411 protein-coding genes, 12 tRNA genes, 3 pseudogenes and 1 riboswitch (2 of these 427 only partly in view) are annotated in these 461,373 nt (G+C 62.9%); of the genes and pseudogenes, 234 read left to right on the top strand and 192 right to left on the bottom strand.

What is annotated here, in order from left to right:
- From GA566_RS12050 to glyA, 20 genes are all read right to left on the bottom strand, one after another.
- Positions 1-455 carry the 5' portion of a Tfp pilus assembly protein FimT/FimU gene (locus tag GA566_RS12050; RefSeq protein ID WP_160472860.1) on the bottom strand. The gene continues 127 nt to the left of window position 1, outside the view, so the window shows 455 of its 582 coding nt (coding positions 1-455); its start codon is at positions 453-455; the stop codon falls past the left edge of the window.
- 1 nt (position 456) lies between these two features.
- Complete coding sequence (locus tag GA566_RS12045; protein WP_237380157.1) at positions 457-933, bottom strand: type IV pilin protein; 477 nt, start codon at positions 931-933, stop codon at positions 457-459.
- Positions 930-2,768 (bottom strand): PilC/PilY family type IV pilus protein, encoded by a 1,839-nt coding sequence (locus tag GA566_RS12040; protein ID WP_160472859.1) that lies wholly within the window; start codon positions 2,766-2,768, stop codon positions 930-932. The genes GA566_RS12045 and GA566_RS12040 overlap by 4 nt, the downstream gene beginning before the upstream one ends.
- On the bottom strand, positions 2,765-3,331 hold the full coding sequence (locus tag GA566_RS12035; RefSeq protein ID WP_160472858.1) for a pilus assembly protein PilX: 567 nt from the start codon (positions 3,329-3,331) through the stop codon (positions 2,765-2,767). The genes GA566_RS12040 and GA566_RS12035 overlap by 4 nt, the downstream gene beginning before the upstream one ends.
- The gene (locus GA566_RS12030; RefSeq protein WP_237380155.1) at positions 3,325-4,257 is read right to left on the bottom strand and encodes a PilW family protein; all 933 of its coding nucleotides are present in this window, start codon (positions 4,255-4,257) and stop codon (positions 3,325-3,327) included. The genes GA566_RS12035 and GA566_RS12030 overlap by 7 nt, the downstream gene beginning before the upstream one ends.
- Positions 4,254-4,661 carry a type II secretion system protein gene (locus GA566_RS12025; RefSeq protein ID WP_160472857.1) on the bottom strand — a complete coding sequence of 136 codons (408 nt, stop codon included), beginning with the start codon at positions 4,659-4,661 and terminating at the stop codon, positions 4,254-4,256. Before GA566_RS12025 ends, GA566_RS12030 begins: the two co-directional genes overlap by 4 nt.
- A gap of 147 nt (positions 4,662-4,808) precedes the next feature.
- Positions 4,809-5,285 carry a type IV pilin protein gene (locus tag GA566_RS33215; RefSeq protein WP_202126692.1) on the bottom strand — a complete coding sequence of 159 codons (477 nt, stop codon included), beginning with the start codon at positions 5,283-5,285 and terminating at the stop codon, positions 4,809-4,811.
- A gap of 44 nt (positions 5,286-5,329) precedes the next feature.
- The gene (locus tag GA566_RS12015; protein WP_160472856.1) at positions 5,330-10,054 is read right to left on the bottom strand and encodes a pilus assembly protein; all 4,725 of its coding nucleotides are present in this window, start codon (positions 10,052-10,054) and stop codon (positions 5,330-5,332) included.
- A gap of 126 nt (positions 10,055-10,180) precedes the next feature.
- Positions 10,181-10,714: a PilX N-terminal domain-containing pilus assembly protein gene (locus tag GA566_RS12010; RefSeq protein WP_160472855.1), complete on the bottom strand. Its 534-nt coding sequence runs from the start codon at positions 10,712-10,714 to the stop codon at positions 10,181-10,183.
- A 70-nt stretch (positions 10,715-10,784) separates the two neighbouring features.
- Complete coding sequence (locus GA566_RS12005) at positions 10,785-11,639, bottom strand: PilW family protein (RefSeq protein WP_160473291.1); 855 nt, start codon at positions 11,637-11,639, stop codon at positions 10,785-10,787.
- Positions 11,636-12,187, bottom strand: coding sequence for a type IV pilus modification protein PilV (gene pilV / locus GA566_RS12000; RefSeq protein WP_160472854.1), 552 nt, complete (start codon positions 12,185-12,187; stop codon positions 11,636-11,638). Before pilV (GA566_RS12000) ends, GA566_RS12005 begins: the two co-directional genes overlap by 4 nt.
- A 7-nt stretch (positions 12,188-12,194) precedes the next feature.
- A complete protein-coding gene (locus GA566_RS11995) occupies positions 12,195-12,842 on the bottom strand; it encodes a GspH/FimT family pseudopilin (RefSeq protein WP_160472853.1) in 648 nt (215 codons plus the stop codon).
- A gap of 432 nt (positions 12,843-13,274) precedes the next feature.
- The gene (locus tag GA566_RS11990) at positions 13,275-13,751 is read right to left on the bottom strand and encodes a type IV pilin protein (protein ID WP_160473290.1); all 477 of its coding nucleotides are present in this window, start codon (positions 13,749-13,751) and stop codon (positions 13,275-13,277) included.
- 31 nt (positions 13,752-13,782) lie between these two features.
- Positions 13,783-18,570 (bottom strand): pilus assembly protein, encoded by a 4,788-nt coding sequence (locus tag GA566_RS11985; RefSeq protein ID WP_160472852.1) that lies wholly within the window; start codon positions 18,568-18,570, stop codon positions 13,783-13,785.
- A gap of 36 nt (positions 18,571-18,606) precedes the next feature.
- Positions 18,607-19,140, bottom strand: a complete 534-nt coding sequence (locus tag GA566_RS11980; RefSeq protein WP_160472851.1) for a PilX N-terminal domain-containing pilus assembly protein — start codon at positions 19,138-19,140, stop codon at positions 18,607-18,609.
- Positions 19,141-19,195: 55 nt separating this feature from the next.
- A complete protein-coding gene (locus tag GA566_RS11975) occupies positions 19,196-20,038 on the bottom strand; it encodes a PilW family protein (RefSeq protein WP_160473289.1) in 843 nt (280 codons plus the stop codon).
- The gene (gene pilV, locus GA566_RS11970) at positions 20,035-20,553 is read right to left on the bottom strand and encodes a type IV pilus modification protein PilV (RefSeq protein WP_160472850.1); all 519 of its coding nucleotides are present in this window, start codon (positions 20,551-20,553) and stop codon (positions 20,035-20,037) included. The genes GA566_RS11975 and pilV (GA566_RS11970) overlap by 4 nt, the downstream gene beginning before the upstream one ends.
- Entirely contained in the window at positions 20,550-21,197 is a 648-nt protein-coding gene (locus GA566_RS11965) for a GspH/FimT family pseudopilin (protein WP_137925142.1), read from the bottom strand. The genes pilV (GA566_RS11970) and GA566_RS11965 overlap by 4 nt, the downstream gene beginning before the upstream one ends.
- A 216-nt stretch (positions 21,198-21,413) precedes the next feature.
- Positions 21,414-21,881 carry a transcriptional regulator NrdR gene (nrdR, locus tag GA566_RS11960; RefSeq protein WP_137925143.1) on the bottom strand — a complete coding sequence of 156 codons (468 nt, stop codon included), beginning with the start codon at positions 21,879-21,881 and terminating at the stop codon, positions 21,414-21,416.
- Positions 21,882-22,033: 152 nt separating this feature from the next.
- On the bottom strand, positions 22,034-23,281 hold the full coding sequence (glyA, locus tag GA566_RS11955; RefSeq protein WP_137925144.1) for a serine hydroxymethyltransferase: 1,248 nt from the start codon (positions 23,279-23,281) through the stop codon (positions 22,034-22,036).
- Between the two features lie 170 nt (positions 23,282-23,451).
- Positions 23,452-23,555: riboswitch (ZMP/ZTP riboswitch) on the bottom strand.
- A 168-nt stretch (positions 23,556-23,723) separates the two neighbouring features.
- Here glyA and ybgC point away from each other — a divergent pair.
- The 19 genes from ybgC to GA566_RS11860 all read left to right on the top strand — a co-directional run bounded on the left by ybgC (position 23,724) and on the right by GA566_RS11860 (position 46,507).
- Positions 23,724-24,128, top strand: coding sequence for a tol-pal system-associated acyl-CoA thioesterase (gene ybgC / locus GA566_RS11950; protein ID WP_160472849.1), 405 nt, complete (start codon positions 23,724-23,726; stop codon positions 24,126-24,128).
- The gene (tolQ, locus tag GA566_RS11945) at positions 24,125-24,808 is read left to right on the top strand and encodes a protein TolQ (protein ID WP_171020398.1); all 684 of its coding nucleotides are present in this window, start codon (positions 24,125-24,127) and stop codon (positions 24,806-24,808) included. Before ybgC ends, tolQ begins: the two co-directional genes overlap by 4 nt.
- A gap of 20 nt (positions 24,809-24,828) precedes the next feature.
- Complete coding sequence (tolR, locus tag GA566_RS11940) at positions 24,829-25,266, top strand: protein TolR (protein ID WP_130389441.1); 438 nt, start codon at positions 24,829-24,831, stop codon at positions 25,264-25,266.
- Positions 25,267-25,292: 26 nt separating this feature from the next.
- Entirely contained in the window at positions 25,293-26,369 is a 1,077-nt protein-coding gene (gene tolA / locus GA566_RS11935; RefSeq protein WP_160472848.1) for a cell envelope integrity protein TolA, read from the top strand.
- Between the two features lie 213 nt (positions 26,370-26,582).
- Positions 26,583-27,923, top strand: a complete 1,341-nt coding sequence (gene tolB, locus GA566_RS11930; RefSeq protein WP_137925147.1) for a Tol-Pal system beta propeller repeat protein TolB — start codon at positions 26,583-26,585, stop codon at positions 27,921-27,923.
- A gap of 31 nt (positions 27,924-27,954) precedes the next feature.
- The gene (gene pal / locus GA566_RS11925) at positions 27,955-28,461 is read left to right on the top strand and encodes a peptidoglycan-associated lipoprotein Pal (protein WP_171020399.1); all 507 of its coding nucleotides are present in this window, start codon (positions 27,955-27,957) and stop codon (positions 28,459-28,461) included.
- Between the two features lie 29 nt (positions 28,462-28,490).
- Positions 28,491-29,246 (top strand): tol-pal system protein YbgF, encoded by a 756-nt coding sequence (gene ybgF / locus GA566_RS11920; protein WP_160472847.1) that lies wholly within the window; start codon positions 28,491-28,493, stop codon positions 29,244-29,246.
- A gap of 304 nt (positions 29,247-29,550) precedes the next feature.
- Positions 29,551-30,234 carry a 7-cyano-7-deazaguanine synthase QueC gene (queC, locus tag GA566_RS11915; RefSeq protein ID WP_160472846.1) on the top strand — a complete coding sequence of 228 codons (684 nt, stop codon included), beginning with the start codon at positions 29,551-29,553 and terminating at the stop codon, positions 30,232-30,234.
- Positions 30,235-30,286: 52 nt separating this feature from the next.
- Complete coding sequence (locus tag GA566_RS11910) at positions 30,287-31,402, top strand: YeeE/YedE family protein (protein ID WP_160472845.1); 1,116 nt, start codon at positions 30,287-30,289, stop codon at positions 31,400-31,402.
- Between the two features lie 70 nt (positions 31,403-31,472).
- Positions 31,473-31,548 (top strand) — tRNA-Lys (locus GA566_RS11905).
- A 400-nt stretch (positions 31,549-31,948) separates the two neighbouring features.
- On the top strand, positions 31,949-32,161 hold the full coding sequence (locus GA566_RS11900; protein ID WP_160472844.1) for a hypothetical protein: 213 nt from the start codon (positions 31,949-31,951) through the stop codon (positions 32,159-32,161).
- A gap of 490 nt (positions 32,162-32,651) precedes the next feature.
- Positions 32,652-34,154, top strand: a complete 1,503-nt coding sequence (locus GA566_RS11895; protein ID WP_160472843.1) for a sigma-54-dependent Fis family transcriptional regulator — start codon at positions 32,652-32,654, stop codon at positions 34,152-34,154.
- 75 nt (positions 34,155-34,229) lie between these two features.
- Positions 34,230-37,676: a DEAD/DEAH box helicase family protein gene (locus tag GA566_RS11890; RefSeq protein WP_202126691.1), complete on the top strand. Its 3,447-nt coding sequence runs from the start codon at positions 34,230-34,232 to the stop codon at positions 37,674-37,676.
- A 19-nt stretch (positions 37,677-37,695) separates the two neighbouring features.
- On the top strand, positions 37,696-39,579 hold the full coding sequence (gene rmuC, locus GA566_RS33670) for a DNA recombination protein RmuC (protein ID WP_202126690.1): 1,884 nt from the start codon (positions 37,696-37,698) through the stop codon (positions 39,577-39,579).
- A complete protein-coding gene (locus tag GA566_RS11880) occupies positions 39,576-41,087 on the top strand; it encodes a class I SAM-dependent DNA methyltransferase (protein WP_160472842.1) in 1,512 nt (503 codons plus the stop codon). The genes rmuC and GA566_RS11880 overlap by 4 nt, the downstream gene beginning before the upstream one ends.
- Positions 41,084-42,241: a restriction endonuclease subunit S gene (locus GA566_RS11875; protein ID WP_160472841.1), complete on the top strand. Its 1,158-nt coding sequence runs from the start codon at positions 41,084-41,086 to the stop codon at positions 42,239-42,241. Before GA566_RS11880 ends, GA566_RS11875 begins: the two co-directional genes overlap by 4 nt.
- Positions 42,242-42,252: 11 nt before the next feature.
- Positions 42,253-44,415: a DUF3696 domain-containing protein gene (locus GA566_RS11870; protein WP_237380152.1), complete on the top strand. Its 2,163-nt coding sequence runs from the start codon at positions 42,253-42,255 to the stop codon at positions 44,413-44,415.
- Positions 44,412-45,287 (top strand): hypothetical protein, encoded by an 876-nt coding sequence (locus GA566_RS11865; protein WP_160472840.1) that lies wholly within the window; start codon positions 44,412-44,414, stop codon positions 45,285-45,287. Before GA566_RS11870 ends, GA566_RS11865 begins: the two co-directional genes overlap by 4 nt.
- 389 nt (positions 45,288-45,676) lie before the next feature.
- Positions 45,677-46,507 carry a hypothetical protein gene (locus tag GA566_RS11860; RefSeq protein ID WP_160472839.1) on the top strand — a complete coding sequence of 277 codons (831 nt, stop codon included), beginning with the start codon at positions 45,677-45,679 and terminating at the stop codon, positions 46,505-46,507.
- 337 nt (positions 46,508-46,844) lie between these two features.
- Here GA566_RS11860 and GA566_RS11855 read toward each other — a convergent pair whose 3' ends face one another.
- The 7 genes from GA566_RS11855 to GA566_RS11825 form a co-directional block, all read right to left on the bottom strand.
- Entirely contained in the window at positions 46,845-49,652 is a 2,808-nt protein-coding gene (locus tag GA566_RS11855) for a DUF3987 domain-containing protein (RefSeq protein ID WP_160472838.1), read from the bottom strand.
- Positions 49,653-49,660: 8 nt separating this feature from the next.
- Positions 49,661-50,464: a hypothetical protein gene (locus tag GA566_RS11850; protein ID WP_160472837.1), complete on the bottom strand. Its 804-nt coding sequence runs from the start codon at positions 50,462-50,464 to the stop codon at positions 49,661-49,663.
- Between the two features lie 110 nt (positions 50,465-50,574).
- Positions 50,575-50,880: an AlpA family transcriptional regulator gene (locus GA566_RS11845; RefSeq protein WP_237380150.1), complete on the bottom strand. Its 306-nt coding sequence runs from the start codon at positions 50,878-50,880 to the stop codon at positions 50,575-50,577.
- A gap of 218 nt (positions 50,881-51,098) precedes the next feature.
- Positions 51,099-52,361 carry an integrase family protein gene (locus GA566_RS11840; protein ID WP_160472836.1) on the bottom strand — a complete coding sequence of 421 codons (1,263 nt, stop codon included), beginning with the start codon at positions 52,359-52,361 and terminating at the stop codon, positions 51,099-51,101.
- A gap of 377 nt (positions 52,362-52,738) precedes the next feature.
- Complete coding sequence (locus tag GA566_RS11835; RefSeq protein WP_160472835.1) at positions 52,739-53,263, bottom strand: DUF3318 domain-containing protein; 525 nt, start codon at positions 53,261-53,263, stop codon at positions 52,739-52,741.
- Entirely contained in the window at positions 53,260-53,637 is a 378-nt protein-coding gene (locus tag GA566_RS11830) for a phage holin family protein (protein WP_137925152.1), read from the bottom strand. The genes GA566_RS11835 and GA566_RS11830 overlap by 4 nt, the downstream gene beginning before the upstream one ends.
- A 166-nt stretch (positions 53,638-53,803) precedes the next feature.
- Entirely contained in the window at positions 53,804-54,121 is a 318-nt protein-coding gene (locus GA566_RS11825; protein ID WP_317915246.1) for a DUF883 family protein, read from the bottom strand.
- A 282-nt stretch (positions 54,122-54,403) separates the two neighbouring features.
- Here GA566_RS11825 and GA566_RS11820 point away from each other — a divergent pair, with 282 nt between their 5' ends.
- Positions 54,404-55,042 (top strand): peroxiredoxin, encoded by a 639-nt coding sequence (locus tag GA566_RS11820; RefSeq protein WP_137925153.1) that lies wholly within the window; start codon positions 54,404-54,406, stop codon positions 55,040-55,042.
- A 158-nt stretch (positions 55,043-55,200) separates the two neighbouring features.
- Here the strand turns inward: GA566_RS11820 and GA566_RS11815 are convergent, their stop codons facing one another.
- Entirely contained in the window at positions 55,201-56,394 is a 1,194-nt protein-coding gene (locus GA566_RS11815; RefSeq protein ID WP_160472834.1) for an acyl-CoA dehydrogenase, read from the bottom strand.
- A gap of 193 nt (positions 56,395-56,587) precedes the next feature.
- Between GA566_RS11815 and GA566_RS11810 the strand changes: the two genes are divergently transcribed.
- The 5 genes from GA566_RS11810 to GA566_RS11790 all read left to right on the top strand — a co-directional run bounded on the left by GA566_RS11810 (position 56,588) and on the right by GA566_RS11790 (position 60,133).
- Positions 56,588-57,412 carry an IclR family transcriptional regulator gene (locus GA566_RS11810; RefSeq protein WP_137925155.1) on the top strand — a complete coding sequence of 275 codons (825 nt, stop codon included), beginning with the start codon at positions 56,588-56,590 and terminating at the stop codon, positions 57,410-57,412.
- 118 nt (positions 57,413-57,530) lie between these two features.
- Positions 57,531-57,833 (top strand): transposase, encoded by a 303-nt coding sequence (locus GA566_RS11805; protein WP_160472833.1) that lies wholly within the window; start codon positions 57,531-57,533, stop codon positions 57,831-57,833.
- Positions 57,830-58,483, top strand: coding sequence for an IS3 family transposase (locus tag GA566_RS11800; protein ID WP_370459290.1), 654 nt, complete (start codon positions 57,830-57,832; stop codon positions 58,481-58,483). The genes GA566_RS11805 and GA566_RS11800 overlap by 4 nt, the downstream gene beginning before the upstream one ends.
- The gene (locus tag GA566_RS11795) at positions 58,471-59,847 is read left to right on the top strand and encodes an IS30 family transposase (protein ID WP_160472234.1); all 1,377 of its coding nucleotides are present in this window, start codon (positions 58,471-58,473) and stop codon (positions 59,845-59,847) included. The genes GA566_RS11800 and GA566_RS11795 overlap by 13 nt, the downstream gene beginning before the upstream one ends.
- Complete coding sequence (locus tag GA566_RS11790; protein ID WP_160472438.1) at positions 59,831-60,133, top strand: integrase core domain-containing protein; 303 nt, start codon at positions 59,831-59,833, stop codon at positions 60,131-60,133. The genes GA566_RS11795 and GA566_RS11790 overlap by 17 nt, the downstream gene beginning before the upstream one ends.
- 147 nt (positions 60,134-60,280) lie before the next feature.
- On the opposite strand, the gene kynA is transcribed toward GA566_RS11790, so the two are convergent.
- Genes kynA through kynB form a run of 3 tightly spaced genes read right to left on the bottom strand, consistent with a single transcriptional unit; the run spans position 60,281 to position 63,122 of the window.
- Entirely contained in the window at positions 60,281-61,162 is an 882-nt protein-coding gene (kynA, locus tag GA566_RS11785; RefSeq protein ID WP_160472832.1) for a tryptophan 2,3-dioxygenase, read from the bottom strand.
- Between the two features lie 12 nt (positions 61,163-61,174).
- The gene (kynU, locus tag GA566_RS11780) at positions 61,175-62,431 is read right to left on the bottom strand and encodes a kynureninase (RefSeq protein ID WP_160472831.1); all 1,257 of its coding nucleotides are present in this window, start codon (positions 62,429-62,431) and stop codon (positions 61,175-61,177) included.
- 34 nt (positions 62,432-62,465) lie between these two features.
- Positions 62,466-63,122: an arylformamidase gene (gene kynB, locus GA566_RS11775; protein WP_160472830.1), complete on the bottom strand. Its 657-nt coding sequence runs from the start codon at positions 63,120-63,122 to the stop codon at positions 62,466-62,468.
- Between the two features lie 153 nt (positions 63,123-63,275).
- On the opposite strand from kynB, the gene GA566_RS11770 reads away from it, so the two are divergent.
- Positions 63,276-63,752: an Lrp/AsnC family transcriptional regulator gene (locus GA566_RS11770; RefSeq protein ID WP_160472829.1), complete on the top strand. Its 477-nt coding sequence runs from the start codon at positions 63,276-63,278 to the stop codon at positions 63,750-63,752.
- A gap of 10 nt (positions 63,753-63,762) precedes the next feature.
- Here GA566_RS11770 and GA566_RS11765 read toward each other — a convergent pair whose 3' ends face one another.
- The 6 genes from GA566_RS11765 to GA566_RS11740 all read right to left on the bottom strand — a co-directional run bounded on the left by GA566_RS11765 (position 63,763) and on the right by GA566_RS11740 (position 71,790).
- Positions 63,763-64,332: a flavin reductase family protein gene (locus GA566_RS11765; protein ID WP_137925160.1), complete on the bottom strand. Its 570-nt coding sequence runs from the start codon at positions 64,330-64,332 to the stop codon at positions 63,763-63,765.
- 204 nt (positions 64,333-64,536) lie between these two features.
- Entirely contained in the window at positions 64,537-65,592 is a 1,056-nt protein-coding gene (locus tag GA566_RS11760) for a DUF72 domain-containing protein (protein WP_160472828.1), read from the bottom strand.
- Positions 65,593-65,594: 2 nt separating this feature from the next.
- Entirely contained in the window at positions 65,595-66,836 is a 1,242-nt protein-coding gene (locus GA566_RS11755; protein WP_137925162.1) for a cyclopropane-fatty-acyl-phospholipid synthase family protein, read from the bottom strand.
- Between the two features lie 223 nt (positions 66,837-67,059).
- Positions 67,060-67,698 (bottom strand): pyridoxamine 5'-phosphate oxidase, encoded by a 639-nt coding sequence (gene pdxH, locus GA566_RS11750; RefSeq protein ID WP_137925163.1) that lies wholly within the window; start codon positions 67,696-67,698, stop codon positions 67,060-67,062.
- Between the two features lie 111 nt (positions 67,699-67,809).
- Positions 67,810-69,027 carry an MFS transporter gene (locus GA566_RS11745; protein ID WP_160472827.1) on the bottom strand — a complete coding sequence of 406 codons (1,218 nt, stop codon included), beginning with the start codon at positions 69,025-69,027 and terminating at the stop codon, positions 67,810-67,812.
- Positions 69,028-69,465: 438 nt separating this feature from the next.
- Positions 69,466-71,790, bottom strand: a complete 2,325-nt coding sequence (locus GA566_RS11740) for an AsmA family protein (protein ID WP_160472826.1) — start codon at positions 71,788-71,790, stop codon at positions 69,466-69,468.
- A gap of 195 nt (positions 71,791-71,985) precedes the next feature.
- Here GA566_RS11740 and tcdA point away from each other — a divergent pair, with 195 nt between their 5' ends.
- Positions 71,986-72,840 (top strand): tRNA cyclic N6-threonylcarbamoyladenosine(37) synthase TcdA, encoded by an 855-nt coding sequence (tcdA, locus tag GA566_RS11735; RefSeq protein ID WP_160472825.1) that lies wholly within the window; start codon positions 71,986-71,988, stop codon positions 72,838-72,840.
- On the opposite strand, the gene GA566_RS11730 is transcribed toward tcdA, so the two are convergent.
- Positions 72,837-73,415 (bottom strand): ATP-binding protein, encoded by a 579-nt coding sequence (locus GA566_RS11730; RefSeq protein ID WP_160472824.1) that lies wholly within the window; start codon positions 73,413-73,415, stop codon positions 72,837-72,839. The two genes, tcdA and GA566_RS11730, sit on opposite strands and share 4 nt — an antisense overlap.
- 120 nt (positions 73,416-73,535) lie before the next feature.
- Between GA566_RS11730 and GA566_RS11725 the strand changes: the two genes are divergently transcribed.
- Complete coding sequence (locus GA566_RS11725) at positions 73,536-74,036, top strand: bacteriohemerythrin (RefSeq protein WP_137925168.1); 501 nt, start codon at positions 73,536-73,538, stop codon at positions 74,034-74,036.
- 65 nt (positions 74,037-74,101) lie between these two features.
- On the opposite strand, the gene trxA is transcribed toward GA566_RS11725, so the two are convergent.
- A complete protein-coding gene (gene trxA / locus GA566_RS11720) occupies positions 74,102-74,956 on the bottom strand; it encodes a thioredoxin (RefSeq protein ID WP_160472823.1) in 855 nt (284 codons plus the stop codon).
- A 234-nt stretch (positions 74,957-75,190) separates the two neighbouring features.
- Between trxA and GA566_RS11715 the strand changes: the two genes are divergently transcribed.
- Complete coding sequence (locus GA566_RS11715) at positions 75,191-76,894, top strand: long-chain fatty acid--CoA ligase (protein WP_160472822.1); 1,704 nt, start codon at positions 75,191-75,193, stop codon at positions 76,892-76,894.
- A gap of 172 nt (positions 76,895-77,066) precedes the next feature.
- Here the strand turns inward: GA566_RS11715 and GA566_RS11710 are convergent, their stop codons facing one another.
- Entirely contained in the window at positions 77,067-77,873 is an 807-nt protein-coding gene (locus GA566_RS11710) for an ankyrin repeat domain-containing protein (protein ID WP_160472821.1), read from the bottom strand.
- 21 nt (positions 77,874-77,894) lie between these two features.
- Positions 77,895-78,692 carry a gamma-glutamylcyclotransferase gene (locus GA566_RS11705; protein ID WP_137925704.1) on the bottom strand — a complete coding sequence of 266 codons (798 nt, stop codon included), beginning with the start codon at positions 78,690-78,692 and terminating at the stop codon, positions 77,895-77,897.
- Positions 78,693-78,880: 188 nt separating this feature from the next.
- On the opposite strand from GA566_RS11705, the gene GA566_RS11700 reads away from it, so the two are divergent.
- Positions 78,881-79,201 (top strand): hypothetical protein, encoded by a 321-nt coding sequence (locus tag GA566_RS11700; protein WP_137925705.1) that lies wholly within the window; start codon positions 78,881-78,883, stop codon positions 79,199-79,201.
- An 80-nt stretch (positions 79,202-79,281) separates the two neighbouring features.
- Here the strand turns inward: GA566_RS11700 and GA566_RS11695 are convergent, their stop codons facing one another.
- The 7 genes from GA566_RS11695 to GA566_RS11665 form a co-directional block, all read right to left on the bottom strand.
- Complete coding sequence (locus tag GA566_RS11695; protein WP_137925706.1) at positions 79,282-79,629, bottom strand: FKBP-type peptidyl-prolyl cis-trans isomerase; 348 nt, start codon at positions 79,627-79,629, stop codon at positions 79,282-79,284.
- Between the two features lie 32 nt (positions 79,630-79,661).
- Positions 79,662-80,207 carry a YaeQ family protein gene (locus GA566_RS11690; protein WP_137925707.1) on the bottom strand — a complete coding sequence of 182 codons (546 nt, stop codon included), beginning with the start codon at positions 80,205-80,207 and terminating at the stop codon, positions 79,662-79,664.
- Between the two features lie 122 nt (positions 80,208-80,329).
- Complete coding sequence (locus tag GA566_RS11685; protein WP_160472820.1) at positions 80,330-80,638, bottom strand: hypothetical protein; 309 nt, start codon at positions 80,636-80,638, stop codon at positions 80,330-80,332.
- 130 nt (positions 80,639-80,768) lie between these two features.
- On the bottom strand, positions 80,769-81,365 hold the full coding sequence (locus tag GA566_RS11680) for a YceI family protein (protein WP_137925709.1): 597 nt from the start codon (positions 81,363-81,365) through the stop codon (positions 80,769-80,771).
- A gap of 24 nt (positions 81,366-81,389) precedes the next feature.
- Entirely contained in the window at positions 81,390-81,779 is a 390-nt protein-coding gene (locus GA566_RS11675) for an MAPEG family protein (protein ID WP_160473284.1), read from the bottom strand.
- A gap of 102 nt (positions 81,780-81,881) precedes the next feature.
- A complete protein-coding gene (locus tag GA566_RS11670) occupies positions 81,882-82,112 on the bottom strand; it encodes an RNA-binding S4 domain-containing protein (RefSeq protein ID WP_160472819.1) in 231 nt (76 codons plus the stop codon).
- A complete protein-coding gene (locus GA566_RS11665) occupies positions 82,112-83,863 on the bottom strand; it encodes a glutamine--tRNA ligase/YqeY domain fusion protein (protein ID WP_160472818.1) in 1,752 nt (583 codons plus the stop codon). Before GA566_RS11665 ends, GA566_RS11670 begins: the two co-directional genes overlap by 1 nt.
- 284 nt (positions 83,864-84,147) lie before the next feature.
- On the opposite strand from GA566_RS11665, the gene GA566_RS11660 reads away from it, so the two are divergent.
- Positions 84,148-85,605 carry a CoA transferase gene (locus GA566_RS11660; RefSeq protein ID WP_160472817.1) on the top strand — a complete coding sequence of 486 codons (1,458 nt, stop codon included), beginning with the start codon at positions 84,148-84,150 and terminating at the stop codon, positions 85,603-85,605.
- 22 nt (positions 85,606-85,627) lie between these two features.
- Here GA566_RS11660 and GA566_RS11655 read toward each other — a convergent pair whose 3' ends face one another.
- Together GA566_RS11655 and GA566_RS11650 are read right to left on the bottom strand one after the other, a co-directional pair.
- Positions 85,628-86,245: a pyridoxamine 5'-phosphate oxidase family protein gene (locus GA566_RS11655; RefSeq protein WP_160472816.1), complete on the bottom strand. Its 618-nt coding sequence runs from the start codon at positions 86,243-86,245 to the stop codon at positions 85,628-85,630.
- A gap of 82 nt (positions 86,246-86,327) precedes the next feature.
- On the bottom strand, positions 86,328-87,188 hold the full coding sequence (locus GA566_RS11650; RefSeq protein ID WP_160472815.1) for a PhzF family phenazine biosynthesis protein: 861 nt from the start codon (positions 87,186-87,188) through the stop codon (positions 86,328-86,330).
- A 177-nt stretch (positions 87,189-87,365) separates the two neighbouring features.
- Between GA566_RS11650 and gltS the strand changes: the two genes are divergently transcribed.
- The gene (gene gltS, locus GA566_RS11645; protein WP_160472814.1) at positions 87,366-88,583 is read left to right on the top strand and encodes a sodium/glutamate symporter; all 1,218 of its coding nucleotides are present in this window, start codon (positions 87,366-87,368) and stop codon (positions 88,581-88,583) included.
- Between the two features lie 101 nt (positions 88,584-88,684).
- On the opposite strand, the gene ggt is transcribed toward gltS, so the two are convergent.
- Together ggt and GA566_RS11635 are read right to left on the bottom strand one after the other, a co-directional pair.
- Positions 88,685-90,310, bottom strand: coding sequence for a gamma-glutamyltransferase (gene ggt / locus GA566_RS11640; protein WP_160472813.1), 1,626 nt, complete (start codon positions 90,308-90,310; stop codon positions 88,685-88,687).
- 180 nt (positions 90,311-90,490) lie between these two features.
- A complete protein-coding gene (locus tag GA566_RS11635) occupies positions 90,491-91,468 on the bottom strand; it encodes a tripartite tricarboxylate transporter substrate binding protein (RefSeq protein ID WP_137925718.1) in 978 nt (325 codons plus the stop codon).
- A 161-nt stretch (positions 91,469-91,629) separates the two neighbouring features.
- Between GA566_RS11635 and GA566_RS11630 the strand changes: the two genes are divergently transcribed.
- Positions 91,630-92,514 carry a LysR substrate-binding domain-containing protein gene (locus tag GA566_RS11630; protein WP_137925719.1) on the top strand — a complete coding sequence of 295 codons (885 nt, stop codon included), beginning with the start codon at positions 91,630-91,632 and terminating at the stop codon, positions 92,512-92,514.
- 75 nt (positions 92,515-92,589) lie between these two features.
- Here GA566_RS11630 and GA566_RS11625 read toward each other — a convergent pair whose 3' ends face one another.
- A complete protein-coding gene (locus tag GA566_RS11625) occupies positions 92,590-94,092 on the bottom strand; it encodes a tripartite tricarboxylate transporter permease (protein WP_137925720.1) in 1,503 nt (500 codons plus the stop codon).
- 13 nt (positions 94,093-94,105) lie between these two features.
- Positions 94,106-94,567, bottom strand: a complete 462-nt coding sequence (locus tag GA566_RS11620) for a tripartite tricarboxylate transporter TctB family protein (RefSeq protein WP_137925721.1) — start codon at positions 94,565-94,567, stop codon at positions 94,106-94,108.
- A gap of 374 nt (positions 94,568-94,941) precedes the next feature.
- Here GA566_RS11620 and GA566_RS11615 point away from each other — a divergent pair, with 374 nt between their 5' ends.
- On the top strand, positions 94,942-96,756 hold the full coding sequence (locus GA566_RS11615) for a potassium/proton antiporter (RefSeq protein ID WP_160472812.1): 1,815 nt from the start codon (positions 94,942-94,944) through the stop codon (positions 96,754-96,756).
- On the opposite strand, the gene GA566_RS11610 is transcribed toward GA566_RS11615, so the two are convergent.
- From GA566_RS11610 to GA566_RS11600, 3 genes are all read right to left on the bottom strand, one after another.
- Positions 96,728-97,732 carry a tripartite tricarboxylate transporter substrate binding protein gene (locus tag GA566_RS11610; RefSeq protein ID WP_160472811.1) on the bottom strand — a complete coding sequence of 335 codons (1,005 nt, stop codon included), beginning with the start codon at positions 97,730-97,732 and terminating at the stop codon, positions 96,728-96,730. The genes GA566_RS11615 and GA566_RS11610 overlap by 29 nt on opposite strands.
- Before the next feature lie 99 nt (positions 97,733-97,831).
- Positions 97,832-98,287: a DUF2214 family protein gene (locus GA566_RS11605; RefSeq protein WP_160472810.1), complete on the bottom strand. Its 456-nt coding sequence runs from the start codon at positions 98,285-98,287 to the stop codon at positions 97,832-97,834.
- 104 nt (positions 98,288-98,391) lie between these two features.
- On the bottom strand, positions 98,392-99,612 hold the full coding sequence (locus GA566_RS11600; protein ID WP_160472809.1) for a CaiB/BaiF CoA-transferase family protein: 1,221 nt from the start codon (positions 99,610-99,612) through the stop codon (positions 98,392-98,394).
- 261 nt (positions 99,613-99,873) lie between these two features.
- Here GA566_RS11600 and alaS point away from each other — a divergent pair, with 261 nt between their 5' ends.
- Positions 99,874-102,498: an alanine--tRNA ligase gene (alaS, locus tag GA566_RS11595; protein ID WP_160472808.1), complete on the top strand. Its 2,625-nt coding sequence runs from the start codon at positions 99,874-99,876 to the stop codon at positions 102,496-102,498.
- Between the two features lie 79 nt (positions 102,499-102,577).
- Here alaS and GA566_RS33555 read toward each other — a convergent pair whose 3' ends face one another.
- From GA566_RS33555 to GA566_RS11585, 3 genes are all read right to left on the bottom strand, one after another.
- Positions 102,578-102,712, bottom strand: coding sequence for a hypothetical protein (locus tag GA566_RS33555; protein WP_255459330.1), 135 nt, complete (start codon positions 102,710-102,712; stop codon positions 102,578-102,580).
- 61 nt (positions 102,713-102,773) lie between these two features.
- Positions 102,774-103,217, bottom strand: coding sequence for a hypothetical protein (locus tag GA566_RS11590; RefSeq protein ID WP_137925727.1), 444 nt, complete (start codon positions 103,215-103,217; stop codon positions 102,774-102,776).
- Positions 103,218-103,386: 169 nt separating this feature from the next.
- Positions 103,387-104,280: a LysR family transcriptional regulator gene (locus GA566_RS11585; RefSeq protein WP_160472807.1), complete on the bottom strand. Its 894-nt coding sequence runs from the start codon at positions 104,278-104,280 to the stop codon at positions 103,387-103,389.
- 116 nt (positions 104,281-104,396) lie between these two features.
- On the opposite strand from GA566_RS11585, the gene GA566_RS11580 reads away from it, so the two are divergent.
- The 6 genes from GA566_RS11580 to GA566_RS11555 all read left to right on the top strand — a co-directional run bounded on the left by GA566_RS11580 (position 104,397) and on the right by GA566_RS11555 (position 108,678).
- Positions 104,397-105,632 (top strand): YbfB/YjiJ family MFS transporter, encoded by a 1,236-nt coding sequence (locus GA566_RS11580; RefSeq protein ID WP_160472806.1) that lies wholly within the window; start codon positions 104,397-104,399, stop codon positions 105,630-105,632.
- Between the two features lie 87 nt (positions 105,633-105,719).
- Entirely contained in the window at positions 105,720-106,493 is a 774-nt protein-coding gene (locus GA566_RS11575; protein WP_160472805.1) for a class II aldolase/adducin family protein, read from the top strand.
- Between the two features lie 23 nt (positions 106,494-106,516).
- Complete coding sequence (locus GA566_RS11570) at positions 106,517-106,705, top strand: 4-oxalocrotonate tautomerase (RefSeq protein ID WP_137925731.1); 189 nt, start codon at positions 106,517-106,519, stop codon at positions 106,703-106,705.
- 22 nt (positions 106,706-106,727) lie between these two features.
- Positions 106,728-107,780 (top strand): low specificity L-threonine aldolase, encoded by a 1,053-nt coding sequence (locus tag GA566_RS11565; RefSeq protein ID WP_137925732.1) that lies wholly within the window; start codon positions 106,728-106,730, stop codon positions 107,778-107,780.
- A gap of 61 nt (positions 107,781-107,841) precedes the next feature.
- A complete protein-coding gene (locus tag GA566_RS11560; protein WP_160472804.1) occupies positions 107,842-108,438 on the top strand; it encodes an NUDIX domain-containing protein in 597 nt (198 codons plus the stop codon).
- A gap of 12 nt (positions 108,439-108,450) precedes the next feature.
- Positions 108,451-108,678: a sulfurtransferase TusA family protein gene (locus GA566_RS11555; protein ID WP_130389494.1), complete on the top strand. Its 228-nt coding sequence runs from the start codon at positions 108,451-108,453 to the stop codon at positions 108,676-108,678.
- 82 nt (positions 108,679-108,760) lie between these two features.
- Here GA566_RS11555 and galU read toward each other — a convergent pair whose 3' ends face one another.
- The gene (gene galU, locus GA566_RS11550) at positions 108,761-109,636 is read right to left on the bottom strand and encodes a UTP--glucose-1-phosphate uridylyltransferase GalU (protein WP_137925734.1); all 876 of its coding nucleotides are present in this window, start codon (positions 109,634-109,636) and stop codon (positions 108,761-108,763) included.
- A gap of 102 nt (positions 109,637-109,738) precedes the next feature.
- The gene (locus GA566_RS11545; protein WP_160472803.1) at positions 109,739-112,606 is read right to left on the bottom strand and encodes a valine--tRNA ligase; all 2,868 of its coding nucleotides are present in this window, start codon (positions 112,604-112,606) and stop codon (positions 109,739-109,741) included.
- 222 nt (positions 112,607-112,828) lie between these two features.
- On the opposite strand from GA566_RS11545, the gene GA566_RS11540 reads away from it, so the two are divergent.
- Positions 112,829-115,177: a UvrD-helicase domain-containing protein gene (locus GA566_RS11540; protein ID WP_160472802.1), complete on the top strand. Its 2,349-nt coding sequence runs from the start codon at positions 112,829-112,831 to the stop codon at positions 115,175-115,177.
- A 161-nt stretch (positions 115,178-115,338) separates the two neighbouring features.
- On the opposite strand, the gene GA566_RS11535 is transcribed toward GA566_RS11540, so the two are convergent.
- From GA566_RS11535 to GA566_RS11520, 4 genes are all read right to left on the bottom strand, one after another.
- A complete protein-coding gene (locus GA566_RS11535; RefSeq protein ID WP_137925737.1) occupies positions 115,339-116,139 on the bottom strand; it encodes a BPSS1780 family membrane protein in 801 nt (266 codons plus the stop codon).
- Between the two features lie 6 nt (positions 116,140-116,145).
- The gene (locus GA566_RS11530; protein ID WP_160472801.1) at positions 116,146-117,129 is read right to left on the bottom strand and encodes a homoserine kinase; all 984 of its coding nucleotides are present in this window, start codon (positions 117,127-117,129) and stop codon (positions 116,146-116,148) included.
- 187 nt (positions 117,130-117,316) lie between these two features.
- The gene (locus GA566_RS11525) at positions 117,317-117,736 is read right to left on the bottom strand and encodes a DUF2782 domain-containing protein (protein ID WP_137925739.1); all 420 of its coding nucleotides are present in this window, start codon (positions 117,734-117,736) and stop codon (positions 117,317-117,319) included.
- Positions 117,737-117,938: 202 nt separating this feature from the next.
- Complete coding sequence (locus GA566_RS11520; protein WP_171020422.1) at positions 117,939-118,886, bottom strand: TIGR00730 family Rossman fold protein; 948 nt, start codon at positions 118,884-118,886, stop codon at positions 117,939-117,941.
- A gap of 4 nt (positions 118,887-118,890) precedes the next feature.
- Here GA566_RS11520 and polA point away from each other — a divergent pair, with 4 nt between their 5' ends.
- From polA to GA566_RS11500, 4 genes are all read left to right on the top strand, one after another.
- Positions 118,891-121,704, top strand: a complete 2,814-nt coding sequence (gene polA, locus GA566_RS11515) for a DNA polymerase I (protein WP_160472800.1) — start codon at positions 118,891-118,893, stop codon at positions 121,702-121,704.
- A 236-nt stretch (positions 121,705-121,940) separates the two neighbouring features.
- Complete coding sequence (locus tag GA566_RS11510) at positions 121,941-123,356, top strand: NAD(P)/FAD-dependent oxidoreductase (protein ID WP_160472799.1); 1,416 nt, start codon at positions 121,941-121,943, stop codon at positions 123,354-123,356.
- 130 nt (positions 123,357-123,486) lie between these two features.
- A complete protein-coding gene (locus GA566_RS11505) occupies positions 123,487-124,368 on the top strand; it encodes a dienelactone hydrolase family protein (RefSeq protein ID WP_160472798.1) in 882 nt (293 codons plus the stop codon).
- Positions 124,369-124,565: 197 nt separating this feature from the next.
- Positions 124,566-125,375 (top strand): ZIP family metal transporter, encoded by an 810-nt coding sequence (locus GA566_RS11500; RefSeq protein ID WP_202126689.1) that lies wholly within the window; start codon positions 124,566-124,568, stop codon positions 125,373-125,375.
- Positions 125,376-125,405: 30 nt separating this feature from the next.
- Here GA566_RS11500 and GA566_RS11495 read toward each other — a convergent pair whose 3' ends face one another.
- The 3 genes from GA566_RS11495 to GA566_RS11485 form a co-directional block, all read right to left on the bottom strand.
- The gene (locus GA566_RS11495) at positions 125,406-126,272 is read right to left on the bottom strand and encodes a sulfurtransferase (protein ID WP_160472797.1); all 867 of its coding nucleotides are present in this window, start codon (positions 126,270-126,272) and stop codon (positions 125,406-125,408) included.
- A 55-nt stretch (positions 126,273-126,327) separates the two neighbouring features.
- A complete protein-coding gene (locus tag GA566_RS11490) occupies positions 126,328-127,251 on the bottom strand; it encodes a DMT family transporter (protein ID WP_137925745.1) in 924 nt (307 codons plus the stop codon).
- A 172-nt stretch (positions 127,252-127,423) separates the two neighbouring features.
- On the bottom strand, positions 127,424-128,530 hold the full coding sequence (locus GA566_RS11485; RefSeq protein ID WP_137925746.1) for an aromatic ring-hydroxylating dioxygenase subunit alpha: 1,107 nt from the start codon (positions 128,528-128,530) through the stop codon (positions 127,424-127,426).
- Positions 128,531-128,963: 433 nt separating this feature from the next.
- Here GA566_RS11485 and GA566_RS11480 point away from each other — a divergent pair, with 433 nt between their 5' ends.
- The 4 genes from GA566_RS11480 (at position 128,964) to folE2 (ending at position 133,256) form a co-directional block, all read left to right on the top strand.
- Positions 128,964-129,275 carry an exodeoxyribonuclease VII small subunit gene (locus GA566_RS11480; protein WP_137925747.1) on the top strand — a complete coding sequence of 104 codons (312 nt, stop codon included), beginning with the start codon at positions 128,964-128,966 and terminating at the stop codon, positions 129,273-129,275.
- Positions 129,272-130,156, top strand: coding sequence for a polyprenyl synthetase family protein (locus GA566_RS11475; RefSeq protein ID WP_137925748.1), 885 nt, complete (start codon positions 129,272-129,274; stop codon positions 130,154-130,156). The genes GA566_RS11480 and GA566_RS11475 overlap by 4 nt, the downstream gene beginning before the upstream one ends.
- Before the next feature lie 45 nt (positions 130,157-130,201).
- Positions 130,202-132,121: a 1-deoxy-D-xylulose-5-phosphate synthase gene (gene dxs / locus GA566_RS11470; protein ID WP_137925749.1), complete on the top strand. Its 1,920-nt coding sequence runs from the start codon at positions 130,202-130,204 to the stop codon at positions 132,119-132,121.
- A 331-nt stretch (positions 132,122-132,452) separates the two neighbouring features.
- Positions 132,453-133,256, top strand: a complete 804-nt coding sequence (gene folE2, locus GA566_RS11465) for a GTP cyclohydrolase FolE2 (RefSeq protein ID WP_137925750.1) — start codon at positions 132,453-132,455, stop codon at positions 133,254-133,256.
- 64 nt (positions 133,257-133,320) lie between these two features.
- Here the strand turns inward: folE2 and GA566_RS11460 are convergent, their stop codons facing one another.
- Both GA566_RS11460 and tsaD read right to left on the bottom strand, forming a co-directional pair.
- Positions 133,321-135,348, bottom strand: coding sequence for an alkaline phosphatase (locus GA566_RS11460; protein ID WP_160472796.1), 2,028 nt, complete (start codon positions 135,346-135,348; stop codon positions 133,321-133,323).
- Between the two features lie 117 nt (positions 135,349-135,465).
- Positions 135,466-136,494: a tRNA (adenosine(37)-N6)-threonylcarbamoyltransferase complex transferase subunit TsaD gene (gene tsaD, locus GA566_RS11455; protein ID WP_137925752.1), complete on the bottom strand. Its 1,029-nt coding sequence runs from the start codon at positions 136,492-136,494 to the stop codon at positions 135,466-135,468.
- A gap of 150 nt (positions 136,495-136,644) precedes the next feature.
- Here tsaD and GA566_RS11450 point away from each other — a divergent pair, with 150 nt between their 5' ends.
- From GA566_RS11450 to dnaG, 3 genes are all read left to right on the top strand, one after another.
- Complete coding sequence (locus tag GA566_RS11450) at positions 136,645-137,874, top strand: NAD(P)/FAD-dependent oxidoreductase (RefSeq protein WP_160472795.1); 1,230 nt, start codon at positions 136,645-136,647, stop codon at positions 137,872-137,874.
- Positions 137,875-137,922: 48 nt separating this feature from the next.
- Positions 137,923-138,372: a GatB/YqeY domain-containing protein gene (locus GA566_RS11445; protein ID WP_160472794.1), complete on the top strand. Its 450-nt coding sequence runs from the start codon at positions 137,923-137,925 to the stop codon at positions 138,370-138,372.
- A 230-nt stretch (positions 138,373-138,602) separates the two neighbouring features.
- Entirely contained in the window at positions 138,603-140,441 is a 1,839-nt protein-coding gene (gene dnaG, locus GA566_RS11440; protein ID WP_137925755.1) for a DNA primase, read from the top strand.
- Between the two features lie 96 nt (positions 140,442-140,537).
- On the opposite strand, the gene GA566_RS33665 is transcribed toward dnaG, so the two are convergent.
- On the bottom strand, positions 140,538-140,852 hold the full coding sequence (locus tag GA566_RS33665) for a hypothetical protein (RefSeq protein WP_370459289.1): 315 nt from the start codon (positions 140,850-140,852) through the stop codon (positions 140,538-140,540).
- A gap of 82 nt (positions 140,853-140,934) precedes the next feature.
- Between GA566_RS33665 and rpoD the strand changes: the two genes are divergently transcribed.
- Together rpoD and GA566_RS11425 are read left to right on the top strand one after the other, a co-directional pair.
- Positions 140,935-143,217 (top strand): RNA polymerase sigma factor RpoD, encoded by a 2,283-nt coding sequence (rpoD, locus tag GA566_RS11430; RefSeq protein ID WP_137925757.1) that lies wholly within the window; start codon positions 140,935-140,937, stop codon positions 143,215-143,217.
- Between the two features lie 16 nt (positions 143,218-143,233).
- A tRNA-Ile gene (locus GA566_RS11425) sits at positions 143,234-143,312 on the top strand.
- 95 nt (positions 143,313-143,407) lie between these two features.
- Here GA566_RS11425 and GA566_RS11420 read toward each other — a convergent pair.
- The 4 genes from GA566_RS11420 to GA566_RS11405 are packed head-to-tail and all read right to left on the bottom strand — an operon-like array spanning position 143,408 to position 147,469.
- A complete protein-coding gene (locus GA566_RS11420) occupies positions 143,408-144,184 on the bottom strand; it encodes a DeoR/GlpR family DNA-binding transcription regulator (protein ID WP_137925758.1) in 777 nt (258 codons plus the stop codon).
- 59 nt (positions 144,185-144,243) lie between these two features.
- A complete protein-coding gene (gene pdxA, locus GA566_RS11415) occupies positions 144,244-145,245 on the bottom strand; it encodes a 4-hydroxythreonine-4-phosphate dehydrogenase PdxA (RefSeq protein ID WP_137925759.1) in 1,002 nt (333 codons plus the stop codon).
- Between the two features lie 26 nt (positions 145,246-145,271).
- On the bottom strand, positions 145,272-146,489 hold the full coding sequence (locus GA566_RS11410; RefSeq protein ID WP_160472793.1) for a four-carbon acid sugar kinase family protein: 1,218 nt from the start codon (positions 146,487-146,489) through the stop codon (positions 145,272-145,274).
- The gene (locus tag GA566_RS11405; protein ID WP_137925761.1) at positions 146,486-147,469 is read right to left on the bottom strand and encodes a 2-keto-3-deoxygluconate permease; all 984 of its coding nucleotides are present in this window, start codon (positions 147,467-147,469) and stop codon (positions 146,486-146,488) included. The genes GA566_RS11410 and GA566_RS11405 overlap by 4 nt, the downstream gene beginning before the upstream one ends.
- A 245-nt stretch (positions 147,470-147,714) precedes the next feature.
- Here GA566_RS11405 and GA566_RS11400 point away from each other — a divergent pair, with 245 nt between their 5' ends.
- Positions 147,715-148,323, top strand: a complete 609-nt coding sequence (locus GA566_RS11400; protein WP_160472792.1) for a glutathione S-transferase family protein — start codon at positions 147,715-147,717, stop codon at positions 148,321-148,323.
- A 204-nt stretch (positions 148,324-148,527) separates the two neighbouring features.
- Here the strand turns inward: GA566_RS11400 and GA566_RS11395 are convergent, their stop codons facing one another.
- Positions 148,528-149,334, bottom strand: coding sequence for an IclR family transcriptional regulator C-terminal domain-containing protein (locus tag GA566_RS11395; protein ID WP_160472791.1), 807 nt, complete (start codon positions 149,332-149,334; stop codon positions 148,528-148,530).
- A 158-nt stretch (positions 149,335-149,492) separates the two neighbouring features.
- Here GA566_RS11395 and GA566_RS11390 point away from each other — a divergent pair, with 158 nt between their 5' ends.
- From GA566_RS11390 to GA566_RS11380, 3 genes are all read left to right on the top strand, one after another.
- Positions 149,493-151,136, top strand: a complete 1,644-nt coding sequence (locus tag GA566_RS11390) for an acyl CoA:acetate/3-ketoacid CoA transferase (RefSeq protein ID WP_160472790.1) — start codon at positions 149,493-149,495, stop codon at positions 151,134-151,136.
- Positions 151,137-151,205: 69 nt separating this feature from the next.
- Positions 151,206-152,201: a tripartite tricarboxylate transporter substrate binding protein gene (locus tag GA566_RS11385; RefSeq protein ID WP_160472789.1), complete on the top strand. Its 996-nt coding sequence runs from the start codon at positions 151,206-151,208 to the stop codon at positions 152,199-152,201.
- Between the two features lie 392 nt (positions 152,202-152,593).
- Positions 152,594-154,096 (top strand): DEAD/DEAH box helicase, encoded by a 1,503-nt coding sequence (locus GA566_RS11380; RefSeq protein WP_160472788.1) that lies wholly within the window; start codon positions 152,594-152,596, stop codon positions 154,094-154,096.
- Between the two features lie 37 nt (positions 154,097-154,133).
- On the opposite strand, the gene gluQRS is transcribed toward GA566_RS11380, so the two are convergent.
- Positions 154,134-155,015 carry a tRNA glutamyl-Q(34) synthetase GluQRS gene (gene gluQRS, locus GA566_RS11375; protein ID WP_160472787.1) on the bottom strand — a complete coding sequence of 294 codons (882 nt, stop codon included), beginning with the start codon at positions 155,013-155,015 and terminating at the stop codon, positions 154,134-154,136.
- 21 nt (positions 155,016-155,036) lie between these two features.
- Positions 155,037-156,005 (bottom strand): LysR family transcriptional regulator, encoded by a 969-nt coding sequence (locus GA566_RS11370; protein ID WP_160472786.1) that lies wholly within the window; start codon positions 156,003-156,005, stop codon positions 155,037-155,039.
- Positions 156,006-156,160: 155 nt separating this feature from the next.
- On the opposite strand from GA566_RS11370, the gene GA566_RS11365 reads away from it, so the two are divergent.
- Together GA566_RS11365 and GA566_RS11360 are read left to right on the top strand one after the other, a co-directional pair.
- A complete protein-coding gene (locus tag GA566_RS11365) occupies positions 156,161-156,859 on the top strand; it encodes a pirin family protein (RefSeq protein WP_137923225.1) in 699 nt (232 codons plus the stop codon).
- Between the two features lie 172 nt (positions 156,860-157,031).
- The gene (locus tag GA566_RS11360) at positions 157,032-158,009 is read left to right on the top strand and encodes a CobD/CbiB family protein (RefSeq protein ID WP_137923224.1); all 978 of its coding nucleotides are present in this window, start codon (positions 157,032-157,034) and stop codon (positions 158,007-158,009) included.
- Between the two features lie 76 nt (positions 158,010-158,085).
- On the opposite strand, the gene rsgA is transcribed toward GA566_RS11360, so the two are convergent.
- Together rsgA and GA566_RS11350 are read right to left on the bottom strand one after the other, a co-directional pair.
- A complete protein-coding gene (gene rsgA / locus GA566_RS11355; RefSeq protein WP_160472785.1) occupies positions 158,086-159,057 on the bottom strand; it encodes a ribosome small subunit-dependent GTPase A in 972 nt (323 codons plus the stop codon).
- Positions 159,054-160,307 carry a M48 family metallopeptidase gene (locus GA566_RS11350; protein ID WP_160472784.1) on the bottom strand — a complete coding sequence of 418 codons (1,254 nt, stop codon included), beginning with the start codon at positions 160,305-160,307 and terminating at the stop codon, positions 159,054-159,056. The genes rsgA and GA566_RS11350 overlap by 4 nt, the downstream gene beginning before the upstream one ends.
- Before the next feature lie 148 nt (positions 160,308-160,455).
- On the opposite strand from GA566_RS11350, the gene orn reads away from it, so the two are divergent.
- Together orn and GA566_RS11340 are read left to right on the top strand one after the other, a co-directional pair.
- Complete coding sequence (gene orn, locus GA566_RS11345) at positions 160,456-161,085, top strand: oligoribonuclease (RefSeq protein WP_160472783.1); 630 nt, start codon at positions 160,456-160,458, stop codon at positions 161,083-161,085.
- 81 nt (positions 161,086-161,166) lie between these two features.
- The gene (locus tag GA566_RS11340) at positions 161,167-162,048 is read left to right on the top strand and encodes an AEC family transporter (RefSeq protein ID WP_160472782.1); all 882 of its coding nucleotides are present in this window, start codon (positions 161,167-161,169) and stop codon (positions 162,046-162,048) included.
- A 56-nt stretch (positions 162,049-162,104) separates the two neighbouring features.
- Here GA566_RS11340 and mog read toward each other — a convergent pair whose 3' ends face one another.
- Both mog and yjgA read right to left on the bottom strand, forming a co-directional pair.
- Entirely contained in the window at positions 162,105-162,749 is a 645-nt protein-coding gene (mog, locus tag GA566_RS11335) for a molybdopterin adenylyltransferase (protein WP_160472781.1), read from the bottom strand.
- Entirely contained in the window at positions 162,746-163,354 is a 609-nt protein-coding gene (gene yjgA / locus GA566_RS11330; RefSeq protein ID WP_304523599.1) for a ribosome biogenesis factor YjgA, read from the bottom strand. Before yjgA ends, mog begins: the two co-directional genes overlap by 4 nt.
- Positions 163,355-163,411: 57 nt before the next feature.
- Between yjgA and pmbA the strand changes: the two genes are divergently transcribed.
- The gene (pmbA, locus tag GA566_RS11325) at positions 163,412-164,782 is read left to right on the top strand and encodes a metalloprotease PmbA (protein WP_137923217.1); all 1,371 of its coding nucleotides are present in this window, start codon (positions 163,412-163,414) and stop codon (positions 164,780-164,782) included.
- An 80-nt stretch (positions 164,783-164,862) separates the two neighbouring features.
- On the opposite strand, the pseudogene GA566_RS11320 reads toward pmbA, so the two are convergent.
- A pseudogene (locus tag GA566_RS11320) lies at positions 164,863-165,186 on the bottom strand (dihydrofolate reductase); the annotation flags it as partial.
- Positions 165,187-165,486: 300 nt separating this feature from the next.
- Here GA566_RS11320 and GA566_RS11315 point away from each other — a divergent pair.
- From GA566_RS11315 to GA566_RS11285, 7 genes are all read left to right on the top strand, one after another.
- Positions 165,487-167,961: a type VI secretion system Vgr family protein gene (locus tag GA566_RS11315; RefSeq protein WP_160472779.1), complete on the top strand. Its 2,475-nt coding sequence runs from the start codon at positions 165,487-165,489 to the stop codon at positions 167,959-167,961.
- 9 nt (positions 167,962-167,970) lie between these two features.
- On the top strand, positions 167,971-168,969 hold the full coding sequence (locus tag GA566_RS11310; RefSeq protein ID WP_160472778.1) for a DUF4123 domain-containing protein: 999 nt from the start codon (positions 167,971-167,973) through the stop codon (positions 168,967-168,969).
- A gap of 6 nt (positions 168,970-168,975) precedes the next feature.
- A complete protein-coding gene (locus GA566_RS11305; RefSeq protein ID WP_160472777.1) occupies positions 168,976-171,726 on the top strand; it encodes a T6SS effector BTH_I2691 family protein in 2,751 nt (916 codons plus the stop codon).
- On the top strand, positions 171,723-173,189 hold the full coding sequence (locus tag GA566_RS11300) for a hypothetical protein (protein WP_160472776.1): 1,467 nt from the start codon (positions 171,723-171,725) through the stop codon (positions 173,187-173,189). Before GA566_RS11305 ends, GA566_RS11300 begins: the two co-directional genes overlap by 4 nt.
- 16 nt (positions 173,190-173,205) lie before the next feature.
- Positions 173,206-173,793 carry a hypothetical protein gene (locus GA566_RS11295; RefSeq protein WP_160472775.1) on the top strand — a complete coding sequence of 196 codons (588 nt, stop codon included), beginning with the start codon at positions 173,206-173,208 and terminating at the stop codon, positions 173,791-173,793.
- A gap of 90 nt (positions 173,794-173,883) precedes the next feature.
- Positions 173,884-174,642 (top strand): hypothetical protein, encoded by a 759-nt coding sequence (locus tag GA566_RS11290; protein WP_160472774.1) that lies wholly within the window; start codon positions 173,884-173,886, stop codon positions 174,640-174,642.
- 16 nt (positions 174,643-174,658) lie between these two features.
- Positions 174,659-176,086 carry a hypothetical protein gene (locus tag GA566_RS11285; RefSeq protein ID WP_160472773.1) on the top strand — a complete coding sequence of 476 codons (1,428 nt, stop codon included), beginning with the start codon at positions 174,659-174,661 and terminating at the stop codon, positions 176,084-176,086.
- 47 nt (positions 176,087-176,133) lie between these two features.
- Here GA566_RS11285 and GA566_RS11280 read toward each other — a convergent pair whose 3' ends face one another.
- The 3 genes from GA566_RS11280 to GA566_RS11270 all read right to left on the bottom strand — a co-directional run bounded on the left by GA566_RS11280 (position 176,134) and on the right by GA566_RS11270 (position 178,264).
- On the bottom strand, positions 176,134-176,634 hold the full coding sequence (locus GA566_RS11280) for a dihydrofolate reductase (protein WP_160472772.1): 501 nt from the start codon (positions 176,632-176,634) through the stop codon (positions 176,134-176,136).
- Positions 176,631-177,425, bottom strand: a complete 795-nt coding sequence (locus GA566_RS11275) for a thymidylate synthase (protein ID WP_160472771.1) — start codon at positions 177,423-177,425, stop codon at positions 176,631-176,633. The genes GA566_RS11280 and GA566_RS11275 overlap by 4 nt, the downstream gene beginning before the upstream one ends.
- 122 nt (positions 177,426-177,547) lie before the next feature.
- Complete coding sequence (locus GA566_RS11270) at positions 177,548-178,264, bottom strand: TerC family protein (RefSeq protein ID WP_137923207.1); 717 nt, start codon at positions 178,262-178,264, stop codon at positions 177,548-177,550.
- Positions 178,265-178,865: 601 nt separating this feature from the next.
- Between GA566_RS11270 and egtD the strand changes: the two genes are divergently transcribed.
- The gene (gene egtD, locus GA566_RS11265) at positions 178,866-179,978 is read left to right on the top strand and encodes an L-histidine N(alpha)-methyltransferase (protein WP_137923206.1); all 1,113 of its coding nucleotides are present in this window, start codon (positions 178,866-178,868) and stop codon (positions 179,976-179,978) included.
- Between the two features lie 127 nt (positions 179,979-180,105).
- The gene (locus tag GA566_RS11260) at positions 180,106-181,362 is read left to right on the top strand and encodes an SUMF1/EgtB/PvdO family nonheme iron enzyme (protein ID WP_160472770.1); all 1,257 of its coding nucleotides are present in this window, start codon (positions 180,106-180,108) and stop codon (positions 181,360-181,362) included.
- A 140-nt stretch (positions 181,363-181,502) separates the two neighbouring features.
- Here the strand turns inward: GA566_RS11260 and GA566_RS11255 are convergent, their stop codons facing one another.
- The 5 genes from GA566_RS11255 to GA566_RS11235 all read right to left on the bottom strand — a co-directional run bounded on the left by GA566_RS11255 (position 181,503) and on the right by GA566_RS11235 (position 185,641).
- Positions 181,503-183,422: a DEAD/DEAH box helicase gene (locus GA566_RS11255; RefSeq protein WP_160472769.1), complete on the bottom strand. Its 1,920-nt coding sequence runs from the start codon at positions 183,420-183,422 to the stop codon at positions 181,503-181,505.
- Positions 183,423-184,307: 885 nt separating this feature from the next.
- A complete protein-coding gene (locus GA566_RS11250; RefSeq protein ID WP_137923202.1) occupies positions 184,308-184,523 on the bottom strand; it encodes a hypothetical protein in 216 nt (71 codons plus the stop codon).
- A 154-nt stretch (positions 184,524-184,677) separates the two neighbouring features.
- The gene (locus GA566_RS11245; RefSeq protein WP_160472768.1) at positions 184,678-184,950 is read right to left on the bottom strand and encodes a hypothetical protein; all 273 of its coding nucleotides are present in this window, start codon (positions 184,948-184,950) and stop codon (positions 184,678-184,680) included.
- A 74-nt stretch (positions 184,951-185,024) separates the two neighbouring features.
- Complete coding sequence (locus GA566_RS11240; protein WP_137923200.1) at positions 185,025-185,294, bottom strand: hypothetical protein; 270 nt, start codon at positions 185,292-185,294, stop codon at positions 185,025-185,027.
- A 71-nt stretch (positions 185,295-185,365) separates the two neighbouring features.
- Entirely contained in the window at positions 185,366-185,641 is a 276-nt protein-coding gene (locus GA566_RS11235) for a hypothetical protein (RefSeq protein WP_137923199.1), read from the bottom strand.
- A gap of 420 nt (positions 185,642-186,061) precedes the next feature.
- On the opposite strand from GA566_RS11235, the gene GA566_RS11230 reads away from it, so the two are divergent.
- Positions 186,062-188,176 (top strand): serine/threonine protein kinase, encoded by a 2,115-nt coding sequence (locus GA566_RS11230; protein ID WP_137923198.1) that lies wholly within the window; start codon positions 186,062-186,064, stop codon positions 188,174-188,176.
- A gap of 22 nt (positions 188,177-188,198) precedes the next feature.
- Here GA566_RS11230 and GA566_RS11225 read toward each other — a convergent pair whose 3' ends face one another.
- Positions 188,199-189,437 carry a formylglycine-generating enzyme family protein gene (locus tag GA566_RS11225; protein ID WP_137923197.1) on the bottom strand — a complete coding sequence of 413 codons (1,239 nt, stop codon included), beginning with the start codon at positions 189,435-189,437 and terminating at the stop codon, positions 188,199-188,201.
- A 233-nt stretch (positions 189,438-189,670) separates the two neighbouring features.
- On the opposite strand from GA566_RS11225, the gene GA566_RS11220 reads away from it, so the two are divergent.
- The 9 genes from GA566_RS11220 to GA566_RS11180 all read left to right on the top strand — a co-directional run bounded on the left by GA566_RS11220 (position 189,671) and on the right by GA566_RS11180 (position 202,427).
- Entirely contained in the window at positions 189,671-190,111 is a 441-nt protein-coding gene (locus tag GA566_RS11220) for a DUF4399 domain-containing protein (protein WP_137923196.1), read from the top strand.
- A 27-nt stretch (positions 190,112-190,138) separates the two neighbouring features.
- Entirely contained in the window at positions 190,139-190,663 is a 525-nt protein-coding gene (locus GA566_RS11215) for a DUF4399 domain-containing protein (RefSeq protein ID WP_160472767.1), read from the top strand.
- A gap of 377 nt (positions 190,664-191,040) precedes the next feature.
- Positions 191,041-191,307: a hypothetical protein gene (locus GA566_RS11210; RefSeq protein ID WP_137923194.1), complete on the top strand. Its 267-nt coding sequence runs from the start codon at positions 191,041-191,043 to the stop codon at positions 191,305-191,307.
- Between the two features lie 221 nt (positions 191,308-191,528).
- Positions 191,529-193,034: an efflux transporter outer membrane subunit gene (locus GA566_RS11205; RefSeq protein ID WP_370459288.1), complete on the top strand. Its 1,506-nt coding sequence runs from the start codon at positions 191,529-191,531 to the stop codon at positions 193,032-193,034.
- Positions 193,035-193,244: 210 nt separating this feature from the next.
- Entirely contained in the window at positions 193,245-195,824 is a 2,580-nt protein-coding gene (locus GA566_RS11200) for an FHA domain-containing protein (RefSeq protein WP_160472766.1), read from the top strand.
- Complete coding sequence (locus GA566_RS11195) at positions 195,821-197,203, top strand: HlyD family efflux transporter periplasmic adaptor subunit (RefSeq protein WP_137923192.1); 1,383 nt, start codon at positions 195,821-195,823, stop codon at positions 197,201-197,203. Before GA566_RS11200 ends, GA566_RS11195 begins: the two co-directional genes overlap by 4 nt.
- Positions 197,204-197,248: 45 nt before the next feature.
- Positions 197,249-198,001: a peptidylprolyl isomerase gene (locus GA566_RS11190; protein WP_137923191.1), complete on the top strand. Its 753-nt coding sequence runs from the start codon at positions 197,249-197,251 to the stop codon at positions 197,999-198,001.
- The gene (locus GA566_RS11185) at positions 197,982-201,074 is read left to right on the top strand and encodes a peptidase domain-containing ABC transporter (RefSeq protein ID WP_160472765.1); all 3,093 of its coding nucleotides are present in this window, start codon (positions 197,982-197,984) and stop codon (positions 201,072-201,074) included. The genes GA566_RS11190 and GA566_RS11185 overlap by 20 nt, the downstream gene beginning before the upstream one ends.
- Positions 201,075-201,086: 12 nt before the next feature.
- On the top strand, positions 201,087-202,427 hold the full coding sequence (locus GA566_RS11180) for a sigma-54-dependent Fis family transcriptional regulator (RefSeq protein WP_160472764.1): 1,341 nt from the start codon (positions 201,087-201,089) through the stop codon (positions 202,425-202,427).
- A gap of 9 nt (positions 202,428-202,436) precedes the next feature.
- Here GA566_RS11180 and GA566_RS11175 read toward each other — a convergent pair whose 3' ends face one another.
- The 5 genes from GA566_RS11175 to GA566_RS11155 all read right to left on the bottom strand — a co-directional run bounded on the left by GA566_RS11175 (position 202,437) and on the right by GA566_RS11155 (position 207,199).
- Positions 202,437-202,925, bottom strand: a complete 489-nt coding sequence (locus tag GA566_RS11175) for a DUF6714 family protein (protein WP_160472763.1) — start codon at positions 202,923-202,925, stop codon at positions 202,437-202,439.
- 123 nt (positions 202,926-203,048) lie between these two features.
- Positions 203,049-203,294 carry a hypothetical protein gene (locus tag GA566_RS11170; protein ID WP_137923187.1) on the bottom strand — a complete coding sequence of 82 codons (246 nt, stop codon included), beginning with the start codon at positions 203,292-203,294 and terminating at the stop codon, positions 203,049-203,051.
- A 2-nt stretch (positions 203,295-203,296) separates the two neighbouring features.
- A complete protein-coding gene (locus GA566_RS11165; RefSeq protein WP_160472762.1) occupies positions 203,297-205,828 on the bottom strand; it encodes a DUF6531 domain-containing protein in 2,532 nt (843 codons plus the stop codon).
- A 198-nt stretch (positions 205,829-206,026) separates the two neighbouring features.
- A complete protein-coding gene (locus tag GA566_RS11160; RefSeq protein WP_160472761.1) occupies positions 206,027-206,803 on the bottom strand; it encodes a protein phosphatase 2C domain-containing protein in 777 nt (258 codons plus the stop codon).
- A 105-nt stretch (positions 206,804-206,908) separates the two neighbouring features.
- Positions 206,909-207,199 carry a hypothetical protein gene (locus tag GA566_RS11155; protein WP_160472760.1) on the bottom strand — a complete coding sequence of 97 codons (291 nt, stop codon included), beginning with the start codon at positions 207,197-207,199 and terminating at the stop codon, positions 206,909-206,911.
- A gap of 409 nt (positions 207,200-207,608) precedes the next feature.
- Here GA566_RS11155 and GA566_RS11150 point away from each other — a divergent pair, with 409 nt between their 5' ends.
- Entirely contained in the window at positions 207,609-208,073 is a 465-nt protein-coding gene (locus tag GA566_RS11150; protein ID WP_137923183.1) for a lecithin retinol acyltransferase family protein, read from the top strand.
- 255 nt (positions 208,074-208,328) lie between these two features.
- Positions 208,329-208,403: transfer RNA gene (locus tag GA566_RS11145), tRNA-Arg, on the top strand.
- A gap of 144 nt (positions 208,404-208,547) precedes the next feature.
- Here the strand turns inward: GA566_RS11145 and GA566_RS11140 are convergent.
- The 3 genes from GA566_RS11140 to GA566_RS11130 form a co-directional block, all read right to left on the bottom strand.
- Positions 208,548-209,882: an O-antigen polymerase gene (locus tag GA566_RS11140; RefSeq protein ID WP_137923182.1), complete on the bottom strand. Its 1,335-nt coding sequence runs from the start codon at positions 209,880-209,882 to the stop codon at positions 208,548-208,550.
- On the bottom strand, positions 209,875-210,666 hold the full coding sequence (locus GA566_RS11135; protein ID WP_137923181.1) for a hypothetical protein: 792 nt from the start codon (positions 210,664-210,666) through the stop codon (positions 209,875-209,877). Before GA566_RS11135 ends, GA566_RS11140 begins: the two co-directional genes overlap by 8 nt.
- A gap of 103 nt (positions 210,667-210,769) precedes the next feature.
- Positions 210,770-211,048, bottom strand: coding sequence for a hypothetical protein (locus GA566_RS11130; RefSeq protein ID WP_160472759.1), 279 nt, complete (start codon positions 211,046-211,048; stop codon positions 210,770-210,772).
- A gap of 31 nt (positions 211,049-211,079) precedes the next feature.
- Between GA566_RS11130 and GA566_RS11125 the strand changes: the two genes are divergently transcribed.
- Entirely contained in the window at positions 211,080-211,391 is a 312-nt protein-coding gene (locus GA566_RS11125) for a hypothetical protein (protein ID WP_160472758.1), read from the top strand.
- 25 nt (positions 211,392-211,416) lie between these two features.
- Here GA566_RS11125 and GA566_RS11120 read toward each other — a convergent pair whose 3' ends face one another.
- Positions 211,417-211,821 carry a multidrug efflux SMR transporter gene (locus GA566_RS11120; RefSeq protein WP_370459287.1) on the bottom strand — a complete coding sequence of 135 codons (405 nt, stop codon included), beginning with the start codon at positions 211,819-211,821 and terminating at the stop codon, positions 211,417-211,419.
- Positions 211,822-212,106: 285 nt separating this feature from the next.
- Here GA566_RS11120 and GA566_RS11115 point away from each other — a divergent pair, with 285 nt between their 5' ends.
- Complete coding sequence (locus tag GA566_RS11115) at positions 212,107-212,631, top strand: hypothetical protein (RefSeq protein ID WP_160472756.1); 525 nt, start codon at positions 212,107-212,109, stop codon at positions 212,629-212,631.
- A gap of 20 nt (positions 212,632-212,651) precedes the next feature.
- On the opposite strand, the gene GA566_RS11110 is transcribed toward GA566_RS11115, so the two are convergent.
- Entirely contained in the window at positions 212,652-213,842 is a 1,191-nt protein-coding gene (locus tag GA566_RS11110; RefSeq protein WP_137923176.1) for a benzoate/H(+) symporter BenE family transporter, read from the bottom strand.
- Positions 213,843-213,946: 104 nt separating this feature from the next.
- Positions 213,947-214,882 carry an amino acid ABC transporter substrate-binding protein gene (locus tag GA566_RS11105; RefSeq protein WP_160472755.1) on the bottom strand — a complete coding sequence of 312 codons (936 nt, stop codon included), beginning with the start codon at positions 214,880-214,882 and terminating at the stop codon, positions 213,947-213,949.
- Here GA566_RS11105 and GA566_RS11100 point away from each other — a divergent pair.
- Positions 214,881-215,111 (top strand): hypothetical protein, encoded by a 231-nt coding sequence (locus GA566_RS11100; RefSeq protein ID WP_137923174.1) that lies wholly within the window; start codon positions 214,881-214,883, stop codon positions 215,109-215,111. The two genes, GA566_RS11105 and GA566_RS11100, sit on opposite strands and share 2 nt — an antisense overlap.
- 294 nt (positions 215,112-215,405) lie before the next feature.
- Positions 215,406-217,328 carry an ATP-binding cassette domain-containing protein gene (locus tag GA566_RS11095; protein WP_137923173.1) on the top strand — a complete coding sequence of 641 codons (1,923 nt, stop codon included), beginning with the start codon at positions 215,406-215,408 and terminating at the stop codon, positions 217,326-217,328.
- 55 nt (positions 217,329-217,383) lie between these two features.
- On the opposite strand, the gene GA566_RS33550 is transcribed toward GA566_RS11095, so the two are convergent.
- Positions 217,384-217,509 carry a hypothetical protein gene (locus GA566_RS33550; protein ID WP_255459329.1) on the bottom strand — a complete coding sequence of 42 codons (126 nt, stop codon included), beginning with the start codon at positions 217,507-217,509 and terminating at the stop codon, positions 217,384-217,386.
- A gap of 1 nt (position 217,510) precedes the next feature.
- Positions 217,511-218,719 carry an MFS transporter gene (locus GA566_RS11090; RefSeq protein WP_160472754.1) on the bottom strand — a complete coding sequence of 403 codons (1,209 nt, stop codon included), beginning with the start codon at positions 218,717-218,719 and terminating at the stop codon, positions 217,511-217,513.
- Between the two features lie 251 nt (positions 218,720-218,970).
- Here GA566_RS11090 and GA566_RS11085 point away from each other — a divergent pair, with 251 nt between their 5' ends.
- From GA566_RS11085 to parC, 3 genes are all read left to right on the top strand, one after another.
- The gene (locus GA566_RS11085; RefSeq protein ID WP_160473282.1) at positions 218,971-220,965 is read left to right on the top strand and encodes a DNA topoisomerase IV subunit B; all 1,995 of its coding nucleotides are present in this window, start codon (positions 218,971-218,973) and stop codon (positions 220,963-220,965) included.
- A 31-nt stretch (positions 220,966-220,996) separates the two neighbouring features.
- A complete protein-coding gene (locus GA566_RS11080; protein ID WP_160472753.1) occupies positions 220,997-221,803 on the top strand; it encodes a lytic transglycosylase domain-containing protein in 807 nt (268 codons plus the stop codon).
- Positions 221,804-221,941: 138 nt separating this feature from the next.
- Positions 221,942-224,269 (top strand): DNA topoisomerase IV subunit A, encoded by a 2,328-nt coding sequence (parC, locus tag GA566_RS11075; RefSeq protein WP_160472752.1) that lies wholly within the window; start codon positions 221,942-221,944, stop codon positions 224,267-224,269.
- Positions 224,270-224,333: 64 nt separating this feature from the next.
- Here parC and GA566_RS11070 read toward each other — a convergent pair whose 3' ends face one another.
- From GA566_RS11070 to GA566_RS11040, 7 genes are all read right to left on the bottom strand, one after another.
- Positions 224,334-224,978 (bottom strand): glutathione S-transferase family protein, encoded by a 645-nt coding sequence (locus GA566_RS11070; protein ID WP_137923237.1) that lies wholly within the window; start codon positions 224,976-224,978, stop codon positions 224,334-224,336.
- A 42-nt stretch (positions 224,979-225,020) separates the two neighbouring features.
- Positions 225,021-226,208, bottom strand: a complete 1,188-nt coding sequence (locus tag GA566_RS11065; RefSeq protein ID WP_160472751.1) for a PLP-dependent aminotransferase family protein — start codon at positions 226,206-226,208, stop codon at positions 225,021-225,023.
- A gap of 130 nt (positions 226,209-226,338) precedes the next feature.
- The gene (locus GA566_RS11060) at positions 226,339-226,794 is read right to left on the bottom strand and encodes a RidA family protein (RefSeq protein WP_160472750.1); all 456 of its coding nucleotides are present in this window, start codon (positions 226,792-226,794) and stop codon (positions 226,339-226,341) included.
- A gap of 12 nt (positions 226,795-226,806) precedes the next feature.
- Entirely contained in the window at positions 226,807-227,775 is a 969-nt protein-coding gene (locus tag GA566_RS11055) for a DMT family transporter (protein ID WP_160472749.1), read from the bottom strand.
- Positions 227,772-228,407 carry a LysE family translocator gene (locus GA566_RS11050; protein WP_160472748.1) on the bottom strand — a complete coding sequence of 212 codons (636 nt, stop codon included), beginning with the start codon at positions 228,405-228,407 and terminating at the stop codon, positions 227,772-227,774. Before GA566_RS11050 ends, GA566_RS11055 begins: the two co-directional genes overlap by 4 nt.
- A 5-nt stretch (positions 228,408-228,412) precedes the next feature.
- Positions 228,413-229,129: an alanyl-tRNA editing protein gene (locus tag GA566_RS11045; RefSeq protein WP_137923165.1), complete on the bottom strand. Its 717-nt coding sequence runs from the start codon at positions 229,127-229,129 to the stop codon at positions 228,413-228,415.
- A gap of 30 nt (positions 229,130-229,159) precedes the next feature.
- Positions 229,160-229,837 (bottom strand): VOC family protein, encoded by a 678-nt coding sequence (locus tag GA566_RS11040; protein ID WP_160472747.1) that lies wholly within the window; start codon positions 229,835-229,837, stop codon positions 229,160-229,162.
- Positions 229,838-229,921: 84 nt separating this feature from the next.
- On the opposite strand from GA566_RS11040, the gene GA566_RS11035 reads away from it, so the two are divergent.
- The 3 genes from GA566_RS11035 (at position 229,922) to GA566_RS11025 (ending at position 234,078) form a co-directional block, all read left to right on the top strand.
- Positions 229,922-231,457 (top strand): PLP-dependent aminotransferase family protein, encoded by a 1,536-nt coding sequence (locus GA566_RS11035; RefSeq protein ID WP_137923163.1) that lies wholly within the window; start codon positions 229,922-229,924, stop codon positions 231,455-231,457.
- Positions 231,458-231,563: 106 nt separating this feature from the next.
- Complete coding sequence (gene htpG / locus GA566_RS11030; protein ID WP_160472746.1) at positions 231,564-233,465, top strand: molecular chaperone HtpG; 1,902 nt, start codon at positions 231,564-231,566, stop codon at positions 233,463-233,465.
- 118 nt (positions 233,466-233,583) lie between these two features.
- Positions 233,584-234,078 (top strand): DNA-deoxyinosine glycosylase, encoded by a 495-nt coding sequence (locus GA566_RS11025; RefSeq protein ID WP_160473281.1) that lies wholly within the window; start codon positions 233,584-233,586, stop codon positions 234,076-234,078.
- Between the two features lie 68 nt (positions 234,079-234,146).
- Here GA566_RS11025 and GA566_RS11020 read toward each other — a convergent pair whose 3' ends face one another.
- Positions 234,147-234,638, bottom strand: coding sequence for a hypothetical protein (locus GA566_RS11020; RefSeq protein WP_160472745.1), 492 nt, complete (start codon positions 234,636-234,638; stop codon positions 234,147-234,149).
- Positions 234,639-234,805: 167 nt separating this feature from the next.
- Between GA566_RS11020 and GA566_RS11015 the strand changes: the two genes are divergently transcribed.
- Both GA566_RS11015 and GA566_RS11010 read left to right on the top strand, forming a co-directional pair.
- Positions 234,806-235,576, top strand: coding sequence for a tetratricopeptide repeat protein (locus tag GA566_RS11015; RefSeq protein WP_137923159.1), 771 nt, complete (start codon positions 234,806-234,808; stop codon positions 235,574-235,576).
- Between the two features lie 29 nt (positions 235,577-235,605).
- Positions 235,606-236,526 carry a spermidine synthase gene (locus tag GA566_RS11010; RefSeq protein ID WP_171020305.1) on the top strand — a complete coding sequence of 307 codons (921 nt, stop codon included), beginning with the start codon at positions 235,606-235,608 and terminating at the stop codon, positions 236,524-236,526.
- 74 nt (positions 236,527-236,600) lie between these two features.
- On the opposite strand, the pseudogene GA566_RS11005 reads toward GA566_RS11010, so the two are convergent.
- Positions 236,601-238,179 (bottom strand): annotated as a pseudogene (locus GA566_RS11005) (ABC transporter substrate-binding protein).
- A gap of 106 nt (positions 238,180-238,285) precedes the next feature.
- Between GA566_RS11005 and GA566_RS11000 the strand changes: the two are divergent.
- Positions 238,286-238,954, top strand: coding sequence for a tRNA (guanosine(46)-N(7))-methyltransferase TrmB (locus tag GA566_RS11000; RefSeq protein ID WP_171020304.1), 669 nt, complete (start codon positions 238,286-238,288; stop codon positions 238,952-238,954).
- 73 nt (positions 238,955-239,027) lie between these two features.
- Here GA566_RS11000 and GA566_RS10995 read toward each other — a convergent pair whose 3' ends face one another.
- The 6 genes from GA566_RS10995 to GA566_RS10975 form a co-directional block, all read right to left on the bottom strand.
- Positions 239,028-240,230, bottom strand: coding sequence for a DUF2863 family protein (locus GA566_RS10995; protein ID WP_160472744.1), 1,203 nt, complete (start codon positions 240,228-240,230; stop codon positions 239,028-239,030).
- 85 nt (positions 240,231-240,315) lie between these two features.
- A complete protein-coding gene (locus GA566_RS32895; RefSeq protein ID WP_171020303.1) occupies positions 240,316-240,459 on the bottom strand; it encodes a hypothetical protein in 144 nt (47 codons plus the stop codon).
- A gap of 184 nt (positions 240,460-240,643) precedes the next feature.
- Positions 240,644-243,349 carry an aconitate hydratase AcnA gene (gene acnA, locus GA566_RS10990; protein WP_160472743.1) on the bottom strand — a complete coding sequence of 902 codons (2,706 nt, stop codon included), beginning with the start codon at positions 243,347-243,349 and terminating at the stop codon, positions 240,644-240,646.
- A 253-nt stretch (positions 243,350-243,602) separates the two neighbouring features.
- Positions 243,603-244,157 (bottom strand): hypothetical protein, encoded by a 555-nt coding sequence (locus tag GA566_RS10985; RefSeq protein WP_160472742.1) that lies wholly within the window; start codon positions 244,155-244,157, stop codon positions 243,603-243,605.
- Between the two features lie 228 nt (positions 244,158-244,385).
- Complete coding sequence (locus GA566_RS10980; protein ID WP_160472741.1) at positions 244,386-245,366, bottom strand: CoA ester lyase; 981 nt, start codon at positions 245,364-245,366, stop codon at positions 244,386-244,388.
- Positions 245,367-245,505: 139 nt separating this feature from the next.
- On the bottom strand, positions 245,506-246,489 hold the full coding sequence (locus tag GA566_RS10975; RefSeq protein ID WP_137923152.1) for a malate dehydrogenase: 984 nt from the start codon (positions 246,487-246,489) through the stop codon (positions 245,506-245,508).
- A 420-nt stretch (positions 246,490-246,909) separates the two neighbouring features.
- Here GA566_RS10975 and GA566_RS10970 point away from each other — a divergent pair, with 420 nt between their 5' ends.
- Positions 246,910-247,779, top strand: coding sequence for a GntR family transcriptional regulator (locus GA566_RS10970; RefSeq protein WP_137923151.1), 870 nt, complete (start codon positions 246,910-246,912; stop codon positions 247,777-247,779).
- Here GA566_RS10970 and GA566_RS10965 read toward each other — a convergent pair.
- Positions 247,761-248,144: a hypothetical protein gene (locus GA566_RS10965; protein ID WP_137923150.1), complete on the bottom strand. Its 384-nt coding sequence runs from the start codon at positions 248,142-248,144 to the stop codon at positions 247,761-247,763. The genes GA566_RS10970 and GA566_RS10965 overlap by 19 nt on opposite strands.
- Before the next feature lie 17 nt (positions 248,145-248,161).
- Here GA566_RS10965 and sdhC point away from each other — a divergent pair, with 17 nt between their 5' ends.
- The 28 genes from sdhC (at position 248,162) to GA566_RS10825 (ending at position 278,612) form a co-directional block, all read left to right on the top strand.
- Complete coding sequence (gene sdhC, locus GA566_RS10960) at positions 248,162-248,572, top strand: succinate dehydrogenase, cytochrome b556 subunit (RefSeq protein ID WP_137923149.1); 411 nt, start codon at positions 248,162-248,164, stop codon at positions 248,570-248,572.
- Between the two features lie 11 nt (positions 248,573-248,583).
- Positions 248,584-248,949 (top strand): succinate dehydrogenase, hydrophobic membrane anchor protein, encoded by a 366-nt coding sequence (gene sdhD / locus GA566_RS10955; protein WP_124683765.1) that lies wholly within the window; start codon positions 248,584-248,586, stop codon positions 248,947-248,949.
- 3 nt (positions 248,950-248,952) lie between these two features.
- Entirely contained in the window at positions 248,953-250,731 is a 1,779-nt protein-coding gene (gene sdhA / locus GA566_RS10950; protein ID WP_137923148.1) for a succinate dehydrogenase flavoprotein subunit, read from the top strand.
- 34 nt (positions 250,732-250,765) lie between these two features.
- On the top strand, positions 250,766-251,467 hold the full coding sequence (locus tag GA566_RS10945) for a succinate dehydrogenase iron-sulfur subunit (protein ID WP_137923147.1): 702 nt from the start codon (positions 250,766-250,768) through the stop codon (positions 251,465-251,467).
- 152 nt (positions 251,468-251,619) lie between these two features.
- The gene (locus tag GA566_RS10940; RefSeq protein WP_137923146.1) at positions 251,620-251,901 is read left to right on the top strand and encodes a succinate dehydrogenase assembly factor 2; all 282 of its coding nucleotides are present in this window, start codon (positions 251,620-251,622) and stop codon (positions 251,899-251,901) included.
- Positions 251,902-251,943: 42 nt separating this feature from the next.
- Positions 251,944-253,245: a citrate synthase gene (gene gltA, locus GA566_RS10935; RefSeq protein ID WP_137923145.1), complete on the top strand. Its 1,302-nt coding sequence runs from the start codon at positions 251,944-251,946 to the stop codon at positions 253,243-253,245.
- 530 nt (positions 253,246-253,775) lie between these two features.
- A complete protein-coding gene (locus GA566_RS10930) occupies positions 253,776-254,903 on the top strand; it encodes a branched-chain amino acid ABC transporter substrate-binding protein (RefSeq protein WP_160472740.1) in 1,128 nt (375 codons plus the stop codon).
- Between the two features lie 138 nt (positions 254,904-255,041).
- Positions 255,042-255,968 carry a high-affinity branched-chain amino acid ABC transporter permease LivH gene (livH, locus tag GA566_RS10925; RefSeq protein WP_137923143.1) on the top strand — a complete coding sequence of 309 codons (927 nt, stop codon included), beginning with the start codon at positions 255,042-255,044 and terminating at the stop codon, positions 255,966-255,968.
- Positions 255,969-255,977: 9 nt separating this feature from the next.
- Entirely contained in the window at positions 255,978-257,231 is a 1,254-nt protein-coding gene (locus GA566_RS10920; RefSeq protein WP_160472739.1) for a high-affinity branched-chain amino acid ABC transporter permease LivM, read from the top strand.
- The gene (livG, locus tag GA566_RS10915; RefSeq protein WP_160472738.1) at positions 257,228-257,995 is read left to right on the top strand and encodes a high-affinity branched-chain amino acid ABC transporter ATP-binding protein LivG; all 768 of its coding nucleotides are present in this window, start codon (positions 257,228-257,230) and stop codon (positions 257,993-257,995) included. Before GA566_RS10920 ends, livG begins: the two co-directional genes overlap by 4 nt.
- Entirely contained in the window at positions 257,995-258,696 is a 702-nt protein-coding gene (locus tag GA566_RS10910) for an ABC transporter ATP-binding protein (protein ID WP_137923140.1), read from the top strand. Before livG ends, GA566_RS10910 begins: the two co-directional genes overlap by 1 nt.
- A 399-nt stretch (positions 258,697-259,095) precedes the next feature.
- Entirely contained in the window at positions 259,096-260,505 is a 1,410-nt protein-coding gene (gene leuC, locus GA566_RS10905; protein ID WP_160472737.1) for a 3-isopropylmalate dehydratase large subunit, read from the top strand.
- 66 nt (positions 260,506-260,571) lie between these two features.
- Positions 260,572-260,703, top strand: a complete 132-nt coding sequence (locus GA566_RS10900) for an entericidin A/B family lipoprotein (RefSeq protein ID WP_130389614.1) — start codon at positions 260,572-260,574, stop codon at positions 260,701-260,703.
- A 10-nt stretch (positions 260,704-260,713) separates the two neighbouring features.
- Positions 260,714-261,364, top strand: coding sequence for a 3-isopropylmalate dehydratase small subunit (gene leuD, locus GA566_RS10895; RefSeq protein ID WP_160472736.1), 651 nt, complete (start codon positions 260,714-260,716; stop codon positions 261,362-261,364).
- Positions 261,365-261,398: 34 nt separating this feature from the next.
- Positions 261,399-262,466, top strand: coding sequence for a 3-isopropylmalate dehydrogenase (gene leuB / locus GA566_RS10890; protein WP_160472735.1), 1,068 nt, complete (start codon positions 261,399-261,401; stop codon positions 262,464-262,466).
- A gap of 367 nt (positions 262,467-262,833) precedes the next feature.
- The gene (gene asd, locus GA566_RS10885) at positions 262,834-263,970 is read left to right on the top strand and encodes an aspartate-semialdehyde dehydrogenase (RefSeq protein WP_160472734.1); all 1,137 of its coding nucleotides are present in this window, start codon (positions 262,834-262,836) and stop codon (positions 263,968-263,970) included.
- A 336-nt stretch (positions 263,971-264,306) separates the two neighbouring features.
- The gene (locus GA566_RS10880; RefSeq protein ID WP_160472733.1) at positions 264,307-267,108 is read left to right on the top strand and encodes a FimV/HubP family polar landmark protein; all 2,802 of its coding nucleotides are present in this window, start codon (positions 264,307-264,309) and stop codon (positions 267,106-267,108) included.
- Positions 267,109-267,276: 168 nt separating this feature from the next.
- Positions 267,277-268,116 (top strand): tRNA pseudouridine(38-40) synthase TruA, encoded by an 840-nt coding sequence (gene truA / locus GA566_RS10875; RefSeq protein WP_160472732.1) that lies wholly within the window; start codon positions 267,277-267,279, stop codon positions 268,114-268,116.
- Entirely contained in the window at positions 268,106-268,816 is a 711-nt protein-coding gene (locus tag GA566_RS10870; RefSeq protein ID WP_160472731.1) for a phosphoribosylanthranilate isomerase, read from the top strand. The genes truA and GA566_RS10870 overlap by 11 nt, the downstream gene beginning before the upstream one ends.
- Positions 268,817-268,925: 109 nt before the next feature.
- On the top strand, positions 268,926-270,119 hold the full coding sequence (gene trpB, locus GA566_RS10865; protein ID WP_137923132.1) for a tryptophan synthase subunit beta: 1,194 nt from the start codon (positions 268,926-268,928) through the stop codon (positions 270,117-270,119).
- Entirely contained in the window at positions 270,119-271,063 is a 945-nt protein-coding gene (locus GA566_RS10860; RefSeq protein ID WP_160472730.1) for a site-specific DNA-methyltransferase, read from the top strand. Before trpB ends, GA566_RS10860 begins: the two co-directional genes overlap by 1 nt.
- Positions 271,064-271,080: 17 nt before the next feature.
- On the top strand, positions 271,081-271,878 hold the full coding sequence (gene trpA / locus GA566_RS10855) for a tryptophan synthase subunit alpha (RefSeq protein WP_137923130.1): 798 nt from the start codon (positions 271,081-271,083) through the stop codon (positions 271,876-271,878).
- A gap of 173 nt (positions 271,879-272,051) precedes the next feature.
- Positions 272,052-272,924: an acetyl-CoA carboxylase, carboxyltransferase subunit beta gene (gene accD, locus GA566_RS10850; RefSeq protein ID WP_137923129.1), complete on the top strand. Its 873-nt coding sequence runs from the start codon at positions 272,052-272,054 to the stop codon at positions 272,922-272,924.
- Positions 272,925-273,003: 79 nt separating this feature from the next.
- Positions 273,004-274,314 carry a bifunctional tetrahydrofolate synthase/dihydrofolate synthase gene (folC, locus tag GA566_RS10845; RefSeq protein ID WP_160472729.1) on the top strand — a complete coding sequence of 437 codons (1,311 nt, stop codon included), beginning with the start codon at positions 273,004-273,006 and terminating at the stop codon, positions 274,312-274,314.
- Between the two features lie 70 nt (positions 274,315-274,384).
- The gene (locus GA566_RS10840; protein ID WP_160472728.1) at positions 274,385-275,116 is read left to right on the top strand and encodes an SPOR domain-containing protein; all 732 of its coding nucleotides are present in this window, start codon (positions 274,385-274,387) and stop codon (positions 275,114-275,116) included.
- Between the two features lie 84 nt (positions 275,117-275,200).
- Positions 275,201-275,698 (top strand): CvpA family protein, encoded by a 498-nt coding sequence (locus GA566_RS10835; RefSeq protein ID WP_137923126.1) that lies wholly within the window; start codon positions 275,201-275,203, stop codon positions 275,696-275,698.
- A gap of 142 nt (positions 275,699-275,840) precedes the next feature.
- Positions 275,841-277,367: an amidophosphoribosyltransferase gene (gene purF / locus GA566_RS10830; protein ID WP_137923125.1), complete on the top strand. Its 1,527-nt coding sequence runs from the start codon at positions 275,841-275,843 to the stop codon at positions 277,365-277,367.
- Between the two features lie 36 nt (positions 277,368-277,403).
- Positions 277,404-278,612 carry an O-succinylhomoserine sulfhydrylase gene (locus tag GA566_RS10825; RefSeq protein WP_137923124.1) on the top strand — a complete coding sequence of 403 codons (1,209 nt, stop codon included), beginning with the start codon at positions 277,404-277,406 and terminating at the stop codon, positions 278,610-278,612.
- 173 nt (positions 278,613-278,785) lie between these two features.
- Here the strand turns inward: GA566_RS10825 and GA566_RS10820 are convergent, their stop codons facing one another.
- The 6 genes from GA566_RS10820 to fdxA form a co-directional block, all read right to left on the bottom strand.
- Positions 278,786-279,637, bottom strand: coding sequence for an ABC transporter permease (locus tag GA566_RS10820; protein WP_304523598.1), 852 nt, complete (start codon positions 279,635-279,637; stop codon positions 278,786-278,788).
- A 33-nt stretch (positions 279,638-279,670) separates the two neighbouring features.
- On the bottom strand, positions 279,671-280,615 hold the full coding sequence (gene nodI / locus GA566_RS10815) for a nodulation factor ABC transporter ATP-binding protein NodI (protein ID WP_160472727.1): 945 nt from the start codon (positions 280,613-280,615) through the stop codon (positions 279,671-279,673).
- Positions 280,616-280,744: 129 nt separating this feature from the next.
- Entirely contained in the window at positions 280,745-280,957 is a 213-nt protein-coding gene (gene rpsU / locus GA566_RS10810; protein WP_008648415.1) for a 30S ribosomal protein S21, read from the bottom strand.
- Positions 280,958-281,395: 438 nt separating this feature from the next.
- Positions 281,396-281,471 (bottom strand) — tRNA-Asn (locus tag GA566_RS10805).
- A gap of 243 nt (positions 281,472-281,714) precedes the next feature.
- Positions 281,715-282,818, bottom strand: a complete 1,104-nt coding sequence (locus tag GA566_RS10800; protein WP_137923122.1) for an NAD(P)/FAD-dependent oxidoreductase — start codon at positions 282,816-282,818, stop codon at positions 281,715-281,717.
- Positions 282,819-282,952: 134 nt separating this feature from the next.
- The gene (gene fdxA / locus GA566_RS10795) at positions 282,953-283,276 is read right to left on the bottom strand and encodes a ferredoxin FdxA (protein WP_137923121.1); all 324 of its coding nucleotides are present in this window, start codon (positions 283,274-283,276) and stop codon (positions 282,953-282,955) included.
- 358 nt (positions 283,277-283,634) lie between these two features.
- Here fdxA and GA566_RS10790 point away from each other — a divergent pair, with 358 nt between their 5' ends.
- The 6 genes from GA566_RS10790 to GA566_RS10765 all read left to right on the top strand — a co-directional run bounded on the left by GA566_RS10790 (position 283,635) and on the right by GA566_RS10765 (position 290,251).
- Positions 283,635-284,183: a hypothetical protein gene (locus tag GA566_RS10790; RefSeq protein WP_249359044.1), complete on the top strand. Its 549-nt coding sequence runs from the start codon at positions 283,635-283,637 to the stop codon at positions 284,181-284,183.
- Positions 284,184-284,238: 55 nt separating this feature from the next.
- A complete protein-coding gene (pncB, locus tag GA566_RS10785) occupies positions 284,239-285,417 on the top strand; it encodes a nicotinate phosphoribosyltransferase (protein ID WP_160472726.1) in 1,179 nt (392 codons plus the stop codon).
- Positions 285,418-285,455: 38 nt separating this feature from the next.
- Positions 285,456-286,148: a lactate utilization protein C gene (locus GA566_RS10780; protein ID WP_137923119.1), complete on the top strand. Its 693-nt coding sequence runs from the start codon at positions 285,456-285,458 to the stop codon at positions 286,146-286,148.
- Positions 286,149-286,381: 233 nt separating this feature from the next.
- Positions 286,382-287,812, top strand: a complete 1,431-nt coding sequence (locus GA566_RS10775) for a sodium:proton antiporter (protein ID WP_160472725.1) — start codon at positions 286,382-286,384, stop codon at positions 287,810-287,812.
- Between the two features lie 5 nt (positions 287,813-287,817).
- Positions 287,818-288,813 carry a D-glycerate dehydrogenase gene (locus GA566_RS10770; protein WP_137923117.1) on the top strand — a complete coding sequence of 332 codons (996 nt, stop codon included), beginning with the start codon at positions 287,818-287,820 and terminating at the stop codon, positions 288,811-288,813.
- A gap of 49 nt (positions 288,814-288,862) precedes the next feature.
- Positions 288,863-290,251 (top strand): DNA recombination protein RmuC, encoded by a 1,389-nt coding sequence (locus GA566_RS10765; protein ID WP_160472724.1) that lies wholly within the window; start codon positions 288,863-288,865, stop codon positions 290,249-290,251.
- 57 nt (positions 290,252-290,308) lie between these two features.
- Here GA566_RS10765 and GA566_RS10760 read toward each other — a convergent pair whose 3' ends face one another.
- From GA566_RS10760 to GA566_RS10740, 5 genes are all read right to left on the bottom strand, one after another.
- On the bottom strand, positions 290,309-290,590 hold the full coding sequence (locus tag GA566_RS10760) for a hypothetical protein (protein WP_137923115.1): 282 nt from the start codon (positions 290,588-290,590) through the stop codon (positions 290,309-290,311).
- A gap of 226 nt (positions 290,591-290,816) precedes the next feature.
- Complete coding sequence (gene glp / locus GA566_RS10755; RefSeq protein WP_160472723.1) at positions 290,817-292,103, bottom strand: gephyrin-like molybdotransferase Glp; 1,287 nt, start codon at positions 292,101-292,103, stop codon at positions 290,817-290,819.
- 28 nt (positions 292,104-292,131) lie between these two features.
- Positions 292,132-292,761, bottom strand: a complete 630-nt coding sequence (gene mobA, locus GA566_RS10750; RefSeq protein WP_160472722.1) for a molybdenum cofactor guanylyltransferase MobA — start codon at positions 292,759-292,761, stop codon at positions 292,132-292,134.
- Positions 292,762-292,769: 8 nt separating this feature from the next.
- On the bottom strand, positions 292,770-293,894 hold the full coding sequence (moaA, locus tag GA566_RS10745; protein WP_160472721.1) for a GTP 3',8-cyclase MoaA: 1,125 nt from the start codon (positions 293,892-293,894) through the stop codon (positions 292,770-292,772).
- Positions 293,895-294,123: 229 nt separating this feature from the next.
- On the bottom strand, positions 294,124-297,237 hold the full coding sequence (locus GA566_RS10740) for an Rne/Rng family ribonuclease (protein ID WP_160473279.1): 3,114 nt from the start codon (positions 297,235-297,237) through the stop codon (positions 294,124-294,126).
- Between the two features lie 979 nt (positions 297,238-298,216).
- On the opposite strand from GA566_RS10740, the gene GA566_RS10735 reads away from it, so the two are divergent.
- Genes GA566_RS10735 through GA566_RS10720 form a run of 4 tightly spaced genes read left to right on the top strand, consistent with a single transcriptional unit; the run spans position 298,217 to position 301,535 of the window.
- On the top strand, positions 298,217-299,218 hold the full coding sequence (locus GA566_RS10735) for an RluA family pseudouridine synthase (protein ID WP_160473278.1): 1,002 nt from the start codon (positions 298,217-298,219) through the stop codon (positions 299,216-299,218).
- Between the two features lie 60 nt (positions 299,219-299,278).
- Positions 299,279-299,938 (top strand): HAD-IA family hydrolase, encoded by a 660-nt coding sequence (locus tag GA566_RS10730; RefSeq protein ID WP_137923111.1) that lies wholly within the window; start codon positions 299,279-299,281, stop codon positions 299,936-299,938.
- Positions 299,931-300,314, top strand: coding sequence for a Rieske 2Fe-2S domain-containing protein (locus GA566_RS10725; protein WP_160472720.1), 384 nt, complete (start codon positions 299,931-299,933; stop codon positions 300,312-300,314). Before GA566_RS10730 ends, GA566_RS10725 begins: the two co-directional genes overlap by 8 nt.
- Positions 300,315-300,353: 39 nt before the next feature.
- A complete protein-coding gene (locus tag GA566_RS10720) occupies positions 300,354-301,535 on the top strand; it encodes a S49 family peptidase (protein ID WP_137923109.1) in 1,182 nt (393 codons plus the stop codon).
- 52 nt (positions 301,536-301,587) lie between these two features.
- Here the strand turns inward: GA566_RS10720 and GA566_RS10715 are convergent, their stop codons facing one another.
- Together GA566_RS10715 and GA566_RS10710 are read right to left on the bottom strand one after the other, a co-directional pair.
- A complete protein-coding gene (locus tag GA566_RS10715; RefSeq protein WP_160472719.1) occupies positions 301,588-302,319 on the bottom strand; it encodes an SAM-dependent methyltransferase in 732 nt (243 codons plus the stop codon).
- A 3-nt stretch (positions 302,320-302,322) separates the two neighbouring features.
- Complete coding sequence (locus tag GA566_RS10710; protein WP_137923107.1) at positions 302,323-302,922, bottom strand: Maf-like protein; 600 nt, start codon at positions 302,920-302,922, stop codon at positions 302,323-302,325.
- Between the two features lie 165 nt (positions 302,923-303,087).
- On the opposite strand from GA566_RS10710, the gene GA566_RS10705 reads away from it, so the two are divergent.
- From GA566_RS10705 to nagZ, 21 genes are all read left to right on the top strand, one after another.
- Positions 303,088-303,702 carry a DUF177 domain-containing protein gene (locus GA566_RS10705; protein ID WP_137923106.1) on the top strand — a complete coding sequence of 205 codons (615 nt, stop codon included), beginning with the start codon at positions 303,088-303,090 and terminating at the stop codon, positions 303,700-303,702.
- Positions 303,703-303,823: 121 nt separating this feature from the next.
- The gene (gene rpmF, locus GA566_RS10700) at positions 303,824-304,003 is read left to right on the top strand and encodes a 50S ribosomal protein L32 (protein WP_008644820.1); all 180 of its coding nucleotides are present in this window, start codon (positions 303,824-303,826) and stop codon (positions 304,001-304,003) included.
- Between the two features lie 189 nt (positions 304,004-304,192).
- Positions 304,193-305,272 carry a phosphate acyltransferase PlsX gene (gene plsX / locus GA566_RS10695; protein ID WP_160472718.1) on the top strand — a complete coding sequence of 360 codons (1,080 nt, stop codon included), beginning with the start codon at positions 304,193-304,195 and terminating at the stop codon, positions 305,270-305,272.
- A gap of 52 nt (positions 305,273-305,324) precedes the next feature.
- On the top strand, positions 305,325-306,305 hold the full coding sequence (locus GA566_RS10690) for a beta-ketoacyl-ACP synthase III (protein WP_160472717.1): 981 nt from the start codon (positions 305,325-305,327) through the stop codon (positions 306,303-306,305).
- 73 nt (positions 306,306-306,378) lie between these two features.
- On the top strand, positions 306,379-307,314 hold the full coding sequence (gene fabD, locus GA566_RS10685; RefSeq protein WP_160472716.1) for an ACP S-malonyltransferase: 936 nt from the start codon (positions 306,379-306,381) through the stop codon (positions 307,312-307,314).
- 20 nt (positions 307,315-307,334) lie between these two features.
- Positions 307,335-308,084, top strand: coding sequence for a 3-oxoacyl-ACP reductase FabG (gene fabG, locus GA566_RS10680; protein ID WP_137923102.1), 750 nt, complete (start codon positions 307,335-307,337; stop codon positions 308,082-308,084).
- Positions 308,085-308,252: 168 nt separating this feature from the next.
- Positions 308,253-308,492: an acyl carrier protein gene (acpP, locus tag GA566_RS10675; protein WP_008644813.1), complete on the top strand. Its 240-nt coding sequence runs from the start codon at positions 308,253-308,255 to the stop codon at positions 308,490-308,492.
- A 217-nt stretch (positions 308,493-308,709) separates the two neighbouring features.
- Complete coding sequence (gene fabF, locus GA566_RS10670) at positions 308,710-309,942, top strand: beta-ketoacyl-ACP synthase II (protein ID WP_137923101.1); 1,233 nt, start codon at positions 308,710-308,712, stop codon at positions 309,940-309,942.
- A 255-nt stretch (positions 309,943-310,197) separates the two neighbouring features.
- Positions 310,198-310,797, top strand: coding sequence for an RNA polymerase sigma factor RpoE (rpoE, locus tag GA566_RS10665; RefSeq protein ID WP_137923100.1), 600 nt, complete (start codon positions 310,198-310,200; stop codon positions 310,795-310,797).
- Between the two features lie 104 nt (positions 310,798-310,901).
- Positions 310,902-311,555 carry a sigma-E factor negative regulatory protein gene (locus GA566_RS10660; protein WP_137923099.1) on the top strand — a complete coding sequence of 218 codons (654 nt, stop codon included), beginning with the start codon at positions 310,902-310,904 and terminating at the stop codon, positions 311,553-311,555.
- Between the two features lie 8 nt (positions 311,556-311,563).
- A complete protein-coding gene (locus GA566_RS10655; RefSeq protein WP_160472715.1) occupies positions 311,564-312,640 on the top strand; it encodes a MucB/RseB C-terminal domain-containing protein in 1,077 nt (358 codons plus the stop codon).
- 134 nt (positions 312,641-312,774) lie between these two features.
- Positions 312,775-314,262 (top strand): DegQ family serine endoprotease, encoded by a 1,488-nt coding sequence (locus GA566_RS10650; RefSeq protein WP_137923097.1) that lies wholly within the window; start codon positions 312,775-312,777, stop codon positions 314,260-314,262.
- A 249-nt stretch (positions 314,263-314,511) separates the two neighbouring features.
- The gene (lepA, locus tag GA566_RS10645) at positions 314,512-316,305 is read left to right on the top strand and encodes a translation elongation factor 4 (protein WP_137923096.1); all 1,794 of its coding nucleotides are present in this window, start codon (positions 314,512-314,514) and stop codon (positions 316,303-316,305) included.
- Positions 316,306-316,353: 48 nt separating this feature from the next.
- Complete coding sequence (lepB, locus tag GA566_RS10640; RefSeq protein ID WP_137923095.1) at positions 316,354-317,250, top strand: signal peptidase I; 897 nt, start codon at positions 316,354-316,356, stop codon at positions 317,248-317,250.
- A gap of 51 nt (positions 317,251-317,301) precedes the next feature.
- Positions 317,302-317,700, top strand: coding sequence for a DUF4845 domain-containing protein (locus GA566_RS10635; RefSeq protein WP_237380144.1), 399 nt, complete (start codon positions 317,302-317,304; stop codon positions 317,698-317,700).
- Between the two features lie 4 nt (positions 317,701-317,704).
- On the top strand, positions 317,705-318,475 hold the full coding sequence (gene rnc / locus GA566_RS10630; protein ID WP_137923094.1) for a ribonuclease III: 771 nt from the start codon (positions 317,705-317,707) through the stop codon (positions 318,473-318,475).
- Positions 318,472-319,410, top strand: a complete 939-nt coding sequence (gene era, locus GA566_RS10625; protein ID WP_137923093.1) for a GTPase Era — start codon at positions 318,472-318,474, stop codon at positions 319,408-319,410. Before rnc ends, era begins: the two co-directional genes overlap by 4 nt.
- Before the next feature lie 5 nt (positions 319,411-319,415).
- Complete coding sequence (gene recO / locus GA566_RS10620) at positions 319,416-320,300, top strand: DNA repair protein RecO (protein ID WP_160472714.1); 885 nt, start codon at positions 319,416-319,418, stop codon at positions 320,298-320,300.
- A 25-nt stretch (positions 320,301-320,325) separates the two neighbouring features.
- Positions 320,326-321,108: a pyridoxine 5'-phosphate synthase gene (gene pdxJ, locus GA566_RS10615; RefSeq protein WP_137923091.1), complete on the top strand. Its 783-nt coding sequence runs from the start codon at positions 320,326-320,328 to the stop codon at positions 321,106-321,108.
- Positions 321,105-321,533, top strand: coding sequence for a holo-ACP synthase (gene acpS, locus GA566_RS10610; protein ID WP_137923090.1), 429 nt, complete (start codon positions 321,105-321,107; stop codon positions 321,531-321,533). The genes pdxJ and acpS overlap by 4 nt, the downstream gene beginning before the upstream one ends.
- 6 nt (positions 321,534-321,539) lie before the next feature.
- Positions 321,540-322,589, top strand: a complete 1,050-nt coding sequence (nagZ, locus tag GA566_RS10605; RefSeq protein WP_137923089.1) for a beta-N-acetylhexosaminidase — start codon at positions 321,540-321,542, stop codon at positions 322,587-322,589.
- Between the two features lie 78 nt (positions 322,590-322,667).
- On the opposite strand, the gene efp is transcribed toward nagZ, so the two are convergent.
- Complete coding sequence (gene efp / locus GA566_RS10600; RefSeq protein ID WP_137923088.1) at positions 322,668-323,228, bottom strand: elongation factor P; 561 nt, start codon at positions 323,226-323,228, stop codon at positions 322,668-322,670.
- A gap of 129 nt (positions 323,229-323,357) precedes the next feature.
- A complete protein-coding gene (earP, locus tag GA566_RS10595) occupies positions 323,358-324,512 on the bottom strand; it encodes an elongation factor P maturation arginine rhamnosyltransferase EarP (protein WP_137923230.1) in 1,155 nt (384 codons plus the stop codon).
- Positions 324,513-324,656: 144 nt separating this feature from the next.
- Here earP and uvrC point away from each other — a divergent pair, with 144 nt between their 5' ends.
- The 5 genes from uvrC (at position 324,657) to GA566_RS10570 (ending at position 328,032) form a co-directional block, all read left to right on the top strand.
- A complete protein-coding gene (gene uvrC / locus GA566_RS10590; protein WP_202126685.1) occupies positions 324,657-326,708 on the top strand; it encodes an excinuclease ABC subunit UvrC in 2,052 nt (683 codons plus the stop codon).
- Between the two features lie 138 nt (positions 326,709-326,846).
- A complete protein-coding gene (pgsA, locus tag GA566_RS10585) occupies positions 326,847-327,446 on the top strand; it encodes a CDP-diacylglycerol--glycerol-3-phosphate 3-phosphatidyltransferase (RefSeq protein ID WP_137923087.1) in 600 nt (199 codons plus the stop codon).
- A gap of 180 nt (positions 327,447-327,626) precedes the next feature.
- Positions 327,627-327,702 (top strand) — tRNA-Gly (locus GA566_RS10580).
- 77 nt (positions 327,703-327,779) lie between these two features.
- Positions 327,780-327,855, top strand: a tRNA-Gly gene (locus GA566_RS10575).
- A gap of 103 nt (positions 327,856-327,958) precedes the next feature.
- A tRNA-Cys gene (locus GA566_RS10570) sits at positions 327,959-328,032 on the top strand.
- Positions 328,033-328,103: 71 nt separating this feature from the next.
- On the opposite strand, the gene GA566_RS10565 is transcribed toward GA566_RS10570, so the two are convergent.
- Positions 328,104-329,021, bottom strand: coding sequence for a LysR family transcriptional regulator (locus GA566_RS10565; protein ID WP_137923086.1), 918 nt, complete (start codon positions 329,019-329,021; stop codon positions 328,104-328,106).
- 102 nt (positions 329,022-329,123) lie between these two features.
- Here GA566_RS10565 and GA566_RS10560 point away from each other — a divergent pair, with 102 nt between their 5' ends.
- The gene (locus GA566_RS10560; RefSeq protein ID WP_137923085.1) at positions 329,124-330,215 is read left to right on the top strand and encodes a YeiH family protein; all 1,092 of its coding nucleotides are present in this window, start codon (positions 329,124-329,126) and stop codon (positions 330,213-330,215) included.
- A gap of 29 nt (positions 330,216-330,244) precedes the next feature.
- On the opposite strand, the gene GA566_RS10555 is transcribed toward GA566_RS10560, so the two are convergent.
- Positions 330,245-330,331 (bottom strand) — tRNA-Leu (locus tag GA566_RS10555).
- Between the two features lie 195 nt (positions 330,332-330,526).
- Between GA566_RS10555 and GA566_RS10550 the strand changes: the two genes are divergently transcribed.
- From GA566_RS10550 to GA566_RS10535, 4 genes are all read left to right on the top strand, one after another.
- The gene (locus GA566_RS10550; protein ID WP_160472713.1) at positions 330,527-330,886 is read left to right on the top strand and encodes a hypothetical protein; all 360 of its coding nucleotides are present in this window, start codon (positions 330,527-330,529) and stop codon (positions 330,884-330,886) included.
- Positions 330,867-331,064, top strand: a complete 198-nt coding sequence (locus GA566_RS10545; protein ID WP_137923083.1) for a hypothetical protein — start codon at positions 330,867-330,869, stop codon at positions 331,062-331,064. Before GA566_RS10550 ends, GA566_RS10545 begins: the two co-directional genes overlap by 20 nt.
- A 142-nt stretch (positions 331,065-331,206) precedes the next feature.
- Positions 331,207-331,437: a hypothetical protein gene (locus tag GA566_RS10540; protein ID WP_137923082.1), complete on the top strand. Its 231-nt coding sequence runs from the start codon at positions 331,207-331,209 to the stop codon at positions 331,435-331,437.
- Positions 331,438-331,617: 180 nt separating this feature from the next.
- The gene (locus GA566_RS10535) at positions 331,618-332,025 is read left to right on the top strand and encodes a heme-binding protein (protein WP_137923081.1); all 408 of its coding nucleotides are present in this window, start codon (positions 331,618-331,620) and stop codon (positions 332,023-332,025) included.
- A gap of 234 nt (positions 332,026-332,259) precedes the next feature.
- Here the strand turns inward: GA566_RS10535 and GA566_RS10530 are convergent, their stop codons facing one another.
- The 4 genes from GA566_RS10530 to GA566_RS10515 form a co-directional block, all read right to left on the bottom strand.
- A complete protein-coding gene (locus GA566_RS10530; RefSeq protein WP_137923080.1) occupies positions 332,260-332,583 on the bottom strand; it encodes a hemin uptake protein HemP in 324 nt (107 codons plus the stop codon).
- 255 nt (positions 332,584-332,838) lie between these two features.
- On the bottom strand, positions 332,839-333,252 hold the full coding sequence (locus GA566_RS10525) for a biopolymer transporter ExbD (RefSeq protein ID WP_137923079.1): 414 nt from the start codon (positions 333,250-333,252) through the stop codon (positions 332,839-332,841).
- 26 nt (positions 333,253-333,278) lie between these two features.
- Positions 333,279-334,016 (bottom strand): MotA/TolQ/ExbB proton channel family protein, encoded by a 738-nt coding sequence (locus GA566_RS10520; RefSeq protein ID WP_137923078.1) that lies wholly within the window; start codon positions 334,014-334,016, stop codon positions 333,279-333,281.
- A 52-nt stretch (positions 334,017-334,068) separates the two neighbouring features.
- Positions 334,069-334,725, bottom strand: a complete 657-nt coding sequence (locus tag GA566_RS10515) for an energy transducer TonB (RefSeq protein WP_160472712.1) — start codon at positions 334,723-334,725, stop codon at positions 334,069-334,071.
- A gap of 454 nt (positions 334,726-335,179) precedes the next feature.
- On the opposite strand from GA566_RS10515, the gene GA566_RS10510 reads away from it, so the two are divergent.
- The gene (locus tag GA566_RS10510) at positions 335,180-337,495 is read left to right on the top strand and encodes an ATP-binding protein (RefSeq protein ID WP_160472711.1); all 2,316 of its coding nucleotides are present in this window, start codon (positions 335,180-335,182) and stop codon (positions 337,493-337,495) included.
- A gap of 4 nt (positions 337,496-337,499) precedes the next feature.
- Here GA566_RS10510 and murI read toward each other — a convergent pair whose 3' ends face one another.
- The 3 genes from murI to GA566_RS10495 all read right to left on the bottom strand — a co-directional run bounded on the left by murI (position 337,500) and on the right by GA566_RS10495 (position 340,743).
- Complete coding sequence (gene murI, locus GA566_RS10505; protein WP_160472710.1) at positions 337,500-338,315, bottom strand: glutamate racemase; 816 nt, start codon at positions 338,313-338,315, stop codon at positions 337,500-337,502.
- A 163-nt stretch (positions 338,316-338,478) separates the two neighbouring features.
- A complete protein-coding gene (locus tag GA566_RS10500) occupies positions 338,479-340,002 on the bottom strand; it encodes a fumarate hydratase (RefSeq protein WP_160472709.1) in 1,524 nt (507 codons plus the stop codon).
- A gap of 144 nt (positions 340,003-340,146) precedes the next feature.
- The gene (locus tag GA566_RS10495) at positions 340,147-340,743 is read right to left on the bottom strand and encodes a TIGR00645 family protein (RefSeq protein ID WP_160472708.1); all 597 of its coding nucleotides are present in this window, start codon (positions 340,741-340,743) and stop codon (positions 340,147-340,149) included.
- 356 nt (positions 340,744-341,099) lie between these two features.
- On the opposite strand from GA566_RS10495, the gene acs reads away from it, so the two are divergent.
- The 4 genes from acs (at position 341,100) to GA566_RS10475 (ending at position 345,911) form a co-directional block, all read left to right on the top strand.
- A complete protein-coding gene (gene acs / locus GA566_RS10490) occupies positions 341,100-343,082 on the top strand; it encodes an acetate--CoA ligase (protein ID WP_160472707.1) in 1,983 nt (660 codons plus the stop codon).
- Positions 343,083-343,191: 109 nt separating this feature from the next.
- Positions 343,192-345,243, top strand: a complete 2,052-nt coding sequence (locus GA566_RS10485; RefSeq protein WP_160472706.1) for a sodium:solute symporter family protein — start codon at positions 343,192-343,194, stop codon at positions 345,241-345,243.
- A gap of 51 nt (positions 345,244-345,294) precedes the next feature.
- Positions 345,295-345,385: transfer RNA gene (locus GA566_RS10480), tRNA-Ser, on the top strand.
- 322 nt (positions 345,386-345,707) lie between these two features.
- A complete protein-coding gene (locus GA566_RS10475; protein WP_137927867.1) occupies positions 345,708-345,911 on the top strand; it encodes a hypothetical protein in 204 nt (67 codons plus the stop codon).
- 14 nt (positions 345,912-345,925) lie between these two features.
- Here the strand turns inward: GA566_RS10475 and GA566_RS10470 are convergent, their stop codons facing one another.
- On the bottom strand, positions 345,926-346,501 hold the full coding sequence (locus tag GA566_RS10470) for a hypothetical protein (protein WP_160472705.1): 576 nt from the start codon (positions 346,499-346,501) through the stop codon (positions 345,926-345,928).
- 154 nt (positions 346,502-346,655) lie between these two features.
- Here GA566_RS10470 and GA566_RS33545 point away from each other — a divergent pair, with 154 nt between their 5' ends.
- Positions 346,656-346,781, top strand: coding sequence for a hypothetical protein (locus GA566_RS33545; RefSeq protein WP_255459328.1), 126 nt, complete (start codon positions 346,656-346,658; stop codon positions 346,779-346,781).
- A gap of 15 nt (positions 346,782-346,796) precedes the next feature.
- Here GA566_RS33545 and GA566_RS10465 read toward each other — a convergent pair whose 3' ends face one another.
- The 13 genes from GA566_RS10465 to bcsB all read right to left on the bottom strand — a co-directional run bounded on the left by GA566_RS10465 (position 346,797) and on the right by bcsB (position 364,407).
- A complete protein-coding gene (locus GA566_RS10465; RefSeq protein ID WP_137927875.1) occupies positions 346,797-347,510 on the bottom strand; it encodes a GGDEF domain-containing protein in 714 nt (237 codons plus the stop codon).
- 37 nt (positions 347,511-347,547) lie between these two features.
- A complete protein-coding gene (locus tag GA566_RS10460; RefSeq protein WP_160472704.1) occupies positions 347,548-347,937 on the bottom strand; it encodes a DUF1987 domain-containing protein in 390 nt (129 codons plus the stop codon).
- 24 nt (positions 347,938-347,961) lie between these two features.
- A complete protein-coding gene (locus tag GA566_RS10455; protein WP_137927864.1) occupies positions 347,962-348,534 on the bottom strand; it encodes a SiaB family protein kinase in 573 nt (190 codons plus the stop codon).
- A 31-nt stretch (positions 348,535-348,565) separates the two neighbouring features.
- On the bottom strand, positions 348,566-349,789 hold the full coding sequence (locus tag GA566_RS10450) for a SpoIIE family protein phosphatase (RefSeq protein ID WP_237380139.1): 1,224 nt from the start codon (positions 349,787-349,789) through the stop codon (positions 348,566-348,568).
- Between the two features lie 140 nt (positions 349,790-349,929).
- Complete coding sequence (locus GA566_RS10445; protein WP_237380137.1) at positions 349,930-350,160, bottom strand: YhjR family protein; 231 nt, start codon at positions 350,158-350,160, stop codon at positions 349,930-349,932.
- Positions 350,157-351,734, bottom strand: coding sequence for a cellulose biosynthesis protein BcsG (gene bcsG, locus GA566_RS10440; protein WP_137927862.1), 1,578 nt, complete (start codon positions 351,732-351,734; stop codon positions 350,157-350,159). The genes GA566_RS10445 and bcsG overlap by 4 nt, the downstream gene beginning before the upstream one ends.
- Positions 351,735-351,764: 30 nt before the next feature.
- Positions 351,765-354,368 (bottom strand): UDP-forming cellulose synthase catalytic subunit, encoded by a 2,604-nt coding sequence (gene bcsA / locus GA566_RS10435; RefSeq protein WP_160472702.1) that lies wholly within the window; start codon positions 354,366-354,368, stop codon positions 351,765-351,767.
- Positions 354,365-355,144: a cellulose biosynthesis protein BcsQ gene (bcsQ, locus tag GA566_RS10430; protein WP_237380135.1), complete on the bottom strand. Its 780-nt coding sequence runs from the start codon at positions 355,142-355,144 to the stop codon at positions 354,365-354,367. The genes bcsA and bcsQ overlap by 4 nt, the downstream gene beginning before the upstream one ends.
- Positions 355,141-355,341, bottom strand: a complete 201-nt coding sequence (locus GA566_RS10425) for a hypothetical protein (RefSeq protein WP_137927860.1) — start codon at positions 355,339-355,341, stop codon at positions 355,141-355,143. The genes bcsQ and GA566_RS10425 overlap by 4 nt, the downstream gene beginning before the upstream one ends.
- A gap of 3 nt (positions 355,342-355,344) precedes the next feature.
- Positions 355,345-357,102 carry a cellulose biosynthesis protein BcsE gene (gene bcsE / locus GA566_RS10420; protein ID WP_160472701.1) on the bottom strand — a complete coding sequence of 586 codons (1,758 nt, stop codon included), beginning with the start codon at positions 357,100-357,102 and terminating at the stop codon, positions 355,345-355,347.
- Positions 357,103-357,117: 15 nt separating this feature from the next.
- On the bottom strand, positions 357,118-360,912 hold the full coding sequence (locus GA566_RS10415; RefSeq protein ID WP_160472700.1) for a cellulose synthase subunit BcsC-related outer membrane protein: 3,795 nt from the start codon (positions 360,910-360,912) through the stop codon (positions 357,118-357,120).
- Complete coding sequence (gene bcsZ, locus GA566_RS10410; RefSeq protein ID WP_171020506.1) at positions 360,894-362,078, bottom strand: cellulose synthase complex periplasmic endoglucanase BcsZ; 1,185 nt, start codon at positions 362,076-362,078, stop codon at positions 360,894-360,896. Before bcsZ ends, GA566_RS10415 begins: the two co-directional genes overlap by 19 nt.
- On the bottom strand, positions 362,068-364,407 hold the full coding sequence (gene bcsB, locus GA566_RS10405; RefSeq protein WP_370459286.1) for a cellulose biosynthesis cyclic di-GMP-binding regulatory protein BcsB: 2,340 nt from the start codon (positions 364,405-364,407) through the stop codon (positions 362,068-362,070). The genes bcsZ and bcsB overlap by 11 nt, the downstream gene beginning before the upstream one ends.
- A 304-nt stretch (positions 364,408-364,711) precedes the next feature.
- Between bcsB and GA566_RS10400 the strand changes: the two genes are divergently transcribed.
- Both GA566_RS10400 and GA566_RS10395 read left to right on the top strand, forming a co-directional pair.
- Positions 364,712-365,572, top strand: coding sequence for a D-amino acid aminotransferase (locus GA566_RS10400; protein ID WP_137928586.1), 861 nt, complete (start codon positions 364,712-364,714; stop codon positions 365,570-365,572).
- 70 nt (positions 365,573-365,642) lie between these two features.
- Positions 365,643-365,918, top strand: coding sequence for a hypothetical protein (locus GA566_RS10395; protein WP_137928587.1), 276 nt, complete (start codon positions 365,643-365,645; stop codon positions 365,916-365,918).
- A gap of 6 nt (positions 365,919-365,924) precedes the next feature.
- Here the strand turns inward: GA566_RS10395 and GA566_RS10390 are convergent, their stop codons facing one another.
- From GA566_RS10390 to GA566_RS10375, 4 genes are all read right to left on the bottom strand, one after another.
- Positions 365,925-367,844 (bottom strand): bifunctional diguanylate cyclase/phosphodiesterase, encoded by a 1,920-nt coding sequence (locus tag GA566_RS10390; protein WP_160472699.1) that lies wholly within the window; start codon positions 367,842-367,844, stop codon positions 365,925-365,927.
- A gap of 278 nt (positions 367,845-368,122) precedes the next feature.
- The gene (locus GA566_RS10385) at positions 368,123-368,632 is read right to left on the bottom strand and encodes an OmpA family protein (RefSeq protein WP_137928589.1); all 510 of its coding nucleotides are present in this window, start codon (positions 368,630-368,632) and stop codon (positions 368,123-368,125) included.
- A gap of 5 nt (positions 368,633-368,637) precedes the next feature.
- On the bottom strand, positions 368,638-369,915 hold the full coding sequence (locus GA566_RS10380; protein WP_160472698.1) for a diguanylate cyclase domain-containing protein: 1,278 nt from the start codon (positions 369,913-369,915) through the stop codon (positions 368,638-368,640).
- The gene (locus tag GA566_RS10375) at positions 369,912-370,376 is read right to left on the bottom strand and encodes a YfiR family protein (protein ID WP_370459285.1); all 465 of its coding nucleotides are present in this window, start codon (positions 370,374-370,376) and stop codon (positions 369,912-369,914) included. The genes GA566_RS10380 and GA566_RS10375 overlap by 4 nt, the downstream gene beginning before the upstream one ends.
- Positions 370,377-370,806: 430 nt before the next feature.
- Between GA566_RS10375 and GA566_RS10370 the strand changes: the two genes are divergently transcribed.
- Both GA566_RS10370 and GA566_RS10365 read left to right on the top strand, forming a co-directional pair.
- Complete coding sequence (locus GA566_RS10370; protein ID WP_137928563.1) at positions 370,807-371,010, top strand: hypothetical protein; 204 nt, start codon at positions 370,807-370,809, stop codon at positions 371,008-371,010.
- Between the two features lie 128 nt (positions 371,011-371,138).
- Complete coding sequence (locus tag GA566_RS10365; protein ID WP_137928562.1) at positions 371,139-371,360, top strand: hypothetical protein; 222 nt, start codon at positions 371,139-371,141, stop codon at positions 371,358-371,360.
- A 103-nt stretch (positions 371,361-371,463) separates the two neighbouring features.
- On the opposite strand, the gene GA566_RS10360 is transcribed toward GA566_RS10365, so the two are convergent.
- From GA566_RS10360 to glpK, 3 genes are all read right to left on the bottom strand, one after another.
- Complete coding sequence (locus GA566_RS10360) at positions 371,464-371,847, bottom strand: hypothetical protein (protein WP_137928561.1); 384 nt, start codon at positions 371,845-371,847, stop codon at positions 371,464-371,466.
- 85 nt (positions 371,848-371,932) lie between these two features.
- Positions 371,933-373,537: a glycerol-3-phosphate dehydrogenase/oxidase gene (locus GA566_RS10355; RefSeq protein WP_160472696.1), complete on the bottom strand. Its 1,605-nt coding sequence runs from the start codon at positions 373,535-373,537 to the stop codon at positions 371,933-371,935.
- A 14-nt stretch (positions 373,538-373,551) separates the two neighbouring features.
- Positions 373,552-375,084, bottom strand: a complete 1,533-nt coding sequence (gene glpK, locus GA566_RS10350; RefSeq protein ID WP_370459284.1) for a glycerol kinase GlpK — start codon at positions 375,082-375,084, stop codon at positions 373,552-373,554.
- Between the two features lie 33 nt (positions 375,085-375,117).
- Here glpK and GA566_RS10345 point away from each other — a divergent pair, with 33 nt between their 5' ends.
- Positions 375,118-375,960, top strand: coding sequence for an NUDIX hydrolase family protein (locus GA566_RS10345; RefSeq protein ID WP_160472694.1), 843 nt, complete (start codon positions 375,118-375,120; stop codon positions 375,958-375,960).
- A 62-nt stretch (positions 375,961-376,022) separates the two neighbouring features.
- Positions 376,023-376,889 carry a formyltetrahydrofolate deformylase gene (gene purU / locus GA566_RS10340; RefSeq protein WP_137928557.1) on the top strand — a complete coding sequence of 289 codons (867 nt, stop codon included), beginning with the start codon at positions 376,023-376,025 and terminating at the stop codon, positions 376,887-376,889.
- Positions 376,890-377,058: 169 nt separating this feature from the next.
- Here the strand turns inward: purU and GA566_RS10335 are convergent, their stop codons facing one another.
- Positions 377,059-377,826 carry a DeoR/GlpR family DNA-binding transcription regulator gene (locus GA566_RS10335; protein ID WP_202126683.1) on the bottom strand — a complete coding sequence of 256 codons (768 nt, stop codon included), beginning with the start codon at positions 377,824-377,826 and terminating at the stop codon, positions 377,059-377,061.
- 157 nt (positions 377,827-377,983) lie between these two features.
- Here GA566_RS10335 and GA566_RS10330 point away from each other — a divergent pair, with 157 nt between their 5' ends.
- The 7 genes from GA566_RS10330 (at position 377,984) to GA566_RS10300 (ending at position 386,584) form a co-directional block, all read left to right on the top strand.
- Positions 377,984-379,102 (top strand): ABC transporter ATP-binding protein, encoded by a 1,119-nt coding sequence (locus GA566_RS10330; RefSeq protein WP_160472692.1) that lies wholly within the window; start codon positions 377,984-377,986, stop codon positions 379,100-379,102.
- A 1-nt stretch (position 379,103) separates the two neighbouring features.
- A complete protein-coding gene (locus tag GA566_RS10325) occupies positions 379,104-380,213 on the top strand; it encodes an ABC transporter ATP-binding protein (protein WP_160472691.1) in 1,110 nt (369 codons plus the stop codon).
- Complete coding sequence (locus tag GA566_RS10320; protein WP_137924246.1) at positions 380,210-381,103, top strand: carbohydrate ABC transporter permease; 894 nt, start codon at positions 380,210-380,212, stop codon at positions 381,101-381,103. The genes GA566_RS10325 and GA566_RS10320 overlap by 4 nt, the downstream gene beginning before the upstream one ends.
- The gene (locus GA566_RS10315) at positions 381,096-381,926 is read left to right on the top strand and encodes a carbohydrate ABC transporter permease (protein ID WP_160472690.1); all 831 of its coding nucleotides are present in this window, start codon (positions 381,096-381,098) and stop codon (positions 381,924-381,926) included. The genes GA566_RS10320 and GA566_RS10315 overlap by 8 nt, the downstream gene beginning before the upstream one ends.
- A gap of 9 nt (positions 381,927-381,935) precedes the next feature.
- The gene (locus GA566_RS10310) at positions 381,936-382,244 is read left to right on the top strand and encodes a DUF2160 domain-containing protein (RefSeq protein WP_137924244.1); all 309 of its coding nucleotides are present in this window, start codon (positions 381,936-381,938) and stop codon (positions 382,242-382,244) included.
- Between the two features lie 127 nt (positions 382,245-382,371).
- Complete coding sequence (locus GA566_RS10305; protein ID WP_160473273.1) at positions 382,372-384,102, top strand: ABC transporter substrate-binding protein; 1,731 nt, start codon at positions 382,372-382,374, stop codon at positions 384,100-384,102.
- A gap of 331 nt (positions 384,103-384,433) precedes the next feature.
- A complete protein-coding gene (locus tag GA566_RS10300; RefSeq protein WP_160472689.1) occupies positions 384,434-386,584 on the top strand; it encodes a TonB-dependent siderophore receptor in 2,151 nt (716 codons plus the stop codon).
- A gap of 18 nt (positions 386,585-386,602) precedes the next feature.
- Here the strand turns inward: GA566_RS10300 and GA566_RS10295 are convergent, their stop codons facing one another.
- Positions 386,603-388,588, bottom strand: a complete 1,986-nt coding sequence (locus GA566_RS10295; protein WP_137924242.1) for a diguanylate cyclase domain-containing protein — start codon at positions 388,586-388,588, stop codon at positions 386,603-386,605.
- 250 nt (positions 388,589-388,838) lie between these two features.
- Positions 388,839-389,699, bottom strand: coding sequence for a LysR family transcriptional regulator (locus GA566_RS10290; RefSeq protein ID WP_137924241.1), 861 nt, complete (start codon positions 389,697-389,699; stop codon positions 388,839-388,841).
- A 90-nt stretch (positions 389,700-389,789) separates the two neighbouring features.
- Here GA566_RS10290 and GA566_RS10285 point away from each other — a divergent pair, with 90 nt between their 5' ends.
- Both GA566_RS10285 and waaC read left to right on the top strand, forming a co-directional pair.
- Positions 389,790-390,398 (top strand): cysteine hydrolase family protein, encoded by a 609-nt coding sequence (locus GA566_RS10285; RefSeq protein ID WP_160472688.1) that lies wholly within the window; start codon positions 389,790-389,792, stop codon positions 390,396-390,398.
- 132 nt (positions 390,399-390,530) lie between these two features.
- On the top strand, positions 390,531-391,562 hold the full coding sequence (waaC, locus tag GA566_RS10280) for a lipopolysaccharide heptosyltransferase I (protein WP_137924239.1): 1,032 nt from the start codon (positions 390,531-390,533) through the stop codon (positions 391,560-391,562).
- On the opposite strand, the gene GA566_RS10275 is transcribed toward waaC, so the two are convergent.
- The 5 genes from GA566_RS10275 to GA566_RS10255 all read right to left on the bottom strand — a co-directional run bounded on the left by GA566_RS10275 (position 391,494) and on the right by GA566_RS10255 (position 396,834).
- Positions 391,494-392,696 carry a cytochrome c gene (locus GA566_RS10275; RefSeq protein WP_160472687.1) on the bottom strand — a complete coding sequence of 401 codons (1,203 nt, stop codon included), beginning with the start codon at positions 392,694-392,696 and terminating at the stop codon, positions 391,494-391,496. The genes waaC and GA566_RS10275 overlap by 69 nt on opposite strands.
- A gap of 159 nt (positions 392,697-392,855) precedes the next feature.
- Positions 392,856-393,644 (bottom strand): ABC transporter ATP-binding protein, encoded by a 789-nt coding sequence (locus GA566_RS10270; protein ID WP_160472686.1) that lies wholly within the window; start codon positions 393,642-393,644, stop codon positions 392,856-392,858.
- Entirely contained in the window at positions 393,638-394,675 is a 1,038-nt protein-coding gene (locus tag GA566_RS10265) for an ABC transporter permease (RefSeq protein ID WP_137924236.1), read from the bottom strand. The genes GA566_RS10270 and GA566_RS10265 overlap by 7 nt, the downstream gene beginning before the upstream one ends.
- A gap of 13 nt (positions 394,676-394,688) precedes the next feature.
- Positions 394,689-395,699 carry an ABC transporter substrate-binding protein gene (locus GA566_RS10260; RefSeq protein WP_137924235.1) on the bottom strand — a complete coding sequence of 337 codons (1,011 nt, stop codon included), beginning with the start codon at positions 395,697-395,699 and terminating at the stop codon, positions 394,689-394,691.
- Positions 395,700-395,742: 43 nt separating this feature from the next.
- Entirely contained in the window at positions 395,743-396,834 is a 1,092-nt protein-coding gene (locus GA566_RS10255) for an LLM class flavin-dependent oxidoreductase (RefSeq protein WP_160472685.1), read from the bottom strand.
- Between the two features lie 182 nt (positions 396,835-397,016).
- Between GA566_RS10255 and GA566_RS10250 the strand changes: the two genes are divergently transcribed.
- The 4 genes from GA566_RS10250 (at position 397,017) to GA566_RS10235 (ending at position 401,344) form a co-directional block, all read left to right on the top strand.
- On the top strand, positions 397,017-398,225 hold the full coding sequence (locus GA566_RS10250) for an acyl-CoA dehydrogenase family protein (protein WP_160472684.1): 1,209 nt from the start codon (positions 397,017-397,019) through the stop codon (positions 398,223-398,225).
- Positions 398,226-398,315: 90 nt separating this feature from the next.
- A complete protein-coding gene (locus GA566_RS10245; protein ID WP_137924232.1) occupies positions 398,316-398,942 on the top strand; it encodes a cysteine dioxygenase in 627 nt (208 codons plus the stop codon).
- Positions 398,939-400,540, top strand: coding sequence for a rhodanese-related sulfurtransferase (locus GA566_RS10240; protein WP_160472683.1), 1,602 nt, complete (start codon positions 398,939-398,941; stop codon positions 400,538-400,540). Before GA566_RS10245 ends, GA566_RS10240 begins: the two co-directional genes overlap by 4 nt.
- Positions 400,541-400,738: 198 nt before the next feature.
- Complete coding sequence (locus GA566_RS10235; RefSeq protein ID WP_160472682.1) at positions 400,739-401,344, top strand: hypothetical protein; 606 nt, start codon at positions 400,739-400,741, stop codon at positions 401,342-401,344.
- Positions 401,345-401,493: 149 nt separating this feature from the next.
- Here GA566_RS10235 and GA566_RS10230 read toward each other — a convergent pair whose 3' ends face one another.
- The 5 genes from GA566_RS10230 to GA566_RS10210 all read right to left on the bottom strand — a co-directional run bounded on the left by GA566_RS10230 (position 401,494) and on the right by GA566_RS10210 (position 404,413).
- Complete coding sequence (locus tag GA566_RS10230) at positions 401,494-401,952, bottom strand: MEKHLA domain-containing protein (RefSeq protein WP_137924230.1); 459 nt, start codon at positions 401,950-401,952, stop codon at positions 401,494-401,496.
- A 180-nt stretch (positions 401,953-402,132) separates the two neighbouring features.
- Positions 402,133-402,207, bottom strand: a tRNA-Val gene (locus GA566_RS10225).
- Positions 402,208-402,324: 117 nt separating this feature from the next.
- The gene (dnaQ, locus tag GA566_RS10220) at positions 402,325-403,062 is read right to left on the bottom strand and encodes a DNA polymerase III subunit epsilon (protein ID WP_137924229.1); all 738 of its coding nucleotides are present in this window, start codon (positions 403,060-403,062) and stop codon (positions 402,325-402,327) included.
- A 79-nt stretch (positions 403,063-403,141) separates the two neighbouring features.
- Complete coding sequence (gene rnhA / locus GA566_RS10215) at positions 403,142-403,579, bottom strand: ribonuclease HI (RefSeq protein ID WP_137924228.1); 438 nt, start codon at positions 403,577-403,579, stop codon at positions 403,142-403,144.
- Between the two features lie 27 nt (positions 403,580-403,606).
- A complete protein-coding gene (locus GA566_RS10210; RefSeq protein ID WP_137924227.1) occupies positions 403,607-404,413 on the bottom strand; it encodes a class I SAM-dependent methyltransferase in 807 nt (268 codons plus the stop codon).
- Between the two features lie 10 nt (positions 404,414-404,423).
- On the opposite strand from GA566_RS10210, the gene gloB reads away from it, so the two are divergent.
- From gloB to GA566_RS10130, 16 genes are all read left to right on the top strand, one after another.
- Positions 404,424-405,233: a hydroxyacylglutathione hydrolase gene (gloB, locus tag GA566_RS10205; protein WP_160472681.1), complete on the top strand. Its 810-nt coding sequence runs from the start codon at positions 404,424-404,426 to the stop codon at positions 405,231-405,233.
- Positions 405,234-405,361: 128 nt separating this feature from the next.
- A complete protein-coding gene (locus tag GA566_RS10200) occupies positions 405,362-407,035 on the top strand; it encodes a transglycosylase SLT domain-containing protein (protein WP_160472680.1) in 1,674 nt (557 codons plus the stop codon).
- Between the two features lie 148 nt (positions 407,036-407,183).
- On the top strand, positions 407,184-408,158 hold the full coding sequence (locus GA566_RS10195; RefSeq protein WP_237380131.1) for a glycerophosphodiester phosphodiesterase family protein: 975 nt from the start codon (positions 407,184-407,186) through the stop codon (positions 408,156-408,158).
- Positions 408,159-408,254: 96 nt separating this feature from the next.
- Positions 408,255-410,144 (top strand): propionate--CoA ligase, encoded by a 1,890-nt coding sequence (locus tag GA566_RS10190; protein WP_160472679.1) that lies wholly within the window; start codon positions 408,255-408,257, stop codon positions 410,142-410,144.
- Positions 410,145-410,291: 147 nt separating this feature from the next.
- Positions 410,292-412,619, top strand: a complete 2,328-nt coding sequence (locus tag GA566_RS10185; protein WP_160472678.1) for a bifunctional salicylyl-CoA 5-hydroxylase/oxidoreductase — start codon at positions 410,292-410,294, stop codon at positions 412,617-412,619.
- A 2-nt stretch (positions 412,620-412,621) separates the two neighbouring features.
- Entirely contained in the window at positions 412,622-413,416 is a 795-nt protein-coding gene (locus GA566_RS10180; RefSeq protein ID WP_160472677.1) for an SDR family NAD(P)-dependent oxidoreductase, read from the top strand.
- A 184-nt stretch (positions 413,417-413,600) separates the two neighbouring features.
- Complete coding sequence (locus tag GA566_RS10175; protein WP_137924221.1) at positions 413,601-414,452, top strand: enoyl-CoA hydratase family protein; 852 nt, start codon at positions 413,601-413,603, stop codon at positions 414,450-414,452.
- A gap of 15 nt (positions 414,453-414,467) precedes the next feature.
- Positions 414,468-415,640 (top strand): acyl-CoA dehydrogenase family protein, encoded by a 1,173-nt coding sequence (locus GA566_RS10170; protein ID WP_160472676.1) that lies wholly within the window; start codon positions 414,468-414,470, stop codon positions 415,638-415,640.
- Positions 415,641-415,659: 19 nt separating this feature from the next.
- Positions 415,660-417,351, top strand: coding sequence for an AMP-binding protein (locus GA566_RS10165; RefSeq protein ID WP_160472675.1), 1,692 nt, complete (start codon positions 415,660-415,662; stop codon positions 417,349-417,351).
- A complete protein-coding gene (locus GA566_RS10160; protein ID WP_137924218.1) occupies positions 417,348-417,785 on the top strand; it encodes a thioesterase family protein in 438 nt (145 codons plus the stop codon). Before GA566_RS10165 ends, GA566_RS10160 begins: the two co-directional genes overlap by 4 nt.
- A gap of 30 nt (positions 417,786-417,815) precedes the next feature.
- Complete coding sequence (locus GA566_RS10155; RefSeq protein ID WP_160472674.1) at positions 417,816-418,229, top strand: RidA family protein; 414 nt, start codon at positions 417,816-417,818, stop codon at positions 418,227-418,229.
- A gap of 305 nt (positions 418,230-418,534) precedes the next feature.
- Positions 418,535-419,683 (top strand): glutamine-hydrolyzing carbamoyl-phosphate synthase small subunit, encoded by a 1,149-nt coding sequence (gene carA, locus GA566_RS10150; protein ID WP_160472673.1) that lies wholly within the window; start codon positions 418,535-418,537, stop codon positions 419,681-419,683.
- Between the two features lie 45 nt (positions 419,684-419,728).
- Complete coding sequence (gene leuE, locus GA566_RS10145) at positions 419,729-420,406, top strand: leucine efflux protein LeuE (RefSeq protein WP_137924215.1); 678 nt, start codon at positions 419,729-419,731, stop codon at positions 420,404-420,406.
- 66 nt (positions 420,407-420,472) lie between these two features.
- Positions 420,473-423,721: a carbamoyl-phosphate synthase large subunit gene (carB, locus tag GA566_RS10140; protein WP_160472672.1), complete on the top strand. Its 3,249-nt coding sequence runs from the start codon at positions 420,473-420,475 to the stop codon at positions 423,719-423,721.
- A gap of 232 nt (positions 423,722-423,953) precedes the next feature.
- Positions 423,954-424,430 carry a transcription elongation factor GreA gene (gene greA, locus GA566_RS10135; protein ID WP_137924213.1) on the top strand — a complete coding sequence of 159 codons (477 nt, stop codon included), beginning with the start codon at positions 423,954-423,956 and terminating at the stop codon, positions 424,428-424,430.
- A gap of 8 nt (positions 424,431-424,438) precedes the next feature.
- Positions 424,439-424,942: a DUF4149 domain-containing protein gene (locus GA566_RS10130; protein ID WP_137924212.1), complete on the top strand. Its 504-nt coding sequence runs from the start codon at positions 424,439-424,441 to the stop codon at positions 424,940-424,942.
- A gap of 101 nt (positions 424,943-425,043) precedes the next feature.
- Here GA566_RS10130 and GA566_RS10125 read toward each other — a convergent pair whose 3' ends face one another.
- Positions 425,044-425,550 (bottom strand): YhbY family RNA-binding protein, encoded by a 507-nt coding sequence (locus GA566_RS10125; protein WP_137924211.1) that lies wholly within the window; start codon positions 425,548-425,550, stop codon positions 425,044-425,046.
- 142 nt (positions 425,551-425,692) lie between these two features.
- Between GA566_RS10125 and GA566_RS10120 the strand changes: the two genes are divergently transcribed.
- The 11 genes from GA566_RS10120 (at position 425,693) to phoR (ending at position 438,004) form a co-directional block, all read left to right on the top strand.
- On the top strand, positions 425,693-426,364 hold the full coding sequence (locus tag GA566_RS10120; RefSeq protein ID WP_137924210.1) for an RlmE family RNA methyltransferase: 672 nt from the start codon (positions 425,693-425,695) through the stop codon (positions 426,362-426,364).
- A gap of 163 nt (positions 426,365-426,527) precedes the next feature.
- The gene (gene ftsH / locus GA566_RS10115; protein ID WP_137924209.1) at positions 426,528-428,432 is read left to right on the top strand and encodes an ATP-dependent zinc metalloprotease FtsH; all 1,905 of its coding nucleotides are present in this window, start codon (positions 426,528-426,530) and stop codon (positions 428,430-428,432) included.
- A 118-nt stretch (positions 428,433-428,550) separates the two neighbouring features.
- Entirely contained in the window at positions 428,551-429,402 is an 852-nt protein-coding gene (gene folP, locus GA566_RS10110; RefSeq protein WP_160472671.1) for a dihydropteroate synthase, read from the top strand.
- Between the two features lie 101 nt (positions 429,403-429,503).
- Positions 429,504-430,850, top strand: a complete 1,347-nt coding sequence (gene glmM / locus GA566_RS10105; RefSeq protein ID WP_137924207.1) for a phosphoglucosamine mutase — start codon at positions 429,504-429,506, stop codon at positions 430,848-430,850.
- A 321-nt stretch (positions 430,851-431,171) separates the two neighbouring features.
- Positions 431,172-432,203, top strand: coding sequence for a phosphate ABC transporter substrate-binding protein PstS (gene pstS, locus GA566_RS10100; RefSeq protein WP_160472670.1), 1,032 nt, complete (start codon positions 431,172-431,174; stop codon positions 432,201-432,203).
- A gap of 165 nt (positions 432,204-432,368) precedes the next feature.
- Positions 432,369-433,334, top strand: coding sequence for a phosphate ABC transporter permease PstC (pstC, locus tag GA566_RS10095; protein ID WP_137924205.1), 966 nt, complete (start codon positions 432,369-432,371; stop codon positions 433,332-433,334).
- The gene (gene pstA / locus GA566_RS10090) at positions 433,331-434,233 is read left to right on the top strand and encodes a phosphate ABC transporter permease PstA (protein WP_137924204.1); all 903 of its coding nucleotides are present in this window, start codon (positions 433,331-433,333) and stop codon (positions 434,231-434,233) included. Before pstC ends, pstA begins: the two co-directional genes overlap by 4 nt.
- Before the next feature lie 42 nt (positions 434,234-434,275).
- Positions 434,276-435,064 (top strand): phosphate ABC transporter ATP-binding protein PstB, encoded by a 789-nt coding sequence (pstB, locus tag GA566_RS10085; protein ID WP_137924203.1) that lies wholly within the window; start codon positions 434,276-434,278, stop codon positions 435,062-435,064.
- Positions 435,065-435,092: 28 nt separating this feature from the next.
- Complete coding sequence (phoU, locus tag GA566_RS10080; protein WP_137924202.1) at positions 435,093-435,797, top strand: phosphate signaling complex protein PhoU; 705 nt, start codon at positions 435,093-435,095, stop codon at positions 435,795-435,797.
- A gap of 36 nt (positions 435,798-435,833) precedes the next feature.
- Complete coding sequence (gene phoB, locus GA566_RS10075) at positions 435,834-436,541, top strand: phosphate regulon transcriptional regulator PhoB (RefSeq protein WP_137924201.1); 708 nt, start codon at positions 435,834-435,836, stop codon at positions 436,539-436,541.
- Positions 436,542-436,681: 140 nt separating this feature from the next.
- A complete protein-coding gene (gene phoR, locus GA566_RS10070) occupies positions 436,682-438,004 on the top strand; it encodes a phosphate regulon sensor histidine kinase PhoR (RefSeq protein ID WP_160472669.1) in 1,323 nt (440 codons plus the stop codon).
- Positions 438,005-438,077: 73 nt separating this feature from the next.
- On the opposite strand, the gene ppk1 is transcribed toward phoR, so the two are convergent.
- Positions 438,078-440,198 (bottom strand): polyphosphate kinase 1, encoded by a 2,121-nt coding sequence (gene ppk1 / locus GA566_RS10065; protein ID WP_160472668.1) that lies wholly within the window; start codon positions 440,196-440,198, stop codon positions 438,078-438,080.
- 120 nt (positions 440,199-440,318) lie between these two features.
- Here ppk1 and ppx point away from each other — a divergent pair, with 120 nt between their 5' ends.
- Entirely contained in the window at positions 440,319-441,851 is a 1,533-nt protein-coding gene (ppx, locus tag GA566_RS10060) for an exopolyphosphatase (RefSeq protein ID WP_137924198.1), read from the top strand.
- A gap of 78 nt (positions 441,852-441,929) precedes the next feature.
- Here the strand turns inward: ppx and GA566_RS10055 are convergent, their stop codons facing one another.
- The 3 genes from GA566_RS10055 to infA all read right to left on the bottom strand — a co-directional run bounded on the left by GA566_RS10055 (position 441,930) and on the right by infA (position 443,901).
- Entirely contained in the window at positions 441,930-442,775 is an 846-nt protein-coding gene (locus tag GA566_RS10055) for a GNAT family N-acetyltransferase (protein WP_137924197.1), read from the bottom strand.
- 233 nt (positions 442,776-443,008) lie between these two features.
- On the bottom strand, positions 443,009-443,485 hold the full coding sequence (locus tag GA566_RS10050; protein ID WP_160472667.1) for a histidine phosphatase family protein: 477 nt from the start codon (positions 443,483-443,485) through the stop codon (positions 443,009-443,011).
- Between the two features lie 194 nt (positions 443,486-443,679).
- Positions 443,680-443,901: a translation initiation factor IF-1 gene (gene infA / locus GA566_RS10045; protein WP_008641674.1), complete on the bottom strand. Its 222-nt coding sequence runs from the start codon at positions 443,899-443,901 to the stop codon at positions 443,680-443,682.
- Positions 443,902-444,472: 571 nt separating this feature from the next.
- On the opposite strand from infA, the gene GA566_RS10040 reads away from it, so the two are divergent.
- On the top strand, positions 444,473-444,682 hold the full coding sequence (locus GA566_RS10040; RefSeq protein WP_137924195.1) for a hypothetical protein: 210 nt from the start codon (positions 444,473-444,475) through the stop codon (positions 444,680-444,682).
- 120 nt (positions 444,683-444,802) lie between these two features.
- Here the strand turns inward: GA566_RS10040 and GA566_RS10035 are convergent.
- Positions 444,803-444,879: transfer RNA gene (locus GA566_RS10035), tRNA-Pro, on the bottom strand.
- 431 nt (positions 444,880-445,310) lie between these two features.
- Here GA566_RS10035 and GA566_RS10030 point away from each other — a divergent pair.
- The 5 genes and pseudogenes from GA566_RS10030 (at position 445,311) to GA566_RS10010 (ending at position 450,039) form a co-directional block, all read left to right on the top strand.
- Positions 445,311-446,582 carry a GGDEF domain-containing protein gene (locus tag GA566_RS10030; RefSeq protein ID WP_160472666.1) on the top strand — a complete coding sequence of 424 codons (1,272 nt, stop codon included), beginning with the start codon at positions 445,311-445,313 and terminating at the stop codon, positions 446,580-446,582.
- A gap of 73 nt (positions 446,583-446,655) precedes the next feature.
- Positions 446,656-446,732 (top strand) — tRNA-Arg (locus GA566_RS10025).
- A 136-nt stretch (positions 446,733-446,868) separates the two neighbouring features.
- Positions 446,869-447,604, top strand: a pseudogene (locus tag GA566_RS10020) (response regulator).
- The gene (locus tag GA566_RS10015; protein WP_160472664.1) at positions 447,601-448,674 is read left to right on the top strand and encodes an ATP-binding protein; all 1,074 of its coding nucleotides are present in this window, start codon (positions 447,601-447,603) and stop codon (positions 448,672-448,674) included. Before GA566_RS10020 ends, GA566_RS10015 begins: the two are co-directional and overlap by 4 nt.
- Positions 448,675-448,797: 123 nt before the next feature.
- Positions 448,798-450,039 (top strand): MFS transporter, encoded by a 1,242-nt coding sequence (locus tag GA566_RS10010; protein WP_160472663.1) that lies wholly within the window; start codon positions 448,798-448,800, stop codon positions 450,037-450,039.
- A 59-nt stretch (positions 450,040-450,098) separates the two neighbouring features.
- On the opposite strand, the gene GA566_RS10005 is transcribed toward GA566_RS10010, so the two are convergent.
- Positions 450,099-450,563: a MarR family winged helix-turn-helix transcriptional regulator gene (locus GA566_RS10005; protein WP_137924872.1), complete on the bottom strand. Its 465-nt coding sequence runs from the start codon at positions 450,561-450,563 to the stop codon at positions 450,099-450,101.
- Between the two features lie 40 nt (positions 450,564-450,603).
- Positions 450,604-451,080: a DUF6130 family protein gene (locus GA566_RS10000; protein WP_160472662.1), complete on the bottom strand. Its 477-nt coding sequence runs from the start codon at positions 451,078-451,080 to the stop codon at positions 450,604-450,606.
- Between the two features lie 240 nt (positions 451,081-451,320).
- Between GA566_RS10000 and GA566_RS09995 the strand changes: the two genes are divergently transcribed.
- From GA566_RS09995 to GA566_RS09985, 3 genes are all read left to right on the top strand, one after another.
- Positions 451,321-452,286 carry an alpha/beta fold hydrolase gene (locus GA566_RS09995; protein ID WP_160472661.1) on the top strand — a complete coding sequence of 322 codons (966 nt, stop codon included), beginning with the start codon at positions 451,321-451,323 and terminating at the stop codon, positions 452,284-452,286.
- Between the two features lie 80 nt (positions 452,287-452,366).
- Entirely contained in the window at positions 452,367-452,786 is a 420-nt protein-coding gene (locus GA566_RS09990; RefSeq protein WP_137924870.1) for an organic hydroperoxide resistance protein, read from the top strand.
- A 42-nt stretch (positions 452,787-452,828) separates the two neighbouring features.
- Positions 452,829-453,224, top strand: coding sequence for a cupin domain-containing protein (locus GA566_RS09985; RefSeq protein WP_160472660.1), 396 nt, complete (start codon positions 452,829-452,831; stop codon positions 453,222-453,224).
- Positions 453,225-453,281: 57 nt separating this feature from the next.
- Here the strand turns inward: GA566_RS09985 and GA566_RS09980 are convergent, their stop codons facing one another.
- Genes GA566_RS09980 through GA566_RS09970 form a run of 3 tightly spaced genes read right to left on the bottom strand, consistent with a single transcriptional unit; the run spans position 453,282 to position 454,380 of the window.
- Positions 453,282-453,731, bottom strand: coding sequence for a carboxymuconolactone decarboxylase family protein (locus GA566_RS09980; protein WP_160473271.1), 450 nt, complete (start codon positions 453,729-453,731; stop codon positions 453,282-453,284).
- Complete coding sequence (locus tag GA566_RS09975) at positions 453,728-454,171, bottom strand: cupin domain-containing protein (RefSeq protein WP_370459283.1); 444 nt, start codon at positions 454,169-454,171, stop codon at positions 453,728-453,730. Before GA566_RS09975 ends, GA566_RS09980 begins: the two co-directional genes overlap by 4 nt.
- Before the next feature lie 20 nt (positions 454,172-454,191).
- On the bottom strand, positions 454,192-454,380 hold the full coding sequence (locus GA566_RS09970; RefSeq protein ID WP_160472659.1) for a hypothetical protein: 189 nt from the start codon (positions 454,378-454,380) through the stop codon (positions 454,192-454,194).
- A 231-nt stretch (positions 454,381-454,611) separates the two neighbouring features.
- Between GA566_RS09970 and GA566_RS09965 the strand changes: the two genes are divergently transcribed.
- The gene (locus GA566_RS09965; protein WP_160472658.1) at positions 454,612-455,823 is read left to right on the top strand and encodes an NAD(P)/FAD-dependent oxidoreductase; all 1,212 of its coding nucleotides are present in this window, start codon (positions 454,612-454,614) and stop codon (positions 455,821-455,823) included.
- Between the two features lie 314 nt (positions 455,824-456,137).
- Here GA566_RS09965 and GA566_RS09960 read toward each other — a convergent pair whose 3' ends face one another.
- The gene (locus GA566_RS09960) at positions 456,138-456,620 is read right to left on the bottom strand and encodes a YkgB family protein (protein WP_237380299.1); all 483 of its coding nucleotides are present in this window, start codon (positions 456,618-456,620) and stop codon (positions 456,138-456,140) included.
- Positions 456,621-456,790: 170 nt separating this feature from the next.
- Between GA566_RS09960 and GA566_RS09955 the strand changes: the two genes are divergently transcribed.
- From GA566_RS09955 to GA566_RS09945, 3 genes are all read left to right on the top strand, one after another.
- Positions 456,791-457,315 (top strand): MarR family winged helix-turn-helix transcriptional regulator, encoded by a 525-nt coding sequence (locus GA566_RS09955; protein WP_160472657.1) that lies wholly within the window; start codon positions 456,791-456,793, stop codon positions 457,313-457,315.
- A gap of 161 nt (positions 457,316-457,476) precedes the next feature.
- Complete coding sequence (aceE, locus tag GA566_RS09950) at positions 457,477-460,173, top strand: pyruvate dehydrogenase (acetyl-transferring), homodimeric type (protein ID WP_160472656.1); 2,697 nt, start codon at positions 457,477-457,479, stop codon at positions 460,171-460,173.
- A 309-nt stretch (positions 460,174-460,482) separates the two neighbouring features.
- Positions 460,483-461,373, top strand: partial view of a catalase family peroxidase gene (locus GA566_RS09945; RefSeq protein ID WP_137924861.1) — the 5' portion only. Its footprint extends 201 nt past the window's final position; 891 of the gene's 1,092 nt are visible here — the first part of the coding sequence; its start codon is at positions 460,483-460,485; its stop codon lies beyond the right edge, outside the window.

The raw sequence follows: 461,373 nt of genomic DNA, 5'->3' as shown, positions 1-461,373 counted from the left end.
CGCAAGTGGAACGTAGCAGCGAAGAAGCCACCACGCTCAGATCGTGAGTATCCCACAGCTGTCAAGCGCAGGCTTTGTGCGCCTCCGGCTCCCGCCGTGCCATGCAACGCGACGGTCAGGCACCGCTCGCCCAGCCGGACCATGGAGAAGGGGGGCTGCGAGCGATGCGCCTCGGTTGGGCGGGTAGCCACGGTGGACAGTTGCCAGCCACGGTCTAGTGTCCTGGCGTTGGCCGCAGGACTCAACATCACCTCGGTGCGGCGTGCTGCCGCCGTGGTACGCGCCAGCGCCAGCGAGGCCGCCAGCAGGTCCGCCGCCCGCGCGACGTGATACTCCGCCACCAAATCGCTTAGCGATGGCAGGGCCGCCAGCATGAGGATCGCAGAGACCGCCAGTGTGACCAGCATTTCGACGAGCGTCACGCCCCGTACGTCCCTGCCCGGTGTCTTCGGCATATCAGCAAGCCTCCGGCAGTGGAATGGGAATATCGTCGGTGGTGAGCATTGAAAGCCACTCGCCGTTGCTGCGCAAAATCACGATGCCGCAGGATGCGTCGGGATAGGTCGGTGTCGCGCGGATCTCGACGCAATGAGACAGGTCGGCGCCGGCACAACTCGTTGCGGTCAACCAGTGCCGGGTGCGCGCAGGCGGCGCGGGCACCGGCGATGGCCAGTCGCCCGCCGGGTTGGCGCCATCCGCTCCCTTTGCGAACGACGTGGTAATGAGCGCATGACGCTCCAGCGTCAGCATCGCCGAGATCAACGAGGCGCGCGCCTGGAGCCGCCAGGCCCGCTCCGCGTGTCGCTGCCAGGCGGGCAAGGCCAATACGGTGAGTAGCGCCGCGATGACCACCACCACCAAGAGCTCGATCAGGCTGAAGCCGGCGCACCGTTGAGTTCGATGAGGCTCGTTCATGGCGTTCATGGCGTTCATTGCGGTGTCCTGATCAGTTCGCGCCAGCCTAGCCGTCCGCGTTGGCGATGCCATCGGGCCTCTTGCATCGGAAGCGCGGTATCGCCTTCGATGCGCCACCACGCAAGGTCGAAGGTCTCGCGCGTGGAGGTTGCGGGCGCCCGCGGCTGCTCCAGTGTGCTGGTCGAGGTGGGAGTCGAGGTAATGATCGGCATGGCAGTCTGCCCATCCCATGGCAGGCCAGTCGCCGCTGGCACTGGCGCGCCGTTCTCGTCCTTCACGGTCACCGACACCCCGCGTGCCGCATCCACCAGATAGCTGCGCTGCTGTCCATCGGGCGTGACGGTCGTGAAAGCGAGATGCACGGGACTGACGGCGTGGAGGGTGTCGATCCGTTCGTCGGTACGCGGCATTCGCATCGTCCAGCCGGCGTCTCCCGGCAAGCCCCTGGGGTTTGCGGGCTGCAGCACGACGCCATCTCCCGTCGCCACCGCTTTGATACGGGAAGGCTCGCGACGAGCGCCGGATTGGTCTGGGATCGCCGAGAGTTCGCTACCGCTGCTGTAGACGACCATCGGTCCCGTACCTGTCTGGATGACGACCGGAGGTTCTGCGGTATCCGTCGAACTGGATGCATGGCGATGCATGCAGATCGGCGCGGGGACATCGGTGTCACGCGACAGGTGGTCGAGTCCAAATCGCCAGAGCCGCCCCCGGTCATCGCTGGCATAGGCGGCACCTGCAACGCCGCTGGCATCGCGCCGGACCGTGGCAGCCAATAGCCGGGCCGCCGGTGCCGAGACACCGCAGCCCGATGCGGGCAGGGACAAGCGTCGCACCTTTCCTGTTTCGTGCCAGGCGCTGACCGGCCGGTCGAGCGGCAGCAGTGCCAACGCGGCGGGCGTGTTCGATCCAGGCTCGGGTGCGAGGATTGTCACAGCGGCCCATCGACGCACACCATATTCCATCCACATGGCAGCGCGCACTGGCCCGCTGCCTGATAACGGCAACTGCGCATTGGCGCCAATCTCCCAGAGCAAGCCAATGGGCGTGGCGGCATCGGGGTCCGATACATCAAGCACAAATACCGCGCCGGCCTGGAGAGACGAGTTCGTCCTGTTGGCGGGAATGGCGCAGAGCAGTAACGTTCGCCACGTTCCAGCGGGATCGGCGTCGATGCTCTCCGGCCGGGGGCACGGCGCAGGGGGAAGCGGGTGGCCAGGCGTAGCGACCGATGCCGCGTCGCGGAGTAATGTGCGTGGCAGGTACGCAGCCAGTTCCTGTCCGGTGACTGCATCGAACCCATGTAGCAGGCCGTCGCGCGTGCCAAGCCAGACCGTGGTGCGGCGCTGCGCGTACCGATTGCGAAAGGGCGTGTGGCCCGGCTGCATCGGCAGCCATCGGGGCGGCGGCACGACATGAACGCGCGCGCCTGTGGCGCTGGCCAGCCGGGTATCGCGCGGGCGATGCGCCGCGTCGGCACCGCTGCCGCGCAGCCACGACATGCGCGATCGGCCCGTGCCGCCGGGTTCCACGGCATCGAGCATGACCTGGGTGTCGACATCGAGGGCGAACCAGCGCAGGGGATCGAGTCTGCCTCCGCCAAGGTAAAGCCGACGTTCGTCGATATCCTGCCGATCCAATACATCGCCGGCCTCCCATTGGGAGAGGATCGCCTGCGAAGACAGCGACGTCGTACGGAACGCCAGCGCTTCCAGCCGCCCTGTCCATGGATGGCCACCCGCGGAGATCCTGTAGCCGAGCGGCAGTTGTCGGGGAGTGGCAAGGGCAGAAGGTTGCAAGCCGCAGAGCAGCGCACCCATGAGCCAAGCGATCATCGTCGAACTGCTGCTCATGGCTGGAACTCCGTCTGCAGCACGACGCGGATGCTCCGATCTCGCCCGATACCCAAGGCAACGATGGCCATGCGCGGCCACATGCCTGCGGCAGGAGTGTCAGGATCGTCGCTGAGTTCTATGAGATAGCGGGGCAGGGTGGTGGCGCCGATGACATCGGCCGGGAGTTCCGGCAGTGTGGCGCCGGTGATCGAACCCAAAGGAATTCCCGCACTATCCGCTGCGGCGCCATCGAGCCAGGATTGCCATGCCCTGCCATCGCCGTCTGCGCGGCAGATACCCGCCTGAGGGCCGCTGCCACAGGTTCCGGGCGCGGGCCAGGCAGAGAGTCGGTTGCTGGAAGACGCCGTCGCGGCGATCAGGTCGGCTTCGGCATCACGCAGCGCGGCTTCGGCGGCTCGGAACGCAATCTCTCGATCCAGTTGGTGGCTCGCCAATTGCCGCCCTGTCAGCAGAAAATGCAACGACGCCGCGCCGATGCCAGCGATCAGCAACATCAACGTGGCGACGAATGTCATCAGCGCGGCGCCACGATGCTTGCGGCGATTGCGACGCGTCAGCATAGGCCCTCCATGCAGTGCGATGGATTGCGCAGTCGGATAGTGCTGACGAAGGTGCGGCGTCGCAGTGCAGGTTTCGATTTGGGGGTGAATGCGTCGTCATCGACGGCATCTTCCCCCGCCGCTACAGGCAGCAGCGATAGCCGCTGTCTCCACGCGTACAACACGGTCGGACGTTCTCCGCGAATCACCACGGCAATCTGCACGGCTCGCACGCGATGCCACGTGTGGGCACCGAGCGCATCTACACCTTGTGCCGACAGGAAGCGCTCCACCGCACCGTCACCGTTCGCGTCGATGCCATAGCGCAATTGCAATGTTTCCACACCGCGCACCAATGTGCCCGCCGTGTAGCGCGTAGCCCGCACGCGGGTGCCCTGGCGGCTCGGATATCGGCATAGCAACTGCGGCACGCCATCGCTGGCGATGCCGATGTAGAAGAGGTTGGTCGCGGCGTGGTGGGGCAACGGGGCGCCATCCGGCGGAAAGGCGCGCGCCGGCAACGCATACCCACCGCAGTCGCTCATCGTCCCATCGGGCAAGGTCGGGTCCGTTGCACGTCCACTGCCTGAAACGCGAACGAGCAGCGCATCGCTGCGTAGCACGCCGGCGCGTGCACAGTTGAGGCTGGCATCGATCGATGGCATCGCGCAGTTATCGCGCCCTTCGATCGGCGGGACGGGCGCGGGATGCAACGGGGAAAACGCGACCTGCCCGGGTATCCATCCGGCCTGCCGCACCGCATGCCCGATGATGGCTAGCGCGCGCTGGCCGCGTTCCTCGATCTCCATGCTGTCCGCCACGCTCGCATAGGCGTCGCGCGCAGCCCAGAAGGACAGCAGGACCGCTACGGTCACCAGCATGCCCAATGCCAAGCCAACCATCATGTCGACGAGCGCGAAGCCCTGGCTGTGCAATCGCCTCTTCATGGCGAAACCCACAGCGCAATGCGCGTCGGCATGACAGTGTCCTGTGCCACCCGGGACGTTGCCTCGGCAGGCAACATGGCTACAGCGAGGCGAGAACCGGGCAGGCATCCACCGCCAGGCGATGCGGTCTCGCAGAGCGCCACGCGCGACGCATCGCCACCGACGATCGGCCAGGCGTCGTCTCCCACCTCGGCTTGCTCCGCAGCCAGGCGAAGCGTCGCCACCAGCCGCTCGTGCTCGCCACTCCAACGCAACCACCCAGTCGACAGTCCGGCCAGCGGAACGGCCGCAAGGCCAACGATGGCGATGCAGAGCAGCGATTCGAAAAGGGTATAGCCGCCGCGATGCCTACGATGCGTCAGGCAGGATGAGGACGGAGCGTGGGAAGAAAGGGTCGGAAACATCGGGCATTCGTTCGGAAGAAACGGATGCCCACGATAGCGGCGGAGAGCACGCTAAAACGTGTCCGGTTGTTGTGGATCTGTGGAATTTTGTGTCCGAGGGGCAATCAGTCGATTCCGACTGCGCCTCGGTACCGATGTACGGCTGCGTTACCAGCAGACGCCTGCCGTACTGCCACTGGAGCCTGTCGCGGTCCTGGTGTTCGTGTTGTCGACCGTGAGGTTGCCGCATACGGCATCCGGTCGACCGGACACTGGCGCCGCAGTCAAAAGAAAGGCGGTCTCGATAGCACCGCCGACCGGTACCGAAATCGTGATGAGGTAGCTGCTGGAGTCGCAGGTATCGCCGGACGGCGTCGTGGCGCCTCCGCACGATGTCAGCTTCAGCGCTGCGGGATCGAGCGTGTACACGTTGTTAACGGTGAAGTAGCGCTCCAGCGCGCCCTGCACGCGCGCCAGACCACTCTTGGCCTCCGCGCGACGTGCCTTGGTCACGAACTGCTGATACTGCGGAATGGCGACCGCCGCCAGGATGCCGATGATCATCACGGTGATCATCAGTTCGATCAGCGTGAAGCCCCGGACTCCCGCAGCGCGCGGGCTGCGCGCAATTGGTGTGTTCATCATGGCGGTTTTCCTTGTTGCCTGCCTTGTCGTGAATGCCCGATCCGTCAATGCTGGATCTGCCGCCACGACACACGGCCGACAGGGACATCGGTGTTGAACTTCGTGTGGGTGGGATCTTCCTTGTTTCCGCTCAAGTAGGCATTGTTTCCGAGCACGGCGGCGTTCGTCACGATCTGATCAGACTTCTTGCCGTTCACCACTTGCCCGGCAGTGTTGCCACTGCCCCCCACGGTGTCTGCACCATTGAATCGTCCATCGCCATTGACGTCGAACATGGAAACCGTCTGGCCACCTGTCAAGCCATCCATCACCATCTGCCAGCCGGAACCGCCGCCTGCACACAGATCCGACGACGGGGTCAGCGTGGAGAACATGAATCGCGTCCCTTGCATCTGCGGGTCGTACACCACGCGCTCACCTTGCGGGGACGAGCCCGGCGACGTCAGGTTCAGATACCAGCCCATGGCGCCGGTCGCATAGTTCACCGCGTTCTTGCTCAGCACGCGATACCAGTCACCCGTGCTGGATTGTGCTTCCATCGTGATGGACTGCTGCACAAGCTGCGAGCGAGTGATCGTTTGCTGCGCGCTGCTGTTCTTGTCCCACACGCCGTAGACGGATTGCGTGCTCATGTTGGCCGGATCGCTGACATCGATGTATCGGCCGGTGCCGAACATCATGATGTAGCCGCCCGCGCGATTTCTCATGCCACCGAACCCGGTGGTGATCGGCTGCGCATTGCCGGTGGCATCGGTAGCGGTGAACAGCAACTGCCGCGTGGCCTGGTAGTCGGTCGGTACCTTGCCGCTCACGTCGAACTTCCAGACATTGCCGTGCAGGTCGCCGGCATAGATGGCATCGGCCTTGAAGTCGCCGTCCACATCGGAGACATAAACCTGCATGATGCCGTTGGACTTGGTCAGGGCTGCCGTGGCATCGTTGACCGTCAGCTTCAGGTAGTCCGTTCCGAGCCGCCAGGTCTTGCTGCCGGGCGCGCGGTCCAGGAAGACGACGAAGATCGATGCGCGCACATCCGTGCTGTTCAGGCCATTGCCGAAGACGGCGGCCCACTTGCCGTTGCCGAGCCGTACGATCTTTGGTCGGCCATAGGTATAGCCTAGATCCGCGTCATCGTTGCTGGTGAATTCCCATAGCACCGTCGAGCCTGCGGTGGATTCATTGATCGCTGTGGGGTCGGTTACGTCCAGTGCGTAGATGCCCTTGCCGCCGCCGCCCAGGCCTCCTACGAGTACGGTCTTCCAGCCATTGTTGACAAAAGCGTCGGTCACTGTCGGCGTGCCGTCGACGAAGTAGCTATGGGCATAGGTGCTGGACGTGAGGCTGGACAGCTTGCTGTAGAGCGGTGAGGGCACGTATGCGAACAGCTCCTTGCCGCCGTCGCCATTTGCACTCATGTCAGCCGAGAACGCATGCAGCATGCCGTCGTTGGCGCCCACGTAGAGCATTGGCTTGCGCGTGCGATTTGCCACCACGAAGTCCACGTAGCTCGCATCGCCATAGCCGGCCACGGGGGTGCCAACGTACTGCGGGCTCGAGTTCACGATGTCGCCGAGCACGGTAACCGGACGCGTACGGAATTGCGATGCACCGTCACCTTCGTTGGTCTGGTCGCCACGCAGCCAGAGCAACCGCCTGCTGCCCTGCGTATCGCTGCCATTCAGGGCTGTCTGGTAGGCCGAAGGCAGGCTGTTCCATCGGAACGGGATGCCAGCGCTGGTGGCATCCGCCGTGTTGTAGGTCAGGATCTTGCGGCTATCCTGGCCCACACCCTTGAAGCTGTTTCCTGCATCCCATTTCGCCGGGGTGACGACATCACCATTCTTGTCCAGCGCATAAGCCAGCAATTGGCCGGACCAGTCCGCGCCATTGAAGCGTGCCTGGAAGATACTGGTATCGGTCTGCAGCGACGACGTGCTTGCTGCCACTGCGGCAGACGAGGATGTCTTCAGGATCGAGAGAAATGCGCGTTCCAGTGCCGATGCCAGTGCGCCGGGGTTGGTCGCGTAGAAGTAGTTGTCAGGCAGGCCATCCGACCCCCCCGTGCCGTCGGAGAGCCGCACATCCCATTCGGAAGCCAGATCGGGGATGCCATTGCCGTTCAGATCCTTGAAGCCGCCCCATTTGGCGGCGTACAGCAGAGGATCCAGGAACTGCGATCCCGACTGGCCATTGGCGCTGTAAGTGACGCTGGTTTCCGGGTCGCCAAAATTGCAGAGATTGCACCCGCCGGTCTTGTTGATGGGGGCGCTGCTGGGTGTCACCGTGATGCTGACGGGGTCGTCGTACTTGAAGTTGTAGATCCCCGAGTGGAAGTGCGGGCCATCCTGCGTGGTGCCCGAAATGGTGTAGCCGAAGCCCTGGCCGTTGGCCGATGACCCCGACACCACACGCGTGGAGACCGTGATGTTGCCGCCGTTGACGCTGTAGCTGAGGATCCCCCACACGTCCTGGTCATAGTCGCCGCCGGCGATCGAATCTTCCCAGTTCACATAGAATTTGCCGCTGGTGGCTGTCTGCGAGATCACCTTGAAATCCACCAGCGTGCCGGTACTGGCATCGGCCGTCACGTTGTTGGGCGACTGCGGATGTAGCCGGTAGGCCGGCATGATTGTCACGGCCTTGCCGTTCACGTTGACGCTGATCTTCGGCGTGTTAGTGGCGAGCTGCACCGCGTAAGTGCTCATCTTCAGGGATGTCGTGTCCTGCGTGGGCACGCCCAGTGCGGTGGCCTCCGTGGCCGAACGCAGACGGTTTGTCTTGGCGAACAATGCCGCGCCCGCAATCTGGAATGTCCCCTTCTGCGACGGGCCTTCCGGGCAGATGCCGAGCACATCGCTGAAGTTGCTCACTGCCTTGGCCGAGCACAGGTTGTCGATCGTGCCGCCGGTAATGCCGCCGGCAAACCACTTCTTGTCCGGGATGCTTTCGCCAACACCCACCTTGTTCGTATAGCCGCTAATGTCAGGCGACCCATTCAGCGCGATGATGCCGCTGAGCTGATCGTTGTCATACGAAGAGACGCTCGAATTGAAGACTAGCGCGTTAAGCGGCGAGCAATAAGGCGCGCGGTTGGCGTTCGTCTTCGGCAAGTCCATCGGATTGGCCCAGGCTGGCGTCGTCAGTCCCAGCGTGGCGTCCTTGCCGGTGCTGGAGGGCTGGAACCCGCTGGTTGCTGTCTTGCCGCCGAAGTAGCGCAGCGTCTCGACAAAGATCTCCGAGATTGGGTTGCCCCACGTGGAGCAGTTGCCTTCATTGGCCGGCTTGTTCTGCGCGTTGGAACCACCGCTCGCCTGGATACCCGTCTGCTGGTAGTTACATTGGTCCGCATTCACGTAGCTGCCATCGTTGTAGCTGTAGCCATAGGGGCGCAGCTTGTCGATGTTCCACACAATGCCCTTGACGGCACCCGTAGATGCCGCATACGTGAACACGCCGTTGCCAATGTTGATCTCCGATGCGAAGTTGGTCACGTTCTGCCGCAGTACGCCGCCGGAAATATTCTTGTCGTAGCTGCCGGTCATCAGGCCGAACAGCATCTGGCCCGTTTCCCCGTACTTCTGCAGCAGGCCGTAAGGCTTGTAGCTCGTGCCGTACTGCCTGCAGTTTTCGGAACCGATCAAGCTGGACACGCAGACCTGCACGCGAGCGTTGAACACACCAGTGTCCTGCCCCGAGCCGAGTCCGCGCGCCGACTGCGAAGGATTCTCCGCCGACGAGTTCATGCCGGACAGTGCAGCGCGGTTGCCATTCGACGATCCCGACACCGTGGCATCGCCGATCTTGGGTAGGAAGGAGCCTTGGGAGTTGTTAGCCTCCGCAGACCAGTTGCATTGCCATTTTTCCGATGCGCCCCAGGTTGCGTAGTTGCCGGCGACGACACGAATCTGTGGCGCCTGCTGATTGGTCTGCGAGTTGATGTTGCTGGAATCCTTCGGGGTGACGTTGCACAGGGTCAGCCCGCCGCGCGTCAGGTTGGTCACCTTCCATGACGAGAAGTTGGAGTTGGTGTTGCCGGGGTTCGACACACCATCGGCGTAGAACGCCATGTTGACCGAGTTGCTGTTGACCTTCATCACCCAGCCGGTCATCGAACTGCCGGCGGTGGCCCCAGACGCCGGCTCGAACCGCAACTGATCGCCGGGCTGCACCTTGCTCACGTCATTGAGTGCGACGTTCGATGGCGCGGCGGCAGCCAGCTTCATGCCGGTACTCGACGTCAGCGTGCCAACGGCGGAAGCGACTTCCACCGTGACCGGCACCAGTTTGGCTACATCGGAACCGTTGTAGAACTTGGCCCAGGCGTGGGCATCCATCGGCAGGAACGCGCGTTCCAGCACGGTCGTCGTCGCAGTATCTGTCGAACGGGTGCCGCCGTAGAGAATCTTGCGCACCTCGTCGATGCGGCTCATCGTGGCCCAGTTGAGGAAGTTGCCGCTCCAGGTCTTGCCATCGCAGTACCGGGTAGTGGTGATCGACTTCGGTACGAAACCCTTGATCGTGGTCTTATCGTAGTCGTAGCACTTGTTCGAATCGAAGTAACCGGCGTATTCGATGCTGTTCGTGTACGTGGTATCGAGTAGGCCGTCGCCGTTCAGATCGGTGTAGTCGTTGTACGCCTTCTGGTGCAGCGAGTGGTCCTTGGTCAAGTCGATCATGACCATGGGGGGCACATTGCCACCGGCGTACAAGGGCCGCTGGGAAAGGGTGAGCTGGGGGCCGGCGGCGGAAGCCGTAGCAATGGCTAGCATGCACGACACCGCAAGCAGGACAGCCTGCGCGCGACTCACGATGCAACGATGGGAGGGGGCCTGGGTCATGGTGCGCCTGACAGTAAGGGTTGCGCTAGACAGTCTTGCGTTGTCAAAAGGGCGTCGTCAGAAACGGACGACTTCCTGCACCATCACCTTGGTGCTGGGATTCGCGCCGTAGCCGATTGCGGTGACGCGATACACATACTTGTTGGAGCCGAACTCGATGTCGGTCGGCTCCTTGAGGGGCTCGATCAGATAACGAGGTTGCCTCGAGACGCCATTGGCGCCTGCGCCGGGTGCGTCGATGGTCGGCATCTTCTGCGATGCCGCGAGTCCCGTCATTTCGCCCAGTTCGACCGATCGTGCGGGATCTTCGATATAGAGGTCCCAGACCTGCTTGCCCGAGGTGGCGTACTGGCAGTAACCCTTGAACCCATCGAGATCGCAAGTGGGTGATGAACCGGTCAGGCCATTGAGCTTTCTGGACTTGGAGATGTCCGTGCGCGCATCGCGTAGTGCGGATTCCGCGGCCTGTAGCGCAATACTTTCGTCGCGCGTGTTGCGGGCCAGACGCTCCGAATTCAGACTCATCGTGCTCGCAGCCAGGCCAGCGAGCGTCAGGATGACCAGGAGCAGCAGCACCAGGATCAGCGACATGCCGCGCTGCTCTTGCTGGGTTCGCGGGCTGGTCCGGCGGGACGATTGGGGGCGTTGTCTCATGGCCGGCCTATATCAGTCGGTTGCGAAGGGCGATGTAGAAGGTGAAGTGCCGGTGCATGCGACCATCGGTGGCCGTCTTCACCACGCTGCCGGCATCGCCGGCGGGTGCGACATCCTTCGGTGCATAGCTGTCACCGAAATGATTGATCGTCGGCTTTTTCATCTCGGCGTTATTGGTGTCGTTGCCGCGCAGCACGACGGATACGCGGACGGCCAGTACGTCGTCGATGCTGGCCGTTGCCCCGGGCCGCACGAAGCGATTCACCACGCCATCGCCGTCAGTGTCTTCTCCCAGCAGAATCTGGAAGGCTTCGACATTGCGAAACAGAGGCGTCGCCATCCCATTTACCGTGCATTGCAGCCAAGGCACTCCATTTGCATCGTTGACGATCGCATAGACCTCCGTGGTCTGGACGTTGCCGCTCACGTCATTGCCGCTGCAATCCACCGTGCCGCCATCGGCCTTTGGAAAGTTGGGAGAGCCGGCTGCAGCGTACGGATCAGCGCCCGCCTGGGACGAGCCGAAGTAGCGCAGGGTCAAGCTATCGCTGGTGTTTGCGCCGGTATCGTTGGTGACTTCCAGGCTCGGCGACACGAAATCATTGTTGGTGAACAGGAAGTCGGTATAGCCGATCTGGCGCGCCTGCCGTTGCATCAACTGGGCGATGGCACGGGCGTTTTCCTGGATCTCGCCGACATCGCCCTGCGTGGCGTTGCTGCGGCGTTGCGAGATATACAGCGACGTGGCAGCGAGGATCAGCAGCATGCTGATCACCATGCCGACCATCAATTCGACCAGCGTGAACCCGCTGGCCGCGCGGCGGCGAATGGGACGGTTGGAGGAGCGGCTGGACGTGGTCATGGGATGAGCGCAGTCGAGAAGCGCTGGACGGTGGTGCCGTTGTCTTCGCTCCAGAAGACCTTGATGACATACGGCGCATTGGACTCGGGTTCGCAGCCGTTCTTGTCGACACTTGCTCCTGTGCCGTCATTGGGCGTGCTGTCCTTGCAGACGATGCCGTCACCCCCCGGCATGGCTTCTTTCACATCCGCCAGCCAGGTGGAGTAGGCAGTGGTGGCCATCTCGTCGGCAGAACAGCCCGCTGTTGCGAAGCACTTGGCAACGGGGGTATTGGCAGGCGCATTGAACGTGCCGTTGGTCACGGCCGTACTGTTCGTGCGGATCTGGTCCGCCAGGTTATAGGTCATCAGCGCGGCGTAGTTGCGCATCGATGCCGTGCGCGAGTCCACCAGCGTCTGCAGTTGCAGGTTGGCAAGTGCCAGCATGCCGATGGACAACACCACCAGCGTGACCAGTGCCTCGATCAGCGAGAAGCCGTGTGCCGGGGCCAGCGGACGAAGCGACCTGCATCGAGCCGCTTTCGAAGAAGGAGGAGAGTGGGGCGTCATGGCGGCCTCAGGGACACGTTGACTGCAACTGCGTGGAAGGCCGGCCGCTGCCCGTCATCGAAACCGTCTGGCCAGCTTCGGTGGCGTTCTTTTCGCAGAATTTCCAACTCGCGGTGGGAGTGCTGGAACTGCCAGTCGAGCGCATGCGCACCCGGTTCGCCGTGGCGCCGAGATTGGCGGCGGTAATGCTCGTGGTGATCTGCGGCGGATCACTGTGGCGGACCAGCTCTTCGGTGTTGCTGTAGGTGCCGTCATTGTCGGCATCGACAAATACGATGCGGCGCAGGGTCCAATCTTCCGAGCAGGCATTGCCTGTATCGATCGGGCAAATCGTCACCGTGGTGTTGCGGCGCGCGGCTTCGCTGCGTGCGAGTTCGAGATCGGCAAACAGTCGCGTGGCGTCTGCGGACAGCCGGCTCTTGTGCAGGAACGATTTGAGGTTGGGAGCGGCGTATCCAGCCAGCACGACCAGCACCGAGAGGGTCACCATCAGCTCGATCAGCGTGACCCCGCGCGCGCGTCGGCGATTGCCCGACGCATTGGCGCGCATGCGAACGGCCTCTGGCGCATTGGCTGGCGCGCCCTCGATGACCCCAGGCGCAGACAGCAAAGGCGTCAGAAAGCCTGCTGCCTTGCGGCAGAAAGACTGACCCATTTGTGACTCCCGTCTGAAAAAAACGACAGCTTTTCTGTTTCTTGTTCTGTGCGCAGCGCGCTGGACTGCTGTGCGTCCGAACCTCTGACGGATTCGGTTCCGCGGGGTGGTGCTGCTGTTGCGCAACACTTCGATGCGATGGAAACGCGCTTGTACGCCAGCCTCCTACCCGAAGGAGGTTGGTGCAGATTAGACGGCTTTTTTGAAGAAATGGCTACCCCTTTCGTGGGGTGGGTATCGTAATTTGGCTAATAACGTCGTGGAATTCAGACACCCGTCTAGGAGCTTGTTTCGATGCGAGTATTCGCTTCGCCGATGGCCTCGGCGGAGACTGAGATGCCGGATCGCCGCCGGTCAGCGGTATCGGGGAAAGATTGGAAGGGGGACGCGCGTCAAGGCGACGCTGCCGCGTCGCCGGAGCAAGGGGGAGGGTTACCAGCAGGTGCCAGGCGTGTCGCTGTCGGTGCCGCTCGCTTTCTTCTCGTTGAGATTGTTGACGGACAGGACGCCGCACGTCGGGTCCGAGCGATCGCCCGCTGGCGTGGCGGTTAGTACAAAGCCGGTCTTGATGGAGCCACCGGCCGGTGCGGCGATGGTGATGATGTAGTTGCTGGATTCGCAGGTATCACCGGATGGCGTTGTCGTGTCGCTGCATGGCGTGAGTTTCAACTGCCGGGGATTGGTCGTGTACCCGTTATTGATCGTGAAGTAGCGCTCCAGCGCACCCTGCACGCGCGCCAGGCCACTCTTGGCCTCCGCGCGGCGTGTCTTGGTCACGAACTGCTGGTATTGCGGAATGGCGATCGCCGCCAGGACGCCGATGATCATCACGGTGATCATCAATTCGATCAGCGTGAAGCCACTGGCCCGCGAGGTGTGTCGGCTGTGCGTGATTACCGTTTTCATCATGGTGCTGGTTTCCTGGTTGCCTGTCCCGTGGTTATTGCAGGATCTGTCGCCACGACACACGGCCGGGCGCGGCATCGGTATTGAATTTGGTGTGGGTGGGCTCCTCCTTGTTGCCGCTCAGGTAGGCGTGGTTGCCGAGCACCGCCGCATTTGTCACCAGTTCGTTCGACTTCTTGCCGCTCACCGCCTGACCAGTGGTACCGCCGCTGCCGCCTAAACGATCGGAAGCATCCAATCGTCCATCGCGGTTCACGTCGAACATGGAAACTGTCTGGGCCCCCGTCAGGGCATCCATCACCATTTGCCAACCGGTGCCGCCGCCAGAGCACAGGTCGGACGATGGGGTCAGCGTGGAGAACATCAAACGCGTGCCTTGCATCTGCGGGTCGTACACCACGCGCTCGCCTTGCGCGGCCGTGCCCGGCGAGGTCAGGTTCAGGTACCAGCCCATCGCACCCGTCGCATAGTTGACCGGGTTTTTGCTCAAGACGCGGTAGAAATCGCCGGTACTGGCCTGGGTCTCCATGGTGATGGTCTGCTGCACGAGTTGAGAGCGGGTGATCGTCGGCTGGGCGTGGCTGCCCTTGTCCCAGATGCCATACACGGCCTGCGTGCTCATGTTGCCGGGGTCACTGACTTCGACATATCGGCCGGTGCCGAACATCACGATGTGGCCACCTCGACGATGTCGCATGCCGGCGAATCCGGTGGTGATCGGTTGCGCATTGCCGGCCGCATCTGTGGCGGTGAACAGTAACTGCCGCGTGGCCTGGTAGTCGGTCGCTACCTTTCCGCTCACGTCGAACTTCCAGACGTTGCCGTGCAGGTCGCCTGCGTAGATGGCGTCGGCCACGAAGTCGCCGTTGGCATCGGCGATGTAGACCTGCATGATGCCGTTGGACCGGGTCCGGGCCGCTGCGGCGTCGTTCACCGTCAGCTTCACGTAGTCCGTGCCGAGCCGCCAGCTCTTGTTGCCAGGTGTGCGATCCAGGAAGACGATGAAGATCGAACCACGCGCTTCCGTGCTGTTCAACCCGTTGCCGAAGACGGCAGCCCACTTGCCGTTGCCGAGCCGTACGATGGCCGGCTTGCCATAGGTATAGCCCAGGTCCGGGTCATCATTGCTGGTGAACTCCCAGAGTACAGTCGACCCGGCGGTCGATTCGTTGATGGCGGTGGGATTGGTTACATCCAGCGCGTAGATGCCTTTCCCACCACCGCCCAGTCCGCCCACGAGCACGGTCTTCCAACTGTTGTTGATATGGACATCGCCCACCGTCGGCGTGCCGTCGACGAAGTAGTTGTGGACGTAACTACTGGACGTCAGGTTGGCCAGCTTGCTGTAGAGCGGTGACGGCACATAGGCGAACATTTCCTTGCCTCCATCGCCGTTGGCGCTCATGTCAGCCGAGAACGCGTGAAGCATGCCGTCGTTGGCACCCACGTAGATCATGGGTTTGCGGCTACGCTGCGAGACGACGAAGTTCGCGTAGCCGGGTTCGACATAGCCTGCGGCCGGACTGCCCACATATTGCGGGCTCGAATTTGCGATGTCGCCCAGCACGGTGACTGGCCGCTGGCGGAATTGGGACTCGCCACCGCCCTCGTTGACCTGATGGCCGCGCAGCCACAGCAGTCGCTTGCTACCCTGCGAGTCGCTGCCATTCAAGGCTGTCCGATATGCCAACGGTAGTCTGGCCCAACGGAATGGAATGCCGCCGCTGGTGTTGTCCGCGGTGTTGTAGGTCAGGATCTTGCGATCGGTCTGGCGCACACCCTTGAAGCTGTTGGCCGCATCCCATCGTGGTGGTGTGACGACGTCGCCGTTCTTGTCCAATGCATAGGCCAGCAGCTGGCCGGACCAGTCCGCACTGTTGAAGCGCGCCTGAAAGATGCTGGTATCGGTCTGCAGCGATGACGTGCTCGCCGCCACGGCTGCGGAGGACGATGTCTTCAGGATCGAGAGGAAGGCACGTTCCAGCGCCGCTGCCAGTGCGCCGGGATTCGTGGCGTAGAAGTAGTTGTCGGGCAGGCCGTCCGAGCCGCTGGAGCCATCGGCCTTCCGCACGTCCCATTCGGAAGCGAGGTCAGGGATGCCATTGCCGTTGAGATCTTTGAAACCGCCCCATTTGGCCGCGTACAGCAATGGGTCGTGGAACTGCGAAGCGGCCTTGCCGTTGGCGGTATAGGTGACGCTGGTTTCGGGATCGCCGAAATTACATCGGGCGCAGCCGCCGGAGTTGTTGATGGGTGCGTTTCGCGGCATCACCGCAATAGGAACAGGATCGTTGTACCGGAAATCGTAGATGCCTGAGTGGAAGTGCGGGCCGTCCTGCGTGGTGCCCGAGATCGTGTAGCCGAAGCCCTGTCCGTTGGACGATGAAGCCGACACCACACGGGTAGACACCGTGATGTTGTCACCGCTCACGCGATAGCTCAGGATGCCCCAGTTGTCCTGGTCATAGTCGCCACCGGCCACCGAGTCTTCCCAGGCCACATAGAACTTGCCGTGGGTGGCCGTTTGCGAGATGACCTTGAAATCCACCAGCGTGCCCGTGCTGGCGGGCGCGGTGATGCTGTTCGGATACTGCGGGTGCAGCCGGTGTGCCGGCATGATCGTCACCAGCTTGCCGTTCACGTCGACGTTGATCTTCGGTGTGTTGGTGGCGAGCTGCACCGCATAGGTGTTCATTCTCAGCGAGGTCGTGTCCCGGTCAGGGACGCCGAGCGCGGCGGCGGCAGCAGGCGATCGCAGGCGGTTGGTCCTGGCGAAGTATGCGGCGCCCGCAATCTGGAACGTTCCTCTTTGCGATGGCCCTTCCGGGCAGATGCCGAGCACGTCGCTGAAGTTGTTGACCGCCTTGGCCGAGCACAGATTGTCGATCGTGCTGCCGCGGACGCCTCCCGCGAACCACCTGCCGCCGGAGATCCCTTCGCCAATGCCTACCCGGTTCGTGTAGGTGCTGATATCCGGAGATCCATTGAGGTCTCTGAAGCCGCCCAGTTGGTCGTTGTCGTAAGAGGACACGCTGGAGTTGAAGACCAGTGCGTTGAGCGGCGTGCAGTAAGGCGCCCGGTTCGGATGCGATGGCGGCAGGTCCATCGGGTTGGTCCACGCGGGTTGCGTCAGCCCCAGCGTGGCATCCTTGCCGTAGCGGGATGGCAGGAATGCGCTGGTCGGTTGCTTGCCGCCAAAGTAACGCAATGTCTCGACGAAGATTTCCGAGATCGGGTTGCCCCACGTGGAGCAGTTGCCCTCCGAAGCCGTCCTGATCGGATTGCCGTAACTGCCGCGTTCGATGCTCGCCTGCTGGTAGCTACACTGGTCCGCATTGACGTAGCTGCCTTCTCTGTAGCTGTAGCCGTAGGGGCGCAGCCTGTCGATATTCCAGACAATGCCTCTGACAGCATCGCTTGACCTGCCATAGGAAAACTCACCGGTGCCCGGGTGGATCTCCGACGCAAAGTTGGTCACGTTTCGCCGCAATACGCCGCCGGAAACGTTCCGGTCGTAGCTGCCGGTCATCAGGCCGAACAGCATCTGGCCCGATTCCCCATACTTCTGCAGCAGCCCGAATGGCTTGTAGCTGGAGCCGTACTGCTTGCAGTTCTCGGAACCGATCAGGCCGGGCACGCACACTTGCACGCGCGCGTTGAATACACCGGTCCCCTGCCCGAAGCCAAGGCCGCGCATGGACTGAGATGGATTCTCCGCCGATGAATTCATGCCCGATATCGCCGCGCGATTGCCGTTCGACGAACCCCAGATGGTGACGCCGTCGATGGTGGGCAGGAAGTTGCGCTGCGTGCTACTGGCTTCCGAGGACCAACTGCACTGCCGGTGCTCGGAAGCGCCCCACGTTGCATAGTTTCCCGCGGCCACTCGGATCTGAGGTGGCTGGTGGTTGTACTGCGAGTTGCTGCTCTGCTGGTCCCTCGGCGTGACGTTGCACAGTGTCAAGCCACCCCGCGTCAGGTTTGTCACGATCCAGGACGAGAACCTTGCCCTCGTGTTGGTGGGGTTCGAGATGTCGCCGGCGTAGAACACCACGGAGACGTTGCCGGGATTCCGCCGCATGACCCAGCCCGTCATCGACGTGCCCGCTGCTGCGCCCGAGGCCGGCTCGAACCGTAACTGATCGCCTGGCTCTACCTGGCTCATGTCGTCGATCACAACCTTGGCCACTGCGGAGGACAGTGTCATGGGCGTCCTGGATCTCAGCGTGCCAATAGCGGATGCGACTTCCACCGTGAACGGCACCAGTTGGGCCACATCGGGTCCGTTATAGAACTTGGCCCAGGCGTGGGCGTCCGTCGGCAGGAAGGCACGTTCCAGCACGGTCGTGGTCGCGGTATCCGTCGATCGCGTGCCGCCGTACAGGATCTTGCGCACCTCGTCGATGCGGCTCATCGTGGCCCAGTTCAGGAAGTTGCCGCTCCAGGTCTTGCCGTCGCAATACTTGCTGTCGGTGATCGACTTCGGTACGAAGCCCTGGATTGTGGTCCTGTCGTAGTCGTAGCACTTGTCCGAGTCGAAGTACCCGGCGTACTCGATGCTGTGCTTGTACGTCGTATCCAGCTGGCCATCGCCGTCCAGATCCGAGTAATCGTTGTACGCCTTCTGGTGCAGCGTGTGGTCCTTGGTCAGGTCGATCATGACCATGGGGGAGATGTTGCCGCCGGTGTACAACGGCTGCTGGGCCAGATTGAGTTGCGGGCCAGCGGCGTAGGCCGTGGCGATGGCGAGCAGGCACGATGTTGCAAGCAGGACACCTTGCGCGCGACTCGCGAAGCGACGGATGGAAGTGGATTGGGTCATGATGCGTTTGACGGTGAAGGTGTCAAAGGGGTGTCGTCAGAAGCGGACGATTTCCTGCACCATCACCTTGGTGCCAGGGTTGGCGCCGTAACCGATCGCCGTAATGCGGAACACGTACTTGTTGGAGCCGAGCGCGATATCGGTCGGCTCCTTGAATGGTTCGATCAGATAGCGGGGTTGCTTCGACACGCCATTGGCGCCGGCATCGCGCGCATGGATCGTCGGCATCTTCTGCGCGGCCGTGAGACCGGTCATTTCTCCAAGTTCGACGGAGTGTTGTGGGTCTTCGATATAGAGGTCCCAGGCCTGCGTGCCTGACGTCGCGTGCTGGCAGTAGCCCTTGAATCCGTCCATATCGCAGGTGGGCGACGAGCCCGTCAGGCCGCTGAGCATGCGAACCTGGGAGATGTCCGCGCGCGCGTCGCGCAGCGCGGATTCCGCCGCCTGGAGCGCGATGCTCTCATCGCGCGTGTTGCGGGCCAGACGTTCGGCATTGAGGCTCATCGTACTGGCAGCAAGCCCTGCGAGCGTCAGGATGACCAGGAGCAGCAGGACGAGGATCAGCGACATGCCACGCTGTCTGGCGTGGCGGGGTGACCGAGAGAGGGGAGGATGCATGGCCGGCCTATGGCAGTCGATTGCGAAGGGCGATGTAGAACGTGAAGTGCCGGTGCAGACGGCCATCGGCCGTAATCCTCACCACGCTGCCGGCATCGCCGGCGGGCGCCACGTCATTCGGCGCATAGGTGTTGCCGAAATGGTTGACGATCGGCTTTTCCATGATCGGGTTGTTGGTGCTGGCGCCGCGCAGCAGCACGGACACGCGCAGCGCCACCACGTTATCGATGTGCGCAGTGGCGCCGGGTGGAACGAAGCGATTGACGACGCCGTCGTCATCGGTGTCTTCGCCCAACAGCAGTTGGAAGGCTTCGACATTGCGGAACAGCGGTGTCGCCACGCCGTTGACCACGCATTGCAGCCAGGGCACGCCATCGGGGTCATTGAGGATTGAATAGACCTCGGTGGTTTCCACGTTGCTGCTCACGTCATTGCCGCTGCAATCCACCGTGCTGCCATCGGCCTGCGGGAAATGGGGAGAATCCGCAGCGGCTGCCGGGTCCGCGCCAGCCTGTGACGAGCCGAAGTAGCGCAAGGTCAGGCTATCGCTGGCGTTGACGCCGGTATCGTTGGTGGCTTCCAGGCTTGGTGACGCGAACTCGTTGCTCGCGAACAGGAAGTCGGTGTAGCCGATCTGGCGCGCCTGACGCAACAGCAACTGCGCGATGGCTCGCGCGTTTTCCTGAATCTCGCCTACGTCGCCTTGCATGGCATGGGTGCGCCGCTCCGAGATGAAGAGCGATGTGGCGGCAAGTATCAGCAGCATGCTGATCACCATGCCGACCATCAGCTCGACCAACGTGAAGCCGCTTGCCGCGCGGCGGCAGATGTGACGGTTGGACGTTGTCATGGGATGAGCGCGGTCGAGAAACGCTGGACGGTGGTGCCGTTGTCTTCGCTCCAGAAGACCTTGATGACATACGGCGCGTCAGCGTGGGGTTCGCAGTCGTTCTTCCCGGCTGCCGATCCGGTGCCGTCGTTTGGCGTGCTATCGGTGCAGACGATCCCGTCGCCGTTCGGCATGGTGGCCTGCACGTTGGCCAGCCACGTGGCGTAGGTGGTGGCGGCCATCTCGTCGGGTGTGCAGCCCGCTGCCGTAAAACAATCGGCAACGGGCGTGGCGGCAGGTGAATTGAAGGTGCCGTTGTTCACGGCCACGCTGTTGGTACGAAGCTGGTCCGCGAGGTTGTAGGTCATCAGCGCGGCATAGTTGCGCATCGATGCCGTGCGTGAATCCATCAACGTCTGCAACTGCAGGTTGGCAAGCGCGAGCATGCCGATGGACAGCACCACCAGCGTGACCAGTGCCTCGATCAACGAGAAGCCACGAGACATGGGCATTGGAGAGATGTGGGTCGGCGTCATGGACACGTTGACTGCGACTGCGTATAAGGGCGGCCACTGCCGGTCATGAATACCGTTTTGCCCGCATCCGTGGCATTTTTTCCGCAGAACTTCCAGCTTGCATTGGGTGCTGTGGACACTCCGGTCGAGCGCATGCGCACGCGGTTCGACGTAGTGCCGAGATTGGCAGCGGCAATGTCGGTGCTGGTCTGTGGCGGATCACTGTTGCGGATCAGTTCTTCCGTCCTGTCGAACGCACCGTCGTTGTCCGCATCGACGAACAGGATGCGGCGCAAGGTCCAGTTGTTGGAGCAGGCGTTGCCGGCATCGACAGGGCACAGCGTGACGGTGGCGTTGCGCCGGGCCGCTTCGCTGCGTGCGAGTTCGAGATCGGCAAACAGCCGCGTGGCGTCTGCGGACAGCCGGCTGTTATGGAGGAAGGATTGGAGGTTCGGAGTGGCGACGGCGGCCAGCGTGGCGAGCACCGAGAGGGTCACCATCAACTCGATCAGCGTGACCCCGCGCGCGCCCCGGTGATTGCCAGGTGCGATTGCGCGCATGTGAACAGCCCCCGGCGCATCCGTTGCCACGCCCGCAATGAATCCAGGCGCGGACAGCAAAGGCGTCAGAAAGCCTGCTGCCTTTCGGCAGAAAGACTGACCCATTTGTGATTCCCGTCAAAAAAGCGACTGCTCTCTTTGTTTTTTGCCGGGGGCGCTGGACTACTGTGCGTCCGGGCCTCTGAGGGTCCGGGTCCGCTGGATGGCGCTGCTGTTGCGCGGCGCTTTGGTGTCATGTTGGTGCGATGCAACCGCACTCGTGCACCGGCCTTCTATTCGATGGAGGCCGATGCAAATTAAACAGCATTTTTGGGGAGGGATCTACCCCTTTCGTGGGGTGGGAGTCGCGATCTCGTCAAGAACATCGCGGAATTCAGAGACATCCTCGAAACTGCGATAGACCGAGGCAAAGCGGATGTACGCGATCTTGTCGAGCTTGCGCAGTTCGCGCATGACCAGTTCGCCAACCTGGCTGCTCGGGATTTCCTTCTCACCCAGCGCCAGCAGTTTTTCCTCGATACGCGTGATGGCTTCGTCGATGGCTTCGGCGGATACCGGGCGCTTGCGTAGCGCCAGCCGCATCGAATCCTTGAGTTTGCCGCGCGTGTAGTCCACGCGGGAGCCGTTCTTCTTGACGATGGCCGGGAAGAACAGTTCGATGCGCTCGTAGGTAGTGAACCGGCGGTCGCAAGCTTCGCAGCGCCGGCGGCGGCGTACCGTATCCCCGTCTTCGGACACGCGGCTATCGAGAACCTGGGTATTGGAGTGAGCGCAGAACGGGCATTTCATGCCTGAGCACCTGAAGAAAGAATCCAGCCCGCATTTTGCATCTTTTAGTTCAGCTGCGGACTTGAGATGGAACAACGGCGCCGCCCGAAACTTGCGGCGGCGCCGTCAGTGCGTGCCCACTATCCTGCGGTGAGCACGCGTCGGCAGATGGCTCAGCCGTACACCGGGAAGCGGCGGGTCAGGGCGGAGACTTGCTCGCGCACCTTCGCGATGTTGGCTTCGTCGTGCGGGTTGTCCAGCACGTCGGCGATCAGGTTGGCCACCTGGCGGGCTTCATCTTCCTTGAAGCCGCGTGTGGTCATGGCCGGCGAACCCAGGCGAACACCCGACGTCACGAACGGCTTTTCCGGATCGTTCGGAATGGCGTTCTTGTTGACGGTGATATGTGCATCGCCGAGGATCTTCTCGGCTTCCTTGCCGGTGATCTTCTTGGCGCGCAGGTCCACCAGCATCACGTGGCTCTCGGTCTTGCCGGAGACGATGCGCAGGCCGCGCGAAATCAGCGTCTCGGCCATGACGGCGGCGTTCTTCACCACCTGTTCCTGGTAGGCCTTGAACTCGGGCTGCAGCGCTTCCTTGAAGGCCACGGCCTTGCCGGCGATCACGTGCATCAGCGGGCCACCCTGGATACCCGGGAAAATTGCCGAGTTGATGGCCTTCTCATGCTCGGCCTTCATCAGGATCACGCCGCCGCGCGGGCCGCGCAGGCTCTTGTGCGTGGTGGTGGTCACGAAATCGGCGTGCGGCACCGGGTTCGGATACACACCCGCGGCGATCAGGCCGGCGTAGTGGGCCATGTCCACCATGAAGTAGGCGCCAACAGCCTTGGCCACCTGGGCGATGCGTTCGAAGTCGATGCGCAGCGAGAACGCCGAGGCACCGGCGATGATCATCTTCGGCTTGGTTTCCTGGGCCTTCTTTTCCAGGGCATCGTAGTCAATGTCTTCCTGGGCGTTCAGGCCGTAGCTGACCACATTGAACCACTTGCCGCTCATGTTCAGTGCCATGCCGTGGGTCAGGTGACCGCCTTCGGCCAGGCTCATGCCCATGATCGTGTCGCCCGGCTTGAGCATGGCGAAGAACACGCCCTGGTTGGCTTGCGAGCCCGAGTTCGGCTGAACGTTGGCGGCATCGGCGCCAAACAGCTGCTTCACGCGGTCGATGGCCAGTTGCTCCACCACGTCGACGTACTCGCAGCCGCCGTAGTAACGCTTGCCGGGATAGCCTTCGGCGTACTTGTTGGTCAGTTGCGAGCCCTGGGCGGCCATCACGGCCGGCGAGGTGTAGTTTTCGGAAGCAATCAGTTCGATGTGGTCTTCCTGGCGCTGGTTTTCCTTCTGGATAGCGGCGAAGACTTCGGGGTCGATCTGCTCGATCGTGAAACGGCTGCGTTCAAACATGGCGTGACTCGTCGGTAAAAAGGGGAGCGGATGGCACAAACGGCATGAAAATCGTGTGTGACCGGCTGGGATGAATCTTGGCTGAATCTGGGATAGGGCGCGCGGGGAAAGCACGGCGTCCTGCTCCGGACTGGTATGTACCAGCCGGTGCGGGGCGCACCCTGCTTCCCATTCGCTGCCCAGGCGAGCGGCAGGCGCTTATGAACTTCACGCCTAAAGATCTTGCGCTTCCTCGTGGTAGTACCCACTGACTTCGCCAGTCGCGCAAGGTGGAATGGTTGCCGCAGAGTTTATGCGAACGCGCGGCTTGCTGCAAGCCGGTGCACGGGTGGCGCATGCCCCTCTACACCAGTCTCGTCAAGACCTTGTGGTGTATGGCTCGCAACTTGCTGTTGCAAAGTCGCATGCGGGTTAACCAGTGCGCTCCGTTACAATGCCCGCCATGCCAAATTTCACATGGCCGTTGCGCGTGTATTGGGAAGATACCGACGCAGGCGGCGTGGTGTTTTACGCCAACTACCTGAAGTTTTTCGAACGGGCGCGCACCGAATGGCTGCGCTCGCTCGGCGTCGAACAACAGACCCTCGCCGATCAGTCCGGTGTGGTCTTCGTCGTACGCAGTACCGCTGTGGAATACAATGCGCCCGCCCGGCTGGATGACCAGCTGGAGATTCGTACGCATATTGAACGGGTCGGACCCGCATCGGTCCATTTCGCACAGGAAGCCTGGCGCGGCGAGCAGATGCTCGCCACCGGCAAGATCCGTGTGGGATGTGTCGACAAAAGCACGTTTAGGCCGACTCCGATCCCTGCCCCTGTTCTCGCCACTATCAAAGACGCCCGATGAATCCAGTGACCGTCACGCAAGACATGTCGATCATTACGCTGGTGATGCACGCCAGCCTGTTGGCACAGGCCGTCATGGCGCTGCTGCTGGTGATGTCGCTGTTCTCATGGACTTACATTTTCCGCAAGCACCTCGCACTGCGTGCCGCCCGCACGCAGACCGAAGGCTTCGAACGTGATTTCTGGGCCGGCGGCGACCTCCAGGCGCTTTACAACAGCGCCGTGAACAATCGCCACAACACGGGCGCGCTCGAACGGATCTTCGAGTCCGGCATGGGCGAGTTCCTGAAGGCCCGCGAGCGCAGCAACGACGCCAGCGCATTGCTCGACGCCGCCCGCCGCGCCATGCGTGCCGCCTATCAGCGTGAGATGGATGTACTCGAATCGCACCTGCCGTTCCTGGCGTCGGTCGGCTCCGTCAGCCCGTACATTGGCCTGTTCGGCACGGTGTGGGGCATCATGAATGCGTTCCGTGGTCTGTCGAATGTGCAGCAGGCTACGCTTGCATCGGTGGCCCCGGGTATTGCCGAAGCACTGGTTGCGACGGCCATCGGCCTGTTTGCCGCCATCCCCGCCGTGATTGCCTATAACCGCTATGCCACCGAGATCGATCGTCTGGCCATCCGGTTCGAAAGCTTCATGGAAGAATTCCAGAACATCCTGCAGCGTCAGAGCCGCTAAACAGTCGAGGAGCATCCCCCATGGCAGCCATTCAGCGCCGCGGCGGTTCGCGCCGCCGGGCCAGCGCAGAGATCAACGTCGTGCCGTACATCGACGTGATGCTCGTGCTGCTGGTGATTTTCATGGTGGCCGCTCCAATCGTGAGCCCGGCCGTGGTGGACCTGCCGTCCGTGGCCAATGCCACCCCGCAGCAGCAGACGCCGCCCATCGTGGTGACCGTGCATGAGGACGGCGCCCTGACGGCGCGAGGCAAGGACGCCTCGGGCGGCTCGTTCGAGCGCAAGCTCGACAAGCGCGGCCTGATCGATTTCGTACACCAGCGCCAGAACGAGAATCCGGACCAGCCGGTGGTGATCGCCGCCGACCGTGCCGTCAAGTACGAAGCCGTACTCGACGTGATGTCCGTACTGAAGGCCGATGGCGTGAAGCGCGTCGGCCTGATGGTGAAGTCCAAGTAAGCGTTCCCAGCGTCCAACGTCGCAAAGTGGCCACCCTCTCGTCACGTCATCCTCAGCAAGGCGCCCCGCGCGCCCAGGCCGCCGCCTATCCGTACGAGCCGGTCCGGGAGCGCGGCACCATGCGCTCGTTCCTGGCAGCGCTGTTCATGCACCTGCTGCTTGGCATCGTGCTGTATTTCGGCGTCCAGTGGCAGAGCAGCACGCCGGTAGGCGCCGAGGCCGAGCTTTGGGAAGAGATTCCCGATGTCACGCCCGCGCCGCCGCCGCGCCCCGTGGTGCAGCCGGCGCCGGAGCCGCCGCAGCCGGCGGTGCGTAGCAAGGTCGAGGAAGCCGCCGATATCGCGCTGGAGCAGAAAAAGCGCAAGCAGGCCGAGGAAGCCGCCGAGCGCGAGGCCGAGGCACGTCGCGAGCAGGCGCGTAAGGAACAGGAAAAGAAGGACGCGCAGCGCAAGGAAGACCAGCGCCAGCAGCAACTGGAAGCGCAGCGCAAGGAAGACGCGAAGAAGAAGGCCGACAAAGAGAAAGCCGACAAGGACAAGGCTGACAAGGCCGCTCTGGCCGCCAAGGAAAAGGCCGAGCAGGACCGCAAGGAAGCCGATGCGAAAGCGAAGGCCGACGCTGACAAGCAGGCCAAGGCCCGCGCCGATGCCGAGAAGCAGGCCAAGGCGAAGGCTGATGCCGAAGCCAAGGCCAAGCGCGAAGCTGCGTCCAACGCGGCGCGCAACAGTGAACTGGCTCGCCTCAAGGCGCTGGCAGGCGGCGGCACGGCCGGTGCGACCGGCGGTGGCGTGGGCAATGCGGCAGGCTCCGGCGCAGGGTCGGGCGGCAAGGCGTCGCCGGGCTATTCGGACAAGGTACGCCGCCGCGTAAAGCCGAACATTATCTTTGCCGGTGATACTGACGGGAATCCGGCCGCCGTGGTGGCGGTCCGGCTCGCACCGGATGGCTCGATCCTGTCCAAGCGCCTGGCCAAGTCGAGCGGCAACTCGGACTGGGACAACGCCGTGCTGCGTGGCGTCGAGCGGTCGGACCCGCTGCCGCGCGACGAGGACGGCAAGGCGCCCACGTTCGAATTCACGATCACGGTCCGTCCCAAGGACTGATCGGCGATGCGGCGAGAAAGCCATGATTTGCAACATAATGCAACCAACATCGTGGGGCTTCGGTCCGATCGCTACCATGAACGGTTGCCTGACGCGGCCGGCAGCGTGCAAGACGCACGTAGACGGGGCATGCGCCAAGCTGCACGCCGTCCGTGCTGTCGTACTTGCTCTGCCCGCCGTACCGATGAATCCTGAAATCGACTGAGGAGCAGCATGCGAAAGCTTTGGGCCCCTAACTGGCTGTCTCGCCGCCAGAGTGCCACCCCCACCCGTGACCAGAGCCGGCACGCGCTGATGGCGTGGCTGGCAGCGGCACTGATGTCCGCTGGCGTGGCACACGCGCAACTGAACGTTGAAATCACCGGTGTGGGTTCGAACCAGTACCCGGTGGCCACCGCCAACTTCCAGGGCGAAGGACAAGGCCAGCAGAACCTGACGGCCGTCATCCGCAGCGATCTGCAGAACAGCGGTCGCTTCAAGAATATCGACCCCGCCGGGGCCACCGTGGCCGAATCGGCACAGGTTGATCTCGGCAGCTGGAAGGCGAAGGGCGCCGACGCCTTCGTGGCCGGCAGCGTGACTCCCGCGGGCAACGGCCAGTACGAAGTCCGCTTCCGCCTGTACGACACGGTCAAGGGCCAGAGCCTGGGCGGCCTGGCGTTCACGGTCTCGCAGAGCCAGCTGCGCGTGACCGCGCACAAGATCGCCGACTATATCTACGAAAAGCTGCTCGGCGAGCGCGGCGTGTTTGCCACGCGGCTGTCGTATGTGTCGAAAGTAGGCGGACGCTATCAACTGCTGATTTCCGACTCCGATGGCCAGAATGCCCAGGTGGCGCTGAGCAGCACCGAGCCAATCATCTCGCCGTCGTGGTCGCCGGATGGCCGCCGCGTGGCCTATGTCTCGTTCGAAGCCAGGAAGCCGGTGGTGTACGTGCATGACCTGGCCACGGGCAAGCGCACGCTGGTGTCGAACCAGAAGGGCAACAACAGCGCGCCGTCGTGGTCGCCTGACGGCCAGCGCCTGGCCGTGGCGCTCTCGCGCGATGGCAACACGCAGATCTACCTGGTCAACGCGGATGGATCCGGCCTGCGCCGCATCTCGCGCAGCAGCGCCATTGACACCGAGCCGCAATTCTCGCCCGATGGCCGCAGCATCTACTTCACGAGCGATCGTGGCGGTGCGCCGCAGGTCTATCGCATGCCGGCTGGCGGCGAGGAATCCGGCGCCGCGCAACGCGTGACGTTCAAGGGCAACTACAACGTCAGTCCGCGGGTTTCGCCGGATGGCAAGTACCTGGCCTACATCTCGCGTTCGGGCGGTTTCCGCCTGCAGCTTCAGGACCTGTCAAATGGTGACGTTACTTCGCTCACCGATACGTCGAACGACGAAGCCCCGAGCTTTGCCGCCAACGGCAAGTACATCCTTTACGCCACGCGTGTGGGAGGTCGCTCGGTGCTGGCGGCTGTCTCGACGGACGGTCGTACGAAACAGGTTCTGTCACTCCAGTCCGGCGAGGTTCGCGAGCCGTCCTGGGGTCCTTTCATGCAGTAAGTAGATAGAAGAAACGAGGAGTCTCTCAGCCATGACCAAAATGATGACGAAATCGCTCGCCCTTGCCGCCCTGCTCGCCCTGGGTGCCTGCAGCTCGGGTGTGAAGCTCGACGACGCTTCCAAGGCCGGTACCGGCACGGGTGGCGCACAAACCGATCCGCGCGCCGTGGCGCCGGTGACCGTCGATCCGCTGAACGATCCGAACGGCCCGCTGGCCAAGCGCAGCGTGTACTTCGACTTCGACAGCTACACGGTCAAGTCGGACTACCAGAGCCTGCTGCAAGCCCACTCGCAATACCTGGGTGCCAACAAGAGCCGCAAGATCCTGATCCAGGGCAACACCGACGAACGCGGTACGAGCGAGTACAACCTGGCCTTGGGCCAGAAGCGTGCAGAAGCCGTGCGTCGTTCGCTGTCGTCGCTGGGCGTGCCCGAGTCGCAGATGGAAGCCGTGAGCCTGGGCAAGGAAAAGCCGAAGGCTACGGGTCACGATGAAGCCGCGTGGGCCGAAAACCGCCGCGCCGATATCGTCTATTGATCGACTGACTGATCCACGGAATAGCCTTCATGAATGCTCGTGTTTCCACACTGCTGTGGCTGGCTGCCTTCTCGGGCGGCTTGCTGGCAGCCAGTTCCGCGCACGCCGGCGTATTTGACGACGACGAGGCGCGCAAGGCCGTGATCCAGTTGCGGGACCAGTTCAACGGTTTCCAGGCAACCGCATCGCAGCGTATTGACCAGAACAGCCGCCAGCTGCTCGACATGCAGAACCAGATGGAAGGTCTGCGTCAGGAGGTAGCCCGGTTGCGCGGTCAGAACGAGGTGTTGCAGAACACGGTGGAAGCGCTGCAGAAAACGCAGAAGGACTACTACACCGACCTTGATGGGCGCCTGAAGAAATTCGAGCCCCAGCAGGTGACCGTGGACGGCAAGGAAGGTCTTGCACAACCCACCGAAAAGCCTGAGTACGATGCCGCGCTCAAGCAGTTCCAGTCGGGCGATTTCAAGGGTGCGGGCAATGCCTTCTCGGCATTTGCCAAGAAGTATCCGCAAAGCCCATATTTGCCGCTGGCCCAGTTCTGGCTCGGCAATTCGCTCTACGCGCAGCGCGACTACAAGGGCTCGACGTTTGTCCTGCAGAACATGGTGCAACAGTTCCCGACGCACGCGAAGGTACCTGACGCCATGATCGCCATCGCCAACAACCAGCTAGAATCCGGCCAGAAACCGGCTGCGAAGAAGACGCTGGAAACGGTGGTGTCGAAGTATCCGGGCACCGAAGGCGCCCAGGCCGCCAGCAACCGGCTGAAGACGCTGAAGTAACCGGACGCAGTCTGCAAGGAAAAAGCCCGCGATGTTTGCGGGTTTTTTCTTTTGGGGTGTCTCGTTGTTGCGTCGCCTTGTTTTCTCCCCTCTCCCGCGCGGCGGGAGAGGGGCAGGGGGAGAGGGTAACGAGGTTCAAAACGCGATAAGTCGTAGGTTGAACCGCCGACCCTCTCCCCCGACCCCTCTCCCACTTCGCGGGAGAGGGGAGCAAACAGGCGGGTGGGAAAGCGCTGTCGCGCTAAAATACGCGCTTCGCCCTCGGGGCGTGACTACAGCGCGCTTGTTCTGCGCGCACCTCACCATGACCAAACGAGCAATCGTCCTGCTTTCTGGCGGCCTGGACTCCGCCACCGTACTTGCCATGGCCAACGCGGCCGGGTTTGAAACCTATGCGCTGTCTATGCGCTACGGCCAGCGCCACTCCTCGGAACTCGACGCGGCGAAGAAAGTAGCCACAGCCCTCGGCGCCAGGCGCCACGAGATCATCGACCTGGACCTGCGCCGCTTTGGCGGTTCCGCGCTGACCGACGATACGCTCGACGTCCCGACCGATGGTGCCGTGGGCGGCATTCCGATTACGTACGTGCCGGCGCGCAATACGATCATGCTATCGCTGGCGCTCGGCTGGGCCGAGGCCATCGGTGGACGCGACCTGTTCTTCGGGGCCAATGCCGTGGACTACTCCGGCTATCCCGATTGCCGGCCCGAGTATGTCTCGGCCTACGAGGCGCTGGCCAACCTGGCCACCAAGGCGGGCGTCGAAGGCGAACGCTTCCACGTCCATGCGCCGATCATCGACATGACCAAGGCCGAGATCATCCGTGCAGGCGTGAAGCTCGGCGTGGACTATGGCCTGACCGTGTCGTGCTACAAGGCCGATGACGATGGCCGCGCCTGCGGTGTCTGCGATTCGTGCCGCATTCGCCGTTCCGGTTTCGAGCAGGCCGGTGTTGCCGATCCCACGCGTTACCAGGCGGTTGCCTGAGCGGCCGCCGTCCCTAATAAAAACAGCAGTTCCACGAGCCAAACCCTGAGACATGCCTGACATCGATATTCCCGCGCTGACGCACACCGTGCTGCTGTCTACCTTCGTCCTCACCTTCCTGTTCGGCGCGGTCCTGCAGCGCACGCATTTCTGCACGATGGGCGCTATCTCGGACATCGTGAATATCGGGGATTGGAGCCGCATGCGCATGTGGGTGCTGGCCATCGGCGTGGCGATGATCGGCACCGGCGTGCTGGCATGGGCGGGGTTGATCGATCCGACGAAGACGATCTACACATCGGCGAAGCTCGGGTGGCTGTCCGCGGCAGTGGGCGGCCTGATGTTCGGCTTCGGCATGGTGCTGGCGTCCGGCTGCGGCAGCAAGACGCTGGTGCGGATTGGCGCCGGCAACCTGAAGTCGCTGGTGGTATTCGTGTTCCTCGGACTGTCGGCTTATATGACGCTGCGTGGCCTGTTTGGCCTGGTGCGCGTCAATACCGTCGATACCGTGGCCGTGACGCTGCCGTCCACGCAAGACCTGCCTTCACTGGTGGCGCAGGCCACAGGCATGGCGCGGGGTACGCTGCAACTGGTGCTGGGCACCGTGATCGGCGTGGTGCTGGTGATCTGGGCGCTGATCGGCAACGGCTTTCGCACTTTCGATAACCTGCTGGGCGGCGTGGCCGTCGGCCTGATCATCGTCGGCATGTGGTACGTGTCGGGTCACCTCGGCTATGTGTCCGAAGATCCGAACACGCTCGAAGAGCTGTTCGTGGCCACCAACAGCGGTCGCATGGAAAGCCTGAGCTTTGTCGCGCCGTATGCCTATACGCTCGACTGGCTGATGATGTTCAGTGACAAGAGCAAGGTGCTCACGATCGGCATCGTCAGCGTGCTTGGCGTGATCGCTGGTGCGTGGGCCTATTCGCTTGTGTCGCGCACGTTTCGCTGGGAAGGTTTCGGCAATGCCGAGGACGTGGCCAATCACATGGTCGGCGGCATGCTGATGGGCGCGGGCGGCGTCACGGCGCTGGGTTGCACGATCGGGCAGGGACTCTCGGGAGTATCGACGCTGGCAGTCGGCTCGTTCATCGTGTTCGCGACGATCATCGTCGGCGCGATCCTGGCGTTCAAGTACCAGATGTGGCGTCTGGAGCGTATGGTTTGAGCGTGCGCTGGGCGCCCTTCGGCTTGACACGCCAAGGGGTGCTCCCTATAATCGCGGATTCAGTTTTTCCGGGTCGTTAGCTCAGTCGGTAGAGCAGCGGACTTTTAATCCGTTGGTCGCGTGTTCGAGTCACGCACGACCCACCAGCATTTGCGCGGGCCTGCCGGCGATTTGTCATCGTCGGCAGGCCCGTTTTGCATTTTCGGGTTACGCCCGGGTTACGGCCAAGGGGTGGTGCGGGCCTTTTGTAACCCCTGGGGTAACGCGCCTTGTCGCCCAAGCTTCACCCACATCGCGACTCTCCCGCGCCCCTAGGCCCCAGTCGCCACGGCGTCATCCTCGGGTCGCCGCCTGGCCCTCCCTGCCGCTCCCACCCCCCGGGGCTCACCCGGCGGCTCTGCTTATTTCGTTATCGGGCGCGTATGGAAATTCGGGGGTCTACAAGCTTTTATCCGCCGTCGCGCATGGGGGCACCGGCAACCGGAAAGCCGGGCACCGATCCCCCTGCTATAACGGGGGCAGAAGCCACCCATCATCCAGCCGACCATGCCCAAAGCCCGCAAGTACCCCGACCCGAAGGAACAACTCGCTCGTGCTGTGAAATCGCTGCGCCAGCGCGGCTACTCGGAGGACAGGGTGCTGCAGCTAGTGAAGGAGGTATACCAGGAACCACTGCCGGAGAAGCCGTGGGGGCTACATCCGGGCTGGAATGGGCTCAATCCGCCGTGGCGGCCGGGGATGGGGCCGATGCCGGAATGAAGCGGAGCTGCCATGGTGGTCTCCAAGCGTACTCGGGAGTGGAGGGAGTGCTTGACCAAGTGAGACCGCTGCCATTGGACGACGTCCAACAGCCCTGCTGGTAACCCGTGGCGTCAAGGAGCGATTACTGGGCCAACATGGCAGCAAGCCGCCGGCGGCTACCGGACGGAAATCTCGGAATACCTGGTCCGGAGCGGTTTCTAGGCTTTGCGGCATGATGCGAGTCTAAAATGTACGCATGACCAGCGTCCGATCACGCGAGGCGTGCCGATCCTGCTATGACGGTGGCAGACGCCACCCGTCACCCCGACTGCCCCGGGCTTGCCAGTAGGGACTGCTTGCTCGCGCTGTCAGGGCGAGTTCTCTGCCGTCCGTCCAAAGGCTCAGCCGTGATTGCTCCCGCGCCGAACGCGCTATTCAAACGGCTCCGGAGATTGTGAGATTGCTATTCAGGGAGGTAAACTATTTTGTCCATCACAAAACAATTTACATGCCAGTCAGTATCCTTGTCGCATGGGTAGGCCGAACCGATCTTAGGGCTGCCGCCGGTGAGCCGGACGCGGGTATCGGGCCCATTGCGCAGGGCGTGCACTCCGATAACTACGACACAATCCATCTGCTTAGTGATTTTCCGGTGGTGCAGACGAAGTCATATATCAATTGGCTGGCATCCCGGTCAGGTGCAGCAATTCATCTCCACACCGTCAAGCTGAGCTCACCGATCAATTTTGGTGAAATCTATGAGCGTGTTGCGGAGGTCCTGGAGGCGATTGATCGGCCCGGGACGCAACTGACCTTTCACCTCAGTCCGGGCACGCCGGCCATGGCTTCGGTCTGGATCTTGTTGGCGAAAACAATCCATCCGGCCAGGTTGATACAGTCTTCACAACAATCAGGTGTTGAGGATGCGAATATCCCGTTTGATATCGCCGCCGAATTCATACCCAAGCTTCTGCGGCAGACTGACGCGCAACTAACTTCCCTAGCGCAAGGCACGCCCGACGAGGCCACTGAGTTCAGCAGCATCATCCATCGCAGCGCAGTGATGAGGCGGGTCATTGAGCAGGCCAGGCGCGTAGCAATCCGCTCGATCCCCGTATTGATCGAAGGCGAGAGCGGGACAGGCAAGGAATTGATGGCGCGCGCCATCCACAGGGCCAGTCCTCGTGCTGATAAAGCATTCCTTTCCGTCAACTGCGGCGCAATCCCGCCTGAGTTGGTGGAATCTGAATTCTTCGGTCACAAAAAGGGGGCTTTCACGGGAGCCGTGGCCGACCGCAAGGGGCATTTTGAACGTGCCGACGGGGGGACAATTTTTCTCGACGAGATCGGCGAACTTCCCAAGGCGATACAGGTCAAGCTGCTCCGCACCCTCCAGGAAGGCGAAGTCACCCCGATCGGGTCCAGCGAACCCAAGAAGATCGATGTTCGCGTGGTGGTCGCCACTAATCGCACATTGATCAACGAGGTTGCCGAGGGCAATTTTCGTGAAGACCTTTTCTATCGCTTGGCGGTTGCCATCATCAAGTTGCCGCCGTTGCGGCAACGTGCGGGCGATATTTCCTTGTTGATCGACGTGCTACTGCAGCACGTCAACGATGCCACCAGGGGGATGGGCATAAGGAACAAAAAAATTTCTGTTTCCGCAAGAAATCTTATGTTACAGCACGCATGGCCGGGCAATATTCGCGAACTGCTCAATACCCTGCAGCGGGCTGCCGTATGGTCGGACGATGAAGTCATCGGCCTGGAAGCTGTCAAGGAGGCGATTCTGTTGTCCCCCAAGGCATTGCCCGGTGAAGATGGCATTCTGAACCGGCCAGTAGAGTCGGGTCTCGAGCTGGAGGCCCTTATGGCACAGGTGGCGCGGCATTACATTGAGCGAACGCTGGCCCATACTCGCAATAACAAGACCCAGGCCGCGAAGCTACTGGGGTTCGGCAACTACCAGACCTTCACCAACTGGATGAATCGCTACGGGGTTGTTCAATGAAAACAAGAAGACTTAGTCCGCTGGCATACAGATTGCATGGATGGACGCATCCTGTGATTCTCTGCAAGAAATATTATGCATTCCTCCCAAGTACATCTGCCGATGTCGGCCTCCCCGGCCGAAGGGAGTGCTGTGCAATCTAGGAACTTCGAATTTCTCCGGGACGCTCGCGCTGACCTGGCCGCGTTGGGCGGCTTTGCTGAGCATTACGCATTCAATGATCCGGCTGGGGCATTGGCCAAGCTTCGACTGTTTACCGAGCGAGTCGTGGATCTGGTCTATGAAGCATTCCGCCTGCCCAAACCGTACCAAGCCAATCTGAATGATCTGCTGAATGAGGATGCCTTCCGGACTCAGGTTCCAGCCGTAGTCCAGACCAAGCTGCATGCGTTGCGAATGCATGGCAATAAAGCCGTCCATGCCAACCAAGGCACAACGCCAACGGCGCTGGCTATGGTACAGGAAGCCTTTGATATCGCCCGTTGGGTGTTCGTAACCTTCGACGGCGGGCTGGTTTCAAGCATTCACGCATTTGTGCTACCTACACCGCCGGCCGATGCAAAAAAGCTGGAGAAAGATCGTCAGCGCCTGCTTGCCCAAATCGCCGAGCAGGAACAGCAGATGCAGGCGATTCTCCTGCAGCTAGAACAGGCCAAGGTCCAACAAGTCGCTGTTGCACGGTCTGCCGAAGAACTGCAGCAACTGGTCGCGAGTGGTTGTGCCGCCGCCAATCAACTCGCTTTTGACGAGGCAACGACCCGCCAGCGGTTGATCGACGCTATGCTCGTTGCTGCCCGCTGGAAGGTTGGACAAAGCGGCGCATCGACAGACGAAGTTGGCCAAGAAGTCGAGATCCCGCAACCGCAGAGCAAGAGCGGCATCGGCTATGCCGACTATGTCCTGTGGGGCGACGATGGTAAGCCGCTGGCCGTTGTTGAAGCCAAGCGTACCGCCAAGGACGCGGATGCGGGGCGCACACAGGCCAAGCTCTATGCTGACGGCCTTGAACAGAAATATGGGCAGCGTCCGGTCATTCTTTATACCAACGGCTTTGATATTTATATTTGGGATGATGCCCAGAATCAGACGCCGCGTCGCCTGTTCGGCTTCTACTCTAAGGAAAGCCTGCAATACCTAATTTTTCAGCGCAATGAGAAGCTGCCGCTCGACTCGCTCGCGCCGAAATCCGAAATTGCGGGGCGGATGTATCAGATCGAAACCATCAAGCGTATCGGTGAACGCTTCAGCCTCGGCTATCGCAAGTCGCTGGTTGTCTTAGCCACCGGTACCGGAAAGACCCGCGTCGCCGTCTCGCTTTGCGAGCTACTGTCTCGCGCACGCTGGGCCAAACGCATTCTCTTTCTGTGTGACCGGCGCGAACTGCGCAAGCAGGCTGATGACGTATTCAAAGAGTATTTGCCGGGCGAGCCGCGCATCCATATCAATGCCAATACTGCCGGCGATGTAACCAATCGCATCTACCTCGCCACCTATCCCGCGATGATGCAGTGCTACGAGATGTTCGATGTCGGCTACTTCGATTTGATCATCGCCGACGAATCGCATCGCAGCATCTATAACCGCTACCGCGACCTGTTCTTGTATTTTGACGCGCTACAACTTGGCCTCACGGCTACGCCCGTCCAGTTCATCGCTCGCAACACCTTCAAACTGTTTGCCTGCGAGGACGGTGACCCGACATCGTACTTCGGCTATCAGGAAGCCATCGGCCATGTGCCGCCCTACCTGGTGCCCTTCGAGGTCTATACACATACCACTGAGTTTCTACGGCGGGGAATCAAGTACAACCAGCTCTCCAAGGACCAGCGTGAGCAACTTGAGAACGACGAGGTCGACGCGCAATCCATCGCCTACGACGATACCGATGTGGATCGGATTGTGTTCAACAAGGACACCAACCGCGCCATCCTGCGCAACCTGATGGAACGTGGCCTTCGGGATGCGACCGGATCGCATCCCGGTAAGAGTATTGTGTTTGCCCGCAATCACAACCATGCAGTTTTGCTCGCGGAACTGTTCGATGAAATGTACCCGCAGTATGGCGGTAACTTCTGCCGGGTCATCGACAACTACGATACGCGTGCCGAGCAATTGATCGACGACTTCAAGGACCCGAAAAACGCTCTCACCATCGCTATTTCAGTCGATATGCTGGACACCGGCATTGACGTCCCTGAAGTCGTCAATCTAGTGTTCGCCAAGCCGGTTAAATCCTACGTCAAGTTCTGGCAGATGATCGGCCGTGGCACACGGCTCTGCGCCGATCTCTATGGACCGGGTCTAGATAAGACGAAGTTTCAAATTTTCGACCACTGGGGCAACTTCACCTATTTCGAGGAGAGTTACCGCGAAGCTAATCCATCGACCAGTAAGTCGTTGGTGCAAAAGCTATTTGAATCTCGCCTTCTATTGGCGGATTTGGCTCTGGACGCGGCGAAACCGGATGCCTTTGACCTGGCCGTTAGCCTCATGCGAGCCGACATCGCAGCATTGCCGGAGACCACGATTGCAGTTCGCGAGAAATGGCGCGAAGTGCGCGAAGTCCAGCTCCCTGGGGTAATGCAGGCCTTGAGCGCCGCCACACGGTCCTTGCTACTCAAGGACGTCGCGCCGCTCATGCAATGGCGCGACACCCGCGGCTGGGAGTACGCCTACCAGCTCGATCTGTTGATCGCGCGGATGCAGTGCGAGCTCCTAAAAAAATCCAGCGTGTTCAATGATTTGCGCGATGACCTCATTGCCCTTGTGGCGCAGCTGCCTATCAACGTCAATGCAGTCCGCGATAAGCTTGACACCATTGACAAGGTGCGCAGCGGAGAATTCTGGAAGCTGACGGTCGATCAAACCGATGTCGCTGCCCTTGAAGTCGTACGCGAGGAATTACGCGGGATCATGCGCCATCGTGTGATCGGGCCAACCGTTGGTGGAAAACCGCGCGTTTTGGATATCACCGAAGACGCCAGCAAGTTCGAGTTTGGCCGCCATATGCCGAAGCTTGAAGGCACGGAGTTGGTGACCTACCGGCAACGGGTCGAGCAGGTGCTCACGGGGCTGTTTGAGACCAACCCGACGCTACGCAAGATTCGGCGAAGCGAATCTGTCACTGAATCAGACCTGACGGCCTTGGTTAGCCTGGTCCTTACTCATCATCCCGATGTCAATCTGGCTTGGTTGACCGAGTTCTACCCCGATACCGCTGGCGATCTCGCAGCGGCCATCCGTACCATTGTCGGCCTGGAGCCTGAGGTGGTAGCCGAGCGCTTCAGCGAATTTTTCGTCAGACACCCGCAGCTTTCAGCCAAGCAGCAGCGTTTCATGGCATTGCTGCAGAACCATATCGCCAAGTTCGGCGTAGTGACACTCGACAAACTTTATGATGCACCATTTACCCAGGTAAGCCCGGATGGTCCCGATGGCGTTTTCGACGATGCCGCAGTGGAAGAGTTGATCGCCGTGATTCATCGTTTCCGTCCTGATAGCGATCAAACGGCCAATCCATAAGAAGAACCGGGAGACTTCCGTGGAGAACCAACTCCTTTTTCTAATCGTTGCCGCCATCGGCCTGGTTGTCGGTGTGCTGCTTACTTGGCTGCTGACCCGAGGCAGGACCGCTGCCGCTGTCGCGCAGGGCAAAACAGGAGCTGCCGTTGATCTCGCGACGGCCAACGAACGGGCTCGCGCACTTGAGGCAGAGCGTGCGCAGTTGATCCAAGCTCAGGAGACGCTCAAAGCGCAGGCGGCCGAATGGCGTGAGGCGCTGGACCTTGCCCGCGACGAACGCGCCCAGCTCAACGAACGAGCCTCTCGTGTACCGACGCTGGAAGCGCAAGTGAGCACTCTGCTCGATCAGCAAGAGGTGAGTCAGCAAGAGATTCTGCGGTTGGCGACCAGCGAAGCGGAGAAGGCACAGTCGCTTCAGTCGACGTCCTCCAGGTTTGTCGAGATCGAGCAGTCCCTAGCAGATGCGGAGCGTAATCTGATCACAGCCTCGACTGCATTGCAGCAGTCCAACGAACGCCGGGCCACCCTGGAAGCAGAAGCCGCCCGCATTCCGACCCTCGAACGAAAACTGGCCGCTTCGGAACAAGAGCTGACCGAAACGCGCCAGCAGGCCGCCGACCAGCGGGAGCAATCCGGCGGCATCAATGCCGAACTAAAAGCAGAACGCGATGCTCACGCCACGTTGCGCACTGATTGGCAGGCCGAAAGATCCCGACGTGAACAGGCGGAAGCACAAGTTAGTAGTCTCACAACGGAACTGGCGGAGCTGACCACCCAGCTGAACGCCGAGCGCAGCCAAGCCGAGGAAAAACTTGCTCTGCTGCTGGAAGCCAAGGAAGCCCTGTCAAATCAGTTCAAGAGCCTTGCCAACGACATACTAGAAGAAAAGACAAAACGGTTCACTGAGCAGAACCAGACCAATATCGGCCAACTCCTAGATCCGCTCAAGGAACGGATCACCGAATTCAAAGCCAAGGTGGAGGAGATTCACACCAAGGATACCGAACAACAGGCCACGCTCAAGGCCGAACTCGCGCAACTGAAAGACTTGAATCGCCAGATGACCGAAGAGGCGCATGGACTGGCAACCGCCCTCAAGGGACAGGCTAAGAAGCAGGGCAACTGGGGCGAACTGGTTCTCGGCAATGTCCTTGATCGCTCTGGGCTGCGCGAAGGCAAGGACTACAAGCGTGAGGTTAGCTTTAACACAGAAGAAGGTCGAAAGCGCCCGGACGTGATCATCAACTTGCCGCAGGCCAAGCACCTGGTCATAGATGCCAAGGTCTCCCTGAATGCCTACACACGGTACGTGAACGCAGAGGACGATCTAGTCCGGCAGCAAGCACTACAGGAGCATGTCAGCGCGGTGGCGAGCCGGATTCAGGAGCTGTCTAACCGTGTCTATTTCGATCTGCCTGGCCTCAACTCACCCGAGATGGTGTTCATGTTCATCCCGATCGAATCGGCTTTTGCTGAGGCGCTGCGGGCCGACGAGAGTCTGTTCCAGAAAGCGATCGAACGAAATGTGCTGGTGGCGACGCCGACCACCTTGCTAACAAGCCTGAACATCGTGCGCCAGCTTTGGCGCTTTGAAGAGCAGAACGCCCATACCGCTGAACTCGCAGACCGTGCCGGCAAGATATACAAGAAACTGGTCACCTTTCTGGCCAGTATGGAAGCCGTGGGCCGGCAACTCGACAAAGCGAAGGAATCCTTTGGTACGGCGATGGGCCAGCTTGTCACCGGCAAAGGCAATCTGATCGGCCAGGCCAAGGAATTCGAACGGCTCGGCGTCTCGGTGCAGAGCGCCTTGCCCGAACACCTCGTAGCGAAAGCGGCCTTGGAGCTTGAGTATCTGCCCGAGGCCGCCGACGAAACACAATTGGGAACCACTCCACAATGATCACCAACCAACTCAAGAACGACATCGACCGTCTGTGGACGGAATTCTGGACTGGCGGTATCACCAACCCGCTCACAGTTATCGAGCAGATTTCCTTCCTGATGTTCGCACGCCTGCTGGACATCGATGAGACTCGCTTCGAGAAGCTTGCAGGCCGCACTGGCAAATCGCCCCACAAAAATTTCGCTCCGGACCAGCAAAGCCTGCGCTGGAAGAACTGGAGCGAGTACGGCGGCGAGGAAATGCTGCGTCATGTGCGCGACCAAGTGTTTCCGCACCTGCGCGACCTGGGGGGCAAGAACACTACCTTCGGCGAATACATGAAGGACGCCACCTGCCTGATTCCCAAGGCCAGCTTACTCAGTTCGGCAGTAATACAAATCGGCCTGTTACCTCTCGGTAACAGCGACATCAAGGGCGACCTTTACGAATACATGCTGAGCAAGCTCAGCACCGCCGGCATCAACGGCCAGTTCCGCACCCCCCGACATATCATCAAGCTGATGGTGGAGCTGCTTGATCCGAAACCGACCGAAGTGGTCGGCGACCCAGCCTGCGGCACGGCGGGTTTTCTCGTCGGGACTATGGAGTACCTACGCAGGCAATACTCATCGCCGGAATTGGTGGAAACCTTCGAGGACGGCAGCAAGGGCTATCCCGGCGACCGTCTAGAGCCCTACCGGGAGCACATCCAAAACAGCCTGTTCCACGGCTTCGACTTCGACGTGACGATGCTGCGCATCGCGGCCATGAATTTGATGCTGCACGGCGTTGAGAACCCGGACATCCATTACCAGGACACCCTCTCCAAGCAGTTCCCCGAGAAGTTCAGCCACCAGGCTGAAGCCGGCTTCGACGTCATCCTCGCCAATCCCCCCTTCAAAGGCAGCCTGGATGAAGAAGACGTGCATCCATCGCTGCTGAAGAAGGTCAAGACCAAGAAGACCGAATTGCTGTTCGTCGCGCTTATCCTGCGGATGCTCAAGAACGGCGGCCGCTCGGCCACCATCGTCCCGGACGGCGTGCTGTTCGGTTCTAGCAAGGCGCACATGGCCCTGCGCCAGCACCTAGTCGACGAGAACCAACTGGAAGCCGTGATCTCGCTGCCCTCCGGCGTGTTCAAGCCCTACGCCAGCGTTTCCACCGCGATCCTGGTGTTCACCAAAGGTGGGCGCTCCGATGGCGTTCTATTCTACGACGTGCAGGCCGATGGTTTCTCGCTCGATGACAAACGGCAGGAGATTGCCGATAGTGATCTGCCCGATGTGCTTGCCAAGTTTCAACAGTGCCGTGCTGACGGCTCCGTATTTTCGGATCGTACCGCCAAGATGTTTGTGGTGCCGGTCGCAGACATCCGTACCAACAAATACGACTTATCGGTCAATCGGTACAAGGAGGCGGTGCATGAAGAAGCGAAGTTTGATTCGCCCGCTGAGATTCTTGGTCGGTTGAAGGCACTGGAGTCCGAGATTCAGGCGGATATGGCGGAGTTGGAGGCGTTGCTATGAATACGCCGCTTCGCGTGCCGCTCATGGAAGTGGCTCCTCCCACTCCTTCGTCGTGGTCCCCGTCGCCAACGGAAGACGTATGGTTACTCAACCTCGACCAAGTCGAGCCAATGTCCGGAGCAGTACTCTCTCGCCGGAAAATTAAAGCGGGGGACGTTCCCACCTCGACGGTGGCATTCGACGATACGCATGTGCTGTACTCCAAGCTGCGGCCGAATCTGAACAAGGTAGTTTTGCCTTCTGCCGCAGGGTATTGCACGAGTGAATTGCTGCCACTAAAGCCCGATCCACGTCGGTTGGATCGTGTATATCTTGCGCACTATTTGCGATCTACAGCGTTCGTAGCGTGGGCCGTTTCGCGAACGGACGGCGCAAAGATGCCGCGAGTCAAAATGGATGCTCTTCGCGAGCATTGCATTCCTGTATTGGAACTCACTACGCAACGCCGCATTGCCGCTATCCTCGACAATGCCGATGCCATCCGAAGGAATCGCATCAGAGTGGTTTCGACAGTGGACGAATACTTGCACTCGGCTTTCTTTGAGCTTTTCGGTGATCCGGTTGGCAACTCGAAAGGGTTGCCAGAAAAACCCATCGCGGACATTGCAACGGTGACGACTGGCAATACCCCCTCGCGTGAAATCGTGGCCTACTACGGCGACCACATCGAGTGGATCAAATCAGACAATATCAATACACCATCTCATTTCCTTACCAAGGCCACCGAGGGTCTATCGGAAGCGGGTCTGCGTGTTGCGCGGACAGCTCCTGCCGGATCGACTCTGATTACCTGTATTGCGGGCAGCCCCTCTTGTATTGGTAACGCTGCGCTTGCGGATCGTGCAATTTCCTTCAACCAGCAGATCAATGCGCTCACTCCCAAGCCAGGCATCGAGCCAGAATTTATCTATGCCGTAACGCTGTTTTCAAAAGCACGCATTCGGGCCGCATCCACTAACGGAATGAAGGGAATGGTAAGCAAGGGAGCGCTGGAGCGGGTCCGCTTTATCCTTCCACCAAAAGATCAGCGTGAGAAATTCGTTGGCATTTTTCGGAAGGCCATGGCATTGACGAAAAGGCTTGAATACGCATCACGCCAAGCGGAAGAGCTCTACGGTTCCCTTTCACAAAGGGCCTTTCAAGGGCAGCTATAAGGATAAGAACCATGGCGATTGACATCGATTCAATCAGGGAAGCTTTCACCGCGCAGCGCTATGCCCGTACCCGCAACACGGCCAAGCTTGAAGAGTACCAAGCGCCGACCACTGGCCAATTCCTTTACTTCTACAAGGAGCGAGACCTTTCGTCCTCGATACAGGTCGTCGTGCATCCCGACCTGAAGTTCGAGTCATTTGTGGGATTGCCCGGAGTCACCTGCCAGAAACCAGATCAATTCCGCCATGGCAGCAACATGCGCCAGTTCCCTAAGCGAAGACATCGCGGTGAAGGCGAAACGCCCTATGGCCGGACGCTGGAAATTGAATCGCTGGAGGCGCTGGCACGTTTCCTCCAGTTCTTCGACACGCCGGCCGGCAGCGAGCGCGAAGGTACCGATCAACCACCGCGCCTGACGGCAATCGAACTGGAGAATTTCAAGGGCGTGGGCGAGCGCGCACGTATCGAGTTGGCACCTATCACGCTGCTGTTCGGTGCCAACAGCGCGGGGAAGAGTACCATCCTGCAAGCTCTTCAATATGTGCGTGAGATCCTTGAACGCCGCAACGCCAACCCGGATCGCACACTCTATGGTGGAGAGTTTGTTGACCTCGGTGGTTTCCGTAATCTCGTCTATCAACGCGACCTCTCGCGCCCTATTCGCATCAAGCTCGAAATGGCGCTAAACCGTTCTGCCCTGCCGGATCTTGTGCCGGAACCCTGGGAGGATTGGCAAGCGTGGCAGACCGATGACGAGGAAGGCCTTTGGGAATTCCACAAGCTGGTGCAGGAAACCCGCGACAGGGTCGAAGCCGTAAGCGTGCAATTGGAAATAGGTTGGAGCGCAGTGCGGCAGACAGCGGTTGTGCTGGGCTATGAGGCAGGAATCAACGGTGAATGGCTGGCGCGCATTACGGCAACTGAGGACGGGCGCGACGTTTCTATCCGCTTGAACAAGGACAACCCCATCTTCCTGCGCCATCATACTCAGGACGAACTCGATATCTTCGATGCGCTGGATGACTGGGTCGACCTGCGCGACTTTGGCGATGAGTCAGTCGATACGGCGGTGCTGGTCCCAGAAGAGGTGGAAGGCAACTACGCCTATTCGGTGCTCGGCTCCATCCTCACTGCAGTACGCAACGCGGGCATGGAACGCCCAGGGCAAGGCTTGCGCCAGTGGCTGACGGGCTTCGATAGTGCCCTGCCGCATCTCGGCGAATTGCTCTCCATTTCAGCCGCCGCAAGCGGCGGTTCGGCGAACATCTACATAAGCCGAGAATTCACAGCCTTCGTGTCGTCTCTGGTCGTTGGGCCAGGGGTGCTAATCCGCGAGCAGCTGAGAAAGTTGCGCTATCTTGGACCGATTCGTAACGTACCCGAACGCGATTTTGAAGCATCTCTTACGCCTGATGAAGCGCGCTGGGCAGACGGCACCGCGGCGTGGGAAACCCTACTGACGGGCAATGCCTCCCTGGTAGAGGACGTAAGCGCATGGATGGCCGGCGAGGACCGGCTTGCTACTGGCTATGAAGTGGAGCGACGCGGCGTTAAGGAAGTCGATGTCGGAACGCTTAACTGGCTGATCCGTGCAGCCGACCCGGATGCCGGAGTACGCAGCGATCCCGAGCTGTTGCGCGGACTGGAATTGATTCCGGAGAGGCAACGCCTCGATCTGGTGGACGCCAAGACTGGCATACGCGTTCAGCCTAGGGATATCGGCATCGGCATTTCTCAGGTGCTGCCAGTTGTTGTGGCTGCGCTTGAGCCCTCCGCCACATTGGTGGCAATCGAGCAGCCGGAATTGCATATCCATCCCGCTGTGCAGGTCGGCCTCGGTGATCTCCTGATCAGGGGTGCTAAGGAACATGGCATCAACTTCCTGATCGAGACCCACAGCGAGCACCTGATCCTGCGCTTGTTGCGGCGAATTCGCGAGACCACAGAGGGGAAGTTGCCGCCGGGACATCCACCTACGTCGCCAGATACGCTGGCCGTGTACTACGTAGAGAGCGCTTCGGGTGGGGTCAAGCTCACCGAGCTGCCGACGGACGAAACAGGCGAGTTCACCAAGCGCTGGCCGAAAGGATTTTTCGACGAGCGAGAGCGAGAGTTCTTCGACGCACCTCCGGAAGACATTGACGATCAACTGCAGAGGTTCTTCCCGCAATGATTTTCGAATACGCCATCTCACCAAGCCTGTTCAACACCGATGACCGTATCGCCCTGCTGGCGACATCCCTGGGCATGGATCATGGAAGGCTGGTTTCCGACTTTCCGAAGGATAAGTGGGAGCAGTTCGCTCTTGCGTTTATCAAGAGGGACGCGCAGGGCGAAGTCCAGCTCAAGGCGTGGAAAGAGTGCCTGTTCTCCTTGAAGAAGCGAGCTGCCATCGTGCGTCGGCAAGCTGCGGGCTGGGATCAATCGCGAAGCTGGTCGGAGAATGCAGTTGAGGAACATCAGCGCCACGGGTTTCAGGCCATCGTCGATGAAAAGCCGAATCCGGACTGCGCAGAGGTTGTACAACTTGGTGTGCCCTTGGCCATGTCTGCCTTGTGGGCAGCGAGGGGTGATCGCCACATAGACCGCCAGGCAGCTGCCATGGTTGATCAGATTCGGCCGCTGCTTGACATCTCAGGCACGATCGTCCTGATTGACCGCAATTTCTCTATCGACGGGCGCTTCACGAATGTGCTCGCCAAATTGGCCAACTATGTGGCTAACGCGAAAAAGGGGCCCAAGGTCGCCCAAATCAAGTATGTGATTTCCGACGCAGTCTATTTACCACCCGAGATGCAGCAGCGATGTGTCGCAATCTTGTCTGGCCTCCTGCCGGCCGGCGTTTCGGTGAAATTTCTGGTCAAGCAAAAATCCAAGCTTCACGATCGCTTTGTTCTGACAGAGCGTGGTGGGCTCGATTTCGGTACCGGTCTCGACGAGGGGGCAGGCCAAGTGCTCGTCAAGCGTCTCGGGTATGAAGCTTGGATGAAGGAGTGGAATGAATGGGATAAGGACTATTACAACGCATTCGAGATCAAGGCGTGAGCAACACTGCGACGGCCCTGTCCTCCGGTCTTTGATGCCGTATGTCAAAGGTGGTGCGTCCTTGGTCGAAACAATTGTTGCTTTGTCTGCATTGGGCTGCGACCCGGGTATAGCGGGGCCTTCAGGCATAAGGTTGGGCGAACGGCACTATTAGGACGCGCTGCCGCCGGCCCACCTGCTTGTGCCGACCATCCATTCCGGCCGACAATTTGCCGGTGATCTCCCCGCACGGGCGCCAGAGGTACGTAACCAGCGGTTCATTTGGGATCTGTGTAAGAGTCTATTTTGGGTTGCAGACTTTGGCCATCGAGCGTTCCAGGTCGGGATGACACTTCCTCGGCACGGAAAGCCGGCAATCCGCATGACCACATGGAAGGAGGTGCCGTTAGATGACCTCTGCAAATTTCAGTCTCTGCGAACTCGTCAGTCCGAAACATCTCGACGAGGGTCAACCATTCTGGCGTTACAGTTGGCTGGCGCCCCGTTGTGCTGCATACAACCGCTTGGGCCAGCCCTGCGGCAACTTGGCGCGTAAGAACACCGGCTACTGCTACCTCCACAGCGGCGACAAGCGGCCGCGCTGGATGCGCAAGCCACGCGGCCCCGACAATCCTCAGCGGGCGCACCGGCGCGCGCTGGAGCACCTCTGGCGCCAGGATCCGTGGGTGCCGGGATTTACCTGCGTCCTCGACAACGAAGCGCGCGAAGTGTTCCTTCGCTGGCTGGAAGGGCATCGCGTCCGTCTGGACTGGCTGGCACCGGCGCTGGCGAACTGGCTGATGTGGCAATTTGTCGGGCTGGTGCGACGCCGGCAACTGGATGCGGGAGAGGCCGATGACGTTATTGCAAAACTGCGCGAGCGCGATGCTGCGATAGCGGATCCACCGGCAGGCGGCAGTGGCATTGATATGACGGCGGAAAGCGATGCATTCGCGTGGCACCCCCGTTTGTCTCTGAATGGGACCTGGAGCCGACCGCGCGCTGGTGCACGCAGCCACCCGGCTACGTTGAAGAATGAGCTGGCAGTCGAGCCGGAGAGGCAGGGTGGCCGGCTTGCGCCACCGTGGATGCCGGGGGTTGGCCCGGCTCGCCTGACATCAGCCGAACTGATGGAGCTGGCCCACGCGGCGGAGCGTGATCGTCTGTTGGGCGGCGATCGGGAAATGCTCAAGGCACGCAGGGGAATCGAACGGGCCCGGCGGCTACGCTTGGCTGTGTGATTGAGCTGGTATGGCCATGGCCACCTTTCGTCCGTCCGCGGACTCGTCTGCTGAATAAGGCTGATGGGTCAGTTCAGCGAATCGCAAGGAAACGCAGAGAATCGCGCCGGAATCGCAGGGGTTTGCGACTCGCCAAACCCAAGCTGGGTAAGGGATAGCGGGAAAATAACTACATAAATCACACACATACACACTCAATACTCCTTCAGTTCTCTAGGCGTGTATAGATGCCTGGCTGCGACTTACCGGCAAAAAATGCCGGAAAGCCACGCCCGGCTCGGCTTGGGCGAGTCGCAGCGGCTGCGATCCGTTGCGATTCACTCGCGCGCGCGATGCGTCACGTGTCCACCACCACCAGCACGGTAGTCGGCTTACCACCACCCGGCGGCTCGACCGCTCCAACTGACACGGCGTCGACGGATTCCAAATAGGCAAGCGCGGCGATGAACTGGTTCAGGCCAAGGTGGCTGTAGTTCAAGGCAAGACGACGCGGCACCAATCCTTGCTTGAGCAAAGCGGCTTCGTTTGGCTTCGCGTCTCCGTGATTGCCGTCCCGGAGCCGTTTGCAGATCATCAGTACCTTGCGAGCGTCGGCCAGCACGGCCGAGTCGCTAAGGCGGTGCGCCGCGAACGCCAGTAATTCCGAGTTCGACGCCTCTACCAGCGCCTTCGCCCAGGCCACATGATCGGCGCGGAGTACCGGATGGGTGGGTGCGTCCCAGAAAGCGAGGACGGCGGCGATGCGTTGGATCTTCTCGAAGCTTCGGGCCAGCAGCATCCCCTCCAGCGCGTCCGCGGCACCTTGGCGGCTGTCACGGTTGATCTCTTCCAGGCATGCCATCAGGGCTTGCGTAGCTTCTGGACTCTCCGCAAGCACGATGTCCCGGGCGACCGGCGCCGCATTTTCGCCGGCGGTGCCCGCGGAGCCGCCGACGTCAGTCGGGGGGGATACGGTTGCGGTCTGCACGGTCGGCAGCATTGCCCGGACGTCGGCCGGCAAGGCAAATGCCTTGGCTCGCCGTTGATCGATGGCCTGTTCGTCAATATGGAACAAGGCTCGACCGATCAGTCCTTCCTCGATGTTGATGAGTCGTACGCTGGAGGAAAATCGTTCCGGCGTGGTGAAAAGCAGCGCGTTCAGGCAAGGGTGGAGCACTGACATCCGAGCATCCTTCGGCCTTGGCTTGCCTCCGTTGCCGAGGCGACGAAGGTGATACACGCCCGCGCTGTTGGAGTACAGCTTGAGCAAGACAGCCAAGGCACCAACGAGCCAAGGGGCGGCATGTGAGCCGTTGGCGGCCGCCAGGAGATGCCCGGCTTCATCGACCAACATGAGATACGCCCGGTAGTCCTCCAGATCGTCCTCGATTCCGGCATTGGATGCGGGCGGTCCCGTCACCGCGCTGCCGGCGGCGTGGGCCAGCTCGCCCGCAGCACAGGCCAACACATCCTTGCCCGCGCCGGTCGGCATCAGGATGATGGTGTAGAGGTTCAGTCGCCCGCCGCTCTCCAACCGTACATGTCCGTTACACGCGCTGGCCATGCTGGACAGGGTCGCCAGCATCGCTCCCACTGGGCGAGGCTTGGGAGAAGCCTCCAGGACAGCGTTGACTGTGCACGCCATCGGCCCGGGGAAGGGCTCGGGCCATTTCGCGATAGGCGTCGCAGGAAGGGGGCTCGCTGAAATGGCATCCGGCTGGTTGATGGCATGGAACACGTCAGCCGGAGCGGGAGGGCCGAGATAATAGGACGTGTCGGTGCCTGAGTCGAACACGAACGGCCGTCCGTTGCTGTCGAGGTCAATGAAGGCAGCCTGCGTATGAGAGCCGCGGAAGGGTGACTGGATGCGCGTATGCTTTGGGTCTGCGGCGAGCCACTCGCTCACGGTGCCCGTCTTGCCATTGCAGAAGTCCAGTACGGTATCGAGCGTCAGCGTGTCGAAATCGCGCGTTACCAAGCCACCGCTGTGATCGCGGATAAGCTTCGCCGCAGACTTGGCATTGTGTTTGGCGATCTGCGCGTCAGTCAGGTCGGCGATGGCGTCGAGATCGAACGGCGATCCATCGTGCACTTGCACGTCAGGCGGCGCAATGGCAAGGCCCGCGCCGACGCTCGGCTGACCATCGAACACCAGTCGCCCCACCGTCAGTACGCTCGGATCGATGATCGTCGAGTTGTCATCACGAGGTGACTCACCGTTCTTGTTCGGCTTCTTCCACGACATGCCAGCAAGGCGAGCCCTTGCCAAGATTTGCTGTCGAATCGAATCGATCCTATTCAGATCGCCGGTCGCCCGCAGGAAAGTATGACCATTCCCGGCCCCGACCGGCGTGCCGTCGGGCCGGGTCACACGTGCAGAGGACGACGGGGTCCACACCCGCTCACAAGAGTCTGCTCCAGGCAGCAGTCGATTCACTTGGGACAGCCATGCGGCGTATGGAAGGACCTTGACGCCAAAGGCCTCTGGCGTGTGAGCATCCACGTCCCGGTCGAGCAGAATCCACTGCGTGGGCTCGAAGTTTTCCTTCAGCCGGGCAATGTACTTGTTGCCCTTGATGATGTGGACGCCAACGAGACGGGCCCGGTCGCCCGGGGCAACGCCGAGCATGCTAGCGAGATTGTCTTTCGGAACGATGTAGAACTCATCGCCAATTCCAATGCCTTTCACGGCATTCAGAATCAGGCCTGCATTGGGCGTTGCCATGATGGACAACAGAACATCAGCCATGGCTGATGCGTCGGAGACCCTCATCACTCGGGCGCGAGCGATGCTGAAGTTGGCGTGGGATTGCTTGTTGATGCTGTCATCATTGTTGAGCGTGAAGGCCTTCCCGCACAGAGTGGAGCTTTCAAAGACCGTAATGCAGTCGCTGATCAGCGAAGGCGGCGCCGAATGCGTTTGTGCTTGCTTTACCGGCTGCCCGCCCGCGCGTGCCTGCATGTTCAGCCAGGCACTTTCGAGGCTGCGGATCTTACGGCCAAGTTCGGGCGACGCTGGCAAAGGGCTGCAGACCAGTTCGTTCAACTGCGCCATCGTCCGGCAGAAGTGGGCGGTAAGGAACGCAGGGGGAATTTGCAATTTAGCCGCAAGCGCGAAGGCTGAGGCCATGTCTTCGGCGGCAGTCAGTGGTGCATGTGACGACATGAGGTCTCCTACGCGGGCTTGCCAGTGCGGCGCAGAAGTTCCTTGGTGATGCTCTCCTGGATGGCTCGCATTAAGCCAGCAGCCCAGACATCCGCGTGGCCAGCGTCGGGGTGCTCACGGAGATGGTCGTACAAGCCTTCAAGCAGATCATCTACGGCTGCTTGCCGCAGCTCCCCGGGCCAGCCGGACATAGCGTGAGAGAATTTCTGCAACTCCGGCTTTGCAAGCACCACGGCGGCAGGCAATACGTGCACAGCTGCATTGCGCTGGCGGACGATCCACCTAGACCTCGCGTCTTCAATGCGCCGGAGATCGTAGTATCCGACGCGATCACAGACCCGGGAATCCTCTTCATCCGTCCTCGGCTCGCGAGCACGAAACCGCCGATGCGGATTCGCGTCGAACCAATCGTTGTCGTCTTGCAGGACCTCCATTTCGTCCTCCACGAGGAAAGACAGTTGGTAATACATGTCCTCCTTCAGGAAGTCCATCTTCGAGGTCGGAGCCAAGTAGGCGAATGGGCGGCCGCGCGTTTTCGTGCGTTCGTAACAGGTCGCGCAAAGCGTCGTCAAAGAATGGCCGACGAACCCGATGCACGGGACCGTCCAATCCCTTCCGCTTACTCCGGCGCCGCACTGCTGGCACCGGTGACGACGCCAGTCCAAGAGATACGGCAGCACATCGGCAGTGCTCTTGGACCGATCGATCGGCGCGAGGAGCGGATGATCGACAAGGAAAAGCGTCGCGTTGTAACCGATGTCGTGATATTGGGTATTCAGATCCTGCGCAGGATCAGCGGTAGAATTTGACATGAGACCTCCTGTCGGCTGACGAGCTGACACCACGCCCGCGCGCGAACGCGGGCGTTTTTTTGTTTGCATTGGCTATACGATCTCGCGCTAGGCGGAGCGCAAACGTATGGTCATGAGATGCGCTTCTGCAGCGGAATTACCGTGTTGGCATCGGCCCAGGCAGACAAGTCGTTTGGGCGATAACGGACACCGCCCCCGATCTTGACGTAGGACGGCCCCTTGCTCGCATATCGCCACCTCTCCAGCGTGCTGGGCTTTACGCCGAGCACGACAGCTGCCTGAGGTTCTGTAAGGAAGATAAGCGGGAAGTCGGCAAGGAGTTGATTGTGCCAAACGGGCTTGAAACCGCCGGCAAAGCGCTTAGCGTTCGCGGTCATAGCAGCAACTCGCAGATCGGTGAAGATGCCGGCGAGCATTTTGTCGCCGGTGCGATGCCGCTCTTCAGGAGGTTGCAGTACGACTACCGGATCAGCCGGCTGGCAGTTGAGACTGCCAGCTACCGAGCGGGCGATGCCCGCAACGGCACGCTAGGGGATCTAACGAGGGGCCAGTATCCGGTTGCCACATCCCCTCGCGAGCGTATAGGAAAATTAGTTGAGTTTTTCGGGCAAATCAACCTTCTTTTCGGGGCGCATCATGGTGGCGCCACCACCCGTAGATGCGCACTGCCGCCGCGTTGCACGTTGGCTGCTTCGAGGATGGCGGCACTAATTTGCTCTAGCGCATTGAGTTTTACGTCCAAGGGGACTTGGGTGTAGTGCTTACTCAAAACGTCCGTTGCCGGTGGTGCGTGATTCACCAGCGTGCGGGTCACGCCGGATGGGATGCCGACGCGCGTAGCCATGCTGGCGAAGGTGCGGCGCAGGTCGTGACTAGTCCAGTCAAAGCCGCAAGCCTTGCTCAGGTTTTTATATGAGTCTGCCGCGTTCGTCACGTACCCCTTGGTGGCACGACCACGCCAGGTCGTCACCTGACTCGGGAACACGTAGCAGGAACTTCCGCGCGCGGTGTATCGCTGGCGCAAGCGCGCCAGCAGCCAGGACGGAATGGGTTGCTCCAGTGGACGTTTTCCCTTGGTATCCTTGATGGTCAACACGCCTGCTTGCACGTCGAGTTGCTTCCAAGTCATCGGCAAGATTTCGTTCAGGCGGGCACCGAGCAGCAGGCAACACCACCAGACGTCGTTCCATGGGTCCGGTGCGTTCTTCACTGCCGCAGCCCACGCGCGTAGCCGATCCGGTGTGACATAGCGGGTCTTAGCCGTGCTTTGCCCCCAGCCCTTCGGCAGGGAGGTCAGTGGGTTTGCCGTCAGAATCGGCAAGTCGCTTTCGTCACGGTGGACATCCATGTGGTGTCGCACGGCTGCCCGCAGTGCCTTGAATACGCTGTCGGCTTTCGCCTTCGATTCGACGGCCAATTCGTTGTATCGCTGCTTTACGGCTTTGCGCGTGAGCGCCTGCACTGGAGTGTCCAGCCAGTCCTTCAGGTGGCGCTCCACGTCGGCTCGGTATTTGGCGGACGTCTTAGGTTTGAGCTTCGGGCTGGCCTGAATGTACTCGTCTAGGACGTTCTGCACCGTCATGCCCTTGACCCTGGCCTTTTCCGCCGCTGCTCGTCGTTCGCGCTTCTTCTGGTTCGGGTTCTCGCCTCGGGCGACCTCTCCGCCGGCTTCCGCGGCCAACTTGCGAGCTTCTTCGACGGCAATCCCGCTGCCCAGAGTGACGCGGGTTGGCACGCCGTTGATCCGCCGGAACAGCGACCACGAAGCCACGCCGTTGCCAGTAATCCTGAGCTTCAGCCCCTTTACTTGGCTGTCCGAGAATTCCTCACGGTAGGCCGCTGTTGGCTTGCCCGCTCGCGCGGCTGCAGCACGAGTTTCCTCGATGGCAGTGCGCACGGATGCCTCAGTCCAGCGGTGCGTGCTGCGCGGCGGGATAGTCCAGTTCGCATCGCTCGACCCCGTGCCGGCGTTGGGCGGCAGAGTTGCCTCTGGGGTTACGCTGGGGTTACGGGGTGCACTGGTACTTTGCATGACTATCTTCGGGTTACATCAGGTTTCACTACGCGACGTTATAGCCAGCAAACCATTGCCAGTCAAGGTAATACAGGAAATGATAGTGGTCCGCTACGCCTCCGTCAGGATTCGCTCGGAAACCACAGCAAATAACTTTTAATCCGTTGGTCGCGTGTTCGAGTCACGCACGACCCACCAGCATTACGAAGGGCCTGTGGCGCAAGTCACAGGCCCTTTTTGCGTTTGGGTGTTTGGATGAATCAGACTGGCGGCGTTCGCACGAGCGGATCACGGAAGCCCGTGTCCAGCGGCACCGATACTTCGGGCGTTACGTCAGCGGGCCGCGCCGGTCGCCGCGTTGCCGGGCGTTTCGACTCGTTCCACGTCTTGTAGGCAAAGTATCCCGCGCCGGCGAGCGCGCCGATTTTCGACAGTTTCCAGGTCACGCGACCTACCGGCGTCCGGCGCAGCAGCGGAAGGGCCAGGGTGATGGCCGTGCTGAGCATCGGATAGTTGCGCGTGATGCCGAGCATCCTGAGCCAGCCCGACGAGCGCGTCAGGCTGGTCACACGGGGCAGCCACGCGCTGAAATTCGTCATGCGGCGCGCGCCGCCTTTGACTTGCTGCAGAGCCTGGTGGGCGTCATAGCGCTCGAGCGCGGCACGTGTGATCAGCAATTCCTTGCGTACAGCCAGCGGCAGCCTGACTTCCCGCGTGAAGCGGACGGGGCGGGGATGGTCGCGGCGCGGGTGGCTATCGAGGGATTCGTCTTCGGGCGTGGTCATTGGCGCAGCATCTCCCGGTCTTTATCGAGTTCAGCCAGTGTGGATTCGAACAGCGGAGGCGCGTTGCGAACCTTGTGGCGGGCGATCAAAAGGCAGGCGGCCGTGCAGATCAGGTAGAACACCACGATGGCGCCAATGGCCTGCCAGCGGTAGGTTTCCCAGAACAGGATGGCGATCAGCAGCGTGAAGGTCATCAGCGCCATGCCGAAGAAGACCAGGCCAAAACAGGCCAGCAACGCCACCTTCATCAGCCGGGTGCGCTCTTCGGCCAGTTCGACGCTGGCGAGTTCGAGGCGCGTCTGCAGCATCGACACGACCGAACCGGTCAGGTTGCGCAGGGAGTCCAGGAACTTGGGGGAAGGGGATTCGCTCATGCGGCTCCGGCGGAAAAGCGATGCGCCGGCAGGGCGGCATCTGCGTGGAAGAACCAGCGGCGGCCGATGGGGCCGCTCATCCAGTCCATATACAAATTGCATGCCACCGGCACAGATGCGCAGCCGGTGGCCGGTACGACAGTACGGGGCGTACTGCGGACGATGCTTACTTGCGGTTCAGCAGCAGGCCGATCAGCAGGCCCACGCCCGCTGCCACGCCCACGGCGCGCCACGGGTGGTCATGCACATAGTCATCGGTGGCACGGGCGGCTGCCTTGCTCTTGGTCACGACTGCGTCTTGCAGGTCCTGGGCCTTTTCCTTGGCTTGCTTCAGCAGGCCCATGCCACGCTCGCGCAGTTCGGCAGCTTTCTCGCCGGTGGTCGAGGCCGCTTGCTTAAGCAGTTCTTCGGCGTCGGACAGAACGGTCTTGACATCGCTCATCAGTTTCTCCTGTTTGCGGGCGGTTGGTTCAAGTGGTGACATTTTGCCTTGCTCGCACTGGCTTGTGGCGTTTCTTGTCGTCCAAGTAGCATATGTGGCGGTCGGCCACGGTTTCAAGCTCGTCAGTACAAGGCACCCTCGGGGATGTCACGCAACGTGTCATCGGCCGGCGGAGCAGGAAACTTAGCCCCGCTCCCAAAGTCTTTATGACTTCGAGTGATTTTGTAGTGACTTTATATTCGTTTGGGTTGGATGGCAATCTGGCTAAGCTGGTTCACCTGACCCTACATTTATTTACTTTTCTGTTTTCGGAGACTTTCATTCATGGCCCTGCGTCTTGGCGATATTGCACCGGACTTCGAGCAAGAATCGAGCGAGGGCACCATTCGCTTCCATGACTGGCTTGGCAATGACTGGGGTGTCCTGTTCTCGCACCCGGCCGACTACACCCCGGTTTGCACCACCGAACTGGGCCTGACCGCCAAGCTGAAGGGCGAATTCGAGAAGCGCGGTGTCAAGGCGATTGCCCTGTCCGTGGATAGCGTCGCGTCGCACAAGGGCTGGATCGGTGACATCAACGAGACCCAGTCGACCTCGGTCAATTTCCCGATCCTGGCCGACAGCGACCGCAAGGTCTCCGAGCTGTACGACATGATTCATCCGAACGCGAATGAGACGCTGACCGTGCGCTCGCTGTTCGTGATCGATCCCAAGAAGAAGGTCCGGCTGATCATTACCTATCCTGCAAGCACCGGTAGAAATTTCAACGAAATCTTGCGCGTCATCGATTCGCTGCAACTGACCGACAACCACAGCGTGGCCACGCCGGGCAACTGGCAGGACGGCGACGATGTGGTAATCGTGCCGTCGCTGAAGGACGAAGAGGTGATCCGCCAGAAATTTCCGAAGGGCTACAAGGCGGTGCGTCCGTATCTGCGCCTGACGCCCCAGCCGAACAAGTAAAGAAAAACCGGGTCCTAGGTATTCACCCGGCCCGGTCCAGTACTGCATGACTTTGTTGTAGAAGCTTTGTCGTAAAACGATGGGCGTGCCCGTCGTCTCCTTGGTAGTGTTGCTTCCGCCCGGCCACGTGCCGGGCTTTTTCTTTTTGCTGTGGCGTATCAGAAGAACGCTTGCAGACCGGTTTGGGCGCGGCCCAGGATCAGCGCGTGGATATCGTGCGTGCCTTCGTAGGTGTTGACCACTTCCAGGTTCACCACGTGGCGGATTACGCCGAACTCGTCCGAGATGCCATTGCCGCCAAGCATGTCGCGGGCTACGCGAGCAATGTCGAGCGACTTGCCGCACGAGTTGCGCTTCATGATCGAAGTAATTTCCACGGCGGCCGTGCCTTCGTCCTTCATGCGGCCCAGTCGCAGGCAGCCTTGCAGGCCCAGCGTGATCTCGGTCTGCATATCGGCCAGCTTCTTCTGCACCAGCTGCGTGGCGGCCAGCGGGCGGCCGAACTGCTTGCGGTCCAGCGTGTACTGGCGGGCGGTGTGCCAGCAGAATTCAGCGGCGCCCAGCGCCCCCCAGGCGATGCCGTAGCGGGCCGAGTTCAGGCAGGTGAACGGACCCTTCAGGCCGCTCACGTTGGGCATGATGTTCTCTTCGGGCACGAAGACCTGATCCATCACGATTTCGCCGGTGATGGACGTGCGCAGACCCACCTTGCCGTGGATGGCCGGAGCGGTCAGGCCCTTCCAGCCCTTTTCCAGGATGAAGCCGCGGATAGCTTCCTTGCCGTCATCGCCCATGAGCTTGGCCCAGACGACAAAGACATCGGCGATCGGCGAGTTCGTGATCCACATCTTGGCGCCGGACAGCTCGTAGCCGCCTGCTACCTTCTTGGCGCGCGTGACCATCGAGCCCGGATCGGAGCCATGGTTCGGCTCAGTCAGGCCGAAGCAGCCGATCCATTCGCCGGTGGCCAGCTTGGGCAGGTACTTCTGCTTCTGTGCTTCCGTGCCGAATTCATAGATCGGCACCATCACCAGCGACGATTGCACGCTCATCATCGAGCGGTAGCCCGAATCCACGCGCTCCACTTCACGTGCGATCAGGCCGTAGCTGACGTAGTTCAGGCCAGGGCCGCCGTACTGCTCGGGGATGGTCGGGCCGAGCAGGCCCAATTCGCCCATCTCGCGGAAGATCTCCACATCGGTCTTCTCATTGCGGAACGACTGCAGCACGCGCGGCATCAGCTTGTCCTGGCAATAGGCCGCGGCGGCGTCACGGATCATGCGCTCGTCATCGGTCAATTGCTGATCCAGCAGCAGCGGGTCGGTCCAGTTGAATTCGGCGTGTGCAGCCATGGAGGTCTCCTTCGTAGTTCGGCGAGTAAGGGTGGAATCCGGTTCAGCCAGATATTTTCTGGTTCCGCATTGCGGAACCTTGTTCCGATGAGCTAGTATAGCTGAACCCGTTTTCGCTGCAACAGGCGTTTTTGCGGCCCCGGCGAATTGCGTTCGACAATCGACCACACCCTTCTTTGACTGGAGTGCCGTCTTGGCTACCACCACCGCTTCCGCCGCCACCGATGCCGTCCGCGACGCCGCTGCACCCCGCGAACGCGAGAGTGATCCCAACTTCGTCACCGCGCTGGCGCGGGGTCTGGAACTGCTGCGCTGCTTCCGCACGGGCGAGGCGATGCTCGGCAATCAGGATTTCGTGCGCCGCACGGGGTTCCCCAAGGCTACGGTCAGCCGGCTGGCTGGCACGCTGGTGCAGTTGGGATACCTGCGCTACGACGACAGCCTGGGCAAGTATGCGCTCGATGCTGGCGTGCTGGCCCTAGGGTTCTCATACTTGGCCGCGTCCGATGTGGTGGCGCTGGCGCGCCCGCACATGCTGGCCTTTGCGCAGACGCATGGGGTGTCGGTGTCGCTGGGCAAGCGCGAGCGGCTGGAGGTGATTTACCTCGACTCGATCCGTAACGATGCGGGCGCGATGCTCGGACTGGGCGTGGGTTCGCGGCTGTCCCTGATATCGAGTTCGATGGGGCGCGCCTATCTGGCGGCCTTGCCGGCAGCCAGGCGCGAGCGGGTGCTGGGGGAGTTCTCGCAGGCGTTCCCGGAGCAGTGGAGGCAGCAGGAGACCCCGATGCGCGCCGCACTGGCCCAGGCCGAGCGCGATGGCTACGCGGCGTCGTTCCGCGACTGGCATCCGGCCATTCACGCGTGCGCCGTGGCGTTTCGTCCGGTGGGAGAGAAGGATTTGCACATGCTGAGTTGCAGTGCTTCGTATGGCGCGGTCAGCGAGGAAACGTTTCGCGAGACGCTGGCGCCGGCGCTGCAGGCGCTGGGGATGAGGTTGTCGGAGGTGGGGCGGTAAGGTCCGGTCTTCCCATTGTTTTCTCCCCTCTCCCTCTGGGAGAGGGGCGGGGTGTAGTGGTCCAATAAACCTGGACACCTCAAAAGGTAGACTTCGAGTCAACTGGAGAGGTGAAAAAATGGCACGCAAGGGCTTTACGGAAGAGTTCAAGGCTGACGCCGTGAATCTGGTACTGGAGCAAGGCTATTCGGTTACGCAGGCGGCCAAGGCGCTCGGCGTGGGTGAGACGGCGCTGAGACGCTGGCTTGGCGACCGGCAGCCGAAGGCAGCGCCGGTGGTTGTTGGACCGACGAACATGTCGCCAGACCAAGCGCGTATCCGCGAGCTGGAGAAGCAAGTGGCACGACTCGAACGGGAGCGTGACATCCTAAAAAAGTCCACGACCTTCTTCGTCAAGGAACTCGATCGCAATACGAAGTGATCGAGCAGGCGGAGAAGGTCTGGCCGGTGGCGGTCGTGTGCAAGGCGCTTGGCGCGCCGCGCAGTAGCTACTATGCGTGGAAGGCTCGGCGAGCCAGGCCCGACATGCAGAGCGAGGCGCTCGTGGATAAAGTCAGGCAGATACACGAGGAATGCGGTCAAAGCTATGGGACGCGCCGCATGTCTAAAGAGCTTCGCCGCGCGGGGCACAAGGTGGGGCGGCATCGGACCAGGAGCCTGATGCAGCAAGCGCAGGTGACGGTGCAGCGCAAGCGGCACCACTACTACTCGAAAGGCGGCAAATCCTCGGCTATCGCACCGAATCGGCTGAACCGGCAGTTCACGGTGTCGCTACCCAATCGGGTGTGGGCGGGCGATATCACGTTCGTGTGGACGCAGCAGGGATGGATGTACTTCGCTGTGGTGATCGATCTGTTCTCGCGTCGAGTGGTCGGCTGGGCATTCTCGGCGTGCGCCGACACCAGCCTGGTCACACGAGCACTGAACGTAGCTCTCGGCAACCGAAGGCCAACGGATGGATTGCTGTTCCATTCGGATCAGGGCAGTCAGGGCGGATTCAACCGGTCGTCGCAACACCTTTCACCAAGGAGGTGTTTATGGGACGACCAGCGGGATGGATGCAGAAGCTGACAGGCCGAGGAGTGATGCGGTCGCCAGGTGCACCATCGCATCGGCGTGAGACCGAGCGGCGATTTTGGGAGCAAATCGCGACAGGGGTTACCAGTGAGAAGGCTGCAGAGGCGGTTGGCGTGTCGCAGGCAGTAGGCACGCGATGGTTCCGGCATAGTGGCGGCATGCCACTATTTATGTCGATCCCCATATCCGGTAGGTACTTGTCGTTCCAGGAGCGAGAAGAGATTGGGTTACTTTCGCTGCAAGGCATTGGAATACGCGAGATCGCGCGCCGGATCGGACGTAGCCCGTCAACGGTCTCGCGGGAACTGAAGCGTAACGCCGCGACTCGTGGCGGCAAGCTCGAGTATCGGGCGTCGGTTGCACAGTGGAAGGCGGAACTGGTTGCCAAAAGACCCAAGCCGTCGAAACTGGTAGCCAACCCGCAGCTGCGCCGCTATGTGCAAGAGCGTTTGGAGGGCAAGGTACGTGCTTCGGATGGGGGCGAGATCTCTGGGCCTCGGCCATCGCAGTTCAAAGGGAGAAACAAACCGCATCGAGGTGACCGTAAATGGGTCCATGGCTGGTCGCCCGAACAGATTTCCAACCGGCTGCAGATTGACTTCCCGGATGAGGAATCCATGCGCATCTCTCACGAAGCCATTTACCAAGCTCTCTATATCCAAGGCCGAGGCGCTCTCAAGCGCGAACTGGTCAGTTGCCTGCGCACCGGGCGGGCATTGCGCGTACCGAGAGGCCGGGCACAAGCCAAGACCTGGGCGCACGTTAGCGAGGATGTGATGATCTCCAGCCGTCCTGCAGAAGCGGAGGATCGTGCTGTGCCGGGGCATTGGGAAGGTGACCTGATCATCGGCCTGAACCGCTCCGCAATCGGGACGCTGGTCGAACGATCAAGCCGATTCACTATGCTTGTTCACCTGCCTCGAGAGGAGGGTTACGGACTAATCCCCAGGACGAAGAATGGCCCTGCGCTGGCCGGCTACGGAGCTGTCACGATGGCAAATGCACTGAAGAGGACTGTAGTGGACTTGCCTCGCCAGTTGTGGCGATCATTGACTTGGGATCGTGGCAAGGAACTCTCCGATCATGCTCGCTTTACCGTTGAATCCGGAGTGCAGGTATTCTTCGCCGACCCGCACAGTCCATGGCAGCGTGGCACGAACGAGAACACGAACGGGCTCCTGCGACAGTACTTCCCGAAAGGCACCGACCTATCACGGTGGAGCGCTCGAGATATCCAAGCCGTTGCCAATGCACTGAATACTAGGCCGCGCAAGACGCTTGGTTGGAAGACACCCGCAGAAGCCCTGGAAGAGTATCTAAAATCTGCTCAACAATCTGGTGTTGCGACGACCGGTTGAATCCGCCCAGTACTCAAGCCTGTCGTTCCAGGCCAAACTGCAGAAAGAAGGCATTACGCCAAGCATGAGCCGGGCGGGGAATTGCTGGGATAACGCGGTGGTGGAGCGATTCTTCTGTGCACTCAAGGGCGAGCGCATCAGGGACCGTGCCTACCGCAATCACGCGGAGGCGAAGGCGGACATCACGGACTACGCGTTGTTCTTCTATAACCATCGCAGGCTTCACTCGGCGACGCAAGACATGCCGCCGGCCGAGTACGAGGCTTTAAAGAGTAGGTCTGCCTGAAAAAGTGTCCAAGATTACTTGACCACTACAGGGGTGAGGGCAAGCCGTGCAAATTGCGACTCGGTCGGCAAACAGAGCCGCTGGCCCTCACCCCCAACCCCTCTCCCGCAAGCGGGAGAGGGGAGAAAACAAGAGGGAGAGACAGACCTACAAATCCGTCCGCAACTTCCACAACTCCGGAAACAGCACCACGTCCAGCATCCTGCGCAGGTAGCTCACGCCTTCGGTGCCGCCGGTGCCGCGTTTGAAGCCGATCACGCGTTCCACCGTTGTGACATGGCGGAAGCGCCATTGGCGGAAGGCGTCTTCGAGGTCGACAAACTTTTCGCCGAGTTCGTACAGGTCCCAGTGCGCTGACGGATTCCGATAGATCTCAAGCCACGCGGCCTCGACCGATTCGTTGTAGGCCAGCGGCTCGGTCCAGTCGCGCTCCACCACGTTGGCGTCAATCGCAAAGCCGCGACGTGCCATCAGGCGAATCGCCTCGTCATACATCGACGGGGTTTGCAGTGCCGTTTCCACCAGCTTCATATGCTCGGGACGATGCGCATGGGGGCGCAGCATCGCCGCATTCTTGTTGCCGAGGATGAACTCGATCTCGCGGTACTGGTACGACTGGAAACCGGACGACGCACCCAGGTAAGGCCGCATTGCGGAGTACTCGGGCGGGGTCATCGTGGCCAGTACGTTCCAGGCTTGCACGAGTTGATCCATGATGCGCGAGACGCGTGCCAGCATCTTGAACGCAGGCTGCAACTGGTCTGTCTTCACGGATTCGCGCGCCGCGCGCAATTCGTGCAGCATCAGCTTCATCCACAGTTCGGTGGTCTGGTGCTGGACGATGAACAGCATCTCGTTATGGTCGGGCGAGAGTGGGTGCTGGGCCGACAAGATCTGGTCGAGACCCAGGTAGTCGCCGTAGCTCATGTCGCACGCGAAATCCATCTGCGCGCCATGCCAGCCCTCTGCATCGGCGCCTGCCGCAGGGGCGGCGCCGTGTCCCATCGGACATCCCTTGAATTCGCTCATGATCTGCTCCGCTCAGGTCACTGCGGTCCGCACGGCAAAGCGCGCGTCGCGGTACACGCGACTATCGAGCACGTCGCGCAGGATCTCCACGGCGTCCCAGACTTCGGTGAAGCTCGTGTACAGCGGCGTAAAGCCGAAGCGTGCGATGCCCGGTTCGCGGTAGTCGCCAATGACGCCACGTTCGATCAGCGCGGCCACCAGTGCATAACCGTCCGGGTGCGCGAAGCTGACCTGGCTGCCGCGCTTTGCGTGTTCGCGTGGCGTGACGAGCGTCAGCGGATGGTGTCCGCAGCGGGCTTCCACGAGTTCGATAAACAGATCGGTCAGCTTCAGCGATTTCGCGCGCAGGGCGGTCATGCTGGTCTGCGCGAAGATGTCGAGGCCGCATTCGACCATCGCCAGCGACGTGACTGGCTGCGTGCCGCAGAGGAAACGGTCGATGCCATTGGCCGGCACGTACTGCGGCGACATCGCGAACGGTGCGCGGTGGCCCCACCAGCCCGACAGCGGCTGCCAGAACTGGTCGCGCAGCGACGGTGATACCCAGACGAATGCCGGCGAGCCCGGACCGCCGTTCAGGTACTTGTACGTGCAGCCGATCGCATAGTCGGCACGGGCCGCGTTCAGCGACACGGGCACGGCGCCAGCCGAGTGAGCCAGATCCCAGACCGTCAGCGCGCCGCGTGCGTGCGCGAGTTCGGTCAGGCCAGCCATGTCGAGCATCTCGCCGGTCTTGTAGTTGACGTGCGTGAGCATCAGCACGGCGGTGTCGGCGCCTACGGCGGCGTCGATCTCGCTGGGGCTGTTGACGAGCCGGACTTCGTAGCCTTGCTGCAGCAGGTCGGCCAGGCCCTGGGCGATGTAGAGATCGGTCGGGAAATTGCTGGCCTCGGACACGATCACGCGGCGTGCCGGATCGCGCTGTTGCTGCACGCGCACGGCGGCAGTGAGCACCTTGAACAGATTGATCGAGGTGGTATCGGTGACCACCACCTCGTCATGACCGGCACCGATCAACGGCGCCAGCAGGTTGCCCAGCCGCTGCGGCAGGTCGAACCAGCCCGCCGTGTTCCAGCTGCGAATCAGGCCGTTGCCCCATTCGCTATTGACCACTTCCGAAGCCCGCGCAGCGGCGGTGCGCGGGCGCGCACCGAGCGAGTTGCCATCGAGGTAGATCACGCCTTCGGGCAGGGCGAACTGTTCACGGAGTGCGCGGAGCGGGTCGTCCCGGTCCATCGCCTCGCAGCGTGTATGCGTCAGGGTTGTCATATCGAATTCTGCTTGCAGGAGGGTAGGAGGTTGTTCAAAGCGCGCGCAGCACGGCACGTACCGGGCTGGCGTCGAGCGTTGCCAGTCGTAGTGGCAAGGCGATGAGTTCGTAGTCGCCAGCGGGCACGTCATCCAGCACGATGCCTTCGAGAATGGCGAGCCGATGGTCGCGCACGGCGTGGTGCGCATCCATGGTCTTGGAGGTTTCGGGGTCCAGCGACGGCGTGTCGATGCCGATCAGCTTCACGCCACGGCGGGCGAGCAGCGCGATGGTCTCGGGCGCTACGGCGCAGAACGCGGAATCCCAGGCGCCCAGCGGCGCGGTCTGGTACGTGCGCAACAGCACGCGCGGTGGCACGTCGCTCAAAGCATGGTCGATATGTTGCGGCTCCACACGCGGCGCGGCGCCGATGCAGTGGATCACGCGGCAAGGGCCGAGGTAGGCGTCGAGCGGCACCTCGCCAATCGGTGCACCGTCTGCCGCGTAGTGCAGCGGGGCATCGGCGTGCGCGCCCGTGTGCGGCGACATCGTGATCTTGCCCACGTTGACTGGGCAGTGCTCGTCGAGTTGCCACGCAGGCTCATGACGGAACGGCGTGTCGCCAGGCCAGACCGGCGTGGCGTTCGAGACCGGGGGCGTGATGTCCCAGAGGCGGCGGGAATCCGTGTGGACTATGGGGGCGTTCGGCATTGGGGCGTTGTCTCGGGGGCGTTTCTAAAGACGCGGTGCGTGCAGGGATCATAGTCAAAACCCGCGAGAAGAGGCTTGCGAAATGGGGCGTCGAAGCGCGGTTGTTTCGCATAGAATTGTGCGAATGGCACAAAAAACAGTGGATTCTGCGAAATGACCCTCGATCCAATCGATTTGCGCATCCTGACCGCGCTGCAGGAGAACGGACGCATCAGCAACCAGGACCTCGCCGACCGCGTGGCGCTATCGCCCTCGGCCTGTCTGCGGCGGGTGCGGTTGCTGGAAGAGAGCGGGGTGATTGGCGGCTACAACGCGTGGTTCGATGCGGAGCAGCTAGGGCTGGAGATCGAGGCCATCGTGCAGGTGTCGATGCGGCACGATGTGGAGGGATGGCACGACACGTTCAATGCCGTGGTGCAGACGTGGCCGGAAGTGCTGACAGCCTATGTGATTACGGGGGATAGCAACTACATCCTGCGCGTTCAGGCGCGCAACCTGAAGCACTACTCGGATTTCATCGTGAACCGGCTGTATCGCACGCCGGGAGTGATGGACATCCGCTCCAACATCGTGCTGCAGCGGATCAAGACCGATGGATCGCCGTTGGCGATCCTCAAGGAAAGTAACTAGCGGTCGGCAACTAGCGGTCAGTCGGGCAGAGCGGGCAGAGCGTGGAGAATTGCGCGCCCTGGAACACCAGCGGATCGCCGCCAGCATCCAGAATGCCGCAACGCTCCACTTCGCCGACGAAAATCGTGTGGTCGCCTTCGTCATAACGGCTGCGATTGTGGCATTCGAACCACGCCAGCGCGCTGCCGAGGATGGGCAGTCCGGTTTCGGACAGGCGATAGTCCACGCCGGCAAAGCGATCGCCCTTGAGCGTGGCAAAGCGTTGGCACAGGTCCAGTTGCGACGCCGCCAGCACATTGATGATGTAGTGCGAACCGTCGCGGAACATCGGCAGGCTGTTGGCGCGGTGGGCCATGCTCCACAGCACGAGCGGCGGCGACATCGATACCGAGTTGAACGAACTGGCGGTAATACCGATGAACGGCGCGCCGTTGGCATACGGATGGCCGGCCGCGCGGGTGGTAATCACCGTCACGCCGGTGGCGAACTGCGACAGCGCACGCTTGAAATGCTGGCTGTCGAAATCGGGAGCGGTGGCCGTGCGGCCCGTAACGGGGGCGTCGGCCTCTGGCATGCCCATCTCTCGGGCTCCACACAAATCCATGATCTTCATATCGGGTTGGCCGGCGCGCATTCAACACGCACAAGCTAATCCGCGGGGGCGGCAACTTCGGTGGCCTGCCGCACAAAAACCGTGCGACTGCGGAAGGCCCAATTGTAGCGGACATCGGACATGGGCTCCGGGGTGACCTTACCGGCAGATGTTCTATGTGATTCCGATGTCCTATGCGGTGCCGAGCCTGTCGGCAATCGCTGTGGCCAGCCCAACGATGCTGAGTGGCGCGCAGCCTTCGGCATTGTTGCTCACGATGACGTAGGCGGGCTGCCCGGCCTGCAGCGTGCGGACCACTACATCGGCGATGGCATTGCGCGTCTCGGCGTCCGGGTCCGCAAGCTTGTCGAAGGGGGAGAAGGCTTTCTCGGCCATCGCATAGGACCGGCCTTCGCGCAGCATCCAGCGCAGGACGAGTGGTCCGGGCGCGCCATCGTCCATCAGCGCCTGGGCTTGCGCCTGCCGGGGCACGGAAGGCAGACGATCCCGCGCGGCCAGGCAGAAGCGCACGCCGTGATCGCGCAGCAGGCGGATGTAGCGCGGCGTCAGCAGGGACGCGTCGCGCATTTCCACGGCATAGCAGGCGTTTGGCGTCAGCGTTGGTTCGAGCGGCGGCAGCGCGGCAAGGAATGCTTCGAGTCGCGCGAACAGCGCCGGGCCATCGTCGGCAAGACTCTGCAAAGGCGAAAGCTGGAACAGCAGGGGACCACAACGCGCGCCGAGTCCCGTTGTGGCCGGCTCGATAAAGTCGCGAATGGCGATTTCCGCGTCGAGAAATGCGGCATTGGCCAGGCGTCCCGCGCCGTCGGGGCCGCGCAGCCAGGCATCGCAAACGCTGGCCGGTGCCTTTACCAGGAAGCGGAAGTGCTCAGGCACCTGCGCTGCGTACCGCAGGTAATCGGTAATCGGAATGGGACCATAGAAGCCGCGATCGATACCGGCGGCGCGCAACAGCGGATGCTGGCCGCAGGCTTCCAGGCCCTTGCGCGACAGCAGGCTTTCCGTGTACTCGCCGTCGTAGACCATGCCGTGCCAGCCTGGGTACGACCACGACGACGTACCGAAATACAGGTTCGACGGCAGCCCCGCGGCGAGCGCGTTCAGGGCGGGGTCGTGCGTCCATGGCTGGACGACCTTGCCGACGGCTTGCTTCTTGACGGGTGTGGGCGTGGAGGCGGTGTCCGGCGACGCAGGTGCATCGCCGAACAGGTCGAGGTTAGGGGTCAATCTCAGCTGCTGGTTCCGATCGGAGAAGCGTAAATATAGCGCCGCGAGACCGGGAACGTATCGGCGGGGCGATCCGCCTTCTGGCAGATGACCTGGTAGATCGACATCTTGCCGGTGGTGAAGGCGTGTGCGCAGCCTGCCAGGTAGATGCGCCAGATGCGGTATTTCTTCTCGCCGACCATGGCCCGGATGGTCTCCGCATTGCTCTCGAAGTTCTCGGCCCAATGCCGCAACGTCTGCGCGTAGTGGCGGCGCAGCAGTTCCACATCGAAGGCTTCGAGCCCGCCCTTCTGGGCCGTGGTCAGCACCATGCCGATATGGGGCAACTCGCCTTGCGGAAAGACGTAGCGGTCCATGAAGGCGGACCCGTCCATTGGCACTTCGCCGCTGTCGGCATCGGGAGACGTGATGCCGTGGTTCAGCGCCACGCCGTCATCTTTGAGCAGGTCGCGGATACGGCCGAAGTAGCCGGGCAGGTTCTCCTTGCCCACATGCTCGAACATGCCGACGCTGGTGATGCGGTCGAACTGCCCCTGCGTGTCGCGATAGTCCTGCAGCCGGATCTCGATGCGGTCCTGCAGCCCCGCCGCCTTCACGCGCTCGGTGGCCATGTCGAACTGGTTCTGGCTCAGCGTGATGCCCACGCAGCGCGCGCCGAATTTCTCCGCTGCGCGGATGACCAGCGCGCCCCAGCCGCAGCCGATATCGAGCAACGTCTGGCCCGGCTGCAACTGCACCTTGGTCAGGATATGGTCGATCTTCTTGAGCTGCGCAGTGGCCAGGTCCTCGGTGCCATCCTCGAAGTACGCACACGAGTAGACCATGCGCGGATCGAGCCAGAGCTGGTAGAACGCGTTGGAGACGTCGTAGTGGTACTGGATCGACGCCTTGTCTTCTTCCTTGGTATGCGTGAAGTGGTCGGCCACCCGGGCGAGCATGCCGCCTGCCCGGCGGGCGGCCGCGGCAGAAAGGCCATAGCCCACCTTGATGATGTCGGCCAGCCGGCCGTCCAGGTCGATCTTCTCCTGGACATAGGCTTCGCCAAGATTATCAAGGCTTGGTACGAGCAGTAGGGGCAGGGCGGATGCCTCGCGCACGGTCAGCGTGACGTCCGGCTTTTCGAAATGGCCAAGCTGGTATTCACTGCCGTTCCACAGGCGGAGCCTGACTGGCAGGTTGGCGTGCTCCCGCACGTCGGAGATCCAGCTATCGAGCTGCTTTTCCAGGGCTTGTTTGAAGAACATGCGGCTTTCTCCCGATTGGTTCGTGATTCCTCTCGAAATGAAATGCCCCACGGTCGGCTGCGCTTACTGCGTGGATGCCGCAGCGCTGGCCTTGGGGGCCGCATCGATGCATGGCCGATGCGGCGGCACAGAAAACTTTACGCCAAATCCCCGGATTGTGCAGTGCGCGTCCCGCACCGTCAGTGCCTGTCAGGTCAGGCAGACATTTGCGCTCGGTCGCGGCTCAAGGCGAGAGACGCACGATCTGCCAGCTGCCGTCGGCCTGCTTGCGATAGCCAATGCGGTCGTGCAGTCGTGAAGGACGACCCTGCCAGAATTCCATCCATGTCGGGCTGACCCGATAGCCGCCCCAGTGCGGGGGACGCGGCGGGTTCTCGCCGTACTTGGTGCGGAAATCGGCTTCGCGCGCTTCGAGTACGTCGCGGCCCGAGACTTCGCGGCTTTGCTCGGAGGCCCAGGCGCCCAGGCGGGAGCCCAGCGGGCGCGAGGCGTAATAGGCGTCGCTTTCGGCATCGGCCACTTTCTCGACGATGCCCTCCACGCGCACCTGCCGTTCGAGCTGTACCCAATGGAATAGCAGTGCCGCGCGCGGATTGGCCCCGAGGTCCAGCCCCTTGCGGCTTTCGTAGTTCGTGAAGAACGTGAATCCGTGCTCGTCCATGCCCTTGAGCAGCACGATGCGCGCGGACGGCTGGCCGTCGCTGGCCACCGTGGCAAGCGTCATCGCGTTGGGTTCGGGGAGCTTGGATTGCATCGCCTCGTCGAACCAGCTCTGGAACTGGCGGATGGGGTCAGCGGCTACGTCGGATTCTGAAAGTGCGCTCAGCATGTAGTTGCGGCGCAGGTCGGCGAGTTGGGTCATGTCGCGGCTTGAAGGGTCAGGCGCGCGCGCGGAATCACGCGCGCAGATGCTTCGAGTATAGCGAATGCGCCGGGGAGCGCATTTGCGTTGCCGCAAGCAAAAATGGACGATTTACGAGTCCGCTGGTGAATCCTTCAGGGCAGGCGTTGCACCGATCTTGCGCGTCTGCCTGCGCGAGTAATAGTTCGCCACGCCCATCGCCCCTGCCATCGACAGGAAGATCGGCAGCATGCCCAGCGCGGTGCCCACCACGCCGAACGTGAGTGGCCACACTACCTGGCTGGTATTGAGCACGGCCGAGCGCAGCCCGAGCGCTTCGCCGGCACGGCCCGATGGCGACACGGTGTGGAGGATGTTCATGACGTTGGGCTGGGCGCTGCCGAGCGCGAGCCCCAGCACAAAAGCCAGCGCGCACATCAGCCAGAAATGCGCCACGAAGGGATAGACAAGGTAGGCCAGGCCGCCCACGAGCAAAGCCAGCCGGATGATCTTCCATTCGGAGAAGTGCCGCGACACCATTGGCATCGCCACACGAATCGCCAGCGTGGCCAGCGAAAAGGCGCCGAGCACCCAGCCGATCATCGATGGAGAAAGACCGATGCGTGTGCCTTGAATCGGAATCAGGAACGCGTGCAGATCCCACGCGGCGGAGAGCACGGCGCTGGCGACGAATACCGCGCGCAGTTCGGGATACTGGAGCAGGTCCAGCGTGGAGCGGCGCGAGCCGTCCTCGATGGCGAGGCGTCCCGCGTTGCCGCCCGTGGCGGGCAGGCGATGCCGCACGCGCTGCAACCCGATCACTCCGGCGAGCGCCACCACCACCAGCAGGCAGAAAGCCGGGCGGAAGCCCGCATGCTCGATGGTGTAACCCATGGCAACCGGGCCGAGCGTGCCTGAGATCGACAGGCCCAGCGCATGCCAGGTGTAGTTGCGCAGCCGGGTCTCGTTGGTTGATACCTGTCCGATCAGCAACTGCATGGCCACCTGCACCAGCATGAAGCCCACGCCGATCAGCGCGCAGGCGGCGTACAGCGCGGCGATGTCCGGCCAGACCGCCGGCAGCAGCGTACCGCCCACGACCATCAGCGAACCGGCCATCATCGGCAGCCGGGGACCGATCTCGTCGATGCGCTTGCCCGCGCGGATCGCCAGGAACATCGGCAACAGCGCGTAGAGCGACATCAGGATGCCCAGCGTCACCGTCGACGCCTTGAGCGAAATGGCAAAGAGGGAAACGACGACACGGCTGGCATTGAATGCCACGTGATTGCACACCGTCAACGCGATCAGCCATGTGATCGGCGGGACGGCAGCGTGAGGCAACGTCATGGGGGCGCGGGGGCAGGAATAGTGGATCGCGCCGCCGGCAAGGTCTCGATCCGGGCGAGAAGACGCGCGAAAAAGAAAAATGGATGCGGCCGAAGCCGCACCTGACAAAGCACCAAGGCCGGACTGGAACCCGGCAAAGGTGGCGATGCATGCCACTGTTGCTTAAATGCTTGATTAGTCAATGGCTGGAATGATTATGCGACTGCATTGGCCGCATGCACAACATCGGTGAAGGGGGAGGTGCGGATTTGCAACAGTCGTATGTGGGCTCCCCTCTCTCGGTTTTCTCCCCTCTCCCGCCTGCGGGAGAGGGGCTGGGGGGTGAGGGCCAGCGGTGCAAATTGCGACATGTAGGCAAGCAGAGCCTCCTGCCCTCACCCCCAACCCCTCTCCCACGTTGTGGGAGAGGGGAGCAGAACCCATCGGGGCGAGGATACGTTACCCCCCCTGATACAACTGCTTGTCATTCTCCGGCCGGTTCGGACTCTGTACTGACGGCGCAGGAATCCTTGGCTTGGTCGGCGCCGGGCCTGCCTCCCCGCGCGCAGCGTCGGACTTCGTCGGCGACTCCGGCACGGCCGGACCCGCTTGCTGGCCCTTCATGTCCGGGCCTTGATAACTCTTGCCCGGCGGCGGCGCCGTAGGCCGCTTCTTGAGGTCAGCCAGCAGATTGGCGCACTGGCTTTCGTCGCCGCCCGGCGAGATATCGAGCAGCGGGATCACCATCGCCACCGGTGCGGTCAATGCGAGCGCCAGTGCGCCACCGGCCCGCAGGGCCAGGATCGCGATGTTGGGGCTGACCGACGGATTCTTGAACGTGCCGCCTACGTAAAGCGGCGAGCGCAGCGAGATGATCCGCAGCCCCTTGGAATCCGGGTGGATGGTCAGTGCGAGTTGCTCGTCCTTGAAATTGATGCCGCCATCGACGTTGATCACCGCATCCTGCGTATCGAGCACGAATGTCTGAACGCGCGCCACACCGTCCTTGACGCCGAAGGCACTGACGCCGCAATTGATCTGCACGGGCTTGTCGCCGAACAGCTTGGAGATCACCACGCTGCCCACGTTAAGACCTACCGCTTCGAGTATGAACTTGCTGACCGTGCCGTTCTCCACCAGCAGCTTGGCCTCGCCGTTCGATGTGCCCAGCAGGGCCGCCACCGAGTTACCCGTGGCCGACAGCTTGGCGCTGCCGTTCACCTCACCGACGCTCGCGCGGGTGCTCTCCACCTTCGGGAACAGTTGCTTGAGCTTCAGGTGCCGCGCGGTCATGTCGAGCATCGCGGTCATCGGCTCGCGCTTGCCGTCGAGCTTGATCGTCGAGACGAGGTTGCCGCCGGCCATGCCGAAGTTCAGGGGATCGAGCAAAAGCACGCCGTCAGTCAGCTTCAGATGCGTGGTCAGGTCCGTGATGGGCAGGTCCTCGTCGCGGACGATGCGTTTGCCTGTGAATTTCACGTCGGCATCGATCTCGTCCCAACGCTCGGTGCGGAACGGCGCCACAGGCAGCGCCTTGTTCGGCGGCTGCTTGACCGGGCTTTCCTTGGCGGCCTGGCCCGGTTTGGCATCGGCGCCAATCAGCGGCGCGAGATCGGCGAACAGCAGTTGTTTCGATACCAGTTCGCCCGACAACAACGGACGCGGCGAGCGTTGCGCGAAGGTCAGCGTGCCGCCCAGATCGCTGCTACCTACCTTGCCGGTGAAGTCCCGGTACGTGTACGTCGAGGCGCCTTTCTTCAGCGTGGCCACCAGCCGGCCACGCGTGTCGTAGGGTGGCGTGGAAGGCAACACGATGCCGGTGAGCGGATACAGCGATGCCATGTTGTCGCCCGATAGCCGCAGGTTCACGTCGAGCGCGCCGAGGTGGGCCGGGTTGGTGACCGTGCCTTCGATCACCGCGCGCGTGGCACCTACGCGCACATCGGCCTGCACAGGGTAGGGCGTGTTCACATCGCGCAGGCTCAGCACCGTGCCGGCCTTGCCGGTGGCGTTGATCGTGGCCTTGTTGTAATGGCCCACTGCCTTCCAGCGGATGCCGTAGCGCTCGTTGTCCTTCGCGTCCTTGGTGTCCTTGTCCTGCTTGTTGTCCGCGGCTTTGGCGTCCGATGCGGCATCGCCCTGCGAAGCCGCCACTGCCGAAGCGTCCGATGGCATCAGCGCACCATCGCGAGCCTTGTCGTAAAGCGCCTGGTCGCCCACGGTATCGAGCGTGGCCTGCAGTTCGATCTTTTCGGCTGCATCGCTTAGCGCGAGATTGCCGCGCTGGAGTACGACCTCGCCAATGTCGAGGTGCCATTTCGATTGGCCGGAATCGGTCTCCTTGCGGGTATCGAAGGTCCAGTTATTGCGTTTGTCGGCGAGTCGTTCGAGCCAGACGGCCGGGCTGTCCACGACGATGGTCGGCACGTTGATTTCATGGGCCAGCAGCGGCAGCGGGCGCAGAATGAAGATCAGTTCGCGGATGGTGCCCATGTTGGGTGCGCGAGCCCAGTCGGGGTTGCCCACCGTGATGTCCCGTGCCGAGAGGCGGGGCCACGGCACGAAAGTGCGCCAGCCGGTCTCGCCCTGCGCGCGTTTCCACGTGACCACGAGGTCGCCGTTGATCGCGAAGGGACGGCCGATGGATTCAGATACCTTGTCGTTGAGCCACGGTTTGAGCCGGTTCCAGTCAAAGGTCAGGATGACGATGATGAGAATGGCGATCAGCGCCAGCGGCGTGAAAGCACTCCAGAAAATGATCTTGCGTCGACGCGAGGCGGGCATGGGAAACGCTCCGTTTTGTGGCTCCGTTTGTGCAGCCATGCGGCGGATAAACCACTACATGGATATTGTAGGGAGCCGTGTCCGGCGGAGTTGTCGGCGGTCGGCTGACATTGCGGTCGCCCGAAAGCCTATTTTTGGCGCGGATGCCATGGCGGCGGCTGGCTTAGAATGCCGGCAGCACAAACATTGATCGTCATGACCGCGAACTCCACGCCTGTGGCAGCGCATCACCTGCCCGACTCCCTTACCCATGAATCCGTTGCCGATGACGACTATCACCGTCGTTTTGGCGGCGTCGCGCGCCTGTACGGCACGGCCGGGCTGATCCGGCTGGAGCAGGCCAGGGTGTGTGTCATCGGCATCGGCGGCGTGGGCAGTTGGGCCGCCGAGGCGCTGGCGCGCAACGCGGTGGGCCACATCACACTGATCGATCTCGATCACATTGCTCCGTCGAACACCAATCGCCAGATTCACGCGCTGGGCGATGCCTATGGCCGCGCCAAGGTGGAAGCGATGGCCGAGCGCATCGTCGCGATCAATCCGCGTTGCCGGGTCACGGCCATCGATGACTTCGTGACGGAAGACAACGTGGCCGAATTGCTCTCGGGCTTCGACTACGTGATCGACGCCATCGACGCGGTCAAGGTAAAGACCGCCATCCTCGGCTGGGCGCGCGGCGCCGGTGTTCGGGTCATTACGTGTGGCGGGGCGGGTGGTCAGCTCGACCCCACGCGCGTCAGTATCGAGGATCTGTCTCGCACCATTCAGGATCCGCTGCTCGCGAAAGTGCGCGGCAACCTGCGCAAGCAGTGGAATTTTCCGCGCGATCCGAGAAAGAAATTTGGCATCCAGGCCGTCTATTCGGACGAGCCACTGAAATACCCCGAACCCGAGCAGCAGGCGTGCGAAATCGACGAGGTGCCGCCCGCGCCGCGTCAGGCGCCGCAAGGACTGGCCTGCGCGGGCTTCGGATCGTCGGTGGTGGTGACCGCCGTGTTCGGCTTCGTCGCAGCCTCGGCCGTGATCGGGACGATTGCCGCCGAGAACTAGGCCGCCAGTGTACGGATCAACTGGTCCACCTCGGCTTGGCCGGGTGCCTGATTGTCGAAGAAGATCAGTTCGGGATACTCGCCCGGATCTGGCGAGAAGCGGCGCTTGCGATACGCGTCCCAGTGCGTGAGCTTGTACGCATCGTTGGGATTGCCACGCTGGATGATGCGCGCGTGAGCCTCGTCCTCGGGCAGATGCACCCAGACAATGCGCGTCCGCGTACCGTCAGGCACGCGCAGCCATTGCGGATCGATCAACTGGTGTGCGCGGATTTCCCGCGATAGCGGCCCGATCACGATCACGCTGATGCCGAGCATCAAATTCTCCCGCGCGGTATCGAGCAGGCCCTCGTATTCGGGATCACGCAGGTTATCGAGGTAGGCCGGGCTGTCGCGGTCGTTGGGGTCGCCGGTAATGGCGCGCATTGCCGCGGCGCTGTAGTTACCGTAGAGCGTGTCCTTGTCGAGGAGACAGAACGGTTCGCCGGTGGCCTGCATCAACGGCCCGATCAGCCGATGCGAGAGCGAGGTCTTGCCGGTGCCGGCGTGTCCGCAGAAGAAAATCAGTCGTGGCATATCGGTGGCCTGCAGGAAAGCATGAAGGCCAAGCATACCGGGCTTTGCGCAAAATCAGATCGGCTCGCGGGGAAATCGGTATCCTTTCCGCCTATCTCAAAGAAAAAGCGACCAGTCGCCATGTCCGCTTCCCCAGCACAAGATTCCCTCCATCCTTCCTCCAATCCCTACGAAGGGCTTTCCTCGGAAGGCTTGCCCGACGCACTGCGGCTTGGCGAGCCCGTCACTGATGCCACGCACGCCGAGTTCCTGCAGCTACTGGATGTAGCCGTCAAGGCGGACGACGCGGGCTTCCTGGCTGCGTTCGACGCCTGGATCGACCACACGCGCCATCATTTCGAGCAGGAAGAGCAATGGATGGAGGCAATGGATTTCGGCCCGCGTTTCTGCCACGCCAACGAGCACAAGGGTGTGCTGCAGGTCTGCGAAGCGGTGCGCAACAAGATTGCCGAAGAACAGGAAGATCCCGAAGGATCGGGCAAAGGCGGCCTCGATCTGGGCCGCCGGCTGGTGGGTGAACTGTCAGCGTGGTTCGACAATCATGTGAAGTCGATGGACACGATGATGGTCGAACATATGAAGGCGAACGGGTTTTCGTTGGTGGAGGCAGGGGCCGCTTAATCCTCGCTTTGGTTTTCTCCCCTCTCCCAGAGGGAGAGGGGAACAACACCCGCAGACGGCGAGTGTTAATTCAACGCCGTCGCCAACTGCCGCCGCCATTTCGACACCACGGCGGGTGCTTCCGTCGCCATCAGGTCGAAGACAGACAGCATCGTCTTGCGGCCGATGTCGTCTTCGAAGCTGCGGTCGCGGCGAACGATTTCCATCAGTTGTTCCAGCGCAGGTTCGTATTCGCGACGTGCGATCAGGATCTTGGCGAGTTCCAGCCGGACGCCGAGGTTGGCCGGCTCGGATGCCACCTGGGCCTTGAGATCGGCGCCATCGGGCAGGTCGTTCAATCCGGCCATCGCTTCCTTCATCGCATCGAGCCGGGTTTGCAGCGCGGCGTAACCATCCTCCTGCGGCGCGCGCGGGGTGAGCTGGCCGAACTCGGCTTCGGCGGCGTCCAGTGCGTTGCCATCGAGCAGGAAACTGATGAATTCGAGTCGCGCCGCGTCGTTCTCTGCATCGGCTGCCAGCACGGCCTGCCATGCCGCAGTGGCTTCGTCACGCTGGTTTGCTGCCGTCAGCTCGCGCGCATGCTGCAGGGCCAGGACACTTTCGTCCGGTCCCAGCGTGGCGATGAAATCGCACAGTTGCGATTCCGGCAGCACGCCAACAAACTGGTTCACCGCCTGCCCGCCCGCGAACGCGACGACGTGCGGAATGCTGCGTACGCCGAAATGGGCAGCCAGTTGCTGGTTCTCGTCGACGTTGACCTTCACGAGCTTCCATTGGCCGGCGCCTTCGGCTTCCAGCTTTTCCAGCATCGGTCCAAGTGTGCGGCACGGACCACACCACGGTGCCCAGAAATCGACCAGCACCGGCACGGGGCTGTTGATGACTTCGGCTTCAAAATTCTGCAGGGTGACGTCGCTCATGTTCTGCACCTCGGAAATCGGATGGGCCAAAAACATGGCCGGATCTTCCCATTGTGAGGGCGACGCCGCAGATTGCAACCGGGCGCCCTCCGCGGACCCCTCCATAGGCGGGAAAACCTCCGGTTGAAAATAGAACGGTCGTTCAGTTATATTGTTTGACTGCTGCGCAAGGCCCGCCTTGCGCCCCATGCGAATTCGAAAAACCGGTCACCAAGACCGTCCGCAGGAGACACCATGACCACCAAGCCCGCCCGTCCGCATTTCCAGTTCTGGCCCAAGCGTGCGCCGACCGAGATCGTGCTGCCGGAGACCTCGCTCTGGTACAACCTCGAAGTCTCGGCCCATCGTTTTGCGGACAAGGCGGCGATCCGGTATTTCGGCAATGCCATCACGTTCCGCGCGCTGCAGGAGCAGGCCACAGCGCTGGCCGGCTGGCTGCAGCAGAAGGCAGGCGTGAAGAAGGGCGATCGCGTGCTGCTGTACATGCAGAACTGCCCGCAGTTCATCATCAGCTACTACGCGATCCTGCGCGCAGATGCCGTGGTGGTGCCGGTCAACCCGATGAACCGGTCCGAAGAGTTCAAGCACTACGTGACCGATGCGCAAGCCTCTGTCGCCATCTGCACGGCGGATCTGGCCGCCGGGGTCATGCAGGCCGACGGCGAGTTGCCGGCCGCAGAGCGGCTCAAGCATCTGCTGGTGACGCAGTACGCCGATGCGCTGCCGCCTTCCCATGAATTTCCCGAGGATGCCCCGCCTGCCTGGCTGACCGCCCAGCATCCGCTGCCGGTTTTGGCCACGGCGTGGACCGAGGCGCTCGGCGCCGCGTTGCAGCCCGGCCCGCATACAGCAGGCCCCGACGACATGGCCGTGATGCCCTACACCTCGGGGACCACGGGCTTCCCCAAAGGCTGCATCCACACGCACCGCTCCGTCATGCACAACGTGGTGGGCGGATCGACATGGTCGGGTAGCGGCGCCGAATCGGTGCTTCTTTCCGTGCTCCCGCTGTTCCATGTGACGGGCATGCAGTACGGCATGAACGGCCCGATCTACTCGGGCGCCACGGTCGTGATGCTGCCGCGCTGGGATCGCGAGGTGGCCGGCCGCCTGATTTCGCGCTACCGGGTCACGCACTGGACCAACATCCCGACCATGGTCATCGACTTCCTGGGCAGCCCGAACCTGGCATCGTTCGACCTTGGCAGCCTGCGCTACATCGGCGGCGGCGGCGCGGCCATGCCGCAGGCCGTGGCCGAGCGGCTGAAGACGCAGTTCGGCCTGAGCTACCTGGAAGGCTATGGCCTGTCGGAAACGATGGCGCCGACGCACAGCAATCCGTCAGAGCGCGCCAAGCTGCAGTGCCTGGGCATGCCGACATTCAACACCGATGCCCGCATCGTGGACCCGGTGACGCTCGAGGAATTGCCGCCGAACGAGGTGGGCGAGATCATCGTGCGCGGCCCTCAGGTGTTCAAGGGCTACTGGCGCAAGGAAGACGCCACGCGCGATGCCTTCATCGAATTCGAAGGCCAGACCTATTTCCGCACGGGCGACCTGGGCCGGATGGACGAGGAAGGCTACTACTTCATCACCGACCGCCTCAAGCGCATGATCAATGCGTCGGGCTTCAAGGTCTGGCCGGCCGAGGTGGAGAACCTGCTGTACAAGCATCCGGCCGTGCAGGAAGCGTGCATCATCGGCACCCGCGATGCGTATCGCGGCGAGACGGTGAAGGCCGTGGTGGTGCTGCGCGCCGACGCCAAGGGCAAGACCTCGCCCGACGACATCATCGAATGGGCCAAGGAAAACATGGCCGCCTACAAGTATCCGCGCGTAGTGGAGTTTGTCGACGCACTGCCGAAGTCGGGCACAGGCAAGGTGATGTGGCGCGCGTTGCAGGAATCGGAGAATGCGAAGCAGGGGGCTGCGGCGTAGGGGTTTGACCCTGCCTCGGGTTTTCTCCCCTCTCCCGCACGCGGGAGAGGGGCGGGGGTGAGGGCAAGCCGCTCAAGATGCGATATCGGCTGCTTGCACCGCGGGCCCTCACCCCCAACCCCTCTCCCACTGCGCGGGAGAGGGGAGCCAAAACAGTCGGGAGAGCGCAGGCTCAATGCCCCCGCGCCCGCATCAGCATCTTCACCATCGTCTTGTACCCCCGCTCCCTCGCGTGCCGTGACGGCGTGATGCCTTCGCGGTCGGCCAGATTGGCGTCGGCGCCCGCATCCAGCAGCAGTTGCACGATCTCTTCGTAGCGCGCGCTGCCATCGCCCAGGATCACGGCTTCGAGCAGCGCGGTCCAGCCAAGCTGGTTCACGCGGTCTACGGGCACTCCCGCTTTCAATAGCAGTTTCACGCCTTCCACGTTGCCGTGCTGGCTCGCGGCAATCAGTGCGGTGCCATCGTAGCGATCGGTGCTGCGCACGTCCGCGCCATGTGACAGCGCCAGCCGCAGCGCGTCGAGTTGATTGGTGGCGGCGGCCAACAGGAAGGCGCTGTTCGATTCCATATCCTTCTGGTTCACGTCGGCGCCTGCCAGGATGAGCGCGCGTGCCACATCGCCGCGCCGGTTGTAGAGCGCGGCCAGTAGCGCGGAGCGACCGCGTTCGTCAGCGGCGCGGGTCGATGCGCCGGCGTTGAGCAGGCGCATGACGAGGTCAAGGTCGCCGATACCGGCGGCCGTGATCAGGTTTCGGTCCAGCGCGGTCATGCCCTCTCCGCGCGGCGGCGAGATCGGGCTGCCGGTGGGGGGCCGGGAAGCAGGGGAGGGTGACGACGCGTCGCGTGCGCCGCTCATCGAGCGGGCCAGTGTCTGGCTGCCCTGGCCCGCCAGCAATCCCCCTGTCACCAGCAATCCCGTCAGGCCGATCAACTCGGCAAGTGCCTGGCGTCGGGACCGTGTCTGGAAGCGCGTCATGGTGGTGAATGTGGAAGACGATCAGACGGTTTCGTGTGGATGCGTGCTGGCCGCGATGGCGTCACCGGGGCACGTGGCTGCCGAGGCCGACACGGCGAGCGGCGTGGCAACCGGGCATGAATCGGCAGCGGCCTCCGCAGCGTCGCTAGCCTGGAGCTGGCGCCACAGCCGGCCAAGGTAGGGATCTTCCACACCGTGTGTGGCGAGGCCGAGCAGGGTCTGATGGAGGTAGTCGCGCGCCGGGCCATAGAGTCCGCAGGCGTGCTGCAGGCAGGCCACCACGCGTGCATCTGGCAGGCGGCCCGCGTAGCTTGCGTGCTCGCGGTTCATCACAAACGCCAGGGCGCGTTGGGCAGGCGCTTCCGGATTGGTATCGAGTTTCACGCGCAGCCAGCGCGGGTGATACGCGCCGGTCATCATCTCGCGACGCCACAGCACGCGGAACTCCTGTTCCACGACATGCGCCGGAACGCGAAAAATCATGCCGGTGCAGCAGCCGCCCCGGTCGAGGCCGAGCACGAGACCTGGGTGATCCCATGTGCCGCGATTGATCTTGGAGTACAGGTAGAAGCCGCGATGGTAGCCGTGGACGGTGGCCAGGCGGCTTTCCGTATGCACGATCATCGGATTCCAGATCAGCGAGCCGTAGCCGAATACCCAGACATCGCCGTCGAGGCCGGGCTGTTCAGGGCGCTGCGACAGCGTCTGATGAAGCGAGCGCTCCACATCGGCATCGGACAGCAGGGACGACGCGACCGGTGAGCTGCACAGCGTCGTGCGCAGCCTGTCCGCTTCGAGATCCTGTCTGGTGATGGCCATGGGTGAAAGAATAATCCAAAGCGCATTGACACGTCGCAAGCAAACAACGGTTTGTTGGTGGGGTGTGTGCAGCAGGCAACGGTCGGCGGCGCAGGCTTGATCGGAGCGGGCGCCCTGACCGGGTGCCAAGTCAGTACAATAGGCACCCTAACCTCGTGGAACAGTCACTGAACTTCGGAGAACCCAAGATGGCGCGCACCCTGACCGTGGTATTTGGCAGCGGCAAGGAATTTGAATTCACGCTGGGAGACGCCGAGTTGTCGGCGGTGACCGAGGACGCCGCGTGGCGCTGGTTCGACCGTGAGTACGCCGAACTTGACTGCCAGGCATCTAGCCCGGTGGGCAAGGTGCTTGTGATCGACAAGATCCTTAACGTGGCCAAGTTTTCGGGCGAGGCCCGCTTCGCGGGCAATGCCGAATGGGCACAGGACTTCGCGCGTCATGCGGGGCGGCTGCTGGACCGCGACAAGGTGCGGGTCGACGTGGGCAATGCGGCGATTGGGTTCTGATCCCGATCAGCGCTCTCAGCCCTCAACGAAAAACGGACGCCTTGGCGTCCGTTTTTCATGGTTGCGGAAGAGCAGGGGGCTTAGACGCCCAGCAGTTCCACTTCGAACAGCAGCGTGGCGTTCGGCGGGATTACGCCGCCGGCGCCGCGTGCGCCGTAGCCCAGCTCGGCCGGGATCACCAGGCGGCGCGTACCGCCAACCTTCATGCCTTGCACGCCTTCGTCCCAGCCGCGGATCACATGGCCGGCGCCCAGCGGGAAGATGAACGGGTCGTTGCGGTCCTTGCTCGAATCGAACTTGTTGCCGGCCTGGCCGTTCTCGTACAGCCAGCCGGTGTAGTGCACGGTCACGTGCGTGCCTGCCTTGGCTTCGTCGCCCGAGCCAACGACGGTATCTTCGTACTGCAGGCCGGAGGGAGTGGTTTGCATCGCGTTCTTCCTTTTCTGGTTGCTGAGGGGTGTCAGTCGGCGCGTTGCAGCACGTCGCGCGTCAACTGCACATTATGGTCGTCGTCGCTGACCCAGATATCGCCATCCTGGATCGTCACGGACAGCCGCATGGCGCGCTGGGCCATCTGCGCCAGCGCATCCACGGCTTCCGATGGCACATTGTAGACGGTCACGTTGCGCAGCTTGCTGGCCTTGCCCGCCATGCCCTTCCACCATTCGCGGGCGCTGGCGCTCTGATAGGTATAGACGGTCACGCGGTCGGCACGGGCGGCAGCGCGCTTGAGGCGGCTCTCGTCGGGCTGACCCAGTTCGATCCAGTGCTCGATATCGCCCGTCAGCGTCTTGTCCCAGAGGTCGGGCTCGTCCGGCTCGTCCAGGCCGCGCGTAAAGGCGAGGGTTTCGGACGCTTCGCAGGCAAAGGCCAGCAGGCGCACCATCATGCGTGCGTCGTTCTCGGACGGATGCTGGGCGATGGTCAGCGCGTGGCTGCCGTAGTACGGCCGGTCCATGTCCGATACGGACAATTCGGCCTTGAAGATCGTGGATTTGAGCGCCATGGGAACGGAATGCAGCGCGTGCCGCCCCAGGGTGGGGGACACGCGAAAGGCCGCATCATACGTGATCCGCGTGGCGCCGCGATGGAAAACCGGATGGCTGGCGTGCGGTGGCGCGCGCTTGTTCAGGACTTGCGATAGTCGCCGAGCCAGAAGCGCAGAAGCGCGGAGACAAACAAAAGCACCAGGAACGCTGCCGCCGCTACCAGCGCCAGGCCGCCATCGCTATTGATCTGGCCAGCCAGTGCGATGCGTACCAGCAGCATGCCGACCATCGCCGAGAGCAATGGCAGCAATATCGCGCCACGGCCGTAGGTCTTGAATGCCCACAGCGGGAAGCGACGCAGGAAATTGGCGGGAATGCTCAGGGCCAGGCAGGCACCCGCAGCAGAAAGCGACGCCGCGACGACGTCGTTGGGAGAAATCAGGCTCATCTTGGCTCGCGTCGGACCAGTACCGCATACTTCGAACGCGGCAGGATGTAAATCGGCAAGGCGCTGATTCTACGGAAGATTTTGCGTTTAAAGGTGATGCCGGGTCGTCATCGACGGAGGAATTGCTGGCTCAGGGCGCGGCGCCGGACGGCGCAGCCTCTATGGCGATCTGCAATGTGACGATGTCGCCCACTTCGGGCAGAAAACGGGTCATGCCAAAAGCGCTGCGCGACAGGCTACCCCGGAAATCGCCGCCGCAGACATCTCGCCGGATGCCGAACAGCACCGTCTGGCCGCAACTGAAGCGATTGGCTTCGAGCCGGAACGGCTGCGAGATGCCGTGCAACGACAACGTCCCTTCCACGGCAGTCAGCTTGCCTGCCTCGACCACAAACCGGTTGGCCTGGAACCGTGCCACGGGGAACGACTGCACATCGAAGAATTGCTCGGATCGCAGCACGCCGTCCAGGCTGCGATTGCCGGTGTCGAGGGAATCGGTGTCGACCGTGAAATCAATGGATCCGGCACCGGTCTGCGGGTCGTAGACGATCCGGCCGTCGATCTTGGCGAAACGGCCCCGTACGGTCGTGCGGTCGTAGTGGCTGGCGCCGAAGTACACGCTCGTGTGGACGGGGTCCACCGTGTAGTTGGTAGGGGCTGCCCAGGCGGAGGCGCTCGATGCGAGCAGCGCGCCGACGATGGCGATATGGCGGAGGGCGCGCGGCATGGTGCTAGGGTTGTGAGGGAACAGTCAGTGAACAAACACCGGCAGCAGGAAGATGCCGATGACGGTCAGCATGCCAATCGTCCAGCACAGCGTACGCAGCGTGGCCCGGTCGGTCAGGTAGCAGATGGTATAGGCAATGCGGATGACGATGAAGAACATCGCCAGTTCATCGATGCGTGCCTGCGGTGCCGCGAGGTACGACGCGGACAACACGGCTGCGGCGAAGAACGGAAAGGCCTCGAAGTGGTTGCGGTGCGCCATGTCGGCGCGCCGCGCCCGCCCGCTCTGTTTTTCCAGCCACGCGCGAGGATCGTGGTTGTCAAAGCCGCGACGGCCGCTTCCGGCCTTGGCAATCGCGACTGTCAAAACGGGCATCAGCCCCGCCAGCAGGACACACCAGAACGCGATCGGCATGCGTGCTCCTTGGATGATGGGTTGACGTGACGGCGCCCAGCGCGCCGCCATCGGACAATCAGGACAGCCAGGCGGTGCCGTGTGACCTGGTGCGACGAACCTTCATGCGGCCACGACCTTGATGCGCACACCACCGGTGCCGCCCACGGCGACAACCTGTCCGGCGCGGATCTTGGCGGTCTTGCGCGACTCCTGCGCGCCGTCCACCGACACCTCGCCCGACGCGACCAGCGCCTTGCCGGCGCCGCCGCTATCGCAGATCCCGGCCAGCTTGAGCAGGTCGTTCAGCGCGACAAACTCGCCTTCGAGCGGGAATGTGATCGTCTGCGCCATTACTTGCCGCCCCAGCTGTCCTTGAGTCCGACCGTGCGGTTGAACACGGGCTTGCCCGGTTTCGAATCCACGCGATCTGCGACGAAGTAGCCCATGCGCTCGAACTGGAAGCGGTCTTCCGGCTTCGCGTTTTCCAGGCCCGGTTCGAGGTAGGCCTTGATGACCTTCTTCGATTCGGGATTCAGTGCATCGAGAAAGTTCTTGCCGCCAGCATCCGGGTTCGGATCGTTGAACAGGCGGTCGTACAGACGCACTTCGGCTTCCTGCGCATGCAGGGCGCTGACCCAGTGGATGTTGCCCTTGACCTTGACGCTGTCGGCCCCCGGCGTGCCGCTCTTCGTTTCCGGCAGGTAGTTCGCGTGGACGGCGATCACGTTGCCGTCGGCGTCCTTGTCCACGCCCGTGCATTCGATCACGTAGCCATGGCGCAGGCGCACCTTGTTGCCCGGGAACAGGCGGAAGTAGCCCTTGGGCGGCGTCTCGGTGAAGTCTTCGCGCTCGATCCACAGTTCGCGCGAGAACGGGAACTCGCGGCGACCCAGTTCGGGCTGCTTCGGATGCACCGGCGCCGAGCATGCCTCGCTCTGCCCCTCGGGGTAGTTGTCCAGGATCAGCTTGACCGGGTCCAGCACGGCTACGCTGCGGTGAGCCCGGCCATCGAGGTCGTCGCGCACGGCACCTTCCAGCGTGCTCATGTCGATCCAGCTATCGGCCTTGGACACGCCGATGCGGTCGCAGAAGAGCTGGATCGATTCCGGCGTATAGCCGCGGCGGCGGATGCCGACGATGGTGGGCATACGGGGATCGTCCCAGCCGTCCACGCGCTGCTCGTCCACCAATTGCTTGAGGCGGCGCTTGCTGGTGATCGCGTAGGTCAGGTTCAGACGCGCAAACTCGTACTGGTGCGGCAGCGGGGCGGGGAAGACGCCGGCGTCGCGCAGGTGTTCGAGCACCCAGTCGTACAGCGGACGGTTATTCTCGAATTCAAGCGTGCACAGCGAATGTGTGATGTTCTCGATGGCGTCCGAGATGCAGTGCGTGAAGTCGTACATCGGATAGATGCACCACTTGTCGCCCGTGCGGTGGTGATGGGCGTGACGGATGCGGTACAGCACCGGGTCGCGCAGCACGATGTTCGGCGCGGACATGTCGATCTTCGCGCGCAGCACGTGCTCGCCATCGCCAAACTTGCCGTCGCGCATCTCGCGGAACAGCGTCAGGTTTTCCTCGACCGTGCGGTCGCGGAACGGCGACGGCTTGCCCGGCTCGGAGAAGTTGCCCCGGTTGGCTGCAATCTGCTCGGCGGTCTGGCTGTCCACGTAGGCCACGCCGCGCTCGATCAGGGTCTCGGCAAACTGGTACAGGCGGTCGAAGTAATCGCTCGCGTAGTACAGGTGCGGGGCGGCATCGGCGGACTTGGCGTCCCACGAGAAGCCCAGCCAGTGCACGGCGTCGATGATCGAGTCGACGTACTCGGTGTCTTCCTTGACGGGGTTCGTATCGTCGAAGCGCAGGTGGCAGCGGCCGGCATAGTCGCGCGCCAGGCCGAAGTTCACGCAGATGCTCTTGGCGTGGCCAATGTGCAGATAGCCGTTCGGCTCCGGCGGAAAGCGCGTGATGACGGTCGGCAGCGGCGCGCCCTGCTGGTCGGCGCGTCCGGCGTAGGTACCTGCGGCGAGATCCTGGTCGATGATGCTCCGCAGGAAGTTGGAGGCGGCTGGCGTGTCGTTGGGCTTGTTGTCTTGGCTCATGGTGGCGCCGCGTGGCATGCGGCTCGATAGCTTGGCGGACGGGCAGGGATCGGTCAGCCCCGGTCCTGGTGTTGCCTGGAATGGCGAGATTTTACAGTGCTTGCGGGCTAACCCGTCACTAACCTGTGACGACCCGGTGATTTTAAGAATCGTCTCACCTGCATGGCGTGGCGAAGTGGTGCAGAATTCACCGCAGATCGGCTCCCCGCCCATTTTGCGAGGCGTTCTGCCGTGCGACGTGATCGTCGCATGCCGCGCCCCGCCTTGCTGCAGGAACACACGCCATGAATACCCCTTCTTCTCCCGCCTCTTCCACCCATCCTGCCGATGCACTGGCTGCGCTATGGCAGGACCTGGCCCTGCCGGCCGAGGCCCTCCGCCACCTGCACCTCACAGGCGCTGATCCGATACTGCCGTCGAGCTTCGCGATCGGCACCGCCGCACAGGTCAGCCTGGGCGCGTCGGGGCTGGCTGCGGCAGCGCTCTGGGCACAGCGCACCGGACGCTGGCAGGAGGTATCCGTGGATATGCGCCACGCACTGGCCGAGTTCCGCAGCGAGCGCTACCTGCGCGTCAATGGTGGTCCGGCCCCGGAGCTGTGGGACAAGATCGCCGGCCTGTATCCGTGCGGTGACGGGCGCTGGGTGCGCCTGCACACCAATTTCCCCCATCACCGGGACGGCGTGCTGCGCATCCTGCAATGCGCGGCGGAGAAGGATGCCGTGCGCACCACGCTTGGCAAGTGGAAGGCCGAGGATTTCGAGCAGGTGGCATCGGATGCCGGCATGGTCGTCTCGGCGATGCGGACCCACGACGAGTGGCTGGCGCATCCGCAGGCCCAGGCGCTGCGTGGCCTGCCGCCCGTGATCATCGAGAAGATCGGCGAGGCGCCGCCCCAGCCTTTGCCCGAACTGCCGCCCCATGCCGAAATCAATGTCGATGCCCGCCCGCTAAGCGGTGTTCGCGTGCTCGACTTCACGCGGATCATCGCCGGACCGGTGGCAGGTCGCACGCTGGCGGCCCATGGCGCCGACGTGCTGCTGGTCACTGCGGCACACCTGCCAGCGATGGAGGTGCTGGTAATCGACACCGGCCGAGGCAAGCGGTCCTGCCAACTGGACCTGCGCGATGCCGAGGACAAGCGCGCGCTGCACAAGCTGCTGCATGGCACCGACGTGGTGGTGCAAGGCTATCGGCAGGGTGGGCTGGATAAGCTCGGCGTCGGTCCCGAAGCGGCGGCGCGTGCGCGGCCCGGCATCGTCTACGTGTCGCTGTCGGCGTATGGCCATGTGGGACCGTGGGCTGGCAAGCGCGGATTCGACTCGCTCGTGCAGACGGCCACGGGGATCAATGGCGACGAGGCGCAGGCGGCGGGCCGCGCCGATCCGGTGCCGCTGCCGGCGCAGGTACTCGACCATGCCTCGGGTTACCTGCTGGCGCTGGGCGCGATGGCGGCATTGCATCGGCGTGCTTCGGAGGGAGGGAGCTGGCATGTGCGGGTGTCACTGGCACAGACGGCACAGTGGTTGCGGAGCCTGGGCCGCGTACCGGACGGCATGGCCACGCCGGACCAGCACATCGACGAAATCTCCGATCTGCTGCAGATCGAGGAGTCGGGGTTCGGCGAACTGACCACCGTGCGTCACGCCGCGCAGCTTTCGGAGACGCCGGCGCACTGGGCGCTGCCATCGGTGCCGCTCGGCACGCATGCGCCGGAATGGCTGCTGCGCGGCAGCCATTGACGTAACGCAGTCAGTACGACGCTCAGTACAGCGTCTTGCGCAACCGTTCCGGCAGTTCGCGATCATAGGTCTCACCGTCGATCGCATTCTGGCTGAGTGTGGCGACCATCGTGCCAGTGCTCGGCAGGGTGCTGCGTGCGATCTGAGCGTCGGCTGACCAGAGATGCGACCGCACCAGCGCGCGGGCGCACTGGAAGTAGACCGACTGAATCGCAATCACCAGTACCGTGGTGGGCGGTTTGTCCTCCACCGTGCAGCGTGCAATTAGTTCGGGGTCGACGGAAATCGTCGCGATGCCACTGACCCGCAGCGTTTCGTTGATGCCGGGGATCATGAACAGCAGGCCCACGCGCGGGTCCGCCACGATATTGCGCAGGCTGTCGATGCGGTTGTTGCCACGTCGGTCGGGTAGCAGCAGCGTGCGGTCATCGAGGATCTGCACGAAACCTGGCGCGTCGCCACGTGGCGAGCAATCGCCGCCATTGGGGTTCGAGGTCGACAGCAGACAGAACGGCGCCTTCTCGACAAAGGCACGGTAGTGAGGATGCAGGTAGTCGACTTCCTTCGCCAGGGATGCCCCAGCGGGTTGGGCATACAGCGCTTCCAGCGCGGCGATCGAGTCTAGTGTGTGCGGGGGCATGATGCGAACTCTTTGAGCAGATGCGACAGGGCCTCCAGTATGCCGCAGCATGTCGGGAGGCTCCGGGCGAAGTATCGGCGGTTCAGATCGTCACGGTGCCCCGGCCCAGTTCAATCACGCGGCCGCCCACGCGGATGGCGCCGTCGGCGGTCACCGAAAGATCGAGCCGGCAGCGGCGGTCTACTTGTTCGCCCTGATTTACTTCGTATTGCGCCGGCAATGCATGTCCCGTGGCCAGCAGCCAGCCGCCGAGATTGGCGCAGGCCGAACCCGTGCCCGGATCCTCGGCCACGCCGCCACCCTGCTTGGTGAAGAAATAGCGAACCAGCACCTTGCCCCGATGGGTGGGATCGAAGGCGAACACATAGGCGGTCTTGCGTCCCAGGCTGCTTTGCGGCCACTGCTCCAACCGGCCGCTGTCCGGTTGCGCGCGACGTACGGCATCGGGGGTTTTCAGCGGCACCAGCAACTGGTCGGCGCCGGTATCGACCCACATCGGCGAAGCAGCCAGATCATCGGCCGAGAGGCCCAGCAGCGAGGCCATCTCGGCATCGGGCAGCCCGGCGGGCGCGGTCTTCGGCGCGCCTGTGTGCGGCGCGGTCAGCGTCCAGCGGTCTGCCTGCGCGGTGACGGGCACCACGCCGGCCTTGAATTCGAGCGTCAGCGCATCGCCCGTGCCGGCGAGTTCGCGCACGACGTGCGCCGTGCCCAGCGTGGGATGTCCTGCGAAGCGCATCTCGTAGCCGGGCGTGAAGATGCGCACGGCCGCGGTGGCCTGTTCCGACGGCAGGACGAAGGTCGTTTCGGACAGGTTGAACTGCAGCGCCAGCGCCTGCATGGTGGCGTCATCCATGCCACGGGCATCCTCGAACACGCAGAGCGGGTTGCCTCCGAATGTGGATTCTGCAAAGACATTGACGATTCGGTACGCGTAGCTGGGCATGGTCGATGGCAGGCGGACGTTGAAAACGCCAGTCTACGGAAACGGCGTCCCGATGCCATGCACAGTTTCTGACCCGCCGAACCAGACAGTTCCGCTACGCTGCGTTTTTGGACATTTGGCGATTGGCGACATCGTTGCCGATGCGAAGAATGGATGCTTTTTTCGGGTACTCCATCCATGCTGGAACTCAACAACTACGAAACGCTCGTGGCGGCGTCGCTGGTGCTGCTGGTCGGGCGCAAGCTCGTGCAGGTCACTCGTCCGCTGCGTACCTACAATATTCCCGAGCCCGTCGCAGGTGGCCTGATCGTGGCGATCTGCCTGGCGCTCGCGCGCTACACGGCCGATGTCGAGGTGAAGTTCGATACGGTGACGCAGACTCCGCTGATGCTCGCGTTCTTCGCCACGCTCGGCCTGAGCGCGAATCTGGCCAGCCTGAAGCAGGGTGGCAAGTCGATTGGTATCTTCCTGTTCGTGGTCACCGGGTTGCTGATCATTCAAAACGGGGTCGGCGTTGGCCTCGCCAGCGCACTCGGCCTGGAGCCGGTCACGGGCTTGCTGGCGGGATCGATCTCGCTGTCCGGCGGGCACGGTACGAGCGCAGCATGGGGCGACACGTTCACCAGGCAATTCGGCATGACGTATGCCAAGGAACTTGGCGTGGCATGCGCAACGTTCGGCCTTGTGCTCGGTGGGTTGATCGGCGGTCCGGTGGCACGCCATCTGTTGCGCAGGGTGACAGTTCCCGGCCTCGGGACGGATGCCGCCGATCCGCTGACCTTCGAGAACCCGCAGGCGGGGCGGCAGATCACGGCTTCGTCGCTGATCGAGACGCTGGCGCTGATCCTGATCTGCCTCTCGGCCGGTTATGCGCTGACCGAATTCTTCAAGGGCACGCGCGTGCAATTGCCCACCTTCGTGTGGGTGCTTTTCGTCGGCGTGCTGCTGCGCAACGGGCTGGCAGCACTCGGCTGGTACACGGTGTTCGACCGTGCGCTCTCGGTGCTTGGCAACGTCAGCCTGTCGATGTTCCTGGCGATGGCGCTGATGAGCCTGAAGCTCTGGCAACTGTCGTCGCTGGCCTTGCCGATGATGCTGATCCTTGCGGTCCAGACCGCCGCGATGGCGGCTTACGCGATCTTCGTCACGTTCCGCGTGATGGGCCGCAACTACGACGCAGCGGTATTGGCGGCAGGACACTGTGGCTTCGGCCTTGGCGCCACGCCCACGGCCATTGCCAATATGCAGGCGGTGACCGACCGCTTCGGTCCGTCGCATCTGGCCTTCCTGATCGTGCCGATGGTGGGCGCGTTCTTCATCGACATCGTCAACGCCATCGTGATCCAGTTCTTCCTGAACTTGCCCATGATCGCGCCTGCGCTGATCGGCCCCTGATCGTTCGCCTGCGATAAACGTTAAAAAAGGCGCCACCGGTTTCCCGATGGCGCCTCGCAGGACTTCTACTGCGGTACTGCCGTACTACGTACTGCAAAAAATCAGAAGCCGACTGCCTGACCGTCACGTCGGCTGTCGCTGGCGGCCACATAGCCGTGCTCGCCATCGTCGGACAGGCGCCAGATGAACTGGCCCGATCCGAAATCCATGTACGGATCGTCCACCGACTTCAACTGGTGGCCGCGGTCCTTGAGACCGTCCACGGTGGTAGGGTCCATGGTGCCTTCAACGTCCAGCGTGAAATCGCGGTTGACCTTCCAACGGGGGGCACAGCAGGCGGCCTGCGGTTGCTGGTTGTAGTCAAGCATGCGCACCACGGTTTGCAAGTGGCCTTGAGGTTGCATATCGCCGCCCATCACGCCAAAGCTCATCTGCGGCTTGCCGTCCTTGGTTAGGAATGCCGGAATGATCGTGTGGAACGGACGCTTGCCGCCTTCCACCACGTTGGCCGACTTCGGATCCATGGAGAAGCCCACGCCGCGGTTCTGCAGGCTGATGCCGGTGCCCGGCACCACCACACCCGAACCGAAACCCATGTAGTTCGACTGAATGAACGAAATCATCATGCCGTTCTCGTCGGCGGCGGTCAGGTAGATCGTGCCACCCGTGCGCGGCATGCCGAAATCGAAATGCGTGGCGCGCTGCATGTCGATCAGCTTGGCGCGCGATTTCAGGTAGGCGTCGTCGAGCATCTGCTCGGGCGTAACTTCCATGCTGCGCGGGTCCGCCACGTAGCGGTAGAGATCGGCAAAGGCCAGCTTCATGGCTTCGATCTGCAGATGCTGCGAATCCACGGAATCCACAGGCAGCGAGCCGACGTCGAACTGGTCGAGGATGCCGAGCGCCATCAGCGCGGCGATGCCCTGGCCGTTCGGCGGAATCTCATGCACTTCGTGACCACGGTAGGACTTGCTGATGGGCTTGACCCATTCCGGACGATAGTTGCGCAGGTCATCGAGCGTCATCGACGCGCCGCACGACTTGCTGAACGCGGCGATCTTCTCCGCGATTTCGCCTTCGTAGTAGGAACGGCCCTTGGTGGCGCCGATCTTGCGCAGCGTCTCGGCGGCGTCCTTGAAAACGAACTTCTCGCCCACGTGCGGCGCGCGGCCGTTGGGCATGAAGGTCTCGGCAAAGCCCGGCTGGTTCTTGAGATCAGGCACGGCGGCGGCCCACTTGTGCGCCACCACCGGCGGCACGGCATAACCACGCTCGGCGATCTCGATTGCCGGTTCCATCAGGTCTTCGAACGGCAGCTTGCCGAAGCGCTCATGCAGCGCAGCCCAGCCGGCGATCACGCCCGGCACGGTCACCGAGTCCCAGCCACGCACCGGGCGATTGGCCAAACCATTGCCGTCGGCGCCGTACTTGTTCTTGAAGTAGTCGGTGCTCCACGTAGCCGGCGCCACGCCCGACGAGTTCAGGCCATGCAATTCCTTGCCGTCCCAGAGAATGGCGAACGCATCGCTGCCCAGGCCGCACGAGACCGGCTCGACCAGCGTGATGGCAGCGGCTGCGGCAATCGCAGCGTCCACGGCATTGCCACCCTTGAGCAGCATGCGCAGGCCGGCCTGCGCGGCCAGCGGGTGCGAGGTCGACACCACATTGCGCGCAAACAGCGGAATGCGCACGGAAGGGTAGGGGTTGGTCCAGTTGAAGGTTTGCATGGTTGTCTCGTCGTCCGATACACGTTCTGTTCTGCTCCCCTCTCCCGCGGCGCGGGAGAGGGGTTGGGGGAGAGGGTTCAGCGGTTCAAATTGCGGTCTGTCGAATCGTAGCCGCCAGCCCTCTCCCCCGCCCCTCTCCCGCAGGGCGGGAGAGGGGAGAAAACCAGGGGAGTGAAAAAATCAGTCCACCTGAATCTTCCGATCCTTGATCAGTTTGCCCCAGCGGGCGCTGTCTTTCTTTACCATCGCCGCGAATTGCGCGGGGGTGCCGCCAATCGGTTCGGCGCCGAGCTTGGCCAGGCGGTCCTTCACGTCCTGCGACTGGATAGCCTTGTTGAACTCGGTGTTCAGGCGCGTGACGATTTCGGGCGAAAGGCCCTTCGGGCCGTAGATGCCGAACCACGTATCCGATTCGAAGCCGGGCAGGCCCGACTCGTTGACCGTCGGCAGTTCCGGCGCCAGCGGCGAGCGCTTCATGCTCGTCACGGCCAATGCCTTGAGTTTGCCGTCCTTCACATGCGGCATGCCCGAGACGATGCTGTCGAACAGTACCTGCACCTTGCTGGAAATCAGGTCGGGTACGGCCAGCGCGGTGCCGCGATAGGGGATGTGCGTGATGAACACGCCGGCCTGCGCCTTGAACGATTCGGCAGTCAGATGGACCACGGTGCCGTTGCCGCTGGAGGCGTAGTTCAGTTCACCAGGATGCTTCTTGGCGTAGTCGATCAGGTCCTTGACGTTCTTGACCGGCAGCGTATTCGGCACCAGCAGCACGTTGGTCGCCGTGGCGACCTGGCCGATCGGCGTGAAATCGGTCTCGGTGTTGTAGGGCAGGCGCGAATTCACGAACGGCCCCACCGAGTGCGTGCTGGTGGTAGCAATCAGGATCGTGTAGCCGTCAGGCGCGGCTTTGGCAGCCATGTCCGAACCAATCGCACCGCCAGCGCCGGGCCGGTTGTCCACGACGATCTGTTGCCCCATGTTCTGGCCGACCTTCTGCGCAATGGCACGCGCCAGCAGATCGGTGGCGCCGCTGGCCGGGAACGGCACGATCAGCCGGATCGGCTTGGACGGGAAGCTGTCCGCACGCGAGGGCGCGGCGGCAATGGTCAGGCTCGAGGCAAGGCCGATGCCGAGAAGGCGTAGCCAGTGTTGCATTGTTGTTCTCCGGTACGGAACGGACAGCGTGGAAATTCGGCAGGAAACCCAAATTATTCCGCGCCCTCGGTCACAATGAAAGTTAATATTTGTTGCTTGATCCACAAGAAAATCTTGTGGATTGGCCGATCATCGGCTGCCCCTTCCTTCTACGTTGACCTATGAGCACGATTCGCTTTCTGAAGACCTTTGTTGCTGTGGCCGAGCGTGGGTCTTTTGCCGCAGCAGCAGGGCAGGTGGCGCTGACACAGGCCGCCGTCAGCCTCCAGATGCGCTCATTGGAGGAGGAGTTGCGACGTGCCTTGTTCGACCGCAGTGGACGAGTGGCCACGCTGAATGCCGATGGCCGGGCGCTGCTGCCGCAGGCGCGCCGACTGCTGGCGCTCTATGACGAAATGCGGCTGCCGCTGTCCGGTGCCGGCGATATGGCGGGTGCCGTGGCAGTGGGAGCAGTCGTGTCGGTCATGGGCGGCCTCTCGCATGTCGTGGCCGGGATGAAGCGGACCTATCCCGCGCTCGACGTGCGCCTGATCGGCGCGAAGTCGTTCGAACTGGCCGCTATGGTGGAAAGTGGCGAACTCGATGCGGCGTTCGTGGCCGAAGGCTCGGCGCAGCTGGCCGGCACACTGCAGTGGACGCCGCTTTACGAGGAGCCCATCGTGCTGATTGCCGGACGGGGAAGCCGGGGCGATGACGCGCGGGAGGCGTTGGCCGCCAATCCCTTCCTGCGATTCGACCGGAGCCAGCGGACGGGCGCACTGGTGGAGCGTGCATTGCGGCGCGCTCACTTGCGGACCAACGAGTTCCTCGAACTGAATTCGATCGAGGCGCTGGTGGAACTGGTGCGGCAGGAGGTGGGTGTGACCGTGGTGCCATTGCTCAAGCGTTCGCGCTGGCGCGACGACCCCGCGCTGCGCATCGTGCCTTTGCGCGCGGGCGGGGAGCCGATGGTGCGCATCATCGGCATGCTGGAGCGGCGTGACCACGGACGGGTGCGCGTGACCGAGGCCATCCGCGCGGCGTGCGCAGCCCTGTTCAACGCGTGACGAAAAGGGGGCGGCATAAATGAAGAAGGGCGCCACGTAGGCGCCCTTCTTCATTTCCGCGAGACTGCCGGAGACTTACTCTTCCTGGAACGCTTCTTCGCGCTTGGCCTTGATCGACGGCAGGGCCACGATCAGCACCAGCACGGCTGCGGCAATCAGCAGGCCCAGCGACAGCGGACGCGTCACGAACACGCTGAAGTCACCACGCGACAGCAGCAGCGAGCGACGGAAGTTCTCTTCCATCATCGGTCCCAGCACAAAGCCGAGGAGCAACGGAGCCGGTTCGCAGCGCAGCTTGATGAACAGGTAGCCGATCACGCCGAAGGCTGCGGTCTGGAACACGTCGAACGTGGTGTTCTGAACCGAGTACACGCCAATGCAGCAGAACGTCAGGATGGCCGGGTACAGGTAACGGTACGGCACCTTCAGCAGCTTCACCCAGATACCGATCATCGGCAGGTTCAGGATGATCAGGATGAAGTTGCCCAGCCACATCGAGGCGATCAGGCCCCAGAACAGCGCGGGGTTGCTGGTCATGACCTGCGGACCCGGCTGGATGTTGTGGATCGTCATCGCACCGACCATCAGCGCCATCACGGCGTTGGGCGGAATGCCCAGCGTCAGCAGCGGGATGAACGAGGTCTGCGCTGCGGCGTTGTTGGCCGATTCCGGACCTGCCACGCCTTCGATGGCACCCTTGCCGAACTCGTGTGCGAACTTCGACGTCTTCTTTTCCAGCGAGTACGCTGCAAACGAAGCCAGTGCCGCACCGCCACCCGGGAGAATACCGAGCATCGAACCCAGGGCCGTACCGCGCAGGATGGCCGGGATCATGCGCTTGAAGTCTTCCTTGGTCGGGAAGAGGTTCGTCACATGGTCCGTGAAGGTCTCGCGGGCATCCTTCTGTTCCAGGTTCGCGATGATTTCCGCGAAGCCGAACACACCCATGGCCACCGACACGAAGTTCAGGCCGTCAGTCAGTTCCGGCACGTCGAACGAGAAGCGCGCGGCGCCCGAGTTCACGTCAGTACCGACCAGGCCCAGCAGCAGGCCCAGCACGATCATCGAGATCGCCTTGACCAGCGAGCCGGAGGCCAGCACCACGGCACCGATCAGGCCCAGGATCATCAGCGAGAAGTATTCGGCAGGGCCGAACTTGAACGCCAGTTCCGAGAGCGGGGCAGCAAAGGCCGCCAGGATCAGCGTGGCCACGCAGCCAGCGAAGAACGAGCCCAGACCGGCAGTGGCCAGCGCCACCCCGGCACGACCCCGCCGCGCCATCTGATAACCGTCGATCGTAGTGACCACCGACGACGATTCGCCCGGCAGGTTCACCAGGATAGCCGTGGTCGAGCCGCCGTACTGCGCGCCGTAGTAGATACCTGCCAGCATGATCAGCGCGGCCACCGGGGGCAGCGTGTAGGTCACGGGCAGCAGCATCGCGATGGTGGCCAGCGGGCCCAGGCCCGGCAGCACGCCGATCAGCGTACCGAGCACGCAGCCCAAGAACGCGTAGGCGATGTTCTGAAAGGACAGGGCGGTCGAAAAGCCCAGTCCGAGGTTGGTCAACAATTCCATGAGGGCCGTCTCCTTAGCTTGCCAGGAACGCCGGCCACACCGGCATCTGCAGGTTGATGCCGTATACGAACGCGCCCAGGCTGATGATCACCAGGATGATCGCGTTGAGTACGGCGCCCTTCCAGCTGAATTCATGGCTGGCCATCGAGGAGACCAGTACCAGGACCACCACCGACAGCACCATGCCCAGCGGCTTGAGCAGCAGGCCGAACAGGACGACCGAGCCCAGGATCCACAGCAGGATCTTCAGGTCCCAGCGGGCCAGTTGGTCGTTCTCTGCCTTGGAAGACAGCGAGCCCCACAGTACGAGCGCGCCAAGGATGGCGAGCACGATGCCGAGCCAGAACGGGAAGTATCCCGGTCCCATCTTGGCGGCTGTTCCCATGGAATAGCCACGGGCAACGAAGGAAAAGCTCAGTCCGACCAGGATGAACATCAGGCCGGAGGCAAAGTCCTTTTGGCTGCGTATGCGCAAAATGATTCTCCTCGATTTGAATCTTGAAAAGCTTCGCGACAGAGGCTGCCTGTCGCGGCAGGGTGGAAGGTAAAAGCGCATCCTTTCAGCTACCTTTCATATGTCTGCATAAAGTGGCAACCTCAGGGTATGTCCCTACGCAGACGTCCGAAAGGTTTCGGTAAGTCGTTGACAATGCAAGGAAAAATGCAGGGAAAACGCGCAGCAACGCGGTGCGCGGGCTTGTGGAAAGCAGGACGAAAGCGGACAGATCGGGCGAGGGTCGTCAGCTAAGCTTGATGGATTCCGGCGCGCACCTGGCGCCTCGAATATTCCATCCCTCGGCATTCCGAAAAAGAACGAAAAAGAACAATTCACAGTCCCCGGAGGTGCGCTTGGAAACCATCGACCATGCCATTCTCATCGGCGCCGTGGTGATGACGCTGGGCATCCTGCTTGGCGTGTTTTCGTCGCGCTTCGGCGTGCCGTTTTTGCTGGTGTTCCTGGGGGTGGGGATGGCAGCCGGTGTGGACGGCCCGGGTGGCATCCGTTTCAACAACACCTGGCTCAGCTTCCTCGTCGGCAATATCGCGCTGGCCGTGATCCTGCTCGATGGCGGGCTGCGGACGCGCTTCGCCACCTTCCGGGTGGCGCTGCGGCCTTCGCTATCACTTGCCACACTCGGCGTGGTCCTGACGGCGGTGCTGGTGGGATTATTCGCAACCTGGCTGCTCGGCATCGACTGGAAGCTCGGACTGTTGCTGGGCGCCATTGTCGGGTCCACGGATGCGGCGGCGGTCTTCTCGCTGCTCAACAGCAGCGGCATCCGGCTCAAGGAACGGGTGGCCAGCGTGCTGGAGATCGAATCGGGCATCAACGACCCGATGGCGATCTTCCTGACGCTGACGTTGATCGAATGGATCACGGCGCCGGATGGCCTGTCCGGCCCCGCGCTCGCCATGCGGCTGGTGGTGCAATTCGGCGTGGGCGGGGTGCTGGGCGTGGCACTGGGGTATTGCCTGGCCAACATCATGGAGCGCGTCAATGTGGCCGAGGGGCTGCAGGCCATCCTGGTGTGCTCGGGCGGCTGCATGGTCTGGGCCATCGTCCAGACGGCGGGCGGCAGTGGCTTCCTGGCGGTCTACCTGACCGGCATGATCGTGGGAAACCGCGAGCGCGCGGTGACGGGCGACACCATGCGCGCGATGGACGGCATGGCGTGGCTGGCGCAGTCTGCGATGTTCCTGCTGCTCGGGCTGCTGGTAACGCCGCACCGGATCTGGGACATCGCCTTGCCGGCGACGGCACTCGCGTTGTTCCTGATGTGCGTGGCGCGGCCCGTGGCTGTGTTCGTTTCGCTGCTGCCATTCCGGTTCAATACCCGCGAGAAGGCGTTCGTCGCGTGGATGGGGCTGCGCGGTGCGGTGCCCATCGTGCTGTCGCTGTTTCCGCTATTGCAGGGCATGGAGGATTCGGGGCTGCTGTTCCGCGTGGCCTTCGCCGTGGTGCTGGCGAGCCTGCTATGCCAGGGAACCACCGTGGCACTGGCCGCTCGCCTGGCCCGGGTGTTGCGCCCGCCCTATGACGAGCCGCTTTCTCGCGAGCGCTTGCGGGGCACGCGCAATCCGCCCCTCGAGCTGATGCAGTTCGTGGTGGCGGCCAATTCATCGATGGAGGACCTGCGTGCCGATCAGGTGGAGCTACCACCGCGCAGCCGGCTGATGACTGTGGCGCGCGACGGCGCGTTGGTGCCGCTGGATCAGGTTGTCCTGCATGCTGGCGATGTCGTCTCCGTGCTGGCGCCGAGTGGCAGCGTGCCGCTGCTGTCGCGGCTGTTCCTGACGGCGGCGATACCACCCGCCTGGGATCAGGTGGGGCACGACTTCGTGCTCGACGGACAGGCAGCGCTGGCCGATGTGGCCTCGCTCTACGGCACGCGCCCACTGACGCCGGAGGAAGTGCAGTGGACGCTGGAGACGGCGATGCTCGCCATGTTTCCCTCGCCGCCCGTGGAAGGCGACGCGGTCGAGATCGCCGGGCTGAGGCTCACGGTGACCCGCATGGACGGGCCACGTATCGTTCAGGTCGGTCTGCTACTGCCGCGCAATGCGACGGAAGACGCCCGCGATGGCAAGGAGCGCCTCTGGCGCATGCGCGACAAGGCGCGGCCGAGCGATGCGCTCAATCCACCTTCGCGCCGGAAACCTTGACCACCTGGCCGTACTTCTTCAGTTCACGCTGAATCAGCGCGCCGAATTGTTCGGGCGTGGTGGGCGCCGGCGTGGCGCCGATGCGGGCCAGCTTGGCTTTCATGTCATCGGTCTTGAGGATGGCCACGATGTCGCGATTGAGCCGTTCGACGATCTCGGGCGGCGTGCCGGCCGGTGCGAGCACGCCGAACCATGTGGAGATATCGAATCCTTCAAGACCCAGCCCTTTGCCGGCCTCGGCAATGGTCGGCAGTTCCGGGAACGATGCGGCGCGGCTGGCGGTGGTCACGGCAAACGCCTTGAGCTTGCCGGCCTTGATGTTGGCCGAGGCCGAGGCGAGGTTATCGAAGATGAGATCGGTCTGGCCCGACAGCACCGACAATTGCGCAGGCGACGCGCCGTTGTACGGGATGTGGACCATGCTCACGCGCGCCATGCTCTTGAACAGCTCGCCCGACAGATGGCCGGCGCTGCCGTCGCCGCCCGACGCATAGTCGAGCTTGCCCGGATGCTTGCGCGCATATTCGACGAGATCGCGCACGTTGTTGATGTGCAGTTCGGTGGCCTTGCCCGGATGCATCACCAGCACGTTGGGCACGTCGGCCACCAGCGTGATCGGCGCGAAATCCTTCACCGGGTCATACGGCATCCTGGTGAACAGCGTCGGATTGATGGCGTGGGTGGCCACGGCGCCCATCACGATCGTGTAGCCATCGGCGGGCTGCTTGGCCACGTAGTCGGCGCCGAGGTTGCCACCCGCACCGGGCTTGTTCTCCACCACGACGGGCTGGCCGAGGCTGACGCGCAACTGTTCGCCGATGGCGCGCGCCACCGTATCGAGCGGGCCGCCCGCAGGGTAAGGCACGACGAAGCGAATGGGCTTGGTGGGCCAGTTGGCCGGCGCCGCTGCCGGGGCGGCGAACGAGGCGAGCGCGGTGGTGGCGGCCAGAGCGGCCGAAAGCAGGGTCTTCAACATATCAGGCGTGGAAAGGATGGGAATCTCGTGCGCGGGGACGTGCGTTGCGTTCCCGCGTCTCAAATGGGCCCGCGAGCGCCGGCCTTCGGTGGATGCGCTTCAGCGAGCGCCAATCCCGCGCGCCATCATCACCGCGCACAGCGGCAGCAGGATAAATACATGGGCTTCGATCATGACCCAGCGGCGGGTCTTCCTGATCTCGGCGGGCGTGGGAACAAACTCCGGGAGTCTCTTTGCCTGCTTGCGCCACTTCGCGATGGCGAACGTGGGCGGCAGCGAGCACAGCGCAATCAGGACGAAGACCGTCATCTTGACGTGGAACCACGGATTGTGGATATAGAACTCCACGCCCTTGGCGCCCAGGAACAGCCGCAACAGGCCGGTGGCCAGCACAGCCATCGCCGAGAGGAAGTAGAACAGGTCGTACAGCGACAGGCGGCGGACGGTTGCGGGGGTCATGTCCGGGCGCAGTACTACAGCTTCGGCGGCCATCAGCGTCACCAGGATGAAGATGGCCGTGAAGTGCAGGAATGCGAGCAGGGCATCGGTCAGCATGAAATCTCCTCGGAGTGGGGAATACTCGGGAAAACTCGAAAATACGCGTCGATGATCGCCTGCCCGGTGTGTGGCGGGGGCCGTGCCTGATCAAGCGGAAGCTATCAGACCACGCCCTTGCTGCGCAGGGTGGCGATGTGTTCGGCACTGTAGCCGAGTGTCTCGCCAAGCACCACATCGGTGTGCTCCCCAAGCAACGGCGGGTGGCGCAGCGCCTCGGGCGGCGTGGCGCTCATCCGCATCGGGCTGCCCACCAGCTTGACCGTGCCGGCCGTGGGGTGCGGCAGGTCCACGCGCAGGCCGCGAGAGACAACCTGCTCGTTCTCGAACACTTCATCGAGCGTGTTGATCGGGCCGCAGGGCACACCAGCACGCTCCAGATCCAGAATCCATTGCTCGCGTGTGCGCGGGGCCACCATCTCGGACAAGATCGGCACCAGCACGTCGCGGTGTGCCACGCGCTGCGGATTGGTGGCAAAGCGCGGATCGTCGGCGAGTTCGGGTTTGCCACCCGCCGTGACGAACTTGCGGAACTGCCCGTCGTTGCCCACCGCCACGATGATCCAGCCGTCGGCGGCCTGGAACGTCTGGTAAGGGACGATGTTCGGATGGGCATTGCCCCAGCGCTTCGGCGCCACGCCGCTAGCCAGGTAGTTCGTGTTCATGTTCGCCAGCATCGACACCTGCACGTCGAGCAGCGCCATGTCGATGTACTGGCCTTCACCGGTACGGTCGCGGTGCATGAGCGCCGCCATCACGGCGATGGTGGCGTACTGGCCCGTCATCAGATCCGAAATCGCCACGCCGGCTTTCTGCGGGCCGCCACCGGGCAGGTCGTCGCGCTCGCCGGTCAGGCTCATGAAACCGCCCATGCCTTGCACGATGAAATCGTAGCCGGGGCGTTGCGCGTACGGACCAGTCTGGCCGAAGCCGGTGACCGAGCAATAGATCAGATCAGGCTTGACCGCCTTCAGCGATTCGTAGTCCAGCCCGTACTTCTTCAACTGGCCAACCTTGTAGTTTTCGAGCACCACATCGCTCTGTGCAGCCAGTTCGCGCACCAGTTGCTGGCCCTCGGGCGTGCTGATGTCGCAGGTCACCGAGCGCTTGTTGCGGTTGGCGGCCAGGTAATAGGCGGCCTCGGCCGTGTCGCGCCCGTCTTCGGTCTTGAGCCAGGGCGGTCCCCAGATGCGGGTGTCGTCGCCCGCGCCGGGCCGCTCGATCTTGATCACGTCGGCGCCGAAATCGGCAAGATTCTGGGCGCACCACGGCCCCGCGAGCACGCGGGTCAGGTCAAGAACACGAAGATGGCTTAAGGCACCCATGGCGGTCACGGCTGGCAGGTCTGAGGAGCCAGCACTCTATCACCGGGTCTCGGCGCCAACGCGCCGGGGCACGGGGGAATGAATGTTCCTTGGGCGATAACCGGACAGGCTGCCGGGCGGCGTCCGGCCCGGCATGGGCGTGCGCGCCACAGGTCCGCCAGCGACTGCCCCAGCGCTGGGCTTGCCCGTATAATCAAGGGTTCGAAAAATCCAACCTGACCCACTGCGCCCTGCCCCGATGCGGGAAGCGCCCGATACAACATGAAAGTCTCCGACATTCGCAGCAAGTTCCTGCAGTTCTACGAGTCGAAGGGCCATACCGTGGTCCGCTCGTCCAGCCTGGTGCCGGCGAACGACCCGACGCTGCTGTTCACCAATTCGGGCATGGTGCAGTTCAAGGACGTGTTCCTGGGCACCGACAAGCGGCCGTACTCGCGCGCCACGTCGTCGCAACGCTCGGTGCGCGCCGGTGGCAAGCACAACGACCTCGAAAATGTGGGCTACACCGCACGGCACCACACGTTCTTCGAGATGCTGGGCAATTTCTCGTTTGGCGACTACTTCAAGCGCGAAGCCATCCAGTACGCCTGGGAGTTGCTGACGAAGGTCTACCAGCTGCCGCAGGAAAAGCTCTGGGTGACCGTCTACGCCGAGGACGACGAAGCCTACGACATCTGGGCCAAGGAAGTGGGCGTGCCGGCCGAACGCATCGTACGAATCGGTGACAACAAGGGCGCGCGCTACGCCTCGGACAACTTCTGGCAGATGGCCGATACCGGCCCGTGCGGCCCGTGCTCGGAAATCTTCTACGACCACGGTCCGGATGTCTGGGGCGGCCCCCCGGGATCGCCCGAGGAAGATGGCGACCGCTACATCGAGATCTGGAATCTCGTGTTCATGCAGTTCAACCGCGACGAGCAGGGCAACATGACACGCCTGCCCAAGCCGTGCGTGGACACCGGCATGGGCCTGGAGCGGATTGCCGCCGTGCTGCAGCACGTACACAGCAACTACGAGATCGACCTGTTCCAGGCACTGATCTCGGCGGCTGGTCGCGAAACGCATATCGCGGATCTGCACCAGAATTCGCTGAAGGTCATTGCCGACCACATCCGCGCCTGCTCGTTCCTGATCGTCGACGGCGTGATCCCGGGCAACGAAGGTCGTGGCTATGTACTGCGCCGTATCGTGCGCCGTGCCATTCGCCATGGTTACAAGCTGGGCCAGAAGACGCCTTTCTTCCACAAGCTCGTGGCCGACCTGGTGGCGCAGATGGGTGAAGCCTATCCGGAACTGGCCGAAGCCGAGACGCGCGTCCGTGACGTGCTCAAGGCCGAGGAAGAGCGCTTCTTCGAGACCATCGAAAACGGCATGTCGATCCTGGACGCGGCCGTGGCCGAGCTGAAGTCCAAGGGCGGCAAGGTGCTGGATGGTGAACTGGCGTTCAAGCTGCACGACACGTTCGGCTTCCCGCTCGATCTGACGCAGGATGTGGCGCGCGAACAGGAAATCACGGTGGACGAGGCCGCGTTCGACGCGGCGATGACGCGCCAGCGCGAGCAGGCCCGCGCCGCCGGCAAGTTCAAGATGGCTGCCGGCCTCGAATACGCGGGCGACAAGACCGTGTTCCATGGCTATGACGCACTGAGCAAGGAAGGCGCGCGCGTGACCGCCTTGTACGTCGATGGCGCTTCGGTGCCGACGATGCAACCGGGTCAGACCGGCGTGGTCGTGCTCGACAACACGCCGTTCTACGCCGAATCTGGCGGTCAGGTGGGCGATCAGGGTACGCTTGTGTCCGGTGCTGCCGTCTTCAACGTGGCTGATACCACCAAGGTCCAGGCCGACGTGTTCGGTCATCAGGGCACGCTGGCCAACGGCGTACTCAACGTGGGCGACACCGTCGCTGCCCAGGTGGATGCCGTACGCCGCGCGCGCACCGTGCGCAACCATTCGGCAACCCACCTGATGCACAAGGCCTTGCGCGAAGTGCTGGGCACCCACGTGCAGCAGAAGGGTTCGCTGGTCGATCCGGACAAGACCCGCTTCGACTTCTCGCACAATGCGCCGCTGACCGATGACCAGATCCGCCAGATCGAGGAAATCGTCAACGCCGAGATCCTGCGCAACGAAGCTACTGTGGCCGCTGTGATGCCGTTCGATGATGCCGTGAAGAGTGGCGCCATGGCCCTGTTCGGCGAGAAGTACGCCGACGATGTGCGCGTGCTGTCGATCGGTACGTCGAAGGAACTCTGCGGCGGCACGCACGTGACCCGCACTGGCGATATCGGCCTGTTCAAGATCGTCGTGGAAGCAGGCGTTGCTGCCGGCATCCGTCGCGTGGAAGCCATCACGGGCGACAACGCGCTGCACTATCTGCAGTCGCTCGATGCCCGCCTGAACGAAGCCGCCGCCGCGCTGCGCGCACAACCTTCCGAACTCGTGCCGCGTATCGGTCAGGTCCAGGATCAGGTCCGTTCGCTCGAGAAGGAACTCGAAAAGCTCAAGAGCAAGCTGGCCTCGTCGCAAGGCGATGAACTGATGGCGCAGGCTGTGGACGTCAAGGGCCTCAAGGTACTGGCCGCCCAACTCGACGGCGCCGATGTGAAGACCCTGCGCGAGACGATGGACAAGCTCAAGGACAAGCTCCAGAGCGCTGCCATCGTGCTGGCCGCCGTCGCCGACGGCAAGGTCAGCCTGATCGCCGGCGTGACAGCCGATGCCACGACGAAGGTCAAGGCCGGCGAACTCGTCAACTTCGTCGCCCAGCAAGTGGGCGGCAAGGGCGGTGGTCGTCCGGACATGGCGCAGGCAGGCGGTACCGATCCTTCGGGCCTGCCACAGGCACTGGCCGGTGTGACGGAGTGGGTGTCGGCGAAGGTTTGATCGATCGTTGTACTGCGCTGGAAAAGACGCCTGCATGGTTCGCCATGTGGGCGTTTTTTCTTTTGCGCGCAGCGAGCCGCTAGCGCGTGTAGTGAAGGTAAGCCATCCACACGTTGACTCCCAACGCGTAGACGCCCATGGCGTAGAGGATGGGCGTTATGACCTTGTATTGCAGATCGGATTCGGTCATGAGCCGGTAGAAGAACCTTCGCATGATGGCTTTCCTTTGCTTGAGTAGAAATAAACTGTTGGGCCGCATTCTTCGATCGAATCGGTTAATGCACGACAGGCTGAAATAGCCAGATATAGCCGCCCAGATGCATGGCTGCGGTGATCGCAGTCAAAGTGACAGATACACGCAGGATCCTGTTCGGGCCGTGCGCACACGTATCTGAACGCAGACTGGCCTCCATAGTCCCGATGAGAACAAGCACAGAGGCAAGCACGATCAACGCGACATGGCCGCAGAGCAACACCCACATGAGCGCTGGATTGGCCGACGATTTGTTCAACTGCTGCCCAATGACGTAGCCCGCGCTGGCATTCATCGGAATCGCCGTCCACAGCAACTGCCCGTGCTCCATGGCACGGAGCACGGCGCCGCGCGCATGCTCCCTGAAGAATGTCGGTAGTCTCAATAGTGGCAGCAACGCCAGCGGCGCCAGCAGCGGGATCGCGATGTTGAACACGAACCAGCCGAACTGTTCCAGTCCTCTCATGGTGTCCGTCGGGCAAGAGCCAAAGAATGGCCCTCATCCTAGGCACCGCATCGGCCACTCACAATAGGGCGGATGTGAACTTTTGTGACATCGGCGCCGAGGCTTGCGTGGTGTCAATCATGTCGGAATACGACTTTTCTCAAAGGTCGCAGAGGGCCGGAAAATTCTTTCATGCTGCGGCCGAAATCGGCGCCAGATCGGAAGCAGCATCCGCATTCGTCAGCATGTCCGCCAGTGCCAGCAGCGCGGCGCTGCCCATCGACGGATACCAGGCCAAGACAGTGGTCACGCGTCCGGCATCGCCCAGCGGATGGATGCTGATCTGCGGCAGGTTGCGATAGAGCGTCAGTACGGAGCCCGGCATGATTGCCACGCCGATACCTGCCGCGGCGCACGTCACGATGGCGTGATAGGAACCGAGCTGGATCACGCGGTGCGGTGCATGGCCGCACTGTCCGTACCATTGCTCGAAGCGCGAGCGGTAATTGCAGCCGGTCTCGAAAGCGAGCAGCGTGGTACGTTCGAGATCGTCGGGACTGGTGATGGGCGCGTGGCCGGCGCTGGCGATAATCACGAGTTCTTCCTCGAAGCCGGCGCGGGTCACAAGGCCTGGATCGTCCACGGGTTCGGCCACGAACGCGCAGTCCACATCGAAGCGTCGCAAGGCGTCGAGGGCCTGCCGGGTGGGAAGTGTCACGAGTTCGAGTTCGACATCGGGCCACGCGTGGTGGTAGGCGGCCAGTATGTTGGGCAGCCGGCTTGCGGCGGTGCTCTCCATCGACGCAATCCGCAACCGGCCGTGCGGACGCGCGGGCTGCACCGCGTGGCGAGCCTCGTCAGAAAGTTTCAGGATGCGGCAGGCGTATTCGAACAGCGTCTTGCCGGCCGGCGTGAGCACCATTCGGCGTCCGTCGCGCACGAACAGTTCCACGCCCAGCGATTGCTCCAGTTGGCGAATGCGCGTGGTGACGTTCGACTGCACGCGGTGCAGACGTTCGGCGGCGCGCGTGATGCCGCCCGCTTCAACGACGGCACGAAAGATTTCCAGGGCAGCGAGGTCCATACGTGCATCCTTTCCAAATACAGATGGTTTCCATCTCGGAAATTCATTTTTCGTGATGGATGTTTGGGCATAGGATAGTCAACAACGTCAAACCGTGCCAGTCGCCCCCAACAACCATGTCTATCGCCAATCTCGAGGTTTCCGCCGGGCGCAGCACCCGACCCACCGCCAGTCCATGGGCAGTGGCGATGGCTGGCTTTGTGTCGCTGGCGCTGGCCATGGGAATTGGCCGATTCGCATTCACGCCGCTGTTGCCGATGATGCTGCACGATGGCACCGTGACACTGGGGGAGGGTGGCGCACTCGCCACACTGAACTACATCGGTTATCTGCTGGGTGCCGTGCTGTGCCTGGTGATCCGCCCCGACCCAGCGCGCATGGTCAAGATTTCGCTGGCGCTGACGGTCATCCTGACGCTGGCGATGGCCTTGCCCGGCGGCATGCCGGCATGGCTTGCCTGGCGCACGCTGTCGGGCATCGCCAGTGCCGTGGTCATGGTCTACGCCACTGCATGGTGCATGCAGCGGCTGGCGGAACTGGGGCATCCGACGCTTGGCGGGCTGATGTTCGCCGGCCCAGGTATCGGCATCGTCGTGACGGGCGTGTCGGTCTTTGGCATGGTCGGTGCGAACTGGCTGGCCAACTGGGGTTGGATCACCTTCACGATTCTCGGAGCGCTGATGCTGGCACCCGTGTGGCGCGTATTTGGCACGCCGTCTCCACTAGCGTCACCGACAGGAGGGGCGGCACATGCTGCTTCCTCCGCCCCGATTGCGCCACGCCTCAACCTCGAAACCTGGGCGCTGACGCTGGCCTACGGGCTGGCGGGTTTCGGCTACATCATCACGGCAACTTTCCTGCCCGTGATCGCGCGCCACGAGATGCCCGGCAGCGTATGGGCCGATCTGTTCTGGCCGATCCTCGGTGCCGGCGTGGCGGTGGGTGCGTGGGCCGTGACGCGCTTCGGCATGCACCACGACAACCGTCGCATGATGATGTACCTGTATGCGATGCAGGCGCTGGGCGTGGCGATTGCGGCCGTGTGGCCCACGGTGACCGGCTTCGCCCTGAGCAGTTTGCTGGTGGGTCTGCCGTTCACGGCACTGGTGTCATTTGCCATGCGCGAGGCACGGCGGCTGTGGGGCGCCAGCGCGTCGAAGCTGATCGGGCTGATGACGGCCGCCTATGCCATCGGCCAGATTGCGGGGCCGCCGCTGGCAACATCGCTGGTGGCGCGCACGGGTGGCTTTGGTGCATCGCTCGGCGTGGCCTCGGCCGCGCTGCTGCTGGGCGCCGCTATCTACTTGTGGATGTGGCGCACGATGCCGGTGGACGGACGGGCAGCCGGCTGACGAGTACGCTACAGTATTGGCTTCGTCGCCCACTCGAACCGGTCGCCCCCGCGCCGGCGCTGCAGGGCGGCGCGAAAGCCAATCTCCATGTCTTTTGCCTTGCAGCCCGGGCGTGCCGCCGGCCCGGCCTGGCCGATCGGTGCCGAGGAAGCGCGCGTGCGCGTGGACCTGGCCGCCGCTTATCGGCTGGCCGCACTGGAACGCTGGGATGATTTGATCTACACGCACATCTCGGCCACCGTGCCTGGCGAGCCCGGTCACTTCCTGATCAATCCCTTCGGCTTTGCCTTCGACGAAATCCGCGCATCGGACCTCGTCAAAATTAATGGGCAGGGCGAAGTGGTGGGCGAGACGGTCCATCCAGTCAATGTCACGGGCTTCGCACTCCATGGCGCCGTGCACGCGGCGCGTGCCGACGCGCATTGCGTCATGCACCTCCACAACACCGCAGGCATCGCCGTATCCGCCCAGGCTGAAGGCTTGCTGCCGCTTTCGCAACATGCCATGCGCTTTCATGGCCGCATGGCCTATCACGATTACGAAGGGCTGGCGTTTACACCCGCCGAAGGGGCGCGGCTGACGGCTTCGCTCGGCGATCATCCGGCGATGCTGCTGCGCAACCATGGCACGCTGACCTTGGGCCGCACCGTGGCCGAGGCTTACGTGTTGATGGCCACGCTGATCAAGGCATGCGAGATCCAGCTGGGTGCGCAGCTTGGCAGCGCCACGGTGCAGCCGTTGCCTGCCGTGGCGGATCGGACCTCGCTCCAGCTATTCGACGATGGTGCGGTGGAGGGCGTGCTCGAGTGGCCCGCGCTGCTGCGCAAACTCGATAGAATCGATCCCTCGTACAAAGACTGACAACACCTAGAAGGAGTCAAGGAATGCCCACGTTTCACGTAGAAATGTTCGAAGGCCGCTCGGTGGAGCAGAAGCGCAAGTTTGTTGAGGAAGTCACGCGCGTCACGTGCGAGACGCTTGGTTGCTCGGCGGGTGCGGTCGATATCATCATCACCGACGTCAAGCGCGAGAACTGGGCCACCGGTGGCGAGCTCTGGGCCGACAAGCAGTAATCCATTCAGCAAGGTTTGACCGATGACCTCCGCAGTTTCCCCCGCCCAGCAGTTCGCCTCCGATAACTACGCCGGCTTTTGTCCGGAGTCGCTGAAGTATTTTCTCGAAGCCAATGCCACCGGCCACGAGAAAGCCTACGGCGACGATAGCTGGACCCAGAAAGTTTGCGACCGGATTCGCGACCTGTTCCAGACCGACTGCGAGGTCTTCTTCGTTTTCAATGGCACCGCGGCCAATTCGCTGGCGCTGTCTTCGCTGTGCCAGTCCTATCACTCGGTGATCTGCCACGAACTGGCACATATCGAGACCGATGAATGCGGCGCGCCGCAGTTTTTTTCGAACGGCTCGAAGCTGCTGACTGCCCCCGGCGAGAACGGCAAGCTGACGCCCGATGCGGTGGAGGCGCTGGTCACACGCCGCACGGATATCCACTATCCCAAACCGCGCGTGGTGTCGCTGACACAGGCCACGGAAGTGGGCACGGTCTACACCGTGGAAGAAGTGCGTGCCATCGCGGCTATCGCCAAGCGGCGCCAGTTGCGCGTGCATATGGACGGTGCACGTTTTGCCAATGCCGTGGCATCGCTGGGCGTGCATCCATCGGAAATCACGTGGCGTGCCGGCGTGGATGTGCTGTGTTTCGGCGGCACCAAGAACGGCCTGCCGGTAGGCGAGGCGGTGGTCTTCTTCGATCGCCGACTGGCGGAGGACTTCGCCTATCGCGTGAAGCAGGCCGGTCATCTGGCGTCGAAGATGCGCTTTATCTCGGCGCCCTGGCTGGGCATGCTGGAGAACGATGTCTGGCTGCGCAACGGTCGCCATGCCAATGCGATGGCGACGCTGCTCGCGCAACGCATCGCGGATATCCCGGGCGTGCGCATCATGTTCCCGACCGATGCCAACGCGGTGTTTGCCGAACTGCCGCTGCCGGCCATCGAGGCGCTGCGCGCCAAGGGCTGGTTGTTCTACACGTTCATTGGCGCGGGCGGATGCCGCATGATGTGCGCGTGGGATCTGCAGCCGGAAACCGTGGAGGCATTCGCTGCGGACATCCGCGCTGCATGCGGCCGCTGAACCGAATATCAAGCAAGAACGGGCAGCATCACAATAACGAGACAGTCCCTGGAGCCCCCTGATGGAACCCTATCGATTCTGTCCGCGCTGCGGATCGACGCTGGAACACTTGCCGATGTCGGGCCGCTATCGCCATGCCTGCGTGCAGGATGGTTGCGGCTTCGTGCATTGGGACAACCCGCTGCCGGTGCTGGCGGCCGTGGTCGAATACGAGGGCCAGTTGCTGCTGGCGCGCAATGCGCTGTGGCCGGAGAAAATGTTCGCGCTGGTCACAGGCTTCATGGAACGCGACGAGACCCCGGAACATGGCGTCGCGCGCGAGCTCAAGGAAGAGACGAATCTCGATACGGTGTCGGCCTCGCTAATCGGCGTCTATGAGTTCATGCGCAAGAACGAACTGATCATCGCCTATCACGTGAAGGCGGAGGGAGACATCCGGCTGTCCGAGGAACTGGCCGAGTATCGGCTGGTGGCGCCCGAGAAGATGAAGATCTGGAACGCCGGCACCGGCTTTGCAGTGGCTGATTTCCTTGAGCGCCGCGGCTTGCCCGTGCGTTTCTTCGATCGGGCCACCGGCGAGGATATCCCCGACCCGCGCCGGCCGACGGACTTCAGCATGGTCGCCGCTTCGCTACAATACGGCATCCATCAGAAATAGAAGGTGAGAGGAATGGACTTCCAGAAAGAAGTGGACGCACGCGGCCTGAACTGCCCGCTGCCGATCCTGCGGACCAAGAAGGCGCTGGCAGACATGGCTAGCGGTGAAGTGCTCAAGGTGCTGGCCACCGACCCGGGTGCCACACGCGATTTCCAGGCGTTCGCCAAGCAGACCGGCAATGAACTCGTGTCGCACGCCGAAGTCGACAAGGTGTTCGTGTTCTACATGAAGCGCCGCTGAGTCTTTGCGGGATTTGGATGTAAAAAAACCGCCTCGTGAAGAGGCGGTTTTTTATTGGCTTGGGTTTCGCACCAACCAGCGATCAACCCCGTTGCGCGAGGTAAGCGCTGAACTCGTCGCGGACTTCCGGATGCTTGAGTGCGAACTCGACGGTCGCCTTCAGGTAGCCAAGCTTGCTGCCGCAGTCGTAGCGCACACCCTTGTAGCGGTACGCCAGCACCTGCTCCTGTCCGAGCATCGCCTGGATGGCATCCGTCAGTTGGAACTCGCCACCCGCACCCGGCTTCAGGTCGCGGATATGGTCGAAGATGCGCGGTGTCAGGATGTAGCGGCCCACCACGCCCAGGTTGGATGGGGCGTCTTCGGGTGCCGGCTTTTCGATGATGCCGGACATCTTGATGACGCGTTCGTCCCACTCGCGGCCATCGACCACACCGTACGACTTGCTCTGCTCGGGCGCGATTTCCTCGACGCCTAGCACGGAGCAGTTGTAGTGGTTGTACACATCCACCATCTGCTTCATCACCGGCTCGTCGCCCAGGCCGTCCAGCAGGTCATCGGCCAGCATCACGGCGAACGGGGCGTCGCCTACCAGTCGTGCGGCGCAGAGCACGGCATGGCCCAGGCCCAGTGCTTCGGGCTGGCGCACGTAGAAACACTCCACGTTCTTGGGTTTGATCGAGCGCACCACGTCGAGCAGTGCCTGCTTGTTCTTGGCTTCGAGCTCCATTTCCAGCTCGTAGGCCTTGTCGAAGTGATCCTCGATGGCGCGCTTGGAGCGGCCGGTGACGAAGATCATCTCGTTGATGCCGGCAGCCATGGCTTCTTCCACGGCGTACTGGATCAGCGGCTTGTCTACCACCGGCAGCATTTCCTTGGGGCTCGCCTTGGTGGCGGGCAGAAAACGGGTGCCTAGCCCGGCTACGGGAAAGACGGCCTTGGTGACGCGGTTTTCCATTTCAGCTTCCTTTTCAATCCGGTGTAATACCGTGCCGCAGGATGGGGTCGCCGTCTGTCCGGTTCCGTCCGACTCGGGAGCCGGACGGGTGCGATGAGCACGTCAGGACGGCAGACGCTGTAGTTGATCCTGCAGCTTTGCCAGCGTCTGTTCGAAATCCGACATACGCTGGGTCTCCTGCGCGACGACTGCAGGCGGCGCCTTGGCGACAAAGCTCTCGTTGGACAGTTTGCCACGGCACTTTCCGATCTCGCCCGTGATCCGGTCAATCTCCTTGGACAGGCGCACGCGCTCGGCCGCCACGTCGATCTCGATCTTGAGCATCAGATGGTTGCCACCGACGATGGCCACCGGCGCTCCGGCCCCTTCCTGCAGCAAGGTGGTCTCGTCTTCGAACACCTTGACCTCGGAAAGTTTCGCCAGCGCTTGCACTTGCGCCGCGGCTTCGTTCAGGAAGGCGCTGTCGCCATGTGCGTAGAGCGGGATACGCTGGGCCGGCGAAATGTTCATCTCGCCGCGCAGGTTGCGGCAGGCGTCCACCAGGGCCTTGAGCTGCGCCACCCAGGCTTCGGCGGCTTCGTCGATCTTGGCCATGGCCGGCAGCGGGTAGGACTGCGTGGCGATGGTCTCGCTGCCGTCACCCTTGGCGCGGCCGGCCAGCGGCGCCACCTTCTGCCAGAGTTCCTCGGTGATGAATGGAATGATCGGGTGCGCCAGGCGCAGCACCGTCTCCAGCACGCGCAGCAGCGTGCGGCGCGTGGCGCGCTGTTGCGCCGGCGTGCCGGTCTGGATCTGCACCTTGGCCAGTTCCAGGTACCAGTCGCAGTACTCGTCCCAGACAAACTTGTAGATCGCGCTGGCGATATTGTCGAAGCGGTATTCGTCGAAGCCCTTCGCAACCTCGGTTTCCACGCGCTGCAGCAGCGACACGATCCAGCGGTCTGCCTGTGAGAAGTGCAGGTAGCCGTCCGGGCCGCAGTTGTCGTTGCACGGGCCCATGCCGCAGTCCTGGCCCTCGGTGTTCATCAACACGAAACGCGTGGCGTTCCAGAGCTTGTTGCAGAAGTTGCGGTAGCCCTCGCAGCGGCCGGTATCAAAATTGATGTTGCGGCCCAGCGTGGCGAGCGATGCAAAGGTGAAGCGCAGCGCGTCGGCGCCGAACGACGGAATGCCGTCCGGAAATTCCTTCTTCGTCTTCGATTCGATCTTCGGCGCGTCCTTGGGACGGCGCAGACCCGTGGTGCGCTTCTTCAGCAGCGGTTCCAGTTCGATACCGTCGATCAGGTCCACGGGATCGAGCGTATTGCCCTCGGACTTGCTCATCTTCTTGCCTTCGGAGTCGCGCACCAGACCGTGCACATACACGGTATGGAACGGCACCTGGCCGGTGAAGTGCTTGGTCATCATGACCATGCGCGCCACCCAGAAGAAGATGATGTCGTAGCCGGTGACCAGCACCGACGACGGCAGGAAGTGCTTCAGTTCAGGCGTCTGCTCGGGCCAGCCCAGCGACGAGAACGGCACCAGTGCGGACGAGAACCACGTGTCCAGCACGTCTTCCTCGCGGCGCAGCGGGCCGGTGCTGCCAGCGGCGTCAGCCTTGGCGCGGGCCTCTTCCTCGGTGCGGGCGACGAACACCTTGCCGGCTTCGTCGTACCAGGCCGGGATCTGGTGGCCCCACCACAGCTGGCGGCTGATACACCAGTCCTGGATATTGGCCAGCCACTGGTTGTAGGTGCTGTTCCAGTTTTCGGGAACGAGCTTGATCTCGCCGCTCTGCACGGCGTCGAGCGCCACGTCGGCGATCGAGCGGCCCGGATAGAACGTGCCTTCCGGCGCCGGCTTGCTCATGGCCACGAACCATTGATCGGTCAGCATCGGCTCGATCACGCTGCTGGTGCGCTCGCTGCGCGGCACCATGAGCTTGTGCGGCTTCACCTCGCCCAGCAGGGCCTGCGTCTTCAGGTCCTCGACCATCTGCTTGCGCGCTGCAAACCGGTCCATGCCAGCATAGGCGGCAGGCGCATCGGCCACGATCTTCGCGTCGAGCGTCAGAATCGACAGTTGCGGCAGGTTGTGGCGCTGGCCCACGGCATAGTCGTTGAAGTCGTGGCCCGGGGTCACCTTGACCACGCCCGTGCCGAACTCGCGATCGACGTACTCGTCAGCAATCACCGGAATCTGGCGATCGGTCAGCGGCAGGTTCACCATCTTGCCGATCAGGTGCGCATAGCGCTCGTCTTCCGGATGCACCATCACGGCGGTGTCACCCAGCATCGTTTCCGGACGCGTGGTGGCCACGGTCAGGTGGGTCAGGCCGCGTACGGTATCGGCCTCGGCCAGCGGATAGTGGATGTGCCACAGCGAGCCGTCTTCCTCGACGCTGTCGACTTCCAGGTCCGACACCGCGGTCCCCAGCACCGGGTCCCAGTTCACCAGGCGCTTGCCGCGGTAGATCAGACCCTGCTCATGCAGGCGGACGAAGACCTCCGTCACGGCCTTCGACATCTCGGGCGACATCGTGAAGTACTCGCGCGTCCAGTCGATCGAGGCGCCCATGCGGCGCACCTGGCGCGTGATCGTCGAACCCGACTCTTCCTTCCACTCCCAGACCTTCTCGGTGAACTTCTCGCGGCCGAGGTCGTGGCGCGATACGCCCTGCGCCTCGAGCTGGCGCTCCACCACGATCTGGGTGGCGATGCCGGCGTGGTCCGTGCCCGGTACCCACAGCGTATTGGCGCCGAGCATGCGTGCGTGGCGGGTCAGGCCGTCCATGATCGTCTGGTTGAACGCATGGCCCATGTGCAGCGTGCCGGTCACATTGGGCGGCGGCAGCTGGATGGAAAAGTCCGGGCGGGCTGGGTCGAACGTAGGCTGGGCGATACCCCGGCGCTCCCATTCTGGGCCCCATTTCGCCTCGATGGCGGCGGGTTCGAAGCTCTTGGCGAGGGACTGGTCTTCTGCGGTCATGCTTGGATGCTGGTGGGATGCGGGTCAGGGCCCTGGCCGGCAGGCGGATTGGCGCGCCATGGCACTCGGCCGGGAAAACGTCAAATTATAGGGGAGGCGGGGTGCCGGTGCGCATTTCGGGCGCCTCGGCGTGCGTCCGGCGCCCCGTCCGATGGAAACCATCCCGGTAAGGGAGGGTTGGCCGCCGGTATAATTGCCGCCTACTTTTCCGGCCCTGTCCCGATGTCCAGCCTGCTAGCCAATCTCAACGCCGAACAACTCGCCGCCGTCACCCTGCCGGACGAACCGGCCCTGATCCTGGCGGGCGCGGGCAGTGGAAAGACCCGCGTGCTGACCACGCGGATTGCCTGGCTGATCCAGAACGGCCGGGTCTCGCCGGCCGGCATCCTGGCGGTGACCTTTACCAACAAGGCCGCCAAGGAAATGCAGACGCGGTTGTCGTCGATGCTGCCGATCAATACGCGCGGCATGTGGATCGGCACCTTTCACGGGCTGTGCAACCGCATGCTGCGCGCGCATTTCCGCGATGCCGGACTGCCGCAGACCTTCTCGATCCTCGATACCCAGGACCAGCTCTCGGCGCTCAAGCGCCTGCTCAAGCAGCTCAACGTCGATGACGAGAAGTACCCGGCCAAGAGCCTGCAGTACTTCATCAACAACGCCAAGGAGCAGGGCCTGCGTCCGGCCGATGTCGAAGCCAACGACGATTTCAATCGCCGGTTCGTGGATCTCTACGCGGCCTATGACCAGCAGTGCCAGCGGGAAGGGGTGGTGGATTTCGCCGAGTTGCTGCTGCGCTGCTATGAACTGCTGCGCTACAACGACGCCATCCGCCAGCACTACCAGTACCGGTTCCGGCATGTCCTCGTCGACGAGTTCCAGGATACGAACGTACTGCAGTACCGCTGGCTCAAGCTGCTGGCCGGCTATGGCACAGGCAACGGGGCGGCGGTGTTCGCGGTGGGCGACGATGACCAGAGCATCTACGCCTTCCGCGGTGCCAACGTGGGCAACATGCGCGATTTCGAGCAGGAATTCCGCGTGCGCCACATGATCAAGCTGGAGCAGAACTATCGCTCGCATGGTCACATTCTCGATACCGCCAACCACCTGATCTCGCACAACGCGCGCCGGTTGGGCAAGAACCTGCGTACCGATGCCGGGCACGGCGAGCCGGTGCGCGTGTATCAGGCTGGCACCGATGGCCAGGAGGCGTCGTGGATCGTCGAGGAGATTCGTGACCAGATCGCGCAGGGCATGACACGCTCCGAGATCGCCATCCTTTACCGCAGCAACGCGCAGTCGCGCGTGATCGAGCATGCGCTGTTCTCGTCGGGTATCGCGTACCGCGTGTACGGCGGCCTGCGCTTCTTCGAGCGGGCCGAGGTCAAGCATGCGCTGGCCTACCTGCAACTGATCGAGAACCCGCGCAACGACGCCGCTTTCGCCCGGGTGGTCAACTTCCCGACACGTGGCATCGGCGCCAAGTCCCTGGAAACGCTGCAGGACGCCGCGCGCCAGTACAACCTCTCGCTGGCGGAGGCCGTGGCCTACGTGCCCGGCAAGGCGGGGAGTTCGCTGGGCGCGTTCCTGCGCCTGATCGATCAGATGCGTACGGAAACCACTCGCATGACGTTGCCGGAGACGGTGGAGTACGTCACCAATACCAGCGGCCTGATTGCGCACTACCAGGCCGAGAAAGAGGGCCAGGACCGCATCGAGAACTTGCAGGAACTGGTGACTGCCGCGCAGGCATTCGTCGTGGAAGATGGCTTCGGGCTGGATGCCCCGGCGCGCATGCTGCCCGTGGGGCGCGATATGCCGCCGGCACTGGCGCAGGGCGACCAGGATCAGCAGGTACTCGACCCCGAACAGTTGCCGGTGGTGATGACGCCGCTGGTGGCGTTCCTGACTCACGCGTCGCTGGAAGCCGGCGACAACCAGGCGCAGGCCGGCCAGGATGCGGTGCAGATGATGACGGTCCACGCGGCCAAGGGCCTGGAATTCAACGTGGTATTCATCACCGGGCTGGAAGAGGGGCTGTTCCCGCACGACAACAGCGCACAGGAAGCCGATGGCATCGAGGAAGAGCGCCGCCTGATGTATGTGGCCATCACCCGCGCCCGCGAGCGGCTGTTCCTGTCGTTCGCGCAGAGCCGCGTCCTGCACGGCCAGATGCGCTACCACATGAAATCACGCTTCTTCGAGGAACTGCCTGAGGAATCGCTGAAGTGGATCATTCCGCAAGGCCAGACCGGCTACGGCGTCAGCCGCCAGGAGCGCGACAACGCCTGGGGCCGCGACTGGTTCAAGCGTGCGGAAGATGTGCCGTACACGGGCACGAAGCCCACGGGCGGCATGGATACCGGCAAGAAGAACTACGCCGAGGAAAAACGCGCCGCAGCCACGGGTTTTCGCGTGGGCCAGAACGTCTTTCACACCAAGTTCGGAGAAGGCCGGATCAAGGCACTGGAAGGCGAGGGCGCCGATGCCCGCGCGAATATCGACTTCAAGCGCCACGGCGTCAAATGGCTGGCACTGGCGGTAGCGAAGCTGGATCCGATTGATTGAGCGCTTCGCTCCCTCGCTGTTTTACTCCCCTCTCCCTCTGGGAGAGGGGCAGGGGAGAGGGCGGGAGGTTCTGCTTGCCGACGCATCGCAATTTGCACTGCTGACCCTCTCCCCCGACCCCTCTCCCGCCGTGCGGGAGAGGGGAGCAAGACAAGCGGATATCAAGGCTGCTGCGCCCCGTTCACCACCTCTTCCGGCGGCAGGATATTGAAACAACCCCGGTACGTCGCATAGAACGAGCAGTACAGGATCGCCAGCATCAGCAGCGAATACGGCGTCACGAGGAACGACAGCACTTCCTGCCCGCCGAATGCCGCGAACACGGTCTCCAGCACCAGCGGCACCGCTACCAGCAACACCGCGAACAGCATGGCGTAGGTGAAGAACGCGCCGCGATTGCGCCAGCAGGCGGTCCAGCTGAAGAACAGCGCCTTGACCGGCGGCACCTGGTGCCAGGCCGACAGCAGCGGCGCGAACCAGAACAGCATCGCGATCGGCGTATAGAGCAGGGCGCCGATCATCAGCGCATAGTAGAGCTGCTGTACGGCTTCGGCCGAAGGTTCCTCGCCCTTGAGCACCATGGGCGCCACCGTGCCGATGTCCACCACCGAGGTTGCGATCAGACTCAGCGTGAAAATCAGCACCGCATAGATGCCACCCAGCACAAGCAGATTGCGCATCGCCTGCTTGCCGTTGCTGCGGAAGCCCGACAACAGGATGGTTGGCAGTACGCGCTTGTTCTGGATGACCTCACGGCAAGCCGTCATCACGCCTACGTAAAGCCCTGGCGTGAAAACCAGCAGTGCGATGATGCCGAGCAGCGGCACAAAGATCGCCAGTTGCGCGGCGATCAGGTAGATGAACAGCAGCATCAGGAAGGCGAGCGGGTTCTTGCGGAACAGCCAGACACCCTGGCGGAACCAGACATAGCCTTCCTTGGCGGAAACTTCCAGTAGTTGCATGGCGAATCAGATCCAGGGGAGCGCCGCTGCGTCGTCGAGGCGACGCCGCAGGATGCGTTCGAAATGGGTCGGGTCATGCGGCTGCAGCATGTCGGCCTCGCGCGGCAGGTAGAAATCCCACAGCCTCGATACCCAGAAGCGCAGCGCGCCGGCGCGCAGCATGTCTTGCCAGTGGCGGGCCTCCACAGCTGTCAGCGGCCTCACCGCATGATAGGCACGCAGCATGGCCTCCGCACGCGAGAGGTCGAGCACGCCGGTCGGCAAGTCGATGCACCAGTCGTTGACCGTCACGGCCAGGTCGAACAGCCATTTGTCGTTGCCGGCAAAGTAGAAATCGAAGAAACCGCCGAGCTTCTGCTGGCCCCCGGCAGTATCGAACAGCACGTTGTCGCGGAACAGGTCGCAATGGCACGGGCCGCCCTGCAGCGCGGCATAGTCGGCGCTGCCAAAGAAGGCGGTCTGGTGCGCGATCTCGTCGGTCAGCAGCTTGCGCTGTGCCGTGTCGAGGAATGGCGTGATCTCTGGCGTGGTCTGCTGCCACCAGCCCAGGCTGCGCAGGTTCGGTTGCTGGCGCGGATAGTCCTGCCCGGCCAGGTGCATGCGCGCCAGCATCGCGCCCACTTCGGCGCAATGTTCGGGCTGCGGGGCCAATTGCGAGGTGCCGGGCAACCGTGTCACGATGGTGGCCGGCTTGCCCTTGAGCTCGCGCAGGATCTCGCCATCGCGAGCGGGCATCGGGGCCGGCACGCTGATGTCGTGGCGCGCCAGATGGTCCATCAGATGCAGGTAGTACGGCAACTGGTCGCTGCGCAGCCGTTCGAAGATCGTCAGCACGTACTCGCGCGTGACGCTATCCTGCTCCATGGTCAGAAAGAAATTGCTGTTTTCGATGCCCGAGGCGATGCCGCGCAGCGCGCGCACTTCGCCAAGGTCATAGTCAAGCAGCCAGCGGGCGATCTCGTCCTGCGAGACCGTGGTGAAAACGGCCATACTGTTTAATTGGTGCGAATCGGGGAGCGGCCGGTCGGCACGACAAGGTGCCGGCCAGCCGCCGCGGCATTGCTGCCGGAGGGCCGGCGCGATGGCCGCCCGGGCTGGGCCTTGGCGGCAATCGTGGGTAAGAAAGGCTAAAGGGTATCAGGACATGAGGCCCTGAACCAGAAAACGTCCTTCAGGCTCAGAACTTGAGGTTCACGGAGGGCACGCGATTCACGTCGTGATCCCGGATTCGCGGCGAGCTATCTTCCGGCTTGCTCATCTCGTACTTGGTGCCGAAACCCGATTGCACCTGGATCTCGGTGGCGCGTCCCTTGTCCTTGTATTCGGTCACCTGGGTGCCATCGCGCTCACGCAACTGGAAGCTCGGCTCGCGCGGCTGGTTCAGCTGGCTCTTGGACGCAGGGGCGATCGGCTGGTTGTTGATCTTGTTGAGTTCCTGCTGCGTCAAGGCGTTGCTGGTTTCCGAGTCCTGCGCCAGCACACGCTGGCTGGCGGTCAGGGCAAGCACGGCGGCGGCAAGCGCGAGCACATAGCCGGGGCGGCGGATCGCTGCATGCAGATCGGCCAGCCTGGCACCCGGTTGCGAAGGGGAAGTCATCTGAAGCTCCTGTGCGCGCGGGCAGGGAGGGCCCGCTGCGCGGATGGATCCTGCCGAATCCGGCGGCGCCGGCCCAGTCAGGATGAACAGGTTTCCATTCTAGCAATTCCTGCCATTTTCGGTCTGTTCTCGTGGCCTTCCGTCCACCCACTGTCCGGTCCGTCGCGACACCGGCCAGCGGGTGGTTGCAACGCGTAATGCCTTACAGGTAGAACATTTCTTCCTTGGGCGGAATCGGGTGGTCGCCGCCGCGCTTTTCGTAGTACTCGTACACGGCTTCCAGCACTTCCTGCGGCTCGTCCACGATCTTCATCAGGTCCAGGTCGTGTTCGGCAATCAACCCCATCGGCAGCAGCGTGAAGCGGAACCAGTCCAGCAGGCCCTTCCAGAAGCGGCTGCCGTACATGACCACTGGCACGGCACGGGACTTGCCGGTCTGCACCAGCGTCAGCACTTCGGCCAGTTCATCAAGCGTGCCGAACCCGCCGGGCATCACGATGAACGCATCCGAATTCTTCACAAAAGTGACCTTGCGCGTGAAGAAGTGGCGGAACCGCATGGCGATGTCCTGGTACGGATTGCCCTGCTGCTCGTGCGGAAGTTCGATGTTCAGACCCACGCTGGCGGACTTGCCGGCGTGTGCGCCCTTGTTGGCGGCTTCCATGATGCCGGGGCCACCACCCGAGATCACGGCGAAGCCAGCGTCCGAGAACAGCCGGGCGATCTCGATGGTCTTCTGGTAGTACGGCGAGTCCTCGCGCAGCCGCGCGCTGCCGTAGATCGAAACGGCCGGCCGGATCTCGGACAGGTACTCGGTCGCCTCGATGAACTCTGCCATAATCGTGAACATTTGCCACGATGCGCGCGCCTTCTTTGCCGTGGCGCGGTCTTCATCCGCCAGCGCACGCAGGCTTGGAATCATCTTGCGCGGATTTGCGCGAGCGGCCGCCGCGCGGGCGGCAGCGTCCTGTTCCTCGGGGGTCTTGCCAGCTGCTGCGGCATCGGCTTTTGCGGCGATGGACGCGGCGTGTGCCGAGGCTTTCTCGGGCGGCGGATTCACCGTGTTACCGGAAATGTCGGAAACGTCCGTGTCGGCGAGGGGGGCGGCGTCTGCGCCGCCTGCGGGGGCACCAGTCAATTTAGAGTCCATGGGAATGTCGGATAGTCGAAAAACACTCTTGCTCGTCGATGGATCGAGCTATCTGTATCGCGCGTATCACGCGCTGCCGGACCTGAGGAATGGCGAAGGTCTGCCCACAGGGGCAATCTACGGCATGATCAACATGTTGCGCAAGCTGCGCAACGATTTCCCCGCACAATATATCGCCTGCGTATTCGACGCCAAGGGCAAGACGTTCCGGGATGATCTATATCCCGCCTACAAGGAACATCGCCCGTCGATGCCCGAGGACCTGGCTCGCCAGATCGAGCCGATCCATGAGGCCGTGCGCGCACTGGGCTGGCCGATTGTGGTGGTCGAGGGCGTGGAAGCCGACGACGTGATCGGCACGCTGGCCTGCCAGGCCACGGCGCAAGGCGTGAATACCGTGGTCTCCACCGGCGACAAGGACCTCGCGCAGCTCGTGAATGGCAACGTCACGCTGGTCAACACGATGAGCGGCGAGATCCTCGATCCGCCCGGCGTGGTCGCCAAGTTCGGCGTGGCCCCCGAGCGTATCGTCGACTATCTGTCGCTGATCGGCGACGCCGTGGACAACGTGCCGGGCGTGCCCAAGGTGGGGCCGAAGACTGCCGTCAAATGGCTGACCGAGTACGGCACGCTCGACAGCATCATGGCCGGTGCCGACGGTATCAAGGGCGTGGTGGGCGAGAACCTGCGCAACGCGCTTGACTGGCTGCCGCGCGCGCGCGAACTGGTGACCGTCAAGACCGATTGCGACCTGAGCGATGCCGTGGCCGATTTCCAGGCGTTGCACGACCTTGGCGAAGACAAGGAAAAGCTTGTCGATTTCTTCCGCAAGTACGGTTTCAAGACATGGTTGCGCGAAGCCACGGGCGAGGCATTGCCGAATGCACGCGCGGCCGGGGCACGCGCCACGCCGCAACCCGCGCAGTCTGCGCAGGGAGGGCTGTTCGATGCCGCGCCGAGCGCAGCCGAGGCACCCGCCGAGGACTTGCCGCCCGATGACATCCGCTACGAGACCGTGACGACCGAGGCCGCGTTGGAAGCGTGGATGCAGAAGCTGATCGATGCGCCACTGGTAGCCATCGACACGGAAACCACGTCGCTCGATCCGATGGTGGCCGAACTGGTTGGCATTTCGGTGTCGGTGGAGCCGGGCGAGGCCGCCTACATTCCGGTGGCTCATCGCGGCCCCGATGTGGCGGGCATGGATAACCACGGCCAGCTGTCGCGCGAGTTCGTGCTGGAGCGGATGCGTGCGTGGCTCGAAGATGATTCGCGTCGGAAGCTGGGACAGCACCTGAAATACGATTCGCACGTCTTCATGAATCACGGCATCACGCTGCGTGGCATTGCCCACGACACGATGCTGGAGAGTTACGTGCTGGCGTCGTACCGCAATCACGGCATGGACAGCCTGGCCGAACGCCTGCTGAACGTGAAGACGATTACGTACGAGGAAGTCTGCGGCAAGGGCGCGAGCCAGATCGGCTTCGACCAGATCGACCTGCAGCGTGCCACCGAGTACGCGGCGGAAGATGCCGACGTGACGCTGCGCCTGCATCGCAAGATGCTGCCGCAACTGGAGCAGGCCGATGGGCTGCGCTACGTCTACGAGAAGATCGAGATCCCGGTGTCGGTGGTACTGCAGAAGATCGAACGCAACGGCGTGCTGATCGATGCGGACCGTTTGGCTGCACAGAGCGCGGACCTGGGCCAGCGCATGATGGAAGCCGAGCGCGCTGCGCATGAAGCTGCGGGGCAGCCGTTCAACCTCGGTTCGCCAAAGCAGATCGGTGAAATCCTGTTCAACCAGATGAAGCTGCCGGTGGTCAAGAAGACCGCCAGCGGCGCACCGTCCACGGACGAAGAGGTGCTGCAGAAACTGGCCGAAGACTATCCCCTGCCCAAGCTGCTGCTGGACTACCGGGGGCTGTCGAAGCTGAAATCGACTTACACCGACAAACTGCCGCGCATGGTCAACACGCGCACGGGCCGCGTGCATACGAGCTATGGGCAGGCCACTGCCGTGACTGGCCGCCTGGCTTCGACCGAGCCAAACCTGCAGAACATTCCGGTGCGCACGGAAGAAGGCCGCCGCATTCGCGAAGCGTTCATTGCCGCGCCGGGCAACGTGATTGTTTCCGCCGACTATTCGCAGATCGAACTGCGCATCATGGCGCATATCTCGGGCGACGAGAATCTGCTGCGCGCGTTTGCCAATGGCGAAGATATCCACCGCGCCACGGCCGGCGAGATCTTCAACGTGGAACGCGAGGCCGTGACAAGCGAGCAGCGCCGCTACGCCAAGGTCATCAACTTTGGCCTGATCTACGGCATGAGCGCGTTCGGGCTGGCCGGCAACCTTGGCATCGAGCGCGAGGCGGCCAAGCACTATATCGATCGCTACTTCATGCGCTATCCGGGCGTAGCGAACTATATGGAAGAGACGCGGCAGAAGGCGCGCGAACAGGGCTATGTGGAGACGGTGTTCGGTCGTCGCCTGTGGTTGCCGGATATCAACGGCGGCAACGGTCCGCGCCGTCAGGCAGCGGAGCGCGCGGCCATCAACGCGCCGATGCAGGGGACCGCAGCAGACCTGATCAAGTTGTCGATGATCGGCGTGCAGGACTGGCTGGAGGCCGACAAGCTGGGCTCGCGTCAGATCATGCAGGTACACGATGAACTGGTGCTCGAAGTGCCCGAGGCAGAGTTTGAACTTGTGAAGGTGAAGCTGCCCGAGCTGATGTGCGGCGTGGCGCAGCTGAATGTGCCGTTGGTGGCTGAAGTGGGCAGCGGCTCGAACTGGGAAGAGGCGCACTAGCAAGTCACCTGTCTTGTCTGTCGCCCCTGCGATGCCGCTGTATGCAAAGAAGTACTTGCTGAAACGACCGGGGACCCCCTTGCCAGTCGTGTTGCTGTGCAGCACACTGGCAGCAACCCAGTCGTAGTCAGCAGAATCTTCGCAGTACAGAATAACGGCCTCGCGGTGCGAGACCACAACAGAAAGACGCCGCAGGGGCCTGCACCGGTTTTCAAATTGAAAACATCGGGTAGACCATGAGCAACGCACAAGGCAAAGAGGAAAGCGCCCCTACTCCTACGGAAACCACACCAATCGCAAGCGGTCCGCAACGCAGCGCGGCGCCGCGTGCATCCAACGCACTCCATCGCATCATCGTTGTCGGTGGCGGTGCCGGCGGGCTCGAACTCGTCACGCGGCTCGGTGACAAGCTCGGCAAGTCGCGTCAGGCGCAGATCACGCTGGTGGATCGCTCGCCCACGCACATCTGGAAGCCGCTGCTGCACGAAGTGGCTGCCGGCAGCATGGATCCCAACACTCACCAACTGGAATACGTGGCGCAGGCACGCTGGCACCACTTCGAATTCCAGCAGGGCGAACTGACGGGCATCGATCGCGAGAGCAAGGTCATCCATGTGGCTGCCTGTATCGACCAGGACGGTGCCGAACTGTTGCCCGCGCGCGCGTTGGCATATGACACGCTCGTGCTGGCCATCGGTTGCGTGACGCACTTCTTCAGCGTGCCCGGTGCGGCCGAGCATGCGATTGCCCTCGATACCGTGGCGCAGGCCGAGCGCTTCCGCCGCAAGCTGATCGCGGCATGCGTGCGCGCCCAGAATGGCAAGGGGCGCATGGGCGAGGACGGCCGTCCGCGTGTCGATGTCGCCATCATCGGCGCGGGGGCAACGGGCGTGGAACTGTCGGCGGAGTTGCGCAACACGGCGCATGTGCTGAACGCGTATGGGCTGCACCAGCTCGACCCGCGCCGCGATGTGCGTATCCACGTCATCGAGGCCGGCCCGCGCATCCTGCCCGCGCTGTCCGAACGCGTGTCGGCAGAAACGACCAAGCTGCTGCGCAAGCTCGAAGTCGATGTGTTCACTGGCGAACGCGTGACCGAAGTCACTTCGGATGCAGTGCTCACGGCCAGTGGCAAGCATATCGATGCCGACCTCACCGTATGGGCGGCCGGCATCACCGCGCCGGGCGTGTTGCGCACCCTGGGTTTGCCAGTCAGCAAGATGGGTCAGATCGTGGTTGGCCCCACGCTGCAGAGCGAGACCGATCCGAACATCTTTGCGTTTGGCGATTGCGCTGCCGCGCCGTGGACCGAGAAGCAGACCACGGTGCCCCCGCGTGCGCAGGCCGCGCATCAACAGGCCACGTTCCTGTACGACGCGATCCGCGCCCGGCTCGCAGGCAAGCCGCTGCCGGAGTTCGGCTTCAAGGACTTTGGTTCGCTGGTGTCGCTGGGACACTTCAGCGCGGTAGGTAGCCTGATGGGCGGCCTGATCGGCGGGTCGATGTTCATCGAGGGGCTGATGGCACGCTTCATGTACACGTCGCTGTATCGCATGCACGTACTGGCGCTGCACGGCGCCATCGGCATGGGGCTCGACACGGTCACGCACTGGCTGCGCAGCAAGACCAGCCCCCGGGTGAAGCTGCACTGAGGTCGATGGGCGAAAGAAGGATGGCCGGTGGCGCGTGCGCTACCGGCCATCTTTGCTTAGAATCGACGGCGCCGCGCTGGCGTCACATGGAGCGGCATCCCGATATCGCCTGATTCCCGGAGCCCGCCCCATGCTGAAGCCAGAAATTGAAAGTCTCGTCCCCGGCCAGCCCTTCGACCGCCGCAGTTTCGTCAAGACCGCGCTAGGCTCGGCTTTTGCCGCAGCCGTGCTGCCGGTGACCGCGCAGACCATCAAGACCGATTTCCAGGGCCTGACGGCCGGCGAGATCACGGTGCCGTCGAACGGCTTCAACATGCCCGTGTACCGCGCCCAGCCGGAGGGCAAGACCAACCTGCCCGTGGTGCTGGTCGTCAGCGAGATCTTCGGCGTGCATGAGCACATCGCCGATGTGTGCCGACGCTTTGCCAAGCTTGGCTACCTGGCCATCGCACCCGAACTATTTGCGCGGCAGGGCGACCCCAGCAGCTATGGCACCATCCAGGAACTGCAGGCCAACATCATCCAGAAGACGCCCGATGCGCAGGTCATGAGCGATCTCGACACCTGCGTGGCCTGGGCGGCTGCGCATGGCGGCGACGTGAACCGCCTGGCCATCACCGGTTTCTGCTGGGGCGGCCGCATCACGTGGCTCTATTCGGCGCACAGCAAGCGCGTAAAGGCCGGCGTGGCGTGGTACGGCCAACTGGTGGGCCAGCCCAACCCGCTGAAGCCGCGCAATCCGGTGGATATCGCTGGCGAACTGAATGCGCCGGTGCTGGGGCTCTACGGCGGCAAGGACACCGGTATCACGCAGGAACACGTGGCGCAGATGAAGGCGGCGCTGGCCGAATCGTCGAATCCGAATCCGAATGCGAAGGCGTCGACGTTCGTGGTCTACCCCGAAGCCGGGCATGCGTTCCATGCCGACTACCGGGCCAGCTATGTGGAAGCGGCGGCCAAGGACGGCTGGCAGCGATGCCTGGCCTGGTTCAAGCAGCACAAGGTTGCCTGATGCCGCATCGACCCGGATGACGGTGAAGTAGCCCCAACGACCGCGCGGGTGATTGCAAAGCAAGGCCGGACGTACGTACAATGCCGACTCTTGCGTTTTTGCAACCATGTTGCGTTAGTGCGAGCGTTTCAGTCGGCGACGACTGCCCGGTGGTCGGGCGGGGGCCGGTCCGGGAGTTCATCATCCATTCCACGCTTTTGTACATCCTGCTGGCGGCGACCATTTCGGGCGTCGGCAGCATCCTGGGTGCGGCAGTGCTATCGCTGACCGTTGCCTCGCGCGTGGTGGAGCGCATGGTGAGTTTCTCGGTGGGGGTGCTGCTGGCCACGGCGCTGCTGCACTCGCTGCCCGAGGCGTTCGAGTCCGGCGCCGATCCGCGCGCGCTGTTCGGCACGCTGCTGGCCGGGCTGCTGGGCTTCTTCCTTCTCGAAAAGATCTCGCTGCTGCGCCATTCGCACCATCACGAAGGCGACGGCCATCACCATCACCATGGGCATGACCGCGAGGAAGCGGGTCGCAGTGGCCTGACGATCCTGGTGGGCGATACCTTCCACAACTTTGCCGATGGCATCGTGATTGCGGCCGCGTTCCTGGCCGATCCGCATATCGGACTGGTCACCGCGTTGGCGATTGCCGCTCACGAGATTCCGCAGGAAGTGGGCGACTTCATCGTGCTGCTCAATGCCGGATTCTCGAAGGCGCGCGCGTTTGCCTTCAACCTGCTGTCGAGTCTGGCCGCCGTGCTCGGCGGCGTGGTCGGCTACTTCCTGCTGGACGAGCTGTCGAGCTGGATTCCGTACGTGCTGGTGATCGCGTCGAGCAGCTTCCTCTATATCGCAGTGAGCGACCTGATGCCGCAGATGCAGCGCAAGCCACGGCTCAAGGAATCGGCGGTGCAGGTGTTGCTGGTGGCCGCCGGCATCACGGCCATCGTGTTCATCACCAATGGCGTGCACGAGCAGCACGCCCATCAGCATTCGAAACAGGAGGAAGCGGCGTCCCGGTGACGCCGCTTTTTGCCTGCAGTGGCCGGTGGATTAGCTACCGGTAGCCACCGGCCGCTTCGGGTCGGCGCACCATTCGCTCCACGATCCCGGATACAGCGCCGCATCGGTCAGGCCAGCCGCTTCCATCGCCAGCAGGTTGTGGCAGGCCGTCACGCCCGATCCACACTGCATCACGGTCTGCGCAGCAGGTTTGCCGCCGAAAACTTCTCCGAACTCGGCGCGCAACTGATCGGCTGGCTTGAACCGGCCATCGGCGGCCAGATTGTCCTTGAAGAAGCGATTGGCTGCGCCAGGGATGTGACCACCCACAGGATCGAGCGTCTCGTTCTCGCCGCGGAAGCGATCCGGTGCGCGGGCATCGACCACGAGCAGGGCAGGTTGATCGAGATTGGCGAGCAGGGCATTGGCGTTGGCAGTGCGCACCAGCGATGGCCGGCGCGTCAGGTTGCCACCCGTTTCCGGATCGGGCGTCGCGCCGGGTTCGAGCGGCAGTCCCGCCGCCACCCAGGCGGCCTTGCCGCCATCGAGCACGGCTACGGCACCGTGACCCACCCAGCGCATCAGCCACCACAGCCGCGCGGCGTACATCGCCCCATGGGCGTCGTAGGCCACGACCAGCGTATCGTCATCCACGCCCAGCGCGCGCAACCGGTTCACAAGCAGTTCGGCGTCGGGCAGCGGATGGCGGCCATTGACGCCGGTCTTCGGGCCGGACAGTTCGTTGTCGAGGTGGAGATAGAAGGCGCCCGGCAGGTGGCCCTGCTGGTAGATCTCGCGGCCCGCAGCCGGATTGGTCAGGTCGAACGAGCAGTCAATGATGACGGTCCGGCGGCCTTCGGAGCGAAGTTGCTGCAGTTCGGTGGCGGTGATCAGCGGTGATGGCGTGGAAGATGGCATGGACAGCGGTCTCTCTCGTTGAGCGAATCGCCGTCAATGCTACACCGCTCAGGGATCAAACCTCGGGGTGGACCTCGGCTTCCGGGGACTTCACCGGCGTGGCCGGCGTGGGATGCTCGTCCGTATCGCGCGCCCGTGTCAGCGTGGTGGCGATGCCACTGCCGACAATCAGCGCCATCCCCAGCCACGACACCCAGTTAAGCTTGTCGTTCCAGACGAGGATGCCCCAGAGGCTGGAGAACACGATGCCTGCGTATTGCAGGTTTGCGGTCAGCAGCGTATTGCCGCGCTTGTAGGCGCGCGTCATCGATGTCTGGCCCAGCGTGGCAAGAATACCGATCGCCAGCAGCATGCCGGCGCCGCGCCAAGTCATCGGACTGACCCCCGAATACAACATCCAGACCAGTCCGCAGGCCAGCCCGACCGCCGAGAAATAAAACACGATCCGGCCTTCGGGCTCGCCGAGCTGGCCGAGCTGGCGCACTTCCACATACGCCAGCGCCGTGAACACGCCCGAGATCAAGCCGATCATGCCGCCCGCGAGCTGGTTGTGGCCGACGACGGAAGGCTGCAACAGGCAGATCACACCGCCGAACGACATCAGGATGGCGCCGATCAGTTTCTTGTCGGCGGTTCGGCCCGTGCCAGCCAGCGCCGCCCCAGCACCGATGATCAGCGCGATCCAGACCGGCGACATGTAGTTCAGCGTCATCGCCGTGGCCAGCGGCAGCATCGTGATCGAGGTGAACCAGAGCAGCAGCGCGGTCACGCCGAACAGGCTGCGCTTGATGTGCGTGACCATGTGGGGCGTACGTACCGATATGCCTTGCGAGCGCAGCATGATCCACATGATCGTCACGCCGATCAGGCTACGGTAGAAGACGATCTCGCCCGTGGTGTAGTAGTCCGACGCCAGCTTGACGCCCACCCCCATCAACGAGAAAGCGAAGGCGGCGAACAGCATCCAGAGCGATTGCATGGCGAGGGGCGGTAACGGGTGAAGCGGGTTGAAGCCGCATGGCATGGCGCCGGGCGGGAAATTCGTTGTATCGGCAACGATTGCGAATGGCGATTGTAACAGTCGGAAGAGGTCGGCTCCAAAGCAAAACGGACCGTTTTCACGGTCCGTTTCGGGGTTACCACAGTGGCGCCTAGCGCTTCTGATAGTCCATGGCGCGGCGATACCACTCGTGGAAATGCTGCATGCCGTCTTCCATTGGCGACTGGTAAGGTCCGGTCTCGCTGACGCCGCGCTTCATGAGTGCGAGGCGGCCGGCGTCCATGCGCTCGGCAATCTCGTCGTCCTCGATGCACGTCTCCATATAGGCGGCGCGCTCAGCCTCTACGAACTCGCGCTCGAACAGCACGATTTCCTCGGGGTAGTAAAACTCCACCACATTGCGCGTCTTGCGCGGCCCGAGCGGGTGCAGCGTCGAGATGCAGAGCACGTTCGGATACCACTCCACCATGATGTTGGGGTAATAGGTCAGCCAGATCGCGCCATGCTTGGGCAGCTTGCCGTTGTTGAAGCGCAACACTTCCTCGTGCCACTTCTGATACGTCATGCTGCCCGGACGCTTCAGGCCCGCGTGCAGGCCCACGGTCTGGACGCTGTGCCATTCGCCGAACTCCCACTTGAGATCGTCGCACGACACGAAACTGCCAAGGCCTGGGTGGAACGGTACGACGTGGTAGTCCTCCAGATAGACCTCGATAAAGGTCTTCCAGTTGTAGTCGCACTCGTGAACTTCCACGTGGTCGAGCATGTAGCCTTCGAAGTTCAGGTCTTCGGCCACCCCCATGCGCGCGAGGTCCGCCCGCACATCGCGCTCGCCCTCGAACAGCATGCCGTTCCAGTTCTGGAGCGGCGAACGGTTCAGGTGGACGCAGGGTTGCTCGGCGAAATGCGGCGCGCCCAACAGGTCACCCTTGAGGTCGTAGGTCCAGCGGTGGAGCGGGCAGACGATGTTCTTCGCATTCCCGCGGCCGTTCATCATGATGGCCTGGCGATGGCGGCAGACGTTGGACAGCAGTTCGATGCCGTCCGGGTTGCGCACCAGCATGCGTCCCTCGTCTTCGGCGGCCAGCGTCTGGAAGTCGCCGGATTCCGGCACCATCAGTTCGTGGCCGACGTAGCCGGGACCCTTCTTGAACAGCAGTTCGAGTTCTTGTTGATGCAGCGCCTCGTCGAAATAGACATCCACGGGCAACTGCGAATCAGCCGGCGCAAGTTTGAGCGCGGTGCTGAGATTGGACATTATCCCCACTCCCTATGAACAGGCGAAAGCAGTGAACAACCCAACCATCGAAATATGAATCGATTTGGGAAACCGTGTCAGACGAGCAGAAACCGGTCCGGTTCCCCAATCTGCAAGACTGGAGAATGCGTGGAAAACGCAACGGGGGCGAACTCGCTGACGAGCCGGGGATTGTACCCGACCCAAAAAGTTAAGGGCCTGATTATTTGGCCTTTTTAGCGAAAAAGTCGACCCGGGTCGTCATGGAGGTGCCCTTTCGGGCGCATTCGGAATGACGACCCGGGCGCACACGTCACATGGCGGTCACGCCCGTGTCACAAGCGATTGATATGTGCGCTATCCGCACGGGGCTGTCTGCAATATGGATCAGTCTGTTCTGCGGCCTGCCCACGGTTTGGCGTAAAATCGCGAATTACCCTGATCAAGGCCTGACATGCCAAGAACGACCACAGCCCCGGCGCAGCCTCAAGAGGCAGACGAGCCGGTGGCCGCAAGCGTGCCGCCGGCTTCCTATGAGGCCGCCATGGCCGAGCTGGAAACGCTGGTGGCCAGCATGGAAAGCGGCGAACTCCCCCTGGAGGCCTCACTGACGGCATACCGTCGTGGCGCCGAACTCGTGCGCTATTGCCAGCACAGCCTGGAGCGGGTGGCCCAACAGGTCAAGGTTCTGGAAGGTGACGCGCTGAAACCCCTGGCAGCCGAGTCACGTACCGATAACAACAGCAACGGCGCAGACTTCGAATGAGCGATTTTGCAACCTGGATGCGGGCGCAGGGCGCCCGGACCGAGGCCGCCCTGGACGCAGCACTGCCGTCCAGGGACACAATTCCACACACCCTCCATGAAGCCATGCGCTATGCTGTCCTCGGCGGTGGCAAGCGGGTTCGCCCGCTGCTGGTGCATGCGGCTGGCGAAGTGGCGGGGGCATCCCCCGAAGCTTGTGACGCTGCGGCCTGCGCCGTGGAGATGATCCACGCCTACTCGCTGGTCCACGACGACATGCCATGCATGGACGACGACGACCTGCGCCGCGGCCGTCCCACGGTCCACAAGGCCTACGACGAAGCCACGGCGCTGCTGGTGGGCGATGCCTTGCAGACGCAGGCGTTCATCGTGCTGGCCCAGACGCCGGCGCTGGGCGCCGAGGCGCGCCTGAAGCTGGTGGCCGAACTGGCGCACGCATCGGGCTCCGTGGGCATGTGCGGTGGCCAGGCCATCGACCTGCAGAACGTGGGTCTGGCGATGAGCCGCGACGCGCTGGAAGGCATGCATCGCATGAAGACCGGTGCGCTGCTGCGTGCCAGCGTGCGCATGGGCGCGTTGTGCGGAAGCATCGATCCGGACGGCCTGGCAGCGCTGGATCGTTACTCGGCAGCCGTGGGATTGGCGTTCCAGGTGGTAGACGATATTCTCGACGTCACTGCCGATACGGCCACGCTCGGCAAGACTGCCGGCAAGGATGCCGCCAATGACAAGCCGACCTATGTGTCGCTGCTTGGTCTGGATGCCGCACGCGAGCTGGCCTCCCAGCTGCGCACCGACGCCCACGAGGCGTTGGCGGGATTCGGCGCACGCGCCGGCCGGCTGGCCGAATTGGCCGACCTGATCGTGCTGCGCTCAAACTGAACTGACAAGCCGGACAAACAGAATCCGGCGGCCGAACGGACACAAATGACCTACACGCTGCTCAACAACATCGACGACCCCGCAGATCTGCGCCGCCTGGACCGGCGCCAACTCGAGACGCTGGCCGACGAACTGCGCGCCTACGTGCTCGAATCGGTCTCGCAGACCGGCGGCCACCTGTCGTCGAACCTCGGCACGGTGGAACTGACCATTGCGCTGCATTACGTCTTCGACACGCCCAGTGACCGCGTGGTCTGGGACGTGGGTCACCAGAGCTACCCCCACAAGATCCTGACCGGCCGTCGCGACCGCATGTCGACGCTGCGCCAGTACGGTGGCATCTCGGGCTTCCCGCGCCGCGCCGAAAGCGAGTACGACACCTTCGGCACCGCACACTCGTCCACTTCGATCTCGGCCGCGCTCGGCATGGCGCTCGGCGCCCGAACGCAGGGCGAGAAGCGCGTTGGCATCGCGGTGATCGGCGATGGCGCGATGACCGCCGGCATGGCTTTCGAGGCCATGAACAACGCGGGCGTCTACAAGGACCTGCCGCTGCTGGTGGTGCTGAACGACAACGACATGTCGATCTCGCCGCCGGTGGGCATGCTGAACAAGCATCTGGCGCGACTCTTGTCTGGCCAGTTCTACGCGGCCACGAAGAAGGGCATCGAAAAGGTGCTGTCCGTTGCGCCCCCCGTGCTCGAATTCGCCAAGCGTCTGGAAGAGCATGCCAAGGGCATGGTCGTACCGGCCACGCTGTTCGAGGAATTCGGCTTCGACTACATCGGCCCGATTGATGGCCACGACCTCAACTCGCTGGTGCCGACGCTGCAGAACATCCGCCAGCGCGCCCTGGAAGGCCACGGCCCGCAGTTCCTGCACGTGGTCACCAAGAAGGGCCAGGGTTACAAGCTGGCAGAGGCCGACCCGATCCTGTACCACGGCCCGGGCAAGTTCAATCCCGAGGAAGGCATCCGCCCGGCTGCCAAGCCATCGCGCAAGACCTACACGCAGATCTTCGGCGATTGGCTGTGTGACACGGCCGCTGCCGACAAGCGCCTGATCGCCGTGACGCCGGCCATGCGCGAAGGTTCGGGCATGGTCGAGTTCGAGAAGCGCTTCCCGGATCGTTACTACGATGTGGGCATTGCCGAGCAGCATGCGGTGACGTTTGCAGGCGGTCTGGCCTGTGAGGGCCTGAAGCCTGTCGTGGCGATCTACTCGACGTTCCTGCAGCGCGGCTATGACCAGCTGATTCACGACGTGGCATTGCAGAACTTGCCCGTCGTGTTCGCACTGGACCGTGCCGGCCTGGTGGGCGCCGATGGTGCCACGCATGCGGGCGCTTATGACATCCCGTTCCTGCGCTGCATTCCGAACATGATGGTCATGACGCCGTCTGACGAGAACGAGTGCCGCCAACTGCTGACCACGGCTTACCAGCAGGATTGCCCGACCGCCGTGCGCTATCCGCGCGGTGCGGGCGTGGGCGCGGCCACGCAGGCTGAACTCACGGCGCTGCCGGTGGGCAAGGGTGAGATTCGCCGCCAGGGTCAGGCACGTGCCGGCCAGCGCGTGGCGATCCTGGCGTTTGGTTCGATGCTCCAGCCGTCGCTGACGGCAGCCGAGCCGCTAGACGCCACCGTGGCGAACATGCGCTTCGTGAAGCCGCTGGATGTGGAGCTGGTCAAGCAACTGGCTGCCGACCACGACTTCCTGGTGACCGTCGAAGAGGGTGCAACGATGGGCGGTGCGGGCAGTGCGGTGCTCGAAGCGCTGGCCGAGGCCGGCGTGGAGATCCCGACGCTGGTGCTGGGCTTGCCCGACCGCTTCATCGACCATGGCGATCCCGCATTCCTGCTGTCGCAATGCGGCCTGGATGCGGCGGGTATCGAGCGCTCGGTGCGCGAGCGCTTCAAGCTGGCCGATCAACCGGTCAAGGTGGCTACCTCGCGCGTGGCGTGATGGCCTGAGCGGTCTCAGTAAGATTGAAACCGGCGCGGAAATTCCGCGCCGGTTTTGTTTTGGGCGCCGCAAACCGGCAACGCGCCGCACGGGCAGGGCATGGGCTGCTCGAAATGGGCGGAATCACGCACGCCTGCGGCGAGCCTTGCCGATATCCCGTAAAATCGCCGTTCCCATTTTGTGTTCGCAGCTGCGGGCCGGTGCATGAACCATGTACATGGACCCGTCGTTTCACACTCGTTGCGCGGCGTGGAGAATAAATCCTGCGAAAAACGCCGCGACCGTAAGGATGGCTGCCACGCCCCGGCTGGCGTCCTGGAGGAAACCGTAGATGAATGACATCAATCCCGCCTTTGTCATGCCCGACGTGCAATCGAGCGTCGATACCCGCCAGATCGTGATCCAGCGCGTTGGCGTGAAAGGCGTGCGCTATCCGTTGACGCTGAAGACGCCGGCCGGCGCAGTGGCCACGGTTGGCACGTTCACGCTGGACGTACGCCTGCCGGCTGACCAGAAAGGCACACACATGTCGCGCTTCGTGGCATTGCTCGAAGACAACCGCGCGCCGCTGGATCTTGCAGCGTTCCGCGCGCTGCTCGACGATATGCTCGTGCGCCTGGAAGCCGACGCCGGCCGTATCGAAGTCACGTTCCCGTACTTCATCAGCAAGACCGCGCCGGTCTCGGGCGTGCAGTCTTTGCTCGATTACGAAGTCACGCTGATCGGCGAGAAACGCGATGGTCAGACCCGCCTGTTCCTGACCGCACTGGTGCCGGTGACCAGCCTGTGCCCGTGCTCGAAAAAGATCTCGCAGTACGGCGCACACAACCAGCGCTCGCACATCACCATGAAGGTGGAGCTGGCCGGCGACCTCGACGTGGAAACGCTGGTGCGCATGGCTGAGGAAGAAGCGTCGTGCGAACTGTGGGGCCTGCTGAAGCGCCCCGACGAGAAGTTCGTGACGGAGCGCGCCTACGAAAATCCGAAGTTCGTCGAGGACCTCGTGCGCGATATTGCGATGCGACTCAATGCCGATGCGCGCATCGTGGCGTACACGCTGGAAGCCGAGAACTTCGAGTCGATCCACAATCACAGTGCCTATGCTGTGATCGAGCGCGACAAGCGCGTCGACTGATCGCCCGCTGCTTGTTTGCTCCCCTCTCCCGCTACGCGGGAGAGGGGAGAATGCCATCAGCAGGTCAAACCACCGTCACCGCAGGCACCCCTGCCGCAACCTCCACCACCTTCACACTCTCCGTTGCCGGCAGCGCAGGCGCCACGCCGTTCGCCAGCGGCTTGAGCTTGCGGAAGCTGCAGCTCAATTTCGACGCCGTCAACGTCACCACCGCATACCCCTGCGCGTCCGTATTCACATACTTCAGCCACGGATTGAACGTCGTCAGCGTGCTGTTGAAGGTGTTGGTGACCGTGCCACTGGAGTCGGTCGTGTAGATCAGCGGCGCGGCAGCTTTGAATGCCGCATCGCTATCCACCACGCTCTTGAAGTAGCTCTGGAACGAGTTGCTCGACAGGCCAGCGGTGACAAGATCCACCATCACGGGCACCGGCGTGGTGGCGTCGTAGTCGTCCATCACCGGGCCGGCGAAGAACGCGTGGATATCGCCAGTCAGCGCCACTACATTCTTGATGCTGCCGTTCTTCAGGAAGGCCATCATGGCCTTGCGCTCGGCGTTGTAGCCATCCCACTGATCGGCGTTGAGGATGTACTTGTCCAGTAGCGCCACCGAGGGCAGGGCGGCGTTGAGCACAGGGGCGATGCCTGCGTCGAACACGCCGTTCGAGATGCCCGCATTGGTCAGCAAGTACGCCTTGAGCGAGGCATAGGCCGGCGTCGGATAGGTGCCATCGCCCTTGGCCGTGGTCAGGTCGGCCACCAGTGCGCCGATCATGCCCGTTTGCAGCGGCGCGAGCGCGCTGTTCGCCTGCACCAGGCCGCTGGCGAGCAATGCGGCGATGGCTTGCGTACCATCGATCTGCATGCGCAGCAGCGAGACCTCGTTGCCCCAGAGTTTCCACGTCGTCGAGGCACTCGCCATCTGCTGCTGCCACCACGCGCGCTGCGTATCGCCGAGGATCGACACCGGCGTCAGCGCACCACCCGCGCCGCTGATCTTGCTCGCTTCGAGTCCAGCCAACGTGGCCTTCGGCACGAAGTAGCGGCTGCCGATGCTGCTGCCGGCTGCCTGCTCGGGGATCACGTGGTCCGCGCGATAGAGGCGTTCGTCGGTCATCACCAGCATGGCGAGATTACCGAACGTGAATGAGCGGTAGATCTGGATATTGCGGAACGACGTATCGGCCTGGTCGAAGCTGACATCGGCCGGCATGAATTCGAACCATGCCTGGCTGGCGGCGCGGCGGCGGGCCGTGCGTGGGTCGGCATCGTCGGCGGCCGTGTAGGTCTGGTGGTCCTGCCAGCAATCGTCGGAAAACTCGTGGTCGTCCCAGATGCCGATCACCGGAAAGCGTGCATGCAGTGCCTGCAGGCGGGCATCACTGCGATACGACTTGTAGAGGTAGCGGTAATCGTCGATCGTGGTGGCGTAGGTGCCATCGGCGGTGGCGGTGCCGTTCGGCAGCGTCAGTTGCGTATGGCGGCTTTCCACCTTGCCTGTCTGGAACACGGCGCCGACGGTCTCGTAGATGTAGTCGCCCATGTGGACGATGAAATCGAGATCCTCGCTGACCAGTTCCTCCATGCCGGCCCAGTGATTTACGCTCCAGTCCTGGCACGTTATGAAGGCGAACTTGAGCTGCGAGAGCGGCGTGCCGGCGGCCGGCGCGGTCTTGGTGCGGCCCACCGGGCTGGTCTGGCTGCCGGCGATGAAGCGGTAGTAGTAGGTCGTGCCGGCCGTCAGGCCCGTGACCTTGTTGCGCAGCGTGTAGTCCCAGTCGGGCAGCGCATTGAGTGTGCTATCGACGACGAGCGTGCTGAAATCGGCGTTGGCGGATACCTGCAGCCGCACGCTGACGCTCTGGCCGGCGCCGGCACCGGCCACGCGCGTCCACAGCATGACGCTGTCGGGTTTCGGATCGCCCGAGGCCACGCCCTGATCGAACTTGTAGGAAGTGCCGGGATTGGTAACCGGCGGCGTGGTGGGGGCGGGGGTGTTGTTATCGTCGTCGCCACCGCAGCCGGCCAGGCCCGTAGTGGCCACCGTCACGGTAACGAAACTGCCCCATTTCAGGAACTTGCGGCGATCCATCTGCGTTTCCTCGTCTTTGTGGGATGTGATGCGGGAAACGCAAATTGTTCGGTGGCGATGTGACCGCCATGTGTCCGGCCCCGGGGCGGAGAGCCAGATTAGAGGGCTGCCACCAACTCAGACCGGCAGCCGGATGTCCGCCAGATCCCAGCGCGGCGTCACGCCATAGCTGTATTCGTGCTGCGCCAGTTGCGGCGCCGCCTGCAGGCGCATGGCCCCGGCAAAGGCGATCATCGCGCCGTTATCCGTGCAGAAGGCCAGGTCGGGGTAGAACACCTCCACCTTGCGGCGGCGGCCCATCTCGTCGAGACGCTCGCGCAACTGGCGGTTGGCACCTACGCCTCCGGCCACCACCAATCGCTTGTGGCCGGTCTGCTTGAGCGCGTTGAACGACTTGGCGGCCAGCACATCGACGATGGCATCGACAAACGAGCGCGCCAGGTTGGCGCGATCCTGCTCGCAGGCATTGCCCAGCTTGCGGGTCTGCGTCAGCACCGCTGTCTTGAGCCCTGCGAACGAGAAATCGAGATTGCCCGAATGGAGCATCGGGCGCGGCAGTTCGAACGAACCTGGATTGCCGAATTCGGCCAGACGAGACACTTCCGGGCCGCCCGGATAACCGAGGCCCAGCAGCTTGGCGGTCTTGTCGAACGCCTCGCCGGCGGCATCGTCGAGCGTCTCGCCGAGCAGTGCGTAGTCGCCGATCCCCTTCACTTCCATCAACTGGGTGTGGCCGCCGGAAACCAGCAGCGCCACGAACGGGAAGGGTGGCGGCGCATCGGTCAGCAGTGGCGACAGCAGGTGTCCTTCCAGGTGATGGACGCCCACCATGGGCACGCCCAGCGCAAAGCCGAGTGCATTGGCGACCGAGGCGCCCACCAGCAGCGCACCGGCAAGACCGGGGCCTTGCGTGAAGGCGATGGCGTCGATGTCCTCGCGCTTGCGCCCGGCCTCGTCCAGTACCTGCTGCAACAGCGGCAGCACGCGGCGAATATGGTCGCGCGAGGCCAGTTCGGGCACGACGCCGCCGTACTCGCGGTGCATGGCGATCTGCGAGTAGAGCGCGTGCGAGAGCAGTCCGGCCTCGGTGTCGTAGAGGGCCAGCCCGGTTTCGTCGCAGGAGGATTCGATGCCGAGGACAAGCATGGGGAGATTCTGGTGCCGCCAGCCCGTTTTGGTCTGCAACTGCAGCCATTGTGCCGGCAAAAAACGGAAGGCCAGCAGGGTAGCACACCCGCACCCGACGCGCTGGCGCCGCCGCCATTCGCTACAATCGCGGCTTCTTCAAGGGACGTTATGACACAGGGCAGGAAGGAGCGGTTCGATGTGGCCGTGCTGGGCGCGGGCGCGGCCGGCATGATGTGTGCCGCCGTGGCCGGGCAGCGCGGCGCGCGCGTGGTGCTGATCGACCACGCCACGCGGCTGGCCGAGAAGATCCGTATTTCAGGCGGCGGGCGCTGCAATTTCACGAATCTGCAGGCCGGGCCGGCCAACTACCTGTCGTCGAATCCCCATTTCTGCCGTTCCGCGCTGGCGCGCTATACCCCGCAGGACTTCCTGGGCCTGATTCGTCGCTACGACATCGGCTGGCATGAGAAGCATCGCGGGCAGTTGTTTTGCAACGATAGCGCCGAGGACATCATTTGCATGCTGCGCGCCGAGTGTGACGCAGGTGGCGTCCATTGGCAGACCGGCTGCACGATCGAGGAAATCCGCAAGGAAGGCGATGATTACCTGCTGTTGACGACCCAAGGCGAGGTGCGCGCTGGCGCAGTGGTGGTGGCGACGGGCGGGTTGTCGATCCCGAAGATCGGCGCGACGGACTTCGGTTACCGCATCGCCAAGCAGTTTGGACTCAAGTTGATCGAGACCCGCCCCGCACTGGTGCCGCTGACGTTCGACGGCCAGGCATGGCAGCCTTTCGTGCCACTGGCTGGGGTATCGATGGAAGTCGATATCTCCACGGGCAGCGGCAAGACAGCCGGCGCGTTCAAGGAGGATTTGCTCTGGACTCACCGAGGACTCTCCGGTCCGGCCGTGCTGCAGATTTCGAGTTACTGGCGTCCCGGCACGCACATCGAGGTAGACCTCTTCGACGGCGAGGATGCTGCAGAATGGCTGATCGGCCACAAGAAAAACAGTAAGAAGCACTTGAACAACCTGCTTGGCGAGCGCCTTCCGTCCCGGCTGGCCGATGCGTGGTGTGAGGCTGTGGGCCTGCACGGCGGCCAAGGCCAATCCATTGCCGACATGCCTGACCGCGCGCTGCGCCAACTGGGCGAAGCGTTGAATCGCTGGCGCCTGGTTCCTTCAGGTACGGAAGGCTACAAGAAGGCCGAGGTCACCCTTGGGGGCGTGGATACGCGCGGACTGTCGTCGGCGACGATGATGGCGCGCGAGGTGGCAGGGCTGTACTTCATCGGTGAAGTGGTCGACGTGACCGGCTGGCTGGGCGGCTATAACTTCCAGTGGGCCTGGGCGTCAGCCGTGGCCGCCGGTGAAGCCGCTGCCGAGGCGTCCCGATAAGGTAAACTGCTCGACCGCTGTTCACTCCATATTTTCCGGAAGATTGCCATGTCCCTCAAAGCCCGCATCAACGATGACATGAAGGCCGCCATGCGTGCCCGTGAGACCGACCGCCTGGGCACGATCCGCCTGCTGCTGGCGGCGATCAAGCAACGCGAAGTCGATGAGCGTGTGGAACTGGACGATGCGGCAGTCACGGCCGTCATCGACAAGATGATCAAGCAGCGCAAGGATTCGATCAGCCAGTTCGAGCAGGCTGGCCGCGATGATCTGGTCGCAAAGGAAAAATCCGAAGTGGATGTGCTGGTGGCCTACATGCCGGCCCAGTTGTCGGAGGCCGAAGTGGCCGCCGAAGTCCAGAACGCCGTGAAGGAAGCCGGCGCCACTGGCCCGCAGGATATGGGCAAGGTGATGGCACTGGTCAAGGCACGTCTGGCCGGTCGCGCAGACATGACGGCAGTGTCTGGACTCGTCAAGGCGGCATTGGCCCCGAAGTAACCTTGAAGCGATTGACCGTCAGGTCAGTGATAAGCATGATTAGCAGTTGCGATCCGTGAGAATGCCGCCGCGTTGACGGGACTTGGCGGGTGATGTCGGTAAAGACCGGCACGGCGTTGCGGCTGCACTACAATGATTCGAATCACGGCCGGGCGTCGTACCGGTCACGCATTAACTAGAACAGGCCACCGGCATACCCGGCAGGCCATGGCATCAGGACGGTCAGCCGGGTGATTCCGCAATCCTTCATTCAGGACCTGCTCAACCGCGTCGATATTATCGACGTGGTGGGTAAGTACGTGCAGTTGAAGAAGGGCGGCGCCAATTTCATGGGGCTGTGCCCGTTTCACAACGAGAAATCCCCGTCATTCACGGTGTCGCCGACCAAGCAGTTCTATCACTGCTTCGGCTGTGGTGCCCACGGATCGGCCATCGGCTTCCTGATGGAGTTCTCGGGGAGTTCCTATCCGGAGGCCGTGCGCGAACTGGCGCAATCCGTTGGCCTGTCCGTGCCCGAGGAGCGAAACAGCCTGCCGCCCGCGCAACGGGCTGAGCAACAGGCCCGCTCGGTGGCGCTGAGCGACGCGATGACGCGCGCCACGGATTTCTACAAGAAGCAGCTACGCGGTGCGCCGCAGGCTATCCAGTACCTGAAAGGGCGCGGCCTGACGGGCGAGATCGCCGCCCAGTTCGGCCTCGGCTACGCACCGGACGACTGGCAGGGGTTGGAATCCATCTTCGGCAGCTATCGGGACGACGCGATTGCCGGCCCGCTGGTCGAGAACGGTCTGCTGATCGAATCCCAGGACAAGCGGGATGCCGATGGCAAGCCCCGCCGTTACGACCGGTTTCGCGACCGGATCATGTTCCCCATCCGCAATACCAAGGGTAATGTGATCGGGTTTGGCGGCCGGGTAATGGGCCAGGGCGAGCCCAAATACCTCAACTCACCGGAAACGCCGCTCTTCAGCAAGGGAACGGAGCTTTATGGTCTGTTCGAAGCCCGTCACGCGATTCGTGAGAATGGCTACGTGCTGGTGGTGGAAGGCTATATGGACGTGGTGGCGCTGGCCCAGTTGGGCTTTGCCAATGCCGTGGCCACGCTGGGCACGGCATGTACCCCGGTCCACGTGCAGAAGCTGCTGCGCCAGACCGACGCCGTGGTGTTTTCCTTCGACGGTGATGCGGCTGGCCGCCGTGCGGCGCGACGTGCACTTGAAGCGTGCCTGCCACACCTGGCAGACAACAAGACTATCCGCTTCCTCTTCCTGCCTGCCGAGCACGACCCCGACAGCTACGTCCGTGAAGAGGGCACCGACGCCTTCGCGCGTGAAGTGCAGAACGCGATGCCGCTGTCGCGCTTCTTGCTGCAAGTGGTCACCGAGGATCAGGACATGCGCCAGCCCGAGGGTCGGGCGCGGGCGCAGTTCGAGGCCAAGCCGCTGCTCCAGGCCATGCCGGCGGGCGGCCTGCGGCTACAGATCGTGCGGGAACTTGCCGATGCTACAGGGACGACCCCTGCGGAAATCGAGGCGGTTTGTGGACTCGGCAGCGATCCGTCGCGGGTCGGCCGCTTCGCGCAACCCCGGCCGCGGGCACGGCGTCAGGCGCCAACCGGGCTGGAGCAGCGAGTAATCCAGCTCCTGATGAACCATCCGGCGCTGGCCGCACAGCTCGATGGCGATGCCCGCGCGCTGCTGCTTGATCCCCATCGGCCGGAAACAGAAGTGTTGGCTCACCTCGTGGCGGCGTGCGATGGCATCGAGGGCGAAGTGAATTTCGCGGCATTCAGCGAGCAACTGGCTCAGACACCCTACGCCGATGTCTACGCCACGGCACGCGCCGCTGTGCTTAAAGAAGATATCGAAGTGGAGGCGGCGGCACTAGAATTCGAAGGCGCCATCTTCAAGCTGCTGGCCGATCCACTGGAAAGGGAGCAGAAGGCACTGGAACCCGCCGTGATGAGCGGGACAGCCGATGCCGAGACGAAGCAACGCTACCTGTGGCTGGCGGGCGAGGTGCAGCGCCGGCGCCAGATGGGATGGCGTCCCGCGACCGCGGAAAATTAAGGCAGCACAGCAGCGCGATTTTTTGGCTTGAGCCCGGCGGTACGTGGCCCCAACTATGCGAAGAATCCGGGGTCTAAACGCTTAAGCCTTGATTTATCAGGTGAAAACCCCACCTGACAGGAAGCCGGGGATTGGTGACGTGCTACAATGCCCGGTTTGGATTGCGAAATCTTTCTCTCCAGTACTGGCGAAAGTGAGCGTGCCAATGGCAAAGGCCAAAGCAACCGAAAGGGTAGCCGTTAAGGCGCCCTCCAAAGCTCCCCAATCAGGGAGCGGCAAAGCGTCCGTGAAAACAACGGCGGCGAAGACATCGACCGCGTCAGTCAGGACGACATCAGCCCGGTCTGCGCCAGCAAAAACCGTGCGAAGCGCTTCGGCGCCCGCCGGAACCGCTTCCGTCAGGAATCGCATATCCGAAAATACCAAGCCCTCGACTTCGGCACGCGAGAGCGGCAAGAGCGCCAATACAAGCGGCCTTCAGGCTGCTGCACCAGTGAAAGGTAAGAGTATCACCGTGGCGAAACAGCAGAATACCGAAGTCGAGAGCAAACGTGCGGCAACGACGGCCGGCACCCGGAGCAGCAGCGCCAAGGCAGGCGCAGCGGAGGCTGCCGTGTCCAAGGCCCGTGCCGCAACTCCCGCATCCGTTGCATCCGAGCAGCCCGCCGCCCCGGCCGTCAAGCCGGAGCCGAAAAAGCGCGGCCGCAAGCCCAAGGCCGAGATGCAGCAAGACGACAGCACCAGCGAAGACGTGACTGAAGAGTTATACGACAACGACGCGCCGGCAACTCCCGCCGCTGCGCCCAAGACCGAAAAGCAGAAAGCCAAGGACCGCAAGGCCAAGGAAAAGGCACTGCTCAAGGAGTTTGCCTCGTCCAACCAGGCGGGCAGCGAAGAAGAGCTGGAAGTTCGCCGCCAGAAGCTGAAGGCGCTGATCAAGCTGGGCAAGTCGCGTGGTTACCTGACCTACGCCGAAATCAACGATCACCTTCCGGACGACATGGTCGATTCGGAAACGATCGATACGCTGGTTGCCACCCTGAACGACATCGGCATCGCCGTGTACGAACAGGCGCCGGACGCCGAGACGCTGCTGCTGAACGACAACGCTCCGTCGGCTACCAGCGAGGAAGAGGCGGAAGAAGAAGCCGAAGCCGCGCTCTCGACCGTCGATTCCGAATTCGGCCGCACCACCGACCCGGTCCGCATGTACATGCGCGAGATGGGTACGGTCGAACTGCTGACGCGCGAAGGCGAAATCGAAATCGCCAAGCGGATCGAAGCCGGCCTGAAGGACATGGTCATGGCCATTTCCGCCTGCCCGGTCACGATCTCGGAAATCCTGGCCCACGCCGAGCGCGTGGCCAACGAAGAGATCAAGATCGACGAATTCGTCGACGGCCTGATCGATCCGAACGCCGAGGAAGTCCAGGACACCACGCCGGCCCAGGCTGCCGCGGCAGTCGAGGAAGACGAGGAGTCCGAGGAAGACGGCGAGGACGGTGACGAAGAAGAAGACGACGACGGTGCCGCTGGCGCAGGCGCGTCCGCTCGCCAGCTCGAGGAACTGAAGGTTGCCGCGCTGGAGAAGTTCCGCATCATCGCCGAGCAGTTCGACAAGATGCGCCGTGCCTTCGAGAAGGAAGGCTACAAGTCGAAGCCGTACGTGAAGGCCCAGGAAGCGATCCAGGCCGAGCTGATGGGCATTCGCTTCACTGCCCGTAACGTCGAGCGCCTGTGCGACACGCTGCGTGGCCAGGTGGACGAAGTGCGCAAGCTTGAGCGTTCGATCCTGAACATCGTGGTCGACAAGTGCGGAATGCCGCGTTCGGACTTCGTGGCCCGTTTCCCCGGCAACGAGACGAACCTGGACTGGATCCAGACCATCGTGGCCGACCACAAGGGTTACAGCACGATCGTCGAGCGCAATGTGCCAGCCGTGCACGAACTGCAGCAGAAGCTGATCGACCTGCAGGCCCGCGTGGTGCTGCCGCTCAAGGAACTGAAGGACGTCAATCGCAAGATGTCCGAAGGCGAGCGCCGTGCCCGTGAAGCCAAGCGCGAAATGACCGAGGCCAACCTGCGTCTGGTGATCTCGATCGCGAAGAAGTACACGAACCGTGGCCTGCAGTTCCTGGATCTGATCCAGGAAGGCAACATCGGCCTGATGAAGGCTGTGGACAAGTTCGAATACCGTCGCGGCTACAAGTTCTCCACGTACGCCACGTGGTGGATTCGCCAGGCCATCACGCGCTCGATTGCCGACCAGGCCCGTACGATCCGTATTCCGGTTCACATGATCGAAACGATCAACAAGATGAACCGCATTTCGCGTCAGATCCTGCAGGAAACCGGCAACGAGCCGGATCCGGCAACGCTGGCCGAAAAGATGGAAATGCCCGAGGACAAGATCCGCAAGATCATGAAGATCGCGAAGGAACCGATCTCCATGGAAACGCCGATCGGTGACGACGACGATTCCCATCTCGGCGATTTCATCGAGGATACGAACACGCTGGCCCCCGCCGAAGCGGCGCTGCATGGTTCCATGCGCGACGTGGTGAAGGACGTGCTCGACAGCCTGACGCCGCGCGAAGCCAAGGTGCTCCGCATGCGTTTCGGTATCGAAATGAGCACGGACCACACGCTGGAAGAAGTGGGCAAGCAGTTCGACGTCACGCGCGAACGTATCCGTCAGATCGAGGCCAAGGCACTGCGCAAGCTGCGCCACCCGAGCCGCTCGGACAAGCTGAAGAGCTTCCTGGAAGGCAACTAAGCAGTACGCCTTTCATGGGCCTCTAGCTCATGCCTGGTTAGAGCAGCGGACTCATAATCCGTTGGTGCCGTGTTCGACTCACGGGAGGCCCACCAACTTATAGCAGTAGGTAGTAGACAGTAGGCAGTCAGAAAGAAGGGGCTACGGTTATCGCCGTAGCCCCTTTTTTTGTCCTGTCCTTTTGCTCGGATCAACTCGCCACTGCCACCTTCACCTGTTTCAACGCGTGGAACGGTTCCAGTTGGGCCGGGGTGGCACTGCTGTCCGTGACGAGGGTCCAGGCGCGTTCGAGCGGGGTCCAGTGTTGCTGTCGGGCGCGGCCGAGTTTGGTGGAATCAACCAGTACGAAGATGTCCGCGGCCTGGCGGATGATGCATTCCTTGAGGTATGCCTGTTCGGCGCTGGCTTCGCAGAGGCCCACGCCGGCTACCACGCCGTCGGCGCCGAGGAATGCCTTGTCAACGCTGATGCGCGACAGCGCCACCTGGGCGAGCGGGCCGAAGGTGCCCATGCTCGATGGGCGTACATCGCCGCCGATCAGGGTCACGCGGACCTTTGGCAGACCGGCCAGTGCGGTGACAGCCAGCAGGTTGGTAGTGTAGACGTGCAGGTCTTCGCGTGCGGCCAGCAGGCGGGCGAGGGCGGCGGCGGTGGTGCCGCTGTCGAGCAGCACGGCGTCGCCGTCCTGCACAAAGCTCGCGGCCAGGCGGGCGATGGATTCCTTCTGTTCGCGCTGCAGTGCCTTGCGCTCTTCGAGCGAGGCTTCGGGCTCGTGGCCGCCAACCTGCATCAGCGCCGCAGCGCCGCCATAGGTCCGGACGATGCGGCCTTCACGGGCGAGCGCGGTGAGGTCGCGCCGTACCGTGGCTTCCGATACGCCGAGGCTCGCCGTCAGGCGTTCCACGTTGGCATCCTCGCCTGCAAGCACGAGTTCGAGGATGGCGCGGCGGCGGTCGACGGCTTTCATGGCAGGGAAAGAAAAAGGGGATCGCAAGGACCCCCGATCTTACAGCAGTGCAGGGGTGCTCAGCCCCGGCGGGTGGCCAGTTCCGCGCCCTGGCGCAGGGCTTCGAGCAGGCTGCGTTCGTCGGCGATGCCCTTGCCGGCGATGTCGAACGCGGTACCGTGATCGACCGAAGTGCGAATCACCGGCAGGCCCACGGTGATGTTGACGCCGGCCTCCAGGCCCAGCACCTTGACCGGGCCGTGGCCCTGGTCGTGATACATCGCCACGACGAGATCGAAGTCGCCCCGGCCGGCGCGATAGAACAGCGTGTCGGCGGGCAGCGGCCCTTCCACGTCCAGCCCTTGCGCGCGCAGTGCTTCCACGGCGGGAATGATCTTCTGCTCTTCCTCGCCATGGCCGAACAGGCCGTTCTCGCCCGCATGCGGGTTGATGCCGCACACGCCGATGCGCGGAGCAGGGATGCCGGCGCGCTTGAGCGTCTCGTCGCCACGGGCGATCGTGCGCTGCACGAGGCCCGGCTCGATCTTGCGGATGGCGTCGAGCAGGCCGATGTGCGTGGTCACGTGGATCACGCGCAGTTGCGGCGCCACCAGCATCATCGACACCTCGGGCGTGCCGGTCAGGTGCGCCAGCATCTCGGTATGGCCCGGGAACTTGTGGCCGCCCGCGTGCAGGGCTTCCTTGTTGAGCGGCGCGGTGCAAATCGCGTCGATCTTGTCCTGCTGCGCCAGTTGCACCGCGCGCTCGATGTAGCGGAACGCGGCGTCACCGGCCACGGCGGAGAGCTTGCCGAACGGCAGGTCTTCCGGGATCAGGCCCAGGTCGATGCAGTCGATGGTGCCGGACTCGAAGCGGGCTTCGTCGGGCGTGGCAATCGCGCGAATCTTCAGCGTCGAGTTCACCAGTACTGCCGCCTGTTCGAGCCGGCGTGCATCGCCGATTACGAGGGGGCGGCACTGGGCGTAGACGCTGGCGTGGGCCAGGCTCTTGACGACGATTTCGGGGCCAACGCCCGTGGCATCACCCATCGTGATGCCGATTACCGGAATGTAGTTGCTCATTGTGTAGCCGTTCCTGTGGGGCGAATTCAGTCTTCGCGCATGGCTTGCCAGGCCAGCCATAGCGCTGCTTCGGTGCCAAACGCGCCGGCCTTGGTGGCCACGCGCCGGGCGGGAGTGTCTGTGGTTTCGGATAGCGGTACGCCGGGCTCGGCTTCGCGCTGCAGCCGCAACGCGTCGATGCCTGCGGCGGACAACATGGCGCGGGCCGTCTCGCCACCGGTGGCAATCAGGCTGCCGACCAGTGCAAAGTGAGGCAACACCAGTTGCGCCAGTGCGGATGACAATTTTGGACCTTCTGATGGGTCGAAGGCGTCGTCACGGCCGATGCTGACGAGGAGGTCGCGATTCGCGCCTAGCACCTCGGCCAGCGATCGTTGCGTAGCGGTCCAGTCGTGATGGGTTGCGCCATCGCGCAGTACTTGTGGCGGCACCACCAGCGATGTCATGCCCGTCTGATCGCACAGATAGGCGGCCTGCTTGCCCGAGATGCCCGACATGCTGCCGACCAGCGTCAGCACCGGGCCGGTATGTCGGCTCGTTGCCGTGGATTCCGGACTGCCGCTCACCGGCGAGACCGCCGCCAGCGCGCGTGCCAATCCGCCGGAGCCGACCCAGAACGTGGGCGTGCCAAGGTCGATCGACGCTTCAGCGAGTGTTACCAGATCCTGCTCGATCTCTGCATCGCAGACTACGGCGTTGTAACCTTCTGCCACACAGGTTTCGAGTTGCGACCGCACGGCGGCCACGCCAGCGCGGATTGTGCGGAGCGAAACGCACGCGGTGCGCTGGCCTTGGGCCGTGAGCAGCGCGACCATATCCGCCTGCCCGGTCAGTCCTTCCGTACGCCAGATGTCGGTGTCTTCGAGCGGCTGGCCCTTCACGAACATGCGGCCATCCTGCGTGGTGCGGCCCGTGGCCGGGAAGGCCGGAGCGACAATGGCCAGCCCGGCCATCGGCTGCAGTGCAGCTGTCTCGGAAGCCCAGTTGCCGCGCAACGTGGAGTCGATCTTCTTGTACAGGCGCCGGCCCGGTGCCTGTCCGTTACGCCACGCTTCGATATTGCGGGCCGCGGCATCGGCGGGCGGCAGGCGCCGGCTGTCTACATCGGTCGCGACGATATCGGACGGTGTGCGGCCTGCTGGCGGCGTATCGAGCGTGACGACGGCGCGCGCACCATGCGCGGCGAATCCGATTGCGCAATCGGCGGCGCCAGACAGATCGTCGGCGATGATCAGCCAGCTCATGCAGCGTTCCTGGCCAGCGCGGCGTTTTCGCGATTGGCCGCACGGCGTGCCACGAATGCGGTCACCAGCGGCGTCATCACGGCGGTCACCACCACGCAGGCGGCCACAAGTATGGTGGCGTGCTTGGCGGCTTCGGTATAGATCGGATTGGCTGCGGCAACGAGCGTGGGCACTGCGGCGGCATTGCCTGCCGTACTCGCGGCGGCCACGCCAGCGACGCCGGTACCGCCGCTCAGGCGGTCGGCAATGTAGAGCGTGAAGCCGGTGATGACCACCACGGCCACGCCGAGGCCCAGGCCCAGCATGCCGGCTTGCCACACCTTGTGCAGGTCCAGGCCAGCGCCCAGTGCCAGCGCGAAGAACGGGATCATCACGGGAACGGCCTTGCTCAGGAAATCGCGCATTTCGCGGTCAAGGTTGCCAAGCAGCATGCCCAGCATCAGCGGCAGGATGCTGCCGACCAGCGTCGGCCACGGGAAGGCCGACAGACCTGCCACGCCCAGCGTCACCATCGTCAGGAACGGGCCGGACTCCAGCGACATGATGCTGTAGGCGCCCACGTCTTCCGGCTTGCCGTACTGGCCCATCAGCGCCATGTACAAGCCACCGTTGGTGTCGTTCATTGCGGCGACCACGGCCAGCGTGGAGAGGCCGGCGAACATGCCGGCGCTGATTGGCGCTTCACCGAGGAAGTGGCCCAGGACCACGCCCAGCAGCATGGCGGTGCCTACCTTGGTGGCAAACAGTACGCCGCCTTTCTTGACGATATACGGCGTGGCCTTGATGTTGATGCTCGCGCCCATGCAGACATAGAACACCGCCAGAATCGGAAGCGCACCCGTGAACAGCGCGTTGGTGAATGATCCGAAGAACTTCGGGCCGTCCGGTACGAAAGTCGCCACCAGCGAGCCAATCAGCAGCGGCACGATCATCATGCCGCCGGGTACGCGCTCGATGGCGCGCTTGATATGAATCTGCATTTTTTCGTCTCCCGCCGCGTGGGGTGGCGGCGCCTGTTTGTTTCGGGCAGGTATTTGATCGAATCGATCAATCCTGGGCGGCAGTGTAGGCGAAACCGTTGGATTTGACTAGTTCGATCATAAAACTGATTGAAGTGGTCAAAAAGTGATGTCCCCGATAGAACCCTCGCACGACACGCAATCGCGAACCGTGAAGGATAATCGTCACTCTTTCCGAACCACACTGCCCACAACCGAGGTACATCATGAGACTGATTGGCATGCTCGATTCCCCCTACGTGCGCCGCGCCGCCATCTCGATGCGATTGCTTGGGCTGCCGTTCCAGCACGAATCCGTCTCGGTGTTCCGCACGTTCGAGCAGTTTCGCGCGATCAACCCCGTGGTCAAGGCGCCCACATTGGTGTGCGACAACGACGTGGTGTTGATGGATTCGACGCTCATCATCGACTATGCAGAAACGCTGGCCGGTCGCAGCCTGATGCCGGCGGACATCGCGCATCGGCAACGCGCGCTGCGGACCATTGGCCTGGCGCTGGCTGCGTGCGAAAAGGCAGTGCAGAACGTGTACGAGCACAACCTGCGTCCCTCCGAGAAGGTGCATCAGCCTTGGGTGGAGCGTGTGAATGGTCAGTGTGCCAGCGCCTTTGCGCTGCTGGAGGATGAAGTGGCCACGCTGCCCGTGCCCGCCAAGGAAGGCGATGTGGATCAGGCAGGGTTGACCGCTGCAGTGGTCTGGACGTTCACCCAGGCGCTGTTGCCCGGTCACGTCGATCCGGCGCAACATCCGGCGTTGGCCGCGTACACCGCAGCCGTGGAGCGTTTTTCGTCTTTCTCGTCGTTGCCGCACGATTGATCTGACAACGGTGCGCAGTCCCCGCGACATGGGGGTGCGTTCTTGTGCGTTCGCGCACAAAGATCCCCACAATCGGGTGATGTGGTGGCGGGTGTCATGCATCAAGATTGTGGCGGGGCAACAGGATCCTTGCTCCGCTACCACTTCAAGCCCCGCGACCTCCCCGGCCAGCGGGGCTCTTTCATTCTGAAGCGGGATAAGCGTTTACCGCGCTTTGAGAATTGTCTCGATCTTCTGTGCCGCAGCTTGCAGCGGCGGCAGGAAATGCTGCTCCAGATACGCCTGGTCACGGCTGCCCAGCACCATGCTGATGCCGAGCCCTGCCACCACCTTGCCGGTCTGGTCGTGCAGCGGCACCGAGACCCCTGCAAAGCCATCGGCCAGTTCGCTGATCAGCGTGCAGTAGCCATCCGCAGCGACCTGTTCCAGCTTTCGGCCCAGCACTTTGTGCGAATCGATGGTGAACGGTGTCAGCTTGCGAAGCTCGGCATCGGCCAGATAGGCGCTGCGGGTGGCCTCGTCGAGTCCTGCCAGCAGCACGCGCCCGAGCGAGTGTGCATAGGCGGGCATGCGCCGGCCGATCGCCATGTCCACGCGCAGCAACTGGCTGGGTTCCTCGCGCGCCACCAACACCACCGCATCGCGGTCGAGCATGCCGATCGAGCAGCTTTCGCTGACTTCCGCACACAGCGCCTGCAAATAAGGGCGCGCGATTTGCGGCAGGTTCATCGACGCAAAATAGGCATAGCCGAGATCCATCACCCTGGGCGTCAGCACGAACTGCCGCCCCTCCTGTGCCAGATAGCCGTTGTGCGCCAGCGTCAGCAGCAGCCGGCGTGCGGCGGCGCGCGTCACGTCGAGCTGCTCGGCCACGTCCTGCATCGTCAGCCGGTCCACACCGCTGGCGTAAAGCCGCAGCAAGGCCAGGCCCTTGGTCAGGGAGTCGAGCAGTTCTTCCTTTTTTGGAATCTCGGGCGTGTCGTCGGCTGGCGTGGCCTGGCTGCGCGGCATGGGCGAATGAGTGAAATAGGGGGGATCTGCGGGTCAGACCGGACTTGCGTCTGGCCGTGCGATCCGTATGATAGGCGTTTCCCGAACAATTGTTCGCGATTTGTGTGTAGTACGTGGATCGGTAGAAACCACGACATGACAAGATGCAGGAGACAGGCATGAAGGTGATCACCACCGCGCAGGCGGCGGCACTTGTCCAGACCGGCTGGACCGTGGCCAGTGCAGGGTTTGTCGGCGCGGGCCATGCCGAAGGCGTGACCGAGGCGCTGGAGCAGCGCTTTCTGCGCGATGGCTTGCCACGCGATCTGACGCTGGTCTATTCCGCAGGGCAGGGCGATCGCGGTGCGCGCGGGGTGAATCACTTCGGCAACGCCGGCATGAGCCGTGCCATTGTGGGCGGTCACTGGCGTTCGGCCACGCGCCTCGCCACGCTCGCCATGAACGAGCAGTGCGAGGGCTTCAATTTGCCGCAGGGTGTGCTGACCCATCTGTATCGTGCGATTGCCGGCGGCAAGCCCGGCGTGCTGACCAAGATCGGGCTGCACACCTTTGTCGATCCACGCACGGCCCAGGATTCCCGCTATCACGGCGGCGCCGTCAACGCGCGGGCGCGCGAGGCCATCGCGGCCGGCACGGCCAACTGGGTCGAGGCCGTGGATTTTCGTGGCGACGAATACCTGTTCTATCCGAGTTTCCGCATCGACTGCGCACTGATCCGCTGCACGGCGTCGGATACGCGCGGCAACCTGAGTACGCATCGCGAGGCGTTCCATCACGAGTTGCTGGCGATGGCGCAGGCCGCGCACAACTCGGGCGGCATCGTGATCGCGCAGGTGGAGTCGCTGGTCGATTATCACGAGACGCTGCAGGCCATCCACGTGCCCGGCATCCTCGTCGATTACGTCGTGGTTAGCGAGGAACCGGCTCATCACCAGATGACCTTTGCCGAGGCGTACAACGAAGCCTACGTGCGCCCGTGGCGGGGAGAAGCGGCTGACGCCGCCGAGAAAGCGAAGGAAGCCGAATTGCTGCCTGCTGCATCGGCACCGCTCGACGCCCGCACCATCGTGCAGCGCCGCGCCGTGATGGAACTCGCAGCGCGCAGCCCGCGCGTGGTGAACCTCGGCGTGGGCATGCCAGCGGCCGTGGGCGCGCTGGCGCATCAGGCCGGACTCGGTGGTTTCACGTTGACCGTGGAAGCGGGGCCGATCGGCGGCACGCCAGCGGACGGACTGAGCTTTGGCGCATCGGCCTATCCGGAAGCCGTGGTCGATCAGCCCGCGCAATTCGACTTCTACGAAGGCGGCGGCATCGACCTTGCCATCCTCGGATTGGCCGAGTTGGACGGCCACGGCAACGTGAACGTCAGCAAGTTCGGTGAAGGCGAGGGCGCGCTGATCGCTGGAGTGGGCGGCTTCATCAACATCACGCAGAGCGCTCGGGCCGTGGTGTTCATGGGCACGCTGACGGCTGGCGGACTGGAGATCCGCGCCGAAGATGGCCGGCTGACGATTACGAAGGAAGGGCGCGTCAAAAAGATCGTGCCCGAAGTCTCGCACCTGAGTTTCAACGGTCCCTACGTGGCGTCGCTCGGTATCCCCGTGCTCTACGTGACCGAGCGCGCGGTGTTCGAGATGCGCGCCGATGCATCTGGCGAGCCGCGTCTGACGCTTGTGGAAATCGCACCTGGCGTAGATCTGCAGCGCGATGTGCTCGACCAGTGCGCCACCCCGGTGGCCGTGGCCGACAACCTGCGCCAGATGGATGCACGACTGTTCCAGCCGGGTGTGATGAAGCTCTGAGCGCCACACAAACGATCACAGAATCAGCCGGCGCCCGATGATCGCGCCGGCATATATGGAGGAAACAACATGCAACACCGTCAACCGCGCCGCCTGGCGCTGTCCACGCTCGCGCTGGCTGCGCTGCTGCCGTTCGCGTCGATTGCCGCCTTCGCACAGCCGAGCTACCCGGACAAGCCAATCAAGCTGATCGTGCCGTTCCCGGCAGGCGGCCCGACCGATACCGCCGCGCGCATCATCGGCCAGAAGATGGGCGAGACGCTCAAGCAGACCATCGTCGTCGATAACCGTCCCGGCGCGTCGGGCACCATCGGTGCCGATGCTGCCGCCAAGTCGGCACCGGATGGCTACACGCTCGTCATGCTGGCTACGCCCACGCTGCTGGCGCCGCACCTGCTGCCGCGCAAGGGCTACGACGTGTTCAAGGATTTCACGCCCGTCGGTAACGCCTACGAGTTGCCGATCGTCATGGTGGTCAATCCGCAGTCGCTGCCTGACGTGACCGACCTGCAGCAGTACATCGCCAGGGCCAAGGCCCAGCCGGGCAAGATGAACTACACGAGTGCGGGCAATGGCAGCTTCGGTCATCTGTCGACGGAACTGCTCAAGAACCTGGGCCATTTCGACGTGCAGCACGTTCCTTACAAGGGCAGCGCGCCGGCGATTTCAGACCTGCTGGCCGGACAGGTGCCGATGATGTTTTCGGACATGATCGCTGCACTGCCGCACATCAAGGCTGGCAAGCTGCGGCCCATTGCTGTGGGATCGATCAAGCGCGTGTCGTTCACGCCCGACGTGAAGACCGTGGCCGAACAGGGTTTCCAGGGCTTCGATGCCTCGTCGTGGGGCGCGCTGCTCGTACCGGCCGGCACGCCCAAGGACATCGTCGCCAAACTCTCCGACGCCCTCAAGGGCGCGCTGGCCGACGCGACCGTGCAGCAGAAGATGCTGGGCGCCGGTACGGTGGCGTCATTCCTGCCTGCCGACCAGCTTACGACCCGCATGCAGAACGACTACGCCAAGTGGGGCAAGGTGATCAAGGACAACGGGATCAAGAGTGATTGAGCCTGTTTGACTTCGCCTTGGATTTTCTCCCCTCTCCCGCTTGCGGGAGAGGGGCAGGGGAGAGGGCCAGCAGTTCAAATTGCGACACGTAGTCAAGCAGAACCTCCAGCCCTCTCCCCCAACCCCTCTCCCACTTTCGTGGGAGAGGGGAGCAAAAAAAGTAGTGCAGGAGACGGGAACACGTCACACCCCTGACACCCCAGCCCCCAATACTCCCATTTGCGCCCGCTGCCCACCCCTCTTAGTCTGGTGGTAGAATCCAAGTCTTTGATTTTCCGGGCAATTCATCTTTTCGCATCTTTTCGCCGGGTTGGCGACGCGATCTGCTGCCCGCGAACCGTATAGACGCGTGTCCGTTGCCCCGGCTCCGCGCCGAGACTGACACACCATAGATGACGATGACCACCACCCCAGACCAGACCCCAACCGCTGAGCAGACGTTCGAAAGCTTCGGGCTGGATCCGCGTATCCTGCGCGCCTTGACCGACCAGGGCTACACCAAGCCCACGCCGATCCAGGCGCAGGCCATTCCGGTGGTGCTGCTGGGCAAGGATGTCATGGGTGCCGCACAGACCGGCACGGGCAAGACGGCAGGTTTCGCGCTGCCGATCATCCAGCGGCTGCTGCCGCTGTCGAATGCCAGTGCATCGCCCGCCCGTCATCCGGTGCGCGCGCTGATGCTGACGCCGACGCGCGAACTCGCCGATCAGGTCTACGACAACGTGGCGCGTTACGCGCAGCACACGGACCTGCGCAGCACGGTGGTGTTCGGCGGTGTGGACATGAACCCGCAGACCGAGGCGCTGCGCCGTGGCGTGGAAATCCTCGTCGCCACGCCGGGCCGATTGCTCGATCACGTGCAGCAGAAGTCGGTGAACCTGTCGCAAGTGCAGATGCTGGTGCTGGACGAAGCGGACCGCATGCTCGACATGGGCTTCCTGCCGGATCTGCAGCGCATCATCAATTTGCTGCCGGCCCAACGCCAGACGCTGCTGTTCTCGGCCACGTTCTCGCCCGAAATCAAGAAGCTGGCTTCGAGCTACCTCAAGCAGCCGGTCACGATCGAAGTAGCACGCAGCAACTCGACGAACGAGAACGTGCGCCAGATCGTGTACCCGGTGCAGGACGGTCACAAGCAAGCTGCAGTGGTGCACCTGCTCAAGCAGCGCGCCGACGCCCAGCAGTCCAAGCAATGCATCGTGTTTGTGAACAGCAAGATTGGCTGCTCGCGACTGGCACGCCATCTGGAGCGCGAGGGCATCAACGCCGCGGCGATCCACGGCGACAAGACACAGACCGAGCGCATGCAGACGCTCGAGGGTTTCAAGACGGGCACGATCGATGCGCTGGTGGCTACCGACGTGGCCGCGCGTGGCCTCGACATCCCCGCCATGCCGTGCGTGATCAACTTCGATCTGCCGTTCAGCGCCGAAGATTATGTGCACCGCATCGGCCGTACGGGCCGCGCCGGCGCCAGCGGCGATGCGCTGTCGATCTATGTGCCGGGCAGCGATGATCGCCTGCTGGCCGATATCGAGAAGCTGATCAAGCGCGCCGTGCCGCGTGGCACGCTCGACGGCTTCGACCCGACTGGCGAGCGCGCCCGTCAGGAAGAATCCGACCGTCGCCGCCAGCGCACCGAAACGCGCCGTCCGCGCGAGAATGGCGCCACCGAGGAAGAATCGACCACGCGCCGCCGCCGTACCGAGCCAAACGGGCGTCAGGCGTTCCGTCCGTCCGACGATCCGTTCTTCTCGCGTCCGTACGAGCCGTCGGGCAACTACACGCCAGCACCGAAGACGGAAGACGAACTTGCTGCTGCGCTGACGCGTGGCCGTCAGGCGCCCAAGCGTCCCGTTGCAGCGTTGCTCGGCGGCGTACCGCGCAAGTCCTGACGCTTCAGGCGGCAAGCGATAAAAGCTGGCGGATCGACTAGTTCGATGCCGCCAGTTTTTCTTTCCACTGTTCCGTGGCGGTCTCCAGCCACGCGGGCACATTCCCTTCGCCGTTCACGATGCCGAGATGCGCGCCAGCCTGGCGCAGCGCATCGAGCGGTGCAGCCGTGTCCAGCGCTTCGGCGCCGCTCTGCTTGCTGAGTTTCTCGCCCACCGCGTTCACGACAACCGGCACATGCAGGTACGACGGCGTAGGCAGGCCGAGCAGGTGCTGAAGATGGATCTGGCGCGGCGTGGAATCGAGCAGGTCCGCGCCACGCACGATATGCGTGATGTCCTGCGCGGCGTCATCGACCACTACGGCCAGTTGATAGGCCCAGAGTCCATCGGCCCGGCGCAATACGAAATCCCCGAGTTCCGTTTCGAGGTTCTGGCATTGACGGCCCTGCCAGCGATCGTCGAAGCAGACGGTCGCGGCATCGCCGTCGGGTACGCGCACGCGCCATGCGCGGGGCAGCTTGCCACGGAGGCCATTGCGGCAGGTGCCCGGGTAGCCGAGCGTCTGGTGTCGCTCGCGCACGTGTATCAATGAATCGGCAATTTCCCGGCGCGAGCAGCCGCACGAGTAGAGCTGGCCGGCGATTTCCAGCGAATGCAGTGCTTCGGCGTAGCGGGTTTCGCGGCGGCTCTGCCAGACGGGTGGCTCGTCGGGATGCAGCCCTAGCGCGGCGAGCGTGCGCAGGATATCGTCATCGGCGCCCTTCACGCAGCGTGGATAGTCGATGTCCTCGATTCGTACGAGCCAGCCGCCGTCATGGGCACGGGCGTCGAGCCAACTGGCCAGCGCCGTGACAAGCGAACCCAGATGCAGCGGACCCGTGGGGGAGGGGGCAAAGCGCCCCCGATAGCGTTGCGTCATGCGGACTGCCAGCCGACCCGGTTACAGCGGGGCTTCCGATGACGGCGGCAGCAAGACATCCAGTGACTCCGGCTGCCCCTGCGGCGCTTGCTGCATCAGCGCCTGCGCCAGTCGTGGATCTTCCAGCTTGTTGCTCCACCACTGCACGGCCTTGCCGCGCGTATTGGTGCGCCATGCCACCTTGAAGTTGCCGGGCGCCCGAACTTCCACAGTCTCGCGCACCTGTAGCACGCCGCTTTCGATGTGCGGCTGTGCCATTGGCGCGGGCAGCCAGCCGCAGCCCAGGCCACGGATCTGTGCTTCGAGCTTGTCTCGCATGGTGGGCACCACGAGCACGTCCTGGCCGGCCAGCACCCCATGGGTACGCGCCGGCAGGTTGCGCGAGGTATCGCCCACGGCCACGATCCGGTGCCGTGCGATCTGAATCGTCGTCAGCGGCCCTTCTTCGGTGGCCAGCGGATGATGCGCCGCTACGGCAAAGACAAACGGGATCGTGCCGAGAGGCCGGACCTGGAACCCCTGCGTACTCGGAATCTCGTAGGCGCCGCCAATGATCATGTCCGCGCGGTTGCTGACCAGTGCGTCCCATGTGCCGCCGAGCACCTCCTTGGAAAAACGTAGTCGCGTGACCGTGTTTTCGGCAAAGAAGTCCTGAATGACGGGCAGCAGCGCGCGGAAATTGACGAGATCGTCGACGGCGATGTTGAGGCTGGCCTCCCAGCCCGTTGCAAGCCGTTTGACGCGGCGGGCCAGGTCGTCAGCCGCATGCAGCAGGTGGCGCCCCTCGTCGAGCAACGCGCGTCCGGCTGGCGTCAGTTCCGCGCGATGGCGCCGCCGGTCGAACAGCAGCACGTCGAGATCTTCTTCGAGCTTGCGGACCACATAGGTCAGGGCGGACGGCACCTTGCCCATCTCGTGGGCAGCGGCGGCAAAGCTTCCCTTGCGCTCGATGGCGTCAAGGACTTCGAGTGATTCTAGTGACAGGGGCATATTCAGATTTTCTGAACAACTGCTTCTAAGGCGGTGTCCGCAAATATACTCCCGCTCCCCTAAACTGCCTAGCATCGAAACGTTGCTGACCCCCAAGCCCCAGCAAACAAGCCGCTAACGGGGGTCGAAGACCAGGCCTAAGGAGGGCCATCAAAATGATTGAAATCCGTAAGTCTGAAGAGCGCGGTTATGCGGATCATGGCTGGCTGAAGTCGTATCACACGTTCTCGTTTGCCGACTACTACGACCCGCGCCACATCCAGTTCGGCCCGCTGCGTGTGATCAATGAGGACCGCGTGGCGCCAGGCATGGGCTTTGGCACGCACGGCCACCGCGACATGGAGATCATCAGCTATGTGCTGGAGGGCGAACTGGCCCATAAGGACAGCATGGACAACGGCAGCGTGATTCGGCCGGGTGACGTACAGCGGATGAGCGCCGGCACCGGTGTGCGCCATTCGGAATACAACCACGCCCAGCACGACACCACGCACTTCCTCCAGATCTGGATCGTGCCTGACCAGCAGGGCATCGAGCCGGGTTACGAGGAAAAGCGCTTCGACGCGGCAGACAAGCGTGGCCGCCTGCGCCTGGTGGGCAGCCCGGATGGCGCCGAAGGTTCGGTGGTGATCCATCAAGACGTACGATTGTTTGCCGGTCTGTTTGATGACGATGAGGCTGCCACGCTGGCGCTGCAGCCGGGTCGCAAGGCGTATGTCCATGTGGCGCGGGGACGTGTCACGGTAAATGGTCAGCCGCTGGAAGCTGGCGACGCCGCCCAGATGGAAGGTGAAAGTGCCGTGAGCATCGAAAAGGGCGAGGGCGCCGAAGTGCTGGTGTTCGACCTGCCTTGAGTAACGTGGCCGTAGCTGGCGTCAGAGCGCCCGCCCCCTCACCGGGGCGGGCGTTTTGCTTACCAGCACTTACAGGTCTTTTGCAAAGTTGCCTTGCCGCTATGCTATCGTCTGCACTATCCGCCATGCGACCGCCGCGGCACTTCGCCGCGCGCTGAATAATCGTCCCGCGATGACATTCGTTTCCATTCTGCTGGCACTGATTGCCGAACAGTTCCGTGCCCTGGGACGGAACAATCCCATTGTCGACATCGTTCGCGTATTAGGTGAACGTGCCGAACACGCCTTCGATACAGGCCGCCCGCGCGATGCCGCGCTGGCGTGGCTGACCGTCGTGCTGCCGCTCGTGCTGGCCGCCGTGATCGTTCACTACCTGCTGGCTTCGATCAGCGTGGCGCTGACGCTCGCGTGGAATGTCCTGCTGCTGTATCTCACGCTGGGCTTCCGCCAGTTCAGCCACTACTTCACCGATATTCACGAAGCGCTCAACCGCGACGACCTGCATACGGCCCGCACGCTGTTGCATGAGTGGACGGAGATCGACACCGTGGACATGCCAGTCAGCGAGATCGTGCGCCATACGCTGGAAGCGGCCATCGTGGCCGTGCATCGTCACGTGTTCGGTGTGTTCTTCTGGTTCCTGGTGCCGATTGGCCCCGGTGGTGTGGTGCTGTATCGCACGGCCGAATTCCTGAATCGTCAGTGGAACGTGCCGTCGAACGAGCGCAGTCCTGCATTGGGCCGCTTTGCTGCGCGGGCGTTCTATGTGCTGGACTGGGTGCCATCCCGACTGACCGCCATCGGGTTTGCCATCGTCGGCAACTTCGAGGACGCGGTCTATGCGTGGCGCAACCACGCACGCAAGTGGAACGATGCCGTCAACGGCATCCTGCTGGCAAGCGGCGGCGGCGCGCTCGGCGTCCGGCTGGGCCAGCCGCTGGCAGAAGAGGATTCGAGTGTGATGCTGCGCACAAGCCTGGCTGGCGTGGACTACGCGCCCGGCATGGGCGATGCGGAACCGGTACCGCCCGAATTCGGCATGGACCCCGGCATCCGCACGCTGCAATCGGCCATCGGACTGGTCTGGCGTGCGGTGATCTTGTGGATGCTGCTGCTGGCGATGATTTCGCTGGCGTTGTGGGTCGGGTAACTCACCACGCCCTCTGGTTTTCTCCCCTCTCCCGCATGGCCGGAAAGGGGAGCACCCCTCAAGAAAATATCTCAAATCACCAAGGCTTCTGCTGCCTCGACTCGTGCAGCAACTGGGTATAGAGCTCATGCCTGCGCGGTGAGATGTCACCGCCTTCGATGGCGCCCAGCACGCCGCAGCCTGGCTCGTTGATGTGATGGCAGTTGTAGAACCTGCAATCCGTCAGGCGCTCCCGGAACTCCGGGAATGCGCGTTCGAGCATGCCTTCGCTCAGATGGTGCAGACCAAATTCCTGGAAGCCGGGTGAATCGATCAGGTAGCCCGGCTTGCCATCCACCACCGCCCACGTCTCGGGCAGGTGATACAACCGCGTGAACGTGGTCGTGTGCTTGCCGGAATCGAGCTTGGCCGAGATTTCGCGCGTCTGGGCTTCCACGCCGGGAATCAGCAGGTTCAGCATCGACGATTTACCCATGCCGGACTGTCCGATCATGATGCTCGACACACCCGCGGTGCGCGGCTGCAGCGCGGCCAGTGCTTCCTCGGGGCGGCTGTTCACGGACAACTCCAGCGTGTCGTAGCCAAGGTCCTGATAGAGCTTGAGCCGGCGCCGCGCATCGTCAAGGCGCGCGGTCAGGTCGGTCTTGTTCAGGATCACCAGCGGGCGGATGTCCAGCGCCTCGGCCGAGACCAGAGCGCGGCCCAGCAGATCCTCCGAAAAGCTCGGCTCTGTTGCGAGCACGATGATGACCTGATCGATATTCGCGGCAAGCAGCTTCGACTTGAACTGGTCGGAGCGGTGCAGCAGATTCTTGCGCGGCTCGATGGCCGTGATCACACCTTGGTCGGCGGCAGCGAGTTCGATGCGAACGTGGTCGCCCACGGCGGCGTCGCTCTTCTTGCCGCGCGGGAAGGCGTGCAGATGCGAGTGGTCTGCGCGCTCCACCACGTAGTGGCGGCCATGCGCGGCAACGATCAATGCGGATTCGGACTCGGCGCCCTTGCCGGCACCCTTCCCGGCGTTCTGGTGGCGGGAGCTGCGGTTCATGCGTTGTACGAGAGCAGACGATCGATCCGTTGCGCGGCAGGCGGATGCGAGTAATAGAAAGCGCTATAGATGGGGTCGGGCGTCAGCGTCGACGCATTGTCCTTGTACAGCTTCACGAGTGCCGACACCAGATGGCCGGCATTGGTCTGATGCGCGGCAAACTCGTCGGCCTCAAACTCATGCTTGCGCGACGACTGGCTGGCCAGCGGTCCGAGGATGAAGGTGAAGACCGGCAGCGCCAGGAAGAACAGCACGAGGGCCAACGCATCGTTGCTGGTGCCCAGGTTCGGCAGCACGCCCAGATCCATGTAGAACCATTCGCGCGTGGCAAGCCAGCCCAGCACCGCCAGGAACACCAGCGACAGCGCAAACGTGACCGCGATCATCTTGGCCACATGGCGACGCTTGAAATGGCCGAGTTCATGCGCCAGCACCGCTTCCACTTCCTCGCCGTCTAGACGGGCCAGTAGCGTGTCGAAGAAGACGATGCGCTTGGCGGCGCCAAAGCCGGTGAAATAGGCGTTGCCGTGGGCGCTGCGCTTGCTGCCATCCATCACGAACAGGCCCTTGCTGGCAAAGCCGCACTTGCGCAGCAGCGCCTCGATGCGTACGCGCAGGCCGTCGTCGGTCAACGGCTCGAAGCGGTTGAACAGCGGCGCGATGAAGGTCGGCACGATCACCTGCAGCAACAGGCTGAAACCTACCCAGAGCAGCCACGCATAGAGCCACCAGTAGGTGCCGGCGCGATCCATCAGCCAGAGCACGGCCAGCAGCAGCGGCAGGCCCAGCACGGTGGCGACCGCGGCCATCTTGGCGAGGTCGGCCAGCCACAGTCCCACGGTCATCTTGTTGAAGCCAAAGCGCTGCTCGATCACGAACTGGCCGTAGAGCGAGAAGGGCAGGTCGAACAGGCCGCCGATCAGCGCCACGTTGGCTACCAGTGCCACGCCATAGAAATAGCCGCCGCCGTCAAAGACCTGCAGCCAGAACTGGTTCAGTGCGTGCAGGCCGCCCAGCATCGTAAAGCCGATCAGCACGGCGGCACCGGTCAGTACCTCCAGCATCGACAGCTTGGTACGAGCGATGGTGTAGTCGGCGGCCTTCTGGTGGGCGGAGAGGGTAATGGTGTCGGCAAACCGTTCGGGCACGGCGCCGCGGTGGCGGGCGACATGGCGAATCTGGCGGGAGGCCAGCCAGAGCTTGGTCAGCACCATGACGACCAGGGCGGCAAGAAAGATCAACGTGAACATCGGCAAGCCTTGTTGGGATGACGCAGTGCGCAAAAGCTGCGCGGACGCCATTCGGGGCAGATATGCGAGAATTATAAGTTGTTCGCCCCCGAGCCAGCCGCGCCCGGGGAAAATCCCTTCCGAATCCCATATCGAGCCGTACCGCAAGATGACAAGCCCCGCCGCATCCTCCGTGAAAAGTGAAAACAACCTCGTCTGGCTGGACATGGAGATGACCGGCCTGCAGCCGGACACCGACAGGATTATCGAAGTGGCGGTAGTGGTCACTGACTCCGAACTGAATATCCTGGCCGAAGGTCCGGTGCTGGTGATCCACCAGTCCGATGCTGTGCTCGATGGCATGGACAACTGGAACAAGGGCACGCACGGCCGTTCGGGCCTGATCGACAAGGTCAAGGCGTCCACGTTGACCGAGGCGCAGGCCGAGGCGGAACTGATCGCGTTTCTGAAGCGCTGGGTGCCGGCCAGCAAGTCGCCGATGTGTGGCAATTCCATCTGTCAGGATCGTCGCTTCATGGCACGTTACATGCCGAAGCTCGAGGCGTTCTTCCACTATCGCAATCTCGACGTCTCGACGCTCAAGGAACTGTGCAAGCGCTGGGAGCCGGCCATCCACAAGGGTTTCCACAAGCGCCAGTTGCACACGGCGCTGGCGGATATCCTGGAGTCGGTGGAAGAACTGCGCTACTACCGCCAGCATTTCATCAAGACGCCGGCCGAGGCGGCCGCGTCGCTGCCGGCTCCCGAAGCAGCGGCTCCGGATGCGCCTGCTGCCTGAGTCCCATGCCCGCATGAGAAGTCGGCGGGCCGGCCCCGACGGGGCGGCTACGCCGTCCCGATAGCTTTTTTCCCCGCCCCCATGTTCACGCGCATCGTCTCGATCATCACGCCAGTCATCCTGATCATCCTGATTGGCTGGATCTACGGGCGTCGTGCCCATCCCGACATGACCGGTATCAACCGGGCCATGCTCGATGTGATCGCACCGCTGCTCGTCGTGTCGGCGTTCATCAGCAAGGATTTCGTGCTGGCGGACCAGTTGGTGTTGCTGGCCTGCGCGGTGGCCGTGGTGATCGGATCGGGCATCCTGGCCTACGTGGTAGCCAAGGTGCTGAAGGCCGATCCCCGCACTTTCGTGCCGCCGATGATGTTCAACAACAGCGGCAACATGGGGTTGCCGCTCTCCGTCTTTGCGTTCGGACCGGTGGGTCTGGCGCCTGCCGTGGCACTGTTCGCGGCGTCCAACCTGATGCATTTCACGATCGGGCTGAAAATCGTCAACCGTCACGCCTCGCTCACGCAGATCGCGCGTAATCCAATGGTGCTGGCCACCGTGGCTGGCGTGGCACTGTCGCTGGCGCGACCGTATTTTTCGCTACCCGATCCCGTTTACGAATCGATCAAACTGCTGGGTGACTCCACGGTGCCGCTGATGCTGTTTGCGCTGGGTGTGCGCATGAAGGACGTGAGCCTGCGCAACTGGGGCATGGGCCTGCTCGGTGCGGCGGTGTGTCCGCTGGCCGGCATTGCCGTGGCGCTGCTGTTGGTGTGGTGGGTGCCAATGACCGATTTGCAGCGCGGGCTGCTGTTCGTCTTTGCCGCGCTGCCGCCCGCGGTGCTGAACTTCCTGGTTGCCGACCACTTCCGACAGGAGCCGGACCAGGTGGCGTCGATCGTGTTGCTCGGGAATATTGCGGCGGTGGTGTTCGTGCCGATCGGGTTGTATCTGGGGCTGAAGTAACGGCTCGCTCCCCGCCGGTTTGCTCCCTCACTCTTGCTTTGCGGGAGAGGGGAGCCCTAAACCGCTGCTGGCTTAACCCGCACCGCACTCTTCGGCCGAAACGCCTTTACCACGCCCTCATCGGTTTCCATATACGGGCCGCCGATCAGGTCGATGCAGTACGGAATCGCCGCGAACACCCCTTGCACCACGGGTTTGCCGTCGGCGTCGCGCAGTCCTTCCAGTGTTTCGCGGATGGCTTTCGGCTGCCCGGGCAGGTTGACGATCAGCGCAGCGCGGCTCGGCGTTTCGCGGATGACCGCCACCTGGCGTGACAGGATTGCCGTCGGCACGAACTTCAGGCTGACTTGGCGCATCTGCTCCCCAAATCCCGGCATTTCCTTCGTGCCTACAGCCAGAGTCGCCTCGGGCGTCACATCGCGTCGCGACGGCCCGGTGCCGCCAGTGGTCAGCACCAGATCGCAGCCCACCACATCCACCAGTTCGATCAGCGTCTTCGAAATGAGCGCCTGCTCATCGGGAATCAGTCGCTCCACGACCTGCCACGGCGACGTCAGCGCCTTGCCAAGCCAGGCGCGCAGGGCCGGAATGCCTTCGTCCTGATAGGTGCCGGCCGAGGCGCGATCGGAGATCGATACCAGACCGATCACGATTTCGTCGGGATGGCTGCGCGCGACTGGCGACGTGGCGGTTGCGTTCATTCGTCGGATTCCCCGGGTTCGGTGGGCTCGCCTTCCTCGGCCGCATCTGCCTTGATGTCCAGCGCCGTCTTGATGGCCTGGAACAGCTCGCGGTAGTACTTGGGCGGCTTGCCGGATTCCTTTTCCTTGCGGGCGTTGCGGATGATGTTGCGTACCGCCTGAACGTCCACGCTGGGGTGCTCGCCCAGGAACTTGGTCAGGTTGGCGTCATCGGCCAGCAGCAGGTCGCGCCAGCGCTCGATCAGGTGCAGCTTGGCGGTTTCGGCCTTGCTGGTGCCCTTGAAGCCTTCCAGCGCGGACTGGATCGCGGCCACTTCCTCTTCATCGAGGTTGCGCATGACCTTGCCGACGAACTGCATCTGGCGGCGCTTGCCTTCGTGATTCGTGATCTTGCGGGCGGCGAAGATCGCGTCGGCCACGGCTTCGGGCAGTGGCACGCGCAGCAGGCGGTCCTTGGGCAGCGCCTCCAGCTCGGCGCCCAGCTTCTGGAGCGCCGTCGAATCCCGCTTGCGCTGGGATTTGCTGATGGGCTGGTCGTCGTCTTCCTCCGGGGCAAAGGCGCCCGGGAAACGGCCGTTGGAGTTGTTACGGGTATTTCGCGTCATGGGCGGCATTTTATCTTGCTATGATTCCCGTTTGCACTTTTGATCACGCCCGCCCATATGAGCCAGACCGCCGAACAGACCGCGTATTTCACCTATACCCAGGACGAGCTCAAGGCCATGGCGGCCGATGTGCTGCGCGTGGCACGCGAACTGGGTGCGAGCGACGCCGCCACCGAGATTTCCGAAGGCAGCGGCCTGTCGGTCACGGTACGCAAGGGGCAGGTGGAAACCATCGAACAGAACCGCGACAAGGTCGTGGGCGTGACCGTCATGATCGGCCAGCGTCGCGGCAATGCCAGCACCTCCGATTTCTCGCCGGCTGCGCTGCGCGCCACGGCCGAGGCTGCCTACAACATCGCCCGGTTCACGGCCGAGGATGACTGCGCGGGCCTGGCCGAAGAGGATCTGCTCGAACGCGATCCCAAGGATCTCGACCTCTTCCATCCGTGGAGCATCGATGCCGCTGGCGCCATCGACATCGCGCGACGTGCCGAGGCCGCTTCGTTTGCCGTATCCCCGAAGATCAAGAATAGCGATGGCGCGAGCGTATCGGCCCAGCATTCCCAATTCGTGCTGGCCACGTCACGTGGTTTCGTGGGCGGCTACCCTTATTCGCGCCATTTTGTGTCGGCCGCGCCGATCGCCGGCTCTGGCGGTGGCATGCAGCGTGACGACTGGTACTCGTCGAAGCGTGCCCCCGAGGCGCTTGCCGAGCCAGAAGCCATTGGCCGCTATGCCGCCGAGCGCGCGCTGGCCCGCCTGAACGCGCGCAAGCTGTCCACGCGCAAGTGTCCGGTGCTGTTCGAGGCGCCGCTGGCCGCTGGCCTGCTGGGCGCTTTCGTCCAGGCGGTATCGGGCGGCGCGCTGTATCGCAAGTCCACGTTCCTGCACGATTCGCTTGGCAAGCAAGTCTTTGGCTCGCATATCCAGATCCACGAGAATCCGCATCTGCCGGGCGCGATGGGCAGTGCACCGTTCGACGAGGAGGGCGTGCGTGTACATGAGCGCGATGTGGTGCGCGACGGCGTGGTGGAAGGCTATTTCCTGTCGACCTATTCGGCGCGCAAGCTGGGCATGAAGACCACTGGCAACGCTGGCGGCTCGCACAACCTGACGCTGACCAGCTCGCTGACCCAGCCTGCCGATGACTTCGCGGGCATGCTGCGCAAGATGGGCACTGGCCTGCTGGTGACCGAGCTGATGGGGCAGGGCGTGAACTATGTCACCGGCGATTATTCGCGCGGCGCGTCGGGCTACTGGGTCGAGAACGGCGTGATCCAGTATCCGGTGGAAGAAATCACGATTGCCGGAAACATGGTCGAGATGTTCAAGCAGATCGTCGGTATCGGTTCCGACGCGCTGGTGCGCGGGACCAAGGAAACTGGGTCGATTCTGATCGAACAGATGACGATTGCCGGGGGCAATTGAGGCGTAGCGCTTTCGCCCCCTGATGGTTGCGCCCCTCTCCCACAAGGCGGGAGAGGGGCGCCTAGCCCAAGCGGGGAGACTTACTCCTCCCCCGAAGCCGGCCTCTCATACACCACGAACGCATACTCAAAACCATTCGCCTCCGAATGGTGCGTCTCGCGGGCTGTCTCCAACCATGTCGAACGATCCACTGCCGGGAAGTGCGCATCCCCTTCCACGTCGGCATCGATCTCGGTGACGATCAGGCGGTCCGCTGACGGTAGCGCCTCAGCGTAAAGCTGTGCGCCGCCGATCAGGAATACCTGCTCCACGCCCACGCAAAGCCGCTGGGCATCCTCGAGCGAACCCACCACCTCGGCACCTTCGAGCTTCAAGTTCCGGTTGCGGCTGACCACTTTGTTGCGTACCGAGAGCAATGAATCCAGCGTCTTAACATTCTGAGATCTCCGATCACGTCGTAGAAACCTTAAATCGACTGCGCTTCAATTTCAATTATATGGAAATTAGAAGTAATTAATATTCAGATCACTTTTAGGAAATTCTTATAGACGAGTCGCATATTTTGTGAAAATTAAGCGACGAATGATTTCATTCATCTCAATCTGGCATTCCTTTGCTTCAGGTCGTTGCGAAATCGAAGATTGCGCCTGATATTTGCGCGCAGCGTCTTTTGATATTCGCAGTGAATGCATAGGGAAGGAGAGATGATGGGTGCCTCGTTCAATCGGCACGGGACCGCTGACCGTACGGTCACGCTCACGGGGGAGGGACTGCCAGAACTGCTGGGACGTTCCGCGCTGACCGTCGTGCGTGTCGAGGGCCAGGAGAACCTCTGCGAATTGTTCGAATACCGTGTCACGCTCAAGACCCCGGACAGTCTGAACACCGCGTTTGGCCCGGCGGCCAATCTCGACATGCCGGCGCTGCAGGGACGCGAGTTGACCATTGCCCTCGAGCTGGACGGCAAGGGCAGCGGGTTAGTGGGCAGGGCCGGTGCAGGCAAGCGAGAGATCAGTGGCCTTGTCACGAAGGTGGAAGGACCGGTCAACGATGGCAGATCGCTTGCCTACACGCTCACGCTGCGACCGTGGTTGTACCTTGCCACGAAGACTTCGGACTTGAAGATATTCCAGCAAAAGACCGTGGTCGAGATTCTGCATGAACTGCTTGCCGACTATCACTTTCCGGTCGAGATGCGGCTCGACGTGGGACGCTACCCAAAGCGGGAGTATCAGGTGCAATACGGCGAGACGGACTACGCGTTCTTTCAGCGCCTGACTGAGGAGTGGGGAATCGCGTTCTTCTTCGAGCATTCAGAGGAAAAGCACCGGCTGGTGCTGACTGACGGCAACGGCGCGTTCCGCAGATCCCGGAGCCCGGCATACCACTCTGTGCGGTGGCATGGTTCCGCAGCCCGCATTGATGAGGAGCATATCCAAGAGTTCGCGGTCACCGACAGGCTGGTGTCCGGCGCATGGACGTCCAACGACTTCGATTTCAACAAGCCACGTGCGGAACTCGGCGTCGGCACGCGTGATCCGCGTGAAACTGCACATGCTGACGGCCAGATTCATGAATGGCCAGGGGATCACGCCCAACCTGTGACGGGCAATGATCCATGGAAGGAGGGCGATATGCTCTCTCGTATCCGCATGGAAGAATTGCGCCAGGTCGGCAGTCGTGCCAGCGGAAAGGGCAATCTGCGAGGCTTGGCGGCGGGATGCATTTTCGCGCTAACGCACCATCCCCGGAAGCAGGCCAACGTCGAATACCTGATCTATGCCACTCGGTTACAACTCGAAGAAGTGGCCGAGGAAGCCGGGCAGGACCAGCATTGGCAATGCGAAGTGGGATTCGAGGTTCAGCCAGCGACTGTGATTTTCCGCCCGGCGCGGCTTCTGAAAAAGCCTAGAACCTCCGGGCCGCAAACTGCCACCGTCGTTGGGCCGCGAGACCAGGAAGCATGGCTTGACGAGTTCGGGCGAATCCGAATTCAGCTTCACTGGGACCGGATAGGACGCAGCGACGAAAATAGCTCATGTTGGGTGCGTGTCTCGCAGACTTGGCAGGGAGATCAGTTTGGGGCAAGCCACATCCCGCGCATCGGTCAGGAAGTCATCGTCGATTTTTTGAATGGCGATCCGGATTGCCCCATCGTCACAGGCCGAATACCCAATCGCGTCAACATGCCGCAATGGTTGTTGCCGAGGCAACACGCGCTGTCGGGTATCCGCAGCAAGGAGCTGTTTGGAGAGCGCCACAACACCTTCTTGCAGGATGACACCCAGGGCCAGATCCAGACCCAGATCGGGAGTGATCACCAGACTTCGCTGCTGAGCCTGGGCTATATCACCCGGGTACACGATGCCGAGGGCCGCAAGGAAAAGCGTGGCGAAGGGTTCGAGTTGCGCACCGATGGACACGGCGCCATCCGTTCCGCAAAAGGCATGCTTGTCTCCACTGAGCTACGCCACGAAGCGCAGGGCCACCACAAGGATATGGGTGAGGTGGTCCAACGGCTCGCGAACGGTCGGGATGTCCAAGCCATATTGGGAGAAAGTGCCGACTGCCAGCGAGCGCAGGACAGCGAGCAATCAGGCGTGGCGGAGCTGCTAAAGGCGCAAATCGATGGTATCCGAGGGAATGGCGAACTCGGGGAACTCAGTGAGCCGCACCTTGTTGCGGCCGGTCCGGCGGCAATTGCGGCAACGACAGCGGAATCCACACATTTGCATAGCGGGCAGCATACCGCTATCAGTACTGGTGCCCACGTGTCGTTTGCGACCGGCGGCGGAATCTTCGGCAGCTTCGCCGAGCGCGCCGTGCTCTTCGTTCAGAAGCTCGGGATGCGGTTCTTTGCAGCTAAAGGCAAGGTCGAGATACAGGCTCAATCCGACGATATCGAGATCATCGCCCAGAAGGTACTCAAACTAGTCAGCCTCACTGATCTGATCGAGGTTGCTGCCAAAAAAGAAATTCTACTGAATGGCGGCGGCAGTTATATCCGCATTCACCGTAACGGCATCGAACAAGGCACCCCCGGGAACTGGAAGGCTTTTTCGGCAGTGCCCACGCTGCCCGGCGCAAAAACCGAGTTTTATCCCATGCCTGGCTTTACCTCTTGCGCCTCAGAGGTCTCCGACGCGATGAGCATCGGCGCGGGTTCACTATCCCGCTGAGGGGCGAGCATGCATCAGTGGAAAAGTCTTGACGCAACAGACCAGCAGAGATTGCTGCCGTTAATCGATGACGTGACAGCCATCGTCGACGGCAGTGCCAGGGGATTGTTCATTTATCTGTTGCTCGACCAGGCGCAAGACAACCCGCTTGCGGATGCGCTGACGGAATCAGCAAGTATTCATCGCATGTATCCGGTGCCAGATCCGTACTTTGCTAGGAATTCTGCGCTCGCCCCCCAACTCGTCGCCCTGGCGAGTCCACCCGGCGTGACCATCCTGCGGGAAATCGTGGCGGCTGCCTATACGGAGGCAAAACACCGACTGCGGCCTCACTACATCTGTGGGTTGCTTTGGAGCGAAGAGGAGATCCACGCCGTGGCGGATCATCTGCTGCGACTTGGATATCAATCTGACCCCGCGGATGAGCCACGGCTATTCCGCTATCAGGATCCCCGAGTCATGCAACGTCTCTGGCCGGCGCTAACAGCCGCGCAACAAACGGCCTGGCTCGGTCCGATCCGGCAGTGGTGGTCTTATCCGCAGCCTCATGGTCCGATGCCATGCGATGGGGCCACAGGCGAACGGGTCGAAGCCGTGGCAGAGAATTATTGGGTGCGAGCGGTTCGGCCAACTGAGCTTGCGGCGAATCGAGTCTCGCTATCCCGCCGCTTCCTGAGCGCGCAGCAATGGGCGCTGGCACATCTGAGTCCAGCTATCTCCCGATTCTGGCTTCATCTGGCACAAATCGGCCCAACTGCTTATCGCGTTCCAGACGAAGCAGACGTGGTGCGCTGGCTCATGGAAGCCGACGGCCACCAGTTGAAAGATGCCGATGCCGTTGAATACGCGATCAGCATTTTTCGCTCGTCGGAGGAGGTCTGGCGGCGCCATGACATGCAGGCTGCGGTAATCGCGGCGCTTTCTCATATGAATGCCGAGCCTGGCATCGGCTTTGGAGACGCGTTTGGGAGCGTCGCGCCAACTGAGTATAGATTTTCCGGAGTGTAAATTGTCATGGCTGTTTGTCAGACTGCCTGTAAGAACTGCGACCGAAAAGGTTTGCCGATTCTCTTTACGCGCTATGCCACGGCATACACCGCAAACCATCGAACGCTGCTGGACCAGTTCGCGCCCACTGGTCAGCTCCAGGCCAAGCCGGGCGGCATTTCGCTGAAGGGATCCCAGTACGTGGTGCGGATGCTGCGTCGCGGATATCTGTATGTGTTGGTGGAGCGCGCCGGCGGCAAGACATGGAGCGGCTACCGTGCGCACCCCCATGGCTACTTGCAGCAGTTCATTCTTGACGCCGAACCGCAGGATGACCAGAAAAAGCCGTGCGACCCGGAGGTTCGCGGCGCCAATGCCTCGCTGGTGATGGTCCCCGATGCCAAAGGCGTGAAGAACCTCTGGTACTTGTTCCATCCAGACCCTGTGCCATTCAAGAAGCTGGAAGAACTCAAGAGCAATACAGCATCGTTGCAGCACCTCGACCTGGCCGGTTGGATGAATGGCAAGCAATCGCAGAAAGACACCTGCCCCCCTGATCAATTGCGCAACCAGGTGCTCGAATGGTCAGCGTTGGAGAACCCTACTCTGCAAGAGATCCTCAACGATCAGTGGTTTGGTCTGATGGGGATGAATCAGACCGAACAGGAGTGGGGGCCATACATCCGTGTTGAGCAAAAAAGATTGGGCAATTCGAAGGGTGCGCCCTTCTTTCTGAAGCAGATCATCCCTGAACCCGGACAGTCCTACGCCGAGGTGCATGGAAAGCGTCTTGCGAATATCGAAGCCACGCTGCGTTGCACCAAAGGAGCCGCCATCGTCGCGTGTCATGACGGTATTGGCATCACGCAGGAGCTTGCGCATGCCTATGCGCCTGCGGGGCAACCGTATCTGGATTGGCTGCAAATCGAACAAGAAGTAGACATGCCTTCTGGCGAAAAACTAAAAATCAGCAATGAATGGAAGTTGATGACCAGCGGGATGATCCAGCAGTTCCGGGAGGGCTACGTTGCGCAAAGGGTGAAAGCTAGGAGGCAGCTCGAGGAGGAAAGAATTGGTCTCAATCACGCTCTAGAAAACGCGCGAAGAGATGCCAGGGTGCGGCAAGGACAAGTCATGGTCCCGCTTCCTGGCGGAGGGCAGGTCGCCATGCCGTTAGCAGAACGGGAGCGTGAGCTTCGTCGAGCGGCAGAAGGGCACATGGCTTCTATCGTGGGCGAAGTGCAAGAAGATGCAGGCAAGAACTTTGACGCCCTCTATCTCAGCAAAAAGCGTGAAGAATTTGACAAAGTTCACGACCAAGACGGATACCAGCCTTACCTAGCCCGCCTGAACAATGCAGGCGAAGATCACGTGGCGTGGCTGGGCAGTGATCTGCTGAGGAAATCGGCACTGTCTCTTTATGATCGCCGGTACGCATCCCGAGGCGTTTCCACTGACGTGCTTGGCGTGCGCTACATGGTCCAGGTTGGAAATGCCATGCAGGGTCTGGAAAGCAGTGATGCAGGGAAACGCTGGATGATGGCAGGAGTATTGCTGGATGATTCTGACCGAAATCTACTGCTGACGGCGATCAGCTATAACGATCCCGCTCTCAGGGCGTTGCTATCTCGGCAATTGGCGTTGGTGGACCGTGTGTTGAGTCCGGTCACGGTCGCACCTTCTGCTGCAGACCACGCCAAAAAACAGGCCGCGCTTGGTCAGGCTGAAAATTTCCTGAAGAGTATCAAGGCGTATCTGGCACAAGGCGATGCCATGCAAGCGCTCATGAGCGCGCGCGATCCGTTGGCACATGGCGCAATGGGCTCCCTACTGAGCCTGCTTGCGGGACGGGCGGCTTTGACCATCACAGCAGGACCGCCATCAACCTGGATGGCGCACGTGGCGCAAACACAGCTAATGACGCTGGGATGCGGCCTCGCCGGCGATGCGATGAAGGCTCTGGAACCCCATCGAAAAGAACTTAATGATCGTGCACAGAAAGTGACCAAGGGTGTTGGAGCCGCATTCGCGGATATTCCACCGTCGGAAGAACAATTGCAGCAACGCGTCAAGGAGATCGTAGGCAAACGCACGGCAGCCGCCCTCTCTTTGTCACGCATCGGATTTGTTCTCACAGTCATCGAATTGTTGGGCGTAATGACCAGCGTTGGAAAAGCGTCTACCGAGCGCAATGGACGAAGTTGGACCGAGGCAGGAGCCCAACTTCTAATGCTGATCGGTAGTGCATACAGCTTCAAAGCTACGGTGGTTGAGGAAACGTTCGGAACCGGGCTGAAGCAGCTGGCTGCCCAAGCAGCGACGCCTTCCCAACGGAGAAATGTCAGCGTGCTGGAAAATTCGCATGTGAGGAAACTAAGAAGTTTCAGGATCTCGGCGGCAGTCTATCTCGGGTTAGGAGCGGTGATCGGAATTTACTTCGATCTGATTGACGGACGGAAAGCAGCGAGCGAAAAAGATAGGGCGTTGGCGATTGCTTATATGTCTCGTTCGGTAGCGGCGGGCGTTTCTGTGGGGGCTTCCGTAGGCATGCTATTCAAGCCACCTCCGAAATTATACCGCTTTCTCGTACGTCTGAACGGCGCGGCTGCCGTTGCGGTTGCGTTGCTCACAGTGATTATTTTGGTAGTAACCAAAAGCAAGCTAGAGACTTGGCTGAATTCTTGTCCATTTCGTAACGAAAACACGGAGGGAATGCACGGGAACATTGATGCCTCGATTGAGGCGCTTCCAGGGGTGATGGAGGAGCTAAGAATATGAAAGTAAAAAATAAAAAATTCGTTGATATGAAAAAAATAACCGATAGGATTTCTTTCGATGTCATTGTTCCCGCCATTTTTGCTCTCGTTTTATTGACCTATCCTTTCGAATTGGTAAGAGTCCGGTTCAACCTGTTCGCGCAGGATATGAAACCTGTCGAAGTGTGGAAGGGAGCATGGGACGACAAAAATTTGGGATATCCGGAGACCGGGTGCAGCTCGCTCAGCAGAATAGGGGGGGCAAGGTTTGTTGTTCTGAAGGGTTTAGCAGGCTATGCTGGTTCTCATACAGCACAACTTGAGTCGCTCGTGGATGTTGATGAGGACTGGCATGAAGCACGTCGGAAGTTCAATGCACGCTTCTCCAGTAGCAAGGATGATGACCGAAGGTTCCTGGTTTGGAGGGTAGACGCACTTGGAAATGTAAAGCTGGTCGCCACTAGCCCTGAAAAAGTTTGCATGACCACAGCGCCTGATGGCGCAATCTATGCGCGCACTGGGATTGCTGTCCAATCCGGTGAAGGAGGGCATGAGCGACTTAGCGACGCGGTCTTTCGGTCTGATGACGGAGGGAATACTTGGTCCTATCACTCGGCAGATTGGGGTGGTCGGTCAATCGGGCTTGCCTGGGGCGTAGATGTCGTCTTCTCGGATTCGACCAATGTGTGGGCCTATAACAATAAGTTTGACAGCAGCGGGCCTGCCATGAGCCATTCGATGGATCAGGGGCGGACTTGGCGGGTAGTCGAAGAGATCAATGCGGCGGAAGCGGCCGTGCTTAAGCAGATCGCACCGGAGGCAAATCTCGCTTTCTTCGACAGGGAGATGGTCAGAACGCTATTCGTGAACGAGGACAAGAGCATCGATTTGTGGATGTCCGGAAAGTATCACGATCAGGACGACCGCTTCCCCCATGGACTTGTCACGCAGCGGATATCGCTTCGCGAAACGACAAATGGGTGGGCCGTTAGCGCGCAGCATCATTACCCCGGTGTCTATGTCAAATTTATAGAGAAGGACGCAAAAGGGGTGCTGCGGGGTGTGGTCAGGATGGGCGGCGATCAATGGATTGGCACTTTCAATCCGATATCAGACAGATGGGAAAAGACGGTTGATTTGCCGACGCTTTTCTGGAAGCCGATGAGTTCCTTTCTTCGGGTGGATAAAGCGTATTTCACGGAAAACGTTTGGGTCATCCAGCCTGAGGATACTCACAGAGTTTCCCGCTGGATATTTCCTTGGTCGGATGCAGAGATTTCCTCGTATCGTGTATGGCTGTATTCGACGGATCAAGGTGCTAGCTGGATCAGGCTGAGCAACGACCCTTTTGTAGTTGGGTTCGACAAGGATCTTGGTCGCTTATACGTCGTTGAAAATTGGCCAGACAAGATGCTGGGATTTCTGCAACTAGCGCCAGTCGACGAAGCAAAAGGGAATTTACCCGATCTGTCGAAATCCATGTAGTTGCAGAGATGGGGGTATGAAAAAAGTAACCGATAGGATTTCTTTCGATGTCATTGTTCCCGCCATTTTTGCTCTAATTTTATTGACCTATCCTTTCGAATTGGTAAGAGTCCGATTCAACCTGTTCGCGCAGGATATGAAACCTGTCGAAGTGTGGAAGGGAGCATGGGAAGAAAGCTCGTTAGGATATCCATACGCCGGATGCAGTTCGGTCTCGAGGATAGGCAATGCGATGTTTATTGTTTTGGCGGATTTGACGGATCATGTAGATCCTCACGTGATACAGCTCCAGTCACTTGTTGATATTCATGAAGATTTAAACCAGGGTAGTCGGGTTTTCGACACACCTTTTTACGATTATGATGGCAGAGCGCGCAAATATTTGGTTTGGAGAGTAGATACACCCGGAAAGGTTAGTCTGGTCGCCACTAGCCCAGCGGAGGTTTGCATGACCACAACACCTGATGGCGCAAGCTATGCGCGCACTGGGATTGCTGTCCAATCCGGTGAAGGAGGGCATGAGCGACTTAGCGACGCGGTCTTTCGGTCTGATGATAGGGGGAATACGTGGTCCTATCACTCGGCGGATTGGGGTGGTCCGTAAATCGGGGTCGTCTGGGGTGTAGATGTCGTCTTCTCAGATTCCACCAATGTGTGGGCCTATCACAATGAGTTTGACAGCAGCGGGCCTGCCATGAGCCATTCGATGGATCAGGGTCGGACTTGGCGGGTAGTCGAAGAGATCAATGCGGCGGAAGCGGCCGTGCTTAAGCAGATCGCACCGGAAGCAAATCTTGCTTTCTTTAACAGGGAGATGCTAAGAACGCTATTCGTGAACGAGGACAAATCTGTCGATTTATGGGTGTCTGGCGAATATTACGAGAAAGATAAGCGAATTTCACACGGGCTCGTCACGCAGCGGATATCGCTTCGCGAAACGACAAATGGTTGGGCCGTTAGCACGCAGCATCATTACCCGGGTGTCTATGTCAAATTTATAGAGAAGGACGAAAAAGGGGTACTGCGGGGTATCGTCAGTATGGGCAGCGATCAATGGATCGGCACTTTCAATCCGATATCAGACAGGTGGGAAAAGACGGCCGATTTACCGACGCTTTTCTGGAAGCCGATGAGTTCCTATCTTCGGGTGAATAAAGCGCATTTTACGGAAAAAGTTTGGGTCATCCAGCTTGAGGATACTCACAGAGTTTCCCGCTGGATATTTCCCTGGTCGGATGCAGAAATCTCCTCGAAATATCGATGGCTGTACTCGACGGACCAAGGCGCTAGCTGGACCAAGTTGAACATTGGCTCTTCCTTGATCGGCTTCGACAGGGATCTTGGTCGCTTATACGTCGTTGAAAATTGGCCAGACAAGATGCTGGGATTTTTGCCGCTAGTGCCAGTCGACGAAGCAAATGGGAATTTACCCGATCTATCGAAATCCATGTAGTTGCAGAGATGGGGATATGAAAAAAGTAACCGATAGGATTTCTTTCGATGTCATTGTTCCCGCCATTTTTGCTCTAGTTTTATTGACCTATCCTTTCGAATTGGTAAGAGTCCGGTTCAACCTGTTCGCGCAGGATATGAAACCTGTCGAAGTGTGGAAGGGAGCATGGGACGACAAAGCGTTGGGGTATCCGGCGATTGGCTGCAGTTCACTCACTAAAATAGGCGAAACCAAGTACTTTGTTTTGAAGGGTGTGGCAAATCACGATAATCCTGATGCTACACAACCTGACGCGACACAACTCGAAACGCTTGTGGATGTCCATGAAAAATCGCGTGAAGCACGTCGAAAGTTCAATGCACGCTTCTCGAGTAGGAAGGATGATGATCGAAGGTTCCTGGTTTGGAGAGTAGATGCACTTGGATATGTGAAATTGGTTGCCACTAGTCCTGAGAATGTTTGCATGACCGCAACGCCCGATGGCGCAATCTATGCCCGTACGAATATCGATATTCGATTAAATGAAGGAGGAGGTGAGCGACTCAGCTACGCCGTCTTTCGGTCCGATGACAAGGGAGATCATTGGTCCTATCATTCGGCCGCATGGGGAGAAGAATCAGTTTCGTCCGCCTCAAGTGTGGAAGTGGTATTTTCCGATTTGACCAACGCGTGGGCCTATCGAGATACCAATTTTTTTAAGCATCCTGCCATGAGCCATTCGATGGATCAGGGGCGGACTTGGCGGGTAGTCGAAGAGGTCGAGGCGGCAGAAGCGGCCATTCTTAAACAGATTGCACCCGAGGCGGATCTTGGTTTCTCGAGCGGGGATACGACTAGAATGCTGGTCGTGAACGAGGACAAATCTGTCGATTTATGGGTGTCTGGAAAATATTACGATAAAGATAACCGCATCCCAAGCGGACTTGTCACGCAGCGGATATCGCTTCGCGAAACGACAAATGGGTGGGCCGTTAGCGCGCAGCATCATTACCCCGGTGTCTATGTCAAATTTATAGAGAAGGACGCAAAAGGGGTGCTGCGGGGTGTCGTCAGGATGGGCGGCGATCAATGGATCGGCACTTTCAATCCGATATCAGACAGATGGGAAAAGACGGTCGATTTGCCGACGCTTTTCTGGAAGCCGATGAGTTCCTATCTTCGTGTGGATAAAGCGCATTTCACGGAGAACGTTTGGGTCACCCAGCTTGAGGATACTCACAAAGTTTCCCGCTGGATATTTCCTTGGTCGGATGCAGAGATTTCCTCGTATCGTGTATGGCTGTATTCGACGGATCAAGGTGCTAGCTGGATCAGGCTGGGCAACGACCCTTTTGTAGTTGGGTTCGACAAGGATCTTGGTCGCTTATACGTCGTTGAAAATTGGCCAGACAAGATGCTGGGATTTCTGCAACTAGCGCCCGACAAAGACGCTGTTGCTGAGTAGAGGCAACACCGTAGGTATGGAGGGCGACGCTAATCACCGTCGGGATATTACTCCTCCCCCGAAGCCGGCCTCTCATACACCACGAACGCATATTCAAACCCATTCGACTCCGAATGGTGCGTTTCGCGGGCTGTTTCCAGCCATGTCGAACGATCCACTGCCGGGAAGTGCGCATCCCCTTCCACGTCGGCATCGATCTCGGTGACGATCAGGCGGTCCGCTGACGGTAGCGCCTCGGCGTAAAGCTGTGCGCCGCCGATCAGGAATACCTGCCCCACGCCCACGCAAAGCCGCTGGGCATCTTCGAGCGAACTCACCACCTCGGCACCTTCGAGCTTCAGGTCTCGGTTGCGGCTGACCACGATATTGCGGCGGCCCGGCAGCGGGCGGCCGATCGAATCCCAAGTCTTGCGGCCCATGATGATGGGTGCGCCCAGCGTGGTGCGCTTGAAGTGCTGCAGGTCTTCGGGCAGGCGCCAAGGCAGCGTGTTGTCGCGGCCGATCACGCCGTTGCGCGCGCGCGCGACGATCAGGGTCAGCAACGTCATACGGCCACCGGCGCCTTGATCGCGGGGTGCGATTCGTAGCCGACCAGTTCGAAGTCGTCGTAGCGGTAGTCGAAGATGCTGTCGGGCTTGCGCTTGATGTTCAGCGTCGGCAGCTTCAACGGCTCGCGCGAGAGTTGCGTCTGCACCTGCTCGAAGTGGTTGCTGTAGATATGGCAATCACCGCCGGTCCAGACGAAGTCGCCCACATCGAGGTCGCATTGCTGGGCAATCATGTGCGTCAGCAGCGCGTAGCTGGCGATGTTGAACGGCACGCCGAGGAAGATATCGGCGCTGCGCTGGTACAGCTGGCAGCTCAGCTTGCCGTCAGCCACATAGAACTGGAAGAACGCGTGGCAGGGCGGCAGCTTCATCTGCGGGATCTCGCCCACGTTCCACGCCGACACAATCAGGCGGCGCGAATCGGGGTTGTTCTTGATCTGTTGCACGACCTCGGTGATCTGATCGATATGGCGGCCGTCCGGCGTGGGCCATGCGCGCCACTGGTAACCGTAGATCGGGCCGAGGTTGCCGTTGGCATCGGCCCACTCGTCCCAGATCGTGACGCCGTTGTCCTTGAGGTACTGGATGTTGGTGGAGCCCTGCAGGAACCACAGCAGCTCGTGAATGATCGACTTCAGGTGCAGCTTCTTGGTCGTGACCACCGGAAAGCCAACGCTTAGATCGAAGCGCATCTGGTAGCCGAACACCGAGCGCGTGCCGGTGCCGGTGCGGTCGGACTTTTCGGTGCCATGTTCATAAACATGGCGCATGAAGTCGAGGTACTGTTTCATCGGCGCGTGGGAAGGGAATGTGATGTCGGCGTTTTAGCCGCAAGTTGGGGATTTTAGCCTATCGGGACCGTTAACGAAGCTGGCCGCCCGGAGGCGGCCAGCTTCAACTCAGGTCAGCCAGTTCAGTGGCTTTCCACCGGCTTTTCGGTGGTCTCGCGCGAGCCGCGACGCTTCTGCGTCAGGTAGCCGGCGCCAAGCACGCCACCCACCAGAACCACGTACAGGCCCCACTTGATCACGGGCTGCGACTCGAAGAACGCCTTCGTGATCGGTTCGCCGAGGATCATCTTCACGGCCGTGAAGGCCAGCACGCCGGCGCCGATGTAGATGATCGACGGATAGCGCGACATCAGCTTGAGCACCAGGCTCGAACCCCAGACCACGATCGGAATGCTGATCAACAGGCCCAGCACTACCAGCAGGAAGCTGCCATGGGCAGCGCCGGCCACGGCCAGCACGTTGTCCACGCCCATCACGGCGTCGGCGATGATGATGGTTTTCATCGCACCAACCAGCGTGGCAGCGCCCGCGCCATGCTCGTCGCCATCTTCCTCGGCGGCCAGCAGCTTGTAGGCAATCCAGACCAGCGCCAGGCCACCGACCAGGAGCAGGCCGGGGATCTTGAGCAGCCAGACCACGCCGATGGTCATCGCCGAACGGACGACCACGGCACCGACGGTGCCCCAGACAATGGCTTTCTTCTGCAGGTGGGGCGGCAGGTTACGCGCCGCCAGGGCGATCACGATGGCGTTGTCGCCGGCAAGAACCAGGTCGATGACGACAATAGACAGCAGTGCCGTCAGGAACTGCATCGTGAACAGATCAGTGAACCACTCCATGTACGCTCCTCAATGTGCGAAACAGCTGCGGGCCAGGCGGCCAGCAAGGTCTTTTATTTCACATCCGGGATCTGGGGCGAGCGCAGGAAGTCCGATGGGGCTGCCTTTGCAAACCATAGAAACCAGGTGTGCAAAGGTCTTGCTCGACTGGCTGCCGCGGAATGCGCGTCAGAGTCAGCACAACCGGAGACGGGTCGCGTCTCGGAATGACGATTGTGCTAAGGGCAAAGATGCCCCCAAGCTACTCCCCTTTAACTTCCCTTTCTGGAAGGGATTCGTGCCCGTCAGATACTCCGCCGAGCACGTTGGACGCGATTATAAGGGAACTACGAGGAAAAATGTTGCACTGCCGAGGTGGGGTTTGTATGTATTCAGAATCGGACATTGTCCGTCGTGGCGTCTGACGGAGATCGCCCGACAGACTTGTAAAGTGATGCAACGTATTGTGGGTGTATAAGCTTATGCACCTATCCTGTTTGGATTGGCCAGGCAGAAGTGCGTCGGACAGGACAGGCGCGCATCCCCGGCCAACCGCCGTGCCTTGCACAGGCGGTGCCTTAGAGGGATGCCACGTAGTGCCCATCGACAACAAGGACAAGTCATGCCGGCCGTTACGACACCCAGTCAGCCCCCCAGCCAGTCAAGTTCCCGCTCCCACTCCCACAACAACGGTTCAGCCAATCACCACAATCACGCCACGCCGACGCTAGCGCCCGAACCGGGCATCGTCATTGGCAATGGCCACGCTCGAGCAGGCGCCGCCCCCCAGCCGGAATTCGTGCAGCAATACCGTGAGGATAGCGGTGCGTTGCGTGCGGAGATCCTGCGCGGCTTGATTGAAGCCCAGGCCCGAATCAGCCCTAAGTTCTTCTACGATGTGTTGGGCTCGCGGTTGTTCGAGGCCATCACCGACCTGCCCGAGTATTACCCCACGCGCACCGAGGCATCGATCTTCAACAATATGGCGCCGGCCATTGCGGCGCGGGCGGGCAGTGGCTGCGTACTGATCGATCTCGGCGCTGGCAACTGCGAGAAGGCGGCGCGGTTGTTCCCGAGCCTGCAGCCGGCGCAGTACGTGGCTGTCGATATATCCGTCGATTTCCTGCGCGGCACGCTGTCGGGCCTGCAGCAACAGCATCCGCAGATCCCGATGTTGGGGCTGGGCGCGGACCTCTGCGGGCCGCTAGACCTGCCGAGGAATGTGCGGCGGGGGCGTCGGCTGTTCTTTTATCCGGGGTCCAGCATCGGCAACTTCAGCCCGATCGACGCATTGGCGTTGCTGCAGCGTCTGCGCGCGGCAGCCAGTCCCGGTGACGGCGTGCTGATTGGTGTGGATCTGTTCAAGGATGCGAGCACGCTGGAGGCGGCCTATGACGACGCGCTCGGCGTGACTGCCGCGTTCAACCGGAACGTATTGCGCAACGTGAACCGCATCGTCGGCAGCGACTTTGCTCTGGAGGACTGGCGGCACGCCGCTACCTTCGATACGCAGTCGTCGCGCATCCAGATGCATCTGGAGTGCGTGCGGCCCGTGACGGTGCGATGGCCGGAGGGCGAGCGCCAATTCGCGGCCGGGGAACGTATCCACACGGAAGATTCGCACAAGTATCGGGTGGAGGATTTCGCGATCCTGCTTGAAGCGGCTGGCTTCACCGATCCGGTGAGCTGGACCGACCCCCAGGGCTGGTTCGCGGTGTTCCACGCGCGCGGATAGAGAGTTCGGGAAGCCTCGCCGCCAGCAGGGTGAAGCGGGGCCGGCCGGAAACCGTGCGCGCGCGATGTCATAATGCGCGCAGCCGGGCCGGCCGGCCCTTTTTTCATTCTCTGACACGGATATTTCGATGAGCGGATTCTCCATGCTTCCCGATCTCCATTTCACCGGCGGCAATGCGCAGTGGCCTGACGCGCGCCGCCTGCCGCGTGAAGGGTTGGCGCAGGCGCTGGTGGAATCACGCAATCGCACGCTCGCGTGGCTCGGTGCTTTTGGCCAGACCCGCAAGGGCTGGGATGTGCCGCGCCAGTACGATTGCAACCCGCCGCTGTGGACCCTGGGTCATATCGCCTGGCACGCCGAATGGTGGTGCCTGCGCGGCGTGCGTCATCTGGAGCAGGGCGGCATCCGCCTGCCGGTAGCCAGCGAGCCGTCGTTGCTCGATGGCGCCGATGAATGGTTCGATCCAGACCGGATCGGCCCTGACGAGCGCTGGGAAATCGTGCTGCCCGATGTGAGCCGCGTGAAGCAATATGCCACGCAGGTGCTCGACGGCCTGCTGCGCCGTATCGCGCTGTTGCCCGATGACGAGGACGCGACGCTGTACCCGTTCCGTCGCGCACTCTGCCATGAGGACGCGCAAGGCGAGACCGTGGCGACGCTGCTGCAGGCGCTGGGCATGGCGCCCGTGGAGCCCGCCGCCGTGGGTCCGTCGATATCGCAGTCGTCGGGCGGTACGCTGCATTTCCCGGGCGGCAATTTTACGCAGGGCTGGGCCGAGGCCGATGGGTTTGCCTGGCCCGACGAATTGCCGCCGCAGAAAATTTACGTCCCGGCCTTCGAGATGGATGCCGCGCTGGTGACCAACGCCCAGTTCCTGGAGTTCGTCGAGGATCGCGGCTATGAGCATCCGTCTTATTGGTCGGTTGCGGGCCGGCAATGGTTGATGACGCAGGAGCGCTCGGCACCGCGCTACTGGGGACGCCATGCGGTCAGCCGTAGTTGGGTGGCATCGCGCTTCGGCACCGAGCGCACGTTGAATCCCGACGAGCCGGTGCGCCATGTCTCGCTGTTCGAGGCGCAGGCCTGGTGTGTCTGGGCAGGTCGCCGCTTGCCGCAGGAAGTGGAATGGGAACTGGCGGCCACGCAGAACCGCGGCCTGCAGTGGGGCGCGCTGCGCGAATGGACGGCCACGCCGTACGAACCGTACATCGGGTTTGTCGCAGAGCCGACCGACGGCGAAATCATCGGCCGCTTCGGCACGCATCAATCCGTACGCGGCGTATCGTTCGCGAGCCCGGCACGCGCACGGCATGTGCGGGCGCGGACAGCGTTGTTGCCGGAGGACGATGTGTCGTTTGTGGGGTTTCGGAGTTGTGGGGTTTGAGTAAATCTCCCCGTTGTCTTGCTTCCCTCTGCCGCTATGCGGGAGAGGGGTTGGGGGAGAAAACACTGGGCAGGTGAAACGCAGGAGCACCAACAAAAAAGGCACCCGAAGGTGCCTTTTTCATTTCTCATTTCTGAGAATCAACGCTCGTAGCGCGAACGGCTGTTGCCGTTGCGTTGGCCGCCGAAGCCGCCGCGATCGTTGTTGCGGTCGCCGAAGCTGCGGTCGCCAAAGCTGCGCTGTTCGCCGCCGAAGCCGCGGTTGCCGTCGCGCTGGCCGCCTTCGCGGTTGCCGAAGCTGCGGTTGGCATTGGCGCCATCGCGGTTGAAGTTGCGCTCGCCGCCACCAAAGCTGCGTTCGCCGCCGAAGCTGCGCTCACCGCCACCGAAGCCGCGTTGCTGGCCTTGACCTTGGCCTTGGCCGCGATAGCCGCCCGTGTTGCCACGGTCGCCGAAGCCGCGTTGTTCGCCGCGATCACCGAAACCACGGTTTTCGCCGCCGCCGAAGCTGCGTTGCTCGCCGCCACGGTCGCCGAAGCCACGGCTTTCGCCGCCGAACTTGCGGTCGCCGAAGCTACGCTCGCCGCTGCCGGAGTTGCCACGATAGCCGCCGCCGTTGCTGTTGCCACGATAGCCACCACCGTTGCCACCGCCATTGCCGCGGTAGCCGTCACGGCCGCCCGGCTTGCCGCCGAAATTCGAGCGGGGCTTCGGCGTGCGACGCGGTTCGTGACCTTCGATCACCGAGGCGTCCACACGGTTGTTCGTGAAGCGCTCGATGCGCTTCCACTGGAACATGTCGTTGTGGTTCACGAGGTTGATTGCCACGCCCGAGCGACCGGCACGACCGGTACGGCCGATACGGTGCACGTAGTCTTCCGCTTGCTTGGGCAAGTCGAAGTTCACCACGTGGGTGATGTCGGGCACGTCGATACCACGTGCGGCCACGTCGGTGGCCACGAGCACGCGCAGGTTGCCACGGCGCAGGGCCGTCAGCGTGCGGTTACGCGCGCCCTGGGTCATGTCGCCGTGCAGGGCACCAGCCGAGAAACCGGTATCCGACAGGCGCTCGGCCAGCGAATCGGCATCGCGCTTGGTAGCCGTGAACACGATGGCTTGCTTCAGCGATGCGTCGCGCAGCAGATGGTCGAGCAGGCGTTCCTTGTGCGACATGTCGTCGGTGAAGTGCAGGCGCTGTTCGATGTGGCTCTGGTCGGCGCGTGCGGCAGCGATCTCGATGCGTTGCGGATCCTTCAGCTGGCGCGAGGCCAGTTGTGCGATACGTGCGTCCAGCGTGGCCGAGAACATCAGCGTCTGGCGCGAAGCCGGCGTGGCGGCCACGATGGCGTCGATGTCATCGGCAAAACCCATGTCCAGCATGCGGTCGGCTTCGTCGAACACCAGCATGTCCAGCGCGGACAGGTCGATGCGGCCGGCTTCGATATGGTCGAGCAGGCGGCCCGGCGTGGCCACGAGGATGTCCGGCATGCGCGAGAGCATGGCCAACTGCTTCGGGTAGGGCATGCCGCCCAGGATGCTGGCGCACACGATGCGGCGCAGATGGCGGCCGTACTTGGCGGCGGCTTCCGTTACCTGCAGGGCCAGTTCGCGTGTCGGCGTCAGCACCAGCAGCGACGGCTGCGCGGGCGACGGACGGGGACGCTTGCCCTTCATGCGCTTGGCGGGTTCGGTCGGGCGATTCGTGAGCGGCTTCTCGCTGATGCGCTGGATAGCGGGCAGCATGAACGCGGCAGTCTTGCCCGAGCCGGTCTGGCTCGAAACCAGCAGGTCCTTGCCGGCCAGGAATGCGGGAATGGCCTGTGCCTGAACAGGCGTCGGGTCGTTGTAGTTGGCTTCAGCCAGGGCGCGCAGGATGGCGGCGTCGAGGCCGAGTTTGGCGAAGCCGCTTTCCGGCACATCGGCGGCTACGATCCGGGCTGCGTCGGTGTTGAGCAGGGCGTCGAGCTTGTCGAGCGGGCTCACGGCAGCGGCGGGCGTAGCGGATGCGTCGGTGGCGGAGGCAAAAGGTTGCTCCGCACGGAAATCTTCGTGCTGGGTCATGTCGTACGTACGTATTAAATATGCATGGCACCCCGGGGCAAATGTGATGCTCGAGGGTGGGCGCAAGTGCAAAGTCTTAAAAAAGGCTTCGGCGCCAATCGGTAGGCCGTTCGACAGACTCAGCTGGCAACACGGCGGCAGGCAGGGTGGGCAACTGGCTGATTCATATTCAACCGGTCGATTATCCCTGGCAGGCAAACAGCGCAATGGACTACAGGCTGTTCATCAGGATCGGAGACGAGGCGACGTCAGGTGAGCGGTGCGTTCTGGCCAGGCACCTGTCTGAACTTCGTGTGATGACAGAGGCAGGGAGCAGATATTGGGAGGGCAGCGGATACGCCATGGGCTGATGATGCCGGGCGTGGTGCGGAACTCACAGTGCGAAACTCACGGCGCGAAGTATAGCAGAACACTTATTTTTTTGCTGCACCGCGAAATGGTCAAACACGTGCGCAATCGTAATCAAACGTAAGCAGGCATGTGAATTGTGCGATTCAAGCGCAGCCCGCGTCGCTTGAATGTCGGAGACCGCTGCCTATACTCCAGTGCGCGGGCCACGCCCGCAATGGGGCGGACGGATTCACGTCCCGATGATCCTGCCTTTGGCAAGGTTGGCTTGCCGCTCGGCTCGGGCATTGCGGTCATTGATGCCATCGCCACGTTTCCTCCGACTGTCCGGGTGGTCCGGATGGGCGTCCGCGTCATGGGCGGAATCCATGGGAAACATGCCTGGCACAGGAATGACCGGAATCGCCGGTGACGCAGACCCAGGAGGTCCGGGCCCGTCCGCAACCAAAGCCCGCCAATTGCTTGGCGGGCTTTTCTTTTCTCCCTCGCTTTTTCGCTTGTTTCTTTATCGTGCCGGGGATCTTTCGCGCACTCACTTCACTTGCGCGGCGTCCCGGTCTCCCGTTCCTCCCCTGCATCCTGCGGCGTGCCCGGAAAACCCTGCGGATACTGGATCAATCGCGTCAGCGATGGTCGTCGATGCGATTGCCAGCGATAGCTGCCGGCCAATCGGGCGCCGCCGATGATGGCGGTCATGGCCTCGCGGTCGAGGTCCATGTTTTCCGACAAATCCTTGATGACGATGACTGCCATGGCGTTCTCCAGCTTGCGGACCTTGCCTCGGCCGGCCGGAACGGCGCCGGTCGGGCGGCGCCAGGGCAGGCGCGGGCCCGATTCAGTATAGGCAAGTGCAGTGGCCGCAGTGGTGCCCGCAATGCGTGGCACCACTGCGGCACGCTGGCCGGGCTCAGACTGCAGCCCAGTTGCCGCCCCATTGCGAGGGCTTCACGTTCAGCGCGATGTTGCCCAGGTCCACGCCGACGATCTTGTTGTTGTTGAACGCGGCGACGTTCACCTGCTGCAACTGCTGAACGTTCTGGTTGATGTTGATATTGACGTTGGCCAGCGGACCCATGTTGCCGGCCTGGCTGAGCCAGCTGTTGCCGCCACGGATGGCGGTAAGCGACTTGCGATCGAGTTCCTTGCTGGCGGCAAGGTCGCGGACGGTGATCGATGACATGGTGAACTCCTTCAGGTGCGTGTTGCGGTGGCGCGCGGGGCTGCCGCGCGCCGGTGCGTGTCGATGACGATGTCTTAGCGCCAGACGTTGTTGGTGGCGTTCTGGTTCGTGTCCACCGTGTTGCGCATATGTTCCTGGAACGCCGAGCCGTTGGCGAAGGCGTTGTTCACGCTCTGCATCTGCTGGTTCTGCTGGTCGATCTTCAGGCTGGAGTCGAACGACAGCTTCACGGGGGCGTAGACGCTGGTCCACGGGGCGAAACCGAGGCCGCCGCGTACGGACTTCATGCCGGTGGTGTCGAGGGTGGCGGTGCTGGACAGGTCGAGGATGGTCAGGGTGCTCATGGCAGTCTCCAAATACTCAGGTGCGATGTGGTGTGCGAATTGCGTGGGGTGCGAGTGCGTGCGATGCCGGATCAGACGGCGCCGTAGACGTTGTTCTCGGCGTGCTGGTTCGTCGTCACGTTGTTGTGCATGTTGGCCTGGAAGGCCGAGCCGTTGCCGAAGTAGCTCGTCACGTCCTGCATTTGCTGGTTCGACTGGTTGATCTTCACGTCCTTGTCGAAGGACAGCTTGAACGGGCTGTAGACAGTGGTGATGGGGGCGAAGGCAAAGCCACCGCGTACGGCATGCAGTGCGCGGGCGTCGAGGGTTTCGGTCGAGGACAGGTCCTTGATGGTCAGCTTGGTCATGATGGTCTCCAGAAACAGGTAGGTGAGGCTTCGGTGTGATGAGCATCGGGTTGGTGTCGCGCTCGGACCAGATATCGCAGGGAGCGTGCCAGCGCGTGCCACCTGCGCGAATAAATTTTCGAAAGGGTTGTGGCACAAGGCTTTGCGGGCGATGCACACGCGCTGGCATCACTGTGCGAGCGGGGCGGGGAGGGGGAGTGTGATGGCCGCGCGCCAACAGAAAGGTGTTGGGTGTTGGCGCGCCAGCGACGGCTGTGGGCGCCGCGCATCAGTGCGGCATTGCGAATGGCCGGAGTGCGCACTAGTATCCATCGAAGGCCCTGTGCCGTGATGCGACGGATTCGCGGCATGCGCGAGGCCGCAATATAGTCGGCAAGTAGTCAGCAACCCAGTCGGCAACCACTCGTCGGGATGCATCGGATGCCCAGCCTGACCGAACTCATCAGGAACTTTCAGCGCGGCAGCCTCTCGCGCGACGACTTCCTTGCATCGGTAGATCTGGCCCTCAAGGACGATCAAACCGACTCCACCCAGTTTGCCCGCGTGCTCACTGAGGAGCACACGCGCTTTCCCCTGCCTCCGGCGGTCTATGCCGAAGTGATGCACCGCATCGACTCCCATGTGGCCACGCAGTTCGATCCCGTCGACCGGGTCCAGGACATGCATGCTGGCAGTGCAGGCGAAGAGACACGCATCGAACCGGATCATGCGGATCGCAGCGCGCCGGCCACGGGACATCCCTATCAGACGGGCAGCAATACGGGAAGTCAAAGCGGCCACTTCACCGGCGGTCAGATTCCATCGGGTCCCACCAAGGGTGTGGGCGACACGCTCAATGGTCGCTTCGTATTGGAAGAGTGCCTGGGCGTGGGCGGCATGGGCACGGTCTACAAGGCGCTGGACCTGCGCAAGCTCGAAGCGTCGGATCGCAAGCCCTACATTGCGATCAAGGTGCTGAACCTGCAGTTCAGCGGGCATCCCAAATCGCTGATTGCGTTGCAGCGTGAAGCGCGCAAGGCGCAGCAACTGGCGCACCGGAACATCGTCACCGTCTACGACTTCGATCGCGATGGTCCGACTGTTTTCCTTACCATGGAGTATCTGCAGGGCAAGTCTCTCAACCGTGTGCTGCGCGCGCCGGAGTTCACGGGGCTGCCCTATATCAAGGCGATGCCGATCATCGTGGGCATGGGCAGTGCGTTGGCCTATGCGCACGAACGCGGCTTCGTGCATTGCGATTTCAAACCGGCCAATGTGTTTCTCACGGATCGCGGTGAAGTGAAGGTGATCGACTTCGGCATTGCGCGCGGCTTCCAGCAGCCTGCGGACGATGCCGACCAGACCGTCTTCGATCCGGGTTCACTCGGCGGCATGACTCCGGCGTACGCCAGCCCCGAGATGTTCGAGCATCGTGAGCCCGATCCACGCGACGATATCTATGCGCTGGCCTGCGTCAGCTATGAACTGCTGACGGGCAAGCATCCGTACGACCGGGTGTCAGCCACCGAGGCACGCGCACGCAACGTGAAACCCGCGCAGCCCAAGACGTTGTCGCGTACGCAATGGAAGGCGCTGCGCCAGGCGCTGTCGCTCGATCGCGCTACGCGCACGCCAACCGTGACGCGCTTTCTGGCGGGACTCGGCGGACAGCCGGAAAAGGCCAGCCCAGTGGTGCCGCTGCTCGTGGGCGCGGCGATAGCGGGTGTTGCCATCGCCACGGGCGTTGGGTATTACCTGTGGCGGGGCGATGTCAAGGACGGTGGGCAACCAGCGCCTCCGGTGGCGTCCACGCCGGCTACGCAACCTCCGCCTGCACCATCCATCGCCGAACAGGAAGCGCCCAAGCCGCCGACAGCGGTGCCGCTCAAGCCAGAAGCCGTGGCCGCCGTGCTCGCTGCCACGCCATGCGCGCTGCTCAATGCCGATATCAAGGGCAATGTGCTGCAGGTGGATGGCTATGTGGCGGAGTCGGCTATCGGCGGATTACGTGACAAGCTCGGCAAGCTGGGCGGCGTGAAGACGCTGAAGCTCGACGCGCAGCCGCTGACCGCGGACAAGTGCGATGTGGTACGCATGATCGCGCCGTACTGGTCAGGCAACCGCAAAGCGGGAGAGAAGGGGGGCGTCGCCTTGCTCCATACGCGCGGCGGCACGCAGTTGACCGAAGGCACACCGCTGGTGCTCGACCTGAAAACGCCGCCGCATGAAAGCTACGTCTATGTGGATTACTTCGTGGCCGATGGCAAGGTGGCGCATCTGGTACCAAGCGCACGCGTGCAAGGTCATCAGGCACCGGCCAGCTACAGCGCGACGATTGGTGATAGCGGCGACTGGGTGATATCGAAACCGTTCGGCACGGAACTGGTGGTGTTGCTGACCACGCCCGAGCCGCTGTTCAAGTCGCGGCGTCCCGATTTCGAGACGCGCCAGGAATATCTGCGCGCACTGGAGAAGCCGCTCGCGCAGATGGCGAGCAAGCATGGGCGCGATCAGGTCAGCGTGGATCTTGTGCAGATCGCCACGCGCGCGAAGTAGCGCACGCGGCATCCATCAGACATCAATTTGCATCGCGCGCCACGCGGAAGCCATTCTGCGATTGCCGCACGCTCGTGCTGTATTTGAAGCGTGTGGAAGAGACCATGTAGCTGGCCCCTTCACGCCATGAACCGCCGCGTATCACGCGGGATGTGCACGCGGGCTCTTCCCAGGCGCGCCCATCGACGGGGGCACCCTTGTACGAGCTGTGCCAGCAATCCGCCACCCATTCCCAGACGCTGCCATTCATATCGTGCAGGCCGAAGGGATTGGCGGTGAACGATCCCACGTTGGCAGGCGCGGCATCGCTCCACGGATCGCCGCAGTCCTTGCAGTTGGCGTTGCCCTTGCTCATCTTGTCGCCCCACCAGAATGCGGAACTGGTGCCGCCACGCGCCGCGTATTCCCATTCGGCTTCGGTTGGCAGACGGTAGGGCTTGCCCGTGGTCTTCGATAGCCATCCCACGTATTGCTGCGCGTCATCCCAACTGATGTCGCGCACGGGTGCGTTCTTCGCATCGGCATTGTTGGTGGCGATGCGTGGGCACACGTTCGCATCGGCACACGCGTTCCATTGTTCGATCGTGACTTCGAACTTGCCGATGGCGAATGGCTTGTTCACCACTACGTGATGCGGCGGGCGCTCGGCGGGGTCACTGGTGCTGCTGCCCATCGTGAACGAGCCGGGCCGGATGGTCACCATGACCGGGCACTGCGGACAGTCGCGACTCTCGCCACCGCGTGCTTCGCCGGGTTTGGTTGCAGCAGGTGGTGGAGTCTCCTTGCCTTCGTTCGCCATCGTGACCGTGCCTTGCGAGATCGCGCCGCCCGCGCGCGAACGCGGTTGATTGCTGGCGGCGGGCGGTGTCGATGGCGATGGCGTCGAAGGTGGCGCGGACCGCGCAGCAGGCGGCGGTGTGGGTGCCGGAGCGGGCTTGGCCTCGGCCTTGGGCTCGGGCTTTGCGGCCGGTGCGCTGGGCGCGGCCGATGGCCCTGCCGCGCGGATGCGGTCGAGCCTGGACTTGGCCAGCGCCGCGAACTTGCCGTTCGGATACTGCTTCAGGTAAGCCTCGTAGTCGCCGGCGTAGTTGCTGTTCTTGATCGAATCCCAGAACGAGAGTTCGTACTGCTCGTCGCTGTTCTTGGGCAGGATGCCGGCTTCGGCGGGTGCCACGAGGAAATCGTCGATCCGCATGGCGCCGCCCGCAACGATCGCAACAACGATCGCAGGCAGCGACACCGCTAGTGCTTTCCGCCACATAATCAGCCCCCCTTGAAGCGAATCGGCACGCGGTGTGGAGTTGTCGTGACGTGGTGCCTGCCGTTTCAAGATAGCACAGCGTTTGTGCGGCGAAAGTTCGCTTTTTGCTGGTGGCCGCACTACGCTGAATGACAAATCGAAGCGCGCATCGGAAAGATCGATCAAGAAACCGCTCCCGCGCAACGCATCTCGCGCGGCGTGTGCAGCGGACAGTTCTCCCGGGAGGAGCCGCCATGCCCAGACGATCCCTGTGCCGTGTGCTTGCGGCTGCGCTGCTCGCCACGGGTGCCGCGCTATTTTCCACACTCGCCATTCCGCTGACACCGGCACCCAAGGGTGCCGAGACCTACATCATCTGGCCGGGCGACGGTGCCGTCATCGAGGGCGGCAAACTGTGGGTGCGCATGGGCCTGAAAGGCATGGGCGTGTGTCCCAAGGGCATCGAGCGTCCGAACTGCGGACACCATCACCTGCTGATCGATGTCGAGCTGCCGCCGCTCGACAAGGAAATCCCGAACGACCGCAACCACCTGCACTTTGGCGCGGGGGAGACCGATGCCCGCATCGAACTGCCACCCGGCAAGCACACGTTGCAACTGCTGCTGGGTGACAGCAAGCACGTACCGTTCGATCCGCCGATTTACTCGAAGAAGATCACGATCACCGTGCGCTAGCGCACACGGACTTCAGCGGAGAGCGCCATGACAAAGATCGGACCGAAGCTGTATGGATCACTGGTGATCGCGACGGTGGCGTGGCTCGGTGCCGGCGCCGTCCACGCGGCCGATGCATCGGCACCTGGCGCCTCAGGTGCGCATGCCGGCCATGCGTCCACGCCCGCCGCCAGTAGCGCGAGCGGAACGGGCCCCACGGCGGCACCGAAGAATGCCTATCTCTATATCGGCTACCCCAACAACAACCAGACGATGCCTGCGGGCAAGCCGATCAAGGTGTGGTTCGGCCTGCGCAACATGGGCGTGGCACCCAAGGACGTGAAGTTTCCGAACACAGGTCATCACCACCTGCTGATCGATGTGGACCTGCCGCCGCTGGACAAGGAAATCCCCAACGATCGCAATCACCTGCACTTTGGCGCGGGAGAAACCGAGACCACCATCGAACTGCCGCCGGGCAAGCACACCCTGCAATTGTTGATGGGCGACGAGAAACATATCCCGACCAACCCGCCCATCTACTCGAAGAAGATCACCATCTACGTCAAATGACCCGGAGCGATAGAGGCGGGGCGGTCCGCCTGTCTCCGGCGCGGCGCACAGCGATGTGCGCCGTTTTTTTTTGTGAGCGTGCCGATGCGCTTTCTATCCCGATTGTTTTCTCCCCTCTCCCGCAACGCGGGAGAGGGGAGAAAACCAGAGGGGAGCAAAAAATGTGGGAAGTAAAACGACACCCCCAACACCACCTGTCTCTCCACACCAAACACCCTGCCGCTCGGCAAACCACCCCCATCCCCCGCAATCCCTTACCCCACAACGATTTCCACTTTTTTCAAAGACCTGGCACGCTCCCTGCGATATATGGTCCGAGCGCGACACCAACCCGATGCTCATCACACTGAAGCAACTTTCCTCTCTAGGAGACCATCATGACCACGCTGACCATCAAAGACCTGTCCTCGACCGAAACCCTGAGCGCCTCGTCGCTGCAAGCCGTTCGCGGCGGCACGCTGTTTGCCCCGCGTACGTCGATCTTCACGCCGGTGAGCATTTCGTTCGACAAGGACATCAAGATCAACCAGTCGAATCAACAAATGCAGGACGTGACGAGCTACTTCGGCAACGGCTCGGCCTTCCAGGAACACCTCAGCAACACGGTGCGCACGAACCAGAACGCCCACAACAACGTGTACTGATTTGCAGAATGCGCGCGGCACCGGCGTCAAAGTCCGCAAGACGCCGCAAGCCGCACGGGGAGCTTACGCCGGGGAGATTCCTCCACCCCGGCGATTTTTTTGCCCATGCATTGCGTGACGATGCATGCGGGGGTTGCGCTCCGCCAGCGCCGCACCACAATACAGATCGAACGCCAGGACGCACTGCCACGGTCCACTGGCGCTCGGAGCAGGATGCCATCGTGATCGATTTCGCCTTTGCCTCGCGCCGCCCGTTGCCGCATATCGCGGCATCCCTGACCGTGGTGCTGTCCGTGATCGGGATGTCCGGCTGTGCCGACTTCCGTCCTCCCGAATACAAGCGTCCCGATGTGCCCGGCAAGGCCGCGTGGTCACCGAGTGAGTCCGTGACCGTATCGCCTGCCGAGACCATCGTGCCCGACTGGTGGAAGGGTTTTGGCGATCCCTACCTCGACCAACTCGTGGCCCGCGCGTTGAGCGGCAACTACGACATCAAGGTGCTGGCCGCTCGTATCCGCGTGGCCAATACGCAGATTGCCGAAGCTCGCGCGGGTGCGCTGCCGGTATTCGACATCGGCGCGGGTCTCGATGTGAGCAAGACCACCGGCCAGGCTGTCTCGAAGACGTACAACCTGGGTGGCACCGTGAACTGGGACATCGATGTATGGGGCAAGGTGGAGAAGGGCGTGCAGGCGCAGACCGCCGAGTTCCGCGCCACCGAGGCCGACTGGCGTGCGGGATATCTGGCGCTGGCCTCCGATGTATCCATTACGTACTTCACCATCCTGCTGCTCGACGAACAGGTGGAGCAGCAGCGCCGCACGCTGGGCCGCAACAGCGACATCCTCGGCACCTACAAGGCGATGCTGGCCAATGGCCTGCTACCGCAGATCCGCGTGATGCAGCAGCAGGCGGAAATCAATCGGCTGACCAAGGATCTGATCGAGCTGCAGCGTTCGCGCAATGTGGCCGAGAATGCGCTGGCCACGCTGGTGGGCACGCCGGCTGGCGAATTGAAAGTACCACCGGGGCGCTTGCAGGACCGCGTGAAGTTGCCTGCCGTACCGGCTGGCCTGCCGTCGCAATTGCTGGCGCGCCGCCCGGACATCATCGCGGCCGAGTACCGCGTGCTGGCCGCGTACAACCTCGTCGGGCAGGCCCGGCTGGCGCAACTGCCGAGCATCAGCCTGACCGCGCGCGGCGGCACGGCCAGCTTTGCGTTATCGGATCTCATGAAATCCTTCACGTTCGGCTTCATGCCGAGCATCAACCTGCCGATGCTCGACCCCAGTGTGAGGGCCCGCGTGAAGACCACCGAGGCCAATGTCGGCGTGGTGGAGAACGAGTACGGCCGCACTGTGATGACCGCGTTCGAGGAAGTGGAAAGCTCGCTCGTGAACGTGGATGCCCACAAGAAGCAGCGCATCGAGTTGCAGCAGCAGGTTGACCAGTTGCGCGTGGTCGGTACGCAGATCGAGGCACAGGCGCGCGAGGGCATTGTTTCGCAACTCGAAGTGTTCGAGTCGGAGCGTTCGCTGCTGAGCGCGCAGCAATCGTTGTTGGCCGTCCACCAACAAATCCTGGCCGATACCGTCACGCTCTACAAGGCGCTCGGCGGCGGATGGTCGGACGTCAATGTTCGCAATGCGCCGCCTGCTGATGCTGCAAGCTCGACGGCTGGCCCGGCGACACCCGCCGCCGTCCGCGCGCCGAACGCGGCGCGTTAGCCGCAACACCGCACAAACCGTTTCATCCTTGAAACCCGCACCGTGCGTGCGTTTGCGCAACGCTGCGGCGCAGCGCATTGACTCCCTTCAGGCGTGGCCTACTATGTTCTTACCCGTGACCTGCCGCCTTCGTTCGATGTCTGCCACTGCGCGTGGCGGTGTCGCGTTGCGGATGCGCGCCACGGGCTCCACTGTTGGCTCCGCTGAGACATGACGCGCGACGAAGCACCCTTCCTCGATGTGCCGGTGATGGCGCCGAAAGCGGGTCAGGTGTTCGACGTCCTGCTGATGCCGGTATCGCGCCCCGAGCTCGGCGAGATCCGCATCGACGAGGACCTCTTCGCGATTGGTCGCGGCGAGGCGCCGTTCGCGGCGTATCCCACCGAAGCGGTCTCGGTGCTGTCGCGCCGCCATGCACGCATCTTCTCCGAGGATGGCGCGGTCTATGTGGCTGATCTCGGCAGCAAGAACGGCACGCACGTCAATGGCGATGCCGTGGCGCAGCAGCCCGCCGTGCTGCGTGATGGCGACGAGGTCAGCTTTGGTGCGGGCCTCGCCTATCGCGTGCGCCTATACCCACGGCCCGCAGAACCGGAACCGCCTCGCGTGGCGGTTACCCTGGCGCCGATGCGCGAGGATCTCGGGCTGCAGCCGGTGATCGTGACGGGCTTTCCGTTCATGGTCAGCAAGGCCGATGACACCTTTGCGCGCTATCGCGACGACTATCCGCATCAGGTGAACTACCTGTCGCGCCGCCATGCGCACCTGTTCCTGAAACAAGGCGTGCCGTGGATCGAAGATCTCGGCAGTACCAATGGCACCTTCGTCAATGGTGTGCGGTTGCGCGAGCAGTCGATCCGCCTGGAGCCCGGCGACGTGCTGGCCTTCGGCGGCAGCCATTTCGTCTACCGCGTGCAGATCGAGTACGAAGCGGACGCCGATGCCACGGCCACGAAGACGTCGCTGTTCGTCGCGCCGGTTGCATCGCCCGAGGCGCCCCAGTCGACAGGCGCGGCGGCGCTGCCGGTCGACGTCGATCCCGACAAGACCACGTTCGTGGGTGCGGCGGATTCGTTCCTCGATATTTTCTGCGTGGATTACCGCGCCGCGCAGGAAGACGAGATCAATCCCGAGTCGCCGCCCGATACCTCGGCCGATGCGGCACATCGTCCCGCCCCGCGCGGCAAGGTGACGATGATGCTCGTCGAGGCGATGCGCAGCTTCGGCATTCGGGATCGCCATCAACTGGAACGCGCCGCGCGCGTGGCGATCCTCGTCGTGGCGGTGGTTGCCATCGGTGGCGCTTACATCTGGTGGCGTGGCGCACCGGATCGCTCGCTGCAGGAACTCGTCGATCAGGGCAAGTACGTGCGTGCGGCCGAAGTGGCGGACAAGGTACTGTCCCGCCACCCCGACAACGCGCAGTACCAGACGCTCGGCGCCGAAGCGTTGATGCGGGGCTATGTGCCGCAATGGTCCGCACGCCTGCAAGCCAATGATTTCGACGGCGCCGCAACGGTTGCCGGCGAGATGCGCGCGCGCAGCCAGAATAATCGCGATGGGCAGGCATTGATCGCGCAACTGGCATGGGTGAGCGACCTGGAGCGTTATATCGCGGCGCGTGGCGGTGTGGAAGGGCCGGTGAAGATGTACGCCGATGCATCGAAGATTCGGGAACTCGTACGTTGGTGGGATGAGGACACCGCATCGCATCAGCGCCTGCTTGGCCGCATTGCTAACGATGTGCCCGCCTTCCGAGATGTCTATGCGCGCGCCTTGAGCGACCTGCGCCGGCTGCGCAATGACGATTCGGTGTATCTGGCAGCAATCGATCGACTCGATGCTGCGGTGGCGACCGAACTTGGTCGCGACCAGCCCGAGGCATTGCAGCCGATGCTGGCGGAATACAAGGACAAGTATCCGCGCCTGTCCGGTCTGGATCGCGTGGAATCGGATCTGAAGCAATACACGGGTCTGGTGCAGTCGCTGCGCGCCCGCGCGCCCGGTGCACTCGTGGCGCAGATGCAGAAGCTGAACCTGACCACACCGCCGTTCCAGGCGCAGTACCAGAAGCTCAAGTCGAAGCTGCCCGCCGACGATGTGCAGCGGCAGTACGCGCTGGCGAACAAGGCGTGGGAGCAGGGCGACAGCACGCAGGCCATCACGGCGTTGAAGGCCATCGGTAGCGGGCCATGGGCGGACGATGTGGCGAAGGATGCCGCGCACAAGGAACAAGTTGCCACGCAGTTCGCCGCCGTGAAAGCGGCAAAGGGTACGCCCGGCTACGAGGAGCAGTTGTTGGGCTTCTATGCATCGCTAGATCCCGAAGCCGATGCGTATTACGTGAAGACCATCGACGCCGATGTGCAGGCGATTCGCGATGTGGCGCTGCGGCGCGCCAACCAGTTGCTGAATCGCGCAGCCACAAGCTGGCGCCAGTATCGCAATAACGGATTGATTGCCGGCGAGCAGCGGCTGGATGCAGGTATCTCCGCAAAATTCCGCAGCCAGGCGAAGTTGCTGGCCGATGCGCAGGCCGATGCGCGGCAGGGGCTACGCATCTACGCGCAACTGAAGATCGAGGATTCCACGCAGTGGGACACGATTCGTGACGACATCCAGTCCGAGATCGATTCGCAGCGGCGCTCGCTCAATGATTTGCGCATGGTGCTCGATCCGGCGGTGCTCAAGACCAAGCTGTCATTGGTGGGCGAGGGCAGCAAGGGCGATGGCACCGAGAGCAAGGATGCCAGCAAGGAAGTCAATGTAGGGGCGGGAGGCAAGCCATGAAGGACGACAACCGCGACAGCCAGCTTCGCCCCTTGACCGAGGCACTCGAAGATCACAGTGCAGAAGGCATCGCATTGCTCAGTGCAGAACCGCGCCGGCTCACGCTGCTGACGGTGGTCGCCACCGCCGGGTTGCTGCTCTGCGCATTGATCTGGTCGTTCTTTGGGCATGCCGATGTCATCGTCACTGCGCAGGGAACGCTGGCACCGGAATCCGAGGTGCGGCGCTTCTATGCACCCGTCGATGGCGAGCTGGCCGATCTCTATGTGGCCGAGGGACAGCCAGTATCGAAAGACGATGTGGTGGCGCGGCTCAACGCGCGCGGTGCCATCGAAGCGGCGGCCAACGCGTTGCAGGCGCAACTGAAACTCGAAGATGCCGAGCGCGAATGGAAGCAGTTTCCCGAGCGCAAGGCATTGCTGGAGCGTCGCGCGCTGGCGCTGAAGCAACAGATCGAACTGGGCACGCGTCAACACGAAAACCGTTTGGCCGAGGGCACGACGCGGCTCGCGGAGCAGCAGCGCGCGCAACTGGCCGAAGCGCGCAGCAATCTCGACAATGCACGACGTGCGCGCGATTTCGCGCGTCAGGAGCAGGATCGCTACGCACGGTTGTTCGCCCTGCCGGCAGGCGGTGGGGTGTCGCAGTCGCAGGTGGAAGCCAAGCGCGCCACCACGCAGCAAGCCGAGAACGATCTACGTGTGGCGCAATCGCGGTTGAGCGAACTCGACGCACGGCTGGCGCAGCAATACACGCAGGCCAGTGCACAGTTGGAAGGCAGCGGCCAGGAGCTGGCTAGCCTGCGCGTGCAATACGATGCGGCCGCTCGCGAGATCAGCACCACCGAAGACAAACTGCGGCTGCAGGTGCAGACCGCGAGGCTGGTGGCCGAGGCCGCGGCGCGCATCAAGTTCGAGAACATCGACAAGGACAACTTCCTGCTGATCCTGGCGCCGGTGTCGGGCGTGATCACCGATGTCACATCGACGCAGCGTGGCGACAAGATCCAGGCGAATGCGCCGCTCGGTGGTATCGCGCCCAAGGATGCGCGGCCAATGTTGCGTATCGAGATCGCCGAGCGCGACCGCGCGTTTCTGCGCGAGGGCTTGCCAGTGAAGCTCAAGTTCAGCGCGTTTCCATACCAGCGCTATGGACTGATCGCGGGCACGCTCGAATATATCTCGCCCGCCACCAAGCCATCGGGCCCGGACAAGCAGCCCGTGTACGAGGGCCGTGTGCGGCTCGCGCAGGACTTCTACAGCGTGGGCAGCAGCAAGTATCCGCTGCGCTACGGCATGACGGCCACGGCGGAAGTCGTCGTGCGCGAGAGGCGCTTGATCGATCTGGGACTGGACCCGTTCCGCCAGGTGGCCGGCTGAAGAGTATCCGAGACATAGCGACAGAAAAAGGAAGAGGAGCGAGCCATGACCGCCATCGTCCGTATCGACGAAGAAGTGATCGGCGTCGATGAATTCGTGAGAGTGCTGAAGCTGACGGGGCAGTTCGAGCCGCTGGTGGAGCAACTGGTGCGAGACAAGCTGACCGCGCACGCGGCGCGGCGCCATGGCATCCAGCTCGCGCCCGAGGATGTGCAGGAGCGCGCCGACCAGTTCCGCCGCGTACACGGCCTGCATCGTGCTACCGACATGAATCACTATCTCGACGCGCTGAACATCACGCTCGATGAATTCGAAACCTTCATCACGGACAGCCTGTATCAGGAGAAGATGCTGGATCAGGTGGGCACCGACGCCGCCGTGGAAACGTACTTCCAGTTGAATTCTCCGAAGTTCGACAGCATCGAGGTCAGCCACATCGTGGTGGATACCGAAGGCAAGGCGCGCGAGCTGGTGTCGTACCTGCAGGATGATCCCGAGAGCTTTGACGAGATGGCACGCGAACATTCGATTGCCGATACGCGCGAGCAGGGTGGCGATATCGGCAAGGTGCTGCGCGGCTCCCTCAAGGGCGATATCGAGGCCAAGGTCTTCAACGCCGAGCCGGGCGATCTGCTCGGGCCGTTCCCCGCACCGGATCGTTCGTTCTTCGAAGTCTTTCTGGTGCGCGCGAAACATCCCGCAAGGCTCGATGCCGATGTGGCCGTGGAGATCAAACGGCTATTGCGTGAGGAATGGCTAATGGCGAGGGCGCAGGAACATGTCATCGAAGCCCGCTAGCGAGCCGGTCAGCCCGGCATCGTCGGTTGCCGCGCTGCCGTTGGCCGACTTCCTCGCGACGGTGGAGATCCTGACGCCACTGACGCGTGACGAGATCGAGCGGCTGGCCGCCAGTGCGCGCACGCTGACGTTTGGCTTCGGTGACACGGTGTGCAATGCGGGCGAACCGGCCGATGGCATCTTCATCGTGCGCAGCGGCTCCGTGCGCGTGTTCAACGAGGAGCACGGCAAGGAAATCAGCATGGGTGTTCGCAAGACCGGCGAGGTGTTCGCCGACATTGCGCTGCTGCGCGAGTATCGGCACGAATCGTCGGTGCGTGCGTCGGGCAAGACTGAACTGATCATGATTCCGCGCGCGGTCTCCGAGCCCGTGGTCGGCGGCAATCCGGCGGCGCTCGCATTTATCACCAGCTATGTGGCCATCAGTTCGGCAGGTGGCTTCGTGGCGCGGTTGTTCGACCTGCGCGGCAAGCTCGACAAGACCGAGCTGGAAGATGCCGTGCGCAGCGTCGGTGTGAAACGCGTGACGGCGGGCAAGCCGATTCTTCAGCAGGATGGCCGCGACGATCGGCGGCTCTATGTGGTGCGGCAGGGCACAGTGCGCATCGAACGCGAAGAAGATGGCGACACGTTCGCACTGGCCACGCTGGGGCAGGGCGATATCTTCGGTGAGCGCGCATGCGTGATGCGGCAGGAGCAGATCGCATCGGCCATCGCCGAGACCGATGTGCGGCTGCTGGTGATCCCGGAGAAGACCGTGCAGTTGATCCTCGAACGCAACGCGCGGTTGCGCGAGGTGCTCGAAGACCGCATCCGCGTGGTGGATCGCGAACTGCATCGGCAGAAGAAACTTGCGGAACGGCGCAAGCGGCCTGTGCTGCTCGACCTGCATTCCAAGCCCGAGATGGGCGAACGGTTGATCCGCCGCTTCGCACTGGTGGAGCAGGCCGAGGAAATGGATTGCGGTGCCGCGTGCCTGGCGATGATCTGTCGCCACTACGGCATTCCGATGACGCTCGGCAAGCTGCGCGAACTGGCGAACGTGACCACCGCGGGCGCCACACTCGACAGCCTGGCGCGTGCAGGCGAATCGCTTGGCTTTACTGCGCGCGGTGTGCAATGCACGCGTGATGCACTCGAAGGATTCGAGCTGCCGTTCATCATCCACTGGGAGGGTTACCACTACGTGGTGGTCTATGGTGTGTCGAAGCGCCATGTCTGGGTGGCCGATCCGGCCATCGGCTTCCGCAAGATGAGCGCCGAGGAATTCGAGCGCGGCTGGAGCGGCACATGCCTGCTGTTCTCACCTGGTGCGCAGATGACCGAGCTGGCGGTGTCGCGCTCGCCGTGGCTGCGCTTCATCAGCTATCTGGCACCGTACAAGCGCATTCTCGCGCATCTGTTCCTCGCCACGTTTGTGATTCAGCTACTGGGCGTGGTGCCGCCGCTGATCATCCAGAACATTCTCGATGGCGTAGTAGTGCATCAGAACGTGGGGCTGCTGCACCTGCTGATACTGGGGCTGATCATCTCGAACCTGTTCACGCAGTTGATGGTGACCATACGCGCATACCTGGCCAACTTCATGGTGCGCAACATGGATTTCGCGATGATGTCGCACTTCTTCAAGCACACGTTGTCGCTGCCGCTGTCGTTCTTCGCCAAGCGCAAGACCGGCGACATCTTCGCGCGTTTCCAGGAGAACCAGACGATCCGCGCCTTCCTCACGGAATCGACGGTGACCACCGCGCTGAACCTGCTGATGGTGTTCATCTACTTCAGCATCATGTTTCTCTACAACGTGAAGCTGACGCTGCTGCTGATTGCGTTCGTGATCCCCATCGCGCTGCTGACCGTGCTGGTGACACCGAAGATCAAGAGCTATGCGCGCGAGGTGTTTGCCGCGTCAACCGATGCCAAGTCGTATCTGATGGAGACGCTCGGCGGTGCAGAGACCGTGAAGGGCATGGGCATCGAACGCCCCGTGCGGCTGCGCTGGGAACGCAAGTACGCCAAGGCGCTCGACAAGCAGTATCAGGCGCAATCGTTCCACATCCTCGTGGGGCTGGCGAGCCAGTTGCTCAATGCCGCTACGACGATCACGATCCTGTGGGTCGGGGCAACGCTGGTGTTGGAGCGTGAACTGACCATCGGGCAGTTGATCGCATTCAACGCCTTCATGGGCAGCGTACTCGCCCCGCTGATGGGATTGGTAGCGCTGTGGGGCCAATTGAACGACGCGGGCGTGGCAATGGAACGGCTGGGTGACGTGCTCGATCTCGAACCCGAGCAGAAGCCGCAGGATGTGATGTCGCGTGTCTCGCTGCCTGACCTGCAAGGCGAGATCCGCTTCGATGGCGTGTACTTCCGCTATGGCGGCGATGACACCGCGTACGTGCTGGAGAACATCAGCTTCCATATGCGGCCGGGCGAGATGGTGGCGATCGTCGGACGCAGTGGATCGGGCAAGACCACGCTCGCCAAGCTGCTCGTGGGCTTCTACAAGCCGAGTGAAGGAACGATGACGGTGGACGGCTACGACATGAACGTGATCGACACCGAGTTCTTCCGTGCGCAAGTGGGCTATGTGATGCAGAGCAACCTGCTGTTCTCGGGCACGGTGGCGGAGAACATTGCATGCGGCGATGACAGCCCCGACCGGCGACGCATCGAGGAAGTGGCGAAGATGGCCGATGCGCACGCGTTCATCTCCAAGCTGCCACTCGGCTACGAACAGATGGTGGGCGAGCGTGGCATCGGTCTCTCCGGTGGGCAGATTCAGCGGCTATGCATCGCCCGCGCGCTGTATCACGATCCGCGCCTGCTGGTGTTCGATGAAGCGACCTCGGCGCTCGACACGCAATCTGAGAGCAACATCCTCGCGAACATGCAGGACATCCTGCGCGGCCGCACGGCGGTGATCATCGCGCACCGCCTCAGCACGATCATGCAGGCCGACAAGATCCTGGTGCTGTACGAAGGCGCCATCGTGGAGCAGGGTCGGCACGAGGAACTGATCGAGCGCCGGGGCATGTACTACCAGCTGGTGCAGAAGCAATTGAGCGCGGCGTGACGGGATGACACCATGAAGCTCTATAACCCCACCTCGTCTACATCGCCCGTCACGTCCTCCGTCACGTTCGCGGGACTGATCGAGAAGATCGAGATATTGCGCTCGACGCTGCGCTGGTCGTCGCGGCTGGAGCGGCCGGAGATCGAGAAGCTGCTCAAGCAGGCCACCACGCTGCGCGACGAGGTGATGGGGTTGTCGCATAAGGAACGATTCGTAGCGGCCGCCTCCGCCACCGGCGAAGCCGAAGTGCCCGAGGTGGAACCTGTGGAGATGTCCTCGCGAGAAAGACGCCAGGCACTGATGGAACGCAGCTTCATCTTCGAGGGCACCTTCGGCGACAACCCCAAGTTGCTGGAGGCACTGGAGATCGCAGAGAAGGCATCGCCTACCGACTTGCCCGTGTTGATCGACGGAGAAAGCGGCACCGGCAAGGAACTGATGGCGAAGGTGATTCACGCCAATGGCTCGCGCACCGACAAGCCGTTTATCTCGGTCAACTGCGGCGCCATTCCCGACAGCCTGCTCGAATCCGAGCTGTTCGGCCACAAGAAGGGCGCGTTCACGGGCGCCGCCAACGACCGTCGCGGCAAGTTTGAAAGCGCACACACGGGCACGATCTTCCTCGACGAAATCGGCGAGTTGCCGCTGACCGGGCAGGTGAAGTTGCTGCGCGTGCTGGAGGCGCACGAAATACAACGCGTGGGCTCCGACGAAGTGATCGCTGTCGATACGCGTATCGTCGCCGCCACGAACAAGGACCTGCGCAAGATGAGCGAGGAAGGCACGTTCCGCGAAGACCTGTTCTATCGACTCAGCGTAATCCACGTCACACTGCCCGCCCTGCGCGAACGCCGCGACGAAATCCCGCTACTGGTCTCCTACTTCGGCGACGAAGCGGCAGGCATGCTCAAGCGCCGCCCCATCAAACTCACACCACGCCTGCGCGACTTCCTGCTGCACTACGGCTACCCCGGCAATATCCGTGAACTGCGCAACCTGATGTACCGGCTGTCATGCCTGGCTGGAGACACCGCCGACTTCGTCCACCTGCCGCAAGACATCCGCCCAAAGCCCGCCGGACTGCAAGCCGCCACAGGTGGCACAGCCCTCCCCGGCAAGGCGATCGTGACCGACATTGGCACCGCCCCATCGCTAAGCGAAGCCAAACGCGCCGCCAGCGACGAAGCCGAACGTGCATTCCTCGAACGCGGACTACAGGAAGTTGGCGGCACGGTAGCGGAACTGGCGCGCCGCTTCGACATGAACCGCTCGCATGTGCAGATGCTCTTAAAAAAGCACGGGATTCATTCGAAGGATTTCAGGAACAATAGTCGGCAGGTTGAGGGGAAGTAGGTCAGGCGATTAGTTCCACAGTCCGCTCAGGCCAGCATCTGCGCCATGCCATTCGCCGCTCTCTGGGGGGCTGCTTTCCTTTACCCATTCAAGGAAGGCGACAATTGCCTCTGCTTGTTCAACGCTCAGGCTCGTGCGGAAGGCTTTCCATTCGGCGCGAGGCTCGTTCTTCGGGTTCGTGGGAAGCAGGGCGTCAAGTGCCATGTGCAAATAATCATCGCTTTGCATTACCGCGACCAGCAACGACGGTAGATAGTAGTTGAAGAATTCGCTGCTCGTCGCGAAACGAATGAACGATGGCGACACACAGCGATACCAGTGCTCAATCGATATCTCCGTCCACATCCGTCCATGGAATTTTTGAATGTCGTCATCGACTTCGTAGTCGGAGATGCTATCAGGTCGTCGATGTCCTTGAGGGATTGGAAAGATAGGGAAAGCAGAGCGAATGATTGATGCAACCTGAGCGGCTTGGCGATCGGGATCTAAGCGGTTCATGACAATGAGAAGAACGGGCCAGAAAGGTCGTCAGAGTTCATGAGGTGTTCCGGTGTATGGGAACTCGGGGCTCAGGTTAGAAGTAACCCGAGCCTGCAGGTCAATCGTTCGGCGTCTCGGAAGCTAGGATTTCTTCGGAGGCACAGTCCCGTCCTCAGACCACAGATAGTCCTTGAACATTTCATGATAAACAGGGTATTGCAACAGAACCTTCTCACCAATGAAGACAGCGGCTTGCTCGAATGTCATTTGGCTAAGCGTCTCATTTTTAATGGCGTTCGAAGGCGTCGAAAGCCTGTCAGGAAATCGGATAAGAAGGGCTTCCTGTTCCGGGTCGTAAGCGAATTCGATTCTTTTCAGATGGTTCATGGCTATAGCGGAGTATCAAATCCGGCCAAAGGTGTTGTAATACCTGCAGGACCTTTACGGAGACATTCTCCGTATCGCTGGGCTGCAGACGCCAAGCATATTTTGACTCCCGCGATCATGTATCGAGCTTTCACGACACCTTGGCAGTTGCCGACATCGATATCGTACCGCCTGTCGCAGTCGCCTCCGTCACCGCCATCATCACAGACATTTAGCTTGGAGGCTCCATAGAATGTCCCTCCTATATGCCGGATCGTAGCGAGGACTGCGTCCCCGGCCCTGTTCGCGACTGAATCGATGTAGGACAGCAACGGGTCGTGCTTTGCGGCGTTGCCCTGCTCTAGTACGTCGGCAGGCGCTGGCCTGGGAGCCATACCGGGTCCCGATTGCCCACCCCCACGGTTAACCGGGTTTCTAACAAGAGGGGAACCAGCCTGCGCATTAGCGTCCGCAAACAACGACTCCAACCATGTCTTGAAGATATTCCAGATCGACCTAAGCCAACCAGCTTTTTGCTTCGACTGAGGTGCATTGGAGGGCGCGGCAGCGGCGCGGCCAAACGGATTGTCAGATATAGCGGAAAAGACCTCCGGCGTCACATCTGCAGGCAACCAATACGCTGCCACACGGTGTGCATCGTCGTACTCCAGCTCAAATCGAAACGTACCGGGCCCTGATACTGTCGTTAGGAATCCGACTTGGTTGTAAGCGTAGACGACCACATCGGTACCTCGTTGGTACCGTGTCATGTTGCCCCGGCTGTTGTACTGGATTTCAATCTGCCTGCCGGCCGTATCAATCGCAGTAAGGAGTCTTCCAGCGCCGTCGTAGCTGAGAGCCCTGCCGGTCTGCCCTCGGGGGTTCGTTAAGGTTGCCAGATTTCCTGCTGCGTCATATGTGTACGTCCATCGCGCAGTCTCCGCGTTGTCAACTGTATCCAGTGCTGTCACAGCAAGTCCGCTAGCGTCATACTCCCGGCGCATACCAGTGCGCTGGCCGATTTGGGCTGCACTGAACCCGGCAGCGCCGCTCTGATCGTTCGTCGCATTGGTGGAATAGCTGAGAGTTTGGCCCGAGGAATCGTAGGTGAAGAAGTCCATCCGCCCTGGTGAAGCAATCTTCAGCGGCAGATTCCATGTCGGATGCCACTCGGTGGTTGTGGTCTTAGCCGCCGCAGTCCCATACCCCTCGATGCGTTGTGTCTCACGACCCTGTGCGTCGTGGCTGTATCGGGTCTCATTGCCGTCGAAGCCAACTGTGCCGGAGATGTTGCCTGCGGCATCGTATGCAATGGATTTTGCGCCGCCTTCCTCGGGCACTGGACCTTCGATGGAAGAGGGTAGCAAGCGATTGCCGACGCGTGTCTGCTTGTAGAGCGTAGCGGGTGTGCCACGAGGATATGTGCGCGCGGTGGTGAGTTCATTGCTGTAGACCAGCGTGCGGTTGTTTACCCCTCCGGCCAGTTCTGTGCTGGTTACGCGGCCGTCTCCATCGTAGGCATAGGTCGCATAGCGGACGCCTGCTTCATCGGTTATGCCTGTCAGGTATTTCGCATTCGTCGCCGAATAGCGTGACATTTCATAGTGGTACGTCCGTCGCGTTCCATCAGGATGTGTCACGAACTCCAGCATGCCCCACTGGTTGTAGGCGTACTGGGTAGTTTGCTCGGTGGGATCGGCGATTGAGGCAATGCGTCCTGCGTTGTCGTACTGGAAGCGGTAGCGCTGTCCGAAATGGCTGACCACCTCAATCAGCTTTCCGGCCGAGTCGTAACGCAGGGTGGTCGTCTGGCCATTGCGAGCAACGATCGACAGCAGGCGGCCACGAGCGTCATAGATCTCGATGGAATCATCGTCGGCATGAAAGTATCGCCAGCCGATGGCACCGTTTGTCTGGGGCTCAGGTGTGATGGTGTCGCGCCCGGAGGAAGCCCAGCCCGTCGCAGATTTTCGGAATGTTCTGGCTGAGCCGTCAGGGCGTAGCGCAGCAATGGTTTCGCTAGATGGAGTCGGAACCTGTATCTGCCTGTTCCATGGGTGTACCCAGTTGGGTCCGAAGGAATCTGAGGCGGCGAAGCGCACGTTTGACTGGTAGGAACGCTGAAGTGGCGCGACGCGTTCCGTTCCGGGGATATCGATTTCTGTCTGGGCCTTTGCGCCAGTGCCAACAGATACTGGATTGCCGATCTTGCAGCTGTCATCCTCGATGTCCCTGACGGGAGTGGTGACAGACCAGAAGTATGGTCCGCCGCATCGCTCATTTTCCCGCGCGGCGCTGCGGGGCTCAGAGCCATCGGGCGCACAGCGTGGTGTGGAGTGAACGAACGCCCCATAAACGCCGTCCCAGCAATCCCGATCGGCCTTGTGGTACTCCCATTTCCGGCTGGTATAGAAGTGACCATTCAGGTTGTCGCAAGCTTCCTCGGGGGTCTTAAAGTAGCCCGGGGCTCCGGGGGTATAGAAGTACTCGACCGGCGCATAGGCAAAGGACACGCACGGCAACACCATGACCGCGCAGGCGAACAGACGGGCCATGCGCCGAAGCAGCCCAACAAGCGGATGCATAAGGCAGAGGATCGCAGCAGGTTTCGGAAACGATGCTGCGCTTGTCCTGCCAGCGGACGGCAACACCACCGTCCGCTATTTCTGCTCAATCCAATATTGCTCGCAAGGAAAGACTCGCGTCGAGTCGCTGCATTTCGCAACGGCTTGCGTTCCATCAAACGCAGCCCCTCAAACCTCCGGATTCAACAACGTCATATCCGATCCCCCACCCATATCCTCGGCGCGGATGACGACGACCGATACGTTGTCGCGTCCGCCATGGGCTAACGCGCTTTTGAGTAACGCATCGGCCGTGGTGACGGGTTCGTGGCCGAGGTCGAGTAGTTCGGCTATTTGCGCGTCTTCTACCTCGTTGCTCAGGCCATCGCTGCAGAGCAGGAACACATCGCCATCGCCGATTTCCAGCGTCAGCAATTCCAGGTCGAGTGTGGGGGCTGCGCCTACGGCGCGTGTGATGGTGTTGTGCGCGGGGTGGTGGCGGGCTTCTTCGGCGGTAATCAGGCCGCGTGCCTTGAGGCGTTCCACCTGGCTGTGGTCGCGCGTGAGTTGCTTGAGGTGACCGTCGCGGAACAGGTAGAGGCGGCTGTCGCCAGCCCATAGGCAACTGCAGCGGCGCTCGCAGGCCATCAGCATGACCACGGTGCTGCCGATCACGCGCACCTTCATGCGCTGCGCTTCGTCGATCAGCAACTGGTTCACGGTCTGGATGGCGATGCGCGCGTGCTCCACGGCGGCGTCGAGGTTCTCGGCCGCAGGCAGCGCCGTGAGCGCCTGGACGATCGCGCGGCTGGCGAATTCGCCGACGGCGTGGCCGCCCATGCCATCGGCTACTGCCCAGATGCCGCGCTCGGGGGCGTCGAGGCAGGCGTCCTCGTTGCGTTCACGCACCAGTCCGACGTCGGTGGACGCGGCGGAGATCCAGCGGAATTGCGATACGCAGGTCACGGTGTGCTCCGGCGCGGACCCATGAGTCGCCGCGCGAATGGCGCCCCCCGGGGCGGCCGTCAGGTGTTGGGGGTACCGCGAAGGTCCTGCTGTTTCATGCAGGACTCAGACCAATCGTCCCTTGTTCCGGGCGTCCATCGCAGCGTCGACTGTGATGGTCGAATTCGGCGCGTTGTTCTGGACGTTGACGTTCTGGAACTGATTGTTCATCTGATCAGCATAGAAGCTGTAATTGATCTCGTAAAAGTTCACGACGGGCAACGTGCTCGGACGCGCCGCGACGTAGGGCTGAATCCAGCCGAATACCCACGGCGCACCGCCGCCCCGGACAGCCGACATGGCGCGGAAATCGAGTGTGCGATGGGCAGCAAGATCGCGGATGGTGAGCGTGGCCATGATGGTCTCCTGATGGGTGGCGCGGGTATCCACTTAGTGCAAGCGCTGTGCCATGCGGTGCGGTGGTGTTCTCGTTGCTTAATCTGGGTTTTGGGGATCAGGCGGCGCATAAACGGTTGGTCAGCGACCAACACAGTGCCAGTCGAAGGTGGATGGCAACCACCACCCGCTGCAAAGGCGTATTCCATTGCGAGCTGCTGCGGTTTTCACCGCGGCTGGCGCAGGGAAACCAACACAATCGCCCATCATCTGTCGGCGCAATGCCGACGCTCCGCATGGTTCAAATCCGGGCAATCTCCCGCAAAGCCTTGTCCTGCCGTGATTTCCCCTCCCTGGCACGCTTGATGCGGTTGGTGTGGCAACAACGCAGCGCTGGCTGCCAACCACAGACACCGAACCGAGAACTGCCATGAACACCCAAAACCAACAACAAGCCGAAAGCCAGGACCTCTATCTGGTGGGTGCCCATCTCGTGACGGAACGCAACGGTTACGCCCACCACGGCATCTACATCGGCAGCGGCCGGGTCATCCACTACGCCGGCTTCTGCCACACCCTGCACGCTGCCCCCGTCGAGGAAACCTCGATCGAGCAGTTCGCCGACGGCCACACGGTGGCGGTCAAGCTCGAACCCTGCGCCCGGTTCGTCGGCACCGAAGCCGTGTCCCGCGCCCGCAGCCGCCTCGGTGAAGACCACTACCACCTGCTGACCAACAACTGTGAGCACTTCTGCACGTGGTGCCTGCTCGGACAAGCCCGCAGCGAACAGGTGGAAACCTGCCTGCGTCACCCGCGCACCGCCGCCATCACCGTGCTGCACATGGTCCGCGCCCTGCTGACCGGCCGTCATGGCGGTGGCATGCAGGCCGCCTGAATCCATCCACATCGAAGAACGAAACCAGGGAGACCATCATGCCAGGACTGATCGATTGGGAAAGCTGCAACGCTCGCCGCGGCCGCGCCTGCCACCGCCTCAGCGCACCGGGCACCCGCAACGCCGCCAGCACCCGTCACGCAGCCGGTGCCGGCACCTCCCGCCGTGGCGGCAGGGTGGTCGAGTTTGCTATACTGCGCCCCGTCTCACCACAAGCCCGCCACCGCGCGGCCACCGTGGCATGCAGACGGTCCGCTCGCCGTAGTTCAATGGATAGAACGAGCGCCTCCTAAGCGCTAGATACAGGTTCGATTCCTGTCGGCGGGACCATTCCTAAGTCTGCAGCAGTTCTTCAGTTTTCCCCACCCCTGAGATTTCAGGGGTTGCGGGCCGGCCTTCAGCCAAGTCAGCGATAAACCGTTGGAATCTTCCTGAGTGCTTCGGATACTCCTGATAATCCGAAGACGGGTGCTCCTACGTAAGGCTTCCTACGCCCAGTTTGGCGCGTTGCAATTGCAGCGAAGCAATCCGGTTCATGAACAGTACGATGGCGATAATCACCACGCTCAGATAGATGCTGTTGTAAGTCAGCAGGCTGATCATGAACGAACTGTAGAAATACCCTACCGAGTGGATAAAGATCGAGGCCGACATGGCTGGGTAGCGCGCCACGAGGAACATCCAGTAGGACAGGTGCATCGCCACGCCGAACAGCACCATGAAGAGCAACGATCCCCACATCCCGAAATCGATGATCAGTCCCCGGAACATCGTGTAGATGTTGGTCTGGAATAGTGCATCGTAGGTGAAGTATTCGTCGTACGTTCCCGGAGGCAGTGCGGTGGTGTCGCCCAGAAGACGTGCAATCGGTGTAAAGGTATATAGCGCGCTACTGTTGTGGAGGTCGAAGTAGTACTGCGTGAAGCTGGCGTCGGTGGTGAAGCTGAACCAGTCCGAGAAGCCGTAGAGGTGCGCGGTCACGTAGGAGGCGAACAGGCGTTGCAGACCCTCAAGAATATCTGCTCCGGCATTGCCGATGAAGCGGGAGAGCAGCGAGACCGTGACAAGTCCGACGACTAGCGCACCGTACGGCAGTAGCTTCCGGATCTCCTCCCTGGAGAGGATGCGCAGGTCTCCGCGCTGGATCTTGCAGACGAGCGTGCCACCCCAGTAGAAGGCAAAGGCCTGGAACAGCGTGCCTTTTGCGCCCAGCAGGATCATGCCGAGGATCGATGGCAGAAAGGTAAGAACCAGGATTCTGGCTCTCTTGGCGCCAGCCGGGCGCGTTACATAGATGAAGCCTCCGATAATGGCGGCCGGGTACTGTGTGGCAAAGCTCAGCTTCGAGAAAATGTTGGGCACCAGCGATTCGGAATACCGCATATCGATCATGCGGGCCGCAACCTGCATGGGGCTGAAGATGGCATCCCATATCGTCACACCCTGAATCCACAGGTCGATCAACAAGCTGAAGATCGCCACCAGGCTGATCACATAGAACGCATTCAGCATGAACGCGCTGCCGTAGTCGACGGTCATGGGATTTTCGCGGCGCAGGCGGAAGACACGCCGCCAACTGAACGGCAAGGCCGTCAGCGAGAACAGGCAACTGGCGACTAGCAGATACAGCACGGCATCGGGATTGACCGGTACGTTCCACAGTGCGACCAGGGGTACGAACGTGAACATGAACCAGAACAGGCCCCAGAGGCAGGCCGGCGCAATCCATGTTCCGATGTAGGCACGCAATGCTGCTGCCTGCCCCAGGATCATGAGGCTGTAGATGACGGCAAGGGATTTATCAAGCATGGCCGTAGCCGCGAGCCCGGTTGATGGCCTGACGGAACTCGGCACTGGCTATGCCGAGATATGCAACGTAGAAGAAAACGCCCATAAGAACGCCCGTCAGGACACCCCACCAGCGGTTGGGACCATAGCGTCGATCGGTCACGACAACCGGGCCAATTTCGGCGGTCTCGAATGTGCGCGTGGGATCGAGCTGTTCTTCCAGCATCTCGCGTTGCTTGATCAGGCGGCGGCTGTCCACGTCGATGATCTGGATTTTGTCGGCCACGGTGACCCCTTTTGTGATTTCCTTTTTCGGTCCCTGGGCGTTGGCCAGCGCCATTAACTGCTTGCGCTGTGTTTCATAAGTCGCAACGGACTCATTGAGGCTGTCGATCTGGGCGCGCATGCGTGTCTCGTAGGCAGCAATGGCGGGCTTGTGCTCGGCAACCAGGATAGAGACTGCGGACGCGATGACGCGCTTGGCCGTTGCAGGGTCGGGCCCGCGCACGCTGATTTCGATCATGCGTCCATCGTTATTCGGTCCCTTTGCCACAATCCCGAAGGAGTCTGCCGCGATCTGGGCGGTCATGTTTGTCTGGGGGTCATCCGGCAAGCCGGCGCCTTTCAATGCCTCCAGCACGAAGCCGCGATACTGTATGCGCTGGCGCACGGCTTGTGGGTCCAGCAAGGAACTGCGGGCATCGCCGGCCTGGCCGATGCGGATCAAGGCAGATGCAAACCAGGTCTGGAGTGGCGCAGGCATGAGGTAGGCGCCGGCAGCACCGCACAGGATCAGGAACACCATGAGTCGCAGCACATGCCGGCCAAATACGACTTTGGAGACAAAACGGACAAGATCGTCGGCGGAACTGTCAGATATTGTTGGCATTCCAGTAGAGGCGTTCGAATCATAGGCAGGGCGGCAATTGTACTCCCCGGACCGATCGCGATTTGAAACCCGATGTTACCGAGACCACCGTACCTTCAGGGTCAGACATGTCATCCAGCTTCAACAAATAATCCGAAATAGCCTTGTCTGTAACTGAGTTTGAGGTCCCTTTTTCTGAGTTGTGGCGGGGCGCTTTCACGGCAATTGCTATTTTTCTCGGCCGAATTAAACAAACCGCTATGATGTAGCCCGCACGCCGCAGCGGCGGTGCTGCCTGATTCATATCTTTCCAATCCATGCCCTTTTCCCGGACTTCACGGGTGCCCCGGATGCTTTTCCGATGGCTGCCCGCGCTTGCGTTGTTGGCTGCCGCCCCGGTCATGGCGTTGCAGGCCGCGTCCGATCCGGCGTTGGCGGACACGTCGGGCTGTTCGGCGCTGATCGATATCGTGCAGGAAAGCCTGCGTGGCGAGATCGAGGTGGCGTGTCCGAAGGACGGCGGGGAGGCTTGCGAGGCCAAGAACGGGCAGGTTCGCGCCTTGCTCGACATCATCGAACAGCGGCGCCGCCAGAAGGTGGACGAGTGCGACACGCTTGCGCATGTCAACCGGTTGTTGCGGACGCTGCCGCCGAAGGGCTGATGAACGCCGCTCACTCCCGCGCGTCTTAGTGGCTCATTTTCGAGTACAGCTGGATCACGGCCACGCCGGCGATGATCAGGCCGATGCCCAGCCAGGCGGCAAGGTCAGGAATCTGACGGTAGAGGATCGACGCGATCAGGGTGACCAACACGATGCCGGCGCCGGACCAGATGGCGTAGGCCACCCCAACCGGCACGGTCTTCATGACCTGCATCAGCAGCCAGAACGCTGCGACATACCCCGACACGACCAGCACGCTAGGCCAGAGCCGCGTGAAATTCTCGGCGGCCTTGAGGCTGCTGGTGGCAATGACTTCGGCAATGATGGCAAGGGTGAGGAGTACGTATCCGTTCATGGAATGCGGGGCGAGAGGGCGAAACGCAGGGAGGCACCGTAAAAAGCGACGCACGGGCCGCTTGAAAGAGGACATTATCCGATGCCTTGCTGCGTGGGGCCTGCAAACGCCGCGTCGGAACCGCGCTAACCCAAGCGGGGTAAAGGTTTCCGGCGGATGGATTACCCCTCTTTGCGGTGGTTGCGGTAGTCGCGCAAGCGGGCTTGAATGGTGGGACACACATTAAAACAAAGGCCGCTCGTAATAGTTGGTCGAGACGGCGACAATGCGTCGCGGTGATTTACAGGCCGTGGCCTGACCATGCCGGCATCAAAAAATCGCCGGTGGCGGGTTGTGGTGCAGACGGGTTAGGGGAGCATCATGAACAACGAACCGGACGCGGCCACGCAGTGGCCCGTCACGCGGCTAGCTGGCGTCGAGGGAACGCCGGATGTCCGCGAGGAGCCCCGAGACGGCGTTTGGCAGAACACGATTGCCGCCGCCGATCACGCGCTCGAAGAGGCGTCGCGCATCCAGCGCGGTGTCCAGCAGAACCTCAAGCTGATACAGGAAGTGCGCAGCGTGCGCGAGGAGTTGCGGCGCGCCCATGCCGAGATCGACCGCTACCGGGGAATGCATGCCCGCGTGGTGGTCAGCATGCGCCAGCTCGAAGAGGACCACAGCACGGAGATGGCCCAACTCCACGCCGAGAACGAGATGCTGCTCGTCCGCCATCGGGTCTACAAGCTGCTGGCTGAGCACTACGCCGTGTATGCGCTGCGCTTCGATCCACAAGTGTTTGCCGAACAGCGCGACCGCGTGCTGGAACATGTGCTGTTCCAGCGTCGGCGCGGCGTGCCTGTGTCGCAGATCCCGGCGTCCGAGATCGCCTTCCTGCTGCTGTAGGTTGCCGTTGCAGGGACGGTTCAGCTTGCTCGTTGCTCGCGCGGCTTGAGAATCAGCAGCGCGAGCATTCCGCCCACCACACCCCAGAAAGCCGAGCCGACTCCGGCCAGCGTCATGCCCGATGCCGTGATCATGAACGTCAGCAGCGCCGATTCCCGTTCGGCTGGCGTCTGCATGGCAACAGTCAGGCCATTGGCGATCGATCCCAGCAGCGCGAACGCTGCCACGCCCACCACCAGTGCCTTCGGAAACGCCGCGAATAGCGCTGCGATGCTCGCGGCCATCACGCCCATCACCAGATAGCCGATACCACAGACCACCGCCGCCATATAGCGGCGGCGCGGGTCGGCATCCGCTTGCGGACCGGTGCAGATGGCGGCGGTAATCGCTGCGAGGTTGATGCCATGCGAGCCAAACGGCGCGAGGATGGCCGATGCAACGCCCGTCACCGTAATCAGCGGGCTGGCCGGCACGTGGTAGCCATCGGCGCGCAACACGGCCAGCCCTGGAATATTCTGCGATGCCAGCGCCACGATAAACAGCGGCACGGCGATGCTGATGAATGCGGACAACGAGAAGGCTGGCGTGGTCCAAACCGGCAGCGCGGCGGCGAAGTGAAATTGCTCGAAGTGCAACTGGCCCAGCGCGCCAGCCAGCGCCACGCCAATGGCTAGCACCACCGGCACGGCATAACGCGGCCACAGGCGGCGGCCCAGCAGGTAGGCGGCGAACATCACGAGCAGCAGCACGGTCTGGTGCTGTGCCTGGATAAAGACATCAACGCTGATCCGGAACAGGATGCCAGCGAGCAGCGCCGACGCGATGCTCGCCGGAAGCGCCTTCATGAGCCGGTCGAACCAGCCGGTCAGGCCAGCCGCCGTCATCAACAGTGCAGCCATCAAGAAGGCGCCGATGGCCTCGGGGTAGGGCACCCCGGGCAAGCTGGCGATCAACAGCGCCGCGCCGGGCGTGGACCATGCCACGACCACCGGCACGCGCATCGCCAGCGACAATCCAAGTGTGGTCACGCCCATTCCCACCGACAATGCCCAGATCCATGAGGCAATCTGTGCATCGCTGAGGTGGGCTGCCTGCCCGGCCTGGATCATCAGCACCAGTGAACTGGTGTAGCCGGTCAGCATGGCGATCAGGCCAGCAACTGCCGTGGAAACAGACAAGTCAGACAGTTTGATGGATGAGGCGGCAGTCATCGTGATCGTGCGAAAGGAGGGCGGAATGCGAGAGTTTGGCCGCTAGTTTCGCATGCCGGCCAGTCCGGCCAGTCCGGCCATACCGGCCGGACCTTGAGGCAGTCTCAGTCTGCCACCTTGTCGCTCGGGAACTTGAACGAATCGCGCAGCAGGTAGCTCATGGGAATATCGAGCGTGATGCCATTGGGCGGGATCGGCTGCTGGAACCACTTGCGGTAGAGCTTCTGCGTTTCCTGATCGTAGATCGCGGCGATCATTGCGCGGTCCACGATCTTCTTGAACTCGGCATCGTTTTTCGAAAGCATGATGGCGTACGGCTCGATGGTGAGCAGGTCGCCCGTCACTGTCAGGGCTGTCGGGTTCTTGGCGTTGGCGCGCAGGCCGTACAGCAGCACGTCATCCATGACGAAGGCGTCGGCCTTGCCCGCTTCCACCATGGCAAACGCCTCGGCGTGGTCCTTGGCTTCCACCACCTTCCATCCCATCGCGCCCGTTTCGTCCATCTTGCGGAGCATGGCCAGCGGCGTGGTGCCCGTGGTCGAAACCACGGTCTTGCCGCGCAGGTCGTTCCATTTGCGGATACCGGAATCGGACTTCACGATCATGCGGCTGCCTGCAATGTAGTGCGGGATGGTGAAGGCCACCTGGTCGCGCCGTTCGCGGTTATTGGTGGTCGATCCGCATTCAAGATCGGCCTTGCCGTCGACGATGGCGGGAATCCGGGAAGCCGGTGTCACCGGCACCCACTCCACCCGCAGTTGCGGCAGCTTGAGCTGGGAGCGCAGGGCATCGGCCACCTTGAGGCAGAGGTCCACGGCATAGCCCATCGGCTTGCCGTCGGCCACGAACGAGAATGGCACCGAGCTTTCGCGGTGGGCAATGCGGATGACACCGCTTTGCTGGATGCGCAGCACCACGGAGTTGGGCGTGGCGGCCTGCACCGGCGGCGAGGCGGGCAGGCAGAGCAGCGCGGCAAAGGAAACTACGACAGACGCCAGACCTCGGATTGAGGCACGGCGCGGCAGGCCCGAATTGGTCATGAAAATACCCGTCGAAAAATTGTCAGGAAATAACCCAGGCGGCATGTTTGCCGCCGATGGCCGGATGGTTCCGGCTCTGATGCTGCTTTCGTACTGGTGCGGCCGTTGCGCGGTCGGAGAAACCGATGGCGCCGATTGTTCCACGGGCCACGTGCAAGGCACAACAGCATCAGCTAGTGGCGATCTTCAACGTTCCCGGCGCGCAACGCTTTGCGCCATCGCAGGTTGACGGGGACTTTCCCTTAAGGATTTGTCCGACTTCTGGCGCAGCGTGCGGCTGGCTATCCTTCAGACGTGCCTTGCGAGCAGGGCACCGAGGAGAGACTCTTGGGGCCCGTTCAACCGAACGGGCCTTTTCTTTTTCGTGGCCGCCACTGCGTAACCAGAGGCGCCCTTCGGTCTGATGCTGCAGCCGCCCACCACAGTCGTCTACAATTCGGGCCTGCCTTTCGCGCGTCCGCACCCTGTGCCGGCGCTCCCCGCGCCGCACCCAGGCATCGCGCTCACCCGTCTCCTTCGCACCATGGCCCTGTTTTCCATTACCGATGCCCAACTGGCCTTTGGCCACGTGGCATTGCTTGACCACACCGATTTCTCGCTCGAAGCCGGCGAGCGGGTCGGCCTGATTGGCCGCAACGGCAGCGGCAAGTCCTCGCTGCTGCGGATCATTTCCGGGGCGTCGGCGCCGGATGACGGCCTGATTTCCCGCCAGAGCGGCGTCACCTCGGCCTATGTGGCGCAGGAACCACAGTTCGCGCCGGGCCTGACCGTGTTCGATGCGGTCAGCCTGGGCATGGGCGAGGCACATGACCTGCTACTGCGCTACGACGCCGCGCTGGCCAAGCTCGACACCCATCACGACGAGGCCACGCTGGCCGAGTTGCATGATGTGCAGGCCGAACTCGATGCGGCCAACGCCTGGCACCTGCGCACGCGTGTGGAAACCACGCTGGCCCGGCTCAACCTCGATCCGCATGTGCGGGTAGACGCGCTCTCGGGCGGTCTGCAGAAGCGCGTGGCGCTGGCGCAGGGTCTCGTGGCCGAACCGGACATCCTGCTGCTGGACGAGCCGACCAACCACCTGGACGTCGAGGCTATCGGCTGGCTCGAAGACCTGCTGCTGAACTTCCGCGGCAGCGTGCTGCTGATTACCCACGATCGCGCCTTCCTGGACCGCGTGGCCACGCGCATCGTCGAACTGGATCGTGGCAAGCTGCTGTCGTTCCCGGGCAATTTCGAGGCATACCAGGTGCGCAAGGCCGAACTGCTGGCCAACGAGGCCGTGGAACAGGCCAAGTTCGACAAGCTGCTGGCGCAGGAAGAAGTCTGGATCCGCAAGGGTGTGGAAGCGCGCCGCACGCGCAGCGTGGCCCGCATCCAGCGGCTGGTGACGATGCGCAGCGAGCGTGCCGCGCGCCGTGACGTGCAGGGCAACGTCAAGCTGGAAGTCTCGCAGGCGGACCGCTCGGGCAAGATCGTGGCCGAACTGACCGATGTGTCGAAGTCGTACGGCGAGAAGGTCGTGGTGCGCGACTTCACGGCCACGATCATGCGCGGCGACAAGGTGGGTTTGATCGGTCCCAACGGCGTGGGCAAGACCACGCTGCTGCGCCTGATCCTGGGCGAATTGGCGCCAGATTCCGGCACCGTGCGCAACGGCAGCAACCTGCAGGTGGCGTACTTCGACCAGATGCGTGCGTCGCTGGACCTGGAGAAATCGCTGGCGGATACCATCAGCCCGGGTAGTGACTGGGTGGAAGTCAACGGCCAGCGCAAACACGTCATGAGCTACCTCGGCGATTTCCTGTTCGCGCCGGAACGCGCGCGTTCACCGGTGAAGTCGCTCTCCGGCGGCGAACGCAACCGCCTGCTGCTGGCGCGGCTGTTTGCGCGGCCGGCCAATGTGCTGGTGCTGGACGAACCGACCAACGACCTCGACATCGACACACTGGAACTGCTTGAGGAACTGCTGGAGGAATACAGCGGTACGGTCTTCCTGGTATCCCACGATCGGGCGTTCCTGGACAACGTGGTGACATCGACCATTGCCGCCGAAGGCGGCGGGAATTGGCGCGAGTCCGTGGGCGGCTATTCGGACTGGCTGGAGCAGACGGCGCGCGCCAAGGCGCTCCAGGCCAAGCAGGCGAAGCAGGCCGAGCAGAAGCCCGTCGAATCGGCGGCCAGCAACCGCGATAACCGCAGCGGTGGCCGGACCGTCAAGCTCTCGTACAAGGAACAGCGCGAACTGGACAGCCTGCCTGAGCGTATCGCCGCGCTGGAGACCGAGCAGAAGACGCTCTCCACGCAGTTGGCGGACGGCAGCCTATACGCTTCGGACCCCGCCCGCGCCGCCGAACTGGCCACGCGGCATGACGGCATCGAGATGGAATTGCTCGAAGCGCTGGAGCGGTGGGAAGTGCTGGAGAAGAAGACGAAGGGGGAGTGACCTACCTTTTGTTCGGTTTTCTCCCCTCTCCCATTACATGGGAGAGGGGAGCAAACTACCCACACCAGGCCAGCACCATATTCGTCAGATCCACCATGAACCCCGGCCGCAGGTACGCCAGGAATCCCAGCGTCAGCACCACCGCCAGCGCCAGATAGCTCAACCCACGTGCCCAGGCCATGTCAGACCGCCACCGGTTGCGGACGCACCAGCGCCTGTTCGCGGATCGGCAGGTTGACCAGTGCGGCCACCACGCCCAGTGCAATCGCAATCAGCCAGACGGTGTTGTACGTGCCTGTGCGGTCGTACAGGAAACCGCCCAGCCATGCGCCCAGGAAGCTGCCGATCTGGTGCGAGAAGAACACCACGCCCGACAGCATCGACAGGTACTTCACGCCAAACACCTGGGCGATGATGCCGTTGGTCAGCGGCACCGTGGACAGCCACAGCAGCCCCATCAGCGCGGCGAAGATCCATGTGCTCCACGCGGTCAGCGGCAGCAGCAGGTAGCCGGCGATGACCACCGACCGCGCAATGTAGATCGAGGAGAGCAGATAGCGCTTGGGCATGCGTTGACCCAGCGCGCCAGCGGTGTACGTGCCGAAGACGTTGAACAGGCCGATCAGCGCCAGCGCCACGGTGGCGACCTTGATGTCCACCAGCCCGCGATCCTTCAGGTACGGCGCCAGGTGCACGCCGATAAACACCACCTGGAACCCGCAGACGAAGTAGCCCAGCGTCAGCAACTGGAAGTTGCGATTGCCGAACGCCTCGCGGGCGGCTTCGCCGATGCTCTGTTGGGGACCCGTGCTGGCCGCCATCTTCGGCTCGCGCAGCGTCAGGGCCAGCGGCAGCATGAAGCAGGCCAGGAAAGCCAGGATCAGCAGCGCGTTCTGCCATTCGACCGTGGAAATCAGCGTCTGCTCCACCGGAATCATCAGGAACTGGCCGAACGACCCGGCTGCGGCGGCGATCCCCATCGCCCAGACCCGTTTCTCGGCACTGGCCACGCGGCCGATCACGCCATAGACCACGCTATACGTCGTGCCCGACTGCGCGATGCCAATCAGCACGCCGGCACCGGTGGCAAAGCCGGTGCCGCTCGTAGCCATGGCCATGACGATCAGGCCGGCCACGTACAGGGCGATGCCGATCAGCATGATACGCATGGCGCCGAACTTGTCGGCCAGCGCGCCGGCGATGGGCTGGCTGGCGCCCCACATCAGGTTCTGCAGCGCCAATGCAAAGGCGAAGGTTTCACGGTTCCAGCCATGCGCCTGGGTGATCGGCATGTTGAACAGGCCGAAACCATGCCGGATGCCCATGGACAACGTGACGAGAAGACCGCCGCATACAAGTACGGTGGTCAGGGAGAGTTTGCGGTCGGTCATGTCGAGGGCTCGTTATTGTCTTGATATTGTCTCTGTAATGTCTCTATCCGCTCGACGTGGGCACGGTGGGGAGGGGGAGCGTCACGGCGGCTGGCCGACGAGTTTACCCCCGGCCCCGGATTTGTGCCTGACTCCATTCCGCCCCGGCGGGAGCGGTGAACGCCCGGCAACGTCGATCCATTACAATGCAGCGCAAACCGGCCGCCCCTGGCCGCCAGACCTTCTATCCGCCTTACATCCGCATCGACTCCATGGCGAGCAAAACCAGTCAGTACAGCGAATCCTCCATCCGGGTCCTCAAGGGCCTGGAGCCGGTCAAGCAGCGCCCCGGCATGTACACCCGCACCGACAATCCCCTGCATATCGTGCAGGAGGTGATCGATAACGCCTCGGACGAAGCGCTGGGCGGCTATGGCAGCGAGATCCTCGTCACGTTGCACCGTGACGGCAGCATCAGCGTGGAAGACGACGGCCGCGGCATTCCGGTGGGTATCCACCCCGAGGAAGGTGTGCCCGTGGTGGAAATCGTCTTCACCCGGCTGCACGCGGGCGGCAAGTTCGACAAGGGCAAGGGCGGCGCCTATGCCTTCTCGGGCGGCCTGCACGGCGTGGGCGTGTCCGTCACCAATGCGCTGGCTACCCGCCTTGACGTCACGGTGTGGCGCGATGGCTCGCAGTCCACGCTGACCTTCGAGCACGGGGGCGAAGTCACCAAGCCGCTGCAAAGCCGCAAGCTCGAACGCGGCGAGAAGAAGAACGGCACGCGCGTGCAGGCGTGGCCCGATCCCAAGTATTTCGATTCGGCCACGATTCCGATGGCCGAACTCCAGCGCCTGCTGCGCTCCAAGGCCGTGCTGCTGCCGGGCGTCAAGGTGACGCTCGTGATCGAGAAGACCGGCGAGCAACTGGTGTGGCAGTACGAGCAGGGCCTCAAGGGCTATCTGGTCGAGGCGCTGGCGCAAGGCAGCGGCGCAGAACTCGTCATTCCGATGTTCGAAGGCGAGCACTATGCCGATCCGGACAAGGTTGTCGGCGAGGAAGGGTTTGCGGAGGGCGAGGGCGCATCGTGGGTCGTGGCCTGGACCGAAGACGGCGCCCCGGTGCGCGAATCGTATGTGAACCTGATTCCCACGCCCGCTGGCGGCACGCACGAGTCCGGTCTGCGCGAAGGTCTGTTCCTGGCCGTGAAGAGCTTCATCGAGATGCACTCGCTGCAGCCCAAGGGCGTGAAGCTGATGAGCGAAGACGTGTTCGCGCGCGCCTCGTTCGTGCTCTCGGCCAAGGTGCTCGATCCGCAGTTCCAGGGCCAGATCAAGGAGCGCCTGAACAGCCGCGACGCCGTACGTCTGGTCTCCACGTTCAGCCGCCCCGCGCTCGAACTGTGGCTGAACCACCACGTCGATTTTGGCAAGAAGCTGGCCGAACTGGTGATCCGCCAGGCGCAGGCCCGTACGCGTGCCGCACAGAAGGTGGAGAAGAAGAAGGGCTCCGGCGTGGCCGTGCTGCCCGGCAAGCTGACCGATTGCGAATCCACTGACATCACACGCAACGAGATCTTCCTGGTGGAAGGTGACTCGGCGGGCGGTTCGGCCAAGATGGGTCGCGATAAGGAATTCCAGGCCATCCTGCCGCTGCGCGGCAAGGTGCTCAATACGTGGGAAACCGAGCGCGACCGCCTGTTCGCGAACAACGAAGTGCACGACATGGCCGTTGCCATCGGCGTGGACCCGCACGGTGCGGACGATGAGCCGGACCTGTCGAACCTGCGCTACGGCAAGATCTGTATCCTGTCCGACGCGGACGTGGACGGCGCGCACATCCAGGTTTTGCTGCTGACGCTGTTCTTCCGTCACTTCCCGAAACTCATTGACCTCGGGCATGTCTATGTCGCACGGCCGCCGCTGTTCCGGGTGGACGCTCCGGCACGTGGCAAGAAGCCGGCACAGAAACTCTACGCACTGGACGAAGGCGAACTCGAGGCCATCCAGGACAAGTTGATGAAGGATGGCGTCAAGGAAGGTGCGTGGCAGATCTCACGTTTCAAGGGCCTGGGCGAGATGAACGCCGAGCAGCTCTGGGAAACGACGATGAACCCCGATACGCGCCGTCTGCTGCCAGTGCAGCTTGGCGAATATGACCTGCCCCAAACCATCAGCATGATGAACATGCTGATGGGCAAGGGCGAGGCGTCACAGCGGCGTAGCTGGCTCGAAGAGAAGGGCAACGAGGTCGAGGCCGACATCTGATCGGTCTCGGCACTATCTGGAGAATTGGACGATGCAGGCACGAACAGGGCAATCGCGGTGGAAAGGACAGGCAAGGCGCCTGGCCTGCATGCTGGCCGCGCTCGGTTCGTTCTGCATCGCCATCCCGGCGCACGCCGAGTTGTGGGGCTATATCGACAAGGATGGCGTAGCGCACTTTGCGGATGCCAGGCTCGATGAGCGCTACAAGCTCTTCATGAAGGACGGCGGCCAGTTCGATTCGACGAACCTGGGTCATCGTGGCGCGGTGTCGCTGGAGGGCAAGTCCACGCCGGAGCGCGACAAGCTGTTCCGCACCATGCTCAACCACCCGAACCTGCGGCGCGTCGATCCGATCATCGAACGCGTGGCCGGGGCGCATGATGTGGACCCGGCGCTGGTCCGGGCGGTGATGGCCGTGGAAAGCGGTTTCAACGCTGGCGCGGTGTCGCCCAAGGGCGCCATCGGCCTGATGCAGGTCATTCCGGACACCGGTGCGCGGTTTGGCGTGGCGGCGGACAAGCGTGGCTCGATCGAGCAGAAGCTGGCCGATCCCAAGCTCAACATCGCCGCTGGCGTGCGCTACCTGCGCTTCCTCATGCAGATGTTCCCGGGCAACCTCGAGCTCGCGTTGGCCGCGTACAACGCGGGCGAAGGTGCGGTGCAGCGCTACAACAACCAGATTCCGCCTTACGCCGAGACCCGCCAGTACGTGAAGACCGTGCTGGAGTTCTACCGGCTGTACCAGCCGGCAGGCGCCGATGGTCCGCGCGTGCTGCGCACCGGCGTGGCCGCCGAGCGCGTCCAGATGGTGATCGGCGGACGCCGGCCGATGCCTTGAGGCGAGGCGCGCCACAAAGGACGATGCTATTTGCGGCGGCATCGTCATCCACATCCATTAGAATCCCACGCTGATTGCAACAGCCGGTGGACGGTGCCCTGAGTTTTCCGGGAGCTGGCCGCCGCACCCTTGCCCACCATGGATCAAGCAGATACTACGTTTCAGCCCGAAGAGCCGGCGGATTCGCTGACGCTCGCGCGGTACGCCGAGCGCGCCTACCTCGACTACGCCGTGAGCGTGGTGAAGGGCCGCGCGCTGCCCGAAGTGGCCGACGGCCAGAAGCCCGTGCAGCGCCGCATCCTGTTCGCCATGCAGGCGATGGGGCTGCGCGCCGATGCCAAGCCCGTGAAGTCGGCGCGTGTGGTCGGTGAGGTGCTCGGTAAATTCCACCCGCACGGCGACCAATCCGCGTATGACGCGATGGTGCGCCTGGCGCAGAACTTCTCGCTGCGCTACCCGCTGATCGACGGCCAGGGCAACTTTGGCTCGCGCGACGGCGACGGCGCGGCGGCCATGCGCTACACCGAAGCGCGCCTCACGCCGATCTCGCGGCTGCTGCTCGACGAGATCGACATGGGCACGGTGGATTTCCTGCCTAACTACGACGGCTCGGAAGAAGAGCCCAAGCTGCTGCCCGCGCGTCTGCCGTTCGTGCTGCTCAACGGCGCGTCCGGTATCGCGGTGGGCATGGCCACGGAAATCCCGCCGCACAACCTGCGTGAAGTCGCAGGTGCCGCAGTGGCGATGATCCGCAATCCGAATATCTCGCTGGCCGAACTGCTGGCGATCATGCCGGGACCGGACTATCCGGGCGGTGGCCAGATCATCTCGCCCGCTTCGGAAATCGCGCAGATCTACGAGAACGGCCGTGGCAGCCTGAAGGTGCGCGCGCGCTGGACCATCGAGGAAATGGCGCGCGGCCAGTGGCAGATGGTGGTGACCGAACTGCCGCCGGGTACGTCGTCGCAGAAGGTGCTCGAGGAAATCGAGGAAATCACCAATCCGAAGATCCGCACCGGCAAGAAGGCGCTGACCCCGGAACAGACCCAGCTCAAGACCACGTTGCTGAGCGTGCTCGATGCCGTGCGCGACGAGTCCGGCAAGGACGCGCCGGTGCGCCTGGTGTTCGAACCCAAGAGCAAGAACACGGACCAGCAGGACTTTATCCAGACGTTGCTGGCGCATACCAGCCTGGAGTCCGGTGCGCCGATCAACCTGGTGATGATCGGCACCGATGGCCGGCCGCGCCAGAAGGGTTTGCAAGACATCCTGCGCGAGTGGATCGCGTTCCGTTTCGAGACGGTGACCCGGCGTTCGCGCTTCCAGCTGAACAAGGTTGAGGACCGTATCCACATCCTCGAAGGCCGGATGCTGGTGCTGCTGAACATCGACGAGGTGATCCGCATCATCCGCGAAAGCGACGATCCCAAGCCCGCGCTGATCGAGGCGTTCCGCCTCAGCGACAGGCAAGCCGAAGACATCCTGGAAATCCGCCTGCGCCAACTGGCGCGATTGGAAGCCATCAAGATCGAACAGGAACTGGCGAAGCTGCGCGACGAGCAGGCCGAGCTGGACGTGCTGCTGAAGTCCGAAACCATGATGCGTCGCAAGATCATCAAGGAGATCGAACAGGACGCCAAGCAGTACAGCCCGGAGGACAAGGACCCGCGCCGCACGATGATCCAGGAAGCGAGCCGCGCGACTGCCGAAGTGAAGGTGGTGGACGAGCCAGTGACCGTGATCGTCTCGGGCAAGGGTTGGGTGCGTACGCGCCAGGGCCACGACCACGATCCGTCGCAGTTCACGTTCAAGGCCGGTGACAACCTGTATGGCACGTTTGAATGCCGCACCGTCGATACGCTGCTGGCGTTCGGCAGCAATGGCCGGGTCTATTCGGTGGCCGTCTCCGGCCTGCCGGGCGGGCGCGGTGATGGCGTGCCCGTGACCACACTGATCGATCTGGCTGCGGGTTCGCAGATCGCCCATACGTTCGCGGGCAGCGCGGAGCAGCGCATGCTGATCGCCACGGCGGGCGGCAACGGTTTCGTGACCAAGGTCGGCGACATGATCGGCCGCCAGAAGGCCGGCAAGGCGTTCGTGACGCTCGACGATGGCGACGCGATCCTGCAGCCGGCGCCCGTAGGCGAAGATGCCACGCATGTGGCGTGCTTCTCGGCCAATGGGCGTCTGCTGCTGGTGGGTCTCGATGAGGTGAAGGTGCTGTCTGCCGGCGGCCGTGGCGTGATCCTGATGGAACTCGAATCCAAGGAGACGCTGGAACAGGCGGTAGCCGTGGGCGCACCGGGGCTGATCATTTCCGGTACAGGCATGCGCGGCGGGAAGCTGCCTCCGCAGAAGCTCGCCGGCAAGACGCTGCTGCCCTACGTGGGCAAGCGCGCCCGCAAGGGCAAGGCGATCGAACCGAGGCTGAAGGAAGTGAAGCTGGAACCGGTGAAGGCCGGGTAAGTCCCGCCTCCCGCACCGGTTTATTCCCCTCTCCCGCATACGGGAGAGGGGAGTCCGAACACCGTTACTGCAACGGCAACACCAGAATACTCAACGCCGCGGGCCTGGCCCGCATCGCCGCCAGCCATCGCTCCAGATTCGGGCGCGGCAAATGCTTCACCGGCGAACCCATCCAGCGGTGCGCCGCGCAGGCCAGTGCGATATCGGCCATCGTGAAGCGGTCGCCGCCGATGAATTCCCGATCTGCCAACGCCTCGTCGAGCATCTTTGCCAGTGGCTCCGTGCGGGCGCAAGACTGGGCGATGATGGCCTCGTCGCGCTGATCGGCGGGACCGCGCACCGTCTGCAGGAACGCCTGTACCATGGCCGGGCTGAACGCCGTGGTCTGCCAGTCCATCCAGCGATCGGCCGAGGCACGCGCCTTGACGTCGGCAGGCCAGAGCGTGCCTTCACCATAGCGTGCGCACAGGTAGCGCACGATGGCATTGGACTCCCACAACACGAATGGCTCGCCGGCCACGTCGGTGTCACGAAAATCCTCGATGACCGGGATCATCCGGTTCGGATTCAGCCGGATATAGGCTTCGGTATCCAGCTCGCCTTTCTGATGGCCGATGTCGATGCGCTCGTGGTCCAGGTGCAGCTCTCGCGCGCACCAGACCACTTTCTGCACATTGATCGACGACAGCCGGCCCCAGATGCGCAGCAGGCTTTGCGGCTCGTACGGTTCCAGGGTCGGCATCGGCTTTCCTCAGGCGGCGTGCGGTTGCGGCGACGCCTTGGCGATGGCTTCGCGGAACAGTTCGCCCAGCACCGTCATGCCTTGTTCGATCCGCTCCGGCGGCACCGTCACAAAGGCCAGGCGCAGCGTGTTCATGCGCGGGTTGCCAGCGTAGAACGGCGCACCCGGCACGTAGGCCACATTGCGGCGCACGGCTTCCTCGAGGATCGTCATGCTGTTCAGGCCGTCGGGCAACTCCACCCAGATGAACATGCCGCCTTCCGGCACATTCCACGTTACGCCTTCCGGCATATGGCGCTTCAGGGCGTCGAGCATGTAGGCGCACTGCTTGCCATAGAGCTCGCGGATGGTGGGGATGTGCGTGTCGAGCAGGCCGTCCTTGATGGTCTCGTACGCAATGCGCTGCGTGAAGGTCGGCGTGTGCAGGTCAGATGCCTGCTTGGCCTGGCACAGCTTGAAGTGCAGGTCGGGCGGGGCGATCACAAAGCCCAGGCGCATGCCGGGGGCCAGGATCTTCGAGAACGAACCCATGTAGATCACGCCGTCCGGATTCATCGACAGCAGCGTCGGCAGCGTGTTGCCGGTGTAGCTCAGTTCGCCGTAGGGATCGTCCTCGACCAGCAGCAGGTTCAGGTCCTTCGCGCGTTGCACCAGTGCCTGGCGGCGCTCCAGAGGCAGGCGGCAGCCCGTGGGGTTCTGGAAGTTCGGCAGCGCGTACAGGAAGCGCGCGCCAGCGGTCAGTTCGGGTGTCAGCGCTTCGGGGATCAGGCCGCGCTCGTCGGTCGGCACCGAGACGAACTCGGGTTCGAACAGCGAGAACGCCTGCAGTGCGCCCAGGTAGCTCGGCGTTTCCACCATCACCGGGCTGCCCGGATCGATCATGACCTTGGCGATCAGGTCCAGCGCCTGTTGCGAACCCGTGGTGATCAGCACGCGCTCGACCCCCACGTTGTAGCGCTTGGCCACGAACTCGCGCAGCGGCAGGTAACCCTCGGTGGCCGCGTATTGCAGCGCGCCCTGCGGGTTATCGGCGAATACACGGGCCACCGCCGCTTCCATGGCCGCTACCGGGAACGACGCCGGGGAGGGCAGGCCGCCGGCGAAGGAAATGACTTCCGGACGCTCGGTGACTTTCAGGATTTCGCGGATGGCCGAGCTGGTGAGTTGCTGTGCCCGGCGGGAGATGGCCCATTTCATGATTGGTTCTCTTGGGTGGGGTAAATCGCGTTTCATATGCGCCGGGCCTTGGGGCGTTGACTGGCAGGCCGGCCCGGCGTTTGTCTCTGTACTGAGTATCTTCGTATCAGGCGATCAAGCCATCAAGCGATCAGGCAATCTCGACGATCATCTCGATCTCGACGCAGGCGCCCAGCGGAATCTGCGCCACGCCGAACGCGCTGCGCGCGTGCTTGCCTTTCTCGCCAAAGACTTCGGCCAGGAACTCGGAGCAGCCATTGGTCACCAGGTGCTGCTCGGTGAATTCCTGCGTGGAGTTCACCAGGCTCATGACCTTGACGATGCGCGTGACGCGGTTCAGGTCGCCGATATGGCCGTGCAGCGTGGCCAGCAGATCGATGGCGATGCCGCGTGCCGCCTGTTGGCCGGTCGCGGTATCGATATCCTTGCCGAGCTTGCCAGCCCACGGCTTGCCGTCGCGGCGGGCGATGTGGCCCGACAGGAATACGGTGTTGCCGGTGGTGGCGGCCATGACATAGGCGGCAGCCGGGGCGCCGGCGGTGGGCAGTTCCACGCCGAGGCGGGCAAGGGTGTCGTAGACGGACATGCGTGACTCCTGTCAGTGAATGCGTCCTGGAAGAATAGGGGGCGTTTCTCCAGCGGGGGCTGGTGCGGAGGCGGGTGCGGTGTTGCGCACGGCGGCGCGTCGTCCCAGGGCTACTACGGCAATCACCGCCACGGCAAAAGCGACGGTGGCGGCATCGAGCGGCTCGGCCAGGATCAGGGCGCCGCCCGCCAGCGTGAGGAACGGCTGCAGCAATTGTATCTGTCCTACGCGGGCCACGCCGCCCTTTGCGAGCCCGGCGTACCAGAACAGGAAGCCGATAAACATCGAGAAGACCGACACATAGGCCATGCCGAGCCACGCACGTGGCGATGCGGCGGCGATTTCTGGCGCGTGCGCCATGGCTAGCCAAGCCACTACGGGCAGCAAAAGTGGCAGCGAAACCACCAACGCCCAACTGATCGTTTCCAGTCCGCCCAACTCGCGCGACAGCTTGCCGCCTTCGGCATAGCCCAGCGCACCCAGCACCACGGCCAGGAACAGGAACCAGTCCGCGTGCTGCAGGCCACCCGCGCCCTGCCAGAAGGCAAAAGCCACCACCAGCGCGCTACCGGCGAGTGCCGACAGCCAGAACGCCAGCGACGGGCGCTCCCCGCCGAACCACGCCGCGAACACGGCTGTTGCCAGCGGCAACAGGCCGATCACGATAGCGCCGTGCCCGGCAGGCACCTCGCGCATGGCCAGCGAAGAAAATAGCGGGAAACCCACCACCACACCCAGCGCGGTCACGGCCAGCCGCAGCCACTGACGGCCACGCGGGCGCCGCTCCGATGCCAGCGCGCCGCGCGCGGCCAGCAGTGCCACGGCCAGCACGGCGGCGATCACGGCACGCGCCAGCGCCACAAACGTGGCGTCGAGTTCGGCCACGGCCATGCGCGTGAACGGCAGCGTCTGGCTGAAGATCGCCACGCCGATGAAACCGAGCAGCATGCCGGCGGAGGGAGCAGGGGAACGTGTGGTCATGACGTATGGGGTGCGCCGGCGATGGCGATCCAGACTGCCGTGAGTGCCAGCGCCAGCCCCATCGCCCCATTGAACCAGCGCACGCGGTTGCCGTGCATCAGCCATTGCCGCAACGATGCGCCGAGCACGCCATAGGCGCCGTTGCTGAAGAAGCCGAACGTGGCGAACAGCACGCTGACCAGCAGCACGCGCTGCGCCAGCGACGGCGCGCCTTCGGTGTAGGAAGCCGCCACGGCCAGCGCCAGCATCCACGCCTTGATGTTGGCGTACTGCATCAGTACCGACTGCCAGACGTTCATCGGCTTGAGCACGCTCTTCTCGGCCAGCGATGCACTGCGCGCGATGCGCCAGGCCAGCCACAGCAGATAGAGCACGCCCGCCACGCGGATGACCAGCGCCAGCGTCGGACTCGCCATCACCAGCGCGCCGATGCCGCTGGCGCACAGTGCGATCACGCTGGCAAAGCCCACGGCCACGCCCACGCAGTGCGGCAGCGTGGCGCGAAAGCCGAAATTGGCGCCGGTGACCGCTGCCACCGTGGTGTTGGGGCCAGGCGTAAAGGCGCCCACCGCAAGCAGCGTGACCAACGCCAGGAACTGGGCCATCGACAGGCCGGTGAGCCACGCTTCCATGCCGGTCACGCGAAGTTGACGACCACGCGCCGGTTGGTACGACTCTTCTTCTCGATTTTGGTGACCACCATGGCGCCGATCTCGCTTGTGTTGGCCACGTGCGTGCCGCCGCAGGGTTGTCGGTCAACGCCCGGAATCTCGATGATGCGGATAGTCGACGTACCGGCTGGCGGCGCCGCGCCCACCGTGCGCACCAGATCCGGCTGGGCGGCCAGTTGCTCGGGCGTGATGCGGTCGATGCCCACCGGGGTTTTCGCCTCGATCAGCGCGTTGAGCTGTTCGGTCAGCACCGCCTTGTCGAGCGTGGATTCGGGCAGATCGAAATCAATGCGCGCAGAGTCAGGCGAGATGCTGCAGCCCGTAACCGGTACGGGAATCAAGGAGCCGAGCAGATGGAGGCAAGTATGCAGGCGCATCAGCCGATGGCGGCGGGCCCAGTGGATGTTCACTGTCACGCGGTCGCCCGGCTGCAGCGCTGGCATGTCGGCTGCCGGCACGTGCAGGATGCGCGTGCGGTCTTCGGCGTAGACCGTATCGGCCAGCGTGATTTCGCGGCCATCGGGTGTGGTCAGCGTGCCCGTGTCGCCTGCCTGACCGCCACTGCGGGCGTAGCAGACGGTCTGGTCCAGTTCGATGCCCGCCTCGCTGACTGCCACGACTGTGGCCTCGCAGTGATCGAGGTAAGCGTCGTCGTCGAAGCGCTTCAGCGTGGTGGCGGACATCGGTGGGGGCTCCTTGGGTGTCGTTTCGGGTCAGCGCAGGGTCTTGAGCCCTGTCGGGGTTTCGATCTCGGCCAGCAGGGCGGGCGGGCCGTCAGTCTGTTCGATGTCGATCAGCGACGCGGCGCCGATCCATGCCAGCCCCTGGCGCAGCAATTCGGCATGCGGATGCTGGCCACGCAGGCGGCGCAATGCCAGATCCTGTCGAGGCAGGCTGATACCGGGGTGATTCTGCACGTCCCACTGGATCAGCGTCGGAAACAGGCCCTCGCCAGCGCTGGCTGCCTCGCCTTGCCAAGCGGGCAGGCTGCCATCGTCAGGCACCGTCAGGCGCCAGTGCAGCGCGCCGCGATCCATCGGAATGGCCGGGGCGATCCTGTCCGGGTACTGCGCCTGCCAGCGCGACAGGTCGGCCGGACGTTCGACACGGGCTGCCCAGTGTGCGAAGAAGGGGCCATCGCGCAGACGCTCGCGCACGGCCTCGCTGTCGAGGCCGAACCAGCGCGCCCGCTCGGGTGCAGACGCGGCAGGGTCGATGGCAATCACTTCCAGATACATCCCGCCAAACATCCCCAGCACGCGGTTATGCGTGCCCATGCGTGGATGGGCGCCGCCGGCCTGCGGCGCAATGCCGAGCATGCTGGCGACATGTTCGCTACCCGCGTCAAGGTCGGGTGCGGCGATCACGAGATGGTCAATGGCGAGATTCATGGATGGTTGATGGTAGTCAAGGTAGTCGGTACAGTACCGATACAGTTGAGCAAATCGTCTTCAGTACAGTTGCGGGAGCGCCACATGGACGGCAGCGAGAAGCATAGCGGGAATTCAGAAAGTGCCGTAAGCGGCACGAGACCTTTGCGTCTTGTGATGCCATCGAGCGGACAAGCACGTCTGCCGGACCCGATCCCCTCGGCCCAGATGACGCTGGTCGAACAGCTCACCGAATGGGCGCGGTTGCGCATCGACGAGCGCGTGTTCCGGGCCGGCATGCGCATGCCGTCGATCCGCCAGCTCGCGTCGGAGAAAGGGATTTCGCGCTTTACTGTGGTGGAGGCGTATGAGCGGCTCGTGGCGCTGGGCTATCTCGAATCGCGCCGGGGCTCGGGCTTCTACGTGCGGGATCGGCTGCCGCATCCGTCGGTGGTGGTGCCGCCCACGTCGCCGGCCATCCGCAATGTGGATGTCACCTGGCTGCTGCGCAGCATGTTCCACTCCGCCGAGAGCCACAAGGCGCCGGGCTGGGGATTCCTGCCCAATGAATGGCTCGATGGCGAACTGTTGTCGGGCGCGATGCGCAGCCTGGGCCGGCAGCCGGGCGGGCATTTCCTGTCGAGTGGCACGCCGCTTGGGTTCTTGCCGCTGCGCCAGCAACTGCGTACCCGTCTGGAGGAACTGGAGATCGGCGTCACGCCCGACCAGATCGTCATGACCTCGGGCATCACGCAGGCATTCGACCTGATCGCGCGGCAATTCCTGCAACCCGGCGATACGGTGGTGGTGGGCGACCCCGCGTGGTTCGTGATGTTCGCGCGCTTTGCCACGCAGGGTGCCAACGTGATCGGTGTGCCTTATACCGCCGACGGCCCGGACCTGGAGGCGCTGGAGCGCATCGCCCAGGCGCACCGTCCCAAGCTGATCGTCGTCAATTCGGTGCTGCACAATCCCACCGGGACCTCGCTATCCGCCGCGCGCGCGTTCCGGTTGCTGCAACTGGCCGAGCAGTACAACTTCACCATCGTCGAGGACGATATCTATTGCGACCTCTGCCCGCCGGGGCACGCCGCCACGCGGCTGGCCAGCCTGGATCAGTTGAAGCGCGTGATCTATCTGGGAAGTTTCTCAAAGACATTGGCGGCCAACCTGCGCGTGGGCTTTATCGCCGCCAGCCCGGACCTGGCTGTTTCGCTGACCGACAGCAAGCTCGTCACCGGCATGGCCACACCGGAAATCAACGAGCGCGTGGTCTACAAGGTGCTGACCGAGGGGCACTACCGCAAGCACACCGAGCGTGTGCGGGTGCGGCTGGAGCGCGCCCGCGACGAGACCCGCGCGCGGCTTGAGCGTCTAGGCGTTCGGATTTTTCCGGGGCAGGTGGCCGGCATGTACATGTGGGCCGATACGGGCGTGGACACCAATGTGATTGCTACGGCCGGGCACGAGGAAGGCTACCTGTTCGCGCCGGGCAGCTTGTTTTCACCCTCGCAGATGCCTTCCACGTGGACGCGCTTCAACGTCGCCAGCAGTGCCGACCCGGGCATGTTGCGCTTCCTGGCGGACCAGATGGAACGGCTTTCCGGGCTGCCGGCGGGCTCCGGTACCACCGGCCCTTGAAATAAGCCGCTTTCGACCCTATTTCCTGCGCCAACGATCCCGCTCTGGAACCACGGAGCGGGGCACCTTTGCGCAGACCCGTTTTTCGATATTCAAGAGGAGAACCATGACCGCACCGCACGAAACGATGAGCTTCCAGGCGGAAGTGAAGCAGTTGCTGCACCTGATGATCCACTCGCTGTACAGCAACAAGGAAATTTTCCTGCGCGAGCTGGTATCGAATGCTTCCGACGCCACCGACAAGCTTCGCTTCGAAGCGATTGCGAATCCGGCCCTGCTTGAGAACGACGCCGACCTCGCCATCAAGATCGAGATCGACCCGGCCGCCCGCACGCTGAAGATCACCGACAACGGCATCGGCATGAGCCGCGACGAGGCGATCCGCAACCTGGGCACCATCGCGCGCTCGGGCACCAAGGAGTTCTTCCAGCAACTGTCCGGCGACCAGCAGAAGGACGCCGCGCTGATCGGCCAGTTCGGCGTGGGCTTTTACTCGGCGTTTATCGTCGCGGACAAGGTCACTGTGGAAACGCGCCGCGCGGGTCTGGCCGCGAGCGATGCCGTGCGCTGGGAAAGCACTGGCGATGGCGAATTCACGATCGATGCGATCGACCGCGCCGAGCGCGGCACCACGATCACGCTGCACCTGCGCGAAGGCGAGGATGATTTCCTGTCGTCGTACCGCGTGCAACACATCATCCGCAAGTACTCGGACCATATCTCGCTGCCGATCCGCATGCCCAAGGAAGAGTGGGATGCCGAGGCGCAGACGCAGAAGCAGACCGGCGAATGGGAAAGCGTGAACCAGGCCAGCGCGCTCTGGACGCGCAGCAAGTCCGATATCACCGACGAGCAATATCAGGCGTTCTACCAGCACATCGCGCATGACCAGGAAGCCCCGCTGGCGTGGACGCACAACCGCGTGGAAGGCCGCAGTGAATACACGCAACTGCTGTACATCCCGGCGCGTGCACCGTTCGACCTGTGGGATCGCAATCACAAGGCGGGCCTGAAGCTGTATGTGAAGCGCGTATTCATCATGGACGACGCCGAGCAACTGCTGCCGTCGTACCTGCGCTGGGTCAAGGGCGTGGTGGATTCGGCGGACCTGCCGTTGAACGTCTCGCGCGAACTGCTGCAGGAAAGCCGCGACGTGAAGGCGATCCGTGAAGGCTCCACCAAGCGCGTGCTGTCGATGCTCGAATCGATGGCCGAGAGCGAGGACGAAGCCGAACGCGCCAAGTACAAGACGTTCTGGGAGCAGTTCGGCCAGGTGCTCAAGGAAGGCATGGGCGAGGACAACGCCAATGCCGAACGCATCGCCAAGCTGCTGCGCTTTGCCTCCACGCACAATGACACGGCCGAGCAATCGGTATCGCTGGCTGACTACGTGGGCCGCATGAAGGAAGGCCAGGACAAGATCTACTACGTAACTGCCGATACGTGGTCCGCCGCCAAGTCGAGCCCGCACCTCGAAGTCTTCCGCAAGAAGGGCATCGAAGTCATCCTGCTGACCGAGCGCGTGGATGAGTGGATGCTGTCGTACCTGCGCGATTTCGACGGCAAGGAACTGGTGTCCGTGGCGCGTGGCGATCTGGACCTCGGCGCGCTGGCCGACGAAGCCGAGAAGGCCGAACAGGAGAAGGCGACCACCGAATGGAAGGACGTGGTCGACCGCGCGACCGCCGTGCTGGAAGGCAAGGCCAAGGAAGTGCGCGTGACCCTGCGCCTGACCGATTCGGCATCGTGCCTCGTCTCCGACGAAGGCGACATGAGCGGCTACCTGCAGCGCCTGCTGAAGCAAGCCGGCCAGAAAGCGCCGGACGCCCAGCCGATCCTCGAACTGAACCCCGAGCACGCACTGGTGAAGAAGTTGCGCGACGTGGCAGACGACGCTGCATTCGGCGACCGCATCCGCGTACTCTTCGACCAGGCCCTGCTGGCCGAAGGCGGCATGCTGGAAGATCCGGCGGCCTACGTGCAGCGCGTGAATCGGTTGCTGGCTTGATGTACTGCGGGATGTCCAACCATCCCGCTTGTTTGCTCCCCTCTCCCGCCTGCGGGAGAGGGGCAGGGGGTGAGGGCAAGCCTCTCAACCACTGCTATCGCCCATCCAATCGATGACGATGACCACCAAACGCTGTTTCCCCCCGGTCGTCGACACCAACACCCGCATCCTCATCCTGGGCAGCCTGCCCGGCGAAGTGTCGCTCGCGCAATCGCAGTACTACGCGCATAAGCAGAACCGCTTCTGGCACCTGATGAGCGACGTCCTCGAAGTCGACCTGGTCAATCTCCCCTACGACAACCGCCTCGCCACGCTACGCCACCACCGCGTCGGCCTCTGGGACGTCGTCGCCGAAGCCCGCCGCGACGGCAGTCTCGACAGCAATATCAAGGATCACCAGGGCAACGACCTCATCGGCCTGATCGCTACGCTGCCCGAACTCAAGGCCATCGCATTCAACGGCGGCACGGCGGCAAAGATCGGCATCAAAGCCCTGGGCGAGCATGCCGACCGGCATACCATCGTGAACCTGCCGTCGAGCAGCCCGGCTTATACGTTGGCGTATGCGGAGAAGTTGGTGAGGTGGCTGGGGTTGCGGGAGTGGCTGATGTAGGAGGTGAGCGTGCGCGCCGCCGGCAGCAAATGCCGGCGGAGCAGGCTTCCCTTCCAGAATCCGGCCGTTCAGGCCGTCGTATGGACGATGTTGCCCGTGCTGGAGCCCGACTGTTCCTGATAGGCAGCGGCCAGCTTGGACATGGCGGCGGACAGTGCGGCCTGCGTGGACGTCACGCCGGCTTGCAGGGTGGCGACGGTAGTAGCCTTGGTCCGGTCGTCGGTGGGCGCGTCCTGTGCGGCCTGGAGTTGCGCAGTCTGCGCGGCCAGTTGTTTCTGGAGCGCTTCGATCTGTTCCTTCAGCGTCTGGATGACCACCGATTCGCTGTCATCCGAACTGCTTTCGGCGCCGCCGGCACCACCGCCCTTTCCCACGCCGGCTGGGCCCTCGATGCGGCTCTTGTCGCCAGTTTCGGTACTGGACGATACAGCCGAGGTGGCCTGGTCTTCCGTGGTCTGGGTTGTCGTTTCGTCCGCTGTCTGGGTGAAGCGATGCGTGTTGGTGACCGTCGCGTCACTGGCAACGGCGATACGCGGGGCAATGCTGTTGATTGATGTCATTCTTCTTTTTCCAATCGAAGGGCGATGAAGGGAGAGCCCTCATCTTCATCGGCCGGTCGTGCGAAAACTTAAGGGGCGTACCGGGGTCTTACCGGATTGCCGGCCGCATCTGTCACAATCGCGGCCATGTCTGACCTTTACTGCAACCTCGAAGGGCTTCATTGAATATGTTGAATCTCGGGAATCTTGGAATTGGCGGCATCGGCCTGCACGTCATCGTGGCGATCTTTTTCGCCGTGCATGCTGTCCGTACCCACCAGAACATGTACTGGCTGCTGTTGCTGTTTATCTTCCCGGGACTGGGCAGCATCGTCTATTTCTTCGCCATCTACCTGCCCAGCCTGCGCCAGACGCGCGGCGCGCGGGCGGCCTCTCGGGCGATCAAGCAGATCGTCGATCCGAACCGGGCCGTGCGGGAAGCGCGCGATGCGTTCGACCGCGCGCCGACTGTCGATCACCGCATGCGCCTGGGTGCCGCGCTGCTTGATGCCGGTAATGCGCCCGAGGCGCTGGAGCACTATCAGGCGGCGGCCAATGGGCCATTCGCTTCCGATCCGGCGCTGCTGGAAGGGCTGGCGCGCGCGCAACTGGCCACGAACCGTCCTGCCGATGCTCAGGCCACGCTGGAGCGGTTGTTCGCGGCCAATCCGCAGGCTGCGAACCAGTCCGATCCGTCGCTGATGTATGCCCGCGCGCTAGCTGCCGTGGGCGCGCCGGGTACGCGCGACGCGTTCGAGCGGGCGCTCACTAACGCCAGCGACGTGGCGGCACGTTGCCTGTTTGCGGACTGGCTGGCGCAGCAGCCCGATGCGGCGGATCGCGAGCGCGCCAAGGCGCTCTATACCGAAATCGTCCACGACGCGCGCCACTGGCCGCGTCATGCTCGCGAACACAATCGCGAATGGCTGCAGCGCGCCCAGGTCGCGCTGGGCCAATGATCCGCGCCATTGGCGCACTCTTTTGTTCTATGACGCTTCTGAAACGCAAATCGATCGAGGCCGTGGCCTCGCGCCGCCCCGCGCGCGGCGAACGCAAATCCTCCCGCCCCCATCGTGCTGATCGTGCGAACGATTTCCATGAGGAATCCGATCCCACGGACCGCACTGACGAGCGCCGCATGACGCCGCGCTTCGCTCCCGTGACCTTCTCGGAAATGGATGGCGTGCGCTATCTCCATTTCGGGACCGAGTGGGTGCAGGGCGCCATGCGTCTGCGCAAGCCCGACGCCATCGAACTCGAATACGCACAGCAGATGATGGCGTGGCTGCTGTTCCTGTCGCCCGCAACCGAAGGCTTCCACGTGGCGCAGCTCGGCCTCGGCGCCGCTGCACTGACCAAGTTCTGCTATCGGCATTTCGCGAAAGCGAAAGTCACGGCAGTGGAACTGAACCCGGCAGTGATCGTCGCCGGACGCAGCATGTTCGGCCTGCGCGACGACGACGCACGATTGACCGTGCGCGAGCAGGATGCGTGGGACTACGTGATGGATGGCGCGCAGACCGCCGCGCTGGATGCGCTGCAGGTGGATCTTTACGACGCCACGGCACGCGGCCCAGTGCTCGACACCACGGCGTTCTACCGTGCCTGCCGCCGTGTGCTGAAAGCACCCGGCGTGATGACGATCAACCTGTTCGGTGACCACGACAGCTTCCCGAAAAACATCGAGCGCATCTGCGATGCCTTCGATAACCGGGTGCTGGTGTTTCCGGAAGTGCACGACGGCAACGTCATCGCGCTGGCTTTCAACGGCCCGGCCATCGACGTGTCATGGGAAACGCTGGAAGCGCGCGCGGAAATCGTCGAGACAGCGACGAAGCTGCCGGCGAAGGACTGGGTGAAGAAACTGCGCGCGGCGAATGCGCGGCAGGAGGAAAGGTTGGTGATTTAGTTGCTTACCGCTGGTTTGTTCCCCTCTCCCGCAAGGCGGGAGAGGGGAACAAACCGGGAGGCAGAGTGAAACCCTCACTCCTTCCCAAAAAACTGCGCCAACGACCATTCATCCGTTCGCGCTTCATACTTGATGCCCTTGCGCATCGCCCACATCGCCAACTGGCTGTGCGACGGAATGATCGCGTGGTCATCCAGTGCGAACTTCGCGGCCACGCGGGCGTTCTGCTCGCGGTCTTTCTCGCTCGATACCGTCGTCAGCGATTTCTCGATCAGCGGGTCGAGTTTCGGATTGCTGTACTTGCCCCAGTTCCACGTGCCATAGCCCGTCTTCGGATTCGGCGTGCCCGTGATCGAACGCAGCGCCACGTCGGCGGCGGCCGAGCCCCAGCCAAGCATTTCGAATGCGAAATCGCCTTGCCGCGCGCGCGTGAAGTACGCCGCCACGGGCAGCGTTTCCACCTTGGTCTGGATGCCGATGCGCGTCAGCATGCCCGCCGTGGCCTGGGCCACTTGCGCGTCGTTCAGGTAACGGTTGTTCGTGGCGTGCAACGTGAGTCCGAAACCATCCGGATAGCCGGCCTGGGCCAGCAGTTTCTTGGCGCCTTCGGGGTCGTAGGCATCCGGCTTGGAGCCCGGGTGGCCGAAGATCGGCGGCGAGACAATCGACGAGGCCGGTACGGCAAGCCCTTCCATGATGCGGCTGACAATGGCGTCACGGTTGATCGCCTTGCTGATGGCGGCACGCACGCGAGCATCCTTGAACGGATTCTTGCCGAGCGGCTTGCCGGACTTGTCGGTGACGAACGGCGGGTTGTCGCGCGACTGGTCCATCTGCCAGAAGATGGTGCGCCACGAGACTGTCTGCTCGATCTTGAATTTCGGATTCTGCTTGAGCTTCGCCACGTCCGCAGCCGGGATGGTCTCGATCACGTCGACGTCACCGGCCAGTAGTGCCGCAGTCCGCGCACCGTTATCGGTCAGGATGCGGAAGATCGCGCGGTCGAATACGGGCTTCGGTCCCCAGTAGTCGGGGTTCTTCGTCATCACGATTTCCTGGCCGCGCGCGAATCGGACGAACTTGTACGGGCCTGTGCCGATCATTGCCTTGCCCGAATCGAAATCGGCCTGCGTCAGCGTGGCCGCGATCTTCTTCGGCATGATCGGTACGCTGTTCAGGTCGTTGGCGAGGTTGGCGTAGTTCGGCACGCTCATGGTCAGCCGCACGGTCAGCGCGTCGGGCGTGTCGATGCGGGCGATCGGCTTGGTGTAGCTCGTGAACGAGCCCGGTGCGTTGGTCAGTTTTTCGGGACGTTCGAGCGATGCCTTGACGTCCTCGCTCGTGAACGGCGTACCGTCATGCCATTTCACATTGGGACGCAGCTTGATTTCCCACGTAATGGCATTGATGGGCTTCCACGAGAGCGCCAGGCCGGGGATGTAGCGCGCGTTCTTGTCCATGAACACGAGCGATTCAAAAACGTGTCGGGCCCGCGTTGTTCCAGTGCGGGTCCATCGAAGTCACGTCGGCGGCCAGACCGATACGCAGGTCTTCAGCATGAGCAACGTTGGCGGGCAGCAGCGTCAACGCGCTGGCGCCGAGCACGAGGGATAGCGAGGCTTTCAGCAGCGTGCGGCGGATGCGTTGGATCATGGACGGGACTCCTCGTACGTTGGTGGGCGCGGATTGGCCGTTATTGTGCCGCCAAATGACCTTCCATGTCCGATACATGCTGGGGCATGCCGGTACAATCGCGCCCATGTTCGCCAATTCCCGCACTGTCCTGTCGGCCCAGACCGGCATCCACGATCATCTCGCCACGCTGCTGCAGCGTCACCTGGATGAGCCGTTCCGCAAGCCGATCGGCTTTCCGACCCAACGCGCGTTCGATATCGCCATCGACGCCTGGCAGCGCGCTGGCGGCCAGCCGCTGATCATCGATGCGGGATGTGGAGTGGGAGAGAGTACGCTGCGATTGGCGACCACGTTTCCTGATCACTATGTGATCGGGATCGACCAGTCGGAAAAGCGTCTGACCGCCGGCAAGGATTGGTGGGAAGCGGAGATGCCCGGCAATTTCCACTGGGCGCGCGCCGATCTCGTTGATTTCTGGCGCTTGCTGCAGGATGGCAAGGTGCCCGTGAAGCGCCACTATGTGCTGTATCCGAACCCTTGGCCCAAGATCGGCCACCTGTCGCGGCGTTGGCAGGGCCATGCCGTGTTTCCGGCGCTGGCAGCGTGCGGCGACTATCTCGAATGTCGGAGCAACTGGAAGATCTACATCGACGAATTCGCCGCGGCGTTGTCGATGGTGGGACGTCCGACGCAGACGGCGGTGTGGCAGCCGGAAACACCGATGACGCCGTTCGAACGCAAGTACGGGGCGTCAGGGCATGAGCTGTGGAGATGTGTAAGCGTGCGGGAGTAGCTTGATTTCCCGCTAGACGTTCCCCTCTCCCGCGTTGCGGGAGAGGGGAACAAAACAAAGAGGCGAGCGTGCCTCAATGAAACAGCGGCTGCTGCGTCGGCGCGTCTTCCGGCAACTCGGCATGCACAATCTCGCCCGAGCGGTCTGCGTAGAGCGGCGTACCGCAATCCTCGCAATACTCGGGATCGAACAGCGCGGCGTGGCGGAAGATGTCTTCCACACCCGCGTTGCGCAGTTCCTCGCAGATCTGCTCGACGGGGTTACCCTTTTCCTCGGCATCGACCTCGCCGGACTCGCGGCCATAGACTGGCCAGACGATGCCGTAGATCACATCCTTCTCGCCGCGCATGGTGAAACCGACGCGGTATTCCTCGACCACTTCCTCGCCGAAACCTGCCACCACGGCGGAAAGCTGGCCAGCCGGAACGTCGAGCGTGCCGCAGAGGTAGTTCACTGCGGCGCGCACCGTCAGCGGACGGATGCTCTTGTCCGATTCGCGGCACGACAGGAAGAAGGCATCGGGCAGCAGCAGTTCGAATTCGCAGCCCGGCAGCAGCACGGCCACGGTGGGCTGTACCTGCTGACGCCATTGTTCGAGGCAGACCGAGCGCTCGGCGTGATGTTCCTTGGCATCTTCCTGCCAGCGGAACAGCGCGCCTTCATGCGGCGCCACCACCACGGCCAGCAGGTAACGCGGATCGGCCAGAATCGGTGCCGTTTCGGGCAGGTCCTTCAGATCGACCTTGGGTACGACGCCGGCCATGGCCGCCGAGGCCAGCTTGTGCGTGAGCGCAAACGTGTCGCTATGGCTGCGCGGCAGTTGGTCGATGCTGTAGAGATAGGGGGACAGCGCCACCTGCGTGTCCTTGGCCAGGACGTGCGCCTGCAGGTGAACAGCCAGCGTCTGCGCCAGTTCGGGCTTCAATGCACCCGAAGGAATGGCGTAGCGCGTGTGAGCCAGGATCGGCGCGGCGATCAGCAGGGCATCGTGCTTGATGCCATCGATCTCGACCGTGGCGGATTCCGCCAGCGTCTCGGCCTGTTCGGCAAGCACGTCGGACGCATCGGCGTTGTGCTTGAACAGGTGTTCGAGAGCCGCGTCGAGCGCGGTCTGGCTGCCGTTTTTCAGCAGGCGGTGAAGCCGCTGCGACAGCCGCCGCTCCCAGTACCCATCCTCCATGCGGCTGCCCGATGCATCCAGGGCGAGCGCGTCGGCCACGAGCCGCTCGGCATCGGGCGAGAGTCGGGAAGAAGACTTGGGGCGAAAACCTGCCATAGGTGAAGACGTCCGTTTTTACGTAAAACGGTATTCTACTCGCTGCGTTGACAGGCGCAGTGCTGGCGAACCCTTGCCTTGTGGATTACTTCTGTGCAGCCGGGGCGGCCGGGGCGTGGGATTCAGTGGTGTGCGATTCGCCCGCCATCGATACCTCGCCGCCGCCCTTGGTGAGCAGGTACAGGCATGCGCCAGCTACAACGATGAAAGCGATCAGGATCTTGACCATGATTTGTCTCCAAACTGTGATTCTGTAGGTATAGGTAACGCTGCAAAGCGTGGAGACGAGTCTGGCAGGGCAGGCTTGCGCAGAACTTACGGGGGAGGGTGGGGATTACCCGGAAGGGTTTTGTGAGGGTGCTGCGGGTTTGCTCCCCTCTCCCGCACGCGGGAGAGGGGAGAACAACCAAACATCAAGCCACCAGCAACTGCCGCAGCACAAACGGCAGAATCCCGCCATGGTTGTAGTAGTCGACCTCGATCGGCGTATCGATGCGCAGCAGCACCGGCACGCGCTGCGTGTCGCCATTGCTGCGGTGGATCACGAGCACCACGTCCTGCTGGGGCTTCAGTTCGCCCTCGATACCTTCCACGTCGAAGGTTTCGTTGCCGATGATGCCAAGCGACTGCACGCTGTCGCTGCCCTTGAACTGCAGCGGCAACACGCCCATGCCCACGAGGTTCGAGCGGTGAATACGTTCGAAGCTGCGCGCGATCACGGCCTTCACGCCGAGCAGTTGCGTGCCCTTGGCTGCCCAGTCACGCGACGAACCCGTGCCGTACTCCTCGCCGCCGAACACCACAGTCGCCGTGCCTTCGGCCACGTACTTCATCGCGGCATCGTAGATCGACATCTGATCGCCCGTGGGCTGGTGCAGCGTGATGCCGCCTTCCACGCGCGAGCCATCGGCCTTCGGCGGGATCATCAGGTTCTTGATCCGCACGTTGGCAAACGTGCCGCGCATCATGACCTCGTGGTTGCCGCGGCGCGAACCATAGCTGTTGAAGTCAGCCTTGAGCACGCCATGATCCAGCAGGTATTTGCCTGCGGGCGAGGTGTCCTTGATCGAACCGGCCGGCGAGATGTGGTCGGTCGTGACCGAATCGCCAAACACGCCAAGTGCACGCGCGCCACGTACCGTCACGGCCTCGTTGCTGGGCTCGATCGTGAAGTCCTGGAAGAACGGCGGCTCGGCGATGTAGGTCGAGGTCGGCCAATCGTAGACCTGGCCCTTCGTCCCCTTGATATTCGCCCACAGCTTGCTCGGTTTCTTGACCTGTTCGTAGTTGCCCTTGAACACCTGCGCGTCGAGCGCGAACTTGAGCAGTGCCTGGATTTCTTCGGAAGTCGGCCAGATGTCGCCGAGCCAGATGTCCTTGCCGCCACGGCCCTTGCCAACCGGTTCGGTCATCAGGTCGCGCGTGACATTGCCGGCGATGGCGTAGGCCACGACCAGCGGCGGCGAAGCCAGGAAGTTGGCGCGAATGTTCGGGTGGATGCGGGCCTCGAAGTTGCGATTGCCCGAGAGCACGGCGGCAGCCACGATGTCGTTGTCGACGATGGATTCGTTCAGCGCCGGCGTCAGGTCACCGGCATTGCCGATGCACGTCGTGCAGCCATAGGCGGTCACGCCGAAGCCGAGCTTTTCGAGGTAGGGCAGCAGGCCCGTGGCCGTCAGGTACTCGGTCACCACGCGGCTGCCCGGGGCCAGCGACGTCTTGATATGCGGCGCCACGTTCAGGCCGGCTTCCACGGCCTTCTTCGCCAGCAGGCCGGCGGCCAGCAGCACGCTCGGGTTCGATGTGTTCGTGCACGACGTGATGGCGGCGATCAGGATGTCGCCGTTATGCACCTTCACGCCGTCGGCGTTGACGTATTCCTTGTTCAGATCGGCCGGGTCCTTGTTGAAGCCGTTCTCGGCCACCGGCTTGCTGAACAGCGACGCAAACGTGCTCTTCACGTGTCCGATCTCGATACGGTCCTGCGGACGCTTCGGACCCGCCAGAGACGGCGCCACGGTGCCCAGGTCCAGCGTCAGCGTCGTGGAGTAGTCGATGTCGCCTGCCTTCGGCACGCCAAACATCTGCTGCGCGCGGAAGTAACCTTCGAATGCAGCGATTTCCTCGTCGGTACGACCCGTGCCGCGGAAGTAGTCGATGGTCTTCTCGTCCACCGGGAAGAAGCCCATCGTCGCGCCGTATTCCGGTGCCATGTTGCCGATGGTGGCGCGGTCCGGCGTGGTCAGGCTGGCCGTGCCTTCGCCGAAGAACTCGACGAACTTGCCCACGACCTTCTCGCGGCGCAGCATCTCGGTGATTGTCAGCACGAGGTCGGTGGCGGTCACGCCCTCGCGCAGGCGGCCCTTCAGTTCCACACCCACCACATCGGGCGTCAGGAAATAGACCGGTTGGCCCAGCATGCCGGCTTCTGCCTCGATGCCGCCTACACCCCAGCCCACCACACCGATACCGTTGATCATCGTGGTGTGCGAATCGGTGCCGACGAGCGTGTCCGGATAGTAGACGCCATCCCGGTTATGCACGCCACGCGCCAGATATTCGAGGTTCACCTGGTGAACGATGCCGAAGCCCGGCTGCACCACGCCGAACGTGTCGAACGCCTGCATGCCCCACTTCATGAACTGGTAGCGCTCGTTGTTGCGCTGGAATTCCAGCTGCATGTTCAGGTCGAGCGCCTTCTTCTCGCGGAAATGGTCGATCTGCACCGAGTGGTCCACCACGAGATCCACCGGCACGAGCGGCTCGATCTTCTTGGGGTTCTTGCCCATCTTCTCGGCCACGTTGCGCATGGCGGCCAGGTCGGCCAGCAGCGGCACGCCGGTGAAGTCCTGCAGCACCACGCGTGCCACGACAAACGGAATCTCGTCGACGCGCTCGGCATTGGGCTTCCAGCTGGCAAGCTGGCGGATATGTTCCTCGGTGACTTTCTTGCCGTCGCAATTGCGCAGCACCGACTCCAGGACCAGACGAATCGATACAGGCAGGCGCTCGATCTTGATGCCCAGGGCCTTTCCGAGCTGTGGCAGCGAGTAGTACTGGCCGGAGCCGCCCGTGGCGAGCTTGAATTCTTTGAGAGTGTTATTGAGATTGTGGGGCATTACCTGACTCCAATCGAGGGATGACGCGGGAGATGCTCTTATTCTTCAGACCCCGGTACGCGATAGGGTTCCGCCGCAAACCTCGCGGCGCGCCAGACCGACCTGAAACGCGCACCGTACAGCAACGTGATGACTGCCGTGTGTGAGGGCAATCGTGCAAGGCAATTCGATGCTGGCGATCTTCTGACGGCCAGCATCGAATTGCCGCGTGCGGCCGGCAAACCGTCGCACGCGGACAAGGCAAGATGAGACTTTACTGCTTCGGCGCGGCTTGTGCAGCAGGGGCCGGCTCGGCAGGGGCCGGTTGGGCGGCGGGCGCCATCAGCAGTGGCGTGGACACCGGGGCGCGCAGTGCGCCGGCCTGGGTCGGGGCAGAGCCGCCTGCGAGCATGTCGGCGCTCTGGCATTCGTCGGCCAGGCGCTGGCCCAGGTTCTTGTTGAACAGCATGGCCTTGCTCGGGATCACGACCAGGTCCAGGCCCGATTGCGCATCGTAGTAGCGGTCAGCGCCGGTCACGGTGGACTGGCGCGGCAGACGGTAGTCCTTGCCCGACCAGTGCACGGTCAGCACCTCATCGCGCAGCATGTTGCCGTTGATGTAGATGACATTGCCCAGTTCGCACTGCCACTTTTCGCCCGAAGGCACGACGGCCGGCGCGGCGGCGGCAGCCTTGGTGGACTTGGAGCTCTTCTTGGCGGGCGCCTTCTTGGTGGCAGCCGGCTTCTTGGCGGGTTCCTGGGCCAGCGCGGCGCCAGCGGAGGACAGGGTCAAAGCGCCAATGCAGGCCGCCAGCACGAGTTTGTTCATTTGTGATTCCTTCCGGATTACGTGGATAGTCAAAAAGGTGGGGGCTTCGTTGTGTCGAACAGTCCGGAGCGCTTGCCATGACATGGCGCTCCGGCAACTTTCCGCCGCTATTCTCTACGATTTGTCCAAAGCGGCGAAGTCAGTCCGATATTCGTTACATAATCAGGTGCAACCGGTTTGCCATCGGCCACTTGGCGACAAAAATGAGCAGTTTTCGCTTGATTGCGGCTAGTCAAAGAAAAGATCGGTGGCAGGAGCCGGGATCGCCGTGCCGGTGGCATGTGCACGCTGCAGCAGCGACCAGTAGTAGCGATAGCTGGCCCGGTCGTGCAGCTGGCCGTCGTGGCGGATCGGCGCCCAGTTGTTCTCATGCGCCGCCAGCAGGATCTGCGTCGCCGTGCCGATTTCGGTATCGCTGGGCCGAAAGGCCGTCACGATGGGCTCGATCTGGCCCGGATGGATGCTCCACTTGCGCAGGTAGCCGAACTCCGCGCGTGCGCGACTCGCGTCGTGACCGGCCTGGTCCGGGTTCTGCACATCGGTACTGACATTGTGCGACGGCACCTTGCCATGACGATGGCAGGCCGCCGAGATCTCTAACATCGCGCGCCGGACGAGCGGATGCTCGAACTGGCCGGGCGAGCGCATCGCGTCGGCCGGAATGGCGCCGTGGTGGGCCGACACGAAATCCATCAGCCCGAAGCTGAGGCATTCCACCTGCACCAGCGAGGCAATTTCGAAGACCTGCTCAAGTGCAGAATGGGTTTCTATCAGCACGTGAACAGGAATGTGCCGCGCTATGCCGGCGGCGCGCGCCACGTGGTTCACATGGTCGGTCATGCGGGCGACCTCGACCACATCGGTGACTTTCGGCAGCACCACATAGGCCAGCCGTGCCCCGGCGGCGGAAACCAGCACGTCCACGTCGTCGCGCCAGCTCGGATGCGCGGGGTCGTGAATGCGCACGCCCACGCGGTTGTGGGCGTTGTCCGCGCTGTTGACCAGTTGCGCGCAGAGCTCCGCGTGTTGACGCTCAAGGCCAACGGCGGCGCCGTCCTCGCAATCGAAGGTGATGTCGAACACGGGCCCGAGCGACTGCTGCAGGGCCAGCGATTTGCGCATGAGCTTCTCGCTGCCCGCGTAGTGGTCGCAGACCGGCAGCTGGACGGGAATGGCTTCTCCCTGGAACAGGACCTCGGATGGATGCACGTTGGTTTGCGTAAGACGTATGAAGCAGGGGGTTAATGAGAAGACAAGGCGAGCGCCCAAAGAAAAACCGGGGTCCGCGCCGATTCTGCAATCGATGCGGACCCCGGTTTCATGAGCGGGTAGCTCCTGGTACTAGAGATCAGCCCAGCAGGTGTTGCACGCCGGCACGCTCTTCTTCCAGTTCCTTCAGCGTGATGTTGATCTTTTCCTGGCTGTAGGCGTCGATCTCGAGACCTTGCACGATTTCGTACTTGCCGTTGGCCGTAGTCACCGGGTAGCCGAACATGACGTCCTTCGGAATGCCGTATTCGCCGTTCGACGGGATGCCCATCGTGACGACCTTGCCGTTCGAGCCCAGGACCCAGTCACGCACGTGGTCGATGGCGGCGTTGGCAGCCGAAGCGGCCGACGACAGGCCACGTGCCTCGATGATGGCGGCGCCGCGCTTGCCGACGGTCGGCAGGAACACGTCGTTGTTCCAGACCTGGTCGTTGATCAGGTCCTTGACGCTCTTGCCGTCGACGGTGGCGTAGCGGTAGTCGGCGTACATCGTCGGGCTGTGATTGCCCCAGACGAACAGCTTCTCGACCGACGACACCGGCTTGCCGGTCTTGGCGGCGATCTGCGACAGCGCGCGGTTGTGGTCCAGGCGCAGCATGGCCGTGAAGTTCTCGCGCTTCAGGCTCGGCGCGGACTTCATGGCGATGTAGGCGTTGGTGTTGGCCGGGTTGCCCACGACCAGTACCTTGACGTCGCGGCTTGCCACTTCGTCCAGGGCCTTGCCCTGCACCGTGAAGATCTGGGCGTTGGCTTCGAGCAGGTCCTTGCGTTCCATGCCCTTGCTACGCGGACGGGCACCCACCAGCAGGGCAACGTCGGCGTCCTTGAAGGCAACCTTGGGGTCGTCGGTGATGACCACGCCAGCCAGCAGCGGGAACGCGCAGTCTTCCAGTTCCATCACCACGCCCTTGACGGCGGTCTGGGCTTGCGGGAGGTCGAGCAGTTGGAGGATGACCGGCTGGTCTTTGCCGAGCATGTCGCCGTTGGCGATGCGGAACAGCAGGGAATAGCCGATCTGGCCAGCGGCGCCGGTGACTGCGACGCGCATTGGGGCTTTAGCCATGAGTAAGTCTCCAAACGAAAAGAGGGGGTAACCGTTCGATGGCGGCTGGCCGTCCAGGGGTTGGAGCAGGCCGGCGCGTCACCGGGTGCTGGTCTCGTGTCGCCACGGGGCAGGCGGGCATCCGCCGGCAGCCCGCAATACAAGGCCCGGGGGCCGCAACGAGGAGCGCGCGGGCCATGGGCATGCGTCGAGGGCGACAAGGCGTAAGTCTACTACTGCTATGTGGTGCGCCGCATCCGCTAAGTGCTCGGGCCTTGGGGCGGGACAGCCCCATGCGGGAGCCTGGGCGAGGGCGGCGGCACGGACTGCGCGAGTTTAGGGTGCGCCCCGATTGATGTCAATTCATATGTCTTATATAAGACATAAGACATTTCATAGCGTGCTGGACGCGATTCCGGAATTTGTGGTTGAATCCGGGCTATGTCATCCCTGCCTACGTCCCCGTCCGCCACGGCTGCCAACGGTTCGCCGGAATCGGTCGCCCCCCGGAGCGCCGGGACGCAGCCGTCCGCTACGCCGCAGGGCGCCAGTCCGGCGCCTGCAACGCCCGCCGCCGCGCCTGCCTCCGTCCCATCCCCCACGTTCAGTCCGCTGTACCAGCAGATCAAGGCTTTGATCATGCAGAGCCTGCAGACGGGCGAATGGAAGCCGGGTGAGATGATTCCGAGCGAAATGGACCTGGCCGCCCGCTACAAGGTTAGCCAGGGTACGGTGCGCAAGGCCATCGACGAACTGGCTGCCGACAATCTTGTGGCGCGGCGCCAGGGCAAAGGCACCTTTGTGACCACCCACCATGAGGACGTGGTCAAGTTCCGCTTCCTGCGGCTGGTGCCCGACGAGGGCGAACCCCATTACGGCGCCAGCCGCGTGCTCGAATGCAAGCGCCTGCGCGCACCGGCCGAGATCGCGCGACTGCTCGATATCCGCACCGGTGACAGCGTGGTGCAGATCCGTCGCGTGCTGAATTTCTCGAACGAAGCCACGGTGCTGGACGAAATCTGGCTGCTTGGCGCCAACTTCAAGGGCCTGACGGCCGAGAAGCTCAACGAGTGGAAGGGCCCGATGTACGCGCTCTTCGAAGCCGAGTTCGGCACCCGGATGATCCGCGCAACAGAAAAGATTCGCGCAGTTGCTGCCGATAACACGGCGGCGGAGTTGCTTTCCGTGGAGCCCGGTACGCCGCTGTTGTCGGTGGAGCGGGTCTCATTTACATATGGCGACCGCCCGGTGGAAGTCCGTCGTGGTCTTTATGTCACGACCCGGCACTATTATCAAAACGACTTGAGCTGATGCGCGATGGCGATGGAAGGACTGTCCTGGAAGCCGATTATTGCGGCATGCGCATGGGGCCGTCCGCCAGCATTGTCGCGCGTGGCAGGAATCGTCCGATATATCGCGTCCGGAGTGGTGCGCGCATTGTCGCGTGCGATTGTCGCGCACGCCGCGTTGGTGCGTGATAGTCGAAAATTATTGGTGCGCTGCGCAACAAAGGCGCTAAAATCACGCCGATTTGCTCCTGCATTCATTTGCATCCAGCGCCCCCACACGTTCGATGCAGGGTTAGACGCAATCCGGTGCATCCACGGTAACCGCTGTGGCAAGCCGATGCAATGGGGAGTAATGGCAGTGTCGTTCTTTTGCAGTTTTCTTTTCACAGCAAATGGGGTCTCGCATGGCTGAAGCCGCCAAACAAGCCAGGCCGGAGTTCCGGAATATCGGTATCGCGCAAATCTCGCGCTACCGGTTGCCCTGGGCCGGCAAGGTATCCATCCTGCATCGCGTCAGCGGTGCCTTGATGTTCCTCCTCCTTCCGTTCGTTCTGTATCTCTTCGAGCAGAGCGTCACCTCCGAACTGAGCTACGCGAAGTTCTCGGCCCTGCTGTCCAACGGCTTCGTCAAGCTGGTGATCCTGGCCCTGATCTGGGGCTATCTGCATCACTTCTGCGCCGGTATCCGTTTCCTGCTGCTCGACGTGCACGTCGGCGTGACCAAGCCCGCCTCCGCCACCTCGGCCAAGATCGTGCTGGTCGTAAGCCTGCTGCTCACCGTGGTGTTCGGGCTCAAGCTGTTTGGCCTGTTCTGAGGAGAGTGAAGGTGGCAAACAATAATATCGGTCCCAAGCGTCTTGTCGTCGGTGCGCACTACGGTCTCAAGGACTGGCTCGCGCAACGCGTTACCGCAGTCATCATGGTGGTGTTCACCGTGGTGCTCGCCGGGGTGTATCTCGCCTTCGGCAATCCTTCGTACGAAGGCTGGTCGGGTCTCTTCGCCAACCAATGGATGAAGCTCCTGACGTTCCTGACGGTTCTGTCCCTGCTGTTCCACGCGTGGATCGGCATTCGCGACATCTGGATGGACTACGTGAAGCCGATGGCCGTGCGCCTCGTGCTGCAAGTTCTTACGATTCTGTGGCTCGTTGGTTGTGCGGGCTACGCTGCTCAGATTCTCTGGAGGGTGTAATAAATGGTCGCAGTCAAGACTGGATTGCCGCGTCGCAAATTTGACGTGGTCATCGTCGGGGCGGGCGGCGCCGGGATGCGCGCATCCCTCCAGCTCGCGGAAGCCGGCCTGAACGTGGCCGTGCTGTCGAAGGTTTTCCCGACCCGCTCGCACACCGTTGCGGCGCAGGGCGGTATCGGTGCCTCGCTCGGCAACATGAGCGAGGACAACTGGCACTATCACTTCTACGACACCATCAAGGGTTCCGATTGGCTGGGTGACCAGGACGCCATCGAATTCATGTGCCGTGAAGCCCCGAAGGTCGTGTACGAGCTCGAACACTTCGGCATGCCGTTCGACCGCAACGCCGACGGCACGATCTACCAGCGCCCGTTCGGTGGTCACACCGCCAACTACGGTGAAAAGCCCGTGCAGCGTGCCTGCGCTGCGGCTGACCGTACCGGCCACGCACTGCTGCACACGCTGTACCAGCGCAACGTCCGCGCCAAGACCCACTTCTTCGTGGAGTGGATGGCGCTGGACCTGATCCGCGACGAAGAAGGCGACGTGCTGGGCGTGACCGCATTGGAAATGGAAACCGGGGAAGTCTATATCCTCGAAGCCAAGACCACGCTGTTCGCCACGGGCGGTGCCGGCCGTATCTATGCCGCGTCCACCAACGCCTTCATCAACACCGGTGACGGCCTGGGCATGGCAGCGCGCGCAGGCGTGCCGCTGGAAGACATGGAGTTCTGGCAGTTCCACCCGACCGGCGTGGCCGGCGCGGGCGTGCTGATCACGGAAGGCGTGCGCGGCGAAGGCGGCATCCTGCGTAACAAGGATGGCGAGCGCTTCATGGAGCGCTATGCCCCGACGCTGAAGGATCTGGCGCCGCGTGACTTCGTGTCGCGCTCGATGGACCAGGAAATCAAGGAAGGCCGCGGTTGTGGCCCGAACGGCGACTACGTGCTGCTCGACCTGACTCACGTCGGTGCCGAGACCATCATGAAGCGCCTGCCGTCGATCCGCGAAATCGGCATGAAGTTTGCCAACGTGGACGCCATCAAGGAACCGATCCCGGTCGTGCCGACCATCCACTACCAGATGGGTGGCATTCCGACGAACTTCCACGGTCAGGTCGTGGTGCCGAAGAACGGCAACCCGAACGAAGTGGTCAACGGTTTCTACGCCATCGGCGAATGCTCCTGCGTGTCGGTGCACGGCGCCAACCGCCTGGGCACGAACTCGTTGCTGGACCTCGTGGTGTTCGGCCGTGCCGCCGGCAACCACATCGTCGCCAACGCGTCGAAGCAGAAGGAACACAAGCCGCTGCCGGCAGACGCCGCCGACCGCGCCATGGCGCGCCTGGCCAAGCTGCAGGGCACGACCTCGGGTGAGTACACCCAGGACGTGGCCAACGACATCCGCCGCAACATGCAGTCGCATGCTGGCGTGTTCCGTACGCAGAAGCTGATGGACGAAGGCGTCGAGCGCATTCTGGAAGTGGCAGAGCGTGCCGACAACATCCACCTGAAGGACAAGTCCAAGGTCTTCAACACCGCACTGGTGGAAGCCCTGGAAGTGGCCAACCTGGTGGAAGTGGCCAAGGCCACGATGATCTCGGCCGCTGCCCGCAAGGAATCGCGCGGTGCGCACGCGCACAGCGACTTCCCGAATCGCGACGACGACAACTGGCTGAAGCACTCGCTGTTCTACAGCGAAGGCAACCGCCTCGACTACAAGCCGGTGAAGATGCAACCGCTGACGGTGGAATCGGTTCCGCCCAAGGCCCGTACGTTCTAAACGGCGCATCGTAGAGAAAACAGGACCCACAGAAATGAAGCGTATTTTCGAAGTCTACCGCTACGATCCGGACAAGGACGCCGCACCCCGCATGCAGACCTACGAGGTGGAACTCGACGGTCACGAGCGCATGCTGCTGGACGCACTGGTCAAGCTGAAGAAGCTCGACGAGACGATCTCGTTCCGTCGTTCGTGCCGCGAAGGCGTGTGCGGCTCGGACGCGATGAACATCAACGGCAAGAACGGCCTGGCCTGCCTGACGAACATGCGCGAGCTGCCGGACCGCATCGTGCTGCGTCCGCTGCCCGGCCTGCCGGTGGTGCGCGACCTGATCGTCGACATGACGAACTTCTTCAAGCAGTACAACTCGATCAAGCCGTTCCTGATCAACGACGAGCCGCCGCCCGAGAAGGAGCGTCTGCAGTCGCCGCAGGAGCGTGACGAGCTGGACGGCCTGTACGAGTGCATTCTTTGCGCAAGCTGCTCCACGTCGTGCCCGTCGTTCTGGTGGAATCCGGACAAGTTCGTCGGCCCCGCCGGCCTGCTGCAAGCCTACCGCTTCATCGCCGACAGCCGCGACCAGGCTACCGGCGAGCGTCTGGACAACCTGAACGACCCGTACCGCCTGTTCCGCTGCCACAGCATCATGAACTGCGTCGACGTGTGCCCGAAGGGTCTCAACCCGACGAAGGCGATTGGCAAGATCAAGGAATTGATGGTTCGCCGCGCTGTTTAATCGGCGGGTATAAACTGCCTGATGCGTCCGAGTCTTACGCGGCGCATCAGGCAGTCTGCAACGGATCGAAGTTGATTTAGCAGTTGATGTAAGCGGCGTGTCAGCCCGGTGCAGTATCCAGTCGGGTGGCCGCCGTTCAAAGAAGGCTGACCATGAGTCAATCCACCACATTCTCCCATCAGGCTGATCCGCACAAGCGTGCCCGGCTTCGCTGGCGCGCCCGCCGCGGCCTCCTGGAGAACGACATCATCGTCGAACGTTTCTTCAATCGTTACGAGGAGAGCCTGTCTGATGAAGACGTGGCTTCGCTGGGTGAGCTGTTCGAGCTCAGCGACAACGATTTGATGGACCTGCTGCTGGTCCGCAAGGAACTGGACGGTGAGCTCGATACGCCCCCGATGCAACGGGTACTCAGCCTGCTGCGTTCGGTCTGAGTTTGGTCAACAACATTATTCACAGTATTTGAAGGAATCGACATGACGCCGTCCGATGTGAAAGCCACGCTATCGTTTTCCGATGGTTCCCCCAGCGTTGAGCTGCCGATCTACCAGGGTACCGTTGGCCCGGACGTGATCGACATTCGCAAGCTGTACGGACAGACCGGCAAGTTCACCTATGACCCGGGGTTCATGTCGACTGCTTCGTGCAACTCCAAGATCACCTACATCGACGGTGACAAGGGTGAACTGCTGTATCGCGGTTACCCGATCGAGCAACTGGCGCAGAAGTGCGACCACCTCGAGACCTGCTACCTGCTGCTGAAGGGTGAACTGCCCAACGCCAAGCAGAAGGAAGAATTCGTTGGCTCGGTGATGAACCACACGATGGTTCACGAGCAACTGCAATTCTTCATGCGCGGTTTCCGCCGCGACGCCCACCCGATGGCTGTCCTGACGGGCCTGGTGGGTGCCATGAGCGCGTTCTACCACGACGCCATGGATATCGACGATCCGCACCAGCGCGAGATCTCGGCCATTCGCCTGATCGCCAAGATGCCGACCCTGGTCGCCATGGCGTACAAGTACAACATCGGCCAGCCGTACATCTACCCGCAGAACGACCTGTCCTACTCGGGCAACTTCATGCGCATGATGTTTGGTACGCCGTGCGCACCGTACACCGTGAACCCGGTGCTGGAGCGCGCACTGGATCGCATCTTCATCCTGCACGCCGACCACGAGCAGAATGCATCGACCTCGACCGTCCGCCTGGCCGGTTCGTCGGGCACGAACCCGTTCGCAGCCATCGCCGCCGGCGTGGCCTGCCTGTGGGGTCCGGCCCACGGCGGCGCGAACGAAGCCGCGTTGAAGATGCTGGAAGAAATCGGCAGCGTCGATCACATCAACGAGTTCATCAAGCAGGTGAAGGACAAGAACTCGGGCGTGCGCCTGATGGGCTTCGGTCACCGCGTGTACAAGAACTACGATCCGCGCGCCAAGCTCATGCGCGAAACCTGCCATGAAGTGCTGAACGAACTGGGCCTGCACAACGACCCGCTGTTCAAGCTCGCCATGGAACTGGAAAAGATCGCGCTGGAAGACGAATACTTCGTCAGCCGCAAGCTGTACCCGAACGTGGACTTCTACTCGGGTATCGTGCAGCGCGCACTGGGCATCCCGACCTCGCTGTTCACCTGCATCTTCGCCCTGGCGCGTACGCCGGGCTGGATCTCGCAGTGGGAAGAGATGATCACCGATCCGGAATACAAGATCGGCCGCCCGCGCCAGTTGTTCAACGGCTCCGCCGCTCGCGACGTGCCGGACATGGCCAAGCGCTGATCCGTCTGCTGTGCCGCTGTAGAGAAGACGCCCTGGGAAACCGGGGCGTTTTTTTTGCGAGCAACCCTGCACGCACTAGTGTTGTGAAACGGCTTTTCCACGACGCTTCCTGCTCATGTGCGGTTGCAACAAGCTGCATAAGTTGTCAGATTTCCGCCAAATATGGATAACTTCGCTCTGTCGGGTTGCAACTTTCGCCCTATAATGCCCGCTGCTTTGCCGACCGGCAGCCGGGCCACCCTTCCGGCATGTCGGGTTCGGAAAAGCGGGGCAGGCGAAGCGCTTGCGCAATAGAGAACGCATCAACGTTGTCTTTCCGAACTTACGGCGTACGCCGCTTCCCTGAGGGAAATGCGCGCGCGCCGGCACATGCCGGGCCCCGCATCGCTTTACGTCGTCACCGCTGGCCCGACTTCCGCTTTGGGCCGTCTGCCGTTCGCCGTCTGCCATATTCCCGCGGGTGCTGTTCGATTGCGCCGGTCATGCCGACTCTGCCCGGAATGACCCATACATAAATCGAGGAGCTCCTGATGACGTTTTCCCGTCTCTCGTCCACTGCCATGGCCGCCGTGCTCGCCACTGCCGGCCTCGCTGCCTTCACTTCGGCCAACGCCGAAACCGTCAAGATCGCCATCGCCGGCCCCATGAGCGGCTCCGTCGCCCAGTACGGCGACATGGTCAAGGCCGGTGCGCTGACCGCCATCGAGCAGATCAATGCTTCTGGCGGCGCCAATGGCAACAAGCTCGAAGCTGTGCTGCTGGACGATGCCTGCGAACCGAAGCAAGCCGTGGCCGTCGCCAACAAGGTCGTCAGCCAGGGCATCCACTACGTGATTGGTCACGTGTGCTCGGGTTCGACGATTCCGGCATCGGACATCTACGAGAACGAAGGTATCGTGATGGTTACGCCGTCGGCCACCGCGCCGCAGCTGACCGAGACGAAGAAGCGCAACTTCATCTTCCGCACGATTGGCCGTGATGACCAGCAAGGTCCGGCGGCTGCCCAGTACATCATCAACAAGGTCAAGCCGAAGAAGGTTGCCGTGCTGCACGACAAGCAGTCGTACGGCCAGGGCATTGCCAGCTCGGTGAAGAAGGACCTGGAAGCGGCCAAGATTCCCGTAGCCGTGTTCGAAGGCATCAACGCCGGCGATTCCGACTATTCGGCCGTGATCACCAAGCTGAAGTCGCAAGGCGTGGACTTCGTCTACTTCGGCGGCTATCACCCGGAAATGGGCCTGCTGCTGCGCCAGGCGCGCGAGCAGGGCGTGAAGGCCACGTTCATGGGTCCGGAAGGCGTGGGCAACAAGGACGTGACGGCCATCGCCGGCCCGGCTTCGGAAGGCATGCTCGTGACGCTGCCGGCCGACTTCTCGGCCGATCCGGCCAACGCGGCGCTGGTGAAGGCTTTCGCGGACAAGAAGCGTGATGCCAACGGCCCGTTCCAGATGCCTGCCTACGCGGCCGTGAAGATCATCGGCGACGCTATCGCCGGCGCCAAGAGCACGGACCCGACGAAGGTGGCCGCTTACATGCACAAGAACGCGTTCACCACGCCGATCGGCAAGGTCGAGTACGACGCCAAGGGTGACCTGAAGTCGTTCAAGTTTGTCGTCTACACGTGGCACAAGGACGCCACCAAGACTGCCGCCAACTAAACCCGGCGCCATTCTGGCGAAACGCCCCGCGGCCAACCGGCTCGCGGGGCGTTTTGGTATCGGTTCGATGTCGATAATGCGCCACATAAGGGCGAGCGGCATCGCGCATCGGACTTCCCGATCCACAAGGTCCCCCGCATGAACGAATTCCTTCCACAATTCACCCAGCAGCTGGTCAATGGCCTGACGCTGGGTGCGATCTATGCGCTGATCGCCATCGGCTACACGATGGTCTACGGCATCATCGGCATGATCAACTTTGCCCACGGCGAGATCTACATGATCGGCGCCTACGTGGGTCTCGTGACGCTGACCGCCATTGGCGCGCAAGCTGGCTATCCGCTGCCGCTCGTGTTGGGCGCGGCGTTGATCGTCTCCGTGGCCGTGACAGGCTGCTACGGCTATGCCGTGGAGCGCGTGGCCTATCGACCCCTGCGTGGCGGTCCGCGGCTGGTGCCGCTGATCTCGGCCATCGGGATGTCGATTTTTCTCCAGAACTATGTCCAGATCGGGCAGGGCGCACGTGACGTGTCCGTGCCGCTGCTGATCTCGGGTGCCATCGAATTCCAGATGGGCAGTGACTTCACGGTGACCGTGCCGTACTCGCGCCTGCTGATCGTGGGCGTGACGCTGGTGCTGATGATTGCGCTGACGCTGTTCATCGGGCATTCGCGCATGGGTCGCGCGTGCCGTGCCTGCGCGGAAGACATGCGCATGGCCAACCTGCTTGGCATCGATACGAATCGCGTGATCTCGTTCACGTTCGTGCTCGGCGCGATGCTGGCCGCCGTGGGCGGCGTGCTGATCGGACTGACCATCGGCAAGCTCAATCCGTTCATCGGCTTCATCGCCGGCATCAAGGCATTCACGGCCGCGGTGCTGGGCGGCATCGGCAGCATTCCGGGCGCGATGCTCGGTGGCGTGCTGCTGGGCCTGGCCGAGACATTCGCCGCCGGCTACATGCCGGCCGAGTACAAGGACGTGGTGGCCTTCGGCCTGCTGATTTTGGTGCTGCTGTTCCGTCCCACCGGGCTGCTTGGCAAGCCTGATGTGGAAAAGGTGTAAGGGGGCCCCATGACGCAATCGATTTCGCAAACGCAGCCAGGTGCCAACCTGAAGAACGCGGTGACGGCCGCCGTGATGACGGCCATCCTGACGATCCCGGTCCTGGGCCTGCAACTCAAGCTCGACGGCTACAAGGTCGTGCTCGAACCGCACTGGCGCCCGGTCTGGATCGCCGTGGCGCTCGTGTTCCTGTTCCAGTTATTCAAGCCGATGCTGAGGCGTGCGCGCAGCGCCGTGAAGTTGCCGACGGTGCCCGCCATGGGCGCAAAGCAGCAGCGCTTAGCGGTGTGGGTGCTGCTGGCCGTGGGCCTGGTGTTCCCGTTCTTCGGTACGCGTGGCGCCGTGGACGTGGCCACGCTGGCGCTGATCTACGTGATCCTTGGCCTGGGCCTGAATATCGTGGTTGGCTATGCTGGTCTGCTCGACCTGGGCTATGTGGGCTTCTATGCGGTAGGCGGCTATACCTACGCACTGCTGAACCAGTATTTCGGCCTGACGTTCTGGGAATGCCTGCCGCTGTCGGCTGGCTTCGCGGCGCTGTTCGGCTTCGTGCTCGGCTTCCCGGTGCTGCGGCTGCGCGGTGACTACCTCGCCATCGTGACGCTGGGCTTCGGGGAAATCATTCGCCTGCTGCTCAACAACCTGACTAGCCTGACCGGTGGTCCGGATGGCGTGTCGGGCATTCCGAAGCCGACCGTGTTTGGTATCGAGATGGCGCGCAGTGCAAGCGTGGAAGGTGCAAAGACCTTCCACGACCTGATCGGCATCCCGTACACCGGCCAGCACATGGTGATCTTCCTGTACCTGCTGGCGCTGCTGCTGGTGGGTTTCACGCTGTTCGTGACGAGCCGCCTGATCCGCATGCCGATGGGGCGTGCGTGGGAAGCGCTGCGCGAGGACGAGATCGCCTGCCGCTCGCTGGGGCTGAATCCCACGCGCATCAAGCTCTCGGCGTTCACCCTGGGCGCGTCGTTCGCCGGCCTGGCCGGTGCATTCTTCGCGGCGCGCCAGGGCCTGGTCAATCCGGAGTCGTTCACGTTCATCGAATCGGCGCTGATCCTGGCCGTGGTGGTGCTGGGTGGCATGGGCTCGCAACTGGGCGTGATTCTCGCGGCCATCCTGCTGACGATCCTGCCCGAAGTGGCGCGTGATTTTGCCGAGTACCGTATGCTGATTTTCGGCCTGGTGATGGTGCTGATGATGATGTGGCGTCCGCAGGGCCTGCTGCCCGCGAGCCGTCCCCACGTGGAGTTGCCGCGATGAGCGCTGAAATGCTGAAAGTATCCGGCCTGCAGATGCGCTTCGGCGGCCTGCTGGCCGTCGACGGCATCGAGTTCGATGTGCGTCGCGACGAGGTCTTTGCCATCATCGGCCCGAACGGCGCCGGCAAGACCACCGTGTTCAATTGCGTGGGCGGCTTCTACAAGCCTACGGCTGGCGAGGTGATGCTCGACGGCCATTCGATCGCACGCCAGCCCAGCCACGTGGTGGCGCGCCATGGTCTGGTCCGCACGTTCCAGAACATCCGCCTGTTCCGTCAGCTGACCGTCGTGGAGAACCTGATGGTCGCGCAGCATCGGCAGGTGAAGGCCGGACTGCTGCACGGCCTGCTGGCCACGCCGGCCTATCGCCGCGCCGAGCGCGAGGCGCTGGGTCGTGCGGCTGAATGGCTCGAACGGATGGGACTGACCGGCGTGGCCAACCGGGAGGCGGGTACGCTGTCGTATGGCCACCAGCGCCGGCTGGAAATCGCGCGCTGCATGATCACCAAGCCGCGCCTGCTGATGCTCGACGAACCCGCGGCGGGTCTGAATCCGCAGGAAAAGATCGAACTGCAGCAACTGATCGACAGCCTGCGTCGCGAGTTCAATATCTCGGTGCTGCTGATCGAGCACGACATGAGCCTGGTAATGGGTGTGTCAGACCGCATCCTGGTGATGGAGCACGGCAAGCCCATCATGATCGGCAAGCCCGACGAAGTGCGCAACGACCCGCGCGTGATCAAAGCCTATCTGGGAGAGGACTGATGCTGAAGCTGGAAAACGTCCACACCCACTATGGTGCCGTGGAGGCGCTGTCGGGCGTGTCGATCGAAGTGAACCAGGGCGAGATTGTCACGCTGATCGGCAGCAACGGCGCGGGCAAGACCACGCTCATGATGACCGTGTGCGGCACGCCGCGCGCTTCGTCCGGCCGCGTGCTGTTCGAAGGACAGGACATCACGGCGCGGAACACGCACGAGATCATGCGTATGGGCATGGCCATCTCGCCGGAAGGCCGCCGCGTCTTCCCGAGCCTGACCGTGCTGGAGAACCTCAAGATGGGCGGTTTCTTCTCCAGCCGCCAGGAGATCGAGGCAGGCATCGAGCACGTGTTCAAGCTGTTCCCGAGACTGAACCAGCGCGCCAGCCAGCGCGCCGGGACGATGAGCGGTGGCGAGCAGCAGATGCTGGCGATTGGCCGCGCGCTGATGAGCAAGCCGCGCCTGCTACTGCTGGACGAGCCCACGCTCGGCCTGGCCCCGCTGATCATCGCGCAGATCTTCGACATCATCCGCACCATCCGCGAGGAAGGCGTGACCGTGTTCCTGGTGGAGCAGAACGCCAACAAGGCGCTACAGGTGGCCGATCGTGGATATGTGCTGGAGACCGGCAAGGTGGTGCTGGCCGATACGGGCGCGAACCTGCTGGCGAATGACCGGATTCGGGCGGCCTATCTGGGCGGTTGAGTTTTACTCCCCTCTCCCACTGGGAGAGGGGCAGGGGGAGAGGGCTAGCGGTTCTGCTTGCCGACTGATCGCAGTTTGAGCCTCTGGCCCTCTCCCCCGACCCCTCTCCCGCCCTGCGGGAGAGGGGAGCAAGACCCGGCATCAGTAACCCCCTTCGCCATCCACGAAATCCCCCTTTCGCCAATGACCGCCGCCCGGGTGGTCTGGCCGGCCCGTCGGCGGCTGGCGCACATGGCATAATCGCTTGCGATGTCAAGCAATTACCGGTCCCGTCGGAAAAGCAGCAAAATAGCTGCCGGACCCGAGACGGCGCGACGGCATCCGGATAACAAACTCCCCTGCAAACCAACGCGCGGACACGGCTGGCTCCTGTGAGTCGGACGTTCTGCCCCCCGCATCATGGCCAAGACGCTTTACGACAAACTCTGGGATGACCACACCGTCCACGTCGAGGAAGACGGCACCACGCTGCTCTACATCGACCGCCACCTGCTGCACGAAGTCACGAGCCCGCAGGCGTTCGAGGGACTGAAGATGGCGGAGCGTCCGGTATGGCGCATCAGCGCGAACCTGGCTGTCTCGGACCACAACGTGCCGACCACCGACCGCACGCATGGTATTGCCGATCCTATCTCGAAGCTGCAGGTCGATACGCTCGACACCAACTGCGACGCCTTTGGCATCACCCAGTTCAAGATGAACGATCACCGCCAGGGCATCGTGCACGTGATCGGGCCGGAGCAGGGCGCCACGCTGCCGGGCATGACCGTGGTCTGCGGCGATTCGCACACCAGCACGCACGGCGCGTTCGGCGCGCTGGCGCATGGCATCGGCACCTCCGAAGTGGAGCACGTGCTGGCTACCCAGACGCTGCTGGGCAAAAAAGCCAAGAACATGCTGATCAAGGTGGAAGGCAAGCTGCCGCGCGGCTGCACCGCCAAGGACATCGTGCTGGCCATCATCGGCAAGATCGGCACGGCCGGCGGCACGGGCTATACGATGGAATTTGCCGGCTCGGCCATCCGCGACCTGACGATGGAAGGCCGCATGACGGTCTGCAACATGGCGATCGAGGCCGGCGCGCGTGCGGGTCTGGTAGCTGTGGACGATGTCACGCTCGAATACGTGAAGAACCGTCCGTACGCGCCCACGGGCGTGGAGTGGGAGCAGGCCGTGGCCTACTGGCGCACGCTGCACACCGATGCCGGTGCCCACTTCGACAAGGTGGTGGAGCTGCGCGCCGAGGAGATTCAACCGCAGGTCACCTGGGGCACGTCACCCGAAATGGTGGTGAGCATCCAGGACCGCGTGCCCGATCCGGAGAAGGAAAAGGATCAGAACAAGCGCAACGCCATGGAGCGCGCGCTGGAGTACATGAACCTCCAGCCGAACGTGCCGATGGAATCGATCAGCATCGACAAGGTGTTCATCGGCTCCTGCACCAACAGCCGCATCGAGGACATGCGCGCCGCCGCGTGGGTGGTGCAGAAGCTGGGCCGCAAGGTAGCTGGCAACGTGAAGCTGGCCATGGTGGTGCCGGGTTCCGGGCTGGTCAAGGAACAGGCCGAGCGCGAAGGGCTGGACAAGGTCTTCAAGGCTGCCGGATTTGAATGGCGCGAGCCGGGCTGCTCGATGTGCCTGGCGATGAACGCGGACCGCCTGGAGCCGGGCGAGCGCTGTGCATCCACCTCGAACCGCAACTTCGAAGGCCGTCAGGGCGCCGGTGGCCGTACGCACCTGGTGAGCCCGGCCATGGCCGCCGCCGCTGCCATCGAAGGGCATTTCGTCGACATCCGCAAGCTCGGCTGAGGCTTCGGCCAACGCGGAGCAGGGTCAGGTTGTATCGTTCAACACATCTTTTCGAATAGAGAAAACATGAAAAAGATCGTGATCACGCTGCTGGCATGCCTGGGCATGCTGCAACTGGCTGGCTGCAATACCGTGGCCGGATTGGGCAAGGACACGCAGGCTGCCGGGCAGGCACTCGAGAACGCCGCCCGGAAGTAAGGAAATCATCATGGACAAGTTCACTGTACACAGCGGCATTGCAGCGCCGCTCGATCGTGAGAACGTCGATACCGACGCGATCATCCCGAAGCAGTTCCTGAAGTCGATCAAGCGCACGGGCTTCGGTCCGAACCTGTTTGACGAATGGCGGTACAAGGATGTGGGCCAGCCGGGCCAGGACAACAGCAACCGTCCGCTGAACCCGGACTTCGTGCTGAACCAGCCGCGCTACCAGGGCGCGTCGATCCTGCTGGCGCGCAACAACTTCGGCTGCGGCAGCTCGCGCGAGCACGCGCCGTGGGCGCTGACGCAATACGGCTTCCGCGCCGTGATCGCGCCGAGCTTCGCCGATATCTTCTTCAACAACTGCTACAAGAACGGCCTGCTGCCGGTAGCGCTGACCGAGCAACAGGTGGACCACCTGTTCAACGAGACCAACGCGTTTCCGGGCTACCAGTTGACGATCGATCTCGACAAGCAGGTCGTCACCACGCCGGGTGGCACCAGCTATCCGTTCGACATCGCTCCGTTCCGCAAGTACTGCATGCTGAATGGCTTCGACGATATCGCCCTGACGCTGCGCCACAACGACAAGATCAAGGCGTACGAAGCCGAACGCCTGACCAAGATGCCGTGGCTCGGCAACCGTCTGGTCGGCTGATCCAGCAACGCACAGGTAAAAAAGGAAACACGAGATGAAGATTGCAGTCCTGCCGGGCGATGGCATCGGCCCCGAGATCGTTGCCGAAGCTGTCAAGGTGCTCAACGCCCTCGACGAGAAGTTCGAAATGGAAACCGCGCCCGTGGGCGGCGCCGGCTACGAGGCCGAAGGCCATCCGCTGCCGGACAACACGCTGAAGCTGGCAAAGGAAGCCGATGCGATCCTGTTCGGCGCCGTGGGCGACTGGAAGTACGACAGCCTGGAGCGCCCGCTGCGCCCGGAGCAGGCCATCCTGGGCCTGCGCAAGCACCTGCAGCTGTTCGCCAACTTCCGCCCGGCAATCTGCTATCCCGAGCTGACTGGCGCATCGAGCCTGAAGCCCGAACTCGTGGCCGGCCTCGACATCCTGATCGTGCGCGAACTGAACGGCGACATCTACTTCGGCCAGCCGCGCGGCGTGCGCGAGGCGCCGGACGGCTTGTTCAAGGGCGCCCGTGAAGGCTTCGACACGATGCGTTACAGCGAGCCTGAAATCCGCCGCATCGCCCACGTGGCCTTCCAGGCCGCCGCCAAGCGTGGCAAGAAGCTGTGCAGTGTGGACAAGGCCAACGTGCTTGAGACCTTCCAGTTCTGGAAGGACATCGTGATCGAGGTCAGCAAGGAGTATCCGGATGTCGAGCTGTCGCACATGTACGTGGACAACGCCGCGATGCAACTGGTGAAGGCGCCCAAGAGCTTCGACGTGATCGTCACGGGCAACATGTTCGGCGACATCCTGTCGGATGAAGCCGCCATGCTGACGGGTTCCATCGGCATGCTGCCGTCGGCCTCGCTGGATGCGAACAACAAGGGTCTGTACGAGCCGTCGCACGGCTCGGCACCGGACATCGCCGGCAAGGGCGTGGCCAATCCGCTGGCCACGATCCTGTCCGCCGCCATGATGCTACGCTACTCGCTGAATCGTGCCGAACAGGCCGACCGCATCGAGAATGCCGTCAAGAAGGTGCTGGCCCAGGGCTACCGCACCGGCGACATCCTGACGCCGGGCTGCAAGCAGGTGGGCACGAAGGAAATGGGCGAGGCTGTGCTGGCGGCGCTGTAAGCACCGCGGTTTCCTGCCCGTCGGTTTGCTCCCCTCTCCCGCATGCGGGAGAGGGGAGTAAGGTAGCGAAACGCTACAAAACGCCGCAATTCCGCCCGCGGCATCACCGCAAATTCGTGTAGACTCTCCCGTCATGGCCCGAATCCCCCAGTCCTATCTGACTGTTTCCGCTGCAGCCGCCACTATCATTACAGTGCGTGGCGCGATCGGCATGGATTCGCACAGCCTGGCGGTTACCGCCACGACGATTAAAACCATTACCAAAACGATCCCCTAAGATCGTTCGTCGTGCCTGCCCGTCTTCCCCGCGCAGCCACGCCGGGCGAGGAAAATGGCGGGGAAGTTCACATCACATCCGAGGTAAGTCATGATTGTAGGTCTCGTCGGTTGGCGAGGAATGGTCGGCAGCGTCCTGATGCAGCGCATGCAGGAAGAGGGCGATTTCGACCATATCGAGCCCATTTTCTTCAGCACGTCCAACGCAGGCGGCAAGGCCCCGGCGATGGCGAAGAATGAAATCACGCTGAAAGATGCGAACGACATCGAGGCACTGAAGAAGTGCGACGTGGTGCTCACCGCCCAGGGTGGCGACTACACGAACGATGTGTTTCCGCGCCTGCGCGCCGCTGGCTGGAACGGCTACTGGATTGATGCGGCTTCGTCGCTGCGCATGAAGGACGATGCGATCATCGTGCTGGACCCGGTCAACCTGGGTGTGATCAAGGATGCGCTGTCGAAGGGCGTCAAGAACTTCATCGGCGGCAACTGCACGGTCAGCTGCATGATGATGGGTCTGGGCGGTCTGTTCGAAGCCGACCTGATCGAGTGGATGACCTCGATGACGTACCAGGCCGCCTCGGGCGGCGGTGCCCAGCACATGCGCGAGCTGCTGACGCAGTTCGGCACGCTGAACAACGCGGTCAAGCCGCTGCTGGACAACCCGGCGTCGGCTATCCTCGAGATCGACCGTCAGATCCTGGCTACCCAGCACGGCCTGTCCGCCGATGAAACGAAGCAGTTTGGCGTGCCCCTGGCTGGCAACCTGATTCCGTGGATCGACAAGGACCTGGGCAACGGCGTTTCCAAGGAAGAATGGAAGGGCGGTGCCGAGACCAACAAGATCCTGGGCCGCGGCGAAGGCTTCGTGGGCGCCACTGGCGCGGCCCCGATTGCCGTGGACGGCCTGTGCGTGCGGATTGGCGCAATGCGCTGCCACTCGCAAGCGCTGACCATCAAGCTGCGGAAGGATGTGCCGCTGGACGAGATCGAAGGCATGCTGGCCGCCAACAACCAGTGGGCCAAGGTCGTGCCGAACACGCGCGAAGCCAGCATGAAGGATCTGACGCCGGCCGCCGTGACGGGCACGCTGACGATTCCGGTCGGTCGCTTGCGCAAGATGCAGATGGGTGGCGAGTACCTGTCGGCCTTCACCGTGGGCGACCAGCTCCTGTGGGGCGCTGCCGAACCCCTGCGTCGCATGCTGCGCATTCTGATCGAGGGTTGACCCTGAGAGTGACCTCTCCGCATCGTTGCGGGGAGGCAACAGAATACGTCGCTTTGCCAGCAACGCCGCGCCCCAGCGCGGCGTTGTCGCATCTGGAGACCTTTTTTCGGCAGGCTTGGTTCACAATACAGCCGGCATGCGCTTGGCTACGGGGTCGTCGTCACCCTGCGTCCGGGGAGGTTTCCGGTTGCGCCGGGAGGCGGTATGGACGAGAGGCAGGGCAGGGACGAAGTCCGACAAAATATCGGAACTCCGTGCTGCACCGGCATCCGTCTGCCAGCCAGCCATTTTGGGGTCGGGTTACTTTATCGCTACTAAAAAATAATGGAGCACAAGGTGAGTGTGAGCCTACATCGCCGGAAAGATGCGCCTACTGTCCGTCAGCGCTGGTCAACGCTGGCCGTCACGGCATTCGGTTTGCTGCTTGCGCAGCCTGCCGCCTATGCTGCGGGGTTCGGGCAATTGCGGGTCCAATCCAATCTGGGTCAGCCGCTCCAGGCTGAAATCGATATCACCGGCGTCACGGCCGAGGAAGCCGACGGCCTGGCCGTCAAGCTGGCCCCGCCGTCCGCCTATACGCGTGCGGGGCTGACGTACCTGCCGGCGATCTCGGGTGTGAAGCTCGACATCCAGCGGCGTGCGAACGGCACCTACGTTGCCACCGTCCGCTCCAGCCAGCCACTCAGCGAGCCGTTTGTCGACATCCTTGTCGACATGACATGGTCCAGCGGCAAGGTCACGCGAGCCTACACGTTCTTGCTCGACCCGGCTGGCGCCAAGCCTTCCAACCAGGCCTTCGCGCCCACCACGGTCGTCCAGGCTGCCACACCTGATGCATCGCCGGCCGCCGCGCCGACGCAGGCGCCGGCACCTGTTGCCGCTGCACCCACACCCGCCCCGTCCGCACAGATCCAGCGTCCGACGCCGACCCGCCAGCCGAACCGCGCCGCTGCGCCGGCTCCCGAAGGCACCACGGCCAGCACTGCCAACGGCCAGTACACCGTCCAGCGCGGTGACACGCTCTACACGATCGCCGGCGATGCCGCGCAAGGCCAGGATGCCGTGTCGCTAGAGCAGATGCTGCTCGCGCTGTATCGCAACAATCCCAATGCCTTCATCGGCGGCAATATCAACCGGATCAAGTCCGGTGCCGTGCTGAAGGTGCCGAGCACCCAGCAGGCGCAGTCGGTCAGCCCCAGGGAGGCCCGCCGCGAAGTGGTCGCTCGCACGCAGGGCTTCGACAGCTATCGCAGCCGCCTGGCCGCTGCTGCCGCCGCCAAGTCGGTGGATGCCGGTTCGGGCCGCCAGCAATCGGGCAATGTCACGGCACGCGTGCAGGACACGACGGTGCCCGACGCCGGACAGCGCGATGAGCTGAAGCTGTCGAAGGCCGACAAGGGCGCCCAGGCCAAGGCGCAAGCTCAGGCCGAGGCCGACGTGGCAACGCAGCGCAAGCTGAAGGAAGCCGAGTCGCGCGTGACGGAGCTGGAGAAGAATATCTCCGACATGCAGCGCTTGATGGAGCTGAAGAATGCGGAGATCGCCAAGCTGAACCAGGCGAACCAGGCCGCGAAGGCAGCTACTCCGGCAACTCCGGCCGCCGCGCCGAAGGTTGCCGAGACCGCCGCCGCCCCGGCGCCGACCGTCGTAGCACCGGAACCGGCCAAGCCGGCCGAGGCCACCAGCACGGCCACGCCGGAGCCGGCGCCTGCTGCTACCGCTGCGGTTGCCGCGGCATCTGCTCCGCAAGCGACTGCCGCTTCCGTTCCGCAGGCTGCAACTGCTTCGGCGCCGCAAGCCGCAGTCCCGGCTTCGGCACCTGTCGCAGCCAAGAAGAAGCCGCCTGTTATCCAGCCCGTGCCGGAGCCTTCGTTCGTCGACGAACTGCTCGCCAACCCGATGCTGTTGCCCGGCGCAGGTGTGCTGGTTGCGTTGCTTGGCGGATATGCGTACTATCGCCGCCGCCAGAAGCAGAAGGCGGGCGAGAATACGGGTTTTGGCGACAGCATCCTGTCCCAGGAAAGCACGGTCATGGCCGGCGGGCATTCGCTGTTCGGCACGGCCGGTGGCCAGAGCGTCGATACCTCGCAGCACAGCGTGTTCGGTGCCGACTTCCGCATTGGCAACAATTCGCACGAGGCAACGGAAGTGGATCCGATTGCCGAGGCCGAGGTGTATATCGCCTACGGACGCGATGTGCAGGCCGAAGAGATCCTGCGCGAAGCGTTGCAACAAAGTCCGGAGCGTCAGGCCATTCGCCTGAAACTGCTGGAGATCTATAACACTCGCCAGGATGTGGAAGGTTTTCGGGTGATTGCAGAAGAAATGTTCACCCAGACGGGCGGGCAAGGTGCGGACTGGCTCCAGGCCGCGGAAATGGGGCGCAAGCTCGATCCCAATACGGCGCTGTATTTGTCTGTCGCGCCTGACACGATCGTGGAAGCCGATACGACCACGCCCGCCGCGGACCAGTGGCGCACGCAGGATCCGGCACAGGCGCAGGGCATGGTGACCGGCGGTATGCCGGATCTGGCGCTGCCGCTCGACGCGTTCCCTGCGCCAGCGGCTGGCGAACCCATCGTGGCGCCGGAATCGGCCGCGCTGGTGTTCGGCCATGATGCGTCGCAACCGGTAGCGCGTCTCGACGACATCCTGGATGCGTCCCTGGACGATGCCGATGCGCACGCCGGTGTGCCGCCGCTCGACGCTCCGACTCGCTCGCGTCCGCTCGAGTTCGACATGTCGAGCCTGTCGCTGGACCTGAATCCGGCGAAGTCCGATATGCCGGCCACTCCGGAAGCGGCGCCGATCGGGTTCGATGTGCCGTCGTTGACGGAATCGACGCTGCCGCTGCCCGCGACCACGATGCTCCAGAACGGCCGGCTCGCCGAGCCGATCGACCTGAGCCGCGTGACGTCGGAAGGTATGGGCGATTCCACGCATGGTGTGTCGGCCAGTACGTTGTCGGCCACTGGCATGGATGGGGGCCGCGACATGCAGATCAAGCTCGATCTGGCGCGCGCCTACATCGAGATCGGCGACAAGGAAGGTGCCCGCGAACTGCTGCAGGAAGTGGTGGACCAGTCGCAAGATCCGCTGCAAACCGAAGCCCGTACGCTGCTGCGCGAGGTGGCCTGAAAGCAGGGTAGGGACGCTGTGCGGCCTGAGGTCAGATCGAAAGATCCAATCCAAAGGCCGGTATGATGCAGGGTTTGCGGCGTGCCGGAGTCATGGCCCGCCGCGGCCCGAAGCGATGCGCCGGAAGCGTCCCTTCCGGCGCATTTTGTTTTTGGGCATCCGATATTCATGAACCGTATCGCCATCGGCCTCCAGTACGACGGATCGGCTTTCTCGGGCTGGCAGTCCCAGCCCCACCGCAATACCGTGCAGGATCATCTGGAAGACGCCATAGAGCGTTTCGCTGGCGTGCGCCTGCTGACCACGGTGGCGGGGCGGACCGACACGGGTGTCCATGCGCTCGGTCAGGTGATCCATCTCGACACCGAACTGAACCGCGACAAGTTCTCGTGGGTGCGCGGGGTCAATGCCTTCTTGCCGCAGTCCATTGCGCTGCAATGGGCGGAGCCGGTCGACGATGGTTTTCACGCGCGTTTCCTGGCCTACGAGCGCATGTATTACTACGCGCTCTACACGGGACCGCACCGGGTGCCGATGATCCACGGCCGGGCGGGCTACCAGATGCTGCCGCCGGGGCAGCGGCTGGACGTGGCGGCGATGCGCGCTGCCGCTGGCTGCCTGATCGGCGAGCACGATTTCTCGGCATTCCGGGCTGCCGAATGCCAGGCCAAGTCGCCGGTCAAGACGATGTACGACGTCACGATCGGGGCCGACGGCAACTGGGTATTTCTGCGCTTTCGAGCCAGTGCCTTCCTGCATCACATGGTGCGCAACCTGATGGGTTGCCTCGTAGCCGTGGGGCGCGGACGTTATCCGGCGGAATGGATGGCTGAGGTGCTGGCAGGCCGCAACCGTCAGAAGGCCGCGCCGACCTTCATGCCGGACGGCCTCTATCTGGTGGACGTCAAGTATCCTGAGCCGTACCAGCTGCCCCGCGCGGACCGCTCGGCCAGCTTCTTCCACGGCGTGTTTCCCGACAATTCCCAAGGACCCGATCATGGCGCCTGATTCCGACCGCGTACCTGCCCGTACGCGCATCAAGATCTGCGGACTGACGCGCGCCGAAGACGTGCGCGCCGCCGTTGACGCGGGCGCCGATGCGATTGGCCTGGTCTTCTACGACAAGAGTCCTCGCCATGTGGATGTGGCGCGCGCGGCGGCGCTGGCCGAGCAGGTGCCCCCATTCGTGACCGTGACCGGCCTGTTCGTCAATGCCGATGCCGAGGAAGTGGCCCATGTGACCGAGCGTGTGCCGTTGACGTTGCTTCAGTTCCACGGCGATGAGACGCCGGAGCAATGCGCCGCCATTGCCCGGCGCTGTCGGCTGCCTTTCGTGCGAGCGGCCCGTGTTCGGCAGGGCCTCGATTTGGTAGAATTCGCCGATCTGTACCGTGACGCTGCCGGCCTGTTGCTCGACGCCTTCGTCGAAGGCTATGGCGGTGGCGGCCACGTCTTCGACTGGACCCTGATTCCTGCTCAATGGCTTCCGCCCGATCCTGCTATCCCACCCGCCAGCGACGCTCCTCGCATCGTTTTGAGTGGTGGGTTGAACGCGCAAAACGTCGCTGGCGCGATTGAACGCGTGCGCCCCTATGCCGTGGATGTCAGCAGCGGCGTGGAGGCGTCCAAGGGTGTGAAGGACCACGCCCGCATTGCCGCATTCGTGCGCGCCGTGCGACTGGCGGATGCAGGGCAGGCCGGTAGCTGATTCGCTTGCCGATTGGCTGCCTCCCTCCCTTCGCCACACCGGCCGCCCGATTCCCGTTTTCCGCACTCCGCCGCCAAGACCGCGCGGAGCGCCACCTGAGAGCCTGGACATGTACGACCTGCCCGATCAACGCGGCCACTTCGGCCCCTATGGCGGTACCTTTGTTTCCGAAACGCTGGTCCACGCACTGGACGAACTGCGCGATGCCTATGCGCACTTCCAGAAGGACCCGGAGTTCGATGCCGAATACCGGCGCGAACTGAAGCACTTTGTTGGCCGGCCTTCGCCGATCTATCACGCACAACGCTGGAGCGAGACGCTCGGCGGCGCGCAGATCTACTTCAAGCGCGAAGACCTGAATCACACCGGCGCGCACAAGATCAACAACGTGATTGGTCAGGCGCTGCTGGCCAAGCGCATGGGCAAGAAGCGCGTGATTGCCGAGACCGGCGCCGGCCAGCACGGCGTGGCCACGGCCACGATCGCCGCGCGCTTCGGTATGGAGTGCGTGGTCTACATGGGCTCTGAGGACGTGCGTCGCCAGGCGGCCAACGTCTACCGGATGAAGCTGCTCGGCGCCACCGTGGTGCCTGTGGAAAGTGGCTCGAAGACGCTCAAGGACGCCCTCAACGAAGCCATGCGCGACTGGGTGACCAACGTGGAAACCACGTTCTACATCATCGGCACCGTGGCGGGTCCGCACCCGTATCCGATGATGGTCCGTGACTTCCAGTGCGTGATCGGTGAAGAGTCGAAGGTCCAGATGCCCGAACTGACCGGACGCCAGCCCGATGCCGTGATCGCCTGCGTGGGCGGCGGCTCGAATGCGATGGGGATTTTCTACCCGTATATCGATCACAAGGACGTGGAACTGATCGGCGTGGAAGCGGCCGGCGATGGCCTGGAGACGGGTCGCCATGCGGCGTCGCTCACTGGCGGCTCGCCGGGCGTGCTGCACGGTAACCGCACGTACCTGCTGCAGGACGAGAACGGCCAGATCATCGAGACGCATTCGGTCTCGGCCGGCCTGGACTATCCAGGCGTAGGTCCCGAGCACGCATGGCTCAAGGACCTGGGCCGCGCGCAGTATGTGCCGATCACCGATGAAGAGGCGCTGCGCGCCTTCCACGATTGCTGCCGCATCGAAGGCATCATCCCGGCGCTGGAATCGAGCCATGCCATCGCCTATGCCTGCAAGCTGGCGCCGACGTTGCCGAAGGACAAGCTGCTGCTCGTGAACCTCTCCGGTCGGGGCGACAAGGACATGCATACCGTGGCCGAACGTGGAGGCTTGAAGCTGTAATGCGCGCGCTGCCCCCTGACTCGACTGCATCCCAGGCAGAAACGGGCGGCGCCGCGGCGCCGTTCGATATTCTCGATACCGAGGCCGTGCGTCTCTATCAGGAAGACGCGCTCGACGGCATCCAGCGGATCGCCGACGGCTCGGTGGACCTGATCGTCGCCGATCCGCCCTATGGACTGGGCAAGGACTACGGCAACGACTCGGACCTGCTGTCTGGTGATGCCTACCTGGAATGGTCCGAGCGCTGGATGGACGCGATCATTCCGAAGCTGGCCCCGCGCGGCACGCTGTACCTGTTCTGCACCTGGCAATACTCGCCTGAACTGTTCGTGATGCTCAAGAAGCGTCTGACGATGATCAACGAGATCATCTGGGATCGCCGCGTGCCGAGCATGGGCGGCACGACGCGCAAGTTTTCGTCGGTGCACGACAACATTGGTTTCTTCGCTCGCCAGCGCGACTATTACTTCGATCTCGATCCGGTGCGTATTCCTTACGATGCCGAGACCAAGAAGGCGCGCAGCCGTCCGCGCTTCGAAGGCAAGAAGTGGCTGGAAGTGGGCTACAACCCCAAGGATCTCTGGAGCGTGCCGCGTATTCACCGGCAGGACCCCGAGCGCGCCGATCACCCGACTCAGAAGCCGCTGGAGATCGTGGAGCGCATGGTGCTGTCGAGCTGCCCGCCCGGTGGTGTTGTGCTGGACCCGTTCACGGGTAGCGGCACCACGGCCGTGGCGTGTGTGCGCCATGGCCGGCGTTTTGTCGGTTTCGAGATGAATCCGCAATACGCCGGGTTGGTGCGTGACCGCGTGACGGCCGCGCAGCCTGTGTATGCGCAGATCCGCCCCGATACCGAAGCGGCCGCATCCGCCGAAACTTCCGACCTGACCCCGGACGCTGCCAACGACGAGGCCGATGCTTCGCCGGTGCAGCGCCTCATCTGACGCCGATGGCCACAGACATGTCCCGTATCCAGACGACTTTCGCGGCACTGGCCGCGCAGAACAAGAAGGGCCTGATTCCGTTTATCACGGCGGGCGATCCCGAACCCGGCCTGACCGTAGCGCTGATGCACGCGCTGGTGGAAGGCGGCGCCGATGTGATCGAACTCGGCGTACCGTTCTCGGACCCGATGGCCGACGGGCCTGTGATCCAGCGTGCGTCGGAACGCGCGCTGGCACAGGGCGTGTCGCTCAAGCACGTGCTGGAGTGGGTAGCCGAGTTCCGCAAGACCGACAATGCCACGCCCGTGGTCCTGATGGGTTATGCCAACCCGATCGAACGCATGGGCGAGGAGACCTTTGCCCGCGCCGCTGCCGCAGCCGGTGTGGACGGCGTACTCGTGGTGGACTATCCCCCCGAGGAGTGCGAGTCGTTCGCCGGACTGATGCGCGAGCACAGCATGGACCCGATTTTCCTGCTTGCGCCAACCTCTACCGACGATCGCATCGCTGCCGTGGCGAAGGTGGCCAGCGGCTATCTTTACTATGTGTCGTTGAAGGGCGTGACCGGTTCGGCCACGCTCGACCTCGACAGCGTGGCAGCGCGTCTGCCGCTGATCAAGCAGCACGCCAACCTGCCGGTCGGTGTCGGTTTCGGCATTCGCGATGCGCAGACCGCTCGCGCTATCGGCAGCGTGGCAGACGCCGTAGTGATCGGTAGTCGCCTGGTTCAACTGCTCGAAGATGCACCGCGCGATCAGGCCGTAGCGGCGCTGCGTACGTTCATCGGCGGCATCCGCGAGGCACTGGACGCCTGAAAACGTGTCCAACACCCCATGAATCGGTGAAAAATCACGCTCCAATTGTGTCTTTCAATGCACAATTGGCGCGTTTTGCTTCGATCCGACTGTCCGGGCATGGTAAATTCGCGGCCTGATTCCCTGCCGCCGCAGTGTGACAAGCGTGCGGCAGCTATCCGAAAGGAGCTTTCATGAGCTGGTTGGATAAACTCCTCCCTCCCAAGATTCAACAGACCGACCCCTCCACCCGCAAGGGCATTCCGGAAGGGCTGTGGGTCAAGTGCCCGTCGTGCGAGTCCACGCTGTACCGCACGGACGTCGAGGCCAATCTGCACGTCTGCCCGAAGTGCGACCACCATATGCGCATCCGCTCGCGCGAGCGGCTGGACAAGCTGCTGGACGCCGAGGGCCGCTATGAAATCGGCCAGGAAATCGTGCCGGTCGACGCGCTGAAGTTCAAGGACACGAAGAAGTACCCGGACCGCATCAAGGCCGCCATGGAAGACACTGGCGAGACCGATGCGATGGTGGTCATGGGTGGTGCGATCCACACGATTCCCGTGGTCGTGAGCTGCTTCGAATTCGAATTCATGGGTGGTTCGATGGGTTCGGTAGTGGGCGAACGCTTCGCGCGCGGCGCTCAGGCGGCGCTCGAGCAGAAGGTGCCGTTCATCTGCATTACCGCCACGGGCGGTGCGCGTATGCAGGAGAGCCTGCTGTCGCTGATGCAGATGGCCAAGACCACGGCCATGCTGAATCAGCTGTCGAACGCCAAGCTGCCGTTCATCAGCGTGCTGACCGATCCGACGATGGGTGGCGTGTCCGCCTCGTTCGCCTTCCTGGGCGATGTGGTGATTGCCGAACCGAAGGCGCTGATCGGCTTTGCCGGCCCGCGCGTGATCGAGCAGACCGTGCGCGAGAAGCTGCCGGAAGGCTTCCAGCGCGCCGAGTTCCTGCTGCAGAAGGGCGCCATCGACATGATTGTCGACCGCCGCCGCCTGCGCGCGGAACTGGCGCAACTGCTGGCACTGCTGCAGAAGCAGCCGGCCGACGCGGTAGCCTGACGCGGTAGCGTGATTTGCAGGACAATGGCGCGGGTGCCTTAACCCGCGCCATTTTCTTTTTGTGTGTCGTCCATCAGCAATGCCCATCTTCCACACTCTCCCCGACTGGCTGAAACACCTCGAAACCGCCCATCCTGTGGGCATCGACATGGGTTTGACGCGGATATCGCGCGTCAAGGAAGCGCTGGGCCTGCGCATCGACGCCGTGGTCTTCACGGTGGGCGGCACCAACGGCAAGGGTTCGACCTGCGCGATGCTCGAACGCATCCTGCTGGAAGCCGGCTACAAGGTGGGCCTGCATACGTCGCCGCACCTGATTTCGTTCAACGAGCGTGCGCGCCTGAATGGCGAGCAGGCCACCGATGCACAACTGCTGCCGCACTTCGAGGCCGTGGAACGCGCCCGGACGAGCTTTGCCGATCCGGTCAGCCTGACGTATTTCGAATTCACGACGCTTGCGATCATCCACATGTTCGCCAACGCTGGCCTCGACGCCATCGTCCTTGAAGTGGGGCTGGGCGGCCGGCTGGATGCCACGAACGTGATCGATACGGATTGCGCGGTGATTACCAGCGTCGACATCGATCACACCGAGTACCTGGGCGACACCCGCGAGAAGATTGGCTACGAGAAGGCGGGCATTTTCCGCCCGAATGTGCCGGCGATCTGTGGCGACCCCGTGCCGCCCCAGTCGATGATCGACCACGCGGAAGCGATCGGCGCCGATCTCTGGCTGGTAGGGCGTGACTTCCGCCATCAGGCCGCGCCGGGGCAGGAGCGCCAGCAGTGGGACTGGACTGGCCGCGAGCGCAAGCTCAATGGTCTCGGCTATCCGGCCTTGCGCGGCGCGAACCAGTTGCTGAATGCGTCGGCGGCGCTGGCAGCGCTGCAGGCCATGCGCCCGCACCTGCCGGTGAGCGCGCAGGAAGTGCGCAATGGCCTGGCATTCGTCGAACTGCCGGGACGATTCCAGGTGATGCCGGGTCGTCCGGCTGTCATCCTCGATGTGGCACATAATCCGCATGCCTCGGCCACGCTGGGCCAGAATCTCGACAACATGGGATTCTTCCGCTACACGTACGCGGTGTTCGGCGCGATGGCGGACAAGGACATTGCCGGGGTATTGCAGCAGGTGGCCGACAAGGTGGATCACTGGTGCATGTGCGACCTGCCCACGGCGCGTGCCGCGAGCGGCGCCGACCTGCGGGCTGCGCTCGACACCACCGGCTTCCACGAAGGTCCCGACAACACGGTAGCGTTGTTCCCTAGCCCGGAATTGGCCTATCGCGATGCCATCGGGAGAGCCACCGAGAATGATAGAATCCTGGTCTTCGGGTCGTTCTACACCGTAGCGGGCGTGCTGGCCTACCGTGCCACGCAGGCCAACTAATTCGCTGACGGCGCTGCCACCCCATCGGCAGCCTGAATGACATCGCACCGAACACCAACATTGGGCATCTATGGGCCTGCTTTCGCTGTTTTCGTCCCGCAAGGGCAATGACCCGGCTCCCGAACGCGGTCGCCGCACACGGGCAGATTCCGGCTCCGGCATCGGTGCATCGCGCCGTACGGCGGACGACTACGCCGACCGGGCCGACGACAGTCTCGACCCCGACTTCCCGCAAAAGCAACGCGCCCGCCGCCGTTTGATCGGCGCCGTGGTGCTGCTGGCCGCGGCGGTCATCGTGTTGCCGATCGTGTTCGAGCACAAGCCACGCCCGGTCTCCGAAGACGTGGCCGTCAAGGTTGCCAACGGGCAGGGCGGCACGCAGAAGCCGAAGGTCGAGGCGCGCAAGGCTGACCCGCTGCCGCCCCAGGCATCCAGCGGCCGTAACGATGCGGCGCTCGATGCCGGCGAGGAAATCGTCAATGCACCTGCACCTGCCGCTGACAAGGGCAAGGCCGATGCCAAGGTTGCAGAGGCCAAGCCGGCGGACAAACCTGCTGCCAGCGCCAATGCCAACACCAAGTACCTGATTTTGATCGGCGCGTTCTCGTCGGAAGAGCGTGCGCGCGGCTGGTTGGCCAAGCTCAAGGAGAGCAAGGTGCCGGCCTACGTGGAAAAGAAGACCCTCTCCGATGGGGATCGCATCCTGCTGCGTGCCGGCCCGTTCAATAGCCGCGATGCCGTGGATGCAGCTGACAAGAAAGTACGTGCTATCGGGCTGACCTCGAAAGTGGTCGAGCAATAACACGGTGGAGCGGAGCGATTTGCGAAGCCTTGCCGTTGCAGGGCCGCGGACCGCCCCCATCTGACAGGGATCGAAGTCCGACGCATGGCATTTACTTTTTTCGACTATGGGGTGGCTTTCATCCTCGTGGCATCGGCATTGATTGGCGTGTTGCGGGGCCTCGTACGCGAGGTGCTGGCGCTGGTGGGCTGGGTAGTGGCCTTCGTGCTGGCCTACCATTTCGGTGGAATGGCCGCGCAATGGATGCCGGAATCGTTGCCGGGTGGCGCGCTGACGCGCAGTGCGCTGGGATTTCTGGCGGTGTTTTTCGGCACGTGGATCGTGGCGGCATTGGCAGGGGCCATCCTGGGCCAGTTACTGGAGACCACAGGCCTGAAACCTGCGGATCGCGGCTTGGGGTTTGTGTTTGGATTGGCGCGCGGCGCGCTGATCGTCATGCTTGTGGTCGTGGTCGCCGGACTGACGAAGCTGCCCGAGGAGCCGTTCTGGCGCGATGCGCTATCTCGGCCCTACGTCGTGCAGGCCATGAACGAGTTGCGGCAATGGCTGCCGCCCGACCTGGCGAAGTATGTGAAGACCTGAAATTGAAGGTCGGAAGTTGAAAACCTGATCAAGACGCGGGCGCCCGGACTTCGGCGCGCGCGCGGTGTAGTACCAACGCAGTTCCGTCGCGTACATGACGGAATCGCGCCCCTGAATTATTTGCCTTTCCTGGGAGTTCGGCATGTGCGGTATCGTCGGCGTGGTTTCCACCAGCCCTGTCAACCAATTGATCTATGACAGCCTGCTGCTGTTGCAACACCGCGGACAGGATGCAGCCGGCATCGCCACGGCCAATGGCAGCACCTTCCACATGCACAAGGCCAACGGCCTCGTGCGCGATGTGTTCCGCACGCGCAATATGCGCGGCCTGCCGGGCACTTCGGGCATCGGGCAGGTTCGCTACCCGACCGCCGGCTCCTCCAGCGAGGAAGAAGCCCAGCCGTTCTACGTGAATGCGCCGTACGGCATCATGCTGGCCCACAACGGCAACCTGACCAATTCGGAACAGCTTCGCGAGGAAATGTTCCGCCGCGACCGTCGCCACATCAACACGCATTCGGACTCCGAAGTGCTGCTGAACGTGCTGGCCGACGAGCTGCAACGGGCCAGCGGCGGCAAGGCGCTGGACCCGGAGATGATCTTCACGGCTGTGGCCGGTCTGCACCGCCGCGTGAAGGGCGCCTATGCGATCACGGCACAGATCTCGGGTTACGGCTTGCTGGCCGTGCGCGACCCGTTCGGCATCCGTCCGCTGTGCATCGGCAGTATGGATACCCCGACGGGCAAGGAATACCTGGTGGTGTCGGAGTCGGTAGCCCTGGAAGGCATGGGCTACACGATGGACCGTGACGTGGCCCCGGGCGAGGCGCTGTTCATCGACCTCGACGGCAAGCTGCACAGCAAGCAATGCGCCGAGAATCCGCAGTTGACGCCTTGCATCTTCGAATATGTCTACCTGGCCCGTCCGGATTCGTGCATCGACGGCGTGCCCGTCTACGATGCGCGCATGCGCATGGGTGACTATCTGGCCGAGAAGATCCGCCGCGAAGTGCCGGCAGGCGACATCGATGTGGTCATGCCGATTCCCGATTCGAGCCGTCCGGCCGCCATGCAGGTAGCCAATGCACTGGGCGTGCCGTACCGCGAGGGTTTCTTCAAGAATCGCTACGTTGGCCGTACCTTCATCATGCCGGGGCAAGCGGTGCGCAAGAAGTCGGTGCGCCAGAAGCTCAACGCGATGGGCGTGGAGTTCAAGGGCAAGAACGTGCTGATCGTCGATGACTCGATCGTGCGCGGTACGACGTCGTTCGAGATCGTGCAGATGGCACGCGACGCCGGCGCCAAGAAGGTGATCTTTGCCTCGGCTGCGCCGCCGGTGAAGTTCCCGAACGTGTATGGCATCGACATGCCGACGCGCAGCGAGCTGGTGGCCCATGGCCGCACCGACGAGGAAGTGGCCAAGATGATCGGCGCCGACCAGCTTGTCTATCAGGATGTGGAAGCGCTGAAGCAGGCTCTGCGCGATATCAACCCGAACCTGCGTGACTTCGATGCCTCGTGCTTCGATGGCAAGTACGTGACGGGGGATATCGACGAGGCTTACCTCGATCGCCTGGAGGCTTCGCGCACGACGGCAGACCGTGAAGGCCCGAGCGGTGAAACCGAGCGTTCGCAGCTTCACCTGCAGCGTTCGAGCAACAACGAATAACAACCAGAACAACCAACATTGGGTAGTGATTGCAGCATGAGCGAACCATTCCAACCCGAGTCCTACGGCATCGACACCCTCGGCGTGCGCGCCGGCACCCTGCGTTCCAGCGATTTCATGGAGCATTCCGAGGCGATGTACCTGACCTCGAGCTTCTGTTTCGACAACGCCGCCCAGGCGGCCGAGCGGTTCGCGAACTCGGAAGAGGCGTACACGTATTCGCGCTTCACGAATCCGACGGTGTCGATGTTCCAGTCGCGGCTGGCCGCGCTGGAAGGCGCCGAGGCTTGCATGGCCACGGCATCGGGCATGAGCGCAATCCTGTCGGTGGCGCTGGCGTCGTTGCAGTCGGGTGACCATCTGGTCAGTTCACGATCGATCTTCGGATCGACGATGACGCTGTTCAACACGATCCTCGCCAAGTTCGGCGTGGAGACGACCTATGTGGACAGCAGTGACCTGTCCGCATGGCGTGCGGCAGTCAAGCCCAATACCAAGCTGTTCTTCCTGGAAACGCCGTCGAACCCGCTGACGGAAGTGTCCGATATCGCCGCCATTGGCGATATCGCGCACAACGCCGGCGCGCTGTTCGTGGTGGATAACTGCTTCTGCTCGCCAGCGCTGCAACAGCCGATCAAGTTCGGTGCGGACGTGGTGGTGCATTCGGCCACCAAGCATATCGACGGGCAGGGTCGCGTACTTGGCGGCGCCGTGGTGGGCAAGCACGACTACATCATGGGCAAGGTCTTCCCGTTCGTACGGACGGCGGGCCCGACGATGTCAGCGTTCAATGCGTGGGTCATGCTCAAGGGCATGGAGACGCTGGCCATCCGCATGGAGCGCCATTCGCAGAGCGCGCTGGAGATTGCCAGTTTCCTTGAGTCGCATCCGGCCGTGAACCGCGTGTTCCATCCGGCGCTGAAGTCGCACCCGCAGTACGAGATCGCCCAACGCCAGCAGAGCGGCGGTGGCGCGATTGTTTCATTCGAACTGAAGGGCGATACGCCGGAGCAGATGCGCGCGAATGCCTGGCGAGTGATCGACAGCACGAAGCTGTGCTCGATCACCGGCAACCTGGGCGACACGCGCACGACGATCACGCATCCGTACACCACCACGCATGGTCGCGTGGCACCCGAGGTCAAGGCTGCCGCGGGGATCAGCGAAGGGCTGATCCGTCTGGCGGTGGGGCTGGAGACGGTGGGTGATCTGAAGGCGGATCTGCTGCGAGGGTTGGGGCAGTAACAGCGCTCCCCCTGCCACGGGTTTTCTCCCCTCTCCCTATGGGAGAGGGGCGGGGGAGAGGGCTGGAGGTTCTGCTTGCCGAAATCGTCGCAACTTGAACCGCTGACCCTCACCCCCAACCCCTCTCCCGCTGCGCGGGAGAGGGGAGCCGGCTTCCGGCAAGTATCAAACACTCACCGCAACATCCTCCTCCGTAGCAGCACCAGCGCCGCCACCAGCGCCACCACCGCATAGATCGCCAGCACCACGACGTGCAGCGCGGCGTTTTCTACGGGCCTTCCCAGCATCAACGGACGAATCAGTGCCACGGCATGTGCGAGCGGCAGGACTTGTGTCGCCTTCTGCGCGCCTTCTGGCAGTTGCTCCAGTGGGAAGAACACGCCGGAGAGCAGCAGCATCGGCGTCATGACCAGCGTCTGGTAGAACATGAAGAAGTCGTAGCTCGGGGCAAGGGCCGTCACGATCATCGCCAGGCTCGCGAACGTGATGCCGGCCAGGACGATGACCGGCAGGGCCGCCAGTGCGCTCGGGAACTGCGCGTAGCCCAGCACGCCTGCCACCAGCATGATGGCCGATCCTGATAACACCGCCTTGCTCGCCGCCCAGAGTATTTCGCCCAGGACCACGTCACCGAGCGTCAGGGGCGCATGCATGATGGCTTCCCAGGTGCGCTGGACATGCATGCGCGAAAATGCCGAATACATCGACTCGAAGCTCGCGGACATCATCACGCTCGATGCCGTGGTGCCGGCCGCCAGGAAGGCAATATACGAGACCCCGTTGACCTGCCCGACCAGCAGCCCAAGGCCCAGCCCCAGTCCGAACAGGTAGATCATTGGGTCGGCCAGGTTGCCGATCATCGACGGGATGGCCAGCTTTTTCCAGACCATGTAGTTGCGATACCAGACCATCATCCAGTTGCGCATATTGCGCGGCAGCAGGGGCTGGGGATAGTGCTGGCGAGCAGGTACAGAAGGGGTGCCATCCAGGGCGACGCCGGGACTATGTGGATCGTGTTCGCTCATCTCAATCTCTCGTCGGTCGCATCAACGTTCGCATTAGTCGCGCATTTCCCGGCCGGTCAGCTTAAGGAACACATCCTCGAGGTTGGCTGGCCGATGCAGGTAGCGCACGCCGCCCTTGCCATGGAGCGCGGCCAGAAGCGGATCGGGTTCCCGCACATAGCAGAAGAGTGTCTCGCCGCGCATCTCGGTGCGTTCGGATAGTGGCGTCAGCGTGTGGCGTAGCGGCTCCAACTCGTCGCCGTAGATTTCCACGACATCGCACCCGATTTCTCGGTCGATCAGCTCGTGCGGCTTGCCTTCGGCAATCTTGCGCCCGGCGTCGATCACGCAAAGGTGGTCGCAGAGCCTCTCCGCCTCTTCCATGAAGTGCGTGGTCAGAAGGATCGTCTTTCCCGCTGCCAGCAGGGAACGAAGCCGCTCCCAGATCAGGTGCCGGGCCTGCGGGTCCAGGCCGGTGGTGGGTTCGTCCATGACGAGCAGGTCAGGGTCGTTGATCAGCGCACGCGCCACCGTCAGGCGCCTTCGCATGCCGCCGGACAACTCGCGGACCTGGGCATTGGCTTTGCTTTCGAGTCGCGCGAACTCCAGCAGCTTCGGCACGCGCGCAGCAATCTCGGCAGACGGGAGGCCGAAGTAGCGGCCAAAGATCCGCAGGTTCTCGATCACGGAGAAGTCCGGGTCGAGGTTGTCGAACTGCGGCACCACGCCCACGCGCATGCGCGCTTGTGGTGCGCGCTGAGGAATCGGCTCGCCGCAGAGTGTCAGGGTGCCCGAGGCGGGTGTGGTGAGCCCCAGCAGCATGCGCAGCGTGGTGGTCTTGCCGGCGCCGTTGGGGCCAAGCAGTCCGAAGCACTGCCCGGGATGGACCTCGAGGTCGAGGTCGTTGACGACAACGGTGTCGCCGTAGAGTTTGCGCACATTGCGCATCTGCAGAATGGCAGTCAAGGCTAGGGTTCCCCGAAAGCGGTGTTCCGCCATTATGCCGGCCAACGTGTGCCCGATTGTTGGCGCTTCGCATTCACTCCATTCCATCCGGTGGCGGGGCGTGGAGTCGGGGCGAAAAAAAACCGCCAGGTGAACTGGCGGTTCTTTAGGGCAGTGCGCGAATCAGTAGAGCTTCTTCGGCAGCATTTGCATGCGCAGACGCTTGCGCAGGCGAGCCTCGGCAGCCTTCTTCTTGCGCTTGCGCTCGGTCGTCGGCTTTTCGTAGGCGGTGCGGCTCTTCAGTTCCACGATCAGGCCAGTCTGCAGAATGGCGCGACGGAAACGACGCATTGCAACTTCAACGGGCTCGCCCGGTTTCAGAACGATCTTAGTCAATTCAGTCCTTCAGGATGACCGCCACAGGGGCGGGTAGGTTCATAGAGGGGAAACGGTGCCACATCGGGCTCCGGAGCCTTCTGCGACGGTGGTAATCGCACGCGCCGGCTGATGCCGGGGTGCGCCCCCTAGAACAACCTGCCTGTGGACCGAGATCCGTACTGCCAGTGTCAGGGGTGACGGGCCAAATTTTCCTAGCTAGGTAAAAACTTGGTGGACTACCTGTTTCCGTGAATATTGCGCAAGAAATACGCCGGTAACCTTTTACAGGTATACCGGAGGTCAGTCAAGTACATCAGGGCAATCGGGCATTTTACCGCAGAATGCGCGGCAAGGGGGCGGCGTGGGGGAGGGGTGTGCGGAGCCTGGTGTGGTTCGACGGCGAACCACAAAGGAAAAAGGCCGATACTTTCGTATCGGCCTTCACCTTGAATTTTTTGGCTCCCCGACCTGGGCTCGAACCAGGGACCTACGGATTAACAGTCCGGCGCTCTACCAACTGAGCTATCGGGGAACAGATGAGAAAGAAATTATAACCAGCTTCTCTTCGTTTCGTCAACAACTTTTTAACGTTTTGTTTTCGTCAGAAGGTTGTCGCTAAAACTCTGGTTTGCTCTGGAACTGGCCTGCAGCAAGCGTTTCCGCCCTTTGCTGCGTTGCCGTGTTCAACAGCGAGGCCGCATTATAGCCAGCTTTTTGATTTGTGCAAACAAAAAAATCGCCCGGAGGCGACTTTTTTGCGATCGACCAAAAACGATCAGTCGAAGACCGGCGATTCCACGCCCAGCACCTTGTGCAGCTTCGGCGAGGTGGTGGTGTATTGCATGTGGATCTTCTTGTCCGGGAAGATGTACGGCGCGGCGCCGAACGCTGCCAGGGCGGCTTCGTGGAAACCCGACAGGATCAGCTTCTTCTTTCCCGGGTACGTGTTGATGTCGCCCACGGCAAAGATGCCCGGGATGTTCGTCTCGAACTTCTCGGTATCCACCTTGATCTGCTTGCGTTCGAGTTCCAGGCCCCATTCGGCGATCGGACCCAGCTTCGGCGACAAGCCAAAGAAGACCAGCACGTCGTCCACGGGCAGGCGGCGCGTCACGCCGTCACCGCCGGTCACCTTGACTTCGGTGAGGACGCCATCCTTCTCTTCATAGCCGCCAATCTGGCCGACCAGGAACTGCATTTCCATCTGTTCGCACAGCTCGCGCATCTTGGCCACCGATGCCGGCGCGGCACGGAAACCATCGCGGCGGTGGATCATCACCACCGACTCGGCCTTGCCAACGAGGTCCAGCGTCCAGTCCAGCGCCGAATCGCCACCGCCCACGACAACGAGGTTGCGGCCGTGGAAGCGGCTCGGATCCTTCACGCGGTAGAACAGTTGCTTGCCATCGAACTTGTCGATGCCTTCCACCTTGAGCGTACGCGGCTGGAACGACCCCACGCCGGCAGCGATGAAGATGGTTTTGGTGATGAAGCGCGTGCCGGTCGACGTTTCCACGAAGAAGCGGCCGTCTTCACGGCGCTCCACCACGGCCACTTCCTGGCCCAGGTGGAATGTCGGCGAGAACGGTTCGATCTGCTTGAGCAGGTTGTCGGTCAGTTCCTGGCCGGTGCAGATGGGCACGGCCGGGATGTCGTAGATGGGCTTGTCCGGATACAGCTCCACGCACTGGCCGCCCACTACCTTGAGCGAGTCGATCACGTGGGCCTTGATTTCGAGCAGGCCCAGTTCAAACACCTGGAACAGCCCGACCGGGCCTGCGCCAACGATCAGCGCATCGATTTCCAGCGGCTGGCCACCGGTGTTGCCGCCAGCCTGCTGCGTTGCGTCGGCCACGGGATTAGGAATGCTCAAGTCCATATTCGTCCTGATACGTTTGGGGGCAATGGCGTGCCCGGTATTACGGGAAAGCGCGTGGGGACGGGCTTTCTTTGACGCTGGCCAGCCGCTCAGGCTGAATCCGCCGGAGTCTATGCTGGCGCGTCGATCTTCTCTTATCGCTGCAGGTACTGCAGCTTGTCGGTCGCGTCCTTCCATTCCTCGGCCTCGGCCAGCGGGGCCTTGGTCTTGGTGATGGACGGCCAGCTGCGCGACAGTTCGGCGTTCAGCTCGATGTATGCCTGCTGATCGCCGGGGACGTCTTCCTCGGCGTAGATCGCGTTCACCGGGCATTCGGCCACACATACGGCGCAATCGATGCACTCGTCGGGATCGATGGCCAGGAAGTTCGGGCCTTCGCGGAAACAATCGACCGGACACACATCAACGCAGTCGGTGTAACGGCAACGGATGCAGGCTTCGGTGACAACGTGAGTCATTTCGGTTCCAGAAAAACGGATCGGTCTTCGATGGGGATTTGTCCAGGGCCGCTTCTTGCCGCCGCTCTTGCGAAGTTGCCCGCTACGCGTCGAACGACGTGTATGTCAATCGGGGTAACTTGGGGCGAACGGGGGCCGTGGCCTTTCAAAGACCGATATTGTAGCTGAGCCACTCCGCAAGGATAGCGAGTCTATATAGCCGGGTAAGATAGTTTTCTTATTTCTTTATGTACTTTCCATCCCCTCCGGTGCCGAAATCGGCCCGCCATGCGGTTTTCGGGCGGTTGACTGGTCGCGGAGCCCGGACGGAAAGACTACTATTCCCACGTCTCATGCGTGGCTATCTGGAGAGTGAAACGTGACCGGACGAGCGAAGTTGGCCATGGCGGCGCATACCGTGCTGGGCGTGCTTTGTGGCGTAGGCATCATGTCGGCCAGTTTGGTCACTGTGCCGGCGATGGCGCAGTCGCCGCAGGCAGCGGTGCCTCGGGGCGACATGGCAGGCAGCGTCGTCTCGCGACTGGTGGCCTCGCGTGCACAGTCGGACCAGCCCGTGGCGCTGGCGTCCCTGACAACGTTCGAATGGGACAGCTTCAGCGTGGAACGTACACCGGCCGGTGTCGCGATGGCCAACTGCAACCGCGACGGGCTGGTGCCTTGCGAAAAAGATCTCCAGCCGTCGCCCGATACCTTGATCCAGGTCCTTCGCTTCGATCAGGCGGGCAAGGCGGTTTATCAGGAGCGGATCATCGTGGCATCGGGCAACTTTGCCGAACCGCTGCCCGCCGCAGTGCCGCGCGGCCAGGCCATGCTTGTCACGTGCGCGGACGGGCGGGGCGGGCAGCTCTGGTGCCTACAATCCGCGCCGCGTGCGCCATTGCGACTCATGGGACTCGATGGCGCGTGACTTTCGGTTAGCATGAGGGCCTGTCATCGGCACGCCGTGCGCCCCGCCCCCCGCTATGATCATTCGCTCCCTGCTCGACACCGACCTGTACAAATTCACGATGATGCAGGTGGTGCTGCACCATTTCCCGCAGGCCCAGGTCGAGTACCGTTTCAAGTGCCGCAACGTGGGCGTGGACCTTACGCCCTATGTCGATGAGATCAGGGCCGAGCTTGCCAGCCTTTGCGAGTTGCGTTTCAGCGACGACGAGCTGGAGTACCTGCGCGGCATGCGCTTCATCAAGAGCGATTTCGTCGATTTCCTGGCGCTGTTTCACCTGAACGAGAAGTACGTGACGGTGCAGCCATCGCCGTCGGGCAACGGCGAGATCGACATCGAGATCCGTGGTCCGTGGCTGCATACCATCCTGTTCGAGATCCCGCTCCTGGCCATCGTCAACGAGGTGTATTTCCGTCGGACGCAGCCGCAGCCCGATCTGCAGGAAGGGCGCCGCCGGCTGGAAGAGAAGCTGGACCTGCTCAAGGTGCCGCAATACACAGACTGCGTGATTGCCGACTACGGCACGCGCCGCCGCTTCTCGCGTGACTGGCAGGAGGAGGTTCTCCTGTCGATGCGATCGATCCTTGGCCCGCAACTGGCGGGCACCAGCAACGTCCATTTCGCGCGGCTGCACAACATGACGCCGCTCGGCACGATGGCGCACGAGTACCTGCAGGCGTGCCAGGCGCTGGGGCCGCGACTGCGCGATTCGCAGGTCTACGCGCTGGAGAACTGGGCGCGCGAGTACCGTGGCGATTTGGGCATCGCGCTTTCAGACACCTATGGGTTCGATGCCTTCCTGCGTGATTTCGATTTGTTCTTTTGCAAGCTGTTCGATGGCGTACGCCACGATTCCGGCGATCCGTTCGAATGGGGCGAGCGCATGCTGGCTCACTACGCGGCCAACCGCGTGGATCCCCGCAGCAAGACGCTCATCTTCAGCGACGCATTGCATATCCCGAAGGTGATCGAGCTCTACGAGCGGTTCCGGCACCGCTGCAAGCTTGCATTCGGCGTAGGAACCAACCTGACCAACGACCTGGGCTACACGCCGTTGCAGATCGTCATCAAGATGGTCCGCTGCAACGGCCAGCCCGTTGCCAAGCTTTCCGATACCCCGGAAAAGACCATGTGCGACGACCCCGGCTACCTGTCGTATCTGCGGCAGGTATTCGAGGTCAGCGCCGGTCGCTGATCGATTCATCGTACAAGCCGTTATCTCTACACATCGACATGGAAACCAACGACGCCCGTGACCGCATCTTTGCCCGCATCCGTGCCGCCCAGGGCAGGGGCGCGAAGGTGACCGATGGCGAGCGCCAGGCGGTGGCCGACTATCTCGAGCGTCATCCGCAAGGACCGCAACCCGCCATCGATGGCGATCTGGCTGAAGCATTCAGCCTGCAGGCGCAGAAGATGGCGTCGACCGTGGACCGCGTTGCCACGCTGGCCGATGTGCCGGGTGCCGTGTCGCGCTATCTCGATGGCCTGAAACTCGTGCGCCGCGCGGTGGTGTGGGCCGCTCTGGAAAACCTGCCATGGGCCGAGTCGGGACTGACGGTGGAATGCCGTCCGCCGCTGCGCGATCCGCAGGGAGATCGGGATCATGGCGATCTCGTTGGCATCACAGGGTGCTTCGTGGCGATTGCCGAGACCGGCTCGCTGATGCTGCTGTCGGGGCCCGACACCTTTGCTTCGGCAGCGCTGCTGCCCGAGACGCACATCGCGGTGGTGCCGGCCTCCCGCATCGTCCCGAATCTGGAAGCGGCCTTTGCACGCATGCGCGCCGAGCACGGCCAGTTGCCGCGCGCCACCAACATCATCAGCGGTCCCTCCCGCACCGGGGATATCGAACAGACGATCGTACTGGGTGCGCATGGCCCGTATCGGGTCCACGTGGTGCTGGTGGAGCAGGATGCCGTGTGAAGGGCGACATGACCCAATACCGCAGCCGGATACATTGAGACCTTTCTCAAAGGGCTTTGCTTTACACTGACCGCTTCGTTGCGCGCTGACGTTCCACGCCCTGGTGAAAATCCGGACGCGCGCGCGTTTCGTCATCCAGTTCATCGCCGGCAACGCCTGGGAAGTCCCAGGTCCGCTGCGTTTCACGCACGACGGGCCGCGCGAGTGGTTCAAGAATAAGGAGTCCTCATCCGATGCGTCGTGTTGTCACGCTGCTTCCTCAGATTCTGTTTGCCTCGACATTGCTGTTTCCTGCGTGGGCGCAGGCGGCGGATCTCGACGGCGCCACGCTTTCCGCAGTCTGGGGCGTGCCCTTCGCCGGCACTCTCCTTTCGATTGCCCTGTTCCCGCTGATCGCGCCGAAGTTCTGGCATCACCATTACGGCAAGGTCGCGATGGCCTGGGGCGCACTGTTCCTGGTCCCGTTCGCCATGCAGTTCGGCCTGCACACGGCTGTGGCCAACACCGTCCACGCGCTGCTGGGCGAATACATCCCGTTCATCGTGCTGCTGACCGCGCTCTATGTGGTGGCGGGCGGCATCTGCGTGCGCGGCAACCTGCATGGCACGCCGAAACTGAATACGACCATCCTGGCGTTGGGCACGGTACTGGCCAGCCTCATGGGCACCACGGGCGCGGCCATGTTGCTGATCCGCCCGCTGCTTCGCGCGAACGATAACCGCAAGCATGTGGCACATGTAGTGGTGTTCTTCATCTTCCTCGTAGCTAACGCCGGCGGTGCGCTGACGCCGCTGGGCGATCCGCCGCTGTTTCTGGGCTTCCTCAAGGGTGTGGAATTCACCTGGACGCTGCGCAACCTTCTGCCGGAGACGTTGTTCATCTGGGTTGTGCTGCTGAGTCTGTTTTACTTCGTTGACCGGCATTACTTTCTGAATCGCGAGGAGGAGTTGCCGCGTGGGCAGGACCCCACGCCGGACTCGGCGGGCATCCGCATCGATGGCAAGATCAATTTCCTGCTGCTCGTGGCGGTGGTTGGTCTCGTGCTGATGAGCGGACTCTGGAAGCCCGGTGTCGTTTTCGACGTGATGGGCACGGAGGTGCCGCTGCCGGCGCTGGTGCGCGATGTGTTGCTGGTGATCGTGACGATCCTGTCGTTGATCTTGACGCCGGCGTCGGCGCGCAGTGGCAATGAGTTCAACTGGGAGCCGATGCTCGAAGTGGGCAAGCTCTTTGCCGGCATTTTCCTGACCATCATCCCTGTGATCGCGATGCTCAAGGCCGGTACGGACGGCGCATTCTCCGGCGTGATCCGTACGGTCAGCGACAGCAATGGGCAGCCCATCGACAGCATGTATTTCTGGGCCACCGGCATCCTGTCGTCGTTCCTCGATAATGCGCCGACCTATCTTGTATTCTTCAACACGGCCGGCGGCGACGCCGCTACGCTGATGACGCGCGATGCCTCTACCCTGGCGGCGATTTCGGCTGGCGCCGTGTTCATGGGCGCGAATACCTATATCGGCAACGCGCCCAACCTGATGGTGAAAGCGATTGCGGAGAGCCGCGGCGTGCGCATGCCGAGTTTCTTCGGCTACATGGCGTACTCGTGCGCCGTGCTGGTGCCGCTGTTCCTGCTGATGACGTTCTTATTCTTCCGAGTCTGACTACCATGAAGCCCTCCGTCCTGGTGACCCGTGCCATCTTCCCCGATGTCATCGAACGTCTTTCGCAGTATTTCGATGTCGATGACAACCAGCAGGATCTGGTGCTGGATGCCGCGGCGCTACGCACGCGGCTGGCCGGCAAGGCTGGCGTGCTGGCCAATGCCGCCGATCGGATCGATGGAAATGTGGTTGGCGCGCTGCCGCAGTTGCGTGCGGTCTGCAACATGGCGGTGGGCTACAACAATCTCGACCTGCCGGCGTTGACGGCGGCGGGCATTGTCGCGACCAATACGCCCGATGTGCTGACGGAAACCACGGCCGATTTCGGATGGGCGCTGCTGATGGCTACGGCGCGACGGGTGACCGAGGGCGAGCACTATCTACGGGCCGGCAAGTGGGAGCGGTGGAGCTACGACATGCTGGTCGGCATGGATCTTCATGGCAGCACGCTCGGCATTCTCGGCATGGGACGCATCGGGCAGGGCCTGGCGCGCCGTGCGTCAGGCTTCGACATGCAGGTGCTGTATCACAACCGCAGTCAGTTGCCCGCCGAGATCGAGCAGTCGCTCAACGCACGCTATGTCAGCAAGGCCGAGCTACTGCAGCAGTCGGATCACCTCATCCTGGTGTTGCCGTACAGTGCGGAGAGTCACCACACCATCGGCGCGACGGAACTCTCGCAAATGAAACCAACGGCCACGCTGGTGAATCTGGCGCGCGGCGGTATCGTCGATGATGCGGCACTGGCAGCAGCGTTGCGCGCGCGCACGATTTTCGCGGCAGGGCTGGATGTGTTCGAAGGCGAGCCGAGCGTGCATCCCGACCTGCTGACGGTGCCGAACGTTGTCCTGACGCCGCACATCGCAAGCGCTTCGGAGAAGACGCGACGCGCAATGGCCAATCTGGCGGCGGATAACCTGATTGCGGCGCTCGATCTTGGCCCGCAGGCGGGCAAGCCACCGACCGTCATCAATCCCGACGTCATGGTTCGTCGCCGCTGAAAGCTTGTCGTTGATACCTCGTCGCTGACATCACCCGCTCTTCCTCTCCATGTCCTTGATTTCGTGGCTCACGCTCGCAGCCGCCATCGTCTCGGTGGTACTGCTGGCGATCCTCCTTGTGCGCATGCCCCGCAAGGGGTCTGCCGACCTGTCTCCGCAGCTTGGCGAACTGCGCGACGACGTGCGCGAAGACACGTCGCGCGGTCTTGAGCGGCTGGAGCGCGAGTTGCGTCTGGAGTTGGCAGAGATGGCACGGGGCAATCGCGGTGAGGCGGGCCAGCAGATGCTGCGTTTCCAGCAGCAACTGTCGGCGCAGTTGACGAGCATTGCCACGGTGCAACAGCAGCAACTGGCGCAGATGTCCGAGTCCAACGAGCGAAGGCTGGCCGATGTGCGCGCCACGCTCGAACAGAAGCTCCGCGATATCGAGGCCAACAATGCGGCCAAGCTCGAAGAGATGCGACGCACCGTGGACGAGAAGCTGCATGCGACGCTGGAGCAGCGGCTGGGCGAATCGTTCAAGCTTGTCTCGGATCGGCTGGAACAGGTGCACCGCGGGTTGGGCGAGATGCAGGTGCTGGCGCAGGGCGTGGGCGATCTCAAGCGGGTGCTGACCAATGTGAAGTCGCGCGGAACCTGGGGCGAAGTGCAGCTCGACATGCTGCTTGAGCAGGTGCTGACACCGGAGCAGTACGGCAAGAATGTGGAAACCGTGCGCAACTCGGGCGCACGCGTGGAGTTCGCGATCCGGCTGCCGGGCCGCGATGCCGGTGCGGCGCCGGTCTGGCTGCCGATCGATGCCAAGTTCCCGAAGGAGCAGTACGAGCGATTGATTGACGCGCAGGAACGCGGGGATGCCGAGACCGCCCAGGCAGCCAGCCGTGAGCTGGAAGTGGCCGTGCGGCGCGAGGCTCAGCGCATCGCCGAGAAGTATCTGTCGCCACCGGCGACCACTGATTTTGCAATCCTGTTTCTGCCGACCGAGGGACTTTATGCCGAAGTACTGCGCCGCCCCGGATTGACCGATCAGTTGCAGCGCGATTTCCGTGTGACCGTGGCGGGTCCGACAACACTGACGGCCCTGCTCAACAGCCTGCAGATGGGATTCCGCACGCTGGCGCTGGAAAAGCGGTCAAGCGAGGTCTGGGAGGTGCTGGGCGCCGTAAAGACGGAGTTCGGCAAATTCGGTGAAGTGCTCGCCAAAACGCGCGATACGCTGGTGCGCGCCGCGCGCAATATCGAGCAGGCGGAAGTCCGTACGCGGCAGATGGAGCGCAAGCTGCGCACCGTGGAGGCATTGCCGGGAGAGTTGGCGGAGCAGTTGCTGGGCACGTCCGGACCGGTGGCGCCGGACGAAGCCGGTCAGATGGTCGGAGCAGCCAGTTCGCAGGAAGCCGTGCAGGAGAGCGGGGAAGGGCAGGAAGACCGCCTGGTCTGATCCGATGGCGGTCCGTCTGTGCTGCGGAGGCGACGGCGCGGGATGACTTGCGCGCGACTACTGCCGATCTTCGGGGGTGAGTTCGCGGATGTGAACTTCGATGCCGCCGAATCGGGCAGCCACCCAGTTATAGGCGCGACAGCCGAGCCACAGCAGGCCAAAGCCGATCAGCGCGTTCAGGATCAGGGCCGTGAAGACCGCGATGCCGGGCAGATCACCGTAGCGTACAAACGCCACAAACAGGCCCATGGCGACGATTGGTACCGAGAAGCACAGATACACAAGCACCAGCGCACGAGCTGTCTTGACGGGGTGGAGATAGGCGATCTCCTGGTTCATGACGACAGACACAATGTTGGGGGAAATCGGTTTTTCGTGGTGCAAGTGTAGCGACTGCAAAGTACGTCGCATAGTCTGCCTGACTGGCAGAGCAGGCATTTTAGGAATCGGTGCGTGCTTTCCGCGCAGAGTGCGGCACAAATACGACACCGCACACGAGAACCGAAAGCGCGGTATTGCTTAGGCCGCGCGTTGGTCGTTCCGCCAAGCGGCCAGACACTGCCGGTCAGACCAGCCCGTCGAACAGCATTACGCTGACCAGGTCGCCAGCCGCCACCGATGTTTGATCGTGATCAAGCACGATAAAGCCGTTGGCCTCGCTCATCGAACGCAGCACTCCCGAACCCTGTTCGCCTGTGACGCGGACTTCCAGTTCGCCGTCCGGACCGGGTGCCACAATGCCGCGTTGGTATTCGGTACGGCCCGGGCGTTTCCGAATCGGCGTAGCGCTGCGTACGCGGATGCGCGGCAACGGCGCCACATCGGCCCCCATCAGTCGGTGCAGCGCGCCGCGCACGAAATTGTAGAAGGTGACCATCACGGCTACCGGGTTGCCTGGCAATCCGAACAGCACGGCTTCATGGCCGCCCGAGGCAATCCGGCCAAAGGCCATGGGCCGGCCGGGCCGCATGGCAATCTTCCAGAAACTGACGTCTCCGAGACGGGCCATGATCTGCTTCGTATAGTCTGCATCGCCTACCGATACACCCCCGGAAGTGATGACGGCATCGGCAACTTCGCAGGCGGTGCGGAATGCAGCTTCCATGATTTCCGGATCGTCGCGCACCACGCCCATATCGATCAGTTCGACATTGAGTCGTTGCAGCATGCCATGCAGGGTGTAGCGGTTCGAATCGTAAACGCAGCCAGGGTCCAGCGTTTCGCCAATCGAGCGCAGCTCGTCACCCGTGGAGAAAAACGCGACGCGCAGGCGCCGGCGTACCTTGACCTCGGCCACGCCGAGCGAAGCCATCAGGCCCAGGTCTGCCGGGGTCAGGATGCGGCCGGCCCGCAAGGCGGCTTGTCCACGCGCCAGATCCTCGCCTTGGCGACGGCGGTTGTCGCCAGCACGAACCGCGTCCGGGCGAAATCGAACTTGATTGCCACCGGCCTGGATCTCGACGAATTCCTGTGGAATGACGGTGTCGCAGCCCGCCGGCATGACCGCGCCAGTCATGATGCGCACGGCCTGTCCCGCCTTTGCTTCGCCATCGAATGCATTGCCCGCATACGCGGTGCCGCTGACTTCCAGGACGACATCGCCATCGCCTTGATTCAGCATCGCGCCGGCAAACGCGTAGCCGTCCATGGCCGAGTTGTCGTGTGCGGGCACGTCGATCGACGAGATCACGTCGTTGGCCAGCACACGCGACAACGCCGAGCGGATCGGCAATTGCTCGATGCCGCGCACGGGCTCGATCACATCCGCAATGATGGCGTTGGCCTGGGTGACGGGTAGCGCCGTGGGGTCGTAGTCAGACTGGCAAGAGATGACGGATTGCAGGGAAGGCATGGTGGATGGCGTAGATTTGCGCCGCGGCTCAGGGCCGGGGCGCCGGCTCGCGAGGGCGGCTTGAGGTTTCGTGCGCGCGCAGTTCGTCGAGTGTGTTGATGTTCGCGAACGCAGATGCGTCCTCGAACGGCACCTGCGCCAGATGCTGCGCGGTCAACCACGTTTCTATCTTGCGATGTCCCGCATCGACATAGGTGCGCAGACTGGCGGCGGCGCTCACTGGCATCAGGCAGAACACAGGCTGCAGACGGTGGCGGCCATCGGCTTCCTTGACCAAGGGGATCGCCATGTCGGCGCCTTCCATGTCAATGGCACGGGCCAGGCGCTCGACCAGATCAAGCGGCAGGAACGGGGTATCGCACGGTGCGGTGACCATCCAGTCCGTCTTGCATTGGGCCAGGGCGGCGAGCATGCCGGCCAGCGGCCCGGGAAAATCCGGGATGTCGTCTTGGATCACCGGAATGCCGAACGTCGCATAGATCTCGGCATTGCGGTTCGCGCTGATCAATTGCGCACCGGTTTGCGGCGCCAGCCGTGCGATCGTGTGCCGGACCATCGGTCGGCCGAGGAATGGCTGCAGTCCCTTGTCCGTGCCGCCCATGCGGCTGCCGCGCCCACCGGCGAGGATCAGGCCCGTGATGTCATCCCGCTCGATCATCCGCCGACTCATCCACCGATGTACGACATTTCGATCTTCCGCTCGGCCCGCGCAGCACGTACTGCGGGGTTGCTGCGTTGTTCTGAATAGTTGTCGGTGCGCCCCTGCCAGACCTGGGCGATGGCGTTGCCGATTTCGAGGTCGCTGTGTCCGCCGCGCAGCAAGGCGCGCAGGTCATAGCCCTCGGTCGCAAACAGGCAGAGATACAGCCGGCCTTCGGTGGACAAGCGAATGCGGCTGCAATCGCCGCAAAACGCATGCGTCACGCTCGAAATCACGCCGATCTCGCCGCCGCCATCGCGATAGCGCCAGCGCTCGGCCGTCTCGCCCGAGTAGTTGGCCGTCAGGGCTTCAAGCGGAAAGACCTCGTCGATCCGGCGCACGATCTCGGCGGAGGGCAGGACCTCGCCCATCTGCCAGTGATTGCTGGCGCCTACATCCATGAATTCGATGAATCGGACGATGATGCCGCTGTTTCGGAAATGGCGCGCAATTGGCACGATCTCCTGATCGTTGGTGCCGCGCTTGACCACCATGTTGACCTTGATCGGCGCGAGTCCAACGGACTGCGCCACCTCGATGCCGTGCAACACATCGCGCACGGCGAAGTCCACATCGTTCATCTTGCGGAACGTGGTGTCGTCGATGGCGTCGAGGCTGACCGTGACACGGCTCAGGCCCGCGTCTCGCAACGACTGCGCCTTGCGCGCGAGCAGCGAGGCATTGGTGGTCAGCGTCAGGTCCAGCGGCTTGCCGGAGGGCGTCTCGATGCGCGCGAGCATCTCCACAAGACGCTCGATGTTCTTGCGCAGCAGCGGCTCGCCGCCAGTCAGCCGGATCTTCTCGACACCCTGGGCGACAAACAGCCGTGCGGCGCGCTCGATTTCCTCGAAGCTCAGTAGTTCGGAATGCGGCAGGAAGGTGTAGTCCTTGTCGAACACTTCCTTCGGCATACAGTAGACGCAACGAAAATTGCAGCGATCTGTCACCGAGATACGCAGGTCATGCAGTGGCCGGCCACGCGTATCCGCGACGAGCCCGGTCGGTGCAGACAGGCGCGAAGGGATGCTCGGCACCATCGACTTGTATCGGTGGTCGCGCATGTCGAAAATCGGAATGACAGTGTCGGTCATGGCTGGTCTGGCCGCTGCCGTCAGGGAGTGGGGACCCGGCTGGTTGCGGTGCGGCGTCTGCCGCCATTCTAGCCGCAAGCCGAAGGACGACGCGCGCGCGCTTGTCTCATCTGCAATACAGTTTGCAGGTGGGCATGGGGATACAGCGCCGGGATGCCGCCCATCACCTGGGTCACCAACGAAAAAGGGGACGGCATTGCCGTCCCCTCGTCACAACGTGCGCCGCAGCTTATTGCTGTTGCTGCTGTTGTTGCTGCGCCGTATCGCGTTGCTGGCCGCCGGTTTCCACCAGGACCATCGGACCTTCCGGCAGCGGCGGCAGCGGCTTGCGCTCGCGCACCACCCGTGCAGCCGGGGCGACGCGTGCGGCGGCTTCCTGCGCTGCAGCATGTTTGCTGGAGTCCGTTTCGACCCACTGCAGGCCTGCAGCCTCAAGCATCGGCTCCAGTGCGACATCCGTCTTCGGCGTTGCCTGAACTGCTGCAGGTGCTGCAGCGGCCACCACGGCGGCTTCCACAGCCGGAACCGGGGCAGGCGCCACATCAGCCGTCACGATGACTTGCTCAGGGACGACCGGTGCCGTAGCAACCGCCGGAGCCTCGACTGCCGGAGCCGCTACCGGTGCGGGTGCAACATACGCCGGCGCAGGCGGCACCACGGCTTCCGCCTGGGGCGTTGCAACGGCTGCGAACACGGGCTCGGCAACCGGCGCCTGGACAACTGGCTCGGCGCGAGCCACGGGAGCGGACTCTACGTGCTGGGTCGGCGAGGCAACCTGAGGTGCCGGGGCTGCCGCCGATGCCGGCGTTGTCACCGGCTCCGAATCGGACTCCGATTCCGTCACGCCGCTGCTGACTTCCGCCAGATTGGCCTCATTGACTTCAAGGTTCTGCGCGCCATCTTCGCGTTCGCGACGATAACGATTGCGACCACGACGGTTACGGCGACGACGTTCTTCGCCTTCCGTACCTTCCGCACCTTCGAATGCTGCCTCGGCGCCCTCGGCACCTGCCGGGATGTCGGTTGCAGCGCTGTCGGTATTGGCGGCGTAGGCCGGCGCAGCCTGGGCGGCTTCGAACGCGGTCTGCTGTGCAGCCTGGCCTTCGGTCAGCGTTTCGTCGGTCTCGCGACCTTCGGCCCGTTCACGCTGGCGTTCGCGCTGGCGCTCGCGGCGTTCCTGGTTGCGTTCGCGACGACCTTCCTGACGGCCTTCGGTGCGCTCGCCCTGAACCACGGCCGGAGTGGCCTGGCCTTCACGCGGTGCGCGCGGCTGGCGTTCGCCACGCGGTTCGCGCGGTTCACGGGCCTCGCGCGGCTCACGTGCTTCACGCGGTTCGCGTTGTTCACGTGACTCGCGTTGCTCGCGCTGTTCACCGCGCTGCTGATCGGAGCGCTCGCCACGCTGGCCGCGACCCTGGCGTTCGCCACGCTCGCCTCGGTCACCGCGCTCGCCGCGCTGTTCACCACCGCGCTCGCCACGGGCCTGGCGGCCTTCGCCGCGCTCACCACGCTGGCCACGGCCTTGACGGCCTTCGCCGCGTGCCGGCGATTCAACTGCCGGTTTGACCGGCTCTGCCACGGGAGCAGGTGCCGGCGTTGCGCCGAACAGACTCTTGAGCCAGCCGATGATGCCGCCGCCCGTGACGGGCTGCGTAGCCGGCGTCGGGCGTGCTGCTGCATCGGGCTTTGGCGCACGTTCCGCGCGCGGTACCGAGACCGGGGCCGGAGCGTCAGGCGTGATGCCCTTGACGGCCGCTTCCTGGCGCGGACGTGCATCTTCCTTCTTGCGGCTGCTGTAGCTCGTGTCGGCTTCGAGTTCCTTCGCAGCCGCTTCCGCCATGCGATAGCTGGCGGTGGAGTCTTCCAGGCGCGGATCGTCGTGGCGCAGGCGTTCGAGCTTGTAGTGCGGCGTTTCCAGATGCTTGTTCGGGATCAGCAGCACATTGACCTTGAAGCGCAGTTCGATCAGGTTGATGTCCTGACGCTTCTCGTTCAACAGGAAAGCGGCCACTTCCACCGGCACCTGGCAGTGAATGGCGGCCGTGTTTTCCTTCATCGCCTCTTCCTGGATGATGCGCAGCACCTGCAGGGCGGACGATTCGGTATCGCGGATGTGACCTGTTCCATTGCAGCGCGGGCAGGTGATGTGCGAGCCTTCCGACAGCGAAGGACGCAGGCGCTGGCGCGACAGTTCCATCAGGCCGAAGCGGCTGATCTTGCCCATCTGCACGCGGGCGCGGTCGTGGCGCAGGGCGTCCTTCAGACGCGTTTCCACGTCCTTCTGGGCCTTGCCGGACTCCATGTCGATGAAGTCGATCACGATCAGGCCGCCCAGGTCGCGCAGGCGCAGCTGGCGGGCAATCTCGTCGGCGGCTTCCAGGTTCGTGCGCAGCGCGGTTTCCTCGATGTCCGCACCCTTGGTGGCGCGGGCCGAGTTCACGTCAACCGACACGAGGGCTTCGGTATGGTCGATCACGATGGCACCGCCAGAGGGCAGCATCACCATGCGCGAGTACGCCGATTCGATCTGGTGCTCGATCTGGAAACGCGAGAAGAGGGGCACGTCGTCCCGGTACTTCTTCACGCGGTTCATGTTGTCGGGCATCACCACGCTCATGAACGCGCGGGCCTGCTCGTGGATTTCGTCGGTGTCGATCAGGATTTCGCCAATGTCGGGCTGGAAGTAATCCCGGATGGCGCGGATGACAAGGCTGGACTCCAGATAGATCAGCAGCGGCGCCTTGTTGTCACCGGCGGCGCCGTCGATGGCCTTCCACAGTTGCAGCAGGTAGTTCAGATCCCATTGCAGCTCTTCGGCGGCACGGCCGATACCGGCGGTGCGCGCGATGATGCTCATGCCTTCCGGCACCTGGAGTTGCGCCATGGTCTCGCGCAGTTCCTGGCGATCCTCGCCCTCGATGCGGCGCGATACGCCGCCGCCACGCGGGTTGTTCGGCATCAGCACCAGGTAGCGGCCGGCGAGCGAGATGAACGTCGTCAGGGCAGCGCCTTTGTTGCCGCGTTCTTCCTTCTCCACCTGGACGATCAGTTCCTGGCCTTCGTGCAGCGCATCCTGGATGCGCGCATTGCGCACGTCCACGCCGTCCTTGAAGAAGGCACGAGCCACTTCCTTGAACGGCAGGAAGCCGTGGCGCTCTTCGCCGTAGTTGACGAAGCACGCCTCGAGCGACGGCTCGATGCGGGTGATGACACCCTTGTAGATGTTGCCCTTGCGCTGTTCGCGCCCGGCAGTCTCGATGTCGATGTCGATCAGTTTCTGACCATCGACGATGGCGACGCGCAGTTCTTCCTGTTGCGTCGCGTTGAACAGCATGCGTTTCATCGCAATACCTCGCTCCAGTGTCGCGGGAGATCGATGGGTCATGAGGGGATCATGCCCGCGACGGTCCAGGGAGCACGCGAGGAAAGAGAGCGAGGTCGGGAGAATTGCCGGAATTGCCGGCGCGCAATGCACGCGGCCGGCTGGGCGCGGGTGAAAGGAGAGGCTGTGGGCGTTCTGGCTCCCGCAAACGATGCGGGCGGTCCGCCGGGTCGGGAGAGGGCAAATGGGCCTGCTCCTGATGCAACGGCTTCTGGCGGATGCCGGCGGGGCGGGCGACGGGAAGGTGTCCGTGCCAGTGGCACAGGTCTACGCTACCAATCGCTGCCGGGCCGGGATGGCCAGGACGCGTCAAAGAGCAACTTATCCGGACGCGGCAAGGCTTGCCGAGTCAATCCGACCTGTACCGCGTTCGGGCGCGCCGCTGCTTCTTGGCGTTCTGCGTCCGGGCGCCAGTGCCGCCTTGCCGGATGACGGCAAAGGGCGGCAAGTCGCGGCCGATACTTCAGGTCGGGTGACAGGGTTACCTGCCGGGGCCGGCACCGATTCCCGGTGCGGGCGGTCTTCTCTCACCGTTGCGGATGCCATGCTGCGGCATCCGCATTGAATTCTTTTCTGCCTGAACACTCTGTTTCCACGTGTCGGCCGGCTTTTGCCGAAGGCGCCTCTGGGCGACTTCCTGCGCGCCAGCGCAACGCGTGCGTGCTGCTGTTTGCCACCATTTGCCCGTCTGGCGCCTTGCGGGGTACGCAACATGCGGGAGACGGGCCGGGTCGATGGCAACCCGAAGTGTAAAATGCGGAATCTTGCGCGGATACTGGTGAGACTACCCAAGACAAGGCTTGGTGTTTCTCGCACATTCCGTACCGGCCTGCCGCAAACCTGGCAGGTACATACGATCCGGATTCGCGCCAAACATCGCTTACACAAAGTCGCGCGTTGCCGGTCCTTGGCCAGCAACAGCCGGGAAATTATATTGAAAATGAATGAGTTACGCCATCAAATTGAAACGGAGCCGCAATCGCGTCCCGCCGCGCTCCAGGTGGCGTATGTCACGATCGATGAAAGCGCCGATGGGCAGCGCATCGACAACTTCCTGCTGAAGATCGCCAAGGGGGTACCGAAGAGCCACATCTATCGGGTGCTGCGCTCCGGCGAGGTACGCGTCAACAAGGGGCGCATAGATGCAACCTATCGGTTGCAGATTGGCGATGTGGTGCGGATTCCACCGATGCGCGTGGCGGAGAAGGCCGCAGACACGGGCCAGCACGTGCCGGCTGGCGAGTTTCCGGTGTTGTTCGAAGATACCCACCTTTTGGTCATTGACAAGCCGGCTGGCGTGGCGGTGCATGGCGGATCGGGCGTGGCGTTCGGTGTTATCGAGCAGTTGCGCCGGGCGCGACCCGAAGCGAAGTTCCTCGAACTGGTTCATCGGCTGGATCGCGAGACATCTGGCGTGCTGGTGCTCGCCAAGAAGCGGTCAGCGCTCGTGAACCTGCACGAGCAGATCCGTGGCAACGGCATGGACAAAAGGTACTTCGCCTGCGTTGCCGGCGAATTCCAGAACGCACGGCAACATGTAAAACTCCCTCTATATAAATACAGCACTGCGGACGGAGAGCGTCGGGTCAGGGTGCAGGCCGATGGCTTGGCGTCACACACGGTGTTCAACCGGGTGAAGTCGTTCGAGGGTTACACGCTGCTGGAGGCAGAGCTGAAGACCGGCCGAACGCACCAGATTCGTGTCCATCTGCAGTCCATCGGCTTTCCGATCGTTGGCGACGACAAGTACGGTGACTTTGCGCTGAATAAGGCACTTTCACGCAGCGGTGTTCGTCCCGGCATCAAGCGAATGTTCCTGCACGCCCACCGCTTGACGCTTACGCATCCGAGTACGGGCGAGCCAATGACCGTCTCGGCGCCGTTGCCCGCCGAATGTGTTGAATTTCTGCAACAATTGAAGCAGATCGACGGCGCGGCCTGACGGCTGGGGCGCACTGTCCAACATCCTTCTGCACACTTTCCGCATCGACCAAGGACCGCAATGGCCAGGCAGCGCTACGACCTGATCGTTTTCGACTGGGATGGAACCCTGATGGATTCCACGCCCACCATCACCAAGTGCATTCAGTTGGCCAGCCGTGACCTGGGGCTGCCAGTGCCCGACGACAGCGCGGCCAGCCATGTGATCGGACTCGGTCTCAAGGACGCGCTGTCGTACGCAGTGCCATCGCTCGATCCCACCGACTATCCGCGTCTGGCCGAACGCTATCGCTTTCACTTCCTGACCCGCGACGCCGAACTCGTGCTGTTTCCAGGCGTACGGGAAATGCTCGAAGCGTTGCACGCGGAGCACTATTTCCTCGGTGTGGCCACCGGCAAGACGCGCGTGGGCCTGGAGCGCGCGCTGGCCAGCACCGGCCTGGGCAAGCTGTTCGATGCCACGCGCTGTGCCGATGAAACATTCTCGAAGCCGCACCCGGCGATGTTGCACGAGCTGACCCGAGAACTGGGCCAGGACATCGAGCGCACGGTCATGATCGGCGATACGACACACGATCTGCAGATGGCCGCCAATGCTGGCGCGCAAGGGCTTGGCGTCTGCTATGGTGCGCATCCCGCCGATTCGCTGCGTGCGATGTCGCCGGTGCATTGCGCTACGTCAATTGCCGATTTGCACGATTGGTTGCTCGCGAATGCCTGAAGGACTGTTCGCGCCTCGCCGGCTGTGCGCGGCGGAAGCCCTGGCCGAAGGCGGTGTGGGCGTGCGCTTCACGGTGCGGCTCAACGCGCGTGAGGTCGGTGCGTTTGTGGTGCGCTACGATGGCGTGGCCCATGGCTACCTGAACCAGTGTGCCCATGTCCCCATGGAGCTGGACTGGCAGGAGGGACAGTTTTTCGACAGTGCGGGCATATACTTGATGTGCGCGACACATGGCGCGACCTACGCGCCAGACACCGGCCTTTGCGTAGGCGGCCCTTGCCGGGGCGCCGCGCTGGCCAAGCTTCATATCGAGGAACGCGAGGGTGCAGTCTACTGGCACCCCGAGGCTCCCTTTCTGCCGCCCGACGCCAGTTGAAGCCGGGCGGTTTTCCGTCAGACGCCTGAGTCTATTTGCATGACAGAACAGCAAAAACCGCCATCATCCGATTCCTCCGATCTTTCGGGTCAACCATCGGGTCAAGCCGGGCAACATCCCGAGGGATCTCCCGCCAGCGAAAGACTGGAGACCGTACGCCGCGCCGACTATCCGCTGGAGCAGGAACTGCAGGACAGCGAGGCAGCGGCCCGGCGCGAGGCCGACGATCGGCGCGCGCGCATGGCAGGCAAGGGCGGTGTTCCGGTGGGTTCCGGCAGTGGCGGGGGTTGGGAGCGCGATGTGCTCGAAAAAGTGTTGATGGCCACGCTGCGCGAGCAGCGCGCGGCCCGTCGCTGGAAGATTTTCTTCCGGCTGGTGACTCTGGCCATCCTCGCGGTGATCGTCTTCGCCGTCTTCGATTTCAAGGGCGATGGGCTGGCCAGCACCTCGGGCCGGCACACGGCGATGGTCACGCTGGAGGGTGAAATCGCGGCCGGCACCCCTGCCAGCGCGGAGTCCATCAATGCATCGCTGCAGGCGGCGTTCGCCGATACCAACGCAGCAGGCGTCATCCTCAAGATCAATTCGCCGGGCGGCTCGCCGGTGCAGGCCGGCATCATCAACGACGAGATTGCTCGCCTGCGCAAGACTTATCCGGACAAGCCGTTCTACGTGGTTGTCGAGGAGATCTGCGCGTCGGGTGGCTATTACGTGGCGGCGGCGGCTGACAAGATCTATGTCGACAAGGCCAGCATCGTCGGCTCCATCGGCGTGCTGATGGATGGGTTCGGTTTCACCGGTCTCATGGACAAGCTCGGCGTGGAGCGCCGGCTGTACACGGCAGGTTCAAACAAGGGCATGCTCGATCCGTTCTCGCCGCAGGTGCCGCGCCAGAAAGCCTATGCGGAATCGATGCTCAAGGAAATCCACCAACAGTTCATCAACGTGGTGAAGGAAGGGCGCGGCGATCGGCTCAAGGACGATCCGGAACTGTTTTCGGGATTGTTCTGGTCCGGCGAACGGGCCGTCGAACTTGGCTTGGCCGATGGCCTGGGCAGTGCGGACTACGTAGCGCGCGATGTGCTCAAGGCTGAAGACATTGTCGACTACACGGTCAAGGAAAACGTTGCAGAGCGCGTGGCCAAGCGGTTTGGTGCGGCAATGGGTTCGGCAGCGATGAAGGTGATGCTCCTGAATTCGTCCGCGCCGTCGGTACGGTGAAAGTGGGGCAAGCCCTCCCCCAGCAATTGGGGAGGGTGGTGAGAGTGCAGACTTACTGCGCCAGCAGCGAGAAGATCGCGGGCCGCTTGTGCAGCGAAAGGCGCTCGGGTCGCCACGCCGAGATCGGCAGCGTGATGATGGCTTCCGTTGGCAAGGTCAGGTCCACGGCGATGGACAGCAATGTCGTGCCCGCGCAGTGCTGACGCAGCGCATCGAGTAGCGCGCTGTTCCGGTAGGGCGTTTCGATCCACACCTGTGTCTGACGTGCCTTGCGCGAGTGATGTTCGAGTTCGCGCAGCTTCTTGATGCGCTCGCCAGCGTCCACCGGCAGATAGCCGTTGAATGCGAAGCTCTGGCCATTGAGTCCGGAGGCCATGACTGCGAGCAATATCGAGCTTGGCCCAACCAGGGGCCGCACCGTGACGCCAACCGTGTGGGCCAGCCGGACGAGGTCCGCACCGGGATCGGCCACGGCCGGCACGCCCGCTTCGGACAGCAGGCCGCCATCGCGGCCGTCTGCAATCGGATCGAGCAACGCGGCCAGTTCCTTTGCCTTCGTATTGACGTTGAGTTCGCGAATCTCGATCTGCTGGATCGGATGCGTCAGCGGGCTGGTCTCGCCCAGTTTCTTCAGGAACGCGCGCGCGGTTTTGGCATTTTCTGCGACAAGGTAGTCCAGCCGTGTGGCGACTTGCTGGACGCCCACCGGAATGACATCGGCCAGGGGGTCGGCTTCGTCGCGCTTGCCCAGCGTATTGGGAATCAGATATAGCGTGCCGGCCATTGCTCAGGCTCCAAAGAAGGGGTATCGGGTCTGACGCAGCATGCCGGTCAGCGCGATCAGCGGCAGGCCAATCAACGCCGTGGGGTCATCGGATTCCACGCGGGACAGCAACGCGATGCCTAGCCCTTCGGCCTTGGCGCTACCGGCGCAATCGTAGGGCGTCTCGATGCGCAGGTAGGCATCGAGTTCGGCGTCGGAGAGATCGCGGAACGTGGCGCGGGTTTGTACATCGGCCAGTTGTGCCACGCCGCTGCGGCTATCCAGCAGGCACAGCGCCGAATGGAACGTCACGGTGCGGCCGCGCATCAGTTGGAGTTGCGCCAGCGCATTCTCATGGTTGCCGGGCTTGCCGATCTGCATGTCGTCGAGCGTGCAGACCTGATCCGAGCCAATGACCAAGGCGCCGGGATGGCGCGCGGCAATGGCCTCGGCTTTCAGTCGTGACAGCCGGAGCGCCGTGGCTTCCGGTCGCTCGCCGGCCAGTGGTGCTTCGTCAATATCGGGCGTGGCGGTCTGAAAAGGTATGCGCAGGCGCGCCAGCAACTCCCGGCGGTATGGGGAACTGGAGCCAAGGATCAGCGTAGGTAAATTGTCGGAGGACATGTCAGGCCAGGCTCAGGTCGGTTTCGTTTTGTATACTTTGACGGGTCGGCTGTTTACGCCGTATAATCGCGCGTTTGGCTGCACAGGCGCATTCGTTATCGAGCATTCTCGATAACCGCTGCCGGCGAGTTGTGGCAAACAAGGCATTTTCCCAATTCCGTCTGTATGAGTCAGCCGACCCAGCCTGCGGCGTCCGCCGCGGCCTTCGATTTGCATGAAACCGATCTCTTCGCCTTTTGCCGCAAGGGTGGCAACGTGGTGGGAGACTTGGCTGTGCGCGATTTGCCGCGCATCTTAGCCGAGACGGCTGCCGATGCGCCAGCGTCGGCCCGGGACGAAACGTTCCGGTACACGCTGACGGGGTTTGCGAAGGATGAGGCGGCAGAGCCGGGCATGGCGGCTACGCAGCGGCTGTACGTCGACGTGACGGTAAGCGGACGTGTGTGGCTGGATTGCCAGCGATGCCTGCAGGTGTACGCCGAACCGGTGGCCACGGACATGCGGTTCGAGGTCGTGTCCACCGAGGAAGCGGCGGAAGAGGCATCGATGGATGATGATGAGGTCGATGTCATTGTCGGCTCGAAGAAATTCTCGGTGCTTGAACTATTGGAAGACGAGGTGCTGCTGGCATTGCCGACAGCCCCCAAGCATGTGACCTGTCCGACCGTTCACGACTCGCTCGTGACCGGCGCGGACGGTGAGGTGGAGCCTGAGGCGCCACCAGAAGAAAAGCGGCCATCGCCCTTTGCGGCGCTGGCTGGCCTGAAGACGAAGCACTGATGCCGCATGGCGCGGCCGGAAGTTCGTTTTCACGGTAGCAGGTCAAGCACCCAGCCGGGCCCCGGCTACGCCTTGCGCAGGGTGCGTGTGTTAATATCGCAAAATTCTCGAAGGAGTCATCATGGCTGTTCAACAGAACAAGAAGTCGCCGTCCAAGCGCGGCATGCATCGTTCGCACGACCACCTGTCGGTCGCACCGCTGGCCGTCGAGCCGACCACCGGCGAAACGCACCTGCGTCACCACGTGAGCCCGAACGGCTACTATCGTGGTCGCAAGGTCATCAAGACCAAGAACGACTGACCAGGTCGTCAGGCGTGACCCTGTGTCTCGCTCGCGCACGTTGTCAGGTGTAAGACAGGAAAGCGGCAAGCTCGTTGCCGCTTTTTTGTTGGGCGCTCGGCGCTCGCACGACGGCGTATCCGCGCGTCCGGCTGCTTGTGTTCCCGACCGATGCGGCGGGTGCCGACGCGCTTTCCGTATCAGGAAACAATGACGATCAAGCTCGCTATCGACTGCATGGGCGGCGATCACGGAGTGTCCGTGACGGTGCCAGCGGCGATCAGTTTTCTATCCAGTCACGACGATGCCGAAATGATCCTGGTCGGCCTGCCCGACGCTATCGGTGCGCAGCTCAAGAAGCTGAACGCTGTGGATCATCCGCGAGTCACCATCGTCCCGGCTACCGAGATCATCACCATGGATGATCCGGTGGAGGTGGCGCTGCGCAAGAAGAGAGACTCTTCGATGCGCGTGGCCGTGACGCAAGTCAAGGAAGGCACCGCAGGCGCCTGCATCTCGGCCGGCAATACCGGCGCGCTGATGGCGGTCTCGCGCTATGTGCTGAAAACGCTCGAAGGCATCGAGCGGCCGGCCATCGCCACCACGATTCCGAACGAACAAGGCTGGGGTACCACGGTGCTGGACCTTGGCGCCAATGCCGATTGCGAGCCGGAGCATTTGCTGCAGTTCGCCCGGATGGCCGAGGCCATGGTGTCCGTGGTGGACCACAAGGACCATCCGACCGTGGGGCTGCTCAATATCGGCGAGGAAGTGATCAAGGGCAACGAGGTGGTCAAGGCTGCCGGCGAACTGCTGCGCGCTTCCGAACTGAATTTCTATGGCAACGTGGAAGGCAACGACATCTTCAAGGGCACGACCGATATCGTGGTCTGCGACGGGTTCGTTGGCAACGTGGCGCTCAAGAGTACCGAGGGCCTGGCCAAGATGATCGGCAGCATGATCAAGGAAGAATTCACGCGGTCGTGGTTCACCAAGTTGCTGGCAGGTGTGGCCATGCCCGTGTTGTCGCGGCTGGCGCGTCGCCTGGATCCCGCCCGCTACAACGGCGCGTCGCTGCTGGGCCTGCGCGGGCTGGTGATCAAGAGCCACGGTTCCGCCGATGCCCATTCCTTTGAGTGGGCTATCAAACGCGGGTATGATGCCGCCAGAAATGGCGTCATCGAACGCATAGCGAAGGCTTTCGCCAACAAGTCCGGTGCCTCAGGCGCCGTGGCGGGCGGGCCAGAGAACGACGCACCGGACCCACATTCCGATACACGCGCCGCTTGAAGCCGATTGGCCGCTGCGGGCAGGCGGCCGGGCACCACGATCCGACACTCTCATGACCAAGTACGCAAAAATCATCGGTACGGGGAGCTATCTGCCCCCGCGGCGTGTGACGAATCACGAGCTGGCTGCGCAGCTGGCTGAAAAGGGTATTGAAACGAGCGACGAGTGGATCGTCTCGCGCAGTGGCATCTCGGCACGCCATTGGGCCGAGACCGATGTCACGTCGAGCGATCTGGCCGTGAAGGCGGCCGAGCAGGCGATTGCCGCGGCCGGTATCGATCGCCAGGACATCGACCTGATCATCGTCGCCACGTCCACACCTGATTTCGTGTTCCCCAGCACCGCCTGTCTCGTGCAGCAGAAGCTCGGCATCACGAATCATTGCGCGGCGTTCGACCTGCAGGCTGTGTGCTCGGGCTTTGTCTATGCCATGTCGACGGCGGACAAGTTCATCCGCAGCGGCTCGCACAAGAACGTGCTGGTGATCGGTTCGGAAGTATTCTCGCGCATCCTCGATTTCAACGATCGCACCACCTGCGTGTTGTTCGGTGACGGTGCAGGCGCAGTGGTACTCTCGGCGTCCGACGAACCGGGGATCCTGTCGTCGGCCATGCATTCGGACGGCAGTCATGTGGATATTCTCTGCGTGCCGGGCAATGTGTCGGGTGGCGCGATTGCAGGCAATGCCTTCCTGCACATGGATGGTCAGGCTGTGTTCAAGCTGGCCGTGACGGTGCTGGACAAGGTGGCACGCGAAGCCATCGCGGCCGCCGAGCTGCAAGCCGACGATATCGACTGGCTGGTGCCGCACCAGGCCAATATCCGCATCATGCAGGGCACGGCCAGGAAGCTCGGGCTGCCGGCCGAGCGCATGGTGTCCACGGTGCAGGAACACGGCAACACGTCGGCGGCTTCGATTCCGCTGGCGCTCGATGTGGCTGTCCGCGATGGCCGTATCAAGCCGGGACAGACCGTGCTGCTGGAAGGCGTCGGTGGCGGTTTCACCTGGGGCGCGGTACTGCTGCGCATGTAATATGCGGCCGGCATGATGTTCCAGGTGAACGACGTGCCGCCCCGACAAGATGAATAGCTAGGACTGGATCCCGATGAAATTCGCATTCGTATTCCCCGGCCAGGGTTCGCAGGCAGTTGGCATGCTGAACGCGTTCGCAGACAACGCCGTCGTGCGCGCCACGCTCGAGGAAGCTTCCACCGCGCTGGGCCAGGATATCGGCAAGCTGATCGCCGAAGGTCCGACCGAAGAACTGAACCTGACGACGAACACACAGCCGGTGATGCTGACCGCCGCCGTGGCCGTGTACCGGGCCTGGCTGGATGCGGGCGGTGCCGTGCCGGCGCTGGTGGCAGGCCACAGCCTGGGTGAATATTCGGCCCTGGTTGCTGCAGGTGTCATTCCGTTTGCAGACGCCGTGCCGCTGGTCCGTTTCCGCGCACAGGCCATGCAAGAAGCCGTGCCGGTGGGCGAGGGCGGCATGGCCGCGATTCTCGGTCTCTCCGACGATGATGTCCGTGCTGCATGCGCAGAAGCTGCAGCCGCAGGTGCCGGCGTAGTGGAAGCCGTGAACTTCAACGCGCCGTCCCAGGTGGTGATCGCCGGGCACAAGGGAGCCGTCGAAAAGGCTTGCGAGATTGCCAAGAGCAAGGGCGCCAAGCGCGCACTGCCACTGCCGGTCTCTGCGCCGTTCCACTCGTCGCTGCTCAAGCCGGCTTCCGATCGCCTTCGCGAACGCATGGCTGGCCTGACATTCGCCACCCCGTCGATTCCGCTCGTGAACAACGTCGATGTTGCCATCGTCAACGATCCGGCACAGATCAAGGATGCGCTGGTCCGCCAGGCGGCCGCGCCGGTGCGCTGGGTCGAGTGCGTGCAGAAGTTCGCTGCCGAAGGTGTGACGCACGTCATCGAATGTGGCCCGGGTAAAGTGCTGGCAGGTATGACCAAGCGCATCGACAGCACCCTTGTTGGTGGTGCAATCTTCGATCCGGCGTCGCTGCAGGAAACGCTGTCGCTGTTGAAGTAAGAACAAGGAACGGACGCAACATGAGCAAGACTCTGGAAAATCAGGTCGCGCTGGTGACCGGTGCATCGCGCGGCATTGGCCGGGCGATCGCGCTCGAACTCGCACGTCAGGGTGCAACGGTGATCGGTACGGCCACGAGTGAATCGGGTGCTACTGCCATTGGCGAATACCTGGCGGCCGATGGCCTGAAAGGCCGTGGCGTGGTGCTGAACGTCAACGACGCCGCGCGTTGTGACGCGGTGATCGAAGAGATTGTGAAGACGCATGGCGGCCTGGCGGTACTGGTGAACAACGCCGGTATTACGCAGGACCAACTGGCCATGCGCATGAAGGACGACGACTGGACTGCGGTCATCGATACGAACCTGACGGCGGTGTTCCGTCTGGCCCGTGCCGTGCTGCGTCCGATGATGAAGGCCCGCGGTGGCCGCATCATCAACATCACGTCGGTGGTGGGCTCGACGGGCAACCCGGGCCAGATGAACTACGCGGCCGCAAAGGCTGGCGTCGAAGGCATGACGCGTGCGCTGGCCGCCGAGATTGGCAGCCGGAATATCACCGTCAATTGCGTGGCGCCTGGTTTCATCGATACCGACATGACCAAGGTATTGTCGGAAGAGCAGCATGCGGCACTGAAAACCCGCATTCCGCTGGGCCGACTTGGACAGCCGGAAGACATCGCGAATGCGGTGGCCTTCCTGGCAGGTCCGCAGGCCGCCTATGTCACGGGCACTACGCTGCACGTGAATGGCGGCATGTATATGAATTGATTGCGGAATCCGGTCCGGTTTCGAGGGAGAAGCCGAAAGAAGCCGGCCAAAGCTGTCGTTTTTCAAACCAATCGGGCGCGAATCTTGCAAAGCTAGTCAGGCAGATTTTTTGCGGTACAAACCTGCTAAAATGCGCCCACTTTTTGTCGAACTTCCCTGGAGGGTTACATGGACAATATCGAACAACGCGTCAAGAAAATCGTGGCTGAACAGCTTGGCGTGGCCGAGGCAGATATCAAGAACGAATCGTCGTTCGTGAATGACCTCGGTGCAGACTCGCTGGACACGGTTGAACTCGTGATGGCGTTGGAAGATGAATTCGGCATGGAAATTCCTGATGAGGAAGCCGAAAAGATCACGACCGTGCAACAAGCTATCGACTACGCTACCGCGCACGTCAAGGCTTAAGCCGTCGTCATCGAATTCCGAGCCACAGAAGGCGCACGGGCGGGGCCGTTACGGTCCTGTCGTGATGTTTTCTGTGGCTTTCGTCTGTTTGAAGAAGTTGAGCTGTAAAAGATCCCGAGCCAGTTGGAGCCGCGCGAGATGCCAGTCATCCTAACGGCAGGTTTGGCCAGATCCTGAGTCATTGCAGTTCCGCTTCACACACTCGTGGGAAAACATAGTGAGCCGTCGTCGCGTCGTCGTCACTGGGCTTGGCCTTGTGTCTCCGGTCGGAAACACGGTTGCCGAAGGCTGGGCTAACCTGGTTGCCGGCAAGTCCGGCATTGCCACCATTACCAAATTCGATCACTCCGCTCTGGCAGTTCATTTTGCCGGCGAAGTGAAGGGCTTTAACGCCGAGGACTATATCCCGGCGAAGGAAGCCCGCCACATGGATACGTTTATCCATTTCGGCATTGCAGCCGGGTCTCAGGCGCTGAAGGATAGCGGCCTGGAGATTACTGAAGAGAATGCGGACCGTATCGGCGTGCTCGTCGGTTCGGGTATCGGCGGCCTGCCGATGATCGAGGAAACACAGATCGAGCTGTCGAACCGTGGTCCGCGCCGTATTTCGCCGTTCTTCGTGCCGGGCTCGATCATCAACATGATTTCGGGCCATCTGTCGATCATCCACGGCATGAAGGGACCGAACCTTGCCGCCGTGACGGCCTGCACGACTGGCCTGCACAGCATCGGACTGGCTGCGCGCCTGATCCAGGCTGGCGACGCCGATGCCATGCTTGCTGGTGGTGCGGAGTCGACCGTGTCGCCGCTCGGTATCGGCGGTTTCGCCGCTGCGCGTGCACTATCGACGCGTAACGACGATCCGGCCACGGCTTCGCGTCCGTGGGACAAGGATCGCGACGGCTTTGTGCTGGGCGAAGGCGCCGGCGTGATGATGCTCGAGGAGTACGAATCGGCCAAGGCACGTGGCGCCCGCATCTACGCTGAACTCGTTGGCTTCGGCATGAGTGGCGATGCGTTCCACATGACGGCGCCGAGCACCGACGGCCCGCGCCGTTGCATGGCAGCTGCCATCAAGAATGCCGCTATCAACGTCGACGAGGTGAACTACCTCAATGCACACGGTACGTCGACGCCGCTGGGCGACAAGAACGAAAGCGAAGCCATCAAGCTCGCCTTTGGCGATCATGCCTACAAGATGGTTGTCAATTCGACCAAGTCGATGACGGGCCACTTGCTGGGTGGCGCTGGTGGGCTGGAGTCGGTCTTCACGGTGCTGGCGATCCACAATCAGGTTTCGCCGCCGACGATCAACATCTTCAATCAGGATCCCGAGTGCGACCTGGACTACGTGGCCAACACGGCGCGTGATATGAAGATCGACGTCGCAGTGAAGAACAACTTCGGCTTCGGCGGCACCAACGGCACGCTCGTGTTCCGCCGCATCTGATCCGTCGCGACGACATTGCCAGAGCACCGGGGCTTTCCGCAGGGATTCGCCCCGGTTTCTCTTTGCGGCGGTGCGATGGCAGCGTTGATCGGGTTGCACGCGGTGCAACCGGGTTGGAATGCGCGGGAACCAATTTGCGTAGTTGCGGTCACAGAATGCGCTCTGCGATACCCGCGCATGGACCGATCGTAGGTAAAATACAACGCTTGTCGTTACGACGAAACCAAGAGATACACTGCAGCAGGTGAACCATTCGTGAGCGAACGCGAAGCCGATCAGCTTCTTGTTGAACGCGTCCAGCAGGGCGACAAACGGGCCTTTGAATTGCTGGTGGTGAAGTACCACCGCAAGATCATTCGCCTGATTTCGCGCCTTGTCCGTGACCCCGCCGAGGTGGAGGATGTGGCGCAGGATGCCTTTATCAAGGCGTACCGCGCCTTGCCCCAGTTCCGGGGGGAATCCGCCTTCTACACATGGCTGTACCGTATCGCGGTCAACACTGCAAAGAACTACCTGGCCACCCAGGGACGACGCCCCGAAGCGTCCAGCGACATCGATGCCGAAGAGGCTGAAACTTTTGCGGACGGTGAGCAACTAAGGGATATCAATACGCCGGAGTCCATGCTCCATACGCGCCAGGTTGCCGATACGGTGAACCGCGCAATGGAAGCGCTGCCGGAAGAATTACGCACTGCCATCACGCTGCGCGAAATCGAAGGTCTCAGCTATGAGGAGATCGCGGAGGCGATGGGGTGCCCGATCGGGACGGTGCGCTCGCGGATTTTCCGGGCGCGCGAAGCGATCGCAGATAAATTGCGGCCCCTGCTGGGAACGGCGGAGGGCAAGCGGTGGTAGTGAGAATGTCGTGCAGCCAGCGTTGCAGCCTATTCCTGCATCGATAAACGACAGCAGTAGTGACGGGATTTATCGGTGTTCAATGGAATTTCTTGGGGTTGGAAATGGGTCAGGCTCATAAGCAGTCGGTTCATGTAGTGGAAGCAGCGGAGCAGGTCTCCGTCCTGATGGATGGCGAACTCGGTGCGCATGAAGTCGATGCGGCGCTGGGCATTGCTAAGGGCGAAGCCGGCATGGCCGACTGGTCAATGTACCAGTTGATCGGTGATACGCTGCGTTCCGAGGATCTGGCGCACGCCGGGTCCACTGGTGACTTTCTCTCGCGTTTCTCCGCCCAGCTCGAAGCCGAGCCGCACGTGTTGGTGCCGGCGGTTGCCGCTGCAGGGCGACACCGCATGCTGGTGCGTCCGTCGTGGGTGCGCCGTGTCGTGCCGGGCACGGCAATCGCCGCGGCTGTGGCGGCCGTCAGCTGGGTTGTCGTACCGCAAATGCGTGGCACGACCGACGGCGGTGCGCCGGATGCCATCGTGGCCCGCGTCGACCAGCAGCCTGGTGCAACCGTGAAGGCGGGCGCACCTGCCGTCAATGCAGGCGGGATCGTCACCGTGTCTGCAGACAGCGCCCAGATGATTCGCGATCCGCGCCTTGATGAGTATCTGCGCGCGCACCGCACGTCCGTGGCAACCGATGCCTTTGTGCCGACCATGCGCACAGTGGCCAACGGTGCCAATTTCTCCCAGGATAATTCGCAGGAATAATGCCGGACATGCAGAAAGGACGGTCGTCCGCCAACGCAGCGGGCGTGCGCGGAAAGAAGGGCCTGAGCAGGTCCTTTTTTCTGGCCCTGTGCCTGACCGCTGCCGCCGCAACGGCGCAGCCGTCTGAAAATACGTTGAACCGGCGCGATGCCACCGCGTGGCTGAACAAGATTCACCGCGCGGCGCAGCGTGAGAATTATGTCGGCACGCTGATCTACCAACGCGGTAGCGTCATGCATGCTTCGCGCATCCAGCATTACAGCGATCTCACGAATAACGAATACGAGCGGCTGGAAACGCTGGATGGCAAGCCGCGCGAGGTGCTGCGACAGAACGATGTCGTACACAGCCTGATTCCCGAGGCCAAGCTGGTAGTCATCGAGAAGCAGGAAGCCAAGGATCGCTTCCCTGCGTTGCTGGCCACGACCAAGAGCGATGTGCTCGATCTCTACGACATGCGCAAGCTCGCGGCCGAGCGTGTGGCTGGCGTTGAGTGCGAAGTGTTCGCGCTGGAGCCGCATGACACGGCGCGTTACGCCGTACGGCTGTGGGCCGACAAGAACTCGGGTCTTCTGATGCGTGCCCAGACGCTGGGCGAGGGTGGCAAGGTGCTCGAGCAGGTTGCCTTCTCGCAGGTGGACATTGGTGTGCCGTCCGACAAGCAGCGGATTCTTGGTGCCATCAAGGGCGCCAGCTCCTGGAATCGCTACGAGGTCACCTACCAGCCGGCCAATATCGCCGACGAGGGGTGGTCGATCAACACCCCACTCAAGGGCTTCCAGAAGATTCGCGAAGTTCGTCGTCCGCTGGGAGAGTTGCGTGCGCCGACGCCGGGCAGCAAGTCCGGTGCGATGTTCGAGGTGTTGCAGGTGGTCTATAGCGACGGCCTCACCGGCCTGTCCGTTTTCATCGAACCCGTTTCGGAACAGCGCGCGCGTCGTGAAGGTGTGGCGTCCCTGGGTGCCACGCAAGTCGTGGTGCGGCGGGTGAATGATTTCTGGGTAACTGTGGTGGGAGAGGTGCCCGCCGCGACGGTGAAGCAATTCGCGGCCGGCGTGGAGTATCGCCCGCCCAAGGTACACTGACCAGAATCTGGCTTGGCTGCGAAGGGCAACGCACTCTTCGCCGGCCTGCCAGGCAGCAGGGCTCGCAGGCACTTCCGCGTGAAGTCTCCTCGCGACGCAACCGTTTCTCGCTGATTTTCCCGGGAGTTCGTTTCATGATTTCCAGATCCCCAGTTGTGGCGCGGGCCATGGTCATGTGCGCCATGCTTGCGCTCGGACCAGCCATTTCCGAGGTCGGGCACGCGCAGGCGGCAGCCTCGAACTACAACCTGCCTGATTTCACGGACCTGGTGGAAAAGGCGAGTCCCGCCGTGGTCAATATCCGCACGACCGAGCGCGTACGCTCGCGCGGCGGCAATACCCCGGAAGATGATGAGATGGCGGAGTTCTTCCGCCGCTTCTTCGGCGTACCGATGCCAGGCGCGCCGACGCCGCCGCGTCGTGGCCAGCCGCCCCAGGGGCAGGGCGAAGAGCAAAGCCGTGGCGTGGGGTCCGGGTTTATCACGAGCCAGGATGGCTACGTGATGACCAACGCCCACGTGGTGGCAGACGCCGAGACCATCTACGTCACGCTGCCGGACAAGCGCGAGTTCAAGGCCAAGCTGATCGGTTCCGACAAGCGTACTGACGTTGCCTTGCTGAAGATCGAAGCAACGGGATTGCCGCGACTGACCCTCGGCGACTCCGACAAGATTCGGCCGGGTGAGTGGGTACTCGCCATTGGTTCGCCGTTCGGACTGGATAACAGCGTGACTGCCGGCATCGTGTCGGCCAAGGGCCGCGATACGGGCGACTATCTGCCGTTCATCCAGACCGATGTCGCAGTGAACCCCGGCAACTCGGGCGGTCCGCTGATCAACCTGCGCGGCGAAGTCATCGGCATCAATTCGCAGATCTACAGCCGCAGCGGTGGCTACATGGGCATTTCCTTCGCGATTCCGATCGACGAGGCCCTGCGCGTGACCGAGCAACTCAAGGTCAGTGGCAAGGTGACACGTGGCCGGATCGCCGTGGCGATTGGCGACGTGACCAAGGAAGTGGCAGATTCGCTGGGTCTGGGAAGGGCGCGTGGCGCGCTGGTCGGCAGTGTCGAGCCGGGTGGGCCTGCCGAGAAGGCTGGCATCGAGGCCGGTGACATCATCCTGAAGTTCAACGGCCGCGATATCGAAAAGGCTTCGGATCTCCCGCGCATGGTCGGCGATACCAAGCCCGGGACGCGGGTGCCGCTGCAGGTATGGCGCAAGGGCCAGACGCGCGACGTGCAGATCACGGTGACCGAACTCGAGCCCGATGCCGCGCGAACTGCGGCGCGCAAAGGGGACAAGCGTGGCAATAGCGCCGAGGAGCAGCAGTCGGCAAGGCCGAATGCTCTCGGCTTGATCGTCAATGACATTGCCGAAACCCGTCTGCGCGAGTTGAAGATCAAGGGCGGTGTCGAAGTGGAATCCGCGGACGGTCCTGCTGCCCGTGCCGGAATTCGTCCGGGCGACATCATCTTGCGGCTCGGCGATGCCGATGTAGCGAATACCCGCCAGTTCAACGACATGGTCAAGAACCTGGACAAGAACAAGATGGCGGCGGTGTTCGTACGTCGGGGAGATGCCACCCAGGTGCTGACGTTGCGTCCGAGCCAGACTCGCTGATCGCCTGGACGTTTCCCTCAGTGCCAGGATGCGCCGGACCTCCGTCCGGCGCATCTCGTTCCGATAGGTGCTTCACCCGGCACGTCCACGTTACGGTGGACGCGCGCGGGGTGATCATTTCGTGCGCCGGAAGTCCTTGAAAATACGGTAAAATCGCGGATTGGCGCAATTCCTGCGCTCCACCTTCCTGCCGCGCCCGCCGTCCTCCGTGACACCGCCGGGCACCGCCTGCGTTTCCCAGAAGACTAGATGGACCATATTCGTAATTTCTCGATCATCGCCCACATCGACCACGGCAAATCCACGCTGGCCGATCGGATCATTCAGCGCTGTGGGGGGCTGTCGGATCGGGAGATGGAAGCACAGGTGCTCGACTCGATGGATATCGAGAAGGAGCGCGGCATCACGATCAAGGCACAGACCGCGGCGTTGAGCTACAAGGCGCGCGATGGCAAGGTCTACAACCTGAACCTGATCGACACCCCGGGACACGTGGACTTCAGCTACGAAGTCAGCCGTTCTCTGTCGGCGTGCGAAGGCGCGCTGCTGGTGGTGGACGCGTCGCAGGGCGTGGAAGCCCAGACCGTCGCCAATTGCTACACGGCCATCGAACTGGGCGTGGAAGTGGTGCCCGTGCTCAACAAGATCGACCTGCCGTCGGCGGACCCCGATAACGCGAAGCAGGAAATCGAGGATGTCATCGGCATCGATGCCAGCGAGGCTACGCTGTGCTCGGCCAAGACTGGGCTCGGCGTGGAAGACGTGATCGAGGCGATGATTGCGCAGGTGCCGCCGCCCAAGGGCGATCCGGCTGCCCCGCTCCAGGCGTTGATTATCGACTCGTGGTTCGACAACTACGTGGGTGTCGTGATGCTTGTGCGCGTGGTCAACGGCACGCTGCGTCCCAAGGACAAGATCCTGCTGATGGCAACCGGCGCACAACACCTGACCGAACAGGTGGGCGTGTTCTCGCCGAAGTCTGTCCAGCGTGACGAACTGACCGCCGGCCAGGTGGGCTTTGTCATTGCCGGCATCAAGGAACTGAAGGCCGCCAAGGTCGGTGACACGATCACCACGCTGGCACGCCGCGCGGAGGCGCCGCTGCCCGGTTTCAAGGAAGTGAAACCGCAGGTGTTCGCCGGTCTTTATCCGGTGGAAGCGAACCAGTACGAGGCGCTGCGCGAATCGCTGGAAAAGCTGCGATTGAACGATGCCTCGTTGATGTTCGAGCCGGAAGTTTCGCAGGCACTCGGTTTCGGGTTCCGCTGCGGCTTCCTTGGCCTGCTGCACATGGAAATCGTGCAGGAGCGCCTGGAGCGCGAATTCGACATGGACCTGATTACAACCGCGCCAACCGTGGTTTATCAGGTGCAGATGCGCGATGGTTCGGTGGTGACCGTCGAGAATCCGGCCAAGATGCCGGATACGACCCGGATCGACGCCATCCTCGAGCCGATCGTGACGGTGAATCTGTACATGCCACAGGAATATGTGGGCTCTGTGATCACGCTGTGTACGCAGAAGCGTGGCTCGCAGATCAACATGAGCTACCACGGCAAACAGGTGCAACTGACGTACGAAATTCCGATGGCGGAAATCGTGCTCGATTTCTTCGATCGCTTGAAGTCGGTGTCGCGCGGGTATGCGTCGATGGACTACGAGTTCAAGGAATACCGCCCGTCCGACGTGGTCAAGGTGGATATCCTGATCAACGGCGACAAGGTCGATGCGCTGTCCGTGATCGTCCACCGTTCGAATTCGCAATATCGCGGTCGCGAGGTCGCGGCCAAGATGCGAGAGATCATTCCGCGGCAAATGTACGACGTGGCCATTCAGGCGGCCATCGGCGTGAATATCATCGCCCGTGAAAACGTGAAGGCACTGCGCAAGAACGTGCTGGCCAAGTGCTACGGCGGCGATATTTCGCGTAAGAAGAAGCTGCTGGAAAAGCAGAAGGCCGGCAAGAAGCGCATGAAGCAGGTGGGGACTGTGGAAATCCCGCAGGAGGCTTTCCTGGCCATTCTGCAGGTGGACGATAAATAAGCGCGCGTTTCCGGCGAATACAACAACACGACATCACTCCGAGCCGTCATGAATTTTGCACTGATCCTTTTTGTGCTGGTGGTCATTACGGGCATTGCCTGGGTTGCCGACAAGCTGGTATTCGAACGTCAACGCCGCAGCACGGCCCAACTGGCGCTCGCGGAGTTCGATGCGCAGCGGCAGTTGCAGGCGGCAACGGGCAGCCCGGAGATTGATCGGTCGCGCGCCAAGCTTGCCGAAGAGAAGCTGCGGCAGCCGTGGTGGCTCGAATATTCGGCCAGTTTCTTTCCGGTCATCCTGGCAGTGTTCGTGCTGCGCTCGTTCGTGGTGGAGCCGTTCAAGATTCCGTCCGGCTCGATGATTCCCACGCTGTTGATCGGTGACTTCATCCTGGTCAACAAGTACAACTACGGCATTCGTCTGCCCGTGGTGAACAAGAAGGTCATTGACATTGGCGAACCGCAGCGCGGCGACGTGATGGTGTTCCGTTATCCGAAAGATGAGTCGCTCGACTACATCAAGCGTGTGATCGGCGTGCCGGGCGACGTGGTGCGTTACGAGAACAAGAAGCTCACGATCAACGGCAAGCCAGCGGAGTACACGCAGCTGCCCGATTATCTCGACGAGGAGCGGTTGTCATATTCCAGGCACTTCCTCGAGACGCTGCCAGGCGGCGTCCAGCACGGGATTCTTAACGATGCTGACCGGCCCGCGTTTATCGCTGGCGCCGATCCGGATTTTCCGTTCCGCGATAACTGCACTTACAATCAGCTGGGGCTGACCTGCAAGGTGCCGGAAGGCCACTATTTCGTCATGGGGGACAACCGTGACAACAGCCTGGATTCCCGGTATTGGGGATTCGTGCCTGACAAGAACATCGTCGGCCGCGCATTCATGATCTGGATGAATCTGGGCAATTTCGGGCGCGTGGGGTCGTTCAAGTAAGTCCTGGCAGTCTCACGCAGCGCAAAACACTCAAAAACGAGGGCAGCGCAGATGGGTCAAGAAATTTGGTTTCGGGGAAGCCGGGGTTGTGCCCGTGCTGGCGTGACGAAAAAATCACGTGGCTTTTCGATGGGATCGCTGCTGGTGATTCTCCTCCTCATCATCGCGGTGGCAATCCCCGCGCTGAAGTCGATACCCAGCGTGATGGAATATTTTTCGGTCAAGCGTGCGGTGAATTACGCACGGGACAATTCCAGCAACCGCAAGGAACTGGCCGCGAGCTTCGACAAGCAAGCCTCGATCGACGATATCCGGTCGATCCATGGTGAAGATCTGGATATTACGGAAGACGATACCGGGCGGATTCGCTCGGTTGGATTCGAGTACCGGACCGAGGTGAAAATCTACGGTCCATTAAGCTTTTTGATTACCTATTCGGGAACGCAGTAACGACATGACCTTCGACGCCTTGCAGCAACGTCTCGGCTACCGATTCAGCAAGCCCGAATTGCTGCAGCAGGCGCTCACGCATCGCAGCCATAGCGCCAATCACAACGAGCGCCTGGAGTTCCTGGGCGATTCGGTGCTGAATTGCGCCGTGGCCGACATGCTGTACGGCATGTTCGGCAAGTTGGACGAAGGCGATCTGTCGCGCGTGCGGGCCAACTTGGTCAAGCAACAGGCGCTCTACGAGATTGCGCAGATGCTCCAGCTCTCAGAGGTGCTGCGTCTGGGCGAGGGTGAGTTGAAGAGCGGCGGTTTCCGCCGCCCATCGATTCTCGCCGATGCGCTTGAGGCGATTGTCGGTGCGGTGTTCCTGGACGCGGGATTCGATGCCGCCCGCGCATTGATCCGCAAGTTGTATATCCCGATTCTGGAGCAGGTGGATCCGCGCACACTGGGCAAGGACGCCAAGACGCTGCTCCAGGAGTACCTGCAGGGCCACAAGATCGCCCTGCCGCAGTACAACGTCATCGCCACGCACGGTGCGGCTCACAGCCAGCAATTTGAAGTCGAGTGCATCGTGCCTAAACTGGAGGTGCGCGTGTTTGGCACCGGCGCCTCGCGGCGTGCGGCCGAACAGGCGGCGGCCAAGCTGGCGCTGGACGAAGTCCAGAAGCTCGTGCCCCAGTTGCTCAAGCGCAGCCGCGCCGAGCGTACGGGCAAGACACGCAAGCAGCCGGTGCCCCCGGATCCCCAGTTGTCTCTCAGGTTGAAGGAATGACCGATTCTCTCCCTCCGTCGCAGCAAGCGGCGGACACTTCCGGTGCCCCGGCATTTCGTTGCGGCACCGTGGCCATCGTTGGCCGTCCCAATGTCGGCAAGTCCACGCTGATGAATGCGCTGGTCGGCCAGAAAGTCAGTATCACGTCGCGCAAGGCGCAGACAACGCGCCATCGGATAGTGGGTATCCAGACCACGGACGACGCACAGTTCGTGTTTGTTGATACGCCAGGTTTTCAGACTCGCCATGCCAGCGCGCTGAACCGCACGCTCAATCGTGCTGTTACGTCGACGCTCTCGTCGGTGGATCTGGTGCTGTTCGTTGTGGAAGCCGGGTATTTCGGCGCCGATGATGAAAAGGTGCTGTCGCTGCTGCCGAAGAACACGCCGGTGCTGCTGGTGTGCAACAAGCTCGATCGGATCGGCGAAGGCCGCACCGAAGTGATGATGCCGTTCCTGGAGCAGATGGGGCAGCGCTTCCCGTTCACGGAAGTGGTGCCGATGTCGGCCAAGACACACGATCACATCGAGCGCTTGCTGGCCATCATCCGTCCTTATTTGCTCGAAGGCGAGCCGATGTACGACGTGGATGCCATGACCGACCGGAGCGAGCGCTTCCTGGCATCGGAAATCATCCGCGAGAAGGTGTTCCGCTGGACGGGCGACGAACTCCCTTACACAAGCACGGTGATCATCGACAAGTTCGAGACCGAAGGGCGCCTGCGTCGGATTTTCGCGACGATCCTTGTCGAGCGCGACGCGCACAAGGCCATGATCATCGGTAACAAGGGTGCCAAGCTCAAGCAGATCTCCACCGAGGCACGCCTTGACATGGAAAAGTTGTTCGACGGCAAGGTCTACCTGGAAATGTGGATCAAGGTAAAGAGCGGCTGGGCCGATAACGAAGCCGGGTTGCGGGCCTACGGCTACGAGTGAGCAAGATGCCTGACGTGCGCCGCGCCGCCGTGCCGCGGGCGCGCAGTGCCGATCCCATTGCCGAGGAGGCTGCCGAGGTGCTGGAGTCCGGCGTAGGCGGAGCCTTGAGTCCGGCGGTCGTGGCTGGCCGGGAAATGATGGATCGCGCCATGCGCATCGTGCCGGCCCGCTCGGAATTGCGGGTCAGCAACGAGGCCGGATTTGTGCTGCACGCGTATCCGTATCGCGAGACAAGCCTGATCCTTGATGTGTTCACGCGTGACCATGGACGCATGGCGATGGTGGCCAAGGGCGCCAAGCGTCCGCATTCGGCGTTGCGCCCGGTGCTCCAGCATTTTCATCCAATCTCGATGTCGTGGACCGGGCGCGGCGAGGTCAAGACCCTCACGAAGGCCGAGTACGTGGGCGGCATGTTGCCGCTGGCGGGCGATGCCCTGCTGTCAGGTTTCTATCTCAACGAATTGCTATTGCGATTCTGCCCTCGCGAGGATTCGCATCCCGCACTGTTCAAGCACTACATGATCACGCTGACGCGGCTGGCGCATGGCGAATCGGCCAGCCTCGTGCTGCGCAGCTTCGAGCGTGTGTTGCTGCAGGAAACCGGTTTCGCCGTGGCGTTTGACCAGTGCGTGAAGAGTGGCGAGCGTGTGCAGGCAGGGTTCGACTACGTCTACCAGCCTGAACGGGGCGTGCGGCGTGCGCATGCAAGCGATCCGTCGAGCTGGCCGGTGGTGGCGGGCCAGACATTGCTCGACATGGCGCAGGACGATTACTCGCGCGCGCAGACCGCAGCGCAAAGCCGCGCGCTGATGCGGTTTCTTCTGCATTATTATCTGCAGGGCGAGCCGCTCAAGACGCGCCAGATCCTGATTGATCTGCAATACCTTTGATATTCATTTTTTCGAGCAAGCCGGCATGATCTTCCACGCGAATCCCGGGGTCATCGACCTGGGCATCAATATCGATCACGTTGCCACGCTGCGCAATGCGCGCGGCACGGTCTATCCCGATCCGATCCAGGCTGCGCTGCAAGCCGAAGAAGCTGGCGCGGACCTGATCACGCTGCATCTGCGCGAGGATCGCCGGCATATCCGCGACGCCGATGTGTTCGCGCTGCGCCCGAAGCTGGCCACGCGCATGAACCTGGAGTGCGCCGTCACCTCGGAGATGCTCGACATTGCCTGTCAGGTCAAGCCGCAGGACGTCTGCCTCGTGCCCGAGAAGCGCGAGGAAGTGACCACGGAAGGCGGACTCGATGTGAAGGGCCACTTCGAACAGGTCAGCGCGGCATGTCGCCAACTGGCCGATGCGGGAATCCGCGTTTCGCTGTTCATCGATGCGGACCCGGAGCAGATTGCCGCTGCCGCTGCGTGCAAGGCGCCGGTGATCGAGATTCACACGGGCCGATACGCGGAGGCTCACACGCCCGAAGTGCAGGATGTGGAGTTCCGTCGTGTCGCCGAAGCCGTGAATGCGGGGCAGAAGCATGGCCTGATCGTTAACGCGGGGCATGGTCTGCACTACACCAACGTTCAGCCGATCGCGGCGCTGCCTGGCATCAAGGAGCTGAACATTGGTCATGCAGTGGTTGCCCATGCCGTATTTGTCGGCTGGCAGAATGCCGTGCGCGAGATGAAGGCGATCATGGTGGCTGCTCGCCTGGGTACGCGCTATCCGGTGCCGGGGCAAGCCGCGTGATCTACGGTGTCGGCACCGACATCATTCAGATTGATCGCGTGCAGGGCGTAATGGAGCGCACGCGCGGTCGATTTGCCGAGAAGGTGCTCGGCCCACGCGAACTGAAGGTCTATCACGCACGCAAGGCGCGCTCGGAGAAGCGCGGCCTGGCCTTTTTGGCCACGCGCTTCGCTGCCAAGGAGGCGTTTTCCAAGGCCATCGGCCTCGGTATGCGCTGGCCGATGACGTGGCGCGCGATGGAGCTGCTGAACCTGCCCTCGGGCGAGCCCACGCCGCAATGCACGGGCGAATTGGCCGACTGGGTGCGGGAACGCGGCTTGACCATCCGTGTCAGTGTCAGTGACGAAAAAGACTATGCGGTCGCGTTTGCGATCGCGGAGCAGACCAGCGTGTCCGGTCTGTTGCCTGAAACCGCCTCGAACTGAATCGATATGAACAAGAAAGTGACTGGCAAGCATCCGGGCCCGGTAGTGCTCGACGTGGTGGGAAAGAAGCTCAATGCCGAGGACGCACGACGCATCGCACACCCGCTGACCGGCGGCGTCATCCTGTTTGCGCGCAATTTCGAATCGCGCGCACAGTTGACTGCGCTGACGCGCGCGATTCGTAACGTCCGGGACGATGTGCTGATCTGTATCGACCATGAAGGTGGTCGCGTGCAACGTGCGAAGACCGATGGATTCACGCACCTCCCGGCCATGGCGAAGCTCGGCCAGCTATGGGACCGCGATGTGCTTCTGGCCACCAAGGCCGCTATCGCCTGCGGGTATGTACTTGCAGCCGAACTGCGCGCCTGCGACATTGACCTGAGCTTCACGCCCGTGCTCGATCTCGATTTTGGCCGTAGTGGCGTGATCGGAGATCGCGCGTTCCATGCGGATCCGCGCGTGGTCACCATGCTGGCCAACCACCTGACGCATGGCCTGCTGCTTGCTGGCATGGCCAACTGCGGCAAGCACTTCCCTGGACACGGTTACGTGGAGGCGGATTCGCATGTGGCTGTGCCGGTCGACGAGCGTCCGCTTGAGGAGATCCTGGCACACGACGCCCGTCCCTATGACTGGATGGGTCCGGCGCTGGCCTCGGTCATGCCGGCGCATGTCATTTATCCGAAGGTCGATCCCAACCCCGCCGGCTTCTCGCGTTTCTGGCTGCAGGACATCCTGCGTGCGCAGCTTGGTTTCGAAGGTGTGATTTTCAGCGACGACCTCAGCATGGAAGGTGCCAGTGTGGCCGGCAGCGTTACGCAGGGCGCGCGCGCCGCGCTAGATGCCGGCTGCGATATGGTGTTGATCTGCAACAACCCCGATAAGGCCGACCAACTGCTGACGGAGTTGGATACGCCGGCCAGCAAGGCATCGCAGCGCCGCATTCGGAAGCTGTTCGGTCGACGCAAGCCGCTGGACTGGAACAAGCTCGAGCAAGAGGGCGAGTACCGGGCGTCCTTGCGGTTGTTGAAGGAGTTGGCGCTGATCGCCTGAGGCACTCAGGCGAAGTTGCGCAGAAGAACAAAAAGGGCAGCCGAAGCTGCCCTTTTTTATCGCGTGGCGCCGTGAAGCTTAGTTGGCGCGGCTGCGGTATTCGCCGGTGCGCGTATCGATTTCGATCTTGTCACCGATGTTGCAGAACAGCGGCACTTGCAGTTCGAAACCGGTATTGATCTTGGCGCCCTTGAGCACCTTGCCCGACGACGTATCGCCCTTGACGGCCGGCTCGGTATAGATGATCTCGCGGACCAGCGTGGTCGGCATTTCCACCGAGATGGCCTTCTCGTTGTAGAACACGACTTCAACAGCCATGCCGTCTTCGAGGTAGTTCAGCGCGTCACCCATGCTGTCCTTCTCGACTTCGAACTGGTTGTAGTCGGCGTCCATGAAGACGTACATCGGATCCGCGAAGTACGAGTACGTGCATTCGCGGCGGTCGAGCATGACCACTTCAAACTTGTCGTCGGCCTTGAAAACGGACTCGCCCGGGGCTTCCGTCAGCAGGTTCTTGTACTTCATCTTGACGACGGCGGCGTTACGGCCCGACTTGTTGTATTCGGCCTTCTGAACCACCATCGGGTCGGAACCGATCATGAACACGTTGCCGACGCGGAGTTCCTGTGCGATTTTCATCTGAACTGTCTTCCTGAAAAAATTTGGTCCGGGTTCGATATCGGCCCGGAAAAGCGGTGTGGCGAAGGCGCGCAGCCGGCAGTTTGTTCTTGGCCTTGAAACTTGGGGCCCGCCATCAAAATCAACCGGCTATTTTACCCGATTTTCGCTGAAGTCCACCAGATTCGCAGCCAGATCGCCCAGGTGCTGCAACTGCCGCTGCCAGCGGTCCATCCCGGCGGTCAGCGCCGGCAGTTGTGCATAAAGCGCCGCCCAGTCCGGGGTTCCACCGTAGCCGTTCCATGTGTGCCAGAACTCGCGCAATGCGGCGGAGGCGTCCGGCGCAACACCGGCGCGAGCGAAACGCGTCAGCCAGGCGTCGAGCTTGATGTGGTGCGCATCGTCGTCTTGCGGGTAGATGTGCCAGACCAACGGCCGGGCAGCCCAGTGGGCGCGCACGAAGGAATCCTCGCCACGCACGAAGTTGATGTCGCAGGCCCACAGCAATTCGTCATAGTGTTCCTGGCGCACAAAAGGGATGCCGTGCAGTACAAGGTTTCCGCGACGATGCGAGGTGCCGGGCTGCATCGATGCACCAAGCCACGCTTCGATCTGCGTCGCGGCGAGGCCTTGTGGCACGAAGCAGTCGATGGATAAATCGCCGTGCTGCCATTGGTCGAGCAGCGCAGGGGTGGCAGGATTGGCGTAGGCGAACAGGCTGATTTTCAACGCATCCGGCGTGGGCTTTACGCCCAACCGGTGCCATAGTGCGGCGTGGGCGGCGGGGCTGGTACGAAACGCATCGCGCGAAGCGCCAATCATCGATTCTCGCAGCAAGCCACCGGTACCGCGGGCAAAGCCTGGAAAGAAGAAATACTTCGTCAGCGGCAGGCGCGGGTGCGGTGACGCCATCGCATGATGCTCCGCCACCCAGTCTTCCGCGCTCATGTATTCAAGGTTCAGCCATACGGGTTTGCGCGGCGCTGCGGCCATGGCTTGCAGGAACGGGGCCGGCAAGTGGCAGGCAAAGGCTTCGATCACGACATCGTGCGGCATGGGGGCGTCAAACGGCGCGTCGGCGCTGGCGGGCTGCCAGGTGCGGATGTCAACGCCCGCCAGCCGTTGCCGTTCGGCCGTCGGGTCGAGTTCAGGAGCCAGTCTCGCGAAGCTGTGGAGGTCATCTACCCAGAGCCTGACGGTATGGCCGTGCTCCTGCGCAAGCTGGCGGGCAAGTCGCCAGCAGACACCAATATCGCCGTAGTTGTCGACGATGGTGCAGAAGATATCCCAGGAACGGATTGGCATGGCGGTGAGGGCGATCCCCTTGGGAAAAGTCTCGGGGAAGAATTGCTCTAAACTTGCGATTCTAGGCCAGCACCGTGGTTTGGCGTCGCATTTTGGCGGCGTGGTCCGGCGCAGCAAGGCACTTATATTCGTCCCACAATCCCGATGCCCGAGCAGGAATCCGCTTCCCCGATTGACCCGGCGCCTTCGCCGACAGACTCTGTTTCGGAGCCGCTGCAGCCACGGCAGGCATCCGAGCCACCGGATGTACCCGAGTTCGATCCACGCCCGATCCTGGCGCGCATGCCCGGATTGCCTGGCGTCTACCGCTATATCGATGCCGACGGTAACGTGCTCTACGTGGGCAAGGCGCGGGACCTGAAGAAGCGCGTATCCAGCTACTTCAACAAGACACAGTTATCGCCGCGCATCGCGATGATGGTGGGCAAGATCGCCCGTATCGAGACGACTGTGGTGCGTACCGAGGCTGAAGCGCTCTTGCTTGAGAACAATCTCATCAAGGCGCTGGCGCCTCGTTACAACATCCTGTTTCGGGACGACAAGTCTTATCCATTCCTGAAGCTGACCGGGCACAAGTTCCCGCGCATGGCCTACTACCGTGGTGCCACCGATCGCAAGCACCAGTACTTCGGCCCGTTCCCGAGCGCCCACGCGGTTCGGGAGAGCATGCAGATCCTGCAGAAGGTATTCCAGTTGCGTACCTGTGAGGATTCGGTGTTCAACAACCGCACGCGCCCGTGCCTCCTGCACCAGATCCATCGCTGCACGGCGCCATGTGTGGACGCAATCAGCGCGGAGGACTACGCACGCGATGTTGGCAATGCCGCGCGGTTCCTGCAGGGCAACGAAACCGAGGTGCTTGAAGCGCTGCAGTCCAAGATGGAATCGCACGCGGTGCAACTGGAATTCGAGCAGGCGGCCGCCGTGCGCGACCAGATCGGTGCGCTCTCCACCGTGCTCAAGCGCCAAGCGGTGGAAGAGGTTGGCCAGGCCCGTGACATTGACATCCTGGCCGTGGCGGTCCAGGGCGGCCGCGCTTGCGTAAACCTGGCGATGGTGCGCGGCGGTCGGCATCTGGGCGACAAGGCCTATTTCCCCGCTCACGCCGACGAAGCGGCGATGATCGTCGAGGAAAGCGACGATGCCGGTGGCGAGGGGGAGGCCGGAGCCATGTCGGGAGATGGTGTGCTCACCGTCGATCGGATTGCCGCGCGTGTGCTGTCGGCCTTCATGATTCAGCATTACCTGGATCAGACCGCGCCGCCCATTGTCGTAGTCAGTCACCTGCCTGCGGATAGTGCCGTCGTGGAGGCCCTTTCGATGCAGGCAGGCCGCAAGGTGGCGCTGGTACGGCAGCCGCAAGGTCAGCGCAGGATCTGGCTCGAAATGGCGATACAGGGTGCCGACCTCGCGCTGGCACGCCGTTTGGCTGAACAAGGCAGTCAGGAGGCGCGCACACGGGCGCTGGCCGAGACCATCAGTCTCGACATGGAGGACCTTTCGATGCTGCGCATCGAGTGCTTCGACATCAGTCACACGGCAGGCGAAGCAACTCAGGCATCGTGCGTGGTGTTCCACCACCATGAGATGCAGAATGGCGAGTACCGTCGCTTCAATATTGTCGATATCACCCCGGGCGATGACTACGCAGCGATGCGGCAGGTGCTGACCCGTCGTTACCAGAAGCTTGTCGAACAGATTCAGGAAGAGGGTGGCGACCCCGGCGACGTAGGGGCCGAAGGGGTACCGAGGATGCCGCGTGTGGTGCTGATCGACGGCGGCAAGGGGCAGGTGGAGGTGGCGCGGCAGGTGTTCGAGGAACTTGGCCTCGACATCGGCCTGCTGGTCGGTGTGGCGAAGGGGGAGGGTCGCAAGGTCGGGCTGGAGACGCTAATCTTTGCCGATGGGCGACCATCGCTGGAACTTGGGCAAGGGAGTGCTGCGCTGATGCTTGTGGCGCAGATCCGCGACGAGGCGCACCGGTTTGCGATCACCGGCATGCGGGCGAAGCGGGCCAAGGCGCGTACGACATCGCGACTCGAGGAAATCGAGGGCATCGGGGCGCGCCGCCGCCAGAAACTGTTGACGCGTTTCGGCGGCTTGCGTGGCGTGATGGCAGCGAGTATCGACGAGCTGGCGAGCGTGGATGGCATCTCGCGCACGCTGGCCGAGGAAATCTATCGGCAGCTTCATTGATCGACGCCGGGTAGGGGTTGCGCCTTGGCAATTGTGCGGCTTCCGCCCAAAATTATCGGGTTTGATCCGAAATAGGCGACAATCGCCCATCCGATATCGGAGGCTCGGCTGATTCGCGCCTCCCAGACCCCCTCGCACATGCCATTGAATATTCCCATCCTGCTGACCTGGCTCCGCGTGGCCATGATTCCGCTTGTCGTCGGGGTCTACTACCTGCCGGAAGCCTGGTTGCCGATGCATACCAAGAACGTGACGGCGGCGTCCTTCTTCATCATCGCGGCGGCGACGGACTGGCTCGACGGCTTCCTGGCCAGGCGCTGGAACCAGACTTCATCCTTCGGCGCCTTCCTGGATCCGGTGGCGGACAAGCTTATGGTCACCGCCGCGCTGCTCTCGCTGCTGGCACTGGGTCGAGTGGCCGATCTGATCGCGCTGGTGATCATCGGCCGTGAGATTACGATTTCGGCGCTGCGTGAATGGATGGCGCAGATTGGCGCGTCCAAGAGCGTCGCCGTCAACTTTTTGGGCAAACTCAAGACCACGGTGCAGATGGTTGCCATTCCCCTGCTACTGTTTAACGATTCGTTGATGGGCATCGACGCGTCAGTGCTCGGCGGCTGGATGATTTACCTGGCTGCGGTGCTCACGCTATGGTCGATGATTTACTACATGAAGCTGGCGTGGCCGCAGATCCGCGAGCGCAGCGATGCACTGACCAGCGCCCGCACGCAAAAATGAAAATCCCTGCAAAAAGTTGTTGACGAGCCGGTTCGTCTTTTGCAATAATCTCGTTCTCGCTGCTGACGACAGAAACGAAGGCAGCAAGATAAGCAGGACTTAGTGCGAATTGCCAGCATAAAGCTGCGTAGTTAAAAGAAGTTGCGCGATAGTCTGCTTTTCGGTAGTATGCAGGACCCTGCGGGAGTAGCTCAGTTGGTAGAGCGCAACCTTGCCAAGGTTGAGGTCGCGAGTTCGAGACTCGTCTCCCGCTCCAGGTTAATGGCATCTGGTGATTCGGATTCGTCGGATCGGCAGATTGGCAGCATCGCTGCCACGCAGTAAAAGTTGTATGCGGGAGTAGCTCAGTTGGTAGAGCGCAACCTTGCCAAGGTTGAGGTCGCGAGTTCGAGACTCGTCTCCCGCTCCACATCCCAAAGGGAAGCAGTGCTTCCCTTTTTCTTTCCAGGGATTGTCTCCGCGTTGCACAGGATGTGCGCAGCGAATACGGATACAATTCAGGATCGTCACCTGGCGGGGTGGCAGAGTGGTTATGCAGCGGCCTGCAAAGCCGTGTACGCCGGTTCGATTCCGACCTCCGCCTCCAGTATCAGCAAGACGGCGCCCGATGTGGCGCCGTTTTTGTTTTCCTCGCTTCCCGCATACCTTTTCAACAGTTCACGGTGCCAACGTTGGCGCGGCACCTCGCAAGTATTCGGTGAAAGCGAGCAGACCCTGCGTTGGGAACTTGTCCTGATGGACTACCAATTGCAGCGGTCGAATCACGCGAGGCAGGCCCTGGCGCAGGGCGACTAACAGGCCGCGCTCGATCTCGTCGCGCACAACGTGCAAGGAGAGGCAACTGACGCCAAAGCCGCTCATCACCGCACGCTTGATCGCCTCCGCATTCCCCAGCTCAAGGGCAAATCGAAGGGTGCCTAGCGCTGGCACGAGGCGGGCCTCGATGATCTCCCTGGTCCCCGATCCAGGTTCTCGCACGATCCAGTCAGCCTCTCGCAGCATCTCGTGCAGCGCCTCGGTCTGATGGGCTACCGTTGCCAGCGGATGGCCAGGACCGACGATCACCACCATCTCGTCGTCGCACCAATGCACGCTGCGCAGGTCGCGTTCGTGGCTGGTTCCCTCGATCAGTCCGATATCGGCGTCGAATTGCATCAGCGCATTCAGAACGTCCTGGGTATTTCCAATCCGTAAGTCCAGCGTGCACGGACCAGCCTGCGCATTGCGAAAGCCCGCCAGCAGCGCGGGCAGGATATAGCTGCCGATCGTATTGCTGGCGGCGATACGGAGCTGCACGCCGCTTGCCGAGGCAAAGCGTTCCAGTTCATGCGCCTGATCCAGAAGGGACAGCGCGCGTGGGAAAAATTGCCGCCCCGCCTCGTTAATGGACAGGCGACGCGCCACGCGGTCGAACAATGCGCCGTTTAGTGCGCGCTCTAGTTCGGCGAGCGATGCACTGACGGCGGACTGCGACATCGCTAGCGCGTTGGCTGCGGCCATGGTGCTTCCATGCTGTGCGACGGCGACGAAGACCTGAAGCTGGCGGAGTGTGAGACGAAGTGGACGCTGATCCATGATCTATCGATAAAACTGTTTACGCATAACGATATTACCCGTTTTACGGGTTGATCACGGATGCGTACGCTTCGGTCATTCAACAAGAACGCCGTCGCTGCCATGTCCACGACTCCTGCCCCGCACACAGTAGCCACCTCTCTTGCCCCGTCCGCGATCACGTTGTGGCGCAAGAGACTGCTGACACTCATTCCCCTCGGGGCAATCGCGTGGTTGGCACAGGTGCTCGCGGATCATCCGGCGATTTCGCAATACGGGCTGTCGGCGCTGACGCTGGCCATGTGTGCAGGCATGGTGGCGGCAAACACCATGCCGAAGCACTGGCTGACGCCGTTGGCGCCCGGCATGCAGGTCGCCCGACATCATTTGTTGCGGCTCGGCGTGGCGCTCTACGGCCTGCGTCTGACGTTTGGCGCGATTGCGGCGCTTGGTGTCGGCGGGGTAGCGGTGCCGCTGATGATGTTGGTCGCGACGCTGCTCTTTGGTACTTGGGTGGGGTCGAGTTTCTTCGGCCTGAGTCGTCGCGAGGCTATTCTGGTCAGTGCGGGAAGTGCCGTGTGTGGTGCGGCGGCTGCGATTGCCGTGGCTTCGGTGGTCCGCACCGACGATCGGCAGACTGCCGTGGCCGTGGCGACAGTCGTCCTGTTTGGCACTGCCGGCATGCTGCTGTACCCGTGGATCCATGAACTGTTGACGCAACACTGGCACGTGGCTGTCAGCGATCGCGCCTTCGGGATCTTCACAGGCGCCACGCTACATGAAGTGGCCCAGGTCATCGCATCGGGGAAGATGATCAATGACGCCACGGCTGATGCGGCGGTGGTCGCCAAGATGGTGCGCGTGCTGGCGCTTGGCCCCTTGTTGCTGATCATGGCCCTGTGGCCGCGTACAAGCTGGTCGCAGGAAGCAGGTGGCCATCGCAATCTGCGCGGGCTGCTGCGCTCGGTACCGTGGTTTGCCGTGGGCTTCGTTGCCGTGATGGCGCTGAACTCGGCTGCCCTGGTGCCGTCAGAGTGGAAGCCTGCGCTGGTGGCCTTCGACAACTGGCTGCTGGCCTGCGCGATGCTCGCGATCGGCCTGCATACTCGCATTAGCGATCTGCTACGCGCTGGACGCAAGCCGCTGGCGCTTGCCGGCCTGTTGTTCGTCTTCCTGATGGGTGCGGGCGCAGTGCTCTGCGCATGGCTGGTGTGACTGGCCGAGGAGAGGGAAGGGGAGGGAAGTGGTGCGGCCGACGGGGGTCGAACCCGTAAGCCCGTAAGAGCGGCAGATTTTAAGTCTGCTGAGTCTACCAATTTCTCCACGGCCGCACGGCAAGCCCGGTATTGTGGTGGCTTCGCCCTTGGGAAGCAAGCCGAAACCTCGCCCAGGCGTCGCGACAAGCTCACTGTTCGATGTGATCTCGCTGTTACTGGCGGTAACAATGTCGATACCTCCGTTTCACCTCAAAGACGGGGGCCTCGTACAATAGCGATATCAGAATCCCTGACAGTAGAGGCACGATCATGAAACGTTGGTTGTTCGCAGCATTCGGTGTGGCCGCCGCGCTGGCGTCGGGCGCTGCAATGGCGCGTGTGAACGTTGACGTCGCGATCGGCGTCCCGGGCGTCGTGGTAGGCGGGCCTGCCTACTACCCGCCAGCACCCGCGTACTATGCGCCTCCGCCCCCGGTGGTGGTTGCACCGGCACCGGTCTACTATGGCCCGCCCCCAGTGGTGGTTCGCCCTGCGCCGGTCTATTACGGTCCGCGTTATTACGGCGGTGGTCCGCGCTACTACGGTCCTCGGCCCTACTACGGTCCTGGCTGGCATGGTCGGGGTCATGGTCACGGCCATGGACATGGTCATGGCCACGGTCATCGCTAATACAGGTCTGACCGGTTTCGAACCTTTCACACCTCGCTTAGATTTGATGAAAGAGCCCCTGTCGGGGCTTTTTCTATTTCTTTTCTCTGAAAAAGCGCCGCTTCGTGGATTCCTACATGCCGTGTTTGGACGTCTGAGTTGTCAGTTCCCCACTCAATTCGTCGCTCAAAGTTTTTGACGCTACGCGTCAAGGGGACTCAACGTTCTCCGAGGGTTTCTCCCTAATATGGAAGAGATGCCGCCGCCCCCACAGCAGCGATACGAGATACAACTGGCTGATGGCGCGGCGATTGTCCGAAACTCGCAAGAAGGGGAATCATATGACCGTCAAATCTCGCATTGCTACGCTCGCCGTTATCGGCGCACTTTCTGGGTTGTCGGCTTCGGCGTTTGCCGCACCGGTCAAATACGATGTTTACAGCGGTGGCCAGCGCGTTGCGGATTCGCGTGACACCTACACCGACGGTGCGCGTGCCGTCGATAAGCGCGACGTATTCCTGGATGGCGCCCGGGTGAATGACAGGCGCGACGCGTTCTCGGACGGTGCGTGAATTGCCGGCGCCGGACAGTATTCGAAAAGACCCGCAAACGCGGGTCTTTTCATTTGGACGGAAGCAGTCAAGCGGTATGCAGGTGAAGGACTTTCAACTGCCGTGCGAAGTGCTTTCGCATTTTCGCGAGAAGCTCGCGCGATATACTGCGACCTCAACCCTGAACCGATGGAGAGAGGTATGCAGCAAAAAACCGTAATGACGGCAGATGACGTGAAGAAAGTACTGGTTGCTGCCGAGGCAGAAGCCAAGGCCAATAACTGGGCCGTCACGATTGTTGTCGTCGACGACGGTGGTCATCCGCTCGGCATGCAGCGTCTGGACGGCGTGGCACCGATCTCCGCCTACATCGCCACGGAAAAGGCGCGTACGGCGTCGCTGGGTCGCCGCGAGTCGAAGATCTACGAAGACATGATCAATAACGGCCGCTACTCGTTCATGACCGCGCCGGTGTTGCACGGCATGCTGGAAGGCGGCGTGCCTATCGTTGCGAACAATCAGGTGGTGGGCGCAGTGGGTGTCTCCGGCGTGAAGTCCACTGAAGACGCGCAGATCGCACGCGCGGGCATCGCTGCCCTGGGTCTCTGATCTTCCGGCCGTCAGCGGTCATCAGAAGTAAAAAGCCCCGCAGGCGCAATGCCTGCGGGGCGGTATAAAAAGGTGGCATGGCTGGCATCGGGCGGTGCGGCAAGGGGTTTGGAATCCTGCCGTACCGCTTGAATCCGATCGTCTGGCTACTGCCTAACACCCATCGAAGGGTGGTCCCCACAAAAGTCGTTAGAGCCCGTCCGGCCCTGCTCGTTGCAATCGGGTCGGCGCAGATTACTTGGTCAGAATCAGCTTGCCATAGCGCGTCACGCGCAGTGTGTAGACATCGCCGTTATGCAGGATCGGCAGCGTCGTGGCGCCTTGCATGATGGCTTCCAGCGGCATTGCTGGTGTGTCGGTATTGCTGGCAGGCGCTTGGCGCATCAGAGCCTCAAGGCGTGCGGGCAGCGCAGCGACCACTGACTTGACCGATTCCAGTGCGGAGGGAGCAGCAGATACCTCGCGACGCGCCTGCGGTGCAACTTCCACGCGGCGCAGGGAAAGGCGGCGGCGCGTGACTTCACGCGGTTGCGACAGCGGCAGGCTCAGAGTGCTCATGGTCTTCTCCGTTCGAAGCTTTCAGTGGGTTGGTGGATTCACCGGATCACTGGGTGTCAGGGTTGCGATTCGCCACAGCGGCTGGGCAAATCACGATGGAAATGATCATAAATGAGAATTGTTATCATTACAAGGGGGCGATGCGTGAAGTTTGCATGTCGTTACATCTGTGAGGGCATCGGTACTTCGCGCCCATGAAAAAGGGCACCCGCCAGGGGTGCCCTCTTACAACCGAGCCAAGTGTTGCCGAAAGAATCAGCGCTTCGGTTCGGTGATGAAGCCGATCTTGCCGAGTCCGCCATGCTGGGCGGCGGCCATCACCTCGGCCACCTTCTCGTACTTGACGTCGCGGTCGGCGCGAAGATGCAGCTCGGGTTGCGGCTGGAGCAGCGCGGCTTCTGCAATGCGCTGCTCCAGTTGGGCCGGATCCACTTCTTCCTGATTCCAGAACACCTTGCCCTGCGCATCGACGGAGACGTTGATGTTCACGGGCTTGGTGTCGTTGGGCTGGTTAGTCGCCCGCGGCAGGTCGATCTTGACCGCGTGGTTGATGACGGGAATCGTGATGATAAAGATGATCAGCAGCACCAGCATGACGTCGACCAGCGGCGTCATGTTGATCTCGCTCATCACTTCATCATCGTCACCGTCGAGTGTGCCGAATGCCATGATGCGTTTCCTTCAGCGCGCTGCGCTTAGTTCTTGACCGCCAGCCGCACCGAAGCGTCGTCGGCGGCAGCGCGGGCAGCGGAGGTAGCCGGACGCAGACGCGCGCCGGTCACGAAGTAGGCGTGCAGGTCGTGCGCAAAGCGGTTCAGCTTGCTGATCACGCCCTTGTTGCCACGGCTCAGGGCGTTGTAGCCCAGCACTGCGGGAATTGCCACTGCCAGGCCGAAGGCGGTCATGATCAGCGCTTCGCCCACCGGGCCAGCCACCTTGTCGATGGTCGGAACGCCCGAGGCGCCGATACCGATCAGGGCGTGGTAGATGCCCCAGACCGTACCGAACAGGCCGACGAACGGTGCGGTAGAACCGACCGACGCCAGGATAGCCAGGCCGGATTGCATCCGCGACACGGCTTCGTCGATCGCGCTCTTCAGCGAACGGGTCAGCCAGTCAGACATATCGAGCGCGTCGTGCAGTTGCGGTGCACTGGCGCGATGGTGTTGCGCGGCTTCCTTGCCGGTCAGGGCCAGGGTGCGGAAGGGGTTGGCGTCGCTCGCGCCGAGCGTGTCCAGGGCGTGATCGAAATCGTCCGAGTGCCAGAAGCGCTTCTCGGCGCCGTGCGCCATCTTCTTGAGGCGGACCAGATCCCACGCCTTGGTGAGAATCACGATCCACGACAACAGCGACATCACCAGCAGAATGATGGCGGTCGCGCGCATGACGAAATCGCCTTGCGCCCATACGTGTGAGAGTCCGAGGTCCTGCATGGTGGTTCCTGAAAAAGTCAGTGTTTAGGTATGTCGGAAATTTCCGGGGGAATTAGTTCAGCTCGAACTTGATCGGCTGCTGCGCCGTCACAGCCAGCGCACGGCCGTTTTCTGTGTAGGGCTTGCAGCGGATGTTCTTCGCCGCAGTCACCGCTGCCTCGTCAAGCCGTTCGGAGCCGCTGGACTTCGACACCACGGCCTTGATGACCTTGCCCGCTTCGTCAAAGTTCAGGCGTACCACCGCCGTGCCGGTTTCACCCATGCGCTGCGACTGGCGCGGATACACGGGGCTGGGCTGCGAACAGGCCATTTCGCCGATGCCTACGGCACGCGGGGCAGCATTCGATGGGGCGGCCGGTGCGGGTGGCTCGGGTGCGGGCGGTGCGGGTGGCGCAGGCGGTGCCTCGATCGCGGTCGGCGACGGCGGCAGCGATGCCACCGGTTCGGGCGTCGGCTGCGGCTTGGGCGGCGTCGGGCGCGGCGTCACCATCTTGACCTGCTTGGGAGGGGTAGGCTGAGGTTTGGGGGGCGTAGGCGCCGGGGGTTCCGGCGCCTTGGGCGGTTCCATGGGGATGATGCGGGCCATGATCTCGGGAGCGATGACTGCCTCCGTCAATTTGCGTCCCAGCCCGCTCTGAATCAGATATAGCAGGCCGGCATGGAACAGCAGGACTGCAACGGTGATCTTTAAGAATCGTTGATCGAACATGAGGAAAACGGCGGGTCCACCCCGCATGGGGCGCAGTTACTTGCGGTAGAAGAGGATCAACGAGATGCCACATCCGACCAGCAGGCTCAATAGCAGTTCCATGATGATAACGCTCCAGAAAGTACATCCGACGAAACGGGGTCCAACGGGGAGCGCCACTCTTGGGTAGCGTGCATCAGCGGGGTAGTATAAACGATAATGATTCTTATTTGTTGCACATCGTGCAATGCGCTAAGAATCATTAAATGAATTCTTTCCGTTGAGGTCTGCGCCTGCAACATCACAATTGTCCGTGTCCGGTGACGTTGGAATCGCTGCCCTGCATAACATGTCCGATACCCGGGTGAGAAAAACCGCGCTACGATAAACAGAAAACTCCCCATTAGCGGCAGACAAGGCATAGGCAGGCGTGCCCCGCGGTCCGGACGCCAGCCCTGTGCGAAGGGACTCAGCCATGGACTTCAACCGTTTCGCTGAAGACGACCGCACGATGGACGACCGCAGCACATTGCTTCGCGCGACGGCCGGTGTGCCGGGCACGTCTGCGCTGGACTGGATGTGCGCCCAGTTTGCGCTGCGCGTGGTCTGCGCGCTCGGCCCGCGGTTCAATCTCCGCAGCAATATCAATGACGTGCTGACCGTCAGCGCGCAGGAAATGGTCTGGCCTTATGGCGTGGTGCTGCGCGTGCAGCGGTTCCTGTCCGCACGATGCGCCGACATGCCGGCGTGGAAGGGTGCTTCGCGCCTGACGCCCGAGGCATTCCTGGAGCGCCACGGCCAATGGAACAGCGCCTTCGATGAAAGTGCGCTGTTTTACTATCTCGACGAATACGTAAAGCACCAGGCCAAGGACATGTTCGCGGTGTTCGCGGCCTCGTCTGCGGCGATTGCTGCCCGGCTCGATGGCGAGCGTGTGCTGCTGGTTCGCAATATCGACATGCTCAGCCACGTGCTGAACCTGCCCGATCATGAGCGCAAGCTGCTGCTCTATGCGGCGTTGGCCAAGTACAAGCGCGACCTGCGCGCGGTGATGGTCGATTGCAAGGTGGCGCACAGCCAGGAAGCGTTCCAGATTCTTGGTGGTCTGACGGGCGCGAGCCCTGCCGACATCGCGGCATCGTTGCGTCCCGGCTCGCGGTTGGAGACGCTGAACCTGATCGAACAGCCCTTGCCCGAGAACAGCGTGACGGACCTGGGCGACCTGATGCGCCTGTCCGACCGTTTGCTTCATGTGTTACTCGGCAACTATGCGAGCGAGGCCGAGATGATGGCCGTCTTCACGCGTCCGGCGGCACCCCCGACGCTGGGCGTGAGCGACTATCCGCATGTAGAGACCGATGCGCGCTATCTCACCGCGCTGCTTGGCAATGCCACGCGCCAGACCGCATTGGGTGTGAACGTGCTGATCTACGGGCCACCCGGCACGGGCAAGACCGAGTTCGCGCGGCTGCTGGCGCGCGAGGCAGGCTGTGAACTCTATGAGGTGGACTGTCTCGACCGGGATGGCAACAGCCTGTCGGGGCGGGATCGCTATCGCTCGCTGCAGGTCTCGCAGGCATTCTTGCGCGGTCGGCCGCGTACGGCGTTGTTGTTCGATGAGGTCGAGGACGTTTTTCCGGGCAGCGCGCGGGAGCTGATGAGCCTGTTCGGGCAGGAAGATACGCGGGCATCGGTCAACGGCAAGGCTTGGGTTAACCAGACGCTGGAGCAGAACCCGGTGCCCGTGATCTGGATTTCGAACTCGATCCGTCAGATCGACCCGGCCTATCTGCGGCGCTTCCAGTTTCACCTCGAACTCAAGATTCCCCCGCCGCTGGTGCGCGAGAACATCATTCGCAAGCATCTGGGCAGTCTGGATGTGGGCGATGCGTTCGTGGCATCGCTGGCCGCGCGCAAGACGCTGACCCCAGCACAGGTGCAGTCGGCCGCCCGCTTCGTCGAACTGGCGCGGCCCGATGTCGATGAGCCGGTGGAAGCGCTGATCCTGCGGCAACTGGAGCATGCCGATCGTGCCATGGGATTGCGTCCCGAGGCCGAGGCGCGGCCGGTGGTCACGCACTACAGGCTTGACAATCTCAACCTGGAAACGCGCTACGCAGTGGACAAGATCGTGCAGGCGCTGGGTGCCCGCCAGCGTGGCACGCTATGTTTCTATGGCCCGCCCGGAACGGGCAAGACCGCGCTGGCCGAGCATATCGCCGCCGCGCTCGATCTGCCGCTGATGATCCGGCGCGCCTCGGACCTCATGAGCAAGTACGTGGGCGAGACCGAACAGCAGATCGCCGCGATGTTCGCGCGGGCCGAGGAAGATGGAGCGGTGCTGCTGCTCGACGAGGCCGACAGCTTCATGCAGAGCCGGCAGCAGGCCGTGCGCAACTACGAGGTCTCGGAAGTCAACGAGATGCTGCAGGGCATGGAGCGCTTCAACGGCATCTTCGTCTGCACCACCAATCTGTTCGATCGGATCGACGAGGCGGCGCTGCGGCGTTTCTCGTTCAAGATCCGCTTCCTCGCGTTGAAGCCCGACCAGCGAGCGACAATGTTCGTCGACGAAGCGCTCGATGGTGACGCGACGCGCATGACCGACGCCATCCGTCGCGATCTCGATGCGATGGACTGCCTGACACCCGGCGATTTCGCCACGGTCAAGCGGCAGTCTGTCGTGCTGGGGGAAGGGCTGACACCCGACGAATTCCTGGCGCAGTTGCGGCAGGAGCATGCTGTCAAGCCCGAGGTCCGGCATCACCGAACCGTGGGATTCACACAATAGTCCGTCAGGCGGGAAGCGCTGGCGCCGGTTCGATGGCGACCGTTTCTGCACGGGCATCCACATGCAGTAAAGCTGCGGCCATGTCGTGCAGGTGTGCGGCATCCTTTGTCGACAGATAGCGGATTTCGGGTGAGCCATCGGGACTGGCCGCAAGGTCGAACTCGACAAGCTTGCGTGCGAGCTGGCGTGCGATAGCCAGGCCGGTATCGATCAGCGCGAGCCGGTTGCCGACCATGTTTTGGATCGTGTCGGCAAGAAAAGGATAGTGCGTGCAGCCGAGGACCAGCGTGTCGGCACCGGCATCCAGCATCGGCTGAAGATACGTGTCGAGCTTTTCGCGAATCGCAGGGCCAGAGATATCGCCCTGTTCGATCAGGCTCACGAGGCCGTGCCCTGCCGTGCAGAGGTAGCGGCTCTCCCCATCGAGTGAACCTAGCAGCCGATTGAACTTGGTGCTCTTGAGCGTATTGGCTGTTGCCAGTACGCCAACCACCTTGCTTCGGCTCGATGCCGCAGCGGGTTTCAATCCCGGCTCCACGCCGATGATCGGCACCTGCAATCGTTCCCGGAGGGTTTGCACCGCGTGCATGGTCGCCGTATTGCAGGCGATAACGAGTGCCTTGCAACCCTGCGTCACCAGCCACTCGCACACCTGCAGCGTGCGGGCTTCCACAAAGGCTTCGGGCTTGTCGCCATAGGGCGCGTAGCGGGAATCGGCGAAGTAGATCAGCGGCTCATGCGGCAGCATCGCGCGGACTTCGCGCAGGACCGACAGGCCACCGAGGCCGGAGTCGAAGATGCCGATGGGGGAGGGGTTCACGAGGTGGGAGGGGTGAGGGGTTTTCTCCCCTCTCCCGCGAAGTGGGGGAGGGGCGGGGGAGAGGGTGGGCAGTTCAAATAGCCATCGCGGCAAGCAGAACCTCCAGCCCTCTCCCCCAACCCCTCTCCCGCAGGGCGGGAGAGGGGAGCACTACCAAGGCAGCTTAAGCCGCAGCGACCGGAATCCCGGCGATCTTGGCTTGCCATTCCGCCGGGCCGGTCTTGTGAACCGAGGTGCCCGAGCTGTCCACGGCGACCGTGACCGGCATGTCCTTGACGTCGAACTCGTAGATCGCTTCCATGCCCAGGTCTTCGAACGCCAGCACCTTGGCACCGTGGATCGCCTTCGACACCAGATACGCGGCGCCGCCGACGGCCATCAGGTAGGCCGACTTGTGTTTCTGGATCGATTCGATCGCCACGGGGCCGCGCTCGGCCTTGCCGATCATCGCGATCAGGCCGGTCTGCGACAGCATCGTCTCGGTGAACTTGTCCATGCGGGTAGCGGTGGTCGGGCCAGCCGGGCCAACCACTTCGTCACGCACCGGATCCACCGGGCCCACGTAGTAAATCACGCGGTTCGTGAAGTCGATCGGCAGCTTCTCGCCCTTGGCCAGCATGTCGGCGATACGCTTGTGCGCGGCGTCGCGGCCGGTCAGCATCTTGCCGTTGAGCAGCAGGGTCTGGCCCGGCTTCCATGCAGCCACCTGTTCCGGCGTCAGCGTGTTCAGGTCCACGCGTTGCGACTTCTCGGTGTCAGGTGCCCATTCCACCTTCGGCCAGGCGTTCAGGTCCGGAGCTTCCAGTACGGCGGGGCCGCTGCCATCCAGCACGAAATGCACGTGGCGCGTGGCGGCGCAGTTCGGGATCATCGCCACAGGCTTCGACGCGGCGTGCGTCGGCGAGGCCATGATCTTGATGTCGAGCACGGTGGCCAGGCCGCCCAGGCCCTGCGCGCCGATACCGAGCGCGTTGACCTTCTCGTACAGCTCGACGCGCATTTCCTCGATCCAGTCCTTCGGACCACGGGCGATGATGTCCTGGATGTCGATGTGCTCCATCAACGATTCCTTGGCCATGACCATCGCCTTCTCGGCGGTGCCGCCGATGCCGATGCCGAGCATGCCCGGCGGGCACCAGCCGGCGCCCATCGTCGGCACGGTCTTCAGCACCCAGTCAACGATGGAGTCGGACGGGTTCAGCATGACGAACTTCGACTTGTTCTCGGAGCCGCCGCCCTTGGCCGCCACCTGGATGTCCACGGTGTTGCCCGGCACGATCTCATAGTGGATCACGGCCGGCGTGTTGTCCTTCGTGTTCTTGCGAGCGCCTTCGGGCGGGCTGACGATCGAGGCGCGCAGCACGTTGTCCGGGTGCGTGTAACCGCGGCGCACGCCTTCGTTGATCATGTCGGTCAGGCCCATCGTGGCGCCGTCCCAGCGCACATCCATGCCCACCTTGACGAAGATCGTGACGATGCCGGTGTCCTGGCACAGCGGACGCTTGCCTTCGGCGCACATGCGGCTGTTGGTCAGGATCTGTGCAATCGCATCCTTGGCGGCCGGACTCTGTTCCAGCTCGTAGGCACGGCCCAGGCTGGTGATGTAGTCCATCGGGTGGTAATAGCTGATGTACTGCAGCGAGTCGGCGACGCTCTGGATGAGGTCTTCTTGCTTGATGACTGTCATTTTTGTGGGGGAGGGCAGCGGTGAAACACAGCCCGGGATGATACCCCATGGCGACGACGGCTGTATGGCATGCATACAGCCGTCGACAGCTTTGGTCGGGTATTTGTGCGGGGCGAGGAAGTCACCCCGGCGAGGTAGGAATGTTCAGTGTGTCTGTTGCGCCGCACCATCGGTGGCGGTGTGTCCATTTCCATGGCTGGGCGCTGGATGCGGCCCGTGGGAAACCATGCGGTCTACCCAGGCCATGGCCAGCGCCGAGGCCAGGAACGCCACGTGGATGATCACTTGCCACATGATCGTATGGGTGCTGCGCTGGTCTGCATCGATGAAGGTCTTCAGCAGGTGGATCGACGAAATGCCGATCAGCGCCATCGACAGCTTGACCTTGAGAACCCCGGCGTTGACGTGGTCGAGCCACTCGGGCTCGTCAGGATGGTTGTCGATGCCAAGGCGCGACACAAAGGTTTCGTAGCCGCCCACGATCACCATGATCAGCAGGTTCGAGATCATCACGACGTCGATCAGGCCCAGCACCACCAGCATGATCTTGGTCTCGTCATAGGTGGTCACATGCGACAGCAGGTGCCAGACCTCGACGAGGAAGTGGTAGACGTAGACGCCCTGCGCGACGATCAGACCGAGGTAGAGCGGCAGTTGCAGCCAGCGCGAGGCGAAGATGATGCGCGGAATCGGACGGAGGGGGCGATACGAAGGTTGCGGACGGTAGGGGGTGTCGGCCATGGGCGTGCGGATCGGTGTGAATGTCAGCAGACAATTGAAACGGGTCCAGATTGTACCGTGCGTCTTATGACATTGAATGCGCACGCTGGTAACCGAACGTCACCGCGGCGCGTGCCAAAAGGCGATTGCCCTGTTCGGGTATTGCAGGCACCGTGTAGATAGCTGTGCTAAGTTAGTAGTGCCGACTGCACTTGTGCCCCCAGTCTCCCGCGTCTGGCCCCGCTTCTGCTGTTGCAACGCACCACGCGTGTCGCGTGTGGATTGGCGTTCGACTGTCAGGCCTGACCGTCAGGTTTAAGTAAGGCGCCGGGCGTACCTTGCACGCAAAGCAGTCATAAAGCCAACAGGAGACAACCATGTCCGCCATCGAGTCGGTGATGCAGGAGCATCGCGTTTTCAATCCCCCCGAAGCCTTTGCGAAGGATGCGGCCATTCCCAGCATGGACGCGTACAACGCCTTGTGCGCCGAGGCCGAGAAGGATTACGAAGGATTCTGGGCGCGCCATGCCCGCGAGCTGCTGCACTGGGACAAGCCGTTCACCAAGGTGCTCGACGAGAGCAACGCGCCGTTCTACAAGTGGTTCGACGACGGCGAGCTCAATGTCTCCTACAACTGTCTCGAACGGAATATCGACAAGGGTCTTGGCGACAAGACCGCAATCGTGTTCGAGGCCGACGACGGCACCGTCACGCACGTCAGCTACAAGGACATGCTGGCCAAGGTCAGCCGCTTTGCCAATGGCATGAAGGCCCTCGGCATCAAGAAGGGCGACCGCGTGGTCATCTACATGCCGATGTCCGTGGAAGGCGTCGTGGCCATGCAGGCGTGCGCACGTATCGGCGCCACGCACTCGGTGGTGTTCGGCGGCTTCTCGGCGAAGTCATTGCAGGAACGTCTGGTGGACGTGGGCGCCGTGGCGCTGATCACGGCCGATGAACAGATGCGTGGCGGTAAGGCGCTGCCGCTGAAGGCCATTGCCGACGAGGCGCTCGCGCTGGGCGGCTGCGAAGCCGTGAAGCACGTGGTCGTCTATCGCCGCACCGGCAATAACGTGGCCTGGACCGAAGGCCGCGACCGCTGGATGGAGGATGTCTCCGCCGGCCAGCCCGACTATTGCGAGCCGCAGCCGGTGGGTGCCGAGCATCCGCTGTTCGTGCTCTACACCTCGGGTTCCACGGGCAAGCCGAAGGGTGTGCAGCACAGCTCGGGCGGTTTCCTGCTGTGGGCACTGATGACGATGCGCTGGACGTTCGACATCAAGCCCAATGACCTGTTCTGGTGTACCGCCGATATCGGCTGGGTCACCGGCCATACCTATATTGCCTACGGCCCGCTGGCGGCTGGCGCCACGCAGGTAGTGTTCGAAGGGATTCCGACCTTCCCGAATGCCGGCCGGTTCTGGGAAATGATCCAGCGCCACAAGGTCAGCATTTTCTACACGGCGCCCACGGCAATCCGCTCGCTGATCAAGGCGGCCGAGGCGGACGAGAAAATCCATCCGAAACAGTACGACCTGTCCAGCCTGCGATTGCTGGGCACGGTAGGTGAGCCGATCAACCCCGAAGCGTGGATGTGGTACTACAAGAACATCGGCGGCGAGCGTTGCCCGATCGTCGATACGTTCTGGCAGACCGAGACCGGCGGCCACGTGATCACGCCGCTGCCGGGCGCCACGCCGCTGGTGCCGGGTTCGTGCACGCTGCCGCTGCCCGGCATCATGGCAGCCATCGTCGACGAGACCGGGCAGGACGTGCCGAACGGTAGCGGTGGCATCCTGGTGATCAAGCGTCCGTGGCCGTCGATGATCCGCACGATTTGGGGCGATCCGGAGCGTTTCAAGAAGAGCTACTTCCCGGAAGAACTCGGCGGCACGCTATACCTGGCCGGTGATGGTTCGATCCGCGACAAGGAAACGGGCTACTTCACGATCATGGGCCGCATCGACGACGTGCTGAACGTGTCAGGCCACCGCATGGGCACGATGGAGATCGAGTCGGCGCTGGTGTCCAATCCGATCGTGGCCGAGGCCGCCGTGGTGGGTCGTCCGGACGATACGACGGGCGAGGCCATCTGTGCGTTCGTGGTGCTCAAGCGCTCGCGTCCGACCGGTGACGAAGCCACCCAGATCGCGGCCGAACTGCGCAACTGGGTGGGCAAGGAGATCGGTCCGATCGCCAAGCCCAAGGACATCCGTTTCGGTGACAATCTGCCCAAGACCCGCTCGGGCAAGATCATGCGACGCCTGCTGCGTTCGCTGGCCAAGAACGAGGAAATCACGCAGGACACCTCCACGCTGGAGAATCCGGCCATCCTCGACCAGTTGAAGCAGACGCAGTAAGCTGCTGCGCGCGTGACCGATTCACGCTGTGCCCGTTCCGGCGTTGCCCGGGGCGGGCATTTTTGTTCCATCGCCTTGCGTTGTCGCTTCCTACGTTGATGCGTCATTGATGCCAGATACCCAGTCGCGTTTCCGCAACCGGTTGATGCTGTACTACGGCCTCTTCACGCTGGGCCTGTTCGCGTTCGTCGGCATGATGGGGTTGCTGGAGCATTCCAATGCAGATGCGTTGTGGCTCGGCTATGTTTTCCTGTTCGTCACGATTGCGATCTATGCGTGCATCGGGCTGATCTGCCGCACGTCGGATCTCAATGAGTACTACGTGGCGGGGCGGCGCGTGCCGGCGATGTTCAACGGCATGGCGATTGCTGCGGACTGGATGAGCGCGGCGTCGTTCATCGGGCTGGCCGGCATTATCTTTGCCTCGGGCTACGAGGGGCTGGCCTATGTCATGGGGTGGACGGGCGGCTACTGTCTGGTGGCGTTCCTGCTGGCGCCATACCTTCGCAAGTACGGCGGCTACACGATTCCCGATTTTCTCGCCGCACGCTACGGCAATGGCCGGCCGGGCGGCAACATTCCGGTGCGCGCGATTGCCGTGCTGGCCGCGTCGCTGTGTTCATTCGTCTATCTCGTGGCGCAGATCCAGGGCGTGGGACTGATCGTCACGCGTTTTATCGGCGTGGAGTTTGCGGTCGGCGTGTTCTTCGGCTTGGCGGGCATCCTCGTCTGCTCGTTCCTGGGCGGGATGCGTGCGGTGACCTGGACGCAGGTGGCGCAGTACATCATGCTGATCGTGGCGTTTCTACTGGCCGTGTCGTTGATCGCATGGAAGCATCATCAGCAGGTGCTGCCACAGATAGGTTATGGAGGGCTGCTGAACCAGATCGAAGCGGCGGAGCAGCGGCTGGAGAAAGACCCGGCGGAGCGGCAGGTGCGCGAGATGTTCCTGAAGCAGGCCGTGGACCTGCAGGATCGCATCGCACGGTTGCCGCAGTCGTTCATCGAGGACCGCAACGCGCTGGACGCGCGCCTGCTCGAACTCCGTGCGCGCAATGCGCCGCTACGCGAGATCAAGACTGTGGAGCGGGAGCGGCAGGCATTTCCGGTGGATGCAGCCGATGCCCAGCAGCAATGGAGCCAGATGCGCGCCGAGGCACTGAGCCGAAGCCAGCCATCGACACCATCGGCGGAACCCTATCCGGCTGCCAGCGAGCAGGAACGCGACACCCGCCGGCTTAATTTCGTATTGCTGGTGTTTTGCCTGATGGTGGGTACGGCGAGCCTGCCGCACATCCTGACGCGGCTCTATACGACACCTTCGGTCAAGGAAACGCGCAACTCGGTGGCCTGGGCCGTGTTCTTCATCGCACTGCTCTATGTCTCGGCGCCGACCCTCGCGGTGCTCGTCAAGGCGGAGTTCTTCCAGCATCTGGTGGGAACATCCTATGCCGACTTGCCGCAGTGGGTAGTGCAATGGCGCAAGGTGGATCCACCGGTCTTCGGCATTCGCGATATCAACGGGGACGGCATCGTGCAATGGGCCGAAATCCTGATCCAGCCCGACATGATCGTGCTGGCCGCGCCGGAAATCGCCGGGTTGCCTTACGTGATCTCCGGCCTCGTCGCCGCGGGCGCCCTGGCTGCCGCGCTGTCTACTGCCGATGGGCTGCTGCTGACCATCGCCAACGCGCTTTCACATGACGTCTACTATCACATGATCGACCGGCAGGCGAGCCACCAGCGCCGCGTGACCACGGCCAAGATCGTACTGCTGGCCGTGGCGTTGTTTGCCTCGTACGTCACCTCGCTGCGCCCCGGCAATATCCTGTTCCTCGTTGGCGCGGCGTTCTCGCTGGCGGCGTCGAGTTTCTTCCCGGTGCTGGTGCTGGCAATTTTCTGGCGCCGCACGACGGCAGCCGGCGCCGTGGCCGGCATGGCAACCGGACTCTCCGTTGCGGTCTACTACATCTTCGTCAACTATCCGTTCTTCACTCGCATGACGGGCATTTTCGGCAACCGCTGGTTTGGTGTGGACCCTATAGCGTCAGGTGCGTTCGGCGTACCAGCCGGGTTTGCCGCTGCGATTCTGGTAAGCCTGATCACGCCACGCAACGCGCCGGTGATCGACAGGCTCGTGAATTATTTGCGGAAGGGGTGAAGTCCGTTCTCTGGACACCCGTCCGGATCCTGTTATAATCGCCGACTTCCCGGAGAGATGGATGAGTGGTTGAAGTCGCACGCCTGGAAAGCGTGTATAGGTTAATAGCCTATCAGGGGTTCGAATCCCCTTCTCTCCGCCAGAATACGAACGCCCGCGCAAGCGGGCGTTTTCACATCCGGAGAGAAGCAAGCCAATAGTTTGGCTTGCGTAGGGGAGTCGAAGGGATTGGCTTGCAAGCCAATCCGCGGCCTGCGCCTGTGTAGGCGAATCCCCTTCTCTCCGCCAGAATACAAATGCCCGCGCAAGCGGGCGTTTTCGTTTCCATTCGTCGCGCGATGACTGCGCCGTCCGAAATTGTGAGGTTTACGCCCGGCCAACTGGCGCCTATAACGACAAGGTGCCCCGGAAGACACGGGTATCCGTACCACATCGTCTCGTAGCGCATTCTGGGAGGGCAAGACATGCCGTACCGCAAGATTGCTGGTGTCGTGATGGTGTTGCTCCTGACTGGTTGCCTGTCTCGCCAGACGAATCATCTCCTGCCTCCGGCGCCCGAGCCGCCGCGTATGTCGACGCAGCAGAATGCCAACGAGAAGGATGGCATGGGCGTGATGGCGCCTGCCGGCAGTACGTCGATACGAGCAGGGGATACGCCCGTCCGCTAGTGGGAGGGTAAGCGCTACGGCAGTGGTGGCCTGGTCTCATCGATTGTCTCGCGGTCAAATCCGAACAGGATCTGCCAGGGAGTCACTCGGGATACTGCGGAATTCCGGCCGGATTCGAATGCGCTGAGTATGTTCGAAGACATTGCGGCGTTCAGCGATGCCAGACCGATGATCGTTCCGCATGCCGCGAACCAGATGTTCCACTTCAGAGACCGGAAGTCCTTGCGAAGTTCCGCCATCTCGTTCTTGATAGCCTGGAAATCGGCTCTCCACTGCGCTCTCTCGTGTTTCTGGTTTTCGATGTCGGCCGCCAGATTGTCGCGGTGCTCCTGATGCCTGCGATCGTTCTCGGCCTTCCATTCCGCCAACGTCGCACGGAATTCGGCTGCGCGCCGTTCATGCTCGGCTTCACGCCGCTCATCATCCGCCCGCTCCTTGGCCCGCCGTCGTTCATACGAGTCGTTCCACTGCCGCCTTAATTCGGCCTCGGCCTCATACCTTTCCCTGGTCAAGGCCGAGAAGTGCGCCATCTGGATATCGAATTCGTTGCGGGTGATCGGACCGCTGCGTGTCCGTCTTCGTCTTTGCATACCTGATCCTCGTGAAAGAAGTGGTTCAGGTAAGACTGTCCACGGAACGGCAGTGGAGGGACATAAGACGATTCGCAAAATGCGGATGGATTGACTACGCTGAAACTGACTACGCCTCAGATCACGCGTTAAAACCACACTCACGGAGTCACGCATGTCGAAGGAAAGCTCGGGCATTGCCTTTCCCACCCTGATTGCGTTTGCCGTGGCCGGCATGGCGCTGACGGCGTCGATCGTGCTGGCGTACTACGCCACGCATCCGAACCGCATCGAACGGTAGGGCCAGGAAGGAGGGTCAGGCGGCGGCTTGCTCCACGCGGTTGCGGCCGCCGCGCTTGGCCATGTAGAGCGCTTCGTCGGCGCGGCCATAGGCGTGGGCGAAGGTGCGGCCCTGGGCGGACCAGCTCACGCCGAAGCTGGCGGTGATGGTCCGGTCCACTGGCGCGGCGCAGCGATAGCTGGCAATAGCCTCGCGCATCCGTTCGGCCAGGGCCATGGCGTCCGGCAGGGCGACGTCGGGCAGCAGCGCCGCGAATTCCTCGCCACCCACGCGGCCGATGGCACCTTCCGCGCAGATCGTGTCCTTGAGGCACGCGGTCACGCCGCAGATCACGGCATCTCCCACGGGGTGGCCGAAATCGTCGTTGAGCCGTTTGAAATGATCGATGTCGAGCACGATGAGCGCCAGGCTTCCGCGCGCCAGCGCGGCGGTGGCGAGGTCGATCACGGCGCCGCGATTCAGTGCACCGGTCAGTGTGTCGTGCGTGGCCCGATACTCCAGCTCCTGCGCCAGTTCCTGGAGCCGGTGGTTCAGCCGGTTCATCTCCAGTTCCTCGCGGTCGCTGCGACGGATCAGGCGACGGGTCTCGCGCATCAGCCGCTCGTAGTAGCTGATCAACTGACCCAGCGTATGGCGATAGGCGTCCTCGCCTGCGTCCACGTCGCAGAACACGGCCTTCGCGTGGGCGAGCACGCTGTTCTCGGAGTCGAACAGGTCCGGCTCGGTCACGGCGGACGGAAGGATGTCGCGGGGGGCGTTCAACGGTTCAACTGTTGGCGGTCACTTCGTCGATGAAGTCGATGGCCGGGAAGTCGGCATGCAGTTCCTGGCCGAACTCCAGGATCGTGTCGTCGTCCTCGTCGTGGAACCAGTGCAGGCGCACATGGTTGCCACGTTCGGCGGCTTCGTTGAGCGCATCGAACATGCTGAACAGCATCTTGGTGCTGGAGCTGTTGAAGTACGTCAGCGCCACGTTGACCGTGACCGACGCGTCCTCGCAGTCGGCCAGATAGCGGCGCAGGCGGGCGATGGCTTCGCCGTAGAAGACGGCCGCGTTCTCCGGATAGGATTCGCCCTTGAGCGATAGCGTGTGGCGCGCAAAGTCGAAGCTCACTTCTGGCGAGCTTGGCGTGGCGGCGATGAACAGGTTTTCCATGGCTGGCTCTGTGCGATCGGCGGATCAGATGGTGGCGACGAGCTGGAACATCGTCGAGACCGGGTCCGTGTCGATCGGCTGAAAGTTGTATTCGAGGGGGGCGCTGGCATCGCGTGCCATCGTCAGGAGTCCGAGTCCTGCCCCCTTGCTGCCTTCCGGTGCTTCGGCGCGCAGCGTCTGCTTGTAGGCGACCTTGATCTCGTCCAGCGTCATCGTGCGCACCTTTTCCAGCGCGCCGCGCAGTTGCTCCACGCGCATCGACGATACCGGGTTGGAGCACATCAGCCGGTAGTGCTCGTCCACCATGCTGATGCAGACCGATCCGTGGCGCAGTTGCCCGTCAGAATGGGATTCTTCCGTCAGCGAGTCGGACGAATAGTGCACGATATTCTGCGCCATCTCCACGAACGAGGAGAACAGCTTGCGTCGCGTAGGACCATCCACGCCGCTGACCGTGAGCTGCAGGCGCACGGCATCGGACATGGCGGCGATGATGTTCTGCGAGAAATAGCCGACGTAGTAGAAGATCACGTTGCGTTCCCGAGCCATCTGGAAGAACGGCTCATATTCCTTGTCAATCGAATGTGCGGCAGTCATGTGCGGGGGATGTGGCGCGCGGCCGGAATGGTCATCGCGCGCGGAAACAGAAGAAGGTCAGGTCGTCGCGACGACGCTGCTCGCCCTGCCAGGCCCGGTGCGCGTCGAGCACGGTCTCGCTGACGCTTACGGCCGAGGCGTCGGGTTGCGCGCAGATCGCCTCGCGCATGCGCCGCTTGCCGAACGCGATTTCCCGGGGGCCGCCGATCTGGTCGACCAGTCCATCCGTGGTCACGAATACCAGCGTGCCCGCTTGCGTGGGGACGGTGACGTTCTGCCAGGCAAAGTCCATGGCGGTGTCCACGTAGCCCACGCCCATGCGCGCGCCGTTGACCATCTCGCCATCGGCGTCGCCGGGCTGGCGGACAAACACAAACGACTTGGCGCCCGCAAAGGTCAGTGTGCGCGTGGCATTGTCGAACCAGAAGAACGCGGCATCCATGCCATCGTCCGACGCCGACGCGTCTGGCACCAGGCGCGGCTCGCGATCGTTCTGTCCGAGCATCTGCTTGATGCCGCGATTCACCGCGGCCAGCAGTGCGCCGGGATCGCGCGGTCCGAGTTGATCCAGCGCCTGGCCGAGCAGCGACGATGCGATCAGCGTCATGAATGCGCCCGGCACGCCGTGGCCGGTGCAATCGGCCAGCGCGGCGAACCAGCCATCTTCGAACGCGGCAAAGTGATAGAAATCTCCGCCTACCACGTCACGCGGTTCCCAGACCAGCGCGGCGTCGGGCAACGTGGCCGCCAGCGATTCGCGCGAGGTACGCAGCATCGCCCGCTGGATCGTGCTGGCGTAGTCGATGCTATGCATGATCTGGCGGTTGCGCTCGGCCTGCATGTCCGCCACTACGCGCATGAGTTGCAGACCTTGCCCCAACCCGATGTACTGGCCGTCGCGCGCGATGATGAATCCATCGGCCAGCGCTTTCTCGCCGTACTCCACGGTACGGAAGGTGAGGGCGTCGATACTCATGGCCGCGTCCACCACCAGCGGTTCCTTGTCCATGAACGCGATGCAGCTCTTGCGGTTGTAGAGTTCGCGGTGATACGGCTTGCTCATCTGGGACAGGAAGATCGACCGGTTGATCAGGCCGATGGGCTTGCCTTGCTCGGTGACGGGCAGGCAGGCGAGGTCGCGGTGCAGCCCGAAGACATCGAGCACATCCTGGTTCGTATGGTCGGTGGTGACGGATGGCGTCGGCGCGGCCAGATCCTCCGCGCAGGGCTGCCGGAAGCGCGGTCGGGCAGCCATAGGATCCACCAGAAAGCCGGACATGACGAAAGGACCAGGGAATTGGAAGGTCCAGAGTCTAGGCAGCGTTTATGACGAATCCGTGACGCGCAGTGTCATGCGGGTGTGATTCTCGGCCCCTCTCGCGAGGGGTGGCGGCATTAGGATTCCGGGGTGGTATCGGGAAGATCCGATGCTGGCGCGATGCCTAGCGCTCGCGCCAGCATCGGCCACCGCTGCATGGCTGCATGGGTCTCTACCTCGCCCTGCTGGTCGAAGTAGTGCTGCGCGTCGAAGCCCTCGACATGACGGGCCAGCGCGTCGATATCGTTGTAGGCGATGCCGGCCTTGCGCGACGTGATGGACCGGCTCAGGCCGGTGACCTTGCTCATTTCTGCTCCACCCATACGCCGTCCGGCGTATGGATCACGTAGCCTTCGGTGCGTTTCATCGTGATCGTGCCCTCGTTCTCGCCCACCATCGCGGTTTGTGGCAGGTCTTCGGCGTAGTGCGTCAGCGCGGGAGCGCCCGCACGGAACGGGCTGTCGGCCACGAGATTGAACACCAGTTGCGACAGACCGAGAAAACTCATCGGTGCGTCGATCGTCACAGGTGCAGCGGGTTGTCCCTGCGCCTGTGCCTGCGGTGCGGGCAGCCCCACGAGCTTGACGCCAACGGGAACGTGGATGATGTGCGGCGTGGGAATTTCCCGCAGGCCCGAGATCTGGTTCTTGTCGCCGCGCAGCGCTGCGCCGTGCTCGGGCACGAAGACCACCACAGCGCGGCGGCCCGACTTCTCGATCGAGTCGATGATGCGGTCCACGTCGTCGAGCAGAGCCTTCAGGCGCAGCGGGTACGACTCCAGGCTGGTCAGCCGCTTGCCGGGCAGCCGATTGCCATCGTGCAGCGTCACCGTGTTGTAGTACAGCGCCACGGGTTTGCGCGTCTTCGGCAGCCGGCTGTACCAGTGGTCGAAGGTGGCAAAGTCACCGAGGATCGGGGAATTGTCGAACGAGCGCATGGCCTCCGGTACGCCTTCGGTGGCCTCGGCCTGGATGCCCGGTACGCCAATCTCCTTTTCCACGATGGCGCGGAAATTGTCGAAGCGGCCATCGTGGTTCATCAGGATGTGCGGCGCAAATCCAGCCTGTGCCAGATCGGCGAACAGATGGCATTGCTCGGGATCGGGGTCATACAGGTCCTTGTGCGCCTCTTGTCCGCACGAGGCGCGCATCACGCGGATGGCCGCCGGGCCACTGTAGCTGGCCGCCGAGCTGAAGTTCTTGAACAGGTAGTCGAAGCGCGAGAGTAGCGGATGGTTGGTGCTCTTGGCCGCGTCGAGATCGTCCCAGGACAGCGAGCAGATATGCAGCAGGATGACGTCGAACTGCGCATCGGGACTCGCCGTCAGCGGCGTCATGGTGGCGCTGCGCTGTGCTTCCTTCTCGCGGAACGCGGCCAGGATGGCGTCGTAATTATTGGTGGCGTCGATGTTCGCACGCGGGCTGTCGGCCGTGCGCGCGGCGGCCTGTCGTGCGCCGGCACCCGGCAGGTTGACGCCGAGCCCATACCAGAACGGCATCGCGAACAGTGCGATCAGTACGAACGTGGTGGTGCGTACCCAGCGGTTGACCAGCAGGAACAGTGCAAGCACCAGCAGGGCGGCCACCACGAGCTGGATCGAAACGATCCGCTGCAGCAGTTCCAGCAGGTAGGCCGGTGTGAACTCGCTGATGTTGGTGAACTGCGAAATCACGCGCTCGAACGGCGGCAGTGTGGATTCGTGCCACGCGAGCGCGGCGCCGAAGCCGATGGCAAGAAGCTGTCGGATGATGCGCAGCGGGCGTGACTCCATCGGCGCCACCAGCAGCAGCGCGAACACGATATTGACGAGCCATATCGGATGCATCTGCCCGGTATGGAACAGGTAGAGCTTGACGAGAAAGTAGAGGTTCCAGAGTCCCATGAGGTCTCGCTTGCGTTTCCGTGCGAACGGTCAGGGCTGGCGCGATCGTCGTCGCGCGACGATGACGTCCACCGCATCCATGAAGGCATCGTAGAGCCGCAGCAGCCCCTGATAGCCCATTTCGATCACTTCCTTGAGGCTGCGCAGCGGCGCATCCACGCGTTCGTCGTCGAGCCAGTCGATCCATGCATCGGCACGGCCGAACGTGCACTGGATCAGTTGCGTTTCGCGCTGCACCGTCAGGTCTTCCATCCGCACCCCAAGATGGCGATTGACGTTGCGCGTGACCACGGCGGGAAAGTGATAGGTGCGTGGTCCGCGCGACAGGCAGACGCCCAGGCGTGCGCCTTCCTGCAGCGGCACGTCGATCGGCAGCACCACGCCGAGACCACCCATCGAATAGTTCTCGGTCTTGCACGCCAGCGTGCGTCCATCGGGCAGCAGCAGCGTGGCCGGCACGCGCATGGGAATGCGGTGCGAAACGCGCACCTGCCGCGCCTCGCGTGCCACGCCGATGGCCGCGCCCAGCATCATCAGGTTGAACAGCGCCCACGCCATGTTCATCAGCACTGTGGCCGGCTCTTCGGTGCCCGTGAACAGTAGCCGTCCGATACCGGCGCCCAGGCCAATGATGTTCAGCGCCAGCAGGAACAGGTAGGGCTTGGAGATGGTCCAGTCGAGGTAGTCATCGGCAATCTGCCCGCCCTTGGCCGTGACGTTGAACTTGCCCGCGCGCGGATTGATAAAGGCAACAGTAGTGGGCAGCACGATGTACCACGCCAGCACGGACTCGTAGACCTCGGCCCAGAACGAATGCCGGAAGCGGCCCTGTAGCCGGGAGTTGGTGATGTTGGCGATCATCAGGTACGGCAGCACATAGGCGGTGATCATCAGTGCCGAGGTATTGATCACGTGCAGCCCGAAGTACAGGTACGCAATCGGCATTGTCAGGAAGATCAGCCGGGGGATGCCGTAGAAGAAGTGCAGCATCGCGTTGCTATAGCAGAGGCGCTGGAAGAACTTCAGTCCCTTGCCGAGCATTGGATTGTCGAGCCGGAAGATCTGCGCCATGCCGCGTGCCCAGCGGATGCGCTGCCCGATATGGCCTGACAAACTTTCCGTCGCGAGCCCTGCCGCCTGCACCGTGCGCAAATACGCGCTGTTGTAGCCACGGCGGTGCAGCTTCAGCGCCGTGTGCGCATCCTCGGTCACGGTCTCGACAGCGATGCCGCCGACTTCGAGCAGCGGCCCGCGCTTGATCACCGCGCACGATCCGCAGAAGAACGTGGCATTCCAGAAATCGTTGCCGTCCTGGATGAGTCCGTAGAACAGGCTGCCCTCGTTTGGTACGCGACGGAAGGTGTCGAAGTTGCGCTCGAATGGATCGGGCGAGAAGAAGTGGTGCGGCGTCTGCACTAGCGCGCATTTCGGATCGGCGAGAAACTCGCCCATCGTCATCTGCAGGAAAGAGCGCGTGGGGATGTGGTCGCAGTCGAAGATCGCCACGTAATCGCCATGGGTCTTTGGCAGCGCCGCGTTGATGTTGCCCGCCTTGGCGTGACGGTTGTCCGTACGTGTCAGATAGCCGACGCCTGCCTCCCTGGCGAACGCCTCGATATGGGGCCTGCGGCCATCGTCGAGGATGAACACGCGCAACTTGTGCGCGGGCCAGTCCATGCTGCGCGCGGCGAAGACAGTTGGCTGGATGACGTTCAGCGATTCGTTGTACGTGGGGATGAAGACATCGACCGTCGGCCACTGCGTGGCATCCACCGGCAGCGGCTTGGGTTTGCGGTGCAGCGGCCAGGCGGTCTGCAGATAGCCGAGTGCCAGCACGATCCACGTATAGATTTCCGCCGCGAAAAGGATATAGCCTACGGCGGCTTCGGTGGGCGTGGCGAACTGCAGCGTCTGCGTGGAACGCCACCACATGTAGCGGCCCGCCATCAGCGTTGACAGCGCGATCATCGTGATCGTGGCCAGCCGGCCGGGTACGCGTCGCACGATCGACAAGCCGATCCAGATCACGGCGAACATCAGGATCTGATCCGCCAGCGGCAACGGCGTTGTGCTGACCGCGAGCACGGCGATAGCAGCGAGCACCAGCGAGACAGGCAGTACGAACGGAATGCGGCCGATGCGCGCCGACATCGTTTCAGTGACGTACGCCACGCGATTCCAGTCGGGCCGCGGCAACCGTTTCGATAGCTTGTACCGCAAACGGCTCATGCCGTGCCATACAGGTTCGACGATACGGTCGAGCGCGCGCCGCAGCCAGCCGGTGCGCTCGGGGTCGACCGTACCGCTGCGCTGTTTGCGCGGATCGGCTGCCAGTCGCACGCGGGGTTTCGGCGGACGCACGAACAGTCGCCAGATCCACGTGCCGGCGTGGATGTGATTGCGGTTGCGCCCATTGGCGACACCTAGCCGGGCGAGTGCGCGCCGATAGAGCAAGGTGGCCCACTCGGCGGGGATGTCGGGCTTGCCGGGGCGGGGCGGTTGGAAGAACAACCGCAGCAACCAGTCGCCGATATGCGGCTGGGCACTGGTGCTGGTGCCAACGCCGAGCTGGCGCGACAGCCAGTCGCGTACCGACGCGAACCGCATCCGCATACCCGGCGAGCGCGCATTCATGCCGCACTCCCCTCTGCGATGGCGGACTCGGGGGTGTCGATCCACGCGGCCAGCCACGATGCGAGGCCATTCAGATCGTGCGCGGCCTGCGAGTGCGGCGTGCTGCGACTAAAGCTCTCGCTGCGCGCCAACGCATCGGGCACGCTGCTGTCCTCGTGCACGTGATAAGGCAACATCGCGGCGCCCAGCATCGCCTGCAGCATGGCGATGATGTCGACATGAAGCTGACGGGCAGGATTCAGCCGCGTGGCGAGATACCGCGCGGTCTTGCCGCGTGCAGCGAGGCTGTCGGCCAGGCGGCGCACCGTCAGGCAGGTCTCGGGCTGTGTCGGGAGCAGCACCAGCACAAGGTCAGCCGCGTCGATCGCCTGGTCCGCATGGGCGGAGGGCCACGGCGTGGTGTCGATCAGGATCGCGCCACCGTTGGGCAGATCCACGGCTTCCACCTGACGGGCGAGCCAGTTCGCGGGCAGGCGCTCCATCGCACCGGCTTCGACGCTGTCGCCCCAGGGGACGAACAGCACGCCATCGTCGCTGCGCTGGCCCGCTGCCGCCCATGACGCGGGCGCGGTAGCGTGCAGGCAGGCACCGAGTCCGTCGATGGCCGCCTCACGCAGGCCGAAGTGAAAACCCAGCACATTGCGCGGATCGCACTCCATGGCGAGCACCGCATGATTGCGCCACGCCAGCAGCGAGGCCAACTCCGCCGTGAGCGTGCTGCGTCCGGCGCCGCCCGTGGTGGACACGATTGCGATGGTCCGGCTCATGTCGCTCATCGGCCGTCTCCGCTGCGCACCTGCCGCTTGCCGCGTATCACCATGGCCTGCAACTGCGGCGGCAGGCGCACGGCGCGGCGTGGTCGGGGTGCTGTCCAGCGCGGCAGCCAGCGCAGCAGGTCGAGGCGCCACGTCAGCCACGCCAGTGGCGCCGCCAGGATCAGTCCCCAGATGAAGTAGCCGAGAAAGATGGGCATGGGTCAGTCCTGAGGTTTGAGTGGCACCGGATAGTGCTCGGGCAGCGCGCGTGCGGCACCCTGCGTGGCGCGCCGGGGTGTCACCAGCGGCAGCGTGGCCGGTGCGGGTGCATCGACGATGACGGTATCCCTGGAGGTTTCCGGCTGCGCGGGCGGATGGCTGTCCCGCTGCGCAGGCAGCCACGTGCTGTAGTCGGGCGGCGGATACTCGGCCACTTCGGCATCGAAACGGGTCAGCACTGCCGTGATGGATTCGGCATCGCCGCTGCGCAGGTCGCCCTGGAACAGATCGGCCATGGGTTTGCGGAACACGCGCTGGCAGACCGCATCCACATCGTCCATGCGGCAGGCGAAGAAGAAAGCGTAGAGACTGTCGGCGCCAGCCGTGCACAGATCGCCCGCGCGGCTCATCTGGCAGGCGCGCAGGGCGTCGATGTGCGCCACCTCCGGCAGCAGCGGCAGTTGCAGCAGCACATGCGGCAGCTTGACCATGCGGCTGCGGTCCACCGCATCGCGCAACAGTGCGATGAAGGTCGAGGCGGTGACGTAGCCGCTGGCCGTGGTGGTCAGCACGGCCGACAGCGCTTCGTGATAGTCGGCAAGGATGGGCCGTGAGAACACCTGTCCTTGCAGGCCATCGATCATGGATTGCATACGCGCGAAAGGCGTGCGTTGCGCAACCACGGCATTGGCGCCGAGGTTCAGCATGAGCAGTTCGTAGTGCTGGCGCATGGCTTCGCGGTCCTCGCGGATCACGATTTTCAAGGCGCGGCCCGCACTGCGCCGCAACCGGTGGACCTGCCCCGCCAGCATCTCCAGGTCACGACTGCCGGCGTAGTGCAGGATCACAGTGGCTGCCACCGATTTGCTCGCGGTTGCCACTGCGGCTTCATTGCTATCCACCACGCGCCAGGATTCGGGGATAAAGCGCTCGCGCAGCACGGCGTCGCGACTGGCAATCACGCGATCCTCGTCCGGCGCCAGCATGCCCGCATCTTCCACGGCGCCCTGGTAGGTATCGGCGGCCACCATCAGCCGCTGCTCGTGCGGTGCAAAGCGCAGACGGATCACTTCACCGGCCACCACGGCCTGATCGTCGCGCCAGAAGGCCACTTCCCAGGTGTATTGCCCCTGTTGCTGAGATAACTGCACCGCTCCGGCAAAGCGCCCATGAAACCCTTGCAGGTCAGGCGGCGCGTGGCCCGCTTCGAGTTCGGGCGGTGCCATCACGAGCAGCAGCGCGCACCGCTCCTGCGCGCACCAATCGCCGAGACGTCCACCGGCCTGCGTCATCGCAGTGGCGTCCTGCCAGTCGATAAACGCTTCGGCACCTTCCACGAGGAACGGTGTGCCACGCGCGCCGCATTGATCCACCAGCGCGTCCAGGGCTTCCATCAATGCATCGATGCCGGCGCGGCCCGGTTGGGGTTGCAGGGCGCACAGGTTGGCACGCGCATGCATGGCGCGCGGCACGTCGATATCGAGGCCATGTTCGCGCAACGCGCCAGCAATGCCTGCCGCATCGCGGTTCGCCAGTACACAGGCGGGGCCGCGCAATGCAGATGCGGCGGTTTGCCAGAACAGCGCATCGCGCGCAGGCGAGGACCGCGCGTAGACCACGTGTGCCCGGCCCGGCGTCAGCGTGGCCAGTGCGGGCGCGAGTCCTTCGATGGCGAGCATGCTGCGCGCCTGCAGTCGCGCGAGCAGCGGGGCGCGCGAAGACGCAGGGGAAGAAGCGGGGCGGCTGGCGGCGTCGTTCATCGCTGGCTCGTTATCTCAATAGGCCGAGTAGGGGCGGACCGGCGTGGGCGGGAAGGGCACCGGCATCTGCCGCTTGTCGAACAGGTAGCGTAGCCACGCCATGGCGCGGTTCGGCGCGTAGTCGCGCGAGCGGTCGATCGAAAATCCCGCGCCCACCACCCAGTGCGGCGCGAACGTGTATTCCACCGTGGCGCCGAGCGTGTAGCTGAATCCACCGCCCGATCCGCCGCCATACTTTGCGTCGCCGCTGAGTGCCTGCAGGTCCGGGCGCGTCGGGAAGAATGGCGCTTCGTCCTCGTACGTGAAGGACCACCCCGCCGAGCCGATGAAGCGCCACGACCACTTGGCGTAGCGGCCTGTCCAGTCCAGCGGAATGCCGAACGACACATAGCGCTGCGGGCTGTAGTAGCCGCCGTGGCCGAACGTGTAGAAGCGCTGGTTCTCCGAGTAGTGCCAGTAGTTGACGACCAGGCCGCTTGTCACGTGCTGGTCGCGCTGCGTGTAGACCGGCACATCGAAGCCCGTGCGCACTGTGACTTCGCGATTGGTTTTCACGTTGTCACCAGTGTAGAGGCCGTAACCGACGTCGGCAAACAGGCCGACGCGGCCCACGTCGCGCGCGTACCGCACGTGTACGCCATTGCGCACGATGCCGCCCCATGTCTCGCCCGTCACCGGGTCACGCGCGCCCGCGTACGAGATCAGGGAACTGGTCTGCGCGCGCCGCGAGATATCGACGGTCACGGCTTGCGCACCCAGGTCCGCGCGATAGCGGAAGCCACCTACCACGGTGGATTCGAGAAAGCCCAGCGGCGTGGTGCCGATATCGGCGCGCCAACTGTTGTAGGCACCGTCGTACTCGTAGCCAGCGGCCAGCGCCACACCTTTGTCGTTTTCGCCGATATTGCCGAGCCCAGCATTGCCCAGCGCGGGAATTTTGCCGAATTCGAGGTTGCGGATGCTGCTGGCGCCGCGCAATGTGCCGGCATCGAGCAGCACGGTATCGGCATGAAAAAAGGCGTGGCCCGCGTAGCCGTTCGGAATCCGCACATAGAGCGGGATCTCGGTGGCATGGAGCTTGGAGATGCCATCGTCGCCGGACTTGTTCGACTGCATCACCGCTGTGGACACTTCGCCCTGTCGGCGCGCCTCCAGCCCGGCAAGCGCGCGTTGTGCGGGCGTGCCATCGCGGCCGGGCGTGACGCTCTCGCGTTGCTCCAGGCCCAGCGCCGAGCGATAGATCTGCGCGGCGTCGTTGAAGTCGCCGCGAGACTGGGCGATGCGTCCGCGCTGCACCGTGATGTCGGCGCTATTCGGAAAACGTGCGTCGAGGGCATCCACGACTTCAGTGGCTTCGTCCTCGTGGCGCATCGCGGTGAAGCGGCGCGCTACCGACAGGCGTGTATCGATATCGTCCTCGGGTGTTTCGGCCAGCACGGTGCGCACGATGTCGAGCGCCTGCGTGGTGTCGCCGCGTCGCTCGTACTGGCGCGCGAGGGTGAGTTGCGCGCCAGCGTCGTGCGGCTGCGTGGCCAGCACCTGACGCGCGGCATCGGCGGCGCCCTTGTAGTCGCCATCGGCTTCGCGCAGATCGGCCAGTGTCAGCAGCCAGCGCCGGTCGGTCTGCTGCGCGGCGGGCACGGCGTCGAGCGTGCGCTGTGCCTGTTTCAAGTCGCCAGCATCGATCTGCCGGTCTGTCTCGCGCAGCGCCAGGCGCAGGGACTGGTCGGCCACGTCGCGACGTTCTTCGGGCGTGATGCCGGGCAGGGCGTTGGTCTCCGCGATCCATTGGCGCAGGGCATCGTCGCGATCGGCTGCGGCAAGCAGTTCGCCATAGCGCAGGCGGATGTCGATGTGCGGATCGCCGGGATGTGCGGCAAGCCAGTCGCTGACCAGTGCGAGTCCCTTGTCGGCTTCGCCCAATGCAATCCATTCGCGGCCAATCGACGCCAGCATGTGGCCGTCGTCCTTCGCTTCCACGGCAGCCTGTTCCAGCAATTGCCGCGCCTCCGCATCGCGCCCTTCGGCCACGCGCTGGCGCGCATCGCGCAGCATCTGCTGGGCCGCAAGGTTGTGGCCGAGATTGCGCATGCCTTCGGAGCGGTCGGCCTGCGGCACGGCAGCGAGGATGGTTGCAGCGGCGTCGATGTCATCGACGCTGTTCAGATACAGCGCGGTGGCATAGCGCATCTCGCTGTTCGGCGCGGTTCGCATGCCATCGTCCATTACGCTGCGGCCGAGTGCGGGCAGCCCAAGATCGCGATAGACGCGTGCGAGCGTGAAGCGCGTCCACGGCGCATCGGGCTGCAGACGGATAGCGTCTTCGAGATTGTGGATGGCGGGGCTGCGCTTTTGTTGCGCGAGCAGGCGGTCCGCGCGGGTGGAGAGCAGGTCCGCACGCATCGCGCGCAGGTCGCTGGCCGAACCGCGCATGCGCGCTTCCTGGCTGGCGATCAGCGGGCCCACTTCATCGTCGCGGCCTTCCTTCTGCAGCAACTCGGCCAGCGTGCGCAGCGTGCCGACTTCCGGTTTGGGCCGCGCCAGCATCTTGCGCAACAGCGCCTCGGCTTCCGCGTCCTTGTTCTGCGCGACGAGCGCATCGGCCAGCACGGCCTCGGCGTTCTCGTTGTTGGGTTGCTGGGCGAGGGCCTGACGCGCCAGTGCTTCGGCTTCGGCGGGCTTACCTTGTTGGTTGGCCTCGCGCGCACGGGCGACCGTGCCCCAGAACGTGGCCGTGGCAATCAGACCGCGCCACTTGTTGCTGGGATCGAGCTGCTGCGCGCGCGTGAACAGTTCGCGTGCTTCGTCGTGACGACCTTCGCGCAACCGCACGAGTCCGAGACCGCCCACGACCTCGGCATCGTTACGGCGCTTCTGATACGCCTTTTGCAGCGCGATGTCGGCGTCACGCGTGTTGCCGCGTTCGAGCTGGTTCAGGCCGCGCTGCCGCGCCTGATAGGCCGGGTCTGCTTCCACCTTTTGCCGGGCGGTCGCGCGTTTGCCCAGCGCGGCCAGCGTTTCCTGCGCGGACTTGTCATCGGGCGCTTCTTTCACGTACCGCTCGAACCAGACGTAGTAGTTGGGGTCGTCGTTGACGCGATTGAGCGTACGGCGCCACAGGTCCAGTGCCGTGGTGCGGTCGCCGTCGGGCCGTTGCGTCATGCGATAGAGAATGCCGAGACCTTCCTGCCGCGTGGCTTCACGGTCGGTCAGCAGGTCTGCCAGCGCCAGTTGCAGGTAGTTGTCATCGGGATGCTCGCGGGTGCGGCGCCGCAGTTCCGAGATCGCCTCGTTGCGGCCTGCTGCAGTGCTCGACAGGATGCGGTAGTAGTCGCGCGCCAGATCGCCATCGGGCGCGCCGCGCGGAAACAGCTTGCGCAGGCGTGCCACGGCTTCGTCGTCCTTGCCGGTGCGCGCCGCGAGCCGTGTGGTGGCCATCTCGCGCTTGTCACGCGTGGCGATGCGGCAGGCGTCTTCCAGTTCGAGCGCGGCGGCGCTGCCCGGCGCGGCGGCCTGTAGTGCCTTGAGATACTTGTCCGCTTCGGCGGGGCGGTTCGAGCGGATCTCGATCAGCCCCATCAGTTTCAGGGCCTCGGGCTGCCTGGGATCGATGACGAGCGCTTTTTCCAGAATGCCGCGCGCCATGTCGGCGCGATTCTTGGCCTCCCACATCCGGGCGGCCGACAACAGTTGCACCATCTGCGCGGACGGTGCGGCTGCGGATGCTGGCGCTGCATTGGCAGCGAGGCCGGGAAGGGCGGGACTGGCCAGCAGCAGCGCCAGCGCAGGGGCTAACGCGTGGCGGGGCATGTGGCATCCCAGGCCGGCACCAGCGTGCCGTCCGCTTCGAAGCGGAAATGTTCTTCCAGATAGCCAAGCCCGAACAGCGCCAGCACCTGGCTGTAGTAACCGAATGGCTCCTGCGCGGCCAGCGTGCGGGCGCGGCTTACCTGCTTGGCAGCCACGCCGTCCTGCCCCAGCGCGGCGAGGTAGGGCGCCACGGCTGCGGAGAATCCGCCGTTGCCAGCGTTCGGGCCGAACGTGCCCGCTTGCGTATCGACGTGCTCGGGCGGGTGGCCATGCGTGGCCACGTAGTCGGCCATCGGACGGAATGCCTGCAGCGCCGTGGTGCGCAGCGGGTCGCGCGGGGCCATCATGCCGATCCAGAGATAGACGCGGATCGCGTTGTACGAGCCGTTGGCCAGCGTCTGCGTATCGGGCACGAAGCCGCGCCCCTTCTGATAACCGACCCAGTCCGGCGAGAAGCCCTTCGGCGCGGTATCGACGATGAGTTTGGCCGAGGTCTCCACCAGTGCCTGCCAGCCGCTTTCCTCGGGCAGTGCTGCGGCCAGGCGCCGCATGACGGGCATCGGCACATAGCTGGGATTGAGCCGCCAGAGATCGGGCGAGGGATGGAAACCCACGGGCCCCGGCAACAGCGTGCGGCCCAGGCCAGGCAGGACCGCCGTTTCCTCGCGCATCACGCGGCGGGCCATCAGCGTGCCCAGTGCCGTGTAGCGGCGCTCCTTCCAGAGCCGGCCCGCTTCCAGCAGCGTGTAGGCGATCCACAGGTCGGCATCGGAGGCGGGGTTGGCATCGAGCACGCCCCACTTGCCGATTTGATCGCCTTCGGTGTGCTTGCCCCAGATCCACGCGGGCAGATGTGCCACGAGATCGCCCTGGGCGAGGTTGTTCTCGGTCCAGGTCAGCAGCTTGTCGAAGGTGGCGCGGTCATTGGCGGCCAGCGCAAAGAACAGGCCGTAAGCCTGTCCTTCGGACACCGTGGCCTGCTGCGGCGTGCTGGCGTCGATCACGCGGCCATCCGGGCTGATCGTGGTGCGGCGGAAGGCTTCGTAGTCGGGCCAAGGGCAGGTGGCGGCGAAGCCGGGCGCGACGCCACCCAGCGCGCAGGCCAGCAGGCAGCCCGCAGCCATCCGTCGCAGCCAGCCCTTCGCCCTTGGCACGTCAGCCACCATTGCGCCGCGCCGCGAGCCGGCCCAGCGCCCAGAACAGCGTCAGTGCCACGAGCAGCCCGGCCAGGATGCCGGCCACGGCAAGCAGCGCCGGATGCGCCGACATCTTCATCCAGAGCCGCGCATACCAGGGCAGGTTGCCGACGTAGTAGGTGTCGCCCAGCCGCAGCCCCTCCAGCTCGCGCTGCCGGATCACGGTCAGGTCGCCACGGATCTGCGAGACCTTGCCGGGATCTTCCAGCACATCGAGCACGTCTCGCACGCGTTCGTCGCTCGATGCGGTGATGGCCACCACGCTGCGCTGTTCCGCAAATGGCGATTCAAAGCCGATCAGCGCCGCCATCGGGCCATCGGCGGTCAGGATCGCGCGGCCCGCCGGCGAGATGTTCTCTTCCTCGATCCCGCTGAGCCAGTTCGACCATGCATGGGTGCGCTGGTCGCGCAGCGTGATCTCGGTCTTGCCGCGTTCGATCAGCAACGGCAGGGACTTGCCCCAGCCCTGCAGCACCTGCGCGGCGCTGCCCGTGCCGATCACCACCAGATTGCGATCCTTGACCGATTCGATCGACTTGGCCGGCACCACGGTCACGCGCAGCGACGGCAGGCCGGTCCACTTGCCCATATGGCCGAGCACGGTCAGCAGCGCTTCCTGATCGGTGGCGGTGGGCGCATCGGGCATCACGATGGCGGTGTCCGAGAGGTCCGCCATGCGCGTGAACGGATAGCCGCTGTTGGCGAAGAAGGCGAGGTTCGGCATCGCCGCGTAGTGCAGGAAGCCGCTGAAATCGATCGACGAATCGGGGTCCACCGCCGCACGCGCCACGTTGGCGGCGGTGGACGAGCACAGCCCGGTCTTTTGCGAATCGATATGGAACCGGAACTGCATCTGGTTGTTGCTGCCCACACGGAACGCGGGGATCAGGATCGAGTTGCTGACCGTGGCGCTGCCGCCGGACAGCAGCGGCACGGCTACCACGTTCTCGTCGGTCTGCACCGTCAGCGGCTTGAGCCGGTACGAGCGCACGAGCTGGTCGTTGACGTCGATGCTGAGTACCGAGTCGTTGTACGTGGACGGCGCGGTGTAGCGATACTTCATGCTCAGCGGCACGGCACGGTCGTTCCAGCCGAATAGGTCGGCCGGCACGCGCAGGTTCACGCGGATGGCGTCGGGTGTGGCGCCCGATACCTGCAACTGCTGCGGATCGGTCACCAGTTCCTTGAACATGACCGGACGATCCACCGGTGCCCAGGCGGGCGCGTCATACGGGCGGCGTGGCTTGCCGAGGTCCACCGACTGCACGGCGGCGCGCGGGCCTGCCATGCCAGCCTTGCCAAGCACCACGGCGTTGGCGGCGATTTCAAGCTCCTGCGGCGTGCGGCCGGCCAGCACGAGCAGTTTGCGCGACGGATCGGCCGGATTCGGCATCACGCTGACCGACGGGCCTTCGATCTTCTCGATGCGGATGCCATCGGGCTGGGCATTGGGCAGTACCAGCGCAATCGCGTTGGTATCGGCTGGCGCGGTGCGTGCCACGGGGAAGCGCAGTTCGCGATAGCTGGCCAACGCGCCCAGCCACGACGCCACCACGCCAGCGGCGCGCAGTGTTGCGGGATCGGCACCGGCGGGCAGCATGAACGGCACGGTCACGCGGCGATTGTCACGCCGGTCGAAAAACGGCGCGGGCAGCAGCGCCAGGCTGTCGGGCAGCGTGATGCCGGCCTTGGTCAGCGTCAGCGAGCTGGTGGGGCTGATGTCGGTCCACAGGCTCGAATGGTACGGGTCCTCGCAATGATCGAGCGTGTAGTGCGCGATCATCTGCACGTTGATGCGATTGAAGTCCGTGAAGAAGCGGGGATCCAGATCGATCTCACGCGAAATCTGCTGGCCCGCGTGCTCCTTGTCTAGCGGAATCGTGGCCACGACTTCGTCGTTGAGCCGCACCTTCAGGTGTGAGAGCGGATAGATCAGCGAGGGCGAATACGTGAAGACGAGCTTCAGCTTGGCGGCGGTCACCACTTCGTCCAGACGTACGCCGACATTGACGGTGCGGTCCGGGTCCAGCCCGCGCAGCGGGATCGTGTAGTTGGCGCCCATCTGGGCGAAGGTCAGGGTCTGGCTGCGCCCCGGGGGCAGGGCAGTGGCATCGGAGGCGGGGGCGGATGCCGGGGTGGAAGGTTTGACTGCGGTGGGGGGCGGGGGCGTTCGGGTGGTCTGTGCCGCCGCATCGGGAATGCCTCCCGCTGGAAAGGTTGCAGGCAGCAGCGCCAACAGCAGGGCCGGTCGCAATCTGCGGAGTCGGACGTGTCGCAGGCCTGACAGGAGTTCCTTCATATGGGGCGCCCTGTGAAGATTGCGCAGCAGTTCACTGCGGAGAGAAGGTACTGCGTGGCGAATATAGCACGTGGAAAACGGCCAGCAGCAAGGCTTTCCGGGCAGCAGGCAGTGAATTAAGAAAGATTCAATTCAGACCCGCGTTGGTATTTAAATAATTAAATTCTGAAGCGCCGAAATTGCCGGAGTGCGGTAAGTTCGACAATTTCCTGAAGCGCGGCATGCAGATTTTGCATAAGGGCAGGAAGGGGCGTGTGGAAGAATGCCGGTACACCCTTCTCTTTCCGAGCCTTCGAAAATCGCCATGTCCCAAGCTGCCGCCGAACCCATCGTCTTCCTGAACGGGGACCTGCTTCCCGTCTCCGAAGCCCGCATTCCTGTCCTCGACCGGGGCTTCATCTTTGGCGACGGCATTTACGAGGTCATTCCCATCTACAACGGCAAGCCGTTTCGCGGGGCGCAACATCTGGCGCGCCTGGCGCGCAGCCTGGATGGCATCGGCATTCCCAATCCCTATACGGAATCGGAATGGCACGCACAGATCCAGAAGGTGATCGATGCCAACGGACTGGCTGACCAGATGATCTACATGCAGGTCACGCGTGGCGTGGCCAAGCGTGCGCATGCCTTCCCGAAGGAAGTCACGCCTACCGTGCTGATCATGACCAATCCGATGGTGCTGCCTCCGGCTGCCTCGGTGCAGCAGGGCGTGGCATGCGTGACGATGGAAGACCGCCGCTGGCTCAACTGCCAGATCAAGTCCACGTCGCTGCTGGGCAATGTGCTGGCGGCCCAGGTGGCGGCCGAGGCTGGCGTGACCGAGGCCATCCAGTTTCGCGACGGCTATCTGACCGAGGCATCGGCCTCCAATGTGTGGGTGGTCAGCCAGGGCCGCGTGGCCGCGCCGCCGAAGGACAACCTGATCCTGGAAGGTATCCGCTACGGCCTGATGGAAGAACTGTGCGCCGCGATGGACATCTCGTTCACGGCGCGCCGGATTGCGCGCGACGAAGTGTTCGGCGCCGACGAGGTGATCATCTCGTCGGCCAGCAAGGAACTGCTGCCGGTGGTGACCATCGACGGCAAGACCATCGGCGCGGCCAAGCCGGGTCCGGTGTTCCAGCGCCTGTATGCGGCATATCAGGCGGCCAAGGCGGCGCTCTGATCGCCTGCTGCCCTGGGGGATGGCCGCGTGCTAGGATGGCCGCGGACCAACCACCGATAGGAGGCGGCTCATGGCCAAGCGCGAGCGCAGCCGGCGGGTCATCAAGGAAGAGGTGAGCCGACGCATTCAGCAGATCGACGAGATCGCGGACGAGGGCATGCGCGTGCGTGTGCCCGATCCGGTGCCGCACGCACGCGATGCGCGGGGCCGCAACTGGGACATGGGACGCTTCGGCAATGCGCGCGGCTACGAGCAGGCGATCCGCGCCGTCGTGGACGATGTACGCGACGAGTTCGATCTCGGTGACGATCCTCCGAGCGCTGTGCCGAACCCGTTCGGCAACTAGGCGTTCTCAGCCAGGCAGTCCCGGCCAGGCCGTCTGCGGCTGCCAGCCCGCGATAGCCGCAGCCGGCAGGGGCTGCGCGAACAGGAAGCCCTGTCCCACGTGGCAGCCTTGTTCGAGCAGAAACTGGCGCTGGAAGGTGCTGGTCACGCCCTCTGCCACCACGTTGAGATTGCGGGCCCGGCCGATGCGGATCACCGCCTCCACCAGCGTCCGCGTGGCCTCGCTGGTTTCCAGGTCAAGCAGGAAACTGCGATCCAGCTTGATTTCTTCCACTGGCAGGCGCGTCAGCCGGCTCAGGCTGGAGAACCCCGTCCCGAAGTCATCGATCGACAGCCGCACACCAAGCCGCCGCAGCGTGGCGATGGTTGCGATGGCTGTCTCCGCCTCGGCGGCCTGTTCCAGGAAGACGCTTTCCGTAATCTCGATGGTCAGCTCGCCCGGGGAGAGGCCGTTGGCCTGCAGCGCCTGCGCCACTACTTCGGAGAGACCGGGATCGCGGATCGACAGCGGCGACAGGTTGACCGACATTGCCGGCACGGCCGTGCCTGTCTGACGCCATTGGGCCTGCTGTGCGCAGGCCTCGCGGATGGCCCAGTAGCCCAGTTCCACGATCAGGCCCGACTCCTCGGCCAGCGGTACGAAGACCGCAGGCGGCACATCGCCCCGTCGCGGATGTGGCCAGCGCGCCAGGGCTTCCACCGCCCACAGGTTGCCGGAAGCCAGATGGATCTGCGGCTGGTAGTGCATGCGCAGCGCGCCATCGGCGATGGCATCGCGCAGTTCGAGTTCGAGCGCACGCCGGTCACCGAGCCGGCGCGCCAGCGACGCGTCATAGACGCACACGTGGTTGCCGCGCTCCCGTGGCCGGCGCCGCTTGGCCTGATAGACGGCCAGGTCCGCATGGTGCAGCAGCGTGGCGCGGTCCCGGCCGCCATCGCCACCCGGGCCGCCCAGCACGCTGATGCCGATGCTGGCCGACGGTATCAGGCGATGGCCGTGCGTCAGCACGACCGGTGCCGACAGCGCGTCGAGCAGCGCATGGGCGGCGGCAAGGGCGCGGTCCTGTGCGTGGTCGGGCAGCAGGATCGCGAACTCATCGCCCGAGAGCCGGCCTGCGACAGCGTCGGCATGGCAGTTCAGTGCCACGAGTTGGAGCCGCGCAGCCACTTCGGTCAGGAATCGGTCGCCCGCGCCGTGGCCCTGCACATCGTTGACATGCTTGAAATCGTTCAGGTCGATGAACAGCATCGACAGGGGCGTGCCGCCGGCATTGGCCTGGGCCACGGCGTCGTCGGTGCGCGATAGCAGCAACTGGCGGTTGGGCAAGCCGGTCAACGCATCGTAGGAGACCAGGCGATGGATGCGGTCCTGCGCATGGTCGCGCGCCAGCGCCAGCGCGCAGAGATTGGTGGCCACGGCCACCAGGTTCTCGTGGAAGGCGTCGGGCAGGCGCGGCTCGGCAAAGCACAGTGCGAAAGTGCCGAGCACACTGCCATCGGCGGCGCGTACCGGAGTCGACCAGCTAGCGGCGAGTCCGGCGGCCAGCGCCGCTTCGCGCAGCGGCTCCCAACGGGAATCCCCAGCAATGTCGTAGACGGCCACGGGTTGGCCCAGAAAGGCGGCGGCACCGCAGGACCCCGATTCCAGCCCGATGGGCAGGTCGCGGAATGGCGCCAGCGCGGCCGGATCGGCCGAGGGCATGGCCACGAGCTTGAGCCGGCCATGCTCCACGCGCATGACGGCCGCAATAGCGCCGGGAGACATGCGCTCCACGCTGCGACACAGGTCGGCCATGATGTGGTGCGAGGGGACGTCGCGTGCCAGGGCCGCCACCGCCTCTGCCGCGGCGGCCAACAGGGTGACCTGGTTGCGCGCGTTGACAGCGACCACGGCATTGATCGCCTGTTCCAGCGCCTGGGTACGCATGCTTTCTGACTTTCTCTTTTTATGGGAAATACGTGAGTACACGCGCCCGGCGATCTCCCTCAATCGTCGTACCTCTGCATGCACCCCGGGAGTGTAAGGCGGCTATCCAATGGCCAGAGGCAGGGTTTGCCCGCGCTTTTGTAGAAATGACAATGCGGTCAACCCCTCTTTCGGGGTCGTGCGGGCATACGGGCCTTGATGGAGGCGGATCGCGCCGTGAAATCGGCGGAATTAGAGGGTTTACTCAGGAGCGGACAATGAAGCGGCCGAGCCCAGCATCAATCCACGGTGACGATGATCGCCACGCGGCGGTTCTCTGCACGGCCAGCGCTGGTGTCGTTGTCGGCAATGGGCCGCGTCTTGCCCAGGCCGCGCACCACCAGGCGGTCGCGCGTGAAGCCGCACGCGCCCAGCACGCGGGCCACCGCTTCGGCGCGGCGCATGGAGAGCCGCAGGTTGTACGCGTCGGAGCCGGTGTTGTCGGTGTGGCCGTCTACGTGCAGCACGTCGATGCCGGCTTCGCTGAGCCGCCGGCCGATCCGGATAACCGTGGCCGTCTGGTCCAGCGAAATAGCGTCGTCGTCGAACTTGAACAGCACCTTGTTCGTACGCCCCAGTTCCCAGCCGTGGTCCGTCAACTGAAATCCCTGGTCTTTCAGGACGCTGACCTGGGCGGGTGTGAGTTTGCCAACCGGTTCGGGTTCGGGCGGGCTGGTCGCGCAACCGGCCAGCGCAAGCATGATGACCGTAGTCTGTATCAGCAGTGCGCGGCGGGTGAGCTCGGACATGGTCGTCAGGCCTGCCGTTGCGGCGGAGCGGTCTCGGCAGCGTGCCAGGTGGCCCCCGAATCCCGCTTGGCGCCGTACATGGCGGCGTCGGCGGCGTGGAGCAGGGCCGCGCCATTGCGGGCATGCACCGGGAAGACAGCCAGTCCGATACTGAGCGGCGCCATGACCGAGTTGCCGTCGGGCAGGTCGATGGGTACGTTCATCGCGTCGAGGATGCCCTCGGCGGCGCGGATTGCATCCTCGGGCTGGCGCAATGCCTCGATCAGGACGGCGAACTCGTCACCGCCGAGCCGGCCCACGGTGTCGGATTCACGCAGGCAGCCCCGGATGCGCTCGGCAATGCCGACCAGCACGACATCGCCTGCCGCGTGGCCATGGCGATCGTTGATGCCTTTGAAATCGTCACTGTCTAGATAGAGCACGGCGGCGTACTGGTTGCGGGCGGCTGCGGTGCGCAGCGCCTGATCGAGCGCTTCGGCAAACGCGGCACGGTTGAGCAATCCTGTCAGCCCGTCGTGGGTGGCGCGGTGCGCCAGCGAACGGTTCTCCCGCTGCAACTGCTTTTGCCAGGCTTCCAGTTCGTCGAGCAGGACATTGAAGTCCTCGGACAACGCGTTCAGTTCCTCGATCCGCGCTGGCGGCATGCGCTGGCCGAAAGCCCGTTCGGACCGCACCGCGTGCGCCACCCGCATCAGGTTGCGCAACGGATCGATGATGTCGCCCAACATCCGGCTGGACATGTAGTGCGCGCCCACGGCGGTCACCAGCAGGCACGCAATCAGCCCCAGCGTGCCTTGCAGCAGGAAGTGGAGCAGGGCGATGGGGTCGCCCACCACACGCACGGTGCCTACCTGCTGGGACTCATGGATGATCGGTTGCTCGGCAGGGCCGGAGGTCAGCAGTTCCCCGGCAATCTGGCGCAACGCCGGAAAGCGGTCCTGGCCGGGCCGCCGCCATGTGGCCAGCAACTGGCGGTCGCCGTCGTAGACCGCCACGGTGGCCACGTCCTCGGTGGAGGCGATGACCGACAGCGCATCGGCGGCAGCGGCCTGGTCGCCAAACACGACCGGGGCTTCCACCGTATAGGCGATGGAACGCGCCACGAGCCGCAGGTTGTGATCGGCATAGGCGCGCAGCGCGGTCATGCCAAGCAATGTCAGGGAGATGCCAGCCATGAGGACCGCGATCAGTGCCACGCTCAGGTGGATGCGCCGCAGCGCGCCGTACAGCGTGGGCCGGGCGGGCGGGGGCGCGGACGAGGGGCGGCGGCCGGGCAGGTTCATGGCGCTGCCGCCTTGCGGCGTCCCAGTTGCAGTACCCCCGGATGAACGTGGATGCCGCTGCGCGCGATGGCGTCGAGATTGATCCGGAACGACACCTGGCTGTCCCGGATGCTCAGGCAGAACATGCTGCCGCCTTCACACTCGAAATCCTCTTCTGCGATCACCAGCACGGGTTTGCCTACGAATGCGGAGGTGAGCTTGCGGCGGCGGGCTTCGTCCATGACGCCGATGTAGAGGGCGTCGCACCCGGGAATGAGGGCATCTGCGAGCATGTCCACGCGCCGGGATTCCACGAGCCGGCCCGTCGATAGCGTGCCGCCTTCCATCAGCTTGGCGGCGTAGCGTGCGCCCGTATCCACGCACAATTTCACCGTTTCGCGCTCTTCCGGCCAGCGCGCATAACTGAGCAGACTCATCACCACGCGCGCCACGGCTTCGGGCCGCGAGGGGCCGGCAGGCAAGGCCGATCCGGAAGAGGTGGGAGCGGGCGCAGCAAGCGATGGGGCGGGCGCTGACGCTGCTGAAGCAGGCGGCGATGACGCCACTGCGGGTTTGGCGCAAGGCAATGCGATCACCACCGCCAGCAGCGCCGGCAGGGCCGGGCGGGCAAGGCGGTGCAGAAGATGACGCGCGGCGAGCAGGTGAAACGCAGGGCGCGGCAATGGAGCGGCTGGCGTGATGTCTGACAATCCGGGGAGTACGGGCAGTACTGGAAATCGGGCGTGTGGATAACTCCATGGAAGTGTCGGCTTGGTTTGCAAAAACTGTAGCCACAAAAGCCTGCGCCCGCACCGGTCCAAATGCCCTAGTGCGAGCGGTGGACGCTGTGCTAGAGTTTTTGCCACTCCCGCTTGTCCTGAAGTCCTGAAGCAATCGAACCGGAGGCACGCCATGGCGACCGAATCCAGACCGCAACTCAAAGCTTTCGTGCAGACCGCGCCGCAGGCTGGGCGCTACGTATGGATCATCTCACTGGTGGATTTCAGTGCGCAGCAGATCCGGCGCAGCATTGTCTCGGACGAGACCTTCACGACGTCCGACGCCGCGCGCGTGGCCGGCGACGCGGAACTCAAGGCGATGGCCGAGGACCACTGAAGGCGGGCCCGCCCCTGTCCTTCACGCCTTTCCCATCCTTTGCTTCACATCGGGAATCCCACGATGCGGTGACAGCGGCGCATGCCGCCATGCTAGGATTTCCTGCCGATTCCTCCGGAGACACCTTCATGGCAAAGCAGGTCTTCTCGCGTACGCAGTATCTCGACATCCTTAACGACAGCCTGCGGCGCCATCCCGGTTTCCAGCCCGGCATGGCGTTCGTGTTCCTGCCACCGGGCGCCAGTGCCACCCAGGCAGCAGGCGTGGGTTGCACCGGGCCGATGGACGCCATGCCTGTCTATTGCGAGATCGAGCGCGTGGCGTCGGGGCTGATCGAGGTGAAGGGGTAGGTTGGGAAAGAAGTAGGACAACCCATGAAAAAACGCACTCCGAAGAGTGCGTTTTTCGTTTCTGGCGAACCCTCCGGCGAGGGTCTGCCCAGAGTCTGGCGATTCAGTCCTCGTCTTCCTCGTCGTCGAGGAATTCGCGGCGCAGCATCCAGTTGGCGATGGCTTCGTCGCAGATATTCTTGAGCTTGCCCTTTTCGGGCAGTTTGTCGAACAGCTGGAAGTTGACCAGTGCCATGCCTGCGTCGGTGATGTAGAACAGGCGTTCGGGCTCGTCGTAGTGCACGACGCGACCGTCGATGGCAGTGTCGTCGCCTTCGGCAGGCATGTCCTCGAGTTCCACCACGCGGCACGTGAAGCGCGGGCTGCGGGTGTGGGTCAGGTACTCGAACTCGTCGTGCGACACATTCCCGGCCTTGTCGGCGATAACAGCGAAGCCCCAGATGAACCGGGGCATCGGCAGATCGGACAGATCGTCAATCTCGTCCATGGTGTTCTCCGTGATGCAATAGGCGGCATTATCGCCGAAGTCCTGCCGCGTGGGTCGATCGCCGCACCCGCCGCTTCGATTCCCGTCAATCCAGCATGTATCCCCGGGCCAGCGCCCCGAAATCCTCCAGCTCCTGCGTCTGCCAGGCGGCATCGTGCCCCAGTTCCTCGGCCAGGATCTCCGCCACGCGCGGCGCCCCGGCCAGGGCGGCCCGGGCGTCGAGGAACAGCGCGCGGTTGCGGCGGCCCAGCACATCTTCCACACGGCGCGCGAGTTCGTGCCGCGCGGCAAAGCGGACGTGCGCCTCGGTCAGGCCCGAGGCCGGCACGATGATGGTGTCCGCGCCGGGCAGCGCCTGCACCAGCGGCAGGTCGGCGCCGTAGTAGCGGTCGGGCGATCCGCTCTGCGCGGGCGGCAGGTTCTCCGGCACGCCTGCGGCGCCGTGCAGCGGCAGGTCGGCCGTCCGGCACGGTGCGGCGCGCACCAGCTGGCGTTGGATGGCCGTGTCCATCACGTCCTCTGCCATCTTGCGGTAGGTGGTCCACTTGCCGCCGGTCACGGTGATCAGGCCGGCTTTCGAGACCAGGATGGTGTGCTCGCGCGACAGCGATGCGGTGGATGCTTCGCCGGTGGCTTTGACCAGAGGCCGCAAGCCGGCCCAGACACTGGTCACGTCGGCACGGCTCGGATCGCGGGCAAGATAGCGCGCCGCTGTCTCCAGGATGAAGTCGATATCGTCGCTGGCGGCACGGGGCTCCAGCGGCAGATCCTTGCGCGGCGTATCGGTGGTGCCCACGATCACATGGCCGTTCCAGGGGACGAGGAACAGCACGCGGCCATCGTCGGTTTTCGGGATCAGGATGGCGCGGTCGCCGGGCAGGAAGCTGCGTGGAATGGTCAGGTGCACGCCCTGGCTGGGTGCCACCATCGTGCGTGCCTGGCTGTCTTCCATCTGCCGCACCGCGTCTACCCACACACCCGTGGCGTTGATCACGCAGTCGGCGCGCAGCGTGAACGTGGCATCGCCGAGCGCGTCCTGTGCCGTGACGCCCGTGACCACGCCGTTCGACTGGGTCAGGCCGGTCACGCGCATGTAGTTGACGGCCGTACCCCCTACGTCGAACAGCGTGCGCATCAGCGCCATGGCCAGCCGCGCATCGTCGAACTGGCCGTCGAAATAGAGATTGCCGCCGCGCAGCGGTCGTCCGCCCACATGTTCGGCCAGGGTAGGGGCGGCTTCGAGCGTCTCGCGGTGGTTCAGCCAGCGGCTGCCCGAAAGGTTCAGCCCGCCGGCCAGCATGTCGTAGACCTTCAGGCCGATGCCGTAGAACGGCTGGTCGAACATCTGGTAGGCCGGCACCACGAAGCCGAGCGGCCAGACCACATGCGGCGCATTGCGCGCCAGCAGGCCGCGTTCGTGCAAGGCTTCGCGCACCAGCCCGATATTGCCCTGGGCGAGGTAGCGCACGCCGCCATGCACAAGCTTGGTGGCCTTGCTCGACGTGCCCTTGGCAAAGTCGGCCGCTTCGAGCAGCAGGGTGCGATAGCCGCGCGCCGCGGCGTCGACTGCAGTGCCCAGGCCCGTGGCGCCGCCGCCAATGACGATGACATCCCAGCGCGCCTCGCGCGACAGCGTGTTGAGCAGTTCGCCGCGAGAGGGCGGCTGGACCGGAGGTACGGTGATTGACATGGGGGCTTGTCTGTTTAATGTGCGGTGGAATCGTCGTCGCGCGCCCAGTCACGGGCTCGGTCCACGGCGCGATGCCAGCGCGCGATGCGGTGGCCGCGTTCGTCTGCCGACAGCTTCGGCTCGAAACGCTGCTCCACCTGCCATTGATGCGTGATTTCCTCGGGGCTGGTCCAGTATCCGGTAGCGAGTCCGGCCAGATAGGCGGCGCCCAGCGCCGTGGTTTCCGTGACGCGCGGGCGCACCACGGCGGTACCGAGCAGATCGGCCTGCATCTGCATCAGCAGGTCACTGCGTGACGCGCCGCCATCCACGCGTAACTCCGCCAGCGAGATCCCGGCGTCCTTCTGCATGGCGTCGAGCACATCCACGCTTTGCAGCGCAATGGATTCGAGCGCGGCGCGGGCGATATGCGGGCCACCCGTGCCACGCGTGATGCCGACCAGCGTGCCGCGCGCGAACGGGTCCCAATGCGGCGCGCCGAGTCCGGCAAAGGCCGGCACCAGCACCACGCCGCCCGTGTCCGCGCACTGGCGCGCCAGCGGGTCGACCTCGGGTGCACTGTGGATCAGCTTGAGTCCATCGCGCAGCCACTGGATCGTGGCGCCGCCCATGAACACGCCGCCTTCGAGGCAATACTGCGTGTCCTGTCCGATCTGCCAGCCGATAGTGGTGATCAGCCGGTTCTGCGACGTAACCGGGCTGTTGCCTGTATTCATCAGGATGAAGCAGCCCGTGCCATAGGTGTTCTTGGCCATGCCTGGGTAGAGGCAGGCTTGCCCGAACGTGGCGGCCTGCTGGTCGCCAGCGATGCCGGCGATCGGAACTTCCACGCCGAACAGTCGCGCCGACGTGCGCGCCACTTCGCCGCTGGAGGGCGCCACTTCGGGCAGGAGACTGCGGGGGATGTCGAGGATGCCGAGCAGTTCGTCGTCCCAGCGGAAATCGTGGATATTGAACAGCAGCGTGCGCGAGGCGTTGGACACATCGGTCACATGCCGCGCGCCATCGGTCAGTTGCCAGATCAGCCAGCTATCCACGGTGCCAAAAGCGAGTTCGCCACGCTCGGCACGGGCGCGGGCGCCGTCGTAGTGATCCAGCATCCAGCGCAGCTTGGTGCCCGAGAAATAAGCGTCGATGATCAGGCCGGTCTTCTGCTGGAAGGTGTCGCCATGGCCAGCGGCCTGCAGGTGCTCGCACATCGAGGCAGTGCGGCGGTCCTGCCAGACCAGTGCGCGGCCCACGGGCTCGCCGGTCTTGCGGTCCCACAGCACGCTGGTCTCGCGCTGGTTCGTGATGCCGATGCCCACGAGCTGCGAGCCACTGACATTGGCATCGGCCAGAACCTCGTGCGCCACGGCCAGTTGCGATTGCCAGATTTCGTAGGGGTCGTGCTCGACGTGTCCGGGATGCGGATAATATTGCCGGAATTCGCGCTGGGCGATCCGCACCACATTGCCCGCGTGATCGAACAGGATGGCGCGCGAACTGCTGGTGCCCTGATCCAGAGCGAGTACATAGCGCGGCTGCGCAGCGAGTGTCGATGTCATGCGATCCATCCGCAATGGTTGAATTGAGTACCTATGTCCGAATCTGCTTTCCGCGATACCAATGTCGTCAGCCACATCCGCGCAGGCATTGCCGCGCGCAGCCCGTTCGATCCCGCCGCGCATCTGCGGCTGATGGTCGTTGATGCCCACGTGGGTTGGTTGCCGCGCCGCCATGCGGAGATACTCACGGGGATGGGCGATGTCATCGGGCCGGAAGAGCAGGGCGCCGTGGCGCTGCTGCCGGGCTGTATCGATGCCGCATCTCGCAACGCCGTGCTGGCCGCTCTCGCACGCAAGCTGGCCGATGCCGGCCACGTACGCGGCTGGCGCAATGAACTGTTTGCCGTGACCCCGGCGCTCGATGCGAAGCCGTTCGCGGTCATCGAACGTGCGGCGGCGCGGTTCCTGGGCCTGCTGACGTTTGCCTCGCACATGAACGGCATTGTCGAGGGGGCAACGCCCGCGCTGTGGATCTCGCGCCGCAGCCCGTCCAAGTCCGTGGACCCCGGCATGTGGGACAACCTTGTGGCCGGTGGCGTGCCGGCTGGCAGCGATCCGCTTGAAACGCTGGTTCGCGAATGCGACGAGGAATCGGGCATTCCGCCCGCGCTGGCCAGCCTGGCCGAGGCCCACGGCGTGATCGATGTCCTGCGTGAAATCCCCGAAGGCGTGCAGTGGGAGCGGGTGTACGCATACGACCTGCTGCTGCCGGCGGACTTCGTGCCGCACAACCGCGACGGCGAGGTAGCCGAGCACCGGCATATCGGTCCTGCGGCATTGCTTGATATCATGGCGGCCCGCGCCATGACCGTAGATGCCACGCTGGTGACGCTGGATGCCCTTTGCCGACGCGGCTGGGCGGCCATCCAGCCCTGATCTCCACGCCTTGCGGTCCCGGCCTGCATAACCTCGAATGTCTTCAGCCCGATTGTTCCAAGATGAGCGCCACTGGATTTATCCTCACCCTTTCCTGCCCTGACCAACCGGGCATCGTGCATGCCGTATCGGGCCTGCTGTTCCAGAATGGCTGCAACATCGTCGATTCCGACCAGTACGGCGACGCGTTCACGGGCCGCTTCTTCATGCGCGTGCATTTCAGCGCCGCGCCCGGTGGCCCTGGCCTGAACGAACTGCGCGCAGCTTTCGCGCCGGTGGGCGACCAGTTCGGCATGCAGTGGGATGTGTTCGACGCCACGATCAAGCCGCGCGTGATGATCATGGTGTCGAAGATCGGCCATTGCCTGAACGACCTGCTGTTCCGCGCCAAGGTGGGTGGCCTGCCGGTGGAGATCGCGGCCATCGTCTCGAACCATCGCGATTTCTATCAACTGGCCGCATCGTACGACGTGCCGTTCTTCCACCTGCCGCTGATGAACGCCTCGGCCGAACAGAAGTCCGCGCAGGAAGCGCGCGTGTTCGACGTGGTGCGCGAGCAGAACATCGACCTTGTGGTGCTGGCCCGTTACATGCAGGTGCTGTCCGACGACCTGTGCCGCAAGCTCGAAGGCCGCGCGATCAATATCCACCACTCGTTCCTGCCGAGCTTCAAGGGTGCCAAGCCTTATTACCAGGCCCATGACCGCGGCGTGAAGCTGATCGGCGCCACGGCTCACTACGTGACCGCCGATCTGGACGAAGGCCCGATCATCGAGCAGGAAATCGAGCGCGTGGATCACAGCATGGACCCCGAGCAACTGACCGCCGTCGGCCGCGACGTGGAATGCGTGGCCCTGGCCCGCGCGGTGAAATGGCATGCGGAACACCGGATTTTGCTCAATGGGCATAAGACGGTGGTGTTCAAGTAAGACCTCACCTGTCCCTATGTTTTGCTCCCCTCTCCCGCAAGCGGGAGAGGGGTTGGGGGAGAGGGCAGGAGGCTCTGCTTGCCGATGCAACGCAATTTGCACCGCCGACCCTCTCCCCCACCCCTCTCCCGCCAACGGGAGAGGGGAGAAAGACCAGTGCGGGATAAATTCACTCCCCCGCCACCACACATCCCACTCCACTATCCGCCAGCATCGCGTCGAACGGCGCGCGTAGTGGCTCGTCCGTGAACAGCCGGCCGATTCTCGACACAGGCGCCAGTTCCACCATGGCCTGGCGGCCGAACTTGCTAGCATCCGCGGCCAGCCAGACTTCGCGCGAATGTTCCATGATGGCGCGCGCCACCTTGACCTCGCGGAAATCGTAATCGCGCAGCGTCCCGTCGGCCTCGATGCCCGAGATGCCGATCAGTCCGATATCCACCTTGAATTGCCGGATGAACTCCACCGTGGCCTCGCCGATGATGCCGCGGTCCCGCGAACGCAGCACGCCGCCGGCGACGATGACTTCGCAATCGGGGTTATCGGCCAGGATATTGGCCACATGCAGGTTATTGGTGATGACACGCAGCCCGCGATGGTGGATCAGCGCGCGCGCCACCTCTTCCACCGTGGTGCCGATGTTCAGGATCAGCGAGCAGCCTTCCGGCACTGCCGCCGCCACGGCGCGCGCGATGCGCACCTTGCCCTCGGCATTGAGCACCTGCCGCTGCGGATAGGCGATGTTCTCGGTGGTCGAACCGTCCATGCGCACGCCGCCATGAAAGCGGGCCAGCATGCCGTTCTCCGCCAGCAAATTGACATCGCGCCTCACGGTCTGCAATGTCACCCCGAACTTGCGGGCAAGCTCGTCGATCGAGGCAAAGCCCTGGCTGCGGACTTCCTCTAGAAGGGCGGTCTGGCGTGGATTCAGCGTCATGCCGGGCATTCTAGTTCAAACAGAAACGAAAACAAATGATGCGCTGCAGTATTGTTTTATGTTCGTTTATGCACTAAAACGAGCGGGGTAGATGAAAAAGTGCGCCTTGGCCGCCGTTTTCTAAGTGGCTTTGCAAGCACAAGAACATGGAGACCGGATGCAGCTCAGCCTGGACGGCATTGCGCAGCAAGTAGGGTCGCAAGCCTATCTTTATCCGATGTCGCTGGCCCCCGTGCCCGGCGCCGTCACCATCCTGCTGGGCACCACCCAGGCCGGCAAGACTTCGCTGATGCGGGTCATGGCGGGGCTGGATCGCCCCACGGCCGGCCGGGTACTCGTCGACGACGCTGATGTGACCGGCGTGCCGGTACGCGAGCGCAACGTGTCGATGGTGTACCAGCAGTTCATCAACTATCCCTCGCTCACCGTATTCGACAATATCGCGTCGCCGCTCCGGTTGCGGCGCGACAGCCGCGACGACATCGCGGCCCGCGTGCGTTCCCTGGCCGCGCGCCTGCATATCGAACACCTGCTCGACCGTTATCCGTCGGAACTCTCCGGCGGCCAGCAACAGCGTGTGGCACTGGCCCGTGCACTGGCCAAGAACGCGCCGCTGATGCTGCTGGACGAGCCACTGGTCAACCTCGACTACAAATTGCGCGAGGAATTGCGCGAGGAACTGACGCACCTGTTCGCGCAGGGCGATGCCACGGTGATCTACGCCACCACCGAACCCGCCGAAGCATTGCTGCTCGGTGGTCACACCGCAGTGCTCGATGCCGGCGAGCTGCTGCAATACGGACCCACGCCCGAGGTCTTCCACTATCCCGCTTCGCTGCGCGTGGCACGTGCATTCAGCGATCCGCCGATGAACCTGATCGAAGGCGTGCTGGCCGCTGGCCGTGTGACGCTGCCCGGCAATATCGTGGTGCCATTGCCCGAGGTGCGCGCCCCGGATGGACCCGTGACGGTTGGCGTGCGCGCCGCCGCGCTGCGCCTGCAGGCGGTGCCAGACAGCATCGCAGTGCCGGGCAAGGTGGCGCTGGCCGAGCTGTCCGGTTCCGATACCTTCGTTCACGCAGATACCCCCGCTGGTAACCTCGTGGCGCAGTTCGCAGGGGTGCAGGACCTGCGGCTCGGCGCGCCGATCTCCCTCCATATCGAGCCGGGGCAGCTTTATCTGTTCAACGCGGCGGGCGAGCGTATTCACGCACCGCGCCGTCCGGGTGCGCTGGCCGATGTGGCCAGCCAGCCGCTGACCGGATCGGGGGGCTGACATGGCACGCATCGATCTCGATCTCGCGCATTCCTACGTGGCCCATCCGCAGAAGGATGAGGATTACGCGCTGCTGCCGCTGAACTTTACGTTCGAGGATGGCGGCGCCTATGCATTGCTCGGCCCGTCCGGCTGCGGCAAGACCACGCTGCTCAATTGCATCTCGGGGCTGCTGCGTCCGTCGCAGGGCACGATCCGTTTCGACGGTGCCGATGTCACCGACGCCTCGCCGCAGGCGCGCAACATCGCGCAGGTGTTCCAGTTCCCGGTGATCTACGACACGATGACCGTCGGCGAGAACCTCGCATTCCCGCTGCGTAATCGCGGCGTGCCCGCCGACAAGGTGCGCGAGCGCGTGGGGCGTGTGGCGGAAATGCTCGACCTGTCGTCGTCGCTCGATCGTCGCGCCAGCGGACTGGCCGCCGATGCCAAGCAGAAGATCTCGCTGGGCCGCGGACTCGTGCGGCAGGACGTGTCGGCCATCCTGTTCGACGAGCCGCTGACCGTGATCGATCCGCACCTGAAGTGGCAACTGCGGCGCAAGTTGAAGGAGATCCACCAGGAGTTCCGGCTGACGCTGATCTACGTGACGCACGACCAGACCGAGGCACTGACCTTTGCCGAGCAGGTGGTGGTGATGTCGCGCGGCAAGGCCGTGCAGGTGGGGTCCGCCGATGCGTTGTTCGAGCGGCCCGCGCACACCTTCGTTGGTCACTTCATTGGATCGCCCGGAATGAACTTCCTGCCGGGCCAATGGCGCGACGGCGCCATCGAAGTGGCAGGGCGGCGCTATATGCCTGAACTCCCGCCGCAGACACTGGCCGCGCTGCAGGCGGCAGGCAGTTTCAAGATCGGCGTGCGGCCCGAATATCTGCACCTCGCACTGGCCGATCATCCGCAAGCGATGCCGGTGCGCGTGGAACGTGCGCAGGACATCGGCACGTACTGGCTGGTGACAGCCACCGTGGCGAATGGCCCCGACGGCGAACCCGCCACGATCCGCGCGCGGCTCGGCACGGAGGCCGCCGCGCTACGTCCCGGCGATACGGCTTGGCTTACGGCGTTCAACCGCCATACCTGCTTCTATATCAACGAGGAACTGGTGCCATGAAGCCCGTGAACCAGAAGGCCTGGCTGCTGGTGTTGCCCGTGGTGATCTGCGTGGCGTTCTCCGCCATCCTGCCGCTGATGACCATCGTCAACTACTCGGTGCAGGACATCATCTCGCCCGAGCGGCGCGTGTTCGTGGGCACAGAATGGTTTGCCACGGTGCTGCGCGATTCGGAACTGCATGACGCGTTGTTGCGACAGCTCGGCTTCTCGCTGGCGGTGCTGTGCGTGGAGATCCCGCTGGGCATCCTGCTGGCGTTGGCCATGCCCGCGCGTGGCTGGCAGGCATCGGCGGTGCTGGTTGTCATCGCGCTGTCGTTGCTGATTCCGTGGAATGTCGTGGGCACGATCTGGCAGATCTTCGGGCGCACCGACATCGGCCTGCTCGGCGCCGCGCTCGACGGCATGGGATTCGACTACAACTACACGGGCAGCGCGGTGGATGCCTGGGTCACGGTGCTCGTGATGGATGTGTGGCATTGGACACCGCTGGTGGCGCTGCTCTGCTATGCGGGCTTGCGCGCGATTCCCGATGCGTACTACCAGGCCGCGCAGATCGACGGTGCGTCGCGCTTTGCGGTGTTCCGCTTCATCCAGTTGCCCAAGCTGCGCGGCGTGCTGATGATTGCGGTGCTGCTGCGCTTCATGGACAGCTTCATGATCTATACCGAACCGTTCGTGCTAACGGGCGGCGGTCCCGGCAATGCCACCACATTCCTCTCGCAGTATCTGACGCAGAAGGCCGTGGGGCAATTCGACCTGGGGCCGGCCGCTGCGTTCTCGATCGTCTATTTCCTGATCATCCTGCTGACGTGCTTCGTGCTCTATAACTGGATGCAGCGCGCTGGCACTTCGGGTGCGGCGGGTGTGGAGGAGGTGCCCCATGGCTGACCAGAAGCTGCCGGGCCAGCGTCCCGGCTGGTGGCGTCCCGTGTTCCTGACGATCTACCTGCTGTTCGCCATCGTCCCGATCTACTGGATGCTGAACATGTCGTTCAAGACGAACGAGGAAATCGTGTCCTCGCTATCGCTCTGGCCGGCCGCGTTCACGATCGAGCATTACCGCACCATCTTCACCGACGCCTCGTGGTACTCGGGCTATATCAACTCGCTGATCTACGTGGCGCTCAACACTGTGATCTCGATCAGCGTGGCGCTGCCCGCCGCCTATGCGTTCTCGCGCTATCGTTTCATTGGCGACAAGCACGTGTTCTTCTGGCTGCTGACCAACCGCATGACGCCGCCCGCTGTGTTCCTGCTGCCGTTCTTCCAGCTCTATACGACGCTGGGGCTGATGGACACGCACCTCGGCGTGGCGTTGGCGCACCTGGTCTTCAACGTGCCACTGGCGGTATGGATTCTGGAAGGCTTCATGTCGGGCGTGCCGCGCGAGATCGACGAGACCGCTTATGTCGATGGCTACTCGTTTCCGCGCTTCTTCCTGACCATCTTCCTGCCGCTGATCAAGGCTGGCGTGGGCGTGGCCGCGTTCTTCTGCTTCATGTTCAGTTGGGTCGAACTGTTGCTCGCGCGCACGCTGACATCGGTCAACGCCAAGCCTATCGTGGCGACGATGACGCGCACGGTCTCCGCCTCGGGCATGGACTGGGGTGTGCTGGCAGCGGCGGGCGTGCTGACCATCGTGCCGGGAGCCATCGTGATCTGGTTCGTGCGGCACTACATCGCGAAGGGCTTCGCGATGGGCCGCGTGTAAGGAGAGAGCATGCTGAACTGGATGGTATGGACCACGCCGGTGGCGGTGTTCTTCGCGCTGGTGGTGCTGATGCTGATCGGGATGACCGTCTGGGAAGTGCGCTCGCCCACGGTGGAGCGCAAGGGTTTCCTGCCGATTGCCACTACGCGCGGCGATCGACTGTTCATCGGCCTGATGATCGCCGCGTGGATCAACCTGGCATGGGTGGGTCTTGGCGAAAAGATGCAGGGATGGTTCGGGCTGGCAGAGGCACCGTCGGTCTGGATCAGCGCGGGCATCTCGGCCGTGGTGCTGTTGCTGGTGATGCGCAAGGGGTAACAGCACGTCACCACAAGAAAGGAATTCGCTGTCATGGGCTGCGAGATCTTTATCCCCTCCCCGGGGCCGCAACCCAGTTACAGATCCGGGGAGGGGTTGCTGAGGAGACACACTGATGAAGAAGCACGTGAAGTTGGGGATGTCGGCCCTGGCCTTTGCGGCAGCGCTGACATGCGGCCACGCTGCGTTTGCCGATGAGGCTGCGGCGAAGAAGTGGATCGACAACGAGTTCCAGCCTTCGTCACTCGCCAAGGACAAGCAGCAGGCGGAAATGAAGTGGTTCATCGACGCGGCGGCCAAGCTCAAGGCCAAGGGCGTCACGCAGATCAGCGTGGTCTCGGAGACGATCACGACGCACGAGTACGAATCGAAAACACTTGCCAAGGCGTTCGAGGAAATCACGGGCATCCAGGTCAAGCACGACCTGATCCAGGAAGGCGACGTGGTGGAGAAACTCCAGACGTCGATGCAGTCGGGCAAGTCCATCTACGACGGCTGGATCTCGGACTCCGACCTGATCGGCACGCACTATCGGTACGGCGCCATCCTGCCGCTGACCGACTACATGAACGGCGCTGGCAAGGAATTCACCAATCCCGGCATCGACGTCAAGGACTTCATCGGCACCAAGTTCACCACGGCGCCGGACGGCAAGCTGTACCAGTTGCCCGACCAGCAGTTCGCCAACCTGTACTGGTTCCGTGCGGACTGGTTCGCGCGCAAGGACCTGCAGGACAAGTTCAAGGCCAAGTACGGCTATGACCTGGGCGTGCCGACGAACTGGTCTGCGTACGAGGACATCGCCAACTTCTTCACCAACGATGTGAAGGAGCTCGACGGCAAGAAGGTCTTCGGCCATATGGACTATGGCAAGAAGGACCCCTCGCTGGGCTGGCGCTTTACCGATGCATGGCTGTCGATGGCGGGCGCCGCCGACAAAGGCCTGCCGAACGGCATGCCGGTGGACGAATGGGGCATCCGCGTGGCCGACGACAAGTGCACGCCCGTCGGTGCATCGGTCTCGCGTGGCGGTGCCACCAACAGTCCGGCAGCGGTCTATGCACTGACCAAGTACATCGACTGGATGAAGAAGTACGCCCCGCCGCAGGCCATGGGCATGACGTTCTCAGAAGCCGGTCCCGTCCCCGCGCAGGGTCAGGTCGCGCAGCAGATATTCTGGTACACGGCGTTCACGGCCGACATGACCAAGAAGGGCCTGCCGGTGGTCAATGCCGATGGCTCGCCGAAGTGGCGCATGGCGCCGTCGCCGTATGGCCCGTACTGGAAGCAGGGCATGCAGAACGGTTATCAGGACGTGGGCTCGTGGACGTTCTTCAAGAACACCGATCCGAATCGTCTGGCCGCAGCGTGGCTCTACGCGCAGTTCGTGACGTCGAAGACCGTGTCGCTGAAGAAATCGCTGACCGGTCTGACCTTCATCCGCGACAGCGATATCAACCACGAGTACCTGACCAAGAACGCGGCCAAGTACGGCGGGCTGGTGGAGTTCTATCGCAGCCCGGCGCGCGTGGCCTGGACGCCTACCGGCAACAACGTGCCCGACTATCCGAAGCTCGCCCAGCTCTGGTGGAAGAACGTGGCCACGGCGGTCACGGGCGAAAAGACCCCGCAGGCGGCAATGGATAACCTTGCCGAGGAAATGGACCAGGTGATGGCCCGCCTGCAGCGCGCGGGCATGGCACAGTGCGCGCCGAAGCTCAACCCGAAGGGTGACCCGAACAAGTGGTTGTCATCGGAACACGCCCCGTGGAAGAAGCTCGACAACGAGAAGCCGAAGGGCGAGACCATCGCCTATGACAAGCTTCTGCAGGCTTGGAAGGAAGGGAAGGTGCGCTAGGAAGTTTCTGATTTTTCAGATAGGTAGTGCGGACGGCGGCGCCCATGGCGTCGCCGTTTTTTTGCGCTGACAATTTTTGCGCGAATTACATCGCGACTTCGGTTTGATCAAGCGGCGGACGCAAAGGTGATCGACATCGACGCGGTGCACCGCAGCGTCGTTGGACACCGGCAACAAAGCGGCCTTTGTTGGCCTGACGTTGACCTGACGCAGCCTGGGGCTTCCCGACCCCGGGCTATAAACGCGAACTATTCGCATTGACCTGAAGGCGGTGCACGCGCTGGTGCGTGCGTCGACCTCCGGGCGTCTTTCACAACTTTCGGGAGTTTCAATGTCTTCGCACCGTCCATCTCGCGGACGCGCCGTTCGCGCGTCCGGCCTGTCTGCCGTCCTGTCGCCCGTCGCTGCCGCCGTACTGGGGATGACGATTTCGCTTTCCGCCCATGCGCAGACCAACACCCACACGCTGCCGACGACAACCGTCGTCGGCGAGCGGACCGGCGAGGCGGAAAAAGTCGAGCAGGTCAGCAGCGGCGCGCTCGGCGAGCGCAAGGCCGTGGACACGCCATTCTCGGTCAATGCCGTGTCGAGCGACGAGATCCAGCAACGCATGGCGCAGACCGCCAACGACGTGTTCAAATTCGACCCCGCCGTGCAGGTTCTCAGCGACAACGCACGCAACGAGAACGCGTATTTCGCCGTGCGCGGCATGCGCGTGGACATGCTCGACGGCACCAAGGTCAACGGCCAGAACTTCATGAGCTGGGACTCGGATGTCCCGCTGGAGCCGTTCGAACGAGTGGAACTGCTCAAAGGGCTGACCGGCTTCATGTACGGCTTCGGCTCGCCGGGCGGCATCATCAACTACGTGACGAAGGCGCCCACCGACAAGCCGCTGCGCGAGGTAACACTGGGTTACCAGATCAACAGCGTCTGGAGCGAGAAGCTCGATGTCGGTGGCCGCTTCGGCAATGACGGCCGCTTTGGCTACCGCATCAACGCCGTGAACGAGGACGGCAACACCAACGAACCCAATGTCCACGTACGCCGCCAGACGTTCTCGCTGGCCACCGATTTCCGCATCACGCCAGATCTGACGTGGAACGCGGATGTCATGTACTGGAAGCGCAAGTCGCAAGGCACGCTGTTCGCCATGGCCTTCGGCCCGGACAAGATTCCCGCTGCGCGCAGTGTGGCGCGCAACCTGGCGCAGCCGTGGTCGTCGCACGAAACCGATACGTTGACCGTGGGCACCGGCCTGGACTACCGCATCAATAGCAACTGGAAAACGAGCTTCAAATATCGCTTCGCACGCCAGAACCGCCTGAACGCGGACAGCTTCCTGTGGGTGACGGACGACGCGGGCAATTTCGCAGACACCAACTACCGCTGGAAGACCGCGTACTACTATCAGGCGTACGACGCCATGGTGCAGGGTAAATTCCAGACCGGCAGGCTGAAGCACGACATCGTGGCCGGCATGGGCTACCAGTCGCAGGTGCAGGAACTCGATAGCGGCCCCGGCAGTCGTGGCGTCTTCATGGGCATGAACAACCTGTTCAATCCGGTGCTGCTGCCCGAGCAGCCTGGCGTCGGCAAGGACTACAGCCCGTATCGCGATTACAAGATCCAGCAGAAGTCCGTGTACCTGAGCGATACCATGCAGATTACGCCACGCCTGTCGGTGCTGGCGGGCGTGCGCTACAACATGTTCTCGCAGGACAAGTACAACCCGCAGGCGATACAGACATCCCGCTACAGCGCAAATCCGTTCACGCCGACGGCGGCGGTGATGTTCAAGACCGACCACTTCTCGACGGCCTATGCCAGCTACGTGGAATCGCTGGAGCCGGGCGGCTCGGCAGGCCAGACCACGCTGAACGCCGGCGAGACCTTCGGACCGCTCAAGAGCCGCCAGTACGAACTGGGCTTCAAGACCGAGCGCAACAAGTGGGGCGCCAATGTTGCACTGTTTCGCGTGGAAAAAGGCTATGCGTACACGAACCTCTCGAACTATTTCGTGCAGGACGGCAAGCAGCAATTCACCGGCCTGGATACCAGCGGCTTCTGGCGCGTGACCCGCGACCTGCGCCTGACAGGCGGCGTGCTGTGGCTTAACACCAAGACAAGGGACGTGGACGACCCGAAGGTCAACGGCAACCGCGTGTTCGCCACACCGAACTACATCGTCACGGGCCGTGTGGAGTACGACACCCCGGTCCTGCCGGGGCTGACGCTGTGGACCGGCGCCAAGGTGACCGGCGCAATGTTCGTGAACTCGGCCAACACCAAGCAGATCCCGTCGTACACCACGGCAGACCTGGGCGCGCGCTACACGACACGCGCGGCCGGCAAGGAACTAACCGTGCGCGCCACACTGAACAACGTGTTCAACCGCCGCTACTGGACCACCACCTACGACGGCTTTGTGCTGCCGGCATCGACGCGTACGTTCATGATGAATGCGTCGATGCGGTTCTGATTGGTATCGGATACCGGGTCAGTTCTGGACCTCGGCGGCGATCAGCGCCGAGGTCTCTACGGCGTGGATGCTCCCCGCATGACACGCCTTGCCATGCCGCTTGGCTTCGTAGAGCGCCATGTCCGCCCGCATGAACAGTTCGCTGACCGAGGTGCCTTGGTCGGGGCGGTGCATGGCGCTGCCGACGCTGGCCGTGGAGACCAGGCGGCGGCCGTCGATCTCGAACGGGCGCAGCGCCGCGTGCACCACCGTATGGGCGATGCGCTCCACGGTGTTCTGGCTGTGTACGTTATCGAGGATGATCGCGAACTCGTCGCCGCCGATGCGCGCCACGGCGTCGCCAGTGCGCACGCAAGCGCGAAGACGTTCGGCGAATGCAATCAGCAACTGGTCGCCGATGGGGTGACCATGGGTGTCGTTGACGGCCTTGAAGTCGTCGAGGTCCACCAGTAGCAGGGCGGCGCGGTGGCCATTGGCGTCGGCGCGCGCCATCATCTCCTGGAGGCGGCGGTCGAAGCCCTTGCGGTTCAGCAAGCCAGTCAGGTGATCGGACAAGGTCTGGGCTTCGAGCGAGCGCAGCTTCTGCCGTTCGCCCGTGACGTTGCGCGAGAACATGTGCAGGCCAGCGAGGGTCGCCGTTGCGTCCTGCGCATCGTTCCAGGCGGGCTGGAACGTGACTTCCCACGCCGTGCCATCGGTGGCTTCGCGCGTGAAGGTGACCGGGTCCCCGGCGCGCGCCTGTTCGAGGAATGGCTGGTAGGCCACGTATTCGGCCGTGCCCCAGAGTTCGCGCAGCGACAGCCCCGCGATCTGCGCGGCGGGTAGCCCGAAGTGCAGCGCGAAAGCCTGATTCACGAAGACGAAGCGTTCGCTGGCGTCAATGAACGCGACAAAGTCCGGCACGTGGTTGGCGATCGCCTCCAGCCGTTTCTCGCTGGCAGCGGCGCTGTCCTTGGCGGCTTTCAGCGCGGCTTCGCGCTCGGACAGTTGCGACATGACCTCCGAGAATGCGCCGGCCAGTTCGCCGATCTCGTCATCGCGCTCCACTGGCAGATCGGCCACGGCCGCAGGCTGTTCGCACAGGCGGCGCACGGTGCGGTGCAGGTGTTCGAGCGGGGCCAGCAGCCGCCGGATCATCAGCCACATCAGCAGCGCCGCGATGCCGAGCGATGCCAGGGCAACAGCAATCGCGCGATGCCTGACTTCGAACAGCGGCGAGTAGGCTTCGGCGGCCGGAAGCACCGAGATGATTTCCCAGCCGTTCGATTCCAGCAGGCGGCGTGCCACGACGGGTTGGACCGGTGACAGGACTTCCCAGCGCGACTCGGGCTGCTCGGCGCCGCACGCTTCACCGATGGCCAGCGCAGGCTTCAGCACCCGGGAGGTATCCGGATGCATGGCATATCTTGGATTCGGGCCTGCCGAGACCAGACAGTAATAGCCGGTAACGCCCACGCGATGTTGGGCGAGTTCACGCAGGAAGTTGTCGGCGGACAGGTTCAGCACACCGCCGACCACGCCACGCAGTGCGCCTTTCGCATCGCGCAGCGGGACGGCCAGGATCACGCCCGGCGAACTGGTGTGCTTGCCTTGCAGCAGATCCGACACCGCGAAATCGGCGCCGCGCACAATGTTCTGGAAATAGTCGCGCTCCCAGACGGATACCTTCTTGTCCAGGGGGACGGCCGTGCTGAAGACCACATTCCCATCAGGCCGGACGAGGAAGACGGCGTTGAAATGCTCGGGCATGTCCACCGTATCGGTAGCCAGACGGAGCAACTGGGCGGGGGACTGGTCAAGCGAAGGCGATAGCGTCCGTGCGAGCCGGCGGAGCACCACGGCGCGCGATTCGAGCTTCTCGTCGAGTTGGTCGGCAATGAGCCTGACCAGTGTGTCCTGCTGCGCCTGAACCACCTCGTTCAGCCGCGTGTAAGCGTAGTACTGGGAAAACCCCGAGCGCGCCACGAATACGAGCGTGACGACCGCTGCGGCGGCGATTGCCATCCTGTACTTCAATGAGTGCCGCATGGAACGCATCTTGAATTTATGCGCACTGACCCGTTTCTCGGTTGCCTTTGGGCTTTGTGCAACGACCCTGCCCATCTGTTCGAACCTCTACGGCAGCCGGGTGGAAGCGTAGCAGAACTGCAACTTATTGAGCGGCGTCAACGAGTCATTCGCGTGCGGCTCACCACATGGGGTGACGCATGCGGCGCGTCGTTGCAGCAATGCGACACCCGTCTGAAACAGGTGTTCATGGGCAAGCAGTCAGGGTCTCTGCCAGCCAGTCGATCACGGGACGGAATCGTGACGCGCCCCGAAACTCGACGGGGTAGGCCAGCCAGATCTCGCGGATCACTTCCGGCACAGGGCGCACACACCAGAGCCCCGGTTCCTTGTCGCCCAGATAGTGAGGGAGCAGGGCGACGCCAAGGCCGGCGCGCACGCCCTCGCGCACGGCAAAGAAGCTGTTGGACTGGAAGGCGAGGCGCCGCGCCTGCGCCTGTGGCCATTCCACTTCGGGTAGCGCGAAACCTTCATCGAGCAGGCCGCAGATGGGTGTATCGCGCGACTCGGCCACGGCGGTGGACATGCCCGAGGGCGCGTAGAGCCCAAAATGCATCGTGCCGGCGCGCTGCGCGACGATGGTGTCTTCCTGCGGACGCGCAAGCCGCACGGCAATGTGCGCGCGGCGCTTGGCAAGACTTGTCACCCGGTTGTCCACTTCCAGCCGGACCTCCAGCTCGGGATTCGACGCATAGAGCGCCGGCAGCCGGGGCGTCAGGACCATGCTGCCCAGCGATGCAGTGGAGGCAATGCGCACCACGCCCGACACGCCGGTACCTACCCCTTCGATTTCGCGGATCAGCCGGTCGGCCGATTCTTCCATCTGTCGGGCGGCAATCAGTGCATTGCGGCCTGCGGCGGTGAGCACGAAGCTGCCGTCGGCGCGAGTCGCCACGGGTTTGCCAAGCGCGGTCTCCAGCCGCCGGATGCGCCGGATGGCCGTGGCATGGGTGATATCGAGTTCGCGGGCGCAGGCGGAATAGCTGCCGGCTCGCATCAGGGTGGACAGCGTTAGCAGGTCGTCCCAGGCAATTGTGCTTTTTTGCACGGTAAGTGTGAGTCTGTGGGGAATTGGCGCACAGGTTAGCGCGCTCTACGATGCCTGCATAGTCACCGCACACTACCTCGGAAACCCACCATGACCGCTGCCGCACCCTTCACGTTGCTCGACGCCGCTGGCGCCAGCCGCAAGCCATCCGCCTGGTCCGAGGCGGTGCTGGTCCTGGTAGACCATCAGCGCGAGTACGTGGATGGCAAGCTGCCGTTGACGGGCATGCCTGAGGCTGTGGCCGAATGTGGCGCGCTGCTTGCCCTGGCGCGGCAGCACGGCACCCCGGTCATCCATGTGGTGCATCACGGCAAGGCCGGCGGGGCGTTCGATCCGGATAGCATCCACGCGCAGATCATCGACGGTCTGGAACCTGCCGAGGGCGAGCAGACGCTGGTCAAGAGCCTGCCGAACAGCTTTGCCGGTACGGATCTCGCGGCGCGGCTGCAGGCGATTGGACGCCGGGAACTGATCGTGGCTGGCTTCCAGACGCATATGTGCATCAGCGCGACGGTGCGCTCGGCGCTCGACCATGGCTATCGCGTGACGTTGGTCGCATCCGGCTGTGCCACGCGCGATCTGCCGGACCCGCTCGGCGGTGATCCGCTATCGGCGGCCGATCTGCATCGCTACACGCTCGCCGCGCTCAACGACCGCTTTGCGACGGTGGTGCAGGATGCGTCGGTGTGGTCGAAGTAGCACGGGTCAATCAGGGCGCCGATACATCTTCGCAGTTTCTTTGGATTCGCCGGGTCGGGCATACTAGCGCCTTCGAAAAACCCGGCCGCTGGATGGCCGGGTTTGCATACAACTAGAAACGCCGGCCCTTTCATGAAGCGCATTCTTCTCATCAAGATCACCTCGCTGGGCGACATGGTCCACACCCTGCCGCTGCTGCACGACCTGCGCCGTGCCTATCCCGAGGCAAAGATCGACTGGGCGGTTGACGCCTCATGTGCCGATATTCCGCGCTGGGCTATCGGTGTAGATCGCGTCATCGCGCCGCCGCTGCGGCAGTTCAACAAGAACGGCCGCAAATGGAAAGACCTGCGCGGCATCCTCTCCGCAGTGCGCGAACTTCGTCGCGAACGCTATGACGTAGCAATCGACGTCCACGGCGTGATGAAGAGTGCGATTGTTGCGCGCCTGGCCCGCACGCCGCGCCGCCTCGGTTATGCGGCGGAATACCTCGGCGAGTCGAAAGCCGTGTTTGCCTACACACAGATCTACGGGCCGCACGGCGACGCCAACTGCCGCCAGAAGATGCGGATGGTGGTGGCCAATGCGCTGGGATACGAGATCGAGCCGCAAGAGACGCCCGAACTCAATGTGCCTGCACCCGCCGTGCCGCTTCATACGGACGGTGTGCCGCGCGCCACGCTGTTCCATGCCACGTCGCTCGACATCAAGAAATGGCCGCAGGCCAACTGGGTAGAGATTGGCCACGTGCTGGCGCGGCGCGGCTATCGCGTGGAACTGCCGTGGGGTTCGCCCAAGGAGCAGGCCGAAGCGCAGGCGCTGGCCGCCGCGATTCCGAATGCGGAAGTGCTGCCGCGCATGTCGATCACCGAGTGCGCGCAGCGCGTGGATGCCTCGTCGCTCGTCGTCGGCATGGACACCGGCTTCGTGCATCTGGCCGATGCATTGGGCAAGCCTACCGTGATGCTGTTCACCGCGACATCGCGTCCGCACTTCGGCGTGGATCGCCCGGGCCATGCCGTGTCTGTGGGCGACAACGGCAAGCCGCCTTCGGTTGATGAAGTGCTGGCTGCGATCGACAGCGTGACGCTGGCATCAGTGAACAAAGCCGCCCTGCACGAAGCGAACGGGCTCGGCATCCATTCGCAGCAGCAGGGCGGTTAGTCCATCCGGTTGCGACGTCTTCCGCGCCATCTGCGTGATTTGCGCGACCTGTCCTGCGGTGCAGAGCAGGTCGTCCTCACCCCATTCGTTTTGCTTTCCTGATCCGCCTGAACTTCGCGCGCGCAACCAGCCGTTGCGATCCGCAAGAAAAGCCGTGCCCGCCAGTGTCGATGTATCGACACCCGCCAACTGGGCAAACACCTGCCAAGCATTGCGCGATGAAGCCACGCAGCCCGCACGGAATGCCGGCACATCGACCAGCGGCTGCCCATCACGCGTCACCAGCAGCGTGACAAAGCGCGGGTCTTCCAGCGGCAGCGTGGATGCCGCGCCATCGAATGCCACCACGCGCACGCGTTGCTGGCCGCGCCAGTCCGCAAGCGAGCGGGGCGGCGCTCCCGTGCATTGAATGGATACATTCGGGAGCTGCAGTGGAATCGGCCAGTTGCCTTGCATCGCTGCGCCAGTGCCGGCAGCCAATGTCTTCAGGTAGTCGATAACGGCCCAGGTCTGCGTGTCATCGATATCGTTGCCGAAGGCGGGCATGGTCATGCGGCCCCGCGCGTCGCGCATGCCAGCCACGATATGCCAGAACAGTTCTCCTTCGGCGCGACGACCCAACAGCGGACTCGCAAAGGTCGGTGGCCAGGTGGATAAGCGCGCCGACTGCGTCCCTTCGCCGCGACCATCGTCGCCATGACATGCCACGCAGTGCGTCGCGTAGATGCGCGCGCCCGTGGCAATTGCATCGACGGAGAACTGGGTCGGGCTGCGATGGAAGCTCGTCGGCGCAGCGGCTGTCAGCAGCAGCGCAGGCGAAGGCCACGGCGCGATCACCAGTGCCAATGCACCTGCGCCGAGACAGGCCAGCCGACGACGACGCCATAGCAGCGCCAGCACCACGCAAAGCAGTGCGAAGGCCACCGCGAGCAGACTCCACGCCAGTTGCCGCGCAAGACCGAGATCGATCAGCAGTGTTTCGCCAGCAATGCGTCGCGCCCACGGCCATGCGGGCTGGCCATGCACTTCATCGGTGAGTCCAAGCCCGTGCCACAGCTGCAACAGACCCGACTGGGCGTGCTGCAACAGCGTCAGTAGTGCGTTGAGCCACGCTTGCGGAGGTGGCGCGCTCATGGCTCACCCACTCGCGGGAGAGGGGAGTCGTCCAAAGGCGTTCCATTGACTCGTGGTTGTCGCCCCTCTCCCGCTGTGCGGGAGAGGGGCGGGGGAGAGGGCAGGAGGGTGTGCTTGCCGACCAGATCGCAATGTTCAGTCACGCGCGGAACAACCGGCTTACCAGCTTGCATCGAGACCCAGATGGCGCAGCGCCTCGTGGCGTAGTTCGGTCAGGCGCGGATCGCCACGGTGGCGCGGGTAGGGTAAATCCACCTTGATCTCGGCGGTGATGCGCGCGGGGCGTTGGCTGAACACGATGACGCGTTGCGCCAGGAACAGCGCTTCTTCCACGTCGTGCGTGACGAGCAGCGCCGAGAAACCGGCGCGCTGCCAGAGATCCACAAGGTCACTCTGCATGGCGAGCCGCGTCAACGAATCGAGCTTGCCGAGCGGTTCGTCGAGCACCAGCAGGCGCGGATCATTGACGAGCGCACGCGCCAGCGCCACGCGCTGCGCCATGCCGCCCGAGAGCTGATGCGGAAACGCTTGCGCGAATCCTTCCAAGCCCACGCGTCGCAGTGCGGCATCCACACGATGGCCTTCGCGGCGCAACAGTCCGCGCGCTTGCAGACCCAGTGCGACGTTGTCGCGCACGCGTCGCCACGGGTAGAGCGTTGGGTCCTGGAACACGACGATGCGCGAGGGGTCGGGCCGATCGATCGGCACATCGTCCTGACGGATCTGCCCTGACAGTGGCGTCTCCAGCCCCGCCACGAGTCGCAGCAGCGTGGACTTGCCGCAGCCGCTGGGACCGAGCAATGCCACGAATTCACCGGGTGCCACTTGCAGATTCACACTATCGAGCACGGGCAGTTGCGCATCGCCATCGCCAAATGCATGGCTCACTGACTGGATATCGATGCGTGCACCGGCCGAAGCATAGGTGTCTTGAACAACCGCTACCATTTGACGGTTCCTTTCTGCCACGACAGCGCGCGGTCGCGCACCGTGAACAGCAATGTGATGACGCCCGAGAACAGCAACGCCATGACGATCAGCGCCGCATACATGTTCACGTACGAGGCCCAGCCTTGCGCCCAGGTCAGATACCAGCCGAGGCCGGACTTCACGCCCATCATCTCGGCGGTGACGAGCACGGAGAACGATGCGCCCAATCCCATGAACAGGCCGACGAATACCTGCGGCAACGCGGCCGGAATCGCCACGCGCAGCACGAGGAACCATTCCGATGCACCCATCGTGCGCGCCACGTCGTAGTAGCTCTTGTTCACACCCGCCACGCCGGACCACGTCAGCACCGCAACGGGAAACGCCGTGGCCAGTGCGATCAGGAACACGGCCGCCGAATAGCTCGACGGGAAGAAGTAGAACGTGAGCGGCAACAGTGCGGTGGATGGCAACGGCCCCAGCACGCGCAGCACCGGATGCACCCAGTAACCGATGCGGCGCGACCAGCCGATCGACACGCCGATCAGAAAGCCGACCACACCGCCGTACGCCACACCGAGACCGAGCAGCTTGACCGTGTTGAGCACGCTGTCTCCCAGGCGTCGCCAGTCATCGACATAGACTTCGATCAATGCCTGCGGCGGCGCGAAGAACGGCGTGGGCAGCGACGCGGTCTTGGCCGTGAGGATTTCCCACGCGGCCAGGATCACAGGGAGCGCAATCAGCCACGGACCGGCCTTGCGCAAACTTTCGCGAAAGCGTTGCAGCGCAGGCACGTAGCCGCCGAAGAGCGCCACAGCAAGCAGCGCACCCGCGACGACGAGCACGGCAATGCCGAGTTCCTCGGTATAGGCCCAGTCCGTGAAGCCCGCCACCTTGTTGGGCCAGCGCCATGTGATGGCGCCGAACGCGGCCCATGCCATTGCAGCCACGATGCCGATGGGCCATGCACTGCCGGGCACGCGCCGCGTGGCGGCTGGCGTGCCTTGCAGCAAGGGCGTGTCGATGGTTTGCTGACTCGTCGTCATGAGCGTTACCCCGTCAGGCCAGTACGTTTGCATAGACATGTTGCGCCAGGCGCTTCACGTCCGTGGATTTCTTCAGCACGCCGATGCGCTGGAAATCGCCAGCGTAGAACGCGATTTCTTCCTGCAGGTCCACGCCGGTGGGATGGTGCGTATAGGTGAGCGTCGCATAGAGCTTGCGCAGATCCTCGACGCTGATCTTGGGCGAGTACTTGGCGAAGACCTTGGCAGCTTCGTTCGGATTCTCGTTGACGTAGTCCGTGGCCTGCACGATGGCGCGCGCCAGTGCGGCAGCAGTGGGGCGATCGTTGCGCACCAGTTCGCCGCGCGCACCCACCACGCAGCAGACCTTGCGCGCGTACTCGCCGGTCAGGTTCGTCGCGAGTTCGATATAGGCGCCGTTGGTGCGCTTCTCCAGCAGGTAGAGGTTTGGATCGCCATCGGCAATCGCCTGAATCTCGCCCTTGTCGACGGCCACGCCGAGCAGGTCGGCCGGGTACTGGCGCCAGGTGATGTCGCGATCCGGATCGATACCATTTTTCGCGAGCAGGATCGTGAAGAAGTGCTTGCCCGGTGCGGCGAGATCGCTCACGCCAACGGTCTTGCCCTTGAGCGACTGCAGGTTGGTCACACCCGCCGCCTTTGCGCCAACAAGCCGCACGCAACCGCCATGCGAGCTGCCGATGATCTTCACGTCGAAGCCCGCTTCGAGCGGCTTCAGCCAGCGGTGGATCATGCCCACTGCCGCATCGGCCTTGCCTGTTGCAATCGATTCGAGCAACTGGTCCGTGGAGCCGCTGTAGTTGATCAGGTCTACCTGTAGCCCATTCTTCTCGAAGAAGCCCTTCTCCTGCGCCACGACGATGGGTGTCAGGCAAAAGGAATTTTGGTTCCACGCGAACGTGACCTTGCGCGGCGCCGACCATGCCTGGCGGCCGAGGATCAGCGCTGGTGCGGCGATGGCGGCGCCGCCGGCTGCGCGCAGCAGTTGCCGGCGCCGTGCGTCGGGTGATGTCGATTGGCTCATGATTTCCCGCTCCCCGTTTTGTTGTGGGTGATGTTGGATGTGATCAGGCGGCGCGCTTGTTCGATGCCGCATCGCGCTGGGCCACCAGTTCGCGCACACGCGGAATGAGTTCGCGGCCATAGTCGATGGCGTCTTCGAGCGGATCGAAACCGCGAATCAGGAATGTGGTGACGCCCAGGTCGTAGTAAGCCAGCAGCGCATCGGCTACCTGCTCGGGCGTGCCAACGAGACCCGTGGAATTCGAACGTCCGCCGGTCTCACGCGCGATGGCCGTCCACAAGCGTTGATCGACGCGGTCGCCTTGTTCTGCCGCCGCGAGAAGCCGGCGTGCACCTTCGCTTTGTTGCGGACCTCCTCGGCTGTATCCGGCCTGCACACGCAGCGCTCGCGTGCGTTCGAGGATGCTGTCGGCGCGCTGCCATGCCTTGTCCTCGGTCTCGGCGAGCACTGGACGGAACGACACCGAGAAGCGCACCTCGCGGCCATGCTTCGCGGCTTGGGCACGCACGCGTGTCGTGAGATCGCGCACCTGGTCGAGCGATTCGCCCCACAGCGCGTAGACATCGGCATGTTTGCCAGCCACCTGCAGTGCAGCTTCCGAGGCGCCACCAAAATAGATCGGCACGTGCGGACGCTGAGCGGGCTTCACTTCAGAGAACCCGCGCTCGAATCGGTAGAACTCGCCCGCGTGATCGAACGGCTGCGGCTCGGTCCAGATGCGACGCAGGATGCCGAGATACTCGTCAGTGCGTGCATACCGCTGATCGTGATCGAGATAGTCACCATCGCGTTTCTGCTCGTCGTCCGAACCACCCGAGATGAAGTGCACGCCGAGCCGGCCACCGCTGAACTGATCGAGCGTGGCGATCTGCCGTGCAGCCAGCGTGGGCGATGTGAAGCCGGGCCGATGGGCCAGCATGAAGTGGATGCGCTCGGTGACAGCGGCGGCGTACGCAATCGTCAACGTGGCCGATGGGCCGGTGGAGTGGTGCGGCACCAGCACGCGATCGAAGCCGGCCTGCTCGTGTGCCTGCGCAAAGGCACGCACGTAATCCCGATCGACCACGGGCCCGGTGGGCGAATGGATCTCGGATTGCTTCTGGCTTTGGATCATCCCGATGAAGTCGACGCTCATGCCCTTTCTCCTGGTGCGTGAAATGGGAAGAACGTACGCCTGCGGGCCGTGCGCCCGAACGAATAAAAACGCCGGTCCTTATTCGATAAAAACCGTCGCTCGATATGCGATATGCGTCGTTTTCCGGGGCGAGGGGCGGCGGTACGCTATGTGGCGATTGATCTGCTCCCCCAAGGAACTCCATGTCTGCGTCATCCCTGCACCGCCTGCCGACGCCCGCCGCGCGGCTGGACGATGTGCTGGCCGAACTGGCCGCTCGCTTTGCCTCCACTGCTTCGGCCCACGATGCCGATGGCAGCTTTCCGCACGACAACTTTGCGCTGCTGCACCAATATGGCCTGATCGCCCATACCGTGCCGCTGGCCCATGGCGGCGCTGGTGCGGGACTGGCCGAGGCGCGACGCATCATCGCCGCCGTAGCTGGCGGCGACCCCGCCACGGCGCTGGTCCTGACGATGACTTACCTGCAGCACCGCTCCATCGGCCGTGCCGATTCGCGCTGGCCGGAAGCCGTGCGCCAGCAAGTGCTGCGCAGCGCCGTGGAGGAGGGCGCGCTGATCAACTCGCTGCGGGTAGAACCCGAACTGGGATCGCCGTCGCGCGGTGGATTGCCGGGCACCGTTGCCACGCGCGTGGGCGATCGCTGGCGACTGAGCGGCCACAAGCTCTACACCACCGGCATTCCGGCGCTGCGCTGGCTGGCCGTATGGGCGCGTACGCACGAACCGGAGCCACGCATTGGCATGTTTCTTGTGCCGAAGCCCGACGCCGAGACGCCCGGTATTCGCGTGATCGAAAGCTGGAACCATCTTGGCTTGCGTGCCTCGGGCAGCCACGAGACGGTGCTCGAAGACGTATGGATTCCGTTCGAGAACGCCGTGGATATCCGCGCGCCGGAGGCGTGGGCACCAGCAGGGGCGAGCCAGGCCGATATCGACGCAAATACTGACCAGCAGGCATGGATGGTGACGTTGCTCGGCAGCCTCTACGACGCCGTGGCACGCGCAGGCTTCGACTGGATTCGCCAGTTCGTGCAGGAACGCGCACCGGGCAGCCTCGGCAAACCGCTGGCCACGCTGCCGCGCGTGCAGGAATCGATTGGCGAGATGGCCGCGCTGCTGCGCGCCAACGCGGTGTTGCTCGACGATGCTGCGACGCGTACCGATGACGGCACACCGCCCTCGGTCAGCGACGGTGGCCTGCTCAAGTTCACCGTGACATCAAATGCGATCCGGGTGCTGGAACTGGCGCTGCAACTCTCGGGCAATCATGGCCTGAGCCGCAACAATCCGCTGGAGCGGCACTATCGCGATGTGCTCTGCAGTCGCATCCATACCCCGCAGAACGACGCCATCCTGACCGCCGCCGGCCGCACGGCGCTGGGCTTGTGAGGACATCCGCAAGGCAACAACGGGCGCGCCTTCGTGCTAAGGTTGTGGGCGATTCGTCCACAGATGGCGAACGTGCTCCGGAGACAAGACATGGCTGAGACATTGCTCACTGCGCAGACATCGACACTGACGCCGCTGCGCGACTTCATTACCGGCTTGTCGGCGCTGCTCGACCAGCAGCCCGACGAGGCGCGCATCCTCGACGAAGGCGGCCAACTGCTCGCGCGCCTGGTGGCCCGCGACGACTGGCTACCTGATGCCTATGCGCAACCCCATCCCGAGTACTACCAACAGGTGCTGCTGCACTGCGATTCGGCCGAGCGATTCTCGATCGTTAGTTTCGTCTGGGGACCGGGGCAGCGCACGCCAATCCACGATCACACGGTATGGGGCCTGATCGGCATGCTGCGCGGTGCCGAGTATTCGCAGCCGTATGCAATCGATGCCGAGGGCGTGCCACGTCCGCATGGCGACGCCGTTCGGCTGGAGCCCGGTCACGTGGAAGCGGTATCGCCAACCGTAGGTGACATCCATCGCGTCCACAACGCGTTCGACGACCGCGTATCGATCAGCATCCATGTGTACGGCGCCAACATCGGCGCGGTGCGCCGCCATGTCTATCCGGAATCGGGCGGCACCAAGCACTTCATCTCCGGTTATTCCAACTCCACCCTGCCCAATCCGTGGGACCGCTCCAAGGACCCCATCGCGTCATGACTGCCACTACCCAAACGTTTCCGACCACGACCAGCCTCGCGGTGCGTCAGGCATTGCTCGACCGCACCGAGATCGCGCTGATCGACGTGCGCGAGGAAGACCCGTTCGCGCAGGAGCATCCGCTCTGGGCTGCGAACTTCCCGCTGTCGAAGATTGAATTGGAAGCCTGGACACGTATTCCGCGCCGCGACACCCGCATCGTGATCTACGGCGAGCGTGATGGCGAGGATCTCGCACCGCATGCGGCATTGAAGCTGCGCGAACTCGGCTACACGGATGTGTCCCTGCTCGATGGTGGGTTGGCTGCATGGATTGCCGCGGGCGGCGAAGTATTCCGTGACGTGAACGTGCCCAGCAAGTCGTTCGGGGAACTGGTGGAGGCCAGGCGCCATACGCCATCGCTGTCCGCGCAGGAAGTGCAGGCGCTGATCGACAGCAAGGCTGACGTGGTGATCGTCGATGCGCGACGCTTCGACGAGTACCAGACGATGAACATTCCCACATCCACAAGCGTGCCGGGCGCGGAACTGGTGCTGCGCATCCGCGAACTCGCACCGGACCCAAAGACCAAGGTGGTGGTGAACTGCGCAGGCCGCACGCGCAGCATCATCGGTTCGCAATCGCTGGTCAACGCGGGCATTCCGAATCCGGTGGCTGCGCTGCGCAACGGCACTATCGGCTGGAAGCTGGCGGGACAGAAGCTCTCGCATGGCGCCAGCCGCCGCGCACCCGTGGAGATCGATCCCGCGAACCGCGCACAGGCACGCGAAGGTGCACGCGCGATTGCCAGCCGTGCTGGCGTGCGACGCATCGCATTCGATGCACTGTCATCGCTGGATTCACCGGAGCGCACCGTCTATCGCTTTGATGTGCGGACACCCGAGGAATATGCGGACGGCCACCTGCCAGGCTTCACCAGCGCACCGGGCGGCCAGCTCGTGCAGGAAACCGATCACCAGGCACCCGTGCGCGGCGCACGTATTGTGCTGGCCGATGATGATGGTGTGCGCGCAGACATGAGCGCATCGTGGCTCGCGCAGATGGGCTGGGAAGTCTATGTCGTGGAGCCGGTCGATGATGCGCGACGCAGCGAGCGCGGTGTACCTGCCGCCCAGCGTCCGGCTGCACCCGAGGTCGCAACCATCGCCCCCGCCACGCTGGCCGGCTGGCTCCGCGAAGGCGACGTGGCCGTGATCGATGTTACGGCTAGCGCCAACTACGTGAAGCGCCATATCCCCGGCGCATGGTTCGCCATCCGCGCCCAGCTGAAGCAGGCACTGCAGGCGATTCCGCCCGCACGACGCTATGTGCTGACATGCGGCTCCAGCCTGCTCGCGCGCTTCGCTGCCATCGACCTGCAACGACTCACATCGTCAGAAGTCTTCGTACTTGAAGGCGGCACCGCAGCGTGGGCCGACGCGGGCTATCCGGTGGAGCAGGGTGAAACCAACCTCTCCGTTCCCCGCACAGACCGCTACCGCCGTCCGTACGAAGGCACGGATAACGCAGCGGCCGCCATGCAGGCGTACCTCGACTGGGAATTCGGATTGGTCGCCCAGCTTGATCGGGACAAGACGCACTTCTTCGAAGTGGTCTGACGCCGAACGTGATGCAATGAATGAAGGCGTCCCGTGCAATGCGGGACGCTTTGGCACAGCTGCCACAGAAATATGGCAGTTGGACACACAAGTTTACTTGGCCCCTGTGGTGTATTCGATGCAGCATTGATGCATCGAAAAAAACACGGCGCCGCCGCTCGATACGGATGGCTAGCGCCGGTAACTCAGGGTCAATGAATGAACTTCGTCCAGATACCGGCATGGAATGACATGCTGGTGCTTCCGCCTGTGAATGATGGCAACGCTGCAAGTGCGGATCGGTCGCCGTACGAGGTGTCGCTTCTCTCGTTTGTACGCCGGTTCGCAACCACGCCAGCGCGTTGCACAATTCTGCGGGGGCTGCTTGAGTTCAGGCAGTCGATACACGAGGCCGGTATTACCGCGGGTTTTCAGTGGGTGGACGGAAGCTTTGTGGAAGACGTCGAGGCGCGCTATGGCCGAGGGCCAAGAGATCTCGATGTGGTGACGTTTGTTTTGAGCCACGAATCTGGCGACCCGCAACAGATACCTCCCAACTTGTTAGACCTTGAACGACTGAAGTCCAGTTTCGCCGTGGACAACTATTGGGTGCAATCCCGCAACGAACGCGCCTTGGTAAAGGCGACCACGTATTGGTACAGCATGTGGTCGCATCGCCGTGATCGGCAATGGAAAGGTTACGTACAACTGGACCTCGATGCGGAATTCGATAGCGCTTCTATGACCGAACTGAGAAAAGTCGAGACTCGCTTGCGCGAGTCGACCTGCGACGATGTGTCCAATCACCATGAGGAATCGCAATGATCGACGAACGAATCTGGTGGCTTGCCGATGAGCGAGCCGTCCTGAACCTGATCGACGACTGGCCCGAGGATAGTCCTACGCGCATTAGTTTCGAGTACAGACTGCGCGTGATTCGCGGCAAGCTCGCTGAGATCGACGCTCGCAGTAACTCACAGATCCCGAGTCCGCGGAATGATCACGGCCTGCCCGTGTAGCACCCCATCGGTATCGATCATCTGCCACAGCGTTGCCTCTTCGATCATGAAGCGGCTGCCGTCCTTGGTGATCCGCACGCCTTGATAGCCTGCTTCATAACCAAGCCGTTGCACACGCTCAAGAAAGCGCTGCCGTTCCTCGCGATTGGGCGCCTCGGCGGATAGTCGCGAAGGCAGACGCGTGATCTCGTCCCAGTCGTAGCCAAAGCGACGCTGCGCCGCCTTGTTGCCATAGACAAAGACCGGGTCCGGCGCAGTGTTGTGAGCGAGGATCGCGAACGGTGCCTCTTCGTAAAGCCACGCCGCAGCTTCGTTGGTCGGAAGAGGGTGAGGCACTAGCCGTTTGCCAAGCAGGCGTTGATAGCTGCCGGCAAGCAGTTCGTAGAAAGCGGGGTCGTGGTGAAGCGGAAGCAAGGGAAAACCTCGGGTTGGAGAGCGCGTGGATTGAGATCGTAAATCGACGACGCGGTTCCTGGAGGTCAGGGAAAGGTATGAGGCGGATGTCTCATGCGATCCGCCCAAAAAACAAAAAACCCGGAGAGCTCGTCAGCTTCCGGGTTCTCGGCAACGTAAGGCGTTGCTCACCAGATATTCTGGTGGGTGGTACAGGGATTGAACCTGTGACCCCTGCCGTGTGAAGGCAGTGCTCTACCGCTGAGCTAACCACCCCTTTCTGCTTCGTCACCGTTGTTGCTGGTGTCGTGCAGCGGAGAAACGAGATTATGCCGATGGGCCTGTATCTTGTAAAGCCCTTTTTTGGACTTTCTTCGAGAAATTGGCTCGGCCTTACTGAACCGTCGCGCCGGTGGGGACTTCGGAAGGGATTTCGATCTTCCATACGGTCTTGCCGCCGCTGGCCTTGTCGAGGTCCTTGAGGACGCTGGCGTGGGCCGAAACCTCCGCTTCGTTGGCAAGCAGCACGGGCAGCGTAAGGACGGACAGGTCAGCCGTGGTGCGGGTTTCGCCCTGGGCGGCGCTGGTGTCCAGCGCATCGATGACCAGCGAGTTCTGGCCGCGCGTCATGGCCAGGTAGACCTCGGCCAGAATTTCGGCATCGAGCAGTGCGCCGTGCAGCGTGCGGTGCCCGTTGCTGACGCCGAGACGGTCGCAGAGGGCGTCGAGCGAGTTTCGCTTGCCGGGAAACATGGTGCGGGCTTCACGCAGCGTGTCGATCACGTTGCCGGCGTGCGAGCGGAACGACGGTAGTCCTTCGCGCTGGAACTCCATGTCCAGGAAACCCAGGTCGAACGACGCGTTGTGAATGATCAGCTCCGCGTCCTGTACGTATTCGCGAATCTGGTGAACGACTTCCGAGAACTTCGGCTTGTCGGCCAGAAAGGCGGCGGTGATGCCGTGGATGGCCACAGCTTCCTCGGGCACATCGCGCTCCGGGTTGACGTAGAAGTGCAGGTGGCGGCCGGTCAGGCGGCGGTTCACCATTTCCACGCAGCCAATTTCGATCAGGCGATCGCCGGTGGCTGGGTTCAGGCCGGTGGTTTCGGTGTCGAGAACGATCTGTCGCATGGGGCGGGATTGTAAACGGTCGGCAGGGGAGGCGAAAATTCAGGCGCGTCGCGGCGGGGCTTCCCGTCGCTCGGTGCGCTCAGGCGTTCAGCGATTCCACACCGCGATTGGCCAGGCGGTCGGCGCGTTCGTTGCCGGGGTGACCGTTGTGGCCGCGCACCCAGTGCCATGAGATGGTGTGTGGCTGGCGGACCTCGTCAAGGATCTGCCAGAGGTCAGCGTTCTTGACCGGTTTCTTGTCGGCCGTCTTCCAGCCGCGCGCCTTCCAGCCAGTGATCCACTCGCTGATGCCCTTCTGCACGTACTGGGAATCCGTATAGATATTGACGATGCACGGCCGCTTGAGCGCGCGCAAGGCCTCGATCACGGCCATCAACTCCATGCGGTTGTTAGTGGTGGGGCTCTCGCCGCCGAACAGTTCCTTCTCGTGTTCGCCGGAGACAAGCACGGCGCCCCAGCCGCCCGGGCCAGGGTTGCCCTTGCAGGCGCCGTCGGAGTAGATCGTAATTTCTTGCATTGCTGAATGTTGGAGCCTGACTGGAACCTAGATACTCGAGTCAGGCGTGGTTGTCCGGGTCTTGCCGTGTGTGCCGGTGGGGGTTGCCACGGGAGCCGCCACTGGCTTGAGGGCGGGTTTGGCGGTTTTCCAGCTTGGGCCTACGAGTCGGATGTTCTTGACGCGCTTGACGGCCGAAATCATGTAGACAGAGCCGAAGATCGGCCACCAGCGGTCACCGGCCTTTTCCATGAACGCGGCGCGTTGCAGCCAGCGGTCGGTCCGGTAGGGCGGGCAGTAGCAGCCGAAGCTGCCGCCGTCGATCTCGAAGCCCAGCAGCTTGAGCCAGTCCTTGATACGGACGAAACCGGTGGTTTGCGCATCGCTGGGCAGGAACGGCGTGGCGCCTAGCCGGTTCAGGCCCTGCCGGGCGCCCCACAGGCTCATGGGGTTGAAGCACGTGACGATCACCCGGCCTTCGGGCATCAGCACCCGAGAGACCTCGCGCAGGACTTCGTGCGGGTCCTCCGAGAATTCAAGCACGTGCGGCAGCGTCAGCAGGTCGATACTCTGCGTTTCGAATGGCAACTCGTCGAACCGGCACAGCAGTTGCCGTGCATCCGGGTGGGTCTGGCGCGGCCCGTGGGGTCCCGCCCGGCCGTCGAGCGCAAGTGCCGAAAACGGCATGCGATTCTCGCGCAAGGTGTCGATATGGGGCAGGCCCAACTGCACGGCGTGGTATCCGAAGATGTCCGCGACCGTCCGGTCGTATTGCTGCGCCTCCCACCGGAGCATGTATTGCCCGGGCGGTGAAGCGAGCCATTCTTCCCAATCTATAATCGCTCGGTTGGACATAGGAGCACACATGTTGAAAGTGGAGCCGATCCCCGCATTCCAGGACAACTATATCTGGGCCATCCATGACGGGCATAGTGCCGCGGTCGTGGACCCGGGCGAGGCCGCGCCCGTCCTGCGCTTTCTGGCACAACACGGTCTGGCACTGGGCGCTATTGTAATCACGCATCACCATGGAGATCATCAGGGCGGCGTGGCCGACCTGCTGGAAGCACATCCTGCAGGTCCGGATGGTGCGCCGGTTCCGGTCATCGGACCCGCCGGCGAGCGCATTGGCCACCGTACCCAGGCCGTCCGCGAAGGCGACTTCGTGACGCTGCGGCATCCGGCGGCCACCTTCCGCGTGCTGGACGTGCCGGGGCACACCGCCGGCCATGTCGCCTACACGGCGGATGCGGCCGGGTTGCCCGGCGCCGGGCCGGCGGTCTTCTGCGGCGATACGCTGTTCGCCAGCGGCTGCGGGCGACTGTTCGAAGGCACACCGGCGCAGATGCTGACTTCGCTGGACAAGCTCGCCGCGCTGCCCGCCGAGACCAAGGTCTACTGCGCTCATGAATACACGCGCAGCAACGTGCGCTTTGCCCAGGCCGTGGAGCCAGACAATGCCGACCTGGCCGCATGGTCGGCGCGCGTCGACGCGCTGCGTCAGGCCGACATTCCCACGGTGCCCACCACGGTTGGCCAGGAGCGGGCCGTCAATCCGTTCCTGCGCTCCCGCGACGCCGCCGTCCGACGCGCCGTGGCTGGGCAGGGCGGCGATGTCAGCAACGATGCCGCGGCATTTGGGGCGCTGCGTGGATGGAAGGACAACTTCCGCTAGGCATGTTCGCCTTCCGTCCTGCGGACGAGGGCCGCACCAAATTGCATCTTGGGGAAAATCTCATTGACGCCAACTCGGCTTTTCCATAGGATCAGCCCACATTTTTGGCGTCACTTTCAGAGAACTTAATGCGATTTGGTCGATTTCTGGCGGTAATTGCGAGTGCCGCGCTGCTTGCAGCGTGTGCCGGCACTCCCAATCCGCCTGCCGGCGAGATGGCCGGTACGCCGACCGCCCTGGAATCCGGTCCGAAGAAGGACCCGCTTAACACCCTCAACAGCACAGGTAGCGCCGGCATCCTGCCCGGCACCGCGGTGGTCAACGTGGACCAGACCAGTGTCGACTGGCTGCGTGGCCCGTCCACCGATATCTGGGACCGGATCCGCAAGGGTTTCGGAATGCCTGACCTCGAAGGCACGCTGGTCGATGATCGCACGCAGTGGTACGCGGCGCGTCCCGACTATATGGAACGGATGGTGGGCCGGTCGAGCCGCTACCTGTACCACATCGTGGAGGAGCTCGAACGGCGCAAGATGCCCACCGAGCTGGCATTGCTGCCGTTTGTCGAGAGCGCTTTCAACCCCCAGGCGGAGTCAACGGCCAAGGCCGCGGGCATGTGGCAGTTCATCCCGAGTACGGGCAAGAGCTACAACCTCAAGCAGAACATGTTCCGCGACGAGCGGCGCGATGTGCTGGCGTCCACCGACGCCGCGCTCGACTACCTTTCGCGGCTCTATGACATGTTCGGGGACTGGCATCTGGCGCTGGCGGCCTACAACTGGGGTGAAGGGGCCGTGTCGCGCGCCATTGCGCGCAATCAGGCGCGCGGGCTGCCCACGGACTACGCCAGCCTGACCATGCCGAACGAGACGCGGTACTACGTGCCGAAGCTGCAGGCGGTCAAGAACATCATCGCCAACCCCGCCGTCTACGGCGTGCGGTTGCCGGGGATTCCGGACCATCCGTACTTCGTCACGGTCACCACGTCACGCGATATCGACGTGGCGCTGGCGGCCAAGCTGGCCAATATGCCGCTGGACGAGTTCAAGGCGCTGAACCCCTCGTTCAACCGCCCGGTCATCCTGGGCGCGGCCAATCCGCAGATCCTGCTGCCGTTCGATAACGCCGAGCGGTTTCAGTACAACCTGAACACCTACCGTGGCGGCCTGTCGAGCTGGACGGCATTGACGGTGGATAGCCGCGAGCGGGTCGAGTCGCTGGCGGCGCGTCTCAATGTCGATGCCGACACCTTGCGAGAGATCAACCGCATTCCAAAGGGCATGCGGCTCAAGCCCGGCTCGACGGTGATGATTCCGCGCTCGGACCGGCATGACCAGGACATCAGCGCGTCGCTGGTGGATACCGCGATGCTGGCCGTGGAGCCCGACGTGCCGGACGCCAAACGCGTGGTGGTCAAGGCCGGGCGGCGTGACACGGTGTCGTCGGTGGCGCGCCGCTATGGCGTGAGCACACGGCAGGTGCAGTCGTGGAACAAGCTGTCGGGCAGCAAGCTCGTGGCGGGGCAGAGCCTGGTGCTGATGCTGCGTCCGAACTCGGCGGCAGCGGCGCGGGCCGAGCGTGGCGACGATGGGGATGATGCGCCCCGGGCTGCGGCGCGCGGCAAGAGCCGGGCGGTCGCGAAATCGTCGAAGTCCACGAAGGTTGCCGCAGAACCCCGCAAGCGCGCCGTGGCCGAAGCCACGCCACGCAAAACGGCCAGCAAGACATCGGAAAAGTCGTCGAGCAAGGCCCCGGCTGCGACCAAGTCCACAGCCAAATCGGCCAAGGGTCATACGCGCTAAGACGCTGCCGGGTGTCTGCCGGGCGGACCGATGTGACGGCATCCTGTCCTGCCAACGTGGCGGGACAGGATGTGCATTGACACATCTCAAGGATATTCGTCAACGAAGCAAAGGAAGATGACAGGTTTCCATCCTCCTGCTCATCTCCATGTCCCTGTTCCGAATCCTGCTGGGCATGCCACTCATCGTGGCCTGCCTTGGTGCCGCGTGCGACAACGGTAACGACGACACCACCTCGCCAATCACCGCCGAGACCGCCGCGCCCAAGCTGGTGGCTCATCGCGGCGGCACGGCGGATCGCCCCGAGAACACCCTCGTCGCCATCGAATCGGCGCTGGCCCAGCGTGCGGACATGATCTGGCTGTCGGTGCAGGTCAGCGCCGATGGCGTGCCGGTACTGTACCGGCAGGCTGCGCTGGAGTCTCTGACCAACGGGACTGGCAAGGTCGCCGACTGGCCGGCCGCGACGCTCGCGCAACTGAACGCTGGCTGGCAATTTGCCGAGACCAGCGCCGACGGCATCAAGCAGTATCCGTATCGCACCCGCCCCGTCGGCATTCCCACCTTGCGCCAGGCACTGCGTCTCATACCTGCGGAAGTGCCGATCATTCTCGATATGAAGGCGATGCCCGCCGCTACGCAGACTGCTGCCGTGGCGCAAGTGTTGGCGTCCGAGAACGCCTGGGGTCGTGTACTGATCTACTCCACGGAGCAGGACTACCAGCAGACGTTTGCACAGTGGCCTCGCGCCCGAGTATTCGAATCGCGCGATACCACGCGAGGCCGGCTGGTGAGCGCGACATTGGGGCAGGCATGCAGCACACCGGCCCCCGCATCGGGCACCTGGGCAGGATTCGAACTGCGCCGCAAGGTGGAAGTGGTCGAGACCTTCACGTTGGGGGAGGGGCGGTCATCCGTGGACGCCTTGTTCTGGACTCCGGCATCGGTCAAATGCTATCGCGCCAAAGGGGCGGCGAACCTTGTGGCCTTCGGTGTCAACGATCAGGCGGCGTACTGTGACGCCAAACGGCTGGGCATTGATGCGGTCATGGTAGATTCTCCAGAAAAGATGGACGGCATCCGTGCCAAGGTGGTGAAGAACCCGGAGGTTTGCGGTAATTAGCTGCAAGCCAGACGCTTCCGAGACGGCACTGCCGGCAACGCCGCTGCCATCCGCACCGCATTCCACACATAGATATAGAAGCGGAGGAGACACATCATGACGGCAAGCCGTGCGCTGCACGCGCGTTCCCTGTCCGACAAGGCGGGATTCTGGGCCGAGCAGGCTGCGAGGATTGATTGGGAGACGCCTTTCGAGCGCGTGCTCGACGATAGTCGCCCACCGTTCGCCCGCTGGTTCGTCGGCGGGCGCACCAATATCTGCCACAACGCGATAGACCGGCACCTCGCCGCGCGTGCGGATCAGCGCGCGCTGGTCTACGTCTCCACCGAGACCGAGACGGAACGCACGTACACCTATCGGGAACTGCACGACGAAGTGAGCCGCATGGCGGCCATCCTCCAGGGGCTGGGCGTGCAGCGCGGAGACCGCGTGCTGGTCTACATGCCGATGATTCCCGAGGCGACGTTCGCGATGCTGGCCTGCACGCGCATTGGCGCCGTGCACTCGGTGGTGTTCGGCGGGTTTGCGTCAGTCAGCCTGGCGGCGCGCATCGACGATGCGAAGCCCAAGGTCATCGTCAGCGCCGACGCCGGATCGCGCGCCGGCAAGGTGGTGCCGTACAAGCCGCTGCTCGACGAAGCCATCCGGCTGGCCGGTCATCACCCCGAGAAGGTGCTGCTGGTGGATCGCGGACTGGCCGAGATGCCACGCACCGCCGGGCGCGACGAAGACTATGCAGCGTGGCGCGACAAGGTGGCCGGTCAGGACGTGCCGTGCGTGTGGATGGAGTCGAGCGAGCCTTCGTACGTGCTCTACACCTCCGGCACCACGGGCAAGCCCAAGGGCGTGCAGCGTGACACGGGCGGCTATGCCGTGGCACTGGCGACCTCGATGGAGTACATCTTCTGTGGCAAGCCGGGCGACACGATGTTTACCGCGTCGGACATCGGCTGGGTGGTGGGACACAGCTACATCGTCTATGGCCCTTTGTTGGCCGGCATGACCACGGTCATGTACGAAGGCACGCCGATCCGTCCCGACGGCGGGATTCTGTGGAAGATCGTCGAGCAACATGGCGTGAACCTGATGTTCAGCGCACCCACGGCCATTCGCGTGCTCAAGAAGCAGGACCCGGAACTGCTGCGGCGCCACGACCTGTCGAGCCTGCGCCTGCTGTTCCTGGCCGGCGAGCCACTGGACGAGCCCACCGCGCGATGGATCCAGGATGGGATCGGCAAGCCCGTGGTGGACAACTACTGGCAGACCGAGTCCGGCTGGCCGATCATCGCGATCCAGCGCGGCGTAGAGGCGTTGCCGTCCAAGCTCGGCTCGCCGGGAGTGCCGGCCTATGGCTACGACCTGCGGATCGTCGACGAGGTGACCGGCCAGGAATGCGCGCCCAACCAGAAGGGCGTGGTGGCAATCGACTATCCACTGCCACCGGGCTGCATGACCACGGTCTGGGGCGACGACGACCGCTTCCTTCGCACGTACTGGCAAGCGGTGCCGAATCGGCAGTGCTATTCCACATTTGACTGGGGCGTGCGCGACGAAGATGGCTATGTCTTCATCCTGGGCCGCACCGATGACGTGATCAACGTGGCCGGTCACCGGCTGGGCACGCGCGAGATCGAGGAAAGCCTGTCATCGCATCCGGGTGTGGCCGAGGTGGCCGTGGTCGGCGTGCAGGATGCGCTGAAAGGGCAGGTAGCGCTGGGGTTCTGCATTCCTCGCGATGCCAGCCGAACCGGGACCGATGCCGACCGCATGGCTTTCGAGGGCGAACTGATGAAGACCGTCGATCAGCAACTGGGCGCCGTCGCGCGCCCGGCGCGGGTCTATTTCGTCAATGCGCTGCCAAAGACACGTTCGGGGAAGCTGCTGCGGCGGGCGATCCAGGCCGTGGCCGAAGGCCGTGATCCGGGTGACCTGACCACGATCGAGGACCCCACGGCGCTGGAGCAGGTGAAGGCGGCGATCGGGTAACAAAGTGGCGCGCCCCCTCCTAAGATGAAGGGGGCGCGGAAAACCTACTTGCCAACCGTCATCATGCGGCCTAATATTTGAAGCATAAAATATTTAACCTTGATGTAGAGGCCGTCAACGCACTTTAGACGGCAAGCAGGAGACAAGATGCGCGTGCTTTGCATAGGCGGCGGCCCGGCCGGCCTCTACTTCGGATTGCTGATGAAATTGCGCGACCCGTCCCGTGACGTAGTGGTGGTCGAACGCAATCGGCCTTACGACACTTTCGGCTGGGGCGTGGTGTTCTCCGACGCGACGCTGGAGAACCTGAAAGTGGCGGATCCGGTCAGCGCGGCCGAGATCAACGCGGCGTTCAACCACTGGGACGATATCGACATCCATTTCGGCGGGCAGACGATTCGCTCCGGTGGTCACGGCTTCATCGGCATCGGTCGCAAGCGTTTGCTGAACATTCTTCAGGCGCGGTGCGAGGCACTGGGCGTGCGGCTGGTTTTCGAGACCGATGCCACCGACGACCAGGCGCTGGCCCGGCAATACAACGCCGATATCGTGGTGGCCTCGGACGGCATCAACAGCCGCATCCGCACCCGCTACGCCGCAACCTTCGAACCCGATATCGATACGCGCCAGTGCCGCTTTGTCTGGCTAGGCACGCACAAACTGTTCGACGCGTTTACCTTCGCGTTTGAAAAGACCGAGCACGGCTGGTTTCAGGCGCACGCCTATCGGTTCGATGACACGACGTCGACCTTCATCGTGGAAGTGCCGGAACGCGTGTGGCGCGCCGCTGGCATCGAGGGCATGAGTCAGGAAGAGGGCGTGGCGTACTGCGAGAAACTCTTTGCGCGCTACCTCGACGGACACAAGCTCATCAGCAACGCCACGCACCTGCGCGGCTCGGCCAACTGGATTCGCTTCCCGCGCGTGATCTGCCGACGCTGGGTTCACTGGAATACGCTGGCCGATGGCCGTCGCGTGCCGGTGGTGCTGATGGGCGATGCCGCGCACACCGCGCATTTCTCGATTGGCTCGGGCACCAAGCTGGCACTGGAGGATGCGATTGACCTCGCCAATGAAATCGACCAGCGGGGCGCAGCCGGGGTCGATCAGTTGCCCGATGCACTGACGCGCTACGAAGCCACGCGCAGCGTGGAAGTGCTCAAGATTCAGAACGCCGCGCGCAACTCGACCGAATGGTTCGAGAACGTCGAGCGCTATGCAGGTATGGCGCCCGAACAGTTTGCGTATTCATTGCTGACCCGTTCGCAACGAATTTCGCACGAGAACCTTCGCGTGCGCGATGCGGAATACGTCGAAGGGTTTGAAGCATGGCTGGCAGGCGGCAAGACCCTGCCGCCGATGTTCACGCCGTTCCACATGCGTGGCGTGACGCTCAAGAATCGCGTGGTGGTCAGCCCGATGGCGATGTACTCGGCCATCGATGGCGTGCCCGGCGATTTCCACCTCGTGCATCTCGGTGCGCGTGCGATGGGCGGGGCGGGCATGGTGGTGGCGGAGATGACCTGCGTCTCGCCCGAGGCGCGCATCACGCCGGGCTGCCCGGGCCTGTGGAACGACACCCAGCGCGATGCATGGAAGCGCATCGTCGACTTCGTGCACACCAGCAGCGACGCGAAGATCGCCATCCAGCTCGGCCATGCGGGGCGCAAGGGTTCGACACAACTGGGCTGGCAGAAGATGGATTATCCGCTCGCCGAAGGCAACTGGCCGCTGGTGTCCGCCTCGGCATTGCCCTACATGCCCGAGATCTCCCAGGTGCCACTTGAGATGACACGCGACGACATGGATCGCGTGCGCGATGACTTCGTGGCCAATGCACGCCGCGCCGCGGAGGCCGGCTTCGACTGGCTGGAACTGCACTGCGCGCACGGTTATCTGCTGTCGAGCTTCATCTCGCCACTGACCAATGTGCGCGAGGACGAATACGGCGGTCCGCTTTCCAATCGGCTGCGCTATCCGCTCGAAGTCTTCGCCGCCGTACGCGGCGTGTGGCCGCAGGATCGCCCCATGTCCGTGCGGATCTCCGCGCATGACTGGGTGGAAGGCGGCATCACAGCCGACGATGCCGTGGAGATTGCGCGTGCATTCAAGGCGGCCGGCGCCGACATGATCGACTGTTCGTCGGGGCAGGTCAGCCCGGATCAGTCGCCCGTGTATGGCCGCATGTACCAGACGCCATTTGCCGATCGCATCCGCAACGAGGCGGGCATTCCGACGATTGCCGTGGGCGCGATTTTCGAGGCCGATCACGTCGACAGCATCATCGCCGCAGGCCGCGCAGACCTGTGCGCCATTGCGCGTCCGCATCTGGCTGACCCTGCTTGGACGTTGCACGAGGCTGCAAAACTCGGCTTCCGCGATGTGACGTGGCCGAAGCAGTACGTGGCCGGCAAGCGCCAACTCGAAACCAACGTGGCACGCGCGGCATCGTACGCGCAGCAGCCGGGGAAGTAAGGATGGAACGCGAACTGAAAGGCCGGCACGCGCTGATCACTGGCGGTGGACGCGGCATCGGTGCGGCCATCGCGCAGCGACTACTGATGGCCGGCGCCAGCGTGACGCTGATGGGACGCGATGGCGGCGTGCTCGATGCGGCTGCCGAGGTGTTGTCATCGTTTGTTGTGGAAGGCGCCGCACTCGGCATTGCACAGGCTGATATCACCGATGCCGATGCGGTTTCCGGTGCCTTCGCGGCAGCAGCGAAAGCGCACGGGCCGGTCACCGTGCTGGTCAACAACGCGGGGCAGGCGCACAGTGCACCGTTCGGAAAAACCGACCTCGCACTCTGGCAACGCATGCTCGACGTGAACCTGACGGGCACGTTCGTCTGCACGCAGGCCGCGCTGCCCGCGATGCTGGAAAGTGGATGGGGCCGTATCGTCAACGTGGCGAGTACCGCCGGGCTGATCGGCTATGGCTACGTCAGCGCGTATTGCGCGGCGAAGCACGGCGTGATCGGTTTGACGCGCGCGTTGGCGCTGGAACTGGCGACAAAGGGCATCACGGTGAACGCGGTCTGCCCCGGCTACACGCAAACCGACATCGTGCGGGATGCCGTTGCCAACATCGTTGCCAAGACGGGCCGCACGGAAGCCGAGGCCCGTGCGGAACTGGCGGCACGCAATCCGCAGAAGCGACTGGTGCAGCCCGAGGAAGTTGCGGATGCGGTGGCGTGGCTGTGCAGGCCATCTGCATCCGCCATCACAGGTCAGGCGCTGCCGGTGGCAGGTGGAGAAGTCATGGCAGGTTGAGTTTCCACTCGCCAACGGTTTGCTCCCCTCTCCCGCATGCGGGAGAGGGGCGGGGGAGAGGGCAAGCGGTGCAAATTGCGACAAGTCAGCAAGCAGAACCTCCAGCCCTCACCCCCAACCCCTCTCCCACTGCGCGGGAGAGGGGAGAAAGAACAACAGCGAGACAAACAAGCGAGGCACCACCATGACTGACATCGCCCTGGACATGCGCCATCACAAGCGCGCCTTTGCGGACTTTCAACCGAAGCACTTCCTTTGGTCCGTCTCCCCCGATGGTCGCGTAGGCACGATCACATTGAACCGGCCCGAGCGCAAGAATCCGCTGACGTTCGACTCCTACGCCGAACTGCGCGACCTCTTTCGGGGATTGTGCTACGCCACCGACATCAAGTCCGTCGTGATCACCGGCGCGGGCGGCAACTATTGCTCGGGCGGCGACGTGCACGAGATCATCGGCCCGCTCACCAGGATGTCGATGCCCGAACTGCTCGACTTCACGCGCATGACGGGTGATCTGGTCAAGGCGATGCGTGCATGCCCGCAGCCGATCATCAGTGCCATCGACGGCATCTGTGCGGGCGCGGGCGCCATGATGGCGCTGGCTTCGGATATGCGACTGGGCACCGAACATGCGCGCACCGCTTTCCTGTTTGTGCGAGTCGGCCTCGCAGGTGCCGACATGGGTGCCTGTACGTTGCTGCCGCGCATGATCGGCCAGGGACGGGCAAGCGAACTGCTCTACACGGGGCGCGCAATGACTGCCGAGGAAGGATTGCAGTGGGGCTTCTTCAACGCGCTGCACGGCTCGCACGCTGTGCTGGCTGAAGCAGAGGCATTGGCCACGCAAATCGCCACAGGCCCGACTTTCGCGCATGGCGTGACCAAGAAGCTGCTGCATCAGGAATGGAATATGGGCGTGGACGAAGCCATTGAAGCCGAAGCCGAGGCGCAGGCGATCTGCATGCAGACGCGTGACTTCCGGCGTGCCTATGACGCCTTCGTGGCCAAGCAGAAACCCGTCTTCGAAGGCGATTGAGGAACCTGAGCATCCATGAGCGACAAAACCTATCTCGACCTGCCTTTCTTCGATGCGGCCCATCGCCAGCTCGAACGTGAACTCGACGGCTGGTGCACGGAACATCTGAAGGATATCGACCACCACGATGCAGACGCGTCATGCCGCGCGCTGGTGCGTCAACTGGGGACGGCCGGCTGGCTCCGCTACTGCGTGCCGCAAGCCTTCGGCGGCGCGTTGCCGCAACTGGATTCGCGCGCGCTGTGCCTGCTGCGAGAAACGCTGGCGCGTCACGACGGGCTGGCGGACTTCGCTTTCGCGATGCAGGGGCTGGGCTCGGGAGCTATCACGCTCGCCGGCAGCGATGCGGTGCGCGAGCGCTATCTGCCGCGCGTGGCGCGTGGCGAGGCCATCGCCGCATTCGCGCTGTCCGAACCCGAGGCGGGTTCCGATGTGGCCGCGATGCAATGCAGTGCACAACTCTCCGCAGACGGCAGCCACTATGTGCTCGATGGCTCGAAGACGTGGATATCGAACGGAGGCATCGCCGACTTCTATTGCGTGTTCGCCCGCACCGGCGAAGCACCGGGCGCACGTGGCATCACCGCCTTCGTGGTCGATGCCGGTACGCCGGGCCTGTCCATTGCCGAACGCATCGACGTGATCGCGCCCCATCCGCTCGCCACGCTTCGTTTCGACAACTGCCGCGTGCCGGTGGAAAACCGACTTGGCGAAGCAGGGCAGGGCTTCAAGGTGGCGATGATGACGCTCGACATTTTCCGCGCCTCCGTTGCGGCGGCGGCACTGGGCTTCGGCCGTGCAGCACTCGACGATGCACTGGCGCGCGCCACGTCGCGGCCGATGTTCGGTGGCGTGCTGGCCGACTTGCAACTGACGCAGGCCGCTATCGGTGACATGGCTACAGCCATCGATGCTGCAGCGTTGCTCACCTACCGCGCGGCGTGGTTGCGCGATGTGAAGCAGCAGCGCACGACGCGCGAGGCCGCGATGGCGAAGATGGTCGCCACCGAGAACGCGCAGCAGGTTATCGACCGCGCTGTGCAGATGTTCGGTGGGCTGGGCGTGAAAGTCGGCACGCGTGTGGAGAGCCTGTACCGCGAGATTCGTTCGCTGCGCATCTACGAAGGTGCCACCGAAGTGCAGAAGCTGATCATCGCGCGCGAGACGCTGGCCGCGCGCCAGGCATAGCCAAATCCAGGAGACAAGCATGGCCGCCCCCCAGTCCGCTACTGTCGCTACCGCTCACGTGGATACCTTCGCGCGCGACCGGCTGCCGCCGCCCGAGCAGTGGCCGGTGTTCACGTTCAATGACGATACGCATTACCCGCCGCGCTTCAATGCCGCAGTCGAACTGGTCGATCGACACGTCGAGCAGGGTAACGGCGCGCGAGTGGCCGTACGCCACGAGCGAGACGGTCGCATCGAGACCGTGACCTACGCCGCGCTGGCGGCACTGGTCAACCGCATCGCGCATGTGCTGGTGGAAGACATGCGGCTGGTGCCGGGCAACCGCGTGCTGCTGCGCGGGCCCAACAACCTGATGATGGCGGCGAGCTGGCTGGCCACGCTCAAGGCCGGACTGATCGCCGTCCCGACGATGCCGCTGCTGCGCGCCAAGGAGCTGCGGCAGGTCATCGACAAGGCGCAGGTGAGCGCGGCGCTCTGCGATGCGCGGCTGCGCGAAGAGCTCGAGACCAACCAGCGCGCAGACAACGAGCACTATTGCCCGACACTGACCACGGTGCGTTATTTCAACGGCGAAGGCGACGATGCTCTCGAAACAGCAATGGCCGGCAAGCCCGACACCTTTGCCGCCTGCGACACCGCTGCCGACGATATCTGCCTGATCGCTTTCACGAGCGGCACCACGGGCCAGCCCAAGGGCACGATGCATTTCCATCGCGATGTGCTGGCGATGTGCGACCTGTTCCCGCGCCATGTCCTGAAGCCCACGCCCGACGACATCTTCTGCGGCACGCCGCCGCTGGCGTTTACGTTCGGACTCGGCGGCATGCTGTGCTTCCCGTTGCGTGCTGGCGCGAGCACGGCGCTGGCCGAGAAGCTCACGCCCGAAACGCTGCTGAAGCTGATTCAGGACCACCGTGCGACCATCGTCTTCACGGCGCCCACGTTCTATCGCCAGATGGCCGCGCTGGCCGGCAACTTCGACGTAGCCAGCCTGAAGAAGAGTGTCTCGGCCGGCGAGGCGCTGCCCGATGCCACGCGGCAGGCGTGGAAGGGTGCCACGGGCATCGAGATGATCGATGGACTGGGCGGCACTGAGATGATGCATATCTTCGTATCGAGCGCAGGTGCCGAAGTGCGGCCCGGAGCGGTGGGTCGCGTGGTGCCGGGCTACGAGGCATGCATTGTCGATAACGACATGCAGCCCGTGCCGCACGGCACCGTGGGCAAGCTTGCGGTACGCGGCCCCACGGGTTGCCGCTATCTCGACGATCCGCGCCAGGAGAACTATGTGCGCGACGGTTGGAATTTGCCCGGCGATACGTTCGTGGCGGACGCCGATGGCTACTACTTCTATCAGGCGCGCTCCGACGACATGATCATCTCGGCGGGTTACAACATCGCCGGCCCCGAGGTGGAAGGCACGCTGATGAAGCACGAGTGGGTGGCCGAGTGCGGGGTGGTGGGCGCGCCCGACGCCGAGCGCGGACAGGTGGTGATGGCCTACGTGGTGTTGCGCCCTGGTGTGGCGGCAACCGATGCCACGCGTGCTGCCCTGCAAGACTACTGCAAGCGTGAGATCGCGCCATACAAGTATCCGCGCCGCATCGAGTTCGTGGCGGTGCTGCCGCGCACGGAGACTGGCAAGCTGCAGCGCTTCCGGCTGCGCCAGATGGCAGCGGAGCAGGGCGTCGACGTGGAGACGCAGCGATGACCGAGGTATTCCGCAACACGGTACGCGTGCGCTTCAAGCATTGCGATGCCGCCGGCATCGTGTTCTATCCGCGCTACTTCGAGATGCTGAACGACTTTATCGAGGACTGGTTCGCCGAAGCCCTCGACTGGCCGTTCGAGGCCATGCATCTCTCCGGGCATGCCGGCATTCCCACGGCAGCGTTGCAGTGTCGCTTTACCGCGCCCAGCCGACTTGGCGAACAACTCACCCGCGAGCTGCGCGTCACCCATCTGGGACGCAGCAGCTTCGGCGTGACCATCCGCTTCATGGGGCCGGGAGGCGCCGACGATGACACGCGCATGACCATCGACCAGCGCCTCGTGTGCGTGGACACGCGCACGATGACCCCGCAGCCCTTGCCCGAGCCAGTACGCACCGCAATGGAGCGCTACCTGGGCACCGAGACTGCCTGACACTGACATAGACACGGAATCGAAGACATCATGCTGAAGACATTGCAACCGCCCGAATGGGCAGCGCCGAAGGGATACGCCAACGGCATCATGGCCGAGATGCAGGTGGGCAGCCGCCTGATCATGGTCGGTGGGCAGATCGGCTGGAACGGCCAGTGCGAATTCGAGACCGACGACTTCGCGCTGCAGGTGGCGCAGACGCTGCGCAACATCGTGTCGGTGCTGGAGCAGGGCGGCGCACGTCCGGAGCACATCGCGCGGATGACCTGGTATGTGAAGGACAAGGTCGAATACGTGGCCGCCTACAAGGCCATCGGCCAGCATTACCGCGACATCATCGGCAGGCATTTCCCGGCCATGACGGCAGTGGAGGTAGCAGACCTGGTGGAGCCACGCGCGAAGGTGGAAATCGAAGTGACGGCGGTCGTGCCACCGGCCATGTGAACCGGGCGAGTACGGGTGGACGGTTGGGTGGCATCTGTCTCAAGGGCATCGTAAGTGTTTGAATACTTGAGAATTTGGGCCCAACGGGATATAATTCGAAAGTTTCGCTTTCAGAACCCATCACCCTAGCGCCTACCGTATTCCACCTTCCGCCGCCCCGTTGCGCACGCCGTTTTCATGCACCGCACAAAAGTGATGAAATCGCCATGCGACACTTGCGCCCCAGTGTTCAGACGCGGGGCCGCCACGGGGCACGAGGCGTTGAGCAGGTCGGTCACGGGGTGAGTCCAGCAGGAGCCTTACCCGTGCTACCGTCTTTTCCGTCCGCCATACTCGCGCTTGCAGACGGCACGGTCTTTCGTGGCTATTCCATCGGCGCTTCCGGCCATACGATCGGCGAAGTGGTGTTCAACACTGCTATCACCGGTTACCAGGAAATCCTCACCGACCCGAGCTATTCCCGGCAGATCGTCACGCTGACGTATCCGCATATCGGCAACTACGGCGTCAACCCTGAGGATGTCGAAGCCACGAAAGTCCATGCCGCCGGCCTGATCATCAAGGATCTGCCGCTTCTGGCCTCCAATTTCCGCAAGGAACACACGCTTTCCCACTACCTGAAGCAAGAGAAGGTCGTGGCGATTGCCGGTATCGATACCCGCAAGCTGACGCGCATCCTGCGCGAGAAGGGCGCCCAGAACGGCTGCATCCTGGCTGGCGAGGACAACGTCCAGAAGGCCATCGACCTGGCACGCTCGTTCCCGGGCCTGGCAGGCATGGACCTGGCAAAGGTCGTGTCGGTCAAGGAACCGTACGAGTGGACCCAGACCGAGTGGAAGCTCGGCCAGGGCTACGGCAAGCAGGACAAGCCGCAGTTCCACGTCGTGGCCTTCGACTACGGCGTCAAGTTCAACATCCTCCGCATGCTGGCCGAGCGCGGCTGCAAGGTCACTGTGCTGCCGGCGCAGGCCCCTGCCGCTGACGCGCTGGCGCTGAATCCGGACGGCGTGTTCCTGTCGAATGGCCCCGGCGACCCCGAGCCTTGCGACTACGCGATTGCTGCCACGCGCGAGTTCATCGCACGCGGTATCCCGACGTTCGGCATCTGTTTGGGTCACCAGATCATGGCGCTGGCCGTGGGTGCCAAGACGCTGAAGATGAGCACGGGCCACCATGGCGCCAACCACCCGGTCAAGGACCATGACGATGGCCGCGTGGTGATCACGTCGCAGAACCACGGTTTCGCCGTGGATGCCGCGACGCTGCCCGCCAACGCGCGCGTCACGCACACGTCGCTGTTCGACGGCACGCTGCAGGGCTTTGCCCTGACGGACAAGCCGGCATTCTGCTTCCAGGGTCACCCGGAAGCGTCGCCGGGTCCGCATGACATCGCGTACCTGTTCGACCGCTTCACGAAGCTGATGCAGGATGCGCGCGCCAAGGCCGCAGCCTGACGTGACGCCCTGACGTAACGAGAGACCTGAACAGGACCGCCCGCCATGAACGCTTTCATGCATGCCAGCTTCGGCGTCACCGATTTCTGGACCTATGTGCTCGGCACGATCTTCATCGTGCTGCTGCCTGGGCCGAATTCGATGTACGTGCTGTCGGTGGCTGCCCAGCGCGGTGTGCGGGCGGGCTACAAGGGCGCGTGCGGCGTGTTCCTGGGCGATGCGATCCTGATGGTGTTGTCCGCTGCCGGCGTGGCATCGTTGCTGCAGGCCAGCCCGGCGCTGTTTCACGTGGTCAAGTACGTGGGCGCGGGCTACCTGGGGTGGATCGGCTTCCAGATGCTGCGCGGTGCCGTGCGCAACTGGTCGATGCCGGCCAGTCCTGCGGGCGCGCAGGCGGCCGCCGAGCCTTTGGACCGGTCTGCCAACCCGTTCACCAAGGCGCTGGTCATCAGCCTGCTGAACCCCAAGGCCATCCTGTTCTTCATCTCGTTCTTCATCCAGTTCGTGGATCCGCAGTTCGCGTATCCGGCGCTGTCGTTCGTAGCGCTGGGGCTTGTCTGCCAGATCTGCAGCTTCGCCTACCTGACCACGATCATTTTCGTGGGCGCGAAGCTGGCCGATGCGTTCCGCCGCCGGCGCCGCCTGTCCGCAGGCATGTCGAGCGGAGTAGGGGCGATGTTCATCGGCTTCGGCGCCAAGCTGGCCACGGCCACACTGGGCTGACGACGACAACCTGATATCCGGCACGGTCCGCACGACATGCGGGCCGGCCAACAAAGAGAGCGTGCAATGCCAAAGCGCACAGACATCAAGAGCATCCTAATCATCGGCGCCGGCCCGATCATCATCGGCCAGGCGTGTGAATTCGACTATTCCGGCGCACAGGCCTGCAAGGCGCTGCGCGAGGAAGGCTTCAAGGTCATCCTGGTCAATTCGAACCCGGCGACCATCATGACGGACCCGAGCACGGCGGACGTCACGTACATCGAGCCCATCACCTGGGAAGTGGTCGAACGCATCATCGAGAAGGAACGCCCGGACGCGATCCTGCCGACGATGGGCGGCCAGACCGCGCTGAACTGCGCGCTGGACCTGCATCGCCATGGCGTGCTGGACAAGTACAAGGTGGAGCTGATCGGCGCATCGCCGGAAGCCATCGACAAGGCCGAGGACCGCCAGAAGTTCAAGGACGCGATGACCAAGATCGGTCTCGGTTCGGCCAAGTCCGGCATCGCCCACTCGATGGACGAGGCCGTGGCTGTGCAGTCGCGCATCGCCCAGGAGACGGGCACCACCGGCTATCCGATCGTGATTCGCCCGTCGTTCACGCTGGGCGGCTCGGGCGGTGGTATCGCCTACAACCGCGAAGAGTTCGAAGAGATCTGCAAGCGCGGCCTGGACCTCTCGCCCACGCGCGAACTGCTGATCGAAGAATCGCTGCTCGGCTGGAAGGAATACGAGATGGAAGTGGTCCGCGACAAGGCGGACAACTGCATCATCATCTGCTCGATCGAGAACCTGGACCCGATGGGTATCCACACGGGCGACTCGATCACCGTGGCCCCGTCGCAGACGCTGACGGACAAGGAATACCAGATCCTGCGTAACGCGTCGCTGGCCGTGCTGCGCGAGATCGGCGTGGACACCGGCGGTTCGAACGTGCAGTTCTCGATCAACCCGGTCGATGGCCGGATGATCGTGATCGAAATGAATCCGCGCGTGTCGCGTTCGTCGGCACTGGCCTCGAAGGCCACCGGCTTCCCGATCGCCAAGGTCGCGGCCAAGCTGGCCGTGGGCTACACGCTGGACGAGCTGAAGAACGAAATCACCGGCGGCCAGACCCCGGCGTCGTTCGAGCCGTCGATCGACTACGTGGTCACCAAGGTGCCGCGTTTCGCCTTCGAAAAATTCCCGCAGGCCGACAGCCACCTGACTACCCAGATGAAGTCGGTGGGTGAAGTGATGGCGATGGGCCGCACGTTCCAGGAATCGTTCCAGAAGGCACTGCGCGGCCTGGAAGTTGGCGTGGACGGCCTGGACGAGAAGTCCACCGACCGCGACGAGGTGATCGAGGAAATCGGCGAAGCCGGTCCGGACCGTATCTGGTACGTGGGCGATGCGTTCCGTCTGGGCATGTCGCTGGAAGAGGTGTACGCCGAGACGTCGATCGATCCGTGGTTCCTGGCACAGCTCGAAGACATCATCAAGACCGAAGGCCTGGCCCGCGGTCGCACGCTGGACAGCCTGTCGGCTGCCGAGCTGCGCTTCCTGAAGCAGAAGGGCTTCTCGGATCGCCGCCTGGCCAAGCTGATGAAGACAGATGCCAAGGCCGTACGCGCGGCACGTCACGCCCACAACGTGCGTCCGGTCTACAAGCGCGTGGACACCTGCGCGGCCGAGTTCGCCACCAACACCGCGTACATGTACGGCACGTATGAAGCCGAACATGGCGAGTGCGAGGCAGAGCCGACCAACAACCGCAAGATCATGGTGCTCGGCGGTGGCCCGAACCGTATCGGCCAGGGTATCGAGTTCGACTACTGCTGCGTACACGCTGCGCTGGCACTGCGCGAAGACGGGTACGAGACCATCATGGTCAACTGCAACCCGGAAACCGTGTCGACCGACTACGACACGTCGGACCGCCTGTATTTCGAGCCGCTGACGCTGGAAGACGTGCTCGAAATCGTCGAGAAGGAAAAGCCGGTTGGCGTGATCGTCCAGTACGGCGGCCAGACCCCGCTGAAGCTGGCGCTGGATCTGGAAGCCAACGGCGTGCCCATCATCGGCACAAGCCCGGACATGATCGACGCGGCGGAAGACCGCGAGCGCTTCCAGAAGCTGCTGCACGAGCTGGGCCTGCGCCAGCCGCCGAACCGCACCGCGCGCGCCGAGGACGAAGCCCTGCGCCTGGCCGAGGAAATCGGCTACCCGCTGGTGGTGCGTCCGTCGTACGTGCTGGGCGGCCGCGCCATGGAAATCGTGCATGAGCCGCGCGACCTCGAACGCTACATGCGCGAGGCCGTGAAGGTTTCCCATGACTCCCCGGTGCTGCTGGACCGCTTCCTGAACGATGCGATCGAATGCGACGTGGACGCGCTGTGCGACGGTCAACGCGTGTTCATCGGCGGCGTGATGGAGCACATCGAACAGGCTGGCGTGCACTCGGGCGATTCGGCCTGCTCGTTGCCGCCGTACTCGCTGGCGCAAGCCACGATCGACGAACTGAAGCGCCAGACCGCCGCGATGGCGAAGGCGCTGAACGTGGTCGGCCTGATGAACGTGCAGTTCGCCATCCAGCAGAAGAACGGCGAGGACATCGTCTACGTGCTGGAAGTGAACCCGCGCGCCTCGCGTACCGTGCCGTACGTGTCGAAGGCGACCGGCCTGTCGCTGGCGAAGATCGCCGCGCGCTGCATGGCCGGCCAGTCGCTCGACTCGCAAGGCATCGGCGCGGAAGTGATTCCGCCGTATTTCAGCGTCAAGGAAGCGGTGTTCCCGTTCAACAAGTTCCCGGGCGTGGATCCGGTCCTCGGACCTGAAATGCGTTCCACCGGCGAAGTGATGGGCGTGGGCAAGGTGTTTGGCGAGGCCCTGTTCAAGAGCCAGCTGGCCGCCGGTTCGCGTCTGCCCGAGAAGGGCACGGTGCTGATCACGGTGAAGGACAGCGACAAGCCGCGCGCCGTGGCCGTGGCCCGCATGCTGCACGACCTGGGCTACCCGATCGTCGCCACGCGGGGTACGGCGTCGGCCATCGAGGCCGCCGGCATTCCGGTTCGCGTGGTCAACAAGGTGAAGGACGGCCGTCCGCACATTGTCGACATGATCAAGAACGGTGAACTGGCGCTGGTCTTCACGACCGTGGACGAAACGCGTACGGCGATCGCCGATTCGCGCTCCATCCGCATCGCCGCACTGGCCGGCCGCGTGCCTTACTACACCACCATCGCCGGCGCCAACGCCGCGGTGGAGGGTTTGAAGCACATGCAGAGCCTGGAGGTCTATGACCTGCAGAGCCTGCACAAGCAGTTGGCCTGATGCCACGTAGTTGCTGCGCTGCCGCGTAACGGATGCGGCGCAGCCGGGCCGCCGCCGGGTTGAAACTGGCGGCGGTTCTGGCCTACACTACGTTTTGAATTCGCAGATCGACCGGCCTGGAGCCGGTCGATTCCATCTGAAAGCCGCGGTTTGAGCGGGCGTGCCGCCTGGCAGAAGTTTGCCGGGGCATGAATCCCACTCCGCTGCGGCTCATTTTTTTGTTGAACGAGACATGAGCACCATTCCGATTACCAAGCGTGGCGCCGAACTGCTCAGGGAAGAGCTGCAGCGCCTCAAGGCCGTCGAACGCCCTGCGGTGATCAACGCCATTTCCGAAGCGCGCGCCCAGGGTGACCTGTCGGAAAATGCCGAGTACGACGCTGCCAAGGAAAAGCAGGCCTTTATCGAAGGCCGCATCCAGGAAGTGGAGTCCAAGCTGGGCGCGGCACAGGTCATTGATCCCACGCAACTCGACACCGATGGCCGCATCGTTTTTGGCGCCACCGTGGACCTTGAGGACCTGGAATCGGGCAAGCCCGTGAGTTACCAGATCGTTGGCGATGACGAAGCCGACCTCGAAAGCGGCAAGATCTCGGTGAGTTCGCCGATCGCCCGTGCGCTGATCGGCAAGTTCGAGGGCGACGTGGCCACCGTGCTGGCCCCGGGCGGCGACCGCGAGTACGAAGTCATCACGGTTCGCTACATCTGAGCGACGGGATGTTCTCGTCCTCTTACTCGAACCTGCCGCCGCTGCCGCATCGCGTCTTCTTGTTGCTGACGGTGGTGTGGGCCGGGAGCCTCTGGACGGTTGGCTACATGGTGGCGCCGACGCTCTTCTCCGTGCTGCAAAGCCGGGAAACCGCAGGCATGATTGCCGGGCATCTGTTCCGCTACCAGGCGATGATTGGTGTGACGGTCGGTGTGCTCCAGCTCGTACTGTGCAATGTGCTGATTCGCCGGGGTGCGGCGCGCTACCGGACACTGCGGTGGATCGTGCTCGCCATGCTGGTATGCGTGCTGGCTGGCTATTTCGGCGTGCAGCCGTTCATGGAAGGACTCAAGGTGAAGGCACAGGCATTGAACCTGGGCGTGTCGGAGTCACCATACAAGCGCGAGTTTGGCATGCTGCACGGCGTATCGAGCGTGTTCTACCTGGTCCAGAGCCTGCTGGCGCTGGTACTGGTCTGGCGCGCGAGTGCGCCCAGATCGTCGGGCGAGTGATACGCGGAGTAATACGCGGGAAACAAGCAGGAGCGATCAGCAAAGCGCAAAAAAGGCGGCCGGGGCCGCCTTTTTCATGGAACCGATCGGCCGCCGGCCGATCAACCCAAGGACTTCTTTTTCTGGCTGGCCGGGCGGGCGCGCGAGCGCTTGACGTTGCCGCCCTGGGTCACGCGCTCGTTGCCGAGCACACGCACCGACGAACTCTTCGGACGACGCATGCCCCCGGTGGCCGGCTTGCGCACCGTGACGGTACGCGGTGCGGCGCCAGCGCCCAGACGGCGCTTTTCGACTGCGCCGAAGTCTTCGGGCTGGTTTTCCTTCAGGCGGGCAGGGCCGGGGCGCCAGATGACGAGCAGCTTGCCAATATGCTGGATCGGCGCGGCGCTGAGTTCGTCGCAGATGGCGTCGTAGATGGCGACGCGTGCGTCACGATCATCGCCGAGCACCCGGACCTTGATCAGGTCGTGCGAAGCCAGGCTGCGGTCGATCTCGGCAAGCACGGAAGGGGTCAGGCCTTCCGCACCGATCATGACCACGGGGTTGAGGCCGTGGGCGCGCGAGCGCAGTTCGGAACGTTGGGCGGAAATCAGGTGAAGGGCTGGCATCGGGAAGGCTAATATCGAATTGGCGCGTATTATCCGCCAAAATGTCGCCGGCAGGCGGCAAGGATCACCAAAATCGGGAGATAAAGCTGTGATCTGTCGCAAAACGTGACGGGCAGCTCCCGCAGAAAGGCATGTCGAGGCAATGGCCAAGGGCAAGAACAAATTCAATCAGTCGTGGCTGCACGACCACATCAACGATCCCTATGTGAAGATGGCGCAGCGCGAGGGCTATCGCGCCCGCGCGGCCTTCAAGCTCAAGGAGATCGACGAGCAGGACAAGCTGATCCGGCCGGGGCAGGTCATCGTGGACCTGGGCGCCGCGCCGGGCAGCTGGAGCCAGTACGCGCGGAACCGGCTCGCGGACTCTCCCCGGGCCAAGGACGGCAGCATCGACGGGGCGGTCATCGCGATCGACATCCTGCCCATGGAGCCCGTGGCGGACGTCACGTTCATCCTGGGAGACTTCCGGGAGGAAAGCGTGTTCCACGAACTGGAAAAGGTGGTGCTGGAAGCCTCCGGCGGTTCGCGAATCGACCTTGTTATCTCGGACATGGCCCCCAATTTGTCCGGTGTGGCCTCGGCTGACTCGGCGCGGATCGAGTATTTGTGCGATCTGGCGATGGAATTTGCCCAGGCGCACCTGAAACCGGAGGGTTCGCTGCTGGTAAAGTGTTTCCACGGCTCGGGCTACAGCCAGATCGTGGAAAAATTCAAACGTCAGTTCAAGGTGGTGGCGAGCCGCAAGCCCAAGGCGTCGCGCGACAAGTCTTCAGAAACCTTCATTCTTGGGCGTTACCTGAAGTCGTTGGACTGAAAGTTGAGGGATTGGGGTTTTGCCGGGTGACGCCGGCTTGCCCTGAAGCGGCTGGCTCGGGCACTATCAGGCCCATAGAATCAGATTTCCCTGTGGGGACGGGCGCTGCATTACAATGCAATGCAGCTTCCCGTTGGCAAGGCAATTGCAAAGGAGTTCGGCCTTGAATAACAACCTGTTTCAAAAGGCGGCAATCTGGCTCGTAATCGCGCTGGTTTTGTTCACCGTCTTCAAGCAGTTCGACAAACCGCGTGCCCAGGACGGTGTCACCTACTCGCAGTTCATGGATGACGCCAAGAACGGCAAGGTGTCGCGTGTCGACGTGCAGGGCCGTAACCTCGTGGTGTCCCCCAAGGAGGGGTCCAAGTACACCATCATCTCGCCGGGCGACATCTGGATGGTCGGCGACCTGATGAAGTACGGCGTCCAGGTGACCGGCAAGGCCGATGACGAACCGAACGTGCTGGTCCAGGCGCTGTATTACCTGGGACCGACGTTGCTGATCATCGTCTTCTGGTTCTACATGATGCGGCAGATGCAGGGCGGCGGGAAAGGCGGTGCCTTCTCGTTCGGCAAGTCCCGTGCGCGCCTGATCGATGAAAACCAGAACGCGGTGACCTTCGCCGACGTCGCAGGCTGCGACGAATCGAAGGAAGAAGTCGTCGAACTGGTCGACTTCCTCAAGGATCCGCAGAAATTCCAGAAGCTGGGCGGTCGTATTCCGCGCGGCGTGCTGCTGGTTGGCCCTCCGGGTACCGGCAAGACGCTGCTGGCGCGCGCCATCGCTGGCGAAGCCAAGGTGCCGTTCTTCAGCATCTCGGGTTCGGACTTCGTTGAAATGTTCGTCGGCGTAGGTGCAGCCCGTGTCCGCGACATGTTCGAGAACGCCAAGAAGCAGGCGCCTTGCATCGTGTTCATCGACGAAATCGACGCGGTCGGTCGCCATCGCGGCGCCGGCATGGGCGGCGGTAACGACGAGCGCGAGCAAACACTGAACCAGATGCTGGTCGAGATGGACGGCTTCGAAGCCAACTCGGGCGTGATCGTGATCGCTGCGACCAACCGTTCGGATGTGCTGGACAAGGCGCTGCTGCGTCCGGGCCGTTTCGACCGCCAGGTCTATGTTGGCCTGCCGGACATCCGCGGCCGCGAGCAGATCCTGAAGGTTCATATGCGCAAGGTGCCGATCGGCAACGACGTGGACGCGTCGGTGATCGCACGCGGTACGCCGGGCTTCTCGGGCGCCGACCTGGCCAACCTGGTCAATGAAGCTGCACTGTTTGCCGCCCGCCGCAGCAAGCGCGTGGTGGACATGCAGGACTTCGAGGACGCCAAGGACAAGATCTACATGGGTCCGGAGCGCAAGTCGACGGTCATGCGCGAGGAAGAGCGCAAGGCCACGGCTTACCACGAGTCCGGCCACGCGGTGGTGGCCAAGCTGCTGCCGAAGGCCGACCCGGTCCACAAGGTTACGATCATGCCGCGCGGCTGGGCACTGGGCGTGACGTGGCAGTTGCCGGAGCATGACAAGTACTCGAAGTACAAGGACAACATGCTTGAGGAAATCGCGATCCTGTTCGGCGGCCGTGCCGCGGAAGAGGTCTTCCTCAACGCCATGAGCACCGGGGCTTCGAATGACTTCGAGCGTGCCACCAAGATTGCCCGCGACATGGTGACCCGCTTCGGCATGAGCGATTCGCTCGGCGCGATGGTGTATGTCGATACCGAGCAGGATGGCATGTTCGGCAAGCTGTCGTCGAAGACGGTTTCGGAAGCGACGCAGCAGAAGGTCGATGCAGAAATCCGCACGATCATCGATACGCAGTATGCGCTGGCCAAGCGCCTGCTCGAAGAGAATCGCGACAAGGTCGAAGCCATGACCAACGCGCTGATGGAGTGGGAAACGATCGACGCCGAACAGGTGAACGACATCATGGCCGGCAAGCCGCCGCGCCCGCCGCGTCACCTGCAGGGTCCGAGCGGTGGCGGCAGCACGCCTCCGGGCGGCGGTTCGCCGGTGACCCCGTCCAACGCGCCGGCCACGGCACGAGTCGACGACACGGTGTAATACGGCGAGGAGCCGAGCGTAAGCGACCGTTTCCGACGGTTTCAAACGCGGTGGTTTCTGATAGCCTGCGAAGCCGGTGCCTGGTGCACCGGCTTTTTTGTTTTTCAGGACGTCAATCTTGTCGAGCGAGTTTTTCCAGTGCGGGCGTTACCGGTTCGCCCGCGACCGCCGCCCACTCGTGATGGGCATTCTCAACGTGACGCCCGATTCGTTCTCGGACGGCGGGCGACATGCCTCGCGCGATGCGGCTATCCGGCATGCGGAGCGGATGATCGCGGAGGGCGTCGATATCATCGATATCGGCGGCGAATCGAGCCGTCCAGGTTCCGCTGCACTGCCGCTCGATGAGGAACTCGCACGCGTGATGCCCATCGTCGAAGCGCTGGCGCATTGCGGCAAACCGTTGTCAATCGACACGTACAAGCCCGAGGTGATGCGCGCCGCGCTGGCGGGCGGAGCCGATTTGATCAACGATATCTGGGGCTTTCGTATGCCGGGCGCGGTGCAAGCCGTGGTTGCCGGGCAAGCGGCGCTTTGCATCATGCATATGCAGCGTGACCCGCAGACGATGCAGGAAGACCCGCAATACGATGATGTAGTCGCCGAGGTGGAAGCATTCCTGCGCGAGCGCGTGTCAACCCTTCGGGCGGCGGGCGTGGACGATTCGCGCATTTCGCTCGATCCGGGCTTTGGCTTTGGCAAGACGCCGGATCATAATCTGCGCCTGCTGGGGCAGATGACGCGGCTGGCGATCGATGGGCTGCCGGTGTTGGCTGGCCTGTCGCGCAAGTCGACGCTTGGTGCCATCGTGGGTGGGAAGCCGCCGCAGGAACGTGTGGCAGCCAGTATCGCCGCGGCGGTCTGCGCCGCCGAGCGGGGCGCATTCATCGTGCGCGCGCACGACGTGGAACAAACCGTGGATGCCCTGAAGGTCTGGTGGGCGATCCGCCATGAATCGGTAGCGCCGTAAGCGACAGCCGCAAGAACCGACGAACAGGCCAGCAGACGCATAGACGTACGGCAAATACAGCAACCACGGTGATCGTGGTGAGAACTGGGAGAAACAGAACGATGACTCGCAAATATTTCGGGACGGATGGTGTGCGTGGACGTGTCGGCGAAACGCCGATCACGCCGGATTTCGTGATGCGGCTCGGCTATGCGGCCGGCAAGGTGCTGGCCCTTGGGCAAAAGACCACGCAGGGCAAGCCGACCGTATTGATCGGCAAGGACACCCGCGTCTCTGGCTACATGCTTGAAGCCGCGCTGGAGGCTGGATTCACGGCCGCAGGGGTGAATGTGCAACTGACCGGTCCGTTGCCGACACCGGCGATTGCTTACCTGACCCGCGCGCTGCGCCTGGCGGCAGGCGTGGTGATTTCCGCCAGCCACAATCCGTACTACGACAACGGCATCAAGTTCTTCTCGGCCTCGGGCGACAAGTTGCCTGATGAACTCGAAGCCAAGATCGAAGCGCAACTCGATGAACCGATGCTATGTGTGCGCTCCGAAGACCTGGGCCGCGCAAAGCGAATCGACGATGCGGCGGGCCGTTACATCGAGTTCTGCAAGAGCACGTTCCCGTACGAACAGGATTTGCACGGGCTGCGCATCGTGGTGGACTGCGCCCATGGCGCCGCGTACCACATCGCACCGCATGTCTTTCACGAACTGGGTGCCGAGGTGGTGCCGATCGGTAACCAGCCCGATGGCCGCAACATCAACGCCGGGTATGGCGCTACCGCGCCGGAAAAACTGGTAGAGGCCGTGCGCCATCATCGCGCTGACCTGGGGCTGGCATTCGATGGCGATGCGGACCGGCTGCAGGTGGTGGACGGACAAGGCCGCCTCTACAACGGCGATGAACTGTTGTACCTGATCGTGCGCGATCGCCTGGCTTCCGGTCAGAAGGTGGAAGGCGCAGTTGGCACGTTGATGACCAACATGGCGGTGGAACTGGCGCTCAAGCGCCAGGGCGTCGAGTTTGTCCGCGCCAAGGTGGGCGACCGCTACGTGCTCGAAGAACTCAACAAGCGCGGCTGGCAACTGGGTGGCGAAGGCTCGGGCCACTTGCTTTGCCTGGATCGCCATACTACGGGCGATGGTATTGTCTCGGCGCTGCAGGTGCTGGCTGCCCTGCGCCGTAGCGGCAAGACGCTGTCGCAACTGCTCGATGGCGTGAGCCTGTTCCCGCAAACGCTGATTAACGTGCGCGTGGAGAAGGGCTTTGACTGGGAAGGCCATGCGGGCTTGAGCGCGGCACGCGCGCAAGTCGAGCCGGAACTGGAGGGCCGCGGCCGCGTGCTGATTCGCGCCTCGGGTACGGAGCCGGTCGTGCGCGTGATGGTGGAAGCCGAGCAGGTGGAGACCGCCGAGCGTGCGGCCCAGACGCTGGCCAACGCGCTGCGCGCCGCCTGACGCGATTCCGTCAGCGTAGGTCTAGACGAAAGCCATGGCTTCAGCCATGGCTTTTCTCTTTGTACTTTTAGCAATTAACCGCCAATCTATCCTCGGTGCTGAATGTGACAGCGCTGTCATGAAAGGCGGTGGAGGGTTTGCCGAAAGGAGTGCCGATTAAAGCACGGCGGTGCGACAAATTCGTGACGAAGGCGCGGATATCGGCCATATGGCGGAGAGCTTGAAGAAGATTTGGGGATGTCATGGAACTGTCACACAGGGAGCATAAAGTTCGCCTTGTCAAAAATTTGTCATTCCCCAACCATGTTCTCTGGAGGACATATGAAGCTGGTCAAGACTGCCGTAGCAGGCATCGTTTCGATGGTCGTAGCGGGTACTGCGTTCGCGGCGGAAATTACCGGTGCAGGCGCCTCGTTCCCGGCGCCCGTGTATTCCAAATGGGCAGACGCCTACCAAAAAGCAACGGGTAACAAGGTCAACTATCAATCGATCGGTTCGTCGGGCGGCATCAAGCAAATCGGCGCCAAGACCGTTGATTTCGGTGCCTCGGACGCTCCGCTGAAGGACGAAGAACTGGCCAAGGGCAACCTGGTCCAGTTCCCGACCGTGATCGGCGGCGTGGTGCCTGTGATCAACCTGCAAGGTGTGAAGCCGGGCGAACTGACCATCACGGGTGACGTGCTGGCCAACATCTACCTGGGCAAGATCAAGAAGTGGGATGATCCGGCCATCAAGGCGCTGAACCCGAAGGTTTCGCTGCCGAGCCAGGACATCCTGCCGGTGCGCCGCGCTGACGGCTCCGGCACGACGTTCATCTTCACGAACTACCTGTCGAAGGTCAGCCCCGACTGGAAGAGCACCGTGGGTGAAGGCACCACCGTCAACTGGCCGGGTGGCGGCACGGGCGGCAAGGGCAACGAAGGCGTGGCCGCCTTTGTGCAGCGCCTGAACGGCGCCATCGGCTACGTCGAGTACGCCTACGCCAAGCAGAACAAGATGACCCACCTGGTCATGAAGAACGCTGCTGGTGAAGTGGTGCAGCCGAGCGACGACGCGTTCAAGGCTGCTGCTGCTGGCGCCGACTGGAACAAGTCGTTCTATCAGATCCTGACGAACCAGTCGGGCAAGGGTGCATGGCCGATCGCCGGCGCCACCTTCATTCTGGTCCACAAGACCCAGGACAAGGCTGCGCAAGGCCAGGAAGTGCTGAAGTTCTTTGACTGGGCCTACAAGAGCGGTGGCGCGATGGCCACGGACCTGGACTACGTGCCGCTGCCGGAAGCGGTCGTGAACCAGATCCGCGCCACGTGGAAGCAAAGCGTCAAGGACGGTTCGGGCAAGTCGCTGTACTAAGTCCCTGTACTAAGCTCTGTCTGTCAGCAGGACTTTGGCAACCCGCAGTAGTGGGTTGCTGAAAGCAAGACCTGTCGCCCGATGTCGCTGATGCGGCACAGGGCGGCGGTGCCGCGGTGGCCGGAATGGCGCCGCGGCAACCGATCCACCCAACGTTTCCCCATCATGGCGACTACGTCCGATCTCCCAGCCGTCCGGCCTCCAAGCCGTCTTGGCGACATCCTGTTCGGCGGCCTGACCCGCGGCGCCGCCATCGTGACGTTGTTGCTGCTGGGCGGCATCATCGTGTCACTGGCCATCAGCGCATGGCCGTCGATCAAGCAATTCGGCTTCGCGTTCCTGTGGACCGCCGAGTGGGATCCACCCGCCGACGTCTACGGCGCGCTCGTGCCGATCTACGGCACCGTGGTGACGTCGCTGATCGCCCTTATCATCGCTGTGCCGGTCAGCTTCGGCATTGCACTGTTTCTTACCGAGCTGTCGCCAGTCTGGCTGCGCCGGCCGCTCGGCACTGCCATCGAACTGCTTGCAGCGGTGCCGTCCATCGTCTACGGCATGTGGGGTCTGCTCGTGTTCGCGCCGATCTTCGGCGAGTACTTCCAGAAGCCGCTGTCGAATACCGTGGGCCAGTTGCCCGTGATCGGCAAGCTGTTCCAGGGTGCCCCGCTGGGTATCGGCCTGCTGTGCGCAGGCGTGATTCTCGCGATCATGATCATTCCCTACATCGCCTCGGTGATGCGCGATGTGTTCGAAGTCACGCCGGTGCTGCTCAAGGAGTCGGCCTACGGTGTGGGTTGCACGACGTGGGAAGTGATGTGGCGCGTGGTGCTGCCCTACACGCGTGCCGGTGTCATCGGCGGCGTGATGCTCGGCCTGGGCCGTGCGCTGGGTGAAACCATGGCCGTCACGTTCGTGATCGGCAATACCAACCTGCTGGACAACGTGTCGTTGTTCTCGCCGGGTAACAGCATCACCTCCGCGCTGGCCAACGAGTTTGCCGAAGCCGGCGCTGGCCTGCACACCGCGGCGCTGATGGAACTGGGCCTGATCCTGTTCTTCATTACCTTCGTGGTGCTGGCGCTGTCCAAGCTCCTGCTGCTGCGCCTAGCCAAGAATGAGGGTGGCAAATGAACCAAGCCAGTCACACCATGTCTTCGTCGTCGATTCCGGCAGTTCGCCCTGATGCGGACGTCGTGCGCGGCCGCCTGCAGAACAGCCGCCGCCGTATCAACCTGATTGCACTGGCTGCCTCGCTGGGCGCCATGATCTTCGGCCTGTTCTGGCTGGCGTGGATTCTCTGGACCACGATCACGCTGGGTGTGGGCGGGTTGTCGATCGACCTGTTCACCCAGATGACGCCGGCGCCGAATACCGCCGGCGGCGGTCTGGCCAATGCCATCTTCGGCAGTTTCGTGATGGTGGGCGTGGCCACGCTGATCGGCACGCCGCTGGGCATCCTGGCCGGTATCTACCTGGCCGAATATGGCCAGAAGTCTTACCTGGCCAGCTTCACGCGCTTCATCAACGACATCCTGTTGTCGGCGCCGTCGATCGTGATCGGCCTGTTCGTCTATGCCCTCGTGGTGACTCGCATGGGCCACTTCTCGGGTTGGGCCGGCATTTGTGCGCTGGCGCTGCTGCAGATTCCCATCGTCGTCCGCACCACCGAGAACATGCTGAACCTGGTGCCGAATGCACTGCGTGAAGCGGCCGTGGCGCTGGGCACGCCCAAGTGGAAGATGGTGCTGTCGATCACGGTCAAGTCGTCGTACGCAGGCATCATCACCGGCGTGCTGCTGGCGGTGGCACGTATCGCTGGCGAAACCGCGCCGCTGCTGTTCACTGCGCTGTCGAACCAGTTCTGGACCAGCGACCTGAACAAGCCGATGGCCAACCTGCCGGTCACGATCTTCCGCTTTGCCATGAGCCCGTTCACGGAATGGCAGCAACTGGCCTGGGCCGGTGTGTTCCTGATCACTGTTGGTGTGCTTGCGCTGAACATCATCGCGCGCATGCTGTTCAAGAAATAACCGGCACCCAGCCCGACTACCGAATTCAAGCGAGACATCAGCATGACCTCTACCGTCATCGATATTCCCGATACCGTGCGCGCCAAGATCGACGTGCGGAACCTGAACTTCTTCTACAACCAGTTCCACGCGCTGAAGAACATCAACATGTCGATCCCGGACCGCAAGGTCACGGCGTTCATCGGCCCGTCCGGCTGCGGAAAGTCCACGCTGCTGCGCACGTTCAACAAGATGTATGCGCTGTACCCGGAGCAACGCGCCGAGGGCGAGATCAACATGGACGGCACCAACCTGCTGACCAGCAAGGAAGACATTTCCCTGCTGCGCGCCAAGGTTGGCATGGTGTTCCAGAAGCCGACGCCGTTCCCGATGTCGATCTATGACAACATCGCATTCGGCGTGCGCCTGTTCGAGAAGCTGTCGCGCTCGGAAATGGACGACCGCGTGGAGTGGGCGCTTTCGAAGGCCGCGCTCTGGAACGAAGCCAAGGACAAGCTGCACCAGTCCGGCTACGGCCTGTCCGGCGGCCAGCAGCAGCGTCTGTGTATCGCCCGCGGCATCGCCATCCGCCCGGAAGTGCTGCTGCTCGACGAACCGTGCTCGGCGCTGGACCCGATTTCCACGGGCCGCATCGAGGAACTCATCGCCGAACTCAAGGACGAGTACACGGTGGTGATCGTGACCCACAACATGCAACAGGCGGCGCGCTGCTCGGACTACACGGCGTATATGTACCTGGGCGAGCTGATCGAATTCGGCGAGACCGAGAAGATCTTCATCAAGCCGCACCGGAAGGAAACCGAAGACTACATCACCGGCCGCTTCGGCTGATTCGCAGGTTAGAGGCCAGGAGAAGACCATGACTGACAAGCACCTTTCGACCCAGTTCGACGCAGACCTCAACGCCATCAATACCAAGCTGCTGCAAATGGGTGGCCTGGTGGAAGCGCAGATCGAACTGGCCATGCGCGCGCTGGCCGATTTCGACGCCGATCTGGCCGATCAGGTCATCGCCCGCGAACACCAGCTCAACGCGCTGGAAGTGGAGATCGACGCGGATTGCGGCAACATCATCGCCCGCCGCCAGCCCACCGCGCGCGACCTGCGCCTGGTGATGGCCATCTCGAAGACGATCACGAATCTTGAGCGTGCGGGTGACGAGGCCGAGAAGGTGGCCAAGCGGACCAAGCACATCATGGAAGATGCCGCCGCGCACAACATCAACTACGCGGAAGTGAAGCTGTCCGGCGAAATGGCGATCACGCTGCTGCGCCAGGCGCTGGACGCGTTCGCACGGCTCGACACCGTGGCGGCTGCGCGCATCGTCAAGGACGACAAGGCGATCGACGAGGAATTCCGCGCGTTCGTGCGCAAGCTGATCACGTACATGATGGAAGACCCGCGCACGATCTCGGTGGCGCTGGATTTCCTGTTCATCGCCAAGGCCATCGAACGCATCGGTGACCACGCCAAGAATATTGCAGAATTCATCATCTACATCGTGAAGGGGACGGACGTTCGCCACACTTCACGGGAAGACATGGAGCGCGAAGCCCTGAGCTGATAACGCGCCAGCATCGATAAGCGGAGAAAAAACTACATGCCAAGCAGTATTCTCGTTGTTGAAGACGAACCGGCAATCGCCGAGCTGATTGCCGTCAATCTCCAGCACGCGGGGCACTATCCGATCCGCGCGTACAACGCCGAGCAGGCGTTGTCACTGATGAGCGATGTCCTGCCCGACCTCGTTCTGCTGGACTGGATGCTCCCGGGCAAGTCGGGCGCCACCTTTGCCAAGGAACTGCGCACCAACGACCGTACCAAGCAGATCCCGATCATCATGCTCACCGCGCGCAGCGAGGAGCAGGACAAGGTCATGGGTCTGGAAGCCGGTGCGGACGATTACGTCACCAAGCCTTTCTCGCCCAAGGAACTGCTGGCACGTATCAAGGCGGTTCTGCGCCGCCGTGCGCCCCAACTGACCGACGACGTGGTGGCGATCAACGGCTTGCGTCTGGACCCCGCAACGCATCGCGTCACGGGGCAGGACGAGACCGGTCCGATCAAGCTGGACCTGGGTCCTACGGAGTTCCGCCTGCTGCACTTCCTGATGACGCATCCGGAACGGGTGCACAGCCGGTCGCAACTGCTGGATCAAGTCTGGGGCGATCACGTTTTCGTTGAGGAGCGCACGGTCGACGTCCACATCAAGCGCCTGCGTGCGGCACTGACGCCGGGCGGCTACAGCAACATGATCGAAACGGTACGCGGCAGCGGCTACCGGCTGGCGCGTTCGCCGAGCCACTGATCTTCGTTGTCCTGGTCGGGGGCGGTGCAGCGAGGGCCGCCCAGACCGATGTCGGATAATCCAGGCGTCATGCCACCTGCATACGCTTTCGTGGCACACTTTGTCGCAATGCGACTGCCGACCGAACCTTTTTCCCTCGCATGAATGTCATCTGGGCCCGTTCCGTGGCCATCCTCGTCAGCCTGATAGCCATTGCCGCAGGCCTGTACGCCGCGGCGGGCGCTATCACCGGCCTGCTGTTCCTTTCCGTTTCCCTGCTCCTGCTGCTGAGCTATTACCTGTTCCAGATCAATCGGCTGTGGCGTGTGCTGGATGCTCCAGCCTATGGGGAAATTCCTAGCGCGTTGGGTCTGTGGGGCGAGGTCTACTACCGCCTGCACCGGCTGGTCAAACGGTGGCGCACGCAGGTGTTGTCGGTGGAACAGCAACACACGCGATTTATCCAGGCCATCCAGGCATCGCCATATGGTGTGCTGATGCTCGATGACGCCGATCAGATCGAGTGGTGCAATGATGTGGCCGAGCAGCATTTCGGCCTGAACGCCAAGCGCGACGTGCGCCAGCGCATCACCCACTTGATACGCCGTCCGGAATTCGTTCACTATCTGACGCGCGAGCGTTACGACGAGCCGCTGGTGATGCGCGATATGGGCGAGCACAAGCGCAACATCACTTCGGTGCAGATCCTGCCCTACGGCGAGAATCGCAAGCTGGTGCTCACCCAGGACATCACCAAGGTGGAGAACACCGAGGCGATGCGCCGCGACTTCGTGGCCAATGTCTCGCACGAACTGAAGACGCCGCTCACAGTGCTGACTGGTTTCCTGGAAACCGTGCGCGACTTGCCAGTGTCGGAGGAAGACCGCAATCGCTATATCGAACTGATGCTTGTGCAGTCGATGCGAATGCAGCATATCGTCGAAGACCTGCTGGCGCTGGCCAAGCTGGAGTCGGATGCCCAGCCGCCATGCCATGAGCGCGTCAATGTGGGGGCGCTGATGGCCCATCTGGTACACGACGCGGAAGCGCTTTCGCAGGATCGCCACGAGATCCGCAGCGAGATCGACCCGGGCGTGACGGTACGCGGTGCCGAGGGCGAACTGCTGTCGGCGCTCGGGAATCTGGTGTCGAACGCGGTGCGCTACACGCCAGAGGGCGGCCGCATCGCGATCCGCATGACATACACCGACGGACATGCCGTGTTCTCGGTCAGCGATACGGGGCTGGGGATCGCCCCGGAACATATCCCGCGTCTCACCGAACGTTTCTATCGCGTGGACCGCAGCCGTTCGCGCGACACCGGTGGCACGGGCCTGGGGCTGGCCATCGTCAAGCACGTGCTGTCGCGCCACCATGCGGACCTGCGCGTGACCAGCGAAGTGGGCCGTGGCAGCACATTCCGCATCGTGTTTCCGGTGGACCGCAGCGGGTATGAAGCGGATACGACGAAGCACGCGGCGTAAAGTCTTTTTCTTTTCCCTTGTTTGCTCCCCTCTCCCACTGTGTGGGAGAGGGGAGCAAACACAATCCCTTCCGTTAGTTCCCAAACGTCGCCAGCAACTCGATCTGGCTTACCCGCTGCGCCTTGGCACGCGATGGCTTGCGTACATATTCGCCGTCGGGCTGCATGATCCAGGCGGACGCGTTGTCGCGCAGATGCACCTGCAGCCCTTCCTTGATGACCCGCGCCTTCAGCGTGCGGTCCAGTACCGGGAAGGCGACTTCCACGCGGCGGAACAGGTTGCGGTCCATCCAGTCGGCGCTCGACAGATAGAGCACGTCGTCGCCACCCGTATGGAAATAGTAGACGCGGTGGTGTTCCAGGAATCGACCGACAATCGATCGCACCGTGATGTTTTCCGATAGTCCTGGCACCCCAGGACGCAGTGCGCAGACCCCGCGCACGATCAGGTCGATCTTCACGCCTGCGCGCGACGCCTTGTAGAGCTCGTCGATGATCGTCGGCTCCAGCAGGGCGTTCATCTTGGCGATGATGCGCGCGCGCTTGCCGGCTCGCGCATGGCGGGCCTCGGCGCGGATATGGTCGATCAGGTTGCTGTGCATCGTGAACGGCGACTGCCACAGGTGGTTCAGCCGGATCGTGCCGGCCGTGCCCGTGAGCAACTGGAACACATGATGCACATCTTCGCAGACCTCTTCATTCGACGTCAGCAACCCGAAGTCGGTGTAGAGGCGTGCGGTGCGCGGATGATAGTTGCCGGTGCCAAGGTGGGCATAGCGGCGCAGCACCACCTGCTTGGCCTTGGGCCCGGCGGGTTCGCGTCTCACTACCAGCAACAGCTTCGCATGGCATTTGTGGCCGACCACGCCGTAGACCACATGGGCGCCAGCGGATTCGAGCCGTTCTGCCCAGTTGATGTTGGTTTCTTCATCGAAACGCGCGAGCAACTCCACCACGACCGTGACTTCCTTGCCGTTGCGGGCAGCGGTCATCAACGCTTCCATGACGGCCGATTCATTGCCGGTGCGATACACGGTCTGCTTGATCGCCACTACGTTCGGATCGTTGGCGGCAGCCTGCAACAGGTCCAGCACCGACGAGAAACTCTCGTACGGATGATGCAGCAGCACGTCGCGCTGCCGGATCACGTCGAACATATTGGCGCCTGGCGGGAACGCTTTCACAGGCGCCGGCACGTGCGGCGGATATTTCAGGGCAGGGCGATCCACGAGGTCGGGAATCTGCATCAACCGCACCAGATTCACCGGACCACTGACGCGATACAAGTCCTGCTCGGTCAGCCCGGATTCCAGCAGCAGGCGACGCGACAGCGCGGGCGGCGTGTCCGACGAGACTTCCAGCCGCACCATGTCGCCGAAATGGCGCGTGGGCAGTTCGCCCTGCAGGGCTTCGCGCAGGTCGGTAATGTCGTCCTCGGACACGAAGAGGTCCGAGTTGCGCGTCACGCGGAACTGATAGCAGCCCTGCACGTCGATGGCGGGAAACAGTTCGTGGACAAACGCCTGCATGAATGACGACAGCATCACGAAGCCGTATGCGTATCCGGACAGCTTTTCGGGCATGCGGACCACGCGGGGCAGGGCGCGCGGTGCCTGTACGATGGCCAGGTCAGCATTGCGGCCAAAGGCATCCTTGCCTGAGAGCTCGACGATGAAGTTCAGGCTCTTGTTGAGTACGCGCGGAAAGGGATGGGCGGGGTCCAGTGCGATCGGCGTCAGCACCGGTCCCAGTTCGCGCACGAAGAAATCATGAGCCCATGCACGCTGTGCATCGGTCCAGGTGTTCATCAGGTGAAAAAACACCCCCTCTTTCTCCAGCGCGGGGAAAATCACGTTCTGCAGCATGTCATACTGCGAGGCCACCAGCCGCTGGGTGCGCTCCGTGACAAGCTGGTAGGCCTGCTGGACCGAGAGGCCGTCGGGCGTGAGGCCCGACGCGTTATCCCGCAACTGTTCCTTCAGCCCGGCCATGCGGATCTCGAAGAACTCGTCCAGATTGCTGGACACGATGCAGATGAACTTCAGCCTTTCCAGCAACGGAACATTGGGGTCGGCGGCTTGCGCAAGAACGCGCGAATTGAATTCCAGAATGCCCAGCTCGCGGTTCAACAGCGTGCCGGGCGGTGTCGTCGACATGTCAATGACCTTATTTTGGCGATATGGCGACTTTTTCATAGAATCGTGTCAAATTGATGACACTTTGATTTTGTCATGATGTGGACATGACAGAGACATAATCTTTCAGGTTTTGGCCCCTGGGTTCCGATGGGGCTCATCCTGTGCAATACGTACGCAATGACACAAACTCCTCGCTTGCTGGCCGCCGTCGATATGGGCTCCAACAGCTTCCGCCTGATGATCGGGCGGGTGGATGAGACCCCGACCGCGTCCGGCCCGGCCAGTCAGATCTTTCAGGTCGATGCCCTGCGCGAGCCGGTGCGCCTGGCTGCTGGCCTGACGCCGGACAAATACCTCGACCAGCCCGCGCGCCGACGCGGCATCGACGCGCTGCGCCGCTTTGGCGACCGCCTGCGCGACTTCGCACCCGAGCAGGTGCGGGCCGTGGCCACCAACACGCTGCGTGTGGCCAAGAACGCCTCGGATTTCCTGATCGAAGCCGAACATGCGCTGGGTTTCCCCATCGAAGTGATCGCCGGACGGGAAGAAGCCCGGCTGATCTATCTGGGTGCCTCGCATGATGCGCCGGCTTGCCAGGGTAACCGACTCGTGGTCGATATCGGCGGTGGCTCCACCGAGTTCATCATTGGCAGCGGCTATCAATCCAAGCTGATGGAAAGCCTGTATATCGGATGCGTCTCGCATAGCCGCCAGTTCTTTCCGAGCGGCAATGTCGACGAGTATGCGATGAAGCAGGCCGAACTTGCCGCGCGTCGCGAGATTCAGGTGCTGGTGCGCCAGTACAAGTCGGCGGGCTGGCAACAAGCGGTGGGGTCCTCGGGTACGGCGCGTGCGCTGGCCGAGTTGATCGAACTCAACGGGATGAATGAGAGTCCGTCCGAGCACGGCATCACGCGGGAAGGGCTGGAGCGCTTGAAGCGCGCGCTGATCAAGGCCGAGAATACCAATCGCGTGAAGCTGACCGGCCTGAAGGCCGACCGCATTCCGGTACTGCCGGGCGGGCTGTCGATCATGCTCGGCGTGTTTGCCGAACTCGATATCGACCGCATGGACGTGACCGACGGCGCGCTGCGCCTTGGTGTGCTTTATGACTTGCTCGGACGCAGCCACCACGAAGACATGCGCACCGTGACGGTGGACCAGTTCATGCGCCGCTACGCCACGGACCGCGCGCAGGCGACGCGAGTGGGACACGCTGCGCGCGAACTCCTTGCGCAGTTTCCGGAGCCGCGCCACGAGCGCCGCGAAGACAATCTCGCCCTGCTGGGATGGGCGGCGAGCCTTCACGAGATCGGCATGTCGATCTCGCATAGCGGATATCACAAGCACTCGGCCTATATCGCCACGCACGCGGACATGCCGGGTTTCTCCAAGACCGATCAGGCGCGCCTTGCCACCCTGTTGCTGGGCCATGCGGGCAAGCTCGGCAAGCTGTCGGGCAGCGGCAGGTTCGTGGACTGGCGCATGCTGTTCAGCCTGCGTCTGGCGTTTGTTCTGTGCCGCCGGCGTGGCGACATGAAGCTGCCGGACATCCAGGTGAAGCAGCGTTCCGATGAACTCGACGAGGGCTTCGAGGTGCGTTTGCCGAAGGCTTGGATCGAGTCCAATCCGCTCGTCGAGTACAGCCTCGCGCAGGAAGCCGACGAGTGGGAGCGGGTTGGCAAGCGGTACAAGGTCGTGTACGTCTGACCTCGGCCATATCGGGAAGGGAAATGAAAAACGGCGACCGAATGGTCGCCGTTGCCGTTTCTTCGATGCCAGTGCGGCTTACTTCAAGCCCAGGAAGTGCCGTGCATAGCGCGGGTTCATATCGCGTACCCGGAGCAGCGTCAGGAAGTCTGCGACGTTGAAGTCGGGATCCCATGCGGGCAGACCGCAGATCTTCGCGCCAAGGCGCAGATAACCCTTGATCAGTGCCGGCGGTTCCACGTCGAGCGTCTGGTTCAGGTCGTCCACCGGCAGGGGCAGGCGCGGGAAAGCGTGGTATTCGATCGGCGCCAGCGACTTCTCGGCGAACTGGCGATAGAGGCTGGCTGCATAGTGGCCGCCATCGCTCATCGGCACACTGGCGCAACCCAGCATCGATTCGAGGTTGTAGCGCTGGAGATATTCGCCCAGTCCACCCCACAGCGCCATGATCACGCTGCCCGAACGATAGTCGCGATGCACGCAGGAGCGTCCCAGTTCGAGCATCTTCGGCCGCAGATGCGCCAGGCGGACGAGATCGAATTCGGATTCGGCGTAGAGGCAGCCAATGCGCTTGGCCTGGTGCGGCGGCAGTACGCGGTACGTGCCTACTACCTTGAGCGTTTCCTGATCGCGGACGATCAGGTGGTCGCAGTAGGCATCGAACATGTCGACGTCTGTTTCTGCAGACGACGAATTCAGCCGAGCACCCATTTCCTCGGCAAAGACCTTGTAGCGCAGGCGCTGGGCCTCCGTTACTTCGTCCTGGTGACGTGCCCACGCCACGCTGAAAGCAGGCGCCGAAGCTTGAATCTGGGTTTGGTGTTGTGCTGGCTGACGAGGAAGACGCCTCCGCGCCGACTGGCCGGAAAGGCCAGTGGGCAAGGAGTCGAAAAGCGGCTGGGTAGGCGTCGGAAGGTCTCGCATCAGTATGTCCTTTTGGTGACGAAACGGCTTCGAAACAATGTAGAGAGGCCGGGTGACAGCGCCGTGAACCGATGATGACCATTCCGTGACCGTCAAATCGGCAAGGGGCGCGTGTGTGTTCACCTTAGGCCACACCTGCGTTGCAGGCTATGGCCGAAATCCGAAAGTGACGATCTTGTGGCGAAACGATGACGAGCCTTCCGATGAGGCTTCGTCTCGGAAGGGGAGGACGTTCAGAGGAAATCGGGCTGGATCACTGCGCGCATCACCACCTGCGCCTCGCTCTCGCGCGTACGTCCGGCCAGCCACCAGATGCCGCTTTTCTTCACGCTCCAGTTCATTTCCTGGCCCGCCAGAAGGAGGCTGCATAGCTGGCCAATCCATGGCTGATGACCCACGATCACCGTGTGCTCGTGCCCCTGTGGCCAGTCGATGGCAGCCAGCACTGCACCCACATCGGCGCCAGGTGCAAGGGCGTCGATGATTTCCACGTTGCCCGACAGCGCGGCCGCCGTCTCGCGTGTGCGCAATGCCGGACTGCAAACCACGCGGAAGTCGGCGGGCAGGTGGGCGCGTAGCCATGCTGCCGAGGTCTCGGCTTGCTTGCGCCCGCGGCGCGTGAGAGGGCGTTGCAAATCGGCGCTGCGCGAGATGCTCAGGGCATCCGGCAAGTCTTCTGCTTCGGCATGTCGCCACAGAATCAGATTCATAAGGGAGGGAATTCCTCGGGCTTCCTTGGGTGTTTCGAGTATGGTGAGGCGTCCTGGCGGCCGCAAGATACGGCGACAAAAAACAAAACGGGCTACCCAGGGCGCATGACCCACGGGTAGCCCGTCAGTGTCGGCAGTGGCGATGTCACCCGCGTGTCAGCGGGGCATCGTCCATCAGAACCGAGCCGGCGAACTCAGGACTTGTGGCGGAAATTGATACGGCCCTTGGTCAGGTCGTACGGCGACATTTCCAGGGTGACGCGGTCACCGGCCAGGATGCGGATGCGGTGCTTCTGCATCTTGCCCGAGGCGTACGCCCAGATTTCCACACCGTTTTCCAGCGTGACGCGATAACGGTTATCGGGCAGGGCTTCCGAAACCACGCCACCAAATTCAATGAGTTCTTCCTTAGCCAATCTGTTTTCCTTTCTGGCAGCCAGCCGTGGCTGCATGAAGTTAGTGAGTATCCTGTAGGCGCCAGGGCTTGCCGTGCGGCACAGGCATCGCCGCATCGGGCGGCAGCCGCGCACAACCAAACGAAGGCAAGTCGACGGGTCAGGCTGGAGGCTAAACGCACTTCAACCGGACGGGTCAGGTAAATCGTGACGGGGCGCGGATTTCCCAGACGATTGCCTTGCCGCAAGCAGCCGCGCAAGCAAACGGCGCGGACGTGACATCACGGGGACAGCGGGCAAGGTGTTTCCGGGAAATTTCAAGCATGCCAGGCGGCGTGCTCCCGGTTACAGGGCATGCTCAGATACCCCGAACTGACGCGCGATTGTAGCACGTCGATCCCAGTTTTCGCAGGCCCGACAACGGCAGGCAGGCCATCCATCGTCATGGTTGGAAGCGGACAACTCGCCGCAATCCACCGTCTGGACGAGAAACCCGTGGTGGTTTCCGTAATGCCATTGGGGCAGAATCGCGGCGCCCGGGGGTTCCCGCGAGCATTGATATTAAAACGATACGGAATACGGGGAAAACACAATGAGCGCGATTTTCGCGTTGCTGGCCTGCATCTTTCTGGGCGCGCCGATCGAATGGTATGGCGTCGGCGCCATTTGCGCGGTCTGGGACTTGTTCAGGGCTGCCGATTTGCGCAAACAGATGCGACTGCTGGAGGCGCATATCGAGGAGCTGGAGGCGCCGGTGGTGGTGAGGAAGAGCGAGGATTTTGCGCCGCGCCTGGTGTCCTAGTAGGCCTCGCCAGGCAAAGTTCCGAGCAGTTGCGGATTGAAGCGAGAGGGGAAAAAGAAAAAAGGGCTCACGCCTTTCAGCGTGAGCCCTTTTTCAACTGCCTTTTACCACTGCAAATACTGGTCGGAGCGATAGGATTCGAACCTACGACCCTCTGATCCCAAATCAGATGCGCTACCAGGCTGCGCTACGCTCCGAAGCCGGCGATTCTATCGCGATTGTTCCTCGCAGGTCAATTGCCATTCGAAGAGATCGGATGTGGTGGTGTTGTGACGGCTGGGGCGCATGGGCGCACCCTGCTTCAGCCGGGGCTGTTTTGGCTTGACTTGGTGCGGCGCGCTGACATAATCCGCACACCGTATCGGTCCGACCCGGCGCTTCGCGCCTGGCATAGCAGTGCCCACCCGGACCTGGTCCCGATCAACAGAACAATGGCATGCCAGCAGCGCTCGCGAAGCGTTGACTGCGCCGTGCCTGAGCATTGCCCCGCCCGATGCGTGCGCATCGACGGCATTCGGGGCAACCGGACCTGCGGAAACAACACAGAACGGCCGTTCGCAGGCCGCGAAACAGAAGGCTGGCGGGTGCGTGCGGAGCGCCGGCGATGCCTTTGTGAACGGGAATGAAGATGTTTCAGTCGCAGGTGGTAGTGCTGATCGCAGGCTTGTTTGCGCTGCAGATGGCGATCGTCTGTGCCGTGTTGCGGCGCTCGGCAGGGATGGCGCGCAGCGGGCTCACGTCGTGGGCCGTCGGCGACCTGATCGTGACGCTGGCAGTGATCCTGCTGGCGGTTCATGCCTACCGGCCTGAATGGCCGGTGACGGCGTTGCCCGAGTTGGCGCTGACTGCCGGGCTTTCGATGATGGTCTATGGGACACGGCATTTCGTTGGCAAGCCAGGGCGGGGTCTGATGCTTGCCGTCCTGAACCTGCCCGGCCTTGCCGCGCTGGCGCTGCATGGGAGCCAGGGTATTGCACAGTTCGTATCGACCCGCTCATTGGCAAATGCCGGACTCTCGGCGCCGTCTGCGGTGGCTGGGTTGACGCTGGTCGCGTCGGTGGTTCAGGTGTTGCTGTTGCTCGAATTGCTGCGCGTCACAGTGCCAAGGTTGCCTGGCAAGCATGGCACCGGCCGCCTTGCGCTGCTGTCGCTGGTGCTGGTGGCGCTGACATGCGCGGTGTTGGCAGGCGCGCAGGCCTGGCCGGCACTTTCGACGCTGGTGGACGGGCATCCGCTGCCGTTGGTCGAGCAGCGCGATGGTGTCACGGTCTGGTTCGTGTTCGGGGTGGTGGGATTGTCGGTGAGTTTCGCACTGATGGCCCATGACCGGTTGCGCCGGATCATCGAGCGCCGGGCGCGCCACGATGACCTGACCGATGTGCTGTCGCGTGGCGCCTTCTGGGAAGAACTCGAAGTCACGTGCAAGCAGGCGGAACGTCAACGCGCCCCCTGTACCGTGGCGTTTATCGACCTCGACCACTTCAAGGCGATCAACGATCTCTACGGGCATCTGGCCGGGGACAGCGTGCTGCGCCACTTTGCCGGCATGCTGCGCAAGGCCGCGCCGGAGCATGCCATTCTGGGTCGCCTGGGTGGCGAGGAATTTGCGATCGTGATGCCCGACACGACGCTGGAGACTGGCCGGGCCATCAGTGTCCGCCTGAGTGCGCTGGTGCGTGGCACGCCATGTCCGTCCGATCCCGATCCTATTACCTACACAGTCAGTATCGGCATGGCGGAACGGCAGGCTGGTGAAAATGCCGATGCGGTGATGCGCCGCGCCGACCGCGCGCTCTACGATGCCAAGCAGATGGGCCGCAATTGCGTCTCGTCGCACGATACGGCCGAATCCGTCGGCATGCCGCGTCGCCCCCGCGTGCGGGAGCGCGAGTCGATCTGATCAGATTTCGGACGCGCCGACAGTGGGGTAGAATGCACGCCTTGCCGCCACGGCATGCCAATAAACGGCCAATCCGCCCTTAGCTCAGTTGGATAGAGCACTCGCCTTCTAAGCGAGCGGTCAGAGGTTCGAATCCTCTAGGGCGGGCCACGCATCTAGAGGGATTCGCGCCCTTCGTACGGGCTCGGTCCACAGACGTCTCGCCCAACTTTATCCGTCGCTTCTATCCGCCATCGTTCGACTCACGGTTGAACTAGTATGGAGGATTCGATGGAGAGCGAAGTCTATGGAGCGGAAGATGCAATCAGGACTTCCAGCCGGACCGCAGCCTCTGATTCTTGTTGCCGAGGACGACGCGGACATTGCCGATATTCTTGCCGCCTACTGTGCGCGCAGTGGCTTGCGTACGGTGCATGCCGCAGACGGCCGACGCGCACTGGATCTCCACCTGTCCCTGAAGCCGGATCTGGTGCTCCTCGATGTACAGATGCCGTTGGCAGACGGATGGCAGGTCCTCTCCGAGCTACGCCATCGGGGCAGTACGCCGGTGATCATGCTCACTGCGCTCGACCAGGATATCGACAAGCTCATGGGTCTGCGCATCGGTGCGGATGACTACGTGGTCAAGCCATTCAATCCGGCCGAGGTGGTCGCCCGGGTGCAGGCTGTGTTGCGTCGAGCCAGGACGGCGTCCGAGACGGAGACGAGCCGGGTGCTGCGCGTTCCGCCGTTCGAGATCGATCTCGATCAGCATGAAGCCGTTGTCCAATCGGGCAACGCGCGGCATGTACTGAGTCTCACGCTCACCGAGTACAGGATCCTTGCGCAGCTTGCCAGGTATCCGAAACGGGTGTTCAGTCGGGCAGAACTGCTTTCCACGTGCTTGCCCGAAGGCGATGCGCTGGAGCGAACGGTTGACAGCCATGTCAGCAAGCTGCGGAAAAAATTGGAGGAGTGTGGCGTGAGTGGCGTTCCCACGGGCGTGCGCGGCGTCGGTTACCGGTTGCTGGAGCTCTGAGTGAAGCTCGTCGGATTGGGTCGGAAGATATCTCTGTGGATGACAGCGGTCTCGCTGGGGATGACATTCGTCGTCGTGTCCACGTCTTACATCTTCTACTACGTCATGATGACGTATTGGCCCGAGCGGGTGGATGAGACGGCTGTCCTGCCCAGTGGTCCGGAATGGGTCTGGCTGGGTGCAACGTTCCTGTTCGGCGCGGTGGTTGCCATGGCGGTGGCAAGGAAGCTGGCGCGCAAGATCCTGGTCCCATTGAACTCCGTGGCCGACAGCATGCGAAGGGTCTCCCGTGGCGATCTTGCCGCGAGAGCCGTTGCGGGTGATCGGTCTCTCGGAGAGGCGGCTTCGCTGGCCGACGATTTCAATGCGTTGGCGGCCAGGCTGCAGCGGGTTACCGAAGAGCAGACATTCTGGAACGCCGCAATGGCGCATGAGCTTCGGACACCGGTCACCGTTCTGCGGGGCCGACTGCAAGGACTTGCCGAGGGTGTGTTCCCACCGACTGAAGCCTTGTTCCGTGGTCTGCTCACGCATGTGGAGGGACTCTCGCGCATGATCGAGGATCTGCGTGTGATCAGCCTGGCGGAGAGTGGCCATCTCGATCTTCATGTGCAGGATATGGACTTGCAGGCGGAGATTGGCGAGGTCCTGGAGTTCTTCGGCAACGAGTTGGCATCTGCGGATCAGGTGCCCGTGGTGAAAGTGACGGCGCCGTCCGTTCTTGGCGATCCCCTTCGGATTCGTCAGGCACTCCTGGCATTGCTGGATAACGCGCGCCGGTATGCCGGCCCGGGTATCGTGCAGATTGAGGCGTTTGTTCAGGATGGCACTTGCCATCTTCGTGTTCGCGATCATGGTCCAGGTATTCCACAGGAGCAGGCGGCACATGTTTTCTCTGCCTTCCGCCGTGCCGGGGTGGCGCGCACAGCGCACCGCAGCGGCAGTGGCCTCGGCCTGGCGGTGGTGGCGGCTATCGCCCATGCGCATTCAGGAACCGTTATCTGCGAATTGCCCGCAGGCGGAGGCTGCGCTTTTGAAATGCGCTGGCCACAAGCGTTGCCGTTCCGCGCATGACGTGGCGTTGCCGTGTGCCTTGGGGCGCTTTGCGCCTCCACGAAATCTCCATCCCGTCTCCACTGAAGCCGGAAGGCCATCAGAGAGAATCTCGCGTTCAAGCAAGCATTGGACGTATTGGCCTTGTCAACTACACAAACGCATGGGCAGGCAGCGTGGAAGCTGCGTTACTGGAGTGTCTTCGCCGGTCAGGCGTTCTCTCTGATCGGGTCTGCGCTTAGCCAGTTTGTCCTGCTCTGGTGGATTGCCGATACGACGGGCAGTGCGGCGGCACTGTCCACTGCGGGCCTGGCGGCTTTGCTTCCCCAGGCGCTGCTCTCTCCAGTGGGTGGCATTCTTGCAGACCGCTTCAGCCGGCGCGCGCTCATGGTCGCATCCGACCTCATCAGCGCGGCCTGCATGCTCGTGCTGATCGCCCTGTTCCTGAGTGGCGACGAACAGTTGTGGCACGTGTACACGATGATGGCGATTCGCAGCGCGATGCAAGCGTTCCAGTCGCCCGCGCTGGCTGCAAGCACGCCGCTCCTGGTGCCAGCCAGCTTCTTGCCGCGCGCCGCAGGGTTCAATCAGGCACTGCAAGGCGTGATCCTTGTGGCGGCCGCGCCGTTAGGTGCTTTGGCGATGAGCCTCATGCCTTTCGGGTGGGCGCTCGCCATCGACGCCGTGACAGCGGTGCTCGGCGTGCTGCCTCTGCTCGTCTTCAAGATACCGCAGGGGAGAGCGCCCCAACGGGCCACGTTGTTTGCGGATTTTCTGGATGGCGTCCGTATCGTATGGCGCGATGCCACCCTTCGATGGTTGTACTTCCTGCTGGCAGGCGTCACGCTCATCGTCATGCCGACTTACACGATGGTGCCGCTTCTCGTGAAGGAGCACTTTGCAGGCGGCATTGCCGAAGTGGCCATCATGGAAGGAATGACCGGCGCTGGCATGGTGCTGGGAGGCATCGCCGTTGCCGCGCTGGCTCCCCGCAATCCTGTGCGATGGGTAATCCTCGGGTTTGCCGTGTCGTGTTTCACGCTGGCGCTGACGGCCCTTACCCCCGCTACGTTGTTCTGGCCGGCTGTATTCTGGTGGACAGTGAGCGGACTGGCGTTCGCGGCGGGCGATGGTCCTTTTGTCGTGCTCCTGCAGACCAGAGTGCCAAATGCCCTGCAAGGCCGGGTGCTGTCCCTGCTCAACATGGTGATGGGAATGGCTGCACCTGTGGGACTTCTGATTGCGGGACCGCTGGCGGAGTATCTGGGGGTTCGGTGGGCCTTTGTATTGATGGGAACGCTGGCGGGCTGCGTCGTGCTAACCGGGTTTCTCTCTACGACGCTCGCCCGGCCAGCCGAGCCGATCCACGCGGCGAACAATGCTTGACGGCTGACGACGCGAAGGTGCGGGCGAGCCGTCAGCACGCGCTTCAATCCTGCATTGGGTTATCCATGTCGCCTCGGGAGTTTTCCCGCAATCCCCATGATGGCCCTGACGCCGTCCGCTCCGATCAGCGTTGTAGCTATCGCCTGTGCTTCTGCCCACGCCGGCCCAGCGTCCTTCAGCACCAGTTTTCCGGCGCGGGTCACTGAGAGCGGACGCGACCGGCCATCGGCGGCCTCTGCCACGTCCTCGGCAATCCATCCCTCCGTCAGCAGGGGCTGCAGGTTGCGTGTCAGTGTGGATCGATCGTGATGATTCCGTCGTCCAAGATCAGCGCGGCTGATGGGCCCCAGTTCATGAACAAGCACCAGCAGCGTGAACTGCGTGGCGTTGATGCCGAATGGGCGCAACGCCTGATCGTAGGTGGCGGTCAGCACGCGCGAGATTTGCCGGGCGCGCGTCATCACGCAGTGCTGAAAGATATCGGCGCCTGTGGTGCCAGACGGGGAACGTTTTCCGGAAGTCATGTCATGTGTGACGCAGGGATGTACCGCCAGCGTACCGTACTCAGTGCCGATGTGCTGGCGGTGCCGCGTGAGTGTTCGGCGACCGTGTATCGGGCACGGTCACGGCAACTGTTTCCGTGGCCAGAATCTTGTGTGTCGGGTCGGCCAGTTCCAGGCGCACCCGATGCGGTCCCGGCGGCAATCCCACCACGACGATGGGATCCTCGCTGGTGTGTGCCCATGTGGCCGGACCATCGTCAACGGTCACGTGCAGATGGCCGACGCGCGGCGAGACCTGCGTAGCCCCCTTGCCGAACACCGGGATCACACGAAAATTCTCGGTCCGGAACTGCACGATCACGACACCCCTTGCGAGCGGTTCCGGCAACGCTGAGTACGCCACGATCCGTGGCGCCGGCTCGGCATCCAGTGGCAAGACAGCCGGTGGACGAATCGCGTCGGCAGCAGTCTGCGCGATGGTATGGATCGGCACGGCCGCGAGAATAGCGGCAGCAAATAGGGGGGCGAGGGATCTCATGTCTGACTCCTGGAAACGGACAACAACTCCAACGGGCGCCGATGATGCCTTGAAGCCATAGTAGACGCGCTGGCTTTTTGTACAGGCATGTATCCGTCTGACTCCTGCACACATAACGATACGTTTTGACCGGCTCACCCTTACAGGAGAGATACATCGGCTGGCTCTAATGCTGCATATGCAACATATCGTGCACCTTCCCTGGTGCCAGGAGGAGTGGAGATGGGTAAGAGATCAGCAATGCGTCGGTCAGCCAGCATGGTGGCAACTGTTGCCACTGTGTCGGCAGCGCTGATGAGCAGCGCCTCCACCGCCATCGCTGCGTCACATGACGTTGCCGAAGTCGCATTCGAAGTCGGCAATGTGGACGTGGGTGCCGATCTGCGTTTGCGACACATGGTGGTCCGGCCGTCAGCGCCCAAGGGCACCGTGCTTTTCCTGCACGGCTTTCCCGAGACCATGTTTGCCTGGAAAGCGATTGCCAGGACGCTCGGCCGGGATTTCGAAGTTCATGCTTTCGACTGGCCCGGATTCGGCGAATCTTCGCGTCCGCCTGTGGAGCGTTTCGCCTACGCGCCTCGCGACTACGCCACGGTCCTCACGCGCTACATCGACACGACAGGCATCGGCGGTAGCCGCCTGGTGATCTACGCGACCGATATCGGCGCCTTGCCAGCGCTGCTTGCTGCCGTCGATCGGCCGGATATCGCCCGCATGATCGTTGTCGGGGATTTTGCACCGTTCGACCGGCCGCAGTATATGCAGGAGCGTCTGCAGGCGCTGAAGGAACCCGCATCTGCCGACGCAGTGCGAAAGGCCTTCAATGCCTCGCGCGACGAGATACTGAAGAACGCATTCACGCGCGGATTGCCGGAAGCGCAACGCTATGCGCTCGATGCCGAGTATCAGGCTGACATGGCACGCGGCTGGCAGAACGGACACCTTTCGTCCGCCGATGCGTTTGCACACTACTACGCGCACTTCACGCGAGACCAGCATGTACTGGAAGCGCAACTGCCGAAGCTGAAAACGCCGGTGCGTGTTGTCTGGGGTGAACAGGACATCTATATCAACAAGGAGATGGGTGTCGAGTTCTCGCGGAGGACCGCCGTGCCGTTGCGGCTGTTGCCTGCCACGGGCCACTACCCGCACCTCCAGCGTCCAGGCGACACCATCGACGAAGTCCGCGACGCCTTCCGTCCTTGAGCTACCTCGCGCGGTCCGTGTCGCCACCATGGTCCGTCGCATTCCACAAGTGGCGAACACTCCTGACATCCCTGAAATTCATGACGCAAGCTATCGATACCGTGATCTACACCGGCAAGACCCGCACGACGGGAGGTCGGAACGGCCATTCCCGCAGTTCCGATGACCGTCTCGCGGTCGAGCTTTCCGGACCGGGCAGCAACGGTCCCGGCACAAATCCAGAGCAACTGCTGGGTGCCGGCTGGTCTGCCTGTTTCCTCGGCGCGATCGGCAAGGCGGCGCAGGCTGCCGATATCACCCTGCCTGCGGATGCGGCGGTCGAAGCGGAAATCGATTTGTGCCGCGCTGGCGACGCTTTCCTGCTGGCGGCTCGCCTCAATGTGTCCCTGCCGGGTATCGATACCGACCTTGCGCGTTCCCTGGCGGCGCGCGCGCATCAGATCTGCCCGTACTCGAAAGCCTTGCGCGGCAACATCGACGTGGAAATACAGGTCGTCTGACCTGTGGCACCGCATCGCATATCCCATCCATTGGAGACCATCATGAACAAGACTCTTTCACTTGCAGCGCTTGCGGTCACTGGCGCAATGGCGTTCTCGACCGCCCAGGCGCAGGCGCCTGGCATCCATCGCACGGATCTGGTCAAGCACGATTTGAGCACGCCGCTTCTCGAAGGGGTGCAGGTCCGCGTGGACTTTGAACCTGGCGCATTTGCACCCAAACACGCCCATCCGGGCGAGGAAATCGCTTACGTGCTGGAGGGCACGCTGGAGTACCAGCTTGGTGATAGTCCGCCCGTGACGCTCAAGGCCGGTCAGGCGCTGTTCATTCCCGCGGGCATGGCACATTCCGCCCGCAACGTGGGGAGCGGCAAATCATCGGAGCTGGCGACGTACATCGTGAAGAAGGGCGCGCCGCTGGCAACGCCGTCAAAGTAAGGCTTCGCGCTTTGCCCCGACGCCCGTCGCAATGCGGCGGGCGTCGGCATTTCGTCGTTACACGGCTTGCGCTGGCGCACGCCGGAAGCTGATGGCGAGACGATTGAACGCGTTCATCAGGCCGATCGCGATGGTCAGGTCTGCCAGTTCCTTCTCTTCGAAGATCGCGGCGGCCGCTGCAAACGCTTCGTCGGGCACGTGGGTATCGGCGACGCGTGTCACGGTTTCCGCCCAGGCCAGCGCGGCCTTCTCGCGCTCGGTGAACAGATTCCCGGCTTCATGCCAGACCTGCACCAGTGCGAGCTTCTGCACGTCAACACCCTTGCGTGTGAGTTCGCGCGTGTGCATGTCCAGGCAGTACGCGCAACCGTTGATCTGGCTGATGCGCAGGTAGGTCAGTTCCACCAGCACGGCGTCGAGCCCGGACTGGGTGATGTAGCCGTAGACCGTGCCGAGCGCCTTGACGCCGGCTGGAGAGGTTTGGGTGTAGTCGATACGCATGATCAGTTCTTGGTGCCAAGGTTGGTGGTGAGTTCGGTGTCCGTGGTATCGGCCACGAAAACGGCCAGCAGCTTCGCGGGTTGGGTCTTGCTGGCATTCCGGCTGACCGGATGGGTCGAGCCCGGGTCTTCGTGGAAACTCTCACCCGCCTTGTACACGCGTTCGGGGCCATCGTTGACCTTGCTGACGATGCTGCCCGAAACGACGTAGGCATAGATGAATGCAGACCCGGCGTGCCGGTGCGGGTGTGATGCGCCACCCGGCGCATAGTTCACCTCCACCGCGATCAGCGTTTTGCCCGGGATATTGGGAATGGCGCGTGAGAAATTTGGTGTGACGGTCTCGCCGGTGCCATGTGCGATCGCACCGCCGGCAAGCATGAGGCCGGCCGCCATGAATAACGGCGCCAGCATGCGTGAGGAAACAATTTTCATCTCGATCTCCATGTTCGGGTTGTCAGAGGCGGTCAGGTCACCGGATAGGGAGGCCCGGATGCCTGGCTGGCGGCATTCGTGCCATCGGCATGTTGCGCACCCAGAAGCACCCCATGCGCGCCCTGCGGCGCAAGCGCACCGTCGGCTGCAGCCCATGTGGCGATGCCGGTAGCCAGTACAGCCAACGTGCCCAGCACGCCTACCCAACCAAACCATCTCATGATCAACTCCAGTTCTTTACTACGACTAATGTAGTCGGAGATAAAGATAGTCGATCCGCCGGAATGCTGCAAGTAGAGGATGGCGTCGCTAAACCCGTTCCAAAAATTTCTTGCTCATCTTAACTACGACTCATACAATCGTAGTTAAGGCGCGGCGAATGACGCGACCCGGAGACGCAGGCGGCGCCGCCGCTGGTCAGTGCAGTAAAGATCCAATCAGGAGCAGTAGAGATGTCCCAACGCATTCTTGTTATTGGCGCCGGCTTTGCCGGCATGTGGAGCGCCCTTGCTTCGGCCCGTCTGCTCGACGAGGCCGCGCGCACCGATGTGGAAATCGTGCTGGTTGCGCCGGAACCCGCGCTCCATGTGCGTCCTCGGCTCTATGAACAGAACCCGCTGAAGATGAAGGCGCCGCTGCTCGAGATCTTTGCCGCCACTGGCGTGCGTTTCGTGCAGGGCATTGTCGAGCGCATCGACGTGGCAGCGCGCAAGGTGGAAGTGAAGGGTGTAGGCGCCGATACGTCGCACCAGACCCTGGACTATGACCGGCTCGTGCTGGCCGCGGGCAGCCGGCTGTTCCGCCCGGCCATCGACGGCCTGGATGCGCATGCTTTCAATGTCGATCAGGTGGCAGATGCTTCGCGGCTGGAAGCGCATCTGCACGCTCTGGCAGACCGCCCCGACAGCATCGCGCGTAATACCGTGGTCATTGCCGGCGCTGGTTTCACCGGTATCGAGACGGCGGCCGAGATGCCGGCGCGGTTGCGTGAAGTGCTGGGTGCCGACACCACAGTGCGTGTCATTCTGGTGGAGCGCAATGGCGAGATCGGCCCGGATCTGGGACAAGGTCCGCGCCCGGTGATTACCGAGGCCCTGACCGAACTGGGCGTGACGTGGAAGCTGGGTTCCGGTGTGTCATCGGTTGACGCGAACGGCGTCACGCTGGAGAGCGGGGAACGCATCGATGCCAACACCGTGATCTGGACTGCCGGTGCACGTGCCAGTGCGCTGACAGACCAGATTCCCGCGCAGCGCGACAATTTCGGCCGCCTTCATGTTGACCGCAATCTGAAGGTGGATGGCGTGGAGCACGTCTACGCGACAGGGGACGTAGCCCGTGCTGCCACGGACGACGAAGGCAACGTGACCATGATGTCCTGCCAGCACGCCATGAACCTCGGTCGCTCGGCGGGACACAACGTGGCAGCCGACCTGCTGGGCCACCCGCCGATCCCGTACAGCCAGCCGAAGTACGTGACGTGCCTCGACCTGGGCCCATGGGGCGCGGTGTACACCGAAGGCTGGGACCGTCAGGTGAAGCTGTCCGGTGCCGAGGCCAAGGCGCTGAAAACGAAGATCAACACGGAATGGATCTACCCGCCTAGCGCGAACCGCGCCGAGGCCCTGGCCTCGGCCGACCCACGCCGCATCGTCGTGGCCTGATCGGCTGCAAGAAGAGAAGAAGGGCGATCCTCCGGGATCGCCCTTCTTGTTTGGCTCCTTCATCCGCTCCATCATCCGCTTCTTTATCTGCTTCCTCATCGGATACTGCGCCGGTCTGCCGCGCGATTGCTCAACCAACCCCTGCACCACCAGGGCAGTCATACGCGGCGGGCAGCGCCTCCACGGTACGCGCGGCGAAGAGCAGACAGTGCAGAGCACACTCCACGCCCATGCTGATATGGGAAATATTTCACGCAGATAGCCAAACAAAAATGGCGCCGTGAGGCGCCATCGTCATCGAGAAAGTGCGGGCGTTACGCGCGGGCTTTCCAGTGCGCGAGGGAGGATTGCAGCAGCACGACAGACGCAGCCAGCAGCACGAGGTCCTTCAACAGGAACTGACCGATCGGCGCCGAAATGGCGGGGAATCCGCCGGCAGTGGGCTCGGCGACACCAGGCGTCGTGAAGAAGAACGTCAACGTAATCGCGTAGGTGGCGCAGGACATCGCGGCACCCAGCACGGAAACGCCCCGGTGGAAGGCGCCAACGGCCAGCGCGGCGGCCGTTGCGAGTTCCAGCGTGCCGATGACGGCGCTGGCACCGCGTATTCCAAAGGCAGTGTGCAACCAGCTCATGAACGGGCTGTGCTCGATGAATGGCGCGATGCCTTGCGCTTCGTAAAGGGTGAACTTCATTCCACCGAACCAGAGAAAGACAACCACGAGAGACCAGCGCAACAGGAAGACCGTACGGTCGTGAACGGCAGCCTGGGGATGCGTCGCGGCAAAGGAAGACATCGAGTGCATGGTGTTGCTCCTGAACAGATTAGGGATGTACGTCAATCGCTGAGTGCCTAGGCTGTCCAGCAACCAACTTCGAAGGTGTTGCACCTTCATCACAAAAACTCTTACATATATGCATGAGTCATGCATATAATAGGATACGCTTTTACTCGGAGCAAGGACAAATGAAGAAGGACCCTTCGCGACTCGCAAACATGCTCGGTGCCCTGGCGACAGGGCTTTCCGATCGGATTCACGCAGCCGTTGATCACCGCACATCGTTGCGCGGCGAGGCGGCCGCCGCGTTGATCGTGATCGGCCACGCGCCGGGATTGTCCATCGACCAGTTGGGCAAGGTGTCCGGGCTGAGCCATCCTGGCGCGGTGCGTATGGTGGACAGGCTCGTCGCAGCCGGCTTTGCACAACGCACACCCGCCGCAAGCGATCGCAGGGCCATCGCCCTGCACCTGACGGCGGCGGGCGAGACGGAGCGGGCCACCATCCTGGAAGGGCGCCGCGCCGCGATCGAGTCGGTATTGAGCCACGTGTCGTCCACGGATCGTGCGGTGCTGGAGCGGCTGGTGGAGACGATGCTTGTCAGCATGCCGAGCGATGCCACGTCGGCGATGAGCGTATGCCGCCTGTGCAATCAGGACGCGTGCGCCAATTGCCCGATGGATGCATTCGGCATGCTCTGCCCACGCGCCTGAGCGCAGCGCGGCAGGCGACATCGCGGACTTAAGGTCCTTGCCTGGCCCTTCTCATGAGCCATGCCCGGATCACCCGAAGCATTCGTCTAATAACGCCGACTGTACAAGTCGTAGTTATGGCCTACACTGGTCTCATCGGATAGCACCGAAGGAGACCTGCCATGACTGCCGCGCAACTTGATCACATCGCAACGACCAATGATCCTCGGGATGATGACCCGCAGGAAACAGCGGAATGGCTGGAGGCGCTCGACGGCGTTCTTGGCAATGTCGGTCCCGCCCGTGCGCACTACCTGATCGAGCGGCAGATGGCGCATGCACGCCTGCGCGGCCAGATGCAGCCGCATTCCGCCGGCACGCCGTACGTCAATACCATTCCCGTCGACCAGCAACCTCGCATGCCGGGCGACCGCGAGCTCGAGCGCCACATTCGTGCCTATACCCGGTGGAACGCCATGGCGATGGTGGTGCGCGCCGGGAAGACTTCCAATGTTGGCGGGCATATCGCTTCGTTCGCTTCGGCAGCCACGCTCTATGACGTGGGCTTCAATCACTTCTGGCGCGCTCCCACGCCGGAGCACGGCGGCGATCTGATCTTCGTACAGGGCCATGTGTCGCCGGGCATCTACGCGCGGGCGTTCCTGCTGGGCCGACTCGATGCGGCGCAGCTCGACAATTACCGGCGCGAGGTGGGCGGACAAGGGCTGTCGTCCTATCCTCACCCGTGGCTGATGCCGGACTTCTGGCAGTTCCCCACGGTATCGATGGGACTGGGTCCGTTGATGGCCATCTATCAGACCCGCTTCATGAAGTACCTGCAGGCGCGTGGCATTGCGAAGACCGACGACAGGAAGGTGTGGGTCTTCCTTGGCGACGGCGAAATGGACGAGCCCGAATCGCTCGGCGCAATTGGCATGGCGGCCCGCGAACGCCTGGGCAATCTCGTGTTCGTGGTCAATGCGAATCTTCAGCGCCTGGACGGGCCCGTGCGTGGCAACGGCAAGATCGTGCAGGAGCTCGAACGCATCTTCCTGGGGGCCGGATGGCGGGTGATCAAGGTGCTGTGGGGCAGTCGCTGGGACGACTTGTTTGCACGCGACACAAGTGGGGCGCTGGCACAACGGATGATGGAAGTGGTCGATGGCGAATATCAGACTTACCGTTCGAAGTCCGGCGCCTACCTGCGCGAGCATTTCTTCAATACACCGGCGCTGAAGGCGCTGGTGGCCGACTACACCGACGACGATCTGTGGAGCCTGGACCGCGGGGGCCACGATCCCGAGAAGGTGTTCGCGGCATTCGCGGAGGCGGCGCACAGCCGCGACGTGCCGACCGTGATTCTCGCCAAGACGATCAAGGGCTACGGCATGGGAGACCAGGGGCAGGCCTCGAACGTCAATCATCAGCAGAAGAAGGTGCAGCGTGAGGCCCTGCTGGCCTTGCGCGACAAATACGCGCTGCCCGTTGCCGATGCGGATATCGAGGACGTGCCGTATATCAGCTTGCCTGAAGGATCGAAGGCGCTCACGTACATGCGCGAACGTCGCCAGTCGCTGGGTGGTTACCTGCCTGCGCGTCGGCAGAAAGCCGCATCGTTGCCGGTGCCCGACCTGTCGGCCTTCGACGCGCTGCTCAAGGCCACCCCCGAAGGGCGGGGCATGTCGACCACCATGGCTTTCGTACGCATCCTTGGCACGCTCCTGCGCGACAAGGCACTGGGCAAACGCATCGTGCCCATCGTGCCGGACGAGTCGCGCACCTTTGGCATGGAAGGGCTCTTCCGGCAGATCGGCATCTGGAATCAGGACGGCCAGCGCTATACCCCGCAGGATGCCGACGCGCTGACGTCCTACAGGGAGTCGGCCACTGGCCAGTTCCTCCAGGAAGGCATCAACGAGGCAGGCGGCATGGCGGACTGGATCGCGGCGGCAACGTCCTATTCCACGCATGGCGAACCCATGGTGCCGTTCTACATCTTCTATTCGATGTTCGGCTTTCAGCGCGTGGGCGATCTCGCCTGGGCAGCAGCCGACATGCGCGCGCGAGGGTTCCTGCTCGGAGGCATATCGGGACGGACCACCATCAATGGCGAAGGCCTGCAGCACGAGGATGGACATTCGTTGCTGTGGGCGTCCTCAGTGCCGAACTGCATCAGCTACGACCCGTCGTTCGCATACGAACTGGCCGTGATCGTGCAGGATGGTTTGCGCCGGATGGTGCAGGAGCAGGAAGACGTCTACTACTACATCACCGTCATGAACGAATCCTATGCGCAGCCGGCCATGCCGGAGGGACCGGACGTGGCGCAGCATATCCTCAAGGGCATGTATGCGTTCAGCAAGTCGCAGGCCGCGCCATCCGTACCGCGCGTGCAGTTGATGGGTGCTGGCACGATCTTCAATGAGGTGATCGCGGCAGCCGCATTGCTCCAGCAGGACTGGGGCGTGGCTGCGGACGTGTGGGGGGTGCCAGGACTCACGGAGCTTGCGCGCGACGGCCGCGCGGCAGAACGACACAACCTGCTGCATCCCGAGGCGCCGCCCCGCGTGCCGCACGTGACGCAACTGCTCCACGATGCGCGCGGACCGGTCGTTGTGGCGACCGACTATATCCGTGCACTGGCCGATCAGATCCGCGCCTATGTGCCGCAGAAATTCATCGTGCTGGGCACCGACGGTTTTGGGCGCTCCGATACACGCGCGGCATTGCGGCATTTCTTCGAAGTAGATCGTCAGTGGATCGCAGTTGCCGCATTGAAGGCGCTTGCGGATGAGGGAACCCTCCCTGTCGAACGCGTATCGGAAGCCATTCGCAAGTACGGCATCGATCCGGAGAAGCCGAACCCGTTGCATGCCTGATCGGCATACGGTTGCTGCGTTGTTCCCCGAAACGCAGGAAATCAGTATCCACGAGAGCATGCGGAACCTCTTGGCGCCTCGAGCTTCCTTCGGTGCAGCAGTGGCCGGATCAGTGTGGACTCGATGAGCCGGGGGACGTTATTCCCTTCCTATGCGATGGTATAGCCCGGGCACGCCAAAACATAGGATAGGGGAATCTATCGTAGGCTGGTGCGGCCTACCGACTTCGCATAACTTGCAGTCAGCGGCACAAGGCATTGTTTTCCGTTGCCGCATACAGCGCTTGCAAACTGTGCGGGGGGAATCGCGATGGAAGATGAATCGGCCAAGCTGAGTGGTGGCGCCAGGGTAGTCCGGTTGGGGGCCATTGGGGCCGTCGTGCTTGGCGTCACGGCTGGATTTGCCTATGCCGGCGGGTGGCTAACCCCGGGCCGTCTGACCCAGACAACCGTCATCGACGGCTTCGAAGCGCAGAACGGCACGCACATCGGGTTCCGCAGGAATCACGCCAAGGGCTTGTGTGCCGCAGGCTGGTTCGATAGCACCGGAGAGGGCGCCACATTCAGCAAGGCCGACGTCCTGGCCTCTGGACGTGTCCCGGTGATCGGGCGCTTTGCGTTTGCCGGTGGCATGCCCTTCATTCCCGATTCACCAGGTTTGGTGCGTAGCCTCGCGCTACAGTTCAAGCCGCCCCATGGCCAGGAGTGGCGGACTGCCATGATTGACCTGCCGCTGTTTCCGGTCGCGAACGTGCAGGCGTTCTATGCGCAGATGATCGCGTCGATTCCCGACCGCAACACGGGAAAGCCCGATCCTGAAAAGATGCAGGCCTTCAAGGCAGCACACCCGGAAACGGTGGCCGCCATGGCTGTGATAGGGAAGCGCGCGGTTTCCTCGGGGTTTTCGAATGACACGTACAACGCCCTCGATACTTTTGAATTCGTGGACAAGGACGGGCGAAGCGTTCCCGTACGATGGTCTGCCGTTCCCGCGCAGCCATTCTCCCCGGCCGCACCGCAAGACAAGCAGGACCCCAACTATCTCTTCGATGCGCTGATCGCGGACGCGGCACATCACCCTTTGACGTGGAAGATGGTTGCGACCATCGGTCAACCCGGCGATCCGGTGAGTCCTGACTTGCCGTGGCCGGAGGACCGCCAGCACATCGACCTTGGAACGGTGACGCTGGACAAGCTGACC

It is taken from the genome of Cupriavidus sp. SW-Y-13, assembly GCF_009793345.1.
Classification (GTDB): domain Bacteria; phylum Pseudomonadota; class Gammaproteobacteria; order Burkholderiales; family Burkholderiaceae; genus Cupriavidus.
This window is presented reverse-complemented; position numbering and strand designations above follow the sequence as displayed.

Bases quoted from the DNA above. Each gene is read 5' to 3' on its own strand.
- GA566_RS10285 (WP_160472688.1), top strand. From the start codon at position 389,790: ATGACCGCTGCCGCACCCTTCACGTTGCTCGACGCCGCTGGCGCCAGC.
- trpA (WP_137923130.1), top strand. From the start codon at position 271,081: ATGTCCCGTATCCAGACGACTTTCGCGGCACTGGCCGCGCAGAACAAG.
- GA566_RS11610 (WP_160472811.1), bottom strand. From the start codon at position 97,732: ATGTTGAAGACCCTGCTTTCGGCCGCTCTGGCCGCCACCACCGCGCTC.
- rpmF (WP_008644820.1), top strand. From the start codon at position 303,824: ATGGCTGTTCAACAGAACAAGAAGTCGCCGTCCAAGCGCGGCATGCAT.
- rsgA (WP_160472785.1), bottom strand. From the start codon at position 159,057: ATGAACCGCAGCTCCCGCCACCAGAACGCCGGGAAGGGTGCCGGCAAG.
- GA566_RS10705 (WP_137923106.1), top strand. From the start codon at position 303,088: ATGAGTCAGCCGACCCAGCCTGCGGCGTCCGCCGCGGCCTTCGATTTG.
- fabG (WP_137923102.1), top strand. From the start codon at position 307,335: ATGAGCAAGACTCTGGAAAATCAGGTCGCGCTGGTGACCGGTGCATCG.
- GA566_RS11580 (WP_160472806.1), top strand. From the start codon at position 104,397: ATGTCTATCGCCAATCTCGAGGTTTCCGCCGGGCGCAGCACCCGACCC.
- mobA (WP_160472722.1), bottom strand. From the start codon at position 292,761: ATGATCGAGCGGGATGACATCACGGGCCTGATCCTCGCCGGTGGGCGC.
- GA566_RS11900 (WP_160472844.1), top strand. From the start codon at position 31,949: ATGCCCAAAGCCCGCAAGTACCCCGACCCGAAGGAACAACTCGCTCGT.
- GA566_RS10660 (WP_137923099.1), top strand. From the start codon at position 310,902: ATGGGTCAGGCTCATAAGCAGTCGGTTCATGTAGTGGAAGCAGCGGAG.
- alaS (WP_160472808.1), top strand. From the start codon at position 99,874: ATGAAAGTCTCCGACATTCGCAGCAAGTTCCTGCAGTTCTACGAGTCG.
- dxs (WP_137925749.1), top strand. From the start codon at position 130,202: ATGACCTACACGCTGCTCAACAACATCGACGACCCCGCAGATCTGCGC.
- GA566_RS11675 (WP_160473284.1), bottom strand. From the start codon at position 81,779: ATGCCGATCGCGTTCTGGTGTGTCCTGCTGGCGGGGCTGATGCCCGTT.
- GA566_RS11765 (WP_137925160.1), bottom strand. From the start codon at position 64,332: ATGGGCATGCCAGAGGCCGACGCCCCCGTTACGGGCCGCACGGCCACC.
- GA566_RS11545 (WP_160472803.1), bottom strand. From the start codon at position 112,606: ATGACCGCAGAAGACCAGTCCCTCGCCAAGAGCTTCGAACCCGCCGCC.
- plsX (WP_160472718.1), top strand. From the start codon at position 304,193: ATGACGATCAAGCTCGCTATCGACTGCATGGGCGGCGATCACGGAGTG.
- GA566_RS10275 (WP_160472687.1), bottom strand. From the start codon at position 392,696: ATGAGCGCGCCACCTCCGCAAGCGTGGCTCAACGCACTACTGACGCTG.
- GA566_RS11855 (WP_160472838.1), bottom strand. From the start codon at position 49,652: ATGTCGTCACATGCACCACTGACTGCCGCCGAAGACATGGCCTCAGCC.
- GA566_RS10655 (WP_160472715.1), top strand. From the start codon at position 311,564: ATGCAGAAAGGACGGTCGTCCGCCAACGCAGCGGGCGTGCGCGGAAAG.
- GA566_RS11815 (WP_160472834.1), bottom strand. From the start codon at position 56,394: ATGGCTGCACACGCCGAATTCAACTGGACCGACCCGCTGCTGCTGGAT.
- leuE (WP_137924215.1), top strand. From the start codon at position 419,729: ATGAACGCTTTCATGCATGCCAGCTTCGGCGTCACCGATTTCTGGACC.
- GA566_RS11690 (WP_137925707.1), bottom strand. From the start codon at position 80,207: ATGGCGCTCAAATCCACGATCTTCAAGGCCGAATTGTCCGTATCGGAC.
- GA566_RS10055 (WP_137924197.1), bottom strand. From the start codon at position 442,775: ATGCGAGACCTTCCGACGCCTACCCAGCCGCTTTTCGACTCCTTGCCC.
- bcsA (WP_160472702.1), bottom strand. From the start codon at position 354,368: ATGAATGCGCGCTCGCCGGGTATGCGGATGCGGTTCGCGTCGGTACGC.
- GA566_RS11565 (WP_137925732.1), top strand. From the start codon at position 106,728: ATGACCTCCGCAGTTTCCCCCGCCCAGCAGTTCGCCTCCGATAACTAC.
- GA566_RS10970 (WP_137923151.1), top strand. From the start codon at position 246,910: ATGTCATCCCTGCCTACGTCCCCGTCCGCCACGGCTGCCAACGGTTCG.
- GA566_RS11490 (WP_137925745.1), bottom strand. From the start codon at position 127,251: ATGCAATCGCTCTGGATGCTGTTCGCCGCCTTCGCTTTCTCGTTGATG.
- GA566_RS10315 (WP_160472690.1), top strand. From the start codon at position 381,096: ATGGCTGACCAGAAGCTGCCGGGCCAGCGTCCCGGCTGGTGGCGTCCC.
- GA566_RS10770 (WP_137923117.1), top strand. From the start codon at position 287,818: ATGAAGCCCTCCGTCCTGGTGACCCGTGCCATCTTCCCCGATGTCATC.
- GA566_RS10210 (WP_137924227.1), bottom strand. From the start codon at position 404,413: ATGTCCAACCGAGCGATTATAGATTGGGAAGAATGGCTCGCTTCACCG.
- tolB (WP_137925147.1), top strand. From the start codon at position 26,583: ATGCGAAAGCTTTGGGCCCCTAACTGGCTGTCTCGCCGCCAGAGTGCC.
- GA566_RS11380 (WP_160472788.1), top strand. From the start codon at position 152,594: ATGACGATGACCACCACCCCAGACCAGACCCCAACCGCTGAGCAGACG.
- GA566_RS11475 (WP_137925748.1), top strand. From the start codon at position 129,272: ATGAGCGATTTTGCAACCTGGATGCGGGCGCAGGGCGCCCGGACCGAG.
- GA566_RS11655 (WP_160472816.1), bottom strand. From the start codon at position 86,245: ATGCCCCCGCACACACTAGACTCGATCGCCGCGCTGGAAGCGCTGTAT.
- nodI (WP_160472727.1), bottom strand. From the start codon at position 280,615: ATGGCGGAACACCGCTTTCGGGGAACCCTAGCCTTGACTGCCATTCTG.
- GA566_RS09960 (WP_237380299.1), bottom strand. From the start codon at position 456,620: ATGTCTTCCTTTGCCGCGACGCATCCCCAGGCTGCCGTTCACGACCGT.
- GA566_RS11870 (WP_237380152.1), top strand. From the start codon at position 42,253: ATGGCGATTGACATCGATTCAATCAGGGAAGCTTTCACCGCGCAGCGC.
- GA566_RS10385 (WP_137928589.1), bottom strand. From the start codon at position 368,632: ATGTCCGAGCTCACCCGCCGCGCACTGCTGATACAGACTACGGTCATC.
- GA566_RS11985 (WP_160472852.1), bottom strand. From the start codon at position 18,570: ATGACCCAATCCACTTCCATCCGTCGCTTCGCGAGTCGCGCGCAAGGT.
- GA566_RS11480 (WP_137925747.1), top strand. From the start codon at position 128,964: ATGCCAAGAACGACCACAGCCCCGGCGCAGCCTCAAGAGGCAGACGAG.
- GA566_RS10190 (WP_160472679.1), top strand. From the start codon at position 408,255: ATGACGGCAAGCCGTGCGCTGCACGCGCGTTCCCTGTCCGACAAGGCG.
- tolQ (WP_171020398.1), top strand. From the start codon at position 24,125: ATGAATCCAGTGACCGTCACGCAAGACATGTCGATCATTACGCTGGTG.
- GA566_RS11040 (WP_160472747.1), bottom strand. From the start codon at position 229,837: ATGAATCTCGCCATTGACCATCTCGTGATCGCCGCACCCGACCTTGAC.
- orn (WP_160472783.1), top strand. From the start codon at position 160,456: ATGACAAGCCCCGCCGCATCCTCCGTGAAAAGTGAAAACAACCTCGTC.
- nrdR (WP_137925143.1), bottom strand. From the start codon at position 21,881: ATGAAATGCCCGTTCTGCGCTCACTCCAATACCCAGGTTCTCGATAGC.
- ppk1 (WP_160472668.1), bottom strand. From the start codon at position 440,198: ATGAAAAAGTCGCCATATCGCCAAAATAAGGTCATTGACATGTCGACG.
- livG (WP_160472738.1), top strand. From the start codon at position 257,228: ATGAGCGCTGAAATGCTGAAAGTATCCGGCCTGCAGATGCGCTTCGGC.
- GA566_RS11770 (WP_160472829.1), top strand. From the start codon at position 63,276: ATGACCCTCGATCCAATCGATTTGCGCATCCTGACCGCGCTGCAGGAG.
- GA566_RS11190 (WP_137923191.1), top strand. From the start codon at position 197,249: ATGACCGCCATCGTCCGTATCGACGAAGAAGTGATCGGCGTCGATGAA.
- GA566_RS12030 (WP_237380155.1), bottom strand. From the start codon at position 4,257: ATGAAGAGGCGATTGCACAGCCAGGGCTTCGCGCTCGTCGACATGATG.
- GA566_RS11220 (WP_137923196.1), top strand. From the start codon at position 189,671: ATGCCCAGACGATCCCTGTGCCGTGTGCTTGCGGCTGCGCTGCTCGCC.
- waaC (WP_137924239.1), top strand. From the start codon at position 390,531: ATGAAGCGCATTCTTCTCATCAAGATCACCTCGCTGGGCGACATGGTC.
- folC (WP_160472729.1), top strand. From the start codon at position 273,004: ATGCCCATCTTCCACACTCTCCCCGACTGGCTGAAACACCTCGAAACC.
- GA566_RS09990 (WP_137924870.1), top strand. From the start codon at position 452,367: ATGACGCAAGCTATCGATACCGTGATCTACACCGGCAAGACCCGCACG.
- GA566_RS11150 (WP_137923183.1), top strand. From the start codon at position 207,609: ATGAACACCCAAAACCAACAACAAGCCGAAAGCCAGGACCTCTATCTG.
- lepB (WP_137923095.1), top strand. From the start codon at position 316,354: ATGAATTTTGCACTGATCCTTTTTGTGCTGGTGGTCATTACGGGCATT.
- pdxH (WP_137925163.1), bottom strand. From the start codon at position 67,698: ATGACCCAACTCGCCGACCTGCGCCGCAACTACATGCTGAGCGCACTT.
- GA566_RS10515 (WP_160472712.1), bottom strand. From the start codon at position 334,725: ATGTTCGATCAACGATTCTTAAAGATCACCGTTGCAGTCCTGCTGTTC.
- GA566_RS11510 (WP_160472799.1), top strand. From the start codon at position 121,941: ATGAGCAACGCACAAGGCAAAGAGGAAAGCGCCCCTACTCCTACGGAA.
- greA (WP_137924213.1), top strand. From the start codon at position 423,954: ATGAGCACCATTCCGATTACCAAGCGTGGCGCCGAACTGCTCAGGGAA.
- pstA (WP_137924204.1), top strand. From the start codon at position 433,331: ATGAACCAAGCCAGTCACACCATGTCTTCGTCGTCGATTCCGGCAGTT.
- GA566_RS11450 (WP_160472795.1), top strand. From the start codon at position 136,645: ATGACACAGGGCAGGAAGGAGCGGTTCGATGTGGCCGTGCTGGGCGCG.
- acnA (WP_160472743.1), bottom strand. From the start codon at position 243,349: ATGCCCCACAATCTCAATAACACTCTCAAAGAATTCAAGCTCGCCACG.
- GA566_RS11725 (WP_137925168.1), top strand. From the start codon at position 73,536: ATGTCCGCTTCCCCAGCACAAGATTCCCTCCATCCTTCCTCCAATCCC.
- GA566_RS10720 (WP_137923109.1), top strand. From the start codon at position 300,354: ATGACAGAACAGCAAAAACCGCCATCATCCGATTCCTCCGATCTTTCG.
- pmbA (WP_137923217.1), top strand. From the start codon at position 163,412: ATGAGCCAGACCGCCGAACAGACCGCGTATTTCACCTATACCCAGGAC.
- pal (WP_171020399.1), top strand. From the start codon at position 27,955: ATGACCAAAATGATGACGAAATCGCTCGCCCTTGCCGCCCTGCTCGCC.
- GA566_RS10460 (WP_160472704.1), bottom strand. From the start codon at position 347,937: ATGGAAAACCTGTTCATCGCCGCCACGCCAAGCTCGCCAGAAGTGAGC.
- leuD (WP_160472736.1), top strand. From the start codon at position 260,714: ATGGACAAGTTCACTGTACACAGCGGCATTGCAGCGCCGCTCGATCGT.
- folE2 (WP_137925750.1), top strand. From the start codon at position 132,453: ATGAATGACATCAATCCCGCCTTTGTCATGCCCGACGTGCAATCGAGC.
- GA566_RS09985 (WP_160472660.1), top strand. From the start codon at position 452,829: ATGAACAAGACTCTTTCACTTGCAGCGCTTGCGGTCACTGGCGCAATG.
- GA566_RS11035 (WP_137923163.1), top strand. From the start codon at position 229,922: ATGGACGGCAGCGAGAAGCATAGCGGGAATTCAGAAAGTGCCGTAAGC.
- GA566_RS12025 (WP_160472857.1), bottom strand. From the start codon at position 4,661: ATGTTTCCGACCCTTTCTTCCCACGCTCCGTCCTCATCCTGCCTGACG.
- GA566_RS10295 (WP_137924242.1), bottom strand. From the start codon at position 388,588: ATGGCAATCGCCGCCGCAGCGGTCGTCACGCTCGTATTCGTGGCGCGC.
- GA566_RS10780 (WP_137923119.1), top strand. From the start codon at position 285,456: ATGGAAACCAACGACGCCCGTGACCGCATCTTTGCCCGCATCCGTGCC.
- GA566_RS11020 (WP_160472745.1), bottom strand. From the start codon at position 234,638: ATGACATCAATCAACAGCATTGCCCCGCGTATCGCCGTTGCCAGTGAC.
- GA566_RS10765 (WP_160472724.1), top strand. From the start codon at position 288,863: ATGTCCTTGATTTCGTGGCTCACGCTCGCAGCCGCCATCGTCTCGGTG.
- GA566_RS11745 (WP_160472827.1), bottom strand. From the start codon at position 69,027: ATGACGTTGCCTCACGCTGCCGTCCCGCCGATCACATGGCTGATCGCG.
- pstS (WP_160472670.1), top strand. From the start codon at position 431,172: ATGAAGCTGGTCAAGACTGCCGTAGCAGGCATCGTTTCGATGGTCGTA.
- ggt (WP_160472813.1), bottom strand. From the start codon at position 90,310: ATGCAAACCTTCAACTGGACCAACCCCTACCCTTCCGTGCGCATTCCG.
- GA566_RS11225 (WP_137923197.1), bottom strand. From the start codon at position 189,437: ATGTGGCGGAAAGCACTAGCGGTGTCGCTGCCTGCGATCGTTGTTGCG.
- GA566_RS12045 (WP_237380157.1), bottom strand. From the start codon at position 933: ATGAACGCCATGAACGCCATGAACGAGCCTCATCGAACTCAACGGTGC.
- GA566_RS11990 (WP_160473290.1), bottom strand. From the start codon at position 13,751: ATGATGAAAACGGTAATCACGCACAGCCGACACACCTCGCGGGCCAGT.
- dnaQ (WP_137924229.1), bottom strand. From the start codon at position 403,062: ATGCGACAGATCGTTCTCGACACCGAAACCACCGGCCTGAACCCAGCC.
- egtD (WP_137923206.1), top strand. From the start codon at position 178,866: ATGCCGGCCGTTACGACACCCAGTCAGCCCCCCAGCCAGTCAAGTTCC.
- GA566_RS11115 (WP_160472756.1), top strand. From the start codon at position 212,107: ATGAACAACGAACCGGACGCGGCCACGCAGTGGCCCGTCACGCGGCTA.
- GA566_RS10500 (WP_160472709.1), bottom strand. From the start codon at position 340,002: ATGACAGTCATCAAGCAAGAAGACCTCATCCAGAGCGTCGCCGACTCG.
- GA566_RS09995 (WP_160472661.1), top strand. From the start codon at position 451,321: ATGCGTCGGTCAGCCAGCATGGTGGCAACTGTTGCCACTGTGTCGGCA.
- moaA (WP_160472721.1), bottom strand. From the start codon at position 293,894: ATGACCGACACTGTCATTCCGATTTTCGACATGCGCGACCACCGATAC.
- GA566_RS10445 (WP_237380137.1), bottom strand. From the start codon at position 350,160: ATGAGCAAGGTCACCGGCCTGAGCCGGTCCATCACGTCGCGCAAGGCC.
- GA566_RS11210 (WP_137923194.1), top strand. From the start codon at position 191,041: ATGACCACGCTGACCATCAAAGACCTGTCCTCGACCGAAACCCTGAGC.
- GA566_RS10545 (WP_137923083.1), top strand. From the start codon at position 330,867: ATGGCCACGGTCATCGCTAATACAGGTCTGACCGGTTTCGAACCTTTC.
- GA566_RS10995 (WP_160472744.1), bottom strand. From the start codon at position 240,230: ATGGCAGGTTTTCGCCCCAAGTCTTCTTCCCGACTCTCGCCCGATGCC.
- GA566_RS11795 (WP_160472234.1), top strand. From the start codon at position 58,471: ATGCAGAAGCTGACAGGCCGAGGAGTGATGCGGTCGCCAGGTGCACCA.
- GA566_RS11105 (WP_160472755.1), bottom strand. From the start codon at position 214,882: ATGACCAATTCGGGCCTGCCGCGCCGTGCCTCAATCCGAGGTCTGGCG.
- bcsZ (WP_171020506.1), bottom strand. From the start codon at position 362,078: ATGGTGGCTGACGTGCCAAGGGCGAAGGGCTGGCTGCGACGGATGGCT.
- GA566_RS11685 (WP_160472820.1), bottom strand. From the start codon at position 80,638: ATGAGCCTGATTTCTCCCAACGACGTCGTCGCGGCGTCGCTTTCTGCT.
- truA (WP_160472732.1), top strand. From the start codon at position 267,277: ATGAACCGTATCGCCATCGGCCTCCAGTACGACGGATCGGCTTTCTCG.
- glpK (WP_370459284.1), bottom strand. From the start codon at position 375,084: ATGACATCGACACTCGCTGCGCAGCCGCGCTATGTACTCGCTCTGGAT.
- GA566_RS11700 (WP_137925705.1), top strand. From the start codon at position 78,881: ATGGCGCGCACCCTGACCGTGGTATTTGGCAGCGGCAAGGAATTTGAA.
- GA566_RS11825 (WP_317915246.1), bottom strand. From the start codon at position 54,121: ATGTCACCACTTGAACCAACCGCCCGCAAACAGGAGAAACTGATGAGC.
- GA566_RS10165 (WP_160472675.1), top strand. From the start codon at position 415,660: ATGGCCGCCCCCCAGTCCGCTACTGTCGCTACCGCTCACGTGGATACC.
- GA566_RS11820 (WP_137925153.1), top strand. From the start codon at position 54,404: ATGGCCCTGCGTCTTGGCGATATTGCACCGGACTTCGAGCAAGAATCG.
- GA566_RS11055 (WP_160472749.1), bottom strand. From the start codon at position 227,775: ATGACCACACGTTCCCCTGCTCCCTCCGCCGGCATGCTGCTCGGTTTC.
- GA566_RS11110 (WP_137923176.1), bottom strand. From the start codon at position 213,842: ATGACTGCCGCCTCATCCATCAAACTGTCTGACTTGTCTGTTTCCACG.
- htpG (WP_160472746.1), top strand. From the start codon at position 231,564: ATGACCGCACCGCACGAAACGATGAGCTTCCAGGCGGAAGTGAAGCAG.
- GA566_RS10860 (WP_160472730.1), top strand. From the start codon at position 270,119: ATGCGCGCGCTGCCCCCTGACTCGACTGCATCCCAGGCAGAAACGGGC.
- GA566_RS10040 (WP_137924195.1), top strand. From the start codon at position 444,473: ATGAGCGCGATTTTCGCGTTGCTGGCCTGCATCTTTCTGGGCGCGCCG.
- glyA (WP_137925144.1), bottom strand. From the start codon at position 23,281: ATGTTTGAACGCAGCCGTTTCACGATCGAGCAGATCGACCCCGAAGTC.
- GA566_RS10245 (WP_137924232.1), top strand. From the start codon at position 398,316: ATGGCTGAGACATTGCTCACTGCGCAGACATCGACACTGACGCCGCTG.
- GA566_RS11095 (WP_137923173.1), top strand. From the start codon at position 215,406: ATGGCCCTGTTTTCCATTACCGATGCCCAACTGGCCTTTGGCCACGTG.
- GA566_RS10365 (WP_137928562.1), top strand. From the start codon at position 371,139: ATGGCAAAGCAGGTCTTCTCGCGTACGCAGTATCTCGACATCCTTAAC.
- GA566_RS11880 (WP_160472842.1), top strand. From the start codon at position 39,576: ATGATCACCAACCAACTCAAGAACGACATCGACCGTCTGTGGACGGAA.
- GA566_RS11310 (WP_160472778.1), top strand. From the start codon at position 167,971: ATGCATCAGTGGAAAAGTCTTGACGCAACAGACCAGCAGAGATTGCTG.
- GA566_RS11370 (WP_160472786.1), bottom strand. From the start codon at position 156,005: ATGCCCCTGTCACTAGAATCACTCGAAGTCCTTGACGCCATCGAGCGC.
- GA566_RS10530 (WP_137923080.1), bottom strand. From the start codon at position 332,583: ATGAGCACTCTGAGCCTGCCGCTGTCGCAACCGCGTGAAGTCACGCGC.
- GA566_RS10725 (WP_160472720.1), top strand. From the start codon at position 299,931: ATGCCTGAAGGACTGTTCGCGCCTCGCCGGCTGTGCGCGGCGGAAGCC.
- GA566_RS11890 (WP_202126691.1), top strand. From the start codon at position 34,230: ATGCATTCCTCCCAAGTACATCTGCCGATGTCGGCCTCCCCGGCCGAA.
- GA566_RS11835 (WP_160472835.1), bottom strand. From the start codon at position 53,263: ATGACCACGCCCGAAGACGAATCCCTCGATAGCCACCCGCGCCGCGAC.
- GA566_RS11010 (WP_171020305.1), top strand. From the start codon at position 235,606: ATGACGCTTCTGAAACGCAAATCGATCGAGGCCGTGGCCTCGCGCCGC.
- GA566_RS11975 (WP_160473289.1), bottom strand. From the start codon at position 20,038: ATGACAACGTCCAACCGTCACATCTGCCGCCGCGCGGCAAGCGGCTTC.
- GA566_RS10540 (WP_137923082.1), top strand. From the start codon at position 331,207: ATGACCGTCAAATCTCGCATTGCTACGCTCGCCGTTATCGGCGCACTT.
- GA566_RS10395 (WP_137928587.1), top strand. From the start codon at position 365,643: ATGGCCAAGCGCGAGCGCAGCCGGCGGGTCATCAAGGAAGAGGTGAGC.
- GA566_RS11730 (WP_160472824.1), bottom strand. From the start codon at position 73,415: ATGCCACGACTGATTTTCTTCTGCGGACACGCCGGCACCGGCAAGACC.
- GA566_RS11155 (WP_160472760.1), bottom strand. From the start codon at position 207,199: ATGGCCACGCTCACCATCCGCGATCTTGCTGCCCATCGCACACTCGAT.
- ybgF (WP_160472847.1), top strand. From the start codon at position 28,491: ATGAATGCTCGTGTTTCCACACTGCTGTGGCTGGCTGCCTTCTCGGGC.
- tolR (WP_130389441.1), top strand. From the start codon at position 24,829: ATGGCAGCCATTCAGCGCCGCGGCGGTTCGCGCCGCCGGGCCAGCGCA.
- GA566_RS10000 (WP_160472662.1), bottom strand. From the start codon at position 451,080: ATGAGATCCCTCGCCCCCCTATTTGCTGCCGCTATTCTCGCGGCCGTG.
- GA566_RS11080 (WP_160472753.1), top strand. From the start codon at position 220,997: ATGCAGGCACGAACAGGGCAATCGCGGTGGAAAGGACAGGCAAGGCGC.
- GA566_RS11525 (WP_137925739.1), bottom strand. From the start codon at position 117,736: ATGACTTCCCCTTCGCAACCGGGTGCCAGGCTGGCCGATCTGCATGCA.
- GA566_RS11845 (WP_237380150.1), bottom strand. From the start codon at position 50,880: ATGCTCGCCGGCATCTTCACCGATCTGCGAGTTGCTGCTATGACCGCG.
- GA566_RS33555 (WP_255459330.1), bottom strand. From the start codon at position 102,712: ATGCGAAGGTTCTTCTACCGGCTCATGACCGAATCCGATCTGCAATAC.
- GA566_RS11660 (WP_160472817.1), top strand. From the start codon at position 84,148: ATGAATACCCCTTCTTCTCCCGCCTCTTCCACCCATCCTGCCGATGCA.
- GA566_RS10195 (WP_237380131.1), top strand. From the start codon at position 407,184: ATGTCCCTGTTCCGAATCCTGCTGGGCATGCCACTCATCGTGGCCTGC.
- GA566_RS11045 (WP_137923165.1), bottom strand. From the start codon at position 229,129: ATGTCCGCCACCACGCTGAAGCGCTTCGACGACGACGCTTACCTCGAT.
- GA566_RS11910 (WP_160472845.1), top strand. From the start codon at position 30,287: ATGCCTGACATCGATATTCCCGCGCTGACGCACACCGTGCTGCTGTCT.
- GA566_RS11050 (WP_160472748.1), bottom strand. From the start codon at position 228,407: ATGGAAGCGTGGCTCACCGGCCTGTCGATGGCCCAGTTCCTGGCGTTG.
- GA566_RS10835 (WP_137923126.1), top strand. From the start codon at position 275,201: ATGGCATTTACTTTTTTCGACTATGGGGTGGCTTTCATCCTCGTGGCA.
- GA566_RS10715 (WP_160472719.1), bottom strand. From the start codon at position 302,319: ATGGCCGGCACGCTATATCTGATTCCCAATACGCTGGGCAAGCGCGAC.
- GA566_RS10470 (WP_160472705.1), bottom strand. From the start codon at position 346,501: ATGCAAAGACGAAGACGGACACGCAGCGGTCCGATCACCCGCAACGAA.
- GA566_RS10825 (WP_137923124.1), top strand. From the start codon at position 277,404: ATGAGCGAACCATTCCAACCCGAGTCCTACGGCATCGACACCCTCGGC.
- GA566_RS11860 (WP_160472839.1), top strand. From the start codon at position 45,677: ATGACCTCTGCAAATTTCAGTCTCTGCGAACTCGTCAGTCCGAAACAT.
- GA566_RS10155 (WP_160472674.1), top strand. From the start codon at position 417,816: ATGCTGAAGACATTGCAACCGCCCGAATGGGCAGCGCCGAAGGGATAC.
- GA566_RS11250 (WP_137923202.1), bottom strand. From the start codon at position 184,523: ATGGCAGTCATCGTCATCAAGGATTTGTCGGAAAACATGGACCTCGAC.
- glmM (WP_137924207.1), top strand. From the start codon at position 429,504: ATGACTCGCAAATATTTCGGGACGGATGGTGTGCGTGGACGTGTCGGC.
- GA566_RS11385 (WP_160472789.1), top strand. From the start codon at position 151,206: ATGCAACACCGTCAACCGCGCCGCCTGGCGCTGTCCACGCTCGCGCTG.
- GA566_RS33550 (WP_255459329.1), bottom strand. From the start codon at position 217,509: ATGGCCTGGGCACGTGGGTTGAGCTATCTGGCGCTGGCGGTGGTGCTG.
- GA566_RS11600 (WP_160472809.1), bottom strand. From the start codon at position 99,612: ATGGGTGCCTTAAGCCATCTTCGTGTTCTTGACCTGACCCGCGTGCTC.
- ybgC (WP_160472849.1), top strand. From the start codon at position 23,724: ATGCCAAATTTCACATGGCCGTTGCGCGTGTATTGGGAAGATACCGAC.
- GA566_RS11015 (WP_137923159.1), top strand. From the start codon at position 234,806: ATGTTGAATCTCGGGAATCTTGGAATTGGCGGCATCGGCCTGCACGTC.
- mog (WP_160472781.1), bottom strand. From the start codon at position 162,749: ATGAACGCAACCGCCACGTCGCCAGTCGCGCGCAGCCATCCCGACGAA.
- gloB (WP_160472681.1), top strand. From the start codon at position 404,424: ATGTTGAAAGTGGAGCCGATCCCCGCATTCCAGGACAACTATATCTGG.
- polA (WP_160472800.1), top strand. From the start codon at position 118,891: ATGTCGGATAGTCGAAAAACACTCTTGCTCGTCGATGGATCGAGCTAT.
- GA566_RS11275 (WP_160472771.1), bottom strand. From the start codon at position 177,425: ATGAAACAGTACCTCGACTTCATGCGCCATGTTTATGAACATGGCACC.
- GA566_RS10760 (WP_137923115.1), bottom strand. From the start codon at position 290,590: ATGAACCAGGAGATCGCCTATCTCCACCCCGTCAAGACAGCTCGTGCG.
- GA566_RS11255 (WP_160472769.1), bottom strand. From the start codon at position 183,422: ATGACCCAGCACGAAGATTTCCGTGCGGAGCAACCTTTTGCCTCCGCC.
- GA566_RS11875 (WP_160472841.1), top strand. From the start codon at position 41,084: ATGAATACGCCGCTTCGCGTGCCGCTCATGGAAGTGGCTCCTCCCACT.
- GA566_RS10415 (WP_160472700.1), bottom strand. From the start codon at position 360,912: ATGCCCCGCCACGCGTTAGCCCCTGCGCTGGCGCTGCTGCTGGCCAGT.
- GA566_RS11695 (WP_137925706.1), bottom strand. From the start codon at position 79,629: ATGCAAACCACTCCCTCCGGCCTGCAGTACGAAGATACCGTCGTTGGC.
- GA566_RS10125 (WP_137924211.1), bottom strand. From the start codon at position 425,550: ATGCCAGCCCTTCACCTGATTTCCGCCCAACGTTCCGAACTGCGCTCG.
- livH (WP_137923143.1), top strand. From the start codon at position 255,042: ATGAACGAATTCCTTCCACAATTCACCCAGCAGCTGGTCAATGGCCTG.
- GA566_RS10840 (WP_160472728.1), top strand. From the start codon at position 274,385: ATGGGCCTGCTTTCGCTGTTTTCGTCCCGCAAGGGCAATGACCCGGCT.
- GA566_RS10005 (WP_137924872.1), bottom strand. From the start codon at position 450,563: ATGACTTCCGGAAAACGTTCCCCGTCTGGCACCACAGGCGCCGATATC.
- GA566_RS11185 (WP_160472765.1), top strand. From the start codon at position 197,982: ATGTCATCGAAGCCCGCTAGCGAGCCGGTCAGCCCGGCATCGTCGGTT.
- purU (WP_137928557.1), top strand. From the start codon at position 376,023: ATGAGCGCCACTGGATTTATCCTCACCCTTTCCTGCCCTGACCAACCG.
- GA566_RS10485 (WP_160472706.1), top strand. From the start codon at position 343,192: ATGCCAGATACCCAGTCGCGTTTCCGCAACCGGTTGATGCTGTACTAC.
- GA566_RS10330 (WP_160472692.1), top strand. From the start codon at position 377,984: ATGCAGCTCAGCCTGGACGGCATTGCGCAGCAAGTAGGGTCGCAAGCC.
- gluQRS (WP_160472787.1), bottom strand. From the start codon at position 155,015: ATGACGCAACGCTATCGGGGGCGCTTTGCCCCCTCCCCCACGGGTCCG.
- queC (WP_160472846.1), top strand. From the start codon at position 29,551: ATGACCAAACGAGCAATCGTCCTGCTTTCTGGCGGCCTGGACTCCGCC.
- GA566_RS10930 (WP_160472740.1), top strand. From the start codon at position 253,776: ATGACGTTTTCCCGTCTCTCGTCCACTGCCATGGCCGCCGTGCTCGCC.
- GA566_RS10255 (WP_160472685.1), bottom strand. From the start codon at position 396,834: ATGAGCGTCGACTTCATCGGGATGATCCAAAGCCAGAAGCAATCCGAG.
- GA566_RS11710 (WP_160472821.1), bottom strand. From the start codon at position 77,873: ATGACGCGCTTCCAGACACGGTCCCGACGCCAGGCACTTGCCGAGTTG.
- pncB (WP_160472726.1), top strand. From the start codon at position 284,239: ATGATCATTCGCTCCCTGCTCGACACCGACCTGTACAAATTCACGATG.
- GA566_RS11650 (WP_160472815.1), bottom strand. From the start codon at position 87,188: ATGCCCAGCTACGCGTACCGAATCGTCAATGTCTTTGCAGAATCCACA.
- GA566_RS12005 (WP_160473291.1), bottom strand. From the start codon at position 11,639: ATGACCACGTCCAGCCGCTCCTCCAACCGTCCCATTCGCCGCCGCGCG.
- GA566_RS10180 (WP_160472677.1), top strand. From the start codon at position 412,622: ATGGAACGCGAACTGAAAGGCCGGCACGCGCTGATCACTGGCGGTGGA.
- GA566_RS10920 (WP_160472739.1), top strand. From the start codon at position 255,978: ATGACGCAATCGATTTCGCAAACGCAGCCAGGTGCCAACCTGAAGAAC.
- GA566_RS10265 (WP_137924236.1), bottom strand. From the start codon at position 394,675: ATGACGACGAGTCAGCAAACCATCGACACGCCCTTGCTGCAAGGCACG.
- GA566_RS11365 (WP_137923225.1), top strand. From the start codon at position 156,161: ATGATTGAAATCCGTAAGTCTGAAGAGCGCGGTTATGCGGATCATGGC.
- phoR (WP_160472669.1), top strand. From the start codon at position 436,682: ATGAATGTCATCTGGGCCCGTTCCGTGGCCATCCTCGTCAGCCTGATA.
- GA566_RS10495 (WP_160472708.1), bottom strand. From the start codon at position 340,743: ATGGCCGACACCCCCTACCGTCCGCAACCTTCGTATCGCCCCCTCCGT.
- GA566_RS10050 (WP_160472667.1), bottom strand. From the start codon at position 443,485: ATGAATCTGATTCTGTGGCGACATGCCGAAGCAGAAGACTTGCCGGAT.
- asd (WP_160472734.1), top strand. From the start codon at position 262,834: ATGATTGTAGGTCTCGTCGGTTGGCGAGGAATGGTCGGCAGCGTCCTG.
- GA566_RS32895 (WP_171020303.1), bottom strand. From the start codon at position 240,459: ATGGTCAAGATCCTGATCGCTTTCATCGTTGTAGCTGGCGCATGCCTG.
- GA566_RS10360 (WP_137928561.1), bottom strand. From the start codon at position 371,847: ATGGACGAGATTGACGATCTGTCCGATCTGCCGATGCCCCGGTTCATC.
- GA566_RS10250 (WP_160472684.1), top strand. From the start codon at position 397,017: ATGTCTGCGTCATCCCTGCACCGCCTGCCGACGCCCGCCGCGCGGCTG.
- sdhA (WP_137923148.1), top strand. From the start codon at position 248,953: ATGGTCGCAGTCAAGACTGGATTGCCGCGTCGCAAATTTGACGTGGTC.
- GA566_RS11535 (WP_137925737.1), bottom strand. From the start codon at position 116,139: ATGCAACTACTGGAAGTTTCCGCCAAGGAAGGCTATGTCTGGTTCCGC.
- fabD (WP_160472716.1), top strand. From the start codon at position 306,379: ATGAAATTCGCATTCGTATTCCCCGGCCAGGGTTCGCAGGCAGTTGGC.
- phoB (WP_137924201.1), top strand. From the start codon at position 435,834: ATGCCAAGCAGTATTCTCGTTGTTGAAGACGAACCGGCAATCGCCGAG.
- GA566_RS10370 (WP_137928563.1), top strand. From the start codon at position 370,807: ATGGCGACCGAATCCAGACCGCAACTCAAAGCTTTCGTGCAGACCGCG.
- GA566_RS10525 (WP_137923079.1), bottom strand. From the start codon at position 333,252: ATGGCATTCGGCACACTCGACGGTGACGATGATGAAGTGATGAGCGAG.
- GA566_RS11405 (WP_137925761.1), bottom strand. From the start codon at position 147,469: ATGCAGATTCATATCAAGCGCGCCATCGAGCGCGTACCCGGCGGCATG.
- GA566_RS11980 (WP_160472851.1), bottom strand. From the start codon at position 19,140: ATGTCGCTGATCCTCGTCCTGCTGCTCCTGGTCATCCTGACGCTCGCA.
- GA566_RS10450 (WP_237380139.1), bottom strand. From the start codon at position 349,789: ATGGCTGCCCGACCGCGCTTCCGGCAGCCCTGCGCGGAGGATCTGGCC.
- GA566_RS10320 (WP_137924246.1), top strand. From the start codon at position 380,210: ATGAAGCCCGTGAACCAGAAGGCCTGGCTGCTGGTGTTGCCCGTGGTG.
- GA566_RS10985 (WP_160472742.1), bottom strand. From the start codon at position 244,157: ATGAACAAACTCGTGCTGGCGGCCTGCATTGGCGCTTTGACCCTGTCC.
- GA566_RS09955 (WP_160472657.1), top strand. From the start codon at position 456,791: ATGAAGAAGGACCCTTCGCGACTCGCAAACATGCTCGGTGCCCTGGCG.
- GA566_RS10710 (WP_137923107.1), bottom strand. From the start codon at position 302,922: ATGTCCTCCGACAATTTACCTACGCTGATCCTTGGCTCCAGTTCCCCA.
- GA566_RS11085 (WP_160473282.1), top strand. From the start codon at position 218,971: ATGGCGAGCAAAACCAGTCAGTACAGCGAATCCTCCATCCGGGTCCTC.
- GA566_RS09970 (WP_160472659.1), bottom strand. From the start codon at position 454,380: ATGAGATGGTTTGGTTGGGTAGGCGTGCTGGGCACGTTGGCTGTACTG.
- GA566_RS10735 (WP_160473278.1), top strand. From the start codon at position 298,217: ATGAATGAGTTACGCCATCAAATTGAAACGGAGCCGCAATCGCGTCCC.
- GA566_RS11300 (WP_160472776.1), top strand. From the start codon at position 171,723: ATGAAAGTAAAAAATAAAAAATTCGTTGATATGAAAAAAATAACCGAT.
- GA566_RS11140 (WP_137923182.1), bottom strand. From the start codon at position 209,882: ATGCTTGATAAATCCCTTGCCGTCATCTACAGCCTCATGATCCTGGGG.
- GA566_RS12010 (WP_160472855.1), bottom strand. From the start codon at position 10,714: ATGTCGCTGATCCTGGTGCTGCTGCTCCTGGTCATCCTGACGCTCGCT.
- GA566_RS11585 (WP_160472807.1), bottom strand. From the start codon at position 104,280: ATGGACCTCGCTGCCCTGGAAATCTTTCGTGCCGTCGTTGAAGCGGGC.
- GA566_RS11350 (WP_160472784.1), bottom strand. From the start codon at position 160,307: ATGTTCACGTTGATCTTTCTTGCCGCCCTGGTCGTCATGGTGCTGACC.
- pilV (WP_160472850.1), bottom strand. From the start codon at position 20,553: ATGACGCCGACCCACATCTCTCCAATGCCCATGTCTCGTGGCTTCTCG.
- parC (WP_160472752.1), top strand. From the start codon at position 221,942: ATGGATCAAGCAGATACTACGTTTCAGCCCGAAGAGCCGGCGGATTCG.
- GA566_RS10475 (WP_137927867.1), top strand. From the start codon at position 345,708: ATGCCGTACCGCAAGATTGCTGGTGTCGTGATGGTGTTGCTCCTGACT.
- GA566_RS11485 (WP_137925746.1), bottom strand. From the start codon at position 128,530: ATGTCCAATCTCAGCACCGCGCTCAAACTTGCGCCGGCTGATTCGCAG.
- GA566_RS12040 (WP_160472859.1), bottom strand. From the start codon at position 2,768: ATGAGCAGCAGTTCGACGATGATCGCTTGGCTCATGGGTGCGCTGCTC.
- glp (WP_160472723.1), bottom strand. From the start codon at position 292,103: ATGCCTTCCCTGCAATCCGTCATCTCTTGCCAGTCTGACTACGACCCC.
- GA566_RS11000 (WP_171020304.1), top strand. From the start codon at position 238,286: ATGTTCGCCAATTCCCGCACTGTCCTGTCGGCCCAGACCGGCATCCAC.
- purF (WP_137923125.1), top strand. From the start codon at position 275,841: ATGTGCGGTATCGTCGGCGTGGTTTCCACCAGCCCTGTCAACCAATTG.
- gltS (WP_160472814.1), top strand. From the start codon at position 87,366: ATGCTGGAACTCAACAACTACGAAACGCTCGTGGCGGCGTCGCTGGTG.
- GA566_RS11665 (WP_160472818.1), bottom strand. From the start codon at position 83,863: ATGAGCCAAGACAACAAGCCCAACGACACGCCAGCCGCCTCCAACTTC.
- GA566_RS11560 (WP_160472804.1), top strand. From the start codon at position 107,842: ATGGAACCCTATCGATTCTGTCCGCGCTGCGGATCGACGCTGGAACAC.
- GA566_RS10425 (WP_137927860.1), bottom strand. From the start codon at position 355,341: ATGCCCATCTTTCTCGGCTACTTCATCTGGGGACTGATCCTGGCGGCG.
- GA566_RS10940 (WP_137923146.1), top strand. From the start codon at position 251,620: ATGAGTCAATCCACCACATTCTCCCATCAGGCTGATCCGCACAAGCGT.
- GA566_RS11670 (WP_160472819.1), bottom strand. From the start codon at position 82,112: ATGGCGCAGACGATCACATTCCCGCTCGAAGGCGAGTTTGTCGCGCTG.
- pdxJ (WP_137923091.1), top strand. From the start codon at position 320,326: ATGATCTTCCACGCGAATCCCGGGGTCATCGACCTGGGCATCAATATC.
- efp (WP_137923088.1), bottom strand. From the start codon at position 323,228: ATGAAAATCGCACAGGAACTCCGCGTCGGCAACGTGTTCATGATCGGT.
- GA566_RS11850 (WP_160472837.1), bottom strand. From the start codon at position 50,464: ATGTCAAATTCTACCGCTGATCCTGCGCAGGATCTGAATACCCAATAT.
- GA566_RS11065 (WP_160472751.1), bottom strand. From the start codon at position 226,208: ATGAAATGGGCCATCTCCCGCCGGGCACAGCAACTCACCAGCTCGGCC.
- GA566_RS11460 (WP_160472796.1), bottom strand. From the start codon at position 135,348: ATGGATCGCCGCAAGTTCCTGAAATGGGGCAGTTTCGTTACCGTGACG.
- GA566_RS10235 (WP_160472682.1), top strand. From the start codon at position 400,739: ATGAACTTCGTCCAGATACCGGCATGGAATGACATGCTGGTGCTTCCG.
- GA566_RS11865 (WP_160472840.1), top strand. From the start codon at position 44,412: ATGATTTTCGAATACGCCATCTCACCAAGCCTGTTCAACACCGATGAC.
- fdxA (WP_137923121.1), bottom strand. From the start codon at position 283,276: ATGACTCACGTTGTCACCGAAGCCTGCATCCGTTGCCGTTACACCGAC.
- pstB (WP_137924203.1), top strand. From the start codon at position 434,276: ATGACCTCTACCGTCATCGATATTCCCGATACCGTGCGCGCCAAGATC.
- GA566_RS11175 (WP_160472763.1), bottom strand. From the start codon at position 202,925: ATGAACCGCTTAGATCCCGATCGCCAAGCCGCTCAGGTTGCATCAATC.
- earP (WP_137923230.1), bottom strand. From the start codon at position 324,512: ATGCCAATCCGTTCCTGGGATATCTTCTGCACCATCGTCGACAACTAC.
- GA566_RS10120 (WP_137924210.1), top strand. From the start codon at position 425,693: ATGGCCAAGGGCAAGAACAAATTCAATCAGTCGTGGCTGCACGACCAC.
- GA566_RS10200 (WP_160472680.1), top strand. From the start codon at position 405,362: ATGCGATTTGGTCGATTTCTGGCGGTAATTGCGAGTGCCGCGCTGCTT.
- GA566_RS10560 (WP_137923085.1), top strand. From the start codon at position 329,124: ATGTCCACGACTCCTGCCCCGCACACAGTAGCCACCTCTCTTGCCCCG.
- GA566_RS10030 (WP_160472666.1), top strand. From the start codon at position 445,311: ATGTTTCAGTCGCAGGTGGTAGTGCTGATCGCAGGCTTGTTTGCGCTG.
- GA566_RS11520 (WP_171020422.1), bottom strand. From the start codon at position 118,886: ATGGACTCTAAATTGACTGGTGCCCCCGCAGGCGGCGCAGACGCCGCC.
- GA566_RS11230 (WP_137923198.1), top strand. From the start codon at position 186,062: ATGCCCAGCCTGACCGAACTCATCAGGAACTTTCAGCGCGGCAGCCTC.
- GA566_RS11360 (WP_137923224.1), top strand. From the start codon at position 157,032: ATGACATTCGTTTCCATTCTGCTGGCACTGATTGCCGAACAGTTCCGT.
- GA566_RS11235 (WP_137923199.1), bottom strand. From the start codon at position 185,641: ATGACCAAGCTGACCATCAAGGACCTGTCCTCGACCGAAACCCTCGAC.
- GA566_RS11280 (WP_160472772.1), bottom strand. From the start codon at position 176,634: ATGACGTTGCTGACCCTGATCGTCGCGCGCGCGCGCAACGGCGTGATC.
- GA566_RS11755 (WP_137925162.1), bottom strand. From the start codon at position 66,836: ATGTTCTTCAAACAAGCCCTGGAAAAGCAGCTCGATAGCTGGATCTCC.
- bcsE (WP_160472701.1), bottom strand. From the start codon at position 357,102: ATGAACGACGCCGCCAGCCGCCCCGCTTCTTCCCCTGCGTCTTCGCGC.
- recO (WP_160472714.1), top strand. From the start codon at position 319,416: ATGCCTGACGTGCGCCGCGCCGCCGTGCCGCGGGCGCGCAGTGCCGAT.
- kynA (WP_160472832.1), bottom strand. From the start codon at position 61,162: ATGAGCGAATTCAAGGGATGTCCGATGGGACACGGCGCCGCCCCTGCG.
- GA566_RS11165 (WP_160472762.1), bottom strand. From the start codon at position 205,828: ATGGCCCGTCTGTTCGCCTGCGCGGTCATGGTGTTGCCGTGCGTGTCC.
- GA566_RS11965 (WP_137925142.1), bottom strand. From the start codon at position 21,197: ATGGGTCAGTCTTTCTGCCGAAAGGCAGCAGGCTTTCTGACGCCTTTG.
- GA566_RS11570 (WP_137925731.1), top strand. From the start codon at position 106,517: ATGCCCACGTTTCACGTAGAAATGTTCGAAGGCCGCTCGGTGGAGCAG.
- GA566_RS10160 (WP_137924218.1), top strand. From the start codon at position 417,348: ATGACCGAGGTATTCCGCAACACGGTACGCGTGCGCTTCAAGCATTGC.
- trxA (WP_160472823.1), bottom strand. From the start codon at position 74,956: ATGAGCGACGTCACCCTGCAGAATTTTGAAGCCGAAGTCATCAACAGC.
- GA566_RS33665 (WP_370459289.1), bottom strand. From the start codon at position 140,852: ATGCGATTCCTGACGGAAGCGGTTCCGGCGGGCGCCGAAGCGCTTCGC.
- GA566_RS11195 (WP_137923192.1), top strand. From the start codon at position 195,821: ATGAAGGACGACAACCGCGACAGCCAGCTTCGCCCCTTGACCGAGGCA.
- GA566_RS11575 (WP_160472805.1), top strand. From the start codon at position 105,720: ATGTCTTTTGCCTTGCAGCCCGGGCGTGCCGCCGGCCCGGCCTGGCCG.
- bcsB (WP_370459286.1), bottom strand. From the start codon at position 364,407: ATGAAGGAACTCCTGTCAGGCCTGCGACACGTCCGACTCCGCAGATTG.
- GA566_RS10870 (WP_160472731.1), top strand. From the start codon at position 268,106: ATGGCGCCTGATTCCGACCGCGTACCTGCCCGTACGCGCATCAAGATC.
- GA566_RS11635 (WP_137925718.1), bottom strand. From the start codon at position 91,468: ATGCAACACTGGCTACGCCTTCTCGGCATCGGCCTTGCCTCGAGCCTG.
- GA566_RS10185 (WP_160472678.1), top strand. From the start codon at position 410,292: ATGCGCGTGCTTTGCATAGGCGGCGGCCCGGCCGGCCTCTACTTCGGA.
- GA566_RS11285 (WP_160472773.1), top strand. From the start codon at position 174,659: ATGAAAAAAGTAACCGATAGGATTTCTTTCGATGTCATTGTTCCCGCC.
- GA566_RS12015 (WP_160472856.1), bottom strand. From the start codon at position 10,054: ATGCTAGCCATTGCTACGGCTTCCGCCGCCGGCCCCCAGCTCACCCTT.
- GA566_RS11200 (WP_160472766.1), top strand. From the start codon at position 193,245: ATGACGCGCGACGAAGCACCCTTCCTCGATGTGCCGGTGATGGCGCCG.
- GA566_RS10900 (WP_130389614.1), top strand. From the start codon at position 260,572: ATGAAAAAGATCGTGATCACGCTGCTGGCATGCCTGGGCATGCTGCAA.
- GA566_RS10820 (WP_304523598.1), bottom strand. From the start codon at position 279,637: ATGAGCGAACACGATCCACATAGTCCCGGCGTCGCCCTGGATGGCACC.
- GA566_RS11290 (WP_160472774.1), top strand. From the start codon at position 173,884: ATGAGCCATTCGATGGATCAGGGTCGGACTTGGCGGGTAGTCGAAGAG.
- GA566_RS11505 (WP_160472798.1), top strand. From the start codon at position 123,487: ATGCTGAAGCCAGAAATTGAAAGTCTCGTCCCCGGCCAGCCCTTCGAC.
- GA566_RS11445 (WP_160472794.1), top strand. From the start codon at position 137,923: ATGTCCCTCAAAGCCCGCATCAACGATGACATGAAGGCCGCCATGCGT.
- GA566_RS10550 (WP_160472713.1), top strand. From the start codon at position 330,527: ATGAAACGTTGGTTGTTCGCAGCATTCGGTGTGGCCGCCGCGCTGGCG.
- leuB (WP_160472735.1), top strand. From the start codon at position 261,399: ATGAAGATTGCAGTCCTGCCGGGCGATGGCATCGGCCCCGAGATCGTT.
- GA566_RS11400 (WP_160472792.1), top strand. From the start codon at position 147,715: ATGAGACTGATTGGCATGCTCGATTCCCCCTACGTGCGCCGCGCCGCC.
- GA566_RS12035 (WP_160472858.1), bottom strand. From the start codon at position 3,331: ATGCTGACGCGTCGCAATCGCCGCAAGCATCGTGGCGCCGCGCTGATG.
- GA566_RS10175 (WP_137924221.1), top strand. From the start codon at position 413,601: ATGACTGACATCGCCCTGGACATGCGCCATCACAAGCGCGCCTTTGCG.
- GA566_RS10355 (WP_160472696.1), bottom strand. From the start codon at position 373,537: ATGTCAATCACCGTACCTCCGGTCCAGCCGCCCTCTCGCGGCGAACTG.
- pgsA (WP_137923087.1), top strand. From the start codon at position 326,847: ATGCCATTGAATATTCCCATCCTGCTGACCTGGCTCCGCGTGGCCATG.
- GA566_RS11295 (WP_160472775.1), top strand. From the start codon at position 173,206: ATGAAAAAAGTAACCGATAGGATTTCTTTCGATGTCATTGTTCCCGCC.
- GA566_RS11605 (WP_160472810.1), bottom strand. From the start codon at position 98,287: ATGCTGACCGATGCCCTGCTCGCATTCCTGCACTTCACGGCCATCTTC.
- GA566_RS11555 (WP_130389494.1), top strand. From the start codon at position 108,451: ATGGACTTCCAGAAAGAAGTGGACGCACGCGGCCTGAACTGCCCGCTG.
- bcsG (WP_137927862.1), bottom strand. From the start codon at position 351,734: ATGGGACTCTGGAACCTCTACTTTCTCGTCAAGCTCTACCTGTTCCAT.
- pilV (WP_160472854.1), bottom strand. From the start codon at position 12,187: ATGACGCCCCACTCTCCTCCTTCTTCGAAAGCGGCTCGATGCAGGTCG.
- GA566_RS11530 (WP_160472801.1), bottom strand. From the start codon at position 117,129: ATGGCCGTTTTCACCACGGTCTCGCAGGACGAGATCGCCCGCTGGCTG.
- tsaD (WP_137925752.1), bottom strand. From the start codon at position 136,494: ATGCTTGTCCTCGGCATCGAATCCTCCTGCGACGAAACCGGGCTGGCC.
- GA566_RS10455 (WP_137927864.1), bottom strand. From the start codon at position 348,534: ATGACTGCCGCACATTCGATTGACAAGGAATATGAGCCGTTCTTCCAG.
- phoU (WP_137924202.1), top strand. From the start codon at position 435,093: ATGACTGACAAGCACCTTTCGACCCAGTTCGACGCAGACCTCAACGCC.
- GA566_RS09965 (WP_160472658.1), top strand. From the start codon at position 454,612: ATGTCCCAACGCATTCTTGTTATTGGCGCCGGCTTTGCCGGCATGTGG.
- carB (WP_160472672.1), top strand. From the start codon at position 420,473: ATGCCAAAGCGCACAGACATCAAGAGCATCCTAATCATCGGCGCCGGC.
- GA566_RS11215 (WP_160472767.1), top strand. From the start codon at position 190,139: ATGACAAAGATCGGACCGAAGCTGTATGGATCACTGGTGATCGCGACG.
- sdhC (WP_137923149.1), top strand. From the start codon at position 248,162: ATGGCTGAAGCCGCCAAACAAGCCAGGCCGGAGTTCCGGAATATCGGT.
- GA566_RS10910 (WP_137923140.1), top strand. From the start codon at position 257,995: ATGCTGAAGCTGGAAAACGTCCACACCCACTATGGTGCCGTGGAGGCG.
- GA566_RS11705 (WP_137925704.1), bottom strand. From the start codon at position 78,692: ATGGCCATCACCAGACAGGATCTCGAAGCGGACAGGCTGCGCACGACG.
- era (WP_137923093.1), top strand. From the start codon at position 318,472: ATGACCGATTCTCTCCCTCCGTCGCAGCAAGCGGCGGACACTTCCGGT.
- GA566_RS11125 (WP_160472758.1), top strand. From the start codon at position 211,080: ATGCTTTTCCGATGGCTGCCCGCGCTTGCGTTGTTGGCTGCCGCCCCG.
- GA566_RS11830 (WP_137925152.1), bottom strand. From the start codon at position 53,637: ATGAGCGAATCCCCTTCCCCCAAGTTCCTGGACTCCCTGCGCAACCTG.
- GA566_RS11305 (WP_160472777.1), top strand. From the start codon at position 168,976: ATGGCTGTTTGTCAGACTGCCTGTAAGAACTGCGACCGAAAAGGTTTG.
- GA566_RS10730 (WP_137923111.1), top strand. From the start codon at position 299,279: ATGGCCAGGCAGCGCTACGACCTGATCGTTTTCGACTGGGATGGAACC.
- GA566_RS10380 (WP_160472698.1), bottom strand. From the start codon at position 369,915: ATGAACCTGCCCGGCCGCCGCCCCTCGTCCGCGCCCCCGCCCGCCCGG.
- GA566_RS11060 (WP_160472750.1), bottom strand. From the start codon at position 226,794: ATGTCCGTCTACGACACCCTTGCCCGCCTCGGCGTGGAACTGCCCACC.
- bcsQ (WP_237380135.1), bottom strand. From the start codon at position 355,144: ATGAGCGACATGAGCCGGACCATCGCAATCGTGTCCACCACGGGCGGC.
- lepA (WP_137923096.1), top strand. From the start codon at position 314,512: ATGGACCATATTCGTAATTTCTCGATCATCGCCCACATCGACCACGGC.
- GA566_RS10650 (WP_137923097.1), top strand. From the start codon at position 312,775: ATGATTTCCAGATCCCCAGTTGTGGCGCGGGCCATGGTCATGTGCGCC.
- GA566_RS11100 (WP_137923174.1), top strand. From the start codon at position 214,881: ATGAAAATACCCGTCGAAAAATTGTCAGGAAATAACCCAGGCGGCATG.
- GA566_RS11410 (WP_160472793.1), bottom strand. From the start codon at position 146,489: ATGAGCTGGCTGATCATCGCCGACGATCTGTCTGGCGCCGCCGATTGC.
- GA566_RS11680 (WP_137925709.1), bottom strand. From the start codon at position 81,365: ATGCCGCGCGCCCTCCGCCATATCGCCATCGTCGGCGCGCTGCTCGCA.
- GA566_RS10335 (WP_202126683.1), bottom strand. From the start codon at position 377,826: ATGACGCTGAATCCACGCCAGACCGCCCTTCTAGAGGAAGTCCGCAGC.
- GA566_RS11240 (WP_137923200.1), bottom strand. From the start codon at position 185,294: ATGAGCACCCTGACCATCCTCGACCTGTCCAGCACCGCCACCCTCGAC.
- GA566_RS11180 (WP_160472764.1), top strand. From the start codon at position 201,087: ATGAAGCTCTATAACCCCACCTCGTCTACATCGCCCGTCACGTCCTCC.
- pstC (WP_137924205.1), top strand. From the start codon at position 432,369: ATGGCGACTACGTCCGATCTCCCAGCCGTCCGGCCTCCAAGCCGTCTT.
- GA566_RS11590 (WP_137925727.1), bottom strand. From the start codon at position 103,217: ATGAGAGGACTGGAACAGTTCGGCTGGTTCGTGTTCAACATCGCGATC.
- GA566_RS11260 (WP_160472770.1), top strand. From the start codon at position 180,106: ATGAGCGGATTCTCCATGCTTCCCGATCTCCATTTCACCGGCGGCAAT.
- GA566_RS10510 (WP_160472711.1), top strand. From the start codon at position 335,180: ATGGACTTCAACCGTTTCGCTGAAGACGACCGCACGATGGACGACCGC.
- rnhA (WP_137924228.1), bottom strand. From the start codon at position 403,579: ATGCAAGAAATTACGATCTACTCCGACGGCGCCTGCAAGGGCAACCCT.
- GA566_RS11420 (WP_137925758.1), bottom strand. From the start codon at position 144,184: ATGAAAGCCGTCGACCGCCGCCGCGCCATCCTCGAACTCGTGCTTGCA.
- GA566_RS10975 (WP_137923152.1), bottom strand. From the start codon at position 246,489: ATGGCTAAAGCCCCAATGCGCGTCGCAGTCACCGGCGCCGCTGGCCAG.
- GA566_RS11540 (WP_160472802.1), top strand. From the start codon at position 112,829: ATGTCCAGCCTGCTAGCCAATCTCAACGCCGAACAACTCGCCGCCGTC.
- GA566_RS10535 (WP_137923081.1), top strand. From the start codon at position 331,618: ATGCAGCAAAAAACCGTAATGACGGCAGATGACGTGAAGAAAGTACTG.
- GA566_RS33215 (WP_202126692.1), bottom strand. From the start codon at position 5,285: ATGATGAACACACCAATTGCGCGCAGCCCGCGCGCTGCGGGAGTCCGG.
- GA566_RS11995 (WP_160472853.1), bottom strand. From the start codon at position 12,842: ATGGGTCAGTCTTTCTGCCGCAAGGCAGCAGGCTTTCTGACGCCTTTG.
- pdxA (WP_137925759.1), bottom strand. From the start codon at position 145,245: ATGAGCAACTACATTCCGGTAATCGGCATCACGATGGGTGATGCCACG.
- GA566_RS10300 (WP_160472689.1), top strand. From the start codon at position 384,434: ATGTCTTCGCACCGTCCATCTCGCGGACGCGCCGTTCGCGCGTCCGGC.
- ppx (WP_137924198.1), top strand. From the start codon at position 440,319: ATGACACAAACTCCTCGCTTGCTGGCCGCCGTCGATATGGGCTCCAAC.
- GA566_RS11245 (WP_160472768.1), bottom strand. From the start codon at position 184,950: ATGTCATCGATCACCGTCCGCGACCTTGCCGCCAGCAAGGAACTCGAT.
- GA566_RS11270 (WP_137923207.1), bottom strand. From the start codon at position 178,264: ATGGAGTGGTTCACTGATCTGTTCACGATGCAGTTCCTGACGGCACTG.
- GA566_RS10635 (WP_237380144.1), top strand. From the start codon at position 317,302: ATGGGTCAAGAAATTTGGTTTCGGGGAAGCCGGGGTTGTGCCCGTGCT.
- kynB (WP_160472830.1), bottom strand. From the start codon at position 63,122: ATGCCGAACGCCCCCATAGTCCACACGGATTCCCGCCGCCTCTGGGAC.
- GA566_RS11130 (WP_160472759.1), bottom strand. From the start codon at position 211,048: ATGGATTGGAAAGATATGAATCAGGCAGCACCGCCGCTGCGGCGTGCG.
- GA566_RS10390 (WP_160472699.1), bottom strand. From the start codon at position 367,844: ATGCGTACCCAGGCGCTGGAACAGGCGATCAATGCCGTGGTCGCTGTC.
- GA566_RS11315 (WP_160472779.1), top strand. From the start codon at position 165,487: ATGATGGGTGCCTCGTTCAATCGGCACGGGACCGCTGACCGTACGGTC.
- gltA (WP_137923145.1), top strand. From the start codon at position 251,944: ATGACGCCGTCCGATGTGAAAGCCACGCTATCGTTTTCCGATGGTTCC.
- GA566_RS10945 (WP_137923147.1), top strand. From the start codon at position 250,766: ATGAAGCGTATTTTCGAAGTCTACCGCTACGATCCGGACAAGGACGCC.
- GA566_RS10690 (WP_160472717.1), top strand. From the start codon at position 305,325: ATGACCAAGTACGCAAAAATCATCGGTACGGGGAGCTATCTGCCCCCG.
- GA566_RS10345 (WP_160472694.1), top strand. From the start codon at position 375,118: ATGTCCGAATCTGCTTTCCGCGATACCAATGTCGTCAGCCACATCCGC.
- GA566_RS11805 (WP_160472833.1), top strand. From the start codon at position 57,531: ATGGCACGCAAGGGCTTTACGGAAGAGTTCAAGGCTGACGCCGTGAAT.
- GA566_RS11120 (WP_370459287.1), bottom strand. From the start codon at position 211,821: ATGTCCTCTTTCAAGCGGCCCGTGCGTCGCTTTTTACGGTGCCTCCCT.
- rnc (WP_137923094.1), top strand. From the start codon at position 317,705: ATGACCTTCGACGCCTTGCAGCAACGTCTCGGCTACCGATTCAGCAAG.
- leuC (WP_160472737.1), top strand. From the start codon at position 259,096: ATGGCCAAGACGCTTTACGACAAACTCTGGGATGACCACACCGTCCAC.
- aceE (WP_160472656.1), top strand. From the start codon at position 457,477: ATGACTGCCGCGCAACTTGATCACATCGCAACGACCAATGATCCTCGG.
- galU (WP_137925734.1), bottom strand. From the start codon at position 109,636: ATGGAAAACCGCGTCACCAAGGCCGTCTTTCCCGTAGCCGGGCTAGGC.
- GA566_RS11630 (WP_137925719.1), top strand. From the start codon at position 91,630: ATGAGCACGATTCGCTTTCTGAAGACCTTTGTTGCTGTGGCCGAGCGT.
- GA566_RS10775 (WP_160472725.1), top strand. From the start codon at position 286,382: ATGCGTCGTGTTGTCACGCTGCTTCCTCAGATTCTGTTTGCCTCGACA.
- GA566_RS10520 (WP_137923078.1), bottom strand. From the start codon at position 334,016: ATGCAGGACCTCGGACTCTCACACGTATGGGCGCAAGGCGATTTCGTC.
- GA566_RS09975 (WP_370459283.1), bottom strand. From the start codon at position 454,171: ATGGAGATCGAGATGAAAATTGTTTCCTCACGCATGCTGGCGCCGTTA.
- GA566_RS10325 (WP_160472691.1), top strand. From the start codon at position 379,104: ATGGCACGCATCGATCTCGATCTCGCGCATTCCTACGTGGCCCATCCG.
- GA566_RS11025 (WP_160473281.1), top strand. From the start codon at position 233,584: ATGACCACCAAACGCTGTTTCCCCCCGGTCGTCGACACCAACACCCGC.
- nagZ (WP_137923089.1), top strand. From the start codon at position 321,540: ATGAACAAGAAAGTGACTGGCAAGCATCCGGGCCCGGTAGTGCTCGAC.
- accD (WP_137923129.1), top strand. From the start codon at position 272,052: ATGAGCTGGTTGGATAAACTCCTCCCTCCCAAGATTCAACAGACCGAC.
- GA566_RS11340 (WP_160472782.1), top strand. From the start codon at position 161,167: ATGTTCACGCGCATCGTCTCGATCATCACGCCAGTCATCCTGATCATC.
- GA566_RS11495 (WP_160472797.1), bottom strand. From the start codon at position 126,272: ATGCCATCTTCCACGCCATCACCGCTGATCACCGCCACCGAACTGCAG.
- GA566_RS11170 (WP_137923187.1), bottom strand. From the start codon at position 203,294: ATGAACCATCTGAAAAGAATCGAATTCGCTTACGACCCGGAACAGGAA.
- acs (WP_160472707.1), top strand. From the start codon at position 341,100: ATGTCCGCCATCGAGTCGGTGATGCAGGAGCATCGCGTTTTCAATCCC.
- GA566_RS11390 (WP_160472790.1), top strand. From the start codon at position 149,493: ATGAAGGTGATCACCACCGCGCAGGCGGCGGCACTTGTCCAGACCGGC.
- GA566_RS10800 (WP_137923122.1), bottom strand. From the start codon at position 282,818: ATGGACTTGAGCATTCCTAATCCCGTGGCCGACGCAACGCAGCAGGCT.
- kynU (WP_160472831.1), bottom strand. From the start codon at position 62,431: ATGACAACCCTGACGCATACACGCTGCGAGGCGATGGACCGGGACGAC.
- GA566_RS11625 (WP_137925720.1), bottom strand. From the start codon at position 94,092: ATGGAATTGTTGACCAACCTCGGACTGGGCTTTTCGACCGCCCTGTCC.
- GA566_RS10240 (WP_160472683.1), top strand. From the start codon at position 398,939: ATGACTGCCACTACCCAAACGTTTCCGACCACGACCAGCCTCGCGGTG.
- GA566_RS11090 (WP_160472754.1), bottom strand. From the start codon at position 218,719: ATGACCGACCGCAAACTCTCCCTGACCACCGTACTTGTATGCGGCGGT.
- GA566_RS10400 (WP_137928586.1), top strand. From the start codon at position 364,712: ATGTCCCAAGCTGCCGCCGAACCCATCGTCTTCCTGAACGGGGACCTG.
- GA566_RS10130 (WP_137924212.1), top strand. From the start codon at position 424,439: ATGTTCTCGTCCTCTTACTCGAACCTGCCGCCGCTGCCGCATCGCGTC.
- acpP (WP_008644813.1), top strand. From the start codon at position 308,253: ATGGACAATATCGAACAACGCGTCAAGAAAATCGTGGCTGAACAGCTT.
- GA566_RS11740 (WP_160472826.1), bottom strand. From the start codon at position 71,790: ATGCCCGCCTCGCGTCGACGCAAGATCATTTTCTGGAGTGCTTTCACG.
- GA566_RS10170 (WP_160472676.1), top strand. From the start codon at position 414,468: ATGAGCGACAAAACCTATCTCGACCTGCCTTTCTTCGATGCGGCCCAT.
- yjgA (WP_304523599.1), bottom strand. From the start codon at position 163,354: ATGACGCGAAATACCCGTAACAACTCCAACGGCCGTTTCCCGGGCGCC.
- GA566_RS10740 (WP_160473279.1), bottom strand. From the start codon at position 297,237: ATGAAACGCATGCTGTTCAACGCGACGCAACAGGAAGAACTGCGCGTC.
- tcdA (WP_160472825.1), top strand. From the start codon at position 71,986: ATGACCGCGAACTCCACGCCTGTGGCAGCGCATCACCTGCCCGACTCC.
- GA566_RS11135 (WP_137923181.1), bottom strand. From the start codon at position 210,666: ATGGTGTTCCTGATCCTGTGCGGTGCTGCCGGCGCCTACCTCATGCCT.
- GA566_RS10310 (WP_137924244.1), top strand. From the start codon at position 381,936: ATGCTGAACTGGATGGTATGGACCACGCCGGTGGCGGTGTTCTTCGCG.
- GA566_RS10270 (WP_160472686.1), bottom strand. From the start codon at position 393,644: ATGGTAGCGGTTGTTCAAGACACCTATGCTTCGGCCGGTGCACGCATC.
- GA566_RS11715 (WP_160472822.1), top strand. From the start codon at position 75,191: ATGACCACCAAGCCCGCCCGTCCGCATTTCCAGTTCTGGCCCAAGCGT.
- GA566_RS11895 (WP_160472843.1), top strand. From the start codon at position 32,652: ATGCCAGTCAGTATCCTTGTCGCATGGGTAGGCCGAACCGATCTTAGG.
- GA566_RS33545 (WP_255459328.1), top strand. From the start codon at position 346,656: ATGTCGAAGGAAAGCTCGGGCATTGCCTTTCCCACCCTGATTGCGTTT.
- trpB (WP_137923132.1), top strand. From the start codon at position 268,926: ATGTACGACCTGCCCGATCAACGCGGCCACTTCGGCCCCTATGGCGGT.
- uvrC (WP_202126685.1), top strand. From the start codon at position 324,657: ATGCCCGAGCAGGAATCCGCTTCCCCGATTGACCCGGCGCCTTCGCCG.
- GA566_RS10260 (WP_137924235.1), bottom strand. From the start codon at position 395,699: ATGAGCCAATCGACATCACCCGACGCACGGCGCCGGCAACTGCTGCGC.
- GA566_RS10565 (WP_137923086.1), bottom strand. From the start codon at position 329,021: ATGGATCAGCGTCCACTTCGTCTCACACTCCGCCAGCTTCAGGTCTTC.
- GA566_RS11395 (WP_160472791.1), bottom strand. From the start codon at position 149,334: ATGCCGCGCAGCCAGGCCACGCCAGCCGACGACACGCCCGAGATTCCA.